This is a genomic window from Micromonospora sp. CA-240977 (assembly GCF_050942285.1).
Taxonomy (GTDB): Bacteria; Actinomycetota; Actinomycetes; order Mycobacteriales; family Micromonosporaceae; genus Micromonospora.
The window spans coordinates 2,504,367-2,962,595 of sequence record NZ_CP192055.1 but is presented as its reverse complement, the minus strand read 5'-3'; the positions used below and the strand labels follow the sequence as shown (position 1 = coordinate 2,962,595).

Annotated in this window: 410 protein-coding genes, 1 tRNA gene, 3 rRNA genes, 17 pseudogenes and 1 riboswitch (2 of these 432 running past the window's edge); of the genes and pseudogenes, 161 read left to right on the top strand and 270 right to left on the bottom strand. The window is 70.8% G+C overall.

Features of this window, described 5'->3' with window-relative positions; all coding sequences use genetic code 11:
- Nucleotides 1-113, bottom strand: partial view of a saccharopine dehydrogenase family protein gene (locus tag ACQPWW_RS13710; protein WP_433132636.1) — the start only. The gene continues 931 nt to the left of window position 1, outside the view; the window shows 113 of its 1,044 coding nt (coding positions 1-113); its start codon is at nt 111-113; its stop codon lies beyond the left edge, outside the window.
- A 101-nt stretch (nt 114-214) separates the two neighbouring features.
- Here ACQPWW_RS13710 and ACQPWW_RS13705 point away from each other — a divergent pair, with 101 nt between their 5' ends.
- Nucleotides 215-1,162 carry a helix-turn-helix domain-containing protein gene (locus ACQPWW_RS13705; protein ID WP_433132634.1) on the top strand — a complete coding sequence of 316 codons (948 nt, stop codon included), beginning with the start codon at nt 215-217 and terminating at the stop codon, nt 1,160-1,162.
- A 323-nt stretch (nt 1,163-1,485) separates the two neighbouring features.
- The gene (locus ACQPWW_RS13700; RefSeq protein WP_433132632.1) at nt 1,486-2,070 is read left to right on the top strand and encodes a transglutaminase-like domain-containing protein; all 585 of its coding nucleotides are present in this window, start codon (nt 1,486-1,488) and stop codon (nt 2,068-2,070) included.
- Nucleotides 2,071-2,200: 130 nt separating this feature from the next.
- Here ACQPWW_RS13700 and ACQPWW_RS13695 read toward each other — a convergent pair whose 3' ends face one another.
- Complete coding sequence (locus ACQPWW_RS13695) at nt 2,201-2,704, bottom strand: DUF1772 domain-containing protein (protein WP_433132630.1); 504 nt, start codon at nt 2,702-2,704, stop codon at nt 2,201-2,203.
- Nucleotides 2,701-3,558, bottom strand: coding sequence for an NmrA family transcriptional regulator (locus ACQPWW_RS13690; RefSeq protein WP_433132628.1), 858 nt, complete (start codon nt 3,556-3,558; stop codon nt 2,701-2,703). Before ACQPWW_RS13690 ends, ACQPWW_RS13695 begins: the two co-directional genes overlap by 4 nt.
- Before the next feature lie 103 nt (nt 3,559-3,661).
- On the opposite strand from ACQPWW_RS13690, the gene ACQPWW_RS13685 reads away from it, so the two are divergent.
- Together ACQPWW_RS13685 and ACQPWW_RS13680 are read left to right on the top strand one after the other, a co-directional pair.
- Nucleotides 3,662-4,621 carry a cupin domain-containing protein gene (locus ACQPWW_RS13685; protein WP_433132627.1) on the top strand — a complete coding sequence of 320 codons (960 nt, stop codon included), beginning with the start codon at nt 3,662-3,664 and terminating at the stop codon, nt 4,619-4,621.
- A gap of 55 nt (nt 4,622-4,676) precedes the next feature.
- On the top strand, nt 4,677-5,549 hold the full coding sequence (locus ACQPWW_RS13680; protein ID WP_433132625.1) for a helix-turn-helix domain-containing protein: 873 nt from the start codon (nt 4,677-4,679) through the stop codon (nt 5,547-5,549).
- Nucleotides 5,550-5,700: 151 nt separating this feature from the next.
- Here the strand turns inward: ACQPWW_RS13680 and ACQPWW_RS13675 are convergent, their stop codons facing one another.
- The 5 genes from ACQPWW_RS13675 to ACQPWW_RS13655 form a co-directional block, all read right to left on the bottom strand.
- Nucleotides 5,701-6,564, bottom strand: coding sequence for a carbohydrate ABC transporter permease (locus ACQPWW_RS13675; RefSeq protein ID WP_433132623.1), 864 nt, complete (start codon nt 6,562-6,564; stop codon nt 5,701-5,703).
- A gap of 4 nt (nt 6,565-6,568) precedes the next feature.
- Entirely contained in the window at nt 6,569-7,501 is a 933-nt protein-coding gene (locus ACQPWW_RS13670) for a carbohydrate ABC transporter permease (RefSeq protein ID WP_433132621.1), read from the bottom strand.
- A complete protein-coding gene (locus ACQPWW_RS13665) occupies nt 7,498-8,742 on the bottom strand; it encodes an ABC transporter substrate-binding protein (protein ID WP_433132619.1) in 1,245 nt (414 codons plus the stop codon). Before ACQPWW_RS13665 ends, ACQPWW_RS13670 begins: the two co-directional genes overlap by 4 nt.
- Nucleotides 8,743-8,769: 27 nt before the next feature.
- On the bottom strand, nt 8,770-11,259 hold the full coding sequence (locus tag ACQPWW_RS13660; RefSeq protein ID WP_433132617.1) for a glycoside hydrolase family 97 catalytic domain-containing protein: 2,490 nt from the start codon (nt 11,257-11,259) through the stop codon (nt 8,770-8,772).
- A 323-nt stretch (nt 11,260-11,582) separates the two neighbouring features.
- Nucleotides 11,583-12,413 carry a hypothetical protein gene (locus ACQPWW_RS13655; RefSeq protein WP_433132615.1) on the bottom strand — a complete coding sequence of 277 codons (831 nt, stop codon included), beginning with the start codon at nt 12,411-12,413 and terminating at the stop codon, nt 11,583-11,585.
- Between the two features lie 1,197 nt (nt 12,414-13,610).
- Here ACQPWW_RS13655 and ACQPWW_RS13650 point away from each other — a divergent pair.
- Nucleotides 13,611-16,037, top strand: coding sequence for a tetratricopeptide repeat protein (locus ACQPWW_RS13650; protein ID WP_433132613.1), 2,427 nt, complete (start codon nt 13,611-13,613; stop codon nt 16,035-16,037).
- Between the two features lie 6 nt (nt 16,038-16,043).
- Here ACQPWW_RS13650 and ACQPWW_RS13645 read toward each other — a convergent pair whose 3' ends face one another.
- On the bottom strand, nt 16,044-16,238 hold the full coding sequence (locus ACQPWW_RS13645) for a hypothetical protein (protein WP_433132611.1): 195 nt from the start codon (nt 16,236-16,238) through the stop codon (nt 16,044-16,046).
- A gap of 174 nt (nt 16,239-16,412) precedes the next feature.
- On the opposite strand from ACQPWW_RS13645, the pseudogene ACQPWW_RS13640 reads away from it, so the two are divergent.
- Nucleotides 16,413-17,711: pseudogene (locus ACQPWW_RS13640) on the top strand (IS701 family transposase).
- Between the two features lie 11 nt (nt 17,712-17,722).
- On the opposite strand, the gene ACQPWW_RS13635 reads toward ACQPWW_RS13640, so the two are convergent.
- On the bottom strand, nt 17,723-18,643 hold the full coding sequence (locus tag ACQPWW_RS13635) for an RNA polymerase subunit sigma-70 (protein WP_433132609.1): 921 nt from the start codon (nt 18,641-18,643) through the stop codon (nt 17,723-17,725).
- Nucleotides 18,644-18,780: 137 nt separating this feature from the next.
- Here ACQPWW_RS13635 and ACQPWW_RS13630 point away from each other — a divergent pair, with 137 nt between their 5' ends.
- Entirely contained in the window at nt 18,781-19,497 is a 717-nt protein-coding gene (locus ACQPWW_RS13630; RefSeq protein ID WP_203119332.1) for a DUF899 family protein, read from the top strand.
- On the opposite strand, the gene ACQPWW_RS13625 is transcribed toward ACQPWW_RS13630, so the two are convergent.
- Nucleotides 19,475-19,612 (bottom strand): hypothetical protein, encoded by a 138-nt coding sequence (locus tag ACQPWW_RS13625; protein WP_192580493.1) that lies wholly within the window; start codon nt 19,610-19,612, stop codon nt 19,475-19,477. The genes ACQPWW_RS13630 and ACQPWW_RS13625 overlap by 23 nt on opposite strands.
- Here ACQPWW_RS13625 and ACQPWW_RS13620 point away from each other — a divergent pair.
- On the top strand, nt 19,611-20,018 hold the full coding sequence (locus ACQPWW_RS13620) for a hypothetical protein (protein WP_433132607.1): 408 nt from the start codon (nt 19,611-19,613) through the stop codon (nt 20,016-20,018). The two genes, ACQPWW_RS13625 and ACQPWW_RS13620, sit on opposite strands and share 2 nt — an antisense overlap.
- Nucleotides 20,019-20,281: 263 nt before the next feature.
- Here ACQPWW_RS13620 and ACQPWW_RS13615 read toward each other — a convergent pair whose 3' ends face one another.
- Nucleotides 20,282-20,803 carry a hypothetical protein gene (locus ACQPWW_RS13615; protein WP_433132605.1) on the bottom strand — a complete coding sequence of 174 codons (522 nt, stop codon included), beginning with the start codon at nt 20,801-20,803 and terminating at the stop codon, nt 20,282-20,284.
- A gap of 856 nt (nt 20,804-21,659) precedes the next feature.
- Here ACQPWW_RS13615 and ACQPWW_RS13610 point away from each other — a divergent pair.
- Entirely contained in the window at nt 21,660-21,806 is a 147-nt protein-coding gene (locus ACQPWW_RS13610) for a LuxR C-terminal-related transcriptional regulator (protein ID WP_433134345.1), read from the top strand.
- 73 nt (nt 21,807-21,879) lie between these two features.
- Here ACQPWW_RS13610 and ACQPWW_RS13605 read toward each other — a convergent pair whose 3' ends face one another.
- Nucleotides 21,880-23,349, bottom strand: a complete 1,470-nt coding sequence (locus tag ACQPWW_RS13605; protein WP_433132603.1) for an FAD-dependent monooxygenase — start codon at nt 23,347-23,349, stop codon at nt 21,880-21,882.
- Between the two features lies 1 nt (nt 23,350).
- On the bottom strand, nt 23,351-24,808 hold the full coding sequence (locus ACQPWW_RS13600) for an MFS transporter (protein ID WP_433132601.1): 1,458 nt from the start codon (nt 24,806-24,808) through the stop codon (nt 23,351-23,353).
- A gap of 116 nt (nt 24,809-24,924) precedes the next feature.
- On the opposite strand from ACQPWW_RS13600, the gene ACQPWW_RS13595 reads away from it, so the two are divergent.
- Nucleotides 24,925-25,254 carry an ArsR/SmtB family transcription factor gene (locus ACQPWW_RS13595; RefSeq protein WP_433132599.1) on the top strand — a complete coding sequence of 110 codons (330 nt, stop codon included), beginning with the start codon at nt 24,925-24,927 and terminating at the stop codon, nt 25,252-25,254.
- Nucleotides 25,255-25,568: 314 nt separating this feature from the next.
- Here the strand turns inward: ACQPWW_RS13595 and ACQPWW_RS13590 are convergent, their stop codons facing one another.
- From ACQPWW_RS13590 to ACQPWW_RS13580, 3 genes are all read right to left on the bottom strand, one after another.
- Nucleotides 25,569-26,351 carry a transposase family protein gene (locus ACQPWW_RS13590; RefSeq protein WP_433132597.1) on the bottom strand — a complete coding sequence of 261 codons (783 nt, stop codon included), beginning with the start codon at nt 26,349-26,351 and terminating at the stop codon, nt 25,569-25,571.
- Between the two features lie 284 nt (nt 26,352-26,635).
- Complete coding sequence (locus ACQPWW_RS13585) at nt 26,636-27,835, bottom strand: low temperature requirement protein A (protein ID WP_433132595.1); 1,200 nt, start codon at nt 27,833-27,835, stop codon at nt 26,636-26,638.
- Nucleotides 27,836-28,104: 269 nt separating this feature from the next.
- Nucleotides 28,105-28,275, bottom strand: a complete 171-nt coding sequence (locus tag ACQPWW_RS13580; RefSeq protein ID WP_433132593.1) for a hypothetical protein — start codon at nt 28,273-28,275, stop codon at nt 28,105-28,107.
- 67 nt (nt 28,276-28,342) lie between these two features.
- Here ACQPWW_RS13580 and ACQPWW_RS13575 point away from each other — a divergent pair, with 67 nt between their 5' ends.
- Entirely contained in the window at nt 28,343-28,507 is a 165-nt protein-coding gene (locus tag ACQPWW_RS13575) for a hypothetical protein (RefSeq protein WP_433132591.1), read from the top strand.
- A gap of 86 nt (nt 28,508-28,593) precedes the next feature.
- On the opposite strand, the gene ACQPWW_RS13570 is transcribed toward ACQPWW_RS13575, so the two are convergent.
- On the bottom strand, nt 28,594-28,938 hold the full coding sequence (locus tag ACQPWW_RS13570) for a hypothetical protein (protein WP_433132589.1): 345 nt from the start codon (nt 28,936-28,938) through the stop codon (nt 28,594-28,596).
- Nucleotides 28,939-29,081: 143 nt separating this feature from the next.
- On the opposite strand from ACQPWW_RS13570, the gene ACQPWW_RS13565 reads away from it, so the two are divergent.
- Nucleotides 29,082-29,267, top strand: coding sequence for an excisionase family DNA-binding protein (locus ACQPWW_RS13565; RefSeq protein WP_433134343.1), 186 nt, complete (start codon nt 29,082-29,084; stop codon nt 29,265-29,267).
- 71 nt (nt 29,268-29,338) lie between these two features.
- Here the strand turns inward: ACQPWW_RS13565 and ACQPWW_RS13560 are convergent, their stop codons facing one another.
- Entirely contained in the window at nt 29,339-29,794 is a 456-nt protein-coding gene (locus ACQPWW_RS13560) for a hypothetical protein (protein ID WP_433132588.1), read from the bottom strand.
- Nucleotides 29,795-30,753: 959 nt separating this feature from the next.
- On the opposite strand from ACQPWW_RS13560, the gene ACQPWW_RS13555 reads away from it, so the two are divergent.
- The 4 genes from ACQPWW_RS13555 (at nt 30,754) to ACQPWW_RS13540 (ending at nt 33,961) form a co-directional block, all read left to right on the top strand.
- The gene (locus ACQPWW_RS13555; protein ID WP_433132586.1) at nt 30,754-31,434 is read left to right on the top strand and encodes a hypothetical protein; all 681 of its coding nucleotides are present in this window, start codon (nt 30,754-30,756) and stop codon (nt 31,432-31,434) included.
- Nucleotides 31,435-31,918: 484 nt separating this feature from the next.
- The gene (locus ACQPWW_RS13550) at nt 31,919-32,284 is read left to right on the top strand and encodes a hypothetical protein (RefSeq protein WP_433132584.1); all 366 of its coding nucleotides are present in this window, start codon (nt 31,919-31,921) and stop codon (nt 32,282-32,284) included.
- Between the two features lie 30 nt (nt 32,285-32,314).
- Complete coding sequence (locus ACQPWW_RS13545) at nt 32,315-32,497, top strand: hypothetical protein (RefSeq protein WP_433132582.1); 183 nt, start codon at nt 32,315-32,317, stop codon at nt 32,495-32,497.
- 162 nt (nt 32,498-32,659) lie between these two features.
- Complete coding sequence (locus ACQPWW_RS13540) at nt 32,660-33,961, top strand: helix-turn-helix domain-containing protein (RefSeq protein WP_433132580.1); 1,302 nt, start codon at nt 32,660-32,662, stop codon at nt 33,959-33,961.
- Nucleotides 33,962-34,040: 79 nt separating this feature from the next.
- On the opposite strand, the gene ACQPWW_RS13535 is transcribed toward ACQPWW_RS13540, so the two are convergent.
- Entirely contained in the window at nt 34,041-34,490 is a 450-nt protein-coding gene (locus ACQPWW_RS13535; RefSeq protein WP_433132578.1) for a hypothetical protein, read from the bottom strand.
- 640 nt (nt 34,491-35,130) lie between these two features.
- Nucleotides 35,131-35,637, bottom strand: coding sequence for a MarR family winged helix-turn-helix transcriptional regulator (locus tag ACQPWW_RS13530; protein WP_433132576.1), 507 nt, complete (start codon nt 35,635-35,637; stop codon nt 35,131-35,133).
- Nucleotides 35,638-35,664: 27 nt separating this feature from the next.
- Between ACQPWW_RS13530 and ACQPWW_RS13525 the strand changes: the two genes are divergently transcribed.
- A complete protein-coding gene (locus ACQPWW_RS13525; RefSeq protein WP_433132574.1) occupies nt 35,665-36,594 on the top strand; it encodes an alpha/beta hydrolase in 930 nt (309 codons plus the stop codon).
- A gap of 737 nt (nt 36,595-37,331) precedes the next feature.
- Nucleotides 37,332-39,851: a S8 family serine peptidase gene (locus ACQPWW_RS13520; RefSeq protein WP_433132571.1), complete on the top strand. Its 2,520-nt coding sequence runs from the start codon at nt 37,332-37,334 to the stop codon at nt 39,849-39,851.
- Here ACQPWW_RS13520 and ACQPWW_RS13515 read toward each other — a convergent pair.
- The gene (locus ACQPWW_RS13515; RefSeq protein WP_433132569.1) at nt 39,848-39,994 is read right to left on the bottom strand and encodes a hypothetical protein; all 147 of its coding nucleotides are present in this window, start codon (nt 39,992-39,994) and stop codon (nt 39,848-39,850) included. The two genes, ACQPWW_RS13520 and ACQPWW_RS13515, sit on opposite strands and share 4 nt — an antisense overlap.
- An 841-nt stretch (nt 39,995-40,835) precedes the next feature.
- Here ACQPWW_RS13515 and ACQPWW_RS13510 point away from each other — a divergent pair.
- The gene (locus ACQPWW_RS13510) at nt 40,836-41,414 is read left to right on the top strand and encodes an IS701 family transposase (protein WP_433132567.1); all 579 of its coding nucleotides are present in this window, start codon (nt 40,836-40,838) and stop codon (nt 41,412-41,414) included.
- Nucleotides 41,415-41,820: 406 nt separating this feature from the next.
- Here the strand turns inward: ACQPWW_RS13510 and ACQPWW_RS13505 are convergent, their stop codons facing one another.
- The 3 genes and pseudogenes from ACQPWW_RS13505 to ACQPWW_RS13495 all read right to left on the bottom strand — a co-directional run bounded on the left by ACQPWW_RS13505 (nt 41,821) and on the right by ACQPWW_RS13495 (nt 47,631).
- Entirely contained in the window at nt 41,821-42,252 is a 432-nt protein-coding gene (locus tag ACQPWW_RS13505; protein ID WP_433132565.1) for a DUF664 domain-containing protein, read from the bottom strand.
- 956 nt (nt 42,253-43,208) lie between these two features.
- A pseudogene (locus ACQPWW_RS13500) lies at nt 43,209-43,733 on the bottom strand (integrase core domain-containing protein); the annotation flags it as partial.
- Nucleotides 43,734-44,502: 769 nt separating this feature from the next.
- Nucleotides 44,503-47,631, bottom strand: coding sequence for an ice-binding family protein (locus tag ACQPWW_RS13495; protein WP_433132563.1), 3,129 nt, complete (start codon nt 47,629-47,631; stop codon nt 44,503-44,505).
- A gap of 1,062 nt (nt 47,632-48,693) precedes the next feature.
- Between ACQPWW_RS13495 and ACQPWW_RS13490 the strand changes: the two genes are divergently transcribed.
- Nucleotides 48,694-51,579, top strand: coding sequence for a glycosyl hydrolase family 95 catalytic domain-containing protein (locus ACQPWW_RS13490; RefSeq protein WP_433132561.1), 2,886 nt, complete (start codon nt 48,694-48,696; stop codon nt 51,577-51,579).
- 309 nt (nt 51,580-51,888) lie between these two features.
- Here the strand turns inward: ACQPWW_RS13490 and ACQPWW_RS13485 are convergent, their stop codons facing one another.
- The 8 genes from ACQPWW_RS13485 to ACQPWW_RS13450 form a co-directional block, all read right to left on the bottom strand.
- Nucleotides 51,889-53,589: a carboxylesterase/lipase family protein gene (locus ACQPWW_RS13485; protein ID WP_433132559.1), complete on the bottom strand. Its 1,701-nt coding sequence runs from the start codon at nt 53,587-53,589 to the stop codon at nt 51,889-51,891.
- Nucleotides 53,590-53,646: 57 nt separating this feature from the next.
- A complete protein-coding gene (locus ACQPWW_RS13480; protein ID WP_433132557.1) occupies nt 53,647-56,793 on the bottom strand; it encodes a family 78 glycoside hydrolase catalytic domain in 3,147 nt (1,048 codons plus the stop codon).
- A gap of 101 nt (nt 56,794-56,894) precedes the next feature.
- A complete protein-coding gene (locus ACQPWW_RS13475; protein ID WP_433132555.1) occupies nt 56,895-59,075 on the bottom strand; it encodes a beta-glucosidase family protein in 2,181 nt (726 codons plus the stop codon).
- Complete coding sequence (locus ACQPWW_RS13470) at nt 59,072-60,277, bottom strand: glycoside hydrolase family 1 protein (protein WP_433132553.1); 1,206 nt, start codon at nt 60,275-60,277, stop codon at nt 59,072-59,074. Before ACQPWW_RS13470 ends, ACQPWW_RS13475 begins: the two co-directional genes overlap by 4 nt.
- Before the next feature lie 66 nt (nt 60,278-60,343).
- Complete coding sequence (locus ACQPWW_RS13465; protein WP_433132551.1) at nt 60,344-61,603, bottom strand: ABC transporter substrate-binding protein; 1,260 nt, start codon at nt 61,601-61,603, stop codon at nt 60,344-60,346.
- A gap of 21 nt (nt 61,604-61,624) precedes the next feature.
- On the bottom strand, nt 61,625-64,261 hold the full coding sequence (locus tag ACQPWW_RS13460; RefSeq protein WP_433132549.1) for a family 78 glycoside hydrolase catalytic domain: 2,637 nt from the start codon (nt 64,259-64,261) through the stop codon (nt 61,625-61,627).
- Complete coding sequence (locus ACQPWW_RS13455; protein ID WP_433132547.1) at nt 64,258-65,043, bottom strand: carbohydrate ABC transporter permease; 786 nt, start codon at nt 65,041-65,043, stop codon at nt 64,258-64,260. Before ACQPWW_RS13455 ends, ACQPWW_RS13460 begins: the two co-directional genes overlap by 4 nt.
- Before the next feature lie 32 nt (nt 65,044-65,075).
- Nucleotides 65,076-66,011: a carbohydrate ABC transporter permease gene (locus ACQPWW_RS13450; protein WP_433132545.1), complete on the bottom strand. Its 936-nt coding sequence runs from the start codon at nt 66,009-66,011 to the stop codon at nt 65,076-65,078.
- Nucleotides 66,012-66,250: 239 nt separating this feature from the next.
- Here ACQPWW_RS13450 and ACQPWW_RS13445 point away from each other — a divergent pair, with 239 nt between their 5' ends.
- Complete coding sequence (locus ACQPWW_RS13445) at nt 66,251-67,276, top strand: LacI family DNA-binding transcriptional regulator (protein ID WP_433132543.1); 1,026 nt, start codon at nt 66,251-66,253, stop codon at nt 67,274-67,276.
- Nucleotides 67,277-67,569: 293 nt separating this feature from the next.
- On the opposite strand, the gene ACQPWW_RS13440 is transcribed toward ACQPWW_RS13445, so the two are convergent.
- Nucleotides 67,570-68,601 carry a LacI family DNA-binding transcriptional regulator gene (locus tag ACQPWW_RS13440; RefSeq protein WP_433132541.1) on the bottom strand — a complete coding sequence of 344 codons (1,032 nt, stop codon included), beginning with the start codon at nt 68,599-68,601 and terminating at the stop codon, nt 67,570-67,572.
- 224 nt (nt 68,602-68,825) lie between these two features.
- On the opposite strand from ACQPWW_RS13440, the gene ACQPWW_RS13435 reads away from it, so the two are divergent.
- The 16 genes and pseudogenes from ACQPWW_RS13435 to ACQPWW_RS13360 all read left to right on the top strand — a co-directional run bounded on the left by ACQPWW_RS13435 (nt 68,826) and on the right by ACQPWW_RS13360 (nt 84,215).
- Nucleotides 68,826-70,346, top strand: a complete 1,521-nt coding sequence (locus ACQPWW_RS13435) for a sugar ABC transporter ATP-binding protein (protein WP_433132539.1) — start codon at nt 68,826-68,828, stop codon at nt 70,344-70,346.
- Nucleotides 70,343-71,404, top strand: coding sequence for an ABC transporter permease (locus tag ACQPWW_RS13430; protein ID WP_433132537.1), 1,062 nt, complete (start codon nt 70,343-70,345; stop codon nt 71,402-71,404). Before ACQPWW_RS13435 ends, ACQPWW_RS13430 begins: the two co-directional genes overlap by 4 nt.
- Nucleotides 71,394-72,449 carry an ABC transporter permease gene (locus ACQPWW_RS13425; RefSeq protein WP_433132535.1) on the top strand — a complete coding sequence of 352 codons (1,056 nt, stop codon included), beginning with the start codon at nt 71,394-71,396 and terminating at the stop codon, nt 72,447-72,449. The genes ACQPWW_RS13430 and ACQPWW_RS13425 overlap by 11 nt, the downstream gene beginning before the upstream one ends.
- A gap of 37 nt (nt 72,450-72,486) precedes the next feature.
- Nucleotides 72,487-73,572: a rhamnose ABC transporter substrate-binding protein gene (rhaS, locus tag ACQPWW_RS13420; protein ID WP_433132533.1), complete on the top strand. Its 1,086-nt coding sequence runs from the start codon at nt 72,487-72,489 to the stop codon at nt 73,570-73,572.
- Nucleotides 73,573-73,633: 61 nt separating this feature from the next.
- On the top strand, nt 73,634-74,011 hold the full coding sequence (locus ACQPWW_RS13415) for an L-rhamnose mutarotase (RefSeq protein ID WP_433132532.1): 378 nt from the start codon (nt 73,634-73,636) through the stop codon (nt 74,009-74,011).
- Entirely contained in the window at nt 74,008-75,189 is a 1,182-nt protein-coding gene (rhaI, locus tag ACQPWW_RS13410) for an L-rhamnose isomerase (protein ID WP_433132530.1), read from the top strand. The genes ACQPWW_RS13415 and rhaI overlap by 4 nt, the downstream gene beginning before the upstream one ends.
- A gap of 38 nt (nt 75,190-75,227) precedes the next feature.
- Nucleotides 75,228-77,261 carry a bifunctional aldolase/short-chain dehydrogenase gene (locus ACQPWW_RS13405; protein WP_433132528.1) on the top strand — a complete coding sequence of 678 codons (2,034 nt, stop codon included), beginning with the start codon at nt 75,228-75,230 and terminating at the stop codon, nt 77,259-77,261.
- Nucleotides 77,261-78,697: a rhamnulokinase gene (locus tag ACQPWW_RS13400; protein WP_433132526.1), complete on the top strand. Its 1,437-nt coding sequence runs from the start codon at nt 77,261-77,263 to the stop codon at nt 78,695-78,697. The genes ACQPWW_RS13405 and ACQPWW_RS13400 overlap by 1 nt, the downstream gene beginning before the upstream one ends.
- Nucleotides 78,698-78,699: 2 nt before the next feature.
- Entirely contained in the window at nt 78,700-79,482 is a 783-nt protein-coding gene (locus ACQPWW_RS13395) for a (Fe-S)-binding protein (protein WP_433132524.1), read from the top strand.
- A complete protein-coding gene (locus ACQPWW_RS13390; RefSeq protein ID WP_433132522.1) occupies nt 79,479-80,933 on the top strand; it encodes a lactate utilization protein B in 1,455 nt (484 codons plus the stop codon). The genes ACQPWW_RS13395 and ACQPWW_RS13390 overlap by 4 nt, the downstream gene beginning before the upstream one ends.
- A complete protein-coding gene (locus tag ACQPWW_RS13385; protein ID WP_433132520.1) occupies nt 80,930-81,562 on the top strand; it encodes a LutC/YkgG family protein in 633 nt (210 codons plus the stop codon). The genes ACQPWW_RS13390 and ACQPWW_RS13385 overlap by 4 nt, the downstream gene beginning before the upstream one ends.
- Before the next feature lie 170 nt (nt 81,563-81,732).
- A pseudogene (locus tag ACQPWW_RS13380) lies at nt 81,733-82,045 on the top strand (DNA translocase FtsK); the annotation flags it as partial.
- A gap of 94 nt (nt 82,046-82,139) precedes the next feature.
- Nucleotides 82,140-82,721 (top strand): TetR/AcrR family transcriptional regulator, encoded by a 582-nt coding sequence (locus ACQPWW_RS13375; protein WP_433132518.1) that lies wholly within the window; start codon nt 82,140-82,142, stop codon nt 82,719-82,721.
- Between the two features lie 56 nt (nt 82,722-82,777).
- Nucleotides 82,778-83,737 (top strand): SDR family NAD(P)-dependent oxidoreductase, encoded by a 960-nt coding sequence (locus ACQPWW_RS13370; RefSeq protein ID WP_433132516.1) that lies wholly within the window; start codon nt 82,778-82,780, stop codon nt 83,735-83,737.
- Nucleotides 83,704-84,006, top strand: a pseudogene (locus ACQPWW_RS13365) (hypothetical protein); the annotation flags it as partial. The gene ACQPWW_RS13370 and the pseudogene ACQPWW_RS13365, both read left to right, overlap by 34 nt.
- Nucleotides 84,007-84,146: 140 nt before the next feature.
- Nucleotides 84,147-84,215, top strand: a complete 69-nt coding sequence (locus tag ACQPWW_RS13360) for an excalibur calcium-binding domain-containing protein (protein WP_433134341.1) — start codon at nt 84,147-84,149, stop codon at nt 84,213-84,215.
- A gap of 70 nt (nt 84,216-84,285) precedes the next feature.
- Here the strand turns inward: ACQPWW_RS13360 and ACQPWW_RS13355 are convergent, their stop codons facing one another.
- Both ACQPWW_RS13355 and ACQPWW_RS13350 read right to left on the bottom strand, forming a co-directional pair.
- Complete coding sequence (locus ACQPWW_RS13355) at nt 84,286-85,764, bottom strand: hypothetical protein (RefSeq protein WP_433132514.1); 1,479 nt, start codon at nt 85,762-85,764, stop codon at nt 84,286-84,288.
- A gap of 256 nt (nt 85,765-86,020) precedes the next feature.
- Nucleotides 86,021-86,277, bottom strand: a pseudogene (locus ACQPWW_RS13350) (hypothetical protein); the annotation flags it as partial.
- Here ACQPWW_RS13350 and ACQPWW_RS13345 point away from each other — a divergent pair.
- Nucleotides 86,276-86,401, top strand: a pseudogene (locus ACQPWW_RS13345) (site-specific integrase); the annotation flags it as partial. The pseudogenes ACQPWW_RS13350 and ACQPWW_RS13345 overlap by 2 nt on opposite strands.
- A 15-nt stretch (nt 86,402-86,416) precedes the next feature.
- On the opposite strand, the gene ACQPWW_RS13340 reads toward ACQPWW_RS13345, so the two are convergent.
- Nucleotides 86,417-87,253, bottom strand: a complete 837-nt coding sequence (locus ACQPWW_RS13340; protein ID WP_433132512.1) for an IS5 family transposase — start codon at nt 87,251-87,253, stop codon at nt 86,417-86,419.
- Nucleotides 87,254-87,551: 298 nt separating this feature from the next.
- Nucleotides 87,552-87,746 carry a hypothetical protein gene (locus tag ACQPWW_RS13335; RefSeq protein WP_433132510.1) on the bottom strand — a complete coding sequence of 65 codons (195 nt, stop codon included), beginning with the start codon at nt 87,744-87,746 and terminating at the stop codon, nt 87,552-87,554.
- A gap of 209 nt (nt 87,747-87,955) precedes the next feature.
- On the opposite strand from ACQPWW_RS13335, the pseudogene ACQPWW_RS13330 reads away from it, so the two are divergent.
- Nucleotides 87,956-88,363: pseudogene (locus ACQPWW_RS13330) on the top strand (dihydrodipicolinate synthase family protein); the annotation flags it as partial.
- 479 nt (nt 88,364-88,842) lie between these two features.
- Here ACQPWW_RS13330 and ACQPWW_RS13325 read toward each other — a convergent pair.
- From ACQPWW_RS13325 to ACQPWW_RS13315, 3 genes are all read right to left on the bottom strand, one after another.
- On the bottom strand, nt 88,843-89,259 hold the full coding sequence (locus ACQPWW_RS13325; RefSeq protein WP_433132508.1) for a hypothetical protein: 417 nt from the start codon (nt 89,257-89,259) through the stop codon (nt 88,843-88,845).
- Between the two features lie 728 nt (nt 89,260-89,987).
- Nucleotides 89,988-91,319, bottom strand: a complete 1,332-nt coding sequence (locus ACQPWW_RS13320) for a hypothetical protein (RefSeq protein ID WP_433132506.1) — start codon at nt 91,317-91,319, stop codon at nt 89,988-89,990.
- 1 nt (nt 91,320) lies between these two features.
- A complete protein-coding gene (locus ACQPWW_RS13315; protein ID WP_433132504.1) occupies nt 91,321-92,103 on the bottom strand; it encodes an ABC transporter ATP-binding protein in 783 nt (260 codons plus the stop codon).
- A gap of 96 nt (nt 92,104-92,199) precedes the next feature.
- Between ACQPWW_RS13315 and ACQPWW_RS13310 the strand changes: the two genes are divergently transcribed.
- Together ACQPWW_RS13310 and ACQPWW_RS13305 are read left to right on the top strand one after the other, a co-directional pair.
- A complete protein-coding gene (locus ACQPWW_RS13310) occupies nt 92,200-93,453 on the top strand; it encodes a sensor histidine kinase (protein WP_433132502.1) in 1,254 nt (417 codons plus the stop codon).
- The gene (locus ACQPWW_RS13305; RefSeq protein ID WP_433132500.1) at nt 93,450-94,106 is read left to right on the top strand and encodes a response regulator; all 657 of its coding nucleotides are present in this window, start codon (nt 93,450-93,452) and stop codon (nt 94,104-94,106) included. The genes ACQPWW_RS13310 and ACQPWW_RS13305 overlap by 4 nt, the downstream gene beginning before the upstream one ends.
- A gap of 671 nt (nt 94,107-94,777) precedes the next feature.
- Here ACQPWW_RS13305 and ACQPWW_RS13300 read toward each other — a convergent pair.
- The 3 genes from ACQPWW_RS13300 to ACQPWW_RS13290 form a co-directional block, all read right to left on the bottom strand.
- On the bottom strand, nt 94,778-95,257 hold the full coding sequence (locus ACQPWW_RS13300) for an acyl-CoA thioesterase (protein ID WP_433132498.1): 480 nt from the start codon (nt 95,255-95,257) through the stop codon (nt 94,778-94,780).
- A 325-nt stretch (nt 95,258-95,582) separates the two neighbouring features.
- Entirely contained in the window at nt 95,583-95,945 is a 363-nt protein-coding gene (locus tag ACQPWW_RS13295) for a hypothetical protein (protein WP_433132496.1), read from the bottom strand.
- 392 nt (nt 95,946-96,337) lie between these two features.
- Entirely contained in the window at nt 96,338-97,060 is a 723-nt protein-coding gene (locus ACQPWW_RS13290; protein ID WP_433134339.1) for a sigma factor, read from the bottom strand.
- Between the two features lie 303 nt (nt 97,061-97,363).
- Here ACQPWW_RS13290 and ACQPWW_RS13285 point away from each other — a divergent pair.
- The 6 genes and pseudogenes from ACQPWW_RS13285 to ACQPWW_RS13260 form a co-directional block, all read left to right on the top strand.
- Nucleotides 97,364-97,501 (top strand): annotated as a pseudogene (locus tag ACQPWW_RS13285) (ATP-binding cassette domain-containing protein); the annotation flags it as partial.
- A gap of 136 nt (nt 97,502-97,637) precedes the next feature.
- Nucleotides 97,638-97,937 (top strand): hypothetical protein, encoded by a 300-nt coding sequence (locus ACQPWW_RS13280; RefSeq protein WP_433134786.1) that lies wholly within the window; start codon nt 97,638-97,640, stop codon nt 97,935-97,937.
- A gap of 149 nt (nt 97,938-98,086) precedes the next feature.
- Nucleotides 98,087-98,500: a nuclear transport factor 2 family protein gene (locus ACQPWW_RS13275; RefSeq protein WP_433132494.1), complete on the top strand. Its 414-nt coding sequence runs from the start codon at nt 98,087-98,089 to the stop codon at nt 98,498-98,500.
- Nucleotides 98,497-98,604, top strand: a pseudogene (locus tag ACQPWW_RS13270) (NAD(P)-binding domain-containing protein); the annotation flags it as partial. The gene ACQPWW_RS13275 and the pseudogene ACQPWW_RS13270, both read left to right, overlap by 4 nt.
- Nucleotides 98,585-98,737, top strand: a pseudogene (locus tag ACQPWW_RS13265) (hypothetical protein); the annotation flags it as partial. The pseudogenes ACQPWW_RS13270 and ACQPWW_RS13265, both read left to right, overlap by 20 nt.
- Before the next feature lie 198 nt (nt 98,738-98,935).
- The gene (locus ACQPWW_RS13260; RefSeq protein ID WP_433132492.1) at nt 98,936-99,205 is read left to right on the top strand and encodes a helix-turn-helix domain-containing protein; all 270 of its coding nucleotides are present in this window, start codon (nt 98,936-98,938) and stop codon (nt 99,203-99,205) included.
- On the opposite strand, the gene ACQPWW_RS13255 is transcribed toward ACQPWW_RS13260, so the two are convergent.
- Nucleotides 99,150-99,509: an N-acetyltransferase family protein gene (locus tag ACQPWW_RS13255; RefSeq protein WP_433134337.1), complete on the bottom strand. Its 360-nt coding sequence runs from the start codon at nt 99,507-99,509 to the stop codon at nt 99,150-99,152. The genes ACQPWW_RS13260 and ACQPWW_RS13255 overlap by 56 nt on opposite strands.
- A gap of 60 nt (nt 99,510-99,569) precedes the next feature.
- A complete protein-coding gene (locus ACQPWW_RS13250) occupies nt 99,570-100,088 on the bottom strand; it encodes a cupin domain-containing protein (RefSeq protein WP_433132490.1) in 519 nt (172 codons plus the stop codon).
- A 151-nt stretch (nt 100,089-100,239) separates the two neighbouring features.
- Between ACQPWW_RS13250 and ACQPWW_RS13245 the strand changes: the two genes are divergently transcribed.
- Entirely contained in the window at nt 100,240-101,208 is a 969-nt protein-coding gene (locus ACQPWW_RS13245; protein WP_433132488.1) for an alpha/beta hydrolase, read from the top strand.
- A 175-nt stretch (nt 101,209-101,383) separates the two neighbouring features.
- Here the strand turns inward: ACQPWW_RS13245 and ACQPWW_RS13240 are convergent, their stop codons facing one another.
- Nucleotides 101,384-101,731 (bottom strand): UBP-type zinc finger domain-containing protein, encoded by a 348-nt coding sequence (locus tag ACQPWW_RS13240; RefSeq protein WP_433132486.1) that lies wholly within the window; start codon nt 101,729-101,731, stop codon nt 101,384-101,386.
- 299 nt (nt 101,732-102,030) lie between these two features.
- Here ACQPWW_RS13240 and ACQPWW_RS13235 point away from each other — a divergent pair, with 299 nt between their 5' ends.
- Together ACQPWW_RS13235 and ACQPWW_RS13230 are read left to right on the top strand one after the other, a co-directional pair.
- Nucleotides 102,031-104,751, top strand: coding sequence for an AAA family ATPase (locus ACQPWW_RS13235; RefSeq protein WP_433132484.1), 2,721 nt, complete (start codon nt 102,031-102,033; stop codon nt 104,749-104,751).
- On the top strand, nt 104,748-107,540 hold the full coding sequence (locus ACQPWW_RS13230) for an AAA family ATPase (protein WP_433132482.1): 2,793 nt from the start codon (nt 104,748-104,750) through the stop codon (nt 107,538-107,540). Before ACQPWW_RS13235 ends, ACQPWW_RS13230 begins: the two co-directional genes overlap by 4 nt.
- 244 nt (nt 107,541-107,784) lie before the next feature.
- On the opposite strand, the pseudogene ACQPWW_RS13225 reads toward ACQPWW_RS13230, so the two are convergent.
- The 3 genes and pseudogenes from ACQPWW_RS13225 to ACQPWW_RS13215 form a co-directional block, all read right to left on the bottom strand.
- Nucleotides 107,785-108,215: pseudogene (locus ACQPWW_RS13225) on the bottom strand (integrase core domain-containing protein); the annotation flags it as partial.
- A 527-nt stretch (nt 108,216-108,742) separates the two neighbouring features.
- Nucleotides 108,743-109,492: an SDR family NAD(P)-dependent oxidoreductase gene (locus ACQPWW_RS13220; protein ID WP_433132480.1), complete on the bottom strand. Its 750-nt coding sequence runs from the start codon at nt 109,490-109,492 to the stop codon at nt 108,743-108,745.
- Nucleotides 109,493-109,835: 343 nt separating this feature from the next.
- The gene (locus ACQPWW_RS13215; protein ID WP_433132478.1) at nt 109,836-111,050 is read right to left on the bottom strand and encodes an MFS transporter; all 1,215 of its coding nucleotides are present in this window, start codon (nt 111,048-111,050) and stop codon (nt 109,836-109,838) included.
- A 215-nt stretch (nt 111,051-111,265) separates the two neighbouring features.
- Between ACQPWW_RS13215 and ACQPWW_RS13210 the strand changes: the two genes are divergently transcribed.
- The 4 genes and pseudogenes from ACQPWW_RS13210 (at nt 111,266) to ACQPWW_RS13195 (ending at nt 112,674) form a co-directional block, all read left to right on the top strand.
- On the top strand, nt 111,266-111,841 hold the full coding sequence (locus ACQPWW_RS13210; protein WP_433132476.1) for a TetR/AcrR family transcriptional regulator: 576 nt from the start codon (nt 111,266-111,268) through the stop codon (nt 111,839-111,841).
- Between the two features lie 166 nt (nt 111,842-112,007).
- Nucleotides 112,008-112,076, top strand: a pseudogene (locus tag ACQPWW_RS13205) (hypothetical protein); the annotation flags it as partial.
- A gap of 61 nt (nt 112,077-112,137) precedes the next feature.
- Nucleotides 112,138-112,437 (top strand): hypothetical protein, encoded by a 300-nt coding sequence (locus ACQPWW_RS13200; RefSeq protein WP_433132474.1) that lies wholly within the window; start codon nt 112,138-112,140, stop codon nt 112,435-112,437.
- Nucleotides 112,438-112,494: 57 nt separating this feature from the next.
- Nucleotides 112,495-112,674, top strand: a complete 180-nt coding sequence (locus ACQPWW_RS13195) for a hypothetical protein (RefSeq protein ID WP_433132472.1) — start codon at nt 112,495-112,497, stop codon at nt 112,672-112,674.
- Between the two features lie 57 nt (nt 112,675-112,731).
- Here the strand turns inward: ACQPWW_RS13195 and ACQPWW_RS13190 are convergent, their stop codons facing one another.
- The gene (locus tag ACQPWW_RS13190) at nt 112,732-113,175 is read right to left on the bottom strand and encodes a nitroreductase family deazaflavin-dependent oxidoreductase (protein ID WP_433132470.1); all 444 of its coding nucleotides are present in this window, start codon (nt 113,173-113,175) and stop codon (nt 112,732-112,734) included.
- A 194-nt stretch (nt 113,176-113,369) separates the two neighbouring features.
- Here ACQPWW_RS13190 and ACQPWW_RS13185 point away from each other — a divergent pair, with 194 nt between their 5' ends.
- Nucleotides 113,370-113,783: a hypothetical protein gene (locus ACQPWW_RS13185; RefSeq protein WP_433132468.1), complete on the top strand. Its 414-nt coding sequence runs from the start codon at nt 113,370-113,372 to the stop codon at nt 113,781-113,783.
- Nucleotides 113,784-113,907: 124 nt separating this feature from the next.
- Here ACQPWW_RS13185 and ACQPWW_RS13180 read toward each other — a convergent pair whose 3' ends face one another.
- From ACQPWW_RS13180 to ACQPWW_RS13170, 3 genes are all read right to left on the bottom strand, one after another.
- The gene (locus tag ACQPWW_RS13180; RefSeq protein ID WP_433132466.1) at nt 113,908-116,118 is read right to left on the bottom strand and encodes a BTAD domain-containing putative transcriptional regulator; all 2,211 of its coding nucleotides are present in this window, start codon (nt 116,116-116,118) and stop codon (nt 113,908-113,910) included.
- A gap of 149 nt (nt 116,119-116,267) precedes the next feature.
- Entirely contained in the window at nt 116,268-116,849 is a 582-nt protein-coding gene (locus tag ACQPWW_RS13175; RefSeq protein WP_433132464.1) for a YncE family protein, read from the bottom strand.
- Between the two features lie 418 nt (nt 116,850-117,267).
- On the bottom strand, nt 117,268-118,224 hold the full coding sequence (locus ACQPWW_RS13170) for an alcohol dehydrogenase catalytic domain-containing protein (RefSeq protein WP_433132462.1): 957 nt from the start codon (nt 118,222-118,224) through the stop codon (nt 117,268-117,270).
- Between the two features lie 368 nt (nt 118,225-118,592).
- Between ACQPWW_RS13170 and ACQPWW_RS13165 the strand changes: the two genes are divergently transcribed.
- The gene (locus ACQPWW_RS13165) at nt 118,593-118,907 is read left to right on the top strand and encodes an alpha/beta hydrolase (protein WP_433132460.1); all 315 of its coding nucleotides are present in this window, start codon (nt 118,593-118,595) and stop codon (nt 118,905-118,907) included.
- 233 nt (nt 118,908-119,140) lie between these two features.
- On the opposite strand, the gene ACQPWW_RS13160 is transcribed toward ACQPWW_RS13165, so the two are convergent.
- Nucleotides 119,141-119,344, bottom strand: a complete 204-nt coding sequence (locus tag ACQPWW_RS13160) for a hypothetical protein (protein ID WP_433132458.1) — start codon at nt 119,342-119,344, stop codon at nt 119,141-119,143.
- Between the two features lie 140 nt (nt 119,345-119,484).
- On the opposite strand from ACQPWW_RS13160, the gene ACQPWW_RS13155 reads away from it, so the two are divergent.
- The 5 genes and pseudogenes from ACQPWW_RS13155 (at nt 119,485) to ACQPWW_RS13135 (ending at nt 124,914) form a co-directional block, all read left to right on the top strand.
- A complete protein-coding gene (locus tag ACQPWW_RS13155) occupies nt 119,485-122,319 on the top strand; it encodes an AfsR/SARP family transcriptional regulator (protein ID WP_433132456.1) in 2,835 nt (944 codons plus the stop codon).
- Nucleotides 122,320-123,049: 730 nt separating this feature from the next.
- Nucleotides 123,050-123,694: a transposase family protein gene (locus ACQPWW_RS13150; protein WP_433132454.1), complete on the top strand. Its 645-nt coding sequence runs from the start codon at nt 123,050-123,052 to the stop codon at nt 123,692-123,694.
- A 28-nt stretch (nt 123,695-123,722) separates the two neighbouring features.
- Nucleotides 123,723-124,073: pseudogene (locus tag ACQPWW_RS13145) on the top strand (transposase); the annotation flags it as partial.
- A complete protein-coding gene (locus ACQPWW_RS13140) occupies nt 124,068-124,514 on the top strand; it encodes a MarR family winged helix-turn-helix transcriptional regulator (RefSeq protein WP_433134335.1) in 447 nt (148 codons plus the stop codon). The pseudogene ACQPWW_RS13145 and the gene ACQPWW_RS13140, both read left to right, overlap by 6 nt.
- A gap of 199 nt (nt 124,515-124,713) precedes the next feature.
- Nucleotides 124,714-124,914 carry a hypothetical protein gene (locus ACQPWW_RS13135; RefSeq protein WP_433134333.1) on the top strand — a complete coding sequence of 67 codons (201 nt, stop codon included), beginning with the start codon at nt 124,714-124,716 and terminating at the stop codon, nt 124,912-124,914.
- 14 nt (nt 124,915-124,928) lie between these two features.
- Here the strand turns inward: ACQPWW_RS13135 and ACQPWW_RS13130 are convergent, their stop codons facing one another.
- The 6 genes from ACQPWW_RS13130 to ACQPWW_RS13105 form a co-directional block, all read right to left on the bottom strand.
- Complete coding sequence (locus ACQPWW_RS13130) at nt 124,929-125,279, bottom strand: hypothetical protein (RefSeq protein WP_433132452.1); 351 nt, start codon at nt 125,277-125,279, stop codon at nt 124,929-124,931.
- A 71-nt stretch (nt 125,280-125,350) separates the two neighbouring features.
- Nucleotides 125,351-125,998, bottom strand: coding sequence for a response regulator (locus ACQPWW_RS13125; RefSeq protein WP_433132450.1), 648 nt, complete (start codon nt 125,996-125,998; stop codon nt 125,351-125,353).
- Nucleotides 125,995-127,122 (bottom strand): sensor histidine kinase, encoded by a 1,128-nt coding sequence (locus ACQPWW_RS13120; protein ID WP_433132448.1) that lies wholly within the window; start codon nt 127,120-127,122, stop codon nt 125,995-125,997. The genes ACQPWW_RS13125 and ACQPWW_RS13120 overlap by 4 nt, the downstream gene beginning before the upstream one ends.
- A 38-nt stretch (nt 127,123-127,160) precedes the next feature.
- Entirely contained in the window at nt 127,161-128,132 is a 972-nt protein-coding gene (locus ACQPWW_RS13115) for a DUF418 domain-containing protein (RefSeq protein WP_433132446.1), read from the bottom strand.
- A 423-nt stretch (nt 128,133-128,555) separates the two neighbouring features.
- Nucleotides 128,556-128,780, bottom strand: coding sequence for a hypothetical protein (locus ACQPWW_RS13110; RefSeq protein ID WP_433132444.1), 225 nt, complete (start codon nt 128,778-128,780; stop codon nt 128,556-128,558).
- Nucleotides 128,759-134,944: an RHS repeat-associated core domain-containing protein gene (locus tag ACQPWW_RS13105; protein WP_433132442.1), complete on the bottom strand. Its 6,186-nt coding sequence runs from the start codon at nt 134,942-134,944 to the stop codon at nt 128,759-128,761. The genes ACQPWW_RS13110 and ACQPWW_RS13105 overlap by 22 nt, the downstream gene beginning before the upstream one ends.
- A 301-nt stretch (nt 134,945-135,245) precedes the next feature.
- On the opposite strand from ACQPWW_RS13105, the gene ACQPWW_RS13100 reads away from it, so the two are divergent.
- Nucleotides 135,246-135,650, top strand: coding sequence for a transposase (locus tag ACQPWW_RS13100; RefSeq protein WP_433132440.1), 405 nt, complete (start codon nt 135,246-135,248; stop codon nt 135,648-135,650).
- Between the two features lie 12 nt (nt 135,651-135,662).
- Here the strand turns inward: ACQPWW_RS13100 and ACQPWW_RS13095 are convergent.
- The 5 genes and pseudogenes from ACQPWW_RS13095 to ACQPWW_RS13075 form a co-directional block, all read right to left on the bottom strand.
- Nucleotides 135,663-135,842, bottom strand: a pseudogene (locus ACQPWW_RS13095) (transposase); the annotation flags it as partial.
- Between the two features lie 29 nt (nt 135,843-135,871).
- A pseudogene (locus ACQPWW_RS13090) lies at nt 135,872-135,991 on the bottom strand (IS701 family transposase); the annotation flags it as partial.
- 203 nt (nt 135,992-136,194) lie between these two features.
- A pseudogene (locus tag ACQPWW_RS13085) lies at nt 136,195-137,369 on the bottom strand (IS701 family transposase).
- A 675-nt stretch (nt 137,370-138,044) separates the two neighbouring features.
- A complete protein-coding gene (locus ACQPWW_RS13080) occupies nt 138,045-138,629 on the bottom strand; it encodes a hypothetical protein (RefSeq protein ID WP_433134784.1) in 585 nt (194 codons plus the stop codon).
- Between the two features lie 162 nt (nt 138,630-138,791).
- Nucleotides 138,792-139,070, bottom strand: a pseudogene (locus tag ACQPWW_RS13075) (cellulose binding domain-containing protein); the annotation flags it as partial.
- Nucleotides 139,071-139,399: 329 nt separating this feature from the next.
- Between ACQPWW_RS13075 and ACQPWW_RS13070 the strand changes: the two are divergent.
- A complete protein-coding gene (locus ACQPWW_RS13070) occupies nt 139,400-139,885 on the top strand; it encodes a tetratricopeptide repeat protein (protein WP_433132438.1) in 486 nt (161 codons plus the stop codon).
- 639 nt (nt 139,886-140,524) lie between these two features.
- Here ACQPWW_RS13070 and ACQPWW_RS13065 read toward each other — a convergent pair.
- Both ACQPWW_RS13065 and ACQPWW_RS13060 read right to left on the bottom strand, forming a co-directional pair.
- The gene (locus ACQPWW_RS13065; protein ID WP_433132436.1) at nt 140,525-140,698 is read right to left on the bottom strand and encodes a hypothetical protein; all 174 of its coding nucleotides are present in this window, start codon (nt 140,696-140,698) and stop codon (nt 140,525-140,527) included.
- Between the two features lie 103 nt (nt 140,699-140,801).
- Complete coding sequence (locus tag ACQPWW_RS13060) at nt 140,802-141,716, bottom strand: helix-turn-helix transcriptional regulator (RefSeq protein WP_433132434.1); 915 nt, start codon at nt 141,714-141,716, stop codon at nt 140,802-140,804.
- Nucleotides 141,717-141,887: 171 nt separating this feature from the next.
- Here ACQPWW_RS13060 and ACQPWW_RS13055 point away from each other — a divergent pair, with 171 nt between their 5' ends.
- Entirely contained in the window at nt 141,888-142,748 is an 861-nt protein-coding gene (locus ACQPWW_RS13055) for an SDR family NAD(P)-dependent oxidoreductase (RefSeq protein WP_433132432.1), read from the top strand.
- Between the two features lie 67 nt (nt 142,749-142,815).
- Here ACQPWW_RS13055 and ACQPWW_RS13050 read toward each other — a convergent pair whose 3' ends face one another.
- The 20 genes from ACQPWW_RS13050 to recN form a co-directional block, all read right to left on the bottom strand.
- Nucleotides 142,816-144,012 carry an IS701 family transposase gene (locus tag ACQPWW_RS13050; protein ID WP_433134331.1) on the bottom strand — a complete coding sequence of 399 codons (1,197 nt, stop codon included), beginning with the start codon at nt 144,010-144,012 and terminating at the stop codon, nt 142,816-142,818.
- 175 nt (nt 144,013-144,187) lie between these two features.
- Entirely contained in the window at nt 144,188-144,934 is a 747-nt protein-coding gene (locus ACQPWW_RS13045) for a hypothetical protein (protein ID WP_433132430.1), read from the bottom strand.
- 517 nt (nt 144,935-145,451) lie between these two features.
- Nucleotides 145,452-145,525, bottom strand: a tRNA-Pro gene (locus tag ACQPWW_RS13040).
- A 185-nt stretch (nt 145,526-145,710) separates the two neighbouring features.
- A complete protein-coding gene (gene der, locus ACQPWW_RS13035) occupies nt 145,711-147,117 on the bottom strand; it encodes a ribosome biogenesis GTPase Der (protein ID WP_433132428.1) in 1,407 nt (468 codons plus the stop codon).
- Entirely contained in the window at nt 147,114-147,794 is a 681-nt protein-coding gene (gene cmk, locus ACQPWW_RS13030) for a (d)CMP kinase (RefSeq protein ID WP_433132426.1), read from the bottom strand. The genes der and cmk overlap by 4 nt, the downstream gene beginning before the upstream one ends.
- Before the next feature lie 198 nt (nt 147,795-147,992).
- Nucleotides 147,993-148,763, bottom strand: a complete 771-nt coding sequence (locus ACQPWW_RS13025) for a pseudouridine synthase (protein ID WP_433132424.1) — start codon at nt 148,761-148,763, stop codon at nt 147,993-147,995.
- The gene (scpB, locus tag ACQPWW_RS13020) at nt 148,750-149,712 is read right to left on the bottom strand and encodes an SMC-Scp complex subunit ScpB (RefSeq protein ID WP_433132422.1); all 963 of its coding nucleotides are present in this window, start codon (nt 149,710-149,712) and stop codon (nt 148,750-148,752) included. Before scpB ends, ACQPWW_RS13025 begins: the two co-directional genes overlap by 14 nt.
- Entirely contained in the window at nt 149,705-150,763 is a 1,059-nt protein-coding gene (locus ACQPWW_RS13015; RefSeq protein ID WP_433132420.1) for a segregation and condensation protein A, read from the bottom strand. The genes scpB and ACQPWW_RS13015 overlap by 8 nt, the downstream gene beginning before the upstream one ends.
- 41 nt (nt 150,764-150,804) lie before the next feature.
- A complete protein-coding gene (locus ACQPWW_RS13010; RefSeq protein WP_088990243.1) occupies nt 150,805-151,728 on the bottom strand; it encodes a ParA family protein in 924 nt (307 codons plus the stop codon).
- Between the two features lie 181 nt (nt 151,729-151,909).
- The gene (locus ACQPWW_RS13005) at nt 151,910-152,875 is read right to left on the bottom strand and encodes a site-specific tyrosine recombinase XerD (protein ID WP_433132418.1); all 966 of its coding nucleotides are present in this window, start codon (nt 152,873-152,875) and stop codon (nt 151,910-151,912) included.
- Between the two features lie 41 nt (nt 152,876-152,916).
- Complete coding sequence (gene ald, locus ACQPWW_RS13000; RefSeq protein WP_433132416.1) at nt 152,917-154,032, bottom strand: alanine dehydrogenase; 1,116 nt, start codon at nt 154,030-154,032, stop codon at nt 152,917-152,919.
- Between the two features lie 339 nt (nt 154,033-154,371).
- Nucleotides 154,372-154,977, bottom strand: coding sequence for an NUDIX domain-containing protein (locus ACQPWW_RS12995; RefSeq protein ID WP_433132414.1), 606 nt, complete (start codon nt 154,975-154,977; stop codon nt 154,372-154,374).
- Nucleotides 154,974-156,725 (bottom strand): CTP synthase, encoded by a 1,752-nt coding sequence (locus tag ACQPWW_RS12990; RefSeq protein ID WP_433132412.1) that lies wholly within the window; start codon nt 156,723-156,725, stop codon nt 154,974-154,976. The genes ACQPWW_RS12995 and ACQPWW_RS12990 overlap by 4 nt, the downstream gene beginning before the upstream one ends.
- 163 nt (nt 156,726-156,888) lie before the next feature.
- Nucleotides 156,889-159,306 (bottom strand): hypothetical protein, encoded by a 2,418-nt coding sequence (locus ACQPWW_RS12985; RefSeq protein ID WP_433132410.1) that lies wholly within the window; start codon nt 159,304-159,306, stop codon nt 156,889-156,891.
- Entirely contained in the window at nt 159,306-160,475 is a 1,170-nt protein-coding gene (locus ACQPWW_RS12980; protein ID WP_433132408.1) for a glycosyltransferase family 4 protein, read from the bottom strand. Before ACQPWW_RS12980 ends, ACQPWW_RS12985 begins: the two co-directional genes overlap by 1 nt.
- Complete coding sequence (gene murJ, locus ACQPWW_RS12975) at nt 160,472-162,157, bottom strand: murein biosynthesis integral membrane protein MurJ (RefSeq protein WP_433132406.1); 1,686 nt, start codon at nt 162,155-162,157, stop codon at nt 160,472-160,474. Before murJ ends, ACQPWW_RS12980 begins: the two co-directional genes overlap by 4 nt.
- 1 nt (nt 162,158) lies before the next feature.
- Nucleotides 162,159-163,025 (bottom strand): hypothetical protein, encoded by an 867-nt coding sequence (locus tag ACQPWW_RS12970; RefSeq protein WP_433132404.1) that lies wholly within the window; start codon nt 163,023-163,025, stop codon nt 162,159-162,161.
- A 67-nt stretch (nt 163,026-163,092) separates the two neighbouring features.
- Nucleotides 163,093-164,037, bottom strand: coding sequence for a copper transporter (locus ACQPWW_RS12965; protein ID WP_433132402.1), 945 nt, complete (start codon nt 164,035-164,037; stop codon nt 163,093-163,095).
- A 27-nt stretch (nt 164,038-164,064) separates the two neighbouring features.
- Nucleotides 164,065-165,243, bottom strand: coding sequence for a putative cytokinetic ring protein SteA (gene steA, locus ACQPWW_RS12960; protein ID WP_433132400.1), 1,179 nt, complete (start codon nt 165,241-165,243; stop codon nt 164,065-164,067).
- A gap of 119 nt (nt 165,244-165,362) precedes the next feature.
- Nucleotides 165,363-167,120, bottom strand: a complete 1,758-nt coding sequence (recN, locus tag ACQPWW_RS12955; protein WP_433134328.1) for a DNA repair protein RecN — start codon at nt 167,118-167,120, stop codon at nt 165,363-165,365.
- A gap of 89 nt (nt 167,121-167,209) precedes the next feature.
- On the opposite strand from recN, the gene ACQPWW_RS12950 reads away from it, so the two are divergent.
- A complete protein-coding gene (locus ACQPWW_RS12950) occupies nt 167,210-168,229 on the top strand; it encodes a helix-turn-helix domain-containing protein (RefSeq protein WP_433132398.1) in 1,020 nt (339 codons plus the stop codon).
- Between the two features lie 79 nt (nt 168,230-168,308).
- On the opposite strand, the gene ACQPWW_RS12945 is transcribed toward ACQPWW_RS12950, so the two are convergent.
- The 5 genes from ACQPWW_RS12945 to ACQPWW_RS12925 form a co-directional block, all read right to left on the bottom strand.
- Nucleotides 168,309-172,031: a S8 family serine peptidase gene (locus ACQPWW_RS12945; protein ID WP_433132396.1), complete on the bottom strand. Its 3,723-nt coding sequence runs from the start codon at nt 172,029-172,031 to the stop codon at nt 168,309-168,311.
- 158 nt (nt 172,032-172,189) lie between these two features.
- Nucleotides 172,190-173,074 (bottom strand): NAD kinase, encoded by an 885-nt coding sequence (locus ACQPWW_RS12940; protein ID WP_357409974.1) that lies wholly within the window; start codon nt 173,072-173,074, stop codon nt 172,190-172,192.
- 91 nt (nt 173,075-173,165) lie between these two features.
- The gene (locus ACQPWW_RS12935) at nt 173,166-174,023 is read right to left on the bottom strand and encodes a TlyA family RNA methyltransferase (RefSeq protein WP_433132394.1); all 858 of its coding nucleotides are present in this window, start codon (nt 174,021-174,023) and stop codon (nt 173,166-173,168) included.
- A gap of 38 nt (nt 174,024-174,061) precedes the next feature.
- Entirely contained in the window at nt 174,062-174,385 is a 324-nt protein-coding gene (locus ACQPWW_RS12930; protein ID WP_433132392.1) for a hypothetical protein, read from the bottom strand.
- Complete coding sequence (locus ACQPWW_RS12925; RefSeq protein ID WP_433132390.1) at nt 174,382-175,017, bottom strand: phasin family protein; 636 nt, start codon at nt 175,015-175,017, stop codon at nt 174,382-174,384. Before ACQPWW_RS12925 ends, ACQPWW_RS12930 begins: the two co-directional genes overlap by 4 nt.
- A gap of 111 nt (nt 175,018-175,128) precedes the next feature.
- Here ACQPWW_RS12925 and ACQPWW_RS12920 point away from each other — a divergent pair, with 111 nt between their 5' ends.
- Nucleotides 175,129-175,467, top strand: coding sequence for an SCP2 sterol-binding domain-containing protein (locus tag ACQPWW_RS12920; RefSeq protein WP_112641837.1), 339 nt, complete (start codon nt 175,129-175,131; stop codon nt 175,465-175,467).
- Between the two features lie 17 nt (nt 175,468-175,484).
- Here the strand turns inward: ACQPWW_RS12920 and ACQPWW_RS12915 are convergent, their stop codons facing one another.
- Together ACQPWW_RS12915 and ACQPWW_RS12910 are read right to left on the bottom strand one after the other, a co-directional pair.
- A complete protein-coding gene (locus ACQPWW_RS12915; RefSeq protein WP_433132388.1) occupies nt 175,485-176,516 on the bottom strand; it encodes an HAD-IIA family hydrolase in 1,032 nt (343 codons plus the stop codon).
- Nucleotides 176,513-177,478, bottom strand: a complete 966-nt coding sequence (locus ACQPWW_RS12910) for a Replicase polyprotein 1ab (protein ID WP_433134326.1) — start codon at nt 177,476-177,478, stop codon at nt 176,513-176,515. The genes ACQPWW_RS12915 and ACQPWW_RS12910 overlap by 4 nt, the downstream gene beginning before the upstream one ends.
- On the opposite strand from ACQPWW_RS12910, the gene ACQPWW_RS12905 reads away from it, so the two are divergent.
- A complete protein-coding gene (locus ACQPWW_RS12905; RefSeq protein ID WP_433132386.1) occupies nt 177,467-179,422 on the top strand; it encodes a hypothetical protein in 1,956 nt (651 codons plus the stop codon). The two genes, ACQPWW_RS12910 and ACQPWW_RS12905, sit on opposite strands and share 12 nt — an antisense overlap.
- 90 nt (nt 179,423-179,512) lie before the next feature.
- Here ACQPWW_RS12905 and rrf read toward each other — a convergent pair.
- The 4 genes from rrf to tyrS all read right to left on the bottom strand — a co-directional run bounded on the left by rrf (nt 179,513) and on the right by tyrS (nt 186,653).
- A 5S ribosomal RNA gene (gene rrf / locus ACQPWW_RS12900) occupies nt 179,513-179,629 on the bottom strand.
- Nucleotides 179,630-179,712: 83 nt separating this feature from the next.
- Nucleotides 179,713-182,824, bottom strand: a 23S ribosomal RNA gene (locus tag ACQPWW_RS12895).
- 378 nt (nt 182,825-183,202) lie between these two features.
- Nucleotides 183,203-184,717 (bottom strand): 16S ribosomal RNA (locus ACQPWW_RS12890).
- Together the 16S, 23S and 5S rRNA genes form the textbook arrangement of a ribosomal RNA operon.
- A 643-nt stretch (nt 184,718-185,360) precedes the next feature.
- The gene (gene tyrS / locus ACQPWW_RS12885) at nt 185,361-186,653 is read right to left on the bottom strand and encodes a tyrosine--tRNA ligase (protein ID WP_433134324.1); all 1,293 of its coding nucleotides are present in this window, start codon (nt 186,651-186,653) and stop codon (nt 185,361-185,363) included.
- A gap of 105 nt (nt 186,654-186,758) precedes the next feature.
- On the opposite strand from tyrS, the gene ACQPWW_RS12880 reads away from it, so the two are divergent.
- The gene (locus ACQPWW_RS12880) at nt 186,759-187,142 is read left to right on the top strand and encodes a PaaI family thioesterase (protein WP_433134322.1); all 384 of its coding nucleotides are present in this window, start codon (nt 186,759-186,761) and stop codon (nt 187,140-187,142) included.
- A 19-nt stretch (nt 187,143-187,161) separates the two neighbouring features.
- On the opposite strand, the gene ACQPWW_RS12875 is transcribed toward ACQPWW_RS12880, so the two are convergent.
- From ACQPWW_RS12875 to ACQPWW_RS12865, 3 genes are all read right to left on the bottom strand, one after another.
- Nucleotides 187,162-188,493, bottom strand: a complete 1,332-nt coding sequence (locus ACQPWW_RS12875) for a hemolysin family protein (RefSeq protein WP_433132384.1) — start codon at nt 188,491-188,493, stop codon at nt 187,162-187,164.
- Between the two features lie 167 nt (nt 188,494-188,660).
- Complete coding sequence (locus tag ACQPWW_RS12870; RefSeq protein WP_433132382.1) at nt 188,661-189,302, bottom strand: hypothetical protein; 642 nt, start codon at nt 189,300-189,302, stop codon at nt 188,661-188,663.
- Between the two features lie 9 nt (nt 189,303-189,311).
- Entirely contained in the window at nt 189,312-189,812 is a 501-nt protein-coding gene (locus tag ACQPWW_RS12865) for a GNAT family N-acetyltransferase (protein WP_433132380.1), read from the bottom strand.
- Between the two features lie 147 nt (nt 189,813-189,959).
- Here ACQPWW_RS12865 and ACQPWW_RS12860 point away from each other — a divergent pair, with 147 nt between their 5' ends.
- Entirely contained in the window at nt 189,960-190,832 is an 873-nt protein-coding gene (locus ACQPWW_RS12860) for a universal stress protein (RefSeq protein WP_433132378.1), read from the top strand.
- On the opposite strand, the gene ACQPWW_RS12855 is transcribed toward ACQPWW_RS12860, so the two are convergent.
- From ACQPWW_RS12855 to ACQPWW_RS12835, 5 genes are all read right to left on the bottom strand, one after another.
- A complete protein-coding gene (locus ACQPWW_RS12855; RefSeq protein WP_433132376.1) occupies nt 190,825-191,460 on the bottom strand; it encodes an FMN reductase in 636 nt (211 codons plus the stop codon). The two genes, ACQPWW_RS12860 and ACQPWW_RS12855, sit on opposite strands and share 8 nt — an antisense overlap.
- Nucleotides 191,457-192,599, bottom strand: coding sequence for an LLM class flavin-dependent oxidoreductase (locus tag ACQPWW_RS12850; RefSeq protein ID WP_433132374.1), 1,143 nt, complete (start codon nt 192,597-192,599; stop codon nt 191,457-191,459). Before ACQPWW_RS12850 ends, ACQPWW_RS12855 begins: the two co-directional genes overlap by 4 nt.
- Nucleotides 192,600-192,848: 249 nt before the next feature.
- Complete coding sequence (locus tag ACQPWW_RS12845; protein WP_433132372.1) at nt 192,849-193,124, bottom strand: ubiquitin-like small modifier protein 1; 276 nt, start codon at nt 193,122-193,124, stop codon at nt 192,849-192,851.
- A gap of 2 nt (nt 193,125-193,126) precedes the next feature.
- Nucleotides 193,127-194,212, bottom strand: a complete 1,086-nt coding sequence (locus tag ACQPWW_RS12840; protein WP_433132370.1) for a WD40/YVTN/BNR-like repeat-containing protein — start codon at nt 194,210-194,212, stop codon at nt 193,127-193,129.
- An 83-nt stretch (nt 194,213-194,295) separates the two neighbouring features.
- Complete coding sequence (locus ACQPWW_RS12835; protein ID WP_433132368.1) at nt 194,296-194,937, bottom strand: DNA-3-methyladenine glycosylase; 642 nt, start codon at nt 194,935-194,937, stop codon at nt 194,296-194,298.
- Between the two features lie 99 nt (nt 194,938-195,036).
- Between ACQPWW_RS12835 and ACQPWW_RS12830 the strand changes: the two genes are divergently transcribed.
- Together ACQPWW_RS12830 and ACQPWW_RS12825 are read left to right on the top strand one after the other, a co-directional pair.
- Nucleotides 195,037-195,462, top strand: coding sequence for a DNA-binding protein (locus ACQPWW_RS12830; RefSeq protein WP_433132366.1), 426 nt, complete (start codon nt 195,037-195,039; stop codon nt 195,460-195,462).
- An 89-nt stretch (nt 195,463-195,551) separates the two neighbouring features.
- A complete protein-coding gene (locus ACQPWW_RS12825; RefSeq protein WP_433132364.1) occupies nt 195,552-195,905 on the top strand; it encodes an MmcQ/YjbR family DNA-binding protein in 354 nt (117 codons plus the stop codon).
- A 44-nt stretch (nt 195,906-195,949) separates the two neighbouring features.
- Here the strand turns inward: ACQPWW_RS12825 and argH are convergent, their stop codons facing one another.
- The 9 genes from argH to ACQPWW_RS12780 form a co-directional block, all read right to left on the bottom strand.
- Entirely contained in the window at nt 195,950-197,413 is a 1,464-nt protein-coding gene (gene argH, locus ACQPWW_RS12820; protein WP_433134320.1) for an argininosuccinate lyase, read from the bottom strand.
- An 8-nt stretch (nt 197,414-197,421) separates the two neighbouring features.
- Nucleotides 197,422-198,633 carry an argininosuccinate synthase gene (locus ACQPWW_RS12815; RefSeq protein WP_433132362.1) on the bottom strand — a complete coding sequence of 404 codons (1,212 nt, stop codon included), beginning with the start codon at nt 198,631-198,633 and terminating at the stop codon, nt 197,422-197,424.
- Nucleotides 198,630-199,145 carry an arginine repressor gene (locus ACQPWW_RS12810; RefSeq protein ID WP_433132360.1) on the bottom strand — a complete coding sequence of 172 codons (516 nt, stop codon included), beginning with the start codon at nt 199,143-199,145 and terminating at the stop codon, nt 198,630-198,632. Before ACQPWW_RS12810 ends, ACQPWW_RS12815 begins: the two co-directional genes overlap by 4 nt.
- The gene (gene argF / locus ACQPWW_RS12805; RefSeq protein WP_433132358.1) at nt 199,142-200,080 is read right to left on the bottom strand and encodes an ornithine carbamoyltransferase; all 939 of its coding nucleotides are present in this window, start codon (nt 200,078-200,080) and stop codon (nt 199,142-199,144) included. The genes ACQPWW_RS12810 and argF overlap by 4 nt, the downstream gene beginning before the upstream one ends.
- Nucleotides 200,077-201,306, bottom strand: coding sequence for an acetylornithine transaminase (locus tag ACQPWW_RS12800; RefSeq protein ID WP_433132356.1), 1,230 nt, complete (start codon nt 201,304-201,306; stop codon nt 200,077-200,079). Before ACQPWW_RS12800 ends, argF begins: the two co-directional genes overlap by 4 nt.
- On the bottom strand, nt 201,303-202,208 hold the full coding sequence (gene argB / locus ACQPWW_RS12795; RefSeq protein ID WP_433132354.1) for an acetylglutamate kinase: 906 nt from the start codon (nt 202,206-202,208) through the stop codon (nt 201,303-201,305). Before argB ends, ACQPWW_RS12800 begins: the two co-directional genes overlap by 4 nt.
- On the bottom strand, nt 202,205-203,377 hold the full coding sequence (gene argJ, locus ACQPWW_RS12790; RefSeq protein ID WP_433132352.1) for a bifunctional glutamate N-acetyltransferase/amino-acid acetyltransferase ArgJ: 1,173 nt from the start codon (nt 203,375-203,377) through the stop codon (nt 202,205-202,207). The genes argB and argJ overlap by 4 nt, the downstream gene beginning before the upstream one ends.
- Nucleotides 203,374-204,375, bottom strand: a complete 1,002-nt coding sequence (argC, locus tag ACQPWW_RS12785; RefSeq protein WP_433132350.1) for an N-acetyl-gamma-glutamyl-phosphate reductase — start codon at nt 204,373-204,375, stop codon at nt 203,374-203,376. The genes argJ and argC overlap by 4 nt, the downstream gene beginning before the upstream one ends.
- Before the next feature lie 134 nt (nt 204,376-204,509).
- Nucleotides 204,510-204,791: a hypothetical protein gene (locus ACQPWW_RS12780; RefSeq protein WP_433134318.1), complete on the bottom strand. Its 282-nt coding sequence runs from the start codon at nt 204,789-204,791 to the stop codon at nt 204,510-204,512.
- Nucleotides 204,792-204,797: 6 nt separating this feature from the next.
- On the opposite strand from ACQPWW_RS12780, the gene ACQPWW_RS12775 reads away from it, so the two are divergent.
- Nucleotides 204,798-205,622, top strand: coding sequence for a helix-turn-helix transcriptional regulator (locus ACQPWW_RS12775; RefSeq protein WP_433132348.1), 825 nt, complete (start codon nt 204,798-204,800; stop codon nt 205,620-205,622).
- 77 nt (nt 205,623-205,699) lie between these two features.
- Here ACQPWW_RS12775 and ACQPWW_RS12770 read toward each other — a convergent pair whose 3' ends face one another.
- A complete protein-coding gene (locus tag ACQPWW_RS12770; RefSeq protein ID WP_433132346.1) occupies nt 205,700-207,370 on the bottom strand; it encodes an acetolactate synthase large subunit in 1,671 nt (556 codons plus the stop codon).
- Nucleotides 207,371-207,384: 14 nt separating this feature from the next.
- Here ACQPWW_RS12770 and ACQPWW_RS12765 point away from each other — a divergent pair, with 14 nt between their 5' ends.
- The 4 genes from ACQPWW_RS12765 (at nt 207,385) to ACQPWW_RS12750 (ending at nt 210,390) form a co-directional block, all read left to right on the top strand.
- The gene (locus tag ACQPWW_RS12765) at nt 207,385-207,915 is read left to right on the top strand and encodes a hypothetical protein (protein ID WP_433132344.1); all 531 of its coding nucleotides are present in this window, start codon (nt 207,385-207,387) and stop codon (nt 207,913-207,915) included.
- A gap of 130 nt (nt 207,916-208,045) precedes the next feature.
- Nucleotides 208,046-208,456 carry a hypothetical protein gene (locus ACQPWW_RS12760; RefSeq protein ID WP_433132342.1) on the top strand — a complete coding sequence of 137 codons (411 nt, stop codon included), beginning with the start codon at nt 208,046-208,048 and terminating at the stop codon, nt 208,454-208,456.
- A gap of 16 nt (nt 208,457-208,472) precedes the next feature.
- Entirely contained in the window at nt 208,473-209,333 is an 861-nt protein-coding gene (locus ACQPWW_RS12755) for an MBL fold metallo-hydrolase (RefSeq protein WP_433132340.1), read from the top strand.
- A 415-nt stretch (nt 209,334-209,748) separates the two neighbouring features.
- On the top strand, nt 209,749-210,390 hold the full coding sequence (locus ACQPWW_RS12750; protein ID WP_433132338.1) for a DUF4291 domain-containing protein: 642 nt from the start codon (nt 209,749-209,751) through the stop codon (nt 210,388-210,390).
- 639 nt (nt 210,391-211,029) lie between these two features.
- Here the strand turns inward: ACQPWW_RS12750 and ACQPWW_RS12745 are convergent.
- Nucleotides 211,030-211,245: a hypothetical protein gene (locus ACQPWW_RS12745; protein ID WP_433132336.1), complete on the bottom strand. Its 216-nt coding sequence runs from the start codon at nt 211,243-211,245 to the stop codon at nt 211,030-211,032.
- A gap of 263 nt (nt 211,246-211,508) precedes the next feature.
- Between ACQPWW_RS12745 and ACQPWW_RS12740 the strand changes: the two genes are divergently transcribed.
- Nucleotides 211,509-211,964: a hypothetical protein gene (locus tag ACQPWW_RS12740; RefSeq protein WP_433132334.1), complete on the top strand. Its 456-nt coding sequence runs from the start codon at nt 211,509-211,511 to the stop codon at nt 211,962-211,964.
- 24 nt (nt 211,965-211,988) lie between these two features.
- On the opposite strand, the gene ACQPWW_RS12735 is transcribed toward ACQPWW_RS12740, so the two are convergent.
- From ACQPWW_RS12735 to ACQPWW_RS12685, 11 genes are all read right to left on the bottom strand, one after another.
- The gene (locus ACQPWW_RS12735) at nt 211,989-212,144 is read right to left on the bottom strand and encodes a hypothetical protein (protein WP_433132332.1); all 156 of its coding nucleotides are present in this window, start codon (nt 212,142-212,144) and stop codon (nt 211,989-211,991) included.
- Between the two features lie 362 nt (nt 212,145-212,506).
- Nucleotides 212,507-215,053: a phenylalanine--tRNA ligase subunit beta gene (gene pheT, locus ACQPWW_RS12730; protein ID WP_433132330.1), complete on the bottom strand. Its 2,547-nt coding sequence runs from the start codon at nt 215,051-215,053 to the stop codon at nt 212,507-212,509.
- A 40-nt stretch (nt 215,054-215,093) separates the two neighbouring features.
- A complete protein-coding gene (gene pheS, locus ACQPWW_RS12725) occupies nt 215,094-216,161 on the bottom strand; it encodes a phenylalanine--tRNA ligase subunit alpha (protein ID WP_433132328.1) in 1,068 nt (355 codons plus the stop codon).
- A 218-nt stretch (nt 216,162-216,379) separates the two neighbouring features.
- Nucleotides 216,380-217,177, bottom strand: coding sequence for a TrmH family RNA methyltransferase (locus ACQPWW_RS12720; RefSeq protein ID WP_433132326.1), 798 nt, complete (start codon nt 217,175-217,177; stop codon nt 216,380-216,382).
- Between the two features lie 83 nt (nt 217,178-217,260).
- Complete coding sequence (rplT, locus tag ACQPWW_RS12715; RefSeq protein ID WP_007458417.1) at nt 217,261-217,653, bottom strand: 50S ribosomal protein L20; 393 nt, start codon at nt 217,651-217,653, stop codon at nt 217,261-217,263.
- A gap of 32 nt (nt 217,654-217,685) precedes the next feature.
- Nucleotides 217,686-217,880 (bottom strand): 50S ribosomal protein L35, encoded by a 195-nt coding sequence (rpmI, locus tag ACQPWW_RS12710; protein ID WP_110566082.1) that lies wholly within the window; start codon nt 217,878-217,880, stop codon nt 217,686-217,688.
- Between the two features lie 20 nt (nt 217,881-217,900).
- Nucleotides 217,901-218,569: a translation initiation factor IF-3 gene (infC, locus tag ACQPWW_RS12705; protein ID WP_433132324.1), complete on the bottom strand. Its 669-nt coding sequence runs from the start codon at nt 218,567-218,569 to the stop codon at nt 217,901-217,903.
- 646 nt (nt 218,570-219,215) lie between these two features.
- Entirely contained in the window at nt 219,216-219,689 is a 474-nt protein-coding gene (locus ACQPWW_RS12700) for a PH domain-containing protein (protein WP_433132322.1), read from the bottom strand.
- A complete protein-coding gene (locus ACQPWW_RS12695) occupies nt 219,682-219,825 on the bottom strand; it encodes a hypothetical protein (RefSeq protein ID WP_433132320.1) in 144 nt (47 codons plus the stop codon). The genes ACQPWW_RS12700 and ACQPWW_RS12695 overlap by 8 nt, the downstream gene beginning before the upstream one ends.
- A gap of 180 nt (nt 219,826-220,005) precedes the next feature.
- Nucleotides 220,006-220,851, bottom strand: coding sequence for an ATP phosphoribosyltransferase (gene hisG, locus ACQPWW_RS12690; protein ID WP_433132318.1), 846 nt, complete (start codon nt 220,849-220,851; stop codon nt 220,006-220,008).
- Between the two features lie 48 nt (nt 220,852-220,899).
- A complete protein-coding gene (locus ACQPWW_RS12685) occupies nt 220,900-221,163 on the bottom strand; it encodes a phosphoribosyl-ATP diphosphatase (RefSeq protein ID WP_088947482.1) in 264 nt (87 codons plus the stop codon).
- Between the two features lie 133 nt (nt 221,164-221,296).
- On the opposite strand from ACQPWW_RS12685, the gene ACQPWW_RS12680 reads away from it, so the two are divergent.
- From ACQPWW_RS12680 to ACQPWW_RS12670, 3 genes are read left to right on the top strand one after another with little or no spacing between them, the layout of a single operon-like run.
- Nucleotides 221,297-222,160, top strand: a complete 864-nt coding sequence (locus ACQPWW_RS12680) for an ABC transporter substrate-binding protein (protein WP_433132315.1) — start codon at nt 221,297-221,299, stop codon at nt 222,158-222,160.
- Nucleotides 222,157-223,002, top strand: coding sequence for an amino acid ABC transporter permease (locus ACQPWW_RS12675; protein ID WP_433132313.1), 846 nt, complete (start codon nt 222,157-222,159; stop codon nt 223,000-223,002). The genes ACQPWW_RS12680 and ACQPWW_RS12675 overlap by 4 nt, the downstream gene beginning before the upstream one ends.
- 2 nt (nt 223,003-223,004) lie before the next feature.
- Complete coding sequence (locus ACQPWW_RS12670) at nt 223,005-223,748, top strand: amino acid ABC transporter ATP-binding protein (protein ID WP_433132311.1); 744 nt, start codon at nt 223,005-223,007, stop codon at nt 223,746-223,748.
- 87 nt (nt 223,749-223,835) lie between these two features.
- On the opposite strand, the gene ribH is transcribed toward ACQPWW_RS12670, so the two are convergent.
- From ribH to rpe, 7 genes are all read right to left on the bottom strand, one after another.
- Nucleotides 223,836-224,336, bottom strand: a complete 501-nt coding sequence (ribH, locus tag ACQPWW_RS12665; RefSeq protein ID WP_433134316.1) for a 6,7-dimethyl-8-ribityllumazine synthase — start codon at nt 224,334-224,336, stop codon at nt 223,836-223,838.
- Between the two features lie 2 nt (nt 224,337-224,338).
- Complete coding sequence (locus tag ACQPWW_RS12660) at nt 224,339-225,604, bottom strand: bifunctional 3,4-dihydroxy-2-butanone-4-phosphate synthase/GTP cyclohydrolase II (protein ID WP_433132309.1); 1,266 nt, start codon at nt 225,602-225,604, stop codon at nt 224,339-224,341.
- Nucleotides 225,601-226,287 carry a nicotinamide riboside transporter PnuC gene (gene pnuC, locus ACQPWW_RS12655; protein WP_433132307.1) on the bottom strand — a complete coding sequence of 229 codons (687 nt, stop codon included), beginning with the start codon at nt 226,285-226,287 and terminating at the stop codon, nt 225,601-225,603. Before pnuC ends, ACQPWW_RS12660 begins: the two co-directional genes overlap by 4 nt.
- Nucleotides 226,287-226,925 (bottom strand): riboflavin synthase, encoded by a 639-nt coding sequence (locus ACQPWW_RS12650; protein WP_433132305.1) that lies wholly within the window; start codon nt 226,923-226,925, stop codon nt 226,287-226,289. Before ACQPWW_RS12650 ends, pnuC begins: the two co-directional genes overlap by 1 nt.
- A gap of 1 nt (nt 226,926) precedes the next feature.
- The gene (ribD, locus tag ACQPWW_RS12645; RefSeq protein ID WP_433132303.1) at nt 226,927-227,988 is read right to left on the bottom strand and encodes a bifunctional diaminohydroxyphosphoribosylaminopyrimidine deaminase/5-amino-6-(5-phosphoribosylamino)uracil reductase RibD; all 1,062 of its coding nucleotides are present in this window, start codon (nt 227,986-227,988) and stop codon (nt 226,927-226,929) included.
- 166 nt (nt 227,989-228,154) lie between these two features.
- Nucleotides 228,155-228,325: riboswitch (FMN riboswitch) on the bottom strand.
- Nucleotides 228,326-228,402: 77 nt separating this feature from the next.
- Nucleotides 228,403-229,359: a GGDEF domain-containing response regulator gene (locus ACQPWW_RS12640; RefSeq protein ID WP_433132301.1), complete on the bottom strand. Its 957-nt coding sequence runs from the start codon at nt 229,357-229,359 to the stop codon at nt 228,403-228,405.
- A gap of 1 nt (nt 229,360) precedes the next feature.
- Nucleotides 229,361-230,041, bottom strand: a complete 681-nt coding sequence (gene rpe / locus ACQPWW_RS12635; protein WP_433132299.1) for a ribulose-phosphate 3-epimerase — start codon at nt 230,039-230,041, stop codon at nt 229,361-229,363.
- Nucleotides 230,042-230,294: 253 nt separating this feature from the next.
- Between rpe and ACQPWW_RS12630 the strand changes: the two genes are divergently transcribed.
- Together ACQPWW_RS12630 and ACQPWW_RS12625 are read left to right on the top strand one after the other, a co-directional pair.
- Nucleotides 230,295-231,185 carry a septum formation family protein gene (locus ACQPWW_RS12630; RefSeq protein WP_433134314.1) on the top strand — a complete coding sequence of 297 codons (891 nt, stop codon included), beginning with the start codon at nt 230,295-230,297 and terminating at the stop codon, nt 231,183-231,185.
- Nucleotides 231,186-231,267: 82 nt separating this feature from the next.
- On the top strand, nt 231,268-232,158 hold the full coding sequence (locus ACQPWW_RS12625; RefSeq protein WP_433132297.1) for a septum formation family protein: 891 nt from the start codon (nt 231,268-231,270) through the stop codon (nt 232,156-232,158).
- Nucleotides 232,159-232,204: 46 nt separating this feature from the next.
- Here ACQPWW_RS12625 and ACQPWW_RS12620 read toward each other — a convergent pair whose 3' ends face one another.
- The 4 genes from ACQPWW_RS12620 to ACQPWW_RS12605 form a co-directional block, all read right to left on the bottom strand.
- Nucleotides 232,205-233,683, bottom strand: a complete 1,479-nt coding sequence (locus ACQPWW_RS12620) for an RsmB/NOP family class I SAM-dependent RNA methyltransferase (RefSeq protein WP_433134312.1) — start codon at nt 233,681-233,683, stop codon at nt 232,205-232,207.
- Nucleotides 233,638-234,564 (bottom strand): methionyl-tRNA formyltransferase, encoded by a 927-nt coding sequence (gene fmt / locus ACQPWW_RS12615; protein ID WP_433132295.1) that lies wholly within the window; start codon nt 234,562-234,564, stop codon nt 233,638-233,640. The genes ACQPWW_RS12620 and fmt overlap by 46 nt, the downstream gene beginning before the upstream one ends.
- Before the next feature lie 5 nt (nt 234,565-234,569).
- On the bottom strand, nt 234,570-235,127 hold the full coding sequence (def, locus tag ACQPWW_RS12610; protein ID WP_433132293.1) for a peptide deformylase: 558 nt from the start codon (nt 235,125-235,127) through the stop codon (nt 234,570-234,572).
- Between the two features lie 191 nt (nt 235,128-235,318).
- Complete coding sequence (locus ACQPWW_RS12605; RefSeq protein ID WP_433132291.1) at nt 235,319-237,808, bottom strand: ATP-binding protein; 2,490 nt, start codon at nt 237,806-237,808, stop codon at nt 235,319-235,321.
- A gap of 241 nt (nt 237,809-238,049) precedes the next feature.
- Between ACQPWW_RS12605 and ACQPWW_RS12600 the strand changes: the two genes are divergently transcribed.
- Nucleotides 238,050-239,330: a hypothetical protein gene (locus ACQPWW_RS12600; RefSeq protein ID WP_433132289.1), complete on the top strand. Its 1,281-nt coding sequence runs from the start codon at nt 238,050-238,052 to the stop codon at nt 239,328-239,330.
- A gap of 78 nt (nt 239,331-239,408) precedes the next feature.
- On the opposite strand, the gene ACQPWW_RS12595 is transcribed toward ACQPWW_RS12600, so the two are convergent.
- The 15 genes from ACQPWW_RS12595 to pyrR all read right to left on the bottom strand — a co-directional run bounded on the left by ACQPWW_RS12595 (nt 239,409) and on the right by pyrR (nt 257,311).
- On the bottom strand, nt 239,409-240,392 hold the full coding sequence (locus ACQPWW_RS12595; protein ID WP_433132287.1) for an AAA family ATPase: 984 nt from the start codon (nt 240,390-240,392) through the stop codon (nt 239,409-239,411).
- A 256-nt stretch (nt 240,393-240,648) separates the two neighbouring features.
- Nucleotides 240,649-242,592 carry a primosomal protein N' gene (locus ACQPWW_RS12590; protein WP_433132285.1) on the bottom strand — a complete coding sequence of 648 codons (1,944 nt, stop codon included), beginning with the start codon at nt 242,590-242,592 and terminating at the stop codon, nt 240,649-240,651.
- 59 nt (nt 242,593-242,651) lie between these two features.
- The gene (gene metK, locus ACQPWW_RS12585) at nt 242,652-243,845 is read right to left on the bottom strand and encodes a methionine adenosyltransferase (RefSeq protein WP_357411592.1); all 1,194 of its coding nucleotides are present in this window, start codon (nt 243,843-243,845) and stop codon (nt 242,652-242,654) included.
- A gap of 87 nt (nt 243,846-243,932) precedes the next feature.
- Nucleotides 243,933-245,141, bottom strand: a complete 1,209-nt coding sequence (coaBC, locus tag ACQPWW_RS12580; protein ID WP_433132283.1) for a bifunctional phosphopantothenoylcysteine decarboxylase/phosphopantothenate--cysteine ligase CoaBC — start codon at nt 245,139-245,141, stop codon at nt 243,933-243,935.
- Between the two features lie 14 nt (nt 245,142-245,155).
- Nucleotides 245,156-245,419 (bottom strand): DNA-directed RNA polymerase subunit omega, encoded by a 264-nt coding sequence (rpoZ, locus tag ACQPWW_RS12575; RefSeq protein ID WP_007075826.1) that lies wholly within the window; start codon nt 245,417-245,419, stop codon nt 245,156-245,158.
- A 63-nt stretch (nt 245,420-245,482) separates the two neighbouring features.
- Nucleotides 245,483-246,016, bottom strand: a complete 534-nt coding sequence (locus ACQPWW_RS12570) for a guanylate kinase (RefSeq protein ID WP_433132281.1) — start codon at nt 246,014-246,016, stop codon at nt 245,483-245,485.
- 25 nt (nt 246,017-246,041) lie between these two features.
- Nucleotides 246,042-246,359: an integration host factor, actinobacterial type gene (gene mihF / locus ACQPWW_RS12565; protein WP_030335662.1), complete on the bottom strand. Its 318-nt coding sequence runs from the start codon at nt 246,357-246,359 to the stop codon at nt 246,042-246,044.
- Nucleotides 246,360-246,537: 178 nt separating this feature from the next.
- Entirely contained in the window at nt 246,538-247,374 is an 837-nt protein-coding gene (pyrF, locus tag ACQPWW_RS12560; RefSeq protein WP_433132279.1) for an orotidine-5'-phosphate decarboxylase, read from the bottom strand.
- Nucleotides 247,375-247,438: 64 nt separating this feature from the next.
- On the bottom strand, nt 247,439-248,713 hold the full coding sequence (locus tag ACQPWW_RS12555) for an adenosylmethionine--8-amino-7-oxononanoate transaminase (protein WP_433132277.1): 1,275 nt from the start codon (nt 248,711-248,713) through the stop codon (nt 247,439-247,441).
- 243 nt (nt 248,714-248,956) lie between these two features.
- On the bottom strand, nt 248,957-250,003 hold the full coding sequence (locus ACQPWW_RS12550) for a quinone-dependent dihydroorotate dehydrogenase (protein WP_433132275.1): 1,047 nt from the start codon (nt 250,001-250,003) through the stop codon (nt 248,957-248,959).
- Nucleotides 250,000-253,347, bottom strand: coding sequence for a carbamoyl-phosphate synthase large subunit (gene carB, locus ACQPWW_RS12545; RefSeq protein WP_433132272.1), 3,348 nt, complete (start codon nt 253,345-253,347; stop codon nt 250,000-250,002). Before carB ends, ACQPWW_RS12550 begins: the two co-directional genes overlap by 4 nt.
- Nucleotides 253,340-254,533: a glutamine-hydrolyzing carbamoyl-phosphate synthase small subunit gene (gene carA / locus ACQPWW_RS12540; RefSeq protein WP_433132270.1), complete on the bottom strand. Its 1,194-nt coding sequence runs from the start codon at nt 254,531-254,533 to the stop codon at nt 253,340-253,342. The genes carB and carA overlap by 8 nt, the downstream gene beginning before the upstream one ends.
- Nucleotides 254,530-255,807, bottom strand: a complete 1,278-nt coding sequence (locus ACQPWW_RS12535) for a dihydroorotase (protein WP_433132268.1) — start codon at nt 255,805-255,807, stop codon at nt 254,530-254,532. Before ACQPWW_RS12535 ends, carA begins: the two co-directional genes overlap by 4 nt.
- On the bottom strand, nt 255,804-256,730 hold the full coding sequence (locus tag ACQPWW_RS12530) for an aspartate carbamoyltransferase catalytic subunit (protein ID WP_204944570.1): 927 nt from the start codon (nt 256,728-256,730) through the stop codon (nt 255,804-255,806). Before ACQPWW_RS12530 ends, ACQPWW_RS12535 begins: the two co-directional genes overlap by 4 nt.
- Entirely contained in the window at nt 256,727-257,311 is a 585-nt protein-coding gene (pyrR, locus tag ACQPWW_RS12525) for a bifunctional pyr operon transcriptional regulator/uracil phosphoribosyltransferase PyrR (RefSeq protein ID WP_433132266.1), read from the bottom strand. The genes ACQPWW_RS12530 and pyrR overlap by 4 nt, the downstream gene beginning before the upstream one ends.
- A gap of 288 nt (nt 257,312-257,599) precedes the next feature.
- Here pyrR and bldD point away from each other — a divergent pair, with 288 nt between their 5' ends.
- Nucleotides 257,600-258,088 (top strand): transcriptional regulator BldD, encoded by a 489-nt coding sequence (bldD, locus tag ACQPWW_RS12520; RefSeq protein WP_007458348.1) that lies wholly within the window; start codon nt 257,600-257,602, stop codon nt 258,086-258,088.
- A gap of 75 nt (nt 258,089-258,163) precedes the next feature.
- Here bldD and nusB read toward each other — a convergent pair whose 3' ends face one another.
- The 5 genes from nusB to ACQPWW_RS12495 all read right to left on the bottom strand — a co-directional run bounded on the left by nusB (nt 258,164) and on the right by ACQPWW_RS12495 (nt 262,109).
- Nucleotides 258,164-258,574 (bottom strand): transcription antitermination factor NusB, encoded by a 411-nt coding sequence (gene nusB, locus ACQPWW_RS12515; RefSeq protein ID WP_184188983.1) that lies wholly within the window; start codon nt 258,572-258,574, stop codon nt 258,164-258,166.
- 23 nt (nt 258,575-258,597) lie between these two features.
- The gene (efp, locus tag ACQPWW_RS12510) at nt 258,598-259,155 is read right to left on the bottom strand and encodes an elongation factor P (RefSeq protein WP_007458344.1); all 558 of its coding nucleotides are present in this window, start codon (nt 259,153-259,155) and stop codon (nt 258,598-258,600) included.
- A 437-nt stretch (nt 259,156-259,592) separates the two neighbouring features.
- A complete protein-coding gene (aroQ, locus tag ACQPWW_RS12505; RefSeq protein ID WP_433132263.1) occupies nt 259,593-260,024 on the bottom strand; it encodes a type II 3-dehydroquinate dehydratase in 432 nt (143 codons plus the stop codon).
- Nucleotides 260,021-261,100, bottom strand: coding sequence for a 3-dehydroquinate synthase (gene aroB / locus ACQPWW_RS12500; RefSeq protein WP_433132261.1), 1,080 nt, complete (start codon nt 261,098-261,100; stop codon nt 260,021-260,023). The genes aroQ and aroB overlap by 4 nt, the downstream gene beginning before the upstream one ends.
- Before the next feature lie 10 nt (nt 261,101-261,110).
- Entirely contained in the window at nt 261,111-262,109 is a 999-nt protein-coding gene (locus tag ACQPWW_RS12495) for a helix-turn-helix transcriptional regulator (RefSeq protein ID WP_433132259.1), read from the bottom strand.
- Nucleotides 262,110-262,188: 79 nt separating this feature from the next.
- Here ACQPWW_RS12495 and ACQPWW_RS12490 point away from each other — a divergent pair, with 79 nt between their 5' ends.
- Complete coding sequence (locus ACQPWW_RS12490) at nt 262,189-262,917, top strand: alpha/beta fold hydrolase (protein ID WP_433132257.1); 729 nt, start codon at nt 262,189-262,191, stop codon at nt 262,915-262,917.
- 29 nt (nt 262,918-262,946) lie between these two features.
- Here ACQPWW_RS12490 and ACQPWW_RS12485 read toward each other — a convergent pair whose 3' ends face one another.
- From ACQPWW_RS12485 to ACQPWW_RS12380, 22 genes are all read right to left on the bottom strand, one after another.
- Complete coding sequence (locus tag ACQPWW_RS12485; protein ID WP_433132255.1) at nt 262,947-263,450, bottom strand: shikimate kinase; 504 nt, start codon at nt 263,448-263,450, stop codon at nt 262,947-262,949.
- Complete coding sequence (gene aroC / locus ACQPWW_RS12480) at nt 263,450-264,628, bottom strand: chorismate synthase (protein ID WP_357411606.1); 1,179 nt, start codon at nt 264,626-264,628, stop codon at nt 263,450-263,452. Before aroC ends, ACQPWW_RS12485 begins: the two co-directional genes overlap by 1 nt.
- 100 nt (nt 264,629-264,728) lie before the next feature.
- Nucleotides 264,729-265,652, bottom strand: coding sequence for a glycosyltransferase (locus tag ACQPWW_RS12475; RefSeq protein WP_433132253.1), 924 nt, complete (start codon nt 265,650-265,652; stop codon nt 264,729-264,731).
- Complete coding sequence (locus ACQPWW_RS12470) at nt 265,649-266,218, bottom strand: glycosyltransferase (protein ID WP_433134309.1); 570 nt, start codon at nt 266,216-266,218, stop codon at nt 265,649-265,651. Before ACQPWW_RS12470 ends, ACQPWW_RS12475 begins: the two co-directional genes overlap by 4 nt.
- Nucleotides 266,219-266,316: 98 nt before the next feature.
- Nucleotides 266,317-266,796, bottom strand: a complete 480-nt coding sequence (locus ACQPWW_RS12465) for a UDP-N-acetylglucosamine--LPS N-acetylglucosamine transferase (protein WP_433132251.1) — start codon at nt 266,794-266,796, stop codon at nt 266,317-266,319.
- A 213-nt stretch (nt 266,797-267,009) separates the two neighbouring features.
- Nucleotides 267,010-268,272, bottom strand: coding sequence for a hypothetical protein (locus ACQPWW_RS12460; RefSeq protein WP_433132249.1), 1,263 nt, complete (start codon nt 268,270-268,272; stop codon nt 267,010-267,012).
- Nucleotides 268,269-269,171 (bottom strand): sulfotransferase domain-containing protein, encoded by a 903-nt coding sequence (locus ACQPWW_RS12455; RefSeq protein WP_433132247.1) that lies wholly within the window; start codon nt 269,169-269,171, stop codon nt 268,269-268,271. The genes ACQPWW_RS12460 and ACQPWW_RS12455 overlap by 4 nt, the downstream gene beginning before the upstream one ends.
- A gap of 8 nt (nt 269,172-269,179) precedes the next feature.
- A complete protein-coding gene (locus ACQPWW_RS12450) occupies nt 269,180-270,814 on the bottom strand; it encodes a lipopolysaccharide biosynthesis protein (RefSeq protein ID WP_433132245.1) in 1,635 nt (544 codons plus the stop codon).
- Nucleotides 270,811-272,178 (bottom strand): O-antigen ligase family protein, encoded by a 1,368-nt coding sequence (locus tag ACQPWW_RS12445; protein ID WP_433132243.1) that lies wholly within the window; start codon nt 272,176-272,178, stop codon nt 270,811-270,813. Before ACQPWW_RS12445 ends, ACQPWW_RS12450 begins: the two co-directional genes overlap by 4 nt.
- 2 nt (nt 272,179-272,180) lie before the next feature.
- Nucleotides 272,181-273,776 (bottom strand): lipopolysaccharide biosynthesis protein, encoded by a 1,596-nt coding sequence (locus ACQPWW_RS12440; RefSeq protein ID WP_433132241.1) that lies wholly within the window; start codon nt 273,774-273,776, stop codon nt 272,181-272,183.
- Entirely contained in the window at nt 273,769-274,275 is a 507-nt protein-coding gene (locus tag ACQPWW_RS12435) for an acyltransferase (RefSeq protein WP_433134307.1), read from the bottom strand. The genes ACQPWW_RS12440 and ACQPWW_RS12435 overlap by 8 nt, the downstream gene beginning before the upstream one ends.
- 140 nt (nt 274,276-274,415) lie before the next feature.
- Nucleotides 274,416-276,353: a hypothetical protein gene (locus ACQPWW_RS12430; protein WP_433134305.1), complete on the bottom strand. Its 1,938-nt coding sequence runs from the start codon at nt 276,351-276,353 to the stop codon at nt 274,416-274,418.
- Nucleotides 276,354-276,576: 223 nt separating this feature from the next.
- Nucleotides 276,577-278,277 (bottom strand): glycosyl hydrolase, encoded by a 1,701-nt coding sequence (locus ACQPWW_RS12425; RefSeq protein WP_433132239.1) that lies wholly within the window; start codon nt 278,275-278,277, stop codon nt 276,577-276,579.
- A gap of 101 nt (nt 278,278-278,378) precedes the next feature.
- Nucleotides 278,379-279,191 (bottom strand): shikimate dehydrogenase, encoded by an 813-nt coding sequence (locus ACQPWW_RS12420; RefSeq protein ID WP_433134303.1) that lies wholly within the window; start codon nt 279,189-279,191, stop codon nt 278,379-278,381.
- 79 nt (nt 279,192-279,270) lie between these two features.
- A complete protein-coding gene (gene mltG / locus ACQPWW_RS12415) occupies nt 279,271-280,467 on the bottom strand; it encodes an endolytic transglycosylase MltG (protein WP_433132237.1) in 1,197 nt (398 codons plus the stop codon).
- Nucleotides 280,467-280,925 (bottom strand): Holliday junction resolvase RuvX, encoded by a 459-nt coding sequence (ruvX, locus tag ACQPWW_RS12410; protein WP_112677948.1) that lies wholly within the window; start codon nt 280,923-280,925, stop codon nt 280,467-280,469. Before ruvX ends, mltG begins: the two co-directional genes overlap by 1 nt.
- Nucleotides 280,926-280,994: 69 nt before the next feature.
- A complete protein-coding gene (gene alaS, locus ACQPWW_RS12405) occupies nt 280,995-283,676 on the bottom strand; it encodes an alanine--tRNA ligase (RefSeq protein WP_433132234.1) in 2,682 nt (893 codons plus the stop codon).
- The gene (locus ACQPWW_RS12400; protein WP_433132232.1) at nt 283,673-283,978 is read right to left on the bottom strand and encodes a hypothetical protein; all 306 of its coding nucleotides are present in this window, start codon (nt 283,976-283,978) and stop codon (nt 283,673-283,675) included. Before ACQPWW_RS12400 ends, alaS begins: the two co-directional genes overlap by 4 nt.
- A gap of 29 nt (nt 283,979-284,007) precedes the next feature.
- Nucleotides 284,008-284,472 carry a DUF948 domain-containing protein gene (locus ACQPWW_RS12395; RefSeq protein WP_433132230.1) on the bottom strand — a complete coding sequence of 155 codons (465 nt, stop codon included), beginning with the start codon at nt 284,470-284,472 and terminating at the stop codon, nt 284,008-284,010.
- Between the two features lie 149 nt (nt 284,473-284,621).
- Nucleotides 284,622-285,317 carry a hypothetical protein gene (locus ACQPWW_RS12390; RefSeq protein ID WP_433134301.1) on the bottom strand — a complete coding sequence of 232 codons (696 nt, stop codon included), beginning with the start codon at nt 285,315-285,317 and terminating at the stop codon, nt 284,622-284,624.
- A 2,453-nt stretch (nt 285,318-287,770) separates the two neighbouring features.
- The gene (locus ACQPWW_RS12385) at nt 287,771-289,309 is read right to left on the bottom strand and encodes a replication-associated recombination protein A (protein ID WP_433132228.1); all 1,539 of its coding nucleotides are present in this window, start codon (nt 289,307-289,309) and stop codon (nt 287,771-287,773) included.
- 74 nt (nt 289,310-289,383) lie between these two features.
- A complete protein-coding gene (locus ACQPWW_RS12380) occupies nt 289,384-289,596 on the bottom strand; it encodes a hypothetical protein (RefSeq protein ID WP_433132226.1) in 213 nt (70 codons plus the stop codon).
- A gap of 140 nt (nt 289,597-289,736) precedes the next feature.
- Here ACQPWW_RS12380 and ACQPWW_RS12375 point away from each other — a divergent pair, with 140 nt between their 5' ends.
- Nucleotides 289,737-290,477: a GNAT family N-acetyltransferase gene (locus ACQPWW_RS12375; protein WP_433132224.1), complete on the top strand. Its 741-nt coding sequence runs from the start codon at nt 289,737-289,739 to the stop codon at nt 290,475-290,477.
- A 31-nt stretch (nt 290,478-290,508) separates the two neighbouring features.
- On the opposite strand, the gene ACQPWW_RS12370 is transcribed toward ACQPWW_RS12375, so the two are convergent.
- From ACQPWW_RS12370 to aspS, 4 genes are all read right to left on the bottom strand, one after another.
- Nucleotides 290,509-291,798 (bottom strand): MFS transporter, encoded by a 1,290-nt coding sequence (locus ACQPWW_RS12370; protein ID WP_433134299.1) that lies wholly within the window; start codon nt 291,796-291,798, stop codon nt 290,509-290,511.
- A complete protein-coding gene (locus ACQPWW_RS12365; RefSeq protein WP_433132222.1) occupies nt 291,792-292,391 on the bottom strand; it encodes a helix-turn-helix domain-containing protein in 600 nt (199 codons plus the stop codon). Before ACQPWW_RS12365 ends, ACQPWW_RS12370 begins: the two co-directional genes overlap by 7 nt.
- A 76-nt stretch (nt 292,392-292,467) precedes the next feature.
- The gene (locus tag ACQPWW_RS12360) at nt 292,468-293,280 is read right to left on the bottom strand and encodes an SDR family oxidoreductase (protein WP_433132220.1); all 813 of its coding nucleotides are present in this window, start codon (nt 293,278-293,280) and stop codon (nt 292,468-292,470) included.
- A 95-nt stretch (nt 293,281-293,375) separates the two neighbouring features.
- Nucleotides 293,376-295,181, bottom strand: coding sequence for an aspartate--tRNA ligase (gene aspS / locus ACQPWW_RS12355; protein WP_433134297.1), 1,806 nt, complete (start codon nt 295,179-295,181; stop codon nt 293,376-293,378).
- Between the two features lie 155 nt (nt 295,182-295,336).
- Between aspS and ACQPWW_RS12350 the strand changes: the two genes are divergently transcribed.
- Nucleotides 295,337-296,056 carry a DUF998 domain-containing protein gene (locus tag ACQPWW_RS12350; RefSeq protein ID WP_433132218.1) on the top strand — a complete coding sequence of 240 codons (720 nt, stop codon included), beginning with the start codon at nt 295,337-295,339 and terminating at the stop codon, nt 296,054-296,056.
- Between the two features lie 82 nt (nt 296,057-296,138).
- On the opposite strand, the gene ACQPWW_RS12345 is transcribed toward ACQPWW_RS12350, so the two are convergent.
- Both ACQPWW_RS12345 and ACQPWW_RS12340 read right to left on the bottom strand, forming a co-directional pair.
- Nucleotides 296,139-297,185, bottom strand: a complete 1,047-nt coding sequence (locus tag ACQPWW_RS12345) for a S1 family peptidase (RefSeq protein ID WP_433132216.1) — start codon at nt 297,183-297,185, stop codon at nt 296,139-296,141.
- 244 nt (nt 297,186-297,429) lie between these two features.
- On the bottom strand, nt 297,430-297,936 hold the full coding sequence (locus ACQPWW_RS12340; protein WP_433132214.1) for a winged helix-turn-helix transcriptional regulator: 507 nt from the start codon (nt 297,934-297,936) through the stop codon (nt 297,430-297,432).
- A 55-nt stretch (nt 297,937-297,991) separates the two neighbouring features.
- On the opposite strand from ACQPWW_RS12340, the gene ACQPWW_RS12335 reads away from it, so the two are divergent.
- On the top strand, nt 297,992-298,498 hold the full coding sequence (locus ACQPWW_RS12335) for a PaaI family thioesterase (protein WP_433132212.1): 507 nt from the start codon (nt 297,992-297,994) through the stop codon (nt 298,496-298,498).
- Between the two features lie 109 nt (nt 298,499-298,607).
- On the opposite strand, the gene ACQPWW_RS12330 is transcribed toward ACQPWW_RS12335, so the two are convergent.
- The 3 genes from ACQPWW_RS12330 to ACQPWW_RS12320 form a co-directional block, all read right to left on the bottom strand.
- Complete coding sequence (locus tag ACQPWW_RS12330; RefSeq protein ID WP_433134295.1) at nt 298,608-299,543, bottom strand: acyl-ACP desaturase; 936 nt, start codon at nt 299,541-299,543, stop codon at nt 298,608-298,610.
- 77 nt (nt 299,544-299,620) lie between these two features.
- Nucleotides 299,621-300,949, bottom strand: coding sequence for a histidine--tRNA ligase (gene hisS / locus ACQPWW_RS12325; protein ID WP_433132210.1), 1,329 nt, complete (start codon nt 300,947-300,949; stop codon nt 299,621-299,623).
- 72 nt (nt 300,950-301,021) lie between these two features.
- Entirely contained in the window at nt 301,022-301,732 is a 711-nt protein-coding gene (locus ACQPWW_RS12320; RefSeq protein WP_433132208.1) for an MBL fold metallo-hydrolase, read from the bottom strand.
- Nucleotides 301,733-302,001: 269 nt separating this feature from the next.
- On the opposite strand from ACQPWW_RS12320, the gene ACQPWW_RS12315 reads away from it, so the two are divergent.
- Nucleotides 302,002-302,874 (top strand): peptidylprolyl isomerase, encoded by an 873-nt coding sequence (locus tag ACQPWW_RS12315; RefSeq protein ID WP_433132206.1) that lies wholly within the window; start codon nt 302,002-302,004, stop codon nt 302,872-302,874.
- 61 nt (nt 302,875-302,935) lie between these two features.
- Nucleotides 302,936-303,775, top strand: coding sequence for a peptidylprolyl isomerase (locus tag ACQPWW_RS12310; RefSeq protein ID WP_433132204.1), 840 nt, complete (start codon nt 302,936-302,938; stop codon nt 303,773-303,775).
- Between the two features lie 63 nt (nt 303,776-303,838).
- On the opposite strand, the gene ACQPWW_RS12305 is transcribed toward ACQPWW_RS12310, so the two are convergent.
- The 8 genes from ACQPWW_RS12305 to ruvC form a co-directional block, all read right to left on the bottom strand.
- Complete coding sequence (locus ACQPWW_RS12305) at nt 303,839-306,358, bottom strand: RelA/SpoT family protein (protein WP_433132202.1); 2,520 nt, start codon at nt 306,356-306,358, stop codon at nt 303,839-303,841.
- 198 nt (nt 306,359-306,556) lie between these two features.
- Nucleotides 306,557-307,123, bottom strand: a complete 567-nt coding sequence (locus tag ACQPWW_RS12300) for an adenine phosphoribosyltransferase (RefSeq protein ID WP_433132200.1) — start codon at nt 307,121-307,123, stop codon at nt 306,557-306,559.
- A gap of 88 nt (nt 307,124-307,211) precedes the next feature.
- A complete protein-coding gene (gene secF, locus ACQPWW_RS12295; RefSeq protein ID WP_433132198.1) occupies nt 307,212-308,399 on the bottom strand; it encodes a protein translocase subunit SecF in 1,188 nt (395 codons plus the stop codon).
- Nucleotide 308,400: 1 nt separating this feature from the next.
- On the bottom strand, nt 308,401-310,308 hold the full coding sequence (gene secD / locus ACQPWW_RS12290; protein ID WP_433132196.1) for a protein translocase subunit SecD: 1,908 nt from the start codon (nt 310,306-310,308) through the stop codon (nt 308,401-308,403).
- Between the two features lie 279 nt (nt 310,309-310,587).
- Nucleotides 310,588-310,875, bottom strand: coding sequence for a preprotein translocase subunit YajC (gene yajC, locus ACQPWW_RS12285; RefSeq protein ID WP_433134293.1), 288 nt, complete (start codon nt 310,873-310,875; stop codon nt 310,588-310,590).
- Nucleotides 310,876-311,066: 191 nt separating this feature from the next.
- Complete coding sequence (gene ruvB, locus ACQPWW_RS12280) at nt 311,067-312,134, bottom strand: Holliday junction branch migration DNA helicase RuvB (protein WP_433132194.1); 1,068 nt, start codon at nt 312,132-312,134, stop codon at nt 311,067-311,069.
- Between the two features lie 28 nt (nt 312,135-312,162).
- Nucleotides 312,163-312,765: a Holliday junction branch migration protein RuvA gene (gene ruvA, locus ACQPWW_RS12275; protein ID WP_357818178.1), complete on the bottom strand. Its 603-nt coding sequence runs from the start codon at nt 312,763-312,765 to the stop codon at nt 312,163-312,165.
- Nucleotides 312,762-313,289 carry a crossover junction endodeoxyribonuclease RuvC gene (ruvC, locus tag ACQPWW_RS12270; RefSeq protein WP_433132191.1) on the bottom strand — a complete coding sequence of 176 codons (528 nt, stop codon included), beginning with the start codon at nt 313,287-313,289 and terminating at the stop codon, nt 312,762-312,764. The genes ruvA and ruvC overlap by 4 nt, the downstream gene beginning before the upstream one ends.
- A 550-nt stretch (nt 313,290-313,839) precedes the next feature.
- Between ruvC and ACQPWW_RS12265 the strand changes: the two genes are divergently transcribed.
- Together ACQPWW_RS12265 and ACQPWW_RS12260 are read left to right on the top strand one after the other, a co-directional pair.
- Nucleotides 313,840-314,622, top strand: a complete 783-nt coding sequence (locus ACQPWW_RS12265) for a 3-hydroxybutyrate dehydrogenase (RefSeq protein ID WP_433132189.1) — start codon at nt 313,840-313,842, stop codon at nt 314,620-314,622.
- 14 nt (nt 314,623-314,636) lie between these two features.
- Nucleotides 314,637-316,556 carry a helix-turn-helix domain-containing protein gene (locus ACQPWW_RS12260; protein WP_433132187.1) on the top strand — a complete coding sequence of 640 codons (1,920 nt, stop codon included), beginning with the start codon at nt 314,637-314,639 and terminating at the stop codon, nt 316,554-316,556.
- Between the two features lie 12 nt (nt 316,557-316,568).
- Here the strand turns inward: ACQPWW_RS12260 and ACQPWW_RS12255 are convergent, their stop codons facing one another.
- The 3 genes from ACQPWW_RS12255 to ACQPWW_RS12245 form a co-directional block, all read right to left on the bottom strand.
- Entirely contained in the window at nt 316,569-317,177 is a 609-nt protein-coding gene (locus ACQPWW_RS12255; protein ID WP_433132185.1) for a TetR/AcrR family transcriptional regulator, read from the bottom strand.
- 11 nt (nt 317,178-317,188) lie between these two features.
- Complete coding sequence (locus ACQPWW_RS12250) at nt 317,189-318,757, bottom strand: MFS transporter (protein ID WP_433132183.1); 1,569 nt, start codon at nt 318,755-318,757, stop codon at nt 317,189-317,191.
- Between the two features lie 82 nt (nt 318,758-318,839).
- Nucleotides 318,840-319,511 carry a transcriptional regulator gene (locus tag ACQPWW_RS12245; RefSeq protein ID WP_433132181.1) on the bottom strand — a complete coding sequence of 224 codons (672 nt, stop codon included), beginning with the start codon at nt 319,509-319,511 and terminating at the stop codon, nt 318,840-318,842.
- Between the two features lie 231 nt (nt 319,512-319,742).
- Here ACQPWW_RS12245 and ACQPWW_RS12240 point away from each other — a divergent pair, with 231 nt between their 5' ends.
- Nucleotides 319,743-320,600, top strand: a complete 858-nt coding sequence (locus ACQPWW_RS12240; RefSeq protein WP_433132179.1) for an SPFH domain-containing protein — start codon at nt 319,743-319,745, stop codon at nt 320,598-320,600.
- A 23-nt stretch (nt 320,601-320,623) separates the two neighbouring features.
- Here the strand turns inward: ACQPWW_RS12240 and ACQPWW_RS12235 are convergent, their stop codons facing one another.
- The 4 genes from ACQPWW_RS12235 to ACQPWW_RS12220 form a co-directional block, all read right to left on the bottom strand.
- Nucleotides 320,624-321,898 (bottom strand): FAD-dependent oxidoreductase, encoded by a 1,275-nt coding sequence (locus ACQPWW_RS12235; RefSeq protein WP_433132177.1) that lies wholly within the window; start codon nt 321,896-321,898, stop codon nt 320,624-320,626.
- A complete protein-coding gene (locus ACQPWW_RS12230) occupies nt 321,891-322,454 on the bottom strand; it encodes a TetR/AcrR family transcriptional regulator (RefSeq protein WP_433132175.1) in 564 nt (187 codons plus the stop codon). The genes ACQPWW_RS12235 and ACQPWW_RS12230 overlap by 8 nt, the downstream gene beginning before the upstream one ends.
- Nucleotides 322,455-322,577: 123 nt before the next feature.
- Nucleotides 322,578-323,954, bottom strand: a complete 1,377-nt coding sequence (locus ACQPWW_RS12225; RefSeq protein WP_433132173.1) for a permease prefix domain 1-containing protein — start codon at nt 323,952-323,954, stop codon at nt 322,578-322,580.
- Nucleotides 323,951-324,316 (bottom strand): PadR family transcriptional regulator, encoded by a 366-nt coding sequence (locus tag ACQPWW_RS12220; RefSeq protein WP_433132171.1) that lies wholly within the window; start codon nt 324,314-324,316, stop codon nt 323,951-323,953. Before ACQPWW_RS12220 ends, ACQPWW_RS12225 begins: the two co-directional genes overlap by 4 nt.
- A gap of 142 nt (nt 324,317-324,458) precedes the next feature.
- Here ACQPWW_RS12220 and ACQPWW_RS12215 point away from each other — a divergent pair, with 142 nt between their 5' ends.
- Complete coding sequence (locus ACQPWW_RS12215; protein ID WP_433132169.1) at nt 324,459-324,746, top strand: hypothetical protein; 288 nt, start codon at nt 324,459-324,461, stop codon at nt 324,744-324,746.
- 127 nt (nt 324,747-324,873) lie between these two features.
- Nucleotides 324,874-325,620, top strand: coding sequence for a phosphotransferase family protein (locus ACQPWW_RS12210; RefSeq protein ID WP_433132167.1), 747 nt, complete (start codon nt 324,874-324,876; stop codon nt 325,618-325,620).
- A 39-nt stretch (nt 325,621-325,659) separates the two neighbouring features.
- On the opposite strand, the gene ACQPWW_RS12205 is transcribed toward ACQPWW_RS12210, so the two are convergent.
- The 3 genes from ACQPWW_RS12205 to ACQPWW_RS12195 all read right to left on the bottom strand — a co-directional run bounded on the left by ACQPWW_RS12205 (nt 325,660) and on the right by ACQPWW_RS12195 (nt 328,983).
- Nucleotides 325,660-326,772, bottom strand: coding sequence for an alcohol dehydrogenase catalytic domain-containing protein (locus tag ACQPWW_RS12205; RefSeq protein WP_433132165.1), 1,113 nt, complete (start codon nt 326,770-326,772; stop codon nt 325,660-325,662).
- Nucleotides 326,769-328,223 carry an aldehyde dehydrogenase family protein gene (locus ACQPWW_RS12200; RefSeq protein WP_433132163.1) on the bottom strand — a complete coding sequence of 485 codons (1,455 nt, stop codon included), beginning with the start codon at nt 328,221-328,223 and terminating at the stop codon, nt 326,769-326,771. Before ACQPWW_RS12200 ends, ACQPWW_RS12205 begins: the two co-directional genes overlap by 4 nt.
- 103 nt (nt 328,224-328,326) lie before the next feature.
- Entirely contained in the window at nt 328,327-328,983 is a 657-nt protein-coding gene (locus ACQPWW_RS12195; protein WP_433132161.1) for a TetR/AcrR family transcriptional regulator C-terminal domain-containing protein, read from the bottom strand.
- Nucleotides 328,984-329,082: 99 nt separating this feature from the next.
- On the opposite strand from ACQPWW_RS12195, the gene ACQPWW_RS12190 reads away from it, so the two are divergent.
- Nucleotides 329,083-330,255 (top strand): acyl-CoA dehydrogenase family protein, encoded by a 1,173-nt coding sequence (locus ACQPWW_RS12190; RefSeq protein WP_433132159.1) that lies wholly within the window; start codon nt 329,083-329,085, stop codon nt 330,253-330,255.
- Nucleotides 330,256-330,261: 6 nt separating this feature from the next.
- Here ACQPWW_RS12190 and ACQPWW_RS12185 read toward each other — a convergent pair whose 3' ends face one another.
- The 4 genes from ACQPWW_RS12185 to ACQPWW_RS12170 all read right to left on the bottom strand — a co-directional run bounded on the left by ACQPWW_RS12185 (nt 330,262) and on the right by ACQPWW_RS12170 (nt 334,744).
- Nucleotides 330,262-331,299, bottom strand: a complete 1,038-nt coding sequence (locus ACQPWW_RS12185; RefSeq protein WP_433132157.1) for an aminotransferase class V-fold PLP-dependent enzyme — start codon at nt 331,297-331,299, stop codon at nt 330,262-330,264.
- A gap of 61 nt (nt 331,300-331,360) precedes the next feature.
- Entirely contained in the window at nt 331,361-331,897 is a 537-nt protein-coding gene (locus ACQPWW_RS12180) for a SigE family RNA polymerase sigma factor (RefSeq protein ID WP_433132155.1), read from the bottom strand.
- Nucleotides 331,897-332,508, bottom strand: a complete 612-nt coding sequence (locus ACQPWW_RS12175) for a permease-like cell division protein FtsX (protein ID WP_433132153.1) — start codon at nt 332,506-332,508, stop codon at nt 331,897-331,899. Before ACQPWW_RS12175 ends, ACQPWW_RS12180 begins: the two co-directional genes overlap by 1 nt.
- 61 nt (nt 332,509-332,569) lie before the next feature.
- Nucleotides 332,570-334,744 carry an FUSC family protein gene (locus ACQPWW_RS12170; RefSeq protein WP_433132151.1) on the bottom strand — a complete coding sequence of 725 codons (2,175 nt, stop codon included), beginning with the start codon at nt 334,742-334,744 and terminating at the stop codon, nt 332,570-332,572.
- A 199-nt stretch (nt 334,745-334,943) separates the two neighbouring features.
- Here ACQPWW_RS12170 and ACQPWW_RS12165 point away from each other — a divergent pair, with 199 nt between their 5' ends.
- Nucleotides 334,944-335,816, top strand: a complete 873-nt coding sequence (locus tag ACQPWW_RS12165) for a DUF4231 domain-containing protein (protein ID WP_433132149.1) — start codon at nt 334,944-334,946, stop codon at nt 335,814-335,816.
- A gap of 116 nt (nt 335,817-335,932) precedes the next feature.
- On the opposite strand, the gene ACQPWW_RS12160 is transcribed toward ACQPWW_RS12165, so the two are convergent.
- Nucleotides 335,933-337,759, bottom strand: coding sequence for an alpha-galactosidase (locus tag ACQPWW_RS12160; protein WP_433132148.1), 1,827 nt, complete (start codon nt 337,757-337,759; stop codon nt 335,933-335,935).
- A 102-nt stretch (nt 337,760-337,861) separates the two neighbouring features.
- Between ACQPWW_RS12160 and ACQPWW_RS12155 the strand changes: the two genes are divergently transcribed.
- Nucleotides 337,862-338,173 carry a hypothetical protein gene (locus ACQPWW_RS12155; RefSeq protein ID WP_433132146.1) on the top strand — a complete coding sequence of 104 codons (312 nt, stop codon included), beginning with the start codon at nt 337,862-337,864 and terminating at the stop codon, nt 338,171-338,173.
- A 14-nt stretch (nt 338,174-338,187) separates the two neighbouring features.
- On the opposite strand, the gene ACQPWW_RS12150 is transcribed toward ACQPWW_RS12155, so the two are convergent.
- Nucleotides 338,188-338,361, bottom strand: coding sequence for a hypothetical protein (locus ACQPWW_RS12150; protein WP_433132144.1), 174 nt, complete (start codon nt 338,359-338,361; stop codon nt 338,188-338,190).
- 688 nt (nt 338,362-339,049) lie between these two features.
- Between ACQPWW_RS12150 and ACQPWW_RS12145 the strand changes: the two genes are divergently transcribed.
- Together ACQPWW_RS12145 and ACQPWW_RS12140 are read left to right on the top strand one after the other, a co-directional pair.
- On the top strand, nt 339,050-340,180 hold the full coding sequence (locus ACQPWW_RS12145; protein WP_433132142.1) for a transcriptional regulator: 1,131 nt from the start codon (nt 339,050-339,052) through the stop codon (nt 340,178-340,180).
- Nucleotides 340,177-340,761 carry an HD domain-containing protein gene (locus ACQPWW_RS12140; protein ID WP_433132140.1) on the top strand — a complete coding sequence of 195 codons (585 nt, stop codon included), beginning with the start codon at nt 340,177-340,179 and terminating at the stop codon, nt 340,759-340,761. The genes ACQPWW_RS12145 and ACQPWW_RS12140 overlap by 4 nt, the downstream gene beginning before the upstream one ends.
- Nucleotides 340,762-340,891: 130 nt before the next feature.
- Here ACQPWW_RS12140 and ACQPWW_RS12135 read toward each other — a convergent pair whose 3' ends face one another.
- Nucleotides 340,892-342,274 carry a cation:dicarboxylate symporter family transporter gene (locus ACQPWW_RS12135; protein ID WP_433132138.1) on the bottom strand — a complete coding sequence of 461 codons (1,383 nt, stop codon included), beginning with the start codon at nt 342,272-342,274 and terminating at the stop codon, nt 340,892-340,894.
- Between the two features lie 98 nt (nt 342,275-342,372).
- On the opposite strand from ACQPWW_RS12135, the gene ACQPWW_RS12130 reads away from it, so the two are divergent.
- The 8 genes from ACQPWW_RS12130 to abc-f all read left to right on the top strand — a co-directional run bounded on the left by ACQPWW_RS12130 (nt 342,373) and on the right by abc-f (nt 349,581).
- Nucleotides 342,373-343,959: an ATP-binding protein gene (locus tag ACQPWW_RS12130; protein ID WP_433132136.1), complete on the top strand. Its 1,587-nt coding sequence runs from the start codon at nt 342,373-342,375 to the stop codon at nt 343,957-343,959.
- Complete coding sequence (locus tag ACQPWW_RS12125; protein ID WP_433132134.1) at nt 343,956-344,651, top strand: response regulator; 696 nt, start codon at nt 343,956-343,958, stop codon at nt 344,649-344,651. Before ACQPWW_RS12130 ends, ACQPWW_RS12125 begins: the two co-directional genes overlap by 4 nt.
- A 154-nt stretch (nt 344,652-344,805) precedes the next feature.
- Complete coding sequence (locus tag ACQPWW_RS12120; protein WP_433132132.1) at nt 344,806-345,195, top strand: hypothetical protein; 390 nt, start codon at nt 344,806-344,808, stop codon at nt 345,193-345,195.
- Nucleotides 345,192-345,581 carry a hypothetical protein gene (locus ACQPWW_RS12115; protein ID WP_433132130.1) on the top strand — a complete coding sequence of 130 codons (390 nt, stop codon included), beginning with the start codon at nt 345,192-345,194 and terminating at the stop codon, nt 345,579-345,581. The genes ACQPWW_RS12120 and ACQPWW_RS12115 overlap by 4 nt, the downstream gene beginning before the upstream one ends.
- On the top strand, nt 345,578-346,708 hold the full coding sequence (locus ACQPWW_RS12110; protein WP_433132128.1) for a sensor histidine kinase: 1,131 nt from the start codon (nt 345,578-345,580) through the stop codon (nt 346,706-346,708). The genes ACQPWW_RS12115 and ACQPWW_RS12110 overlap by 4 nt, the downstream gene beginning before the upstream one ends.
- On the top strand, nt 346,705-347,352 hold the full coding sequence (locus ACQPWW_RS12105) for a response regulator (RefSeq protein WP_433132125.1): 648 nt from the start codon (nt 346,705-346,707) through the stop codon (nt 347,350-347,352). The genes ACQPWW_RS12110 and ACQPWW_RS12105 overlap by 4 nt, the downstream gene beginning before the upstream one ends.
- Nucleotides 347,353-347,462: 110 nt before the next feature.
- Nucleotides 347,463-347,744, top strand: a complete 282-nt coding sequence (locus ACQPWW_RS12100; protein WP_433132123.1) for a hypothetical protein — start codon at nt 347,463-347,465, stop codon at nt 347,742-347,744.
- Between the two features lie 199 nt (nt 347,745-347,943).
- Nucleotides 347,944-349,581 (top strand): ribosomal protection-like ABC-F family protein, encoded by a 1,638-nt coding sequence (gene abc-f / locus ACQPWW_RS12095; RefSeq protein ID WP_433132121.1) that lies wholly within the window; start codon nt 347,944-347,946, stop codon nt 349,579-349,581.
- A 49-nt stretch (nt 349,582-349,630) separates the two neighbouring features.
- Here the strand turns inward: abc-f and dnaE are convergent, their stop codons facing one another.
- Nucleotides 349,631-353,161, bottom strand: coding sequence for a DNA polymerase III subunit alpha (dnaE, locus tag ACQPWW_RS12090; RefSeq protein ID WP_433132119.1), 3,531 nt, complete (start codon nt 353,159-353,161; stop codon nt 349,631-349,633).
- 178 nt (nt 353,162-353,339) lie between these two features.
- Between dnaE and ACQPWW_RS12085 the strand changes: the two genes are divergently transcribed.
- From ACQPWW_RS12085 to ACQPWW_RS12075, 3 genes are all read left to right on the top strand, one after another.
- Nucleotides 353,340-353,960: an L-threonylcarbamoyladenylate synthase gene (locus ACQPWW_RS12085; protein WP_179783200.1), complete on the top strand. Its 621-nt coding sequence runs from the start codon at nt 353,340-353,342 to the stop codon at nt 353,958-353,960.
- A gap of 97 nt (nt 353,961-354,057) precedes the next feature.
- Complete coding sequence (locus ACQPWW_RS12080; protein WP_433132117.1) at nt 354,058-354,603, top strand: RNA polymerase sigma factor; 546 nt, start codon at nt 354,058-354,060, stop codon at nt 354,601-354,603.
- 27 nt (nt 354,604-354,630) lie between these two features.
- On the top strand, nt 354,631-355,188 hold the full coding sequence (locus tag ACQPWW_RS12075; protein ID WP_433132115.1) for a hypothetical protein: 558 nt from the start codon (nt 354,631-354,633) through the stop codon (nt 355,186-355,188).
- Here ACQPWW_RS12075 and ACQPWW_RS12070 read toward each other — a convergent pair.
- The gene (locus tag ACQPWW_RS12070) at nt 355,185-356,366 is read right to left on the bottom strand and encodes a low temperature requirement protein A (protein WP_433132113.1); all 1,182 of its coding nucleotides are present in this window, start codon (nt 356,364-356,366) and stop codon (nt 355,185-355,187) included. The genes ACQPWW_RS12075 and ACQPWW_RS12070 overlap by 4 nt on opposite strands.
- A 50-nt stretch (nt 356,367-356,416) precedes the next feature.
- Nucleotides 356,417-357,784: a serine/threonine-protein kinase gene (locus ACQPWW_RS12065; protein ID WP_433132111.1), complete on the bottom strand. Its 1,368-nt coding sequence runs from the start codon at nt 357,782-357,784 to the stop codon at nt 356,417-356,419.
- A gap of 133 nt (nt 357,785-357,917) precedes the next feature.
- Between ACQPWW_RS12065 and ACQPWW_RS12060 the strand changes: the two genes are divergently transcribed.
- From ACQPWW_RS12060 to ACQPWW_RS12025, 8 genes are all read left to right on the top strand, one after another.
- Nucleotides 357,918-358,523 carry a hypothetical protein gene (locus ACQPWW_RS12060; RefSeq protein WP_433132109.1) on the top strand — a complete coding sequence of 202 codons (606 nt, stop codon included), beginning with the start codon at nt 357,918-357,920 and terminating at the stop codon, nt 358,521-358,523.
- A 128-nt stretch (nt 358,524-358,651) separates the two neighbouring features.
- Nucleotides 358,652-358,993 (top strand): PadR family transcriptional regulator, encoded by a 342-nt coding sequence (locus ACQPWW_RS12055; protein WP_433132106.1) that lies wholly within the window; start codon nt 358,652-358,654, stop codon nt 358,991-358,993.
- Nucleotides 358,990-359,937: a permease prefix domain 1-containing protein gene (locus tag ACQPWW_RS12050; protein ID WP_433132104.1), complete on the top strand. Its 948-nt coding sequence runs from the start codon at nt 358,990-358,992 to the stop codon at nt 359,935-359,937. Before ACQPWW_RS12055 ends, ACQPWW_RS12050 begins: the two co-directional genes overlap by 4 nt.
- 112 nt (nt 359,938-360,049) lie before the next feature.
- Nucleotides 360,050-361,384, top strand: coding sequence for a sensor histidine kinase (locus ACQPWW_RS12045; RefSeq protein ID WP_433132101.1), 1,335 nt, complete (start codon nt 360,050-360,052; stop codon nt 361,382-361,384).
- Nucleotides 361,381-362,100 (top strand): response regulator, encoded by a 720-nt coding sequence (locus tag ACQPWW_RS12040; protein WP_433132099.1) that lies wholly within the window; start codon nt 361,381-361,383, stop codon nt 362,098-362,100. Before ACQPWW_RS12045 ends, ACQPWW_RS12040 begins: the two co-directional genes overlap by 4 nt.
- 80 nt (nt 362,101-362,180) lie before the next feature.
- Nucleotides 362,181-363,074 (top strand): ABC transporter ATP-binding protein, encoded by an 894-nt coding sequence (locus tag ACQPWW_RS12035; protein ID WP_433132096.1) that lies wholly within the window; start codon nt 362,181-362,183, stop codon nt 363,072-363,074.
- The gene (locus tag ACQPWW_RS12030; RefSeq protein ID WP_433132093.1) at nt 363,071-364,132 is read left to right on the top strand and encodes an ABC transporter permease; all 1,062 of its coding nucleotides are present in this window, start codon (nt 363,071-363,073) and stop codon (nt 364,130-364,132) included. Before ACQPWW_RS12035 ends, ACQPWW_RS12030 begins: the two co-directional genes overlap by 4 nt.
- Nucleotides 364,133-364,308: 176 nt before the next feature.
- Entirely contained in the window at nt 364,309-366,102 is a 1,794-nt protein-coding gene (locus ACQPWW_RS12025; RefSeq protein WP_433132090.1) for a carbohydrate binding domain-containing protein, read from the top strand.
- 69 nt (nt 366,103-366,171) lie between these two features.
- Here ACQPWW_RS12025 and ACQPWW_RS12020 read toward each other — a convergent pair whose 3' ends face one another.
- On the bottom strand, nt 366,172-367,302 hold the full coding sequence (locus ACQPWW_RS12020; RefSeq protein ID WP_433132088.1) for a peptidoglycan-binding protein: 1,131 nt from the start codon (nt 367,300-367,302) through the stop codon (nt 366,172-366,174).
- Between the two features lie 252 nt (nt 367,303-367,554).
- Between ACQPWW_RS12020 and ACQPWW_RS12015 the strand changes: the two genes are divergently transcribed.
- Nucleotides 367,555-368,715, top strand: coding sequence for a helix-turn-helix domain-containing protein (locus ACQPWW_RS12015; RefSeq protein WP_433132086.1), 1,161 nt, complete (start codon nt 367,555-367,557; stop codon nt 368,713-368,715).
- A gap of 24 nt (nt 368,716-368,739) precedes the next feature.
- On the opposite strand, the gene ACQPWW_RS12010 is transcribed toward ACQPWW_RS12015, so the two are convergent.
- The 8 genes from ACQPWW_RS12010 to pgsA form a co-directional block, all read right to left on the bottom strand.
- Entirely contained in the window at nt 368,740-369,360 is a 621-nt protein-coding gene (locus ACQPWW_RS12010) for a DUF402 domain-containing protein (protein WP_433132084.1), read from the bottom strand.
- Nucleotides 369,361-369,470: 110 nt separating this feature from the next.
- The gene (locus ACQPWW_RS12005) at nt 369,471-370,223 is read right to left on the bottom strand and encodes a YebC/PmpR family DNA-binding transcriptional regulator (protein ID WP_179783190.1); all 753 of its coding nucleotides are present in this window, start codon (nt 370,221-370,223) and stop codon (nt 369,471-369,473) included.
- Between the two features lie 253 nt (nt 370,224-370,476).
- Entirely contained in the window at nt 370,477-371,079 is a 603-nt protein-coding gene (gene pdxT, locus ACQPWW_RS12000; protein ID WP_433132081.1) for a pyridoxal 5'-phosphate synthase glutaminase subunit PdxT, read from the bottom strand.
- A 43-nt stretch (nt 371,080-371,122) separates the two neighbouring features.
- Nucleotides 371,123-371,971: a pyridoxal 5'-phosphate synthase lyase subunit PdxS gene (gene pdxS, locus ACQPWW_RS11995; protein WP_433134291.1), complete on the bottom strand. Its 849-nt coding sequence runs from the start codon at nt 371,969-371,971 to the stop codon at nt 371,123-371,125.
- 247 nt (nt 371,972-372,218) lie between these two features.
- Nucleotides 372,219-372,722, bottom strand: a complete 504-nt coding sequence (locus tag ACQPWW_RS11990) for a hypothetical protein (protein ID WP_433132079.1) — start codon at nt 372,720-372,722, stop codon at nt 372,219-372,221.
- 84 nt (nt 372,723-372,806) lie between these two features.
- Nucleotides 372,807-373,967: a glycosyltransferase family 4 protein gene (locus ACQPWW_RS11985; RefSeq protein WP_433132076.1), complete on the bottom strand. Its 1,161-nt coding sequence runs from the start codon at nt 373,965-373,967 to the stop codon at nt 372,807-372,809.
- A gap of 58 nt (nt 373,968-374,025) precedes the next feature.
- Nucleotides 374,026-374,958: a phosphatidylinositol mannoside acyltransferase gene (locus ACQPWW_RS11980; RefSeq protein ID WP_433132073.1), complete on the bottom strand. Its 933-nt coding sequence runs from the start codon at nt 374,956-374,958 to the stop codon at nt 374,026-374,028.
- Between the two features lie 46 nt (nt 374,959-375,004).
- A complete protein-coding gene (pgsA, locus tag ACQPWW_RS11975) occupies nt 375,005-375,634 on the bottom strand; it encodes a phosphatidylinositol phosphate synthase (RefSeq protein ID WP_433132070.1) in 630 nt (209 codons plus the stop codon).
- Nucleotides 375,635-375,882: 248 nt separating this feature from the next.
- On the opposite strand from pgsA, the gene ACQPWW_RS11970 reads away from it, so the two are divergent.
- Nucleotides 375,883-378,039, top strand: a complete 2,157-nt coding sequence (locus ACQPWW_RS11970; protein ID WP_433132067.1) for an elongation factor G-like protein EF-G2 — start codon at nt 375,883-375,885, stop codon at nt 378,037-378,039.
- Nucleotides 378,040-378,376: 337 nt separating this feature from the next.
- Here the strand turns inward: ACQPWW_RS11970 and ACQPWW_RS11965 are convergent, their stop codons facing one another.
- Entirely contained in the window at nt 378,377-379,435 is a 1,059-nt protein-coding gene (locus ACQPWW_RS11965; protein ID WP_433132064.1) for an aldo/keto reductase, read from the bottom strand.
- Nucleotides 379,436-379,533: 98 nt separating this feature from the next.
- Between ACQPWW_RS11965 and ACQPWW_RS11960 the strand changes: the two genes are divergently transcribed.
- The gene (locus tag ACQPWW_RS11960; RefSeq protein ID WP_433132062.1) at nt 379,534-380,016 is read left to right on the top strand and encodes a hypothetical protein; all 483 of its coding nucleotides are present in this window, start codon (nt 379,534-379,536) and stop codon (nt 380,014-380,016) included.
- Nucleotides 380,017-380,081: 65 nt separating this feature from the next.
- Here ACQPWW_RS11960 and ACQPWW_RS11955 read toward each other — a convergent pair whose 3' ends face one another.
- Nucleotides 380,082-380,594 (bottom strand): HIT family protein, encoded by a 513-nt coding sequence (locus tag ACQPWW_RS11955; protein ID WP_355028900.1) that lies wholly within the window; start codon nt 380,592-380,594, stop codon nt 380,082-380,084.
- A gap of 179 nt (nt 380,595-380,773) precedes the next feature.
- Here ACQPWW_RS11955 and ACQPWW_RS11950 point away from each other — a divergent pair, with 179 nt between their 5' ends.
- A complete protein-coding gene (locus ACQPWW_RS11950; RefSeq protein WP_433132060.1) occupies nt 380,774-381,502 on the top strand; it encodes a D-Ala-D-Ala carboxypeptidase family metallohydrolase in 729 nt (242 codons plus the stop codon).
- A gap of 120 nt (nt 381,503-381,622) precedes the next feature.
- On the opposite strand, the gene thrS is transcribed toward ACQPWW_RS11950, so the two are convergent.
- Nucleotides 381,623-383,632: a threonine--tRNA ligase gene (gene thrS / locus ACQPWW_RS11945; RefSeq protein WP_433132058.1), complete on the bottom strand. Its 2,010-nt coding sequence runs from the start codon at nt 383,630-383,632 to the stop codon at nt 381,623-381,625.
- A 187-nt stretch (nt 383,633-383,819) separates the two neighbouring features.
- Here thrS and ACQPWW_RS11940 point away from each other — a divergent pair, with 187 nt between their 5' ends.
- Nucleotides 383,820-384,731 carry a DUF1775 domain-containing protein gene (locus ACQPWW_RS11940; RefSeq protein WP_433132056.1) on the top strand — a complete coding sequence of 304 codons (912 nt, stop codon included), beginning with the start codon at nt 383,820-383,822 and terminating at the stop codon, nt 384,729-384,731.
- A 130-nt stretch (nt 384,732-384,861) separates the two neighbouring features.
- Here ACQPWW_RS11940 and ACQPWW_RS11935 read toward each other — a convergent pair whose 3' ends face one another.
- Entirely contained in the window at nt 384,862-385,782 is a 921-nt protein-coding gene (locus ACQPWW_RS11935; protein WP_433132054.1) for an ADP-ribosylglycohydrolase family protein, read from the bottom strand.
- A gap of 73 nt (nt 385,783-385,855) precedes the next feature.
- Between ACQPWW_RS11935 and ACQPWW_RS11930 the strand changes: the two genes are divergently transcribed.
- Nucleotides 385,856-386,545: a response regulator transcription factor gene (locus ACQPWW_RS11930; RefSeq protein ID WP_433132052.1), complete on the top strand. Its 690-nt coding sequence runs from the start codon at nt 385,856-385,858 to the stop codon at nt 386,543-386,545.
- A 29-nt stretch (nt 386,546-386,574) separates the two neighbouring features.
- Nucleotides 386,575-387,978: a HAMP domain-containing sensor histidine kinase gene (locus ACQPWW_RS11925; RefSeq protein ID WP_433132049.1), complete on the top strand. Its 1,404-nt coding sequence runs from the start codon at nt 386,575-386,577 to the stop codon at nt 387,976-387,978.
- A gap of 233 nt (nt 387,979-388,211) precedes the next feature.
- Here the strand turns inward: ACQPWW_RS11925 and ACQPWW_RS11920 are convergent, their stop codons facing one another.
- Nucleotides 388,212-389,234, bottom strand: a complete 1,023-nt coding sequence (locus ACQPWW_RS11920) for an adenosine deaminase (protein WP_433132046.1) — start codon at nt 389,232-389,234, stop codon at nt 388,212-388,214.
- Nucleotides 389,231-390,025 carry a trans-aconitate 2-methyltransferase gene (locus tag ACQPWW_RS11915; protein WP_433132044.1) on the bottom strand — a complete coding sequence of 265 codons (795 nt, stop codon included), beginning with the start codon at nt 390,023-390,025 and terminating at the stop codon, nt 389,231-389,233. The genes ACQPWW_RS11920 and ACQPWW_RS11915 overlap by 4 nt, the downstream gene beginning before the upstream one ends.
- 83 nt (nt 390,026-390,108) lie before the next feature.
- On the opposite strand from ACQPWW_RS11915, the gene ACQPWW_RS11910 reads away from it, so the two are divergent.
- Both ACQPWW_RS11910 and ACQPWW_RS11905 read left to right on the top strand, forming a co-directional pair.
- A complete protein-coding gene (locus tag ACQPWW_RS11910) occupies nt 390,109-391,092 on the top strand; it encodes an aldo/keto reductase (protein WP_433132041.1) in 984 nt (327 codons plus the stop codon).
- Nucleotides 391,093-391,180: 88 nt separating this feature from the next.
- Entirely contained in the window at nt 391,181-391,375 is a 195-nt protein-coding gene (locus ACQPWW_RS11905) for a hypothetical protein (RefSeq protein WP_433132038.1), read from the top strand.
- 125 nt (nt 391,376-391,500) lie between these two features.
- Here the strand turns inward: ACQPWW_RS11905 and ACQPWW_RS11900 are convergent, their stop codons facing one another.
- The 7 genes from ACQPWW_RS11900 to ACQPWW_RS11870 all read right to left on the bottom strand — a co-directional run bounded on the left by ACQPWW_RS11900 (nt 391,501) and on the right by ACQPWW_RS11870 (nt 395,766).
- Nucleotides 391,501-391,704 carry a cold-shock protein gene (locus ACQPWW_RS11900; protein ID WP_030338233.1) on the bottom strand — a complete coding sequence of 68 codons (204 nt, stop codon included), beginning with the start codon at nt 391,702-391,704 and terminating at the stop codon, nt 391,501-391,503.
- Between the two features lie 287 nt (nt 391,705-391,991).
- Nucleotides 391,992-392,264, bottom strand: a complete 273-nt coding sequence (locus tag ACQPWW_RS11895; RefSeq protein WP_433132036.1) for a DUF4235 domain-containing protein — start codon at nt 392,262-392,264, stop codon at nt 391,992-391,994.
- Nucleotides 392,261-392,635, bottom strand: coding sequence for a DUF3618 domain-containing protein (locus ACQPWW_RS11890; RefSeq protein WP_433132033.1), 375 nt, complete (start codon nt 392,633-392,635; stop codon nt 392,261-392,263). The genes ACQPWW_RS11895 and ACQPWW_RS11890 overlap by 4 nt, the downstream gene beginning before the upstream one ends.
- Entirely contained in the window at nt 392,632-393,066 is a 435-nt protein-coding gene (locus ACQPWW_RS11885) for a phage holin family protein (RefSeq protein ID WP_354888048.1), read from the bottom strand. The genes ACQPWW_RS11890 and ACQPWW_RS11885 overlap by 4 nt, the downstream gene beginning before the upstream one ends.
- 182 nt (nt 393,067-393,248) lie before the next feature.
- Complete coding sequence (locus ACQPWW_RS11880) at nt 393,249-394,436, bottom strand: mechanosensitive ion channel family protein (RefSeq protein WP_433132029.1); 1,188 nt, start codon at nt 394,434-394,436, stop codon at nt 393,249-393,251.
- An 83-nt stretch (nt 394,437-394,519) separates the two neighbouring features.
- Nucleotides 394,520-395,341, bottom strand: a complete 822-nt coding sequence (locus ACQPWW_RS11875) for a DUF1206 domain-containing protein (RefSeq protein WP_433132027.1) — start codon at nt 395,339-395,341, stop codon at nt 394,520-394,522.
- Nucleotides 395,342-395,400: 59 nt separating this feature from the next.
- Nucleotides 395,401-395,766: a hypothetical protein gene (locus tag ACQPWW_RS11870; protein ID WP_433132025.1), complete on the bottom strand. Its 366-nt coding sequence runs from the start codon at nt 395,764-395,766 to the stop codon at nt 395,401-395,403.
- A 97-nt stretch (nt 395,767-395,863) separates the two neighbouring features.
- On the opposite strand from ACQPWW_RS11870, the gene ACQPWW_RS11865 reads away from it, so the two are divergent.
- A complete protein-coding gene (locus ACQPWW_RS11865; RefSeq protein WP_433132023.1) occupies nt 395,864-397,090 on the top strand; it encodes a cysteine desulfurase-like protein in 1,227 nt (408 codons plus the stop codon).
- Complete coding sequence (locus ACQPWW_RS11860) at nt 397,087-397,374, top strand: GNAT family N-acetyltransferase (RefSeq protein WP_433132020.1); 288 nt, start codon at nt 397,087-397,089, stop codon at nt 397,372-397,374. Before ACQPWW_RS11865 ends, ACQPWW_RS11860 begins: the two co-directional genes overlap by 4 nt.
- 14 nt (nt 397,375-397,388) lie before the next feature.
- On the opposite strand, the gene ACQPWW_RS11855 is transcribed toward ACQPWW_RS11860, so the two are convergent.
- Complete coding sequence (locus tag ACQPWW_RS11855; protein WP_433132017.1) at nt 397,389-398,873, bottom strand: glycoside hydrolase family 3 protein; 1,485 nt, start codon at nt 398,871-398,873, stop codon at nt 397,389-397,391.
- A gap of 216 nt (nt 398,874-399,089) precedes the next feature.
- Between ACQPWW_RS11855 and ACQPWW_RS11850 the strand changes: the two genes are divergently transcribed.
- The 4 genes from ACQPWW_RS11850 (at nt 399,090) to ACQPWW_RS11835 (ending at nt 402,672) form a co-directional block, all read left to right on the top strand.
- Nucleotides 399,090-399,215, top strand: a complete 126-nt coding sequence (locus tag ACQPWW_RS11850) for a hypothetical protein (RefSeq protein WP_255421242.1) — start codon at nt 399,090-399,092, stop codon at nt 399,213-399,215.
- Nucleotides 399,216-399,345: 130 nt separating this feature from the next.
- On the top strand, nt 399,346-400,296 hold the full coding sequence (locus tag ACQPWW_RS11845) for a TIGR03557 family F420-dependent LLM class oxidoreductase (protein WP_433132014.1): 951 nt from the start codon (nt 399,346-399,348) through the stop codon (nt 400,294-400,296).
- A 153-nt stretch (nt 400,297-400,449) separates the two neighbouring features.
- Nucleotides 400,450-402,081 carry a RecQ family ATP-dependent DNA helicase gene (locus tag ACQPWW_RS11840; protein WP_433132012.1) on the top strand — a complete coding sequence of 544 codons (1,632 nt, stop codon included), beginning with the start codon at nt 400,450-400,452 and terminating at the stop codon, nt 402,079-402,081.
- Nucleotides 402,082-402,168: 87 nt separating this feature from the next.
- Nucleotides 402,169-402,672 carry a hypothetical protein gene (locus ACQPWW_RS11835; RefSeq protein ID WP_433132010.1) on the top strand — a complete coding sequence of 168 codons (504 nt, stop codon included), beginning with the start codon at nt 402,169-402,171 and terminating at the stop codon, nt 402,670-402,672.
- A gap of 123 nt (nt 402,673-402,795) precedes the next feature.
- Here the strand turns inward: ACQPWW_RS11835 and ACQPWW_RS11830 are convergent, their stop codons facing one another.
- The gene (locus tag ACQPWW_RS11830; protein WP_433132007.1) at nt 402,796-404,385 is read right to left on the bottom strand and encodes an MFS transporter; all 1,590 of its coding nucleotides are present in this window, start codon (nt 404,383-404,385) and stop codon (nt 402,796-402,798) included.
- 92 nt (nt 404,386-404,477) lie between these two features.
- Here ACQPWW_RS11830 and ACQPWW_RS11825 point away from each other — a divergent pair, with 92 nt between their 5' ends.
- On the top strand, nt 404,478-405,239 hold the full coding sequence (locus tag ACQPWW_RS11825) for a TetR/AcrR family transcriptional regulator (protein ID WP_433132004.1): 762 nt from the start codon (nt 404,478-404,480) through the stop codon (nt 405,237-405,239).
- A gap of 11 nt (nt 405,240-405,250) precedes the next feature.
- On the opposite strand, the gene ACQPWW_RS11820 is transcribed toward ACQPWW_RS11825, so the two are convergent.
- Genes ACQPWW_RS11820 through ACQPWW_RS11785 form a run of 8 tightly spaced genes read right to left on the bottom strand, consistent with a single transcriptional unit; the run spans nt 405,251 to nt 413,867 of the window.
- On the bottom strand, nt 405,251-406,234 hold the full coding sequence (locus ACQPWW_RS11820; protein ID WP_433132002.1) for a DNA topoisomerase IB: 984 nt from the start codon (nt 406,232-406,234) through the stop codon (nt 405,251-405,253).
- Nucleotides 406,218-407,171: a glycosyltransferase family 9 protein gene (locus tag ACQPWW_RS11815; protein ID WP_433132000.1), complete on the bottom strand. Its 954-nt coding sequence runs from the start codon at nt 407,169-407,171 to the stop codon at nt 406,218-406,220. The genes ACQPWW_RS11820 and ACQPWW_RS11815 overlap by 17 nt, the downstream gene beginning before the upstream one ends.
- Nucleotides 407,168-407,869, bottom strand: coding sequence for an SDR family oxidoreductase (locus tag ACQPWW_RS11810; RefSeq protein WP_433131997.1), 702 nt, complete (start codon nt 407,867-407,869; stop codon nt 407,168-407,170). The genes ACQPWW_RS11815 and ACQPWW_RS11810 overlap by 4 nt, the downstream gene beginning before the upstream one ends.
- Complete coding sequence (locus tag ACQPWW_RS11805; protein WP_433131994.1) at nt 407,866-409,290, bottom strand: PfkB family carbohydrate kinase; 1,425 nt, start codon at nt 409,288-409,290, stop codon at nt 407,866-407,868. Before ACQPWW_RS11805 ends, ACQPWW_RS11810 begins: the two co-directional genes overlap by 4 nt.
- 17 nt (nt 409,291-409,307) lie before the next feature.
- Nucleotides 409,308-410,012 (bottom strand): D-sedoheptulose-7-phosphate isomerase, encoded by a 705-nt coding sequence (locus tag ACQPWW_RS11800; protein ID WP_433134288.1) that lies wholly within the window; start codon nt 410,010-410,012, stop codon nt 409,308-409,310.
- A complete protein-coding gene (locus ACQPWW_RS11795) occupies nt 410,009-411,226 on the bottom strand; it encodes a glycosyltransferase (protein ID WP_433131992.1) in 1,218 nt (405 codons plus the stop codon). The genes ACQPWW_RS11800 and ACQPWW_RS11795 overlap by 4 nt, the downstream gene beginning before the upstream one ends.
- Entirely contained in the window at nt 411,211-412,185 is a 975-nt protein-coding gene (locus ACQPWW_RS11790; protein ID WP_433131989.1) for a glycosyltransferase, read from the bottom strand. The genes ACQPWW_RS11795 and ACQPWW_RS11790 overlap by 16 nt, the downstream gene beginning before the upstream one ends.
- Complete coding sequence (locus ACQPWW_RS11785; RefSeq protein WP_433131986.1) at nt 412,182-413,867, bottom strand: HAD-IIIA family hydrolase; 1,686 nt, start codon at nt 413,865-413,867, stop codon at nt 412,182-412,184. Before ACQPWW_RS11785 ends, ACQPWW_RS11790 begins: the two co-directional genes overlap by 4 nt.
- Before the next feature lie 155 nt (nt 413,868-414,022).
- Between ACQPWW_RS11785 and ACQPWW_RS11780 the strand changes: the two genes are divergently transcribed.
- The 3 genes from ACQPWW_RS11780 (at nt 414,023) to ACQPWW_RS11770 (ending at nt 416,440) form a co-directional block, all read left to right on the top strand.
- Nucleotides 414,023-414,469, top strand: a complete 447-nt coding sequence (locus ACQPWW_RS11780; protein ID WP_433131984.1) for an SRPBCC family protein — start codon at nt 414,023-414,025, stop codon at nt 414,467-414,469.
- Nucleotides 414,466-415,467 (top strand): SDR family oxidoreductase, encoded by a 1,002-nt coding sequence (locus ACQPWW_RS11775; RefSeq protein ID WP_433131982.1) that lies wholly within the window; start codon nt 414,466-414,468, stop codon nt 415,465-415,467. The genes ACQPWW_RS11780 and ACQPWW_RS11775 overlap by 4 nt, the downstream gene beginning before the upstream one ends.
- 205 nt (nt 415,468-415,672) lie before the next feature.
- Entirely contained in the window at nt 415,673-416,440 is a 768-nt protein-coding gene (locus ACQPWW_RS11770; protein WP_433131980.1) for a polyprenol monophosphomannose synthase, read from the top strand.
- A 144-nt stretch (nt 416,441-416,584) separates the two neighbouring features.
- Here the strand turns inward: ACQPWW_RS11770 and ACQPWW_RS11765 are convergent, their stop codons facing one another.
- A complete protein-coding gene (locus tag ACQPWW_RS11765) occupies nt 416,585-418,192 on the bottom strand; it encodes a phytoene desaturase family protein (RefSeq protein WP_433131978.1) in 1,608 nt (535 codons plus the stop codon).
- Nucleotides 418,193-418,264: 72 nt separating this feature from the next.
- Between ACQPWW_RS11765 and ACQPWW_RS11760 the strand changes: the two genes are divergently transcribed.
- Entirely contained in the window at nt 418,265-419,698 is a 1,434-nt protein-coding gene (locus tag ACQPWW_RS11760; protein ID WP_433131976.1) for an aldehyde dehydrogenase family protein, read from the top strand.
- Nucleotides 419,699-419,768: 70 nt separating this feature from the next.
- Here the strand turns inward: ACQPWW_RS11760 and ACQPWW_RS11755 are convergent, their stop codons facing one another.
- Nucleotides 419,769-420,170 (bottom strand): ChaB family protein, encoded by a 402-nt coding sequence (locus ACQPWW_RS11755; protein ID WP_433131974.1) that lies wholly within the window; start codon nt 420,168-420,170, stop codon nt 419,769-419,771.
- Nucleotides 420,171-420,346: 176 nt separating this feature from the next.
- Between ACQPWW_RS11755 and ACQPWW_RS11750 the strand changes: the two genes are divergently transcribed.
- The 4 genes from ACQPWW_RS11750 to ACQPWW_RS11735 all read left to right on the top strand — a co-directional run bounded on the left by ACQPWW_RS11750 (nt 420,347) and on the right by ACQPWW_RS11735 (nt 422,733).
- A complete protein-coding gene (locus ACQPWW_RS11750; protein ID WP_433131972.1) occupies nt 420,347-421,333 on the top strand; it encodes a YihY/virulence factor BrkB family protein in 987 nt (328 codons plus the stop codon).
- 102 nt (nt 421,334-421,435) lie between these two features.
- Nucleotides 421,436-421,852, top strand: a complete 417-nt coding sequence (locus ACQPWW_RS11745; protein WP_433131970.1) for a DUF2795 domain-containing protein — start codon at nt 421,436-421,438, stop codon at nt 421,850-421,852.
- A gap of 50 nt (nt 421,853-421,902) precedes the next feature.
- Nucleotides 421,903-422,364: an SRPBCC family protein gene (locus ACQPWW_RS11740; protein WP_433131967.1), complete on the top strand. Its 462-nt coding sequence runs from the start codon at nt 421,903-421,905 to the stop codon at nt 422,362-422,364.
- A gap of 108 nt (nt 422,365-422,472) precedes the next feature.
- On the top strand, nt 422,473-422,733 hold the full coding sequence (locus ACQPWW_RS11735) for a hypothetical protein (protein WP_433131965.1): 261 nt from the start codon (nt 422,473-422,475) through the stop codon (nt 422,731-422,733).
- Here the strand turns inward: ACQPWW_RS11735 and ACQPWW_RS11730 are convergent.
- Nucleotides 422,691-423,959, bottom strand: a complete 1,269-nt coding sequence (locus tag ACQPWW_RS11730; RefSeq protein ID WP_433131962.1) for an MFS transporter — start codon at nt 423,957-423,959, stop codon at nt 422,691-422,693. The genes ACQPWW_RS11735 and ACQPWW_RS11730 overlap by 43 nt on opposite strands.
- 158 nt (nt 423,960-424,117) lie before the next feature.
- On the opposite strand from ACQPWW_RS11730, the gene ACQPWW_RS11725 reads away from it, so the two are divergent.
- Nucleotides 424,118-424,327 (top strand): hypothetical protein, encoded by a 210-nt coding sequence (locus ACQPWW_RS11725; RefSeq protein WP_357802811.1) that lies wholly within the window; start codon nt 424,118-424,120, stop codon nt 424,325-424,327.
- On the opposite strand, the gene ACQPWW_RS11720 is transcribed toward ACQPWW_RS11725, so the two are convergent.
- Nucleotides 424,324-424,773, bottom strand: a complete 450-nt coding sequence (locus ACQPWW_RS11720; protein WP_433131959.1) for a hypothetical protein — start codon at nt 424,771-424,773, stop codon at nt 424,324-424,326. The two genes, ACQPWW_RS11725 and ACQPWW_RS11720, sit on opposite strands and share 4 nt — an antisense overlap.
- A 156-nt stretch (nt 424,774-424,929) precedes the next feature.
- Between ACQPWW_RS11720 and ACQPWW_RS11715 the strand changes: the two genes are divergently transcribed.
- Nucleotides 424,930-425,283 (top strand): DUF6401 family natural product biosynthesis protein, encoded by a 354-nt coding sequence (locus ACQPWW_RS11715; protein ID WP_433131957.1) that lies wholly within the window; start codon nt 424,930-424,932, stop codon nt 425,281-425,283.
- 61 nt (nt 425,284-425,344) lie between these two features.
- On the opposite strand, the gene ACQPWW_RS11710 is transcribed toward ACQPWW_RS11715, so the two are convergent.
- Complete coding sequence (locus ACQPWW_RS11710) at nt 425,345-426,157, bottom strand: mechanosensitive ion channel family protein (RefSeq protein WP_433131955.1); 813 nt, start codon at nt 426,155-426,157, stop codon at nt 425,345-425,347.
- A gap of 198 nt (nt 426,158-426,355) precedes the next feature.
- Between ACQPWW_RS11710 and ACQPWW_RS11705 the strand changes: the two genes are divergently transcribed.
- The 3 genes from ACQPWW_RS11705 (at nt 426,356) to ACQPWW_RS11695 (ending at nt 430,600) form a co-directional block, all read left to right on the top strand.
- On the top strand, nt 426,356-428,494 hold the full coding sequence (locus tag ACQPWW_RS11705; protein WP_433131953.1) for a SpoIIE family protein phosphatase: 2,139 nt from the start codon (nt 426,356-426,358) through the stop codon (nt 428,492-428,494).
- A 26-nt stretch (nt 428,495-428,520) separates the two neighbouring features.
- Nucleotides 428,521-429,198, top strand: coding sequence for an HAD family hydrolase (locus ACQPWW_RS11700; protein ID WP_433131951.1), 678 nt, complete (start codon nt 428,521-428,523; stop codon nt 429,196-429,198).
- A gap of 106 nt (nt 429,199-429,304) precedes the next feature.
- Nucleotides 429,305-430,600 carry a cation:proton antiporter gene (locus ACQPWW_RS11695; RefSeq protein WP_433131949.1) on the top strand — a complete coding sequence of 432 codons (1,296 nt, stop codon included), beginning with the start codon at nt 429,305-429,307 and terminating at the stop codon, nt 430,598-430,600.
- 43 nt (nt 430,601-430,643) lie between these two features.
- Here the strand turns inward: ACQPWW_RS11695 and ACQPWW_RS11690 are convergent, their stop codons facing one another.
- The gene (locus ACQPWW_RS11690; protein WP_433134286.1) at nt 430,644-431,582 is read right to left on the bottom strand and encodes an NAD(P)/FAD-dependent oxidoreductase; all 939 of its coding nucleotides are present in this window, start codon (nt 431,580-431,582) and stop codon (nt 430,644-430,646) included.
- A gap of 110 nt (nt 431,583-431,692) precedes the next feature.
- Between ACQPWW_RS11690 and ACQPWW_RS11685 the strand changes: the two genes are divergently transcribed.
- Complete coding sequence (locus ACQPWW_RS11685) at nt 431,693-431,908, top strand: DUF3072 domain-containing protein (RefSeq protein WP_433131947.1); 216 nt, start codon at nt 431,693-431,695, stop codon at nt 431,906-431,908.
- A gap of 39 nt (nt 431,909-431,947) precedes the next feature.
- Here ACQPWW_RS11685 and ACQPWW_RS11680 read toward each other — a convergent pair whose 3' ends face one another.
- The 3 genes from ACQPWW_RS11680 to ACQPWW_RS11670 form a co-directional block, all read right to left on the bottom strand.
- A complete protein-coding gene (locus ACQPWW_RS11680) occupies nt 431,948-432,448 on the bottom strand; it encodes a metallophosphoesterase family protein (protein WP_433131945.1) in 501 nt (166 codons plus the stop codon).
- A 104-nt stretch (nt 432,449-432,552) separates the two neighbouring features.
- Nucleotides 432,553-435,441 carry a ricin-type beta-trefoil lectin domain protein gene (locus tag ACQPWW_RS11675; RefSeq protein ID WP_433131943.1) on the bottom strand — a complete coding sequence of 963 codons (2,889 nt, stop codon included), beginning with the start codon at nt 435,439-435,441 and terminating at the stop codon, nt 432,553-432,555.
- Between the two features lie 151 nt (nt 435,442-435,592).
- Nucleotides 435,593-437,425: a glycoside hydrolase family 15 protein gene (locus ACQPWW_RS11670; protein ID WP_433131940.1), complete on the bottom strand. Its 1,833-nt coding sequence runs from the start codon at nt 437,423-437,425 to the stop codon at nt 435,593-435,595.
- A gap of 122 nt (nt 437,426-437,547) precedes the next feature.
- Here ACQPWW_RS11670 and ACQPWW_RS11665 point away from each other — a divergent pair, with 122 nt between their 5' ends.
- Entirely contained in the window at nt 437,548-438,135 is a 588-nt protein-coding gene (locus ACQPWW_RS11665) for a general stress protein (protein ID WP_433131938.1), read from the top strand.
- A 45-nt stretch (nt 438,136-438,180) separates the two neighbouring features.
- Here the strand turns inward: ACQPWW_RS11665 and ACQPWW_RS11660 are convergent, their stop codons facing one another.
- Together ACQPWW_RS11660 and ACQPWW_RS11655 are read right to left on the bottom strand one after the other, a co-directional pair.
- Nucleotides 438,181-438,783, bottom strand: a complete 603-nt coding sequence (locus ACQPWW_RS11660) for a DUF1684 domain-containing protein (protein ID WP_433134284.1) — start codon at nt 438,781-438,783, stop codon at nt 438,181-438,183.
- On the bottom strand, nt 438,780-439,184 hold the full coding sequence (locus ACQPWW_RS11655) for a winged helix-turn-helix transcriptional regulator (RefSeq protein ID WP_433131936.1): 405 nt from the start codon (nt 439,182-439,184) through the stop codon (nt 438,780-438,782). The genes ACQPWW_RS11660 and ACQPWW_RS11655 overlap by 4 nt, the downstream gene beginning before the upstream one ends.
- Before the next feature lie 94 nt (nt 439,185-439,278).
- Here ACQPWW_RS11655 and ACQPWW_RS11650 point away from each other — a divergent pair, with 94 nt between their 5' ends.
- Entirely contained in the window at nt 439,279-440,307 is a 1,029-nt protein-coding gene (locus ACQPWW_RS11650; RefSeq protein ID WP_433131934.1) for a hypothetical protein, read from the top strand.
- Here the strand turns inward: ACQPWW_RS11650 and ACQPWW_RS11645 are convergent.
- Nucleotides 440,285-440,854 carry a TetR/AcrR family transcriptional regulator gene (locus ACQPWW_RS11645; protein ID WP_433131932.1) on the bottom strand — a complete coding sequence of 190 codons (570 nt, stop codon included), beginning with the start codon at nt 440,852-440,854 and terminating at the stop codon, nt 440,285-440,287. The two genes, ACQPWW_RS11650 and ACQPWW_RS11645, sit on opposite strands and share 23 nt — an antisense overlap.
- Nucleotides 440,855-440,989: 135 nt before the next feature.
- Here ACQPWW_RS11645 and ACQPWW_RS11640 point away from each other — a divergent pair, with 135 nt between their 5' ends.
- A complete protein-coding gene (locus tag ACQPWW_RS11640) occupies nt 440,990-441,403 on the top strand; it encodes an FBP domain-containing protein (RefSeq protein ID WP_433131929.1) in 414 nt (137 codons plus the stop codon).
- Here ACQPWW_RS11640 and ACQPWW_RS11635 read toward each other — a convergent pair.
- A complete protein-coding gene (locus tag ACQPWW_RS11635) occupies nt 441,393-441,938 on the bottom strand; it encodes a GNAT family N-acetyltransferase (protein ID WP_433131927.1) in 546 nt (181 codons plus the stop codon). The two genes, ACQPWW_RS11640 and ACQPWW_RS11635, sit on opposite strands and share 11 nt — an antisense overlap.
- A gap of 157 nt (nt 441,939-442,095) precedes the next feature.
- Between ACQPWW_RS11635 and ACQPWW_RS11630 the strand changes: the two genes are divergently transcribed.
- Complete coding sequence (locus ACQPWW_RS11630) at nt 442,096-442,578, top strand: MarR family winged helix-turn-helix transcriptional regulator (protein ID WP_433131926.1); 483 nt, start codon at nt 442,096-442,098, stop codon at nt 442,576-442,578.
- A gap of 11 nt (nt 442,579-442,589) precedes the next feature.
- Nucleotides 442,590-443,576: a pirin family protein gene (locus tag ACQPWW_RS11625; RefSeq protein WP_433131924.1), complete on the top strand. Its 987-nt coding sequence runs from the start codon at nt 442,590-442,592 to the stop codon at nt 443,574-443,576.
- A gap of 60 nt (nt 443,577-443,636) precedes the next feature.
- Here the strand turns inward: ACQPWW_RS11625 and ACQPWW_RS11620 are convergent, their stop codons facing one another.
- A complete protein-coding gene (locus tag ACQPWW_RS11620) occupies nt 443,637-443,765 on the bottom strand; it encodes a hypothetical protein (RefSeq protein WP_255508778.1) in 129 nt (42 codons plus the stop codon).
- A 133-nt stretch (nt 443,766-443,898) separates the two neighbouring features.
- Between ACQPWW_RS11620 and ACQPWW_RS11615 the strand changes: the two genes are divergently transcribed.
- Complete coding sequence (locus ACQPWW_RS11615; RefSeq protein WP_433131921.1) at nt 443,899-445,488, top strand: phospholipase D family protein; 1,590 nt, start codon at nt 443,899-443,901, stop codon at nt 445,486-445,488.
- On the opposite strand, the gene ACQPWW_RS11610 is transcribed toward ACQPWW_RS11615, so the two are convergent.
- Entirely contained in the window at nt 445,437-446,189 is a 753-nt protein-coding gene (locus ACQPWW_RS11610) for a hypothetical protein (RefSeq protein ID WP_433131919.1), read from the bottom strand. The two genes, ACQPWW_RS11615 and ACQPWW_RS11610, sit on opposite strands and share 52 nt — an antisense overlap.
- Nucleotides 446,190-446,561: 372 nt before the next feature.
- On the opposite strand from ACQPWW_RS11610, the gene ACQPWW_RS11605 reads away from it, so the two are divergent.
- On the top strand, nt 446,562-447,386 hold the full coding sequence (locus ACQPWW_RS11605; protein WP_433131917.1) for a SigB/SigF/SigG family RNA polymerase sigma factor: 825 nt from the start codon (nt 446,562-446,564) through the stop codon (nt 447,384-447,386).
- A gap of 80 nt (nt 447,387-447,466) precedes the next feature.
- Here the strand turns inward: ACQPWW_RS11605 and ACQPWW_RS11600 are convergent, their stop codons facing one another.
- From ACQPWW_RS11600 to ACQPWW_RS11590, 3 genes are read right to left on the bottom strand one after another with little or no spacing between them, the layout of a single operon-like run.
- The gene (locus tag ACQPWW_RS11600) at nt 447,467-448,057 is read right to left on the bottom strand and encodes a GNAT family N-acetyltransferase (protein ID WP_433131915.1); all 591 of its coding nucleotides are present in this window, start codon (nt 448,055-448,057) and stop codon (nt 447,467-447,469) included.
- A complete protein-coding gene (locus tag ACQPWW_RS11595) occupies nt 448,054-449,559 on the bottom strand; it encodes an APC family permease (protein ID WP_433131913.1) in 1,506 nt (501 codons plus the stop codon). The genes ACQPWW_RS11600 and ACQPWW_RS11595 overlap by 4 nt, the downstream gene beginning before the upstream one ends.
- Nucleotides 449,560-449,607: 48 nt before the next feature.
- Nucleotides 449,608-450,234: a GOLPH3/VPS74 family protein gene (locus ACQPWW_RS11590; RefSeq protein WP_433131911.1), complete on the bottom strand. Its 627-nt coding sequence runs from the start codon at nt 450,232-450,234 to the stop codon at nt 449,608-449,610.
- 237 nt (nt 450,235-450,471) lie between these two features.
- On the opposite strand from ACQPWW_RS11590, the gene ACQPWW_RS11585 reads away from it, so the two are divergent.
- The 3 genes from ACQPWW_RS11585 to hrpB are packed head-to-tail and all read left to right on the top strand — an operon-like array spanning nt 450,472 to nt 454,041.
- Entirely contained in the window at nt 450,472-451,242 is a 771-nt protein-coding gene (locus ACQPWW_RS11585) for a helix-turn-helix domain-containing protein (RefSeq protein ID WP_433134282.1), read from the top strand.
- Nucleotides 451,243-451,283: 41 nt separating this feature from the next.
- Nucleotides 451,284-451,484: a DUF397 domain-containing protein gene (locus ACQPWW_RS11580; RefSeq protein WP_433131909.1), complete on the top strand. Its 201-nt coding sequence runs from the start codon at nt 451,284-451,286 to the stop codon at nt 451,482-451,484.
- 28 nt (nt 451,485-451,512) lie between these two features.
- Nucleotides 451,513-454,041, top strand: coding sequence for an ATP-dependent helicase HrpB (hrpB, locus tag ACQPWW_RS11575; protein ID WP_433134280.1), 2,529 nt, complete (start codon nt 451,513-451,515; stop codon nt 454,039-454,041).
- Nucleotides 454,042-454,050: 9 nt separating this feature from the next.
- Here the strand turns inward: hrpB and ACQPWW_RS11570 are convergent, their stop codons facing one another.
- Nucleotides 454,051-454,776, bottom strand: coding sequence for a PP2C family protein-serine/threonine phosphatase (locus tag ACQPWW_RS11570; protein ID WP_433131907.1), 726 nt, complete (start codon nt 454,774-454,776; stop codon nt 454,051-454,053).
- 261 nt (nt 454,777-455,037) lie between these two features.
- Between ACQPWW_RS11570 and ACQPWW_RS11565 the strand changes: the two genes are divergently transcribed.
- Both ACQPWW_RS11565 and ACQPWW_RS11560 read left to right on the top strand, forming a co-directional pair.
- Nucleotides 455,038-457,647, top strand: coding sequence for a glycoside hydrolase family 9 protein (locus ACQPWW_RS11565; RefSeq protein ID WP_433131905.1), 2,610 nt, complete (start codon nt 455,038-455,040; stop codon nt 457,645-457,647).
- Between the two features lie 178 nt (nt 457,648-457,825).
- Nucleotides 457,826-458,229, top strand: partial view of a DUF222 domain-containing protein gene (locus ACQPWW_RS11560; protein WP_433131903.1) — the 5' portion only. It continues 847 nt past the right edge of the window; 404 of the gene's 1,251 nt are visible here — the first part of the coding sequence; it begins with the start codon at nt 457,826-457,828; its stop codon lies beyond the right edge, outside the window.

Genomic DNA, 458,229 nt, shown 5'->3' with positions numbered 1-458,229 from the left:
TCGTCGCGACCGAGGAGCAGCGGGACGTATCCGCGCTCGCGCAACTCCGTGACCACGAACCGTCCGGTGTGCCCGTAGGCCCCGAACACTGCCACGTTCCGACCTGATCCCATGTCTGCTCCCGCGTGCTCGAAGTGATCCACTTCGGAAATCCTGTCCCCGTTTGCCCATCGGTGCCAGTGTCCGGAACGACATGACCCGTACAATTCCCGACATGAGTTCTGTCCCGCGTTCCGTCGCGGTCGCCGCTACCGACGGGATGCTGCACTTCGAGCTGGCCCTGGCCTACGAGGTCTTCGGTTCCGCCCCGGCCGCCCTGCCAGGCCCCTGGTACGACGTCAAGGTGTGCGGCACGCACGCCGTCCGGGTCGGCCGGTTCCTGCTGGAGCCGGACTACGGGCTCGACCGGCTGGCGCACGCCGACACCGTGATCGTCCCCGCCCTCGCGGACGTCGACGAGGACCCGCCGGCCGACCTGGTCGAGGCGGTGCGCGCGGCCCACGAGTCGGGCGCGCGGGTGGTCTCCCTGTGCACGGGCGTGTTCGTGCTCGCCGCCGCCGGCCTGCTGGACGGGCTACAGGCGACCACGCACTGGGCCCACACCGATGAACTGGCCGCGCGCTATCCCCGGGTGAAGGTCGACCCGGACGTGCTCTACGTCGACAACGGCAGCGTGCTCACGTCTGCGGGCAAGGCCGCAGCGATGGACCTGTGCCTGCATCTGGTCCGCCGCGACCACGGCTCGGCGATCGCCAACGTGGTCGCCCGCCGCCTGGTCGTGCCGCCCCACCGGGCCGGTGGCCAGGCCCAGTTCGTCACCACACCGGTGCCCACCCAGGACGGCCATCCCCTGGCCGCGCTGCTCCCCTGGGTGATGCGGCGGCTGGACCAGCCGCTCACCGTGGAGGACCTGGCCCGCCAGGCGAACATGAGCTCGCGCCACCTGGCCCGCCACTTCCACTCGGTAACCGGCACCACCCCGCTGCAGTGGCTGCTGACGCAGCGGATCCGCCGCGCGCAGGAGCTGCTGGAGAGCACGGACGACAGCGTCGACACCATCGCCTCGGCCGCGGGCATGGGCACGGCGACGACACTGCGCCGCCACTTCCACCGCACGATCGGCGTACCGCCGGACGCCTACCGCCGCACGTTCCGGGCGTGAGGCTGCGGTCCTCGCCCTGACGGCTCTCGGCCGTCTCGGCAGCGCCCTCCGCTAGCTCGTCGCCCAGGTCCCCGCCCCCGTCGTATCGACGGCCTTCACCGGCTACCAGGCCTGGCAGATGCGCGACTCGATCGCCGACCCGGCTCTCGGCGCCGCCGTGGTGACGGCGGTCGCCGCGATCGCGCTGCACCGCGCGGATCGCGGCAGATGAGTATGTTCGTTCGGAGGCCGAAGAGGGTGCATCGGCTGACGGCGGCGGCCGTGACGGGTCCACGGCGCGACGGAGAGCCTCGATCCGACCAGCCGCAGGGGAAGGGACAGTCATGCAACTGATCGCGGGCGAACCGATGGAGTACCTGGCCGGTGACATGGTTGTCGAGGTGGACCATCCGGCAGTGCGGGCGCTATCTGGTGAACTGCGCGCGGCGCATCCGGATGACGTCGACTTCATGCGGGCTGCCTTCGAATGGGTTCGTGACCGGATCCGGCACTCCGTGGACGCCCAGGATCCGCGGATCACCGTCACCGCCGGCGAGGTGCTCAGCGCCGGCGTCGGCCTCTGCTATGCCAAGTCGCACCTGCTGGTGGCCGTGGCCCGGGCCGCCGGCGTTCCGGCTGGGTTGTGCTACCAACAGCTGACCGACGGGGGAGAACCCTTCCTGCACGGCCTCGTCGCCGTATACCTCGCGGGCCGCTGGCATCGCCAGGATCCGCGCGGCAACCGCACCGGCATCGACGCCCAGTTCCGGCTCGGGCGTGAGCAGCTGGCCTACCCGATCACCAAGGGATCAGCCGGTTTCGATTTACCCGAGGTGCACGTGCGGCCCTCGCCCAACGTGATCGCAGCCCTGCGCGGTGCTCGGGACGCTCTTGAGCTGTGCCGCGCCGGGTTACCCGCTACGCCCTGAGTCCGGGACAGTGGGTGCCGGCCACAGGAAATGCGCGGCAACGCACCAGCTCCGCTACCAGGGCTGGCCCGAGCGCTACCGCCCGCCGGCCGCCCGGAACTGGCCACCCTGCCCGCACCGGACGGCGACGTCATCGGGACGTGCCCGAGAGGTAGACCCCGAGACCAGCCAGCAACAGGCTGATCAGGCTGGCACCGGCGCGTACCGAGTTCCACCACGTCCAGGCCGACGAGTAGGAGGCCCACACCCGGACCGCCTCCGCAGGATCGGTCGGCACGCCTGCGGCGTCGAGGTTCTCGTTCATCGGCACGTTGATGACCACCGTCGGGATGAACGCGCCCACCAGGTACACCCCCGCGGCCATCAGGAACAGCACACCCGCCGACCGCTTCCCGAGGATCAACAGGAACACACCGGCCACCGTGGCGGCGACGAGCGGGCCGAAGAACGTGACGAAGAACAGCGGATTCTGGATCCTCTGGTTGATGCTCGTCATGGCCCGGATCGCGGTGCCGGCGTCGGTGGCGTTCAGACCGGGCATCACCGCCACCGAAAAAGCGTAGTAGACACCGGTGATCGCACCCGTGACCACCAGGGTCGCCGCCGCCGACCAGGCAGCCACTGTGGCGTTCATGCCCAGTCTCCACCGGGTGACGTGTCCCATGCACCAGCGGCGGCGGCGTCCCGGGCATAGTCGGTGAAGTCGCGCGGCCTGCGGCCCAGGGCCCGTTGCACACCATCGGCGAGCTGCGCGTTACGGCCGTCCAGGACCTTGCCGAACAGCTCGGTCAGCACCGCCGCGAGCTCCGCCGGCACGTCGTACCCGGCCAGCACGGCGGCGTACTCCTCGGGCGAAACCGATCGGTAGCGGATCTCCCGCCCGAGCGCGTTGCCGATCTCCGAGGTCGCCTCGGCGAAGGTGAGAAGCCGCGGGCCGGTCACCTCGTAGAGCTGCCCCGCGTGCCCGTCGTCGGTCAGCGCCGCGACCACGATGTCGGCGATGTCGAGGGCGTCGACGAACGGCTCCGGCACGTTCCCGGCCGGGAGGGTTACCTCGCCGCCGCGTATCGAGTCGGTCAGGAAGTCCTCGCTGAAGTTCTGGCTGAACCAGCTCGCCCGCACGATCGTCCAGGCCACTCCGGAGTCCTGGACCACCCGCTCGCTGAGTTTGGCCTCCTCCTCGCCCCGGCCGGAAAGCAGAACCAACCGTTCGATCCCGCCGGACACCGCCTGTTCGGTGAACGAGCGGATCGTCGCGAGGGCGTCCGGCGCGACCAGGTCCGGGTAGTACACCAGGTAGACCGACGAAACCCCGTCCAGTACGGGTGCCCAGGTGCGCTGGTCGGTCCAGTCGAACGGCGGCTCACCGGAGCGGGAGCCGACCCGTACCGGCCGGGCGAGTTTGGCGAGCCGGTCCACCACCCGGCGGCCGGTCTTGCCGGTGCCGCCCAGTACGAGGATTGGCTGCTCATCAACGGTCTTCGTCATGCCAACCAGTCAAGTCTGAAGCTAGCGCACCGGGAATGGGTGAGGCTCTCGATCGCATGTCCCGGCGTCTCGACCGCCCACGTCACAGGGCTAACCTGAGCGCATGGATGCGCTCGCGGGGCTGCTGGACGGGCCGAGGGCGCGCGGCGCGTTTCTGATGCGGTCGGTGTTCGACCCGCCCTGGTCGGTACGGATCCAGGATCGCGCGCCCCTCACCCTTGTCACCATGCTGCGCGGCACAGCGTGGGTGGTGCCGGACCGGGGCGCTCCGGTGCCGCTACGCCCCGGCGATGTCGCGATCATCCGTGGCCCGGAGCCGTACACGATCGCCGACGACCCGGCCACGGCGCCGCAGGCAGTGATTCATCCCGATCAGCACAGCACCACGCCCACCGGGGACGAGTTGTGCGAAGTGATGGACCTGGGTGTCCGGACCTGGGGCGAACGCGCTGACGGGACGGCGGTGCTGCTCAGCGGCACGTACCAGTTGCAGGGCGAGGTCAGCCAACGGCTGCTGAGGGTCCTGCCCCATCTCCTGGTGCTGCCGGCCGGAGCACTGGACAGCCCGCTCATCCCGTTGCTCGGCGACGAGATGACCAAGGACGAGCCGGGGCAGGAGGTGGTCCTGGACCGGCTGCTCGACCTCCTGCTCATCGCCGTACTTCGGGCCTGGTTCTCCCGGCCGGAGGCGGCGGCGCCCGCCTGGTACCGGGCGCACGGCGATCCGGTGGTCGGCAGGGCGCTGCGGCTGCTGCATGACCACCCGGCGAAGCCCTGGACGGTGGCCACCCTCGCGGCCGGCACCGGTATCTCGCGGGCGGTGCTGGCCCGCCGGTTCACCGAACTGGTCGGCGAGCCTCCGATGGCGTACCTCACCAACTTGCGGCTCGCGCTGGCCGCCGACCTGTTGCGCGAACCGGACGCCACCGTCGGCGCGGTGGCCCGCCAGGTCGGCTACGGCAGCTCATTCGCACTCAGCGCGGCCTTCAAACGGGTACGCGGTCTCAGCCCGGCCGAACACCGGCAGGCCATCGGGTCGCCTGACCTCACTCCGGTGGGATGACCGTCGGCTGGCCCACAGCCTGGACAATTCGCTGGTGACGGCCCACGATAGGCCGATGCCGCTCCAGGAGGGTTTTCGGGGGCAGCGATTGGCTTCGGTGCCCCGTCCAATCGTCGCCGAGGCGCTGCGGCGCCCCATCACCGGGCGGCTCCTCGTCACCGACGCCGGGTACTACCCGGATGCCGCCGACCACCGGATGCATCGCCCTCGGGGCACGCCCGAGGTGATTCTGATCGTGTGTGCCACGGGCTCGGGCTGGGCACGCGTCGGGTCGGGCACGCACCGGATCGGAGCTTGGCAGGCGCTGGTGATCCCCCGTGGCGTCGCGCACGAGTACGGTGCCGACGAGCGCGATCCCTGGACGATCTGGTGGGCGCATCTGGTGGGTTCGGACGTGTCGATGCTCATGGACTGCATGGAGGCCACCACCGAGCGGCCCGTGGTGCCGGTGCGGGCCATCGGTCGAGCGGCGGCGCTGCTGGACGAGATCGTCACCGGCCTTGAGCGCGACCAGTCCCCCATCCGTCTGGTGGGCGCGGCGGGAACGGCGTGGAAGCTACTGACCCAGATCAGCGTCGATCGGCTACTTCCCGAGCCGGGAGACCCACTGCAGCGCGCCATGAGCTACCTGGCCGAACGGCTCGACAGCAATGTGAAGGTGCCCGAGCTGGCGCGGCTGGTGAGGGTGTCTCCGTCGCATCTGAGCACCCTGTTTCGCAGGGCGACCGGGGGCGGAGTGTTGGCTCACCACACCGCGCTGCGCATGGCGAGGGCGCGCCAGTTGCTCGACACGACGGGTGCGACGGTCACCGAGGTCGCGTCCGAGCTCGGCTTCGACGACGCCTTCTACTTCTCGCGGGTTTTTCGGAAGCACCACGGGATGAGCCCGAGCGGTTTCCGCCGCCGCCACGACGGCTACGAGGTGTGACCGAATGCGCTCGGTGAGGCTGCGGGCGGGCAGATAGCTCTGTCGTACCCGGCGGTCGGTGCGGCCGGCTGATCCGTCCGGATACCGGCGTGGTATCCGGACGAACCAGCACCGCCGGTCGACACCGCGTCCGGCGCCGCCCGACAATGGTTCAACCCTTCAGGCCGCTGCTGGCGATGCCGGAGAAAAACTGTCGCTGCAGCGCCAGGAAGATGAGGATGAGCGGCAGCGACGCGACGAGAGCGCCGGCCATGAGGGTCGGGTAGTCGGTTCCGAACTGGCCCTGGAGGCCGGCCAGGCCGACGGTGATGGGGCGCTTGTCGCCGCGCGGGGTCACGATGAGCGGCCAGAGCAGGTCGTTCCAGGAGTAGAGCGAGGTGAGGACGGCCAGCGCCGCCATGGTCGGGCGGGCCATGGGGAGCATGACGTACCAGAACGTCCTCAGGGGCCCGGCGCCGTCGAGCCGGGCGGCCTCTTCGAAACCGGCGGGAATCGACATGAACGCCTGCCGCATCAGGAAGATCCCGAAGGCCGAGAACATGCCCGGGATCGCCAGGGCGGGAATGGTGTCGAGCATCCCGAAGTCCCTGATGATCTCGAACTGTCCGATGAGGAACAGCTGGCTGGGCACCATGAGCATGGCGATGAACAGCCCGAACAGGAGCCTGCGACCGGGGAACCGGAGCCGGGCGAACGCGTAGCCCGCGAGCGCGGAGACGGCGAGCTGCCCGATCACGCGGAGGACGAGCGCGGACACGGAGACGGTGAGCTGCGCCCAGAAGGGCACCGAGCCGAAGAACGTGGCGAAGGCGCCGGAGGTCGGGGCCTCGGGCAGGAACGTCGGCGGCATCTGGGACGCTTCGCGGTTGGACTTGAACATGGTGAGCAGCTGCCAGACGAACGGCGCCACCATGACGACCGCCGCGACGCCGAGGAAAAGGTGGACGACCCACTCGCCGTGGCGGGCGGCCTTCGATCCGGCTGTGGCGCGCTCCCCGCGTCTGCTGCGCAGCATCCGATCACTCATAGAACACCCACCGACGTTGCAGGCGGAACTGGACCAGGGTCGCGGCCATGATCACCATGAGTAGGACGATCGCGATCGCGGCCCCGTAGCCCTGGTCGAACTGCACGAAGGCCTTCTCGTAGAAGAGGTAGACGATGGTCTTCGAGTCGGCCAGGGCGGTGTTGTTGACGCTGCGGAGCATCACGAAGATCAGGTCGAACATCTGCAGCGCGGAGATCACCGTCAGCACAGTCACCAGAAACACGCTCGGCGACAGCAGTGGCAGGGTGATCCGGAAGAACTGGCGTATCCGTCCCGCCCCGTCGAGCGAGGAGGCCTCGTACAGGTCCTGCGGGATCGACTGGAGCCCCGCTCCGAGGATGATGAGGTTGATGCCGAGGCTCATCCAGATGCCGACGACACCGACCGCGTAGATCGTGAAGGTCGCATCGGCGACCCAGTACTGCCCGGGGATGCCGACCAGGGACAGGACGTAGTTCAGCAGGCCGAAGTCGCCGTTGTAGATGAAGCGCCAGACCATGCTGACCGCGACGGGCAGCGTCACGACCGGGAGGAAGAACAGGACGCGGTAGAAGGCGCGGCCGCGGCTGACCTGCTCGATGAGCGCGGCGAGCACGATCGCGACGGGAACGCCGAGCAGCAGGATCGCGGTGTAGAGCGCGGAGTTGCGCAGGGCCTGCCAGAAGAGCCCGTCGCCGAGCAGCTCGGTGTAGTTGTCGACTCCGGTGAACGTCCCGGGCCCGAAGGCCGGAACGTCCATGAAGCTCTTGCCGAAGGTGGTGAGGAACGGCCAGACGTAGAGGGCGAGGAGGCCGATGAGCGCCGGGGCGATCATCAGGTAGCCCCATCCGGGTGAGGGCAGCAGTCCTCCCCCGCGGCGGCGCGTACGCCGCCGCGAGGAAGGACGGGCGACGTCGGTGGTCACTGCGCGAGGACCTCGTTGATGGCTGTGTTGTACGCCCGGGCGGCGTCGGCGGCGCTCTGCTTGCCTTCCCACGCCGGGGCGAGGTACTGGCTCTCGAGGCCGGTCCACTTGGCGGCGTCACCGGCGATCGGCAGTGGCACGGCGTAGTCCACGGCGTCGACGAAGACCTTCAGGTTGAACTCGGGCATCGCGTCGAGCCAGCCCTGCTGGGTGCCCTGGTAGGCGGGCAGCACCGCGCCGCTCTTGGCCTGGATGGCAGCCGCGTCCTTACCACTGGCGAAGATGAGGAATTCGGCGAGTTCCTTGGGGTGCTTGGTGCCGGCGTATCCGGCGTTGAGGATGCCGCTGATCATCGTGGCCCGTTGCTTCGCCTTCGGCAGCGGCGCGACGCCGACGTGGGGGCGCAGCGCCTGGTCGCCGTAGAGGCGTTGGGCCCAGAAGGAGCCGGAGAAGTACATGGCGACCTTCTGGTCCATGAACATCTGCACCGCTTCGGTGTCGGAGAGCTGCTTGAGCGTCGGCGAGAGACCGTCGGCGTGCATCTGGGTCCAGAACTGCAGACCGGAGACGGCCTCCGGGCTGTCGATGGCAGCCTTGCCGTCGGCGCCGATCACTGTGCCGCCGGCCTGGTAGATGCTGTTGTAGTAGCCGCCCTGGCGGTCGATCGGGGCGGCGATGCCCCACACGCCGGCGGCGGGGTTGGTGAGCTTTCGGGCAGCCTCGCGCGCGTCGTCCCAGCTCCAACTGTCGGTCGGGTAGGCCACGCCGGCCTTGTCGAAGAGGGCCTTGTTGAACCAGATCGCGTTCGTGTCGAAGTCCTTCGGCAGGCCGAGCAGCTTGCCGTCGACGTCGTACAGGTCAAGGACGGCCTTGGGGTACGCGGCCAGGTCGACGCCTGCCGCCTTGACCGCGTCGGTGATGTCGAGCAGTTGGTTGCCCTTGGCGTACGCGGGGAACTGGTCGGCGAGCATCCAGAACGCGTCGGGTGCGGTGCGTCCGGCAGCCCCGACCTGCAGGGTGGACCAGTATTCGGGCCACGGCAGGACCTGGACCTGGACGTCGATGTTCGGGTGCTTGTCCTCGAAGGCCTTGGCGATCGCCTCCATGGCCGGCTTCTGGTCGTCGCTCCAGGTCGCGTAGCTCAGGGTGACCTTGCCGTCGCCTCCGGCGCTACTGCATCCGGTGGCGGCGAGGGTGACCAGCAGGGCCGCGGCGGCGACCCATCTCTTGCCGTTTCGCATGGTTTCTCCTTGGTGGGTGGTCGAGCGTCAGTGCTCGACCGGGGTGGTGGCGGTGTCGTGGTGGAGGTGGAGGCGGCCCGACGCCCAATCAACATGGGCCGGCTCCGGGTGGTCGGGCAGGGTGTCCGCGCGCAGGCTCAGCGTGACGGCGCCGGGGATGCCGACGTCGATGTCGCGCGGAGGTTCGTCTGAGCGCACGTCGGCGCTGAACAGCTCGACCCCGTCCGCGTGCACGCTCATCCGCGCGGCGGTCCCGGGGGTTTCGTCGTCGATGCCGATGCGGGCGGTGAAGCGGCTGACCGCACCGCCCAGGTAGAGCTCGATCCGCGACGGCGTGGACGCGCCGAGCCCGTCGTCGAACTCGGTGCCCGCGATACGCATGCGGCGGCCGTCGCCCGGGTTGCCGCCACCGTTGCTCTGGTCGCGTTCGATCGGGCCGCTCTCGTTCTCGAACGCGACAATGGTCAGCGCCGACAGGCGATGGGAGCCGGACGTCAGGGGTCGGAACAGGCGGGCGTGCGCCACGATCGGGACGCCGTCCTCGCCCGGCGTCTCGACAGTGACCACGCCGGCCCGACCGGGTGCCAGGGCGGCGGGCGCACGGACCTTCCAGCAGTCACCGTCGAGGTGTTCCGCCGACCAGCCGGGCGGTAGCCGCAGGCGTCCGTCGGTCAGCAGGATGGCCGCGCCGTCCGGGGCGAGCAGTTGGACCGGCGGGTCCACCCGCGGGGCGGCCTGTTCGGGCCGCTCGACGGCCCGGTGCAGCCGGGCCCCACGGGCGGCGACGATGGCGACGAAGCCGCCGTTGTCCGCGACGTCGACGACCAGCTTGTCGTTGACGGGTCGCCGGTGGGAGGCCAGGCCGCCCTCGGCGTCGTCGCCGACGATCCACGCGTCGGCCGGCCCGAGCTCCAGCCGGTCGACCGGGATGGTGAGACGGCGCGCAGGCCCGGTGGCGATGCCGCCGATGAACCAGCGGTCGCCAGATCGGCGGGCGATGACGGCCTCGTGGTCGGGGTCACCGGCGAGCAGCACTGTCTGGTCCCAGACGGGCGCGAGTTCCGCGAGGAACCGCGCGGCGTCCGCCCTGGCGAGGTAGGCGTCGACGTCGTCGGCGAAATGGGTGATGCCGCACTCGAAGGCCACGCTGAGCGCCAGCTCGTGACCGTCGCTCGTGGTCCGCCCCGGCGCGCCGAACGCGACAGGTGTGTAGTCCATCGCCCCGACCACGTTGCGGGTGAACGGCTGGATCACGTTGTGCGCGGCGGTCAGGGGCGTGCCCTGGTAGAAGACGTAGTACTCGCTGCCGCGAATCGCTTCGTAGCCGATGACCTGCGGCCAGGTCCGCGCCCACCCGCGCGGGATGACCGAACCGTGAAAGTTCACGTGCAGACCGAGCCGGGCGGTCTCGGCGAGGATCGTGTCGTACCAGCGGTAGCGTTCCTTCGACTCGGACTCCATGAAGTCGACCTTGATGCCAGCGACCCCCCAGGACCGCCACAGGGCGAGCTTCGCCAGATTCTCCGGCCCGTCGAGGTCGTGCCAGACCGCCCACAGGTGCACCTGGACACCACGGCGACTCGCGTAGGCCACGATCTCGGGAACCCACGTCTCGTCCCAGCCGCAGTCGATGAGGAGGTGCTCCCAGCCGAAACGCGCGGCGATATCGACGAAGTGTCGCTGCCGGTGCAGTTGGGCACCGGAGTAGAAGTCCGACCACCACGACCAGGCGGCGCGCCCCGGACGTACCCACCGCGTGTCCGCCGACGGGTCGGGTGCGGGCGCCAGTTCGTCGACGAAGCGGCTCTCGACGATCGCGGCGAGGTCGCCGATCATAAACACCCGCCAAGGGGTCACCGGACCACGCGTGATCTCGATCGACTCGTCGGCCAGTGCGAACCGCGCCTCGCCGTCATCGCGGATCTCGGCGTGGGCACCGCTGAAACGGCCGTCGATCGCCGCCTCGGTGAGCAGGAGATACTCCCCCGCCCTGGGCGAGCGGACGAGCAGCGGGAACCCGTAGGCGCCCGGCGGCAGCTCGGCGGCGTCAGCACCGAAGCGCGGCGTCTCGTACCAGGTCTGGTAATCGAGTGCCCACACGCGGGCGTTGGCCTCGACGGTGAGCCGGGTGCGGTCGGCGTGGAGCCGGCCGTGGCCCTCCAGGCGGGCGAGCACGTAGCGGACGGCCACCCCGTCCACGCTGGCCCGGACGTGGATCTGCCACTCGAGCCCACTCGCGTGGCGCAGCTCGTGGACCGTCTCACGATGCGCGTACCGGTGGGTTCCCGTCGCCTTGCCGGACCGGGCGATCCACTCGTCGGTGATCTCGCGATGACGGGAGCGCAGGAGGACCGACCCGACGTCCAGGTCGACGCCACCGACGCGGATTCCCAGCCGGACCTCGTCGAGGACGGTTCGTCCGTCGCGCTGCACACGCAGGACGACGCCGTCCGCTCGCGTCTTCACCTCGGGCTCGACGCGCGGGGGCAGCGCCGTCCGGCCGATCTCGTTGACCACATCGTCTCCGTGCCGTGCGGGAACCGAGCGGGCGGATCCCCTGCACGGCGGCTTCCGACGCTAGGCTCGCGGCAGGCCGCCGGGAATGTTCATTCGAACTCGAACCCTGGACGATTCGCTTCTGTCTGGGAATGGCGCGTGGCAGCGAGACAGGTTTCCGGGTCCTTCGACAGGGACGATCAGCGCACGACGTACCCGCCGTGACCATCGGCCGAAGCAACACTTCCGGCCTGAGTTCCTCAACCGGATCGACGACACCATCGTCTTTCCACCAGCTGCGAGGGCCCGGCTACGCAGCAGCCGGGCCCTCGTGGCTACGAGGATCAGCGTGGCAAGGATTCCTGGCCGGCGAGGACGATCAGTTCGTCGGTCCTCACCGTCAGCGTGGTGGCCGATCCGTCGATCTGGACGTGGTACGCGACCGGCGGGGCCGGCGCTCCCCAGACCGCCTCCACGATCGTGGCGACCCTGCCCTCGTGCGAGCTGGCTAGCACCCGTACCCGTGTCCCGGGGGCATGACCGTCATCCGCGATCATCAACACGGCGTCCAGGATCTGCCGGACGCCGTTGAAGGGCGGCTCGTCGACGTACGGCTCGCCGTCCGCTCCCTCGCCTGGCGCCCACATCGTCTGCGCCAGGGGCGCCAGACGAGTGGCGATCTGCCGCAGGCGCCAGTCCGCGCCGTTCCGGCTCGATCGCAGTGACCGTTCCAGCAGCGGCCACAGGTCTGCAGGATCCCGTTCGAGCAGAGACCGTGCTTGCCTGTCCAGCTCCGCACAAGCCATGTCGAGCGCCGTCTCCTCGCCCATCTCAGCGATCCATGCGAGGTCGCCGACCTCGGGCACCAGGCCCGGCGACTCCACCGTCACGGCCAGGTAAAGCATGGACAGCAACTCCTGCCGGCCCTCGCCGTGGTAGAGCGGACCCACCCTCGACCCCGGAAGGCCACGGGTCGGCGGAAACCGCTCAACCACGTGTTGGGCCCGGCCTTCGGGGAGGATCGAGGCCCGCCGGGTGTCAGCCAGCCGCTCCGCGAAGGTACGTCGTTCGCGGAGCTCCACGACGCGCCGTCGGTGTGGATCATCAATGCCGGGATAGATTGTCCGCCCGTAGCTCGCGACCGTCTCGCCCGGCTGTAGGCCGACGGCCTCCAACTGGCGTGCTGCGACGGAGTAGGCGACACCAGTCTGTGCGGCCTGTGCACGGATTGCCCGCTTCCGAGCCCGGCCGGGCCGTGGTGCCCGTCGCGGATGTTGATCATTCATGATGCCTCCGGAGCAGTCCCACGCCCTGCATGGACCGGCAGCATGACAAGACCCTGCCAAGGCAGGTGAACACCGCGCTGAGTCGTGGACTCTTGGCTCGAATCAGATGGCCAGGCGTGGGCTGCTATCCATGAGCGCAGGCGGGCGCACCACCCATGGAAACGATACGCCGATGCTCTCAACTTCGTTGCCCGGTGCCAGGGACGTCATGGCGCTTGCGCCGCTTGATCTGCCAGGCGCCCATGCCGCGATCCTCCTCTTGTCGTGGTAGCACCCCTCGTCGTGATGGCACGCTGGAGTCAGCGGGCGAAGTCATCCAGTGGATCTGATCAGGTCGTCCGGATTCGAACCGACGACCCCTTGTTACCGGCAGTAGTCGGACCAAGCTTGCCATTGCCTGCCGAAAGTGTTCACTGAGCTGCAGAGACACCGCCAGGCGCTCATCCTCCTTGTCACCCTTCGTCAACGACTGGACGGGGTTTTCGGGGGGGCACTCACAGAATCCCGCCGGGTCTGACCGCCCCGCTCTCACGGCATGCGTGCTGACCGAACCTGCGGCAGCCCTTCCTCGGTCAGTACAACCGTCACCGGAACCTCAAGCGACGGTGGCCTCTCGATGCTGTCCCGCAACGACCGGTGCACAGGGCACTCGCACGCCGGATGCAGCGGATCCGGACACTGGGCAAGAGCAGCGTGCAACTGTTGAACTCCGTCAACGCCGACCGGCCACGACCAGTCCATGTCCCACGGCTCCTCCCAGGGCTGGTGGAAACAATCATGATCGAAGTGCACGAGAAGGCCGGCTCCACACAAGGGACATGCGGACAGGCTGCTCCACCGGTAGTTGACCTGGTGCCCGGGAGTACCGTGCGGCACGCCCCAACTGCCGATACGAACAACGGTGCGCTGGTCCGCACGGCAGGCGACGCAGATACGCATGACTAACCCTCATCCGCCATCTGGCGACATCCACTGCAGACCCCTGAACGGAAGATCCACTCCGAATGGGCTGCGGAGCCAGTTACACTCCGCACCGTGCCACATCCAGCACCGGTACCCAGCACGACGACCACCGCAGAGGAATATGTGGCAGCGCTCCGCCAGCTGAAAGCGTGGTCGGGGCGCTCCTTCCGGGATCTGACCCGTCTGGCCCGGGAGAGAGGGCGGATCGTGCCCGCGAGCACCCTGGCTTCGGCGCTCGCTCGACCGACACTGCCGTCCCTGGACATCGTGATCGCCATCGCGGAGGCGTGTGAACTGCCGCCGGACGAGGTGGCCGAATGGGTACGCCTGCGTCGTCAGCTGGCTCAGCTGGAGGTCGCGGGGGAGACCGCCGCCGCTGCCGGTGCCGCCCCCGCCAGGGCAGACCTGGTCACACCGTATCTGCTGCCGAGTGGGCCGACCTCGTTTGTGGGGCGGAAGGCGGAACTAACCCGAGCCGGGCACATTCTGCGCGCCGACGGGCAGAGCGCGCGTACGGTAGTGATCACCGGCCCGGCCGGGGTGGGAAAGACGACCCTCGCGGTCCGGCTGGCGCAACTGGCCGTCGAGCATTTTCCGGACGGACAACTGTTCGCCGATCTGCGTGGCCCGCACCCCCAGTCGGGCGTCTCCTGGCACGTTCTCGGTGTCTTCCTCCGCACCCTCGGCGTCAGCAGCCACTCCGTGCCCGCCGCGCTCGAAGAGCGCATCAACCTCTACCGCAGCCTGCTCGCCCAGCGAAGCGTGCTCATCGTTCTCGACAACGCCGCCGCGGGCCGGGATGTCCAGGCTCTCATCGCCTCGGGGCCGAAGACCGCCACCATCGTCACCAGCCGGAGCGTCCTAGCCGGGCTGGACGGCTTTCGGGTGCCGCTGAGACTGCTCAGCGAGCCGGAAGCGTTGGAGATGGTCAAACGCATGATCGGTGAGGAGCGGGTCGCCCGGGAACAACCCTCCGCGTTCCAGATCGTCAACCGCTGCGACCGGCTTCCGCTGGCCGTATGGATCGCCGGGGCCCGCCTGGCCGCTCGCCCGGACATGCCTCTGGGCGCTCTGGCCAGAGCCCTCGCCGACGAGCATCGAAAGCTTGATGAGCTGACGGTGGGCGATGTGGCGGTACGTGCCAGCATCGAGCTGACGTATGCGGCGCTGTCCAGAAACCAGCAGGAGGCGCTGTCCTATCTGGCACAGATCGACACAGTCGATGTCGCCCCGTGGGCACTCGCGGCCCTGATGGACACCTCGCCGGCCGACGCGACGAAGCTCCTCGACGATCTGACGGAGTTGCATCTGCTGTTTGTGCGCTACACCGACAACGCCGCACCGCGCTACCGGATGCACGACCTGGTCGCCGCGTTCGCGCGGGACAAGGCGGCGCAGATCCTCACGCCGGTCCAGACGGAGCGGGCGAGGCTGCGGATGCTCGGCGGGGCGTTGGGCCTGGCGTGCGCCGCCGGCATCCGGGTCAACACGGACTTCGACGAGGTGCCGTTCGCTGCCCCGCCCTGGTCGTTCAGCGTCCAGACACGTGACGCGGTGCTGGACGACCCGCTTGCCTGGTTCCGGGACGAGTACGGTTTTCTCAAGACGCTCGCCGAGGACATGCTTTCGTCCGTGCCGCTTCCGGCAGCTGGCCTGATCGTGGCCCTTGCGCCATTCATGCAGCTGTCGGGCTACTTCGACGACTGGCTGCACCTGCACAGCCGCGCGATGGGGTCGGTGGCTGGTGGCCCGGTCGGGGCCAGCCTGCGGCGCAACCTGGGTGAACTGTCGACGATCGTGGACGACTACCCGGCAGCGGAACGCCACTACCGCGCGGCAATCGAGATGCTTGATCCCTCCGACAAGGCGCGCATCGCCAGCACCTCGGCTGGGTTGGCCTACCTCTACCGTTTGCAGAGCAGGTACGCCGAAGCGGAGGAACATTTCGTCAGGGCCATCTACCTCGCGGAAGCCGCCGGCAATGACAACTGCCTGATCTACGCGACGACCGGCCTTGGTGTCACGCTGATGGAGCAGGGACGCCGCGACGAAGCGGTGGCGGTGTTCGACGAGAGCCTGCGGCGCAGCGAGGCCATCGGCTACCTGCCGGGGAAGGCGCAGGCGTGGCGCTGCCTCGGGCAGGTCAGCCGACTGCGCGGCGACTACACCGCCGCCGAACGGCACTACCGCACCGCCGAGCGGATCAGCCTGTCGCTGGGCGACCAGTTGAGCGCGACGCACGCCAGGTGCTGGCTCGGTGACGTCCTCGTCAAACAGGGCAAGGAGGTCGAGGGCCGGCGCGTGCTGGCCGAATGCCTCTGGGTCTACCGTGCCGCGGCGAACCGCTGGGGGGAGGCGGCCGCGTTGCACTGCCTGGCCGAAGCTCAGTTGTCGGCCGGAAGACCGGACCTCGCCCAACGCCGTGCCGAGGTGGCGGTGGCCATCTGGACCGAAATTCATTCGCCCTACTGGCTGGCCACTGCCAAGGCCACGCTCAGCAGGGCGCGGAACCTCCTGAACCAGTCTGAACTGGTGAGACGGTCGAGATGAGGACGCCTAAGCAGCCCCGGGTGAGGTCGAGACTCGGGCGGCGGTGATGGTCCGTCCACGCTCTGACTCCGGGAAGCGGTCGAGCAGGGCGCGTACCTCGTCGGCGCTCACGTTGGCGCCGAACAACTCGCTGCCCGGTTCGAGCCGTACCCCCTCGGCCAGCGGGCCGGCGGCGACCGAATCGAAGTCGCGCGCGTCCACGAGGGTCGCGAAGCGACAACACCAGGCCATTCTTCAGGCTCGTCGTCACGTCTACCCGCCGGTTAGTACTCCAACGTCACTTGGCTTCGGCGTTGGGCGTGGCGCGGGCATGGGGACAGCCACCGCGTTGATCATCGATGGTTTGTGAGGACAACCGAAGATCGTGCGGTGGCCGTGTGCCACAGCGTAGACCCGACCGGGTGGCGGGTCATCCTGGACGAGGCGGTGACACGTGTCGCGGACCGGTTCGTGCGGGCGGAGCCCCGTCGGACCGCCGGGCAGTTCGTGGAAGGGCTGCTGTCGGGCGTGGAACGTAAGACCTGCTGGTCGTTGGCCGAACGGGCGGGTCACGACGATCCGCAGGCGATGCAGCGGCTGCTGCGTACGGCGGTGTGGGACGCCGACGCCGTCCGCGATGACGTGCGTGATTGGCTGATCGAGCAGCTTGGCCACCCCGAGGCTGTGCTGGTCACCGACGAGACCGGCTTCCTGAAGAAGGGCGTGTGCTCGGCCGGGGTGCAGCGGCAGTAGACGGGCACCGCCGGCCGGGTCGAGAACAGCCAGGTCGGGGTGTTCCTGGCCTACGTGTCACCGGCGGGGCGGGCGATGATCGATCGCCGGCTCTACCTACCCGAGACATCCTGGTGCGATCGCCCCGACCGTCTCACCGCCGCCGGCGTCCCGGACGACGTCGGGTTCGCTACGAAGCCTGCCCTGGCCCGGCAGATGATCGCCGCTGCGCTGGACGCCGGTGTCCCGGTCGGGTGGGTGACTGGCGACGAGGTTTACGGCGCCGACCCCGGCCTGCGCGCTGACCTGGAACACCGCGGGATCGGCTACGTCCTGGCCGTCGGCTGCGACCGACGCGTGCACGTCAACGACGGCCGCACTTTGATCCGCGTCGACGACCTCGCCGACCGGATACCCACCGCCGAGTGGCAGCAGCACAGCTGCGGACCGGGAGCGAAAGGTCCCCGCGACTATCTGTGGGCCTGGGTCACCACCGCCACCGGCCCCGGTGAGCACCGGTGGGCTGCTCATCCGCCGCAACCGAACCACCGGCGAGCTGGCCTTCTACCTGTGCTGGTCACCCCGCCTGGTGCCGCTGCACACCCTCGTGACCGTCGCCGGATCCCGCTGGAGCGTCGAGGAGTTGTTCCAAACCGGCAAAGGCCAGGTCTTCCTTGACCACTACCAGGTCCGCGGCTGGACCGGCTGGCACCGGTTCATCACCCTGGCCATGCTCGCCCTGGCCGTTTTGACCATCCTCGCCGCCACCACCGCGCAGCAGCCCGACCCCGACCCGGAGATCATCGCGTTGACCGACGCCGAGATCCGCCGACTCCTCAACGCCTTCGTCCTCGCCCTGCCACTACCCCAGCCCACACCCTGCACTGGTCCACCTGGCGACGAACATCCCAAGCCCGAGCCCGGCGATCCCACTACCAGCGCAGACTCGGCCACTTAGCTTGAGACTTACTCGTCTAGGGCTCGAGCGTGGCGGGCATGCTGAAGGCGGCGACGTGACGGGCACCGATGAAGGCGTTGCTCTCTACGATCTTCCCGTTCTCGATCCGGAGTACGTCGACGACCAGCGCCTCATAGTGCGGGCTGCCGGGCCGGCGGAGATAGTTGATCAGTGCCGGGCGCCCGTTGGCCGAGGTGGGGAAGGTACGCCAGTCGAGCGGTCGGCCGAGGAACTCCGCGGCCGCGTCGATCCCGACGACCGGCGGCTCGGGCGGCATCGTGATCCGTACGTCCTCGGCGAGCAGTGCCCGGACCGTCTCCGGGTCCCTCGCGTTGGCGTAGCGGCGCAGGATCTCTTCGTCCTCGCTGGTGAGCTGCGGGCGGCGCCAGTCCTGTGGGTCCGACGGAGCGCGCCGCCGGAGGGTGTGGCGGGCCCGCTGGAGGAGGCTGTTGACGGCCGCTACGGCGGTGTCGAGCGCGCCGGCGATCTCCTGCGGCGTCCAGCCGTAGACGTCGCGCAGCACGAAGGCCGCCCGCTGCCGCGGCGGCAGGTACATGAGCGCTGCGATCAGGGCCAGCTCGACGGTCTCCCGGGCGGCGAGACCGGTCTGCGGATCGTCGGCCAACAGGGCGTCTGGATAGGGACCGAGCTCGGTGGACCACTCCAGGGGGTCACCATACGGAACCGTCCGGTGACCGGCCGCCTTACGGCTGTCGAGGAAGACGTTCGTGGCGATCCGGTAGAACCAGGTGCGCGCCGACGCCCGACCCTCGAAGCGGTCGCGAGCCCGCCAGGCACGCAGGAAGGCCTCCTGCACCAGGTCGTCCGCGTCGGTGACGTTCCCTGCGAGGCGGTAGCAGTGCACGTGTAGCTCGCGCCGGTGCTCGTCGAAGGCGCGCTGCAGCCAGACCGCCTGCTCGTCAGGCGAGTCGGACATGTGATCTCCCCGGGGCTGAGTGGTCCTCACAACCGTACTGACGACCGCGGACCCCATCCGTCATCGGTCACCGATGACGATCGCCGACTCGGTCGTCTGTACCTGTGACCAATCCCCACCCCACGAAGGAGACAGCCATGACGGCAACCCCCGCGTCCAGCGCAGCCACGCCCCCGGTCGTCGACCGGGAGACCTGGCTGCGCGAGCGCAACGAACTGCTGGTCCGGGAGAAGGCCCATACCCGCGAAGGAGACGCGATCGCAGCCGCTCGTCGTCAGCTGCCGATGACCTTGATGCCGACGGTGACGGTCCAGGGCCCCGGCGGGGACACCCCGCTGGTGGAGGTTTTCGAGGGCCGCCGGATGCTCATCGCCTACTTCCACATGTGGCACGACGGCAAACCGTACGGGGATCAGTGTGAGGGGTGCACCTTCTCGACCTGTCACATGCAGATGCTGGACTACCTGCACGCCCGGGACGTCACCTACGCCGTGTTCTGCCAGGGCCCCTACGACGAAAGTGCCCCGTTCGCGGAGTTCATGGGCTACCCGTTCCCCTGGTATTCGGCGAAAGACTCCGACCCGGCTCTGGCCGACGGTCGCGAATTCGGGTTCATCGCCTGCTACCTGCGCGACGGCGACCAGGTCTACGAAACCTACTGGACCACCGGGCGGGGCGTGGAGGCGTTGACGACCAGCTACCACGCCTTGGACCTCACCGTGTACGGCCGGCAAGAGAACTGGGAAAACTCACCCCAAGGTTGGCCGCGGGTCAGTGGTCACCCGTGGCGGCTCAACGGCCGCCCCACCGCCCAATGGTCACGCCCCGGCGTTACGCCGGCGGTGACGTCCTGACGCTCGAGATGATCATGCTCGGGTCGGCCGCGGTGTCGGCCTGCTGCTGCGTCGTGCCGCGGGCGGGCGCGTCCCGCAGGGCCCGGATGCTCGCGGGTGCGATGGTGGCTGTCATGGTCGCGGTGACCCTCGACGCCGCACCGGTTGTGCAGTACGCGGGCACGCTGCTGCTCCTCGCCTTCGCGGTGGCACTCGTCACCAGCGGTCCGACCGAGCCCGGCCCGGAGGTGGAGTGGCACCGTACGGCCGGGGCCGTGCTCATGGCGCTCGCCGTGCTGATGCATCAACACGGCGGGTCGATGGCTATCCACCACATGGCCGCCGGGCCCCGGATGGACCACGGCATCGTCACCGGCCATGACGCGGCGCTCGTGTTGCTACGCGCCGCCACGGCGGCTTACCTCTGCTGGATGGCGGCCGCACTCGTCCGGCTGCGCAATCGACCGATCACGGACCTGCTCCGTTGGGAGCACCTGACCATGGGGGCGAGCCTCGCGGCCATGATCTTCTTCATGAGCTAGCCGAGTAAGCCAGCCGGCAGATCAAGTGACGTTGGAGTATTGGGGCCTCGGGCACGCATGACCGAGAGAACGCCCAGCCTCCGTACGATCGAGGTCGATGCCGGTGGTGCCGCCGGCCGATGACGAAGAGTGACAGCGAGATGGCGCGCCGCCGGTCGAAGGACCGGCGGCGCCCCATCTCAGAAGATGGTTGAGTCATTCTCGCTCAGGACCAGGCCTTACACACTTCATCTGACACTCGCTCTTAGCTGAGCGGCATTGGATTAGCCGTTGTTGTTGATCCATGGCGCGGCCTCGATGCTCTCGGGGCTGCATACGTTGTCCGCGGGGACTCGTCGGCAGGTTTGGAAGCGAATTCTGCTACCCTTGCCGCCGTAGATGTTGGTACTGGATGACTCGTAGTAATCCTTGTTGCATCTGGCCCAAGTGTCGGAGCCCGAACTGTTGGAGCACTCACCATATCGGTAGGGCTTCCACTGGGCTCCCGGCCCGTCGCCGGACAAGAGCCAGTTCTCCCAGTAGACGAAAGTTTGGGTACCGTCCGGGAACGCGTCTTGGATGCGCCAGACGTCGCCATTTTTGGTGAAGCAGCCTTTGCCTCTCAAAACATATCCGGCGACGGGGGTGATGGCCCAGGTTTCTGAGCAGCTATCGCCGCCGCTTCCGGAGGTGACAGAGCCCGTGTCATCCTCGAAGGGTTTCGCGAAATCCGCAGCCAGAGCTTGGCCCTGTGCTCCCACGAGGACGGCGAGGATGACCGCGATTACAGCAAGGGTTCGTTTCATGCTGATTTACTCAACCCGGGGTCGCCTGGGTTCGCAAGGCATCGAGGTGTTCGGATCTGTTCGGGACTGTTCGCACGGGTGGACGCCTCCTTGCCGCGAGTGCGAACCAGCAGCTACGGACCTTCGGGCTTTTCGACGTCATGGGCCTGGTTGGAGGCATGTGGCGGGGAGTTCGTGCCGACATAGGACGGCCTCCCGGTAAGAGGCCGTCTGATCCACGCACCTTGTGTGTTGTGCCGGTTTAATCGTCTCGCCAGGTTGGGGTGGTTTCCGTGGTGAGGCGTTTGGCGAGGTTGTCGATCATGGCGATGGATCGCCTACGTCAGGACTTACGACCTCGTGCACGATTGCGAGTCCTTGAGCATCGATGATCGCTGTTCGCATCATGGTTGGTGCTGCGATCATGATGAACCCTCGGATGACAGGTCTGTCTCAGCAGGTGATAGCGGGCGTGGTCGCGGAGCTGGGACCATGATGGCAGACCCGCCACCGTAATCGACTGGCGACGCGGACGCGTCGCCGTGGCGTCGGCGCGGGTGCAAAGCTTCGGTTCGGGTTCGCCGACCGGTTGCTGGCAACGCTGGTGCACCTGCGCCACGGTTGACCCATGGCGTGCCTGGTTCGGGGTGCACGCGCTCGACGGTCACCCGCAGCGTCGCCGAGGCGCGGCCGCTGCTGGCCGAGCGGGGTTGCGGGGTGCACGACGGAGTCCTGCCGCGCACACTCGCCGACGTGGTCGGGTATCTGGGTCAGCACCCGCAAACGTTGACTACCGAGTCGGATGAGCCGAGCCGCCGGGCACGTCTGACATCGGCCGAGTTACGCGTAGCGCGTCTGGTCGCGTAGGGATTGACCAATCGGGCGGGTCGCCAGTCGCCTGGCGATCTCCCCGCACACAGTCGACACCCGCCTGCGACACGTGTTCGGGAAACTGGACGCCCGCGGCCAGGTGGAACTGTTTCGCCACGTGATGTCGTACGACGGCGGCCAACTGGCCGGATGACCAGAACCACCCGGTACGACGACCCCAGCGCGCGGGTCGTCGTACCGGGTGGTTGCGGTCTTGTGTCGCCGTCTTATCCAGCCGTCCCGAACCAGCGGGTGATCGCGCGGTCGAGGGTGATGGGATCGTCGTCGCGACCACGCGCGCTCCAGGCCACATACCCGTCGGGCCGCACCAGCAGGGCGTCGGTCCCGATCGATGACTCGGCGGTTGCCGTCACCACGGTCAACTGCTCCGGCCGCCCGGCTGCCACCGCCCCCAGATCGGCACAGCCGGCGAGATCCAGCAGGAACGCCTTTCCCGCGTGCTGGAGCCGGGCCACGCTGGTGATCCCGTCATCCGTCTTGAGCCGCAGGTCCGGCGCCAACTGGCCGGCAAGTGGCGCGTCCGGACAGCCCACGTCGTAGGCGACGTCCATGCCGCTGATCATCCGGCTCAGGAACTCGTTCACCTGGTCCAGCCCCATCAACTCGCGGAACAGCTCACGTAACCAATCGATCCGGGGGTCGGGCTGCATCAGCGCAACCTGAGCCCGCACGTTGTACAGCACCCTCGCGCCGATCGGGTGGCGTTCGGAGTGGTAACTGTCCAGCAGGCCGGGTGGCGCCCAGCCATGCACTGCCGCGGCCAGTTTCCAGCCCAGGTTCAGCGCATCCTGCAAGCCGAGATTGACGCCCTGGCCACCTGCCGGGAAGTGCACGTGCGCCGCGTCGCCGGCCAGGAACACGTTGCCCCTGCGGTACTGCTCGGCCTGCAACGCCGCATCGCCGAACCTGGCCAGCCAGCCCCCGTCGGTCATCGGCACATGACGACCGGCGAGGTAGTCGACGGTCTCGCTGAACTCCTCCAGCGTCAGCGGCTCGTCACGGTTCTCATGCGGGCCCCGGAAGTCGTAGGTGAAGATCCGGCTCGGCCCGCAGGGCGACGCCGAGACCATCGTCCAGCCACGGGAGTTGCGCTGCCAGCCCTGCGGAGCGTTGTACGGATCGAGAAGCCGCACCTCCCCCAGCATCGCGGCCACAGCCGCCTCGGTGCCGGTGAAGGCGATCTCGGCACTCTTACGGACGGCGCTGCGCGGACCGTCACAACCGACGACGTACCCCGCGGTGAAGCAGCCCTCCGCCGTCTGCACCGACACGCGGTCACCGTGATCGGTGAGGCTGAGGACCTCCTCGCCCCGGAAGACTTCGGCCCCCAGCGCCACGGCTCGTTCGGCGAAGATCTGCTCGGCGTACGCCTGCGGGCTGCCCACGATCGCCGGGCCCTCGTCGACGACCCTCGACAGGTCTAGGTCGAACATACCGGCGAAGTGGAAAGGCACCGCGCCGCCACCTGACTGGTTCAGCGCGACCAGGTCCAGCAGCCCGCGCCGCTCGAGAACCTGAGCGGTGCGAGCGTGCAGGGTCCCCGCCTTTGACTTGCCGGTGGGCGCGGACAACGCCTCGAGCAGACCGACCCGGACGCCTTGTAACGCCAGCTCGGCGGTGAGCAGGGAGCCGACAGGGCCGGCTCCCACCACAATTACGTCGAAGTCATCCGCCATGTCAGTCCTTGCTGCCGGCTGTCACGGGCTCGAGCTCGAGCTCGAGCTCGTCCTCAGCCACCACGGCCGGCTTGGCGAACGCGAAGCTGGCCAGGATGCCGAGCACGATCCCGGCCGCCGCGAGGTAGACCGCCAACTGCAGCCCGTCGCCCAGCTTGTCCTGGAACGCGTCGCCGGTCAGACCACGGGTGCCGTTGTTGGCGACGGCGACCAGCACGGCGAGGCCGACAGCGGTGCCGACCTGCATGGCCGTCGAAGTCATCGCGGATGCGACACCCTGCTCGTTGCCCGCCACACCGGACGCTGCCGCGATCCACATGCCAGTCCAGGTGATGCCCTGACCGATGCCGTAGAGCGCGACACCGGGAAGCACCTGGAGGAAGGAACCACCGGAGTTCATCCCGGCGGCGAGCACGGCGGTGCCGACGATGCCGATCGACATACCGAGGATGAGAATGATCCGCAGGCTCACTTTGCCAGCCATCCGGCCGCTGATCTGGGTTCCGACCGCGATCAGCGCGGCCGGTACCAGGAAGACCAGGCCGGTCTGCAGGGCGTTATAATCGTGGATGCTCTGGAAGAAGACGGTTAGGAAGTACGGCACGGTGCTATAGGTTGCGCCGAAGACCAGCGCGATCGCCATCGCCGTGCTGAGGCTGCGGTTGTTGAACAGGCGCAGCGGCATCAGCGGGTCGGCGCTGCGGCCCTCGATCACGGCGAAGGCCGAGAGCAGGACGACGACGGCGAGAACGCAGCCGAGGATCTCGGGCGAGGCCCAGCCGGACTCGGGGCCCTGGACCAGGACGAAGACGACCAGGGTGATGCCGGCGGTGGCGGTGATGGCGCCGGGCAGGTCGAAGGTCCGGCCGTGCTCGCGGGCACCGTCGCGCGGGATCAGCGCGAGAGCGAGTAGGGCGGCGCCACCGGCGAGCGGGACGTTGACGAAGAACACCGCGGCCCAGCCGAAGGCACTCGTCAGCACACCGCCGAGGAGAGAACCGACGCACAGACCGCTCGCACCACAGGCACTCCAGACCGCCAGCGCACGGTTGCGCTCCTTGCCCTCCTGGAACAGCGTGTTCACCAGGGCCAGCGTCGCGGGGAACAGCAGCGCGCCGCCGAGACCCTGCACCGCGCGGACGCCGATCATGACGCCGTCGTTCGGGGCGAGGCCGCCGACCAGCGACGAGACCCCATAGATGCTCAGCGCCAGCACGAACATCCGTCGCCGGCCGAGCAGGTCGGCAGCGCGGCCACCGAGCACGAGCAGACCACCGAAGGCCACGGCATACGCGCTGATCACCCACTGCAGGTTCTGCGAGGTGAAGCCGAGAGCGTCACCGATCTCCGGCAGAGCCACGTAGACGATGTTGAAGTCGATGGTGATGATCAGCTGCGCGAACCCGAGCAGCAGCAGGATCTGACCGAGCCGCCGGGGCGGTGCTGCGGTGATGGACATGAGGCTCCCTCGAATCGACTGATTGTACGTGGACAGTCGTACTATCAGTCCATGCCGCTTGTCAAACCTGGCTACGCGGAGTTCGTCACTTCGATTGTCCGCGTACACTTTCAAATGTGCTTGAACCTCATCACCCCACCCGTGAGCAGATCCGGCTCGAGGACGTCCTGGCCGCCCTCGGCAACCCGCTGCGGATGACAGTGCTCCAGGTTCTCGCCAGCGGCGGCGAGCATCCCTGCGGCGCCATCGTCGAGGGAGTGTCCAAGTCGACGCTCACCCACCACTGGCGGGTGCTGCGCGAAAGTGGCGTGATCAACCAGCGCGCGTCCGGCCGGACACTGCTGCTGTCGCTGCGCCGCGAGGACCTCGACGCCCGGTTCCCAATGCTGCTCGACACGATCCTCGCGGCGCACCAGAAGCCGCCCGCCACCCAACCGCGGAACTGACCGATCTCACGTCAGCCATATGTTTCGGAGCGGGTACACGAATCGACCGGCCCGGAACGGCCGAGAGCTCACGAGCGACGGGCGTGTCGAACAGTCTCCCTCCGAACGCGACGGCGGAATCGATGGCCCGGTAGCCTGGCCGCGTATTTCGGCTTGTCCCGCCGCACAGCACGGGACCCGTGGCGGCGGCAGCCATAGGGATTATCATCAAGACCCCGAAGACATTCGCCGTGTTTCATGCGCTGATCGGTTGCTGTGCCGTAATCGGGCTGGCCTTACGACCTCGTGCACGGTTGCCGGGAGGGTCAGTCACCTCATCGGCGATGAGGTGCGGCTGGTAGGGCCTTGATCGGCTTGGTGGTGTTCTCGGTCCGGTCGGTGTGTTGGTGGTCGGATAGCAGGCCGGCGATCGCGCGGATGGTGGCGTCGAAGTGTTCGCGTCGGCCGTGGTAGCGGGCCAGGATCCGCCAGTTCTTCAGGTGTCCGATGACATGCTCGACGCGGATCCGTTGCGACGAGTGCCGTTTGCGGGCCGCGTCGTGCGCGGCGGTGACGCTCGGCGGCAGTGACTTCTGGTGTTTGCGCGGCTTGGGCTTCGGTGTGATGACCACGCCGGCGGTGTCGGCGCCCAAGCCCTGGTAGCCGGCGTCGGCGAGGACCTGAACCCCGAGGGGCGCGTGGAGCAGGAGGTCGACAAGGCCGGCGGTCCGCGCCTGGGTGAGGTCGTGCATCGAGCCCGGCCGAGTCTCGCCGCAGAACAGCAGCCGACCAGCCGGATCGCAGATCACCAGCGCCTTCATCGTATTCAACCGGGCTTTGCCGGATACGAACCGGTCCCTACCCGCCCGGCCCTCGACCGGTCGGCGGACCCGCACCTCGGTGGCGTCCATCAACGCTCGCGGGTGCTGGCCCAGATACCCGACCACGTCGGCGAGAGTGCGCAGCCGGACTCCATCCTGCACCCGGCAACCCCGCTCAGCCAGCAGCGGCCGCACCTCGGCGACGCTGCGGGTGACCGTCGAGCGGTGCACCCCGAACCAGGCTGCTACCACGTCATGGGTCAACCCGTGCCGCAGGTGCACCAGCGTGGCCAGCAACCGGTCGGCGAACCCGAACCGATGCTTCGCACCCGCGCCAACGCCGCGGCAACGCGTTCGCGTCGCGAGCCGATCACGGTGGCGGGCCTGCCACCGCGGTCCCAACTCCGCGACCAGGCCCGCTATCACCTGCCGAGACAGACCTGTCATCCGAGGGTTCAACATGATCGCAGCACCAACCATGATGCCAACAACGAACATCGATGCTCAAGGACTCGCAACCGTGCACGAGGTCGTTACTCATCTAGCTAGTCGACTTTGATCGGTTAGGGACCGGATACGCGTCAGCGTGGCGGCGAGGCCTGCTCGAGTGGGCGTCCGTGGGCGCGAATCGTGTCCGAGACGGCGACGCCGAGCAGGACGGCGATAGCTGCTACGGCGACCCCAAGTGGCGGCAGGCCGACCATCACCGGCGCCATGGCCGCGAGGACAAGGATCCCGATCGGCCGTGTCCGGGACACCCGGGCGAAGGCCACATACTCAAATATCGAGCGCCCGGCGAGGAAGAGCGCAGGCCCACCGAGGATGGCGCCGACCCAGGCAGGTTTGGCGTCTCCGGATGGATCTATGAGGACGAGTTCGGAACCGGCGGAGGTGGCAAGGATGCCGGACACCATGAGCAGGTGGGAGAACTCGGCCAACCGACCGACCCGCCCGGGGTCGGCGGATGCCGCGATGGCCTCGCCCAAGATCTGGCCGGCTCGGTAGAAGTAGATCCGCCACAGCAACACCGTGGTGAGGAACGACAAGGTAAGGGCCAATGTTCGTTCAGCCACGATCGGACCGCGGAGAAGACTCGACCCGGAGGTCAGGATCGTCTCACCAAGCGCGACGATGACGAGTTGCCAGTAGCGTTCGGCCAGGTGCTCGCCCGCGACGGCCCACGGGGATCCCCGTGAGCGGCCCAGCCCCGGGACCGGCCAGCCGAATCTGGCCCCCAGGTAGTCGATCGCCAGGGCCAACGTCCACAGTGAATTACGCGTCACCTCGGGTGCGAAGGCCCCGGCGAGCCACGGCACTGCCGACACACCGAACCAGATGAGTGCCAGCATGTTGACGCGACGCAGACTGTGACCCCGCACGATGAACACGAAGAAGAGGGTGCGGCCTACCTGGATCGCGACGTACGTGCTCGCGAAGAGCAGGCCAGTCTCGGCGAGAGCTCCCGAAATCGCGACCGCCAGGAGCAGGCTCCCGTACATCGTCGCGAGGACAACGAACTGGATTGCCGGCTGGAACGGATCGAATCTGCTGGTCACCCATGCCGTCTGGGTCCAAATCCACCAGACGGCCAAGAGTAGCAGCAGAGTCTCGCCGTTTTCCGCAAGGGAAGTGGTTAACCTCTCCGCGACGTGACCCCTGGTGTAGTCCAGCACCAACTCGTGCACGATCCGGGTGAGCGCGAAGACGAACACGAGATCGAAGAACAGTTCCAGGAAGGTCGGCCGCTGCGGACTCTCACGCCCGCGCAGCAGATTTGCCACTCTATTCGTCGTCACCCGCCCGCCCGCTTCGTCGGTCTGTCGCTGAAGCAGTCGTACCACGTCGCCGCGCCGCTCATGGATAAGACGCACCCGCGATGACTGAAGGGGCAGGTCTCCGTTGCAGCGCCTGCGCCCGCAGTTCGGCGGCCACCGCCGGCCCGCGCTCTACCGGCCGGAGGCGGCCGGTCTCCGTTGCAGCACGCCGAGCGGCAGATCTTGCAGCGCACCCGGCACGCTGCGGTGCCCGACCACAACGGCCTCGTCGCGACCTACTCGACGGCGTTGGAAGATGTCTCGGGCAGGCAGGCCCGGTGACTATGCCTGAGCAGTACCCACCGGTGCCACATCAGGCGGCGCAGTCCGAAGCGGTAGATGATCGCGCACTCCATGCGCGCGACGATGGCGTTGATTCCGCGAGGGCCGAAGTCGCCGAGCAGCATCCCGGCGCTCTTGGTGATGGGTGGCCGCTGCCATGCGATCGCGCAAGCAGGTCCGACCAGGGGGTCGATGTCGGCGAGGCAGGCGTCGAAGACCTCGCTCCGGCGCTACCGGCGCAGCGAAGTCGAACGCACCGCCGCCGCCATGGCCCGCGCCCGACACCGAGCCGGCCTCGACGCCCTGGCCGACGAGCTGGCGGACCACCGCCCCGCCACCCGATCCCTGACCGCTTGACACATACGTGTCAACCACAGTCCGCCTGGACGCCGTTCTTTGACAATTCCACAGTGATAACAACGGACGGGCTGCCATCCGATGACTCAGGTAAGGCCACACCTGGAGCCGCAGACCGGGCAGTACCCCCGCTTGGCGTTCGAGGTGACGGTCGTATTGCACTTCGCACATCTGCCTTCGTTCCAAAGCCCCTGGTCGGCTCCGAGGCCAGCGTCGTAGTAGTCCCGGTCAGGCCATACGACGAGCGCAAGGTCACGCACGTCTGGGGCGTCCTCGTCAGTGGTCGCGGTAGCCAGGAGCAACACCGATCGAAGACCGCTCTCGTCCTCGGTGTAGTGCGGCAAGACCCTCCGCATGACATCCACGATTTCATGGACCGGGAGCGCCACGAGCTGTTCGGCGAGTCGCTCACGATCTTCATCAGTGCTCACCGAGTCACCCTACGCAGCTCCCGCCAGCTGCGGGCCGCACCGCTCGTCACCCGCATCACCCCCTGTCAGTCGGTCCACCGGCGAAAGCCGCGCCCGTGAGGCCATACCGAAGGAGGCACCACGTCAACAGAAGTCCGGTCCCCATCGAGCCCAAGTGGCACTCCCCCGCCGAGGTCGCCGCGATCCTCGGCTACGGCTTGTCCAAAGTGAAGATGAAGATCGCCACCGGGGAACTGCGCTCGATCAAGGACGGCAAGTACCGCCGCAGCCTGCCGGAATGGATCGATGAGTACATCCAGACCCAAATCGAGCGGCAGGACGCGGCCTGATGGTCGGTAAACGCGCCAACGGTGAAGGCTCTATCTTCCCGTACCGCAACGGGTTCGCCGCCTACGTCTGATCAGGTCGTAGCGGCGGCCAGGATCGACAGGATGCTCAGCATCGGCGCACACAACCTGACGTCGTCGTAGCCCGCCGCCTTGAGACACGCGACTGCTCGGTCCGTCACGTCTGGGTCGATGTCCACCGTGGTCACCGAACCGGCCGCGCCAACAAGCTCCCGCAGCAGCGAGGCGTTGTAGCCGCCGCTACCGACCTCCAGCACATCACGGCCGCGGAGGCCTCCCAGCGCGACGGCCGCCTGGCCGAGCATCTCCGCGATGAGGAAGGGCGCCGACACCGAGCTGATGTTCTCCTCACCGCGCCGCTTCGTGATGACCGCCCTGTTCTCGTACGCCTCCCCCAGGGGAAGGCCCGGCGTGAACAGCTCGCGAGATACCGTCCGCATCGCCGCCTCCACCTGCGGCCGCAACGACAAGCCCTTGTCGGCATGATCAGCCGCCAGCTGATCGACCATTGCCCGGCGCAGGCTTTTCGCTGTTCATCGCTCTGACGCTCATGAAGTCCCCTCCGACTATTCGAGCCGCTATGACTCGCGGCAGCTCCGTGCTTGCAACGATCAATCCGTGCGGGAGCACCCGATCCAGTCGCGCTCTCAACCGACGGTCGAGAGGTGAGCCTCTACGGAACCCGCAAGGCTCACGAATCCCATATCATCACTCCGTGCGCTCAGACTCCCCCAGCGCGCAGCGGCTGGGAATGCCGACCTGCGGTCCGACCTTGTGTGCCGACCTTAGGTCCGACATGGGGCTGAGCTGCGCAAACCTTCGGGCGCGAACATTCTTCTACCGCTCGCCGCGATGCCGGGCCGGGCGCAGGCGCGTACGCATCGGGGGCAGTTTGGCGCTACCGCGATCATGCTGATCACCACCATGCGATGTAACGCTGCATTAGTTTAGGTCGCCACTGGCGGACAGCTGCATTCCCCGGCGCGAGGCTGCTTCGCCGCAGATCCGGACGCCTCCCGCGATCGCTCACGCCCCACTGTCGTATGGTTCCGCCGCGGACCTAATTTTGGGCCGCCCGCTACTTCAACAGACGCCGTAGATTCGGGGCGACGAGCGCCGGGATTGCCACTACTCGTAACGGCATCGAGGTTGCAGCGCCTATGTCGACATGAAGTTCCAGGTCGAACAGCACGTGCGGGGCAGCGCTGATGACGGGTACGGTCTCAATCAGCGCCGTTGGTGGCTGGTGCGCTGACGTAACGGGCTGACGTGTCGTTCGCAGACGTTGACCGTCGCCCTGCTTCGAAGCCGCCCCGCTTGCGCGAGCGGCAGGTTCCGAGCACTGTCGTGGAGCGTCGTCACCGGGGTGAGAAGGCCGAAGCATCCGCCGTATCCTGCTGCGGTGCCGATCCCTCTCCCGACTATGACACGTCCACGCGTACGAGCACAGGCAGCAGCGTCCTTCGGGATGGTCGCTGGACTCCTAACCACGCTGCTCGTCGCTGGCTGCGGGCTCATCGCTCGACCTGCCCCCTCCGCCGCGCTGCGGTTCCAGTTCTCGGCCACCAGCGATGACGGATACATGAACCAGGTGCTCACCATCTTCAACGACAGCGCCCGCGTGCTTGCCCCGACATTGGAGTTCACGGCACTCGACGCCAATCGGGACCCGCTACCCACGGTCAAGGTCACCACGGTCTACGGCAGCGACCAGGGCCGGCTGGTCGTTCCGCCGGGCGGCGGCCTGGACGTGCTGGTCTTCAGCGGCGATGGCGCCCAACTAGCCGAGGACGTGGCTGTGTCCGTCCGCGCCACGGAACCCGTCGAGGCCCCGGCTACCCTGGTCGAGCCAGTCGTCATCCCGATGGACGAGTCCGGCCGGGTACTTCACCGCGGCAGCCCGTTCACCACCTTGTCGGTGCGCAATGACGGCAGCGAGCCGATGAGTGTTCGGCTGGTGTACATCATTTGGACCGAGCCAAAGGGCGACGAACGTCAGCAGGCCGACCGTATAATCCCGATCGGGGACCTGATCGTCGTGCCGCCCAATAAGGCGACTTTGGTACCGGTCTCCGGAGATGCACGGACCACCGTCACGGAATCGGCAGGGCTCGTCCCAACAAGCATCAAAGCGTACCGCTCCCGATAGCCCGGACAACCTCCGTCTGGGCCGCGCACGTCGACAGATCGCTGGTCAATGGTCGAAAGCGATGGACGAGGCGACGGTAGCGCTGCATCAGCTGGGCCTTGAAAAGCATTGGTTGCCCGACCTCGCTCGACAACAGCAAGTGCGAGTAGTGCTCCACCTCCGCCAGTGCGTCACGTCGACGGCTGGCACCCTCGCGACTAGACAGTCCTCGGTCAGGTCCGACTGCACGTCGACTGTCGCGCCCCTACACAGGGGCTCTGCTGACGGGCTTGTTTGCCCGGCCGGAACCGGCTGGTGTGACTGCTGCCGCTGCTGCAGCGCACTCCGGACCGACGTCAGTGCGGCGTCGTCTCACAGCTTGACAAGCCCGGATCTCGCCGGCACAGCGCGGATCGCGGCATGAGCCGGACCGGGAGACGAAGGCCAACACTGGCAGGTTGAGCCCCTGCACGGCGACGACATCGCCATTGGAGAAATTCCGGGGTTGGCCCATGCGATCACCGGCGAGGGTGGCGTCTCCTTCTACGAGCGCCGCACCCGCACTCTCAACCTCTGCATCTTCGGGAACTTCCCGGAATCGCCCGTACTCGAGCGCCTGGCGGCTGATATTGACAGCGACGGACGGTCTTCGGTTCAAGTAAGTCATCAGTCCAGGTTCTGCGTCGCTTACGGCTCCGGTGGGCGACTCCAGTTCGCGACGAGGACCGGCCTGTCTGAGTACTCCATCGAAGACGTGGATGTCGGCGGCGGATGGCCTTCCCTCGTCTTCGATGGTGAGGGCAGCGCGCATCTGGCTCACGTCGCGAACGGCACGTTGAAATACGCGAAGGCGCTGGGGAGCGGGGACTGACGGTGCCGCAACGGCCGCACCGGCGGACAGGTGCTCCTCCGCCGGCACCTCCAGCCGGGCCGGATCGTCATACCGAAGTCGGTCAACCCGGACCGGATCAAGGAGAACATCGACGTCTTCGACTTCGACGTGAGCGCCGCAGCGGTCGATGCGATCAGCTCGCTGGAGCGGGACCTGCGTGTCGGGCCGCACCCGGCGACGGTCAACGGCTGAGCGCCCACTGCCGGTCCCACGCCACCCCCGCACACACTGGTAGCCGTCGTCTGCCGCCCGAGGCATTCAATATAATTCCCCACTTTGGACGACTTACCAGGGAACATGAGTCCTGTGCTGCGGCACCTCCGCTCCAGGGCGCTACTGGGACAAGGGAGCGGCATGGCTCGGCACGAGCGGCCCGTAGATCCGACGGCTGGACCGTTGTCGTCCTTCGCCCACGAGCTACGGAAGTTACGTGTCGAAGCGGGCAACCCCACTTACCGGCGACTGGCCGAGATCGCCGGCTATAGCGCCTCGACCCTCTCCGCCGCTGCCAGCGGAATCCGGCAACCCAGCCTGGACGTGCTGCTCGCGTACGTCGGGGCCTGCGGCGGGGACACCGCCCAGTGGAGGCAGCGTTGGCTCGACCTGGACGAGGAACTGCGGCCCGCCAGTTCGGCCAGCGCACCAGGCGACCCGGCGAGGGCAGAAACACCCGACCCGACACCGGCCGAACCGATCGCCACGCCCCTCGCAGAGTCACCATCCACTGTGACTGCCGGGGATCCACCCGCCCCGGCTACGGGTGAGCCAACCGGCACCAGCGGCGCAGCCGGACCGACCCACGCCCGGCCCGCGGGCCGCCTGCGGCACCGGAAACTCCGACGGCGACTGGCGCTCGCGGCGCTGACGGTCGCCGGTCTCGCCGGTACGGCCGCCGTGGTGCCGATGAACCAGCTGAAGTGGGCGGTCAAGGGGGCGACGGCGGCCGCTGGCACGACGACCACCACAGCCTGCCCGGCGCCCCCCACGGATGCCGCCTTCACCGCCGTCACGTACGGCAGTGGCGTGCATGTCCGGAGCGAGCCCCGCCGCGACCAGGGCATCCTCTACACCATCCCGCCCGGCTGCGTGGTCGGGCTCACCGGCTACTGCCTGGGTGAGCGGATCACCGACTCCACCTCCCAGACCCCCGACATCCGTTGGTTCACCCTGGCCGACGGTGGGCTGATCGCCTCCGGGGTGGTACACGGCAACCCGCCCACGGGCCTCGAACCGTCCCGCTGCAAGGGCGACCGACCCGGGCCGGCCGCGATCGCCCTCGCGATCGCCCCCGATGTGGCCGGCCCGGGTGGGTGGCGGCTGAGCGCGACCGGCACGCACGTGGAGATCGTCGGCTTTGCCGCCTACTACGCGGACGACCCCGCGCTGCCGGCGGAGCGCCGCTGGCACCAGATCGGAATGACCGGCATGGCCGCCCCGCCGTTCGACCTCGTCTGGAAGCTCGACCGCCTGTCCGTGCAACCCGGACCCCCTGCCGAGATCCCGGTGGCCGCGGTCGCCTGTCTCGGCGGTGGCGCGCCGACCGACGTAGTCGACGTGCGGGTGGCCCGCCCCGACGGCTCCAGCACCGTCGAGGCCCTGCCGCTCGCCGCCGACCAGCGGCTCGCCGCCCGCCGTACCGCTTGCGTCTACCCCTGATTGGGGAGTACGCGGACGGCCAACACCGGTGGCCCGGCGGGACGGATCCCACCGGGCCACCGGTCAGGTGTCACCGAACTCAACAGCCCTGGCGACCGGAGTGGATCCAGTAGGTGGTGCCGGCCCAGTCCATCTCGCCGTACGCGTCGACGCAGTTGTTCGCCGTGCCGGTCACACCGCGCGGCCCGGCGTAGTACAGGTAGTCGGCGTTGTCCTTCGTGGAGACCGCGGTGGCGGTGCACGAGCCGGTGCCGGAGGTCTCCGCGCACCGGGCGATCTGCACGGAGGTCCGCGCCGAGGAACCGTACGCCGCGCCGCGGTGGTACATGCAGGCGCTGTTCGTGCCGCCGTTGGTGCTGTTGTAGTAGATGACCAACTCGGCAACGGGGTTGCTCGGCGGGTACGCGTAGCTGTAGGTGACCGTGCCCGAGCAGGCCACCGCTGCCTGCGACGGAGTCGCCGTGACGACCAGCACCGTGCCGAAGGTCAGCAACGCCAGCAGCGCTCCGAACGCCTTGCGCAGCATCATGACTTCCACTCCTCCGGGACGGGGTTGGTTGAGAGCCGTCCCGCCGTCCACTTCTACGGAACAGCGAAGTTGATCGCCGCTGGTGGTGGCGCCGATCAATCAATCTCGCACAAAGCCGAGCGACCGCGTCGCCGCGCCGGGCCGGACGGGTCGCGCCGGGGAAGGCGGCGGTCAGGCGCAACTCCCGGTAGGGGCTTCCGCGCAAACCCTCGACCTCACCGGCGACGCCATCGGCAAGTGACGTCGCCCGAACGACGCCGGGGTGCCCGAACCGATGGGCCAACGTTCGTGTCGCCAGTACCCACGAGGTCCATCAGGTAGTCCCCGTGGTGCCCCCGGCGCCCCCGGGCAGCCCGTCCGGCCATCTGGTCTGATCGAGCCTCCCGCGTAGCTCACCCAGATCACTCTGCGGCACGTCGACCCGAAGCGGGTGAACGCGTTGGTCAGCGGAAGTTGTCACGCCCTGCGACGGTACGCCGTCAGCCTCGGAGTCGAGCGGCTTCAGGTCCAGTGGCCGGTGGCGCCTGGGAATAAGAGATGAGCGGTCGCGGACCTGAAGATCTCGGTGCCGGTCGGCCGATTGTGTGCCGTGCTGAATCCGTTGTGACCGTGGCCTACGTGGCAGGCGCTGCCGTGGTCTTCAGCCGACAGGCGTGCCGATACCGCCCTGCTCCAGGGTGGCGCGCAGCCGTGCCAGCGTTTGACCGAGTTCCGCGATCCGGGCCGGTGCGATCGACCGACCGATGTGCGTGGCCAGGTGTTCCTGGAAGGTGCCTTCGGCGTCACCGACGAGTTCCGCGCCCTGCGGAGTCAACTCCAGGAGCAGTGACCGGCCGTCGGCGGGGTTCGGCACACGCCGAACCCAGGCCCGGGCCTCGAGCCGGCCCACGCCCTTGCTGGTCGCCCCGACCCCGATCGCGAAGAACTCGGCGAGATCGGCGACCCGCGCACCAGGATGGTCACGTAGGTACCTCAGAAACTCGAACTGCGAAGCCACGATGCCGTGCTTCCGCCGCAACGTCTCGTTCAAGGCGTTGTAGAGCCGCGTCTCACAGCGGACCAGGTCACTGAAGACCTGAGCGAGTGTGACGGAACCGGCATCGGAGATAGATGCCGTGGCAGGTATATTAGCTTCCACGGCATCCACTTTATCGCCTGCGGGGAGGCGTTGGATATGAGCAAGGAACAGCGCGCGACGATCGGCGCCATGCTGGGCGACGGACCCAAGGACTTCGCGCCGGAGCCCGTCGAGACTATGCGGGAGAGATTCGCCGCGTTCATGGCGCTGTTCCCGGTTCCTCCGGTGCGGACCTCGGAGGTGACCCTGGGCGGCCGTCCTGCAGCGCTTGTCGAACCGGAGGGCGAGACCCGGCCGGGCACGATCCTGTACCTCCACGGGGGCTCGTTCGCGCTCGGATCTCCGCGGACCGCGATGGGTCTGACCGCGAGTCTGGTCATCCGGACAGGAGTGCGGGCCTTCTCCCTCGACTACCGGCTGGCCCCGGAGAACCCGTTCCCGGCCGCGATCGAGGACTGCCTCGCGGCGTACCGGTCCCTGCTCGACAGCGGCGTCGCCGCCGAGTCGATCGCGTTCGCGGGCGATTCCGCCGGTGGTGGCCTCGTGGTGACCACCACCCTCGCCGCCCGAAACGCCGGGTTGCCTCTGCCGGGCGCGCTGGTCGCGTTCTCGCCCGGCCTGGATCACACCCGCACGGGCGAGTCGATGGACACCAAGGAGGGCATCGACCCGTTCTTCACCCGGCAGGGCATGGCCCACACGGCGGGGTTCTACCTTGGCGGTCAGGACCCGCACCAGGAGCTCGCCGCGCCCGCCGTGCTCGCCGACCTGACCGGCTTCCCGCCGATCCTGCTGCAGGTCGGCACGAACGAGCTGCTGCTCGACGACTCGGTCCGGCTGGCGAAACGCGCCCGCGACGCCGAGGTCGACGTCATCCTCGACATCACCGCGGGCGTTCCGCACGTCTTCCAGTCCTTCATCGGCCAGCTCGACGAAGCCGACCAGGCCCTGGACCGCGCCGCCCTGTTCATCACGCAGCGACTACAACCCTCTGAGCGCGCGGTCGTGCTGGGTGAGTGCTTCTGACCCTCGGTAGCTTGCTGCCGCCGCCCGTCGAGAGGGCACCTCTTGAAGATGCGCCACCGCGAGGGTAGAACGGGACGGCCACAAAGGACCCTCGCCGGACACGTTCACGCTCCATCGCGATCTTGTTCAAGGTCCCGAGGCGGTTGACCGGCTCGTCCCACCGGCTCGCAGGCGTCAGCGGCAACAACACCTCCTTAGCGGCGGCAGCTGGCGTGCGATCAGCGACGACGACTCGTGGCTTCGCCGTCCACACCGGACCCACCCGTAGCCGCGCTGTCACAAACCCGCGGCCGCAAACCGGTTCGGCTTCCGCCTCGGCGGACTCAGCCGTCGCGCGGCACACTCCTCCGCTCGACTTCGCCGTCTCGAAGGATCGCGCGGCGGCTGCCTCCCATCTGCGCAATTAGTCCATCACGGGCAAGTCGCACACCACCTCCACGGAGTCAACCCGTGACCCGATGCATGGCAGTTATTTATATCGATACAGCTCGTCGCTTAACTGTTCCCGGCGGGCCGATGTTGACCCCTTGACGAGGGGCTTCTGCCGCAGTCTAATTTGGTGTCCATATAGGGGAGGCCGACTTGCGGGAGAGTTCGAGTTCGCCGCTCCGACGTCCATGCGTCGGCTCGCGCGGCAGTCGGGATCCCGAACAATGCCAACGACATTCGCTGCCCGATAAAGGCAGCAGGACTGCGCCCCCGCCCGCTGGAGATCGACCCTTCGGAAGGAATCGGGAATGAGTATGAGTTCCTTGAGTCGGCGGGATTTACTGCGCCGAGTGGGAGGCGCCTTTATTACCGGCGCAGGCATCGCCTTGTTTCCGGCCGGGCTCGCCTCGGCATCGACCAAAACCGGCCTGACATCAACCCCCGGCAGTACAGCCGGCGGGCCGGCGTATCCGGGAGACCCCGGTTTTGTCGCCAGGACGCCAGGGGAATTTGGTGCCGCTAAAGCCAGTTGGGAAACGCCGGAGTATGGCTACTACACCGGCCACAATCCGGCCAACCCTGGCACAGCGATCGACTCTCCCTGGCAGCTCGTCGCGGTAAACGCGTCCACCGCCTACGCCCTTGGGTACCGCGGGCAGGGCGTCGCGCTGGGCATGATGGATTCGGGCTACCGGCCTACCCACGAAGGATTCCAGACCGGGCTGATCGTTCCGGTGAGAGCGGAGGGCTTCTACGGAACGTCCGGCTTCGGGTACCGGAACTCAGTAACCCCGTCGAACCCGTTTACTGCGGGCCAGCGGTTCACTGTGGCCGGCGACCAGGCGCGAACGAGTGACTACAGTCACGGGACCGGCATGCTTGGCGTCACCTCTGGCATTCGCGATGGCAAAGAGCAGCACGGCATCGCCTTTGACTCGACGATGTATGTCGCCATGACCGGCGGTTCCGATACCCAGTCCCACGGTCCCTTCCACGATTACGTGTACTGGCGTACGGCCAATAAGGCCCTGGTTGACGCAGGCGCCCAGGTCATCAACAGCAGTTGGGGCTCTTATGTCCAGACTCTTGACAGGAGCCGCTTCGACGGCCTGGGTAACGACCTTGGGGTCAATGGCAACCTCGCCAACGCTTACCAACTGCGCGGCAAGGACAGCGCCAGCGCCACGGCGATGGCGATCATCATTCCCAACGAGCATCTGAAGGACCTGGAGTACCAGTACTTCCTCTTCAAGAAGAGCTATTCGGAAGACGGTATTCAATACAACCCGAACTACCCCGGACGCTCCTTCATGGATGCCATCTGGGACGCTATCAAGGATAGCGGTACCGTCAACGTGAGGTCGGCCGGCAACAACGACTGGAGCAACCCGTACTTCCGCCCGGCGTACCCCTTCTTCAATCCCGCGGCGGAGGCGCAGTGGGTATGCGTCGGCGGGGTGCAGCCTCCCACTGCGGCCGACCCCGAATACACGAAGCAATTCGGGTACAACGAGGCGGGGCTCGCCAAATGGTGGACCGTGTCCACTCCGTCAAACAGTGTCCGGACCACGAACAGCGGTGGCGACACCAACTATTCGAACTCGAGCGGAACGTCTCCGGCGACGCCCGTTGCGACAGCGGTGATGGGGGTTCTGCTCTCCCGCTATCCGAACATGGACGCCAAGCAGGTCCGTGATCTGATGTTCACCACGGCGAACAACAAGATGTCCGACGGTATGAGCTTCCTCGGCACGGGTCAGACCTCCCCCTCCGGGGCATCCATCGCCTGGACCGCTCCCGACGGGGTTCCGGACGCGCGCTGGGGCTGGGGCATCCCCGATCTGGACAAGGGCATGTATGGCCCCGGCCAGTTCCTGGGCCCCATGACCTACAACATGGACAAGGCGCCCCTGGACGTCTGGTCGAACGACATCAGCCAGATCGCGATCAAGGAAAGGGAGCGGGAGGATCGGGAGTGGCTGGCGGCCTACAAGAAAAAGGGCATCGCCTTCGCCGGTGAATTCAGCCCCAACGTACTGAGCCCGGACGGCAAGCTCAGCGAAAACGCCTTCATGCTTCAGGGCATTCTGGCTGATCCTTACGTCCAAGCCATCACCAACGGCCACCCGGAACTGTACGACAAGATCAGCTATGAGGACGCCACCAAGTGGCGTAAGGAATGGATGGACGCGCGCGCGGCCTTCATCCAGAAAAACATCGACAACAACCTCTACACGGCGTCTTTGACCAAGCAGGGCTCCGGGATGCTGATCATGTCGGGCCGCGCCACCTACGAGGGCGGCACGACGGTGGAATGCGGCAAGCTTTCGATCGCCGGCTCGCACGCAAGCTCGGTCGCCGTTAAGGGCGGCACGCTCGGCGGCAGCGGTTTCGTGGGAGGCGGCATCCGCGTCAACATCGGCGTGTTGCAGCCGGGCCTGTCGGCCGCGGAAGCGGCGTCCGCATTGTCCGTCAGTCTCACCGACGTTCCGCAGGGCAACGTCCTGAAGGTCGGCGGCGACGTGACCATCAGCCGAGCGGGTCGCCTCGCCATCACCATTTCCGGCGACCGCGAGTACACGAGCGTGCGGGCCACGGGTGCACTGGTGCTGGACGGCGAACTCACCCTGGACGTCCGCGCGCCCATCACCCCGGGCACGGTACTGACGATCATGAGCGGGGCCTCGATCAAGGGCAACTTCCACTCCATGCCGGAACGGCGGGTCCTGAACGTAGGCGGCCACATGTTCCGGGTGTCCTACAAGGGCGGCGCCATGACGCTGACCGCCGAGCGGACGCTGCCGGGGGCACGGTCCGGCAACGCCTAGCCACACGTGGCCTGGTCAGCCAGGCTCAGGTTCGCCTGAGCCTGGCTGGCCAGGCCCTTGCCCGAGCAGAAATCACGACCCTGGTGGATGCGCTCGCCGACATCCTCGCCTGGTTGATCCACCGACGCCGGCACCACGAACACGCCAAGTTCCGCCCCTACGCCCGGCAAGCGGATGGGTTGCCTTGGCCCCGTTCCGAGGCAGCAAAGGGGTACGGGAATCCGATACGGTGCAGTTCCGCCCGAGATCGAAGGCTCCGGAACGACCTTTAGACTAGATTCACAGCTCGTAATCCGGCCCTTTCCCTTAGGACCAGTGACGTCAGCATGGCTGCCGACCGGCCAAAGGCCAAAGCGGCCCGTGTTCCGACCAGGGAACGACACCGCCCCAGCCCGGCCACATCGCTACCCAACATCATCCGCCAATCGAATACTTGTACCATTCGCTGTTGGAGGATGTGGCGGCGCGCTGGTGGAGCGGGATCTGGGGGGCACACGGTTGTCGACCAGCGCCCGCTCGGACTTGTCGTTGATCGTCAAGAACCAGGGTTGACCTGCGCGAACGAGGCCAGCCGCCGATCATTGACTGTCGCTAGTAGTCAACAATTAGCGGGGGTTGTCCGGGGGGCAAACGGGGGGCAGGCCGACAGCGCAGCGCAGAGTTCCACCGCGCCCCGCTCCCCCACCATCGGGGGACGTCCCGTCATTGAGAAGCAGCCTGCGCCTACCCGTCGCGACCCGCCTAGTAGTCCAGCCGTAGTTGCCTGATCTGGCGTTTCGGCAGCTCACCGGCGTGATCGACGTCGTAGTTGAGCCTGCCAGGTAGCTGCGAATGTCGATGCTATTCGGTGGATGGGTTGTGTGGTCGGGCCGTCTGTCTGTTGTGGTCGGTCTTAGGGCGGGCACGCTCCCGTGCTTGTGCTGATCGATGAGATTGTGGGCTGGCGGGTGGGTCTGGATGATCTGCTGGCGGGACCCGGACGCGGTGCGCGATGACTTGTTCGCCTACGTGTCCGAGCACCTCGGTCACGAATACGGAGTGCTGATCGTCGACGAGACCGGAATCCTGAAGAAGGGGATCAAGTCCGCCGGGGTGCAGCGTCAGTACTCGGGCACGGCCGGGCGGACGGAGAACTGCCAGCTCGGGGTCTTCCTGGCCTATGCCAGCCCGCACGGGCGCACGCTGATCGACCAGGAGTTGTATCTGCCCCGCGGCTGGTGCGACACCCTCGCCCGCCGCGCCGAAGCCGGCATCGCCCCGGGCGTCGAGTTCGCCACAAAGCCTGCGCTGGGCCTGCGGATGATCGAACGCGCCATCACCGCCGGCCTGCCTGCGAAGTGGGTCACCGCGGACGAGGCTACGGGCAGGACTCGAAGTTCCGGACCTGGTTGCAGCAGCAGGGCATCGGCTACGTCGTCGCCGTGCCCCGCAACCAGCGGGTCCCGACCACGGCCGGCAACTCCCGTCCGGACGTCCTCGCCGCCGCCGCGCCGGCCCTGGCGTGGAAGCGCCGCAGTTGCGGCGCCGGCGCCAAAGGGCCACGGCTCTACGACTGGGCCGTAGCCTCTCTGCCCGGTGCCGTCGGCGGATACGGCCACTGGCTGTTGATTCGCCGCAGCATCACCGACCCCACGGACCTGGCGTACTACCTGTGGCTTCGGCCCTGCCGACACCAGCGACGAGACCCTCATCCGTATCGCCGGGACCCGATGGGCGGTCGAGGAGTGCTTCCAGACCGTCAAAAACGAGGCCGGCCTGGACCACTACCAGGTCCGTCGATACGACGCCAGGTACGCCCCATAACACTCGTTCTGTGCGCCCACGCCTACCTCGCCGTCACCGCCGCCCACGCCAAAAAGGGGGCACCGAATCCGATGACGGCCTCATTCCGCTCACCCTCGGCGAGGTCCGACGTCTGCTGGCACACCTGATCACCACCATCAGACCCTTCGACCACATCCATCGATGGTCACGATGGCGACGCCGACACCAATACCGCGCCAAAACAGCCCACTACCAGCGAAGACCCCGACTCCACCAGGTGCGGCTGGAGTACTAGCACGTCGCTCGTGGCGTGGCTGCCACCGTCGGCCGGCACCTCGCGGCCCAGGTCGGCCTCCTCGAGGGCGTCGAGCCATTCGTCCGCCTTGGCGATCTCGGCCTTCCAGGCTGCAAAGACGTCCTTCACCACCGCTGGGTCGTCGGGGACCGCGCCCCCGCAGTCCCAATCCGGGCCGTCCTCGCGCTTGTAAAGGCACGGTGCGGCGGTCCCCCTGATAGCACGCTGGAACCAGTGGTTCTCCATCTGAGCGGAATGGCGGACAAGGCCGAGCAAGCTCAGGGTGCTGGGCGGTACCGAGCGTCCGCCGAGCTGCTCGGCGTCCAGTCCGTCGCACTTCATCTCTATGGTCAAACGGTAGTTGCCGAAGGTGCTCCCGGTAGGTCGGCTTTTCGCCTACGGGCTGACCGAAGGTCCTGGGGTCGTCCTCGGTGGCGGTCCATAGTTTGCCCACGGCGCCACCCAATCGCGGGCGGATAGCACCGGTCAAGAAATAGCGGTGCACCAACTCGGCGGCCGCCAGGAAGAGCATTCGCCGTAGGGAGCGTTTCCGGGACGGCGCTGTGGACAGTGGTGACGCGCCTTGGCGCAGAGCCGCACCTCCCCTGTGGCTGCGACAGCGATCCTCACAGTCAGCCCAGGATCGCTCGGATGACCGCGGTGTCCCCGTCCAGTTCCAGCAGGTGTACGACCCACCCTCCCGGTTCGGGCTCGGCTCCGGGTTGGTCGCATCCGACTCGCCCGCCGCCGTCAGCGTGTATCGCCACAGTGCACCCGGGCCCTGCCATGAAGCCGCCACCGCCACCTCTGCCATTGGTGTCGGTCAATCGCACTCTGACGCCGCCATTCTCCACGGAGGACGACACCGTCCACTTGCCAAGCGGGAATTTGATCGAGCCGGAAAAGGACACTTTGCAGTCGCCGTCGGCACACGCCGTGTACTTGGTGCCGCCCCCGCTCGGCGCCTCCGTCCTCTTTGCCGCTTTGGGCTCCTGTACCGCTTCAGCCTCCCGTGACTCGTCCGCGGCGGGGTAGGAAGAGGCAGAAGGTTCGGCGTCGCGGGGACTTGGGGGGGAAGCAGCGCGGGAGGCGGCCGCGGTAGCGGCGGTGTCAGGGCTCGACCACGTGGCATCGGAGGACGATTCCGCCTTGGAGTCGCAGCCGGCTACGGCCAAGACCAGCAGTAACGCCCCGATCGCTGTGCGATTGGCGGAGGAAAGTCGGCAATGCTGCATGCGCGGAGTCTAGGCAATGCTGCATGCGCGCAGTCTGTTAGCCCGACTTTGCCGGAGCCCTGTCTAGCTGTGCTGTCCAGGGACGCTGGTCAACCTGGTGATGGGTGGTAGGCCGCCGGTGGCGGTGTGGGGTCGGTGGTGGTTGTAGTGATGCAGGAAGGCCGGTAAGGCCTTCCTGCGGGCTTGTTCGGAGTTGTAGATCCGGGCGATGGCCCAGCCGTCGGTCAGGGTGCGGTGGAACCGTTCGGCCTTGCCGTTGGTTTGGGGTCGGTAGGGGCGGGTCTTCTTCATGATGATGCCCAGCTCGTGGCAGGCATCGCGCCAGGCGAAGGATTTGTAGGCCGATCCGTTGTCCGACAGCACCCGCTCGATGGTGACACCACGTGCGGTGAACCAGGCGACGGCGTTGCGGAGCACGTCGACGGCGGTGGTGGCTTTCTCGTCGTCGCGGATCTCGGCATAGGCGACGCGGGAGTGGCCCTCGATGACGGTGTGCACGAACGGGGTCCCGACTTTCGGTGCCCAGTTCTTACCGCGGTTTCCGGTGCGCACGGCGGTGGCGTTGCGGTGGCTTGACCTGCGTCTCCAGGCCGGACACGCCCAAAGTTGACCTTCGTTTACCCTCGGCTCCCGCCCACGGACACGCAACCGGGCACGGCGAGCCCCCACCATGCACCGTCAGTTCGGAAGGGACGAAGATCACGGCCCCGAGATGCCAGAAAACGCCTGCTGGCGGCAGACGAGCTGGTCACGGCTCCTGCCCGCTCGTGCCGGCGACTACTGGCACGTAGCTGGCACGCCGCCGCCATCTGAACCGTAGGAGCGTCCCGCATCCGCCGACATCGGCCTCGTCTTCCGGCCAGCTCGTGGCCAGCGTTCATCTGGTGGCGGCCGTTGGCGTCATGCGGGGTGAGGCTGGGGTCAGAGATCTGTGCCAGCCAGCGATGAGCACCAGGCCAATGCTGTCAGTCCCGCTCTCGGCAGGGCACGTGCTTCATGTCTTGTACCGCAACCTTCCCGGCGAAGGAGGGTACGACTATCTGCTGCACCATCCTGACTGGAAGGCGACGTTCCCTTGGCAAGGGTCGAAGGTTGCTGCTGGGGCGGATCTCTGAGGAGAGCCGGGGTTCGGGGCGGAGCCCCGAGGTCTTCTGGTCGTGTCGAATGCGGGTTCGGCGCTTGTGCGGGACAAGAAACTGGCCCGCACAAGCGCCGAGATCCACGCGGCCAGGACCCGGACTCACCCGGCATACCTAACCGACGCCTGCCTCACTTGCCGCTATCACGTGACCTCCAGCCGATCGGGAGGGCAGTCTTCAGGAAGTAGCGACCGACCATTTCCAAACCGCGTCGCATGCTAGGCGATTCGGCGCCTACGCCGGACCAGCCGGTGACTCATCACGATAAGCAATCCACCGAGGCCGAGCATGGTCAGTGCGACCGTGGCGTAGGTTGAGATCGGGCTTCCGGTGACAGGCAGATTGCCCTTACGGACCGTAATGCTTGCCGAGGCAGGAGAGCCTGGGCCGCTCTCGATCGAGGTGGCGGCCGTCGTATTGACCTTCTTCCCGGCGGTCTTGCCGGTGACGTTCACCGACACTGTGCAACTCCCGTTGGCCGGCAGGGTCGCCCCCGCCAGGCTGATGCTGTTGCCGCCGGAATTCGCGGTAACCGTTGCGGATGCGCAGTTGGTCTGCGCGGCGTTGGGAGCGGCGACCACCAGCCCCGCAGGAAGGTCGTCGACGAAACTGACTCCGGTCAGCGACATACGCGGGTTGGGGTTGCTGAGGGTAAAGCCCAGTGACGTCGTCCCGTTGAGGAAGATGGTGGCATCCCGGAAGGCCTTGGCGATAGTCGGTGCCGCGACAGCGCCGACTATGATGCTTGCCGAGGCAGTAGCACCCGGGCCGCTCTCGTTCGAGTCCACCGGACCGCTCGTATTTGACTTCGTCCCGCTGGTCGTGCCGGTGACGTTCACCGAGAAGGTGCAACTCCCGCCAGCCGGCAGTGTCGCACCGGCCAGGCTGATGCTGCTGCTACCGGCGGTCGCGGTGATCGTGCCACCACCGCACGAGCCACTCAAACCGTTGGGAGTGGCGACCACCAGCCCCGCAGGCAACGCATCGGTGAAACCGACCCCGGTCAGCGTCGTGCTCGCGTTCGGGTTGCTGAGGGTGAATCCGAGCGATGTCGTCCCGCCAGCCGGGATGGTCCCATCTTCGAAAGCCTTCGAGATCGTCGGCGGTGCGACGACCGCCGCGCCGACCGTGACACTTGCCGAGGCAGAAGTGCCCGGACCGCTCTGGACCGAGGTGACGGTAGCGGTGGTATTGACCTTCGTTCCGGTGGTTGTGCCGGTGACGTTGACTGACACGGTGCAGCTTGCGTTGGCGGGCAGAGTGGCGCCGAACAGGCTGATGCTGCTGCTCCCGGCAGTCGCAGCGATCGTGCCGGAGGCGCAGTCTGTCTCTGCGGCGTTGGGAGTGGCCACCACCAGGCCCGCAGGAAGGTTGTCGACGAAGCTGACACCGGTCAGCGTCGTGTCCGTGTTGGGGTTGGTGAGGGTGAACTCCAGCGCCGTCGTTCCGTCAAGCGGGATGGTGGCGTCTCGGAACGCTTTCGCGATCGTCGGTGCTGCCGCAACCCTGACCGTGATGCTCGCCGCGGCGGGGGTACCCGGGCCGCTCTCGTTCGAGTCCACCGGGCTGCTCGTGTTGACCTTCGTACCGCTGGTCGTGCCGGTGACGTTCACCGAAAACGTGCAACTCCCACCAGCCGGCAGCGTCGCACCGGCCAGGCTGATGCTGCCACCACCGGCCGTCGCGGCGATCGTGCCACCACCGCACGAGCCAGTCAGACCATTCGGAGTGGCCACCACCAACCCCGCAGGCAACGCGTCAGTGAAACCGACCCCGGTCAACGGCGTGCTCGGGTTGGGGTTGCTGAGGGTGAAGCTCAGCGATGTCGTCCCGTCGGCGGCGATGGTCGTGGCCCCAAAGGCTTTGGAGATCGTCGGTGGTGTGGCGACGGCAACCGTGACGCTTGCCGATGCGACGGCACCCGGGCCGCTCTCGTTCGAGTCCACCGGGCTGCTCGTGTTGACCTTCGTACCGCTGGTCGTGCCGGTGACGTTCACCGAAAACGTGCAACTCCCACCAGCCGGCAGCGTCGCACCGGCCAGGCTGATGCTGCCACCACCGGCCGTCGCGGCGATCGTGCCACCACCGCACGAGCCAGTCAGACCATTCGGAGTGGCCACCACCAACCCCGCAGGCAACGCGTCAGTGAAACCGACCCCGGTCAACGGCGTATCCACGTTGGGGTTGGTGAGGGTGAAACCCAGCGAGGTCGTCCCGCCAGCCGGAATGGTCGCGTCATCGAAAGCCTTGGCGATCGTCGGTGGCGCGACGACCTCCACGCCGACCGTGACGCTCGCCGAAGCGGCGGCACCCGGGCCGCTCTCGTTCGAGTCCACCGGGCTGCTCGTGTTGACCTTCGTACCGCTGGTCGTGCCGGTGACGTTCACCGAAAACGTGCAACTCCCACCAGCCGGCAGCGTCGCACCGGCCAGGCTGATGCTGCCACCACCGGCCGTCGCGGCGATCGTGCCACCACCGCACGAGCCAGTCAGACCATTCGGAGTGGCCACCACCAACCCCGCGGGTAGCGCATCGCTGAAGGTGACGCCGGTCAACGCCGTACCCACGTTGGGGTTGGTGAGAGTGAAACTCAGCGACGTCGTCCCGCCCGCCGGGATCGTCGCATCCCCGAAAGCCTTCGAGATGGTCGGTGGCGCGATGGATGCGGCACAGAACGGTCGCGTGATCGTGTTGTGGATCAGCGTGACGGCGCCGTTGCGGGCCAACACTCGTCCAGCGACGGTGGCTCCCTCACCAAGCGTCGCCGATTGCAGCGCCAGGATGCTTCCGACGAAGACGGTCCGGGTGTTCAGGGTCGCCGAGCTGCTGACCTGCCAGAACACGTTGCACGCCTGGGCGCCGTTGACCAGGCTGACCCGGCTGTCAACCGCGGTGATCAGATCGGATCCCGCCTGGAAGATGAACACCGAGTTGGGATCGTTCTGCCCGTCCAGCGTGACGGTGCCTGTCAGAGACATGGTGGCGGGTGACGTGTACACCCCTGCGACCAGGGTTTGGCCGCCGAGCTCGCTGACCGTGCTGGTCGTGGGCTCGGCCGCGGCGAAGTTGTACGCCGTGGTCAGATCGGCCTGGGCCTGCATCGCCTCGGTGTCACCGACGTGCGTGTCGCCGTTTACCACGGGAGCACCCGTAACCGACGTGCCCGGCCAGACACCCAGGTCCCCGTTGATGACAGAAGGACCGACGGGGGGCGGAACGTCGGTGACCGCTTGACCGGCCAACACCCCGTAGGTCTCGGCAACCCCCAACGGCACCGGGGCCTGGGCCCAGGCCGGTGTCCCAACGACGCCGACAAGGATCGTCGTAGCGGCGACGGCCCCGGCCATCAACATCGCAGTAGACCGACGGCGCACGCGACACGCGCGAACCAAACGGATTATCGACACGGATTCCCCCACCAATCAAGAGCCCGCCCCCGGGCAAGATCAGAACGCGAAAGTTGTACTGACGCTTCCCGGCGACGAGCGCCCCAAAAGCCTCGGCCCGGAGTGTAACTACGCCAACACGGTTCAAAGTGGCCAAATGCCATAAAAGCGGGCAGCTAGGGGAAGCCGACGTGTCGACGGGCGAGTTGTACCACCAGGCAACTTCTTGTGGATCGGGGTGTACGGGTGACGGGGCCAGATCTTGATGGTGGCGATGTCGACGGTGGCCAGGTACATGAAGCGGCGTCGCCACCCGCTACGACAAACTGGCAGTCCGCTTCCAAGCCGTCCTGACCATCACGATCATCACCGATGGCTCTGACCGGCTTATGAAACACGCCTTAGGAGGTACGGATACGGGCGGATGCCGTTCGACGCTGGCCTGGCTTTGACCTGCGTCGCCACCTGGCTCCCACGTCCGAAAGCCAACCGCCGTTGGCCCTCGGCTTCCGCCCCATCGGCGGCCTGCACCCGGCGCGGCGACCGAGGGGTTATGAGATCAAATTGACCGGACCCGGCAGGCTGCGCGAATGCGCGTCTGGCAGCGGAAACGCCACTCGACATCTCTCGCCACTCCCCTGCCGTCCGTGAACCTCTTTGCGGACCAGATGCGGACTGCCCACCTGTCCGGGCGCTGGCGTCAGCCGACGGGATGCTCACGTATTCGCCCGGAATGCCGATCCGCGGAAGGGCTGGCGGCGTCAGACGTAATCATCCCGCAGGCGCCTCAATCGGAGGCCAGCGCGTCGACGATGGCGCCGACCAGCGCCAGAGGTGGCTGACAAGTCCGACCGCCGCCGATCAGCGGACCGATCGTTGCGATGTCTGCCGGCGTGGGTTCCCGCGCCCGAGCAGACCACGATCCGATCTCTGTGTAGACGGACGTCAATGTTATAGCTATTCTCGTCGAATCGATTCGACAACGCACAACCCTCCAGCCTCGGCGTCGACAAGGGACTTTGGATGACAGACCTACCCGTGAGCCGCAGGCGCCTCCTCGCCACTGCCGCGCTGACCGCCGGCTCGGCGGCCCTGATCCCGGCCGTGGGCGCCGGACGGGCCGCCGCCGCTGCGCCTCAGGTCACGCTGCCCGAGCGCGGGATCTACGACGCGACCGCCGCGACAACCTGGACCGACGGGTTCCTCGTCGGGAACGGCGAGTACGGCGCCATCCTGTACGGAACGCCAACCCTCGAGAAGGTGATCTTCAATCACCACCGCTTCGTACTGCCCAACGGCAGCCGGGGTGTGATCCCGCCAGTAATCTCAGGGCGGCTGGCCGGCGTGCGGGACAAGGCGCTGGCCGGGAACTACGGCGGAGCCAACACGGACTTCGCGGCTGGCTGGAACCTGCGCTGGACCCAGACCTACCACCCCGGCTTCGAGTTGCAGATCAGCACGCCAGGCATGACAACGGTCAACGGATACGCCCGCATCACCGACTTTCGGACCGGGGAGGTCACCTCCACCTGGACCGACAGCAACGGCACCTGGACTCGCCGCGCCTTCGCCTCCCGGGCCGACAACGTCGTCGTACACGAACTGACCCCGGCATCCGGCCGATCGATCGACGCGACGCTGGGCGTCAACACTTCCCTCGCGGGCGTCCCCGGCTCGGTCCGTTTCACCACCCTGGCCAGCGTCATTGACGGCTCCGGCTACCTGAACCTGCGAGGCACCTACCCGTCCGGGCAGGGCGCGTTCGGCTTCGAGGGCGTCACCCGGGTCGTCGCCACCGGTGGCACGGTAGCCGCGAACGGCTCGACCATCGTCGTCACCGCGGCAACCAGGCTCCTCCTGCTGACCAAACTCGACCGATACGAGTCACCCACCGCTTGGGACAGCAAACCGTTGCACGCAGCGCTGGCCTCGGTGCGCGCCGACTATGCCGAGCTGCGGACCCGGCACGTCACCCTGCACTCGGCGATGTACGACCGCTCCCGCCTGGACTTGAACGTCTCCGCCGCCGACCGGCAGCTGTCGACCACCGAGCTGATCGCCCGGCAGAACGCCAACCGAAACACCATCGATGTGGCCCTGCTGGAACGGCTCTACGACAGCGGCCGTTACCTGTTCATCAGCTCCAGTGGCGTGCTGCCGCCGCGGTTGACCGGAATCTGGGCCGGCACCTGGAATGGCGCCTGGGCCGACGATTTCACCACCGATGCCAACATCAACCTGCAGGTCGCCGGCGGCAACATTCTCGACCTCACCGATGCCATGCAGGGCTACTTCAACCTGATCCTCGGCCAGCTCGCCCACTGGCGCACCAACGCTCGCAACCTGTACGGCGCCCGCGGTTTCCTGGCCCCATCACGAACCGACGGCGAGTACGGATACATGCTGCACTTCGACCCCGGCTTCCCCGGCCAGTGCTGGACCGGTGGCGCGGACTGGTTGCTCTACCCGCTGCTGGAGTATTACCAGGTCACCGGGGACCGGACGTTCCTGGCTGAGAAGCTGGGACCGGCGCTGATGGAGCTGGCGCTGTTCTACGAGGACTTCCTGACCCGCACCGACTCGGCCGGCCGTGTGGTGTTCGTGCCGTCGTTCTCGATGGAGAACTCGCCGGCCAGCACGAACGTCCTGCTGGCGATCAACGCCACCGGCGACATCCAGGCCGGCAGACACGCCCTGCGGGCGGCCGTCGAGGCTGCCAACGCGCTCGGTGTCGAACAGGGCGCCGGTCAGGGTGTCGCCCGCTGGACGGCCCTGCTGGCGAGGATCCCGCCCTACACGGTCAACGGCAGCGGTGCCCTCGCCGAATGGTCCTGGCCGGGACTCACGGATCGCTACAACCATCGGCACGTCCATCACCTGTACGGCGCGTGGCCCCTGCACGAGATCAATCCCGAGGAGGCGCCCGGTCTGGTCACCGCCGCGCTCAGGGCCCTGGCGCTGCGCGGTGACGAGAACACCTCCGCGCACGGCAGCCTGCATCGAGCCCTCGCCTCCGCTCGACTCAAGGACGGCGCCGGCGTCTACAGCAACCTCCGGAAGATCATCGGCAACAACATGATCTTCCGGTCGCTGATGACAGCACACAACCCGAATCTGGAGACCTACAACGCCGATGCGGCCAACACGCTGCCGGCCGTGCTCAGCGAAGCGCTTGTGTACACCAGGCCCGGCGTCCTCGAGCTGCTGCCCGCCGTGCCCGGCCAGCTCGCCAGGGGCACCATCACCGGGGTCCGCGGACGCAACCAGGTCCGCATTCACAGCCTCTCCTGGGATCTTCCTGGTCGCTCGGTGACCGTGGCACTCACCTCGACGACCACCCAGGCGATCACCCTCCTCAGCCGCCGTGGCATGGCATCCATCACCACGTCCGCGACGGTCACCCCCTCGCCGCTCGGCCCGCATGCCCGGGTGATCTCGTTGACGGCCGGGCAACAGATACAGGTTGTCGTAGGCCTGCCCGCCGCCGGCGGCGTCGTTCGACTGGTCAACCGGCGCAGCGCAAAGGTGCTGGACGTCAACGGCGGCTCCACCACGGACGGGGCAACTGTCATCCAGTGGCCGTGGACTGGCGCGGCCAACCAGCAGTGGCGGCTGCTACCCAACAGCGATGGCTCATTCCGGCTGTCCGGTGTCAAAAGCGGGAAAGTCCTGGACAGTCCAGGTGGCTCGGGCCAGGGCGCGGCGCTCGTTCAATGGGCCGACAACGGCGGACGTAACCAGTGGTGGAATCTCGTCCCGGCGACGACCAGCGGATACTACCGGTTCGTCAACGTGAGCAATGGCTGGTGTGTCGGGGTCGAAGGCGGCTCCACCGCGGACGGCGCCAGGGCGGTCCAGCAACCGGTCAGCGGCGAGATCAGCCAGGAATGGCAGATCCTTGATGCCTGAGGCGGGAGGTCAGAGGCGCTGGTCGCGGCGGCTCCGGGCGACGGGCGACGGGCCGCCAGACTTCCGGCTGGTGCCCGCCAGTCTTCGACCTCGTTGACGGCCGCCAGTACCTGTGCCACGTCAAGCGCCGCCACGCCGGGTGGGTCTCGGCCACCGGCGTGCGTGGTCCGGGTACGGCGGCAGCGTCGGGTCGGCCGTGAGGACCGGCCCGGCCCAGAGGGTACGTCTGACCTTAGAAAAGTACCCGTCAGTCGATCGTCTCATGCGCGCCGACTCCGCAGGGTGACGGCGCGAACGGTGTGGGCTGGGTTAACGAGCCCTGGACGGTCGGGACGACAGCAGCGCACGTGGTGCTGCGGCAACGCATCGACCATTTTCCATCTCGGTTAACATATACGTCTGGTGAAGGCGCTGCCAGAAGAGCCGTTCCTCCCTGTCCGGGTCGTAGGCGATCCGGCAGTCAGCGTCGATCCACATGGTGGCCCGATCCTTCGGCGTGTAGGCGGGCCATGTCGGCAAGCCCCTCGCGGCGGGTCGGCCGTGGTGGGCGAAGCCGGCCCACAAAGCGCTCATGTGCCGGGCGGTCGCCCGTTTGCCCGGCAACTGGTCCACGCCGACGTTGGCGAACTTCATCGGGATGTCCGAGGCGTGCGGCGAGCCGAGCGGGAAGCTGGTGCCTGGCACCACGGTCGGGTCCGGGTACGCGAGCTGGTACATGAACACCGGTGCGGCGTGCTGCGCCGCCTTAGCCTCCGCGATCTTGATCGCGTCGCGCCAGATCGGTGATGTGGTGATCGCGAAGTAGAGCTGGGCCGGTGTCGCTTCCGATCGCGACCGACGGAACGTCGCGATGATCCGGTCGAGTTCGGCACCCTGGTAGGTGCCGCTGAGGCGGCTACGCAGGCCGGCCTCGTCGATGCGGAAGACGTCGGGCGGCCCGAAGAGGCTGAAGAACACCGTCTCGTCGCGGCAGGTGCCGACCATCAACGGCTTACCGCCCGACCACGGCGGGGCGCCGTCGCCGAAGGGGTGCCGCGGGATGACACCTCCGTCGACAAAGGCGCCAAACCCGGGTAGCGGGTCGGGGTCGCCCCAGGGTGCGACGCCGTTCGCGGCCTCAGACACCTGGATCTCCAGCAGGCGCGCGGCCGGGATGCTGGAGAGCTTCGGGATGTCGTACTTGGTCAGCCCCAGAAGGTGAAGTGTGCGCTCGGCACGTGCGGTGGCGCCATCGCGAGTGGGAAAGCGCAGCGGGGCGGCGCTTTCGATCGAGGCCTTGTGGAACAGCCGCGCTGCGCTCGGCATGGTGTAGACGGCGGCGGTCTTGGCACCGCCGCCGCTCTCGCCCCAGACCATGATGTTGTCCGGGTCGCCGCCGAAGTTGTCGATGTTCTCGCTGGTCCAGCGCAGCGCCGCGAGGATGTCCAGCATCCCCTGGTTCGCGGCGTAGTCGCCGTCGGCGAGATCGCCCAGGAACAGATAGCCCAGTAGGCCCAGCCGGTGGTTGGACTCGACCACCACCACGTCGTAGAGCTGCGCGAGGCGGGTGCCGTCCTGGCCCGTGGCCGAGCCCGAGCCGATCATGTAGCCGCCGCCGTGGTTGTAGAACATCACCGGCCGCCGCTTGCGGTCGGCGGCGGGGGTCCAGATGTTGAGGTACAGGCAGTCCTCGGACGGTGCGGGCATGCGGCCGTTCCCGGTCGGTCCCATCTCACCGCCCATTACCTGGAACGCTGGGTTGGGGAAACTGACGGCGTCGCGAACGCCGTACCACCGTGCGGGGGGCTTCGGGGACGTGAACCTCAGCGCGCCGAGCGGTGGTTGGGCGTAGGGCACGCCGAGGAACTTGACGATGCCGTCTTCGCGTTTTCCGCGCACCTTGCCGTATCGGGTTGCCGCCTCGTCGCTTCTCCTGTGTCCGCCGGCGTGTGCCGGCAACGGCAGACTCGTCGCGGCGACCGCGGACAGCGAACCGCCGAGCAGTGTTCTGCGGGTCATTGCCGAACTCATCAGACCTCCCGGTTCGGCGCCGCCCGGGGCATCGGAGCCCCGGGCGGCGCATGGGTGTCAGGAACCGGTGCGCACCGTGAAGGAGTGCGACCCGGACGGGACGGTATAGACGACGTACGTACCTTCGGAGCGCTGGAACAGCGCGCGGTTCGAAGCCGCGACAAGGCGCTTGTCCGCCGCCGGCACCCACACCTCGGCTCGGGTGTTGGCGGGAACGGTGACCGACAGCGAGAAGCGACCGTCCGTCTTGGTCCACGCCGATCGGGCCCAGCCGGCCGGGGTCTGATAGGACCCGCTCGCCTTCGTCAGGTCACCCACGGGTTTCGGCTTGAAGACCAGCCGGTCGTACGCCGTCGAGCCCGGTGCCGCCTGGATGCCGGCGATGCCGGCGTGGAACCACTCCTCGATCTGGGCCAGGATCATGTGGTTCTTGGAGTCGCCGCGGTTCCAGCGCTCGCCGATGGTGGTCATGCCGCCGGGGTTGGCCGGGGTCGACTGCATGAAGTAGCCGTAGCTGGGTTGGTCGTCCTGTTGCAGCGCCTCCCACAGCACGTCGTCACGGTCGCCGTTCATCAGCGCCCGCACGGTCGGACCCATGCCGATGGTGCCGCCGCTGAAGTGCGGGCCGGTACCGTTCGGGTGGAAGGCGTAGATCAGCTCGACCAGCGAGTCGAGGACCCTGGCCCGGTTGTCGACCGGCACCAGACCCGCATCGAGGGCCAGGGCCTGCGCGGCCTGGGTGGCGCCTTCGGTGCCGGCGTTGCCGGCGGTGGTGTAGCGACCGAGCGACTCGTTGAAGAATGCCCGGTTGAACGCCGCCTTGATCTCGTCGGCGAGTGCCGCGTAGCGGGTGGCATCGGCGGCGTGGCCGGTCAGCGTGGCGATCTGGGCCATCGACTGGATCGTCAGGTAGTAGCCCCAGGTGCCGGTGATGCGGCCGGAGGTTGTCTCAGCGCCGACCCAGTCGGCCAGGGCCGCGTCGACGAAGTACCCGTCCACCACCTTCTGCCGCTGGATGTAGTCGACGAAGCGCACGAGCCGGTCGTACGACGCGCCCATGGTGGCGGTGTCGCCGTAGATCTGGTGCAGGATCGACGGAACGAGCACGATCGCGTTGCCCCAGTTGATCTCGTCGCCGAAGCGGCCGCTGTAACCCCAGTCGTAGACCGGGGTCTTCAAGGCGACGTTGCCCGCCATCGGAGTGTCGGCCAGGGACTGGCCCTCCACGAGATGCCGCATTGTCGTGCGCATGAAGGCGTTGAGCTGGAAGTCGCGGTGGATCGCGCCCATCGGCATCGTGTAGTCCGCCGGGTAGGACAGCTTCTCGCGACCGGGGCAGTCGGTGAACACGCTCATGACGTTCGCGGCGAACGAGTACCGAGACATCGTATGGACCCGGTTGACGCGGGCGTTGGACGACGAGAAGGTGCCGGCGACCGGGGTGTCGGCCTGCAGGCGTACGCCGGTGATCAGATCCTTGGTGGGGGTGAAGCCCTCAGGCAGGCCGGTGACCTGGATCCACTGCATGCCGAAGTAGTTGAAGTTCGGGTGCCACGTCTCGGAGCGGCCGCCAGCGGTGGTGTAGGTGTTGAACAGGTCGACGCCGCGGGATCCGCCGCCGCCCATCAGCGATGCCTGGTCGACCGTGCCGTCGGGTTTGAGCGACTCGGCCGGCGCCACCTTCACCGTCGTACCGGCCGGGAGGCTGTCGAGCTTGAGGCGGGGCCAGCCGACGATGTTCTGCCCGAAGTCGAACACCCAGGTGCCGGGTATCGGGTTGGTGACCGAGACCGGCTTGAACTCCTCCTGCACCGTGATCGGCTCGGCGGTGCGGGCGACCAGCTTCGTGTCCAGGTTCGGCGGCGGCGCGATCCCGGCCGCGATCCAGCCGGTCGCCTCGCCGTCGCGGCGGGTCGCGGACGGGCCGAGATCGGCGCCCGGGGTGTTCCAGCCGGGCTGCTCCCGGCGGGCGTCGTAGTCGGACCCGGAATACCAGGCGTCGGTGACCAGCGGGCCCAGTGCCGTACGCCAGGACCGGTCGGTCACGATCGACTCGCGGCTGCCGTCGCGGTAACGGATCTCCAGGCGGCCGATGAACCGCGGGGTGACTGCCGCTCCGGCGGAGGCGTCGCTGGCGGCGACGCTGTTACCCGAGCCGGTGACCTTCGCCCCAGCGGTGTGCGCCAGGGTGAGTGCCGGCGTGAAGGTGATGCTCGTGGTCCCGATCGCGGTGATGGTGCGTGACTCGAGCCGGTCACCCCCTCCCCCGGTGTCGACGTTGACCGTGCCGCCGACGTGATATCCGGCGACGTCGCTGACCTCGACGACAGTGCTTCCGGCCGAGACGTCGGCAGCCAGTGAGCCGTTGCCCTTGAGTTGGCTCTGCCACCAGGAGTACGGGGAGGTGCGCCCGACTGCCGGGTTGGTGACGCTGCGGCGCACGTAGGCCGGTCCGTTGCCGAGTTCCACCCCGAGCGCGTTGACGCCCGAGCGCAGCGTGGACGTCAGGTCATAGGTGCGGTACTCACTGGAGAGCTGGTAGTTGGAGTTGCCCGGGGCGAGGACCTCGTCGGTGATCTCCCGGCCGTTGACGGTGGCGTGGTGCAGGCCGACACCGGAGAGGTAGAGGCGGGCGTCGGCGACCTTCTTGTTCTTCGGCACCGCGAACTGGCGGGCGAAGATCGGCATCGGCTGGTTCTCGGCCCGGTCGGGGTAGTCGATCCAGCGCGCCGTGCCCCAGTCGGACGGGTTGAGCAGGCCGGTGCTCCACGTGGACGGGGCGGACCAGGCGGACTGCTTTCGGTGGGCGTCCCAGACCCGTACGCGCCAGGCGACGGTATCGCGGGAGCGCAAGTCCCGACCGAAGCGAATCTGCTGGCTGTCGCCGGAGACCTTGCCGGTGCGCCACACCAGTCGGCCGCTGCGCAGGTCGGCCACGGTGGCGGCGGCCTGCACCTCGTACGCGGTCTGCCGGTCGGCGGCGCAGACGCGCTGCTTGCAACTGCCGGTATCGGTCATCTGCCAGGCGAGGGTGGGACGGATGGTGTCGAGGCCGAGCGGCGAGTCGTAGCGGCCGTCGACACTGAGTTGCACGACGCGGACGTCGCCTGCGGATCCGGACTGGGCGTTGGCCGGCACGGCGGCTCCGAGGGTGAGCAGTAACACCGTGGTCAGCAGAGCCGCGGGTTTTCTGATCGGGGGCATCGGATTCCTTATCTGTCGTTGGTGACGAACAGTCCTGGTTGGGGGATCGTGATGCGACGTCGAGCAGGGGGTTGAGCGATTACGGGTGCACGGAGACGTCTTCAGGACGGCAGACCAGCTGTCGCCTTGTCGAGGACGGACCGGTCGATGCCGAGGCCGGGGAAGACGGTGAGGACGCGCAGGGGGAAGTCACCGAGGACGGTCAGGGTGTCGGCATCGCCGAGGATGCCGTTGGGTGTGCCGTCCGGTCCGGCGCCAACCGCCTGGCGCAGCGCGGCGGAGCCTTCGGGGTCGGCGAGCCACTCGCGCAGGGTCGCGTCGGTGTCGAGTGCGGCCCTGATCGGTGGCGCCGGGACGTCGACTGTGGCGGTGACGCGTAGATCCCGCGACGACGCGCCCACGCTGATCTCGATCGTGCCGCCCTCGAGAATCCAGCGCCGATCGGCGGGAGACCAGTACGACAGATCCCGCTCGTCGAGCACGAAGGTCACGATGGTTGCCTCGCCGGGTGCGAGGTCGACCTTGGTGAACGCCTTGAGTTCGCGCACCGGGCGGGCCACCCGACTGCTCGGCGCGGCGATGTAGAGCTGAACGACCTCCTTGCCGCGCCGGTCACCGGTGTTGATGACAGTGACGGTCGCTATACCGGGGCCGGCGACGAGATCCCGGTACTCGAAGGTCGTGTAGGACAGGCCGTGCCCGAACGGGTAGGAGACCTCCCGGCCGACCGCGTCATAGCCGCGATAGCCGACGAAAACGCCCTCGCCGTAACGGACATGTCCCTGCTCACCGGGGAAGTTCAGGTAGGACGGCACGTCCTGCAGGCGCAGCGGCAGGGTCTCGGCGAGACGTCCGCTCGGATTCGAGGCCCCGAGCAGCAGATCGGCGACGGCGCCGCCGGCGGCCTGGCCGGAGAGCCAGGTCTCCAGGATCGCGGGAACGTGCTTGTCCCACGGGGTCATCCGGACGGCCGAGCCGTTGGACAGGACCACGACGAGCCGGGGGTTCGCCGCAGCCAGCTGTTCCACGAGCGCCGTCTGGGCAGCCGGAAGGTCGAGGTGCTCGCGATCGGCACCCTCGGACTCGTCGCCGGCGGCCAGCCCGAGGAAGAGCACCACCGTGCTGGCGCGGCGGGCCAGAGCCACCGCCTCGGCCGGGTCGTCGCCGGCGGCGAACTCCACCCGCAGCCCAGCCGCGCGCAGCTCGTCGAGAGGGATGTCGACGCGGGTGGGATTGACCTGCGAGCTGCCGGCCCCCTGGAAACGCGGGTCACGGGCGAACTCACCGATCACGGCGACGATGTCATCGTAGGCCGGTTGAAGGGGTAGCAGGCCGCCGTCGTTCTTCAACAGCACCGCGCAGTCGGCGGCCACCTCGCGCGCCAGCGCGTGGTGTGCTGCCACGTCGAACTCGGCGGGCTGCACGTCCTTCGGCGCCCGCTCGACCAGGCGCAGCACGCGTTCGACGGCGCGGTCCAGGACAGCCTCGTCGAGGTGGCCCTCGCGGACCGCGGCCACCAGCGCGGTGTCGCTGACGCCGAGGTTCGGAGGCATTTCAAGGTCGAGGCCAGCGTGCAGCGCCGCGACCCGGTCGTGTACGGCACCCCAGTCGGAGACGACGACACCGTCGAATTTCCACTCGTCGCGCAGCACGTCGGTGAGCAGCCACGGGTTCTGCGAGGCGTGCACGCCGTTGACACGGTTGTAGGCGCACATCACCATCCAGGGCCGGGCGCGGGTGACGATGCGTTCGAAATGCGGCAGGTAGATCTCGCGCAGCGTCCGCTCATCGACATCGGCGCTGACCCGCAGCCGGTCGGTCTCCTGATTGTTCGCGGCGAAGTGCTTGACGCACGCCCCCACGCCCTGGCTCTGGATCCCTTCGACATACGCCTCGCCGAGCACCCCGGTCAGCAACGGATCCTCGGCGAAGTACTCGAAGTTGCGGCCGCACAGCGGGGACCGCTTGATGTTCACACCCGGCCCGAGCACCACGGAGACTCCCTGGGCACGCGCCTCCGCCCCGATCGCCTCCCCCACCCGGCGTACGAGATCGGGGTCCCAGGACGAGCCGAGCGCCGACGCGGTAGGGAAGCAGGTGGCGGGCAGGCTGCCGGAAATGCTGGCCTGGTTACCTTCCGGCTGGCGGCGCAGGCCGTGCGGGCCATCAGCCACCATGACCTCGGGGAGGCCGAGGCGCGGAATCGGCGTGGTGTGCCAGAAGGTCGAGCCGAGGCAGAGCGCGGCCTTCTCTTCGAGGGTCAGCTGGGACAGCAGGGTCATCGAAGTGCCTCCAGGTCGAGCCGCCCGGTGCTGGCGATGCGGGCGAAGGCATGGGCGCTGGGTTTGGGGTGGCGGGTGAGGCCGTTGTCCCGGTCGACGGCGATCAATCCGAACGTGGGTCGGTAGCCTTCGCTCCACTCGAAGTTGTCGAAGGCCGACCAGTGCAGGTAGCCGCGCACGTCGACGCCTTCGGCCAGGGCCTGCGCAAGCGCGGCGAGGTGGGTGTGCAGGTAGGCGACGCGTTCGGAGTCGTCGGTGGTGGCGATGCCGTTCTCGGTCACGTACAGCGGCAGGCCGGTGCGGGCCGCCTGGTGCAGCATCTGGCGCAGACCGTCGGGGTACACGGCCCAGCCCATCTGCGTCGTCGGCGTGCCGTCGGGCGGCAGGCCGAACCAGGTGGGTGAGGACGGGTCGACCCACTGCTTGCGGTAGTACTGCACGCCGAGCCAGTCGCCACGGTCCGGTCCGGTGAGCCCGTCGAGATAGCGGTCGACGATCTCGTGCCGCATCAGCTCGTGGAGCGTGTGGCAGGCCTCGTCGTCGCGGGCCGGGGCGAGCAGCGGCAACTGCAGCGCCAGGCCGGTGAGGCTGTCGGCCTCCTTGCGGATGGCCCGCACACAGTCGAAGTGGGCGCCGAGCAGCGCTCCGCCGACCCGTTTCCAGAGCACAGGGTTGGCGATGCCAGGCGGGTGGTAGCCCTCGAGGTAGCCGTGCAGGGCCACCATCTGCGGTTCGTTGATGGTGCAGACGTACGGCATCAGCTCGCCCAACTCGGCGGCGACGCGCGCGCTGTAGCGGGCGAACGTCGCGGCGGCGTCCGGGGCGAGCCAGCCGCCGCGGGCCGCGAACCAGCGCGGCAACGTGAAGTGGTGCAGTGTCACGAAGGCGGTCAGACCTTCGTCGCGCAGGGCGGTGAGGACCCGCCGGTAGTGGGCGATGGCGGCCCGGCTGAACTCACCGGGGGCCGGTTCGATGCGCGACCATTCCAGCGAGAGGCGGTGCGCGTTGTGGTCGAGCGAGGACAGTAGGGCGAAGTCCTCGCAGTAGCGGTGGAAGTGATCGATGCCGTCGCCGGAGGACTCGACGGCCGCGCTGGCCGGGTCGTGCTCGAAGTCCCACCAGTCGTTGTTGGTGTTGCCGCCTTCGACCTGGTGGGCCGCGGTGGCGCTGCCCCAGAGGAAGTCATCCGGGAAGTCGGTCACTGGTGTCCTTTCGAGAGGGGCCGGCGGCCTCCGTGCCGGGTCTGGGCACGGAGGCCGGCGCACTGACTACTCGCCCTTCTTGTATTCGGTGTCCATGTTCTTGAGCACCTCGTCCGCGGTGGCCTGGTTGCTGAAGACCTCCTGCAGGCCGCTGAGCATGGTCTGCTGCACCTTGGCGTTGGGCCACAGCTGGTCCATGAACGGCACGGTCTTGTTTTCCGCGACGAAGGTGGTCAGCTGCTTGAGTCCGGGGTCGACGGTGGTGCCGGCGTCGGGCAGGGTCGGCAGGCTGCCCTGCTTCTCGTTGAACAGCTTCATGCCCTCGGGTGACATGACGTAGGTGATGAACTTGAGCGCCAGTTCCTTGTTCTTGGCCTTGGCGTTGACGCCGTAGCCCGCGCCCGCCGCGGCCGGCACGAGGAAGGTGGCGGGGTCGTCGGTGGCCGGCAGCGCGTTCATCGTGAACGTGCCGTTCGGGTTCTTGCCCTTGAGTAGACCGATGATCCAGTTGCCCTGGATGATGCCGAGTGTCTTACCGGTAGCGGCCAGGGTCTGGCTGGCCTCGTAGCTGGTTCCCAGGGGGTTCTTCTGGAAGCAGCCGGCCTTGTTCATCTCGGTGTACTTGGCCATCGCCTGGGTCCAGGCGGAGCCTGCGAAGGTGGTCTGCCCGGCCGCGAGTTTGGTGTTGAAGTCCTTGTCCTGGCCGAAGACGACGGTGGCGGCGAGGGCGTAGAGCACGAGCTGGGTGACCCAGTTGTCCTGGATGCCCAGCGCGTAGGCGGGAGTGCCCTTGCCCGCGGCGTCGCGGCAGAAGCTCATCAGCTCCGTCCAGGTGGTCGGTGCCTTCAGTCCCGACTTACTCAGGGCCTCGTCGTTGTAGACCGCGCCGATGCCGTTGAGCCCGAACAGAGCGTTGTAGGTCTTGCCCTCGTACTGCGCGACCTGCTTGAACGAGTCGGGCAGTTTCGACGCCCACGGTTGGTCGGACAGATCGAGCAGATAGCCCGGCTTGGACAAGACGTACGTCGCACCGGGGTTGCCGTTGCCGGGCCACACGGTCATCACGTCGGGCGCCGTGCCGGAGGACAGTTGCGTACGGATCTGGGCCTGGTACTGGTCGGCGCCGCTGGTCGTGAAGTTGACCTTCACACCGGGGTTGGCCGCCTCGAACGCCTTGACGACCTCCTCGATGGAGCCCTGGTCGACCGAGGCGAGCGTCAACGTGTTCTTGTCGTCGCTGCCGGCGTTGGTGCCGCTGCTGCACGCCGCGGCCAGAGTGACCGCCGTCAAGGCGGAGACCAGTGCCGCGAATCTACGAGTCTTCATGATCGCTCCTGCGGTTGGAGATCAATGAGAGGTGGCGGTGAACGTGTACCGACCGGACGTCAGGCGCAGGGTGGCCCCGCGGGCGGACGGCACGGCCGTGACGGGAACGTCGTCGTGACGGACGCTGCCCGGGTCGGGGGTGGGGATTTCGAGGACGGCGGTAGTGCCGGGCGGCACCGCGACCTCGACGGTGAGCCGGCCACCGTCGAGGCCCCAACCGCAACAGACCAGCCCGCGGGCGGTCTCCTGCTCGGCGCGGGCCCAGGTGAGCTTGCCGCCGGGTGTGGGCCGCAGCAGGAGCTCCTTGTAGGCGACCGAGCCGGGTGCCTGGTCGATGCCGGCGACGCGGCCGAAAAGCCAGTCGCCGACGCTGCCGAGGCTGTAGTGGTTGAAGGAGTTCATCGCGGCCGACTGGAACCCGCCGTGCTCGGTCCAGCCGTCCCAGCGTTCCCAGATCGTGGTGGCGCCGTGCCGGATGGAGTAGCCCCAGGACGGGAACTCCTGCTGGTGCAGCAACGCGTAGGCGAGGTCCTCGCGGCCGTGCTCGGTCAGCACCGGGCACAGCAGCGGCACCCCGACGAACCCGGTGGTGAGCCGGTTTCCGCGCTTCTCCACGTCGGCCGCCAGGTGCTCGGCCGCCGCGGTTCTCAGCTCCTCCGGCAGCAGATCAAAACCCAGGGCCAACAGGTACGCGGTCTGGGTGCCGCCTTCGACGGTGCCGTCGTGGCCGACGTACGCGTCGATGAAAGCTGAGCGGATCTTGTCGTGCAAGGCCCGGTACTCGCCCGCCTCGGCCCGACCGAGCACCTCGGCAGCGTCGGCGACGATCCGGGTGCTGTGGGCGAAGTAGGCGGTGGACAGGACGTCGCGCGGGGTTTCGGCGTCGACCTGCAGCCAGTCACCGTACGAGTTGCCGGTGCGGTGCCGCCACAGCAGGTCGGGGTTGTGCCGCCGGATGTGCTCCACCCAGGCGACCATCGCGTCGAAGCTGCGCTCGAGCGTGCGCCGGTCGCCGTAGGTGCGCCACAACAGCCAGGGGATGATGACGCCGGCGTCGCCCCAGGCCGGGGCGCCTTCTCGGTCGAGCACCATGATCGGTGCGACGTCCCGGAAGGCGCCGTCGGCGTCCTGGCCGTCGACCACGTCGCGCAGCCAGCGGGCGAAGAACGCGGAAACGTCGGCGTTGCGGGTCGCGGTGGGCGCGAAGACCTGGGCGTCGGCGAGCCAGCCGAGCCGCTCGTCGCGCTGCGGGCAGTCGGTGGGCACTGCGACGAAGTTGCCCCGCTGCCCCCACACGATGTTGGCCTGCAACTGCTCGACCATCGGGTCGGAGCAGGTGAACGTCCCGGTGAACGCGGTGTCGTTGTGCAGTACCCGGGCGCTCACGTCACCGGGGTCCAGCTCGCCGGGATAGCCGCTGATCTCGGCGTAGCGGAAGCCGTGGAAGGTGAACTGGGGCTCGAACACCTCGTCGCCGCCGGCGGTGACGTACGTGTCGGTGGCCGCGGCTCGGCGCAGGTTGTCGAGGTAGAGCTCGCCGTCGGCGAGGACCTCGGCGTGGCGCAGCACGATTCGCCGGCCCGGTTCGGCGCCGCGGATGCGCAGCCGCACGCGACCGACCAGATTCTGGCCGAAGTCGACGATGACGCGGTCTTCGCGGTGGTCCACGATTGTCGCGGGCAGTTCGGCGGTGATGCGCATCGGGTCGTCGGGTTCGGCGACCAGTGGGCCGGGCTCCGTGTCGAGCACGGCGACGGGCCGGAAGCTGTCGCCGTCCCACGAGGGCCGGCGGGCGTCGACGAACTGTCCCATCAGCAGGTCGGCCGCGCGGATCGGGCCCGGCCGCTCGCCCCATCCGCCGTCGGTGACGATCACCTGCCGGGACCCGTCGGCGAAGTCCAGGACGAGTTGAGCCAGATAGGCGGGCGTGACGCCGTAGTGCCGGGCGGGGCGGCTCGGGTCGAAGCCGACGTGACCGCTCCACCAGCCGTCGGCGACGATCGCCGCCAGGACGTTCGCCCCGGCCTGCAGTTGCTTTGTGACGTCGTACGTCTGGTACTGCAGGCGACGGTGATATTCGGTCCAGCCCGGAGCGAGCTCGAGGTCGCCGACCCGCTGCCCGTTGAGGCTGGGCTCGTAGACGCCGCGCGCGGTGGTGTACAGGCGGGCCCGGACCGGCTGCGCCGAGATGTCGAACGACTGCCGTAGGTAGAGGGGTGCTCCGGCGGGGTCGGGGAAGGACCGTTCCTCGTCGGTGGGCGGGTCGACAAACGGCAGGTTGACCGGGTCGCGGCCGATCCAGACCGCGGTCCAGTCGTCGCGATGCAGCAGTCCGGTCTCGAACCAGGTCTGTGCGGTGCCGGACACCGCGCCGAACTCGTCCCAGGTCTCGACGCGCCAGTGATAGCGGGTGGCCGACTGCAGGGCTGGGCCGTCCCAGGCGACGAGCAGCGTGTCGTCGCTCAACCGATGCCCGCTGTCCCAGATCAGCCGGCCGGGCTCGTCCAGGTCGTGCTCGCGCAGGGCGGCGGTGATCCGGAACGCGGTCTGAGCGGCGCCATGACGGTCGCTGCGCAGTTTCCAGGAAAGGCGCGGGCGGGTTTCGCCCAGGCCGAGCGGCTCGGTGAGCTGTTCGGTCGTCAAGCCGTACGGAGTCATCCCTTCAGCCCTCCCGCGAAGCCGTTGATGATGCTGCGCTGCAGCGCGAGGTAGACCACCAGGACCGGCACGATGCTGATCAGCAGGGCGGCGAAGATGAGGTTCCAGTCCGAGACGAACTGGCCGACGAAGCCCGCGACGGCCACCGGGACCGTCTGCTGGTCGCTGCCGCTCAGATAGAGCAGCGGCGTGAAGAAGTCGTTCCACACCGCCACGGCGTTGAGCACCAGCGCGGTGACCGTGATCGGCTTGAGCATGGGCAGCACGACGTACCGAAACGTCTTGAAGGGGCTGGCTCCGTCGATCGAGGCGGCCTCCTCGAAGTCGCGGGGCAAGGCGCGCAGGAACCCCACGTACAGGAAGGTCGTGAACGGCACCTGCAAGCCGGCGTAGAAGAGCACGAGCGACCAGACCGAGCCGAGCAGCCCGAGGTCGCGGACCGTCTGGTAGAGCGGCAGCGACGCCAGCTGGAACGGCAGGATCAGACCCAGCATGATCAGCAGAAAGGTGCCGCGCGACCAGCGGGCCGTGCTTCTCGCCATCGGGTACGCGGCGAGGGCGGACACGGCCAGCACGATGACCACGCTGACGGTGGTGACCAGCACACTGTTGATCAAAGCGCCGCCGAGACCGGCCTCGCGCCAGGCACCGGTGAAGTTGTCGAACGTCGGCGACGTCGTCGGGCGGATCGGCGACGACGTGTCCGAGGGCTGCCGGATGGCCAGGTTGACAAGCACGTACACCGGGAAGGCGAAGACGATGCCGACGGCAACCATTACCATCTCGAGGGCAAAGGTACGTTTCGTGTAGCGGTTCATGACGCCGCCTTCTCGTTACGGTTGAGCACGGTGAACTGACCGGCAGAGACGACCGCGACGATGACGGTGAGCACGACGGCGAGGGCGATGCTGTAGCCGAAATCGCCGAGGGTGAAGGCGTCCTTGTAGATCAAGGTCGAGATGGTGTCGGTGGCGTGCCCCGGACCACCACCGGTGAGCGCATAGACCTGGTCGAACAGCTTGATCCCGCCGATGATCGACAGCATCAGATTGATGGTGATGGCGGGCGCCAGGAGGGGCCGGACGATCGACCAGAAGCGGCGCACGGCGGCGGTGCCGTCGAGCGCGGCGGCCTCGTAGATCTCACGTGGAATCGACTGCAGGCCGGCCAGGAAGATGACCATCGAGTAGCCCGAGAACTGCCACACCACGACGAGGACGACCATCCAGAGTGCGAGATCAGGGTCGCCGAGCCAGTCCTGCTGCCAACTGTTCAGTCCGACCGTGCCGAGCAGGCTGTTGACCGCGCCGTCGGGGCCGAGCAGGTTGCGCCACAGGTAGGCGGTGACGATCGGGGTGATCACCGCCGGGGCGAACAGCAGCACCCGCAGGAAGTTCCGCGTCTTGATCATGCTGTTGACGCCGAGGGCGAGCAGGAGGCCGATCCCGTTCTGGATGACAGTGATGGCGACCGCGATCAGCAGCGTGTGCCACACGGCCTGCAACGCGTCACCGTCGTCGAGCATGTCGGTGAAGTTGCGCAGGCCGATGAACGCGAAGTCCGGGTCGAGGCCGTCCCAGTCGGTGAAGGCGTAGTAGACGCCGCGGGCGCTGGGCACCAGCACCACGAACGCGAAGAGCAGAAGTGCCGGCAGGACGAACCACCACGGCGGCGCGACCCGGCTACGTCGCCGTGGCGACGCGGCGGAGACGGCCCGGCCGGGAGGGCGAACCTTGAGATCAGCTGTCACGAGAACCCACTTGAATGAATCGTTTCAACAGACGTGTTGACGGGGCTGCCTTCGAAGGAGAGCAGGGGGTGTGCCATGTGACGTGAGCAACGTTTTCCACGATGTTTCGCCGACACTACGAGCAGATGCCAACCTCGTCAAGACCGTCCGTGGTCAACGTTATTCAAGGATCACGCAGGTTCTTCTAGCGCCCGGTCTGATCTAAGGTGGGTAACGTTTCTCGCGCTTTAGGAGCTCGTATGCACCCGTCCCGCCGCGTCACGATCGTCGACGTCGCCCGGCACGCCGGGGTGTCCACCACTGCCGTCTCCAAGGTCATGCGCAACGCGTACGGCGCCAGCCCGGAGATGCAGATCAAGGTCCGCGCGGCCATCGAAGAGCTCGGCTACCGGCCCTCGGCCGCGGCCCGGGGCCTGCGTGGGCAGACGTACACGATCGGCGTGATGCTGCCCGAGATGCGCAACCCGTTCTTCGCCGACATCCTCGACGGCGTCACCCAACACCTCGGCGGTACCGACTACCAGGTGCTCATGGCCGCCTGCTGCAACGACGAGGCGGGCGAAGTTCGCATCACCGAGGCGATGATGGACCGGAGCATGGACGGGGTCATCCTCATCGCTCCGATCTCCTCACGCCGTCACCTGCAGAAGGTCGCCCGCGCCGTGCCTACGGTGGTGGTCGGCCGGCACGGGCACTCCCCCGACTACGACAGCGTCACCGACGACGACTTCGCCGGCGCCGGGCTCGTCGTCGACCATCTCGTCGCGCTCGGCCACCGGCGCATCGCTCACATCGAGCACGCCGAGAAGAATCCCGTACGCCTCAAGGAAATGCCGAACGCCCAACGCGCAGACGGCTACCGCCACGCCATGCAGGCCCACGGACTCGGCGACCACATCGACATCGCCTCCACGACCTACACGCAGCAAGGCGGTTACCTCGGCGCCCAGCAACTCCTGGCCCGCCCGCAGCGCCCGACCGCCATCTTCGCCGGCGCCGACATCGTCGCCATGGGGGTGCTTGACGCCCTCACCGAGGCCGGACTGTCCGCGCCCCAGGACATCTCCGTCGCCGGCTACGACGACACCATGTTCGCCGCCTTCGGCCCGATCTCGCTCACCACGGTCGACCAGGCCGGGCACCAGATGGGCGTCAACGCGGTCCGGTTGCTGCTCGATCGAATCGCCAGCCGAGGCAGGCCGACCGCCCAGATCAAGCTCTCCCCCACCCTGATCACCCGGCGCACCACCGCCCCGATTCTCTGATCTCGAGATCGAGGAGATTCCAAGACCGTCGAGCGTGCTGATCCCGATGTGCGAGCTCACGATGCCCTCGCCTTTGACTCGACGGCGGCCGGCGCTCGGGAATCGTGCAGCGCGACGGCGCCATGCCGCCGTCAACGTTCCTCGCATGGTTTGAGACGACCACAAACACCGATGCAGGTCGAGGCCAGGGCGCCAACGTCTGGGCAATGCCCGTCCGGCGGCCTGACCAGGCTAAGCGTTGCAGAGGAGCCGGGCGGGACAGCGCCGGGCTCCTCGATCGTCGATGAGGCCGGTCAGCGCCGGGTGCGCCGGGGTTGGTCGCTGGAGCGGCGTACGACCAGCTCGGGCTGAAACACCACGTGTCGGTGCCGGTGGGTGTCGCCGGACTCGGCTTCTTCGAGCAACAGCTCCGCCGCAGCGCGGCCGAGCTGGTCGCGGGGCTGACGCACCGACGACAGCGGCACCGCCGCAGCGCCGGCGAACTCGATGTCGTCGTAGCCGACGATGGCCACGTCGTTCGGCACCCGCACGCCGCGCGCGGTCAGCTCCTGGAGCACACCGAGAGCGATCAGGTCGTTCGCGCAGAACACGGCGGTGGGGCGCTTGCGGACCGGTAACGCGAGCAGCTCCTCGGCGGCCCGACGGCCGGCGGCGACGGTCAGGCTGGTGGTCACCGCCACCCGAAGCTCAGCGGTGCTGCCGCGATCCTGCATGGCCGCGGCGGCCCCGGCGTGGCGGTCAGCAACCTGGGCGATGGTGAGCGGGCCACCGAGGTAGGCGATGCGTTGGTGGCCCTGGTCCAGCAGGTGGTCCATGGCGAGTCGGCCGCCGAGCACGTCGTCGACCGCCACCGAGCAACGGTTTGCACGGCCCGTTCCCCGGTCCACCAGCACCACCGGGATGCCTCGCTCGATGAGCTTGTCCAGAACGGGCTGTGGGCCGTGGTTGACCGGGGTGATGAGCACGCCACGGACCCGCTGCTCCTCCAGCAGCTCCAGGTGGCGGCGCTCCCGGGCGCTGTCCTCGCCGCTGTTGCAGACGACGAGCATGGCGCCAGCTCCCTCGATCACCTGTTCGGCCCCTCGGACCACGTCGGTGAAGAACGGGTTGGCGACGTCCAGGACGACGATGGCGACGGTGCGACTGTGCCCGGCGCGCAGTTGGCGAGCGGAGTCGTTGCGGACGTAGCCGAGGGTGGTGATGGCGTCGAGCACCCGCTGCCGGGTGGCGGGAGCAACAGTGTCGGGCCGGTTGAGCACGTTGCTAACGGTGCCGAGGGAAACGCCGGCATGCCTGGCGACCTCCTTGATGTTCGCCGTTGCCATGACTCCCCAGATGCTCCGTGCGGTGGTCGCGGCCCGTGCCGACCGGGTCGTTCGGCAGTGTATAGCGCCTAAAACGTTTCATCCAGGTGAGCAGCAGCGCAGGGAGCTTGTCCCGGGCTCTCGTCAGCAACAGCCAAGAAATAGCACCGAAACTCTTGACGCTCTCGAAGCGCGACCCCTACCGTCCATGCAACGACGCATGAAACGATTCAGGAGGGGTTCGGATGACCGCCGACGCACCGGGCACGCCGGCTCCGCTGCTGGTCCTCGACGGCGTGACGAAGTCCTTCGGGGCCGTCGCCGCGCTGCGCGGGGTGCACCTGGCGCTGCACTCCGGTGAGGCCCACGCGCTGGTCGGCGAGAACGGGGCGGGCAAGTCCACTCTGGTGAAGGTTCTGGCCGGCGCACACGCACCGGACTCCGGCTCGATGACCCTGGACGGGCAACCGCTGCGGCTACGCGGTCCCGCCGACGCCCGGGCGGCCGGCATCGCGGTCATCTACCAGGAGCCGACCCTCTTTCCGGATCTCTCCGTGGCGGAGAACATCTTCATGGGTCGGCAACCGCTGCGCAGTCTGCGTCGCATCGACACCGCCGCGATGAACCGCGACGCCGAGAAGCTGTTCCAGCGGCTGGGTGTACGCATCGACCCGACACGCCCGGCGCGCGGCCTATCCATCGCCGACCAGCAGCTCGTCGAGATCGCCAAGGCGATCTCGTTCGACGCCCGCGTCCTGGTCATGGATGAGCCCACCGCCGCGCTCTCCGGGGTGGAGGTCGAACGGCTCTTCGCGGTCGCCCGGTCGCTCTGCGAGGGTGGTGCGGCGGTGCTGTTCATCTCGCACCGGTTCAACGAGGTGTTCGACCTGTGCCACCGGGTCACGGTGCTGCGCGACGGCGCCTGGGTCTCCAGCGACGACGCCGCCGACCTGACCGTCGACGAGGTGGTGCGGCGGATGGTCGGCCGGGACATCTCCTCGCTCTACCCGAAGCAGGACGCCGAGCTGCGGGACACCCTGCTCGAGGTCCGTGGGCTGACCCGGGCCGGCGTCTTCACCGATGTGTCGTTCTCCGTCCGGGGCGGGGAGATCGTCGCGCTCGCCGGGCTGGTCGGCGCCGGGCGCAGCGAGGTCGCCCGCGCCGTCTTCGGCGTCGACCGCTATGACGCGGGCGAGGTCCTGGTATCCGGCCGGGCCGTCCCGGCGGGGAACCCGGGCCGGGCGATCGCGGCCGGCATGGCGCTGGTCCCCGAGGACCGACGGCAGCAGGGCCTGGTCATGGAGCTGTCGGTGGAGCGCAACGCCACCCTGGCCCGCCGCCGGGCACTGAGCCGGCTGGGCCTCCTGCTCGGCGGCGCGGAGCGCGCCGAGGCCCGCCACTGGACGCGGCGGCTGCAGGTGAAGGCCTCCCGGCTCGGCGCGCCCGTGGCGACCCTCTCCGGGGGCAACCAGCAGAAGGTCGTGCTCGCCAAGTGGCTGGCCACCGAACCACGGGTCCTGATCATCGACGAACCCACCCGCGGCATCGACGTCGGCACCAAATCCGAGGTGCACCGCCTGCTCTCGGAGCTGGCCGGTGAGGGCCTGGCGATTCTGATGATCAGCAGCGAGCTGCCCGAGGTGCTCGGCATGGCCGACCGGGTCCTGGTCATGCACGAGGGGCGACTGGTCCGCGAGCTGCCCCGGGCCGAGGCGGACGAGACCTCCATCATGTTCGCCGCCACCGGTCAAGGAGCGACCGCATGAGCCTCACCGACGCCGGCGCGCCCGAACGGGCCACCGGAAACGCCCCGACCGACCCCGATCGGCAGCGCCGCAGCCTCACCGAGCGACTGCTCGCCGTACGCGAGCTGAGCCTGCTGATCGCGCTCGGCCTGCTGGTCCTGGTCACGACCCTGCGCAACGACCGATTCCTGAGCGGCCAGAGCATCAAGGATCTGCTGCTGGGCTGCGCGATCCTGGTGATCCTGGCGGTCGGCCAGACCCTGGTCATCGTCACCCGCAACGTCGACCTCTCCGTCGGCTCGATCCTGGGTCTGGTCGCCTTCGCCACCGGCTCGCTGTTCCTCTCCGCACCCGGGACGCCGTGGCCCGTGGCGCTCGTCGTGGGTGTCGCGCTGGGCGCGCTGTGTGGCGCGGTCAACGGCGGTCTGATCGCGGTGGCCCGGGTGCCCGCCCTGGTGATCACGCTGGGCACCCTCTACGCCTTCCGGGGCGTCGACTACTACTGGGCGTCCGGCCGGCAGATCAACGCCGCCGACATGCCCCCGTCGTTCCTGCGGCTGGGCAACCAGACGGTGCTCGGCGTACCCGTGCTGTTCCTCGTCGCGCTGGTGGTCGTCGCCGTCGTCGGTTTCTACCTGCGCTCCTACCGCGGCGGCCGGGAGCTGTACGCGATCGGCTCCGAACCGGCCGCCGCCCGGCTCTCCGGCATCCCGGTGGGGCGGCGGGTGTTCGCCGTCTTCGTGGCCAGCGGCGCGCTCGCCGGCCTGGCCGGCGTGCTGTACGCGGCCCGGTTCGGCACCCTCGACGCGGCCGCCGGCACCGGCCTGGAACTCCAGGTCGTCGCCGCTGCCGTGGTCGGTGGGGTGGCGATCTTCGGAGGCAGCGGCAGCGCCTACGGCGCGGCGCTCGGCGCCGTACTGCTGACTACGATCGGCAGCTCACTCGCCGTTCTGCGCATCGACCCGTTCTGGCAGCAGGCCGTGGTCGGCGCACTCATCCTCGCCGCGATCGGGCTGGACCGGCTCCTGGCCCTGCGGGCGGCGGCCCGGCTCAGAGGGAGAAGCGCGCATGGCGCATGACAGCCTGTACGCCGCACCGACCACCGCCGAGGCCGAGCCCGGCGCGGGCCGCCGCGCCAGCGTGCGCGGGCTGTTCGGCTCCTGGGACGCGGTGATCGTCGCCGCCCTCGTGGTGACCGTGCTCGTCGCCAGCCTGACCGTGGAGAACTTCGCCACCGGCCGCAACGCCCAGTTCCTGCTGCTCGACCTGATGCCGCTGGCGCTCATCGCGCTGCCGATGACCCTGATCGTGATCACCGGTGAGATCGACCTCTCGGTGGCCAGCATGGTCGGGCTGTGCAGCACCCTGATGGGGCAGCTCTGGCTCTCCAGTGGACTGTCCCTGGAGTTGATCTGCGTCCTCGTCGTGCTGCTCGGCGCCGTACTCGGCGCGGTGAACGGCCTGTTCGTCACCGGCTTCGGTCTGCCGTCGCTGGCGGTGACCATCGGCACGCTCGCGCTCTACCGGGGGTTGTCCTTCGTGGTGCTCGGCGACCAGGCGGTCGCGGACTTCCCGGCCGACTGGACGGCCGCCGTGGTGCGCACCATCCCCGGCACGTCGATCCCGGTCGTGGTGGTCCCACTGCTGCTGCTCGCCGTGGTCTTCGGGGTCGTGCTGCACGCCACCGCCGCCGGTCGCGCGCTCTACGCCATGGGCAACAACGACCAGGCCGCCACGTTCACCGGCGTCTCAGTCGCCCGGACGAAGTTCTGGCTCTTCGTGGTCTCTGGCGCGGTGTGCGGGCTGGTCGGCATCCTCTGGACCCTGCGGTACGCCAGCGCCCGCGGCGACAACGCCACCGGTCTGGAACTGACCGTGGTGACCGCCGTGCTGCTCGGCGGTGTCTCGATCTTCGGCGGTCGGGGTGCTCTGCTCGGTGTGTTGGCCGGCGTACTGCTCCTCGGCGTCCTGCGCAACGCGCTGCAACTCGCCGACGTCGACGCCAACGCGCTGACGATCGTCACCGGCACCCTGCTCATCGCGTCTGTCGTGCTGCCCAACGCCGTCGCGGACGTCCGCGCCCGGCTGCACCGTCGACGACAGCGGCACCCCGCCGTTTCGTGACGTCCCCCGCGCACCAACCACCCCCGGAAGGATGACGATGTCCGCGTACCGCAGAGGCCTCCGTGTCGGGGCCACCAGCCTCACCCTCGCCGCACTGCTGCTCAGCGCCACGGCCTGTGGCGGCACCACCCGGGACAACTCCGGCAGCGACGCCGGCGCCGGCAACCAGGCCAGCGGCGCCGCCAATCCCGACGCCGCCATCAAGGAAGGGCTCAAGATCGCTTTCCTGCCGAAGGCGCTGAACAACCCCTACTTCACCGTCTCGGACAACGGCGGCAAGGACGCGGTCACCGAGATCAAGGGGGAGTTCAAAGAGGTAGGCCCCTCCGAGGCCAGCGCCTCGTCCCAGGTCAGCTACATCAACACCCTGTCCCAGCAGGGCATGGATGTGATCGTCACCTCGGCCAACGACCCGAACGCGATCTGCGGCGCACTCAACCAGGCCAAGGCGGCCGGCGCGAAGATCGTCACCTTCGACTCCGACACCAAGCCGGAGTGCCGGCAGATCTTCGTCAACCAGGTGACCGCCGAGGGCATCGCCGAGAACCAGGTCAAGCTCATCTCCGAGCAGATCGGCGGCGAAGGCGAGATCGCCATCCTGTCCGCGACCGCCAACGCGACCAACCAGAACGCCTGGATCGCGCTGATGAAGGACGAGCTGAAGAAGCCCGAATACAGCAAGATCAAGCTGGTCACCGTGGCGTACGGCAACGACGACGACCAGAAGTCCTTCCAGGAGACCCAGGGTCTGCTCCAGTCGTACCCGAACCTCAAGGGCATCATCTCTCCGACCACTGTCGGTGTCGCGGCGGCCGGCCGTTACCTCAGCGGGTCGCAGTACAAGGGCAAGGTCAAGCTGACCGGGTTGGGCACGCCGAACCAAATGCGCCAGTACGTCAAGGACGGCACCGTGGACGCGTTCGCCCTGTGGAGCCCGGCCGACCTCGGCTACCTCGCGGCGTACGCCGGTGCGGCCCTGGCCTCCGGTCAGATCACCGGCGCCGAGGGCGACAAGTTCAAGGCCGGCAAGCTCGGCGAGTTCACCGTCGCGAAGGACGGGGTGGTCATCCTCGGGCCGCCCACCGTGTTCGACAAGAACAACATCGACCAGTTCCAGTTCTGATCGCCCTCCCGGTCGGTGCCGGCGCACGTCGTGCACCGACCGGGGAGCCGACGGGAGAACCGTGCCCCGCGTCTGCTTCACCCTCCAGGTAAACCCCGAACGTCTCACCGAATACCGCACCCGCCACGAGCAGGTCTGGCCGGAGATGCTCGCCGCGCTGGCCGAGAACGGCTGGCGGGACTATTCGCTCTTCCTCCGCGAGGACGGCCTGCTCGTGGGCTATCTGGTCACCGACGACTTCGCGGCGGCCCAGGCAGCCATGCAGGCCAGCGACGTCAACGCCCAATGGCAGGCGGAAATGGCGTCGTACTTCGTCGACCTCGGCCAGGGCGCACCCGACCGCGCCATCCGGCCACTGGACGAGGTCTTCAACCTTGAGGCGCAACTTGCCGCAGATCCTGCGGCGCGGTCCGCCGCAGAGACGGGAGAAAAATCATGACGCAGCCCGACACGCGGACCCTCGAACGGGTCAAGCAGGCTCTGCGGTCCCAGCGCATCGAGACGCCATCCTGGGCGTACGCCAACTCCGGAACCCGCTTCAAGGTGTTCCCCCAGGAAGGGGTGCCGCGTAACCCGTACGAGAAAATCGCCGACGCGGCGGTCGTACACCAGCTCACCGGCATCGCACCCACGGTGGCGCTGCACATCCCGTGGGACCGTGTCGACGACTACGCCGATCTCGCCGCGTTCGCCGGGGATCACGGCGTCGGTCTGGGCGCGATCAACGCCAACGTGTTCCAGGACAACGACTACAAGCTGGGCAGCGTCACCAACCCGGATCCGGGGGTGCGCCGCAAGGCCATCGACCACCTGCTCGAATGTGTCGACATCATGGACCGCACCGGCTCCCGTGACCTGAAGCTCTGGTTCTCCGACGGCACCAACTACCCCGGGCAGGACGACATCCGCGCCCGGCAGGACCGGCTCGCGGCAGCGCTGCGCGAGACCTACGACCGGCTCGGCGACAACCAACGGCTCCTACTGGAATACAAGCTGTTCGAGCCGGCCTTCTACACCACCGACGTGCCGGACTGGGGCACCGCCTACGCGCACTGCCTGGAGTTGGGCCCGAAGGCCCAGGTGGTCATCGACACCGGGCACCACGCCCCGGGCACGAACATCGAGTTCATCGTGGCGTTCCTGCTGCGCGTCGGGAAGCTCGGCGCGTTCGACTTCAACTCGCGCTTCTACGCCGACGACGACCTGATGGTCGGCTCCGCGGACCCGTTCCAGCTGTTCCGGATCATGTACGAGATCGTCCGCGGTGACGCGTTGGCACCGGAGGCCGGCATCGCGTTCATGCTCGACCAGTGCCACAACATCGAGGCGAAGATTCCGGCCATCATCCGCTCGGTGCTCAACGTGCAGGAGGCGACGGCGAAGGCGTTGCTCGTCGACGCGGACGCGCTGGCCGCCGCGCAGCGCAGCGGTGATGTGCTCGCCGCCAACGCCGTGCTGATGGACGCGTACAACACCGACGTCCGACCGCTGCTCGCCGAACTCCGTACGGACCTGGGCCTTGATCCGGACCCGATGGCCGCGTACGCCCGCTCCGGCTACTTCGACAAGATCCGCGCGGAACGCGCCGGCGGCCAGCAGGCCGGCTGGGGCGCCTGACCACCACTGAGAAACGCAGACTGGGGACGTGAGGAACGATGCAATCCGAGGTTCAGGCGCTGATCGCGCGCAGCAACCGGCTCGGCGCCGACCCGACCACGACGAACTACGCCGGGGGCAACACCTCCGCCAAGGGCGAGGCCGCCGACCCGGTCACCGGCGGCCCGGTCGAGCTGCTCTGGGTGAAGGGTTCCGGCGGTGACCTCGGGACGCTCACTTCGTCCGGGTTGGCCGCTCTGCGGCTGGATCGGCTCCGCGCCCTCGTCGATGTCTACCCCGGTGTGGAGCGGGAAGACGAGATGGTCGCCGCGTTTGACTACTGCCTGCATGGCCGGGGCGGAGCCGCGCCGTCCATCGACACCGCCATGCACGGGCTCGTCGACGCCGCGCACGTCGACCACCTGCACCCCGATGCCGGTATCGCGATCGCCGCGGCCGCCGACGGGCCGGAGCTGACCAAGGAGATCTTCGGCGACCGGGTGCTGTGGGTCCCGTGGCGGCGGCCCGGCTTCCAGCTCGGCCTGGACATCGCCGCGGTGGCACGGGCCAACCCGCAGGCGATCGGCGTGATCCTCGGCGGCCACGGCATCACCGCCTGGGGCGCGACCAGCGACGAGTGCGAGCGCAACTCGCTGGAGATCATCCGGTCCGCGCAGGCGTACCTCGACGACCGGGGTAAGACCGAACCCCTCGGGCCGGTCATTGCCGGCCACGAGCCGCTGCCCACCGATGAGCGACGGCGGCGCGCGGCGGCGCTGTTCCCGGTGCTGCGGGGCTTGGCATCCACCGACCGGCCGCAGGTCGGCCACTTCACCGACAGCGACGTGGTACTTGACTTCGTGGCGCGGGAGAAGCACCCCGCGCTCGCCGCCCTCGGCACGTCCTGCCCGGACCACTTCCTGCGCACCAAGGTCCGCCCGATGGTGCTCGACCTGCCGCCCACCGCGCCGGTCGAGGACGCGATCGCCCGCCTGCGCGAACTGCACACCGCCTACCGCGACGACTACCGTGCCTACTACGAGCGACACGCCACCCCGGACAGCCCGCCGATGCGCGGCGCCGACCCGGCCGTGGTCCTGGTGCCCGGGGTGGGCATGTTCAGCTTCGGCGCCAACAAGCAGACCGCCCGCGTCGCCGGCGAGTTCTACGTCAACGCCATCAACGTCATGCGCGGCGCCGAGGCCGTGTCGCGCTACGCGCCGATCGACGAGACCGAGAAGTTCCGGATCGAGTACTGGGCCCTGGAGGAGGCGAAGCTCCAGCGGATGCCAAAGCCGAAGGCCCTCGCCGCGCGGATCGCGTTCGTCACCGGCGGTGGCTCCGGGATCGGCCGGGCCATCGCCCGCCGGCTCGCCGCCGAGGGCGCCTGCGTCGTGGTCGCCGACCGTGACGCGCAGGCGGCCGCCGCCGTCGCCGCCGAGATCGGCACCACCGACGTGGCGGTCGCGGTCGCCGCCGACGTCAGCGACGGTGACGCCGTCGCCGCCGCCCTGCGCGAGGCGGTGCTGGCCTTCGGCGGGGTGGACCTGATCGTCAACAACGCCGGGCTGTCGCTGTCCAAGTCGCTGCTGGAGACGACCGAGGCGGACTGGGATGTCCAACACGACGTGATGGCCAAGGGTTCCTTCCTGGTCTCCCGGGAGGCCGCGCGGGTGCTGCTGGCGCAGGGAATGGGCGGGGACATCGTCTACATCTCCAGCAAGAACTCCCTGTTCGCCGGCCCGAACAACGTGGCGTACGGCGCGGCGAAGGCCGACCAGGCCCACCAGGTCCGGCTGCTCGCCGCCGAACTCGGCGGCCACGGCATCCGCGTCAACGGCGTCAACCCGGACGGGGTGGTGCGCGGCTCCGGCATCTTCGCCGGAGGCTGGGGTGCACAGCGGGCCGCCGTCTACGGCGTACCGGAGGAGAACCTGGGCGAGTTCTACGCCCAGCGCACCCTGCTCAAGCGGGAGGTGCTGCCCGAGCACGTCGCCAGCGCGGTCTTCGTGCTCACCGGCGGCGAGCTGTCGCACACCACGGGCCTGCACATCCCGGTCGACGCCGGTGTCGCCGCGGCCTTCCTCCGCTGATGACCGCCGTGCGACTGGCCGCGGTGGACGTGGGCGCGTCCAGCGGCCGGGTCATGCTCGCGCGCGTCGGACCGGGGATCCTGGAGCTCACGGAGGCGCACCGGTTCGGCAACGAACCCGTGCGGGTGGCAGGCACCCTGCACTGGGACGTCCTAGCGCTCTATCAGGGTGTCCTGAAAGGGCTGCGCGCTGCCGGCCCGGTCGCCGGCATCGGCATCGACACCTGGGCGGTCGACTACGGTCTGCTCGACGCCACCGGCGCTCTGCTCGGCAACCCGGTGCACTACCGCGACGGGCGCACCGAGGGCGTCAGCGACCGGGTGGCGAAGCAGCTCGGACCGGAGCGGCTCTATGCCACGACCGGGCTGCAACACCTGCCCTTCAACACCCTCTACCAGCTCGCCGCCGCCGCCGGCACACCCCAGCTGGAGGCCGCGCACACGCTGCTGCTGATCCCGGACCTCATCGCATACTGGCTCACCGGTGAGGTCGGCGCCGAAGTCACCAACGCCTCCACCACCCAGCTGTACGACCTGCGTCGCCGGGCCTGGGCAACCGACCTGATGACCGACGCGGGGATCCGCAGCGAGCTGTTCCCGCCGCTGCGCGAGCCGGGCATCCGCATCGGTCCGGTCCTGCCCGCGCTCGACCTACCCGGATCGCCCGACGTCTTGGCGGTGGGATCGCACGACACGGCCTCGGCGGTAGTCGGTGTGCCGGCGGTCGATCAGCGCTTCGCCTATATCTCCTGCGGCACCTGGTCTCTGGTCGGGGTCGAGCTGGACGCCCCGGTGCTCAGCGAGCCCAGCCGGCGGGCCAACTTCACCAACGAATCCGGCGTCGACGGCACGATCCGCTACCTGCGTAACGTGATGGGTCTCTGGCTACTGCAGGAGTCGCTGCGTACCTGGGGCAGCACGGACCTGCCCGCCCTGCTCCGGCAGGCGGTCGAGGAGCCGGCCTTCCGTTCCGTGGTGGATCCGGACGACCCCACCTTCCTGCCGCCCGGTGACATGCCCGCACGTATCGCCCAGGCTTGTCGGCGTACGGGTGAGCCCGTGCCGGACAGCCCGGCGGCTACCGTCCGGTGCATCCTGGACAGCCTCGCGCTGGCGCACCGGCGTGCCGTCCAGCAGGCGCAACGGCTCTCGGGTCGGCACGTCGACGCCGTGCACGTCGTCGGTGGTGGCGCCCGCAACGGCCTGCTGTGTCAGCTCACCGCCGACGCTTGCGGCTTGCCGGTTCTCGCCGGGCCGGTCGAGGCCACCGCCCTGGGCAACGCGCTGGTGCAGGCCCGGGCCCTCGGCGTGATCGGCGGTGACCTGGCGTCGCTGCGGTCCGTGCTGCGGGAAACCCAACAGATCGTGCGGTACGAGCCACGCGGCGACACTGCAGCGTGGCGGGCGGCCGCCCGACGCCTCGGATGGGACGACTGACCATGCGAATAGCCCTGTTCGTCACGTGCCTGGCCGACACCCTGTTCCCTGAGGCGGCCAAGGCGACGGTACGGCTGCTGGAACGGCTCGGTCACGAGGTCGCCTTTCCCCGGGACCAGACCTGCTGCGGGCAGATGCACATCAACACCGGCTATCCGGACGACGCACTGCGCCTGGTACGTCGGCATGTGCGGACCTTCGCCCCGTACGACGTGGTGGTGGCCCCGTCCGGATCGTGCGTCGGCTCGGTGCGCCACCAGCATGCCCTGGTGGCCCGGCGGGCCGGCGACGAGCGGTTGGCCAGCCAGGCCGAGGAAGTTGCCCGCCACACGTACGAGCTGTCGGAACTGCTCGTCGACGTGCTCGGGGTGACCAACCTGGGCGCCTACTATCCGCACCGGGTGACGTACCACCCGACCTGCCACTCCCTGCGGATGATCCGGGTGGGCGACAAGCCGCTGCGGCTGCTGCGCGAGGTGCGCGGCTTGGACCTGGTGGAGCTGCCGCAGGCCGAGCAGTGCTGCGGCTTCGGCGGCACGTTCGCGCTGAAGAACGCGGACACCTCGACGGCGATGCTGGCCGACAAGATGCGTCACGTGCTGGCCACCCGGGCCGACGTCTGCACCGCCGGGGACGCCTCCTGCCTGATGCACATCGGTGGTGGCCTGGCCCGGCTGCGCACCGGCGTACGCACCGTGCACCTCGCGGAGATCCTGGCCAGCACCGAGACCACCGCCGACCCGATCGAGCAGCCGCAGCCGCGGACCGGCGGGGTGCCGGTATGAGCCAGACCTTCCTTGGTATGCCGGCCACCGCACCGCGCGGTGTCGGGCACCTGCGCGGCGACGAGCCGTTCCCGGTCGCGGCCCGGCGCGGCCTCGCCGACGCCCAACTGCGCCGCAACCTCGGCCACGCCACCGCCACCATCCGGGCCAAGTCGGCCGCCGTCATCAGCGAGGTCCCCGACTGGGAGGAGCTGCGCGAGGCCGGTCGGGCCATCAAGGCCGACACGATGGCTCGCCTGCCGGAGTTGCTGCACAAATTGGAGTCGGCGGTCACCGCCGCGGGCGGCACCGTGCACTGGGCGGCCGACGCCGTCGAGGCCAACCGGATCGTCACCGACCTGGTCACCGCCACCGGCAGTGACCGGGTCATGAAGGTCAAGTCGATGGCCACCCAGGAGATCGGCCTCAACGAGGCGCTGGAGGCCGCCGGCATCGAACCGGTCGAGACTGATCTCGCCGAGCTCATCGTCCAGCTCGGCCGGGACAAGCCCAGCCACATCCTGGTCCCCGCGATCCACCGCAACCGAGCGGAGATCCGCGAGATCTTCCTCCGGGAGATGCCCGGGGTGGACCCGGCGCTGACCGATGAACCCGCGATCCTGGCGGCGGCGGCCCGTCGCCACCTGCGCCGCACTTTCCTCAGCACCCGGGTCGCCGTCTCCGGGGCGAACTTCGCGGTCGCCGAGACCGGCACCCTGGCAGTGGTCGAATCCGAGGGCAACGGCCGGATGTGCCTGACCCTGCCGGACACCCTGATCACCGTGATGGGCATCGAGAAGGTCATCCCCACCTGGGCGGACCTGGAGGTGTTCCTGCAACTGCTGCCCCGGGCCTCCACCGGCGAGCGGATGAACCCCTACACGTCGACATGGACCGGCGTCACTCCCGACGACGGACCGCAGAACTTTCACCTGGTGCTGCTGGACAACGGCCGTAGCGCTGTGCTCGCCGACGAGGTCGGCCGTCAGGCGCTGCACTGCATCCGATGCTCGGCCTGCCTCAACGTCTGCCCCGTCTACGAGCGCACCGGCGGGCACGCGTACGGGTCCGTCTATCCCGGACCGATCGGTGCTGTGCTCTCACCACAGCTGACCGGCGTCGAGGAGAATGCGTCCCTGCCGTACGCCTCCTCGCTGTGCGGCGCGTGTTTCGACGCCTGCCCGGTGAAGATCGACATTCCGTCGATCCTGGTGCATCTGCGCGCGGAGCACGTGACGGCAAACCGGAACGAGCATCGCCTGCCGAGCGCCGAAGCGATCACCATGGCCGCCGCCGCCTACACCATGGATCACTTGCCGATGTACGAGGCCGCCCAGCGCGGATCGCGGCTCGCCCGCTTCGCCGGCCGGCACGGTCGAAGCCTTCCTCCCCCGCTGTCCGGGTGGACCCTCGGCCGCGACCTACCGCAGCCACCTCCGCAGACCTTTCGCGAATGGTGGGCGCAACGGTGACCTCCCGTGACGTGATCCTCGGTCGGCTACGTGCGGCTCTCGGCCCACCACCGAGCAGCCCCCCTGAGGTCGCGCGGGACTATCGACCGGCCGGCGGCGCCGTACACATCGATGTCCTGGTGCACCGGCTCACCGACTACCGGGCGACGGTGCACCGGTGCTCCGACGGCGGGGTGGCGCAGGTCGTCGACGCGATCCTCGGCGGACGGCGGGTCGTCATCCCGGCGGGACTGCCCCGGCACTGGCTACCCGACACCGTCGAAGCGCTCACCGACGACGCTCTCCCGACCGACGAGATCGCCGCCGCCCACGGGGTGGTCACCGCAGCGGCGGTAGCGGTCGCCGAGACCGGGACCGTCATCCTCGACGCGGCCGCCGACCAGGGTCGGCGGATCATCACGCTCCTGCCCGACGTGCACATCTGCGTGCTGCGCGTCGACCAGGTCGTCGCGGGGGTGCCGGACGCCCTCGCCCGCCTCGACCCCCGCCGCCCACTCACGTGGATCAGTGGCCCCTCAGCCACCAGCGACATCGAACTCAACCGGGTCGAAGGCGTCCACGGCCCCCGCAACCTGCACGTGGTGATCATCCCGGGCGGTGCACACCACTCCGCACCGGCTCCTGGATGAGATCTACACCGCGGCGTTGCTCAGCTCGGCGCCGCTCCCCCGGGCGCCACGCTAGGCCGGTGTTCGCAATCGCCCGAGGCCTCGTCGGCGACCGCTTCGCGCCCTGGTCGCAATGCAGGGCCCCGGCAAAGCCGTGCCGGCCACCGGCGGAAGCGAAGCGTCCCGACGCGGAGGGCATCGGCGAGGACCGCGACCTGTTGCTGTAGGCAATCAGGCTCGTGGTCACCTTCGCAGTTCGGCTCCACCTCGATGCTCCAGCGCAAGCTGCGGGTCGGCTTCGCCAGGGCCGGCCGGCTGATGGACCTCATGGAAGCTCGCGGCGTGGTCGGCCCGTCCGAGGGTTCCAAGGCCCGCGACGTGCTGGTGAAGACCGACGAGTTGGAGCAGGTGCTGGCCGAATTCGTGAATGAACTCGGGGTCCGCCGCATCGAGGGGGTGCAGCGGACCCTGGCTGCCTCCGGTTGGCACAGCGAGTCCGTTTAACGCCGGCCGAACGACCTCAGCCGCGTGCACCGCCGCCACCCGGTGTGACCTGACGCATTAGACGACTTTCGAAAATATGTCTAGGCTGTCTAGCGTGAGCAACGTGGAGTTCAGCGACGACCCGAAGCGCGCCCGCGTCCTGGCCGCAGCGGTCGGCGTGTTCGGCCGCTACGGATTCCAGAAGACGTCCATGGAGGCGGTCGCCAAGGCGGCCGGCATCTCCCGGCCGGGCCTGTACCTGATGTTCCCCAACAAGGAGCAGCTGTACCGGGCCACCATGCAGGGCGTCATGGAACGCGCCCAGCGGGCCATGGAGGAGCGCTTCGCCGACCAGGCGCTGAGCTTCGACGAGCGGATCGTGGAGGGCCTCGACGCGCTGATGGGCACGTACATCGACACCCAGGTGGCACGCGACCTCAACGAGCTGCTGGAGAACAGCGAGCCCCAACTGGGCTCGATGTTCCACGACTACCAGGAGCGGGCCCGCAGCACGCTGAGCGCCCACATCGGCGCTCTCGCCCCGCCGGGCCTGCTCGACGCCGAGCTGACCGCGGACGACCTGATGGACCTGCTCTTCTCCGCCGCGCTGACCTGGAAGTCGACCTCGGCCACCCGGGACGACTTCCGCGACCGGATCCGTCGAGCGCTGCGACTGATCCGCCGCGCCGCAGTCTGACCCCATCCCATCCCACCTCCCCATCGCAGAGTTTTCTGCGCCCTAGGAGTTCCGAAATGTCACGAACCAGCACCCCTTTCTCGGCCCAGTCGACCGCCGCCGAGGTGATCGCCAGCGTCGACCTCACCGGCCGTCGGGCGGTGGTCACCGGCGGCGCGTCCGGCATCGGCCGGGAGACCGCCCGCGCGCTGGCCAACGCCGGAGCCGACGTGACGGTGGCCGTCCGCGACACCGCCGCCGGAGAGCGCGCCGCCGCCGACCTCACGGCCGGCGGCACGCCGGGCACCGTCCGGGTCGCCCGCCTCGACCTGGCCAACCGCGCCTCCATCGACGCCTTCGTCACCGGCTGGACGGGCCCGCTGCACATCCTGGTCAACAACGCCGGTGTCATGGCCCTGCCGGAGCTGACCAGGACCGCCGAGGGCTGGGAGACGCAGTTCGCCATCAACCACCTCGGTCACGCCGAGCTGACCCTGGGGCTGCACGACGCACTCGCCGCCGCCCACGGCGCCCGGATCGTCGTCGTCAGCTCCTCGGCGCACCAGCAGTCCCCGGTCGTCTTCGACGACATCCACTTCACCGCCCGGCCCTACGAGGCATGGTCGGCCTACGGCCAGTCGAAGACCGCGACGATCCTGTTCACCGTCGCCCTGGCCCACAGGTGGGCCGCCGACGGCATCACCGCCAACGCCCTGCACCCCGGCGGCATCATGACCAACCTGCAGCGACACCTCGACGACGCGCAGCTGCGCTGGGTCGGCGCGGTGGACGAGCAGGGCAACCGCCTGGAGGTGCCGCCGGGCTGGAAGACCCCGCAGCAGGGCGCGGCCACCTCGGTCCTGCTCGCCGCCTCCCCCGAGGTCGACGGCGTCAGCGGCCGCTACTTCGAGGACGCCAACGAGGCCCTGGTCATCGCCGAGCGCTCCGACGGCATGAGCGGCGTGCTGCCGTACGCCCTAAACGACAAGGACGCCGACATCCTCTGGGAGGAGACGCTGCGGCTCCTGCGGCGCTGAGCACGGGGCCGACGAACCGGCCGCCCAGAGTCAGCCTCACCTGTCCGCGTCGGCTCAGGTGCAGCGCATCGCCGCCACGAACGCCGGCACCAACAGCCCTGTGCCGATGCCGCAGCCCACCGCCGTCGCCGTCGCGCCCAACCAGCACGGCGCCGGCCCGGAAACCGGCACCCACGCCGACGCGCACCAGCAGTCCACCCACAACGCCGTACTACAACGACTGCGACGCGGTACGAGACGCCGCCGACCCCCTCTTTCCGGGTGAGCCCGGCTTCCGACCCGAACTGGACCGGGACGGGGACGGGGAGGCGTGCGAACCGGACGGCGGCAACGGTGACACCGGCCCAGTCCCAGACGGCGACGTGTCCTACGCCACTGCACAGAGGTTCGGGAGGCAGGCGCTGACCCGATCCACAAGGGCGACCCCGGCTACTCGCGGAAACTCGACCGCGACGGCGACGGCATCGGCTGCGAGTAGCACCATGACGCGACCAAGCCCCGACCCAAACAGGATGTCAGGGCTTCGGCTGTCCGGCACCCGATCGGCGCTACCGGACGCCGGGAGGATCGACGCGAACAGCGATGTGGGCGTCGGCAAGGAAGCGGTCACGGTCGTCACCGTGAGCAATCGCCGCGTTGTAGACGGCGTCGATCGCAGCGGCCAACGGATCGTCATTCGTCAGGGCGATCAGGGCGGGGAACGCGGCGGCCTGCTGGCGCGCCTCGGTCACGTCGAGTGTGCGGGAACCTGTTGGGGTCAACCGCAGTGTGACGGTGGTGTGGGGCACCTCGGGATCGGACAGGAGCCGCTGAAACGCGGCGGTGCCGCTCTGCTCGGTGAAGGATCGGGGCAGCGGGCGGTTGGCCTCGGCGTCGGCGAGCGCGTCGGAGATCCACCCGATCTGCTCCAGTCCGGCCACCCGCATCGCGCGGCGGGCCGCCCAGCAGGCTGCCTCCCGCTGGCGGGCGGCGGGCAGTGCGTCGATGCGGTCGAGCAGCCGACGGTCGATGCGGGCCAGGGACCGCGCCTGGCTGAAGAGTCCGGAGAGTCCGCGGACACGATCTGACGGCGGAGCACCTCCCCACCGCTCGGCGTCGCGTTCGGCCCGCAGGCGGCGGTACTTCTCGGCCAACGCGGTCGCCTCGGCCGCCTGCCCACGCAACGTCTGCACCCACGGATACGACCCGTTGGCGTCGAGCAGATGGTCCCAGATCAGGCCGAGGGCGAAGGCCTGCCGGCCCAGCACTCCCTCGTGTCGCAGCGTGAAGCCGTCGGGGCCGGACGTCAGCCGTACGGTGCTCGGCTCATCGTCGGGCAGCGTGGTCAGCGGTTGAGGGAAGATCGGTTCGTTGGCGGTGGACCACGACCACTGCAGAGTCTCGTCGTCGACCGGCTTCAGCCGGACCTCCAGGTCGCCGGCGGGCAGCACTCCGGCTGTGACCTCGACCGGCGCGGGCCGGTGGCGGACCACCGTCACCCGGGGCAGGCCTGCGTCGTCCTCGTACGGATCAGGTGGCAGCGGCGGCAGGATCGCCGGACGACCAGACGGGCGCGGAACCAGTGACAGCATCCCCCACTCGGCGGCCTTGACCGGTTTTTGCTCCCAGTCGCGGCTCCCTGGGTCGGCCTGCACGGTGCGCCAGGGCGTCTCCTCGGACACTGCCCAGATGTGCAGCTCGTGCCGCTCGGGCGGGTCGTCGTCGGTGCGTACGGTCTCGTGCAGGCGGTCGCGCGCGTGCACCCGCACCCGGATCAGCCCGCGCGGGACAGCGACGTCGGTGAGGGCCTCCGCGGTGCCGCCCATCAGGCCGACGACCGACAGCCGGCCGCTGGGACTGAAGAGGGTCGCCTCACTGATCGCGTCCCAGCCGGCCTCGACTGCCCTGGGAGGCTCGGGCAGGACACGGACACGCGCCTCGATCCCGCCGGTGTGGATGCCGCAGAAGCCGGTGAACTGATACGGCCCGACGACGTGCAGCAGGCCGTCGCCGAGGGTGTAGATCCCCATGCCGGACGCGCCCGGCACGGCCGACACCTCGTACTGACAGTAGCTGACGGACAACCTCGCCCAACGGATCACAGACGCCGGACTTCGATGATCTCCGTCATTCACGTCGGCCACTCTCAGATCCTACGGCCGGTCTCACCGAACCCTCGCAGTGCAAGATCACGTTCGTCTGCTGAACCGAGGGCGTCCTTCACGCAAGTCTGCCCACGGTAGCGGCCCAGGAGGGCCGACACCGCAGCGCGCAGAACGACCTGAACGGCGGCGGTCGCGCTGGCTAGGAGGCGCAGGTGTTGAGCATGCTCTGTAGTGCGGACTTCTCCGAGGACTGCAAGGTGAGGCTCCAGTTGTACTTCACGGTGATCCACATTTTGCTGTAGGTGCACCGGTACGACGACAGGGACGGCTGCCAGGTGGAGGGGGCCTGGTCGCCCTTGGACTGGTTAACGTTGTCCGTCACCGCGATCAACTGGGAGCAGGTGAGGTCGTTGGCGAAACTCTGTCGGCGGTCCAGGAGTTGGCGCCGGAGCGCCACGTCCTACGGAAGATTGCCGGCCACGGCTCGCTGATGACGACTCAGCGGTATCTGCATCCGGATCGGCAGTCGATCCACGCGGCCGGCGAGGCGCTGACCTTGCACCTCGCCGGGCTGAGAGCGCGTTTCACATTGCTGTCAGTCGGGTGTGTTGAAGGTGAGGCGTTGTTGGCGGGTGGCGGGTTTGCCTCGGGTGAGACGGCGGAGCATGCCGCCGAGGGCGGCCCATCGGATCATGGCCTCTGACGTTGCGCGGTGGGTTTCGTAGTCGCGGGCCAGGCGGCGGTGGGCGGTGATCCAGGCAAGGGTCCGTTCGACGACCCAGCGGCGGGGGTGCACAACGAAGCCGCGTTGGTCGGCGGGTTTGCGGACGATCTCGACGGTGGTGCGCAGCAGGTCGCGGGCCCAGTCGACGAGGCGACCGGCGAAGCCGGAGTCGGCGAAGACGTGCCGGATCGGGGTGGCCGCGTAGGTGGCGAGCAGGGCGCCTTTGGCGCCGTCGCGGTCTTGCCAGGACGCGGCCAGGACCCAGACGGTGACCAGCAGGCCGAGGGTGTCGGTGACGATGAACCGTTTCCGGCCGTTGATCTTCTTGCCGGCGTAGTAGCCGCGGGAGTCGCGCGGCACAGTGTCGGCGCCTTTCACGCTCTGCGAGTCGATGATCCCCGCCGTCGGCTCGGGCTCGCGGCCGTGAGCCACCCGGATCTGCTCGCGTAATTCCGTCAGGATCCGCTCGGTCACGCCCCGCCTGTTCAGCCGGGTGAAGTGCGCGTACACGGTCTGCCACGGCGGGAAGTCGACCGGCAGGTACCGCCACGCGCAACCGGTACGCACCACGTACAAGATCGCGTCGATGACGGCCCGGCGGGAATGCTTCTCCGGTCTGCCCATCCACTGCGGGGACGGCAGCATCGGCTCGATGATCTCCGACTCGGCGTCGGTCAGGTCAGACGGGTACCGCCGCACTCGATCCATACCTGTCTAACCACCGAGCTACGTCCATCGACCGGACCCACCGTGCGACACGCCCGACCCACCCTGAAACCAAACGCGCTCTGAGGTCCCCAAATGGTCCCCAGCGGGGCATCGCATGATCGCGAAGAATGCCCCTCTACCTCTGTCGGGACGGCCGGATTCGAACCGACGACCCCTTGACCCCCAGGCAACCAACACAGAGCCGTGACCTGCCGCTCTCTGGCTCGTGAGCTGCTATGACGATCCTCCAGAGTCCATGCTCGTCCACCCAGGTGTGTGCCGGTCGTCACCCAGCTAGTCACTCATCCACGTCAGCACTCTTTACGGCGGCCTCGAAGGCATCGGGCCTCGTCCGCCGTAGAAGCTCGCACCGCTCGGCGAAGATGTCGAACGCTCGTTGGAGGCTGCATAACTTGGCCTGGCGAATCGCCTTAACCGCCAGGACGTGCCGCCCTTGCACGATGAGGTAGTCGATCGACTGCCAAGCGTCCACGCGGCCATCATGCAGGACGACTGTCAGCTTGGGAATCGCGTTGATTCATACCCTGAGTAGCCATTCCGGCTGATAGATGAGCACGGAGCGTTCAGGCTGAGGCCGTTTGAGTGCCACCGTCGACCTGTGTTGACCGCTGCGTCGGGCACGGATCGGGCACGAAGCGGGTCTTGCAGGCTGTTCGCTGCGCCGGCCCGTTGCCATGATCGGAGCACGCTGTCGGCGGCATTGACGCCGACACCCTCGCCTTCCTCGCTGACGTACCACCGGGTCACTCGGTGCTGTGCGGCGAAGACGCTTATGTCTCCGCGCTGCTCGCTCTTGGCGGGCACGGCGGCATCCTCGCCTCAGCGCACGTCGCCACCAACGACTACGCCTCGCTGATCAGGGCCTGGCAGGCCGGGGACACCACCCATGCCAGATCGCTCGGCCACCGCCTCGCCACGCTATCGACAGCGCTCTTCGCCGAACCCAACCCATCCGTCATCAAAGCGGTACTACACGCCCAGCGACGCATTCCCACGCCGACGGTCCGCCCACCGCTGTTGCCCGCCACGCCAGCGGCCACGGTACGGGGCCTGAAGCACGTAAACGAACAGATCAGGACGTCGATGTAGGACGATTATGCAACGGCGCTTCCAGGTAAGCGGCCGGCAGAGGGGGCAAGGCTCCCCGGCAACGCACCCGCCAGTCGCACTGCCGGCGTCAGGCCACATCTACTACTACTACGGACCGTGATGCGCATCGGCGGCGGCCGGCAGGCGGCAGGATGAACTCGCTTCCAACGAATACGTCAGTCTGCCGGTCTGCCAGTCGCTCCCGGTCTTCCGCGTCTCGGTAGTTCGGTACTTGTCGTGTCCGCGCGAACCTTGCGGAGTCCGGACTTACCCTGCGGGCGATCTTGCGAGTCGCCCGGGCTACCTTGCGAGCCGCTGGTCAGCGCCTTGATCATCCGTCACCTGGAACTGGACACGCTACTGGTGTTCGGCCCGGGCTTGGTTGGCCAGTCCGCTTGAAGTCGGCCACCGGCGTGGCCACGTCCGGCTGAAAGTGGGCCAGCCGGTACGGGTGCCGGGTGCTGCGCGCAGTGCCCCGGTTACCGCCGGCCGCGACGCGGCGTTGCCCGGGGCGCTGGCGTTTCTGGGGTCTCTTCCAGTACGAGTCCGTTGATGTCTTCAAGAGACAGCCGGGCCAGCCCAAAGGTGGCTCGTTCCTGGTTGATGACGTCAAGCAGCGCCGCGTTGAGATGGTTCGCGAGATCCGACCCCTCGGTGGCAGCGAGGAAGCCACGGATGTGTTCGGGCCTGCTCAACATAGCAAACGCCAGCTTCATCTCCACGGCCTTGGCGCGGTCGCCCGACAGCAGGCCATCTACGAAGCGTTGGATCAGCTCAGCTCGTTGCTCCCTATGCCAGCGGCGCCTCTCGATGACGAACGTCCCGAGGATGCTTGCCAACGCGCCAATGATGGCGCCCACGAGACCCGCTGCGGCGGGTACCAGTTCGCTAGACATCGAGCATCATGATGGCATCCCGAAGCAAGGCAGCCGTGCGACCAATCGTCCGACCGCCGCAAGTCTTCGCCTGCAGGTACTGCCGACCCGCACACACACCGTCGATCGGCCTGCTGGCGGAGCGATAGGTGACTTCGCTCCGCTCCCCGCGTTGGGTCGTCGATCGGTCGGCAAAACGGCGGGTAGGGCGGTTGCAGTAGGGCTCAATGAGAGTGGCTCACGAATCAGTTACTCGACGGCAAGCAGCTTGAGGATCGCCTGCACTGGCACCAGGTACCGCCGACCGACACGAAGAAGACGCACCGGAAACTCGTTGGTTTTTCGCCAGCTCGTAGGCCTTGGTGCCTCCGATGCCCAAGATCGCCGCAGCGGTCTCCACATCGGTGGTGACACCGAAATCCCGTACCGCATCGATCGTCCACACCTGCCCCTGTACCTGGCCCGGCTGCGGCCAGAACGCTGGGCATCAACTGGAACTCCCGCAACAGCAGGAGACTAAGGTTTCTTACGAGCTGTGTCTCGCGATTGACGACATTTCCAGATTGCACGATCCGTACCTCCCCCGATACGCGGAAAGATTTTGTCAAAGACGACGTGGCGACGCGATGCCGGTTCGATGCGATGGCCGGCCCATATCCACGCGGGCCATCGCATCGTGCGACTTCTCGTGGCCGAAGCCGACGAATCCGGCTACTACCGAACGAAACGTCACGGTCGACCCGCAGAGCTCATTCGGCGCTGAGCGCCAGCGGGGCATCCTGACGAAGCGCGAGCACGGTCGGCACCACTGTCGCGGGCACCATCAGCACGACCCCACCGAACAGCACCAAGGCCATCGACGTCACCGTTTCGGCCGACGGCACGACGGCCGCTCCCACCACCAGGGCTCCGAGCAGCCGGATCAGACCCACCACGGCCGCGCCCAGCAGTGCGGCCGTCCCGACATAGATCAGCGACTCGGCCGCCGCCGCGCGCAGGGCGGTAGCCCATGAGGCCCCGGTCGCCGTCAGCAGCGCCACGTCACGTTCCCGGGTCCGGCTCGCCATGAAGATCGTCATCGTGGCACCGAGGGCACTGAGCACCACCGGCCCGCCGAGCAGGAACACCACCGCACCGGCCTGAAGCGGGGGCGACTGAGAGCCAGGAGCTCTGCCCACCACGTCGTGGGCGGCGTAGAGCGAACCCACCAGGGCAACTGCCACCATCAACGGGTTTACCGCGGCCGCGCTGCGCCCCAGATTGCCGGCGGTCGTCTGCCGGGCCAGGTACCAGGCGCTCGACCAGGAGGCCGGCACCAGGGCGGTCCAGAAGCGCATGAGCCGTCCCAGCAGCAACGGGCTCCAGGCAGCGCAGATGCCCGAGAGCAGAGCACCGATCAGCATCAGCGGTGCGCTCAGCTTGTCGGCGTTGGTGTCCGGCAGGGACAGCGAGATACCCGAGAGCAGGACGAGCAGGAGTCCACCACCCACCCACCGCTTGGCGTTCATCGCCGCCGGCGGTGCGTCCGCCTCGCGCAGGGTCGCGATCACCTCCGTACGCGCTGCCCGCCGGGCGCCCTTCGCCCCGGCGGCCAGGGCCAGCAGGACGACGAACACGACGACGACGGTCGCCGAGAGCAATCCGAACTTCACATCCAGCCCCGCGATGCCGGTGCCGGCGGAAAATCCGAATCGGAACAGTGGGCCGAGCACCGGCCGAGCGATCAGACAGCCGGACATACCACCGGCCAGGGCCACGATCGCGACCTGGGCGAGCACGATCCGGCGAACGTGAGCGGGGCGCAGGCCGATCACCTGCCAGAGGGCGTACGCCCGTTGCTGCAGCGTCACAGCCAGGCCGGCCACCGAGCCGAGAACGACGAAAGCGGTCACCGCCCCGAACATCAGCATGGTTCCGCTGATGGCGTACAGGGCCAGTGCCACGAAGCCCCCGACGACCACGCCGGTCTCGATGGCAGCAGCCACCACGGCCGTGACCACAGCGGTGAGCGCGGTGACGGCGAACAGCCCGAACCAGATCCGGGCGTTGTCGAGCAGATCAGCGAAGACGAGCCGGCGCATCTCAGGCCGCCACCCGGCTCGCGTGGGTCAGGGCCTCGAAGATGTCCTCGGCCCGCGGGCGCCAGAGGGTGCTGTCGATCACGCCGTCCTTGAGCACGAGCACGCGGTCCGCCCGCGCCGCCGCCTGCAGATCATGCGTGACCATGGCCACGGCGCTGCCCTCCTCGGCGACGGAACGCAGCATGCCGAGCACCCGGCTACCGGCCTCGGTGTCGAGCGCACCGGTCGGTTCGTCGGCAAAGGTGATCGCCTGGCGGGCGGCGAGCACGCGGGCGATCGCCACCCGCTGCTGCTGGCCGCCGGACAGCGCGGCCGGCCGATACGAGGCGCGCTCGCCGAGACCCACCTGATGCAGCACCCGTTCGACCTGCTCGGCGCTGATCGGCCGGCCGGACAGCCGGGCCGGCAGGGCGACGTTCTCGAACACGTTGAGCGAGCGGATCAGGTTGTACGACTGGAAGACGAAGCCGATGTGGCTTCGGCGAATGTCGGCCTGAGCGCGCTGGCTGAGCCCAGTCATCGGCTTGCCCATGACCGTCACCTGACCGGAGGTCACCTGCTCGAGTCCGGACAGGCAGTACAAAAGCGTCGACTTGCCGGAGCCGCTCGGCCCCACGATCGCCACGAACTCCCCGGCGGCGATGCTCAGCGAGATGCCCCGGAGCACCGTGGTGGCCTCGCCCCCGTCCGGTGCCGAGAACTGCTTTGTCAGGTGGTGCGCTTCGAGCACGTTTTCTGTCATGCCGGAATCGTGGCCCGCCGCCCCCGCCCGCCGCGTCCGCACTGAGATCGACTGCGGGTCTGTCTTGCGACATACGGATCGGCACGGACGACGCACAGAAGTTTGCCGTACGCATCCCCGCTGTCTACTGTTGCGGCCGTGATCCTTCGGCTCGGCGAGTTCCGGCGGTTCACTTCCCCCCGTCGGCAGCTGACGTTCGACCTCGCCATCGCGGCGGTGGCCTTCCTGACTGGGGCGGCGAAACTTCGCCCGTGGGATGTGCGCCTCGACTTCTACTATCTCGCTGCCGTCGTACTGACGGTGAGCGCCGCCTCCATGCTCTGGCGGCGTCACCTGCCGGTCGCCGTCTTTGCACTGGCGCTCACCGCCAACGTCCTGCATCTCTGCACCGACCGGGCCGGCGACAGCAGCATCAACGCCGGGCTGGTCGTGGCCAGCTACGGCCTGGCCCGATACGGGCAGGGGACGGTCCGGTGGGCGCTACCCGCGGCCGGGGTCGTGCCGATGGCGCTCGCCGGAGCCAGCAGTCTCCAGGAGGGTGCCGGGGGCTACGCACCGCTCGTCGCTCTCGGCCTCACCACGGCCACCATCGGAGTGCCCTGGCTGTTGGGCGCCAACGTCGAAGCACGGCAGCGGGCGATGACGGCCCTGACCGAACGCGCCGCCCGGCTCGAAGCCGAGCGGGAACTCGAGGCGGTTCGCGCGGTCCTCGACGAACGCGGCCGCATCGCCCGGGAACTGCACGATATCGTGGCCCACCACGTCAGCGTGATGGGCGTCCAGGCCGGTGTCGCGCGTTTGGCGCTGACGGCCGACCCGGCCCGCGCGGAGAAATCACTGCGGTCCGTCGAGACGACGTCGCGACACGCGGTCGACGAGATGCGGCGCATGCTCGGGATCCTGCGGGCGCCGCCGTCTTCCGTGACGGAACGCAGTGATCAGCCCACCGGCGACCGAGCGCCGTTGAGCCCGCAGCCCGGTCTGGCTGATCTGCCTCGTGTCGCCGGTCAATTCGCCGACGCGGGCCTGCGCATCGAGATGACCACCGACTGGCGCCTCGGTCCCATCGGCCCGGTGCCGCCGGAGGCCGTTCAACTTTCGGCCTACCGGATCGTCGAGCAGAGTCTGACCAACGTCCTCGAACACGCGGGTCCGGTGCCCACCAGAGTGCATGTGTGCGTCAACGACGACGCCATCGAGGTGACGGTCACCAACGACCGGCTCGTCGAGGTGGCCGTGCGACCCGAGGGGGCGCCGTCCCACTCACGTGGACACGGCACGGTCGGCATGCGAGAGCGGGTGCGGATGTTCGACGGGACTCTCAACGCCGGGCCGACGCCGGGCGGCGGTTACCGCGTCCACGCCCGCCTGCCCCTGGAAGCAGATCGATGATCAGCATCACCGTTGCCGATGACCAGCCTCTGATGCGCGATGCCCTGCGCTCCGTAATCGAGATGCAGCCGGACATGGAACTGGCCGGCGAGGCGACTGACGGGCGGGAGGCCGTACAGCTGAACCTGCGCCTACGCCCGGACGTTGCGGTCGTCGACATCCGGATGCCCAAGCTCGACGGCATCGCAGCCGCGCGCGAGATCACCGCTTCGACGCGGACCCGGGTGCTCATCCTCACGACGTTCGACGACGACGAGTACGTGCACAACGCGCTCAAGGCAGGCGCCTCGGGCTTCCTGACTAAGAACTCGCCACCTGAGGAGATCCTCGGGGCCATTCGTGTGCTCGCCGCCGGCGAGGCGCTGCTGGCTCCGTCGGTGACCACCAGGCTGATCGAACACGTCGTTTCGACCACGCCGTCGGTGGACCAGGCCCTGGCCGGAACACTGCAGCGGCTGACGCCCCGGGAGATCGACGTATTAGGTGCGATGGCCCGCGGGCTGGCCAACGCCGAGATCGGGAAGGCTCTGCACATCGGTGAGGGCACCGTGAAAACCCACGTGTCGCGGATTTTCGTGAAGATCGGCGCCCGCGATCGCGTGCAAGCGGTCATCTACGCCTACGAAAGCGGACTCATCGCTCCCGGGAAGTAGCTTCGCCAGCACGACAACGCCCCGGACCAGGACGAAGTACACGGCGACCGTCGCGATCGACAGCACGAAGAGCACACCGGCGAAGGTCAGGATCCTTGCCACGAGCACGGGAACCCCGCTCACATCCTGAAAGGCTTGTGTGCGGCGACCTGTTGAAGGTCACCGCACACAACCGGGTGGAGCTGTCAGACGCCCTGGAACGACACGAAGCGGCCCGGCGCGAAGCTGCGCAGAGTACAGCGAGCTGCCGCTACTGCTGATCAGCGCAGGCCAGCCCGAGCGAGGCGAGGTCGGCCGTCAGATCATCTCGCTCGGGGCGCTACCCGAGTCAGATGCCGCCGTGCTGGCCGGTCCCGGCGACGTCACCGGTCGCGTCGCCGACGCGGCCGGCAATCCCGCCCATCTTCGTTCACTCGCCGCACCCATCGACGGGGGCGCGTCGCTGACGGCCACGGTGCATCGGCACGTCGACAGGCTTCCGCTGGACTGCCGGTGGGCGTTGCGAGCGATGGCCGCGCTGGAGGAGACAGTCACCACGACCGTGCTGCGCGACATGAGCGGGCACAGCGACTCCGAGCTCCGCGATCTGCTCGGCCCGGCGCGTGCCGCGGGCATCATCGCTGACGTCACCGTCCGCGAGGATTCACCGACCGAGCGCCACTTTCCAGCGGTCAGGCTGGAGGCGACTGCAGGGTGGGTGAGTCGGAGCCTTCAGGTCCCATCAGCTCCTCCGCATCAGCCCGCGCGGCGTCGCTCCACTCGGTCGGCCGCTTGGTTACGGGGTCGATCCGCACGTTCGTGCGGGTACCCTCGGCGTACACCGCCGTGCCGTCGAGGCTGATGAACCGGAAGCCGTAGGTGACGCTGGTCTTGCCGACGTGCTTCACCCACAGCCACAGGAGGATCTCTCCCATCTGGGCGACCGGCTGGTCGTAGCTAATCGTCAGCGCCCGCACGACGTTGAGCGCATCACCGGCATCGGCCGACGCGGTCACCAAATAACCGCGGGTTGCCCAGAACTCGTTGACACCACGGTCAAGCAGGGTGATGAACCTCGAATGGTGCAGCATTCCGAGTGAATCGAGGTCGTCGAAAAAGACCCGCACAGGCACGAGTTCGCCGTACGAGATGGAACTGCCATCGAACGTCACGTTTAACCCACTTTCAGATTCGTTGGACCTTGCCAATTGAACAGGGTGGTGCTGTATTCCGACTGAATTCGGGGTGTAGCCGCCGCAGTTTCCATGAACGGAGGGCGGCTCAGGGCGCGAGTCGCACCGGCGCCGCGCGCCCGCCGCCCATGAAGGCACGGACAAGGTCATGCAAAGCGTACTGGTGGGTGCCGCGCCGGGTCAGCAGGCCGTGGCATGCCTGCTCTCTGAGGTACGCCCGTGTGCGCCAGTGAGATGCCCGCCACTCCGGGGCCATGTCGATGGTGATGGGCAGGTCGGTATGCCGCGCCAGCATTGTCAGCAGTTAAGCCGCCCCGACACTCAACATACGGCGCGACTGTTCGAAACCGCTCCCGATGTCGATGTCCATTGACTCGTCGGTGAAGGCGTCGAGTGTCCCGTTGCCGTGGCGAAGGTCGGCGGCGATCCTCGCCAAAGAAACGTCCTCGTGCGTCGATACGCGAGCTGCCACCAGAGCGAGCGCCAGCGCCAATCCACCACACCGATCGACGATCTCATCGACGGCCGCCCGTTCGGCGCGGACCCGCATGGTCGCGAGCCTGCGCTCGAGGCACAACTTGGCCTCCGGGCGCGATAGGACATCGAGACTCATCGCATGGGAGCCGTAGTCGGTCGTCAGACCCGGGAGCCGCTCCCGGCTGGTCACCACTCCCGCGCTGCCACCCGAGCCGGGCAGAAGCGATCCGATCTTTACGCAAGACGGCGTCGCGCAGAGCCGGCAGAATCTCGGCTTCGAAGCCGCACCGCTGCGCCAGGGCGGCCTCACCGCAGACAGTAGTTGCGTACTCCCGCTCGACGGTGGCGAGGGCGGGGCCCGAGCAGCACGGCGGAGGGTAAACAACCGCGCTGTGAAGGACGACGGCCGAGCGCAGTCCCGGTTCAGCCGTCGAACCGACGGCACGATCGGATCGGGTTCGGGAGAACCAGCGGTCGCGCCGATCCTGGCCCTTGCCCTCCGTCGCCTCCGCGAGGACACGATCGTCGTCGTATCCGGTCACGACGGGGATCTCGCGCTCCTGGGCTGTTCATTCACCCGCGCTAGTGGTGGTCACGGCCGGTGCCACCGCGATGTCTCCGGAAAACAGGCCGGTGATGCGGGTGCCCGCGCCTCAGGCGGCGGGGCGCGGGAAGGTAGCCGTCGGACGGGGGCGGTGCCGGGTGCAGCATCAATCCGCCATCCACTCCGGCCAGAGCCAGGACGGGCCACAATGCCTCCGACAGCGGCCGGTTGACGCCGGCGCCTCTGCCGCTGCTCTGGATCACGGCCTTGACCGGGGCCGGGCGTAACGCCGGTCCGCTGTCTTTCATGACGGCGGACAACCGCTGTTCGAAGTCAAGCTGCGTGTTGACGGCGCACACTCCTCGGATCTTGGTCGTCGAGCAGCGAGGCCAGGGCCTTCCTGCCCCGCGACAGGCGGGCCTTGACGGAGCCGGCGGGGACTTACCGTGTCGTGGGCGATGTCGGCCACCTAACGAATGCAGGACGATGTCCCGCCGTTGGGCGGACGGGATGGTACCCAACGCCTGCATGAGCGCCATGTGGTCGGGGTTCAGCCCGTCGAGCGGCCGGTCGACGGCCTCGCGGTGGCGAGCGCGAAGCCGGTTCGCCGTCTTTCGCCAGCCGCTGATGGCGATCCGGGACCCCACCCGGCGAACCCAGGCTTCCGGGCTGTTGGCCCTCGAGACCGTTGGCCATCGTTGCCAGGCCCGCGCGTAGGCCTCCGCCACCGCGTCCTCGGCCTCGGACCGGCGGCCGATCATCATGTACAGGTGCCCAGCACCCTCGAAGACGAGGACGCATAGAAGTCTTCAAATTCGGATCTGCCTGATAAGTCGAGATCCTCACCGTTTCCGGCATGTCGGCCGGAATCGCATGTCTATGCTTGCGAGGCCCCTGCATTCGCACTGATTTTCCGATGAGGTCCCGGCCGCTCGAGTCACGTGACGGATGCACCCGTCACACCGTCGCGGCCACGATGACCGCACTGGCAATCCAGCGGGGAAGTGTGATGACCGGATACGTAGTCGAGTCGCGAGGCGTGAACAAGACCTTCGCGGACGCCGGTGGGAACACGGCGACGGGTGCTGCGCGACATTCGGCTTCAGGTGCCCGCCGGGGAGTTCGTCGCGATCGTGGGACCGAGCGGATCAGGAAAGTCGACTCTGCAGTATTGCTTGTCCGGCCTGGAGAGCATGACGTCCGGCCAGGTCTTCGTGCTTGGCCGGCCACCGGACGGTCTGGGAGGAGGATTCGCTCAGGTGAAGATCGCCGGGGAGGGCCGGTCGGTGGTGATGGTCACCCATGACCTGCGGGCAGCCGCGCGGGCCGACCAGGTCATTGTCCACGCACCGAACCCTGGTTCGCCCGAGCGCCGAGGATGTCTTCGACGCGCTGGCCGAGATCCAGCCGGCCCGGGGCCTGAGCGTGTTTTGTCTCATCTACTCCGACCTGCTGGCCAATGGTGGCGGAGAAGCCGCGGCCATCCTCCGCAGCCGGCGACCGCCGAACATGTCCCGAAGCCTCGAGGCTGTCGACGACGCGGCTGACCCGGCTGGCGGACAGGCGGTGCGTTCCGCCAGCTCGTTCATGCGCAACGTCTGCTCGGGCGCCTCCGAGAGGTTGAACAGGATGCCGTAACGCGAGCTGTTCAAACCCAGTCGCTGCAGAACTTGATCGAGGGCCCGGGGCAGCACGATCAGCATCCGGTTGACCGCACGCCACAGCCTTCCTCTTCGGGATCGAGCGGCTGCGGACTGTCATTCACTCCCGGGAGCACTCGGTAGCCATTGGCCAGCCATCACAAGAACGGAGCCATCCGCATGACCGACCACAACGTCGAACTCGCCTATCGGAACCTTCTGGAGGTGTTCGGCGAACGCGACCCGCGGAAGCGCGCCCAGGCCATCAGCGAGATCTACGCCGAGGATGTGACCTTCGCCGATCCCGACGAGGTCGTCGTCGGCTGGACCGAACTGGGCGCGAAGGCGCAGGGCCTGCTCGACGGGGCTCCCGGTTTCGTCTTCACGCCCGTCGGCGACGTTCGCGTCATCCAGAACCTCGCGATGCTCTCGTGGCACTTCGGGCCCGAAGGAGCTCCTCCGGTCGTCGGCGGCACCGACATCTGCATCATCGAGAACGGGCTCATCACCCACCTGTACACAGCGCTGGACCCGATGCCGACCACCGGCCCGGAAGCATGAGTGAAGACAGCATGACCATCGGCATCATCGGCGCCGGGGGTATCGGCCGCGCCCTTGCCCGCCGTTTCGTCGGCGCTCTCGAGCATGTGCAGATCGCCAACAGCCGTGGACCCGAGACTCTGCGTCGTCTGGCCGCGGAACTCGGAGACGGAGCTTCTGTTGTCCAACCTGCCTCCGGTCGTACACATCCCCGCCTCGACACCGCGGGCCGACAGCGTGCGGTGGGTGCTTCACCACATCGGGGCCGAGACCAGCAGCCTTGCCCTCGGCGCCGACCTGGTGGCCCAGCACCTGGCGATGGTGTGCTGATCGAGGTGGTGCGCCTGCACCTGTTCCATTCGCCGCACGAGTCTCCGGGTGGCTCGCGGGATCGGCCGATCCGGTCGTCGGCGATGTGTTGAGCGCCATGCACACGAGCCACGGTCGCCCCTGGAGGTGGCCGACCTGGCGAAGGTCCGCCGGGTTTCCCGGTCGACCCTGGCCGCGCGCTTCAAGGACATCGTCGGGACCGGCCCGCTCGACTACCTGACCGGCTGGCGGACCGAGTTGGCCGGCCGCATGCTGAGCGACGGCGCGGACACTCTCGACACGATCGCCCGGTGCGTCGGCTACAGCTCCGAGAGCGCCCTCAGTGACGCGTCCAAACGGGTCACCGGCACGTCGCCAAGGGAGTACCGGCGGCAACGGGTGTCCCCAGCGCAATGAACGGCTGCCCGTGCTCGGCGTTCCGGGTGAACTCGAAATGCCGCTGAGCACCGCGCGCTACCGAACGGATGGACCAGTTGCCCGCCGTTGGTGGATGGCGTCCGAGAGACCGGGCCAATGCGTGGCAGCCGGAGTTTGCGGCGTCGGTGACGGCATCGATGTGCGCTATCCCCGCCGCCTCGCACTGTTGCAGCAGCCCACCGACGAGAAGCCGGCCGACGCCACGGCGCTGGCAGCTGTCCGCAACGAGGACCGCGAGCTCGGCGGTGTGCGGCGCGCCGGTCAGCCACGCACGTTCCGCCACCCCGACCAGTTTGCCGTCGACGAGGGCGACGTGGCCGAGCCAGGGCACCACCGGCGGCGTCTACGGTAGGTTCTCGGTGTTGAGGCCCAGCCGTTCGGCGATCGGCCCGGCCTGTTCGAAGCGCTCGGGCGGCCACGGCGCCGGCATCTGTCCCTCAACCGGGTCATCACCGAGTTCGACGAGGAGTCGCTCGTCGCCCGCCGAGGCGAACATGAACACCATCTTGGCGGGTTTCGACCCGATGTTCTTGAACCGATGCCGCGTGCCGCGCGGAACCAACAGGAAGTCCCCGGCACCGGCCATGACCGTCTCGTTGCCGTCGAGGAACTCGAGTTCGCCGTCGAGGAGGTAGAAAGCCTCCTCGCGGTCAAAGTGCACGTGGGCGACCGGTCCCCCGCCCGGGGGCACGATCGCCTCGATGAAACCGAGGCTGCCGTTGCTGTCGGCTCCGGTGGCCTTCACGGTGTAGATGTCGCCCGACACCCACTTGGTGATGCCTGTTCCGGCCGGCCGGTGGATGACCCCGCGCTTGACGTACAGCGAAGCACGCCCCTCGGGGGTAATTTCTTCGAGACTCATGCGATGACCGTACGGCCGGACAATGAACCGCCACTGATCCCCGACTGAACCGGCCCGGCCCTGATGCAGTCATGTGTCGGATGCGCCCTGGCCTGCCCGCTGACAGCGTGGGTATCGCCGCAAACGTGGTGAACAGCAGAGGAGATCAGTCATGACGGAGCCCGTGAAGCCCGTGCTCGAGCCGCCGGCGCAGGCCTTCGCCGATGCCAACTCGAAGCCGCCGTTCCTGTTCCAGCTCACGCCTGACGAGGGACGCAAGATCGCGATCTCGTTGCAGACCGACCCGCCGGAGCTCCTGCCCGAGGTCGACATCTCGGACGTCGAGATCGAAGGGGGCCCGACCGGAAAGGTGCGCGTTCGCATCGTCCGGCCCCCCAACAGCAAAGGCCCACTGCCGGTCATCCTGTATGTCCACGGCCTCGGCTGGGTCTTCGGCGGTCCCGAGACCCACGACCGGCTGGTCCGTGAGCTGGCGCTTGGCGTGAACGCCGCCGTGGTGTTCCCCGACTACGACCTTGCGCCCGAGGCCAAGTACCCCACACAGATCGAGCAGATCTACGCCGTGGCCGACTGGATCACCATGAACGGCCCTGAGTACGGACTTGCGACCGACCGCATCGCGGTGGCCGGCGACTCGGTGGGTGGCAACATGGCCACGGTGACGACGATCCTTGCCAAGCAGCGCGGGGGCGTCCAGTTCAAGGGCCAACTGTTGTATTACCCGGTGACGAACGCCGCCTTCGACACCGGCTCGTACGAGCAGTTCGCCGTGGGCTACTTCCTGCAGCGCGAAGGCATGCAGTGGTTCTGGGACCAGTACACGACGGACCCCGCTCAGCGGGCCGAGATCACCGCCTCGCCACTGCGAGCCACCACCGACGACTTGGCCGGGCTCCCGGAGGCAATGGTCATCGTGGCCGAGGCCGACGTCCTGCGGGACGAGGGCGAGGCGTACGCGGCCAAGCTGCGCACAGCCGGCGTTCCGGTCACCGCGATCCGCGAACTCGGGGCCATACACGACTTCGCGGCCGTTCGACCGCTGCGGCCCACCTTCGCCGCCCAGAATGCCATCACCCAGGGCATCGGGTTCCTGAGTCGGGTGCTCGGCACCGCCGACTGAACGGAAGGACCGGCCATCAGCAGCAGATAAGTAAAGTTTCAGAGCGGTCGGAGAGACTGAACGGGCTCGGGTGGCCACGCTGACAGGCGTGGCCACCCGAGCCCGTTTGGCATCCGCGAATCACCACCGGCGACAGGGGACTTCCATGACCAGCGATCCTGCGGGCAGCACCTCGTCACTCATGCAGCAGCGACTCCCAGTTGTCCGGAACCGCCCCGGCCGGGCCGGGAACGGGCTGGTTCGCCGGGCGACTGCTCGGCGGGGCCAGCACCGGACCTGATCCGAACCGGCCGGAACCGTAGTCGTAGAACCACTCCTCGCCCGGTTCGAAGGATTGGATAACCCGATGGCCGGCGGTGCCGTAGTGCGCAGTCGCGTGCTGCGACGGTGAGTTGTCGCAACACCCGACGTGGCCGCATTCGGCACAACGCCTTAGATGCAACCACCAGCCGCCGGTCGAAAGACACTCGGCGCACCCCGGCCCCGACGGTGGAACGGAACTGTTGATCGATTCATTAGCCACCAGGACAACCTATACGTGGGAAGCGATGGACGCCACCGTAGGCAATCCAATTTTGAGACGATGTGAGTGACGTCTCCAAAAGGAACAAACGGGTGCGTCGATCGGGTAGCTGGCCCCCTCTTCAATTGCGCAAGTGACATGCGTATGGCAGTCAGGTCGAACCTGGTCTGCCACTTTTTGCTGCTTGTCGAGCAGGGCCCCGAGCCGAAGAAAGAACACTCCGGAGAGACACACACCGGCGGTTTACGATTGTCTTCTGCTCCACACAGGAACTGGTGAAGGTGCACGGAAGAGGATTCATGAAGCTCGTTGGACGCATCGAGGAACAGGCCACAATAAAGGCCGCACTGGGGCGGATCCGTACGGCCGGCGCAGCTGTCACCATCGTCGGCGGACCCGGTGCGGGAAAGACGGCCTTGCTGGACGTGGCGCACGAGATGGCGCGAGAGGCGGGGTTCACCGTTCTGCGGTGCAACGGATCCCGCCACGACATGGCTGACCAGTTGTGGCATCTGCACGAGGTGCTATACCCGCTGCTCGACGCCGTGCCGCTGCTGCCGCGCACACAGCAGGCCGCTCTGTCCGCGGCGTTCGGTGGTCTCGACGAACCCACGCCTGATCTACGACCCGTCCGCCTCGCCGCACTCGGGCTACTCGAACAATCAGCGGCTCACCGACCCGTCGTCCTGCTCGTCGACGACTGGCAGTGGATCGATCCGGCCACGGCCGACGCACTAGCCTTCGCGGCTCGCGAGTTGACGACCTCACCGGTCGTGGTGCTGGCGACCAGCCGCCCCCCGGCAGGGCTCGACCGAGGCGCTCCGCTGGACGGGCAGACGCTGCATCTGCCGCCAATGAGCGAGATCGACGCGTGGGAACTGCTCGACCACCGCCCGAATCTGTCCGCTGACGAGCGTTCAACAATCGTCACGTTCGCCCAGGGCAACCCGCTGGCGCTCGTGGAGTGCGCTGCCGCCACGGCACGTGCGCTCACACCCGCGCTGCAGGACGCAGCCACCCCGCCACTGACCGAACGGCTGGTGAGCTCCTTCCTCGAGGAGACAGCGATGCAGACCCTGCCGACCGCCTCGCGCATCCTGCTGCTCTGCGCCGCGGCCGGCAGCGGCACGACAACCGCCGACCTACTGCGTGCGGGCCGGCTGGTCGGCGCCGAATCCGTGGCAGCCGAGGAGCTGACCCGCCGGCGACTTCTCGATCTCACCAGCGAGGCCCCGGTCTTCCCCCAGCCCTTGCTCGCCGCCGCCGTTTACGCAGACGCGCCGATGTCCGACCGCATCACCGTTCACCGGGCGCTGGCCGAGGTCACCGACGATCCGATGCGGGCGGCCATGCATCTCGCCGCCGGCACCCCGCATCAAGACAGCGCGGTCGCCGACACTTTGGAACGGGCCGCCACCGCCGCCGCCGCCCAAGGTTGCCTCACTCAGGCGGTCGATGCCCTCAGGTGGTCGGCTGAGCTTTCCCCGGAACCGGCCGCGCGAGCTCGACGGCTAAGAGACGCCGCGGAACTCGCTCGTCAGACCGGCCCCGCGAGCGTCACGGACCGCCTGCTCCGGCATGCCCAGGTGGCTGCCGGGGAGTCCTCCTCCGTCGCCGCTCTGGCCATCACCGAAGCCGCCGCGCGCTCGGGCCGAGGGACCGGAGCAGGCGACATCCAGCTGCTGCTCGCCCTCTCCCGCCGCCTGGCGCGCTTGGATGACAGGTCCGCCGCAACCGAACGTCTCGACCTGCTCTCCGCAATCGCCGTGCTGTCCACGACCTACGGAAAGGCCCACGATGTCGTGACCGCGGCCACGGCGGAGCTCGCCGCGCTTCAGCTGGACGAACACGACCCAGTGCGTGCGGCCTCCTTGGCCATCCTCGATCCGGCCGGCTACGGCGGCAGCCTCAAGGGCCGGCTGAGCGAGCTCCTCGCCGACGCACGGGACCGGCCGGCGCTCCTGGCGATCTACGGCCTAGCGGCCGAGGCGATGCACGACCTGGACCTGGCGATCAAAGCCCACGACGCGGCGCAGCGGTCGCTACGCGCCGGGGGCCGGGCGGCGGACCTCGCGCACGAACTGGTCTCGCTATCGTTTCTGCGAGTACTCAAAGGCGACCCCCACCGCGCGTATGTCGAAGCGAGCGAGGCACGCCGCATCGCCAAGCGCCTCGGGCTCGGCGCCATCGAGGCCGAGGCTCACGCGGCCATCGCCCTTTCCCAGGCGTGGGCCGGGGACCGCCATGAGTTCGACGCCGCGATGAAGCACAGCCGCGACGCCGCGAACGCGTCCTGGACGTCGACGCCGGCTCGACGGGGCTGGGCCGCCGGGCTCGTCGCTCTGGTCGACGGCCGCTATCGCAACGCGTGGGTCGATCTTCAAGCCGCCGCGGCCCATCCCGCGACGGCCGCATCGGCCGCGGCAGACCTGACCGAGGCCGCAGTGCTGTCCGGACGGACGCACCTGGCAGCACAACATGTGGCGGCAGCCGAAGAACGCGCCGAGACGTACGGCTCGCAGCAACTCGCGGCCTCAGCCCACCGAGCACGCGCGCTGATCGACACGGCAGCGGACGCGGACGAACGATACGAGGCTTCGATCGCTGCCGCGCACGCTGCCGGCGCCCTGCTGGAACGCGGCCGCAGTCACCTGACCTTCGGGCGCTGGCTACGACGCGGACGCCGTATCGTGCGCGCGCGGGAGCATCTCTCCGCGGCCATGGCGGTCTTCCACACGACGGGTGCGCACCCATGGGCGACCCTGGCCGAACGGGAGCTCGAGGCAGCCGGTGTCCAACTGACCAGAGCCACAGCCCCTCCACAGAGCCGCAACGAACGGCTGACCCCGCAGGAGAGGCAGATCGCCGAGCTGGCCGCGGACGGCCTGACCAACCGCGAGATCGGCAACCAGCTCCTGCTCTCCCATCGGACGATCAGCACCCACCTCTATCGCGCCTTCGCCAAGCTGTCCATAACCGACCGCCGGCAGGTCGGCGAGGCGTTGATCGGCGATCGATGAGCCTCAAGACGGTGACCCCTTTGATATACGACGAGCCCATGGCAGTCCCTCAGCTGACCCATCTGGTGGGTCGGGACGACGAACTGAACAGGCTGATCCGCAACTTCGAGAGCCGACCGGCCGAGGGCACGGTGACCGTCGTCGACGGCGAGCCCGGCATCGGCAAGACCGCCCTGGTCGATGCGGCCGCCCGGGCCGCGCTGGCGGCCGGCTACGCGCACGTCCAGTGCGTCGGCATCCGCAACCAGACATCGACCGGTTTCGCCGCCCTCGGCGAGTTTCTCCAACCTCTACTCGGCGGACTAGCGGGGTTGCCCCCGCGACAGCGCGCCGCGCTGTCGACCGCGCTCGGCCTGTCCCCCGGAGATCCACCCAACCGGCTGATGATCGGTCTCGGTGCGCTGGGCCTGGTCGAGGAAGCCGCCTGCCGTCAGCCTTTGCTGCTGGTGGTGGAGGACGCCCACTGGCTCGACCGGTCCAGCCTCGATGCGATCGCCTTCGTCGCCCGCAGGCTCAGGCACCTGCCCGCCACCATGATCATCACGCTTCGCGACGACGCCCACCTGCCCGAGCTCCGCTCACTCTCCGCCGAGCGCATCCACCTGGAACCGTTGCGGGACTATGCGATCACCACGATCATCGATCGATGCGCGGACTCGACGGCGCACTCCGACCACAGTCGGATCCTCCGCGCGGCGCGCGGGAACCCGCTCGCCGCGCTCGAGATGGCAGCCTCGCTCGAACGGCACCCGACCGACGCGGTGATATCGTTCCGCCCGCATCTGCCGACCGCAAGCAGGTTGGAGAACGCCTTCCTGGATCGGGTCGCGGGCCTGCCCGAGCGGAGCCGCGCACTACTGCTGTTCGCAGTCGCCGGCGAGGGAATGCCGCTGCCCGAAGTGATGACCGCAGCCCTCGGAAGCGGCCTGACCACCGAGGACATGACGCCACTGGAACGGTCGGGACTGGTCGCGTCGACCGGTACACGGATCACCATCCGCCATCCCATGCTGGCGTCGGCGGTATACGCGGCAACACCGGCCACCGACCTCACGCGGGCACACCTCCAACTGGCCGAGGCGACCTCGGACGCGGGCCGCGTCGCTTGGCACCGTGCCGCAGCGAGCGCCGGGCAGGACGAGTCAGTGGCCGCTTCGCTGGAGGAGGCCGCGCGGCGGGCTCAACGACGCGGGGCACAGGCCGAAGCTTCGACGGCATATGCCCAAGCCGCGCGGCTGACACCCAGGACGCCGAACCGGGGCCGGCGCCTCGCGCTCGCGGCGCAATCGGCCTACATGGCGGCCCAAATGGACGCGGCCGGAGTTCTCGTGCGGGACGCGATGGAACTCGCCGATGATCCCGACTCGATCGTGCGGGTCGCGAACACGCGCCTCTCGCTGAGCATGGTCGCCGGTATGCCGGCGCTCGAGACGTCGGACTTCCGCATGCTGAGCCGACGCCTAGGCGGACCCACCGGCCGCGGCTATCCCGAGCAACGGCTGAGCATCCTCTGGTGCGCGGCCATCAACTGCCGAGGCAGCAACCTTCCCCGGGAGCAGTGGCGCACAATCGAGTCCGACCTCGACGAGATCGATTCCTCCTCGCCGATGAAGACGCTGGCACTGGCGACAGTCGCCGAACCCGGGCGAGCGCTGCTACTCAAACCCGCGCTGCCCGGACTGATCGACCGGGTGCCGCAGGCAGCCCACTCGATGATCGCCGTGGCAATCGCGGCCGAAGCGATCCACGACTCCGAGACGGCCCGTACGGCCTGGCATCTGGGCGTCGAGTTCGGCCGGCGCGCCGGCGCGCCCGTCGACGAGGCGCAGTGCCTGCGCGGACGAAGCACCCAACGGCTGCTGAGCGGCGACCTGACCGGGGCGCTCGCCGACGCCGACCAAGCCTTCCACACGGCGCTCAACGGCGGCGCACGGCACATCGCGGGCATGGGTGCGGCGACAGCGGCGCTGGCCTACGTCTGGCGGGGTGACCATCAGGCAGCACATATGATGCTGAGCTTCCTCGGCACGACGCCCGCCGGCTTCGGCGGAATCGCCTCGGTCGACGAGTACTGGGCAGCCGGGCTGCTGGCGCTGGACGAGGGCAGGCCGGAGGATGCCTGGGCGCACCTGTGGCGGCTACGATGGCATCCGATCCGGGCACTCTGGTCTTTGGCCGACCTCGCGGAGGTGGCCGTGCTGACCGGCCGGACGGACAACGTGGCCGACCGTCTCCACGACGCGTCCGTCCAGGCTGCGGCGTTCGCCTCGCCCCGGCTGACCATGATCGTGGAGCGCGCGCACGCGCTGGTGTCCGATGGCGACGAGGCCGCGGAGCATTTCGGAGCCTCGGTCCTCGCCGGGATCAACGCCAGCGCTCCCCTAGAGCTCGCCCGGACCCGCCTGCTCTATGGCCAGTGGTTGCGCCGCAACCGCCGGGTGGACGAGGCACGAGATCATCTGGCCTTGGCCCTGCACGATTTCTCGGAAGCCCGTGCGATGCGCTGGGCGGAAAGGGCAGCGGCCGAGGTACGGGCTTCGGGGATGCCGGTCCGCGCAGCCGGTGGCACGCGCGCGCATCGGCCCGCCCTGACGCCGCAGGAACTTCGGATCGCGGGTCTCGCCGCCGACGGCCTCACCAATCGCGAGATCGCCGACCAGGTTTATCTCTCACATCGCACTGTCGGAGCAGCGTTGTATCGCGTCTTCCCGAAATTAGGCATCACCAAGCGCGCACACCTGCGAACCGCCCTCGAAGACGTGATCGGAAACAACTATGTTCGGTCGTGACGACGAACTCACCTGCCTGATGAGCCTGATCGACGGGATGTCTCGGTCCGGGACCTGCGTCGCGATCAGCGGAGAGTCCGGATCAGGCCGATCGTCGCTGCTCGACCGCGCCGCGACCCGCGCCGCAGTACCCGTCGGGCAGCGGCTCCCTGATGCGCAGCAACGACTGGCGCATCGACCTCGCCAACTCCTGCCACCCAACCTTCACGCCGCGGCGCGACCGCCTGTGACTTCGACACAGGCCCTAGATGTTCTGTCCAGAGAGGTTGGGCACGCGGCTGGCGGGTGGGCCGCCGAGTGCGGTGTGGTGCCGGTGATTGTTGTAGGCGTGGAGCCAGGCGGGCAAGGCCGCACGGCGGGCGGTTTCGGAGCGGTAGGGCTTGGCGTAGGCCCATTCGTCGTCATGGTCCGATGGAAACGCTCGACTTTGCCGTCTGTCTGTGGCCGGTAGGGGCGGGTTTTCTTGACGGTGACACCGAGTTGGGTGCAGGTGTCGTGCCAGAGGCGGGACTTGTAGCAAGAGCCGTTGTCGGTCAACACCCGGACGATGGTGATGCCGTGGCCGGTGCACCAGGCGTGGGCGCGTTGCCAGAACGCGGCTGCGGTTTCTTGGCGTTCGTCGGGAAGGATTTCGGTGTAGGCCAGCCTGGAGTGGTCGTGGGAGGCGCAGTAGCCGTATCCGGCCCAGCCGGCCAGGTCCGAGCGTTGGACCGTCGCTCCCAAGCCTTTCGCCCAGCGTGACAGTATCGCTCCGACGCCGCCCGAGGCGCCCTGAACCAGCACGGTTTCCGAAGGCTTTAGCTGGTGCAGCGCGCGCAAACCCATCCACGCAGTCAGGCCGCTGGCCAGGAACGCCGCCGCCTGTTCGGCGCTGATATCGTCCGGCAGCGCGATGAGCCGAAGCCGCGTCGACGAAACGTTATTCGGCGTACGCGCCGGGGCGGCAGAAGTAGCCAGCCCGGTTGCCGGCCGCGAAGCCGAACACGCCAGGGCCGACCACTCAACGACGCCAGCCCTCCCGACGCCGAGCACCGCCGGGAGCGGGAATCCGACGCCGCCGCGGCGGACCATGGCGTCAAAAAGTTGACGCCATGGCCTGCTGCCGCAGCAGCACCTGGCCCCGCGTCCGAACTCGCCCACCTCGGCCTATTCGACGCGCAGGACCGACGGGCCGCCGCGCTCGTGGGTGCGGATGCGGATGGTCAGGCGGACTGCCCCCCGTCCACGTTGAGGGTGGCCCCGGTGATGTAGGACGCGTCCGGTCCGACCAGGAACGCGACGGCGCCGGCGATCTCCTCGGGCCGCCCGTAGCGGCCGAGCGAGGTCAATTTCGTCATGGTTTCGGCCCCTGGTCCCGATGCCGGGTTCATCTCGGTGTCGATGGCGCCGGGCTGCACGACGTTGACAGTGATGTTGCGGGCGCCCAGATCCCGGGACCAGCCACGGGTGTAGGCCGCCACCGCCGCCTTGGACGCCACATAGTCCGCCCCACCGGCAAAGGGCATGGACGCGGCGCCGGTGCTACCGATGGACACGATCCGGCCGCCGTCGGCCATCAGCGGGACCGCCGCGCGTACAGCACTCGCCACGCCCTTGACGTTCACGTCGAGCTGGCGGTGGAAGATGGCCTCGTCCGCGCTCTCGTCGCCGATGTGCCCGGTGATGTACACGCCCGCCGAGTTGACCAGGATATCGAGCCGCCCATAGGTGTCGTGCGCCTTCTGCACCAGCTCCCGCACCTCGACGGTCGACGCCTGATCGGCCCTGACCGCCACAGCCTTCCCGCCCGCCGCCTCGACCTCCTTGACCACCTGGTCAGCTCGTTCCGGGGACGCCGCGTAGCTGAACACGACTTTGGCACCGTCGGCCGCCAGCCGCTTGACGATCGCCGCGCCGATCCCCCGGGACCCACCCGTGACCAGGGCAACCTTGCCTTTCAGGTGCTGAGTCAACTTTCTGCCCTTCGTTCGATTTCCTGCTGACGGAGTAATAGTAACCGATCGGTTCGGTTTGCATTAGTTGACGCTGGTCACATTACGAACCGATCGGTTACTATTGCCGAGGAGGTGCCATGGCACAACGAGGACGGCCGTTGGGCTACGAACCTGACGTCGATGTCCGACCTCACCGAGGCAATGGGCATCAACCGGCGCGCGGCGTACGGCAGCAGGGAGGGCCTGTTCGCGGTCGCCTTGGCCCTCTACGTCGACGGTCCGGGCGCGTTCCATGAGACAGCCCGACATCCAGCAGGCAGAACGGGGGCAGCTCCCCCGGGGGCTGCCGCCGTTTCGGACGTCAGGCTGTCTCACTGGCCACGGCTGGGGCAGGGGCTGAGACCTCCGGCCGGGCCGCGCGCGGCCGGCCGAGTCCTACCAGGGCGACAGCGCTGACCAGGGCGAGGACCGCACCGAGCCACAACGCGCTTCGCAGGCCGGTGTTGTCGACGACGAGCCCTCCCGCGAAGGCACCGGCCCCGATCGACAACTGTGCGATGGAGACGAACGCCGCGGCTGCGCTCTCGAGCTTGTCCGGTGCGGCCGAGAACAGGAACGTCTGCATGGCGATCGGAATGATGCCGAAGGCGAAGCCCCAGGCCACGACGGCGATGATCGCCGGTACCGGGTGACTCCCGGTGATCAGCAGCACCGCCACCGACAGGCCGAGCAGCCCTGCCGCGCTGGCCGTCACCGTGCGTACGGCCTTGCGGGAGCCCCAGCCGCCAGCCATGTTGCCGACGAAACCGGCGATCCCGAAGGCCAGCAGTACCGCGCTGAGCGGTGTCCCGTCGATGTGCGGGAAGTCGTTCAGGAACGGCGTGATGTAGGTATACGCCGCGAAGTGCCCCGCGAAGATCAAGACGGTGGCGATCAGGCCGGCCCGGACGAGAGGCAGTCGCAGGATCGCGGGCATCTCCCGGATCCCGGAACCCGGCTCGGGCGGCATCGAGGGAACCAGAACGAGCAGGGCGCCGACGACCAGGACGGCCAGGGCCGCGGAGGCGAAGAACGCCGAACGCCAGCCTAAGGCGTTACCCAGGAGGGATCCGGCCGGCAGACCGGCGACGGTGCCGAAGGACACGCCCGAGAAGATGATCGACGTGGCGCGGACGCCCTCGGGACCGGGCCGCAGTCGGGGTCCCAGCGAACCTCCGACAGTCCAGAACCCACCCACCCCGATACCCAGCAGGACACGGCCCAGCAGCAGCATCGGAGTGGTCGTCGCGGTGGCGACGAGGATGTTCGACAGGGCGAGCAGACCGAGCAGTGCGCTCAGCACAACGCGTCTGTCGATGCCTCGCGTGAGGGCGATGACTCCCGGCGCCGCACACGCTGCGACCAGACCGGGAACGGTAACCATGAGCCCGGCCGCGCCTTCGCTGACGCCGATGTCGTCGGCGATCATCGGCAGCAGCCCGATCGGCAGAAACTCGGTGGTGACCAGCGCGAAGGCGCCGATGCCGATGGAGGCGACGGCCACCCACGACGCCGGCGCCGAAGCTTTGTCGTGCACAAGAACTCCCTTGGTGGGCATCCGCTAGGCGTGTCTGGCGATGGGGCGGAAGCAACGCCGGTGCGTGGCGTCCCGCTTCGAACAACACACAATGTAACCGAACCGATCGGTTACTATTTCTTGATCCTGGTCACATACGAACCGATCGGTTAGCATTACGGAGGGAGGTTGACATGGCGCAGCGCGGACGACCCCGGGGCTACGACGAGGACAGGGTGCTCGACGTCGCGATGCGACTGTTCTGGGAGCACGGCTATGACGGCACGTCGATATCCGAGCTGACCGCCGCCATGGGGATCAACCGGCGCAGCGTTTACGCGGCGTACGGAAGCAAGGAGGGGCTGTTCAACGCGGCCCTGAAACGCTATCTATCCGGCCCGGGCGCGTTCATCGACCAAGCGCTGAAGCAACCGACGGCGTACGAGGTCGCGGAGACCTACCTGCGCCTGGCCGTGCTGAGCTACACATCACCGGATCTGCCGCCGGGCTGCATGACGCTGCAGGCCGGCCTGACCTGCAGCGCAGAGTCCGGGCCGGTGCAGGTCGAGCTGGCCGAGAAGCGACTGGCCGGCATCGCCCTGCTCGAGCAGCGTTTCCGTCGTGCCGCCGAGGAGGGCGACCTACCCGCCGCCGCCGACCCGGCGGCCCTCGCGAGTTACCTGGTGACCCTCAACCACGGCCTCTCCGTCCAAGCCGGCAGCGGAGCCGGACGGGCTCACCTGGACCGCACGGTCGACCAGGCATTGCTGCTCTGGTCACGACCCGCCGAATCCGGTCGAATTTCCGGTTGAACCGGCGCGCTCGGGCCGCCTCGAAGGGGCCCGGTGGCAGTCGGTGCCGGCTGGATGGCCCTGGCTGCGGCGGCTGGCCGACGCCCTGGACGACGGGCCGGCCGCGTACGGCTTCGGCGACGATCAACGCTGGACCCTTGCCCGGGGGTCGGACCTGACCGCCCGCATGTTCCGCACTCGCTACACCCTGCGCGGCACGTCGTACCTGCTGCACCGCATCGGCTGGTCGGTGCAGGTTCCCGCGCCCCGGTCGGTGCAAAGCGACGAGGCCGCGGTCGGGACGTGGCGGCGGGAGTGTGGCCGGCGGGAAAACGCTAGGGGCGCAGCGCGACGCGTGGGTCTGCTTCGAGGACGAGGCCGGTCAGACGCAGCGCCCGCCGAAGGCCCGCACCTGGGGCCGACGGAGCCAGACCCCACAGATCCGGTTGTCGGGCAAGGGATCCGGGCGGGTCTCGATCGCCGGACTGGCCTGCCACAAACCCGGCCAACGTCCCCGGCTGATCTACCGCACGATCACCTGTCGCGGCCGCAAGAACGGACGGCGCAGCTTCGGCGAACGGGACTACATCAGCCGGCTCGACGCCGCCCACCAGTAACTGCGCGGGCCGATAGTCCTCGTCTCAGACAACCTCAATACCCACATCAGCGCCGTCATGCGTCAGATGATCACCGCCCGAGGCTGGCTACACGTGATCCGCCTGCCCGCCTACGTCCCCGGCCTCAACCCCACCGAGCAGATGTGGTCACACCTCAACCGCAGCATCGGCAACCGCCGCGACCTGCTCGACGGCTTCCTGACCCACACCGGCCTGACCCTCGACGACTCAACCTGACTATTCAAGATCTGTACGCGGATATTCAGGCGGTTCAGGGCGGAGCCAGAGCCACGGTCACGCGCCGTTCGTACGCGTCAGCACGAACACAGGAATCAGCCTCGAGGTCCGCTTCACATACTCGGCGTAGTCGGGCCAGGCCTCTACGGCACGCTTCCACCAGAGCTCACGCTCGTCGTCCGACACCTCGCGAGCCTGATAGAGGTGCTTGTCAACGCCGTCCTGAAGCTCGACCTGCGGATTGGCGCGAACGTTGGAGACCCAGACGGGATTCTTCTCCGCGCCACCCAACGAGCCGACCACGGCGTACTGACCGTCGTGCTCGACCCGCATCAGCGGGGTCTTCCGCAGCTTGCCCGTCCGTGCGCCGACCGACGTCAACACGATGATCGGCTTTCCCTGCAACTCCGCGCCCTCTCGGCCGCCTGACGCCTCGTACAGCTCGACCTGGCGCCTAGCCCAATCCGAGGTGCTCGGTTCGTAGGATCCGGACAGTGGCATGGCTTGTCTCCTTGCGTCGCCTCAAACATCAGCACAAGCCTCGTCCTACCGACTGAATTTACACTGATCGCCTGCTGACGGCCGAATTTTCCGGCCGAAGAACCGTCGCCGCGAACGTGTGAGCGTTCGACCAGCCCAGCCATCGGTGCCGATGCCATGTCGACCGTGCGATCAAGGAACATTTCCTATGAGTCATGCCCGCCAAACCACTTCGCGGCGATGGAGCGCGTTCGACCCAGATGCTTCAAGCGGACCTTCGGCGAAGCCTGCGTTCCGGTGGAGATCAGGAACCCGAGGGCGATCCACGGGCGTTCAAGCCGATCGGCCGGGAGATGTCCGACTCCGGCGCCAGGTGCTCATCATCACCAATCGCTTCCGTCGGCCTGGTCACCTCGACCAACGACAGTTACCTCGCTCGTCAACGCGCTAACGACTTTACCGGGCAGCTCGCGGCAGCCAATGGCATCAACCTGTATCGCTACAAGCTCCCTGAGTCTTGGAACATTGGCCATGACATTGTCGACCCGGCCGGCCTGGGCGCGCATCACGCAGAGCTAGACGACGTCTACTTCGATCTATACGAGGGACGTGCCCCAGATCGCAGGTAACAATTCCTTGGTCCGGCCTGTTCACGTCCGCGTTCTGGCGGCCGTCAACCTTGTCAGGGGCGAGGGTCGGCGCAACTCTCGGGAGCAGCCGCGACCGCACAGCGCCACTATGCGCGCCCGGATGTCATGAAGCAGCATCGGGGTTTGCCCCGAGATTGGGAACAGGCGGCGCCGACAGTATCTCGGCGAGTCCGTCCGCGAGATCGGCGTCGCCATCACGCCTGGCCAGTCCGAGCAACTCACCCAGGGTGAGCTGCTCGGCTTTGAGCCAGGCCGCGGCAGCTTGCGGTGTCGCGAATTCCTCCAGCGCGACGCCCTTGACATGCGGCTGCGCGCCGGGCCCGGACACACCCCTGATCATCTGGAGGGCTCGCAGCGCCGCCAAATAGAAGTGACTCTGGATACGTCGTCGCGCGCTGCCGCGGTCGGTCTCGAGCTCTGTCTCGTTCAGCTCCGCGGCGTAAGCAGCCAATAATGAGTGCCAGGAGTAGCGTCCCGGACGTGGCTCCATGAGCAGGCCGGCACGGGTCAGGTCGGTGAGCAGTTCACGGGCAGCACGGGGCGCGACGCCGGTAAGGCTGGCAGCGGACGGCGCTGTGAATTCGCGTCCTGGGTGTTCGGGAAGAAGACGGAACAGCCGGGCGCTTTCGATGTCAACCAGCTGGTACGACCACGCGAACAGTGCCCGCAGCCCACCGCGCTGTCCATCGGGCTGGAAGCCGTCGAGGATGTGCGGGGCTGTACGCAGATCTGCGGCGATGTCAGCGAGAGCGAAGAACGGGTGGCTCGCCGCCCGGGCACCGATGATCGCCATGGCCGCGGGCAGCCGGCCGCACAGATCGATGATCTCTTCCAGAGCCTTCGGCTCGTTGTCGATGCGATCCGAGCCGAGCTGATGACCGAGCATTGCGGCCAGCATGTCGTGCGATTCGGCGTTCGAGGGAAGCGACAATGTTGTCAGCGCCGTACCTCTGGTCGCGCTCAGGTGCAGCAGCCGCGTCCGGCCGGTGACGATGACGGCCGATTGCGGCGTCCCGGGCAGCAGATCGCTGACCTGATCGCTGTCCCGGGCATTATCCAAAAGGATCAGGACGCTTTTTCCGGCCAGAGCGGAACGGAACAGGGCCGACAGGTCAGTCAGCCTTTCCGGCAGGTCCCGTCCGTCGAATCCCAGTGCGTACAAGAAGCCACGCAGCACATCAGCAGGATCGATCGGAGCCCGGGCTGGCCCAAAGCCCTGCAGGTCGGCGTAGAGCTGACCGTCCGGGTAGCTGGCCGCGACAGTGTGGGCCAGATTCACCGCGAGGGCCGTCTTGCCGCACCCGGGCATTCCATCGAGGCAGACAATGGGTGATCGCGGCACGCCAGTGCTGTTCCGAATCAGCTGACCGACAAGGTGGGCCATCTCGTCCTGACGGCCGGTGAATTGAGGCAAAGCCGGTGGCAGCTGGGCCGGCCGGGGTGCTGTCGGCGACATGGCACGCTTCGCTCCAGCTCCCGATTCTTGCGACGGCGTCTCCAACACAGCGTCGGGCGTATCCGCCGCAGCGGTGAGCTCTTTCTCAGGGGTGGAGGTCTGCACCTTCTGATGCAGGACATTCTCGAAAGCCCGCTGCAACCTCGGGCCGGGGTCGATGCCGAGCTCCTCTCGCAACCGTTGGCGTAGCTCGTGGTAGGAAGCGAGGGCCTCGGCCTGCTTGCCCGTGGCGGCCAGCACGAGAAGCAGCTGAGCGCGCAACGATTCGTCGAGTGGGTGGCGTTGGGTGGACTGCCGGAGAACTGGCTCGGCGATCGCGGCCGCACCGATCCCCAGCGCGAACGCGGAGAACTCGCTAACCATCTCGGTCATTTCGCTGTCGATGGCGGCGAACAGCAATGCACCGGGCCCATACGGCTCGAGGCCGGAGGCACACGGCCCCTTCCAGATCGACCTGGCATGCTTGTATGCATCCACGGCGTCGCCGTTGCGACCCGTTCGCATTGCGTCCAGGCCCCGAGCACGCAGCTCCCTGATCTTGAGCAGGTCAAGGTCCGCGGCGGTCACGGCCAGCCGGTAGCCGCCGGTCGTACGCGCAATCCATCGTCCCGGCTCGCGGGCGGACAGCCCCGGCTCCAGAACGCGCCGCAGGCGACTGATGTGGTGCTGCACCACGTTGGCTGCGGTGCTGGGCGCATCGCCCGGCCACAGCAGGCTTTCTATTTCGGCCAGCACGGAAGGCTGTCCGGCTCGCGCCATGAGCATCGCCAAGATGAGCTGACGCTGCCGGGGCCCGACATCGACCTCGGCACCGTCGCGGAGCACGCGCAACGGTCCCATGAGTTCGAATTGGATCACGCGACACCTCGCGCAGCCGTGCGGCCACAGCCGGCCGGGCCAGACACCGACCGAAAGCACCGAACGTACATGACCCCGGACACAGTCTCAGCGACAGCCCACTCCACTTTGACACGTTAGCAAGGGGGTGCTGATTAACTACTGAATTTTTACTTATTCCGCAGCTTCCCGCGATCGGCAAATAACGATTCGACCAGCGGATACCCGCCAATTACAGGCAACAAATGCGCGTCGAGCAACAGCTCAGTGAGGCGGATGAAGTATTGTTCCTGCACCTTTCGAGGCACCCGCCGGTCGCCGATGCAGCCTGATCGCAGGAGCCCCACCTTGCCGGCACGCTTGTGTGCCGTCCACAGTTCCTTGCCATCGGGCGAGATCGCCTCGTCGGAGGAGAAGACATCATTGAGGCCGGCGATGTGGTCGACTACCCGGCGGGAGGCCACGTCGATGACGGTGATCTCGGGAAGGGTGATGTGGTTGACGTACGCACGCCTGCCGTCCGGGCTCATCACCACCTTCGATGGAATCTGGCCCCCATGCACCTCGGCGATGACCCCGCCGCGCACCGTGTCAACGATTGTGACCGTGTCGCGGCCCCGGTCCGCTACCCAGAACTGCTTGCCGTCGCTGATGAAGCTACCTTCGTGGGCGGCGCGGCCGACATCGGTGTGGTTGACGACCTTGTTGGTGGTCGTGTCTACGATCCCGACGGTGTTGCTCGTGACGCTCACGACCGCTAGCCGGCCCCGGCTGGAGGCCCGAGAGGGCCACGGGCACCTTGGTGCCCCAGGCGCGAGTGACCATCTTTCCCTCACGCACGAGCACCACCGCCGCGGGGCTCGTCCGTTCCTGAGCAACCTCGGAGGGAACCACGGCAACGCCAGTCGCGATGAGGACGGCGGCGAAAACGCCCGCCGCCGCGCGGCGCCGCAGGTTAAGCCCTTCGTACCGCGCACCGCGACGCCCCGCCGCGTGCCCCGACGACAGACGCGCGATGTTCGCGTGGTTCTCCCACCTGCCCGCGTACCAGGCGGACTTCGTCCTGACCCGCCGCCTGCACCCCGGGGTCCAGGACCTGGAGACCTCCCTGAGGGACGCCGCCGCCTGAACGACGGGCGCTCGTCCCTCAGCACCCTGCCCTACCCCGGTTCACCCGATGGTGAGGACCGGAAGTCCATTCAGCCGCCGCGCCGCCATGTCGGTGTGGGCCCGGGCCACCTCGGCGAACGGGTAGCGGGCTGTCTCGAGATCGTCGACGACGTCGTCCCGGATCATCTGGAACAGTTCGGACGACGCCGTCCCTATCGTGACGGCGTTGACGTATTGCGGGGTGCCGCCGCCCATGATCCGCACACCGCGTCGTCGCAACGAGTCCGACAGGTGTGGCGGGCCGGTGACGGCCCCGATGGTGATGATGCTGCCCCCGTCGCGCACGCCGTCGGCCACGGCGTCGAACGTCGCTTCGCCCACGAGGTCGTAGGCGACGTCGACGCCGTCCGGGGCGATGGCACGCAGCTCGTCCCGGAACGCCGGGTCACCGGACCACAGCGCATGATCCGCGCCGGCCTGAACCTTGGCCAGTTTGTCCCTGGATCCGGCGACGCCGACGACGGTCGCGCCGAGGGCTCCGGCCCAGCGCGACAGTATCGCGCCGACGCTGCCGGAAGCCCCCTGGACCAGGACGACCTCGCCCCGATTGAGGCGGTGCAGCGCCCGCAGCCCCATCCAGGCCGTGAAGCCCTTCGCCAGCAACGTCGCGGCGCGTTCGCTCGTGATGTCGGCCGGAAGGCGGATCAGCGACGACACCGAGATCAGTCGTTCGGTCGCGTAGGCGCCCGGCGAGAAGAAGTAGCCGAAGCGGTCACCCACCTCGACACCGGTCACGCCCGGGCCGACCGCCTCGACGACGCCGGCACCCTCCACGCCCGGCACGAGCGGTAGCGGCGTCCCTGTCTCGCCTGCCCGGACCATCGTGTCAAAGTAGTTCACGCCGACGGCCTCCTGGCGGAGCAGAACCTCATCCGGGCCCGGCGCTCCGACCGTCGCGCTCTCGACGCGGAGCGCTGACGGCCCTCCGTACTCGTGAACGCGGATGACGCTTGCCATTGTGCGATTCCTTCCGCCAGCAGTTTCCCTTCTGCACACTACGCCGAAGCGGTGACTGCCGACTGAACAGCGACTGATCGCCAAAAGCGGCCCCGTCTGTGGCGTATTCCATTCGTCGGGGGTCGGGCTGGTCACTGTCGTCGCAGTCATCTGTCGGATGCGCCGGTCATTCTTGCTGGCAACCATCAAAGTGCCGTGTCTGCGGTAAACAGCAGAGGAGAACAAGAATGACGGAACCTGTGAAGCCCGTGCTCGAAGGACCGGCGCAGGCCTTCGCCGACGCCAACGCGGAGCCTCCCTACCCCTTACCAGCTCACGCCTGAGGAAGGAGCGCAAACTTATCGACGGGGTGCAGTCGGAGCCCGCCGTTGAACCTGCCGAAGGTCGACATCACCGACCTCGAGATCGAGGGCGGGCCGACCGGCAAGGTGCGGGTGCGGATCGTCCGTCCCCCGAACTCCGAGGGCCCGCTGCCCGTCGTCCTGTACATGCACGGCCTCGGCAGGGTCTTCGGTGGCCCGCAGACCCACGACCGGTTGGTCCGTGAACACGCCCTCGGCGTGAATGCCGCTGTGGTGTTCCCGGACTGCGACCTGGCACCCGAGGCGAAGTACCCGACCCAGACCGAGCAGGCCTGCCTCCGTCGCCTGGACGTTCGGAATCCCGGACGCGGCATTGCGTGACCTGCGACGGACTCTCCGGTCGGCAGTCGCCTCGCCGCAGGCTGACAGGGCCGACCACCCGGCGGTCGCCGGCAGCTGGGGCCGTCGTGCTTGGCTCCCCGGGAGATCCCGGCTCTCACCTTGTTGGCCATGGCCCAGACGTGGGTCGACCCCCTGGCCGGTGCGCCTGCCATGCGGCATTACCTTCCCGACCTCGCCACCGGACTCGGTGAGCTGATGCTGTCCGACGGAGATCAGCAACGTTGCGAGCCGGCGGAATTGTCGTGCGCGTCCCGCACCAGCGCCTGGCCCTCGGCCGTCGAGGCCGTGTCCGCCCAGATGGCCGCTGCGGTGCCACCCGCCACCTCGACGTCCTCGACCATTCCGCGGTCGGCGGAGGCCGCGTAACTCTCCGTTGCCGCGTTCTTCGACCATTGCTCGACAGCCGAAAACCCCATCGCCGCGCGGGCTATTTCCGAGCGTGTCGCCCGTCATCTCTCGGGGTTCCACCTACACAACCGAGACGAGCTGTCAGCGGCATGCGCGCTATCTTTGCTCGGCGTCGTGGGCGTGGACGGTTGGACGGGAGGGGGTAACCATGACGGGTGAAAACAGCAACGATCTCCGATTCGCCCTCCTGGGTCCCGTGCGTGCCTGGCGCGGCTCAACCGAGTTGTCTCTGGGCGCCAAGCACCCGCGACTGATTTTGGCGCTACTGCTGGCCCGCACCGGCGGCCTGGCGGAAGTCCCCGAGCTCGTCGACCTGCTCTGGCGCGACGAACCACCCCCGACCGCCGTCAACATGGTCCACCGCTATGTTGGCATGCTGCGTCGCGTCCTCGAACCCGACCTACCCGCACGCTCCGGCGGCCGGTGGCTGTTGCGTGACGTCGGCGGATACCGCCTCGTGTCCGCCGGCAGTGACAGCGATCTCGTCGCCTTCCGCAGGTGGACCACCGAGGCCCGCAGGCTCGCCGAAACCGGCGAGGACATGGTGGCCCTGAAGCAGTTTGTTGCCGCCCTGAGCCTGTGGCATGGGCGCTGCGCCGCCGGCCTCGGGCCCGCCGTCGCCTCGCACCCCGATTTCGTTGCCATCGAACGCGAACACATAACAGCGGTACGCGACGCTGCAACCGCCGCCCTGCGCCTGGGTGAGGCCACGCTCATCCTGCCCTTCATCGAGGATGCCGCCGTTCGCAACCCTCTGGACGAGGCGCTCCAGGCCCAACTCCTGCTGCTGCTCGCCGCCAGCGGCAACCACAGCGAAGCCATCTCCCGCTACGGCCACATCCGTACGCAGCTGGCTGACGAACTCGGCGTTGACCCCGGCCCCACACTCCAGACGGCCTACCTGGGCATCCTCAACCAGGGCCGTGAACCCGCTGCGGTGAACGAGCTGCCGGCCGAGGCACCGCGGGCCGCCGTGGCTGTCCAGCCCGCACAACTCCCATCCGACCTGCCCGTCTTCGTGGGCCGCGCCGACCTGATCGACGAAGGGCTCACCCTGCTCAGCGGCAACCACTCGGCCGTACCGATTTTGGCCTTCGACGGCATGCCCGGGGTCGGCAAGACCACTCTCGCCATCCACCTGGCACACCGGCTGGCGGCCCGGTTCCCCGAGGGGCAGCTCTACGCCGACCTGCGGGGTTTCGACCCCGTCGGCCGCATTGCGGAACCGGCTGACATCCTGCAGAACTTCCTCAGCGCCCTCGGTGTCAGTCCGGAAGGCATCCCCGCGTCGCTCGATGGTCGAGCAGCCCTGTTTCGCAGCGCGGTCGCCAGCCGGCGACTACTCATCGTGCTGGACAACGCGCGCGACGTCGAACAGGTGCGGCCGCTACTGCCCGGAACGGCGCTCAATGCCGTCCTGGTGACCAGCCGGAGCCGACTCGGCGGACTCGCCACGTCCTTCGGCGCCAATCTCCGGAGCCTCGACGTGCTCTCCGAGCAGGAGGCGCGGGACTGCTTCACCGAGCGGGTCGGCCCGGTACGCGCGTCCGCCGAGCCGGAAGCTCTCGATCACATCATCCAGCGGTGCGGTCGCCTTCCGCTGGCGCTCGCTGTCGTAGCCGCTCGCGTCGCCGCGCTCGACGACCAGTCACTCCGCGACATTGCCACCGACCTGTGGTCCGGCGGCCAGCGCCTGGACGCGTTCAGCGACGACGGGCTCGACCACGACGTACGAGATGTGTTCACCTGGTCGTACCGCCTGTTGAATGCCGGAGCCGCACGGATGCTCCGTCTCCTGCCACTGCATCCCGGCGCCGACATCACCGCCGAGGTGGCCGCGAGCCTCGCCGGCATCCCCCGGGCGGAGGCCCGCTCCCACCTCGGCGCGTTGGTACGTACCCGTCTGCTCAACCGATATCGCCCGAACAGATACCGGTTGCACGACCTGGTCCGCGCCTTCGCCGCCGAACTGGGAGACACCCACCTCACACCGGGCGAGCAGGACGAGGCCCGGCTACGTATCGAGGACCACTACCTGCACACCACCTACGCTGCTGTCAGGCGCTTCCGTCCCGGCTTCGCGGAGGTGGAGGTGGGCCCTCCCCACGCCGGTGTGACTCCCGAAGAACTCACCGATCGTTTCGACGCATCGGCCTGGTTCGCGGATGAACACGTCACTATCCGGGAAATCATCGCGTACGCGGGCCAGCGCGCCGATGTGAGGACGTGCTGGAAGCTTGCACTGCTCGCCAAGGACGTATATCAGCAGAGCGGTCTGTGGCGGGACTGGTCGATCACGGCAGGCATGGCCGTCGAGGCCGCCACCCGAGCCAGTGACATCACCGGGTTGGCGCAGAGCCATCGCAGCCTGGCCGGCGCACGGCACTTCCTCGGTGACGACGAGGGCCGGTCTCATCACCTTGAGATCGCAGCGGACCTGTTTCAGCAGTCCGACGACGCGATCGGACGGGCAGAGGTGCTGATGAACCTCGGCTGGGTCGCGCAGACCCAGGGCGACCACAACACCGCCATCGCCCTGTTGCACGAGGCTCTCGACGTCTTTGTGGACAAGGGGATGCTGGAGCACGAGACCAACGTGCTGACCATGATCGCCGAACACCACCTGATCACCGGAGACCTCGAGCGAAGTTGGGCCACCGCGATGGTGGCCGCACGTAAAGGGCGTGAGCGCGGCGACGTGCGTCACGAGGATAGGGCCATGACCACCATCAGCCGGATCCTCTCCCAACGTGGCCACTTCGCCGCCGCAGTCAGCCTGGGCATGTACTACGTCGAGGCCCACCTGCGGGAGGGTCAGGTTCACAATGCGGCCATGTGTTTGATCGACGTCGGACAAACTCTGCAAGCTGCCGGTGAGGTCGCCGACGCCTACCGCCTATGGGAGAGAGCCACGAGCATCTCCGACGACGAGATCCTGTCGCGGTGGAGAAAGTCCCGGCTGTCGTCCGAACTGGCACCCTGACGACAGCCGGTACTTCGGACCGACGGCATCCAATGAGGCACCACGTAAACGGTCAGTCCTTGCCGGGACGGGGTCTCACTGGGCGTTTAATCTTGTTTGCGTGGGATCAGCGGCATTCGGCCCGCCGGCTGCCGGGCCAGTAGAGCCGACGACTCACGGCTATCGGCACTATTTGCCTGACTGATGTCGCAACGATTGCCAGTTGGGTGCCCGTTGAGCGATGTTCAAGGCGCCACTCGATCGCAGGCTGAGCAGCCCGTGATACTCGGGGCCCTCGTACACGTACTCCTACAGCGTGCGTCCGGGATGCGGCACGCGCAGCTCGCGGGGCTGGCTGCGGCAGTTCCAGACGTGGACTTTGCCGGACGAGCTGACGGTGTAGGGGTGCGACTCCGAGGTGAGGGCCGCCTGTTCCTGATCTTCCCCGGGCGAGCACTTCCTCGTCCTCGCGCAGAGCGCGGGCGTAGGAGTCCGTGGGCCTGGTCGCAGCGGGGACAGCAATAGCGGATGCCATGCGTACGCGTGTGTAGGTCGCCGGCAGCCGGTCGGGGCTGCCGGCCGGGCGCCCACCCCCGCTGCTAAGCCCTACGATCCGAAACCGCCCGACGAGCGGCCCTACCCACCTGGCTCCACACCTACAACAATCACCGGCACCACACCGCACTCGGCGGCCCACCCGCCAGCCGCGTCCCCAACCTCTTTGGACAGAACACCTAAGACAACAGGGCTGATGAACACCTTGGCGACGGCCACGGATCCCCGCAACCCACGTGGGGTGCGGTACCCGCTGTCCGGTCTCCTCGCGGTCGCGGTGTGCGCGGTCCTGGCCGGAGCGTCGTCGTTCGCCGCGATCACCGACTGGCTGCACGATCTGGACGAGCAGGCCCGCGACCGGCTCGGCTTCACCAGCGTTTTGCCGGCGGGCACGACGGTGTGGCGGCTGCTGATCCGCCTGGACGGCGGGCTGCTGTCCACCGTTCCCGCCGGCTGGCTCAAGGCCCGGGCTGCGCGTTCGCTCTCGGAAGGTCGACGCGCTGGTCGTTCTCGACGAGCATCGCGACGATCTGCGCGGGAGCCATGCCCACCATGTCCGGCCGGACGAGGCAGGGCACGGTCTGCGGCTGGCCCCTCGGGCCACTCGCCGACTTCGAGCGCCTCGGCGGCGGCTGCGGCCCGGCGGTGGCCGGCGACGATCCGGTGGCCGTCGTCCTCGGGACAACGGTCAGCGCCTGCAGAACGCCGCTGGCGGCGATCGAGTCGCGCAGCTCGGTCAGGTTGCCGAGGTTGCTCGGGTGCGCGACCAGCTTCCGCGGGTCAAGCTGGGCCGGGTACGGCGCGTGTGGCGACAGTAAGAGTTCCTAACACAATGGGGTGACTTGCGGTGTTTGGGTGTGCGCGGTTTCATGATCGGCCGTTGTCAGTGTGTGAGACGTGGTGAGCGTCCGCCGTGGATCGTGCCGGACGAGTTGTGGCGGCGGGTCGAGCCGTTGCTGCCGGTCAAGCCGCGCCGGTATCGGAGTCCGGGTCGGAGCCGGTTGCCGGATCGGCAGGTGTTGTGCGGGATCCTGTTCGTGCTGCATACCGGTATCCAGTGGGAGTTCCTACCCCAGGAACTCGGGTTCGGGTCAGGGATGACCTGCTGGCGGCGCCTCGAGGAGTGGAACGCCGCCGGGGTGTGGCAGCGGCTGCACGAGCTGCTCCTGGCCGAGCTTCACGCCGCCGGACGGTTGGACTGGTCGCGGGCGGTCGTGGACTCCTACTCGCTGACCGAGGCACGTGTCCTCTTCGAACTGGCCCAGGTCGAAACGATCGAAGTGGTCGACCTACGGCGCATCCTGGACCTCGACCCGGGTTACCTGAGCCGCGTGCTCAGCCGGTTCGAGCGGGAGCGGCTGGTCACCCGGTCCCGATCCACGACCGACGCCCGGCGCCAGGTCGTGGCGCTGACCGACGCGGGCCGGGCGACGCAGGCCGACCTCGACGCTCGCTCGGCGGTAAGCGTGGGCAACCTGCTCGACCCGGTGCCGGACGGCGGACGTCGCCGGCTGCTCGGCGCGATGGCGGCGATCCAAGAGGTCCTTTCGCCAGGCCCCGCCCCCACCCACGGCCTCATCGTGCTGCGGCAGCCGGTCCCCGGCGACCTCGGCTGGATCGTGCGCCGTCACGGCGAGCTCTACGCGCTGAGCCAGGGCTAAGACACCACCTTCGAAGCACTGGTCGCCCGGATCGTCGCCGACTTCGGTGCCGGCCACGACCCGACCCACGAGGCACTCTGGATCGCCGAACACGACGGTGTGCCGGTCGGCTCGGTGATGTGCGGCCGCGCCGGCGAGCAGACCGCCCGGCTACGCGTGCTCCTGGTCGAGCCATCGACGCGCGGGATTCGGCACGCGACTGGTCGAGGAATGCCTACGGATCGCCCGACGCGCCGGATACGCCCGGATGGTGCTGTCGACCTTCAGCGCGATGGTCGAGGCGCGGCGGATCTACACACGGGCGGGCTTCACGATCGTCAACTCCGCGCCGGTGACCGCGTTCGGCGCGGAGTTGACCGACGAAGAATGGTCCCTCGATCTCACAGCGGTCGAGGCTTGATCCAGGGCTCGTTGCTACCCGAGACGGATGACGAACGGCATCTGAGGTCGTCTACGGCGAGCAGCCGCATACCGACGAGACTTGGTGCGAAGCCCGCCATCGGGGTCAGCCGCACCGGTCGACAGGTCCAGTTCGCCGACCTCAACGGTGACGGGCGCGCCGACTACCTCGCCGTCGATCCGTTCACCGGCAGCGTCAGCAGCTGGCTCAACAACTCCGCCTTTTTCGGCGGTGACCGGTGGATCGACCGTGGCGTGATCGCGTCCGGCACGCGACAACTCGGCCGAACGCGGCCTCGTCGCGTCCAGCACCGGCACCGGCGTCCGGCTCTCCTGACCGGCCGACTCCACGACCGCGGCCGACACGCCATCACCCACCACGGAGCGGGTCCGGTGCCAAGCAGGATGGCCGGGCCCGCCATGGGCACGACCGCCGGTCAGGTCTCGGTGATCAGTCGGTGCTCCCAGGCCCAGGCGGCGATCTCGGTGCGGTTGCGCAGCCGCAGCTTGTCCTGGATGTTGGCCACGTGTGCCTTCACCGTGCTGAGCGAGACGAACAGTTCCTGCGCGATCTCCCGGTTGGTGCGACCGCGGGCGAGAAGTTTGACGAGTTCGGTCTCCCGCTCGGTCAACGGCGTGCGGGGCGCCCCTGATGTGGTCGACCCGAACTGCTTCAGCAGCCGCATCGTGATCGACGGGGAGACCATCGCGTCGCCGGCGTGGGCCGCCCGCACCGCCTCGGCGAGCAGGGCGGGCCCGGAGTCCTTGAGGATGAAGCCCACTGCTCCGGCACGCAGCGCGCGGTGCACGTACTCGTCAAGGTCGAAGGTCGTGATGATCACGACTCGCGGTGGGCGCAGCCCGCCGCGATCGACGAGGGCGCGTGTCACGTCGATGCCGTCCAATCGGGGCATCTGGATGTCGACCAGGCAGACGTCGGGGTGGAGTTCGCGGGCGAGGGTGATCGCTTCCGGCCCGTCGGCGGCCTCTCCGACGACGGTGATGTCCTCCTGGCTCTCCAGCAGGAGCCGTAGACCGCGCCGCACGATGGCCTGGTCCTCTGCGATGAGCACCCGGATGGTCATGTCGATCCCGGGGTGGGCAGGGTCGCCTCGACGGTCCAGCCCTTCGACGCGCTCGGACCGGCGCTCAGTCGACCGCCCAGGGCGGACGCCCGTTCGCGCATCCCCACCAGGCCGTGGCCGTCGCGGCCGGCAGCGGAGCGCCGACGTCCGTCGTCGGCAACGCTCAGCCGCACCGTCCGCTGGTCGTGGGCCAGGGTCACGACGGCGGTGCGGGCGCCGCGCGCGTGCTGGGCCACGTTGGTCAGGGCCTCCTGCACGATGCGGTAGACGCCGATGGTGGTCTCCGGTGGCCAGCCAGGGGGAATGGGGCCGTCGGGCAGGTCGAGCCGCGCGCGGATGCCGGTCGCGCGAAAGCGGTCGACGAGGTCGGCCAGCGAGAGCGTCATCGGCTCGTCGTCGCGCAACAGCCGCACCACCTGACGTAGCGAATCCAGGGCCTGAGCGCCAGCTGTCTCGATGTCGACCAGGGAGTCGCGGATCCGTGGCGGGGCGGCCTCGGCGTCGAGCTTCGCGACCTGGGTCTGGATGATCAGGCCGGTCAAGTGGTGGGCCGCGACGTCGTGCAGGTCACGGGCCAGGGCCAGGCGCTCGGCGCGCCGTACCCGGTCGATCGTCGCCCGGCCGCGCGCGTCGGCGACCCTCAGCCAGACACCGACCATGACCGCCGACGCCCATCCGGTCACCGCGATGAGGGTGGCCGTCCGCGCGTTGGGGATGCCCTGCTCCAGGTAGGTCGCGTAGCGCTCGACCGTGCCGACGGCGACCAACCCCGCCCCGGCGGCGACCGCGACCGCACCGACGGCGCCGGGCAGGGACCGCACCGCCGACGCGACCACCGCCAACAGTGCCAGAAACGCGATCGGTGCCGGCTGGCCGTGCCGGCCGGTCTGCCAGTCGATGAGCTCGGCGGCCCCGCACAGCACGATCGCGGTCGCCGCCGAGCTGCCGGGGAACCTTCGCCGCAGCAGTGCGGCCGCACACACCGCCGCGGTGATCGCAACGAGCGCCACCCCCACCGGCCAGCCCGGCCGGTGGCTCAGCACGACCGTCACCTCCAGGGCGAACCCGGCGGCGAGCAGCAGCCCGAACGCCGTGTCGCGCAGCCCGCGTGGTGTGCCGACCATGAGACTCCTCGTGCGTGATCCGAGAGGGCGCTCAGGCGTCACGCGCGTCGCAGCGGCTGCCAGCGCCACCAGGTCACGCACCGCCACAGCCACTCGGCCGGGCCCTGACGGTACCGGCGTAGCCACCATACCGACCAGAGCCACTGCGGCAGCAGGACCGCCAGGGCGACGGCGATCACCGCACCGGTCGACCAGCGGTCCGAGCCGCCGATCACGCCCGAGATCACCAGCACCAGCACCGTCGCCGTCAGGTAGTTCGTCAGCGCCATCCGCCCCAACGGGCGGAACACGGCGGTCAACGCCGCAGCCAGCCGTGTCCGCAGCAGCCACACCATCACGCACACGTACGCGCCCGCGGTCAGCAACCCCGCCGCCGGATAGGCGATGCGGAACACCGTGCCGTCCGGGTTCGAGGCGCCCGCCCGAACCTGGACAATCGTCGCGGGCACGGCGGCAAGAGCGAAAACCACAGCCCAGACCGCAGGGGTACGGGTGACAGTGTCGAGCTTTGCGACGATCCCGTACCGGGTCAACGCCGAGCCGAGCAGGAACAGCCCGGGGATCGTCGAGTACCAGCCGCCGAACACGATCACCGACAGCACGAGCAGCGCCACGGCGCCGAACGCCACCACTCGTCGTGGCAGCCAGGTGCTGGGCAGCAGGACCAGCAGTCCCACCGACGCGTACACGGTGAGGATGTCGCCCTTCCACAACACCAGCAGGTGGACCAGCCCCACGGCGAGCAGCGCCAGCAGCCTGCGCAACAGCACCACGCGTGGCCGCTGGACCCGGACCTGCACCGACTCGAGGAGCAGCGCGAAACCGACCCCGAAAAGCACCGAGAAGATCGGGAAGAACCGCTGGTCGACCAGCAGGTGCAGCACCGTCGCCGCGGTCGTCTCCGGCAGATGCGCGGCGGCGAGCCCGCCCCCGCGGTGCGCGATGGGCTTCACGTTCGCCAGCAGGATGCCGCAGAGCGCGAACCCCCGCAGGACATCGAGCGCGACCACCCGCGTTCGCGCCGGAGTCTCGGCAAACCGAGGCTCACTGTCGTCGATAAGGTCAGCGTCTTTCGAACCGTGCCACGTCATGCGCCACAGCCTGTCGAAGCAGCTGCGCCGGCCCCTCGGCCATTAGTCCACGCCGACCCGTGAGGCGTTGTACTTTCGGCCAATTCGACCCGGCGACCAGTGGCCTAAGAGTTCCTAACAGCGGGTTTTCGGGGGGTAAACGGGGGACCGACAGGCGACACGCCACAACGACCTAACAAAGCACTACTAGCCAACCGTACCGATGATTGCCCAATACTGGCCCAGCTGTGAGGCGAGGTAGGCCGACCTCGGACGAGCCATCCCGGACAACGAGTGCCGGCGGTTTCGACCGCCGGCACTCGCACGTTGCCATCCTCCAGATGAGTCAGAGAAGGTGCTGAATTACTTTGTCCGGTACGGAGCGGCAAAGAATGCGAAGAAAATCAGCAAAACAAAACCGGCCGATTGCACCCATTCCTGCCCAGACCTCGACGCGACCACCTGGGTAACGAATGCCAGGGCCAAAATCCCGAGAACCCAGAAGGCCCATCTGGCGACGGTTGGCCTCTGCCCGCTCATCATGCCTCCCGCAAAGTTGTCGTCGATCACCACCACCTGCTCGCCCACTGGCGCCATCCACGCTCACGGTGCGAGCCGGACCGGCCGTACCCTCCGCGTCCATGGCCGCGGTGCGATGCCTTGACGTTCCGGCCTGCGTAACGGAGCTTGAGATACTTACCGGCGCCGCCAGTCACCGCGCCATAGGCCGCCCCCTTGGCTGCCTGACCGCTGCACCGCCTGCTCCACCGGTAGCCGCTGTCGTGGTAGCAGTTGTATCCGTAGCCAGCGCCGCCGACCACAGCACCGACGATGATGGCACATGCGATGCCAGCGGAGGCGAGGCAGGCGGCTGCACCACCGACGGCGAGCGCTCCGCCGACCACCCACTTACCGTTCGATCGCCACCAGCGCTTGGTGCTCTGCCAAGCCTTCTTCTTCCACTTGGAGAAGCTCCGTTTACCGTCGAGGTCGGAGCAGTTGACCGGATCGCCCGAACAGTAGTCGTACGGGTTGGCGTTGCCGCCGTAGATCGGGTCGGTCTGCAGGAACCGGCCGGTGGTCGGGTTGTAAAGGCGGACGCCCATTAGGACGATGCCGGACGGGGCATCGGCGGCCCGTTGCTTGGTACCGAGCCACCCGTACCGCTGGATTCCGAGGTCATCGGTGTTGCGCGGGTTGCCGTATTCGGTAGCTTCGCTGGTACGGGACAGGCCCTCGTCATCGGCTTGAACAGTCGCGACCACGTCGCCGTGCAGGTTGGCCACCTGCCAGTCGACTTTACCGCTCTCACTATTGAAGATGCCGGCCATGCCGGCGAGCCCGGAGACCGGCCGGGTGAACCGGTCGACCGCCTCCTGGGTCCAGGATGGGCTGTCATCGTCTCCGTCGTAGTGATGCACCGACTGACTTGCAGCGCCGCTGATGGTGGTGTCGGTCCAGGATCGGATGCGCTCACCGGTGACGTCCAGTGCGTAATCGGTGGTGCGACCGTTTTGGGTGATCGTGTCGACCAGGTCCGTCACGTGGTACGCCGCGGTGGCATTGCCGCCGGCTGGGTTGCCGGTGTCGGTTGCGGGGACGGTTGTGGTACGGCCGAGTGCGTCGTAGACGTATCCCGTGGCATTGGCCCGGTCCGCGGTGTCGTGTGTCCAGGTCCGGGTTGATGTCGCCGTGACGGTCTGGCAGGCGCCTGCCGCCGCCGGAGCGTACTCGGAGAGCGTGTTGCGGTTCGACGAGGTGCTGAGCCCGTACGACCGGGTGGTGCACTGCCCGCCGATGGTGTCCTGGATCGAGCTGAGGCGGCCAGCCTGGTCGTAGCTGTAGTTCTGCTTGGACAGGCTGGACGACCGGTCTCGCCATTGGCCGTGCGTCGATTCCACCACCGACTCGGTATAGAGGGTGCAGTCGGTGGCCGCGCAGCCGGGCTTGACGTAGGTCATGCCGACCTGGGTGCCCGTCTCGTCGGTCTGCGTGGTCACCTGAACGCCGTTCGGCCAAGTCTCCGATGTCAGTGTGCCGTCGGCGTCGTAGCTGCCGGAAAAGACGCCGGCCTGCGTGTCGTTGACCGAGGTGAGCAGGCCGCGCCGCTCGGCGCCACCGTCATAGGTGTAAGTCCGGGTGGCCTTGCCGTCGTCGCTGGTCGCCACCCGCCCAAGCAGGTCGTACGTGGTTGTCGAGGCGGCTCCGTCGGCGTCGGTGTACGACGTCTGCCGGCCCAGGCTGTCATACCCCTTCTCCACCTGGGCGGTCGCCAGTCCGCCGACCACCTGCTGACTGCGCAGCAGGCGGCCGGTCGCGGGTTCGTAGACGTTCCGGCTGATGGGCACTGCCGTGCCCAGGCCGGTGGCGGCGGCCACGCTTGTCTCGTACGCCCGGCCCGCGTTGTCGTAGGTCGTGGTGGTGGTCCGTAGCGTGCCGGCGCTGGTCTTCTCGGTGACCACCCTTGGCTGGTTGAACATGTCGTAGGTGGTGGCCTTAACCGGCAACTCTGGCCCGCTGGCGGCTTGGCCGCCGGGCTGCACCCGGCAGGGCAGGTTGGACCACTCGGGCTTGAGGTCACACTCGCTGTAGCCGGATCCGGAGGTCGCCCGGTAGTAGATGGTTGTCTGGGTGGCGGGCGTGTTGGTGGTGGCACCGCCTGCCGGAGCCGTGGTCGAGGTGGCCAGGGCGGTGATCGGGTCGTACGTCGTGCGCGTGGTCTGGGCCAGCCCAGCCGGGTCCACCGTCACCACCGTCGGCTGGCGAAGTGCCCAGTCGTACGCGGTGGTGGTGGTCTTCTGGTCGGTGTCGCTCTCGATGCCGTTGCTGTCCCAGATCCGGGCGGCGACGACCTGGGTGGTCACTAGGTTGTACGGGCCGCCCGTGGTTGGTGCGCCCTGGTCGTAGGTGTTCATGGTGTGCTTGCGTCCACGCACGGTGGTGCCGTTTGGCAGCATCACGTCGTGCTCGGGCTCCATGGTGCTGGTGAGCCGTTGCCCGTCGGAGGAGTAGTTGTTGAGGGTGGAGTAGCGGCGGGCGAGCGTGCTTTCCGCTGCGGCGTCGTCTGACGACCCGGTGTTGAGTGCCCGGGCTCGGTTGCCGGGGGTCAGCGTGCGGATGGTGTTGCCCCACTTGTCGTACCAGGTCGCACCGATGTGCCCCCCTGGTGAGGCGGTGTTGACTTCCCGGGCGTTGGCGTCGAGGTAGGTCACCGTCGCCCGTTCGTACGACGACGGCAGGGTGCCCGCCGTCGGGTTACCGTTCGGTACCTGGTTGGCCGGAAAGACCGCGGTGGCGTCCGTTGGCGCTTCGGCCTGTGCCCACCGGGTGGTCTGTCCTGGTGAGAGGTCATAGGGTGCCCCGGCGCCGGAGACCGGAATCTTGTAGACCACCGTTTGTATGGCGGTTCCGGCGGTGAGCGCCGAGCGGGTCACCTTGTGCAGCCGGCCCAGCCCGGGGTCACCTGGGATGGTGGTGTAGCTGAGCTGCCAAGGCTCTTGGGCGACAGGCTTGACGACGCTGAGGATTCCCTCCGACGTGTAGTCGTAGGTGTCCCAGAGGTGCCGGGTGGTGCCGGCGTCGTTCCAGTCGAGCCTCGGATCCCAGACCCCCCGTAGCCGGCCGGCGTTGTCGTACGCGTACCGAGCCATCGGCACAGTCCGCATCGCCGGCGTGGCCAGGTCGGGATCCCAGGCGGTGAAGGAGATCTCCTTCACCCGGCCGGTGTGGTCGCCCCACGCCGACTCGGCGGTGCCGGTCGCCGTCGTCGTCGTGGCGTAGGTGAACGTCAGCGCCCGGCATCCGCGGGTCAGCGTCGTGCAGTTGACCCCGTCGGCGACGGGAGCCAGCATCCGGGTCGGCCGGACGATCTCCTTGCCGTCGGCAGTGGCCTTCTCCCAGCCCAACGTTGTGGTCTGGTTGCTACCCGGCACGGTCACCGACGTCGGGAAGTACTTGCCCGCAGCAGTCCCGGTGACCCGGGTGAACAGCACCGTGTTGCCGTCCTCGTCCGTCATCGTGTACGAGTCGCCGGTGGAGTTGTACGCCAGCTTGAGGAACTCCATCCCGACTTCGGGATCGAAGACGGTGGCAGTGCGTTTGGTGAAGCCGATCGTGTCACCCTCCGGCAGACCGACCTGCACCAGTGAGCCATACACGGTCAGTGACGTGTAGGGCGACTCGGCCTCCTCAACCACGGTGCCAGACACCCAGCCTGGCCCGAACATGTTCGCCGTATCCGTCGCGCCCGCTCGCCGGGTGTTGTACGAGCGGGTGACTGTGAGGTCACTGCCGAACGAGTCGACGGAGACGTCGGTGTCGGACACCGTGTAGTTGCCGGTGATGAGGTTGACCGAGCCGGGCCCGATCTCCTCGGCCGCCGCCGATGCCTGGTCCCGGTCGAAACTGATCTTCACCGCACTGGAGGTGCCCCCGGTGCCACCAGTGAAGGTGCCTCGCAGTTGGAGCGGACCACTGCGGGGGATGGACTCCGCGTCGGCTGCCGCGAGGGTGGCCTCGACGTTCCAGTTGAGCTTGGGGAAGTTGCCTCCACCGCTGGTCGGCAGCGGCCAGCTCACCGCGCCGCCGCCCGCAGCGACGCTGACGTCCCCGGCCGGGATGTCCACCCACCCGTCGGCGTCGCCGCGCCGCCACTGGTACGTGACACCGGCAGCGGCCGCCTGGCCCACACCGGTGATGGCCACCTTCGCCGCGGTGATGTCACCCTCCTTGGGCGAGGTCACCGCGCCAGAGCCGACATTGAAGGTGTACGCCTGGATCGCCGACTGGTTGCCTGCCCGGTCACGCGAGCGCACGTACAGCGTCTGCGGCCCGTCGGCGGTCGGGGTGATCGAGACTGTGCCGCTTCCGCCGAGGCTGGCCGCGTTGACGGTCTGATTAGGCGGGTTGACGTTCAGGCCGTACTCGTAGGCGGAGACGTCGCTCACGCCGGAGGCGCCGAAGGTGAAGTCACCCGCCGTCCCAGCCGCTCCGGCCCACTGCCCCTCCGGATACGCCGTCGACGCCACTGAGGGTGCCGCCGACGGCGCGACTGCGTCCACGATCATCGCGCAGTACCCGCTCCACGGCCCGTCGACCAGGCCGTCGGTCCCGCGGACCCGCCACGAGTATGTTGCACCCTCGCCGAAGACGCCGGCCGGCACCGAGGCGGCCAGCCACGAGCCCGACGCGCCGGGCCCGACGATCGCACCACCGAGCCGGGTGCCACCGTCGATCAGCCACTCGAACTCGGCCTTCACCTGCCCCCCGGCGGGGTTGGTGATCTGCGCCCGGAGCTGCGGTGTCCTCGTGTTCACGTAGGGGGCGCTGGACCCGGTCGCACACGGCAACGACGGCACCGTCGCCCGCGCCGTGACCGTCGTATACGAGTCGTAGTTAACGACCGCGTACGGCACCTCGGCCGGCTCTACCGCGTTACGCGACCGGAACTGCTTGAAGGCGGTGGTGTCAGTTTCCGAAGTGGACCGAATGCCCATATCGGCCCGCGTGTCACCAACATTCGCCGCGCGTTGGAAGAAGCTCGTAGCCGCGATGGACGACCAGCCGTCGTTGCAGGTTGCGTTGAACCCCTTGGTAGCCGTCGACGTAGCCTCCCGGTAGTTCCACGCCGGCTGAGTGCCCCAGAGCACCCCTTCAGAGACCGGCCCAACCGACCACAGTTCCCACGACCGTGCCGAGCAGGTCCCCGACCAGAAATTCCAGAAATACATGGTCGCGGAGTTGATCTTCTTACCCACCAGCGCCGTGGTGTCCCAGCGGGCCAGGGCGCGAGCAATGAGGCCGTCCGAGGAACGACCCACATGCAGGTCGTTGGCGCCACCCCGGTCGACGCCGTCGTTCTGCTTCACATACGTGTCGAACGTCGTCGACACCGGGTTGAGCTGCGGGTCAATGACCACCGGGTACTGCCGCTCGGGAGCAGTCAGCCACGCCATGTCCGGGCGCAGGCTGAAGTCGGCACGACGGCCCCGGTCCTTGACCTCAGTCAAGGCACCGACCCGGGCAGAGACCACCTTCTGCTCGGTCGGCTGCCCCACCGCGTCGACGTGGGCGTCCCACATCTCCGGCGCGGCGGATGACGCGATCTGCCGACCCTTCCCGTCCCGGAACTTGATGTTGCCGTTCGCTTCCCGCGCAACCGACCTCAGTCCCTCACCGGTGACGGGCATGCTCACCTGAGCGACATGAGCCGCCGCTTCGCGGGACTTCACCACCAAGAACGTCTCGACACCGGTCCGAGTGGCCTCCACTACAAGGTCCACGCCAGGGAACACCTCGGCGTACACAGCCTTCGCGCCCTCGACAGTCGGCGCCGGGAGCCGCCCGCTCCAACCAAGAGCCACCCGACCATCACCGGTCTCCAACGACGCCAGTTCTCCATTGGACGCCGCTGGCCGCGCTCCAGACAGCCGCAGGTCGCCCGGATGAGCCTTCGGCGCCACCGAACCGTCCGGCTGAGCAGCCATGGCAAGGTCCACCGGAATCCAGTCGCCACTTCGCCGCATCCGCACCGGGGCGAGGTGGACCACCGCCTCCACCCGCCCGTCCGGCAACGCCCAAAACTCGGACGTCTCCGACGTCATCCCGGTGATCTGAACCTTCTTATTGGTCAACCGCGCCGTCACCAGCGCCGCCGCCTCATCCGGCCGCTCCAACACCTGCGGCTCGACCTGAGCACGCTCGGCCGGCTGCGGAACCGCAGCGGCCGCCGGCGCGGCCACCCAATCCGCCATCGTCGCTGCCAGCACCACCGACAATCCGGCGGCTACCATCCGCCCGCCGCGACTACGCGACAGGCGCGGGATCCGAGACACCGAACCCCACACGGATCTCCTTCGTCTCACTGAACCTCCTAAATATGTACAGAGCGTCGATCAGATAACTACAAAAATGAAATGTCATCATCAGCCGAACAGACATCGATGATCACAGCTCGGGGGATTGCCAGAGGCTCTGCTCAATCGGGCCTGTGGATCTAACGGGGGTTTCCGACCTGACCCACCGGCCGTTGTGCCTGGTGAGGCGGGTGCCTTGATGACCGCGACGCTGAATCATCAGACCGGCGAGGGAAGGCTGCGGAGGAGAAAGCTGCCGCTGAGCTGGTCCGGACAGCGAAGATGCAGCGCCTGTCGCTGGCGGGGTACGGACCGGCTGCTGGAGCAGTTGACCAAGACGGTCCTGGAGACCGCGTGGAACGAGGAGATGACCGAGCACCTCGGTTATGCCGAACACGAGGCCGACGGCGCCGGCTCGGGCAACATCCGCAACGGCAGCCGATCAAAGACGGTGCTGACCGGGGCGTCGGGGCCAGTGCGGAATCGACGTGCCCCGGGACCGGGGGGCATGCTCGAGCCGCAGATCGTGCGTATGCGGCACCGGCGTCGCTCAGTCAATCAGGGAGAGGCCCGTGAGCGGGCGTCTGATTCACGTATTTTGTGAGTGATACTGCCTTCAGGTGTCTCGCCAGGTTGGGGTGGTTTCGTCGGTGATGCGTTTGGTGAGGTTGTCGATCATCGCGATGCGGATCATGCTGGCGGAGTTGTCGGGTAGGGCTTCGTAGTCGCGGGCGAGGCGTCGGTGTTGCATGATCCAGCCGAGGGTGCGTTCGACGACCCATCGGCGTTTGACCACGGACGTCGCACAGCCTTCTGAGTGCGAACGAGGATGGTCGCGGCGAGCATGGCCAGGGTGATGAATCGGTGCCAGCTGGTCCAACTGAAGACCTGGTAGTGGTCCAGGCGGACCTGCCCTTTGCCGGTCTGGAACAGCTCCTCAATGCTTCGGAGGTGCCGGTGGGCGCCGCGTGGTCCATGACGGTTCTTCCTGTCGCGAGGCGGGTAGGTGCTGTTGCGGGATTAGTACTCCAGCCGCACCTGGTGAAGTCGGAGTCTTCGCTGGTAGTGGGCTGTTTTGGCGCGGTACTGGTGTCGGCGCCGCCATCGTGACCATCGATGGATGTGGTCGATGGGTCGGGTGGTGGTGATCAGGTGTGCCAGGAGACGTCGGACCTCGCCGAGGGTGAGGGGTATGAGGCCGTCGTCGGATTCGGTGCCCCTTTTTTGGCGTGGGTGGCGGTGACGGCGAGGTGGGCGTGGGCGCACAGAACGAGTGTTATGTGGCGGTACCAGGCGTCGTAGCGACGCACCTGGTAGTGATCCAGGCCGACTTCGGTCTTGGCGGTTTGGAAGCATTCCTCGATCGCCCACCGGGTTCCGGCGATGCGGATGAGGGTCTCGTCGCTGGTGTCGTCGGGGCCGAAGCACAGGTAGTAGGCCAGGTCGGTGGGGTTGGTGATGCTGCGGCGGATCAGCAGCCAGTGGCCGTGCCCGTGGATGGTGCCGGGTAGGGAGGCGCCCAGTCGTAGAGTCGCGGTCCTTTGGCGCCGGCGCCGCAGCTGCGACGCTTCCACGCCAGGGCCGGCGCGTTCGCGGCGAGGACGTCCGGGCGGGAACTGCCAGTCGTGGTCGGGATCCGTTGGTTGCGGGGCACGGCAAGCACGTAGCCCTTCCGGTGCTGCTGCAGCCAGGTGCGGAACTTGGAGTCCTGTCCGTATGCCTCGTCCGTGGTGACCCACCTCGCCGGCAGGCCGGCGGTGATGGCGCGTTCGAGCATCCGCAGTCCCAGCGCGGGCTTCGTGGCGAACTCGACGTTCGCGGCGATGCCGGCTTCGGCGCGGCGGGTGGGGTTGTCGCACCAGCCGCGGGGCAGATACAACTCCCGGTCGACCAGGGTGCGCCCCGCCGGGCTGGCGTAGGCGAGGAACACTCCGAGCTGGCAGTTCTCCGTCCGCCCGGCCGTGCCGGAGTACTGACGCTGCACCCCGGCCGACTTGATGCCTTTTTTCAGGAAGCCGGTCTCATCGACGATCAGCACCCCGTCGTCGTCACCGAGGTGCTCGCTCACGTAGGCAAACAGGTCGTCGCGAACAGCATCCGAGTCCCACGCAGACCTGTTGAGCAGCCTTTGCATACGGTCCGGCGTGGTGTCACCGGCGGCCTCGGCTAGGGTCCAGCCGTTCTTGGTTGCCAGGGGTGACAGCAACCCGACCAGATAACTCAGCGCCTGCCGGCGCGGCTCTGCGCGCCCGAACCGGTGCGCGAACCCTGCGAGCAGATCGTCCAAACCCGCCCGCCAGCCCACGATCTCGTCGATCAACACAAGCACGGGAGCCTGCCCGCCCTCCGATAGACCACAACAGACAAACGGTGCGACCACCTAACCCATCCGGCGAATAGCATCGACGTCTGCAGCTGCACGGCCGGCATGACTCGGCAGCCAATCCTGTCGATGAGCTGCCGAAACTTCAGATCAGGCAAGTGCGGCTGGAGTACTAATACGACAGTCGCAGCTGGCGTCCTCGGCGCGACGCCTGTGCGACCCCAGTCGATGACCGCGGCTGCGCTCGACAGGTCGGGCAGGTCGCCGGGTTCGGCGGTCGGCCGTCCGGTGAGCAGCTCGCGGCGCGCTGCGTCCGCCGCCGCGCCTGCGGAGTCCAGGTCGGTGAGCCTCGCGTAGCGCCGATCCGGGTGTGGAAGTCCGACGTGCCGGCTGTCGTGGATCCGTCCCAGGAGGGTCGGTGCGGCTTGGACATCCACGGCCCACACGGCCAAGCTCGGTACGTCCACGGCGTCGGCGGCGGGCTGATGTGGCAGCGGTGGCGGCCACGGCGAGTACGCCAGGACGTAGGAGTCATGCGCGCGTTGTGGCCGGCGCGTCAATCGCAGGCCCGGCATTCGCCTCCCCTGAGTGCGCCGATACCTGACGATCATCGCCGGTGCCGGCGCGCGCGTGGCGGCGAGGTGCATGATGATCGACTTCTCGTTGTGGGCCCGGTCAGCGGGACGGCGGCGGGTAGAGGGTGTTTATGCGTACCGTCCACGGCTGGTATGGGCCGGGGCACGGGGTGGGGTCGTGGTTGCACGCCATGTCGGTCTGCGTGTAAAGGTCGAACGAGGCGCCCCCGACCGCCCGGAACAGCACCCTGAGCGGCTGCCCAGTGGGGTAACCACCGGTGGTCCACACGAGGGCCAACGCAGGGTTCACGGACGTGAACGGCCGGTAGTTCGCGGGTAGCGACACGCCGAGTGTCTGCCCGATGACCAGATTGACCGTGGTCCGGTTCGCGGCCTGGGTCAGGTTGACGTCTCCGGCCGGCGACGCGGGGACGACGTTGACGTGAACCGTCCACTGCAGGACCGGTCTCGCACACGGTGGCGTCGTGTGGAAGCACGGGTCGTCGCTCACCGTGGACAGGTCGAGCGAACCGGTACCGACCGCCCGGAACAGCGCGGTCAGCGGCTGACCGGTGGGGTATCCGCCGCTGCTCGACACGAGGGTCAACGCCGGGCTGGTGGACGTCAACGGTAGGTAGCTCGACGGCAGGGACACGCCGAGCGTCTGCCCGAGGACCAGGGTCACCGCGGTCCGGGTGTCGGCCTCGGTGACCCTGACGTCCTCAGGCCCCGGCGCCGAGCTGGAGACCGGCGGCGAGGAGGGCGGTGACACGGCATTGTTACTGCAGCTCAACGCCGGTGCCGAGCTCGAGCCGGCCAGCTGCATCCCGAACGTCGTGAAGGCACCCGGAGCCAGCCTGCCGTTCCATGCGAGGTTGACCGCGGTCACCGTCTGGCCCGACGTGCTGACCGTGGCGTTCCACGCGTTGACGACCCGTTGGCCGTCCGCCAGCGTCCACGTCACCGACCAGGTCGTCGCGGGCGTCGTCGCGGTGTTGGTGACCGTGACGACGACGACCGCGCCGCTCGTCGGACCATTGCCCCAATGCGAGTCAGTACGCGCCGTCGCCCGGCATCCACCTGCCACGGTGTCCGCCGAGGCGCTACCAGGCACCACAGAGATCATGGCGAGGGCGGTCAGCGCGCCCACTCCCGCTACCAGCCAGGATGCCGCAAGGGCCACCCGTCTTGATAACGCCATGTCGACACCCCCTGCGTAATCGATGCCTGCCTATGCTTGCCCGTCACGATATACGCGCGGGTGGGCGCACGGGGCGTCCACTATGACCGAGTGTTCAGCAGTCGCACCAAGGCCCGATCGTTCAGGGCCCACCACGTCGAAGCGGAGGCCGGAAGCGAGCTCGGTTTGGCGCGGGATCCTGGGCACGGTCGGCCCACAGGTACAGGCTGGCGTCGGCCGGCGGTAAGGCGGGTGCAGGTGTCGCCGCTGTGCAGGTGGGCCAGGGGCTAGCCCAGTCGCTGAACAACCACGCCGGCTTCCTGGCCCTGGTGGGGCGCGGCGAGGAGGCCATCGGGTTCGCCGAGGAAGCCGTGGCCGTCACCCGAAAGCTGGCCGGCGCAGCTCCTACCGCGTACCTACCCGAACTGGCGCAGTCACTAAACAACGTGGGTGTCTACCTGTCGATGGTGGACCGGCACGAAGACGCTCTCGCCGCCCGCCGGGGAGCCGCGGACCTGTACCGGCACCTGGCCGAAGCCGACCAGGCCGTCTACCTACCCGCCACCGCGCAGGCGCTGTGCAACCTCAGTCTCCGGCTGACCGAGCTGGGACGGCGCACGGAGGCCCTGGCTCCGGCCGAGGAGTCGGTCGGCATCTACCGGGAGTTGGCCCGCACGAATCCGGCGATCCAGCGGGATCGCCGGTTCTCGATGGCGCTGATGGCGTACGCCCGGGCGAGGAGCGGAGCCCGGCCCGGATGACCTCCCCGCACACCACCGTCCGCCGCGCAGACCTCCGTCATCCGCCGGCAACCGCGGCGGACGGCCCCCCGGTCAGCTCGACGCCGGTGAGCGCGCGCCATCTAAGCTGGGCCGCGGCGTTCGCTCGCTGCAGTGCGCTGCGGCCAAGCTCGTCGCGACGCGCCTTCCGCGGCGCCGACCCGGCATCAAGCGCTCAGGGAAACGAGTGACTTGAACCCAAGACAACCTCTTGTCGAGCCTCGTTCAGGACTTGTCATTGCTTGTCAAAACCCCTTGTTACCGACAGTAACCGAATCACGCTTGCCATTGCTTGCCGAAATTGGTCGCTGAGCTGCAGAGACACCGCCAGGCGCTCATCGCCACTTGTCACCGTTTGTCAACGATTGGCCGGGGTTTTCGGGGGATAAACGGGGGACCCACAACCCGCAAGGTCGGACCGCCCCTCCGCATCTGCCATGGCGCTCCTGACGCCTCACAGCATGCGCACTGATCGAACCTGTGGCAGCCCTTCCCCGGTCAGCACAACCGTCACCGGAACCCCGCGCGACGGTGGCCTCTTGATGCTGTCCCGCAATGACCGGTGCACAGGCCACCCGCACGACGGCTGCAGCGGATCCGGACACTGGGCAAGAGCAGCCTTCAACCGATGAACCCCGTCACGGCGACCGGCCATGACCAGTCCATGTCCCACGGCTCCTCCCAGGGCTGGTGGAAACAATCATGATCGAAATGCACGAGAAGGCCGGTCGCCCCCACACGGGCGGTACGCGCCACGGTGGTCGCGGCATGACCTCGCTCGCGCAGCACGTCCACGACATGGGCACCGATCAGACCACTGCCACCACGAGAATTCGCACGCTGAATCGTCCACGGCGGAGACGCCCGATTGTCAAGGGGCGATCGACGGCCGTCGGAATCAGGCTGAGCCCGGGGACCTGGTTGGGCTGTCCTCGATCTGGGCGGGAGCGGCCTTGGATGCGCCGGTCGTTGGGGCGTACCGCTGCTGTGTCGCCCAGAGCGCGAGCAGGCGAAGGTTGTCGTGTGAGCTGCTGCCGGGGTCCGTGGTGTAGAGGAAGAGCGTCTGGTCGTCGTCGCCGGGGAGTGCCAGCGCCTCGTATCGGATGGTGATCGGTCCCACGGCGGGGTGGATCATGTGCTTGGTGCCGTGGGTCCGCTCGTGCACCCGGTGGTTGTGCCACCACGTACGGAAGTGCGGGCTCTTGATGGTCAGCTCGCCGACGAGTTCGTTGAGCTGCGGGTCGTCGGGGTTCCGGCCGGCGTAGAGGCGCAGCGTGCCCACGACGTCAGCCGCCACGGTGGCCCAGTCGGGGTAGACCTCGCGGGCGCCGGGGTCGAGGAGGACCCAGCGCGTGTAGTTGCGCTGGCGGGGTGGCAGTTGGGTCCAGTCGGTGAGGAGAGCGCGGGCCAGCAGGTTCGACGCGAGGATGTCGGTGCGGCGCCCGAGGATGAAGGCCGGGTGGTCGACCATCGAGGCGATCATCTGGTGCATCGCCGGCCGGACCCGCTGGCCCGGCACCTGCCCGCTGCGCTGCCGGGCCGGGCGGGCCAGGTCGACAAGGTGAGCCCGGGCGGCCGCGTCGAGCTGGAAGACGCGGCCCAACGCGTCGATGACGGCCTGCGACGGACTGCTGTGCCGGCCCTGTTCGAGGCGGGTGTAGTAGTCGACGCTCACCCCGGCGAGCTGAGCTACCTCCTCCCGGCGCAGGCCGCGGACGCGTCGCCCCGACAGCGGGGGGATTCCCGCTGCCTCCGGCGTCGTGTCAGCCCGGCACTTCCGCAGGAAGTCGCCCAGTTCTGTGCGTCGCACCATGTCGCCAATGATGGCGCGCGCGGCGGCCCGCCCCCAGGGGCTGGGTGGGCATGTCGTTCCCAGGTACGGCTGGGCCTGGCCAGCGGTGTTCGGCTCGCCTGCCCGGCAGCAGCATGGAATGCGTTCCCGGCAGGGCACAGCGCTGCCACTCCAGTCACAGGGAGAACACCGATGTCGTACCCCACCACCCGACCCGCCACCTGGTTCGTCACTGGCACCTCTCGGGGCCTCGGCCTGGAGTTGGTCAAGCAGCTCCTCGATCGCGGTGACAACGTCGCGGCGACGACCAGGTCGGCTGAGCGTCTCGACGCGGCCCTGGGATCCGTGGACCGGGCCCGGCTGCTGCCACTTGAGCTGAACCTCGCGGACGAGACGGCGGTCGCCGCGGCGATCCGCTCCACCACCGACCGTTTCGACACGATCGACGTGGTAGTGAACAACGCCGGTTACGGCTTCCTCGCCGCCATCGAGGAGGTCACCGACGCCGACGTCCGGCAGATGTTCGACGTGCAGATCTTTGGACTCTGGAACGTTCTTCGTGCGGTGCTGCCGTCCCTGCGCGCCCAGCGCAGCGGTCACATCATCAACATCTCCTCGATCCTCGGTCTGACCTCCTTCCCGGGCTGGGGTCTCTACTGCGCCGGAAAGTACGCCCTGGAGGGGCTGACCGAGTCACTGGCCGCGGAAGTCGGCGATTTCGGCGTGCAGGTCAACCTCGTGGAGCCCGGCTACATGCAGACGGATTTTCTGCGTACGCACTCCCTTGGTCTGCCGCCGACCACCGTGTCCGGCTACGAGTCGATCCGGGAGATGACCGAGGCGCACCTGGCGATGCCGGGCACCCAGCTCGGTGACCCGGTGCGGGCCGCAAGCGCCATCATCGAGGTGGCGGTGTCGGGTAAGGCGCCTCTGCACCAACTGCTCGGCTCGGACTCCTACTCGCTGGCCAAGGCCCGGATCGAAGCGCTGACCTCCGACGTGGAGGCGGGCCGCGAGCTGGCGTACACGACGGACATCCCGCAGCACAGCTGAGGGCTCTCCGTTGCCTCCTGGCGTTGCCCGGCCTGGTCTCACTGTCCAGGCCGGGCAACGCCGCCGTTCAGCCGGTGACGAGGTCGGACTTCTCCCACTTACAACTCCTAACGAAATGATGTTGGGCGTAACTATCAGAGACCCGAAGACTGCTCACCGCCCTCAAAGTGCGATCAACCCACCCGCCGAGGTAGGCGTGGGCGCACAGAACGAGAGTTATGTGGCGGTACCAGGCGTCGTACCGACGCACCTGGTAGTGATCCAAGCCGACCTCGGTTTTGGCGGTCTGGAAGCACTCCTCGATTGCCCACCGGGTTCCGGCGACACGGATCAGGTCCTCGTCGGGCGTGCCGGTGGGGCCGAAGCATAGGTAGTAGGCCAGGTCCGTGGGGTCGGTGATGCTGCGGCGGATCAGCAGCCAGTGGCCGTATCCGTCGGCGGTGCCGGGCAGGGAGGCCACGGCCCAGTCGTAAAGTCGTGGCCCTTTGGCGCCGTCGCCGCAACTACGACGCTTCCACGCCAGGGGCGGTGCGTTGGCGGCAAGGACGTCGGGACGGGAGCTGCCTGTCGCGGTGGGGACCCGTTGGTTGCGGGGCACGGCCAGGACGTAACCGATGCGTTGCTGCTGCAGCCAGGCCCGGAACTTGGAGTCCTGTCCGTATGCCTCGTCGGCGGTGACCCACCTTGCCGGCAGGCCGGCGGTCATGGCGCGTTCGAGCATCCGCAGGCCCAGCGCCGGTTTCGTGGCGAACCCGACGCCCGCCTCGATGCCGGCTTCGGCGCGGCGGGCGGGGTCGTCGCACCAGCCGCGGGGCAGATACAACTCCCGGTCGATCAGCGTGCGCCCGACCGGGCTGGCATAGGCCAGGAACACCCCGAGCTGGCAATTCTCCGTCCGCCCGGCCGTGCCCGAGTACTGACGCTGCACCCCCGCCGACTTGATTCCCTTCTTCAGGAAGCCGGTCTCGTCGACGATCAGCACCCCGTCGTCGTCACCGAGGTGCTCGGACACGTAGGCGAACAAGTCATCGCGGACCGCGTCCGGGTCCCACGCGGACCTGTTGAGCAGTCGTTGCATCCGGTCCGGCGTCGCGTCGCCGGCGGCCTCGGCCAGGGTCCAGCCGTTCTTGCTCGCCAGGGGTGACAGCAACCCGACCAGGTAGGTCAGCGCCTGCCGGCGCGGCTCCGCCCGCCCGAAACGGTGCGCGAACCGCGCCAGCAGATCATCCAGACCCGCCCGCCAGCCCACGATCTCATCGATCAACACAAGCACGGGAGCCTGCCCGCGCCACAACTGGCCACAACAGACAGGCGGTGCGACAGCGCAACCCAACCCCCGAATAGCATCGACATCCGCAGCTACGTGGCGGGCTCAGATCCGACGTCGATCATGCCAATGGGCTGCCGAAACTCCAGATCGGGCAAGTGCGGCTGGAGTACTAGGGGTCGACGCAGTACTCGGCGCCCGGGGGCGTCCGACGGTTCGCCGAGACCACCCTGCCGATCCACTGGAAGGGACTGAGTTGCATCCCCCGGGGCCTGAGCTGGCAGATCCGGCCGCCTGCCAGCTCGCTCGGGGCCATGCTCTCTATCCTGGGTGGATAGCCGGTCGAGGCGACGATCGCGTAGCCGTCGTTGACGCTCACCACGAGCACGGAGCGTTCCGTCTTCGCGCCGGCGTCTTCGAGGTTCAACCGTGTCAGACCGTCCATTACACGTCCGACGGTGATCCGGGACAAGCTGTAGCGGGGCCATCCTGACTCGGCGAGCCCTTCCTCGACGACCAGAGCCGCGAGCAGGATGATCGCGACGATCGCGATGAGTTGGCGATGTCGCGCCAGCCGGCGCCGGGCCCAGATCCACCCGAGACTCACCAGGAAGGCGATGAGCTGCAACAGCAGGTAGTTCAACGGAACGAAGATCGCGAAGCCGGCGGCGAGGCCGGTCGCCGCCCAGTTGGTGGCACGGAGGGTCCAGCCCAGCCAGCCGCGTTGCCGGGCGAGGTAGACGAGCGACGCCGCGATGGTCGGCAGGAACAGCGGCAGCAGCAGCGCCGTCAGGCCGAGCGGGTTCCCCTCCTGCACTATCGAACGGAGGAGGACGTGCTGACCGGTTAACGACAGCAGAAGCAGCACCAGCAGCAGCGGGAGCGCCGTCAGCACGGCCGGCATCAGGTCGTCGGCCACGCTCGCCCGATCCGGGGCGTAGCTGACGGTACTGCTACTGACGCTGCTCCTGTTGCTGATGCTGCTGTCGACGTACACGTCGCCGGCGGCGTGGACGTGCATCGTCCTGGGCGCGTCGCCGCCCGCCTGAGCCGTGGATCCGGCTCGGCGTCGCCTGCGCCGTGGCCTGGGAGCTGGCATCACGCGAAGGTACCGAGCTTCGCCGGCGAGGTTCCTGTTGTGTCGTCCATGCGATCCATGCCGGGCGGACCCGCCGGCCGGCGGAACCGATGAGTCGGCGAGAGTTTTCTCCGCGCTCGTGTCGATCCCTGGCCAGCCGTTCGACGTTAGGGTGCGGGGGCTGAGAGCCGGTCCCGCCGAGCGAGGAGAACCGACGCCGAGGTAAGTGCTAATCATGCAGGGCGCGGACCTGGTTGCCGACCCCGGTAAATGGGGGGTTTTCGGGGGGCGGTTCAAAACCCCATAGACAAACTTAAAGCCCTGACCAGCGTTTCCGCTGGTCAGGGCTTTTTGTCTGTCGGGACGGCCGGATTCGAACCGACGACCCCTTGACCCCCAGTCAAGTGCGCTACCAAGCTGCGCCACGTCCCGCCCCCGCGTGGTTTCCCCCGCGGCAGCCGGTACAGCTTAGCGCAGCCGCCCCGGCTCATCCGCACAGGCCCCACCCGCATCGCGAGCTGACCCAACCACCGCACACCCCCTAAAGCGTCCTAGGAGGGTGGGGTAAAGGAATGCCGGATGGCCGGGTGGACCATCCGGCATTTCCGGTGAGCGGGTCAGCCGTGCGCCTTGCCACGGCCACCGGGGCCGAGCTTCTTGCGCGGGCGGACCGAGATCTCGATGGGGCTGCCCTCGTACCCGAATTCCTCGCGGAGCTTGCGCTCGACGAAGCGCTGGTAGCCGGCGTCGAGCGGCCCGGTGGTGAAGAGCACGAACCGTGGCGGCGCCACCCCGGCCTGCGTGGCGAACAGGATCCGCGGCGCGCGACCGCCGCGCACCGGGTGTGGGGTGGCCTGCACCAGCGCCGTCAACCACTGGTTGAGCTGCGCGGTCGGCACCCGGGTTTCCCAGCTGGCCAGGGCCTTGTTGAGGGCCGGCGCCAGCTTGTCCACCGCCCGGCCGGTCATCGCGGACAGGTTCAGGCGGATCGCCCAGGGGATGCGGCGCAGTTCCCTGTCGATTTCCTTGTCCAGGTAGTACCGGCGGTCGGCGTCGACGAGGTCCCACTTGTTGAACGCGATGACCATCGCCCGGCCGGCCTCGGTCACCATCGACAGGATCCGCTGATCCTGCTCGCTGATCGGCTCGCTGGAGTCCAGCAACACCACTGCCACCTCGGCGGCCTCGATGGCACCGGCGGTGCGCAGGCTGGCGTAGTACTCGGTGCCGCTGGCCTTGCCGACCCGCTTGCGCAGCCCGGCCGTGTCGACCAGTTGCCAGGTCTGACCGCCGATCTCGACGAGGCTGTCCACCGGGTCCACAGTGGTGCCCGCCACCGAGTCGACGACCGCCCGATCCTCACCGGAGAACCGGTTGAGCAGACTGGACTTGCCCACGTTCGGGCGCCCGACCAGCGCCACCCGGCGGGGGCCGCGCGGCCGGTTCTCGATGATCGCCGGGGCTTCCGGCAACGCGGCGAGGATGGCGTCCAGCAGGTCGCCGGAGCCACGCCCGTGCAGCGCGGAGATCGGGAACGGTTCACCGAGGCCGAGCGACCAGAGTGAGGTCGCCTCCATCTCGATGGCGGTGTTGTCGGCCTTGTTCGCCACCAGGATCACCGGCTTGGCGCTGCGCCGCAGCATCTTCACCGCGGCCTCGTCCACGTCGGTGGAGCCCACCATCGCGTCGACAACGAAGAGGACCACGTCGGCGGTCACGACCGCCGTCTCGGCCTGCGCCGCGATGGCCGCGGCCCGGTCCTTCGCGTCCGGTTCCCAACCGCCGGTGTCCACCACTGTGAACGCCCGGCCGTTCCACTGCGCGTCGTACGGCACCCGGTCCCGGGTCACCCCGGGGACGTCCTCGACGACCGCCTGCCGGCGGCCGATGATCCGGTTGACGAGCGTCGACTTGCCCACGTTGGGGCGGCCGACCACTGCCACGACCGGCTGCGGGCCGCTCGGTTCCTCGACGGCGACGTCGGGCTCACGCAGCTCGACCCACCCACCGCCATCGCTACTCATGCCACGCCCCGCTCGGTGAGCAGGTCGCGCAGCCGCGCCACGACCTCGTCGATGCCCAGTTCGGTGGTGTCCAGCACCACCGCGTCGGGCGCCTGCGCCAGCGGGTTGACCTTGCGGGTCGAGTCGAGACGGTCCCGTCGGGCCAGGTCGGCTGCGGTGGCCGCCACGTCGGCGGCGTCCTCGGCGCTGCGACGCGCCGCACGGGCCGCCTCAGAGGCGGTCAGGAAGACCTTGAGGTCCGCGTCCGGCGCGACGACCGAGCCGATGTCCCGACCCTCGACGACCATCCGGCCAGCGTTGGCGATCATCTCGCGTTGGCGGGCGACAAGCAGCTCGCGGACCGCCGGCATCGCGGCGACGGCAGAGACCGCTCCGGTCACCTCCGGGCCCCGGATGTCGGCGTCCACGCCGACCCCGTCGACGGTCACGGCGTACCCCTGCGGGTGGGTGCCGATGCGCAGGTTGACCTCGCCGGCGACCTTCGCCACCGACGCGGCGTCGGTGAGATCCACGCCGGAGCGCAGCACGGCCCACGTGATCGCCCGGTACATCGCCCCGGTGTCCAGGTAGCGCGCACCGATGCCGGCGGCGAGACGCCGCGACACGGTGGACTTACCCGAACCGGACGGCCCGTCCACAGCGACCACACATCGCCCGGCCCGTACGTTTTCCTCCACCGTGTCCTCCTCAGCCCGTACCTCACGGATCGCCCGGTGATCTGGCGCCGCAAGCGGTTTGTCAATCGTCATCAATCATGCCCGCAGTCCGTCGCGGACCCGCGCCCGCCGCCGCCGGAGGCGACCCACGCCACCTCCGGTGGCCGCGTTCCGGCCGTCGGTGGAGCCTACCGGCAGCCGTACCCCGAACTCCGGGGGTCAGTCACCCACCGCGTTGAACAGGGCGGCGACCTCGGCGTTTGTCAGCCGCCGGATCCGACCGGTCCGCAGGTCACCGAGCCGGATGGGCCCGATCGAGGTACGCACCAGCCGGGTGACCGGGTGCCCGACCTCCTCCATCAGCCGCCGGACGATGTGCTTGCGGCCCTCGTGCAGGCTCAGCTCCACCTGGGCGCTCTTACCCAAGGTGTCCACCACCTTGAACGAGTCGACCTTGACCGGCCCGTCCTCCAGCTCGACCCCGGCCAGCAGCCGCTTGCTCAGGTTGCGCGGAATCGGCCCGACCACCTCGGCGAGGTAGGTCTTCAGCACCTCGTACGAGGGGTGCATGAGCTTGTGCGCGAGGGTGCCGTCGTTGGTGAGCAGCAGCAGGCCCTCGCTGTCCGCGTCGAGCCGCCCGACGTGGTAGACCCGCTGCTCCACCCGGTTGCCGATGAACTCGGCCAGCTCGTTGCGTCCCTTGTCGTCCGCCATGGTGGTTACCACCCCGCGTGGCTTGTTCATCGCCACGTAGACCAGGCGGATGTCGACCTGGAGACGCTCGCCGTCCACGTGGATCACCGCGGTGGCCGGGTCGACCTTGTCACCGAGCTTGGCGACCCGCCCGTCCACGGTGACCCGGCGGCGGAAGATCAGGTCCTCGCAGGCGCGCCGGGAACCCACGCCGGCGGCGGCGAGCACCTTCTGCAGGCGCTCAGCCCCCTCATAGACGGGGGCGTTGGGTTTCGGGGAACGGTTATCGGGTCGCATCAGCAAGCTCTTCTACGTCGTCGGGCAGGAAGGGTGCGAGGGGCGGCAGCTCGGCAACGGTGTTCAGCCCGAGCTTCTCCAGGAACAACGTGGTGGTCCGGTAGAGGAACGCCCCGCTGTCCTGTTCGGTGCCGCACTCCTCGACGAGGCCGCGGGTGACCAGCGTACGGATGACCCCGTCGCAGTTCACACCCCGGATGGCTGAGATTCGCGAACGGGTCACCGGCTGCTTGTAGGCGACCACGGCGAGCGTCTCCAACGCCGCCTGGGTCAGCCGTACGGACTGCCCGTCCAACACGAACCGTTCAACGTACGTAGCGTATTCCGGCCGGGTGTAGAGCCGCCACCCACCGGCCGCCCGCCGCAACTCGAACCCGTGGCCGGCGGCGGTGTAGCCGGCGGCGATCTCGTCGAGCAGCGGCCCGACCCGTTCGGCCGGCTGCTCCAGCACCTGGGCCAGGACCAGCTCGCTGACCGGTTCGTCGACCACCAGCAGGATCGCCTCCAGCGCGCCGCGCAGTTCGGCGTCGGACAGCTCCGGCGCCGGCTCCGGGGCGGCCGTCACCCGCCGCCGCCCCACGCCCTCCCGACGAGGTACGCCGACAGCCGCGCCCGACTCCCCCACCACGTCCGAGGCCGGCTCGCCCGGGACCGGCTCGCCCGGGACCGGCTCGCCCGGGACCGGCTCGCCCGGGACCGGCTCGCCCGGGACCGGCTCGCCCGGGACCGGCTCGACGGCGATGCCGGATTCGGGCCTCGGTCGGGTCGGTTGCGCGCCGTTGCCCTCGGTGTCCGGTGCCGGGGGTACGGCGGCTGACTCGTCCGACGGAACGTCGGTGGGCTCCGGCTCCGGCTCCGGTTCGGGGGCGGGCGGCCGGGGGCGCTCCCACGGCGGAACCCAGGCGGCGGCCTGGTCGGCAAGCGAATCCCGGCGTTCCTCGTCACTCATTCCGCTCACCCTCCGTCGCTCCCGTCCCGTCCGCCCCGCCGGCCTCCCCGGTCGACTCCGGCCCGCCGGGCAACCCCGACAGCTCCCGGTCGGCGGGCAACCCCGACAGCTCCCGGTCGGCGGGCGACCCGGACAGCTCCGGGTCGTCAGGCAACCCCGACAGCTCCCGGTCGGCGGACGACCCGGACGGCTCCGGGTCGGCCGGGGTGCCGGCGTACTCGTCGACGTGCAGCTCCGTGTCGCCGTCGGCCGGGCCGGTCCAGCGCACGGTCAACTCCTCCAGGGCCTGTTCCTGCACGAAGGCGACAAGCCCCTCCCGGTACAGCTCCAGCAGCGCGAGGAACCGCGCCACCACCTCCAGGGTGGCCTCGCAGTCGGCGCAGAGCAGCGAGAACGTGGCAGTGCCGGCCCGGCGCAGCCGGGCGGCGAGGATCGCCGCGTGTTCCCGGACACTGACCCGGACCATGTGCACGTGGGCGATGGAGACTTCCGGCACCGGTTTCGGGGTCATCGCCTTCACGGCCAGCTTCAGCAGCCGCTGCGGGCCGATGCCGAGGACCAGGTCGGGCAGCGCCTCGGCGTAGCGGGGTTCCAGGCTGACCGCCCGCGGGTACCTCCGACCGCCGACCGCCTCCAGCTCGGCGATGTGCGCCGCCGCCTCCTTGTACGCCTTGTACTGCAGCAGCCGGGCGAAGAGCAGGTCCCGTGCCTCCAGCAGGGCGAGGTCGGCCTCGTCCTCCACCTCGGCGGCGGGCAGCAGCCGGGCGGCCTTCAGGTCGAGCAGGGTCGCGGCGATGAGCAGGAACTCGCTGGCCTCGTCGAGGTCCCAGTCGTCGCCCATGGCCCGGATGTAGGCGATGAACTCGTCGGTGACCGTGTGCAGGGCCACCTCGGTGACGTCGAGCTTGTGCTTGCCGATCAGTTGCAGCAGCAGGTCGAACGGGCCGGTGAAGTTGGCCAGGCGCACCGTGAAGCCGCTCGCGGCGGGCGGCACACCATCGACCACGGCCGGAGTGGCGGCGTCAGGCGGGTCGAGGGGTGGCGCGGTCACCGCACGACCGTAGTCCACGAGGCGGGCACCGGGCGTTCCGGCTACCGCTCCGACTGGGCGGCGATCACCTCGCGGGCCAGCTGACGGTAGTTGCGTGCGCCGGACGAGGCCGGGTCCATCGTCGTGATGGGGGCACCGGCCACGGTGGACTCCGGGAACTTCACCGTCTTGGTGATGACCGTCTGGTAGACCTTGTCACCGAACGCCTCGACCACCCGCTGGAGGACCTGGCGGCAGTGCGTGGTGCGGCTGTCGTACATGGTGGCGAGGATGCCCTCGAGCTCCAGGTCGAAGTTGAGCCGCTCCCGCACCTTGTCGATGGTGTCCAGCAGCAGCGCCACACCGCGCAGGCTGAAGAACTCGCATTCGAGGGGGATGAGGACCCCGTGCGCGACGGTCAGCGCGTTGATCGCCAGCAGGCCGAGCGACGGCTGGCAGTCGATCAGGATGTAGTCGTACTCCTTGCGGACCGACCGCAGGACCCGGGCCAGGGCCATCTCCCGGGCGACCTCGTTGACGAGCTGGATCTCGGCGGCGGAGAGGTCGATGTTGGCCGGCAGCAGGTGCAGGCCCGCCACGTCGGTCTTGATCAGGACGTCCTCGGCGGTCACGTCGTCCTGCATGAGCAGGTTGTAGACGGACAGGTCGAGGTTGTGCGGGTTGACCCCCAGCCCCACCGAGAGGGCGCCCTGCGGGTCGAAGTCGACGAGCAGCACCTTGCGGCCATACTCGGCGAGCGCCGCGCCCAGGTTGATGGTGGTGGTGGTCTTGCCGACGCCACCCTTCTGGTTGGCCATCGCGATGATGCGCGCCGGCCCGTGCCGGTCGGTGGGCATGGGCTCGGGGATGGGCTTGCGCATCGTGTAGGCAGCCGGGTCCGCCGGACCCAGGTCCGCGCCGAGCGTGGCCTGCTGCTCGCGGAGCTCCGACGTCCAGGTCTCGGCACGGTCACCGTTGCCAGCCATGTGCTCGTTGCCCCCTCCCGACGACCCCACCCGGCGTCGGAGCCGTCCGACGTCCTTCGCGGCGCCGCTGCGCACCCCGGTCGTGTCGCTCCAGGAGGTCCGCGCCGATGCCGACTGTACGCCACCGACCAGCAGGGGGTTCGGCACCGGCCCGGCGTGTCGGAGCCGACCGCGACCTGGTTCAGTCCCGGGCGCGCGGATGGGCGGTCGCGTAGACCTCGCGCAGCCGCTCGACTGTGACAAGTGTGTAGACCTGTGTCGTGGTCACCGACGCGTGGCCGAGCAACTCCTGGACCACCCGGACGTCGGCGCCGCCGTCGAGCAGGTGGGTGGCGTACGAGTGGCGCAGGGTGTGCGGCGAGACGGCTGCGGGCCCGTCGACGGGCAGCCCCGCCCGGCCGGCGGCGGCGCGCAGGATGCCCCAGGCGCCCTGCCGGGTCAGCGCGCCGCCGCGGGCGTTGAGGAAGACCGTCGGGGTGCCCCGACCGGCGGCGGCCAGCCCGGGACGGGCCCGGACCAGGTAGGCGCGCACCGCGTCGACGGCGTACCCGCCGATCGGCACCAACCGCACCCGGCCACCCTTGCCGCGCAGCACCACGGTGCCCTCGTCGGTGTCCAGGTCGTCCACTGCGGCGCCGACCGCTTCGGAGATCCGCGCGCCGGTGCCGTACAGAAACTCCAGCAGCGCCCGGTCGCGCAGCGCGAGCGGCGCGTCGGCGCCGACCGCGCCGATCGGGCCGGCGGTCTCCAGCAACCGGACCACGTCGTCGACCGGGAGCGCCCGGGGCAGCCGGCGGGGCGGGGTGGGCGGACGCACGTCGCGGCTGGGGTCGACGCCGGCCAGCCCCTCGCGCAGCGCGAAGCGGTGCAGGCCGCGGACCGCGCTGGCGGCGCGGGCGGCGGAGGAGACCGCCAGCGGCGGGTGCGCGTCGTCGCCCGCGCGCAGCCGCGCCAGGTGCGACTCGACGAGACCGGCGCCGACGGACGCGAGGTCGGCGACGCCGGCCTCGACCAGGGTCGCGAGGTAGCGGTCCAGATCCCGGCGGTACGAGGCGAGCGTGTTCGTCGACAGTCCACGCTCGACGGTGAGGTGGTCGAGGTAGCCGCGCACGGCACGGCGCAGCGCCGGCGCGGGTTGTTCGCCCACGCCGGCGCCGGAGTCCGTGCTGCCGGTCAGCCCGCCACCGCTCAGGCCAGCGCGTCGGTCAGCGGCAGCGCGTCCATGCCGTGCGCCTCGGCGACCGGACCGTAGGTGACCTGGCCGTCGTACGTGTTCAGGCCCAGCGCCAACGCCGGGTCGCGGCGCAGCGCCTCCCGCCAGCCGTGGTTGGCCAGCTCCAGGGCGTACGGCAGGGTGACGTTGGTCAGGGCGTACGTGCTGGTGTTCGGCACCGCGCCGGGCATGTTCGCCACGCAGTAGAAGATCGACTCGTGCACCTTGTAGACCGGGTCGGCGTGGGTCGTGGGGCGCGAGTCCTCGAAGCAGCCGCCCTGGTCGATCGCGATGTCGACGAGCACACTGCCCGGCTTCATCCGGGAGACCAGCTCGTTGGAGACCAGCGTCGGCGCCTTCGCGCCGGGCACCAGCACCGCGCCGATGACCAGGTCGGCGTCGAGCACGGCCCGCTCGACCTCGTAGGCGTTGGACGCGATGGTCTGCAGGTGGCCGCGGTAGATGGCGTCGGCGGAACGCAGCCGGGCGACGTTCTTGTCCAGCAGCAGCACCTCGGACTGCAGGCCCAGCGCGATCGCGGCGGCGTTCATGCCGGACACGCCCGCGCCGATGACGACGGTCTTGGCCGCGTACACGCCGGAGACACCGCCGGGCAGCACACCGCGCCCACCGCCGGTACGCATCATGTAGAAGGCGCCCACCTGCGGGGCGAGCCGGCCGGCGACCTCGGACATCGGGGCGAGCAGCGGCAGCGACCGGTCCGGCAGCTCGACGGTCTCGTACGCGATGCCGGTCACCTTGCGGTCGATCAGCGCGTCGGTGCACACCTTGGAGGCGGCCAGGTGCAGGTAGGTGAAGAGCACCTGCCCCTCGCGCATCCGGTGGTACTCCTCGGCGATCGGCTCCTTGACCTTGAGCACCAGCTCGGCGGTCTCCCACACCTCGTCGGCGGTGGCGAGGATCTTCGCGCCGGCGGCGGCGAACTCCTCGTCGGTGATGCTGGAGCCGACCCCGGCACCGGCCTCGACGAAGACCTGGTGACCACTGCGGGTGAACTCGTTGACGCCCGCTGGCGTGATCGCCACGCGGTACTCGTGGTTCTTGACCTCGCGTGGGATTCCGACCTTCACGATGCAGACACCTCTCTTCGGGGCTGCTCTCCCCCGACTGCTCGGTGCCGCGGCGGCCCCTTTGCCACCACGGTCCACCGGTCCCGCCGGCGGCAGTCTAGGCGCGCCCGGTGCCGCCGCAAGCCAGCACACTGGCATCCGGTGCCCGGGTGTCCTGACGGAGTGTCAGGGCGCCGCGCGGATTCGCCGGTGGAGCATCGCCTCCGCCGTCCGGATCGGGTTCGACCATTATCGCCCCATCTGCCGGACGCCGCTGCGGACAGCCGGCAAGGGGCCCCGCGGCTGACCGCGGGACCCCTTCGCGCGTACTCCCCCGCCGGCGCGGACCGGCGGCGGCGCTCAGCGTGGCAGCGGCGCGTCCGCCCGGCGCAGCGCCGACCAGCCGGTGTCCCGGGCGCGGGCCGCGGCCAGCAGCCCGGCCACCGCGGACGCGTTGGTGATCTCGCCGGCCAGGACCATGGCCACCGCCTCGTCCAGGTCGATCCGGACGACCTGGAGGTCGGCCTCCTCGTCGCGGCGCTCGTGGCGTTCGTCGGCCGGCACCTCGGCGAGGCCACGGGCCAGGAAGACCCGCACCAGCTCGTTTGTGAACCCGGGTGAGCTGTGCAGGTCGACGAGCACGTCGACCTGCCCGGCGGTGAGGTCCGCCTCCTCGGCCAGCTCCCGCAACGCGGCCGCCGGCAACTCCTCGCCGGAGACGTCCATCAGCCCGGCGGGCAGCTCCCACAGGTGCCGGCCGACCGGGTGCCGGTACTGCCGGATCAGCACCACCTGGCCGGCGTCGTCGAGCGCCACCACGGCCACCGCCCCGACGTGCCGGACGAGGTCACGCACCCCCGTCCCGCCGCCGGGCATTGTCACCTCCTCGGTGACCACGTCGAAGATCCGCCCCCGGTACCGCTCCTCGCGGGACCGCACCTCGTAGCGGTGCTCCACCCCGCTCACGACGCGGATGCCGCCTTCGTCGCGGCGCCGTTGCGGGCGGCCTTGCGCGTCGTCGGGGCCTCCGTCGCCGCGTCCAGGTCGACAGGCAGCTGGTCGGCCTGCGAGTACGTCACCGCGGCCTTGACGAACGAGGCGAACAGCGGGTGCGGGCGGGTGGGTCGGCTCTTCAGCTCCGGGTGCGCCTGGGTGGCCACGAAGAACGGGTGCAGGCTCCGGTCCAGCTCGACGAACTCGACAAGCCGACCGTCCGGCGACGTGCCGGAGATGTGCAGGCCCGCCTTGGTCAGCGCGTCCCGGTAGGCGTTGTTCACCTCGTAGCGGTGCCGGTGCCGCTCGCTGATCTCGGTGCTGCCGTACGCCTCGGCGACGATCGACCCCTCGGTCAGCGTCGCCGGGTAGGCCCCGAGCCGCATGGTGCCACCCAGGTCGCCCCGGCCCGCGACGATGTCCTCCTGGTCGGCCATCGTGGCGATGACCGGGTGCGCGGCCTGCTCGTCGAACTCCAACGAGTTGGCGCCGTCCAGGCCGGCCAGGTGCCGGGCCACCTCGATGGTCATGCACTGCAGGCCGAGGCAGAGGCCGAGCAGCGGGATGCCGGTCTCGCGGGCGTACCGGGCGGTGCCGATCTTGCCCTCGATGCCGCGCACGCCGAAGCCGCCGGGGATGAGGATGCCGTCCACGCCGGCCAACGCCGCGGCGGCGCCGGCCGGGGTGACGCACTCGTCACTGGGCACCCAGCGCAGCTGCACCCGGGCCCGGTGACCGAACCCGGCAGCGCGGATCGCCTCGCTGACCGACAGGTACGCGTCGGGCAGGTCGACGTACTTGCCGACCACCGCGACGGTGACCGTGTGCCGGGGCCGGTGCACCCGCTCCAGCAGGTCGTCCCAGCTGGCCCAGTCCACGTCCCGGAAGGAGAGACCGAGCCGGCGCACCACGTACGCGTCGAGCCCCTCCCGGTGCAGCACCTTCGGGATGTCGTAGATGCTCGGGGCGTCCGGGGCGGCGACGACCGCCTCGGCGTCCACGTCGCAGTAGAGCGACAGCTTCTCCTTGAGCTTCACCGGGATCTCCCGGTCGCAGCGCAGCACTATCGCGTCCGGCTGGATACCGATGTTGCGCAGCTGCGCCACCGAGTGCTGGGTCGGCTTGGTCTTCAGCTCACCCGACGGCGCCAGGTACGGCACCAGCGAGACGTGCAGGTAGAAGCAGTTGTCGCGGCCCAGGTCGTGGCGGACCTGGCGGATCGCCTCCAGGAACGGCAGCGACTCGATGTCGCCGACCGTGCCGCCGACCTCGGTGATCACCACGTCGGGGAGCTGGCCGTCCTCGTCCGGGTCGGCCATCGCCAGGATCCGCGACTTGATCTCGTTGGTGATGTGCGGGATGACCTGGACGGTGTCGCCCAGGTATTCGCCCCGCCGCTCCTTGGCGATCACGTCGGAGTAGATCTGGCCGGTGGTGACGTTCGCCTTGCCGGACAGGGCCCGGTCCAGGAAGCGCTCGTAGTGCCCGACGTCGAGGTCGGTCTCGGCGCCGTCCTCGGTGACGAAGACCTCACCGTGCTGGAACGGGTTCATCGTCCCCGGGTCGACGTTCAGGTAGGGGTCGAGCTTCTGCATCACCACCCGCAACCCGCGGGCGGTCAACAGGTTGCCGAGGCTGGAGGCGGTGAGGCCCTTACCCAGCGAGGAGGCGACGCCCCCGGTGACGAAAATGTGCCTGGTCGTCCGTGCTGATGGGGCCAAGGCCTGCTCCCGTGTCGTCTGTCGCGGTCATGCAGACCGCCGTGCTTGATCAGCTCAGTGATCACGCGATCCACGGGATTCGACGGTAACACCTCCCGGGCGGGTACCCGCAGGCCGCACCCCGGCTGCGACACCACCGGGTCATCCGGCCGAGGGTCGGCGCTCAGGGAGCGGCAACCTCGGTCGATGATCGGTTGACCTGTCGGGGCGGCACGGGCACCGTCGAGGCGGCGTCCGGCGTCGACCCGCGCGCGGCCGACCCGGCCGGCTCGTCGGCGTCGGTCGGGGGGTCTTCGGCGTCGGTCGCGGGGTCGGCCGGCGGCGCGACCGGCTCCGGTGCGCCCGCGGGCGGTCCGCTGATCGGACGGGGGTGCACCGCGCCCAGCGGTCCCCCACCGCGGGTCGGGCCGTCATCCCCACCGACCGGACCGACCCCACCGGACCCCGAGTCGTCGGCGCCGTCCGCGCGGGAGCGACCCGTCAGCGGGCGGGTCCGGTCGGCGGCGTGCCCGAGGACCCGCAGCGACGCCAGGGCGGCCATCGGCACCACCAGCGCGGCGGCAGCGCCCAGCACGTCCAGCGCCGCGCCGTCGAGCACCCCACCGAGCACCGCCGCGACCACGCTGCCGGCCATCGCGGCCCGCACCGCCGGGTAGATGCCGAACAACCGCATCAGCCCACCCCACGGCTGCAACAGGGCGAACCACACAAGCAACCCACCCACCAGCGCCAGCACGGTCAGCGGGCTGTTGACCAACGTCTCAAAATTCTCCGTGCTGGATCGGTGCACGGTGAACCCGCCGGTGCCGTCGCCTAGCGCGGAGAGGAACCTGCCCAGGCTGCCCCGCTCGGCCGCCGAACGCCGCAGGTCCACCACGGCGAACCCGATGCCGACCGCCAGGGCGGCCATGGCGGCCCAGGCCAGCCGGGTGATCGTCAACCAGCCACCGGCGCTGATCACGGCGGCGACACTCAGACCGGCGGTGAGCGCGATCGCGCCGATCGGGTCGGCGCCCAGGTACGGGCTGCCGACCACCACCACGGCGAGACCGCCCACGGCCACCATCACCGCGGGCCGCCAGCCACGGTGCACCCGTTGGGCGAACCAGCCACCGGTGAGCAACGCCCCGGCGAGGAACACTCCCAGCCCCACGGTGCTCAGCCCGGCGTAGCGGCCACCCTGCAACGCGGAGTACCCGACCACGCCGTTGAGCTGGAGCTTGGCCCCGGTGAGCACGTCCAGCCCGACGACAAGCGTGGTGAGGCCGGCCACCGCGCCGAGCGGGCCGAGGGTGCCCGCGTACCCGGGGACGAACCGGACCGCCGCGGTGCCGGCGGCCACCAGCAGCCCGGTCATCCCGGCGAAGAGCCAGCCGGGGTGTTCGCCGCGCCACCAGGGCACCGCGTCGGCCAGCAGCGCCGCCGGCACCGTCAACGCCACGGCGACAAGCAGCAACTCCGCCACCGCCACGACCCGCCCGGACACGGCCGTCGGGCCGGACGGCCCGGCGTGCGGGCGGGCACGGCGCAGCAGCGGCAGGATCGCCAGCGCCAACAGCACCTGCACACCGGCGAGCAGCGTGAAGAACCGCCCGGAGACGGTCCGCTGGGCGGCCGCCTCCCGATCGGCGTCCGCCGGGGCGCTGATCGCGTCGGCGAGGTCGGCCGGCCGACCACCGGTGCTGACCGCCGGCCGGCCGAGGAAGAGGCGCTCCGGCATCGGCCGGCCCAGCGCGGCGAGGGCGGTCGGCGCGAGGTCGACGAGTTGCAGGTACCCGTCGCGGCCGGTGCTGGCCGAGGTGAGCCACCCCCGCTCCCAGCCCGGACCGTCGGCGACCGCCACGTGCAGCCGCGACGGCTGGGCGGTGTCGGAGATCCCCGCGACAAGCACCAACGACCGCGGGGGCCGTGCGGCCAGCACCCGGGCCAGCTGGGCGTCCGCCGCTCGGGCCTGCACGGCGCGCGACGCCGCATCGGGCCCCTCGACGGTGCCGAGGTCGACGATGCTCAGCACGCACGAGCCGAGCAGCGCCCGCGGATCGGCCGGCAACGCCGAGGCGTACCTGTCGACGCGGCCGAACGGTCGGGCGGCCGCCACTGCCGCACCCGGTCCCACGGCTACGGAGCAGCGGACCGACTCCGACAGCGAACCGGGCATGGCGCCCCAGGACAGGCGCTGCTGGTTGTACTGCACCACGCTCTCCTGGTCGGGCAGGTTCGCGCCGATGCCGTCGGGTTGGTCCACTGCCACCCCGGCCGGCGGGCAGCCGTCGGGCGGCCGGCTGCCGTTCCACGCGGCGAAGCTGCCCGCGCCCAGGGTCAGCCAGCCGTCCACCGGGCAGGTGGGCCGGTGCGCCGACCGCACCGACAGGGAGCCGATCGACCCCTCCTGGGCCATCCGCCACAACGTCGGGGTGCTCTGCGGGTCGACGTCCTCCCAGCGCAGCCCGGCGACCCCGGCGAGCACCACGAAGTCGGCGCTGCGGTGCGGGATGCTCTGCGGTGGGCGGGCCGCCAGCGCGGTGACGCCGAGCGCCACCACGAGCACGGTCAGCAGGGCGGGGGCGATTCGGCGCAACATCACCGGTGTCCCGTTCTCGGGGCGTCGGAGTCCGGGGTGGTCGCCGGGCCGGTGGGGTGCCCGGCCACCTCGGCGTAGAGGGCGGCCAGCGCGCCGACGGTGTCCGTCTCGGTCGGCCACGTCGCCGCCCGTTCCGCGCCCCGCCGGCCCAGCTCGGCCCGCGCCGCCGGGTCGTCCAGCAGCGCCCGCACCGCCGCGTCGACAGCGTCCACGTCGCCGGCGGGGACCAGCGCGGCGGCGTCGCCGACCAGCTCCGGCAGCCCGCCGACAGCGGTGGCCACCAGTGGTACGCCGGCGCGCAGCGCCTCCTGGGCGAAAAGCTGCCGGGCCTCCCAGTCGCTTGTCACCACCGCGAGGTCGGCGCCGGCGAGCAGGTCGGCCACGTCGGTGCGGTGCCCCAGCAGGGTCACCGGCGCGCGGGCCGCGGAGGTCCGGGCGGCCAGCGGCAGGTAGGCCGGGCCACTGCCCGCGATCACCACGACCGGCGGTGGGGTACGCGTACGCCAGCGGGCCGCCGCGTCGATCAGCACGTCGTAGCGCTTCTGCGGGTGCAACCGGCCGACTGAGACGATCAACGGCTGGTCCGGGCGTACGCCGAACTCGGCGCGTACCGCCGCCGGGCGTCGACGCGGCGCGGGCAGCGTCGGCGCGGCGACCGGGGCGAGTCGGGCATCGGTGGCGCCCAGCGCGGCGGCCCGGCGCACCAGATCCGTGGAGGCGCCCAGGGCCACCCGGGCGCCGCGGGCCACCACTCGTTCGGCGAGGCGGGACATTCCGCCCCGCAGGCCGCCGGCCAGCACCGCGTTGTGCCAGGTGACGATCAGTGGGGCGGCGGGACGGGCCAGCACGGCGACCAGCCCGGCGCGCAGGCCGTGCGCGTGCACCGCGTCGACGCGGGCGGCGGAGAGCACCCGCCGCAGGGCGAGCACCGCTCGGGCGTCGGCCGGAGTGGGGCTGGCCGGGATCTCCACCGGCTCGAAACGCGCACCCACGCCGGTGAAGTCGAACTGCTCCTGGGTGGCGGCCGGCCCGCAGACCAGGACTGTCGCGCCGCCCGCGACGAGGCCCCGTGCCGCCGAGCGGACGTGTTGGCCGACCCCGCCGGTGCTGGACGCGAGCACCAACGCGACGCTGCCCGACCAGCCGGCCGGCAGAGCTGGCTGAGTCATCGCGCTGCCGTCTCCTTCCCGTCGCCCCGTTCCGGGGAGACCGGCGTCGATCCGCCGTCCCCGCCCCGTGGCCCCCGCCGACCCAGACGCCGCAGCACCCCGGCGAGCAGCGGCCGCACGTCCCGCCGGTCGACGAACCAGACCACGGCGAGGAACACCGCCCCGACCAGAACCCCGGACAGCATGCCCTGACCGAGTGCCGCCGCCGTCGTCGGGGTGCCGCCGCCCGGTGTGTCGAGCCAGCGGGTGAGGCCCAGCCCGGCGAGCGCGGCGAGCACACCGGCGAGGCCACCGGCCGCCCCGGCACGGGCCGCGCCGGTCAGCGCCGGACGGCCGGCGCCGCGCGCCACCGCCAGGAGCAGCAGCGCCCCGAGGACCAGCATCCCCACCGAGTTCGCGGACGTCACCGCGAGCACCCGGTCGGAGGTGGGGAGCAGCGCCGTCAGCGGCAACGCCACGGCCGGGACGACCAGCCAGCCGAGGGTGATCGCCACGGTCGCCGACCGGGTTTCGCCGCGCGCGTACAGCGCGCGGGACAGGACCGCGAACAAGCCGTAGCCGAGCAGACCCGGCGCGAATCCGCGGATGGCCGCCGCGGTGGACGCCGGGTTGTCCGGATAGAAGAGGTCGGCGATCGGCTGCGCGGTACCGATCAACGCCGCGACGCCCAGGCAGCTGAAGAGCAGCACGCCACGCACCGCGCCGGAGAGGGTCCGCCGGTATTCGTCGTCGTCGCCGGCGGCGCTGGCGGTGGCCAGCGTGGGATAGGACGCCACCGCCAGCGGCACGGCGAGGACCGCCCACGGCAGCAGGTAGATCGCCTGGGCCAGGTTGAACACCTGGGGGGAGCCGGTGGGGCCGCCGGAGACCCGGTTCAGGACCACCAGGAGCGCGACCTGCTGCGCCGCCACCGTCACCGCGCCCGCCGTGGCGAGCCCGCCGATCCGGGCCCGCGCGTCAGGGGTGAAGGCGTACCCGAACCGGGGCCGTACCCGCAGCCGCCGCAGCGGGATCAGCAGGGAGAGCGACAGCACGACCACGCCGAGGGTGGTGCCGCCGGAGAGGAGCAGTTCGCCGGCGCGGCCGACCTGGGCCACTGACACGCCCCGCCCCTGGGCGGCGCCGAAGGCCACGTAGACGACGACCACGGTGAGGCTGGACAGCAGCGGTGCGATGACGGGCCAGGCGAAGCGTCGGTGCGCCTGGAGGACACCGGTGAGCACGATGCCGATCCCGTAGAGCGGCAACTGCGGAGCGAACACCCGCAGCATCCGCGCGCCAGCGGCGAGTTCCGCCGCCGACCGTCCCGCGCTGATCACCGAGATGATCGGGTCGGCGAACAGGACGACGAGCACAGCGAGGGGAACCAGCAGACTCACCGTCCAGGTGAGCAGGGCTCCGGTGGTCGCCGCCACCGTCCGCCGGTCGTCCGCGGCGACCGCCCCGGCCAGCAGTGGCACGACCAGGCTGGCCAACGCCCCGCCCGCGACGATCTCGAAGACGATGTTCGGCACCGTGTTGGCGATGACGTACATGCCGCCGAGGTCGCTCTGCTCGACCACCCAGGTGAACACGGCGGTACGGCCGAAGCCGGCGAGCCGGCTGGCCACGGTGAGGACGGCGATGAGCGCGGCTGCCCCGGCCAACCGGCCGGCGCCGGCGAGGGGTGCCGGTCTGGTCACGTCAGTCGGCGCGCCGACCCAGAGCGTCGAGCTCCCGCAGCCCCGGGGTCCGTTGGATCACCGCGGTGAAGCTGACCTTCTCGCTGGTGGCGGTGAGACCGGCCAGCAGCGCGAGCAGACCGGCCCGGCCGAGCGGGCCGGTACGGGCGGCGAGCGCGACGCCGAGCAGCGCCCCGAGCGCGTTCGCGCCGCTGTCGCCGAGCATCACGTCCTCGGCCAGGTCGTCCTGGAGCAGGCCGGCGGCGGCACCGGCCGCGCCGGCGGCGATCCCGCCGTGCGGGCCGCCGGTCAGCGGCGCGGCGAGCAGCAGCCCGGACTTGAGGGCGCGGCCCGGCCGCAGGTCGAGCAGGTTGAGCAGGTTGGCGGTGCCGGCGATCACGCCGGCGCCGAGCAGCACGTCGACGCTGCGGCCGACCGCGCCGTGGCGCTGCCGGCGGGGGTGCGCGGCGACGCGGGGGTCGGCGGCGAGCAGCGCGGCGGCGCCCAGCCCCGCGGCGCCCACCCCGACGATCTTGACCAGGCCCGCGGTGACCCGTCCCGTGCGCAGCGCGGCGAGGTGACCGGAGAAGCCCTTGGCCGCCTTCTGCTCCGGCCGCGCGCCGACCACGTCGTCGTAGAGGCCGACGCCACCGGCACCGAGGCCGGCGACCAGGGCGGCCGCACCGGAGGCGCCGCTGGTGGCGCCGAACGCCCCGACGGCGCTCGCACCGGCGGCGAGCGCCGGGCCGGCGGCCAGTGTCACAGTGCGGCCCCGGAAGTTGGTGCGCTCCAGTGCGGGGCCGGCCGGGGAGGTGCGCACCTCACGCAGCGCGTACCGGGCCGCCGCGGCACCGGCACCGGCGATCAGCAGCCGGCCCAGCGCACTCACGCCGCCGCCCTGCGGGGCCGCCGGCTCGCGCGGGCGTCGGTTACGGACACGGGGGTACGTCGTTCGCTCACTGGGGCAGTCTAGGCAACAGGCCGGAGGTGGCGTTGTCGCCGACGCCGTACTGGCCGGCCTTCTTCTCGGTGAGCTGCTGCACCAGGGCGAGGGTGGTGACCAGTTGGCCCTGCACGGTGTTGGCGTTGTCGACCGTGGAGATGGTCTGCGACAGCACCGGGTCACCGCGCACCACGGACACCAGGTTGCCACCGGCGGAGCCGTTGCCGGCCACCACAATCGCACCGGTCCGGTCGAACTGCTCGGCGATCTTGACGACCGACTCGTCGCGCTTGTCGGAGTCCTTGTCGACGTACGGCTGGCCGCTGACCACGACGACGGCCTCCGCCGAGCCGGTGACCTTGTTGTTGTCGGTGGTCAGGTAGCCGGCGTTGTTGTACGCGGCGAGCACCGCCCGCCGGTCGGCGTCGCTGACCGGCGCGGCGCCCTGGGCGCGGTCCAGCAGGACGCTGGCCAGCAGCGCGCTGGAGGTCTCGACACCGTGCCCGTTGCCCGGGAGGCCGGTGGTCTGCGCGGTCGGGCGGGCAGCCGTGACGGCCAACTCCAGCAGGTTGGAGTTGTTGTCGGGGTTGACGAGCTTGTCCTGGAGGTCGACCCGGCCGGTGATGGTGGCCCCGGCGAGCTGAAGCTTCTTGAGCACACCCTCGGTGTGGTCGCGCCCGTTGGGCAGCGTGAGCACCAGCACGCGACGCCCGGTCAGTGCGCCCGGGAGGACGACCTGGGACATCTCCTCGGCGAACTCCTCCTCCAGCCCGAGCTGCTTCTCCATGTTGTTGACCTGCTGGCGCCAGTACTGGTTGTCCTTGCGCAGCCCGGTGACCTGCCCCTCGAGCGAATCGGCGACCGGGCCGTTGAGGGCGGCCGTGCCGACCACCAGGCCGATCGCCAGAGCCAGGAACACCGCGGTGAGGGACACCACGTGGTAGCGGAAGTTGATCACGCTTGCAGCCTCTTGATCGGTCGGGAACTAGAAGAGCCGGTACAGCTGGAACACGAAATTGTCCCACCACTCGGCGACCACGCCCAGGTACGCCTTCCCGACGGTCGAGACAGCCACCGCGGACGCCATCGCCGCGATCGCCGACAGCACCAGCAGCAGCAACGAGGACCCGGAGATGCTCTGCCGGTAGAGCCGGCTCACCCCCTTGGCGTCGACAAGCTTGCCGCCGACCTTCAGCCGGGTCAGGAAGGTCGAGGCCATCCCGCCGCGGCCCTTGTCGAGAAACTCGACAAGCGTGGCGTGGGTGCCGACCGCGACAAGCAGCGAGGCGCCCTTCTCGTCGGCGAGCAGCATGGCCAGGTCCTCGCTTGTCGCGGCGGCCGGGAAGGTGATCGCCGGGACGCCGAGACCGTTGACCCGGGGCAGACCGGGCGCCCGCCCGTCCGGGTACGCGTGCACGATCACCTCGGCGCCGCAGCGCAGCACGTCGTCGGTGACCGAATCCATGTCCCCAATGATCATGTCCGGCGTGTACCCGGCCTCGACAAGCGCGTCCGCGCCGCCGTCGACGCCGATGAGCACCGGCTTGAACTCCCGGATGTACGGGCGCAGCACGTCCAGATCGGCCTTGTAGTCGTAGCCCCGCACCACGATCAGGCAGTGCCGTCCCTGGATCTGGGTCTCGATATCCGGCACGCCCACACCGTCGAGCAGCAGGTCGCGCTCCTGGCGGAGGTAGTCCATCGTGTTGGCGGCGAACGCCTCCAACTGCACCGACAGGCCCTCCCGGGCGTCGGCCATCGCCTTCGCTACCGACTCGGCGTCCTGCAGGCTGCCGTGGGCCACCGGCTCGTCACCGGCGAAGACCGTGTTGCCCTCGATGCGCACCTGATCGCCCTCGCGGATCTGCTCGAAGACGCCCTCACCGAGGTCGTCGAGGAGCGGGATGCCGGCGGCGATCAGCACCTCCGGGCCGAGGTTCGGGTAACGACCGGAGACCGAGGGCTTGGCGTTGAGCACCGCGCCGACCCCGACCGCGACAAGCGAGTCGGCCGCCACCCGATCCAGGTCGACGTGGTCGATGATCGCGATGTCACCAGGGCGCAGCCGACCGACCAGGCGTTTCGTCCGGCGATCAAGGCGCGCGGTGCCGAGGACTCTGCCCGGTTCGGAGTTCCGGTTCCGGCGCAACGTGGGTAGACGCATCGTGACCATCCTGGCATGTGAGGCAGGCTTTTCTGTCGCGACATGCCTGAGCAGGGCCGCCTACCCAGGGAAGCACACGACGGCACAAGCCGGTGTGCTTGCGCTCACAATACGCGGCGTCACAGCCGCCTTTCCTTGGCGGCCACGGCCAGAAGCTCCTCGGCGTGAGCGATACCCAGATCCGAATCGGGCAAACCCGCAAGCATCCGAGCCAACTCCCGGGCCCGCTCGGTGTCCTCCACGACCCGCACCCCGCTTGTCGTCACCGCGCCGCCCGTGTCCTTCGCCACCACCAGGTGCCGGTCGGCGAACGCGGCCACCTGCGGCAGGTGCGTGACGACGAGCACCTGGTGGCTGCGGGCCAGCCGGGCCAACCGGCGGCCGATCTCCACCGCGGCCTGACCGCCGACCCCCGCATCGACCTCGTCGAAGACCAACGTGGGCGGGCCACCCGAGCCGGCGAAGACCACCTCGATGGCGAGCATCACCCGGGACAACTCACCGCCGGAGGCGCCCCGCTGCAACGGCAACGACGGCGCGCCCGGGTGAGCCAGCAACCGCAGCTCCACCTCGTCGCCGCCGTCCGCCGTGACACCCACCTCGACGCCGTTCACCGACAGCGTCGGCTCGGCGCGACCAGCCGGGCGGGGCACCACCGCCACCTCGATCCGCGCGTGCGGCATGGCCAACCCGGCCAACTCGACGGTGACCTGGTCGGCGAACCGGACCGCCGCCTCCTGCCGGGACGCGGACACCCGCCCGGCCAGGTCGGCCACCTCCCCGGCGAGCCGCTGGCCGTCCCGCTCCAACTCGTCGAGCAGATCGTCGGAGGTGTCCAGGTCGGACAGTCGGGTCCGCGCCCGATCGGCCCAGGCGATCACCCCGTCGACGTCGTCGGCGTACTTGCGGGTCAGCGCCCGCAGCGCCGCCCGCCGCTCGTAGACGTGCTGCAACCGGGCCGGGTCCGCGTCGAGCGTCGCCAGGTACGCCGACAGCTCCGCCGACACGTCGGTGACAAGCGTGGCCGCCTCCTCCAGGCGGGCCGCCAGCTCACCCAGCGCCGGGTCGGTGCCGGACTGCGCCTCCAACGTCCGTCGGGCGGTGCCGAGCAGCGCCGTCGCGTCGGGGGCCTCGTCGGCGGCCTCCGCACCGCCCGCCACGCACTGCTGGGCGATCTGCGCGGCGGTCCGCAGCCCCTCGGCGTGCTCCAGCCGCTGCGCCTCGGTCTTCAGCTCGTCATCCTCACCCGGTTGCGGATCGACCCGGGTGATCTCGTCGAGGCCGAGCCGCAGCAGGTCGGCCTCCTGGTTGCGCTCGCGGGCGTTGCGCCGCCGGTCGGCGAGGTCATCGACCACCCGCCGCCACCCCGTGTACGCCTCGCGCAGCGCGTCGAGCAGCTTCTCGTGCGCGGGGCCGGCGAAGCGGTCCAGCGCGGCGCGTTGCTCGGCCGGGCGCAGCAGCCGCAGCTGGTCGGACTGGCCGTGCACGGCCACCGCCTGCTCGCCGACCTCACCGAGCATCGACACCGGCATGCTCCGGCCGCCGACGTGGGCGCGGGAGCGGCCCTCCACCGTCACCGTGCGGCTCAGCAGCACCGAGCCGTCCTCGTCGGGCTCGCCACCGGCCTCGGTGATCCGCGCGTGCACGGCGTCGGCGACCCGCCCGTGCAGCCGCAACCGCCCCTCCACCACGGCCCGGCCGGGTTGGGCGCGGACCCGCCCGGCGTCGGCCCGACCTCCGAAGAGCAGGCCGAGGCCGGTCACCACCATCGTCTTGCCCGCACCGGTCTCGCCGGTGATGACGTTCATCCCGCCGGTCAACGGCAGCGTGGTGTCGTCGATGACGCCCAGTCCGGTGATGCGCAGCTCTTCCAGCACAGCCACCGACAGTAGACGCGAGGCCCGACAGTTGACCAGCCGACGGGCCCGGGTACGGCCGACACCGGGCCGCCGTACAGTTCTGCCCCGTGTTGGATGTGATCGGCCTGACCACGGCTGAGGAGGAGCTTTACCGCTGCCTGCTCCAGCTCACCACGGCCCGCATCGACGAGTTGGTCCGCCGGCTGGACCGACCCCGCGACCAGGTCGCCGCCCAGGTCGAGGCGCTGCGCGCCAAGGGCCTGGTGCAGCCCACCGACAACGACCCGAACGCGCCGCTGCGCCCGACCGCCCCGGACGTCGCCCTCGGCGGGACGCTGCTGCGCCGCCAGGAGGACCTGGAGGCAGCCCGTCGGCGGGTCACCCAGCTGGCCGAGGAGTACCGGTCCGGGCTGCGACGGCACCACGTCGACCATCTCGTCGAGGTGATCGCCGGCGCCGGGGTTCTCCGGGACCGTCTGCGCGATCTGCAGAATTCGGCACGCGCCGAGGTGCTCTGGTTCTGCCGCGCCAACCCCCTGGCCATGGCCGGGCCGGAGAACGTCGAGGAGTTCGACGCGCTGGCCCGTGGGGTCAGCTATCGGGCCATCTACGAGCGTGACCTGCTGCTGGAACCGGGCGCGTTGGCCGACCTGGCCAAGGGTGTCGCCGCCGGGGAGCAGGCCCGGGTCCTGGACCGGCTGCCGGTCCGACTGGCCATCGTGGACGCCCGCATCGCCATCTGCCCGCTGGTGCCGGATCGGGACGGCGGTGAGCCGAGCGCGGCCGTGATCGGCCGCAGCCAACTGCTCGACGCGCTGCTCGCCCTCTTCGAAAGCCACTGGCGGGTGGCCACCCGGTTGCGGCTCGACGATCCCCTCGCCGTCCCGACAACCGACGGCCGGCGCCCGGATCCGACCGATCAACAAGGCGACGGTTATCAGCCGGACGCCGACGAGGCGCGGCTGCTGTCGCTGTTCGTGGCCGGCGTACCGGACAAGTCGATCGCCTCCCAGCTCGGGGTGAGCCGGCGGACCGTGCAGCGGCGGATCGCCGACCTGATGGCCGCCGCCGGTGTGGACACCCGGCCCGGGCTGGCGTTCCAGGTCGCCCGACGCGGCTGGCTCTGACGCGGCAGGGCCCGCCGTCGATGGACGGCGGGTCCCACCCGGGCGGGCGGGACGGCTCAGCCGCCCCGCCCTGCCCCGGTCAGCGCAGCCCGTACGCCTGGAGCACCGTCTGCTCGACGGTGTTCCCGGCCCGGTCGGCGGCGCGCACCCGCAGCGACACCGTTCCGCGCCCGGCCGGCACTGTCGCGGTGTACCGGGTACCCGACCCCTTGGTTGTCGCGTCGCGCCAGGTGACGCCCCCGTCGAAGGAGACCTGCACGCGGACGCTGGCACCGGTCGGCGCGGCCACCCCGGCGGGCTGACGCAGGGTCAGTCCCAGCTGGTGCGGCCGATCGCCGCGTACCGTGCCGAGCAGGTCGGCCGGCACCCGGTAGTCCACCTGCAACAGCGACAACGGCGTGGCGGCGTCGCCGGTCGGGCGAGCCGAGGTGAACTCCCAGGCCGTGTCGGTCCGGGTGGCGTAGCGCCACTCGTCCGAGGACCGCTTCGTGGTCAGGTCCAGCCGGTAGCGGGCCCGCCCCGCGGTGGTGGGCACCGGCGCCCACCCGCCGGACAGGTCGGCGAGCTGCTGCCCGTCCCGGCTGACCCGGGCCTCAACGGTGTCCGACTCCTCACTGCCCCCGGCCAGGCCGTAGTGCCCCTCGGCGTCGACGAACTCCGGCACCCGCAGGTTGAGCGTGTCCCCGGTACGCGTGGGCACCGGCACCGCGCCGCCGGCCGGCACGGCCGGTCGAATCACCGGGGCGTGCCAGGTCTCGCTCACCCGGTCGGCACCGGAGTACCGCCGGGGCTGCTCGGCCAGGCCACCGGTCAACCGCCCGTCGCTCATGAACGTGATCTTGTGCATGACCTGGTGCTGCCACCAGGAGTCACCGGCGCTGACGAACTCCTGCCGGGTGGTGCCCGCACGCACCAGCCGCTGGTTGTCGTTCCAGGAGGTCTCCTGCCACGGACGCCAACCGAACCGCTGCTCGCTGGCCCAGTCGCCGCCGACGCCCCCGTAACGGGCGGTCACCTCGGCGGTGTTCTGCGCGGTGACCCGGTGGCTGATCCGCTCCGGGACCTGCCCCTTTGAGACCTGCCACACGTCGTACAGGTAGGGGCTCTCCACGGTCAGCGTCAGGTCCAGCGTGGCACGGCCCTTCCGGGCCGCCGCGATCACCTTCTGCCCGTCGTCGTACGCCACGGCCAGCGCCGGGATGGGCAGCCGGTCGCCCAACGGGGTCCAGGACGTCCACGCGCTCTGGTCGGCCGGCCGGACGATGAGCGCCACCGCCGCACCGGCGGCGGCGGCCGCCGCGATCTGCTCCTCCTCCGAGGCGTCCGGGCTGGTGGTGAGCAGCGCCGCGGCGCCACGGACCCGGGACAGCTCGGCGGCGGTGCCGGTGCCCGCCCAGACCAGCGGCAGCTTGCGCCGGTCGGTCGGCGCCGGCGAGTAGCCCATCAGGTTGATGTCCAGTGGACCGGACACGCCGCTGATCGTCGCGTCCACCATCGGCGCGACCAGTTGCCAGCGCGACGAGAACTCGAATTCGCCCTTGCGAACCGGGCGGGTCGGGGTGACGTTTACCTGTTGGACGGTGCTGAAGGTCATCACTCCGTGGTCGACCTGCCGGCCGTTGCCGAAGACCCGGTGCTCGTAGAAGCTGATCGTCGACCGCTGCTCCGAGGGCTTCGGCGTCTCGATCCGCACCGGGGTGCCCCTGCGCGGATCGAGCACCACCGTGAGGTCCCGGTCGACGAGCAGCTCCGGGTCGGTGACCAGGGTGATCTGCTCGTCCAGCGGGGCACCGTGCTCGATCAGCGCCTCGACCAGGTACGGGCCCTCCTCGACCTGGATGTGCACCTCGCCGCCGACCCAGCCGAGCCAGTCGGATTCGGGCTGCTCGCCGAAGAGGGTGAGCACCGACGCGAGACCCGGCTGGCCCTGCATGTCCAGCGCCCGCACTGTCACTATGTGCAGCGGGGCGCTGAGGGTGAGCGCGACAGCGGTGCGCACCGCGACGCCGTCCGCGCCGGTGGCCACCAGCCATCCGCTGTGCAGACCCCGGTCCAGCTTCGCCGGGTCGGCGCGCAGCGGCACGGCGACGCTGCCGCCGGCCGGCACTGTCACCTCTGCGCTGCCGGGGGCGACCCCGTCGGTCTCGGCCGCGCGGGTGTCCAGGTTGCGCAGCTCCAGGGCCAACCGCAGGGTCTGCGGCGCCGTGGTGCCGTTGGTGTACGTCACGACCCGCTCGGCCGTCGCGCCACCCGTGCTGAGGCGGCCGAAGTCGGCGGTGCCCGACGCGTACACCCGCTGGCCGAGCGCCCGGGCCACGTCGACCCGTCCGGCGCCCTGCTCGAAGACGGTCAGCGCCGGGTTCGCCTTCGTGGTGCTGACCAGCGCGTCCTTGAGTTTCGCGGCGGGCCAGTCCGGGTGTTCCTGAGCGAGGATCGCCGCCGCTCCGGCCACGTGCGGAGTGGCCATCGAGGTGCCGGACGCGGTCGTGTACGCGTCGCCCACCGGCGTACCCATTGTCGTGCCGGCGGCCCGCGCGGCGACGATGCCGACGCCCGGCGCGGTGATCTCGGGCTTGAGGCCGTTGTCACCGAGGCGCGGACCACGGCTGGAGAACTCCGCCAGGTTGTCGTCCCGGTCCACCGCGCCGACGGTGAGCGCCGCGGCGGCCGCGCCGGGGGCCCCGACGGTACGCGCCGCGCCCTCGTTGCCGGCGGCGACCACGAACAGCGCGCCGGTCTCGGCGGTCAGGTCGTTGACGGCCTGGCTCATCGGGTCGGTGCCGTCGGTCGCGGAGCCGCCGAGGCTCATGCTGACCACCTTCGCGCCGGAGTGGGCGGCCCACTCCATGCCCGCGATGATGGACGAGTCGTAGCCGGAGCCGCCGTCGTCGAGGACCTTGCCGATCAGCAGCTGCGCGCCCGGGGCGACCCCCTTGCGCAGCCCGCTGGACGCCGCGCCGCTGCCGGCGATGGTGGAGGCCACGTGGGTGCCGTGGCCGTGCCCGTCGCGGGCGCTGCCGCTCGCGGAGAAGTCGCGCGCCTCGGCGATCCGACCGGCCAGGTCGGGGTGGGTGGCGTCGACGCCGGTGTCGAGCACCGCCACCTTCACGCCGGCGCCGTCCCGGCCGGCCGCCCAGGCGATCGGCGCGCCGATCTGCGGCACGCTGTGCTCCAGCGTGGAGTGGACCTTCCCGTCCAGCCAGATCCGGGCGATGCCACTGCCCAGCCGGGGCGCGGCGGTCGCGGTCCGGGTGGTCGGCGTGCCGGCGAGCGTGCTCCACAGGCCGCCGAGGTCACCCTTGCCGATCCGCAGGGCCGCGCCGTTGATGCTCGTCAGGGGGCGGGCGTCGGTGGCGCCGGCGAGCGGCCGGACCCGGCCGGCGGCCGGCTCCTGGTAGCGCACGATCAGCGGCAGGTTGCCCTGCGCGGCGTCGCCGTAGCCGTTGGCGGCCAACTCCTGCACGTCGAACAGGTCGGGATCGAGCACCCCCGCGGACAGGTACGGCATGACGTCGCTGGGCAGCACCCGCAGCCCGCCGTCGACCTGCACCGTCTGGAACGTGATCCGGTTCCGGCCGGGGCCGGGGCGGACGCTGGCGGTGACCCGGCCGGGCGCCGCCTGCAACAGGTCGACCTGGTCGCCGGTGATCAGGGTGATACGAACGGGCGCGGCGCCCGAGGTGGGCGTGCCCGAGTTCGGGCCGGTGGGCCGGACGGGCGGGTCGGCGGACGCCGGTGCGGCGAGGCCGACCACCAACGCGCCGACCGCGCCGACGGCGAGCCAGCGTGGGGACCAGTGCATGCGATGTGCTCCTCTACTCCTCCAGGCCCGCCATCCGTAGATGAGGGCCGATCGGAGTCTGCGACGGAGCTTGTCACCAGGTCACTAGTCCCCCGCCGCCGCAGCGGCGACATGTCGTCAGGTGGACAACTGCCGTCCACCGACGGTGTACGCCGCGATCACCGGCGGCTGCCGCGCCACCCGTGCACGGGAAGACCGAACTTGGCGACCAGCCGGTCGGTGAACGGGCGGGCCCGCAACCGCACGATGCGCACCGGCAGGGCACCCCGCCGCACCGTCACCCGGGCGCCGGGTGGGAGGTCGTAGACGCGCCGCCCGTCGCAGGACAACACGGCGAGGGTGGTGAACGGGTCGACGGTGATCACGAAGGTGGACGTCGGGGCGGTGACCAACGGGCGGCTGAACAACGCGTGCGCGCTGATCGGCACCAGGAGCAGCGCCTCCACCTCCGGCCAGACCACCGGGCCGCCACCGGAGAACGCGTACGCGGTGGAGCCGGTGGGGGTGGCGCAGACGACACCGTCGCAGCCGTAGCGGGACAGCGGCCGCCCGTCCACGTCGACGAGCAGTTCGAGCATCTGCGCCCGCTCGCCCTTCTCGATGCTGATCTCGTTGAGCGCCCACGACTCGATTGTCGGCCCACCGTCGAACTCGGCGGTCACGTCCAGGGTGAGCCGCTCGTGGACGGTGTAGTTGCGGCCGACGACGTCCCGGACCGCGCTGTCCAGGTCGTCGATCTCCGCCTCGGCCAGGAATCCGACCTTGCCGAGGTTGATGCCGAGCAGCGGGGCCTTCGCCGGCCGGGCCAGCTCGGCGGCGCGCAGGAAGGTGCCGTCCCCACCGAGCGCGAAGACGATCTCGGCGCCCTCGGCGGCCTGCGGACCGGCCACCGGCACCACGCCGGGCAGGTCGAGGTCGTCGGCCTCGTCGGCGACCACCCGTACCTCGAAACCCGCGGCGATCAGGTCGGCGGCGACCGATCGGGCGTGCTCGGTGCTGCGCCGTCGGCCGGTGTGGGTCACCAGCAGCGCGGTCCGGCTCATCGGGCCGCCCGCCCGTCCGCGACACGGCGGCGTCGCGCCACAGTCGCCTCGCTACAACCGCGTGTCATCGCGGTGCTCTCGCTGCGCGCGTTCACCCTGCGATCTCCTCCGCCGCCACGTCCGGCACGTCGCCGGCCGTCGGGCCCTCCGGCCCGGCCGCCACCACCGCCCGCACCCGCTGCGGGTCGGCCGGTGGTGCGCCCCGGCGCAACCATACGAAGAACTCCACGTTGCCGCTCGGCCCGGGCAGCGGACTGGCCGCCACGTCGGCCAACCCGAGGCCGAGCCGCGCGGCGGCCGCCGCCACGTCCAGCACCGCTTCGGCGCGCAGCTCCGGATCGCGGACCACGCCACCGGCGCCGACCCGGTCCTTGCCGACCTCGAACTGCGGCTTCACCATCAACGCCAGGTCACCGTCGTCCCGGGTGCAGCCGGCCAGCGCCGGCAGCACCAGCCGCAGCGAGATGAACGACAGGTCGGCCACCGTGAGGTCGACCGGCCCGCCGATCGCGTCCGGATCGAGGGTACGGACATTGGTGCGTTCCAGGACGCGGACCCGCTCATTCGTGCGCAGTGGCCAGGCGAGCTGCCCGTAGCCGACGTCGACGGCCACCACCTCGGCGGCGTCGGCGCGCAGCAGCACGTCGGTGAAGCCACCGGTCGACGCGCCGGCGTCCAGGCAGCGCCGGCCGGCGACGCGCAGCCCACCGGCTGCGAACGCGGCCAGCGCGCCAGCGAGCTTGTGCCCGCCTCGGGAGACGTACTCCTCGGTCGGGTCCTCTCCGGTCACCAGCAGCGGATCGGCGGGGTCGACCATCGCGGCGGCCTTGCGCGCGACGACCCCCCGCAGCTGGACGCGGCCAGCCTCGACCAACGCGCCGGCCTGCTCCCGGGAGCGGGCCAGACCACGGCGGACGAGTTCGGCGTCCAGCCGGTTGCGACGTGCCATTGGTGGTTCTCCGGTCTGCTCAGGCCTGGTCGTCCCACTCAGGTCTGGTCGATGGTGGCGAGGGTTTCACGCAACGTCTCGTAGGCCGCCTCGTACTGCGCGATCTGATCGGCCGGGGCCAGCGTCGCCGCGTTGGCCATGGCCTGCACCGCGGCGTCCACCGCCGGATGCCGCGCCGCATCGTCGTCGAGGTCGGGCAGCGGCCCGGGACGGGCGCCGACCGGTGGGCCGGGGCGGGCTGGTGGGCCGGGCCGGGCCGCTCCGCCGGCTGGTGGGCCGGGGCGGGCCGGGTACGCCGCGTTGGGCGGAGGGCCGGGCCGGGCCGGGAACGACCCGCCGGCCGGTGCACCGGGCTGGCTCATTCGGCGTCGTCCGGAGGCTGCTTGCGGACTGCCTTCTTGGCCGGCATGTCCGCGGGAGTGGGAACCTCGTCGGCGGTGCTGATCGTCGTTGGCGGCTTCTTGGCGATGGCCTTCTTGGCGATGGCCTTCTTCGCCACTGCCTTTTTCGCGACGGCCTTCTTCGCGACCGGGGCACCCGCCGAGGAGTCGGAGGGCACGAGACCGGTCCCGGGCCGCGTGGCCAGCGTGGCGCCGGCTTGGGCGGTGACCGGCGCGGCAGCGGTCCGGTCGGCGGTGGCCGGCGCGGCAGCGGTCGGCTCGGCGGTGGCCGGTGTGCTTGTCGGCTCCACGGCGCGCGCCTCGCGTAGCTGCCGTTCCAGGTCGTGCACCCGTCGGGTCAGCTCGGCCACCTCGTCGGCGGTGGCCAGCCCGACCGCGCCGAGGGCCCGGTCGACCTCGAAACGGACCAGCTTGGTCAGCGCCTCCCGGTTGGCGGCGCCGGTGGTGACCAGTTCCTCGCCGAGGGCCTGGAGCTGGGCGGCGGTCGCGCCGCCGGAGCCGACGAGACGACGTGCCACGTCCTGGGCCTTCTTCCGGGGCGCCTCCGCGAGGCCCATGGCCAGCTCGAGGTAGGCGCGCCACGCGTCCTGCATGCCTGAGTCCTTCCACGGGGCGGGGTGTGCAGGTGTCACGCTACCGGGCACCCCGGACTGTGCCGTGCGGTACGGTGCCGAGGACGGCGTGGCGATCAACGAGGGGGAGATGTGGCCAGCGTGGACGAGTGCCGGCAGGCTTTGCAGGATCTGGCCGCCCGGCTGGATCGCAACGCCGAGACGGTGCGCGAACGGATCGACCTGGACCGGACCCTGGCCTGCCGGATCACCGACCTGGACACCGCCTTCCACGGCCGGATCACCGGCGGTCGACTCGTCGAGTTGACCGACGGCGACGACCCCAAGGCCAAGATCGCGCTGAGCACGTCAAGCGATGACCTGCTCGCCCTGGTCCGCGGCGACCTGGACGTCACCAGCGCGGTGACCTCCCGCCGGGTGTCGATCAAGGCCAACCCGTTCGATCTGCTGAAGCTGCGCAAACTGCTCTGACGAGCCCGCTCACCAGATCAGGCGGCGGCGGTCAGACCGAAGCTCTCCACCGCGTGCGTCGCGTCCGGGCCGATCGGGCGGATCTTCGGCAGCGCCGCCTCCGGCGCCGACCAGGCCACCGCGCAGAGCGCCGCCAGCGCGTCCAGTGGCCGCCCCGAACCGGCCAGCTCCAGGGTGCCGTCGCGGTCGGTCACGGACCAGCCGCCAGCGTCCGCCGAACCCGGGACCCGCACCGCGGCAGCCGGGTCGAAGAGCCCCGCCAGGTCCCTCGCCACGTACGTGGGACGCCGCTGCGGAGCAGCGGCCAGCAGGTCCGGTACGCCGTTGACGCCGGTGAGCACGAGCAGGCTGTCCAGCCCGGCCCGGCGGGCACCCTCGATGTCGGTGTCCAGCCGGTCTCCCACCACCAGGCTCCGGCCACCTCCCGCGCGCCGGGCGGCGGTCTCGAACAACGCCGACTCCGGCTTGCCGACCACCACGTCCGGGTCCCGCTCCAGCGCCGTGCGCAGCACCGCGACAAGCGACCCGTTGCCCGGCAGCGGTCCTCGCCCACTGGGCAGCGTCCGGTCGGTGTTGGTGGCGATCCAGAGCGCACCAGAGCGCACCGCGATCGACGCTTCGGCCAGCTCGGCCCAGCCGACCTGCGGGCCGTACCCCTGCACCACCGCGGCCGGATTCTCGTCGGCCTTGCTGACCGGGGTCAGGCCGACCGCGCGCAGCTCCGCACGCAGGGCCTCCGCCCCGACCACCAGCACCGGCGCGCCGGCGGGCAGCCGGTCCCGCAACAGCTCGGCCGACGCTGCGGCGGAGGTGAGCACCTCCTCCGGTCGGGCCGGCACACCCATCCCCGTCAGCAGGTCGGCGACCTCGCTGGACCGGCGGGACGCGTTGTTCGTGGCGTACGCGACCGCCCGTCCCTCATCGTGCAGCCGCGCTACCGCCTCGACGGCGCCGGGGATCGGCCGGTCGATCAGGTAGATCACCCCGTCCAGGTCGAAAACGACAAGGGTGTACCCGTCGACCAGCCGCTCCCCCGCGCCCCCGTTCACCGCTGCGTCGGCTCCGACTCGTCGCCCCGGGCGGGGGCGGTTTCGTCGGCGTTCACCGTGTCGCCGGACGTTCCAGCGCCGTCGACAGCGGTGTCCGCATCGGCGTTGTCGGCCTCGTCCGGGTGACGGTCCTCGTCCTCGTCGACAAGGTCCTCGTCGTCGTCAGGACTGCCGACAGCACCGTCCTGCTCGTCGTCGTCGAAGTCCTCGTCCTCGTCGTCGTCCTCGTCGTCGTCGAAGTCCTCTTCGTCGTCGTCGCGGTCGTCGTCTTCGTCGTCGCGGTCGTCGTTCTCGCCGGTCAGGTCGGCGTCCGGTTGGGCCGGAACCGCTCCGGGAGCGCCCGGGCCTGCGGCGATCTCCTCGGCGGCCTCGTCCTCGTCGTCGCCCTCGATGACCACGCCGTCGAGTTCCAGCAGCCGCTCGGCGGCGTCCGTCTCGCCCTCGGTGTCCACGTCGGCGGCGCGGGAGAACCACTCGCGGGCTTCCTCACGTCGGCCCACGGCGAGCAGCGCGTCGGCGTACGCGTACCGAAGCCGAGCCGTCCACGGCACCGTGGCCTCGCTGGTGAGGTCCGGAACCTGGAGCATCGCGACTGCGGCGTCCTTCTGCCCGAGGTCACCCCGGGCACCCGCGGCGACGATGAGCAACTCGATCGCGACGGCCTGGTCCAACTTCTCCCGGTCAGCGCCGCGGAACAGGTCGATGGCCCGCTCCGGCCGGCCGAGCGCCCGTTCACAGTCCGCGAGCACAGCCAGGTGACTCTGCAGACCACTCATCCGGTGGTACGTGCGCAGCTCGGCGATCGCAGACTGCCACTCCCCCGCGTGGTACGCGGCCAGGCCGACCGCCTCACGGACCGCGGAGATGCGCGACGCGAGCCGCCGGGCGGCCAGCGCGTGCGCCAACGCCTCGGCCGGGTCCTCGTCGATCAGCTGACCCGTCGCCACCAGGTGCCGGGCCACCGTCTCGGCCACCGGCTTGTTCAGCGAGAGCAGCTCAGCGCGAACGTCCTTGTCGAGGTCGGTCGCGACGATGTCGTCCGGCAGGGCCGGAGCAGAGCTACGCCCACCGTCGAACGAGTCGGAGCCGCCAGCACGGTCGTCGCGGCGGAACTCGCCCTCGCGACGAGGCCGCTCGTCGGCCCGGGAAGCGCCCGCCCGGTCGCCACCCCGGTAGCCGCCGTCGCGGTCACCGCCCCGGAAGCCACCGTCGCGGTCACCGCCCCGGTAGCCACCGCCCTCACGCGGCCCACTCGGCCGAGAGCTGTCCCGGTCGCCACCCCGGAAACCACCCTCACGGGGAGCACCGCGGAAACCGCCCTCGCGAGACGCGCCGCCTTCACGACGGTCGCCGCCGCGGAAGCCGCCCTCGCGAGGCGCGCCGCCGTCACGCGGCCCGCTCGGCCGGGAACCGGCCCGGTCACCACCTCGGAAGCCACCCTCACGCGGGGCGCTGGAACGGGAGCCGTCCCGGTCGCCGCCCCGGAAACCGCCCTCACGACGGTCACCACCGCGGAAACCGCCCTCGCGGTCACCGCCCCGGAAGCCACCCTCACGCGGGCCGCCCGAGCGCGAACCATCGCGGTCGCCGCCCCGGAAACCACCCTCGCGACGGTCACCACCACGGAAGCCACCATCGCGGTCACCGCCACGGAAGCCACCCTCACGAGGCGCGCCGCCGTCACGCGGTCCGCTCGGCCGGGAGCCGTCCCGGTCGCCGCCCCGGAAACCGCCCTCACGACGGTCACCACCGCGGAAGCCGCCCTCGCGGTCACCGCCACGGAAGCCACCCTCGCGCGGGCCACTGGAACGGGCGCCGTCCCGGTCGCCGCCCCGGAAACCGCCTTCACGACGGTCGCCACCACGGAAGCCACCATCGCGGTCGCCGCCACGGAAGCCACCCTCACGGCGGTCACCGCCGCGGAAGCCGCCCTCGCGGTCACCGCCCCGGAAACCGCCCTCACGAGGCGCGCCGCCGTCACGCGGTCCGCTCGGCCGGGAACTGTCCCGGTCACCGCCCCGGAAACCGCCTTCACGACGGTCGCCACCGCGGAAGCCGCCCTCGCGGTCGCCGCCGCGGAAGCCGCCTTCACGACGGTCACCGCCCCGGAAGCCACCCTCACGGGGAGCGCCGGAACGCGAACCGTCGCGGTCGCCACCCCGGAAGCCACTCTCACGGGGGGCGCCACCACGGAAGCCACCATCGCGGTCACCGCCGCGGAAACCACCCTCACGGGACGGGCCGGAACGGGTGCGATCGCCGCCCTGGTAGCCACCCTCACGGCGGTCGCCACCACGGAAACCACCATCGCGGTCACCGCCCCGGTAACCACCCTCACGGGGAGCGCTGGAACGCGAATCGTCGCGGTCGCCGCCCCGGTAACCACCCTCACGCGGGGCGCTGGAACGCGAACCGTCGCGGTCACCACCGCGGAAGCCACCTTCACGACGGTCACCGCCGCGGAAGCCACCCTCACGGGGAGCGCCGGAGCGCGAACCGTCGCGGTCGCCGCCGCGGTAACCACCTTCACGGGGGGCGCTGGAACGCGAACCGTCGCGGTCGCCGCCCCGGTAACCACCTTCACGGGGGGCGCTGGAACGCGAGCTGTCCCGGTCGCCACCGCGGTAACCACCTTCACGGGGGGCGCCGGAACGCGAACCGTCGCGGTCGCCGCCCCGGAAGCCACCCTCACGGGGGGCGCTGGAACGCGAGCTGTCCCGGTCGCCGCCACGGGAACCAGAGTCGCGGCCGCTGGCGTAGCCGCCGCGGGCGCCGCCACCGCTGTCGCGGTCTCCCCGGTACGGGGGCCGGTCTCGGTCATCGCGGCGCGGGCCGCGGTCGCGTCCGCCCGCACCGTCAGTACGGTCTTCGTAGCGACGGGGACGGTCTCCGCCCTGCGGTCCTGAACTCACAGGTACATCCTTCCTGATTGCGCCACCAATGGCGCTACGCAGTCGAGGGCCGACCCGGATGGGGCGGCCCTCGACTGGAAGATTGTCCGGCGGCGTCCTACTCTCCCACACCCTCACGAGTGCAGTACCATCGGCGCTGGAGGGCTTAGCTTCCGGGTTCGGAATGTAACCGGGCGTTTCCCCTCCGCCATGACCGCCGTAACTCTATCGACATGTCAAACAACACCACACAGTGGTCTGTTGTTCGTTTATCGAGAGTTGCACAGTGGACGCGTAGCAGCTTAGTAGTCAAGTCCTCGGCCTATTAGTACCGGTCAACTGAACCCGTTACCGGGCTTACATTTCCGGCCTATCAACCCAGTCGTCTAGCTGGGGGCCTTACCCCACCAAGGTGGGTGGGATACCTCATCTTGAAGCAGGCTTCCCGCTTAGATGCTTTCAGCGGTTATCCCTTCCGAACGTAGCTAACCAGCCGTGCCCTTGGCAGGACAACTGGCACACCAGAGGTTCGTCCGTCCCGGTCCTCTCGTACTAGGGACAGCCCTTCTCAAGTATCCTACGCGCACGGCGGATAGGGACCGAACTGTCTCACGACGTTCTAAACCCAGCTCGCGTACCGCTTTAATGGGCGAACAGCCCAACCCTTGGGACCTGCTACAGCCCCAGGATGCGACGAGCCGACATCGAGGTGCCAAACCATCCCGTCGATATGGACTCTTGGGGAAGATCAGCCTGTTATCCCCGGGGTACCTTTTATCCGTTGAGCGACACCGCTTCCACTCGCAAGTGCCGGATCACTAGTCCCGACTTTCGTCCCTGCTCGACCTGTCAGTCTCACAGTCAAGCTCCCTTGTGTACTTGCACTCAACACCTGATTGCCAACCAGGCTGAGGGAACCTTTGGGCGCCTCCGTTACCTTTTAGGAGGCAACCGCCCCAGTTAAACTACCCACCAGACACTGTCCCTGAACCGGATAACGGTCCGAAGTTAGATACCCAAATCAACCAGAGTGGTATTTCAAGATTGCCTCCACCCATACTGGCGTATGGACTTCACCGGCTCCCACCTATCCTACACAAGCTAATTCGAGTACCAATGTCAAGCTATAGTAAAGGTCCCGGGGTCTTTCCGTCCTGCCGCGCGTAACGAGCATCTTTACTCGTACTGCAATTTCGCCGGGCCTGTGGTTGAGACAGTGGGGAAGTCGTTACGCCATTCGTGCAGGTCGGAACTTACCCGACAAGGAATTTCGCTACCTTAGGATGGTTATAGTTACCACCGCCGTTTACTGGCGCTTAAGTTCTCCGCTTCGCCCCCGAAAGAGCTAACAGGTCCCCTTAACGTTCCAGCACCGGGCAGGCGTCAGTCCATATACATCGAATTACTTCTTCGCATGGACCTGTGTTTTTAGTAAACAGTCGCTTCCCCCTGCTCTCTGCGGCCATACAACGCTCCACCCGCGCGGGGCTTCACGTCTCCGGCCCCCCTTCTCCCTAAGTTACGGGGGCAATTTGCCGAGTTCCTTAACCACAGTTCGCCCGATCGCCTCGGTATTCTCTACCTGACCACCTGTGTCGGTTTGGGGTACGGGCCGCTAAGAACTCGCTAGAGGCTTTTCTCGGCAGCATAGGATCACTGACTTCACCTGAATCGGCTCGGCATCACGTCTCAGCCTATGTGTGTTGCGGATTTGCCTACAACACGGCCTACACGCTTACCCCGGCACAACCACCGGCCGGGCTCAGCTACCTTCCTGCGTCACCCCATCGCTTGACTACTACCCATCAGGTTCCCAGCCTCCCCACCATCAACCCGAAGGTCTCCGGCGGTTCGGGTGGTTAGCACAACGAGGTTCGTCAGGGACGCTCTTTCGCGGGTACGGGAATATCAACCCGTTGTCCATCGACTACGCCTCTCGGCCTCGCCTTAGGTCCCGACTCACCCAGGGCGGATTAGCCTGGCCCTGGAACCCTTGGTCATCCGGCGGAAGGGTTTCTCACCCTTCTTTCGCTACTCATGCCTGCATTCTCACTCGTGCCGCGTCCACAACTGGGTCACCCCGCTGCTTCACTCGCGGCACGACGCTCCCCTACCCATCCACACACCTGCACAAGGAATCAAGTCCAAGCGAGGATAAAATGTGAATGCCACAGCTTCGGCGGTGTGCTTGAGCCCCGCTACATTGTCGGCGCGGAACCACTTGACCAGTGAGCTATTACGCACTCTTTAAAGGGTGGCTGCTTCTAAGCCAACCTCCTGGTTGTCTATGCGACCCCACATCCTTTTCCACTTAGCACACGCTTAGGGGCCTTAGCTGGTGATCTGGGCTGTTTCCCTCTCGACTACGAAGCTTATCCCCCGCAGTCTCACTGCCGCGCTCTCACTTACCGGCATTCGGAGTTTGGCTGATTTCGGTAAGCTTGTGGGCCCCCTAGACCATCCAGTGCTCTACCTCCGGCAAGAAACACGCGACGCTGCACCTAAATGCATTTCGGGGAGAACCAGCTATCACGGAGTTTGATTGGCCTTTCACCCCTAACCACAGGTCATCCCCCAATTTTTCAACATTGGTGGGTTCGGCCCTCCACGCGGTCTTACCCGCGCTTCAGCCTGCCCATGGCTAGATCACTCCGCTTCGGGTCTAGGACACGCGACTGAATCGCCCTATTCAGACTCGCTTTCGCTACGGCTCCCCCACACGGGTTAACCTCGCCACATGCCACTAACTCGCAGGCTCATTCTTCAAAAGGCACGCCGTCACCCCGCAAGGCTCCGACGGATTGTAGGCGAACGGTTTCAGGTACTATTTCACTCCCCTCCCGGGGTACTTTTCACCATTCCCTCACGGTACTTGTCCGCTATCGGTCACCAGGAAGTATTTAGGCTTACCAGGTGGTCCTGGCAGATTCACGGCAGATTTCAGGGGTCCGCCGCTACTCGGGAACACCCACAGAAGGTCAGCAACTTTCACCTACCGGACTCTCACCGTCTACGGTCAGCCATTCCAGACTGTTCGACTAGCCACTGACTTTGTAACTTCTCGAACAAGTGTCAGCTTGTTCAGCAGGGTCCCACAACCCCGACCACGCAACCCCTGACAGGTATCACACGCAGCCGGTTTAGCCTCGATCCGCTTTCGCTCGCCACTACTCACGGAATCACTAAATTGTTTTCTCTTCCTGCGGGTACTGAGATGTTTCACTTCCCCGCGTTCCCTCCACACACCCTATGTGTTCAGGTGTGGGTGACACCACATGACTGGTGCCAGGTTTCCCCATTCGGACACCCTGGGATCACAGCTTGGTTGACAGCTCCCCCAGGCCTATCGCGGCCTCCCACGTCCTTCATCGGCTCCTGGTGCCAAGGCATTCACCGTTCGCCCTTGACAACTTGACCACAAAGATGCTCGCGTCCACTGTGCAATTCTCAACAAACGACCAACCCACAACCCGATCCGCCCCACACCAGCACCACCACAGTGATCGGTATGTGAGGCCAGGCCATGCCTGGCAACCTCGTGCGACGCTCACGCCACACTCAAGGCTCTGAAACAACAACCCATGGTTGTTCTTTCAGGACCCAACAGGGTGCTTACATTCCCCCCCAGCCGCACCAGAAGCAACCGTTCCCACCAACCCCGAAGAGTGGCTGTACTAGGCGCCGCCGGCCGTTGCCAGGGCAAAACTTGCCAGTGTCTCCGCCATCTGAGCACCCCGACCCAACATTCGTGGGCCGCGGGCTCCTTGCACCCTTTCGGGTGAAGGTGCTCCTTAGAAAGGAGGTGATCCAGCCGCACCTTCCGGTACGGCTACCTTGTTACGACTTCGTCCCAATCGCCAGCCCCACCTTCGACGGCTCCCTCCACAAGGGTTGGGCCACCGGCTTCGGGTGTTGCCGACTTTCGTGACGTGACGGGCGGTGTGTACAAGGCCCGGGAACGTATTCACCGCAGCGTTGCTGATCTGCGATTACTAGCGACTCCGACTTCACGGGGTCGAGTTGCAGACCCCGATCCGAACTGAGACCGGCTTTTTGGGATTCGCTCCACCTCACGGTATCGCAGCCCATTGTACCGGCCATTGTAGCATGCGTGAAGCCCTGGACATAAGGGGCATGATGACTTGACGTCATCCCCACCTTCCTCCGAGTTGACCCCGGCAGTCTTCGATGAGTCCCCGCCATAACGCGCTGGCAACATCGAACGAGGGTTGCGCTCGTTGCGGGACTTAACCCAACATCTCACGACACGAGCTGACGACAGCCATGCACCACCTGTGACCGCCCCCGAAGGACCTGCCATCTCTGACAGTTTTGCGGCCATGTCAAACCCAGGTAAGGTTCTTCGCGTTGCATCGAATTAATCCGCATGCTCCGCCGCTTGTGCGGGCCCCCGTCAATTCCTTTGAGTTTTAGCCTTGCGGCCGTACTCCCCAGGCGGGGCGCTTAATGCGTTAGCTGCGGCACAGGGAACCGGAGAGGCCCCCCACACCTAGCGCCCAACGTTTACAGCGTGGACTACCAGGGTATCTAATCCTGTTCGCTCCCCACGCTTTCGCTCCTCAGCGTCAGTATCGGCCCAGAGACCCGCCTTCGCCACCGGTGTTCCTCCTGATATCTGCGCATTTCACCGCTACACCAGGAATTCCAGTCTCCCCTACCGAACTCTAGCCTGCCCGTATCGACCGCAGGCTTGGGGTTGAGCCCCAAGTTTTCACGGTCGACGCGACAAGCCGCCTACGAGCTCTTTACGCCCAATAAATCCGGACAACGCTCGCACCCTACGTCTTACCGCGGCTGCTGGCACGTAGTTGGCCGGTGCTTCTTCTGCAGGTACCGTCACTCTCGCTTCGTCCCTGCTGAAAGAGGTTTACAACCCGAAGGCCGTCATCCCTCACGCGGCGTCGCTGCATCAGGCTTCCGCCCATTGTGCAATATTCCCCACTGCTGCCTCCCGTAGGAGTCTGGGCCGTGTCTCAGTCCCAGTGTGGCCGGTCGCCCTCTCAGGCCGGCTACCCGTCGTCGCCTTGGTAGGCCATCACCCCACCAACAAGCTGATAGGCCGCGAGCCCATCCCAAGCCGAAAAACTTTCCACCCCCAGCCATGCGGCCGGAAGTCCTATTCGGTATTAGCCCCCGTTTCCGAGGGTTATCCCAAAGCTTGGGGCAGGTTGCTCACGTGTTACTCACCCGTTCGCCGCTCGAGTACCCCGAAGGGCCTTTCCGCTCGACTTGCATGTGTTAAGCACGCCGCCAGCGTTCGTCCTGAGCCAGGATCAAACTCTCCAACAAAAAACTATGTTGAACAGCATCCTGACAACAAACAAATGTTGCCAAAGGAATCCCAACCAGCCAGAAAAACTGACCAGTCCGGGGTATAAATCATAATTGGCACTGGCTTTACAAGCACCCTGTTGAGTTCTCAAAGAACAACCACACACCGACCAGAAGCCCCACCTCAGTGGAACCCCAACCGGGGCTTTTCGTTCGTGTCCCTTAGCGCTTTCCAGCGCCAGGCACTTTTACTACGTTACCCGCCCGTTTCCGCCGTGTCAAACCGGTGTTTCGCGGTTCGTCGTGCTTCATTCGGTAATGCGGGCACCATGTCTCGACCGGCTTGCGCCGCTCTCGTCACGGATTCGGCAGGCCGGCCGCTGCGGTCTCCCGCAAGCTTGCCCGGTGCCCTGCCGGTTGGTAACCATACCCGGTCGGTTTCGCCGCGCCAAATCCGCCTCGCGGCGTTTCCGGTGGCACCTCCCGGTCCGGGATCCGGTGGGCATGCCCGCCCGACCCCGAGGCCGTTGGCCTGCGCTCCGGCCGTCTCAGGTTTTCGCCTGTTTCGTCCGTTCCGCGCTGGCAGAGAGAAAGTTACGCGTCCGGCGGGATGATCGTCAAATCCGCCGGACGCGTCCCCCGTCACATCGTCGACAGTCGACTATTCGCCCAGCTCAACGCCCGCGAAGGAGCGCTTGCCGCGACGCAGCACCAGGTATCGCCCGTGCAGCAGGTCGGTCGGCGACACCGCGGCGTCCACCTCGGTCACCCGGTTGTTGTTGACGTATGCGCCACCCTCGGCGATCACCCGCCGAGCCTCCTTGAGGCCACTGACGAGCCCGGAGTCCCGCAACAGCCCCGCCACATCCGGCAACTCGCCGGAGAGACGCACCAGGCCGGCCTCGGTCAGCGCCGCGCGCAGCGTCTCCGGGGCCAGGTCGTCAAGCGACCCGCGCCCGAAGAGGGCCTGACTGGCGGCGATCGCCTGCCGGGTCTCGTCCGGGCCGTGCACCAGGGTGGTCAGCTCCTCGGCGAGCGCCCGCTGCGCCAGGCGGGCCGCCGGTCGCTCAGCCGTCGCCTTCGCCAACTCCTCCAACTCCTCGCGGCTACGGAAGCTGAAGTACCGCAAGTAGCGGTCCACCTCTCCGTCCTCCACGTTGAGCCAGAACTGGTAGAACGCGTACGGGCTGGTCAACGTCGGGTCGAGCCAGACGGCGCCACCCTCGGTCTTGCCGAACTTCGTGCCGTCGGACTTGGTGACCAGCGGCGTGGTGAACGCCTGCACCGGCCCCGCCCCACGCCGACGGACGTAGTCGACGCCGGCGGTGATGTTGCCCCACTGGTCGGAGCCGCCGAACTGGAGCTGGCAGCCGTGCCGGCGGTGCAGCTCGAAGAAGTCGTTGGCCTGGAGCAGCTGGTAGCTGAACTCGGTGAAGCTGATGCCCGTCTCCAGCCGCGCCCGCACCACCTCCCGCGCGAGCATCTTGTTGACCGGGAAGTGCTTGCCCACGTCCCGCAGGAACTCGACAACCGACATCTCGCCGGTCCAGTCCAGGTTGTTGACCAGGCGCGCCGCGTTCTCGCCGGTGTACGACACGAAGGGCGCGAGCTGTTCGCGGATGCGCTCGACCCAGCCGGCGATCACCTCGGGCGGGTTGAGGGTCCGCTCGGCGCTCTCCTTCGGGTCACCGATCTGCCCGGTCGCCCCGCCCACCAGCAGCAACGGGCGATGACCCGCGAGTTGCAGCCGGCGGGCCGTGGTGACCTGCATGAGCGAGCCGACGTGCAGGCTCTGCGCGGTGGGGTCGAAGCCCACGTAGTAGGTCGCGGCCGTCCCACCGTCGAGCAGCTCGCGCAGCTCGTCGAGGCCGGTCGAGTCCTGGATGAGGCCACGCCAGAGCAGGTCGTCGGTCAGGGAGTCCCGCCCGGACGGCGGGGGGCTGCTGTCGGTCACGGTCACCGATTCTCCCCCATCGCCGGCACCGACCCGTACCGGGTTTGCCGCAACCCGCCCCGTTAGGCTTGCGCCCCGTTGATCGAGGAGGGGTTTGCCGTGGAGATGCCGGATCTGACGGGCGGTTTCGTCGCCCTGCTCGGCCTGACGTTCGAGGAGGCGTCCGCCGACCGGGTGGTGATCACCTGGCAGGTCCGACCGGAGCTGCACCAGCCGTTCGGCATCCAGCACGGCGGGGTGTACTGCACGGTCGTGGAGACCGCGGCGAGTGTGGGTGGCTCCCTCTGGCTGGCCGACCGGGGCACGGTGGTCGGCGTGTCGAACCAGACCGACTTCCTGCGGGCCGTCCGGGACGGGGAGCTGACCGCTGTCGGCACGCCCGTGCACCGGGGCCGCAGCCAGCAGCTCTGGCAGGTGGAGATCACCGATGCCGACGAGCGGCTGGTCGCCCGCGGTCAGGTCCGGCTACAGAACCTGTCCCGCGACTGAGCGGCGGCGGCCGGACGGTTCAGCTGCGGGCCTCGTCCAGCACCGGCTCCGCCGCCTGGTCGGCGTCGAGGTCGACGGCATCGGGTACGCGACTGACCCGTACCTCGACGATCGCCCGGTGGTCGATGCCGGCCACCATCAGCACCCAGCCGTCCAGGGTCACGTCCTCGCCGGCGACGGTGGGGATGTGCCCGAGCCGGGCCAGCACCAGCCCGGCGACGGTGGTGTAGTCGCCGTCCGGGCGGGACGGCAGCTCGACGCCGATGTCCGGCAGGTCGTGCACCGGGAAGGTGCCGGGCAGCAGCAGCGCGCCGTCGGGGTCGCGGCGCACCGACCTCACGTCCCGGTCGGTCTCGTCGTAGATCTCACCGACGATCTCCTCCAGGATGTCTTCCAGCGTGACGATGCCGTCGACGGCGCCGCGCTCGTCCACGACGAGTGCGATGTGCTGGCGCTCGGCCTTGAACTGGCGCAGGGCCTCCACCACGGGCAGCGAGTCGGGCAGCAGCATCGGTGGGCGGGCGATCTCGTCGACCGGGCGGTCGTCGGGCACCCCCACCAGGTCGCGCAGGTGGATCACGCCCGCCGTGTCGTCCAGGCCGCCGTGGCGCACGACCGGCGCCCGGGAGTGCCCGGTGGCGGCCAGCACGAGCCGCGCGGCCTCCGCGGTGGTCCCGCTGTCGAGCGTGAAGACCTGCAACCGGGGTACGAGGACAGCCCGCAACCGCCGGTCGGCGATCTCCACCGCGCCGGCGATGATGGTGCGCTGTTCCTTGGTGAAGCCGTGGTTCCCGGCGACGATGTCGCGCAGCTCGTCCGGGCCGATCTCCTCCGGCTGGTGTTTCGGGTTGAGCCCGACCAGGCGGACCACCACGTCGCTGGTGGCGCCGAGCGCCCAGACGGCCGGCCGGGTGAAGCTGGCGAGCAGGTCGAGTGGGCGGGCCACCAGCAGCGCCCACCGCTCGGCGGACTGCATGGCGATCCGCTTGGGGGCCAGCTCGCCGAAGACCAGGGTGACGAAGGTCAGCGCGAGGGTGACCACGACGATGGCCACCGTCTCGGCGGCGCCGCCGAACATCCCGAGCAGCGGGACGAGCGGCTTGGCCAGCGAGACCGCCGCGGCGGCGGAGGCCAGGAAGCCGGCGAGGGTGATGCCGATCTGGATGGTGGCCAGGAAGCGGTTCGGGTCCTTGGCGAGCCGGGCCAGTACCCGCCCGGCCCGACTGGTGCGCTCCAACCGCTGGATCTGGCTGTCCCGCAGCGACACCAGCGCCATCTCGCTGCCGGCGAAGAGCGCGTTGATCACGACCAGGATTCCGACCAGGGCCAGTTGGCTCCCGTAGCTCTGCACGCCTGGTTCGCTCCCTCTGCGGTGGTGGCACCGGCCAGTACGCGCGGCGCCCGCCGGTCGGCGAGCCCGTCCGGCGTCGGCGTCTGTTTGCCCCGTCCGGTGCCCGCCGAATCCTGAGCTGGTGAGGCTACGCCGGATCGACCGCTGGCGACGGCACGCCGGGGTCGCTACGCCGGATCGGCGGCCGGGGTCGCCGGCAGATCGAGGACGTACGAGTCGCCCTCCGGGCGGAAGCCGAGGCGGTGGTAGTAGGGGGCGACCATCCGGGGCGGGCTGACCACCCGGCGGAAGCCCCGTTCGGTGAACAGGTGGCTGCGTCGGTAGACGAACTCGCCCGGGGTGAAGTCGCGGAACTTGGGGGTCACGTAGTCCAGGTCGATCTGGGCGACGCCGCGCGCCTCGGCGTGCGACAGCACCACGCCCACCACCTCGTCGGCCCGGACCACCAGGAAGGCCGATCGGCCGGAGGCGTCCGGGTCCCAGTGGAAGCCGGGGTTGAACCGGGCGATGTCGGCGGCGTGCACCCGCAGCGTGTGCGCGAGGAACTGGTCGCCGACACCGACCTCCACCACCTGGTAGGTCTGCTCGTCGTGCCGGGTGGCGATCATCCCGCGCAGATACCAGATGTTGATCGCCGCGAGCACGACGTTGAGCCCGACCATGGGCCAGACCTCGATGGCGGCGTTGTAGCCGATCAGCACGACGCTGCCGACGAGGTTGAGAGCGCGCAGCCGCAGGACGCGCGACTGCAACAGGGACCAGACCAGCACCGCGGAGCCGGCCCAGCCGACCAGATCCAACCAGTTCACCCCGCGAGACTAGTGCCCGCCCAGGTCAGGGGCATCGGCGGGCAGCTCCAGCAGCCACTCCTCGACGTCCTCGCCGCGCCCGTGGGCGTACCCCGAGTCCTCGCCGACCACCACGAACCCGCACTTGCGCAGCACCGCGAGGGAGGCGGCGTTGTCCTTGGCGGCGCGGGCGTGCACCGGCCGGGGCAGCTCGCGCAGCAGCGCGGCCAGGGCCGCCGTGGCGTAACCCCGGCCCCAGCGTGCCGGGTCGATCCAGTAGCTGACCTCGGTCTGACCCTCGACGGGGAAGGAGCTCACATAGCCGACCACCTCGCCGTCGACGTCGACGGTGCGGATCCGGTTGGCCGGGTCGGTGAGCACCCGGGCCCAGTGCCGGGCGAACTCCCGATGGTCGGACGGGTCCTTGGCGACGAAGGCCGCCATCCGGTTGGCCTCCGGATCCTGCTGGTGCAGGAAGAACTCGACGAGGTCGTCCTCCAGGACCGGGCGCAGCCGCAGGTGAGAGGTCACCCGGCGAGAGTACGCAGCGGCGGTGCCAGCCGGGGATCACCGGCCCGGCGAGCAGGATCTGTCCGCCGCGGTCGGGCGATCCGCGCCGGGCCGGCCGCCGCGAGGCAGCAAGATGACGGAGACAGCGGACCGACGAAGGGGGTACCGATGACTCGACCCGTCGTGGTGGGCGTGGACGGATCGTCGTCCAGCCTCGTCGCCGCGGAGCACGCGGCCCGCGCCGCGCTGCTCCGGTCCCGGCCGCTGCTCCTGCTGCACGGCTACCTGCACCCCCTCGGCTACGGCGTGCCGATCAACCCGTACGAGATCGGGGTGCCGGTGCCCTCCGCGGAGGCGCAGCGGATGTTGGAACGCACGGCGGCCGACCTGGCCGACCGGTGGCCCGGCCTGGTCGTCGACGTGCGTCAGGTCGCCGGCGGCCCCGGCATCACGCTCGTCGAGGAGTCCCGCCGGGCGGAGCTGGTCGTGGTGGGCAGCCGAGGGCTGGGCGGGTTCGTCGGGCTGCTGCTCGGCTCGGTCGGCACGCAGGTGGCCGCGCACGCGCACTGCCCGGTGCTTGTGGTCCGCCCCGATGAGCAGCCGATCCCGGTGGACGCGCCGGTGCTGGTCGGGGTCGACGGCTCCGAGTCGTCCCGGCTGGCCACGGCGTACGGCGCCGACGAGGCAGCGCTGCGGGACGTACCGCTGGTGCTGGCGCACGTCGGCCCGGCGGCCGAGGGCCGGGCGGTGCCGGAGGAGATCGAGGAGTCGCAGGCCGCGCACCAGGCCGAGGCGGTACGGCTGCTTGCCGACGCGTCCACCGCCGTTCGCGCCGAGCACCCCGACCTGGTGGTGCGGGAGCATCCGGTCCGGGCGGCCGGCCCGGCCCAGGGCCTCATCGAGGCCAGCGGCACGGCGTCGCTGCTGGTCGTGGGCACCCGGGGCCGGGCCGGATTCGCGGGTCTGCTGCTCGGCTCGGTCAGCCAGGCGGTGATCCAGCACGCGCACTGCCCGGTGCTGGTCGCCCACCCGGTCAGTTGACCGGCGCGCCGTCCCCCCGGTCGAGCAGGTGCAGGAAGTCGGTCGTGAGGGCGAACGGGTCGGCGGGGCCGCTCGCCGGCGGCCGACGCTCGACCTGGTCGGCCAGCTCACCGGCGGCGCGCCGGATCCGGCCGCGCAACGCGCCGTCGGCAGTGCCGTCCGACCAGTCCTCCGGAGCGGCGTAGACCGCGGTCGGCACCACCACCGCCCGCAGGTACGCGAACATCGGGCGGACGGCGTGCTCCAGTGCCAGTGAGTGGCGGGCGGTGCCGCCGGTGGCACCGATCAGCACCGGCCGGTCGACGAGCGACGCGGAATCCAACACGTCGAAGAACGACTTGAACAGCCCGTTGTACGAGGCGCTGAAGATCGGGGTGACGGCGATGAGCCCGTCCGCCCCGGTCACCGCGTCGATGACCTCGCGCAGCGCCGCCGGTGGAAACCCGGTGAGCATGTTGTTCACCACGTCGTGGGCGTATTCCCGCAGGTCGACGACGTGCAACTCCACCTCGGAGCCGCGCCGGACCAACTCGTCGCGGGTGGCCGCGGCGAGCTGGTCGGCGAGCAGCCGGGTCGACGAGGGCTGACTCAGCCCCGCCGAGACCACGGCCAGGGTGCGGTGGGTCATCGGGTCGCCTCCTCCGGCGCCTTGCCCGTCACGTCGTCGACGGCGTGCACGGTGCTGTCCTTGCCGCCGCCGGCGGCGGCGACCAGGGAAGCGTGCGTCGGCGCGTCCGGCACGTGCGCGGGGCGCAACGCCGCGAACTCCTTGCGCAGGACCGGCACGACCTCCTCGCCGAGCAGGTCGAGCTGCTCCAGCACGGTCTTGAGGGGCAGCCCCGCGTGGTCCATCAGGAACAGCTGCCGCTGGTAGTCGCCGACGTACTCCCGGAAGCCGAGCGTACGGTCGATGACCTGCTGCGGGCTGCCCACGGTCAGCGGCGTCTCCCGGGTGAACTCCTCAAGCGACGGCCCGTGGCCGTAGACCGGGGCGTTGTCGAAGTACGGCCGGAACTCCCGGACCGCGTCCTGCGAGTTGCGGCGCATGAACACCTGCCCACCGAGGCCGACGATGGCCTGGTCGGCGGTGCCGTGGCCGTAGTGCGCGTACCGCTGGCGGTAGAGCGCGACCATCCGCTGGGTGTGCTCCTTGGGCCAGAAGATGTGGTTGGCGAAGAAGCCGTCGCCGTAGTACGCGGCCTGCTCGGCGATCTCCGGGCTGCGGATCGAGCCGTGCCAGACGAACGGGGGCACGCCGTCGAGCGGGCGCGGCGTCGAGGTGAACGACTGCAACGGGGTTCGGTACTTGCCCTTCCAGTCGACAACGTCCTCGCGCCACAGCCGGTGCAGCAGGTCGTAGTTCTCGATGGCGAGGGGGATGCCGGCGCGGATGTCCTTGCCGAACCAGGGGTAGACCGGGCCGGTGTTGCCGCGGCCCATCATCAGGTCCACCCGGCCGTCGGACAGGTGCTGGAGCATCGCGTAGTCCTCGGCGATCTTCACCGGGTCGTTGGTGGTGATCAGCGTGGTCGCGGTGGACAGCAGCAGCCGCTCGGTGCGCGCCGCGATGTGGCCGAGCATGGTGGTCGGTGACGAGGGTACGAACGGCGGGTTGTGGTGCTCGCCCGCGGCGAAGACGTCGAGACCGACCTCCTCGGCCTTGAGCGCGATGGCGACCATGGCCTTGATCCGCTCATGCTCGGTCGGCTCCCGACCGGTGGTCGGGTCGACCGTGACGTCGCCGACGGTGAAGACTCCGAACTGCATGACCAGCTCCCTGCGTGTAGAACCGGGTCATTCGTGGTGCCCGGACGCAGCTGTCAACTTATTTGACGACGCAACTATTCCGGAGGCGGCACGTCTCGGAGTGGCACGGCTCACGCCCGAAAGCGGACATCCCCGACCCGACCGGGCCTCGACGCCGGCCGCCCGCCCCGCCAACGACCGTGACGCCAACCGACCGTGAGCCCAACCGGCCGTGACGCTGACCGACCATGAGGCCAACCGGCCGCGACCTCAACCGCCCGCGACCGACGGCAACACCTGCACCTCGGCGTCGTCGCCGACCGGGGTGGCCAGACCCCCGGAGTGCCGGCAATCCTCACCGTCGACGAAGACGTTGACGTAACGGCGCAGCTCGCCGCGCTCGTCACGGATGCGCCGGGCCAGCCGCGGATGGGCGACGGCCAGCTCGTCGAGGACCGCCCGCAGCGTCCCGGCGGCGGTGACGCTCAGCCGACTGGCCCCGCCGGCCTCACCACGCAGCGGGCCGGGCAGCAGCACGGTGACCACGCTCAGACCGCCGCGACCCGAACGCAGAGCACGTCCGGCAGATGTGCCGCCACCAGGGACCAGGAGTCGCCCTCGTCGCGGCTGGCGTAGACCGAGCCGGAGCGGGTGCCGAAGTAGACCCCACCGGGGGTGGCGTCGTCGGCGCACATCGCGTCGCGCAGCACCGCCGGGTAGAACGGCCCCTCGGGCAGCCCCACCGACAGCGGCTCCCACTTGCCGCCGGCGTCGGCGGAGCGGTACACCCGGCAGCGGTGGTCGGTCGGGAACCGCTCGCTGTCGGCCACCAACGGGAAGGTCCACACCGTGCCGCCCCGCCCCGGGTGGGCCACCATCGGGAAGCCGAAGTCGCTGGGCAACCCGTCGGCGATCGACGACCAGGTGCGGCCGTCGTCGTCGGACCGGTAGACGCCGTGGTGGTTCTGCGCGTACAGCCGCTCGGGGTTGGCCGCGTCCCGGGCGACCTTGTGCACGCACTGGCCGAACTCCGGCCACTCGTCGGGCATGAAGTAGGCGCGGATGCCGGTGTTGCCCGGCGCCCAGGTCGCCCCGGCGTCCTCCGAGCGGTAGACGCCACCGGTGGACATGGCGACAAGCACCCGGGCCGGGTCACGCGGGTGCGGCAGCACTGTGTGCACGGCCTGGCCGCCGAAGCCGGCCTCCCACTGCGGGCGGTGCGGGTGGTCCCAGAGGGAGCGGACCAGCTCGAAGCTGCGGCCACCGTCGGTGGACCGGAACAGCGCGGACGGCTCGGTGCCGGCCCAGACCACGTCCGGCTGGTCGGGACCGGCCGGCATCAGCTGCCAGACCCGCCCGAGGGAGACCCCGGTGTCGGCCGGGAAGGCGACCGGCGCCTGGTCGGGCTCGTCCCAGGAAGCGCCGAGGTCGTCGCTTGTGGCGACGCTGGGCCCGAAGTGTGAGCTGGTCATCCCGGCGAGCAACCGCGGGGTGGACCGACGGGTGTCGACAGCGACCGCGTAGACGCCCGTCATCGGGAAGTGCGGGCCGGTGATCTCCCAACTGCGCCGGTCATCGGCGCTGGTGGCGAGAAACAATCCCTTGGCCGTGCCGATCGCGAGCAGTGTCGCCATGATGTCCTCCGAACCGTCAGTGAGCAGGTGCGGTGATTATGGCCACACCCCCCGACACGGTCGGGGGACACACGCCCGGAGGATCAGCGCCGGGTGCGGGGCACGTGTCGGCGGTACGCGCTGACCGTCGGGTCGCCGTCGAGCCAGAACCGCCACGGCAGGTCGTGCGCGCCGGTCACGCCGACCCGCGGGCCGGCGACCACCGTCTCCGGCGGCACCGGCCGGGTCGGCGGGCGCAACCGGACCGGCCCGTCACCCAGCAGGTACGCCCCGTACGCCGCGCGGTCGATGCCGAGCGTGGCGCAGAGCCGGGCCGGCCCGCGGGCCAGGTCCACGTCCCGGCGCACGGCCGGCCGACGGTCCCGGGCCGCGTCCAGGCCGTCGACGACCTCCCCGGCGCGCAGCAGCACGGCGGAAGCCTCCCCCTCGACGCCGGTGACCACGTTCATGCACCAGTGCATCCCGTAGGTGAAGTAGACGTACGCGTGCCCGGCGGGGCCGAACATCACGGCGTTGCGGGGGGTGCGGCCCCGGTGGGCGTGCGAGGCCTGGTCCCCGGCCATGCCGGCGTACGCCTCGACCTCGGTGATCCGGACGGTGACGCCGCCCGCGTGCAGCTCGCAGCCCAGCAGCCCACGCGCGGCCGGCAGCAGCGGGCCGGCGAGCAGGTCGGCCAGCCCCGCCAGGTCGGCATCGCTGGCGTGGTCACCGGGCAACAGGTCCATGGCTCGACGGTACCCAGTCGAGCGGCGATCGCCACTCGAACCCGTCCCCGATTTAAACGTTCTGTTGACAATGACGTGTTGCTGGTGTGTGCTCAGAACATGACGACGAACGACCCGTTCACCGCGCCGCACCCGGCCCACGCCCGCGCCCACCGCACCCACGAGGCGCTGGAGCGCATCAGCAGCCGGCACGCCGGCACCGGCACCCAGCGCGGCCGCTGGGCCCACCCGTACGTGCTGGACCCGTGGGAGGCGGTCGCCCTGGTCACCGCGCTGGCCGCCGGCGGGGCCGAGCGGGAGCCGGCGGAGGAGCCGATCGACGCCGCCGACCTGACCGCCGCGCTGACCCTGCTGCCACACGTCCGCGCCGAGCTGGACGCCCTGGAGGCCGGGCTGTTGACGCTGGCCCGCGACCGGGGGCTGACCTGGCAGGCGATCGCCTACGGGCTGGGCCTGGGCAGCGCGCAGGCGGCCCGGCAGCGCTACGAGCGGGTCGCCGCCCGCTCGTCCGAGCAGAGCGCCTGAGCCGACGCCCGGGCCGACGCCCGGATCGGCATGGCGCGCGTCGAACGGCCCCGCGGCGGGCACACTGTGCGCACGACGAGGAGGCACCCATGGAGCGCGCGGAGATGCTGACGTACTGCCTGGCCAAGCCGGGAGCGTGGCTGGACCGGCCGTGGGAGGGCGACGAGGTGGTGAAGGTGGGCAGCCGGATCTTCGCGTTCCTCGGCAGTGGCGCGGGAAAGCCGACGGTCGGCATCAAGTGCGGGCCGACCCGGGAGGTGGCCGACGAGTGGCTGCACCGGCACCCCGACGACGCCCAGGTGATGGCCTACATCGGCCGGTCCGGGTGGAACACGCTGCGCCTGGACGGCGGGATCGACGACGAGGAGCTGACCGAGGCGGTCGACGCGTCGTACGACATGGTGGTGGCCAAGCTCCCGAAGCGGGAGCGCCCGACGGCCTGAACCGACAGTGGCGCCGGCGGCACGCGCCGACGCCACGACGAGGTCTACCGCGGGACGACCCGCTCGGCGGCCCACTCCCGCCAGGTGGTCAGCCGGTCCGCCGCGGTGGCGAGCTGGTCGGCCACCGGGCCGGGGCCGGTCGAGCCGGGGGTGGTCCGGGCGGCCAGCGCCGAACGGACCGAGAGCACGTCGCGCACCGACGGGTCGAGGTGCTCGCTGATCGCCACCAGGTCGTCGTCGGAGACGTCGTTCAGCTCGCACTCCCGCGCCGCGCAGAGCGCCACCAGCCGACCGGTGATCTCGTGCGCGTCCCGGAACGGCACGTTGCGCCGGACCAGCCAGTCGGCGACCTCGGTGGCGAGGGAGAAGCCGACCGGGGCGGCGGCGACGAGACGGTCCACCCGGACCGTCATCGTGGAGATCATTCCCGCGAGGGCCGGGAGCAGCAGCTCCAGGGTGTCGACGGCGTCGAACGCCGGCTCCTTGTCCTCCTGCATGTCCCGGTCGTAGGTCATCGGCAGGCCCTTGAGCATGGTGAGCACTGTCACCAGGCCGCCGACCAACCGGCCGGACTTGCCGCGGGCCAGCTCGGCGATGTCCGCGTTCTTCTTCTGCGGCATGATCGACGACCCGGTCGCGAACGAGTCGTCCAGCTCGACCCACCCGAACTCGTGCGAGGTCCAGAGCACCACCTCCTCGCCGAGCCGGGACAGGTGCACCCCGATCATGGCGGTGGTGAACAGGAACTCGGCGACGAAGTCCCGGTCGGCGACGGCGTCCATCGAGTTGGCGAACGACGTCCGGAAGCCCAACTCCTTGGCCACGGCCACCGGATCCAGGGGAAGCCCCGAACCGGCAAGCGCGCCCGCGCCGAGCGGGCTGACCGCCGCCCGGTGGTCCCAGTCGCGCAACCGCTCCAGATCCCGCAGCAGCGGCTGCACGTGGGCGAGCAACCAGTGCCCGAACGTCACCGGCTGGGCGTGCTGGAGGTGCGTCATGCCGGGCGCGGCCGTGTCGACGTGCCGTTCGGCCTGCTCCACCAACGCCTCGGCCAGCTCGACGAGCCGGCTGGCCACGCCCCGGGCGTGGTCACGCAGGTAGAGCCGCAGGTCCGTGGCGACCTGGTCGTTGCGCGACCGGCCCGCGCGCAGCTTGCCACCGAGGCTGCCGAGGCGCTCCAGCAGACCGCGCTCCAACGCGGTGTGCACGTCCTCGTCGTCGACGGTGGGGCGGAACGACCCCGAGGCGCACGCCGCCTCCAGGTCGTCCAGGGCCGCCAGCATCCGACCCAACTCCTCGGGGTCGAGCAGGCCCGCGCCGGCCAGGACCCGGGCGTGCGCGCGGGAACCCGCGATGTCGTACGGGGCCAGGCGCCAGTCGAACTGCACGCTCACCGACAGTCGGGCCAGCGCCTCGGCGGGGCCACCGGCGAAGCGGCCACCCCACAGGCTCGTCCGGTTGGTGGCTGCGCTGTTCTCGGTCAGGCTCTTGTCGTCCACGTCGCCCATTGTGTCGGTCACTGTCCGGCACCGCCGACCCGGGCGTCCCGCGCGGCGGCCATCCGGCTCGGAAGGCCCCACAGCTGCACAAAGCCCTTCGCCAGGGACTGGTCGAAGGTGTCGCCGGTGTCGTACGTGGCCATCCCGAAGTCGTACAGGCTCGCCTCGGACCGTCGGCCGGTGACGGTGGCCCGACCGCCGTGCAGGGTCATCCGCACCTCGCCGCTCACCTGCCGCTGCGCGTCGTCGATGAACGCGTCAAGCGCGTCCTTCAACGGCGAGAACCACAGGCCGTCGTACACCAGCTCGCCCCAGCGCTGGTCCACGCCCTTCTTGAACCGGGCCAGGTCCCGTTCCACTGTCACCGCCTCCAGCTCCTGATGGGCGGTGATCAGCGCGATGGCGCCGGGAGCCTCGTAGACCTCGCGGCTCTTGATGCCCACGAGGCGGTCCTCGACCATGTCGAGCCGACCCACGCCCTGGGCGCCGGCGCGCCGGTTCAGCTCCAGGATCGCCTGGTACGGGGTGACCGTCTCACCGTCGATCGCCACCGGCACGCCGCCGTCGAAGGTGATCACGACCTCGTCGGGGTCGCGGTCCTGCGCCGGGTCGGCGGTGTACGAGTACAGGCCCTCGACGGGCGCGTTCCAGATGTCCTCCAGGAAGCCGGTCTCCACCGCGCGGCCCCACAGGTTCTGGTCGATCGAGTAGGGCGACTTCGCCGACACGTCGATCGGCAGGCCCTTCTCCTCGGCGAAGGCGATCGCCTTGTCCCGCGTCCAGGCGAAGTCCCGGGCCGGCGCGATGATCTTCAGGTCGGGGGCGAGGGCGTTCAGCCCCACCTCGAACCGGACCTGGTCGTTGCCCTTGCCGGTGCAGCCGTGCGACACGATCGTCCCGCCGTGCGTACGCGCCGCCGCCACCAGATGCTTGACGATCAGGGGGCGGGACAGCGCCGACACCAGCGGGTAGCGGTCCATGTAGAGGGCGTTGGCCCGGATCGCCGGCAGGCAGTAGTCGGCGGCGAACTCGTCGCGCGCGTCGACCACCTCGGACTCGGCGGCGCCGCAGTCCAGGGCGCGCTGCCGGATGGCGTCGAGGTCCTCGCCGCCCTGCCCGACGTCGACCGCCACCGCGATCACCTCGGCGCCGGTCTGCTCGGCCAGGTACGGAATGGCGACGGAGGTGTCCAACCCTCCGGAGTACGCGAGGACGACCCGCTCGGTCATGGCGTCACGTTCCCTTCAGCGTTGTCTTCCCGGCGGGCCCAACCGGCGAGCTTGTCACCGAGCGCGGCCCCGCCGTCGGCCGCGCGGGCCACCACGAGGATGGTGTCGTCGCCGGCGGTGGTGCCGACGATCTCGGGCAGGCCCGCTCGGTCCAACGCGCTGGCCAGGTACTGGGCTGCGCCGGGTGGGGTACGCAGCACGGCGATGTTGCCGCTGGAGTCGACCCCGTTGAGCAGCTCGCGCAGCAACCGCACCAGCCGGGCCGGCGCGGCCTCGGCGTCGCGCAGCGGTCGCTGGCCGTCCTCGGGGATCAGGTACACGGCCGGGCCGTCACCGCCGCGCACCTTGACCGCGCCCAACTCCTCCAGGTCCCGCGAGAGGGTGGCCTGGGTGACGACGACACCGTCGGCGGCGAGCAGGTCGGCCAGCTCGGTCTGCGAACGGATGGCCCGGTCGCGGATCAGCTCCACGATCCGGGCGTGCCGGGCCGCGCGGGTCAGTGGCCCGGTCATCGCCGCTCTCCGGTCGTCGCGCCCAGCAGGAACGCCAGCAACGCCTTCTGCGCGTGCAGCCGGTTCTCCGCCTGGTCGAAGACCGCGCTCTGCGGCCCGTCGAGCACCTCGTCGGTGATCTCCTCACCACGGTGCGCCGGCAGGCAGTGCAGCACTATCGCGTCCGGTGCGGCCTGACCGAGCAGCTCCTTGTTCACCTGGTACGGCAGGAACGGGGTGATCCGGTCCAGCCCGTCGGACTCCTGCCCCATCGACGTCCAGGTGTCGGTGGCCAGCACGTCGGCGTCGCGTACCGCCTGGGCCGGGTCGGTAAGCACCCGCACCGACCCGCCGGTGTCTGCGGCGATCCGGGCGGCCCGGTCCACGATGGCCGGATCGGGCGCGAACCCCGCCGGACCGGCGACCCGGACGTGCATGCCGGCCAGCGCCCCGGCCAGCAGGTACGAGTGCGCCATGTTGTTCGCGCTGTCGCCCACGTACGCCAGGGTGCGCCCGGCCGTGCCGCCGCACCGCTCCCGGATGGTCAGCAGGTCGGCCAGCAGCTGGCACGGGTGGAAGCCGTCGGTGAGCGCGTTGACCACCGGCACTGTGGCGCCCGCCGCCACCTCGGCGATCCGCTCGTCACCGTGGGTACGCAGCACGATCGCCGCGACGTAGCGGGACAGCACCCGTCCCGCGTCCGCGAGGGACTCACCCCGGCCGAAGTGGGTGACCTGCGTGTCCACGACCAGCGGGTGCCCGCCCAACTCGGCGATCCCGACGTCGAACGAGATCCTGGTCCGCAGACTCTGCTTGTCGAAGAGCACCGCCACCGAGCGGGGTCCGGCCAGCGGCCGGTGGCCGAACCGGTCCGCCTTCATCCCCGCGGCCAGGTCGAGGACCGAGGACTGCTCGGCCGGCGAGAGGTCGTCGTCGCGCAGGAAGTGCCGGGTCATGGAGTCGTCCTCGTCGTGGTGGTCAGCGTGGGGGCGTCGAGCTGCGGGCTGGCGGCGGCGGGGGTGGTCGCGTCCAGCGCGGCGGGCAGGGCGGCGAGGAAGGCGTCGACCTGCTCGGCGGTGAGGATCAGGGGTGGGGCCAGTCGGAGCACACCGGGCTGCACCGGGTTGACCAGGAAGCCGGCCTCGCGCAGCGCCTCGGCGAGCACCGACGCCACCGGCGCGGTGAGCGCCACGCCGAGCAGCAGCCCGGCGCCGCGTACGCCGGCGATCAGCGGATGGCCCAGCGCCTCGATGCCGCGACGCAGCCGCTCGCCGACCCGCTTGACGTTGTCCAACAGGCCCTCGTTGGCGATTGTCGCCACCACGGCGAGCGCCGCCGCGCAGCTGACCGGGTTGCCGCCGAAGGTGGTGCCGTGCGAGCCGGGGGTGAGCATGTCGGCGGCGGGGCCGAAGGCCAGCATCGCGCCGATGGGGAGCCCGCCGCCCAGCCCCTTGGCCAGGGTGACCACGTCCGGCTCCACACCTTCGGCCTGGTGCGCGAACCAGTGGCCGGTGCGCCCGATGCCGGTCTGCACCTCGTCGAGGACCAGCAGCGCGCCGTGCCGGGCGGTGATCCGCCGGGCCGCGGCGAGGTAGCCGGCCGGCGGGACGATGACGCCGTTCTCGCCCTGGACGGGCTCCAGGATCACCATGGCGGTGGCGTCCGTGACGGCCGCTTCGAGGGCCCCGACGTCGCCGTAGTCCACGTGCGTCACGTCGCCGGGCAGCGGCCGGAACGGGTCGGCCTTCGCCGGCTGACCGGTCAGCGCGAGCGCGCCCATGGTGCGGCCGTGGAAGCCGCCGTTGGTGGCCACCACGTGACCGCGGCCGGTACGCCGGGAAAGCTTGAACGCCGCCTCGTTCGCCTCCGCGCCCGAGTTGGCGAAGAAGACCCGACCGGGCCGGCCGGCGAGCGCCAACAGCAGCTCGGCCAGGGCGACCGGCGGCTCGGCGACGTAGAGGTTGGAGACGTGCCCGAGGGTCGCCACCTGCTTGGACACCGCGGCCACCACGGCCGGGTGGGCGTGCCCGAGGGCGTTCACCGCGATGCCACCGACCAGGTCCAGGTATTCCCGGCCGGCGTCGTCCACCACCACCGCGCCGGCGCCGGAGACCAGCGCCAGGGGCGGTGTGCCGTAGTTGCCCATCATGGACTGCGTCCAGCGCTGCGCCAACGTGCTCATGACACGACCGTCCCGTCTCCCGGCACCACCATCGTTCCGAACCCTTCCGAGGTGAACACCTCCAACAACGTGGAGTGCGCCACCCGACCGTCGACGACGTGCGCGGCGGGCACTCCCCCACGCACCGCCCGCAGGCAGGCCTCCATCTTCGGCACCATCCCCGACTCCAACCTGGGCAGCAGCTTGGCCAGGTCGTCCGCGACGATCTCGGAGACCAGGCTGGTGGTGTCCGGCCAGTCCGCGTACAGGCCGGCCACGTCGGTGAGCACGACCAGCTTGCGGGCCCGCAACGCGATGGCCAGCGCCGCGGCGGCGGTGTCCGCGTTGAGGTTGTGCAGCACCCCGTCCGCGTCCGGCGCCACCGTGGAGATCACCGGGATCCGACCAGCCTCGATCAGGTCCGTCACCGCCGACACGTCGACCGACTCGACGTCCCCGACCTGGCCGACGTCGACCGGCAACCCGTCCACGTACGCCGGGCGGCGCACCGCGGTGAACAGCCGGGCGTCCTCGCCGGAGAGGCCGACCGCGTACGGGCCGTACGAGTTGATCAGCCCGACCAGCTCGCGCCCCACCTGCCCGACAAGCACCATCCGGACCACGTCCATCGCCTCGGCGGTGGTCACCCGCAGGCCACCCCGGAACTCGCTGGCGATGCCGAGCCGGCCCAGCATGGCGGAGATCTGCGGGCCGCCGCCGTGCACCACAACGGGCTTCAGGCCCGCATAGCGAAGGAAGACCATGTCGGCGGCGAACGCCCGCTGCAACTCGGGGTCGGTCATCGCGTTGCCGCCGTACTTGACGACGACTGTGGAGCCGGAGAAGCGCGCCAGCCAGGGCAGCGCCTCGATCAGCGTCTCCGCCTTGACCTGGGCGCGGGCGAGGTCGGTGCTGAGACTCATGAGGAGTACGCCGAGTTCTCGTGCACGTACCCGTGGGACAGGTCGTTGGTCCAGATCGTCGCGGCCGACGTACCCGCGTGCAGGTCGATCCGGATGGTCACGTCCCGTCCGGTCAGGTCGACCTTCGAGCGGTCCTCGGCGGCGGCGCCACCCCGGCACACCCACACCCCGTTGACCGCCACGTCCACCTCGTCGGGGTCGAAGGCGGCGGCGGTGGTGCCGACGGCGGCGAGGATCCGACCCCAGTTCGGGTCGTTGCCGAACAGCGCGGTCTTGACCAGGTTGTTGCGGGCCACCGTACGGCCCACCTCGACCGCGTCGTCCTCGTCGGCGGCGCTCACCACGTCGATGGCGACCTGCTTGGTGGCGCCCTCGGCGTCGGCCACCAACTGCTGGGCCAGGTCGTGACAGGCCTCGGTCACGGCGGCGGCCAGCTCGGCCGCTGTCGGCTCGATGCCGCTCGCACCGCTGGACAGCAGCAGAACCGTGTCGTTCGTGGACATGCAACCGTCGGAGTCGACCCGGTCGAAGGTGACCCGGGTCGCCGCGCGCAACGCCTCGTCGAGCGTCGCCGGCCCGGCCACCGCGTCGGTGGTCAGCACGCAGAGCATCGTTGCCATGCCCGGCGCGAGCATCCCGGCGCCCTTGGCCATCCCGCCGACCGTCCAGCCGCTGCCCCTGGCCACAGTGGTCTTCGGCCGGGTGTCGGTGGTCATGATGGCCTCGGCGGCGGCCGCGCCGCCGTCGCGGGACAGGCTCCTGACCGCCGTCCGGACACCGGGCAGCAGCTTCGGCATCGGCAGCCGCTCACCGATCAGGCCGGTCGAGCAGACCGCGACCTCACCGGCACCGAGGATCAGCCGCGGGCTGACCGAGGTCAACACGGCGGCGGTGTGCTCGGCGGTGGCGTGGGTGTCCTGGAAGCCGCCCGGGCCGGTGCAGGCGTTGGCGCCGCCGGAGTTGAGCACCACCGCACGGACCACACCACCCTGCACGACCTGCTGGCTCCAGAGCACCGGAGCGGCCTTGACCCGGTTGGTGGTGAAGACACCGGCGACACCGGCGTCCGGGCCGTCGTTGACCACGAGCGCGACGTCCGCGCCGCCGCTGACCTTGAGACCGGCGGCCACCCCGGCCGCCCGGAACCCCCGCGGGGTGGTGACGGTCACGGGCTGACTCCCCACACAGACAGGCCCGTCGTCTCCGGCAGGCCGAGCATCAGATTGGCGTTCTGCACGGCCTGGCCGGCGGCGCCCTTACCCAGGTTGTCCAGCGCGCTGAGCACGATCAGCCGACCCGAGTCGACGTCCACCGTGGCCTGGAGGTGACAGGAGTTGGAGCCGAGGGTGGCGGCGGTGTGCGGCCAACGGCCCTCCGGCAGCACGTGCACGAACGGCGCGTCGGCGTACGCCCGCGCCAGCACCGCCTGCGGGTCGACCCCGCGCGCCGGCACCGCCGTGACAGTGGCCAGGATGCCGCGCGGCATCGGCGCCAGGACCGGGGTGAACGACAGGCCGGTCGCGCCGCTGGCCTGCTTGATCTCCGGCACGTGCTGGTGGGTGCCCACCCGGTACGGCGACAGGTCGCCCAGCACCTCGCTGGCCAGCAGGTGCGGCTTCGCCGCCCGGCCGGCGCCGGAGGTGCCGGAGGCGGCGACCACCACCACGTCGGCGGGGCTGGCCGCGCCGTCGGCGATCAGCGGCGCGAGCGCCAGGGTGATCGCGGCGGCATAGCAGCCGGTGTTCGCCACCCGGGTGGAACCGGCGATCAGCTCCCGCTGGCCGGGCAACTCGGGCAGGCCGTAGGTCCACTGCCCGGCGTGCGTGCCGCCGTAGTACTGCGCCCAGGCGTACGGGTCGGCGAGCCGGTGATCCGCGCCCAGGTCGACGATCCGCACCTCGTCCGGCAGTTGGGCCGCGAGCGCCGCCGACTCGCCGTGCGGCAGGGCCAGGAAGACCAGGTCCGCGTCGGCCAGGGCCGCCGGGTCGGTCGCTCCGAGCACCAGGTCCAACCCGGTGAGCTGCGGGTGCACCACGTCGACACGGTGCCCGGCCTGGCTGTGCGCGGTGGCGGAGACCAGGTCGAACTCCGGGTGCCCGGCGATCAGGCGCACCAGCTCGCCGCCGGCGTAACCGCTCGCACCGGCGACCGCTACTCGGATCCCCATACTCACCTCCGCATGACTATGCAGCGAAGATTAACAAGGACGACTCACGAGTGCAAGTTCATGCAGAGTACTGCATGCTAATGAACAGATCGTCTGAACGGTGACGTATCCCCGACCCGGCGAGCGGGAGACCTTCATACTCCTGGCTCCTCGGGCCGGGGAGAGTCGATCTCAGTCGACCGGTAGGAGCGGGCGTGTCGGGCGGGCCAGCCAAGAAACCGATCGAACATGTCACTGGCGCATCCGGTGGTGGTGGGGTTGAGCTTGTGTAGGTCGTCGATGGCGTCATGGAGCAGACTGGCCAGGTAGAGGAACAGGCTGACCGGGTTGCCGTCGTACTCGGTGACGAGAGCGAGCTTCGCCCGGCCACAGGGCCAGGGTTGGCCGCAGGCACGGCAGAGCCAGATCGGGCGCAGCGGGGTGTGCTCTCTGGGCCCGGGGTCGAGGCGTTGGGCTTGGGTAAGGGGCGTGGGCTCTTCTTGGGTCCGGGCGGCAGAAGACGCTCCGGTGGAATCGAGCCGGTCTCGCTCCTGGCCGCTCACTTCTTTCCCCACTCAGTTGGTCAGGCTTGGAATGGCAGCGGAACGGGAGTTCACGTAGTCGCCACGCCTCGCACCGCGGCTCCTGCTCGCACCCGTTCCGGCCATGCCTCTACACAAGCCCCGACGGTCGCTGGTGCCCAGCGCGGCAACGGCGCAGAACTGACGCATCCCCATTGCGTCGCACGGCGTGAGCTGGGTGAATGGACCGCGACGGATGGAGGCGAGGGGAGGCGGTACGTGGCGGGAGAGCGTCGGCGGCACCGGCTGGCCCAGCGCCGCCAGGCGATCGGTCTGAGCCAGGAACGCCTCGCCGAAGCCCTCGGCGTCGACCGTTCCACCATCGTGCGGTGGGAACGGGCGGCGACTGACCCACAGCCCTGGCACCGGCCGCGTCTCGCTGCGGCCCTCATGTACGGGCAGAAATCTTCGAGGTGGCACAGGCACTCGTGGCGCTTTCTGGCGAGCCGCACCCCTTGCTTGCGTCTAGCCCGGAAGGGGAGACGCAGGGAGGGCGGGCTGACTGACCGACCGCAGGTTCGGAAGCCTGGGTGTCGTATCGCACCCCTCGGCGACCAGCACAATGGGTGCTTCAAACATGTGTTCAGCTCCCCGGGGCGCACCAACGAGCAAGGCCCCGACCTGGTGGTTAACACCGGGCCGGGGCCTTCTTCGTGTACACGGTGGCGGGTGCTCGGGAGCCGTTGACCCGGCCGTCGTGCCCGTGGGCGCATGGCCGGGTGCGGTGTCTGGTGCCGTCTTCGGTCTATGACAGTCGCGCGACGTCAGGCGGCGGGTGCGATCGTGGCGTCGATGAGATGAGGTCCCGGTTCCGCCAGTGCCTGGGAGAACTGCTCAGCGAGTTGCTCGGCGGTGCTCGCGCGACTGGCGGGCACTCCGAACGCCTCAGCAAGTTTGACGAAGTCGATCGCGGGGTTGGAGATGTCGAGCAGTGGGTTACTGTCCGGCGCACCGGCGGCCGGGGGCCGACTGGCGAAGTATCGCCATTCCTGGCGCAGAACGGCGTAGGCGTGGTTGTTGAGGATGATCGTGGTGACGTTCAGGTGTTCGCGGGCCTGCGTCCAGAGGGCGGTGACGGTGTACATGGCGCAGCCGTCGGCCTCCAGCGCCACGACCGGCCGGTCGGGTGCGGCGATGGCGGCGCCGACGGCCAGCGGCATGCCGTCACCCATCGCGCCCCCGGTCTGCATGAGGACGTCATGCCGGGCAGAGCCCGCGGTGGCGTCGGCCAGATTGGCACCTGAGCTGACCGTCTCGTCGATGACGATCGTGTGGTCGGGCAGCAGCGCCGCCACGACGTCGCACCAGTTCTGCAGCGTGAGTGGCCCGCTAGGCATTGACGGACGATGAGGCTCCGTAACCTGAGGGGCGGTGTCGGGCGCCACGAGATCGGCAAGACGGACGAGCGCGTCGACGGCGTCCTGGCCGACCTCGGCGAGAGCGTGGGTCTGGGCGTCCTGCGGGACCAGGCAACTCGGATAGTCCGGGTAGGCGAAAAAGGCGACGGGGGCTTTCGTGCCGGCGATGATCACATGGTGTACCCCCTCCAGTTGTTTGAGGACCTGGTCTGGGTAGAAGCCGAGTCGGGGAAACGCGGGCAGGCCCGCGCCGCGTTCGACTCTGCTGGAGTAGAGCTCCGCGAGGACACGCACATGACTCGCGGCCCCGATGCGGCTGGCCGCGAACAATCCCGCCTCCCGTAGCGCCGGTCCACCGACGATCAGCGCGGTCGGCTGGCCGCTGCGGATCACGTCGGCAATTTGGGTGATCACGTCCTGGCTCACGGTGGGAGCCGCCCGGGGCACGACGGGTTCGCCGACCACGCCCCCGTCGTTCCAGCAGACATCGGCCGGCACTATCACTGTGGCTGTCTGCCCAGGCGCTGTCACGGCCGCCTCCAGCGTCGCGGCCGCGTCGGTCCCGGTGCCGGCGGCGTTCTCCGGCCGGCGGACTGAGCCGCGCAGCCACCCCGCCAGGGCCGCGATGTCCGAGTTCAACGGCGGATCGAAGGCGTTGTGGTACGTGGCGTGGTCCCCGACGATGTTCACCACCGGGGAGTTCGCACGGCGGCTGTTGTGCAGGTTGGTCAGGCCGTAGGCGAGGCCCGGCCCGAGATGCAACAGCGTGGCCGCGGGCTTGTCGGCGATGCGCGCGTAACCATCCGCCGCGCCCGTGGCCACCCCCTCGAAGAGAGTGAGAACCTGACGCAGCTCCGGGACCCCTTCGAGGGCGCCGACCACGTGCAGTTCTGTCGTGCCGGGATTGGTGAAGAGAACGTTCACGTCACCGTCAACCAGCGTTCGAAGCAGTGCTTCGGCCCCGTTCACTTGTGCCCCCCGCCTCAGACCAACGACCTTGGAACTTCTGATAAAAACATGCTTACCACCGCAATCAGCGCAAAGTGTTAGCTTCGGTGGGGTCGGTGGTCGGGACAACGAGGAGCTGCGCCATGAAGCCGGACGTCATCACCATGCGCAGTTACCAGGCCCGGCGCCTCGACATCGTCGTCGACCGTTCATTCGAGGACTTCCGCCACCAGTACGAGCGGGCCGTTCCGCCCTACGACGCCGAGGCGTTCGAGGCGCTGGTGGCTCGCCGCGCACCCTGGGCGGACGTGTTGACCCTGATGCGGGAGCGCGCCCCCCACAATTTCCTCATCTACTGGAGCAGCGAGGATCTGCAACCAATGATGAACCTCGCCGGCGACTCCGCACACTGCGTCGAGTATTTGATGGGCAACCACACCATTGCCGAGCGAATGTACCGTCACGATCCCGCGGTCATGCTCTACGCACCTCTACGCACGGTCGTCAGCGGCCTCGCCGACGGCAAGGCGCGTTTCAGCATAGAACAGCCCAGCTGCGCGATGGGATCGTTCGGCGTAGACGCGATTTACGCCGTGGGCGCGGAACTCGACCACGAGATCGCCACACTCCTGCGCCACCTCGGCATAACCGTGCCCCCGCAACTGTCAGACTAGCGGCCCGCCGGTACGGCAATTTCGGTGACGCGAGGTCAGCGTAACGAAGCCGCAGCGACCTGGCACGACGGTGTTGGGCCCCGTTGACGAATGTCTCTCCAGGTAGGTGGACGGAACCTAGAGTGCAGCTATGACCTACGTTGGAAGTGGCGATCCGTCGCGGCGGCGGACCGACTACAACCCGTCCTGGATCAACGAACTTGCCGAGGACGTGACGATGGAGGGCGCGGTGCTCAAGGGCACCGTCCGAGGCGCCGATGCTGTGCTGAAACTCCTGTCCCATGCCCGGACGCTGTATGAGTACCAGGAGTTCGTCTTCGTCGGGGAGTACGACACCAACGGCTACATCGAGGACTACTCCTCGCGAATTCAGGGCCAACCCATCGCCAACATCGCCGTGATTTACCGGAATGACCAGGGCAAGGTCCAACACCTGGTCATGAACCACCGACCGCTACCAGCGGTGCTGCTCTTCTCTCGGCTCATGGGCGAGCACTTCGCCGGAACTCCGTACGCCGACTACTTCGCTACTGCTGACTGAGACTTAGGAATTATCCATGCGCGGCGACACCACACTCCGATACGACGTGCTCGTCTCCGACCTGGCACCGGTTCAGGGTGCTGACATGCCGAACGGTGCACAACCGCACTGGTCCCCGCTGGCGCACACGCTGATCCACGGGGCCCGCGAAGCCGCCATTGTGGATCCGCCGATCACCGTGGCGCAAACGGATGCCCTGGCTGACTGGATCGAATCGTTCGACAAGCGGCTGAGGTACATCTACATCACCCACTGGCACGCCGACCATTGGCTGGGCACCGGGCGACTGATGCAGCGATTCCCTGGCGCCGTGGCGTACGCCAGCCCCCGGACGGTCGAGCGGATCACGCGCAGCACGCCTGACGGCGTGCCCGGCGCGCCCTGGCCCAGCCTGTTCCCGGGCCAGCTCGGCGATTTCCCGATCGAGACCCCCATCGATCCGGTGCCGCCCGACGGCTTCACCGTCGATGGCCAGCAACTCGTCAGCGTCGAGGCCGGCCACAGCGACACCGATGACTCGACTGTCCTGTACGCGCCGTCGATCGGGCTCGTCGCCGCCGGCGATGTCGTCTACAACAACGTCCACCAATATCTCGCCGAATCCCCCGACGGCAAGTTGGACGGATGGCGGGCCGCCCTCGACACTGTCGCCGCACTCGATCCCGCGCACGTCGTGGCCGGGCACAAGGACCCGATCCAGGACGACGATGTCGCAAACATCGGTCAGACGCGGGAGTATCTCGACGTCGCGGCCGACATCCTCGCCGCCGAGCCGTCACGCGAAGAGTTGTTCTTCAAGCTGATGGAACGGTATCCGGACCGCCTCAACCCTTACACGATCTGGCTGTCGGCACAGCGTCTGCTGCCGGCGAGCTGACGGTCCGGCGGGTTTGAGGCCCTGGCCTTGGCGTATGCGGCAATGGACGTCGCGGACACGGTCACCAGGCTGATCGGTTCGGCCGTCGACCAGCTCGACCTGACCGCCATGCAACCGGTCGCAGAGGTTGATGGCATTACGAACGGCTGGTGGTACCGGCCGGCCTGCTCGCTGCCGTGTACTCGGGCGAGTCGAAGCTGTTCGCGCGGCCGGCCTACCGCACCGCCTACCTATACGCCGGCAACATCGATGAGCAGTGGTTGTAACACTGCCACCACATCGGCACATGGGTAGGGATCGGGTAAGCGCCATCAGCGGCAGATGCCGATGCAGCAGCAGGCCATCTCGGCCTGGCGCTGGCGTCGGTGCGGAATCTCGGTTGAGTACTCGGATCCCGATCGGTGACGATCAAATGATGCCCGTGCCCGTCCGTCAGATCCGTGCCCACTACTCGGCCGACACCATCACCATGTACCAGGCATATCCCCCGCAGATTGCGCTACCGGCGGTGGCAGCCGGCCGTTTCGTGGCCCCCTTCAAGCGGGACCGGATGACGTGGATCAAGCCGTCCTTCCTGTGGATGATGTACCGCTGTGGCTGGGCCACCAAGCCAGGGCAAGAGCGCGTGCTGTCCATCGACATCACGCGGGAGGGGTTTGAGTGGGCGCTGGCACGAGCCTGCCTGAGTCACTACGACCGAGACCTCCACGGCGACACGGCAACCTGGTCGCGGCAACTGAAGACCAGCCCAGTACGAGTGCAGTGGGATCCGGAACGATCACTGCATCTGAAGGCGCTGCCGCACCGGTCGCTGCAGGTTGGATTGTCCGGCGAGGCGGTCGACCGATACGTTGACGACTGGATCGTGGCCATCACGGACATCACCCCCACCGTTCACCGCGTTAGGGACCTTCTGCGCGGCGGTCACGAACAGGCGGCAGCAGATCACCTGCCTGTCGAACATACCTACCCGCTGCCGGCTCAGATCGCCGCCAACCTCAACGCCAACCTGACCCTCATCGTCGAAGAAGTGCCCGAGAAACAGCACGCACAGTGACGACCGTTCAACACGCCAGCGCGCCCGCTCGGCGGCAGATGTGCGCACCTGACCAAGCCGCCCTGCGGTTGGTGGGTGCCGGCGCGTACGGCATTGAGGATCATCGAGGATGGTGCCGCGAGCTGACTGGTCGGCGAAGCGATCGCCGCGACTTTGTAGCGCAGGTGGTGGCTGGCCGAGAGTGGACATGTGGTTGAACGACGGTGCCGGGTAGCCAGGACAGCAGCGCGTGTGGTCCACGGTCGGGTGGCCCCAGGAAATTGCATCCGGGGCCACCCGACTGTGCTGCGCGACCCTGGCTCCCGCCTGCGCCAAGTAGCGCCGCTCTTCACGAAACCGGGTGCCTCAGCAATGTAGTTGCCGATCGTGACCGATCAGTCGGGCAATCCAACTAGGGCTGACTGGGTGATGGTCGTAACCCGTGTGTCGGGTTCAGGAAGCCGCACGGCCTCGACCAGCAGCCACGCGATGAACGATAGTTCCGCGATCGCCGCAGGGGTCATGGCGAATGGTGAGATGTTTGCGCCGAAGTCGGGGGCAAGGCGCTCTCGGTGCTGGACAGCTACATCTACGGCTCCACGTCCCCAGGAACTCAGCCGGCCCTTCACAACACCCGTGGACCTCGAAGACGTGGCAAGCTCAATCCTGAAACAGCTGCCCCACGACGAGCTCCCGCACCTCACCGAAATGATCGTGGATCGCGCTCTGAAACCCGGTTACGCGTACACCGAAGAGTTCGACATCGGACTCGACCTCATCCTCGACGGACTGCAGCGACAGCGCGAAAGCTGGCTGTAACCCGAGCGCGCGAGCCCGGGGAACATCAATATCTCCATCAAACCCGGTGCGGGACACCCGATCATCGCAGCTCAGAGGGCACTCTCGTCATTTCCACGCCGTCTTCGACAGCGTCACACTCCGGTCCGATCCACGGATCGAGGCTTAGGTTGGGCTGGGACCGGTCGATTGCAGTCGACTGCGATACTGCAGGGGTGACAGCTGCAGACCACGAGGGCACCCGTCCTTCGGTGCCGCCGAGCCAACCTCCCCGGGCCGGGGGCTCATCGCAGCCAGTGCCCGCGCAGCCCGCCCCGTCGCCTTACTTCACGACACCTCCCATGCCGGGCGGGGCCGCGATGGCGGCATCGCCCAACGGGCTGTCCTCGCCGCTGCCGCACATCATGGCCGGTGCCGGATTCCTCGCGATGATGGTGGCGATGTTCGCGCCATTGGCCTCGAACGGTGATCCGGTCTCTGCGCTGCGGACCACGGACCTTCCTTTCCTGACCCCGATGCTGGGCCTGGTGGCGCTGGTAGTGGCGACTGCGGTGCTGTGCGGTAATCCGCGGCTTCTCCGCCTCGGCCGAGCGGCCGCCCCGCTGCTGGGATTGCTGCTGTCGGCCGCCGTCGGCGGCGAGATCGTTCAATGGGGAGCCAAGGCGGCCAATCCCGAGTTGGGTTTGGCCAACATGGTGGCCTCCGGTACCTACTTCCTGATCGGCGGCATCCTGCTGCTGTCGTTGTCCGTGCTGTCCATGCGGCCCGCCCGTCACGCCAGTCCTTTCGCGGGGTAAGGCGCATCCCACGGCGATTAAGGCTCATTCCAGATGGTTGTTTTTGGTGAGTCGGCGGTAGCAGAGTAGGGCGTAGCCGAGGTCGGCGAAGGCATGGAAGTGGTCGGCCTTGCGTTCGTAGCGGTGAGTCTCGCTGAGTCCGCTGGTCGGCTCGCGAGGGTTGATGCGTCGGACGTGCACCCGGTCGTCCCGTCGTCCGTCTGCACGCGCTGTGCACGTCATCTATACCTACCCGTGCAACATCGACCCGTACGCCGATAGCCGGAGCATCGCGCACCTTCTGATATCCGACTCTCCCAATATCCGGGCTGCCGGTCGGGACGGAGTCTGCGGCCACGCGTTCCCGCGCAGTCAGTCGTTGCGCCTGATCAGTAAGCGGGCGTCGACTGCCAGTTGAGTGGGTGCTGACGCGGGCGTCAAAACAACATCTGGGCACCCACCCGTGAAGGGAGAATGCCCAGATGATTGCTGGTGCGCCACCAGGGACTCGAACCTCGAACTTGCAGAGTGAGAAATCGCCGGGCGGGGACGATCCGACCCCGTTAGGCGCCGCGCAGGGTCGCGCCGACGCGCTCCGCCGCGACGGCGACCGCCGCGTCCCGTGCCGCGACCGCCTCCTCGACGGTGAGCGTCCGGTCCGGTGCCCGGAAGATCAACTTGTACGCCAGCGACCGGCGACCCTCGCCGAGCTGCGCCCCGGAGTACACGTCGAACAGCCGCACGTCCTCCAGCAGCGCACCGGCGCCCGCCTCCAGCGCCCGGCGCACCTGCTCCGCCGGCACCGACTCGTCCACCACCAGGGCCACGTCGATAAGCGCCGGCGGGAAGCCGGACACCGTCGGCGCGGGCGTCACCGGAGCCGCCGGCAACGCGTCCAGGTCCAACTCCATCGCGCAGGTACGGCGCGGCAGCTCCAGCGCGGCCACCACCGTCGGGTGCAGCTCACCGGCGTGCCCGACGACGGTGTCGTCGACCAGCAGCTCGGCGCAGCGGCCGGGGTGCCACGGTGCGTACTCGGCGGCGCGCACCTCGACCCGCTCGTCCGGGATCCCGGCGGCGTCGAGCACGTCGCGCGCCGCCTCGATGGCGTCCGCCCAGCCGGCCGGGCGACCCGGACCCCACCAGCCGGCCGGGTCGAGGTCGCCGGCGAGCACCGCCGCGACGTGCACCGGCTGCGCCGGCACCACCGCGTCGGCGGCGGCGAACTCCGCGTCGGTGGGACGCCGGTCCACGCCCATCGCCGGCGGGCTGCCGGCGCCGACGCGCGGGTGGAAGACCGCCCCGATCTCGTAGAGGGCGAGGTCGCGGAGACCCCGGCCGAGGTTGCGCTTGAGAACGCCGAGCAACGGGCCGAGCAGCGTGGTGCGCAGCAGCGGCTCCTCCTCGGACAACGGGTTGGCCAGCCGCACCGCGGGTCGGCGCGGGTCGTCGGCCGGCAGGCCGAGCTGGTCGGCCAGCTCCGGCGACACGAACGGGTGCGCGAGCACCGCCACGTACCCCCGCTCCGCCAACGACCCGGCGACCGCCCGACGCCGACGTTGCCGCGGGGTCAACCCGCGGCCGGGGGGCGCGGTCGGCAGCACCGACGGCACCCGGTCGTACCCGTCGAGGCGGACCACCTCCTCGACCAGGTCGGCCGGGTCGGTCAGGTCGGGCCGCCAGGTCGGCGGGGTGACGCTCAGCGCCGTCCCGGCGCCGCTGGCCACGCCGACCGCGCCCGGGTCCTCGGACAACCGGTCCGCGCCCTGGGCGACAGTGCAGCCGACCCGCTCCAGCAGGGCGACCACCCGCGCCGGCGGGTAGTCGACGCCGACCCGCCGGGTCGGCAGGTCCGCCGGCAGGGTGATCGGGGTACGCGGCCGGACGTGGTCGATGTCGAGGACCTCCGCGCTCGGGCTGCCACCGCCGTGCTCGGTGAGCAGCCGCACGGCACGTTCCAGCGCGACAAGCGCCACGGCCGGGTCGACACCCCGCTCCCAGCGCTTCGCGGCCTCGCTGAACAGCTTGTGTCGGCGGGCCGTGCGCCCGACCATCGCCGGGTCCCAGTGCGCGGCCTCGAAGAGCACGTTCGTGGTGTCGGCGACGACCTCACTGGTCTCGCCGCCCATCACCGCCGCGAGCGAGATCGGACCGGTGTCGTCGCAGATGACCATGTCGTCGGCGGCCAGCACCCGGTTGACGCCGTCCAGGGTGGTCAGCTTCTCCCCCGCCTCGGCACGGCGGACCACCAGTGGCCCGACGATCCGGTCGACGTCGAAGGCGTGCATCGGCTGGCCCAGCTCCAGCATCACGTAGTTGGTGATGTCGACAGGCAGCGAGATGCTACGGATGCCGGCGGTGACGAGCCGCTGCCGCATCCACGGCGGCGTGGGCGCGCTGGGGTCGACGCCGCGGACCAGGCGGGCGGCGAACCGGTCGCAGCCGACAGTGTCGCGGACCTCCACCGGGTACACCGCCGTCGCGGTGCCGCTCGGCGCGGGCACCAGGGCCGGGTCGCGCATCGGCACGTCGAACGCGTGCGACAGCTCCCGGGCCAGACCGCGCAGGCTCAGCGCGTACCCCCGGTCGGGGGTGATCTCCAGGTCGAGCACGACGTCGTCGAGGCCGACCACCGGGCGCGCGTCGTCGCCCGGCTTGGCCGTCACGTCCGGGCCGAGCACGATGATGCCGGAGTGGTCGTCGCCCAGGCCCAGCTCCTTCGCCGAGCAGATCATGCCCGCCGAGTTGTGCCCGTACGTCTTGCGGGCGCCGATGGCGAAGCCGCCGGGCAGCACACCGCCGGGCAGGATCACCACCACCCGGTCACCCACGGAGAAGTTACGCGCCCCGCAGACGATCTCCTGCGGCTCGCCGGTGCCGTTGGCGGCGCCCACGTCGACCCGGCAGAAGCGGATCGGCTTCTTGAAGCCGGTGAGCTCCTCGATCTCGCGCACCTCACCGACGACGAGCTGACCGGTGACGGTCTCGGCCAGGTCCACTGCGGACTCGACCTCGATGCCGAGGTCGACAAGGGCCTGCTCCAGGTCACCGGTGGGCAGGTCGGCGGGGAGGTCGACGTACTCCCGAAGCCAACTGACTGAAACTCGCATGACGTCAGACCACCGTTCCCGTGTCTCGTACCCGCATCGCCTACGCCTCGGTCCCGAGCGCGCGGCTGAACCGCACGTCGCCCTCGAAGAGATGGCGGATGTCGCTGACTCCGTGCCGGATCATCAAGGTCCGGTCGATGCCCATCCCGAACGCGAAGCCGGAGTAGACCTCCGGGTCGACGCCGCAGGCGCGCAGCACCCGCGGGTTGACCATGCCGCAGCCACCCCACTCGACCCACTGCGGGCCGTCGCGGTGCTCCGGGAACCACACGTCGAACTCCGCCGACGGCTCGGTGAACGGGAAGTAGTGCGGCCGCCACCGGGTCTTCGCCTCCGGCCCGAACATCGCCCGGGCGAAGTGGTCGAGCGTGCCCCGCAGGTGCGCCATCGTGATGCCCTTGTCGACCACCAGGCCCTCGGCCTGGTGGAACACCGGGCTGTGGGTGGCGTCGATCTCGTCGGTGCGGTAGACGCGACCGGGCACGATCACGTAGATCGGCGGCTTGCGGCTGAGCATGGTGCGGGTCTGCACCGTCGAGGTGTGTGTCCGCAGCACCAGGCCGGAGCCCTCCGGTGCGATGTGGAAGGTGTCCATCAACCCGCGCGCCGGGTGGTCGGGGGGAATGTTCAACGCGTCGAAGTTGACCCACTCCAGGTCGACCTCGGGCCCCTCGGCCACCTCGTAGCCCATCCCGACGAACAGGTCGCTTATCGACTCCATCAGGGTGCTCAGCGGATGCCGGGCCCCGCGTGGACGCCGGTCGTAGGGCAGGGTGACGTCCACCCGCTCCTCGACAAGCACCCGCTCGGCCTGCTCGCGCTCCAGCACCTCGGCGCGGTCGGCGTACGCGGTCTCGATCGCCCGGCGGGCCTCGTTGACCCGCTTGCCGGCGTCGGACTTCGCGGCCGGCGGCAACGCGCCGATCTCCCGGCGCGCGAGGGAGACCGGCGACCGGTCCCCCAGGTGCAGCGGGCGCAGCGCGGTCAACGCGTCCGGGTCGGCGGCGGCCGTGAACGCCTTCGTGGCGTCCGCGACAGCCTCGTCCAGGGCGGCGGGGTCGAGCAGGGCGACCTGCTTCGGGTCGTACGGATCGTTGCGGTAGCTCATGGCGTACGGGCACTCCCTCACGGCGGCGCCAGCCCTCAGCGGGGCGGCTAGGCGAGTCTACGGACGCGCGGCTTCGCCGCAGCCCGCCGGTAGGAGTTGTGCAGGAAGCAGGTCAGGCCCGCCGCCCGCCGACACCGGCGGGCTGGCTAAACGAACGCCGTGGCGCGTTCATGGACGGACGCTCTCCCCTGCTGTCAGTGCGCCGGGTGTGCTCACCCTCAGCGCTGTGCTCTCGCTGAAGCGTACAGGCATACCGCCGCTGCGGCAGCCAGGTTGAGGCTCTCCGCGCGCCCGTACAGCGGCACCCGCACCCGGGCGTCGGCGGCGGCGGTCAACTCCTCGGGCAGGCCGTGCGCCTCCGAGCCGAACAGCCAGGCGGTGGGCCCGACGAGCCGGCCGTAGTCGGTCAGGTCGTCGAGGTCGCTGTCGCCGTACCCCGTGGTGGCGAAGATCGACAGCCCGGCGGCCCGCAGCGCGTCGACCACCCCGACCGGGTCGGCGGCGCGGACCACGTCGACGTGGAAGAGGCTGCCGGCCGACGCCCGCACACACTTGCCGTTGTACGGGTCGACGGCGTCGCCGGCGAAGACCACCGCACCCGCCCCGGCCGCGTCGGCGGTGCGCAGCACCGTGCCGGCGTTGCCCGGGTCACGGATCTCGGCGAGCACCGCCACCAGCCGGGGGGCGTTCGCGAGGGCCTGCTCCAACGACACGTCCAGGTGCCGGCAGACGGCCACCAGCCCCTGCGGGGCGACGGTTTCGGCCAACGCCGCGAGGGCGTCGTCGGTCACCTCGGACACCGGCACGTCGGCGCGGGCCGCCGTGGCGGCCAGCTCGGGGTGCCGGTCGAGCGCGGCGGGCGTACCGAACAGCTCGGTGACCACCCCCGGCCGCGCCAGGGCCTCGCGGACCGCCTGCGGTCCCTCGGCAAGGAACCGGCCGGCGGCGTCGCGGTCGCGCCGGCGCTGTAACCGGCGGGCGGCGACAACTCTGGGGGTACGCGGGGTGAAGGCCATGGTGTGCGCTCCTTCCGCACGATTGAGGCGCCTCCCGGACGGCGGTGCCGACCCGGGAGACGCCTCGCTCTGGTGCGTGGGGATCAGGCGGCCTGAGCCGCCGCGCCGCCGGTGCCCTCGGCCGTGACCGCGGCCCGGGCCAGCTCGACGATCGCCGCGAAGGAGGCGGCGTCGTTGACAGCCATGTCGGCCAGGATCTTGCGGTCGACCTCGATGCCAGCCAGACGCAGGCCCTGGATCAGGCGGTTGTAGGTCATCCCGTTCGCCCGGGCGCCCGCGTTGATCCGCTGGATCCACAGCTGCCGGAAGTCGCCCTTGCGGTCGCGACGGTCCCGGTAGGCGTACTGCATCGAGTGCAGCACCTGCTCCTTGGCCTTGCGGTACAGCCGGGAGCGCTGACCGCGGTAACCGCTCGCGGTCTCCAGCAGGGTACGACGCTTCTTCTGGGCGTTTACAGCCCGCTTGACGCGTGCCATCTCAACTCCTTATTACGTAAAGGTGGCGCGCGTCAGCGGCCGAGCAGCTTCTTGATGCGCTTGACGTCAGCCTTGGCCACCTCGACCGTGCCGGTCAACCGGCGGGTACGGGTGGAAGACTTACCTTCCAACAGGTGGCGCTTGCCAGCCTGCTCGGCCACGATCTTGCCACGGCCGGTCACCTTGACCCGCTTGCCCATACCCGTGTGGCTCTTCATCTTCGGCATGTGGAACGTCTTCTCCCCTGTTACTCGCCGCTGGTGTCGGCGGCGGTGCCGGTGTCACCAGCTGTTGCGGTCTCGCCGGCTGTTGCGGTCTCGCCGACCGCTGCGGTCTCATCGGCTGCCGGAGCGGCCGACTCGTCCCCTGCCCGGTCCCGAGGTGCACCGCGGGACGCCGTAGCGGCGACCGCGGACGCCTTGACGGCCCGAAGCGGAGCGAGAACCATGATCATGTTTCGGCCGTCCTGCTTGGGAGCGGCCTCGACGTATCCCAGGTCCGTGATCTCGGATTCGAGCCGACGCAGGAGCCGGTAACCCAGCTCCGGGCGGCTCTGCTCGCGACCGCGGAACATGATCGTCACCTTGACCTTGTCGCCCGCCTTGAGGAACCGCACCACGTGACCCTTCTTGGTCTCGTAGTCGTGCGGGTCGATCTTCGGCCGAAGCTTCATTTCCTTGATGACGGTCTGCTGCTGGTTACGCCGCGCTTCGCGCGCCTTCAGTGCGCTCTCATACTTGAACTTGCCGAAGTCCATGAGCTTGCACACCGGCGGGCGCGCCATTGGCGCAACCTCGACCAGGTCCAGATCGACGTCCGCGGCCAGCTGAAGGGCGCGCTCCAGCGGGACGATGCCCACCTGCTCACCCTCGGGGCCGACCAGTCGGACCTCACGTGCCCGGATCTGCTCGTTCACGCGTGGTTCGACGCTGATGGGGCCTCCTCGAGTCGTTTCTGCTCAGGTACCGACCCCGGCGGCTCCCAGGTGGGAACCGACCTGGAAAGCAGAAGGCCCCGGCGCATGCCAGGGCCCGCTCGACCGGTCGGCGCGATCACAGGATCACACGTCCGGCGCCGGGACGTGCCCGGAACCGGTGACCGGACCCGGCCACCGTAGCGGCGACTCGGGTGGGAGCAGGCGCTCCGCTTTCAAGGCTGCCTGCTCGCATGCGGAGACAGCCTGGTCGACTCGACAACACTACACCCGCGTACCGGCTGCCCCCAAACCGGGCACGACCCCGGGTCGAGGCGCTGACCTCGCAAGCCTCCCCGGTCCCGCCGGACGGGCCGGACGGGCCGGACGGCGCCGGTCGCGCCGGTCTCCCGGCTCGGACCGGTCCGCCGCGCGCCGGTCGCGCCGCGCGCCGGTCAAGATCCGCGCACTTTCCCGGAAAGTGCTGCCTCCGGGCGCGCTGAGGCAGCAGTTTCCGGGAAGTTGTCCCGATCTTGCCATTCGGGTGCGGGCGGACGCGTCGGGGACGAGGGCGGTCCGATCGGACAGCGCGGGGCAGGCGCCAGCGCGGGCAGGCGCCAGCGCGGGCAGGCCGGGCAGTCAGGTGCGGTCAGCGGCCGACGGCGCGTTCGGCGAGGTGGGCCTGGTGCGCCTCGTGGAGTCGGCGCAGCGCACGGACCCCGTCGACGGCCAACTCCTTGTCGGCAGCCTGGAGGGCGACCATCGGCAGGAGGTCGTCGTCATGCAGTTCCAGGCTGGCCCACGGCGCGCCCCTGTCGAAACGGACTCCCCGGACAACCTCCCAGGGCAGCTCGTAGGAGCTGATGACGTTGCGAACCCGAATGCCGCGCGCGTCCGCCTCCACCCGCGGACGGGTGAACAACAGGAAGCCCAGCGCGCCGAAGACACCCAGGCCGATCATGGCGATCTGGTCGCCGCGCTGGAAGCTGCCGTAACCGTCGCCGGTCGGCCCGCTCAGCGAGGTGGCGACCAGGCCGAACACCACCACCAGCGCGATCGCCGCCGACCAGCAGACCACGCGGATGCGGCGGGGCTTCAGGCTGACCAGTTCGGTTTCACTCACCCCACCAGTCTGCCATCCGCACCCGCCCGTCGGCCGCACCACCCGCCGAGCCACCGCTCAGCCCGGCCGGGCAACCACCCACCCGGACCGCCGGACCCCCGAACTGCCGGACCGCCGCACCGCCAAACTGCCGCACCGCCGCACCGCCGCACCGCCGACCGCGAAGATCGTGCTCGATCCTGGATGTAGTGGCGTCGGTGGCGCTGGAGGCCACTACATCCACGATCTAGCGTGATCTTTCGCGGTTGGCGCGCCGCCGCCGTCAATCCGACCGCCAACCATTCGGTCGAAACCGGTCGGAGGCGACAGGGACCGGTCAGAGGCGACAGGCGTGGATGTTGGTGACGAGGATGGCGCGGGCGCCCAGCTCGTACAGCTCGTCCATGATGCGGTGGACGTCGTCACGGAGCACCATCGCCTGCACCGCCACCCACCCCTCACGGTGTAGTGGCGACACGGTGGGCGACTCGATGCCGGGGGTGAGCCCGCTGGCCCGTTCCAGCAGACCGGCCGGCACGTCGTAGGCGAGCATCACGTAGCGGCGCGCGACAAGCACACCGTGCAGGCGGCGCAGCAGCTGCGCGGATTGTGGGTGAGCCGGCGCGGCGGCGCGCCGGACCAGCACCGCCGAGGAGCGCAGCAGCGGCTCGCCGAACACCACGAGGCCCGCCTGACGCAGGGTGGCGCCGGTCTCCACGACGTCCGCGATCACGTCGGCGACGCCGAGGCGTACGGCGTTCTCCACCGCGCCGTCGAGGCGGATCACGTCGGCCTTGACGCCCACCTCGCCGAGGTGCCGCTCGACCAGCCCGGGGTACGCGGTGGCGATCCGGTGCCCGCCCAGGTCCTGCACGGAGGCGATGTCGTCGGGGCGGGCGGCGAAGCGGAAGGTGGCCTGGCCGAAGGCGAGGTCGACGACCTCCTCGGCCGGCGCGGCCGAGTCGATCAGCAGGTCCCGGCCGGTGATCCCGAGGTCGAGGTCACCGGAGCCGACGTAGGTGGCGATGTCCTTGGGGCGCAGGTAGAAGAATTCGACGTCGTTGGCCTCGTCGCGACAGACGAGGTCCTTGGGGTCGGTGCGCTGGCGGTAGCCCGCCTCGCGCAGCATCTGGGCGGCCGGCTCGGCCAGGGTGCCCTTGTTGGGAATGGCGACACGCAGCATGACAGGAGTGCTCCTTCGATCCGGATGGCGATCAACGGGTGGGCGCACTCACAGATGTCGGTAGACGTCCTTGAGGTCGAGACCACTGGCGAGCATGAGCACCTGGACCTGGTAGAGCAGCTGGGAGATCTCCTCGGCGGTGCGCTCCGGCCCCTCGTGCTCGGCGGCCATCCACGACTCGGCGGCCTCCTCGACGACCTTCTTGCCGATGAAGTGCACGCCCTTTTCGAGGGCGGCGACGGTGCCCGAGCCCGGGGTGCCGGCGGCGGCCTTGGCCTGCAGCTCGGCGAACAACTCCTCGAACGTCTTCACGGTGGACGATTCTTCCAGCCGCCGGGGCGGCGCCCCGCGTCCGGGTCCGCCGGAATCCAGCAAGCGGACAATTCCCTACCATCACGGTGGGAAGATGTTCGATCGATGCCCGTGGAGCTCTACGCTGTCGGCCATGGCCAGCAGCTCACGTCTCCTCGCGCTCACCCTCGCCGGTGCGGTCGTCGTCGCCGGCGCCGGGTGCGCGCCACAGGATGAAAAACCGAACCCGACTGTTACCGCGGCGCCGTCCTGCGTCAAGGACAGCCTGCCCACGCGGACGCCGGGCAAGCTCACCATCGCCACGGACCAGCCCGCGTACGAGCCGTGGTTCGCCAAGGACAAGCCGGACAGCGGCGAGGGCTTCGAATCCGCAGTCGCGTACGCGGTGGCGGAGAAGCTCGGCTACGCCCGCGCGGATGTCGCGTGGACCCGGGTCAAGTTCGACACCGCTATCGCCCCCGGGCCGAAGGATTTCGACTTCGATATCAACCAGTTCTCCATCACCGAGGAGCGCAAGCGGGCGGTCGACTTCTCCGCGCCGTACTACCTGGTTCGGCAGACCGTCATCGCGTTGAAGTCGTCCACGATCGCCGGCCGGAAGTCGTTGGCGGACCTCCGGGACGCCCGGCTGGGCGCCCAGGTCGGCACCACCAGCTACCAGGCGATCACCGACGTGCTCAAGCCGACCAGGAAGCCGCAGGTCTACAACAGCAACGACGACGCCAAGAAGGCGCTGCAGAACGGGCAGATCGACGGTCTGGTGGTGGACCTGCCGACCGCCTTCTACATCACCGGCGCGGAGATCACCGACGCGACGATCGTCGGGCAGGTGCCACAGGTCGGCACGCCCGAGGCCTTCGGGTTGCTGCTTGACAAGAACTCGCCGTTGACCTCCTGCGTGACCGGCGCGGTCGGTCAGCTCACCGAGGCGGGCACGCTGAAGCAGTTGGAGCAGAAGTGGCTCGCGCAGGTGGCGGGGGCGGCCGAGCTGCGGTGACCCTGCTCGATCACGTTCCCTCCGAGGCGCAGCGGCGACGGTCGGCGTACCGGAATCGGCAGACGATCTACAGCGTGCTGGTCGCGGCCTGCTCCACGGCGGCGCTGGGCACGCTGCTTGTCGTCGCGGTGACCGGCGCGCCCGGCTGGGACCGGGTCCGGCAGTCGTTCCTGGACCCGGCGATCGCCCGGGACGCGCTGCCGGCGGTGCTGGGCGGGCTCTGGCTCAACGTGCGGCTGCTGGTCTGCTGTGCGGTCGGCGCGCTGCTGCTCGGGCTGGTGATCGCGGTGCTGCGGACGCTGCGCGGCCCGATCTTCTTTCCGGTCCGGGCGCTGGCCGCCGGCTACACCTACACCTTCCGCGGTCTGCCGCTGATCATCGTGCTCTACCTGCTCACCCTCGGCGTGCCCGGCCTGCGTCTGCAGGGCATGCCGCCGGTGCTGGTGCTCGGCGGGCTCGCGTTGATCCTCACCTACGGCGGTTATCTCGCCGAGGTGTTCCGGGCCGGCATCGAGTCGGTGCATCCCAGCCAGCTCGCGGCGGCCCGTTCGCTGGGCCTGACCTACCGGCAGACGATGCGGCACGTGGTCCTGCCGCAGGCCGTCCGTCGGGTGGCGCCACCGCTGCTCAACGACGTGGTGGCGTTGCAGAAGGACGTCGGGCTGGTCTCGCTCGCCGGGCCGATCGACGCGGTCCGCGCCGCCCAGATCGCCACCGCCCAGTCGTTCAACTACACGCCGTACGTCGTGGCGGGGGTGCTCTTCGTGCTGCTCGCGATCCCGCTGATCGCGGTCACCGACTGGGTGACGCTGCGCGCGGCCCGCCGACAGTCGGGAGGCTGACCATGGCACTGCTGCGCTGCCGGGGCCTGCGCAAGGAGTTCGCGGGCACTGTCGTGCTCGACCACCTCGACCTGACGGTCGCCGAACATCAGGTGGTCGCGTTGATCGGCGCCTCCGGGTCGGGTAAGTCCACACTGCTGCGCTGTGTGAACCTGCTGGAGGAGCTGGACGACGGCACCATCGAGCTGGACGGGGAGGACATCTCCGATCCCCGGGTGGACCCGGACCGGGTCCGCCGGCGGATCGGGATGGTGTTCCAGGCGTACAACCTCTTCCCGCATCTGAGCGTGTTGGACAACATCACGCTCGCGCCGCGGCGCGTACACCGGCGGGCCCGTGCGGAGGCGGAGGCGCAGGCCCGGGAGCTGCTCGACCGGGTGGGTCTCGGCGCCCGGGCGGACGCCTACCCGGACCGGCTCTCCGGCGGGCAGCAGCAGCGGGTGGCGATCGTCCGGGCACTGGCGAACTCACCTCGACTGATGCTGCTCGACGAGATCACCTCGGCGCTGGACCCGGAACTCGTCGGTGAGGTGCTGGCGATGATCCGGGACCTGAAGGCCGACGGCATGACCATGGTGCTGGCCACCCACGAGATGGGCTTCGCCCGTGAGGTCGCCGACCAGGTCTGCTTCCTCGACGCCGGGCGGGTCGTCGAGAGCGGCCCGCCGGAGCAGGTGCTCGGCGAGCCGACCCAGCCCCGGACCCGGCAGTTCCTGCACCGGATCATCGAGGCGGGTCGTCTCTGAACCCGGCCGCCGGTCGAACCAGCCACCGGTAGAGCCGACCACCGGTAGAACCGACCACCGCTGAAGCCGGCCGTCCGTGGAGCGGCGTCAGCCGCCGAAGCCGACCCGCTGCGCGTTGCCCGCCGCCACCGTTCGCACGGCCAGCGCGGCGTCGAGCGCGGCCACGGTGGCCGCCCAGCCCTTGTCCTCGGCCGAGCCGGGCAGGCCGGCCCGGTCGCGGGCCTGCTCGATGGTCTCCACGGTCAGCACCCCGTGCGCCACCGGCTTGCCCTCGTCCAGCGCCACCCGGGTCAGCCCGTCGGTCACCGAGCGGCAGACGTAGTCGAAGTGCGCGGTGGAGCCGCGCACCACCACGCCGAGAGCGACCACCACGTCGCAGCGGCGCGCGAGGGCCTGGGCCACCACCGGCAACTCGACCGAGCCGGCGACCCGGGCGACGACGGAACGGGCCCCGCACGCCTCGGCGGCGGCCACGGCCCGTTCGAGCATGTGGTCGGTCAGGTCACCGTGCCACCGGGCGGCCACGACCCCGACGGTCAGCCCCGCGGCGTCCACCGCGTCGACTCCCGGCTCACCGAAACCCGCCATCGTCATGCTCCGATCTCGTCGTTGGCGACCGGACGCCCCAGCGGCGCCTCGGACACCTCGTCCAACTCGTCAAGCAGGTGACCCATGCGGTCCCGCTTGGTGCGCAGGTAGCGCAGGTTCTCCGGGTGCGCGCCGGCCGGCAACCCCTCCCGGCCGGTGATGGTCAACCCGTACCCCTCCAGCCCGGCCCGCTTGGCCGGGTTGTTGGTCAGCAGCCGCATCGAGCGCACGCCCAGGTCGTAGAGGATCTGCGCGCCGGTGCCGTAGTCGCGGGCGTCGGCCGGCAGGCCCAGGTCGAGGTTGGCGTCCACGGTGTCGCGGCCGGAGTCCTGCAACTGGTACGCCTGCAGCTTGTGCAGCAGCCCGATGCCGCGCCCCTCGTGTCCGCGGACGTAGAGCACCACGCCCCGGCCCTCCCGTCCGACCCGGGCCAGCGCGGCGTCCAGCTGCGGCCCGCAGTCGCAGCGCAGCGAGCCGAACACGTCCCCGGTGAGGCACTCGGAGTGCACCCGGACCAGCACGTCCTGGCCGTCACCGAGGTCACCCAGCACCATGGCGACGTGCTCGGCCGGGTCGTGCTCGGCGCGGTAGCCCAGCGCCCGGAACACCCCGTGCCGCGTCGGCATCCGGGCGTCCGCGACCAGCTCGACCTGCTTCTCGGTACGGCGCCGGTAGGCGATCAGGTCGGCGATGGTGATCAGCGTGAGGCCGTGCTCGGCGGAGAACTTCTCCAGGTCCGGCACCCGCATCATGGTGCCGTCGTCGTTGACCAGCTCACAGAGCACACCGGCCGGCCGCAGCCCGGCCAGCCGGGTCAGGTCGATCCCCGCCTCGGTGTGCCCGGGTCGCCGCAGCACCCCGCCCTCGCGGGCGCGCAGCGGCACCACGTGCCCGGGCCGGGACAGGTCGGTCGGGTCGGTCTCCGCCGCGGCGAGCAGCCGGCTGGTGTGCGCGCGGTCGGCCGCCGAGATGCCGGTGCCGACGCCCTCCCGGGCGTCCACTGTCACCGTGTAGGCGGTGCCGCGCCGGTCCTGGTTGGTGTGGTGCATCGGCGGCAGGTCGAGGCGGTCGGCCTCGCTCTCGGTCAACGCCACGCAGACGTACCCGGAGCTGTAGCGCACCATGAACGCCATCAGCTCCGGCGTGGCCAGCTCGGCCGCGAAGATCAGGTCGCCCTCGTTCTCCCGGTCGGCGTCGTCGACAACGACGACCGGCCGGCCGGCGGCGATCTCCGCGATCGCCTGCTCGATATCCCCGAAGCTGGTCACGCGACGGCCTCCGTGTAGATGGGACGGGCGGGTGCGGGCCGGGTGGCGCGCGAGGTGCGCCACCAGGCGGCGAAGCCCCAGGCGCAGATGGCGCCGTAGATCAGGTACATGACCGCCGACGGATAGAAGCCGCCGCGCAGCAGCAGCGGCACGCCGACCGCGTCCACAGCGATCCAGAGCAGCCAGAACTCCACCCAGCCACGGGCCATGCCGTAGGTGGCAAGCAGGCTGCCGGTGAGGATCCAGGCGTCGGGCAGCGGACCCCACGAGCCCAGCGCCTTGAGCACCGGGTACGCCGCGGCGGTGCCGATCGCGGCGGCCAGCAGCAGCATCAGCCGCTCCCGCCCGGTGGCCCAGCGCGGGACGACCGCCGCCTGACCGGCGTCGGCGCGACGGTTGCGCTGCCAGCGCCACCAGCCGTAGACGCTGACCGCGAAGAAGAACACCTGCCGGCCGGCCTGCCCGTACAGGTCGTGTTCCTGGGGGGTGGCGAACACCCCGCCGAGGAAGACGGTGAGCAGCAGCGCGTTACCGACCATTCCGACCGGCCACGCCCAGACCAGCCGGCGCAGCCCGAGCAGCGCGGAGATCAGCCCGAAGGCGTTGCCGACGATCTCCCGGGCCAGTACCGGCGAGCCGGCCACCTGCACCTGTGCGTCCAGCAGCCAGCTGAGCGGACCCATCACGCCACCTCGCTCGGGGTCACGGCCGGCCCGCGAGCGTCGGTGAGCCGGTCGCCGAGCAGCCGCTCGACGTACTTGGCCAGCACGTCGACCTCCAGGTTCACCGGGTCGCCGACACCCTTGGCGCCGAGCGTGGTCAGCTTGAGCGTGGTCGGGATCAACCCGACGGCGAACTCGTCAGCGCCCACCTCGGCCACTGTCAGCGAGACGCCGTCGATGGTGATCGAGCCCTTCTCCACCACGTACCGGGACAGCGCGGCGGGCAGTCGGAACCGGACCGTCTCCCACTGCTCGGCCGGCTCCCGGGAGATCAGCTCACCGACGCCGTCGACGTGGCCCTGCACCAGGTGCCCGCCGAGCCGGCTGCCGAGGGCGGCGGCCCGCTCCAGGTTGACCGGGTCGCCGACGCTCAGCGCGCCCAGCGCGGAGCGGCGCAGCGTCTCCCCCATCACGTCGGCGGTGAAGACCCCGTCGCCGACCTCCACGACGGTCAGGCAGACGCCGTTGACCGCGATAGAGTCGCCGTGCCGGGCGTCAGACGTGACGAGCGGACCGCGCACGGCGACCAGCGCCGAATCGCCTGCGGTAGCCGTCACCCGGACGATCTCGCCCAACTCCTCGATAATGCCGGTGAACATCTCAGCCCTCCCTTTTCCGGGGCAAAGCGGTGATCCGAAGATCCGGACCGATCTGCGTAACGTCGACGAACTCCAGATCGATGGCCTCAGCGATGGTGGTCACTCCCGCGTCGACCAGGGCGGTCGGGCCGGCGCCGAGCAACCGGGGCGCGACGTAGGAGACGATCTTGTCGACCAGGCCGGCCCGCAGGAACGCGCCGGCCAGTCGGGGGCCGCCCTCCAGCAGCACCGCGCGGACCCCACGCTGGTGCAGCGCCGCGAGCAGCGCCGACAGGTCGACCCGGCCGTCCGGGCCGGCGCCGACCTCGTCGGCGGTCGCGATCCACGTCCGCGCGGCGCCGTCGCGGACCCGGGCGTCAGCCGGGGTACGCCCCGAGCTGTCCACGACCACCCGCAGCGGCTGCCGGATGGCCAGGCTGCCGTCGCGCAGGTTGCGGGCGGTCAACCGGGGGTCGTCGGCGAGCACGGTGCCCACCCCGGCGAGCACCGCGTCGACGGTGCCGCGCAGCGCGTGCACGTCGATCCGGGCCGCCTCCGAGGTGATCCACATGCTGGTGCCGTCCGCCGCGGCGGAGCGCCCGTCGAGCGTGGCGGCGTACTTCCAGATGACGTACGGCCAGCCGCGGCGCATCGAGGTCAGCCAGGCGACGTTGCCGGCCTCGGCCTCCTCGCCGCGTACCCCCAGATCGACCCGGACCCCGGCGGCGCGCAGGGTGGCGGCGCCGCCGGTGGCGACCGGGTTGGGGTCGGGCACGGCGATGACCACCCGGGCCACCCCGGCCTGGACGAGCGCGGTGCTGCAGGGGCCGGTGCGGCCGGTGTGGTTGCAGGGTTCCAGGGTGACGACAGCGGTGCCGCCCTTGGCGCGCTGCCCGGCCTGGGCCAACGCGACGATCTCGGCGTGCGGCCCGCCGGCGTAGGCGTGGAATCCCTCCCCGACGACCTGGCCGTCCTCGTCGAGCAGCACGCAGCCGACCACCGGGTTGGGACTGGTGGTGCCAAGCCCGCGTGCGGCCAACTCGATCGCACGCCGCATCGCCTCGTCGACGGAGACGCTGGCCATCGCCCTGCCCTGCCCTCTCACTCGCCGGTCCGCGCGCGGGCGGTCAGGGAGGCTGCGGCAATCGGGCCGCGGGCAGGCGGTGGCGGATTCCGGGAACGGCACAGCCGCCCCCGGAGGGTCGGCACGGCACGCTGAAGCCAGCGGCCGGCTCGGACCCGTCCGTCCCGCGCGCTGTCTCCCATCCGGACTGTCTGGGGGCGGACGAACCGCTCCCAACCGTCGGCCCCGGATTTTCACCAGGTCCACCGGGCGGCAGAGCCGTCCGGGTCGCGGGCTGACCACGGTTGGACCGTGGATCACCGCCGGTTCGGAATTTCACCGAGTCCCGCCAGCGCGTGGTGGGTACAGGGCAGTCTTACACGCCGACGGGGGTGCGTCGCCACCCACGCGAGCTACTTCACAGGGGCGTCATGCTCACGTGACACCACGACGCCGGTCCACGGCAACGTACGACCCCGGTTGACTCTTGGCCACCGTCTTCATCTCCGAGGCCACCGCGATCGCCTCCAGCGGGTCGGTGAACCGCTTGCCGGCGTCGGAGAGCGACACCCCGATGGAGAGCGTGACAAGGGCCGCGCGGCGGATGGTGCCCCGCCGGTCCTTCAACTCGACGAAACCGCGCTCGCGGTCGGTGGCGTCGTAGAGCGTGTCGGCCGACTTCTCGAAGTCGACGACCGCACGGGACGTCAGCGGGCGGACCTGGTCCGGGGTGCAGACGATGACGAAGTCGTCACCGCCGACGTGGCCGAGGAAGGCCGGTGGCAACCCCACCGCCACCACCGCCCGGTGCAGGCTGCGGGCCAGCGCGGAGATGAAGTCGTCGCCGCGGACGAAGCCGTACCGGTCGTTGACGCTCTTGAACCGGTCGATGTCGATGTAGCCGACCGCGTAGTCCACGCCGTGCCGGACCCGGTCGCTGATCTCCCGACGGATCCGGCTGTTGCCGGGCAGCCCGGTCAGCGGGGAGACCTCCCGGAACTCCTTGTTGCGACGCAGCGTGGACGAGACCCGCGCCACCAACTCGGCGGTGTCGAACGGCTTGACCAGGTAGTCGTCGGCGCCGGCGCTGAGCCCGTGCACCTTGTCGACCGTCATCCCCTTGGCCGTCAGCATGATCACCGGCAGGGCGGAGGTCATCGGGTCGGCGCGCAGCCGCCGGGTCAGCTCCAGCCCGTCGATGCGGGGCATCATGAGGTCGACAACCGCCAGGTCCGGTCGCTGGCGTTCGATGACCTCCAGGGCCTCCTGGCCGTCGCTGGCGTGGATCACCTCGAAGCCGTGCAGCCGCAGGTTGAACTCGACGAAACGAGCGATGTCCTCGTCGTCGTCGACGACGAGGATGATGTCCTTGCGGTCGACCTCGGGCTCCACCTCAGGCCCCGGGAGCCGCGCGTTCCGCCAGTGCCCGCAGGTGGCGTACCGCCTCCGCCGGGTCGGCGGCGCCGTACACGGCGGTGCCGGCCACGAAGGCGTCGGCGCCGGCGGCGGCCGCCTGTTCGATGGTGTCCGCGGCGATCCCGCCGTCCACCTCGATGCGCAGCTCCAGGTGCCCGGCCGAGACGTGCCGGCGGGCGGCCCGCACCTTGTCCAGCAACTGCGGGATGAACCGCTGCCCACCGAAGCCGGCCTTGATCGTCATGATCAGCAGGGTGTCGAAGCTGGGCAGCAGGTCCAGGTACGGCTCGATCGGGGTGTCCCGGTCGATGGCCAGGCCGGCCTTCGCGCCCGCCGAGCGCAGGTCCTTGGCCAGCGCCACCGGGTCGTCGGCCGCCTCCGCGTGGAAGGTGACGTTGTACGCCCCCGCGTCGGCGTAACCGGGGGCCCAGCGGCGCGGATCCTCGATCATCAGGTGCACGTCGAACGGCATCGCGGTGACCGCCCGCAGGCTCTGCACCACCGGCAGCCCGATGGTCAGGTTCGGCACGAAATGGTTGTCCATCACGTCGACGTGCAACCAGTCCGCGGCGTCCTCGACGGCACGGACCTCTTCGGCGAGGCGGGCAAAATCGGCGGCCAGAATGCTCGGCGCGACGATCGGCGGCGGTACGGTCACGGGGCCAGTGTACGAACGCGGTCACCCGCCACCCGCATCGCGGCACCAACTCCGACGCGTTGTGATGCGCCAGTGACCAGTGGTGCAGAATTAGTCGCTCCGGACTGCCGAATCCGGACGAACAGACATGAGTGGCTGGCCGATCGACGGAAACGCGACGACACTCCAAGCGGGACGGTGCCGAAGGGTGCCCACCCGCCGGGGTTTCGCCGCGGGCGCGGTGACCGGCCGCCAGTTCCCGGAAGGGCGGACGATGCGACGGTGGCTTCCAGTGCTGGTGCTGGCCGGCGTCACGACGATACTGCTGGTCGGCTGCACGCCGGCGCGGGGCGCGGACGGTGATCTCACCGACGACTGGCCGGCGCTGCGGGTCCCGACGCCGTTCACCCCCGCCACCGACACCTGCCTGCCCCGGATCACCGCGGTCGTGCAGGCCAGCACCTACGAGACAGTGGACTGCGCGCGCAACCACCTGGCCGAGGCCATCCACGTCGGCGCCTTCGTCGGCCCCGACGCGCTGACCGAGACCCGGCCGGCGCCCGGATCGTCGGCGTTGCGCACGGCCCGCGCCGAGTGCGACCAACGGGCCCGAGAGGTGCTCGGCGGCGACTGGCACACGGCCCGACTCGCGCTGTCCCTGGCGCTGCCGTCGGCACCGGCCTGGGCCGGCGGCGCGCGCTGGTTCCGCTGCGACCTCAGCGAGACCGGCAGCATCGACAACACCCGCCCGGTGAACCGCACCGGCAGCCTGCGCGGCGCGTTGATCGGCGACAGCCCGCTGACCCACCGCTGCTTCGACCCCAAGCTGATCGGCGACAACCTCAACTACATGGCGCCGGTGCTCTGCACCGAGCCGCACCGCGCCGAGTTCGTGGGCGTCTACCAGGAACGGGACACCAGCTGGGCGGAGTTCACCCGCTCCGCCGCGCAGTCCCACAAGCGCTGCATGGCGCTGATCGCCGCGTACGCCGCCGTGCCGAACAACAAGGACCTGCCGTACCGGGCCGGGTCCATCTACTACCCGCCCTCGGAACGGGAGTGGGAGGAGGGCGACCGTGGGGTGCGCTGTTTCCTGTGGAGCGACGACCGCAAACTCACCCGCTCGATGCGCGGCGCGGGCCCCGAGGGACTGCCCGCCATCTGAGCACCGGTGCCGTATGCTGCTGCGCCGTGGCGCTACCGACCGGCGGGGTCCGGCCGGAGGCCACAGTGGCGGGAGGTCAGGCATGCGACGGTGGTGGGCGGCGTACGCCGGGGGTGCGGCAGTGGCCCTGGTGCTGGCCGGGTGCAGCGCGCCCGCCGGAGTCGACAGTGACCTCGTCGACGACTGGCCGGCGCCCGTCGCGGCGCAGCAGTTCGTGCCCGCCGCCGACGTCTGCCACCCGACCTCCCAGCAGATCGGCTTCCTGACCGGCTACAACCCGACGGCGTGCACCGAATCGCACCTGGTGGAGACGATGCACGTCGGCACGCTCACCGGCCCGAACGCCGAGCCGGGCACGCCCCCGCAGCCCGGCTCGGCCGGCATGCGGGCCGCGCAGGCCGGGTGCGACACGGAGGTCAACAAGGCGGTGGGCGCCGACTGGCGTTCCGGGCGGCTCGGCCTGACCGTGGTGCTGCCGTCACCGCAGGCCTGGACGGGCGGCGCCCGCTGGTACCGCTGCGACGTCAGCGAGATCGCCAGCATCGACGACACCACCGCCGGCCCGCGCACCGGCAGCCTCCGGGGTGCGCTGTCCGGCGCGGCGCCCCTGGCGTACCGCTGCTTCAACCCCAAGCTGGTCAAGGACGACATCGACGAGATGGTGCCGGTCTCCTGCACCGCCAAGCACCACGCCGAGTTCGTCGGGGTCTGGCAGGCCCCGGAGATCAGCTACGCCGAGTTCTCCCGCACCGTCAAGAAGACCCACCGCGCCTGCCAGACGATGATCGCCAGGTACGCCAAGGTGCCGGACAACTCCCAGCTCGACTTCCGCGCCGGCACGATCTACTACCAGCCGTACGAGGAGGAGTGGAAGAACGGCAACCGCGGCGTGCAGTGCTTCCTCTGGATCTCCGATCGGAACCTGACCCGCTCGATGCGCAACGCCGGCACCAAGGGACTCCCGGTCACCTGAGCGTCCCGCGTCCGGCCGGTCGGGTGACCGGCCGGACGTGAGCCCGTCAGCCTCGCCGCAGGACGGCGAGGAACATCGCGTCGGTGCCGTGGCGGTGCGGCCAGAGCTGCACCGTCGGCCCGTCACCCAGACCGGGCATGCCGGCCGGCAGCAGCGTCCGGGCGTCGACGAAGTCCACAGCGACGCCACTGCGGCGGGCCGCCTCGGTGACCGTCACGTGCGTCTCGACGGTGTGCGGCGAGCAGGTCACGTAGGCGACCAGACCACCCGGGCGGACCGCCCGCAACGCCGCTCCCAGCAACTCCCGTTGCAGCCGGGTCAGCGGCGGCAGGTCGGACGGTTGGCGACGCCACCGCGACTCCGGCCGGCGCCGCAGCGAGCCCAACCCCGTGCAGGGGGCGTCCACGAGCACCCGGTCGAAGTGCTGCTCCGGCAGCTTCGGGTCGCCGCCGACGTCACGGCCGTCCATGGCCAGCACGGTGACCGGCAGGTCGCGGGTCGCCAGGGAGACCAGACGGGCGCGGTGCTCGGCCACCTCCACCGCTGTCACCCGCGCGCCACGCTGCGCGGCCAGCGCGCCGAGCAGGCCGGCCTTGCCGCCCGGTCCGGCGCACAAGTCCAGCCATCGCCCGTCCGGGCCGTCCAGTGGCGCGTCGGCGAGTGCCGCGGCGACCAGCTGGGAGCCCTCGTCCTGGATGTGGGCCCGGCCGTCGACCACCGCCGGGATGTCGCCCGGCGCGCCGCCGGGCAGATAGACGGTGTACGGCGAGAAGGCGCCGGGCGCCCCGCCGACCTGGTCGGCCAGCTCGATCGGGTCGATCAGGCCGGGCCGGGCGCACAGGTGCACCGGGGGCCGCTCGTTGTCCTCGATCAGGAGCCGGGCCGTCTCACCGAGATCGCCGCCGAGCGCTTCGGAGAAGGCCCGCACGATCCACTGCGGATGGCTGTACGCCACCGCCAGGTGCCCGACCGGGTCGGTCTCCATCGGCGGGGCGAGTTTCGCCACCCAGGCGTCCGCGTCCCGGCTGGACACCTCGCGCAGCACCGCGTTGGCGAAGCCGGTCGCGCCCGGAGCCACCGAACGGACCAGGTCCACCGTCGAGGACACCGCGGCGTGCGCGGGCACCCGGGTGTGCAGGAGTTGGTACGCCCCGAGCCGCAGCGCGTCGCGGACCGGTGGGTCGATCCGGGCCACGTCCCGGCCGGCGGCGTCGGTCAGGATCGCGTCCAACGTGCCCAGGTTGCGCAGGGTGCCGTAGGTCAGCTCGGTGGCGAAGGCCGCGTCCCGGCCGAACAGCCCCTCCTCGCGCAGGATGATGGGCAGCACCAGGTTGGCGAACGCGTCGTCGCGGTGCACCGCGGCCACCGCCTCGTACGCCGCGCGGCGCGGGCGGTCCAGTGGTGGCCGGACCGGCCGGCGGTCCCCGCCACGACCCGCGGGCGGGCCGGAACGGGTGGGGCGGGTGCCTTCCGGGGCTGTCACGCGAAGTCCTCTCCGGTGCCGACCCGGACGCCGCGCGCCCAGTCGGTCGCGCCCATGGCCCGCTTGCCCGCGGCGCGGACCTCACCGAGGCGAACCGGCACGGTCGCCGTGCCGGCCAACACCCGGGACTTCTCCACAAGCAACTCCCCGGGCTTCAGGTCGGGTCCGTCGGGCACCGGCACCACCGGGCCGAGCTTCACCCGCTCGCCCCGGAACGTGGTCCAGCCGCCCGGGGCCGGGGTGCACGCCCGGATCCGGCGGTCCACGGCGAAGGCCGGGTCGGTCCAGCGCACCCGGGCGTCCTCCACCGTCAGCTTCGGCGCCAGCGACACCCCGTCGGCGGGCTGCGGCTCGGCTCGGGCGGTGCCGTCGGCGATCGCGTCGAGCACCGCCACCAGCAGCCCGGCGCCGGACTCGGCGAGCCGGTCCAGCAGGTCACCGGAGGTGTCGGTGGCCCGGATCTCGTCGGTCAGGGTGCCGTAGACCGGGCCGGTGTCCAGGCCCTCCTCCAACTGGAAGACGCTGGCCCCGGTCAGCTCGTCGCCGTGCAGCACGGCGTGCTGCACGGGAGCGGCGCCCCGCCACGCGGGCAGCAACGAGAAGTGCAGGTTGATCCAGCCGTGCCGGGGGATCTCCAGGGCGGCCGGCGGCACCAGCGCACCGTAGGCGACCACCGGCACGCAGTCCGGCGCGAGCTCACGCAGCCGGTCGAGGAACTCGGGGTCGCGGGGGCGGGCCGGCGTGAGCACCTCGACGCCCTGCGCGTCGGCCCACTCGCCGACCGGGGAACGGGACAGGCCACGCCCACGCCCGGCGGGCGCGTCCGGCCGGGTGACCACGGCGAGCAGGTCGTGCCGGGAGGCGGCGACGGCGGCCAGGGCGGGAACGGCGACGGCCGGCGTACCGGCGAAGATCACACGCATCGGGGTCACCGACCCAGACCGAAGGGGTCGCTGAGGTGCGGGCTCAGCTTGACAGTCGGTGGAGCCGCCGCGTCGTACCACTCGGCCTGACGGATCGCCTTCATCGCCTCCTTGCGCCCCTCCTGGTCCAGTCGGTCCAGGAAGAGCACCCCGTCGAGGTGGTCGGTCTCGTGCTGGACGCACCGCGACATGAGGCCGGTGCCGACGATCTGCACCGGGTCGCCGAAGGAGCTGAAGCCCTTGGCGATGACATTCTGCCGACGCTTGGTGTCGAAGTAGAGCCCGGGGATGGACAGGCAGCCCTCCGGGCCGTCCTGCTCCTCCTCGTCGGGAAACTCGAGCACCGGGTTGATCAGGTGCCCGAGCACGTCGTCGACGTCGAAGGTGAACACCCGCAGACTCACGCCGAGCTGCGGCGCGGCCAGGCCGGCGCCGTTCTGCTCACGCATCGTGTCGGTGAGGTCGGCGACGAGCCGACGCAGCTCGGCGTCGAAGTCGACCACCGGATCGGCCGGCGTGCGCAGCACCGGATCCCCAAAAAGACGGATGGGCTGAACGGTCACGCGGGATGGCTCCTTCGACAGGTGGACGGGCGGTGCCGTACCAGTCTACGGAGTGCCCGGCCGCACACTGGCCGGCGTACCTCGATCGGCCACCGCCGGTGTGCCGAGCGTCACCGGTCGGCGTCCGGGCACCGGCCGAGCACGCCCGGCGGCGACCCCTCGCCGACGTCCGGCCAGCTCGTGGGCGGGCGTCAGCCCGGCGTCGCGCAGCCGGCCGTCGCCCGGCTCAGCAGCTCACGCACCCGCTCGACGTCCGGGTGGCCGAGGTCGTCGAGGATGCCCAGGGCCCGCCGCCAGGTGCGGACGGCGCCGGGCGTGTCCCCCGCCGCGTGTCGGCTCTCGCCGAGCCGGGACAGGGTGTCCGCCTCGTCGTAGCGGTCGCTGATCCGCCGGTACAACCCGAGCGCCCGCTGGTAACAGCGCATCGCCGCGCGGTGGTCACCCAGCCGGGCGTGGATGAAGCCGAGGCTGTCCCAGGTGTTCGCCTCACCGTGCCGGTCCCCGGTGGGGCGCAGCAGCGCCAACGCCTGCTCGCAGTGCGCCAGCGCGGGCCCGTACTGGCCGAGCTGGGCGTGGGCCCAACCCACCGCGTTGCGGGCGCTGGCCTCCCCGGCCGGATGACCGGCGGCCCGGTACAGCGCCAGTGCCCGCTGGCCGTGGTCCAACGCCTCGGCGTACCGGCCGAGTCCGTCGAGCATCGCGCCGAACGCCCGGTGGGTACGCGCCTGCCCGGTGTGGTCACCCAACGCCTCGAAGATGACAAGGGCCTGGCGGTAGTTCCGGGCCGCCTCGTCCACCCGGCCCAGCCGGGAGAGCACCCGGGCCAGGTCCCGGTGGGCGTTCGCCTGCCCGAGCAGGTCTCCCGCCCGCCGCGCCCCGGCCAGGGCGGTCCGCTGGGCGACGGCCAGGTCCGTCCACCGCCCCCGCCGTTGCAGGAAGTCCACAAGTGTCCAGGCCAACTGCCAGGCATGGCCGTCGAACCCGGCCCGTCGGGCGTGGGCGACCGCCGCCAGCAGCACCGGGTACTCGATGGTGAACCAGGCCAGCGCCTGACCGTGGTTGGTGATCTCCTCGGGCAGCACGCCCGGTGGGGCGGCGGCCAGGGTGACCGGATCCCGGCCCGGTTGCAGCAGCAGCGCGGCCGCGTGCGCGGTGTGCAGGTAGTGGTCCAGCCCACGCTGGATCGCGGCCCGCCGGGCGTCCGCCGGCTCGAGACGTTCCGCCAGCTCCGCCGCGTACGCCCGGAGGAGGTCGTGCGCGCCGAACCGGCCGGGGGCCTGCTCGGTGACCAGGTGCGCGTGGGCCAACTCCGCAAGCAGTCGGGGCACCTGACCGCGGGGCAGCCCGGCCAGGCTGGCCGCCGCGGCGACCCCGATCTCCGGCCCCGGATGGCAGCCGAACAGCCGGAACAGGCGCGCTGCCGCGGGCGTCAGGCTCCGGTACGACCAGGAGAAGACCGCCTGCACGTCGGTGCCGGCGTCGCCACCGTCGAACGAGTCCAGCGGGTGCGGCGCCTCGCGCAGCTCGTCGGCGAGGGCGGCCAGCCCGAAGGCGGGGTTCGCCGCGCCTCGGGCGGCGAGCACCGCCAGCGCCAGCGGCAGCCGCGCGCACCGCTCGATTATCTCGTCCACCGCCTGCGGTTCGGCCGCCAACCGGTCCGCGCCGAGTCGCCGGGCCAGCAGTTGCCAGGCCTCGACGGTGCTGAGCAGGCCCACGCCGATCGGCCGGGCGCCTTCGGCGGCGATCAGTCCGGCGAGCTGGTTGCGGCTGGTGACCAGGACCAGGCAGCTCGGGCTGCCGACCAGCAGGGGACGAACCTGCTCGACGTCGCGGGCGTTGTCGAGCAGCACCAGCATCCGGCGGCCGGCGAGCAGGCTGCGGTAGAGGCCGACCTGCGCGGGCAGGTGGGTGGGGATTCGTTCCGGCGGCACCTCCAGGGCCTCCAGGAACCCCCGGACCGCCTCGACGGCCGTCACCACCGCTCCGGAGGAGTCGAACCCGCGCAGGTCGACGTAGAGCTGGCCGTCCGGGAAACGGTCGGCGACCCGGTGCGCCCAGTGCACCGCCAGCGTCGTCTTGCCGACGCCGGCCGTGCCGGACAACGTCATGACGGTGACCGCCGCCGGGTCGCCGTCCCCGGACCCGTCGGGGCCGGCGCACGCGGCGTCGAGCTCGGCGAGCTGGGCGGCACGCCCGACGAAACCCGGCAGCGCCGGGGGCAGTTGGCGGGGCACCGGGAACCGGGCCGCCAGCGCGCCGGGGCGCGGACCGCCGGCCCTGGCCCGTCCGGCCCCGGCGCTCGCCCGTCCGGTGGTCGCGTGGTCCCGGTTCGGGGTTCGGCGGCGCTCCTCGACCCGGTCCCGTGCCGTGGCCAGCACCCCCTGCTCGGCGGGGGTTGCTCCGAGCAGCCTGATGAGGGCGTCGAAGCGCTCCGGCGGAGGCAGGATGTTGCCGGCGAAGTACTCCCCGATGATCCCGCGCGACCAGCCGGTCTTCGCGGCCAACTGCCGGTACGTCAGCTGGGTCTCGCCCTGCTGCCGGGCCTCCCGACGGCGCAACTGGCGTAACAGCCCGGCCAGTTCCTGGAGGGTCTGCGCCTCAGCGCCGCCGCGGGCCACCTCGAACGCCGCGGACGATCCCGGTGCCGCCGGTTGCCCGAGAGGTACCCGTTGGTCGGACATCGGTTCCCACCCCCCGGTCACCCGGCCGCCCCGGATGAGCACGGGCAGGCTAATTCCGCCCCAGCGCCAATCGATAGGCGAGCGCCGATGTTCTGACAGTTCCATCCCGGAGGGTGGACCGTCCGGCGCTGTCCGGCCGTGTCCAGCCCTGTCCAGGATGCGCCGCGCGCAGCCGAGGACCCGTGCCACCGTCCTGGTGCGGGTTCGACCCGCTCCACAACCCCTGGGGGAAGAGGTACTGATGATCCGTCCACATCTGACCGTCCGGCGGTCCCCGTCGCTGCTGCGTCGCGCCGCCGTCGCCGCGTTCGGCCTCACGCTGCTCGCCGCTGGCGTGACCGCCGCACCGGCTACCGCCGCACCCGCCGGCAAGCCCGCCAACGCCGGATCGTTCGTCGACAGCACGCCGGTGCCCGGCGGCTTCGCCTCCTGGTCGGAGCTGCTCCGACTGCAACAGCGCATGAACACCGCCGCCGCGCGGATCACGAACGCCGCCGAGCGCAACGCGAACTCCGGCTTCGCCGGTGTCGTCGCCGATCCCACCAATCGGGAACTCCAGGTCTACTGGAAGGGTGAGCCGCCAGCCAACGTGGTGGCCGTCGCCCGGTCCACAGTCGCGACCCGGGTGCTGTCCGCCCCGTACACCCAGCGGGAACTGATGGTCGCTGCCGACCGGCTGCGGGCCAAGGCCGGCGACAAGATCACCACGGTCGGCCCGCGGGCCGACGGTGCCGGCCTGCTTGTCGGCACGCAGAGCGGGCTGCTCGGGGCGACGGCTCTCGCCGGCGTGCCGGTGACAGTGCAGACCGGGGTCGCCGCCGCGCCGGCGACCCGATGGGACGACTCGCCGCCGTGGTGGGGTGGCGCCGCGTGGCGCAACACCGCCACCGGCGGTGGCTGCTCGACCGGCTTCGGCGTGTGGCAGGGCGGGGTGTCGCGGGTGCTCTCCGCCGCGCACTGCGCCAACCTCAACGTCCTGGCGACCGACCCGACCGGGCAGACGATCGGCACGGTCAGCGCCCGCAACACCAGCTCAGACACCCTGCTCATCGCGGGCAGCGGCGGCGGCCGGGTCTTCAACAACAGCACCGACGCGGCCGGCAACGTGGTCAGTGAGTTCAACAACCAGGTGATCGGCGCGTCGGCCAGCCAGGTCGGCAACTGGGTGTGCTCCTCGGGCGCGTACTCCGGCACCCGGTGCTCGATCCAGGTGAAGGCCCGCAACCTCTGCATCAACGTGCGCGACTTCGGCACTGTCTGCGGTCAGGTGCAGGCCGAGAACACCACCCACACCAACGCCGTCGGTCAGGGTGACAGCGGCGGCCCGGTGGAGATCGTGAACGCGGCGAACACCCTCCAGGTCTGGGCCACCGGCACCAACACCGCCATCGACGACACCAACACCGCCGTCGCCTGTACCGGTTACGTCCCCACCGGTCGGGTCTGCGCCTGGCGGTTCTACTACGAGGACATCTTCTCCGGCATGGCCGGCGTCGGCGCCTCGGGTGTGGTGCTCGGCTGAGGCAACCCTCGACGGGACAACCGCACAGATGGTCGGGCCGGCGCGCACCCCGCGTGCCGGCCCGGCCACACGCTCAGCTCAGGCGCTGGCGGCCGGATCCCCGGCGAGCACCGCGTCGCCCCGCAGGAGGGCGGGCTCGGGCAGCGGCAGCTGGATCTTGTGCGCCGACTCCCAGTCGTAGACCAGGCCGGGGCGCACCTGGGCGGCGAAGTAGTCGATCGCCGTCATCCCGCCCACGACCGGCTCGTCGACCTCGGCGACCAGTTGGGCGGGGACCAGGGAGAAACCGTTCTGGAGGGCGGCGCTGAGCCGACGGTGGCCGTCGACGACGAAGAAGTACTCGCCGGTGAACCCGATCTTCAGCGGTTCGAGCGCCTCGTCACCGGCCTCGGCCACGTCGCCGACGAAGTCGGTGTCCCACAAACCCCGCAGGGTGGCGATGTCCTCGGTCGGGTAGACGCGGGCCGGGTCCAGCAGCAGCAGCGGCGGCCCGTCACGCAGCACCTCAGCGCCGAGCGTTCCCTCGTACGCGGCGATGATGTGCTCGATCACCTCGGCCGGCGTGGCACGGGTGGTGTCGCAGATCAGGTCGTAGTTGCGCAGTCGGGCCTTGTCCACCCCGTACCGGACGATGAACCGGCTGCGCTCGCTCGCGCTGCGTTCCCGGAGCTTGGCCTTGGCCTCCTCCAGGGAGGCGTAGCTCTCCGCCGGCCCGGACGGCCGGGCGAGCACCCGGCGGGCCGCCTCACCCGGCTCGGTGATCATGTGCACCTTGAGCGCGTCGGTGAAGAAGTGCCAGGCCAGCCGGGAATCCATGACGAGGCGCTCGCCGGAGGCGGCGATGTCCCGCTGGAGCTGGTCGACGTAGCCGTCGACGGCCTGGTCGAGCTCGGCGTGCAGATTGAGCTGCAGAGCGGTCATCTGCCGCTGCTGCGCCATCTCCCGGTAGAGGTCCCCCACACTGACCCGGCGCATGCTGAGCCGCTTGGCGATCTCGACCGACACGGTGCTCTTGCCGCTGCCGAGGTCGCCGTTGAAGACGATCGATTGTCCAACGGTCACGACTGGTCCACCCCTGCTCACCGGCTCAAAGACATCATCGACTTCGCGTCCGACCGACGCGTTCCCGCCATCGTCGCGCCATCCTGCGGCGGCCCCAGCACGGCGCCTCTGACGCTCCGTCGCGACCTGGAGCCGTCGTACGCCTTGGCATGACGGGCGATGCTACCACTCCACCGCCACCGCTTTGTCGGACGCGGTGTGCGAGGGCCGGCCGGGCGGGCCGGGGCCGCCGCTCGCCGACACCTACCGAAACCGCTCAGAACAGGCTCAGCGGGTCGACCTGGAGACGAACCGGATCGGCGGCCTTGCGGGCGGCGCGAGCACCGGCGGCCGAGTGCAGCGCCTCGGCGAGCGCGGCGGCCCGGGCCCGGGGCACCCGGACCAGCATCCGTTCCCGGCCCTCCTCGGCCGGCACCGGCCCGAGCACCTCGGCGTCGTCGGGCAGCCGGGCCGCGGCGAGCAGGTCGGCCACCGCCTCGGCCGGGCCGGTGACGCTCGCCATCCGGACGGCCGGCGGGAAGCCCAACTCCCGACGCTCGGCCAACTCCCGGCCGGCGAACCAGGCGGCGTCCCAGCGCAGCAGCGCCTGCACCGGGGCGAGCGCGCCGTCGGCGACCACCACCACCCGGCCCGCCGGCGCCGGACGGGCCAGGGCTGCCGCCGCCAGCCAGCGGCGCAACGCCTCCTCACCGGCCCGCAGGTCGGCCCGGGTCAGCAGGGCCCACGAGTCGAGCAGCAGCACCGCTCCGTAGCCGCCCTCGGCGACCGGCTCGGCGCCGGGCGTCGTCACCACCAGGGCCGCGCCGCCGGGCACGTCGGTCAGCACCTCCTCGCGCCCCGAGGTGCGGACCGGCACGCCGGGAAACGCCCGGCCCAACTCCTCGGCGGTCCGCCGGGCACCGGTCACCGCGGCCCGCAGCCGCCGCCCACCGCACTGCGGGCAGGCGTACGCGGCGGCCACCCGGGCGCACCACCGGCAGGCCGGGGTGCCGCCGGCCGAGGGCAGGGCGAGCGGCCCGGAGCAGTGCGCGCAGCGGGCCGGGGTGCGGCACTCGGCGCAGGAGATCGACGGCAGGTAGCCGCGTCGGGGCACCTGCACCAGCACCGGCAGGTCCTGCCGGAGGGCGTCGCGCGCGGCCGTCCAGGCCAGGCTGGGCAGACGGGCGGTGGCGGCCCCCGGGTCGCGGGCCAGTTGCGGGTCGTCGCCGGTCGGGGCGATGGCCGGGATCCGGGCCCGCACGGTGGCCCGTTCGGCGACCACCTCGCGCGCCCAGCCGGTCTCCAGCAGCAGCTGCGCCTCGGCGGTGCGGGCGTACCCGCCGACCAGCGCGCCGGCCTCGGCGAGCTGGACGCGGGTGAGCAGCACGTCGCGGGCGTGCGGGTAGGGCGACCGGGGCTCGGAGTGCAGGTCGTCGCCGTCGTCCCAGATGGCGACGAGGCCGAGCCGGTCCACCGGGGCGAACATCGCCGCCCGGGTGCCGATCACCACCGGCACCTGCCCACGGCGGGCGGCGAGGAACGCCCGGTAGCGCCGGGCCGGCCCGAGGGCGGCGGAGAGACTGACGTGCCGCCCCGGGCCGAGCACGCCGGTGAGCGCCGCGTCCAGCCGGTCCAGGTCGCGGGCGTCGGGCACCACGACCACCGCGCCGCGTCCGCCGGCGACGGTGGCGGCCACCGCGTCGGCGTAGCGGGCCGCCCAGTCCTCGCCGGGCAACGCCGACCAGACCGCGCGGGGCGCCCGGCCGTCGGTGAGCGCCCGCAGCAGTGCCGGGCCCGTCGGGTAGTCCCGCCACCCGCGCGGGTCGACAGTGGGTGCGGCAGCGCCACCCTCGACCCGCTCGGCGTGCGCCGCGTCCGCGGGGGCCGGCTGGTCGTCGCGGGGCTCCTTCTCGACCCGGGCGTGCCGGGGTGGGACGGCGAGCCGGAGCACGTCGGCGAGGCTGCCCGCGTACCGGTCGGCGACCGCGCGGGCCAGCCGGGCGATCTCGGGCGCCAGCACCGGCTCCGGCGAGACGACCTTCTCCAGGTACGCGAGCCGGCCGGTGTGCCCGGAGTCGTCGGCGCGGGACAGCAGCCACCCGTCGACGAGTTGCCCGGCGAAACGCACCTTCACCCGGGTGCCGGGCACCGCCACCTCGTCCAGCTCGGCCGGCACCAGGTAGTCGAACGGCCGGTCCAGATGCGCCAGCGGCACGTCCACGCAGACGCGCGCGACCGGCGACCCGTCCGCGGGTCGCCGGTCGCTACGCGTGGTGGCGGTCAGGCTCCCGCGGCCGACTTGAGGTCGGCGGCCCGGTCGGTGCTCTCCCAGGTGAGGTCCGGCAGCTCCCGGCCGAAGTGGCCGTACGCGGCGGTCTGCTGGTAGATCGGGCGGAGCAGGTTGAGGTCCCGGATGATCGCGGCCGGACGCAGGTCGAACACCTCGGCGACGGCCTTCTCGATCGAGGCGACCGGCACGGTCTCGGTGCCGAACGTCTCGATGAACAGGCTCACCGGGTGGGCCTTGCCGATGGCGTAGGCGACCTGCGCCTCGCACCGCTCGGCCAGACCGGCGGCGACCACGTTCTTGGCGACCCACCGCATCGCGTACGCGGCGGAGCGGTCCACCTTGGACGGATCCTTGCCGGAGAACGCGCCACCGCCGTGGCGGGCGTACCCGCCGTAGGTGTCAACGATGATCTTGCGACCGGTCAGCCCGGCGTCACCCATCGGGCCACCGATCTCGAACCGGCCGGTCGGGTTGACAAGCAGCCGGTAGCCGTCGGTGTCCAGACCGAGGCTCTCCAGCTCCGGGGCGATCACGTGGTCGCGCACGTCGGGAGTGAGCAGCGAGTCCAGCGAGATGTCCGCGGCGTGCTGGCTGGACACGACGACGGTGTTCAGCCGGACCGGGCGCAGCCCCTCGTACTCGATTGTCACCTGGGTCTTGCCGTCCGGGCGCAGGTAGGGAATCGTGCCGTCCTTGCGCACGGCGGCCAGGCGGCGGGCGAGCCGGTGGGCCAGCGCGATCGGCAGCGGCATCAGCTCGGGCGTCTCCGAGCAGGCGAAGCCGAACATCATGCCCTGGTCGCCGGCGCCCTGCGCGTCAAGCGCGCTCTCCGACGCCCCGGTCCGCAGCTCGAAGGCGTTGTCCACGCCCTGCGCGATGTCCTCGGACTGCGCGCCGATGGAGACGCTGACGCCGCAGGACGCGCCGTCGAAGCCCTTCTTCGACGAGTCGTAGCCGATGTCGAGGATGGTCCGGCGGACGATCGTCGGGATGTCGGCGTACGCCTTGGTGGTCACCTCACCGGCGATGTGCACCTGGCCGGTGGTGATCATGGTTTCCACCGCAACCCGACTGTGCGGATCCTCGGTCAGCAACGCGTCGAGGATGCCATCGCTGATCTGGTCGGCGATCTTGTCCGGGTGGCCTTCCGTGACCGATTCGGACGTGAAGAGGCGGCGTGTCACGGCACTCCTAAGCGTGTGAGGTCGTTCCGCGGCAGTCTAGTCACCACTGCGGCCGGTGTAGGGACCGGTCGCGCTCTGTTCCACCCGTCAGGAGCGGACGGGCAACCGCGCCACGACGAGATCCCAGACGGCGTCGGCCACGGCGTCCTTGGCCTGCTCGGGCAGCCGGCTGACCGAGCCGTCCGCGCCGATGACCGTCACCGTGTTGGTGTCGGCGCCGAAGACCAGGTCGGGACCGACCTCGTTGATGACGATCAGGTCGGCCCGCTTCCGGGCGAGTTTCGCCCGGCCGTTGGCCTCGGCGTCGCCGGTCTCGGCGGCGAACACCACGAGCAGTTGCTCCGGTCGTTTGCGCTGGCCGAGCTCCGCCGCGATGTCCGGGTTCGTGACGAGCTCGATGGTGGGCGCGACACCATCGTCGGACTTCTTGATTTTGCCAGGCGCGTAGGCCGCCGGCCGGAAATCGGCCGGAGCCGCCGCCATCACCACCGCGTCGGCCTCGACGGCGGCCTTCAGCGTCGCCTCCCGCAACTCGGCGGTGGTGCCGACCCGGATCAGGTCGACGCCGGCGGGGTCGGCGAGGGAGACGTTCGCCGCGACCAGTGTGACCCGGGCGCCTCGGGCGACCGCCGCGCGGGCGAACGCGTACCCCTGCTTGCCGGAGGAGCGGTTGCCCAGGAAGCGGACCGGGTCCAGCGGCTCCCGGCTGCCACCGGCGGTGACGACCACCCGGCGGCCGGCCAGGTCGGCGGGGGCGGCGACGCCTCGGGCCAGGACCCGACGGGCGACGGCGAAGATCTCCGCCGGGTCGGGCAGCCGGCCCCGGCCGGTGTCGACCCCGGTGAGACGCCCGACGGCCGGGTCGATGACCCGGACCCCCCGGGCGCGCAGCGTGGCGACGTTGGCCACGGTGGCCGGGTGCTCCCACATCTCGGTGTGCATGGCCGGGGCCAGCAGCACCGGGCAGCGGGCGGTCAGCAGGGTGTTTGTCAGCAGGTCGTCGGCGAGCCCGTGCGCGGCCTTGGCGAGCAGGTCGGTGGTGGTCGGGGCGACCACCACCAGGTCTGCCTGCTGACCGAGCCGGACGTGCGGCACCTCGTGGACGTCGGTCCAGACGTCGTCGGCGACCGGCTGGCCGGAGAGCGCCGCCCAGGTCGGCGCCCCGACGAACCGGAGCGCCGACGCGGTCGGCACGACCCGGACCTGGTGGCCCGATTCGGTGAAGAGTCGCAGCAGCTCACACGCCTTGTAGGCGGCGATGCCGCCGCCGACCCCGAGGACGATCGAGGCGGACATCGGCCGGCGGGAGCTTACGGCTGGTCGGTCGGCTCGGCGGTGAGCAGACCCGCGTTGATCTCGCGCATGGCGATGGAGAGGGGCTTCTCCTGCGGGGTGGTCTCGACGAGCGGGCCGACGTACTCCAGCAGGCCCTCGCCGAGCTGGCTGTAGTAGGCGTTGACCTGGCGCGCGCGCTTGGCGGCGAAGATGACAAGCGCGTACTTCGACGTCGTCTTCTCGAGGAGCTCGTCGATCGGCGGGTTGGTGATGCCTTCGGGGTTGGCGATGGATCCCACGAATTAACCTCTGCGTCTTTCGAGCCGCGCGTACGCGGTGCTGAGTCTCAACGGCGCCGGCGCTCAGCCGCGCACGCGCGACCAGGCCGGGTCCGGATAAGAAGAACCGAGTAAGCCTACCAGCTCGTCGACCACCCGCTCGGTGCGGTCGTGGGTCAGCGTGTGCGCGAAGGCGGCCGTCACGGTGGGGCCGGGGTCGTACCCCGGTGGGCTCAGCAGCACCAGCCGCGCACCGGGCAGGCGCGCCCGCACCAACGCGGCGCCGGGCAGGTCGAGCGGGAGCAGCACCGGCTGCCCGGCGTCGAGCCGGGCGCGCAGCGGTGGGTACGGCGTGCCCCGGCGGTAACTGCCGATCCGGGACCACTCCAGCAGCTCGCCCACGGCGAGCCGGCGGTCGAACTCGGCGGGGGCGAGAAAAACGCGGTCGTCCCCGTCGATCTCCGACTCCCGGCGCGGCCGGGTGGTTGCCGGCACCGGGACCCACACGGACGGAGAACGCGCCCGGACCAGCTCGACGACACTCTCCCTGCCGGAACCCGAAGGTCCAGCCAGGACAGTGAGCCGAGCAGCCGGGCGCGCCTCGTCATCCGTGCTCACTGCTTGTTTCTACACGCTGCCAGGTTCAGTTGGCGGCGAACTCTCCAAGCAGTGCCTTGCGCTGCTGCTCGCCGAGGCCACGCAGGCGACGGCTGTCGGCGATCTTGAGCTTCTCCATGATCTGGGTAGCCCGGATCTTGCCGATACCCGGCATGGCCTGCAGGACGGCCGAAACCTTGAGCTTTCCGACGACGTCGTCGCTCTCGGCGCGCTCGAGGACGGCACCAAGAGTGGTCTTGCCCTGCTTGAGCTGCTCCTTCAGCTGAGCACGGGCCTTGCGGATCTCCGCGGCCTTCTCGAGCGCGGCAGCGCGTTGTTCGGGGGTCAGTGACGGGAGCGGCACCAGTTCTCCTCAGGTCCCTATCGCGGCGGGCGGGGCGCACCGCCGCATCTGTGAAACGTGGTGTCGCTGTGAACCAAGGGGTCCATGGTTCCCAGCGCGGGGAAAACTAGCGGCCAACGGAGCTTTCGGCAACGTGGGGGCCGCATGATCACCGTAAGGTGACCGACCCGTCAGTCAGTCACCGGGCAGGCAATACGGCCCGACAGTCGGCCAACACGCGGTCCGCGGCGGCCCGCAGGGCGTCGACGTCGGGGCCGGCCGAGAGCACTTCCCGGGAGTACGACGGGAGCACCGAGGCGAGGCTCGAACCGAAGACGGTACGCAGATCGGCGGCACCGGCACCCTGCGCGCCGAGCCCCGGGGCGAGCAGCGGACCCCCCACTCCGGAGAGGTCGTGACCGGTGTCGCCGATGGTCGCACCGACCACCAGACCGAAGCTTCCGAGCGGAGTCGCACCCCTGTTGAGCTGGGAAATCTCGTCGATCACGGTTTGCGCCACGGTGCGGCCGTCGGCCGTGCGGGCCCGCTGCACGGCCGCGCCCTCGGGGTTGGAGGTGAGGGCCAGCACGAAGACGCCGCCGCCGTGCTCGGCGGCCAACTCGAACATCGGCGTGAGCGAACCTACTCCGAGGTAGGGGCTCGCGGTGACCGCGTCGACATACATGGGGCTGGATGGATCGAGGTACGCGGAGGCGTACGCGCTCATCGTCGATCCGATGTCGCCGCGCTTGACGTCGAGGAGAACGAGCGAGCCGGCCTCCCGTAACTGTCGGATAGTTGACTCAAGAATCCCCACTCCGCGGGATCCGAATCGCTCGAAAAAGGCCGACTGAGGCTTCACCACCGCAACCCGGTCACCGAGCGCCTCCACGACGGTTCGCGTGAACCGGTCCACCCCCTGGACGTCGTCCGGGAGGCCCCAGCGGGCCAACAGACCGGGATGCGGGTCGATGCCCACACAGAGCGGCCCCCGCTCGCTGATCGCCCGGTGCAGCCGGGTTCCGAAGCTCTCCATCCGGTACTCCCTCTCTCCTGCCGGGCGGCGGACCGCCTCCCGGGTGTCCGTTGCCGAAGGCGGTTCAGCCGGCCGCCACCGCCGCCGCCACCCCGGCCGTGATCCGGGCCAGGTCGGCGTCGTCGGTGACGTACGGCGGCATCGTGTAGACCAGGTCGCGGAACGGGCGCAGCCACACCCCGTGCTCCGCCGCGGCCACGGTGGCCGCGCCGAGGTCGACCTCGTGGTCGAGCTGGACCACCCCGATCGCGCCGAGCACCCGCACGTCGGCCACGCCGGGCGCACCGCGCAGGGGCTCCAGGCCGGCGCGCAGGCCGGCGCCGACCCTGGCCACCTGGGCCGACCAGTCCCCGGCCCGCAGCAGCCCGATGGAGGCGTTGGCCACCGCGCAGGCCAACGGGTTGCCCATGAACGTGGGTCCGTGCGCCAGCACGCCGGCGGCGGAGATGCCCCGGGCGACCTCCGGGGTGCAGAGCGTCGCCGCGAGCGTCAGGTAGCCACCGGTGAGGGCCTTGCCCAGGCACAGCACGTCCGGCGTCACCCCGGCGTGCTCGGCGGCGAACATCGCGCCGGTACGGCCGAACCCGGTGGCGATCTCGTCGAAGATCAGCAGCACCCCGTGCGCCCGGGTCACCTCGCGCAGCACCCGCAGGTATCCCGGGTGGTGGAACCGCATCCCGCCGGCGCCCTGGACGACGGGCTCGACGATCACCGCGGCCAGCTCGTCGGCGTGCCGCTCGACGGTCTCCACGAGCGCCGCCACGTACGCGTCGTCGGGCGGGTCGGTGAAGCCGCCGGGCGGGACCGGGGCGAACACCTGCCGGGGCAGCACGTCACCCCAGAGGTGGTGCATCCCGCCCTCCGGGTCACAGACGCTCATCGGGTGGAACGTGTCGCCGTGGTAGCCGCCCCGCCAGGTCGCCAATCTGCGCCGCTGCGGGCGACCGACGGCCCGCTGGTACTGCAGGCACATCTTCACCGCCACCTCGACGCTGACCGAGCCGGAGTCGGCCAGGAACACGTGCTCCAGACCCTCCGGGGTCAGCTCGACCAGGGTCCGGGCGAGCCGTACGGCGGGCTCGTGGGTGAGCCCGCCGAACATCACGTGGCTCATCCGGCCGAGCTGGTCGGTCACCGCCGCGTCCAGCACCGGGTGCCGGTACCCGTGGATCGCCGCCCACCAGGACGACATCCCGTCCACCAGCTCCCGCCCGTCGGCCAGCCGCAGCCGTACGCCCTCGGCGCTGCGCACCAGGTACGGGGAGCTCGCCGGCGGCAGCGCGGCGTACGGATGCCAGACGTGGGCCCGGTCCGCGGCCAGAATTTCCTCGGGTGTCACGCGTACTCCATTCCAGGCACGACAGACCGGACCGGTCCGGACGGTCCGGTCGTGGACGTCCTGCGGTCAGGTCGAATCACTCGTTCGCCCGCCTTGGGGATGTGCCGCCCCTCGTCCGCCGCCCGGGTGCCCGGGTGGCGCGCCCGGGGGTGCGGAGCAGAGGCGGCAGCGGTGGCGGTGGGCTCCCCGGCGCGTCGCTGGCTCGGCGCCGGTGGGGCCGGGCCAGCGACGCGCCGGGGTCGGTCACCGGCCGGCGACCGGATCCGGCGCCGCGGTTGCGGCCGTCGCGCGGGCGGCGGCGCGGACCAGGGCCGGCCCCCGGTAGATGAAGCCGGTGTAGAGCTGCACCAGGGCGGCGCCGGCATCGAACATCCGCGCCGCGTCGTCCGGGTCCAGCACCCCGCCGACGCCGATGATCGGCAGTCGGCCGCCGGTCTCCCGGTGCACGAAGGCGACCACGTCACGGGCCCGCCCGGTGAGCGGCCGACCGGAGAGACCACCGGCCTGCGCGCCCCGCTCGACGTCGACGCCGGCCAGCCCGTCCCGGGACAGGGTGGTGTTGGTGGCGATCACCCCGGCGGCGCCACGGGCCAGGCAGACCTCCAGCAGTTCGGCGATCGCCGCCTCGGTCAGATCGGGTGCGATCTTGACCAGCACCGGCTTCTCCCCCACCAGCGCGCCGAGCAGCGCGTCCAGGTGGGCGCGGTCCTGCAGGGAGCGCAGCCCGGGAGTGTTCGGTGAGGACACGTTCACCGCGAAGTAGTCACCGTGGCCACGAAGCGCCCGGTACGAGGCGAGGTAGTCCTCGACCGCCTCGTCGAGCGGCGTCACCTTGGACTTGCCCAACGAGATGCCCAGCGGCACCCCGAGCGGGCGGGGCAGCGCCGCCAGCCGGGCGGCCAACGCCGCGGCCCCGGCGTTGTTGAAGCCCATCCGGTTGACCACTGCCTCGCTTGCCGGCAGGCGGAACAGCCGGGGCCGTGGGTTGCCCGGCTGGGCGTGCGCCGTGACCGTGCCGACCTCGACGAAACCGAAGCCGAGGGCCGGCCAGGCCGGCAGCGCCGCGCCGTCCTTGTCCATTCCCGCCGCCAACCCGACCGGGTTGGGGAAGCGCACCCCGAACACCGTGCGCGGCGCGTTGACCGCGTACCGGGCTCGCAGCGCCGCCAACGCCACCGGTCGACGCGACAGAGCCGTCAACCGCCGCAGTGTCCACTCGTGCGCCTTCTCGGCGTCCCCACCCCCCAGCCGGAACAACAAGGGTCGTACCGCCTGCTCGAACACTGTCACTGGGCGGCCCGGAGGATGGCGTGCAGATCCTGGAGGGGGCGTACCTGCATGTCGCCGCGGATGCGGGCCTCGATACCCATCACGGCTGCGGCGGCGCCCGGGACCGTGGTGATGCAGGGGATGTCCGCCGTGACGGCGGCGCTGCGGATCTCGTACCCGTCGGACCGGGCGCTGGCGCCCGAACCCTGCGGCGTGTTGATCACCAGCGCCACCTGGCCGCCACCGATCAGCGACACCGCGTCATCGCCCTCGCCAGCCTGGTAGTGCTTGCGGATCTGCTCGCAGGCGATGCCGTGCCGCCGCAGCACCTCGGCGGTGCCGGTGGTCGCCACGATCTCGAAGCCGAGGTCGGCCAGTCGCTTGATCGGGAAGATCATGCCGCGCTTGTCCCGGTTCGCCACCGAGACGAAGATCTTCCCGCCGGTCGGCAGCGACCCGTACGCGGCCGACTGGCTCTTGGCGAAGGCGTGCCCGAAGTTGGTGTCGATGCCCATCACCTCGCCTGTCGACTTCATCTCCGGGCCGAGCAGCGAGTCGATCCCCTTGCCGGCACGGGTGCGGAACCGCTTGAACGGCAGCACCGCCTCCTTGACCGCGACCGGCGCGTCGGCGGGCATCGTGCCCCCGTCCCCCGTCGCCGGCAGCAGGCCCTCGGCGCGCAGCTCCGCGATGCTCGCCCCGAGCGCGATCCGGGCCGCCGCCTTGGCCAACGGCACCGCAGTGGCCTTGGAGACGAACGGAACGGTCCGCGACGCGCGCGGGTTGGCCTCCAGTACGTAGAGCACGTCGTCCTTGAGGGCGTACTGCACGTTGAGCAGGCCGCGGACGCCGACGCCACGGGCGATGGCCTCGGTGTACCGGCGGACCTCGACCAGGTGCGAGCCGGCGAGGGTGATCGGCGGCAGCGCGCAGGACGAGTCGCCGGAGTGGATGCCGGCCTCCTCGATGTGCTCCATCACCCCACCGATGTAGACCTCACCGTCGGCGTCGCAGAGGGCGTCCACGTCGATCTCGATGGCGTCGTCCAGGAACCGGTCCACAAGCACCGGGTGATCCGGGGAGATGTCGGTGGCCCGACCGATGTAGTCGCGCAGCGTCGGGTCGTCGTAGACGATCTCCATGCCCCGCCCGCCCAACACGTACGACGGCCGGACCAGCACCGGGTAGCCGATCTCGTCGGCGATCGTCTTGGCCTCGTCGTAGGACGTGGCCATGCCGTGCGCCGGCGCGCGCAGCCCGGCCCGGGCCAGCACCGCGCCGAACGCGCCCCGCTCCTCGGCCAGGTGGATCGACTCCGGGGAGGTGCCGACGATCGGCACGCCGGCGTTCTTGAGCCGCTGCGCCAACCCCAGCGGGGTCTGGCCGCCGAGCTGGACGACCACGCCGACCACGCCCGGCCCGCCGGCCGCCCGGCCGGAGGAGTCCTCGGCGTGCCAGACCTCCAGCACGTCCTCGAAGGTCAGCGGCTCGAAGTAGAGCCGGTCGGCGGTGTCGTAGTCGGTGGAGACGGTCTCCGGGTTGCAGTTGACCATGACGGTCTCGTAACCGGCCGACCGCAACGCCTGCACCGCGTGCACACAGGAGTAGTCGAACTCGATGCCCTGGCCGATCCGGTTCGGGCCGGAGCCCAGGATCAGCACCTTCGGCCGGTCCGACGGCACGACCTCGGTCTCCAGGTCGTAGGTCGAGTAGTGGTACGGCGTGGTGGCCTCGAACTCGGCGGCGCAGGTGTCCACCGTCTTGTAGACGGGGCGCACGTCGAGGCGGTGCCGCAGGGTCCGTACGCCATCCTCGGCGGCCAGCTCCGGGCGCAGCGCGGCGAGCTGCCGATCGGACAGACCGGCCCGCTTGGCCCGACGCAGCAGCTCGCCGTCGAGCACCGGCGCGTCGGTGATCTCCGCGCGCAGCTCGATCAGCGCGGCGATCTGGTCCAGGAACCACGGGTCGATGCCCCCGGACGCCTCGTTGACCTCGGCGATCGACGCGCCGAGGCGCAGCGCCCGCTCGACGGTGTAGAGCCGGCCGTCGTGCGGGATCCGCAGCGCGGCGAGGGTGTCCGCCAGGGTGACGCCCGCCGGGTCCGGCACGCTCCAGAAACCGGCCGATTTCGTTTCCATCGAGCGCATCGCCTTGTTCAACGCCTCGGCGAAGTTGCGCCCGAGGCTCATCGCCTCGCCCACCGACTTCATCGTCGTGGTCAGCTCCGGGTCGGCGCCCGGGAACTTCTCGAACGCGAACCGGGGGATCTTCACCACCACGTAGTCCAGGGTCGGCTCGAACGCCGCCGGGGTCTTCAGCGTGATGTCGTTGGGGATCTCGTCGAGGGTGTAGCCGATGGCGAGCTTGGCGGCGATCTTCGCGATCGGGAAGCCGGTCGCCTTCGAGGCCAGCGCCGAGGAGCGCGACACCCGGGGGTTCATCTCGATCACGACGATCCGGCCGTCGACCGGGTTGACCGCGAACTGGATGTTGCAACCACCGGTGTCCACCCCGACCTCGCGCAGCACCGCGATGCCCAGGTCCCGCAGGCGCTGGTACTCCCGGTCGGTGAGCGTCATGGCCGGGGCCACTGTGACGCTGTCGCCGGTGTGCACACCCATCGGGTCGATGTTCTCGATCGAGCAGACCACCACGACGTTGTCGTGCCGGTCGCGCATCAGCTCGAGCTCGTACTCCTTCCAGCCGAGCACGCTCTCCTCGATGAGGACCTCGTGCACCGGGCTGGCGGACAGGCCGTCACCGGCGATGCGGGCCAGGTCCTCAGGGGTGTGCGCCATGCCGGAGCCCAGGCCACCCATCGTGAACGACGGCCGGATCACCACCGGCAGGCCCAGCTCGGCGACTGTCGCCTCGACCTCGTCCATGGAGTGGCAGACCCGGGAGCGGGGCACCAGGGCGGTCGGGTCCTCGACGCCCAGGCGTACGCCGGCCTTCGCCACGATCTCCTTGAACAGCTGCCGGTCCTCGCCCCGGTTGATCGCGTCGATGTTCGCGCCGATCAACTCGACGCCGTACTTCTCCAGGACGCCGGCCTCGTGCAGGGCGACGGCAGTGTTCAGCGCGGTCTGCCCGCCGAGGGTCGCCAGGATCGCGTCCGGGCGTTCCTTGGCGATGACCAGCTCCACGAACTCCGGGGTGATCGGCTCGACGTAGGTCGCGTCGGCGAACTCCGGGTCCGTCATGATCGTCGCCGGGTTGGAGTTGACGAGGCTGACCCGGATGCCCTCGCTGCGCAGCACCCGGCACGCCTGGGTGCCGGAGTAGTCGAACTCGCAGGCCTGCCCGATGACGATCGGCCCGGAGCCGATCACGAGGATGTGCTTGAGATCGGTCCGCTTAGGCATTGCTGCGCCCCTTGCTGAGGGCACGGCCCTCGCTGGTCTGCCGGTCGGGGGCACGGCCCTCGATCAGCTCGGCGAATCGGTCGAAGAGGTAGTCCGCGTCGTGCGGGCCGGCCGCCGCCTCCGGGTGGTACTGCACGGTGAAGGCGGGCACGTCCACGGCCCGCAGCCCCTCGACCACGTTGTCATTGAGGCAGACGTGCGACACGCGTACGCCGCCGAAGTCGGTGTCGATCACCTGGTCGGGGACCACCGCGCCCGACCCGGCGCCCGGCACCCGCACGGCGAAGCCGTGGTTGTGGCTCGTCACCTCGACCTTGCCGGTGGACCGGTCCAGCACCGGCTGGTTGATGCCCCGGTGGCCGTAGCCCAGCTTGTAGGTGCCGAAGCCGAGCGCCCGACCGAGGATCTGGCTGCCGAAGCAGATGCCGAACAGCGGCACCTGCCGCCGCAGCGCCTCCCGGGCCAGCGCCACCGGCCCGTCGGCAGTGGCCGGGTCGCCGGGGCCGGGCGACAGGAAGATCGCGTCGGCGCCGGTGGCGAGCAACTGCTCGATGCTCGACGAGGCCGGCAGCACGTGGGTGGTCACGCCACGGGTGGCGAGCCGGCGCGGCACGTTGCGCTTGATGCCCAGGTCCAGTGCCGCCACGGTGAACCGGTGCTCGCCGAGGGCCTCGACGACGTACGGCTCGGCGGTGCTCACCTCGGCGGACAGGTCCGCGCCCACCATCTGCGGCGCCTGGCGGACCCGGGCCAGCAGGCTCTGCGGGTCGTTGTCGACGCTGGAGATGCCCACCCGCATGGCGCCCCGCTCGCGCAGGTGCCGGGTCAGCGCCCGGGTGTCCACCCCACTGATGCCCACCACACCCTCGGTGGCGAGGCGGTCCTCCAGGGAGCCGGTGGCCCGCCAGTTCGAGCCGATCCGGGCCGGGTCGCGCACGACGTAGCCGGCCACCCAGATCCGGCCGGACTCGTCGTCCTCGCCGTTGACGCCGGTGTTGCCGATGTGCGGGGCGGTCTGCACCACCACCTGCCGGTGGTACGACGGGTCGGTGAGCGTCTCCTGGTAACCGGTCATGCCGGTGTTGAAGACCGCCTCGCCGAAGGTCTCCCCGACGCTGCCGTACGCCTCACCGGGGAACGTGCGCCCGTCCTCGAGCACGAGGATCGCGGGCCTGCGCTTGGTCACTTGACAGCCTTTCCATCCAGGACCGTCGGCTCGCCGCGCAGGAAGGTCGCCACGATGCGACCCGGCAGCGTCATGCGGGCGTACGGGGTGTTGCGACTGCGACTGGCCAGCTCCGCCGGCTCGATGGTGCGGCGGGCGGCCGGGTCGACAACTGTCAGGTTGGCCGGCACGCCGGGTGCCGGGTCGACGCCGTGCCCGGTCAGCCCGGCGATCCGGGCGGGGGTACGCGACATCCGCTCGGCGATCAGGTCCCACTCGGGGCCGAGCACGTCGAGCGCGATGGACAGGGCCGTCTCCAGGCCGAGCATGCCCGGCCGGGCGTACGCCCACTCGCACTCCTTGTCCTCCACGGCGTGCGGGGCGTGGTCGGTGGCGATCACGTCGATCACCCCGTCGGCGAGCGCGGCGCGCAGCGCGGCGATGTCCGCGGCCGTCCGCAACGGCGGGTTGACCTTGAAGACCGGGTCGTACGTCTCCGCTCGCTCGTCGGTGAGCAGCAGGTGGTGCGGGGTGACCTCGGCGGTGACGCGTACCCCGCGCGCCTTGGCCTGGCGCAGCACCTCCACGCTGCCGGCAGTGGAGACGTGGCAGACGTGCAGGCGGCTGCCCACGTGTTCGGTGAGCAGCACGTCCCGGGCGATGATCGCCTCCTCGGCGACCGCCGGCCAGCCGATCAGGCCGAGTCGGGTGGAGACCTCACCCTCGTGCATCTGCGCGCCCTCGGTGAGCCGGGGCTCCTCGGCGTGCTGGGCGATGATCCCGTCGAACGCCTTCACGTACTCCAGGGCCCGGCGCATCAGCTTCGGGTCCGCGACGCAGTGCCCGTCGTCGGAGAAGATCCGCACCCGGGCCGCGGAGTCGGCCATCGCGCCCAGCTCGGCCAGGCGCTCGCCGGCCAACCCGACGGTGACCGCGCCGATCGGTTGCACGTCGACCAGACCGGCCTCCCGGCCGAGCCGCCAGACCTGCTCGACAACGCCGGCGGTGTCGGCGACCGGGGAGGTGTTCGCCATCGCGCAGACCGCCGTGTAGCCGCCCATCGCCGCCGCGCGGGACCCGGACTCGACGGTCTCGGCGTCCTCCCGACCGGGCTCGCGCAGGTGGGTGTGCAGGTCGACGAGGCCGGGCAGGGCGACCAGCCCGGTGCCGTCGACGACAGTGGCGTCCGGCGCGGACAGGCCGGGGCCGACCTCGGCGACCAGGCCGTCGCGGATCAGCAGGTCGGTCGGCGGGCCGCCGACGACACTCACGCTGGTGATCAGGTACGCGCTCACCGGTTGTTCCCTCCGAGCAGCAGGTAAAGAACAGCCATCCGCACGGAGACCCCGTTGGTGACCTGTTCGACGATTGTGGAGCGGGGTGAGTCGGCGACCTCGGGGGTGATCTCCATCCCCCGGTTCATCGGGCCGGGGTGCATCACGATCGCGTGCTCGGGCAGCCGGCGCATCCGCGGGCCGTCCAGCCCGTAGCGGCGGGCGTACTCGCGCGCGGAGGGGAAGTAGGAGTCGTTCATCCGCTCCCGCTGCACCCGCAACATCATCACCACGTCGACGTTGGGCAGCACGGAGTCGAGGTCGTAGGAGACGTCGGTGGCGGGGGCGAGGGCTCCCGCGATGTCGACCGGGATGAGCGTCGGCGGGCCGACCAGGGTGACCTTCGCGCCGAGGGTGGAGAGCAGCAGCACGTTGGAGCGGGCGACCCGGGAGTGCAGCACGTCCCCGACCACCGCTACCGACAGCCCGGCGAGGCGGCCCAGTCGGGCCCGCATGGTGTACGCGTCAAGCAGCGCCTGAGTGGGGTGCTCGTGGGTGCCGTCGCCGGCGTTGACGACCGACCCGTCGACCCAGTTGGCCAACCGGTGCGGCGCGCCCGAGGCGGGGTGCCGCACGACGACGGCGTCGGCGCCCATGGCCTGCAGGGTCAGCGCGGTGTCCTTCAGGCTCTCGCCCTTGGTGACGCTGGAGCCCTTCGCGGAAAAGTTGATCACGTCGGCGCTCAGCCGCTTCGCCGCCGCCTCGAAGGAGATCCGGGTGCGGGTGGAGTCCTCGTAGAAGAGGTTCACCACGGTCCGGCCGCGCAGCGCGGGCAGTTTCTTGATCTCCCGGCCGGCGACGGTGGCCATCTCGGCGGCGGTGTCCAGGATCTCGGTGGCGGTGTCGGCGTCCAGGTCCGCGCCGGAGAGCAGGTGCTTGATCATGCGGTGGTCCCCCCGTACAGCTTGACCTCGTCCGTCCCGTCGGTCTCGGCGAACGTCACCTTCACGCTCTCGGCGAGCGAGGTCGGGATGTTCTTGCCGACGTAGTCGGCGCGGATCGGCAACTCCCGGTGGCCACGGTCGACCAGGACGGCGAGTTGCACCGAGGCCGGGCGGCCCACGTCGTTGAGCGCGTCGAGCGCGGCCCGGACGGTGCGGCCGGAGAAGAGCACGTCGTCGACGAGGATGACCCGCTTGCCGTCGATCCCGCCGGACGGCAACTCGGTCGGGCCGACCGCGCGAGTCGCGTGCCGCCGCAGGTCGTCGCGGTACAGAGTGATGTCGAGCACACCGACGCCGACGGCGACGTCCTCGAAGGTGCTGATCCGGGCGGCGAGCCGCCGGGCGAGGGGCGTTCCCCGGGTCGGAATCCCCAGTAGCACCGTGTTGGCGGCGCCCTGGGTCTTCTCCAGGATCTGGTGGGCGATGCGGTCGACCACGCGTTGCACGTCGGCGCTGGCGAGGATCACCTTCACCGAGGGTTGTCGCGGTGGTGACGGGCGGGCAGCCGGTGGGTATGCCACGGCGGACCTCCTTCCCCGCCTCACGGGACGGGTCGTTAAAGGATGTCGGGCACCTCCGGCCGGACCGCGGAGCGGACCTGACCGAGGCTTCACGCCACGTTACCAGTGGTCACCGGGCCGATGGACGGCGGCTGCTGATCACCGAATCAGGACCAGGAAATGGGAATAACTTCCCGGACGCTCCCCAACGGTCGGGTCACGACCACTTGACCAGGTGTCGCATTCCCCGTACCGTCACGCTCCGTAGCGATCGACGGGAGAACCCCGAGCAGCACTGGGAGTGTCCGAATGCCCTCTGAATACGCCAAGTCTCTGGGCGCCCGCCTGCGCTCCATCCGCCAGCAGCAGGGTCTTTCCCTGCAGGGTGTGGAGGAGAAGTCGAATGGGCGGTGGAAGGCCGTGGTGGTCGGCTCGTACGAGCGCGGCGACCGGGCCGTGACGGTGTCCCGTCTGGCCGAGTTGGCCGAGTTCTACCGTGTTCCCGTCTCGGAGCTGCTGCCTGACGGCAGTGGTGTCCGGCACGAGCCCACCAGCAAGATCGTCCTGGACCTGGAGCGGCTCTACGACGAGGCCTCCGAGGACCTGGCCTACGTCGCCCGCTACGCCCGCGCCATCCAGCAGCAGCGTGGTGACTACAACGGCCGGGTGCTCTCGATCCGCGCCGACGACCTGCGGGCCCTCGCGATCGTCTACGACGCCTCACCGTCGGGTCTGATCGAGCGGCTCACCGAGCACGGTGTGCTGGTGGCCGACCCGCGGGCGTTCTTCGCCTCCTGAGCTGTCGCTGTACCGAAAGGGCCCGTGCCATCTGGCACGGGCCCTTTCCGGTTGCGGTGTTCGTTGGTGCGACGCTCAGCGGGTGGCGTACTCGGCGATCCGGCCGAGCACCCCGTTGAGGAAGCGCGGCGAATCGTCTGTCGACATCTGCCGGGCCAGCTCCACAGCCTCACTGATCGCCACCGCGTCGTCGATCTCGTCGACGTAGAGCAGCTCGTAGACGGCGATCCGGGCCAGGTTGCGGTCGACGACCGGCATCCGTTCCAGCGTCCAACCCTCGGCGTAGCTGGCGATCAGCTCGTCGATCCGGTTGAGGTGCTCGGCAACACCCTCGACCAGGCCCACCGCGTAGCCCAGGTGCTCCGGTCGGGGCTGCTCGATCCGCTGCACGTAGCCGGCAAGCACCTCCACCGGAGGCTTGTCCCGAAGGTCGGCCTCGTAGAGGACATCCAGCGCCCGCTTGCGCGCCTTGCGGCGCGCCGGCATCTGCTGCTTGGAACCCTCAGCCATCAGGCGCGGCCGAGGTAACGGCCGTCGCGGGTGTCGACCTTGATCTTCTCGCCGGTGGTGATGAACAGCGGCACCGGCACGGTGGCGCCGGTCTCCACGGTCGCCGGCTTGGTGCCGCCGGTCGAGCGGTCGCCCTGCAGGCCCGGCTCGGTGTAGGTGACCTCCAGCACGACGCTGGTGGGCAGCTCGATGTAGAGCGGCACACCCTCGTGCTGGGCGACGGTCGCCTCCGCCTCGGGCAGCAGGTAGTTGGCTGCCTCGCCGACGGTGCCACCGGGCACGGTGATCTGGTCGAACGTCTCCAGATCCATGAAGACGAAGTCCTCACCGTCGGCGTACAGGTATTGCATCGTGCGCTTGTCAACGGTCGCGGTTTCGACCTTGGTGCCCGCGTTGAAGGTCTTGTCGACCACCTTCCCGGACAGCACGTTCTTCAGCGTGGTGCGCACGAAGGCACCACCCTTACCGGGCTTGACGTGCTGGAACTCGACGACAGCCCAGAGCTCGCCGTCCAGGTTGAGTACCAGGCCGTTTTTGAGGTCGTTGGTGGAGGCCATTTCCTGCCTTGATCATCAATTGGCGGACAGACCTTACGAGTCTACTAGCTGCGCCGAGACCCGCTGACCGCCCTACTTCGGCGCGGACCTGCCCCGTGGGCATCGACACCCACGAAGGTAACACAAAGTGACCGTCGGGAGAGGTGCCCCCTCCCCCGGTCGACCCCTTTGCTCTGCTTCCCCATCCGCGACGGTCACGTACCGTGCCGGGCCAGACTGCCGCCCCGGGGCAACGCAGCTCACCTAGTCGCAGCTCACCGCCCTGCCGCCTCCGCGGATGCGAAGCAACTGGGTCGAGCAGGCGGGCGCCCCACCGCCAGCGAGCAACGCTGAGTGACGCTCGGCGACAAGAGTTAGCGATCACAATCGGTGATTTGTCACAGACCGGCGCGAAAGGCGGTGAAAGGCCGGGGCGCCGCGGGCGGGAAGCCCGGTGGTCAGGCGGCTCGGGCAGCCAGGTGGTGCAGAGCGAGGCGATAGCCGTCGATGCCGAGACCGCAGATCACCCCGGTCGCCACCGCCGACACCACCGAATGGTGCCGGAACTCCTCGCGGGCGTGGATGTTGGACAGGTGCACCTCCACCAACGGCCCCCGCAGCATGGCGCACGCGTCGCGCACCGCGTACGAGTAGTGCGACCAGGCAGCCGGGTTGAGCACCACCGCGGCCCCCTCGTCGGCGGCGGCGTGCAGCCAACCCAACAGTTCGTGCTCCGCGTCGGTCTGCCGGACCGTCACGTCCAACCCCAACTCGCGGCCGGTGGCCTCGCAGAGCGCCACCAGATCGGCGTAGCTGGTCGCGCCGTACACCTCGGGCTCGCGGGTGCCCAACCGGCCCAGGTTCGGCCCGTTGAGGACGTACACCCTCACCGGGTGCCCACCTCCCGGTAGGCGGCCTCCAGCAGCGCGTCGTCCGGGCCCTCCAACATCGACGGGCGGGCCAGCCCGTCCAGCACCACGAAGCGCAGCCGACTGCCCCGGGTCTTCTTGTCCACCCGCATCGCGGCCAACAGCTGCGGCCAGGCGTCGGCCGGGTAGCTCACCGGCAGGCCCAGCGCGCTCAACGTGGCCCGGTGCCGGTCGGCGGTCGACGCGTCCAGCCGGCCGGCGAGCCGGGCCAGCGCGGCCGCGTAGACCAGGCCGACGGCGACGGCGTGCCCGTGCCGCCAGCGGTAACCCTCGTTCTGCTCGATGGCGTGGGCCAGGGTGTGCCCGTAGTTGAGCACCTCCCGCACGCCCGACTCGCGCAGGTCACCGGCGACCACGTCGGCCTTGACCCGGATCGCCCGCTCGATCAGCTCCCGCGTCACCGGCCCGCGCGCGTCGGTGGCCGCCACCGGGTCGCGTTCGACGAGGTCCAGGATCACCGGATCGGCGATGAACCCGCACTTGACCACCTCGGCGAGCCCGGCCGCCAGGTCGACAGCGGGCAGGCTGTCCAGAGTGGCCAGGTCGGCAAGCACACCGACCGGCGGGTGGAACGCGCCCACCAGGTTCTTGCCGGCGGCGGTGTTGATGCCCGTCTTGCCGCCCACCGCGGCGTCCACCATGCCCAGCAGCGAGGTCGCCACCGGCACCCAGCGCACGCCGCGGAGCCAGCAGGCCGCGACGAAGCCGGCCAGGTCGGTCACCGCGCCGCCGCCCACCCCGACCACCGCGTCGGTGCGGGTGAAACCGGCCGCGCCGAGCCGGTCCCAGCAGGCGGCGGCCACGTCGATCTGCTTGCCCGACTCGGCGTCGGGCACCTCGATCGGCAGCGGCTCGACGCCGGCGGCGCGCAGTCGCTCGCCGAGCGCGTCCGCCAGGGCCTTGAGCGGGGGCGCGTGCAGCACCGCCGCCCGGCTCGCGCCGGGCAGCAGGCCGGGCAACGCGCCCAGCAGGTCACGTCCCACCAACACGTCGTACGGCCGCTCGCCGCCGACCGGAATCCGGGTCACCTCGTCCATCGCCGGCAGCCTAGTCCAGCGGGCGGCGCGGTGACGGCATCTGCCCACCTGCTGGCCGGGCCGCCCAGTCGGCGAGCAGGCGGGCATGCTCGGCCACCGCGGCGCGCAGCGCCTCCGGGTGTCGCACAGTGAACGGGCAACCCAGACCGGCGAGCAGCGCGGCCATGCCGGGCAGGCTCTCCGCCCGGGCCCGCAGCAGCACTCCCTGGGCGGTGACGGTCAGCTCTGCCACGCTGGGCGGGATGCGGCGGCGGGCCGCGTCCAGGTCGGTCTCCAGCAGCACCTCGACCTCGTGCGAGTAGGGCACGCCGGCCAGTGACCGGGTCACCCGGGCCACCGGGTCGAAGCCCTCCGGGACGGTGAACGTCGCCGTGCCGGGCGTCACGGCGCCGACGCGGTCCAGCCGGAACGTGCGGACCTCACCGCGCCGGTGGTCGTGGCCGGTGACGTACCAGCGGCCGGAGTGGAAGACCAGCCCGTACGGGTCGAGCTCCCGGTGCGACTGCTCGCCCCGCCAGGAGCGGTAGTCAAGTGCCACCCGCTGTCGGTGGCGGGCCGCCGCGGCCAGGGCGAGCAGGATGCCCGACGCCGGCCGCAGCTCCGGCTCGGGGCGTCGCAGGGTGAAGCCGAGGTGCTCCTGCACTGCCGCGAGCCGGTCGGCGAGGGCCGCCGGCAGCACCCGACGGATCTTCGCGAGTGCGGTTGCCGTTGCGGGTTGCTCGGTGGCCAGCCCGACCCGCTCCGCGACGACAAGCCCGAGCAGCACCGCCACCGCCTCGTCGTCGGTGAGCATCAGCGGGGGCAGTTTGTAGCCGGGGTGCAGCCGGTAGCCGCCGTGCCGCCCCCGGTCGGCGGTGACCGGGATGCCCAGCTCGACGAGGGTGGCCGCGTACCGGCGCACGGTCCGCTCGTCGACGCCGAGCCGGCCGGCCAGCTCGGCGGCGGTCGCGCGGTGCCGGGCCTGGAGCAACTCCAGCAGGGCCAGCACCCGACCGGCGGGATGTGACACGGACCACTCCTCGAAACCGGGCGGATTCTGTCCGGATTCGATCGTACGGTCTGCCGGTAACCGAGAGAAGGAGCGACGAATGGCGACGTACGTGCTGGTACCGGGATTCTGGTTGGGCGCCTGGGCGTGGCGGGACGTGACCGGCATGCTGCGCGCGCAGGGCCACGACGTCTACCCGATGACGCTGACCGGGCTGGCCGAACGCGACCACCTGGCCGGGCCGGAGGTGAGCCTGGAGACGCACACCGTCGACATCGTCCGGCTCATCGAGGTCGAGGACCTGCACGACGTGCTGTTGGTCGGGCATTCCGGCGGTGGCATGCCGGTCGCCCAGGCGGCGGACCGCATCCCGGACCGGATCGCCCGGGTGATCTATGTGGAGAGCGGGCCGCTACCCGACGGCACCGCGCAGTTCGACACCGTGCCGCCGGAGGAGCAGCAGCGCCTGCGGGTCGCTATCGGCGACGGCCACCTGTTGCCGCCGCCGGCCTGGGATCCGCTCGCCGACCCGGTCAACCTCGCCGGGCTGGACGAGCCGACACTGGCCCTGCTGCGGACCCGGGCCACCGCCCAGCCGCTGCGGACCGCCACCGACCCGGTGCGACGCACGGGCGGGCGGCCGGTGCCGACGGCCCTGATCGCCAGCACCTTCCCGCTCAGCGTGGTGCGGGAAATGATCGACAAGGAGCACCCGTTCTTCACCGGCCTGGCCGGCGGACACCTGCACGAGTTGCCCACCGGGCACTGGCCGATGCTCAGCGAGCCGAAGGCGCTGGCCGACATCCTCGGCCTGGTCGCGCGCGGCTGAGCGAGCCGGGACCGCCGCCACCGGGCCCGTCAGCGGGGCAGCAGGGCGGCGATCTCGGCGACGACCGCCGCCGGGGTCCGGCCGTCGGTGGTCACCGTCACCGTGGCGACCTCGCGGTAGAGCGGCCGGCGCTGATCCATCAGGTGCTTGAGGGTGGCGCGCGGGTTGATCGCCAGCAGCGGTCGGCCGGCGCCCAACCCGACCCGCTTCACCGCGTCCGGCAACTCCACCGAGAGGTGCACCACCCGGTGCCCGATCAGCGCGGCCCGCGTCTCCTCGGCCAGCACCGCGCCGCCGCCGAGGGCCAGCACGCCGGTGCCGGCGGCCAGCGCCGCGGCCACCGCGGCCCGTTCCAGGGTACGGAAGTGCGCCTCACCCTCGTCGATGAAGATCTCCGGAATCGGCTTGCCGGCCATCTGCTCGATGTCGATGTCGGTGTCGCGGAACTCCACCCCGAGGGTGGCGGCGAGCGCCCGGCCGACTGTGGTCTTGCCGCAGCCGGGCACGCCGACCAGCACGACGACCGGTGCCATCAGCGAATCACCAGCGCGTCGAGGTAGCCGGCCAGGTTGCGGCGGATCTCGGCGATCGAGTCCCCGCCGAACTTCTCGGTGGCCGCCTCGGCGAGCACCAGCGCCACCATCGCCTCGGCGACCACCGCCGCGGCGGGCACCGCGCAGACGTCGGACCGCTGGTTGATCGCGGTGGCCGGCTCGCCGGTGGTGATGTCCACGGTGGCCAGCGCCCGGTTCAGCGAGGAGATCGGCTTCATCGCGGCACGAACCCGCAGCGGCTCGCCGGTGGTGATGCCACCCTCCAGCCCGCCGGCCCGGTCGGTGACCCGGCGGACGCCGGTCGCCGACGGAATGATCTCGTCGTGCGCCTCCGAGCCCCGGGACCGCGCCTGCTGCCAGCCGTCGCCGATCTCCACGCCCTTGATCGCCTGGATGGACATCAACGCGGTGGCCAGTCGGGCGTCGAGTTTGCGATCCCACTGCACGTGGCTGCCCAACCCCGGCGGCACCCCGTACGCCAACACCTCGACCACACCCCCGAGGGTGTCGGCGGCCTTCTTCGCGGCATCGACCTCGGCGACCATCAGCGCGCTGGCCTCCGGGTCGAGGCAGCGCAGCGGGTCGGCGTCGATCCGGGCGGCGTCGGACGGCACGGGACGCAGCCCGGGCTTCGCGGCCACCGGACCCAGCTCGACGACGTGCGAGACGATCTCGATGCCGAGCGCCTGCCGGATCAGCGCCTTGGCGACGGTGCCGACGGCCACCCGGGCGGCGGTCTCCCGGGCGCTGGCGCGTTCCAGGATCGGCCGTGCGTCGGTGTGGCCGTACTTCTGCATGCCGGCCAGGTCGGCGTGGCCCGGCCGCGGACGGGTCAGCGGGGCGTTGCGGGCCTGCCGGGCCAGCTCGTCGGGGTCGACCGGGTCGGCGGCCATCACGGTCTGCCACTTCGGCCACTCGGAGTTGCCCACCCGGATCGCCACCGGGCTGCCCAGTGTCACCCCGTGCCGCAGACCGCCGAGCAGCTCGACCTCGTCGCGCTCGAACGCCATCCGGGCACCCCGGCCGTAGCCCAGCCGCCGACGGGCCAACTCGTCGGCGATCTCGGTGGTGGTCACCTCGATGCCGGCCGGCACCCCCTCCAGCATCGCGACGAGGGCGGGACCGTGCGATTCACCTGCAGTCAACCAACGCAACACAGCGGTCAGTCTGTCACGGCGCGCCACCGACCCGGCACGCTGCCCGCCGCGTCCCGCCCAGCGGACGCCGGTGCCCGGTCGATCGGGCACCGGCGCCAGGTCAGATCCCTCGACCGCGCTTGTGCAGGGTGCGCAGCACCGCGTCGGCCCGGACCACCCGGCCGGCGACGGCGAGGGCCAGATAGGCGCGCGGCTCGCGGGGATTGCTCCGCAGGGTGCGCCGGGCCCACCGCAGCGCGCCCCGGCGGTTGCCGGCGGCAGCCTGGGCGAACGCGATCTGACCGGCGACCCGGGCCGCGCCGGCCGGTTGGCCGGCGAACTCGGGATAGCGCTGGAGCAACCACTGCAACGCCTCGGAGATGGTGTCCCAGCGCTGCGAGAAGTACGAGCGTTTGTGCCAGCGCACCAGCACCGAGGGCGTCCGCAGGTTGATCAGCGGCGCGCTGCGCGCCGCCCGGAGCAGGAACTCGTAGTCCTCCGCGTAACTGCCCGGGATCTCCTCGTCGACGAGCCCGAACCCGTCGCGCAGCGCACCGGCGCGGATCAGGAAGGTCGACGGGTGCAGCTCCGTCAACCGGTCACGCAGCAGGTCGTCCAGGCTGATCCGGTCCCGGTCCAGCACCCGGTCGACGGTGCGCCCGTCGTAGCTGACCCGGATGCCGCAACAGACGAACTCGGCCTCCGGGTCGGCGGCCAGCGCGTCGACCTGCACGGCCAGTTTGCCGGGCAGCCACTCGTCGTCGTCGTCGCAGAACGCGACGAGCTCACCCGTGCCGGCGAGGGTGCCGCTGTTGCGGGCCCCGGCCAACCCCGGGGTCCGGGTGTTGCGGATCACCCGCACCGCGCGGGCCGGGCCGTCCGACAGCTCGGTCAGCGACTCGTCCGGCACTGACTGGTCGAACACCACAACGACCTCGATCGGGCCCGGGTACTCCTGCGCCAGGATCGCGCGCACCGCGGACCGCAGCAGCTCGGGGCGGTCCCGGGTGGGCACCACGACGCTGACGCTGGGCTGGTGGGTCATCGGATCTCCTTCGCACCCGGGCGCGGCCGGGACCAGACCCGCCGCCGCAGCGGGCGCGGGGTCGAGCGGGCCACCAGGTCGTCGACGATCCGCCCGACCCGGGCCACCGCCGCCCGTTGTGCCTCGTGCGCCTGCGGGTCGGCGGCCACCGCGTACCGGGACGGGTCGGTCAGCCCGTCGGTCAACGCGCCGTGCAGCGCCTCCCGGGTCTCGCAGAGCGCCACCAGGCCGGCGGCGCCGAGCCGGCGGGCGAACAGGAGCTGATGGTCGTCGACGTGCTCACCGCGCGCCGGGTCGCGGGGCACCACGATGGGCAGGTGGCCGTGCCGACGGGCCTCCAGGATGGTCGCCGGGCCACCGTGGCAGACCACCAGGTCGGCCTCGTCCATCGCCTGTTGCAGCGCGTCGTGGCCGAGGAACGGCACCGCTCCGGGCAGGTGCGGAGCCCGGGTGTGCCCGTGCTGCATCGTCAACCCGACCGGGTCGGTGGCCTGCGCGTGCCACTGGGCCAGCCAGTCGACGAGCCGGTCGAAGGGATGCTTGTCGGTGCCGACCGCGACCAGCAGCCGAAGCTGGCTGGTCGAGGTGTCGCGCTGGCGCGGCAGCCGGGGCTCCTCGCTCGTCGACCCGGATTGTGGACGCCGGGCGGTGCCGGCCTCCCCCGTCACAGCAGCGTCCCGACGACGGTGGCCTCGGGATACTGCCGCCGCTGCTCGTCCCACTGCACGAGCATCGCGGACAGGAACGGCCGGCAGAGGCGGGCGGTCAACGTCGGAGTGTCGATCCGGTCGTACACCTCGATGTAGACGGTCGGGATGCGCCAGAGCCGGGCCAGCACCACGAACGGCACCGCCACCCCGGCGCCGGTGGTGACCACCGCGGCGACCCGCCGGGCCCGCAGCACCCGCCAGGCCAGCAAGGCGTTGCGGAGCAGGTTCGGGATGTTGCGGGTGGTCGGGTGGTGCGCCGGCACCAGGTCCTCGCCGGTCAGCAGGGACACCGCCTCCGGGGTGTCGAAGGTGACCCAGCAGCGCTGCCACTGTTCGTACCAGGGCCGCAGGGCGAGTAGTTGGGCCAGATGGCCGCCGCTGGAGCCGACCAGCAGAAGCACTGGCGCGGCATCGTCGTCGTTCTTCGTGTCCACGCGACTCCCCACAAGTTCGCTTGGAATTCCAGTTCACGCCACGCAGAAGCAGATCACACGTTCTCCGGTCGTTGAATAGCGCGACCGGACGAGACATCGATCTCCACATCGGGCACTCGGGCGCGTCGAACGCCCGAGGTCCATCGATCGTTATCACCACCTGCGATTTTGTCGTCACTCTGTGGCGCAGCCACCCGCCGTGATTCCGCCGGATCAGCCGCTATGTCTTTTCTCGATGACATCCAAGAGTGCGGGATGCAGCGCGGTGTTCCAGCCCGCGCCCGCGTCGGCCAGCCGCCACGTCCGCAACCACATCTCCACCAGGTACGCGTCGGCGACCAGCCGGCGCTGCGGCACGCCGAGGCCGAGCCGGTCGCCGTGCCGGTCCAGGTACGCGTCGACGGCCGACGCCGCGACGGCGGCCGACTCACCCCGCAGCACCAGGGCCCGTTGGAACGCGTCGTGCGCCAGGTCGAAGCCGACCGGCACGTCCGCCCCGCTGTGCTCCCAGTCCCAGGCGACCAACCGCCCGTCGTGCCGGCCCAGGTTCCAGGGCACCCAGTCGCCGTGCCAGTGGCCGAACTCGACAATGGTGTCGCCGTGCCGGCGGGCCAGGGCGGCGACCGCGGCGACCGCCCGCGCGCCGGTCTCCTCGGCCGCGGCGGCCCGGTCGGCCTGCCCGGCCAGGCGGGTCAGGAAGGTCGACCCGGCCAGTGCGCGGGGCGGACCCGGCGGGCTGCCACGCCGGGCGACCGCGAGCAGCGCCGCGATCCGCGGTGGGTCGTCGACCGGCACACCGCGTACCGCCGGTGGCAGCGGCTCGATCACCGCGACCGCCTGGCCCGCCCACGCCGTCTCGGTGAGCAGCCCCGGCGGCGTCGGGTGGTCGGCGACACCGCGCACCGCCCGCAGCGCCCGCAGCGCCGCCGCCTCGGCGGTGACCAACGCGCGGGTCGCGTCGTTCCAGCCGATCTTCGCGTAGCCGCGCGGACGACCGTCGGCGGTGAAGAGTTGCAGGGTGGGCTTGCCGTTCGGGTCGGGTGGTCGGACCCCGCACGCGGCCAGCAGCGGTGCGCCGCCCAGCTCGGCCGCGAGCCGCTCGGTCAGCAGCAGCTCCTCCGCCGCCGCCCCGGCGGGCACCGACACGGTCAGCGTCGGAAAGGGCGCGAGCCCCACCGCGCCGAACCGGGCCAGCCCGCCGAGCACCGCCCGCAGCGCGCGCACCTTCGGTGGCCGCAGCGCGTTGTACGCCCACAGCGACGCCGCCCCGGCCCGCGGCGCGCCCAACGGCACCAGGAAGCGGGCCCGGGCGACCGACGGCACCACCGCGTACCGGGCCACCACCCGGTGACCGGCCGGCGCGGCGCCGCCCACTGTCAGGTCGACCCGCTCGTCGGGGAAGACCGCACGGCTCACCCAGCCCAGACCGTCCACCCGGGCACGCGGGTCGGTGGTCGAGCCCACCCGCGTCGTCACGCCGGCCGGTCCGCCCAGTCGAGGTCCAGCCCGAGCCGCTCGCGCAGCGCGTCGTTGTACGGCCGGTAGTAGTCGGTCAGCTCGGCGCGCACCGCAGGCTCCAGCGGCGCCGAGCGCCGGTCGTTGTAGACCTTGAAGTCGGGCAGGTCGTAGGCCGGCAGCCCGAGGAAGTCCAGGGTGCGCCGGTAGGTCGCCCGGGAGTCGCGGTACAGGTCCTCACTGGGCAGGAAGAGGATCTGCTGCCTGTCGAAACGCGCCAACCACGGCTCCAGGTGCTCCAGGTAGCGCCCCCGCGCCCGGTACGTGTACCAGTCGTACGCCTCGCTGAACGACTCCGGTTCGGCGATCAGCCGCTCCCGCTCCCCCGCCGTCCGCTCCGGCTCGGCGGCCAGCGCGGCGGCGAAGTCCAACGGCTCGATGCCGTGCGTGCGGCGCTCCTTCCAGTGCGAGTACGCCCGCTCCACCGGGTCCCGCAGGAGCACGATCAGCTTCACCCCCGGCAGCAGCGCGGCGACCCGCTGCGCGGCGAGCGGGTGGAACATGTACAGCGGCGCGGCCTCGCCGACCCGGACCGGCCCGCCGTGCCGCTTCGACAGGGCGTCGCGGTGGCGCTGGGTCGGGAAGTGCGAGCGGTACCACGCCTCACCGCGCCCCCAGTGCTCCTCGAAGTAGTGCGCCGACTTGGTGTTCCACGCCGGGAAGAGGCGGGGCACGAGCGGGTGCTGGATGAGGTAGTTCCACAGGGAGGTGGTGCCGCCCCGCTTCGTGCCGATGATCAGGAAGTCCGGCAGGGGTCGCCGGTCACTCGTGCGGACCCCGTAGTCCACGAGGGACTCCTTCACCCGGACGGTCACCTGGGTCGGGACCAACTGCTTGACCCGGTCACGGATGGACGACACGACGGACCTCACCTGCCTCTCGTCGATACCGGGCCGGGGTCGGCGGCCGCGGCCGCGTGCTCCCGTCCCCGGACCTGCCTCATGGTCTCCCGGACGCCGGCGCGCACCCGGGGCAACGTCAACATGCCGACGCAGCCGGCCAGCAGCACACCCAGCGCCACCGCCAGGCCGGGCAGGCCGCGCCCGCCCACCAGCACACCGACGCCGGCCGCCAGACCCACGGCGGCCGCCGTGGCCGCCGCGGCGCGCGCCGTCGCGCTGTCGAACAACGGCTCCCGGACCACCGACCGGGCGAACCCGGCGGCGGTGAGGTTCTCGGTGGCGATGCCGGCGGCCCACGCCACCGCCGCTCCCGTGGCGCCGTGCCCGGGGATCAGCCAGAGGCCCAGCGAGACGGTCACCGTCAACCCGGCAACGGTGGCCACCAGATGCAGCCCGCTGCGCCCGCCCATCAGCAGCAGGCTCTGCACGTTGCCCACCCCGGTGTTGACGAGCATCGCCAGCGCGAGCACCGTCATCGCCGGCACACCGGCGGTGAACTCCGGCCCGAACAGCTGGAGGAAGGCCAACGCGAAGACCGCCAGCAGCAGGTACACCGGCCAGGACAGCACCAGCCCCCAGATGGTCAACTGCCGGTGCACGGCCGCCGCGGCGGCCCGCTCGCCGCGCCCGAGCAGCCGGGACAACTGCGGTGACACCGCCACCCGCAGCCCCTGCATGGCGAGCTGGCCGGCCAGCACGTACCGGCCGACCGCGCCGAACACGCCGGCGTCCGTCGGCCCGGCCAGCACGGAGGTGAGCAGCACACCCACCCACATGCTGCCGGCGTCGATGGCCGCGGACGCGGCCCGGGGCAGCGCGAAGCGCCAGAACGTCGACCAGTCGCCGCGGTGGGGTCGCAGCCCCGCCCCCCGGCCCAGTCCGAGCGGACCGGCCACGAGGATGAGACAGACAAGCAGCGCCACCGCCGCCGGCACCAACCAGCCGGTCATGCCGGCGACCAGGCCCCCGCCGGCCAGCGCGGCGGCGCCGACCAGCGCCGGCCGGGCAACCGGCAGCAGCAGGAACTGCACCCCGACGTACGCCCGGATGGGCCGCACGCAGCGCAACGCGGCCAGCAGCAGGGTCATCGCGACCACCACCGGCACGGCGGCGAACGTGACGGTGAGCAGGGCGTGGCCGCTCGCGCCGGAGCCCCGCAGCAGCCGGGGCGCGAGCGTGTCGGCGGCCAGCACGCCGACGCCGGCGACCAGGAGCCCGGCCAGCAGCGGCGGGATCAACGCCACCGGGAGCACCCGGGCCGCGTCCCCGCGCACACCGGCGCTACGCCGGGGCAGCGACCACATCAGGCCGGTCTCCGCGCCGAGCGTGCAGATCGCGGTGGCCACGGTGACCACCCCGATCGCCGCGAAGAACGCGCCCGCGCCGGCCGTGCCGTACCCCCGGGTGATCACCACGGCCAGCACGAAGCCGAACAGTCCGCTGGTGGCCGCGCCGAGCAGCCCGGCCACGCCGCTGCGCGCGCTGCGGCGGGTCTCGGTCGAGCCCGCGTCGGCGTTGGCGGTGGCGGCCGGCTGGTCCGCGCCGGCGGGCGCTGGCGGCGGGCGCTCCGGGCCGGTCGGCGGTCGGGTCGCGGCGGTCATGCCGGCACCGCCGCGCCCGGCGCGGCGGGCCGCGACCACCCGGCCGCCCGGGTCGGCCCGGTCCACCGTTCGCGTTCGGTAAGCGCCATCGCGAAGCCGACAGCGAAGAACGCGACAGCCAGGTTCTGGTTCGCCATGCCGTAGAACGGAACCTGCACCAGGCAGACCACCGGCACCACCGACAGCCACTGCCCGGCCGCCGAGGTGGCCCGCGCGCAGATCACCGCGGCGGCGACGAACCAGGCGAGGAAACAGACGAGCGCGGGTACGCCGTGACTGAACAGCACCATCCAGAGCTGCCCCTGGGTGCCGATCGGCGCGTCCGCGGACACGGTGTCGACGTTCACCGGCGCGCCGTAGCCCAACCACGGTGACTCCTGCACCCGGCGGATCACCTCGGTGTAGAGCGAGAGCCGGTCGGTGTTGGTGTCACTGGAGTCGACCCGGTTGCTGATCAGTTCGGTGATCGGGATGAACAGCGTGGCCAACGCGCCGATCACCACCACCCCCACGATGGACGCGGCGACCCGGACGTTGCCGCGCAGGCTGGCCCGCACCCCGAGCACCGCCAGCCCGGCGCCGAGGCTGAGGAACATCGCCCGGTTGAGAGTGAGGAACGCCGGAGCGAGCGACAACGGCAACGACGCGAGGATCGCCCAGCGCAGCACACCCCGCCGGCGCAGCATCGCGAAGGCCACCACGCAGGGCAGCGTCATGGCGTACGCGCTGCCGTAGTTGTTCGTGTACGCGAACGGCGCGGCCGGCCGGTAGATCGGGTTGAGTGACCGGGTGCTGTACTCGGCGGTGGTCAGGTGCACCATGTCCTGGATGAACGGGGTGCGGGCCACCCCGGCGGGCAGCAGCACCTCCATCGGGGTGGTGATGGCCAGCCGGGGCACCAGCACCCCGAGCCAGCCGAGCGCCACCAGCCCGAACCAGAACGCGCAGAGCGGGTTGAGCACCGCCACCAGGCTCGCGCGTTCCCGGGCGGCGACGTAGACGTAGACGCCGACCACCAGCGCGGTCAGGTAGAACGCCAGGCGCAGGGCGAATGTCAGCAGCGAGGCGGGCGATGCCAGCTGGGTGGCGCTGACCACGACGATGGCGAGGAACAGCAGCCAGATCCCGGTCGCCGGCGGCAATGGCACCCGGCCCCGGGTGAGCAGCAACGCGAACAGCAACCCGCCCAGCAGCGGCCAGCCGAGGTAGAACGCACCGAACAGCCACCAGAGCGGCACCAGGCCGAACATCAGCGTCAGGGGCCAGAGCGGCAGTCGGGGCGGCAGCGGCGGCGACGCCGGGGCGACGCCGGCCGGAGCGCCTCCGGGCGGCGGGAAGGTCGCCGGGGCGCGGGTGACCGACACGCTCAGGCCCGGCCGTTGCGGGTGAGCACGAAGCCGAGTGGGGTGACCCCGGCGGCGCGCAGTCGCTCCGCCAGGCGTCGCAGGTCGCTCTGCCGGGTGCGGTCCCGCTCCACGACCACCACCGCGCTGCCCTGCCGGGCGACGGCGACGCCGCGCTCGTCGGACTCCGCGGGCGGGGCGTTGAACAGCACCAGGCCGTGGTCCGCGCCCTGCCGCCAGGTGCCGAACCGGACGCTGCCCATCCCGACGCTCACCTCGTCCGGGTCGGCGACCCGGCCGTTGTCCGAGCGGGCGGACGACACCCGGGGAAGCGTCAGCGTGGCGTCCGCGTCGGTGGACGGGCGGGCGCCGGGCGGATGCGGGGAGGGCCGGCGGGGGGCCGCGGCCTCTCCGGCAGCGGCGGCCGGAGGGCTGCCGGCCGGGCGGGGCTTGGGCACCAGCGGCCGGGACGGATCGATGGGCAGTCGTCCCCGGTCGGCGAGCACCGTGGCGCGCAGCCGTTCGGTGCGCCCGCTGTCGTCGGCGACGAAGACGTCGCGACCGTCGGCGGCGAGCGCCACCGCCAGCCCGGCGGTGAGCGCGGTGGCGTCCTCCCGGGCGCTGACCAGCGCCACCCGGGCGGGCTGACGGACCCGTTCGGCGACGGCCATCGCCACGTATCGGACGTCGGCGTCGACCGCCCGGGGGCTGCCCCGGAACGCCGGCCGGCGCACGGTGCCGAGCAACGGCAGGCCGGTGGCGTCCCGGCCGTCGGCGACCGAGCGGACCCTCCGGTCGGTCGACTCCCAGGCGTACGCGAGCACGATGCCGATCAGCGCGCCACCGAGCAGGCCGGCGACCAGGTACAGCGGCCGGTGCCCGGCGGAGGCGACGAGCGACTTCTCGGCGGTCTGGGTCACCCAGCCGGGGTTGACGTCGACCGCGGCGATCTCGGTGCGCGCGGAGTTGAGCTGGGTGAGCTGGTTGTTGATCCCGGCCAGCTCGGCGACCACCGCGTTGCCGGCGGCGGGGTCCTTGATGGTGCTGGCCCGCTTCTGCAGCGCGGCCTGCTGGGCGGCGACCTTGGTGATGCTGAGGTCGTAGGAGCGCAGCATCTCGGCGCGCTGCTGCTCGTACATGGTGCGTCGGACGTCCAGGTAGGTCTGGGCGGCCAGGTTGGCCCCCTGCACCGCCCGCTGCGCGTCGCGCGCCTGGTAGCTGAAGCGCAGGATCTGCCCACCGGTGGGCACCTCGACCTCGAGCGCGCCGCGGATGTCACGCGGGTGTCCGCCGGCCGCGGTGGCGAGCCGCTGCACGACCTCGGTGCCGGTGGCGATGCCGCTCTCCACGTTCATGTTGACCGCCCGGTCGGCGCCCGCGCCGCTGGGGGTGAACGCGTCGGTCACCACCGGCCGGACCGCCACCACGGCGTTCGCGGTCAGCGCGGCCGGCACCAGCAGCACGTAACCGAGCGCGGCCAGCAGCCCGACCAGGGCAGCCGCGCCCACCAGCCGTAACCTGTGCATCGGCACCCGCAGCAGGTCGGTAAGTGTCACCGCGCCGGGGGTCGCGGAGGACGGGCCGTCCGTGGTCCAGGAGCCGGAAGTCGCATCAGTCATGGAACTTCTTCACCGTCTGTTGAGGATTGCCGACGACCACGACGCCGGGTGGGACGTCCGTGCGGACCACCGCCGCCGCGCCCACCACGCTGTCCCGGCCGACCCGGACGCCCTTCAACACCAGGGCGTGTGCGCCGACCCACACGTTGTCCTCGAGGACGATCGGGGCACGGGTGGCCGGGCCGGGCGGTGCGTGCCGTTGCGCGGGCGGCAGGTTGTGGAAGTCGTTGTCGAGCAGTTCACAATCCGACAGGAGGCACCGGTCCCCCACGGTGACCGATGTCCAGGTGCCGATCCAGGTGGCGTTGAGCAGACAGTCGGCGCCGACGCGCACCTCACCGGGGCCCGCGAAGCGGACCAGCTTGTTGATCCGGGTGCGGTCGCCGATTGTCACCCGCACGCCACGGCGCAGCCGGATCCGACCACGGATCTCCACGTCCCGGCCGAGCGTCAACCGCCGGTAGCGGAGCCGGTACCACCCGCGTTTGACCGCGAAGATCAGACGCACCGCGCGTCTCTTGTGGATGCCAGCGGCGCCAAGCAACGAGCCTCCCCACGTCACGGGGCCGGCGGCGGGTGATGCCCGCCACCGACCCAACGTGAACAATCTACCGACGCTCCGTTACGAACGGTTGACCATTACTGGACGGAGAAGAACGTCGACGGGGTGGACCAGGACAACTCGGGCGTCGCGGTGCTGATGACGGTCGCCGTGGTGCCATCGACCGCCATGCTCGACGCGGCCGTCGGGTCGAACGGCGCACTGCGCAGGGCGCCGTCGGTGCCACCGTAGACGATCCGACCGCCCACCCAGGCCATGCCACGCACCGCGGACCAGGTCACCCCGGTGGTCGGCAGGGCGAACTCGGTGGCGCCGAGATAGTTGCCGTCAATCTCGAAGTAGCGGTAGTAGAGACTGTTGGCCCCGGTGCGGGTGTAGTAGAGCCGGCCGTCGAGGAAGAAGGCGCCGGTCAGCAGGGCCGGGTTGTACCAGTCGTTGTAGCCGGACGCCTCCCACGACGAGCCGATCGCGCCGCCGTTGAACAACGAGACGTCGATCCGGCTGCCGGTGGGCGTGCCGGCCACCGTGTGCGACCAGTAGATCCGGTCGTCCACCCGCCACGTCGCGCCGGCCGCCGTGTACGCGGGCTGGCTGACGGTGGTCGCGGCGCCCAGCGTGGCGCCGTCGAACGGCACCTTCGCCACAGTGCCCGGGCCGGTGTTCAGGTAGAGGTTGCCGGTGGTGGCGGAGGGCGGGTTCTTCGGGGTGAAGGTGCGCCCGCCGGCGAGCGGGAACATACCGAGCCGGCCGTGGTACTCCTCGCCCATGCCGTCGGAGTTGTGCCCGAAGTAGAGGCCGTCCGAGCCGCGCCAGAGCACCGGCACCGCCGAACCCCAACTGCTGGTGCCCGCGGGCATCGAGGCGCTGCCGCTGCGGCGCGGATTCCAGTTCACCGGCATCCCGGTGGCCGGGGTGACGGCGGCGATGCCGAGCCGGTCGACAGCGCCCGGGCCGGCGTTGTCGCTGGCGTTCGGGTTGTTCATCCAGCGGAAGTGCCCGCCCAGGTAGATCACGTTGTCGGCCACCTCGACCGAGGTGATGGTGTCGTTGCCGGTGAAGTCGGCCCAGGTGGCGACCAGGCCGCTGCCCCGCGCGGCGGTCTCGAAGCGGACCAGGACGTCGCAGTACGCGGTCGGCCAGCCGCCGCCACCGTTGCTGCCGACGACGAACCAACTGCCGTCCTCGCCGAACTTCACGTCCTGCACGTAGTGCACGAAGGTCGTCGGCGACGCGCACGGCGAGGTGTACTTCTCGGTGCTCCAGTCGAGCAGCGTGGGCGTCGCGGAGACGTCCACAAGCGCGATCTGGTTGCGCGCCAGGCCGTTGACGAGTGTGAAGTTGCCGCCGACGACGAGCGTGTTGCCGTCCGGTGCGACGTCGAGCGTCCAGACGTACGAGGTGGTGCCGTGCCGTCCCACAGTGGCGTCGACGACGAAGCTCGGGTCGATCGCGCCGGTGGTCGCGTTGAGCCGGCCGAGGCCGACGTGCGCGGTGCCGTTGAGCCAGTTGAACGCGCCGGCCACGTACAGCCAGTTGCCGTGCAGCGCCAGGTCACGGATCGCGCCGCCGTCGGAACGCCCGACCCAGCTGTCGACGATCGCGCCGGTGGCCGGGTCGAGCGCGACCAGGTTCTTCCGGGAGACCCCGTTGACGGTCTTGAAGGTGCCGCCGACGATCAGCGTGCCGCCGGGACCGGCGACGAGCGTGTTCACCGCGCCGTCGAGCACCGGCAGGAAGGTGGTGGACATCGTGCCGGTGAGCCGGTCGTACGCGAAGAGATAGCGCTGGGTGACCCACGCGGACCCGGCGGTCTGCCGGAGCTGGGTGAAGCTGCCGCCGACGAAGACCGTGTTGCCCACCTGCGCGAAGGCACGGGTCTCACCGTCTCGGGCATGCGGCGTCACGTCGGCGGGATTGGCCGAGACCAGGGTCGCCGTCTCCGGGACCGGCACCACCGCGGCCGACGCGGTGGTGGGTACGCCGAGAACCGCGGCGAGGATCGCCGACGCGACCATCCCCGCTCTGATCCGGCGTTGTCCTGCGAAACGCCACAAGTGCGAGAGTTTAGGCACGCTGCGCCTCCAAGGTGGATGAGAACCCGAGGTAGCGTGCCTCGTCCAGCTTGGTCAACGAAATCCGCCGATTGGGCGGTGCATGAATCTGCTAGCCGACAGAACGCCGGACGGTCGGATCTCCGACCTCCGGTGCCCGGCGTCCTGTCACTGGCTGAAACGGTCGTCAGCGGCTCCCCCCGGTGGGCTGCCGCAGGTACGGATCCTGCCCGGCCTTCGCGAAGCCGGCCACTGCCGCGGCGTCGTGGTTCATCGTCATGTCGCAGGTCGCCGTGCGGCTGGTCATGCCCGGCGAGTTGAAGTAGATGGCGGCCTTGATCTTCGGGTGCGCCTTCAGCGCTGCCGGGAAGTCCTGGAACCAGCGCTGCTTGGCGCCCAGGTCGGCCGAGTTGAAGTTGGTGCCGAACTCGGCGAGCATCCGGGGCTTACCGGCGCCGATGCCGTTGGCGTCCAGCCAGTCGTAGAAGCCGCCCACCGTCGTGCTCGGGCTCTTCCACACCGTGCTGCCGTTGCAGACGTGGAAGTTGTACGGGTCGTAGGCCACCCAGTCGACGTAACGGTCACCGGGATACAGCGCCGCGTACCGCGAGTAGTGCCCGGACCAGCCCATCATCGTCCAGACCCAGACCGCGTTTGTCGCGCCGGCCTTGGCGAAACGCTCGTAGACGTAGCGCCAGGCGCGGACGAAGTCGGCGTCGCCGCCCTTGGCCGGCTCGTCCTCCGGCTCGTGGTCGAAGCCCATGAACACCGGCACGCCGGCCGCGCGGATGCGGCCCGCGACCGCGTCGATCGTGGCGTCCTGCCGGCCACTGTAGATCTCCGACCACTTCATTGTGGTGCCGGCGGAGAAGTCACGGGACTCCCAGGCGAAGAACATCAACCGGCCCTCGCGCATCTGCTGCGACTCGTAGACGTCCGGGAACGCGCCGTTGCTGCCGGCGTTGGAGAAGTCGTGGTAGCGGTGCACGATGTCGAACTTGCGCCCGACCTGCGCCTCCACGTCGGTGACGGCCTTGCCGTGGTCCCAGCCGCCGGCCGCTCCGGCCGGTGAGTACATGCCCCACCAGGCGCCGCAGGACGGGACGAGCTTGTCCGACACGGACCCACACTTGCCGTCCGGGAGGGTGCCGCTCGGGCTCGGTGTCGCGGTCCGGCTGGGCGCGATGGTGGCCGACGGCTTCGGCGCGGCGGTGGTCGGCGCGGCACTCGGCGGCGGTGCGGACCGGGTGGTGGTCACCGGCGACGGCCGGGTGCCGATGTCGTAGCTGATCACCAGGCTGGGACGCAGGTCCGGGTTGCGGTTCTCGACCGACGCCCAGTAGATCCGGCTCTCCAGGCCACTCTGGGCCAGGGCGACCGTCCAGGTGCCGTTGCCGGTGACCAGCTTGGAGATGTCCCACTCGTTGAAGCCCTTTGACACACCTGTCACGCTGTCCAGCGCCGGACCGGCCGGCGCCGGGGCCGGTCGCGCCTCGCGGGCGCTCAGCGGCGAGGCGTGCGCCGTCACCGTGGCGGCGAACTGCTGCCAGGCGTGCACCCGCAGCGTCGCCCGGACGTTGACCGCGGTGGCCGGCACGGTCGTCACCGCGAACTCGATGACCGCCTCGCGGCCACCGCGCGGGTTGCCGTCGCAGCGCGTCGCGCAGGTGGCCAGCGTCGCCTTGGCCGCGTTGTCGCCGTCCTGCGACACCGCGGTCGCGGTGGTGTCGGCGGCCGCCCGGATCGACAGGTCGTCGCTGGCCAACAGCGGCATCATGGTCGCCACGATGCCGGCCACCACCGATCCGCCGACCACGCCGATGGCGATCGCCTTGCGCCGGGGTGCGGAGCGGAACCGGGTGATGCGGTGCAGTCCGTGCCTGGTCAAGGAAACTCCCTGTGTCTGCGTCCGTAACGGTCAGCAGCGTATCGATGACCAGCACACATCGCGGGAAGGACAGTTTCCCGTAAGCGCGTCTTAACCGTCAGCTAAAGAAGACGGCCTCTGGTCGCCTGTCGCACCGCGTCCCGCATCGCCTCGACCGGCGCTGCCACGCCGGTGAACTGCTCGAACTGCCCCACCGCCTGGGCCAGCAGCAGGTCCAGACCGGACACCACCCGCACGCCGGCCGCGACGGCGGAGGCGGCCAGCGGGGTGGGCCACGGGTCGTAGAGCGCGTCGAAGAACACCGCCCCCGGCCGCCAGGCCAGCGCGCCGGCCAACGGGTCGGCGACCCCCTTCGGCACTGTGGAGACAGCCACGTCGGCGGCGGCGAGGTGGTGGCGCGCGGCGGCCCAGTCGGCGGGGACCAGCGCGACACCCAGCGCGGCCGCCACCGGCCGTAGCTCGTCGACCGCCGCCGCCCGACGGGCCACCACAGTGACCGAGGAGCAGGCCAACCGCGCGGCGGCGGCCAGCGCGGCGCGGGCCGTGCCACCGGCGCCGAGCACCGTCACGGCGGCGCCGGCAACCACTCCGGCGTCGGTGAGCACCCGCACCATGCCGGCGACGTCGGTGTTGTCCGCGTACCAGGAACCGTCGGGACGGCGTACCAACGTGTTTGCCGCACCGACGGCGACGGCGACCGGCGAGGCGGCGTCGGCCACGGCGAGCGCCGCCTCCTTGCCGGGCATGGTCACCGACAGACCGGCCCACTCCGGCCCCAGGCCGCCGACCAGGTCCGGCAGCTCCGCGGCCGCGCACTCGATCCGGGTGTACGACCACCCGGTCAACCCGGCCGCGGCGTACCCCGCGTTGTGGATCACCGGGGAGAGCGAGTGCGCGATCGGCTTTCCGAGCACCGCGGCCCTACGGGTCGACACGAGCACCGCCGGTTGTCGTCACTGCACTGCCCTCCCGCGTGTCCCGGATCGGATGCCGTCAGATGATGCCGGCCTCCCGGGCCTTTGCCTCGTTGCGCTGGTGCTGCTCATACGTCTCGGCGAACTCCGAGTGGCCCTGCTTGTCGATGGCCACGAAGTAGAGCCACTTGCCCGGCGGCGGATCCATCGCCCCTTCCAGGGCCAGCTTGCCGGGGCTGTTGATCGGGGTCGGGATCATGCCCGGCAGCTTGCGGTTGTACGGGTTCTTCGGGTCGTCCAACTCGGCCGCCGTCATCTGCTTGGACGACTTCGTCGGTTTGCCGATCGACTCCAGGTAGTAGTTGACAGTGACGTCCATCTCCAGGCAGTTGCAGAAGAACTCGCCGTACGCCCGGTTGTAGGCCACCCGGGCGACCTTGCCCAGGTCGTCCTTGTTGCCCGCCTCGGCCTGCGCCAGCGAGGCCACGATCAACGCCTCGTACGGGCTGACGCCGCCCCGTTCCTTCTGCACCGTGTCGGCGAACTTCATCTCTCCGGTCACCGAGAGGAAGCGGTTCACCATCAGCTTGAGGATGCTCTGCGCGGTGGCCTTCGGCGGGATCTCGTACGTGTCCGGGTAGAGGAAGCCCTCGACGGACTTGACGATTTTCTTGCCGTCCCCGCGCTTGAACCACCAGTCCGGGACACCGAGCGCCTCCGGGTCCTTCGCGGCGGTCTGGAAGTCCTTCACCGGGATCTTGGTCTTCTCGGAGAGCAGCTTGTAGATGTTCAGGCTGGTGCGACCCTCGGGGATCGTCAACCCGTTGACGATCTTGTTCTTCAGGTCGAGCATCGCGGTGACGGCGCTCTCGCCGCTCATCTGCTTGCGCAGCTTGTACGTGCCCGGCTGGATGTTCTTGCTGCGCGAGTTGGCCTCGGCCGCCTCGATGAACGCCTTCTGGCTCTTCACCACGTCGGCCGCGACGAGGGCGTCGGCCATGTCGGCAATCAGCGCACCGTTCTTGATGTCGACGGTGACCTCGCCGGACCCGGTGCCGTCGTAGTCGGGGGTGACGAAGTAGCTCTGGATGCGGTCGAAGCCGTAGAACGCGCCGCCGCCGATCACGCCCAGCAGGACCAGGGCCATCAACAGAGCCAGGAACGTCTTGCCCCGGCCGCCGCCGGACCCGCCGTTGCGCTTGCGGAAGCTGCGCCGGTGCCGGCCCTTCTCCCCCCGCTCCGCCTCGTCGAACCCAAGGTCCAGATCGTCGATCATTACGTCCGCCTCCGCTGCGCGTCCAGCCAGCTCTGCAGGATCTCCACTGCGGCCGCCTGATCGACAACCGCACGTTGACGTTTTCCTCGGACGCCACGCTCGGCAAGCCTACGAGAGGCGACCACCGTCGACATCCTCTCGTCAGTGAGCGTTACCGGGACGGGCGCTATCACATCGACCAGTCGGTCAGCGTACGCCTTCACGTGGACAGCCGCCGGGCCGTGCTTACCGGCGAGATTGACCGGAAGGCCGACGACAACCCCGACGGCCTCGTGCTCGGCCACCAGCGCGGCCAGCTCGGCGAGATCGCTCGGCACCGCGTCCGGCGCCGCCGTGAGATCCCGAGCCAGGGTGACAAGCGGCGTAGCCAGGATCCCGTCCGGATCCGAGCGGGACACGCCCACCCGCACCTGACCGACATCCACGCCGATCCGCACGCCGCGCGTCAGCTCAGCCACCGACGGTCACCAGCGGCCGGGTACGAACCAGGGCGGACCACATGGTCCGCCCTGGCTGACAGTGATGGTTCAGCACGCCTCAGTGATCGCCTTCTCGACGGTGAGCAGCAGGTTCGGCGCCTCGGCCGCGGGCAGACCGCCGCCCTGGGCCAGGTCGGGGCTGCCCCCGCCGCGCCCGGAGAACGCCGCCTTCACCAGGTCCGACGCGGCCAGGCCCCGGCTGCGCGCGGCCGCGTTGACCGCCACCACCAGGGACGCCTTGCCGTTCGACCGGGCCGCCACCGCGACCACCGCCGGCCGCGCCGGGTCGATCTTGCCCCGGATCTCCTGGGCCAGGGTCCGCACGTCGTTGCCGGCCGCGCCCTCCGGCGCCTCGGTGCCGACGTACGCGACCCCGCGCACCTCCTTGGCCTGGGCCGCGAGCGCCGACGCCCCGCCCAGCACCAGTTGGGCGCGCAGCTTCTCCAGCTCCTTCTCCGCGTCCCGGAGCTGGGTGACGGTCTGCTCCACCCGGTCGGCGACCTGGTCGTTCGGCACTCGGTACAGCTCGGCCAGCCGGGAGACCAGCAGGTGTTCCTTGGCCAGGAAGCCGAAGGCGTCCATGCCGACAAGCGCCTCGACCCGGCGGACGCCGGAACCGATCGACGACTCGGAGAGGATCTTCACGAGGCCGAGCTGGGCCGAGCGGGCCACGTGCGTGCCGCCGCACAGCTCCCGGGCGTAGTCGCCCACCTCGACGACCCGCACCTCCTCGCCGTACTTCTCGCCGAAGAGCGCCATCGCGCCGATCCGCCGCGCCTCGTCCAGCGAGGTGATGAAGGCGTGCACCTCCAGGTCGGCCAGCAGCACCTCGTTCACCTGCTGCTCCACGTCCCGCAGGACGCTCGGCGACACCCCGGTCGGGGTGTTGAAGTCGAACCGGAGCCGACCGGGCGCGTTCAGCGAACCCGCCTGCGTGGCCGACTCACCGAGGAAGTTCCGCATGGTCTGGTGCACCAGGTGGGTAGCGGTGTGCGACCGGGAGATCGCCCGCCGCCGAGTGGTGTCGATCTCGGCGTAACCGGCCTCACCGGCGCGCACCTCACCCCGGATCACCCGGGCCCGGTGCACGATCAGACCGGGCACCGGCTGCTGCACGTCGAGGACCTCGACCTGCCCGCCGCCCACCGTGATCATGCCCTGGTCGGGCTGCTGGCCACCCCCCTCGGCGTAGAACGGGGTGGTATCGAGCACCAACTCGATGGTGTCGCCCTCGGTCGCCGCCTGCCGCGGGCCGTCGACGCCGAGCAGCGCCCGCACCGTCGACTCGCGGGACACCTCGCTGTAGCCGGTGAACGTCACCGGGCCGCCCGCGTCGAGCACCGACCGGTACGCCGACAGGTCGGTGTGCCCGGTCTTGCGGGCCTGCGCGTCCGCCTTCGCCCGGGTCCGCTGGTCGGCCATCAGCCGGCGGAAGCCCTCGTCGTCGACAGCGAGCCCCTGCTCCGCGGCGATCTCCAGGGTCAGGTCGATCGGGAAGCCGTAGGTGTCGTGCAACTGGAACGCCTTCGCCCCGGACAGCGCGGAGCCACCCGCGGTGCGGGTCTCGGCGATCGCGGTGTCCAGGATCGTGGTGCCGGCCCGCAGGGTGGAGAGGAACGCCTCCTCCTCCGCGTACGCGTAGTCCGCGATCCGGTCGAAGTCGGTCGCCAGCTCCGGGTACGACGGTGCCATGCAGTCGCGGGCCACCGGCAGCAACTCCGGCAGCGCCCGGTCCTGCCAGCCGAGCAGCCGGATCGACCGGATCGCCCGGCGCATGATCCGGCGCAGCACGTAGCCGCGACCCTCGTTGCTCGGCGTCACGCCGTCGCCGATCAGCATCAGCGCCGTCCGGACGTGGTCGGCGATCACCCGCAGCCGGACGTCGTCCGGGTGCGACTCGCTCGCCACGTGGCCGGAGTGCGCGCCGTAGCGCTTACCGGTCAGCTCCGCCGCCCGCGCCAGGATCGGCCGCACCTCGTCGATCTCGTACAGGTTGTCGACGCCCTGCAGGATCGAGGCCATCCGCTCCAGGCCCATGCCGGTGTCGATGTTCTTCGCCGGCAGGTCACCCAGGATCGGGTAGTCCTCCTTGGTGGTGCCCGGACCCCGCTCGAACTGCATGAAGACGAGGTTCCAGTACTCCATGTACCGGTCCTCGTCGACCGCCGGGCCGCCCTCGCGGCCGTACTCCGGGCCCCGGTCGTAGAACAGCTCGGACGACGGGCCGCACGGCCCGGGGATGCCCATCGACCAGAAGTTGTCCGCCTTGCCCCGGCGGACGATCCGCTCCGCCGGCACACCGACCGACCGCCAGATCTCGTACGCCTCGTCGTCGTCGAGGTAGATCGTCGGCCAGATCCGCTCGGGATCCAGCCCGTAGCCACCCTCGGCGATCGGCTTCGTGGACAACTCCCAGGCCAGCGGGATCGCACCGGCCTTGAAGTAGTCGCCGAAGGAGAAGTTGCCGTTCATCTGGAAGAACGTGCCGTGTCGGCTGGTCTTGCCGACCTCGTCGATGTCCGGCGTGCGGATGCACTTCTGCACGCTGACCGCCCGCTGGTACGCGGGAGTCTGCTGACCCAGGAAGTACGGGACGAACTGCACCATGCCGGCGTTGACGAACAGCAGGTTCGGATCGCTGATGGCGGGCAGCGGAGCGGACGGCACCACGGCGTGGCCATTCGCCTCGAAGTGCGCGAGGTACCGCCGCTTGATCTCCGCCGTCTTCATCGCTGGTGTTCCTCCGGAAAGATTTCTCGATCGCCGATCCGCGGGTCTTCCCGCAGCTCGGCGAACTGATCGTCGAACGCCTCGCCCTGGGCGAACGCCTGGTGGATCTCCTGCTCGCGTTCGGCCATCCCGACCCGGACGTCCTCCACGAAACTACGCAGCGACTCGACGAGCCCGCCAGCGGATTCCGTCAGCGAGTTGGCGATGCCCGCCGGCGTGTACGCCTGCGCGGTCCGGGTCGCCTTGCGGACCACGATCACACCGACGGCCACCCCGATGCCGAGCCAGAACAAGCGCCTCATGTCTCGCTACCTCCTGGTACGCGGGCCGGTCAGCTGTTGCCGCGCCGCGCGGCCCGCCGCTGCTGCTTGATGGTGTCGCGTACCTCACGCTCGGTCTCGGCGTGCCGGCGGCCAGCGGCAGCCTTGCGCACGCCGTAGCCGAACGCGGCCACCTTGACCAGCGGGTTGGCGGCCGCGGCGGAGACCACGGTGGCCAGGTTGGCGACGTTGGCGGTGACGTTCTGCGCGTGGCTGGTCATGGTGTCGACCTTCGCCAACTGGAGGTTCACGCCGTCGAGCGAGGTCTGCACCTGCTCCAACGCGGTGTTGACGTTCTTCACAGTGGTGTTCACGTCACCGAGCAGCGGTGCGGTCCGATCGTTGAGATCGTTGATCATGCGGGTGGTGGCGTCAACCGTGTGCCGCAGCCGCAGGATGGGCAGCATCAGGATGAGCACCAGCACCGCGAACGCGCTAGCCGCGATCAGCGCCGCGATCGCTCCAATGTCGCCCACGCCTGTCCTCCTCAAGCAGAGTTCCGCGGGACCCGACGTCCCCGGAACGCACAACCGTGGCATCCGTGGCGGCCGCCACGCCGTCGGCGGTCACCGGTAGCGGGTGATCCCGCCAGCCCCAGACCCTACCGTCCGTGATGGAGACCGGCTCACGACGGTGAGGGGGTCAGCTCACCCAGCGGGTCCCCGCTGACCGTCGGGAACGGATCCTCTCCGGTCAGTGACGGGTCGGTGGTCGGCTGCGGCCTGGTCCGCTCATCGTCGATCGCGTTGCGTACCTTCACCGACACCAACGAGCCGGTGCACTCCGTCGCAGCGGCCGACGGGTCGGTGGACGGCACGACGGCCGGCTCACCGTCGACCGGCGGCGGCACGCAGGTCGGCTCGCGTACCCACAGGTCCAGGGTCAACTCGTCCCGACGCCAGCAGGTGTAGCTGCCCTTCGTCTTCTGCTCCGGGCACCGGCTCACCTTCCACGGCCGCCAGCCGTCCTGACGCAGCGCGTCCTCGTAGACCTGCGCCGTGTCCTGCGGCGACTTCTCCGAGGTGACGGTGCGCTCCCGCAGCCGGCAGTCGAGCAGACACCACCGGCTGCCGCTGACGTCGTCGACGGTCGTGGCAGCGGCCCAGCCGGGCACGTTGAGCTGGTCCAGGTTGTCGAAGACCGGGTCCCGGCTCAGCGTCCGGATGCCGAAGAAGAGCGGCACCGCACCGAGCAGCACGACGCTGACAAGCACCAGCACCGCCGCCCGGAGGCGACGGCGTTCGCGCAACTGCCGGCGCAACTCGGAGCGGGCACCCGGCGCGGCATCGTCGTCGGGCGTGTCCTGGTTGGCCGAGCGCAGCGCGGGCCCGCCGGCGGGCTCGGCCGCCGGCCGGTCGACCGGGCCGGCCGGGGGCGGCACGGCGGCGGCGGCCCGGGCCACCCCGACCGGCTCGCCGGAGCGGCCGGGCGGTGGCACCGGGGCGACGCCGCTCGGGTCGGGGCGGCCGGGCTCCCGGTGCGGCGGCAGGGCACGGCCGGCGGCACGGTCGGCGGGCACGGGTCGGCCGGCCGGGGCGCCACCCCGCGCCGACCCGGGGCCGGCACCTGGCTCACCGTGCGCCCGATCGTCGGCGAGGGGCGGTTGCGCACTCTTGGGTGGGCGGACGGCGGCCCGAGCCGGAGCATCCGGACGCGTCCGCGGCGGGCCGTCCACACCCGGTGCGGCGGCGGCGGCCCGAACCGGGCCGTCTCCGCCCGGTGGAACGGCGGCCCGAGCCGGACCGTCCGGTCGGGCGGCGTCCCGGGTTGGCGCCTCGGCGCCCGGGGCGGGGTGGGGCGGGGCGTCGGCGCCCCGGCGCCCGCCGCCCGGGACCGGTGCGGCACCCGGGACGGGTCGCGCGCGGCCGGGCGGGGCGGAGCGGGCGGCGCCGCGCGCCGGTGCGGCGGGGCCGGCGCCGGGCGCGGGTCGTCCACCGGCGTACCGGTCGTCGCCACGGTCGTTCGCCGGTCCGGGTCGTCCCGGGCCGTCCGGTCCGGGCTCGGCCGGCGGCCGGCGTCGTCGGCCGGACGGGTCCGGCGTGGGCGTCGCGTCCGGGCCGGGCGGGCCCACCGGACGGGCCCGCCCGCCGGTGGGGTCCGCAACGGGCGCCGCGGCGCCCCGGCCCCGGGCGGGACGGTCGCCGGAGGCCGGCGCATGGGGCAGAGCCTGCTCGCCGGTTGTTCCCGGCGCGTCGGGTCGGACGCCACGACGGCCGGTCGGCACGTCCGCGCCGGGGTCGGCCGGCGGGCCGGCGGGCCGGCGGGTGGCGGTGCGCTCAGCGGCCGGGTCGGGCACGCCGAGGCGACCGGACGCGTGGTCGGCGAGGTCACCCGTACCGCCGGCCGGTGCGGGACGGCGACCCGTGGCGGGCGGGGCGTCGCCGCGACGGTTGACCACGGGCAGGCCGGGGTCGGTGTGCGGCAGGCGGCCGGCCTGGCGCAGCCAGTCGGCGGGCCGTTCGGGGCGGTCCGCCCGGGGTTCGCCGCCGGCCGGCGTACGTCGCTCCGGCTCAGCCGAGACGGCGCGGCGGCGGCCGGTGCCGTCGGCCGGCCCGATGGTGGGCGTGGCGCCGCTGTGCGCGCCGGTGGCCTGGGGCACCGGCGGGGCGTTGCCCGTGCGCGGCACCGCTGACTCGTCGGGTTCGGCGGCACGGCGGCGGCCGGCGGCCGGACGGGAGCGTTCGGCGGGACGACGGTCGGTGGGCTCCGGGGCCCCCGGGTCGACCGGTCCGGGGCGACGCCGCGCGGTACGCGGGTCACGGTCGATGGCGGGGTCGGGCCGCAGGCCGTCCCCGGCTTGTGGCGCGACGCCGGCCGGAGCGCCGTCCAGGCGTGCCGGGCCGGAGACGGCCGATGGTCCGGCGGCCCGCGCCGGATCGGGTGCCGCTCCGCCGCGTCGACCGGCGGGCATTCCCTCGGCCGGCGGCGCCGCGTGACCGGGCTCGGCGGATGTCGGGCCCGGTCGGCGGCCCGGCGGACCGGCGTCCGGACGGCGCGGTGGCGGCATCGCGTCCGGGCGGCCCCCGGCCGCGGCGGCGTCGGGCCGGCGGCCCGGCGGAACGGCGGCGTCCGGACGGCGACCGGTCGGGGCGCCCGAGGTCGGTGGGCCCACGGGTGGGCCGGGAGGAGCAGTCGCCGGGCGGGGCCGGGTCGGGCCACCGGGCGCGTCGGTCGTGGCGCGAGGCGCCGGCGGGCCGGCCGGGTCGCCGCCCACCGGGCGGGCGGCGGGGGACGCCGGCGGTACGGAGGCACGGGCGCCGGGCGCCGGCTGTACGCCGCGACGCGCGGGCTGACCCGGGCCGGGACCGGCGGCCGGTGGCCGGTCGTCCGGGCGGCGGCCCGCTGGCGGCACGTCCCCGGGCCAGGGGCTGTCGACCGGTCGACGTGCGGCGGCACCACCACCCGGGCCGCTCGGGCGCGGGGCGGGTGGCCCCGCGGCCTCGGACGGCACCGGCCCACGCGCGCCGGCCGCCTCCACCGGCGCACCCGTGCGCGGCCCGGCGGAGTCCGCCGGCGCACCCCTGCGCGGCCCGGCGGCGTCTGCCGGCGGACCCGCGTGGGGGCGGTTGGGCTCCGCCGGTGCGCCGTCCGGACCCAGTTCGCCCCGTTGCTGCTTGGCCGACCGGAGGTCGTCGATCCAGCCGAACTCCTCGCCGGCGACGGGCTCCTCCGGCTCGGCCTCGGCCGCCCGGCCCCGGCCCCACCGGCGCGTCTTGGCGCGGGGATCGCGCCGCTCGTCCGGGCCCTCGTCCGGGCGGTCCCCACCACGCGATCTCACTGTTGACCCTCTCCTGCGGCGTCAGCGCCGCTGTGCTGCGTCGTGCCGGGCGTGCCCGTGCCCGTCGCCGGGCGACCGTTCTCACCAGGAAGCGCGGACGCGGGCTGCGTCGTTACCGACGGCTCGGCCGTCGGGGTGTCCGGACGGGCGGCCGGGGCCGGCAGACCACGCACGATCCGGCGCAGCACCGGCAGCCGGCTGGCCACCGACCGCTCCGCCCCGTGCGGGCTGGGCTGGTAGTAGTCCGTGCCCACCAGGTCGTCCGGGACGTACTGCTGGGTGACCACACCGCGCTGGTCGTCGTGCGGGTAGCGGTAGCCGGTCCCGTGGCCCAGCCCGCGGGCGCCGGCGTAGTGGGCATCGCGCAGGCCGCGCGGCACCGGGCCACCCCGGCCGGCCCGCACGTCGGCGATCGCGGCGCCGATGGCGGTGGTGGCCGAGTTGGACTTCGGGGCGGTGGCCAGGTGGATCACCGCCTGGGCCAGGTTGAGCTGCGCTTCGGGCAGCCCGACGTACTCGACGGCGTGGGCGGCGGCGGTGGCGACGCTCAGGGCGCCGGGGTCGGCCATGCCCACGTCCTCGCTGGCGAAGATGACGAGGCGACGCGCGATGAACCGGGCGTCCTCGCCGGCGACCAGCATGCGGGCCAGCCAGTGCACCGCGGCGTCCACGTCCGAGCCGCGCATGCTCTTGATGAAGGCGCTGACGACGTCGTAGTGGGCGTCGCCGTCGCGGTCGTAGCGCACCGCCGCGACGTCGACGGCCTGCTCGGCGGTGGCGAGGTCGATCCGCCCGCCGCCGAGCGCCGTGGCGGAGGCCGCCGCCGCCTCCAGCGCGGTGAGTGCCTTCCGGACGTCACCGGCGGCGAGCCGGACCAGGTGGTCCTCGGCCTCGGCGGTCACTGTGAGGACGCCGTCCAGGCCACGCTTGTCGGCGACCGCGCGGCGGAGCAGACCCCGCACCGCCTCGTCGTCCAACGGTTGCAGGGTGAGCAGCACGCACCGCGACAGCAGCGGCGAAATGATCGAGAAGTACGGATTTTCGGTGGTCGCCGCCAGCAACGTGACGGTACGGTCCTCGACCGCGGCGAGCAGCGAATCCTGTTGGGTCTTGCTGAACCGGTGCACCTCGTCGATGAAGAGCACGGTCTGCGGGCCGCCCGCCCGGCGTTGGCGGCGGGCCGACTCGATCACGGCCCGGACGTCCTTGACGCCGGCGGAGAGCGCCGACATGGCGACGAAGCGACGATCGGTCGCCCCGGCCACCAGGTGCGCGATCGTGGTCTTGCCGCTGCCCGGGGGACCCCAGAGGATCACCGACATCGGGGCGCCGCCGGAGACCAGCTGCCGCAGTGGGGCGCCGGGGGCGAGCAGGTGCTCCTGCCCGACCAACTCGTCGAGGGTCACCGGACGCATCCGGACGGGCAGGGGCGAATCGTCGGCCACCGCGGTGAAGCCGTCGACACCGGCGGGACCGTCGGGCGCGCTGCGCGACCCGGCGGGTTCACCGAGGGAGAAGAGGGCGTCGGACTCCATCACGAAGACAGTACCGGGCCGGGCCCACGACGCCGGAATCGCGCCGCGGGCCTGCCACCGGTGATCGGTTCCGGTCAGCCACGCCCGGGGCGACGGCCCCGGTACCAACGGCCACCGCCACCGCCGCGCGGGCCGCTGCCCACGCCACCCAGGTAGAGCGAGAGAAGGAACAACCCGATGAGTACGAGGGTGTTCCAGTTGAACAGGTCGGGCGCTCCGAAGTCTGTGTCGAACAGGTCGAGCAGCAGGGCGAAGCCAAAGACGATGGCGGCGAGAATGGCGAGCATGTCGGTCCTCCGGTGGGGGTTCCCAGTAGGTCGGCGCGTGATGTACCCAATCGGTCGGCTCGTCAATCTCCACGGTGGATGCGGCCACGCCGCGACGACCCGGTGCGGGCGTTCCACCTCCGGCTCCTAGGCTGACCAGCATGATCACCGACGACCAGGCGCTCCAGGGCCGGGCCGCCATCCTGGACGCCGTCGGGCACCACCCGTTCGCCCGACACGCACTCGGGCCCGCCATGCCGGCAACGGGATACCGACGCGATGGCGCCGTGCTGTGGTTGGTGCCACCGGAGCACGGGCCGGCCGGCGCGGCGATCGGCCCGGCCGGACCGGCCCTCGACCTCTGTGTCGCGCTCGCCGACAGCGGGAGGCTGCGCCCGGGGCAGCGGCTACATCTGCCCCGGCACGATCGCGGTCTGCTGACCGACCGGCTGGCGGTCGCCGACCACAACGACTGGGACTTCCACTGGACCGACGCGCCACCGCCGGTGCGACCGGACGAGCAGCCGGTCGTCCGCCTCGGCGACGCCGACCGCCCGGCGCTGGAGGCGCTCGTCGACGAGGCGTTCCCCGACAGCACCTCCCGCCCTGGCGATCCGCGGGTGGTCGACTGGTACGGCATCCGGACCGGCGGCCGACTGGTGGCGTGCGGCGCGGACCGCAGCCAGGGTGAACTCGGCTTCGTCGCCGGCCTGACCGTGGCCCCCGACCAACGGGGTCGGGGGCTGGGCGCGTCCCTGACCGCCGGGATGACCCGGGCGCTGCTGGCGCGCCACGACACCGTGGCGCTCGGCGTCTACACGCACAACGTCGGTGCGGCGCGGCTCTACCGCCGACTTGGCTTCACAAGCACCCTGGCGCTCAGCTCGATCCGCCTCGCCTGACCGGAGGCGGGACCCCTCGCCACGCACGGAGTCACCGGTCGGTGGCGGACACCGGCACCGCGGTCGGCTCGACGGCGGGGGCGGCCCGACGGCCGGCCAGCCAGGCGGGCAGGTAGAGCGGCGCGGCGACGGCCAGCACCACCGCGCCGACCACCATCGCGGTGCTGACGCTCGCGGCGGCGGCGATCGCGGTCAGGACCACCCCGCCGAGGGCGGCGGCCGGCGCCGACATCATCGAGTTCAGCGAGAGCACGCTGGTCCGGTACGGGCCGTCGACCTGCCTGTGCAACAGCCCACTGTGCAGCGGATTCGACGCGCCGTGCACGGCGTAGCAGGCCAGGTAGGCGACAAGCACCCCGACCGGGCCGGCGAACAGCCCCATCCCGACCACCGTGACGCCCTGCAGGATGCGCAGCAGGGCCGCGCCCGGAGCCGCCCCGAACCAGCGCAGCAGCAACGGGGTCAACGCCGCCCCGGCAGCGGAGGCGAGCCAGGCGGCCGAACTGGCCGGCCCGAGCAGCGCCGCGGCCCGTTCCGGGTTGCCGATCACCTCGGCGAGCCGCACCGGCAGCAGCGACTCGAAGGTGACCATGCCGAAGCCCCAGAACAGCTCCACCGCCACCAGGGCCAGCAACACCCGGGAACGCCGCAGCAGCCCGACCGCCTCGCCGATCATCCGGGGCGCCTGGACCATCGACGCCCGCACGGCCGCCACACCGGTGGCCGCTCGCTGCTCGACAAGCAGGACGAACAGCGCTACCAGCGCGACCGCCTGCGCGACGATCGCGGCCAGCACGGGCACGGTGAGCGCGCTGACCGACCCGATCGGACCCAGGGCGACCAGGCCACCGCTGAGCAGCGCGCCGGCGCCGATGGCACCGCCGCTGACGGTGCCGGCGTACCCGAGGCCGCGCTCGTACTCGGCGTCCGGCGCGGCGGCCACTGTGGCGTCGACGTACCAGGACTCCAACGGGCCGCTGTCCAGCGCCCGGTAGACGCCCTGCACCGCGAAGACCAGGAAGAACAGCCAGAACGAGTCGGCCACCGCGAACAGCGACAGCGAGACGAGGTTGAGCACCCCGGCGACGATCAACACCGGACGGCGGCCGAGCGCGTCGGCGAGCCCCCCGGTGGGCAGCTCCAGCGCGAGCACCACCAGCCCCTGCGCGGTGAAGGCCAGGCCGATCTGCGGCAGCGACAGGCCGCGCTCCTGCATCAGCAGGACCATCACCGGGATGATCAGGCCGGTGGGCAGCCAGCGCAGGCCGTAGAGGGTGAGGTAACGGAACCGGACCTGGCGGACGGACAGCGCGCTCACCAGCGCTCGTCCAGACGGGGGAAGCCGGCCAGGAACAGGTGCACCGGCTTGACGTCGGCACTGTCGGCGACGGGGTCATCGCGGTAGCGCATCAGCACCGCCCACAGCTCCTCACTGAGCGCCCGCAGCCGGGGCGGGTCGAGCGGCAGCACCAGGTCGCTCATGCCGGCGGCGTCGCGCCAGCTGCGGGGCTGGTGATGCTCGACGGCCAGCCACCGCTCGGCCAGGTCGGCCAGCACCCGCACCTGGTTTGCCTGGATCCACTGGACCGCGGCACGGGCGTCCGGATCGTCGTCGAAGTCGGTGGGCTCGAAGTCGCTGACGTCGTGTGCGGCCTGCCACCACCGCTGCCGACTGGTGCCCCGGTCCGGGTCCTCGGCCACCAGCCCGATCTCGGCGAGCTGGCGCAGGTGGTAACTCGTGGCACCGGTGTTGGTGCTGAGCCGCTCGGCAAGCGTGGTCGCGGTCGCCGGGCCGTCGATCCGCAGCGAGCCGAGCAGCCGCATCCGCAGCGGGTGGGCCAGCGTGCGGACCTGCCGGCTGTCGAGATGGACCCGGCGCGGCTCGACCGGCCGGTCGGGCGAAGGACTCTCCATGTCTGCACACTATCTCTGCACACTTCCTATGCACAAGAGTTGTGCATAGGAAGTGTGCAGACGGTGCTCGTGCGGTTCAGTGCGCCAGGAGTTCGCGTACTCCCCGCAGTCGCGTCCGCAGCAGGCCCGCGGCGCGGGAGCTGTCGAGGCGTACGTCGAGGGGGTGGGACAGGCCGACGACCGCCGTGGTGGTGGTCGTGAGCCCGGCCGCGTCCAGACCGAACCGCGCCGCGACAAGCAGGCCCAGCTCGGCGCGGCTCACGGCGTCCGGGCCGGCGACGTTGAGCAGACCGGCGTACCGCGAGGCGACCAGCTCCAGCACGGCGTCGGCCAGGTCGGTGACGTCGATCGGGCAGCGCAGCTCGTCGCTGAACAGGACGGCCCGGCCGGCGAGCGCGTCCCGGCAGAGCTGGATCTGCTTGCTGCCCTCCCCCAGGATCAGCGAGGTACGCACCACTGCCGCGCCGGGGTCGATCGCCCGCACAGCCGTCTCGGCCGCCGCCTTCGCGGCCCCGTAGGCGTGTACCGGCGTGGGCGGGTCGTCGTCGGCGTAGGGCGTGGGTCGGCCGGCGTGCAGCGCGTCGCTCGACACGTGCACAAGTCGGGCGCCCGTCTCGGCGGCGGCGACCGCCACGTTCGCGGCCCCGTCGGCGGTGACCGCCCAGTCGTCGTACCGATAGGGGGTCGCGACCACGGCGTCCGGCCGCACCTCGGCGACCAGCGCGCGCACCGCGGCCCGATCGGTCACGTCCAGCCGCCGCGCGGCCACCCCCGGGCCGGTGATCGACCCGGAGTGGAAGGTCCCGACGACCGACATACCGGCGTCGACGGCCCGCCGACAGATCTCCCGACCCAGGAAGCCACTACCCCCGACAACAAGCACCCGCACCCGAACCACTCCCGCCAACGATCAAGAGGTTTGCGTCATCTCGCGGGCGATGATGACGCAAACCTCTTGATCAACCAAACAGGGCCGGGGTGCGGTCAGACCGGGTCGGCCACCGGGGCGGCCGGGCCGGCGGTGCCGGTGTGGGCGGTGGCCGGCGGCTTCGGCTTGGCGTCGATGCCGGCCTCGGTGCGCTGCTGGCCGGTGATCGGCGTCGGCGCGCCGGTCAGCGGGTCGAACCCGCCCCGGGTCTTCGGGAACGCGATGACCTCGCGGATCGAGTCGGCGCCGGCGAGCAGCATGCAGACCCGGTCCCAGCCGAAGGCGATGCCGCCGTGCGGCGGAGCGCCGTACTTGAACGCCTCCAGCAGGAAGCCGAACTTGTCCTGCGCCTCCTCGGGGGTGATGCCGAGCAGGTCGAAGACCCGCCTCTGCACGTCACCCCGGTGGATACGGATCGACCCGCCGCCGATCTCGTTGCCGTTGCAGACGATGTCGTACGCGTACGCCAGGGCCCGGTCCGGAGCCTCCTCGAACCGGTCGACCCACTCGGCGTTCGGCGAGGTGAACGGGTGGTGCACGGCCGTCCAGCCGCCGTCGTCCGTCTTCTCGAACATCGGCGCGTCGACCACCCAGCAGAACGCCCAGGCGCTCTCGTCGATCAGGCCGGACCGCTTCGCGATCTCGACGCGGGCGGCGCCGAGCAGCTCCTGCGCCTCCCGGGTGGTGGCGCTGGCGGCGAAGAAGACAGCGTCGCCCGGCTTGGCGCCGACCGCGTCGGCCAGCCCGCCCAGGTGCTCGGCGGAGAGGTTCTTGGCCACCGGCCCGCGCGCCTCGCCGGTCTCGGCGTCCAGCACCACGTACGCCAGGCCACGCGCGCCGCGCGCCTTCGCCCAGTCCTGCCAGCCGTCCAGCTCCTTGCGGCTCTGCGCCGCGCCGCCGGGCATCACCACCGCGCCGACGTAGCCGCCCGCGTCGATCGCCCCGGCGAACACCCGGAAGCCGGTGCCGCGCAGGTAGTCGGTCAGCTCGGTCAGCTCGACGCCGTAGCGCAGGTCCGGCTTGTCGGAGCCGTACCGGGCCATCGCGTCGTGCCAGGTGATCCGCGGGATCGGCTGGCTGATCTCGTGCCCGGCCAGCTCCTTCCAGAGCGTCGAGACGATCGCCTCACCGAGGTCGATCACGTCGTCCTCGGTGACGAAGGACATCTCGATGTCGAGCTGGGTGAACTCGGGCTGCCGGTCGGCGCGGAAGTCCTCGTCGCGGTAGCAGCGGGCGATCTGGTAGTACCGCTCCATGCCGCCGACCATCAGCAGCTGCTTGAACAGCTGCGGCGACTGCGGCAGCGCGTACCAGCTGCCGGGTTGCAGGCGCACCGGAACCAGGAAGTCGCGGGCGCCCTCGGGCGTCGACCGGGTCAGCGTCGGTGTCTCGATCTCCAGGAAGTCCCGCTCGTGCAGCACGCCCCGGACCAGGTGGCTGGCGCGCGAGCGCAGCCGCAGCGCGTTCGCCGGCCCGCTGCGGCGCAGGTCCAGGTAGCGGTACTTGAGCCGGATGTCGTCGCCGGCCTCGATCTGGTCGTCCACCGGCAGGGGCAGCGGCGCGGCCTCGGAGAGCACCTCCAGCTCGGCGACTGTCACCTCGACCTCACCGGTGGGCAGCTCCGGGTTCTCGTTGCCGGCCGGCCGGCGGGTCACCTCGCCGACGACCTTCACGCAGAACTCGTTGCGCAGCGCGTGCGCATCCTCCTCGCGGAGGACCACCTGGACGACGCCGGTGCCGTCGCGCAGGTCGACGAAGATGACCCCGCCGTGGTCGCGCCGGCGGGCCACCCACCCGGCGAGCGTCACCGTCGAGCCGGCGTCCGCGGCGCGCAGGCTTCCGGCATTGTGGGTACGGATCACGGCTGGCAACTCCTCATCGTGGAACAGTCCTCACCGGCATTCTGTCAGGGGTGGCCGCCCCACCTCCCGGGCACCCGGCAGGCCGGCGCGATTCGCTGGTGGGGCGAGCCGGCGAACCCGACTCGGCCGACCGCCGCGCCGGTTAACGTGGCGAAATGCGCGCCGTACCGAACTGGGCCGTCGCCACGGCGGCAGCCGCACCCCTGCTGCTGGTGAGCGGCTGGACGGTCGCCCAGGCGCGACAACCCGCCGGGTACGACCCGATCCGGGACACCATCAGCGAGCTGGCGGGGCAGGATGCCGCCGATCCCTGGATCATGGTGGGGGCGCTGGTGCTGCTCGGCTGCTGCTACCTGTCGGTGGCCGCCGTCCTGCACGCGGCCGGGCTGCCCAGCCGGTTCCTGCTCGCGATCGGCGGCGTGGCCACCATCGCGCTCGTCGCGTTTCCCCGCCCGCCGGTGGGTGGCTCGGTCAGCCACGGCGTCACGGCGACGGTGGCCGTCCTCGCCCTGGTGCTCTGGCCGGCCGGCTCGGCGCTGTGGCTGCCGCGTGGCCACGACAGCGCGTACCCGACCCGACCGGAGCCACCCTGGGCGTTTCGCCGGGCGGTGGGGCTGAGCGCCACAGTGGTGTTGCTCGCTCTCTTCGGCTGGTGCGCGTTCGAGGTGACAAGCGGGTCGCGCACCGGGCTGGCCGAGCGGGTGACGGCGGTGGCGGTCTCCCTCTGGCCGCTGCTGGCGGTCGTCTCCGCCCGGCGGGCGCACCTCGCCTGGTCCGTCGGCGCCGCGACGGCCGGTGGCGTCGCGAGCCCGGCCGTGGGTGTCGTACCCCCGGATCCCCTGCGACCCACGCAGCGGCCCGACCGGCTCGCCTGAGCTGGCGTGCGACGGCGGCCGGCGCCCGGACGCGCGGCGCGGGCCGCCGGAGTGTTCCGGCGGCCCGCGATCGGTGCGTGGATCAGAAGACGCTGACGCCGTAGCGGCTCAGGGCCTCGGTGACGGGCTGGAAGTAGGTGGTGCCACCGGTGCGGCAGTTGCCACTGCCGCCGGAGGTCATGCCCAGGGCGGTGGTGTTGGCGAACAGCGAGCCGCCGCTGTCGCCCGGCTCGGCGCAGACGTTCGTGCGGATCAGGCCGGAGACCGAGCCCTCGGCGTAGTTCACGGTGGCGTTCGTCGCGCTCACCGTGCCACTGTGCACGCCGGTGGTGCTGCCGGAGCGCTGCACCGACTGGCCGACGGAGGCGTTGCCGGCCCCGGTGATGTCCCGGTAGCTGCCGTTGTAGAGGTAGACGTTGCCGGCGGCGTTCGCCGAGTTGCTGTGCCGCACGATGCCGTAGTCGTTGCCCGGGAAGCTGGTGCCGGTCCGCGTGCCGATGAGGGCGGTCTGCGCGGAGTTCGAATACCAGCTGGCCGAGATGTTGGTGCAGTGCCCGGCGGTCACGAAGTAGTAGGTGCTGCCGCTGCGCACGTTGAAGCCGAGCGAGCAACGCCCGCCCCCGCCCGCGTAGATGGCCTGGCCGCCGGAGATCCGGGTGCTCAGCACACCAGCCTCGGCCTCGACGCGGACCGCGCCGTTGGCCCGCGCGGCGGCGGCCTTCACCCGCTCCAGCTTGGCGCCGGTGACGGTGCTGTCGACGGAGACGACGACCTGGTTGGTGACCGGGTCGCTCCACCAGGCGGTGCCCGGGATCTTGGCGGAGCGCTCCAGCTCGGCGGTGGCCCGGTTGAGTTCGCCGGCACCGCGGGTGACGTAGCGGACGACGGCGCCGGCCTTGCTCGCCGCGCTGGCGGCGGCCGCGTCGGTCACCGTGACGACGGACCTGCCGCTGGCGTCGAGGTACGAGCCGGCCGAGCGGTCGCCGAGTTGCGCGGACAGCGCGGCGGCGGCGTCGGGCGAGGCGGCGGGTGCGGCCTGGGCGGGTGCGCCGATGAGCGCGCCGACGACCAGACTTCCGGAAACGGCGACAGTTGCCGCAACGCGGAATGTGGACCTCGTGGGTCGCATGTAACAACCTCCTGGGCGGGGGAGCGGGTCTCGCCGAGGTCGGCTGACCCGATGGCAACCCGGCCGATCTGGGGAAACCGGCCAAGTGCACTGAAGTATTCACATACTTAAGATCATTGACAAGGCTTGGTTCCGCCCGGATTCGACGAACGTGGCCGGCCACATCTCCGCAACACCACCGACACGCCGGCGCACAGCCACCGTCACACCGGATCCCCGCGCGACGCGCACCGCTGGCGATGCCTTACCGCGCTGTCGGCGCGGGCCCCGACGGTTCGGGCGTACGGCGACGGGCGCCGGGGCCGGGGCGGGGCAGCACGTCGCGCGGCTGTCCCACGTCGTGCCCGTCGGCACAGCGCAGATCGACGCGCACCCGGGCACCGCAGTCACGGTGAGTGACGCTCAGCGGCGGACCCTCGGGGTCGGCGAGGTACCTGTCACCCCACCCGAGCACGGCCACCAGGACCGGCCAGAGATCCAGGCCCTTCTCGGTCAGCCGGTACTCGTGGCGCAGCCGGCTGCCCGGCTCCCGGTACGGCTCGCGGCGCAGCACGCCCTGCTCCACCAGGACGGCCAGTCGGTTGGTCAGCACCTGTCGCGGAATGCCGGTGCGCACCCGCATGTCGTCGAAGCGGCGGATGCCGGTGAACACCTCGCGGAGCACCACAAGGGTCCACCGCTCACCGAGGATCTCCATCGCGCGGGCGATTGTGCAGTTCTCCACGGACCAGTCCAGCGCTGCGGGTCGCATCCGACCAGGCTAGGTCTCGTTGACAGACTCAGCAAGCTGCTGCCAGGCTGCGTCCATGACGCAGACGCAGGAACCGGCGCGCAGCCGTACCTTCACCTGGGCGGACCCGGCGGTCAACGCCGCGCAGCTCGGCCGACGCAGCGGCCTCGACATGCTCCGGGCGATGATCGCCGGCGAGCTGGCCGCGCCACCGGTGATGCACCTCATCGACATGACGCGGATGGTGGCCGACGAGGGCCGGGTGGTCGTCGAGCTGATCCCGCAGGAGTTCCACTACAACCCGCTCGGCAGCGTCCACGGTGGCGTCCTCTCGACGCTGCTGGACACCGCCGCGGGCTGTGCCGTGCACAGCACCCTGCCGGCCGGCGTCGGCTACACCTCGCTGGATCTCAACGTGAAGTTCCTCCGCCCGGTCACCGTCGACAGTGGCACCCTGCGCTGCGAGGGCACTGTGCTGCAACGTGGCCGCCGCACGGCCCTGGCCGAGGCTCGCATCACCGACGCCGGCTCCCGCCTGATCGCCCACGCCACAAGCACCTGCCTCCTCCTCCCCCCATCCTGACCCCACCCCCCGTGGGGTTGATCATGAGGTTGACGGGTGATTCGAGGGCCGAACGACCCGTCAACCTCATGATCAACGAGGCTCAGCGGGGGTGGGGTGGGGGTGGGGTTTAGCGGAGGGCTAGGCGGGCGGCTCGGGCGGCGCGCTTCTCCTCGAAGCGGCTCGCGGCGCGGTCCAGGTCGTCCAGCTGGCCGGCGAGCTGCTCGCGGGCGGCTTCGCCGTCGGCGTCGAGACCCGTCACGTTGAAGACGTCCCACTGGCGCAGCACCGGCTGGAGCACCTCGTCCCGGTGCTGGCGCAGGTCGTAGATGCCGGCCAGGGCGATCGCCACCGACTTGCGGGCGAACCCGTCGATGCCGGCGCCCGGCATCTGGAAGTCGGCCACCACGTCGGCGACGGCCCGCATGGCCTGGCTCGGGGCCAGCTCGAAGGCGGCGGCGAGCAGGTTGCGGTAGAAGACCATGTGCAGGTTCTCGTCGGCCGCCACCCGGGCCAGCAGGGCCTCACAGGCGGGGTCCCCGGTGGCCTTGCCGGTGTTGCGGTGCGAGATGCGGGTGGCCAGCTCCTGGAACGAGACGTACGCCAGCGAGTGCAGCACCTCGTCGCCGTGGGCGTTGGTGTACCCCTCGGACATGTGCGTCATCCGGGCCCGCTCCAACGCCACCGGGTCGACCGCCCGGGTGACGGTCAGGTAGTCGCGGATCGCGACACCGTGGCGACCCTCCTCCGCGGTCCACCGGTGCACCCAGGTGCCCCACGCGCCGTCCCGGCCGAACAGGGTGGCGATCTCGTGGTGGTACGAGGGCAGGTTGTCCTCGGTCAGCAGGTTCACGATCAGCGCGGTGCGGGCCACGTCGGGAATTGTGGAGTCGGTAGGTGACCACGCCTCGCCCCCGAGCGGCCCGTCGAAGGTCCGCCCTTCGCTCCACGGCACGTACTCGTGCGGGAACCACTCCTTGGCCAGCGAAAGGTGGCGGTCGAGGTTGCGGGCAACCACCGGCTCCAACTCGACGAGGAGCGCGGTCTGGCTCAGTGTGGTGCTCATGGTCACGAGAAACTCCCTACGGTGGCGTAACTTACGCTACCGTAGGTCCCCGCGGCCATGAGCGCCAGTGGTGGGAGTCAGCTGACCGTCGGCCGGAGGTCCTCCAGGGGTGGCATCCACTCCTGCGCACCGGCCGTCACCTGCGTACCGGACCGGATGTCCTTCACCTCGTCCGGCGCTCCGTCGACGCCCGGGAACCAGACGTACGGAATGCCGCGCCGCTCGGCGTAGCGGATCTGCTTGCCGAACTTCGCCGCGCTCGGCGACACCTCGGTCGGCACCGCACGCCGCCGCAGCGCCTCGGCCACCCGGTTGCTGGCCGTCCGCTGCTCCTCGCTCGTCACCGCGACGAGCACGGCGGTCGGCACCTCTCGGGACACCGACAGCTCCCCCGCGCCGAAGAGCAACCCGAGCAGCCGGGTCACCCCGATCGAGATCCCCACCCCGGGGTACGAGACGGCGCCGGCGGTGGCCAGGTTGTCGTACCGGCCGCCGGAGCAGATCGAGCCGAACCGCTCGTAGCCGCGCAGTTGGGTCTCGTAGACGGTGCCGGTGTAGTAATCCAGGCCACGGGCGATGCGCAGGTCCGCCACGCAGAGGCCGGGCGAGTGCTCGGCGGCGGTGTCCACCACCCGGACCAGCTCGTCGACGCCCTCGTCGAGCAGCGGGTCGCTCACCCCGAGCGCGCGGACGGCGTCGGCGAACGAGGCGTCCGGCGCGGAGATCTCGGCCAACGCCAGGCACGCCTTGGCCTGCGCCTCGCTCGCCCCGGCGGTCTGGGCCAGCAGGTCGGCCACCTTCGCCGGGCCGATCTTGTCGAGCTTGTCCACCGCGCGCAGCGCCGCCTCCGGGTCGGTCACCCCGATGCCCCGAAAGAAGCCCTCCCAGATCTTGCGGTTGTTGACCTGGATCGTCACCGGCGGAATCGGCAACGAGCGCAGCGCGTCGCCGATGACCAGCGGCATCTCCGCCTCGTGGTGCGGGGCCAGGGTGTCCCGGTCGACGATGTCGATGTCCGCCTGCACGAACTCCCGGTAGCGCCCCTCCTGCGGCCGCTCCCCCCGCCACACCTTCTGGATCTGGTAGCGGCGGAACGGGAACGCCAGCTTGCCGGCGTTCTCCAGCACGTAGCGGGCGAACGGCACGGTCAGGTCGAAGTGCAGGCCGAGCTGGTCGTCACCGCCCGCGCCCTCGGCGTCGGCGTGCAGCCGCCGGATCACGTAGACCTCCTTCGAGGTCTCGCCCTTGCGCAGCAACTGGTCCAACGGCTCCACCGCGCGGGTCTCCAGCGGCGCGAAGCCGTACAACTCGAACGTGTCCCGGATCTTGCCGAGCACGAACTGCTCGATCATCCGCTGACCGGGGGTCCACTCCGGGAAGCCGGAGATGGGCGTGGGCTTGCTCATCGGCGTACTCCTTGCGGTGCCGCGCCCACGGCGCGGTGGTGTCGTGGGTCCGCGCGCGGCGCGGACGAAGATCTAGAGGCCCCGGGTGGGAGCGGCCGGCGACGTGCCGGCCACCTCGATGAGGTACGGGTTGCTGGCGCGCTCGCGGCCGATGGTGGTGCTGGGGCCGTGGCCGGGCAGCACGACCGTGTCGTCGGCCAGCGGGAGAACCTTGTCGCGCAGGCTGGTGAGCATGGCCGGCATGCTCCCGCCCGGCAGGTCGGTGCGGCCGATCGACCCGGCGAAGAGGACGTCGCCGGACAGGCAGATCTCGTCCGCCTCCCAGCCCGAGCCCGCGCCGGGCAGCCGGAACAGCACCGACCCGCCGGTATGGCCCGGGGCGTGGTCGACGGCGATCTCCAGGCCGGCGAGGGTGAGGGTGGCGCCGTCGGTCAACTCGGCCACGTCGTCCGGCTCGGTGTAGCTCAGCCGGCCGCCGAAGAGCGACTTCAGGTCGGCGGAGAGGCCCTTGGCCGGGTCGGCCAGCATCTCCCGGTCACCGGGGTGCACGTACGCGGTGATGCCCCGCGCACCGCACACCGGCGCGACCGAGAAGGTGTGGTCGAGGTGGCCGTGGGTGAGCAGCACGGCGGCCGGATGCAGGCGGTGCTCGGCGAGCAGGGCGTCGAGCTGGTCGAGCACCCCGATGCCGGGATCGACCACCACGCACTGCTCCCCCGGCGCGGTGGCAACCACGTAGCAGTTGGTGCCGAAGGCGTCCGCGGGAAAGCCGGCCACGAGCACTGGCGCTGTCCTTTCGTCGAACGGCTGTCGTCCTGTCCAGCAGCCTAACGGGCGTACCGAGCGAGTTTGCCGCGTCCGTCCCGCGCGCCCCGCGGGGCACAGTGACAACGCCCGATAAGCGCTGCTCGGAACGGGGTGGACCTCGTACACCACTTTCCCAGTCACTAGCCGTACACTCTGGCGGGCGTGTGGCGCGGCACACGTGACGCCCGGACGGGCCGGGACGCCCGGCCGCCGGCGGCAACCAGGTAGAGGAAAGGGGAGCACGGGTGGCTTCCAGCAGGGACCGGCAGCGCAAACTGGCGCGGGCCAAGCTCGACCGGCAATTGGCTCGCCGGGCCGCCGCCACGCGGCGGCGTCGGCAGATCCAGGCCGGTGTCGGCGCCGCCCTGATCCTGGTGCTGGTCGTGGCCGGCTCCGCCTGGGCGCTCGGGGCGTTCGACTCCGACTCGAAGCAGAACACGGCAAACGAGGACACCTGCCTCTGGACGCCGCAGGACGCGTCGGCAAACACCAACCTCAAGGACGTCGGCACGCCGGAGAGCAAGGGTCTGCCCACCGAGGGCACCCGGGCGATGACGGTGACGACCAACCAGGGCGGGCCGATCACCGCGGAGCTCAGCCTGACCAACTCGCCGTGTGCGGCGGCGAGCATCGCGCACCTCGCGAGCCGGTCGTTCTACGACAACACCAAGTGCCACGAGATCACCGCCGACGGCGCGCTGCGCTGCGGCGACCCGAGCGGCACCGGCCTGGGCGGGCCGACCTACTCGTTCTACGACGAGGAGCTGCCGACCGTTCCGTCGGCCAGTCCGGCGCCCGGCCAGCCGCCGACGTACCCGAAGGGCACCGTGGCGATGATCGCCAACCCGCCGGGCAGCAACGGCAGCCAGTTCCTGATCTTCTTCAAGGACTTCACCACCGCGGAGCCGAAGTATCCGGTGATCGGCCGGGTGACCGGCGGGCTGGACGTGGTGGAAAAGATCGGTGCCCTCCCGACCGTGGACAATGGGACCGGGGCAAAGGTCAAGCCCAGCACCGACGTGACGATCCAGAGCCTCACCGTCGGTGAGCCGGTCACCGCGGCGGCACCGGCGCCGTCGGCCTCCGGCGCGCCGTCCAGCAGCCCCAGCGCCGGCTGACCGGCCGCCACCACCCACACCCAAGCGGCACCCAGCAGCAGACAGCCAGGAGGATCCAGGCGTGACGTCCACCAGAGAGCGGCAGCGCGCGGCGGCACGCGCCCGGCTCGAGAAGGAGATGGCCGAGCGCGCGGCCAAGGCCCGCAAGCGCCGGCAGACGCAGGCGATCGTCAGCGCGGCTGCCGCGCTGGTGCTCGTGGTCGCCGGCACCGTCTGGCTGGCGATGAGCCTCGGCGGCGACGACGACAAGAAGGACACCGCAGCGCCGGCGGCCGGCGCGTCGGAGTGCGCGTTCAACGCGCTGCCCAAGGAGCAGCGGCCCCCGCAGATCAAGGACGTCGGGGTGCCGAGCAACGAGCAGTCCGCCAAGGGCGTGCAGACCATGACGATCGACACCAACCTGGGCCCGATCACGGCCAAGGTCGACAGGTCGCAGGTGCCGTGCACGGCCGGCAGCTTCAGCTACCTCGCGGAGAAGAACTTCTTCGACAACACCAAGTGCCACCGCCTCGTGACCGAGGGCATCAAGGTGTTGCAGTGCGGTGACCCCAGCGCCACCGGCAACGGCTGGCGGGACACCGACGGTCAGGGCGGCCCGAGCTACCGCATGGCCGAGGAGAACCTGCCCACCGACAAGCGCCCGCCGTACCCGGAGGGTGTCATCGCGATGGCCAACTCCGGCCAGCCGGGCAGCACCGGCAGCCAGTTCTTCATCGTCTACGGCGACTCGCCGCTGGACCCGGCGTACACGGTGCTGGGCACCGTCACCGGCGGCCTGGACATCGTCAAGGACGTGGCCAAGGCCGGCGACGACGGGGCGTTCGCCCAGCAGGCCGGCGGTGGCCACCCGAAGAAGGAGGTCATCATCAAGGACCTCGCGATGAGCCCACCGCAGGGCTGACACCCGCACCGACGAAGCGCCCGCCGGCTGAGCCGGCGGGCGCTGTCGTGTCCGGGGTACGCGTCAGGCGCCGGAGGTGACCCGGTACGCGTCGAAGACGCCGTCCACCTTGCGGACCGTGGCCAGCAGGTGGCCCAGGTGCTTCGGGTCGGCCATCTCGAAGCTGAACCGGCTCACCGCCACCCGGTCGCGGGTGGTGGTGACGGTGGCGGAGAGGATGTTGACCCGCTCGTCGGAGAGCACCCGGGTGACGTCGGCCAGCAGCTTGTGCCGGTCCAGTGCCTCGACCTGGATGGCGACCAGGAAGGTCGAGGCGGAGGTGAGCTTCCAACTCACCTCGACCACCCGTTCGCTCTGGGCCCGCAGGTCCTCGGCGTTGGCGCAGTCGTCGCGGTGCACGCTCACGCCGCCGGAGCGGGTGACGAAACCGAACACCGAGTCCGGTGGGACCGGGGTGCAGCAGCGAGCCAGCTTGATCCAGACGTCGCTGACGCCCCGGACCACGACACCGGGGTCGTTGCTGCTCTGCCGGCTGCGCGGTGGCCGGGTGGCGACGGCGGTCTCGGCGATGTCCTCCGCCGCACCCTCCTCGCCGCCGTACGCGGCCATCAGCTTCTGCACCACCGACTGGGCGGAGACCTGGCTGTCACCGACCGCCGCGTAGAGCGAGGCCACGTCGGCCAGGTGCAGGTCCCGCGCGATCGACATGAGCGCGTCGGAGGTGAGCATCCGCTGCAACGGCATGCCCTGCTTGCGCATCGCCTTGACGATCGCGTCCTTGCCGGCCTCGATCGCCTCCTCGCGCCGCTCCTTGTTGAAGTACTGGCGGATCTTCGTGCGCGCCCGCGGGCTCTTGACGAAGCCCAGCCAGTCCTGGGTCGGGCCGGCGGTCTCGGACTTCGAGGTGAAGATCTCGATCACGTCGCCGTTGGACAGCGTCGACTCCAACGGCACCAGCTTGCCGTTGACCCGCGCCCCGATGCACTTGTGCCCCACCTCGGTGTGCACCGCGTACGCGAAGTCCACAGGCGTCGACCCGGTCGGCAGCGGGATGACGTCACCCTTGGGGGTGAAGACGTACACCTCCTGGCTGGACAGGTCGAAGCGCAGCGCGTCCAGGAACTCGCTCGGGTCGGCCGCCTCCCGCTGCCAGTCCAGCAACTGCCGCAGCCAGGTCATCTCGTCGATGTGCGCCGGTGGGCCGACGATCTGGGTGCCCTTGTGCTCCTTGTACTTCCAGTGCGCGGCGATGCCGAACTCCGCGGTGCGGTGCATCGCGTACGTGCGGATCTGCATCTCCACCGGCTTGCCGGTGGGCCCGATGACAGTCGTGTGCAACGACTGGTACATGTTGAACTTGGGCATCGCGATGTAGTCCTTGAACCGGCCCGGCACCGGCTGCCAGTTGGCGTGGATAACCCCCAACGCCGCGTAGCAGTCGCGAACCGTGTCGACGAGGATCCGCACGCCCACCAGGTCGTAGATGTCGTTGAAGTCACGACCGCGCACGATCATCTTCTGGTAGATCGAGTAGAGGTGCTTCGGCCGCCCGGTGGTCTCCGCCTTGATCTTGGCGGCCTTCAGGTCGGTCTGCACCTTCTGCGTCACCTGCCGCAGCAGCGCCTCGCGCTGTGGCTGGTGCTCCCCGATCAGCCGGTTGATCTCCTCGTAGCGCTTCGGGAACAACGTGCCGAAGGACAGGTCCTCCAGCTCCCACTTGATCGTGTTCATACCGAGCCGGTGCGCCAGCGGCGCCAGGATCTCCAGCGTCTCCTTGGCCTTCTGCTCCTGCTTGGGGCGGGGCAGGAAGGTCAGGGTGCGCATGTTGTGCAACCGGTCGGCCAGCTTGATCACCAGCACCCGCGGGTCCTTGGCCATCGCCACGACCATCTTGCGGATCGTCTCGGCCTTGGCCGCGTCACCCAGCTTGACCTTGTCCAGCTTCGTGACGCCGTCGACAAGCAGGGCGACCTCGCCGCCGAAGTCGGCGCGCATCGCGTCGAGGGTGTATTCGGTGTCCTCGATGGTGTCGTGCAGCAGCGCGGCGACAAGCGTGGTGGTGTCCATCCCCAGGTTGCCGAGGATGGTCGCCACCGCGAGCGGGTGGGTGATGTACGGGTCACCGGACTTGCGGTACTGCCCGGAGTGCCACCGCGCGGCCGTGTCGAAGGCGCGCTGGAGCAGCCGGGCGTCGGCCTTGGGGTGGTTGTCCCGGTGGCTCGCGATGAGCGGCTCCAGCACCTCGCTGACCTGGGAGGTCTGCCAGGGCGCGTTGAACCGGGCCAGCCGCGCCCGCACCCGCCGCCCGGTGGGCGCGTTGGACAGCCCGAAGCCACCGGTCGGCGACGGGTCGACGCCGGCGTCGCTCGGGAACGGCACCACCACCCCGTCGGCACCGGGGGACGCCTGGACGCTCGGCGGACCACCGGCCGGCCGTGCGCTCTCGCCGGCAGCCCGGTCAGAGCCGCTGCCGGTGCCCGTCACCCGGGCTGGCGCGTCGCCTGCCCGGTCGGTCACCGTGCCGTCAGCGTCGCCTGTCGGGTGCACCGTGCCCTCCGCCGGAGGGACGACATCGTGGGACACCGGCCTCCTCACCGCTCGCCGGGAAACACCTGCCGAACAATCGGCCGGCCTGGTCTCGCGCCACCGGAGGACGTGCCGCCGGCGTCAGCAATGGGCAATGCTACCCGCACGCACGGTCCGCTGCCGCTCCGCCGGACGGTCGGCGCAGGCTCCGCCCGACGAGTCTGCCATCAAACGGTCAGTCCGGCACCGACCGGATCACACACTCAGCAGGGCATGGACGGGACGCGGTTCCAGCCGCTTGCGCCCACCCAGGAAGCCGAGCTCCAGCAGCACGGTGAAGCCGGTGACGGTCCCGCCGGCCCGCTCGACCAGGTCCAGCGTCGCCTCGGCGGTGCCGCCGGTCGCCAGCACGTCGTCGACCACCAGCACCCGGTGCCCGGCGGTGAAGGCGTCCTCGTGCACCTCGAGGGTGGCCTCGCCGTATTCGAGCGCGTAGGAGACCGAGTGCGCCGGTCGGGGCAGCTTGCCGGCCTTACGGACCGGCACCACGCCCACCCCCGCCGCGTACGCGACGGCCGCGGCGACGACGAACCCGCGCGCCTCGATGCCGACCACCACGTCGAAGGCGTCCCGACCGTGGTACGCGACGATCCCGTCGGTCACCTCCCGGAACGCCTTACCGTCGGCGAACAGCGGCATCAGGTCCTTGAACATGACGCCGGGCTTGGGGAAGTCGGGCACGTCCAGCACCCGGCTGGCGACCAGTCGGGCGGCCTCCGGGCCGCTGTCCCCGCGCGCCGCGGTGCTGTGGGTCTCCGTCACGGCTGTTTCGCATCCCTTCGACGACGACGGCGTCCGGCAGTGCTGCTCGCACAGCATGCCGGACGCCGTTCGGTTGTTTCGTGGCGGGTCAGCGCCGCTTGGCGCCACCCGGCCGGTTGCCGCCGGCACCGGGGCGACCACCCCGCGTGCCGGTCGGCCGCTTACCCGCCGGACGGGCGCCCACCTTGGGCGCGGCGCCGGCCAGCGCGGCAGCGTCCGGGTCGAGTGTCTCCTCGGTCGCCTGAACCGGGCTCACGGCACCCCTGCCGGTGACCTCGCCACGGGCGATCGCGCCCCGCCGGGCCAGGACGCGCTTGTTGTGCGCCTGGATCCGCGGGTCGTAGTTCTTCAGCAGGGCCAGCAGCGGCGTGGCCACCAGGATGGAGGTCAGGAACGCCACCGCCATACCGACGAACAGCACCAGGCCGAGGTCCTTCAACGTGCCGGCGCCGAGCAGGCCGGCACCGATGAACAGCAGACCGCCGACCGGCAGCAGGGCGACCACCGAGGTGTTCAACGACCGCATCAGGCTCTGGTTGACGGCCAGGTTGGCCGCGTCGCCGTACGTCTGGTTGTTGTTGGCGGTGATGCCGCGGGTGTTCTCCTGGACCTTGTCGAAGACCACCACCACGTCGTAGAGCGCGAAGCCCAGGATCGTGAGGAAGCCGATGATCGTCGACGGCGTGACCTCGAAGCCGACAAGCGAGTAGATGCCCGCGGTGAGGATCAGGTTCGTGAACAGCGACGCGACCGCCGCGACGGCCATCCGCCACTCGAAGCGCAGGATCAGGTAGACCATCACCAGCGCGATGAAGATGACAAGGCCGAGCAGGGCCCGGTCGGTCACCTGGGCGCCCCACGCCTCGCTGACCTGGTTGCTGCTGATCTGATCCGGGTTGATCCCGAAGTCCTTGGCGATCCGGGCCTCGACAGCGTTGGCCTGCTCGACGTCGAGCTGCGCGGTACGCAGCTCGTACGAGTCGCCCCCGGTCCCGCCGACCTCCTGCGCGGTGGCCACCTCGATGCCGGTGTTCTCGGCCGCGAGAGCGGAGTTGACCTCCCGCTCGGCGTCGTCCAGGGAGCCGACACTGGCCGGCACCTGGAACGAGCTGCCGCCCGCGAACTCGATGCCGAGGCTGAAACCACGCAGCCCGAAGCTGAGCAGCGCGATCAGGATCAGGACCCCGGCGACGCCGAACCAGAGCTTGCGGCGGCCGACGACGTTGAGACCGGCCTCGCCGTTGTAGAGGCGGCTCGCCAGACCGTTTTCAGCCATCTCAGGCCTCCTTGGCGCGCGGGTTGCGGGGCTGAGTCTGCTGGCTGCGGGCCGGCAGTGCCCGGCCCAGGCCGCTGACCCGCGGGGACAGGAACGCCCGGGTCCGGGCGAACATCGTCATGATCGGGTGCCGGAAGAGGAAGACCACGACCAGGTCCAGCACGGTGGCCAGACCGAGGGCGAAGGCGAAACCCTTGACCGTGCCGACCGAGACCACGTAGAGCACCACCGCGGAGAGCAGCGTGATCGCGTTGGCCGAGATGATCGTGCGGCGAGCCCGCATCCAGGCGCGGGGCACCGCGCTGCGCGGGCTGCGCCCCTCCCGGATCTCGTCCTTCAACCGTTCGAAGTAGATGACGAACGAGTCCGCCGCCACACCGAGCGAGACGATCATGCCGGCGATACCGGCGAGGGTGAGCGTGAAGCCGATCTGCCGGCCGAGCACCACCAGCGCGCCGAAGACCAGCAACGCGGAGAGGATCAGGCTCAGGAAGATCACCGAGCCGAGCAGCCGGTAGTAGAAGAACGCGTAGATGATGACCAGCAGCATGCCGATGCCGGCCGCGAGCAGACCGGCGCGCAGGTGGCTGGCACCCAGCGTGGCGGTGACGTTCTGCCGTTCCTGCTGCTCGAAGGTCACCGGCAGCGCGCCGAAGCGCAGCTGGCTGGCGAGCGTGCTGGCGTCCTTCTGGGTGAAGCTGCCGGTGATCTGGGAGTTGCCGGTGAGCACGCCCTGGATCTCCGGGGAGGAGACGATCAGGTTGTCCAGCACGACCGCCACCCGGCACTTGCCGTCCTGACCGAGCGCGCTGGCGTCGCAGGCCTGGCCCTCGTTGGTGAACGCCTCGCGGGTCAGGGCGGTCCACTTGCCCTGGCCGTCGCCGTTGAAGTCGAGGCTGACCACCCAGGCGTTTGTCTGGTCGAGCACCGCGTCGGCGTCGGACACGTCGGTGCCGAGCACCTTGGCCTGGTCGAGCAGGTACTTCGAGGCGCCGCCCTCGCAGGAGACCGCCTGCTGCTTCGGGTCGGAGATCGACGCGGGCGGGCGCTTGTCGAGCTGTGTGCAACCGATCGTCGGCACGTTGAACTGCATCTGCGCCGGCAGCACGGCGACCTCGCGCGGCGACAGCGTGCCGAACGGCTTGAGCTTGTCGGCAAGCGACGGGTCGGCGGCCAGGTCGGCCGGGGCCTGCAAACCGTTGGCGGCCTGCCAGGCGGCGGCGCCGACCTTCTGCTCGACGGCCTTGCGCTGCTCCTCGACGCTGGCCGGCACCGGCTCCGCGCTGGCACTGGCACTGGCGCTGGGCGTGGCGCTCGCCGAGGCGGACGCGGACGGCGTCGGGGTGGCGCTGGGCGCCGGGGCCATCCCGCCCTGACCGCCGCTGGGCGACGAGGTCACCTTCGGCGCGCCGCTGCCCGACGGGGTCGGGGTGGCGCCGCCGGACGGGGCCGGGCTGGCACTGCCGGACGGGGTGGGCGCTGCCGGTGGCGGCACGGCGGCCGTCCCGCTGCCGTCGGCGCCCTTGAGCACCTTGCGGAAGCGCAGCTCGGCCGCGCTACCCACGTCGGTGAGGTCCCGGTTCTCACCGGGCAGGGAGATGACGATGTTCTTGTTGCCCTCGGTGACCACCTCGGCCTCGGCCACGCCGAAGGCGTTGACCCGGCTCTCGATGATCTGGCGGGCCTCCTCGAGGTTCTCCGCCGTCGGAGGCTTGCCGTCGAGGCTGTTTGTCGCCTCCAGCGTCACCCGGGTGCCGCCGATCAGGTCCAGGCCGAGCCGAGGCTCGAGCCGGTCCTGGAAGCTGCCCTTGGCGCCGGAGAAGAACACCAGAAGATAGAGGACGACGAAGATGAACCCGAGCACGGCGAGCTGCCGCCCGGGGCGCATCTGTCCCTGAGGTGGTGCCACGGCTGTCCTGTCTCCCTGTGCGGTCGCGCCGCTGCGCGCAGCGGCTGCGGTGTCGGGCCGGGGGTCCCGGCTGACGGGTCTGACCTGAGCCGACGAGATGCCGACACGTGGCCCCGGACCCGCCGGCGCGGAACGCCGATGGTGACGGGAACGTGCCGACGCCCGGCGTCGACCCAACTATCCAGTTTTCACGTCTGGTCCGCTGCCCCGTCGGGCGCGGTGGCCCGGAAGCCGGTCGACCGGCCGTACGCCGGACTCGCCATCCCCCGGGAGCAGGGGTCAATCCTTGACGGTGTCCGCGTCCTCGCTGATCGGCTCGCTCGGCAGCTCCGCGCGGGTGACCACCCGGGCGATGGCGGGCCGGGCGTAGCGGGTCTGCACGCCCGGGGCGACCTCGATCAGGACGGTGTCGTCCTCAATGCCGGTGACCGTGCCGTAGAGCCCGCCGATGGTGACGACCTCGTCGCCCGGGCCGAGCCCGGACTGCATCGCCTCTGCCTCACGGCGGCGCTTCTGCTGGGGTCGGATCATCATGAAATACATGACACCGAAGAGCAGGACGATCATCAGGATCGGCGTGATACCGCCGGCCCCGCCACCCGCTGCTGCGTAATGCACGGTTACTGAACCTTCCCATTGACCACCTGCCCGGCACCTGGATGCCGGAGCGGAGGCGGATTCTCACGTCCTGTAGAGACCGCGGCGAAGTCTAAACCCTGCACCTGAGAACACCGAATGCGGCACAGATCACGTTCACATCACGGCTGATCGGTATCCAAGGAGAACAGATCGGGCACAGGCGGACTATCCATCCCAAAGGTACCATTCGGTGGGGTGCGCCCCAGATGCCGCCAGGCGCCCTCGGTGGCCACCCGCCCCCGCGGCGTACGGGCCAACAGACCGGCGCGGACCAGGAACGGCTCGCAGACCTCCTCGACGGTGTCCGGCTGCTCCCCCACCGCCACGGCGAGGGTGGACAGACCCACCGGGCCGCCCCGGAACGAGTCGACCAACGCGGTAAGCACCGCACGGTCCAGACGGTCCAACCCGAGCGCGTCCACGTCGTACACGATCAGCGCGGCACGGGCGGTGTCGACATCGACCACCCCGTCGGCCCGCACCTCGGCGTAGTCGCGGACCCGGCGCAACAGCCGGTTGGCGATCCGGGGCGTGCCCCGAGAGCGACCGGCGATCTCCGTCGCGCCCTCCGCGGTGATCGGCACGCCGAGGATCCGCGCCGAACGGTGCAGCAGCGTCTCCAGATCCGCCGGCGAGTAGAAGTCGAGGTGGGCGACGAAACCGAACCGGTCCCGCATCGGCCCGGTCAACAGACCCGAACGGGTCGTCGCGCCGACCAGGGTGAACGGCTCGACATCCAGCGGGATCGCCGTCGCCCCCGGCCCCTTGCCGACCACCACGTCGACCCGGAAGTCCTCCATCGCGCTGTAGAGCAGCTCCTCGGCCGGACGCGCGATGCGATGGATCTCGTCGATGAAGAGCACATCGCCCTCGGCGAGACTGGTCAGGATCGCCGCCAGATCCCCGGAACGCTCGATCGCCGGGCCACTTGTCACCCGGATGCCCGCGCCCAACTCGGCGGCGACGATGTTGGCCAGACTCGTCTTGCCCAGGCCGGGCGGGCCGGAGAGAAGGATGTGATCCGGCGGCGACCCCCGCCGCATCGCGCCCTGCAACAACAGGTCGAGTTGGTCACGCACCCGGTCCTGGGCGATGAACTCGGCCAACCGCCGCGGCCGGACCGTGGCCTCCGCGTCCCGGTCCGCGTCACTGACGTACGCCGAGACGAGCCCCTCGGTCTCGCTCACCGGGCTGCCTCCCGTCGCCGCCAGGCGTTCATCGGGTCCGACCCAGCAGGCGGATGGCCTGCTTGAGCAGGACCGGCACCGGCGGCGTCTCGCCCTCGATCGTCTCCGCCACCGCGGCCACCGCCTGATCGGCCTGACCAGCCGTCCAACCCAGCCCGACCAGCGCCTGCCGAACCTGGTCGGGCCAGCTGCCGCGGGTCACCCCGGTCACGCCGTCGGCGCCGATCGGCACCGGGCCGATCCGGTCGCGCAGCTCCAGCACCAGACGCTCGGCGCCCTTCTTGCCGATCCCCGGCACCCGGGTCAACGCGGCAGTGTCAGCGTTGGCGATCGCCTTGCGCACCGCGTCCGGGCTGTGCACGGCGAGCACCGCCTGGGCCAGTCGCGGGCCCACCCCGCTGGCGGTCTGCAGCAACTCGAACAGCGACTTGGCGTCGTCGTCGGCGAAGCCGTACAAAGTCAGCGAATCTTCCCGCACGATCAGGCTGGTGGCGAGCCGGGCGACCTGGCCGACCCGCAGCTCCGCGAGGGTCCCCGGGGCGCAGTGCACAGCGAGGCCGACACCGCCGACCTCGATCACGGCCTGATCCGGACCCGTCGCGGTCACCGTGCCGCGCACGCTGGCGATCATCGTGCTCCTCCTCGTCGTACCCGGTCGGCCGCCGCGGCCAGCTTGGAGCGGGTCCCGCCCCGCCACACGTGGCAGATGGCCAGGGCGAGCGCGTCGGCGGCGTCGGCCGGCTTCGGCGGCTCGGCCAGGCGCAACAGCCGGGTCACCATCGCGGTCATCTGCGCCTTGTCAGCCTGACCGGACCCGGTCACGGCCGCCTTCACCTCGCTCGGGGTGTACGTCTGCACCGGCAGTCCGGCACGCGCCCCGGCCAGCACGGCGACGCCGCTGGCCTGCGCGGTGCCCATCACCGTCCGCACGTTGTGCTGGCTGAACACCCGCTCGACGGCGACGCTCTCCGGCCGATGCTCGGCAACCAGCTCGGTCAGCGACCGGTCCAGGTGCAACAGGCGCAGCGACAGGTCGTCGGCCGGGTCGGTGTAGACCACGTAGTAGGCGATCAGAGTGCAGGGACGCCCCGGCACACCCTCGACCACACCCACCCCACACCGGGTCAGCCCCGGGTCAACCCCCAGCACCCGCACGCCGCCCCCTCCCCAGCCGTCAGCAGTACGTGTGTTCGACACCCTAACCGGCGCCCTTCCCACCAGCCCCACGGGACACGCCCTCCCCCGCCCCACGCCCACACGTCCCGCGCCAAGATCTACGCAACTTCCCGGATGTTGCTGCCTCCGCCACGCGGGAGACAGCAACATCCCTGATATTGCGCGGATCTTGACGACGAACACCACGCTCGACCGGGCGGGAGCGAAGGTGCGGGGCGTCAGCGCCAAGATCGCGCTCGAACCAGGTTGTAGTGGCCACGAAGCGCCGGGACACCACTACATCCTGGATGCTGCGCGATCTTGCCGCGCGAGGAGCGGCGGGGCGAGAACGAGGACCACCGCGCACGGCCGGGCGGGAGCAGGGGACGGCCGCGCACGACAGGGACAGACATGGGGACGCCGGCCCACGACCGGGCCGGGAGCGCGGACGACCGCGCACCACCGGACGGCTGAGCCACACAGCTTTGGTGCGGAGTATGTGTCGCCGGCCCATGTGCCGGGAAGCACACAGCTCGTAACTTCTTGCGCCATGACGGCAGAACCCGTGGCGGTCCCCCACGTCGTACAGGTCGACCTCGCCGGTCGGACCGCCCTGGTCACCGGGGGCGGTAGCGGCATCGGGCGGGCGTGCGCCCTGCGACTGGGCGCGGCCGGCGCCATGGTGCTCGTGGTGGATCGCAACCTGGAGGCGGCCCGGGCGGTGGCGGCCGAGGTCGGCGGCCGGGCCGAGGGTGTGGACCTGTCCGACGCCGCGGCGGTGGACCGGCTCGACGTGGACGTGGACATCGTGGTGAACAACGCCGGCCTTCAGCACGTCGCGCCGGTGCAGGATTTTCCCGTCGAGCGTTTCGAGTACATCCAGCGGGTGATGGTGGAGGCGCCGTTCCTGCTGATCCGCCGAGCGCTGCCGCACATGTACGCCCGGGGCTGGGGTCGGATCGTCAACATCTCCTCGGTGCACGGGTTGCGCGCCTCGCCGTACAAGGCGGCCTACGTGTCGGCCAAACACGCCCTGGAGGGGCTGTCGAAGGTGGTGGCACTGGAGGGCGCCGTGCACGGGGTGACCGCCAACTGCATCAACCCGGCGTACGTGCGCACGGCGCTGGTGGAGAGCCAGATCGCCGACCAGGCGGCCAGCCACGGCATCGACGAGACCGAGGTGATCGAGAAGATCATGCTGGCTCGGGCGGCGATCAAGCGGCTGATCGAACCGGAGGAGGTAGCCGAGCTGTTGGCGTACCTCTGCTCGCCGCCGGCGGCGTTCATCACCGGCGCGTCGATCGCCCTCGACGGGGGCTGGACGGCCAACTAGTGGGGCTGAGCACAATGTCGACCATGTCATCGCCTGTGGAGTTCCTGGAACTGCTCGCCCGCGAGGCCGCGGCGGTCGAGTTCGAGGGACCGCTGGTGGCCGCGCGGGCCGCGGGGCTGCCGCCGGAGCGGCTGGCCGAGCTGGAGCAGGCCAAGTCGGTGGCATTGCGGGTCCGCGCGCTGCTGGAGCGCCGGCGCCGCCGGGAGACCGAGCTGTCCGGCCTGTACGACACGGTCAGTGACCTGGCCGGGCTGCGTGACCTGGACGACGTGCTCCGGGCGATCGTGCACCGGGCCCGCAACCTGCTCGGCGCGGACGTGGCCTACATGACGCTCAACGACGACGAGCGCGGCGACACCTACATGCGGGTGACCGACGGGTCGGTCTCGGCCCGCTTCCAGCGGCTGCGGCTGCCGATGGGGGCCGGCCTGGGCGGTCTGGTGGCCCAGTCCGGCGCGCCGTACGTCACCGCCAACTACGGCGAGGACGCGCGCTTCCACCACACCGGTGAGATCGACGCCGGCGTGGGCGAGGAGGGCCTGGTGGCGATCCTCGGGGTGCCGCTGCGGCTCGGTTCCACCTCGATCGGTGTGCTCTACGCGGCCAACCGTTCGGCCCGGCCGTTCGTCCGGGAGGAAGTGGCGCTGCTGGTCTCGCTCGCCGCGCACGCCGCGGTGGCGATCGACACCGCCCGGCTGCTCACCGAGACCCGCTCGGCGCTTGCCGAGTTGTCGGCGGCGAACACCACCATCCGGGCGCACAGCAGCTCGGTGGAGCGGGCCGCGGCGGCACACGACCGGATGACGGCGCTGGTGTTGCGCGGTGGCGGCGTGGAGGACGTGGCGGCGGCGGTGACCGAGGTGCTGGGTGGCGCGCTGCTGGCGCTGGACGCCGAGGGCCGCCTGCTGGCCCGGGTGGGTGAGATCGACGAGCCGGACCGGGCGGACATCGTCGAGGCGGTGGCGGCGTCGCGCACCGAGGGTCGCAGCGTGCGCCGCAGCCCGCTCTGGTACGCGGCGGTGGTGGCGGGCGCGGAGAACCTGGGCGCCCTGGTGCTGCGTCCGGACGACGAGTTGGTCGACGCCGACCAGCGCATCCTGGAGCGGGCCGCGCTGGTGACCGCGCTGCTGCTGCTGTTCCGCCGGACGGTCGCCGAGGCGGAGGGGCGGGTCCGCGGCGAGCTGCTGGACGACCTGATCGCCCGGCCGCTGCGCGACACCGACGCGTTGCGCAGCCGGGCCCGGCGGCTCGGGGTGGACCTGGACGCCCCACACGTGCTGGTGGCGGTGGGCGACGACGCGATCGCCGCGACCGGCTCGGCCCGACAGCGGGTGCTCTCCTGGGCCACCACGTACGCCTCGGCGCGCGGCGGGCTGGCCGCGGCGCGCGACGGTCGGGTGGTGCTGATGCTCCCGGGGCTGGACGCGGGCGGCAGTGCCCGTGCGGTTGCCCGGGACCTGTCCCGGGTGACCGGCCGTCCGGTGACCGCCGGGGCGAGCGGCCCGTCGAACGGGCCGGCGGCGCTGGCCGGGACGTTCCACGAGGCGGACCGGTGCCTGACGGCGCTTGGCGCGTTGGGCCGGGCCGGGCAGGGGGCGAGCACCGCCGAGCTGGGCTTCGTCGGGCTGCTGCTGGGCACTGTCGGTGACCGGGGCGAGAAGGACGTGGCGGAGTTTCTCCGCACCACCGTCGGGCCGGTGGTCGACTACGACGCCCGGCGGGGCACGGCTCTGGTGAAGACGCTGGAGGCGTACTTCGGGGTGGGTGGCAGTCTGGCCCGCGCCGCCGAGCGGTTGCACGTGCACGTGAACACGGTGACCCAGCGGTTGGAACGGGTCGGGCAACTGCTCGGCGCGGACTGGCAGCGGCCCGAGCGGGCGTTGGAGGTGCAGCTCGCGCTGCGTCTGCACCGGCTGCGCGCACCGGCCGGCTGACCAGCGTCCGGCTCAGCGGACCTGGATGCCCTCCAGCACGGCGTCGACGACCCGTTCGGGCAGGGTCTGCTCGTCCAGGTCCGGGTTCCACTGGAGCACCCGCTGGATCAGCATCGGCCCGGTGAGCAGCGCCATCGTCACCTCGACGTCGATGTCGGCCCGGAGCACGCCCTCGTCGATGCCGCGCCGCAGCACCTCACGCATCAGCTGCCGCCGGGGCGAGATGATGTTCTGGTAGAGCTGGAACTGGTCCGCGCTGCGGTTCACCGCGGGCGCCAGACAGGGCATGATCTTGGCCGCGCGCGGGTCGACGTTCTTGCCGATCGCGCCGACCAGCAGCACCAGGTCGTCGCGGATGGAGTGCCCGGCCGGCTGGGCCATGACGCCCTTGAGCCGACGTAGCGCGTCCAGCAGCAGGGCGTCCTTGCCAGCCCAGCGGCGGTAGATGGTGGCCTTGCCGACCCCGGCGCGGGCGGCGATCGCCTCGATCGAGAGCGCCTCGATGGTGCTGCCCTCGGCGAGCAGGTCGAGGGTTGCCTCGATGATCGCCTCGTCGGCGCGGATGCTCCGCGGTCGCCCGGGCGACCGCGGAGCATCGGCGGTGGACGTCATGTCCGACATTCTTCCCGCACCTATGCCGTGCCGGCCAACTCGGGCTCGGCGACCGGGGCCGCCGGGGCGACGCTGGTCTCCTCCCGACCCGGCATCCAGCGCAGCACCACGATGATCCCGAGCGCGGCGATCACCGCGGAGAGCCCGGCCGCCCAGTGCATGGCGGTGACGAAGGCGTCGTTGGCCGCCGAGATCAGCGTCGGCGCCGCCGGGCCGAGCTGGCCCGCCGCCGCGTACGCCCCGGAGATGGACTCGTTGGCCGCGTCGCGGGCCTGCGTGGGCAGGCCGGTCAGCGCGTCACCGATGTCGCTGCGGTAGACCGCGGAGAGCACCGAGCCGAGGACGGCGACGCCGAGCGCGCCGGCCACCTGGCGGATGGTGTTGCTGACCGCGGAGCCCACGCCGGCCTTCTCCCGGGGCAGCGCCGACATGATCGACTCGGTGGCGGGCGGCATGATGTTGGCCATCCCGGCGCCCTGGATGAGGAAGACGAGCAGCACGACCCAGATCGGGGTGGAGGCGCCGATGAAGACGAAGGCGCCGAGTGACACCACGGTCAGCGCCAGCCCGACGGTGGCGACGGCCTTGCCGCCGTAGCGGCGGACCATCGCGGCGCTGCGCGGCGCGAAGACCAGCTGGGCGCCGGCGAAGGGCAGGAAGAGCAGACCGGTCTGCAACGGGCTGTAGTCGCGCACGAGCTGCAGGTAGAACGAGCCGAAGAACATCGAGCCCATCGCGGCGAAGAACACCAGGCCGACGATGGCGACCGGCGCGGCGAAGTGGGGCACCTTGAACAGCCGGACGTCCAGCGACGGGTGGTCGCTGCGCCGCTCGTGCTGCACGAACCAGGCGAGCACCGCGATGCCGACCAGGATCGAGCCCCAGGCCGTCAGGCGGTCGAAGCCGTGCTCGCCGCCGTCGATGATGCCGTAGGAGAGGGCCACCAGACCGACAACGGAGAGCAGCACGCCGAGCACGTCGACCCGGCCCGGTCGCGGGTCACGCGACTCGGGGACCAGCAGCCCCACCAGCACCACGCCGGCGACGACCACCGGCACGTTGATCAGGAAGACGGAGCCCCACCAGAAGTGCTCCAGCAGCGCGCCGCCGAGGATCGGGCCGATGGCCACGGCGAGACCGACGGCGCCGGCCCAGACCCCGATGGCCCGACCACGCTCGCGCGGGTCGAAGACATTGGAGATGATCGACAGCGTCACCGGCATGATGGCCGCGCCGCCGACCCCCATCAGGGCCCGGGCCGCGATGAGCTGGGCGGGGCTGTCAGCGTACGCGGAGAGCAGCGACGCCAGGCCGAACAGCACCAGGCCGACCATCAGGAAGCGCTTGCGGCCGGCGCGGTCGCCGAGCACCCCGAAGGTGAACAGCAGCCCGGCGAAGACCAGCGTGTAGGAGTTGATGGACCACTCCAGCTCGCCCTGGCTGGCGCCGAGGCCGTGCACCGGGTCGGCCAGGGTGCGCAGGGCGACGTTCAGGATCGTGTTGTCGAGGACGACCACGAGGAGGCTGATCACCAGCACCCCCAGGATCGCCCACCTCCTCGGGTGTCCGGTGTTGTTGTGCAGCTCCATGCCTGGATTTCCCCCCACGCTTCACCCGCGACGCAATACGATACGGGTCAGACTCGTAACGCGAGTCAGACTACGGCGTGCATTAACGATACGGCACCGATCCGTATCGTATGTGGTGGGCGTCACGTCCGGGAACGACGGCCAGGCAGGCGGCGACGGCGGTCGGCAGCGAGTCGAGATGCACCGCCGGCGCGCCGAGTGGCTCGATCCACCCCGGCCCCGCGCCGTACACCCGCAGGCGGGGGAAGTCCCGGGCAAAGCGCACCAGGCGGTACGCGCGGCCGGTGACCGGCGTCTGCGACCAGAGCACGACGGTGTGCGGGCGGGCCCGGTACACCGCGCTGGTCAGCGCCGGCCAGGGCAGCGCGGGCCCAAGATGCAGACAGCCACGGCCCTGCTCGCGCAGCGCGGCGACGAGCGCGTGCAGACCAAGGCAGTGCGCCTCCTTCTCCGCGCCGGCCACCAGCACCCCGCCGGCGGGCAGGGGCCGGCCCGGCTCCCGGCGGTGCACGTCCAACCCGACCCGGACGCCCTCGCAGAGGGCATGCTCGACGGCGACCTCGGCGGCGTTACGCCCCGGCAGCCGCGCCAGCAACGGGCGGCAGACCTGCTCCCAGAGCGCCGGCACGCCCCAGGCCTCGGCCAACTCCAGCACCAGCGTGGCGACTGCGTTGCCGTCCAGGTCCTCGGCAGCCAGCGAGACCTGCTTGTGCGCGCTCTCCACGGTCTCCGCCGGCATCGGCTCGGTCAGCACCAGACGTACCCCCGGATAGACATTCCCTACCCGGGGGTTCGCTGAAACGGCACGCGGCGGATGCGCCGGCGCGGGATTTACCGGCGGCGGGCCGCGCGGGTCGAGCCATGTCGATGGCGGTCACACCCGACCCGGGTACGGAGGTGCGCCGACGCCACTCCCCCGCGCCGTGACCTTGACCGGACCTCCTAGGTTGATGATCCACACAGCCCCGCGGAAGGTCCCCGCCCCATGCCTGTCGGCTTCACCACGGCGATCGCCTTCGCCGCCGCCCTGGCGGTCAGCGCCATCCTGGCCCTGGTCACGCCCGCGCGATCACTGAAGCGGGTGGCCGCTCTCGCGGCGCTCGGCTTCCTCGCCCTCACCCTGCTGGTCGGGGTCGCGTCCAGCGCCCACTCGGTGCCCATCCGCTCGGTCGGCATCGTCACCAGCTTCGGCAAGCCCACCGGCGAGGTGACCGGTTCCGGCCTGAAGTGGGTGGCGCCCTGGCAGAAGGTCGGCGAGTGGGACGCCGGCCGGCAGAAGTACGACCACATCGGCGGCGACAACTGCGTCCGGGTCCGCACCGGCACGCTCGCCGACGCCTGCGTCGAGGTGCTCATCGAGTGGCAGGTCAAGCCGGAGAACGCGCCGAAGCAGTTCATGGACTACAAGGGCGACTTCGACAGCTTCCGGGGCCAGCGGGTGGGCGTGCAGCTGGACAGCGCGGTCAACGACGCCTTCGCCGCGTACAACCCGCTGGAGAAGATCGACGCCCAGACCGGCGACCTCAACGTCGACCTGAAGCCGTTCGCGGCGAACATCAAGACCAGCGCGGAGACCCGGCTCACCACCGACGTGGACATCCTCTCGGTGACCATCACCCGGGTGAACCACGACGACAAGACCGAGGGCAACATCAAGGCGTTCCAGGACAAGCTGGCCCAGACCCGCAACCTGGAGCAGGACCGCAAGAACGCCGAGATCTCCAAGCAGATCACCGAGACCAACGCGACTGTCGACAAGGTGACCCGTTGCCTGGAGATCGCCGAGAAGAACGGCGCCAACCCGGGTCTCTGCATCAACCCGGGCATCGTCACCGGCAAGTGACCGACGCCGACCAGGTCAGCTGGTCAGATGGTGGCGGCCCGCTCCCAGTGGCGGGGAGCGCTGATCTTCGCCCAGCTCGTGCCGAAGGTCATCCGGCGCAGCGGTGGCGCGATGCCGCAGAGGCTGAACCAGCCACGGGTCAGACCCACGTTCACCGGGTTGCTCATCAGGCCCTGCTGGAGGGTCCTCAGGGCCAGTTCGACGGCCTGGAATCCGTACTCGCGCATCTCGGTCTCGTACTCGCCGATCGTGTCCAGCAGCGACAGGTGGCCGGTGCCGGCCAGAGACAGCTGGCGGGTGAGCAGGGCGGCGTCGCGCAGCGCGGTGTTGGCCCCGTTGCCGCCGGCCGGTGGCATGCCGTGCACGGCGTCGCCGAGCACTGTCACCCGCGAGGGCGCCCAGGGCGCGGGACGGTCGGACGCCTGGAACGGAAACGCGCTCACCTCGTCTGGTGGACACTCGTCGATCAGTCGGCGTAGCGCCGGGTGCCAGTCCGTGATCAGCCCGGCGATGTAGGCCTTCAGCTGTGGGCCGTCGAGACGCTCCGGACGCGAGGGGAACAGTTCGTTGCGGGCGACGAACGCGCACAGCAGATAGTCGTCCCCCACCGGCTTCCGGCGTTCGAACACGGAGGTGAACAGGAAGTGCGGCGCACCGGTCACGATGAGGTTCATGCCCTCGGCCAGCCGGGCGGGTAACCAGGCTCGGGTCTCGTCGGTCAGTGGCAACTTGAGCCCGACGCCCATCGCACCGGTGTCCCGCTGCGTGGCGGTCGGCAGGTACTGCGCGCGCACCCGGGAGTTGACACCGTCGGCGCCGACCAGGACGTCGCAGGTGGCGGACGTTCCGTCGGCGAAGTGCGCGGTGGGGCGACCGTCGGCGGTGAGCTCGTAGCGTTCGAACGCCTTGTCGTAGCGCACGGCGTCGTCGAGTCCGTCGAGGAGGACGCCGCGCAGCGTGTGCCGGTCGACCGGGTAGGCCCGTTCGGCGGGGTCGGGCTGGTCGGGATACATGACCGCGTCCTCGACGAGCACCAGCGTGCGCAGGTCCGTGCCCAGGAAGCCGAAACCGCCGCCGGGCCGGCCCGCGGTGTCCGTGAACGCCTGCCACTGTCGGTCGGGCAGGCAGGCCCGCAGCGACCGGCTACCCGCCGGGTTGATCGCGAGCCGGTAGCGGTCCACCCGGGCGTCGCGGCGCCGGTCCCGCTCGTACACGGTGGCGTTGATGCCGTGTTTGCGCAGACCCTGGGCGAGAGCGAGGCCGCCGATGCCACCACCGACGATGAGGACGTCAAGCATTGGTGAGTCCTTCTGGTGAGAAGAGGTCGCACAGCTGGTTGACAACCGACTCGGCCTTGTCGGGACGCAGGCGAATGCCCTTGACGGTGGCGATCACCAGCTCGACGCTGGCAGCGACGTCGAGGTCCACCGACCAGACGTGTTGCTCGATGCCTTCGGTGAAGATCGCCGCGAGCGCGTCCCGCCAGCCCTGCTCGTCGCGTTCGATGTCGAGCCCGGTGGACTCGTCCCGTCGAGCGCGAAGGTCGAGCTCGTCGAGCACGACGAACAACTCGGGCCGTTGCGCGACGGCGGTGGCGATCTCGCTGAGGTGTCGCCGCAGTCGGGCGGCGGGTCGCAGGTCGTTGTGCATCGTCGCCTCGAACTGGCTTGTCACGTGCTCGAGCACCGCGGCGATCAGATCGGCCTTCGTCCGGAAATAGTGGTGCAGGGTGGAGTGGTCGATGCCGGCCGCGGCAGCGATCGGCCGCAGCCGGAACCCCTCGAAGCCACCCTCGGCGATCGCCGCGAAGGCCGCACGGACCAGCGCCTGCCGGCGGTCGAGCTGTTCAGTCATCGTCAATCATCCCCAACCAAGTGGTTGGTTGATAGTTGAGCATCTGCGTGCCGACGTGTCAACCACCTGGTTGGGGAGACGTCCCGGCCCGGGTCGGACGAGCCGCGCCGGGCAGCGCGGCGGCTAGGCGTAGCTGAACAACGGGGGGAAGACGAGGACCACGATCCAGGCCCACGCCGCGTACACCGGCAGGTAGCCGGTCTGCCACCGTTCGAGCGTCGCGAACGGCGTGCGCCGGCGGATGAAGCTCAGCAGGAGCCACGCCGACCACACGAGGTTGACAAGCAGGATCACGTTCTCGCCGAGCGCCGCCGCCCGGTTGGGCGTGCCGCCGTACTCGTCGGTGATGCGTCCGGTGATCTCCACAAGCACCAGCACGTCGATGGCCAACGCGCTGATCACCAGGGCGAGTTGGAGTGTGTCGAACGGGCCGGCCGGGGCCAGCGGATCACGGGCCGAGAGCGAGTAGAGCAGCAGCCCCAGCACCACGACCAGCAGCAGGTCGAACAGGATCAGCGTCTCGCGCTCGACGTCGATGCCGCGGCTGGTCCAGACCACGGCGACGAGGAAGGCGAGCAGCGCGGCGGTGAACAGCGGCGTGAACAGCCGGGTGAGCACCGGCGCGATGTTCTCGACGACGCTCTGCTTGGCCTCGACCAGCCACCCGGCCACGACGACCGCGGCCGCGGCGCCGCAGGGCAGGAGCCACTGCGAGATGAACGCCTCCGGAACGATCCCGATGGCCGCGAAGGTGTTGAACAGGAACGCCGAGAGCACGCCGCCACCGAGGGCCATCAGCACGAAGTAGATGAACCACTCGCCGGTGAAGCGGATGAAGTCCATGCGTCGACGAGAGGAGCGCCAGTCGTCGGCCACGTAGGCCAGACCGACAACGAGCCACAGGGCGATGGGAAGGTGGACGGTGGTGACGACCACGGACTGCGAGTCGTCCGCCAGGGGGTACGCGTTGGCCGCTCCGACGCCGAGGGCGAAGAGCGCCACCAGCACCGCGATCACCGCCGGTCGGGCCTGTCGGCGCCAGGCCAGGAAGCCCGCCAGCCAGGGCAGCGCGAACAGTGTGGCGTTCCGCGCGTAGAACGAGCCGTCGTCGTCGAGGCTCAGCCCGAACAGCGCGGGCGCCTTGACGGACACCACCGCGCCCGCCGCGCAGCCGAGCATGACCCACAGGTCCCGGCGGACGCGCGTGCCGGCGACCGGGCTGCCGGAGTCGCCGGTCAACACCAACTGCTTCCACAGCCGTTCCGAGTGTTCCCGGGCGAACTCGCGGGAGAGGTCGTCGAGGCTGCCCATCCGCTTCACCGCGACCAGGAACGCCTCATCCGGGCTCAGGCCGGCGGCGATGAGCTGGTCGACGGAGCCGCGGAGGTGGTCTTCCAACTCGTCGGCGTCGACCGCTTGCAGTTCCCGGCGGCGCAGCACGTACTGGCGCCACTGCGCGAACTGGGCTTCCAACTCGTCCGGCGCATCGTGTGCCGTCATGCGAGGCCCTCCAGCGGGTGTGCCGTCAGTGGCGCACGGTCGTGCCAGATCTCCTTGAGCGCGCCCACCACGGTGTCCCACTGTCGACGCTGCTCGGCCAGCTCAGCCAGGCCCCGGTCGGTGACGCGGTAGTACTTGCGCCTGCGCTCACCGGCGACCGCCTGCCAGCTCGACTCCAGATAGCCGAGGCGCTCAAGCCGGTGCAACAACGGGTACAGCAGCCCCTCGGTCCAGTCCAGCTCACCTCCGGACAGCTCGTTGATCCGCCGGAGGATGGCGTAGCCGTAGCTCTCGCCCTCGGCCAGGATGCCGAGCACCATCGGTGTCGCCGAGGCGGCGACCAGATCCTTTGCGACCTTCATGAAGCCTCCCACCCCTAACCCTAGAAGTACGAGGCATAATACTGCTAGGTATGGCGGCGAGCGCAACGGATCGGACCCGAATCGCCGGCGCGGCCAACTGTGGTGCCGCGAACGGGCCCGCTCCGGGTTAGCCTTGGCGCATATGGCTACCTATCGCAGCGCCTCAGTGCTCCTCTCCGCGGACGGCACCAGGACTCCCGGCACCGCCGCGCTCTTCGCCGAACCAGCTCGTAAGGGCGGAACTCCGCCCTGGGCGGGCGACTTCCGACCGGCCAACAGCGCCGGCAACGGCCCCAAGAACGCGATCGGAAAGACCTTCACCCTGGAGTTGCCCAACGGCAGCACCGGCAAGGTCGTGGTCCAGGGCCTCAAGAGCGGCAAGGGCGGCGTCGTGCTGGCGCTGATGGGCGAGGACGCGCCACCGTTCTGACCCGCCGCACTGGTCCTGTCGCCCGGGTGCCCAGGGTTGGCCCTTCCGGAGTCAGCCCAGGGCACCCGGCCACGCACGCCACGTGTCTCCGACAAACCCGTGGAATGCCGATGGTCGGGTCACGATAATGGCCGCCGTGCAGGAGGTCGACGTCGTCGTCGCCCACCGCGAACGCGCGACCCTGCGCGTCGGCGACGTGTTCCTGAAGATTGACGCCGATTTGGGGCGCACCGACGTCGAGGTCGAGGCGATGGCGATAGCGCCGGTCCCGACCCCCGAGGTCCTCTGGCGCAGGCCGCCCGTCCTCGCGCTCGCCGCCCTGCCCGGGCGGGCGCTGGGTCGCCTCGGCGAGCCGTCCGCCGCGTCGTCTACAGCATGGGCCGCGGCGGGCGCCACCGTACGGGCGCTGCACGATGCGCCGCTGCCGCCCTGGCCCGGTCGAAGCCTCGACGAGCTGGCCACACAGCTCGACGGCGAGTGCGAGTGGCTCGTCACGAACAACGTTCTCCCCATCGACCTGGTCACCCGCAACCGCCACGTCGCCGAGGCCGCGCTCCGGCCGTGGACACCGGTGTTCACGCACGGCGACCTGCAGATCGCCCATGTGTTCGTCGACGGTGACGAGATCACCGGCGTGCTCGACTGGTCCGAGGCGGGTCGGGGCGATGCCCTGTTCGACCTCGCCACGTTGACGCTCGGGCACGAGGAACGCCTCGGCGACGTCGTGGCCGGCTACGGCGCCGACGTCGACCTCGACCTGATCCGGGCGTGGTGGTCGTTACGCAGCCTGCTGGCAATCCGCTGGCTGGTCGAGCACGGCTTCGACCCCTCGTCGCCAGGCTGCGAGGTCGACGTGCTGCGGGCGCGGATGTGACGAGCGGCCGGGTGCGCGACCGCGGCGGATCCGCTCGGCTCAGTCCAGGGTGACCACCCAGCGAGCGCCCTCGCCCCGCGCCAGCCGGGCGAACGCCGTGGGCGCGTCGTCCAGTGGGATCGTGCCACTGACCAACGCGCGCAGATCCAGCGCGCCGTCGGCCAGCTCGGCAGCCAGCGCCGGCACCTCGCGGTCCGGGTCGGACGAGCCGTACACCGAGGACCGCAGGGTACGGGCGGAGTGGAAGATGTCGAGCGCGCCGAGGCTGACCATGTCGTCCTTGGCGCCCATGCCGACTACTGTCACGACTCCCCCGCGCCGGGTCAGCCGCCAGGCAGCGCGGATGGTGGCGGCGCGGCCCACGCACTCGAAGGCGTGATCGACGCCCCGGCCCTCGGTACGCGCCCGTACCTCCTTGGAGAGCCGGTCGTCGGAGAGCAGGAAGTCGGTCGCCCCCGCGGCGACGGCCAGGTCCCGTTTGGCCTCGGCGACGTCGACAGCGAGGATCGTCGTGGCCCCGGCCCGGCGGGCGGCGGTGAGCACGGCGAGCCCGACCCCGCCGAGCCCGATCACCGCAACCGACTCACCGGGCGCCACCCGGGCCGTGTTGTGGACCGCGCCGACACCGGTGAGCACCGCGCAGCCGAGCAGCGCGGCCCGCTCCGGGGGCAGACCGGCGGGGATCGGGATGACGGCGTTCTCGGGCACCACCACCGCCTCGGCGAGCGCGCCGAGGCCGAGGGTCAGGTGCAGCGGGAGACCGTCGTCGGTCTCGCCACGCGGCACTGTCGGGGCCGTGGTGTCGGCGCAGAGCCACGGCTCGTCGTTGCGGCACCACCAGCAGGCCCGACAGGCCGGCGCCCAGTTGAGCACCACCGGGGTGCCGACCCGCAGACCGCTGCCCGGCCCGACCTCGGCGATCACGCCGGTCGCCTCGTGCCCGAGCACCAGCGGGAACCTCGCGGCGATGGTGCCGTTCACCATGGACAGGTCGGAGTGGCAGACGCCGGCGGCGCGGATCGTCACGCGCACCTCGCCGGGGCCGGGCGCGGGCAGGCGTACCCGCTCGATGCGCAGCTCGGCACCGGCCTCGCGCGCGACGAGCGCGCGGACGGTGACCGGCGCGGCCGGGGACGGCTCGGGGGCGCTCATCGCTGGATCGCCTTCAGCTCGCAGAACTCGGCAAGCCCGTGTACGCCCAACTCCCGGCCCAGGCCGGACTGCTTGTAGCCGCCGAACGGAGCGAGCGGATTGAACGGGGCGCCGTTGATGTCGACAGCGCCGGTGCGCAGCCGCCGGGCCACCGCCAGCGCCGCCTCGGTGTCGGCGGACCAGACCGCGCCGGCCAGCCCGTACCGCGAGTTGTTGGCGATGGCGACCGCCTCGTCGGTGTCGGCGAACGGGAGGACGGCGAGGACCGGGCCGAAGACCTCCTCCTGGGCGAGCGCGCTGTCGGGATGCACGTCGGCGAAGACGGTCGGGGCCACGAAGTGCCCCTGGGCCGGCACCGGAGCGTCCGGGCCGCCGGCGACCAGCCGGGCCCCGTCGGCCAGCGCCCGGTCGATGTGGCCGCGCACCCGCTCGGCCTGCGCGGCGGAGACCAGCGGGCCGAGCCGCGTGGCCGGATCGAACGGATCGCCGAGCCGGTAGCCGGCCACCGCCGTGGCGACCAGGTCGAGTGCTTCGGCGTACCGGTCGCGGTGCACGAGCATCCGGGTCCACGCGGTGCAGGTCTGCCCGGAGTTGAGCAGCGCGTTGCCGACGCCCACCTTGACCGCGCTGGCCAGGTCGGCGTCGGGGAGGATCACGTTTGCGGACTTGCCGCCCAGCTCCAACGCGACCCGGGCGATCCGGTCGGCGGCCACCCGCATGATCCGGGCGCCGGTGGCGGTGGAGCCGGTGAACGAGACCAGGTCGACGTCGGGGTGCCCGGCCAGGGCCTCACCGACCACCGGCCCGGTGCCGGGGACCAGGTTGAGCACCCCCGGCGGCAACCCGGCCTCGGTGACCGCGTCGAACAGCAGGTACGCGGTCAACGGGGTCAACTCACTGGGCTTGAGCACCACCGTGCAACCGGCGGCCAGCGCGGGCGCCAGCTTCGCCAGCACCTGGTGCAGCGGGTAGTTCCACGGGGTGATCGCACCGACCACGCCGATCGGCTCCCGGACGACGAGCGAGTTGCCGACGCTCTCCTCGACGGGTGGTCGGGCGGCGAGCGCGACGTGGTCGCGCAGCACTGTCAACGGCAGCCCGACCTGTACGCGGGTGGCGAACCGAAGCGGCGAGCCCAGCTCGACGGCGATGGTGCGGGTGAGGTCGTCGGCGCGGGCGGCGAGCGCGGCGTGCAACCGGTCGAGGTGGGCGGAACGCTCGGCGGGAGCGGTGGCCGCCCAGCCGGGAAAGGCGGCGCGGGCCGCGGCGACGGCGCGATCCACGTCGGCTGCCGTGCCGGCGGGGACCTGCCCGACCGGCTCGCCGGTGCTCGGATTCTCCACGTCGAGCACGTCGGTGCCGGCGGGAGAGACCCACTCGCCGCCGATGTGCAGGTGACGCCGGAGGCGCAGGGTGTCGGGCAGCTGCGACGGCGGGGCGGCGAGGTCCATGGCGTCCCTTCGGGGGTGGGCGACGGGCGGGGGCGGCGGATCGCGGCGGGCAATGGCGACGGAGTCGCGACGGGCGATGAAACTAGCGCTGGGAGTTTGGACGCTACCCGCTCGGCCGGGCGGACTCCACCGGGTCGACGGTGCGGGCGTACTCGGCCGCCAGACCGTGCAGCAACGCGTCCAGGCCGAGGGCGAAGGCGCCCTCGTCCACGCTCTGCTGGTGCTCGGCGAGCCGGTGCGCCTGCCGCAGGTGCGGGTAGTGCGCGGCGTACAGCTCCGGGTCCTCGACGAAGCCGCGGGCGAACGAGCCGAGCGCCGACCCGGCCACGAAGTAGCGCAGGGCGGCGCCGATGTGGGTGGCGCGGGCGGGCGGCCAGCCGGCGCGGACCAGCCCGCCGTAGACGGCGTCGGCCATGGCGAGGGCGGCCGGTCGGCGGCCCGGCCCCTGCGCCAGGTACGGCACGATGTTCGGGTGCGCGGTGAGCGCCCGCCGGTACGACCAGGCCCAGTCGCGCAGCGCGGCGGCCCAGTCCCGGCTGGCGAAGCCGCTGGTGTCGACGGCGCCGGTGACGGTGTCGGCGACCGCGTCGAGGATCTCGTCCTTGGTGGCGAAGTGGTTGTAGAGCGACGGCCCGCGGACGCCCAACTCGGCGGCGAGCCGCCGGGTGGAGAAGGCGGGCAGGCCCTCGGCGTCGATGAGCGCTGTCGCTGTCTCGACGATCAGCTGCCGGCTGAGCCGAGGCTGGCGGGGTCGGGGCACTGCGCTCCTCGCGGGTCTCGGCGGTGGGGGTCTGGACGGGACAAAACTTGCACCGCTAGTTTAAGGGTGACCGGCAGCTCCGACGCCAGGAGGACCACCGTGGACTTTTCGCTTACCGACGAGGAGCGGGCGGTGCGGGACACCGTCCGGTCGTTCATCAGCCGCGAGGTGATGCCCCTGGAAGCCCTGGTGCTCCGCCGGGAGCGGGCGCACCAGCCGGGCCTGGAGCACTCCGAGGTGCGTGAGCTGCAACTCAAGGCCCGCAAGTTCGGCTTCTGGGGCCTGGCCACCCCGGAAGAGTACGGCGGGATGAACCTGCCGGCCGTACTCCAGTCGTTGATCTGGACGGAGCTGGGCCGCACGTTCGTGCCGTTCCGCTTCGGCGGCGAGGCCGACAACATCCTGTTCCACGCCACCGAGGAGCAGAAGCGGGAGTTCCTCATCCCGACCATCGAGGGCGAGCGGCGCTCCTGCTTCGCGATCACCGAGCCGGGGGCCGGCTCGGACGCCGCGAACATCCGGCTCTCCGCGCGTCGCGACGGCGACGACTGGGTCCTGGACGGCGAGAAGACGTTCATCACCGGCGGCCACGACGCGGACTTCGCCATCGTGGTCGCGGTGACCGACCGGGAGAAGGGCGCCCGCAACGGCGGGGCCACCGCCTTCCTTGTGGACCGGAGCATGGGCTGGCGCTCGGAGTTCATCCAGACAATGGGCGAGGGCGGGCCCGCGTCGCTCATCTTCGACGGCGTCCGCGTGCCGCACCGCAACATCCTCGGCGAGATCGGGCAGGGCTTCACGCTGGGCATGGAGTGGATCGGCAAGGGCCGCTACACCATCCCGTCACACGCCATCGGCATCGCCGAGCGGGTGTTGCAGATGGCCATCGACCACGCCAACACCCGGGAGACGTTCGGCACGAAGATCGGCACCAACCAGGCCATCCAGTGGATGATCGCCGACTCGGAGACCGAGCTGGAGGCGGCCCGGTGGCTGGTGCTGCGCTCGGCGTGGACAGTCGACCAGGGCCTGGATCCCCGGCACGCGTCGTCGATGGGCAAGCTCTACGGCGCCGGCATGGTCAACCGGGTGGTCGACCGGGTGCTCCAGATCCACGGCGGCATGGGCTACACCCGGGAACTGCCCATCGAGCGTTGGTACCGGCAGGTCCGCCTCTACCGGATCTTCGAGGGCACCGACGAGATGCAGCGGCTGATCATCTCGCGGGACCTGCTGCGCGGCTACACCAAGATCGGTGGTCACCTCGCCTGAGCGCTGTCATCCCGTCAACGCCTCCAGCGCCGCGTCCACGTCGGCCTCGGTGGAGTAGAGGTGGAAGGAGGCACGGACCCGTCCGGCGCGGACCGCCGCGCGGATGCCGGCCGCCGCAAGGCGCTGCTCCGCGTCCGGCACGTCGACGCTGACGATGGCGCTCTCCCCCGGCGGCCGGCCCAGCCCGGTCAGGAACCGGTTGGCCAGCGCCACGTCGTGCGCCCGGATCGCCGGCACGCCGATCTCGGCGACCAACTCCAGCGCCGGCGCCGCGCCGACCCAGCTGAACCAGGCCGGTGAGATGTCGAACCGACGGGCGTCGTCGGCCAGCCGCAGCGGCGGGCCGTAGTAGGAGGCGTGCGGGTCGCGGCCCGCGTACCAACCGGCGGCGTCCGGGCGCAGCCGGTCCCGCAGCGCCGGGGCCAGATAGGCGAACGCGGTGCCGCGCGGGTTCATCAGCCACTTGTAGCCGCCCACGGCCACCACGTCGGCCCGGGTCCCGTCGAACGGCAGCCAGCCGCACGCCTGGGTCGCGTCCACCACCACCAACGCGCCGTGCGCGCGGGCCGCGGCCACGATCTCGTCGTACGCCGCCACAGCCCCGTCGGCCGACTGCACCAGGCTGAACGCGACCACGTCGGTGCCGCCGTCGATCGCGTCGACCAGGGCATCCAGCGGCACCGTACGGACCTTGACCCCGCGCTCCTCCTGCACCAGCCACGGAAACAGGTTCGAGGTGAACTCGACCTCGGGAACCACCACCGTCGCCCCGGCCGGCAGGGCCGCCGCGACCGGCGCGAGGATCTGCGACACTGCCGCGCCGACCGCGACGTCACCGGAGGGCACCCCGATCAGGTCGGCGAACACGGTACGGGACCGGTGCACCGCCTCACCCCAGCCCTCCCACGACGTGCGGCCGACCCGCCACGCGCCCAGGGCGTCCTGTAGTGCCGTCCACGCCGGCTCGGGCGGCAACCCGTAGGAGGCGGTGTTCAACCAGCCGGGCTCCGGCTGCCACAGCTGCTGCGCCTGCTCGATCTCCATCTCGTCGACGCTAGGCGAGGCGGCGGCGGACGGGCACGACCAATCCGCGACCGGCGGCCTGTCAGATCCGGACGAAGTCCTGGCCGAGCACCGCCCGCAACCTGGTCAGCGCCCGGGCGTTCTGCGTCTTGACCACCGACACCGAGACGCCGAGGGTGCCGGCGACGGCCTCGACGCTCTGGTCCTCCCAGTGCCGGAGCACGACGATGGCCTGGTCCCGTAGGGGCAGGGTGGCCAACGCCCAAAGTAGGGTGACGTGCAACTCCGCGGTGTCGTCGAGCCGTCGGGGCGACGCCTCGGGCAGCTCGGCCAGCACGAGCTCGGTGGCGCTGCGCCGCTTCGCCTGGTCGAAGACGGCGTTCATCAGGACGCGACGGCTGTACGCGTCGAGGTTCGTGGTGTGCCGGATCCGGCCCCAGTTCGCGTACATCTTGGCGAAGGTGGTCTGGGTCAGGTCCTGCGCCAGGTGCCAGTCGCGGCACATCAGGTACGCGGTCCGTCGCAGTCTGGGCGCGGTGGCCTCGACGAAGGCGGTGAACTCCGCCTGCCGGGCGGTCTGCTCGCGCCGTCGGGCCGCGCCCCAGCGGACACCCGCCATCAGTCGACCGCCGACGCGCTCGTGCCGGCGGGGCAGTCGATGCCGACCACCTCGTCGACACCGGGCAGGCGTTCGACCGGGCCCGTCAGCTTCGCGAAATGCCACCGCGCGGCGAGCGTGATCCGGAACGCCTCCGGCAGTTGGCTGGGCTGGACGCTGGCGACGAGTTCGGGGGCGTCCGCGTACATCTTCGTGAACTTCGCGAAAGCCTCCTCGCGGCTCTCGAACACCACGGTCCGGACCGCCGGATCCGCCTCCAGCGCGCGATTGACAGCGTCGCGCTGCTGATCGGTGATGTCGTCGGTGAGGAAGACCGAAGCGTCGGTCGCGGTCGTCCGGGCGGGAAACTCGCACGCCTTGTTGACGAGCATGCCGAACGCCGCCGGCACGGTCGTCCGCTCCGGGGCCGACCGTTGCGCCGGTGTCGCCACGTTCACCACCCCGACCGCCGCGATGGCGGCCACGGCCGCCGCGCCTGCCGTCACCAGGCGCTGTCGGCGTCGGCGCAGGCTGGTGCCGGCGGCCATCGCCTCGCCGGCCAGGCCGGTCGACGACAGTGTGGGCTCGTCGACCATGGCCCGGTCGAAGAGCACCCGCAGGTTCTGATCCATGACTCACTCCCGTGATCCGGTGGACTCCCACACTCCATGACTGGTTGGGGCACCGGATCGGTCACATCGGGGCCGGCCCGCCGTCCGGTGGACGGATTCGGGCGAGGCTGGCCGCGAGGCCGGTGAGCCACCGGTCGACCTCCACCAGATGGCGAACCGACTGTGGGTCGGCCCCGCTGAGCAGCGGGCGGACCCGGTCCAGTTCGTCGGCGCAGCCCGTCGGGGCGGACGTCGGACCCGTGGCACTGTCGTGCGCCACCTCGCGGGCGACGTCGTCGTACGCCGAGCGCAGTCGCGCGGCGGAGTCCCGCAGCAGGGCGTCCGCCGCCGGCCAGCCGGCGAGGCAGCCGGGCGGGTTGCGGCGCAGCAGCGACTCCGCGCCGGGCACCACGTGGTGCCCGGCGCTCAGGACCGCGTCCCAGTTGACCTGTTGCCGGTGCGGATGGTGGCGCTCCGAGTGGTACTGGCAGTACGACGAGTCGACAAGGATCATTCGGCGCCGGACCCGGTCGAGGGCCCGGTCGGGAGACGGCGCACCGCCGAGGATCGCCAGCACGGTCTGCTCGACGGCATCCGCGCTGGCCCCCAGATAGCGGGTCGCGTTGTGCCGCAGGTCGTGGCTCGCCCCACGCGGCCACATCGCCACACCGGCGAGCACGCCGATCACCGCGCCGAGCAGCACGTCGACGAGGCGGGTCTCGGCGAGCCGCCACCCCTCGGGGCTGAGCTGGGCGAAGACGACAGTCAGCAGCAGGGTGAACAGCGCCTGTTGCCAGACCGGACCGAGCAGGCGACCGAGGCCGAAGGCGAGCAGCAGGGTCACCGGCAGGACGACGGCGTACACGATCGGCTGGTCGACGACGAGCATCACCCCGCCGCTGACGACGGCACCGGCGATCGTGCCCAGCACGGCCGGCCGCAGGGCGGTGCGGGTGTCGGCGGCCGAGGTACGCAGGACGGTGAGGGTGGCCAGCAGCACCCAGAAGCCGTGGGTCAGGTGCAGCACCCCGGCGGCCACCCGGGCGATGGCGAGCGCCACGGCCAGCCGCAGGGAGCTGTGCAGGTGGGCCGAGCGGGGTGCCAGGTGGGAGCTGAACTGCCACCAGTACAGCCGCCACGGGCTGTGCCGCGCGTACTCGAAGAGCCCCGCGGGGGTGTCCCCACCGTCGGTCCGCGACCCGGTGGCCACCCGGACGCCGACGGCGAAGACCCGGGTCTGGTCGGCCAGGGCCAGCGCCGTCGCGTCCCGGCACAACCGGGACACGTCCGGCGCGTCGTCACCGTCGCCCTCGGCGGCGCGGTACGCCGTCTCGGCTCGCCCGATCGCGGCGTCCAGGTCGTCGAGACCCACCGGCGGCGCACCCGGTGCCAGGGCCCGGCCGGCGGCGCGGGTGGTGTGCGCGCACGAGCGCAGCAGACGTGCCGCCGTCAGATTCCCCACCGGCTCGGGCGGGGCGTCCGCCGCCAACCGGTCCGCCTCGGCGAGCGCCTCGCGGAGCGCGGACGCGCAGATCCGCAACGCCCGGTCCTGGACGCCCGCCGCGCTCGGTGCCCACTCCGGGGGGTTGCGACTCAATTCGATGGAGGCCACCAGGTCGTACGCCCGCTCGCGCCGTGGGTCCCGACCACCCGGGCCGGCGTGCGGGTCGGTCAACCTCTCGGCGGCGACGTCGAGGAACGCCGCGATGCCGTCCGCCACGACGGCGAGGCGTTGCCGGTAGGAGACCGGCACCGGATCGGGCCAGAGGAGCACCTCCGCCGCGGCGAGCAGCACGATGGCGAGCGTGACGCCGCCGAGTCGCTCCGGCAGGGTGCCCGGCTGGTACGGCGGAAAGGACGCCAGGATGTAGAAGAGTTGGAACGCGCTGGCCAACCCCACCAGCCGCGGGTTGCCCACCCCGGCGAACGCCACGACGAACCCGATGACCAGCATCCCGCCCGCGGCCGACCACGTGCTCCAGGCCAGCAACGAGCCCGCGGCGATCAGCGCCCAGACCGCCGGTAGCGCCGTGACGAGGATTCGCGCCCGTTGCGGCGCCGGACCGGGCAACTGCGCGAACGACCCGGCGGCGATGGCGCCGAACAGGCCGTAGGTGGCGAGCACCGAACTGCCCGCGCCGTACCGGCAGCCGTAGAAGACCACGGACGCGACGAGGGTCAGCCGTGCCCCTCGCCGCAGGACGGCATATCCCGGGTCACGGCGGCGGAGCCGGCCGAGCAGGCTGGTTGCGAGCACGCCTGCTCCCCCGGTTCGTCGCAGCACCCCTTCCCGATCAACCATTCTCGCTCGGAGCCTGCCGGTGGCGGCGGCTTTCGCGACGAATCACCGTCCAGAGGCCGCCACTCCCGTGGTCGACGATCGTCGATCCCGATGGCGGTCCTGGTGGGCCTGACCCTCTACTGTCTAGTGAGGGTTCCGTCGGGAGGTCAACGCCATGCTGAACGCCGAGGATCTTCCGCCGTTCCAGCGGGCCGTGTCTAACGAGTCACAGCGCGGGCAGCGGATGTTCGCAACCCTGATGGCGCTGCGGCTGTCCCTGCTGCTGCTGGCCGCGGTCGCGGGAGTCGCCACCTGGAAGCTCGACGCCGTCGTCCTGGGTCCGGCGCTCGCCGCCGGCGCGTTTGCCGCCACCTCGATCGTCGAGGTCTTCCTGCTCACCAACCGCCCCACCGAGCAGTGGTATGTGGGACGGGCCCTCTCGGAGTCCATCAAGTCTCTGACGTGGCGATTCGCCACCGCGGCGCAGCCGTTCCCGCGGTCGCGGAGCGACTCGGAATGTGTCGAGGAATTCACCAACCGACTGCTGGGCCTCACCTGGGACATGTCCGCCGCCGGGCTGGCGGCCCCCGCCGTGACCGGCCAACAGATCACCGACGGGATGCGGTCACTACGCGCCAGCTCGCTCGTTGACCGCCGGGCCGCGTACCTGACCGGCCGCCTCGAGGGCCAGCGGGCCTGGTACGCCGAGCGATCACTGTCGAATCGGGCGCGCGCGTCACGCTGGTCGGTAAGCATGCTCGTGCTGGAGATCGTCGGAGTGACCCTGGCGATGTCGAGGGCCGCCGGGCTCATCGATGTCGACCTGCTGGGGATAGCCGCGGCGGCGGTCGCGGCCGGTGCGGCGTGGACGCAGACGAGGCAACACGCCGCGGTGGCCACGGCCTACGCCCTGGCCAGCCAGGAGCTTGCCGCCATGGGGTCGCTGGCCACCCGGATCAATTCGGAAGCCGAACTGTCGCAGTTCGTCGACGACACTGAGACAGCGATATCGAGAGAGCACACGATGTGGCGGGCACGCCGCCACTGAGGCGATGTGGCGGGCACGCCGCCACTGAGGCGATGTGGCGGGCACGCCGCCACTGAGGCGATGTGGCGGGCACGCCGCCACTGAGGCGATGTGGCGGGCACGCCGCCACTGAGGCGCTACACGGTGGTGCGTCGCCATTGTTGGCTGGTGCCGGTGCCGCAGGTCCACTGCACTGCCTGCGCGCCGTCCGCCGTGGCGGCGTTCGACACGTCGAGGCACTTCCCGCTGTGGCGGGCGACCAGCCTGACGTAGCCGGTCCCGAGGTCCTCGACGCGCCACTGCTGGTTGGTGCCGCCGTTGCAGGCCCACTGGATGACCCGGACGCCGTCGGCGGTGGCGCTCGCGCCGCCGTACACGTCGAGGCACCTGCCGCTGCTGACGCTTGTCACAGTGGAGTAGCCACCACCGGCGTCCTGGAACCGCCACCGCTGGTTGGCCTGCCCGTTCGCGGACCACTGCACCACGTTGGCGCCATCCGAGGTGGACGCGTTGAAGACGTCGAGGAGCTTGCCGCTGTGCCGCGCGGCCACCGTGTAGGTGGTCGGCGTGGGGGTGGTGGTCAGCGGCGCCACCCGGTACAGGCCGCTGCCGTGGGCGGGCAGGGAGCGGGTGAACGTGCCAGTGGCGGTGCCGAGGCCGGCGCCGGACCACAGGTCGGTGACGGTGGCCGAGCCGATGCCCAGGTCGGCCAGGTTCAGCGAGACGGTGGCGGTGGCGCTCTCGCGGTTGAACAGCGCCACGTACCGGTGGTCGGTGCCCGGAACGTCGGCGGCCCACACCTGCCGGGTGCCGCCGACGAGCTGGCGGTTGTTGGCGCTGTTCTGGTCGACGGCGAGCACCTCCGCGTTCGTCATCAACGCCAGCTCGGCGGCGCGGTTCTCGACCAGGTTGCCGCCCCACATCAGCGGCGCCCGGTTGATCGACCACAGGGTCATGAGCGTGCGCTGCTCGTCGGCGGTGAGCGCGGAGTAGCGGGGTGCGCCGACCGGGCCGTACTTCGACAGCCGCCCGATCGGGATCATGTCCGGATCGGGCCAGGCGCCCGTCGTCCGGTACGGCGTCCAGTTGCGCAACTGGTCGAAGAGCGCGTCGAGCGACGACCAGTTGTCCCACAGGTCGTTGACGATGCGCCACATGTGCGCGTTGTCCCGCACGTGCGCGCCACTGGCCAGCGGTGTCGCGCCGGGCGAGAGGCTCAGTACCATCGGCCGGCCGCTGTGCTGGATCGCCGTCCGGTAACCCTCGACCTCGGCCTGCCGGTAGGTCGGGGCCGCGATGTCGTCCACCTTCACGAAGTCGACACCCCAGCCGGCCAGGAGCTGGAAGACCGAGTCCAGGTACGCCTGTGCGCAGGCGTTCGACATGTTCAGGCCCCACATCAGGTTGAGCCAGGCCGCGGTGGTGGTGTTGTTGATCTGGTTGGCCCGGCAGTTGGTGCCGAGGATCGGCACGTTGTCGGCGACCGCCTGCCGCGGGATGCCGCGCATCAGGTGGACGCCGAACTTCAGCCCCTGGGCGTGCACGTAGTCGGCGAGGGGCTTGAACCCGTTGCTGCCCGCCGCCGAGGGAAACCGCGTGGTGTCCGGCAGCAACCGCCCGTTGGCGTCCATCCGCAGCCGGGGGTTGAGGTTGGCGTCCTGGTTGGGGCTGTTGTTGTGCTGGCCCGGGTAGTACCAGGCCCAGTCGATGACGACGTACTGCCAGCCGTGCTGGCGCAGGTTGTCGCGCATGTAGTCGGCGTTGGCCCGTACGTCCGCCTCGGTGACGCGCCAGTTGAACGAGTCGTAGCTGTTCCAACCCATCGGCGGGGTATCCGCCGTGCCGTTGTCCCACGCTGCGACCGGCTTCGGGGAGATGGCGGTGAGGCCGACGGTGAGCACCACGATCAGAACCGTGAGCCCGGCTATCCGCCGTGCGGTGGAACGCGCGAGGACGAGCGTCATCGGACCTCCAACAGCAGCGCCGACCAGGTTCGACAAGCAGTGGTGCTTGTCGATGTTAACGCTCACACATCTGCTGTCAAGCGCACCGGGTCGACAGGATCCGTGACCCACTTCGCAGACCTGACGCCGTACAGGTACCTGGAGCGGCATGACGAAGACGAGCCGCGGCCGGATCTGCCGCTGCTCAACGTCGGTTGGCTGCACGCCTCACATCCGTTTCCGACCGGCGCTCCTACCGACGGGTTGATGCCAGCCCTAAGGGAGCTGGCCACGACGCGGGTCCGTCAGACGCGCGGGCACCACTACTGCGAAATCTGCGTCCGGGACTCGGGTGAGCTGCTCCACTACATAGCGGCCCACGAATACCTGCCGCCAGCCGAGTTCTGCGCGGCGGCCCTGGCGGCAACGAGCTGACGTGGGTCGACGCGTCACACGAGGCGCTGGATGCGGACCTTCGGATGCTCGTTCCGCAGGTGACCCTGCTTGTGCTGGCGGACCTGCTCGTCCCAGACCTCCTGGTCATAGTCGGGGCTGGGCGGGATCCACCTGTGCGACCCGTCGCTGTAGTGGAACTTCTCGTCTCCCGCCCGAACGATGCTCACCGCATCCAGCCCAGAAAGCGCCGATGCAGCGCCTCTGCGGGTGCCCAGGCCAGGTCGGCTGACGCGCGGGCCAGTTGCGCGCCCATGTAGAGGGCAAGCGACAGCGGAGCCCCGTCGAACTCTGCGCTCAGTTCACGCCGTCGGGTCGGACACGGCCACGGCGCGTCGCACGCGCCGCAACTCCAGATTGGTAACACCGGCCCGTGATGGCTCATGGAAGCCTCTGCATCTGATCCTGCGGTCGCGTGTTGGTATTCCGGCGCTCCCGGCCGCCGTTCACTGTTGCTCCCTCGGCCAGTGGCCTCGGCTGATCGGGATGCGGTGCCGAATTCGGCAGGGAAGGTCTGCGCCGCACCGGCATGTCCAACGCCATCTGCGCCACGACCACACGGGGCGGTGCCGCCGGGCCAGGGTCATCGCAACCGCTGACAGATACTGGTCGTAGGTAACTTGCTGCCTTGGCAGTGAGGTGTCCTTCATCGATGTCTCCCTTGGCCGGGTCGGGCAGCACGACATGACCGACCCACTCCGGCGGGGCCGGTTACGGAACGTCCGGTGCTTATGACGCTACGATCACCAGGGCGTCGGCTGGACTCACCAGCAGTACGAGTGACCAGGCCAGGCCGTATCGGTCTACGCATACGCCGGGACTGAAACGTCGACCAACGGTCAACGTAGGGATGTCAGGATGGCCAACCAGGGGCAAGCGCACTGCCGACGCGGCGGCGTAACCGGTTATCTGCTGAAGCTGATCCGCGAATCCGTCCCCGCGACTCAGGAGCACCTTGCGATTGCGTTAGGTGTGGAGAGGACGACAGTCCAGAGTTGGGAATCGGGACGGCGGCCCTTCACCTCAGTCGCGTTCGGCCAGGCAATCGCGATCCGACAGAAACTGACCACGCTGGGCGCCAACACCGTCCTGTTGGACGCTCTCGACGATGCTGCCGAGGCCGACTTCATTCTGGCGGCGATCCTCGACCCCCAAGTCGAACGGATCGACGTCGCCCAGCAGCCGCTGGGCTGGTCGGTGCTTACCCAGCGCCTGACCGACCTCGTCCTCTGGGCGGTGCTCGGGCAACCACCCACGTTTCTGCGAGACCTCATGATCCGTGGCCGCCGGCGTGGGCCCGTGGCCGCCGGTCCACTGATACCCGTCGACGAACGCGCCACCTTCTTCACGCACCTCCGCGTCCTTGCCGAACGCGCCGTCAGCCGTCGCAATCCGCATGTCGTACTCCACCGGCAGGCGTGCTTCCTGGCCGGCGCGGACCCCACGGGCACCTCTGCGGCCTGGCTGACGCAACGCAACGCGAGGAACTCCCGTCCACCTACGCGGTTTCACACGTGGACGCCGCTGTGGCCCGACGCCCGCTCAGTGGCGACATCTCTTGCGAACCAGGGTGACCCCGAGCCCCTACGGGACTTTATCGCCCGGGCACACCCAGACGACGCCTGCGAACGCGCCGCCCTCAACTATTCGGCCTACTGGGTCGGCGAGGTTCCCTACCGTCAGCGCGATGATTCCTTCATGCCGGTAGCCCTCTCCGATTGGCGTGGCTCTCGACTCCTGCGACACCTGGTCGAACGCCTGGACGACAGCCGCGCCTTCGTGGACCTCAACATTCACAACACCTGGGCACTACTCACCGCCCGACGCCAACTCGCGCTCGATCACCCCGCAGTCGGCCGGTCACTCATCGAACGGAGTACCGCCCTCCTCGACGGCGACTCAATCTCGGAGCAGTCCCGAAGAGAACTAACGTCTATCGTCTACAGCCTGCGCACCGACGGACTTACCGGCACAGGGACGGGCAGATGAGCAACGAGCACGACAACGCCCTCGGCGTCATGAACTTCATCTTCGAGGCAGGCGTCCTCAAGCGTGCAGCTCGCACCGGCTGGTGGTTCGCTGGCGTCAAGCATCCCGAGTCCATTGCCGAGCATTCGTTTCGCACGGCCCTGATCGGCATGATGCTGGCCGCGATGGAAGGCGCCGACCCAGCCCGCGTGTCGATGATGTGCGTCCTGCACGACACTCAGGAAACCCGGATCACTGACATTCCCCACATCGCCAAGCGCTACCTCAGCGCAGCACCGAACACCGCCGTCACCGCCGACCAGGTCGCCGACTGCCCGCCTGCCGTCGCCGACACGATCACGGCTGCCGTCACCGAGTACGAGGCCCAGGAGAGTCTGGAAGCCATCGTCGCCCGCGACGCCGACAAACTGGAATGCCTTGTTCAAGCAGTTGAGTATCGCCACCAGGGCATCGACAACGTCCAACGCTGGATCGACAGCTCGCGTGCGGCCCTCAAGACCGCCTCCGCCCAACGCCTCGCCGACGCCGCTCTCGCAGGGCAACCGCTCGCCTGGCTCGCCCCTCCCCCACCGCAGCCGTAAAGACAGCGTTCGGTCCTGGGGACCCGCCTAAAATTCGCCGCACGGGCGGGTGATCGACACGAGATCAGCGATATCGGGGTGTCCCACACGCTCGGATACCCCGATATCGCTGACCTGGAGTCGACCATGGTCAGGCGGGGACGCCGGCCGGCGCGGACGCCTCGTCGGGGCGCGCGGTCGACTCGTCCTCGTCGTGCTCGTCGAGCATGGTGGCCTCGTCGAACGGGTCGTCGCCGCGCAGCACGCCGACCGCCCGGTTCCTGTCGAACTCGCCGGTCCAGGTGCCCACCAACACCGTCGCCACCGCGTTGCCCGCGAAGTTGGTGAGCGCACGGGCCTCCGACATGAACCGGTCGATGCCCACGATCAGGCCGACGCCGTCGACGAGGTCCGGTCGGTGCGACTGGAGGCCACCGGCCAGCGTCGCGATGCCGGCGCCGGTCACCCCCGCCGCGCCCTTCGACGCGATGATCATGAACAGCAGCAGCGACACCTGCTCGCCGATGGAGAGCGGGTTGCCCAGCGCGTCGGCGATGAACAGCGACGCCATGGTCAGGTAGATCGCCGTGCCGTCCAGGTTGAACGAGTATCCGGTCGGCACCGTGATGCCGACGACCGGCTTGCTCACCCCGAAGTGTTCCATCTTCGCGATGAGCCGCGGCAGCGCCGACTCCGACGAGGAGGTCGACAGGATCAGCAGGAACTCCCGGCCGAGGTAGCGCAGCAGCGAGAAGATCGAGATCCGGGCTACGAACCAGAGCAGCGCGCCGAGGAACACCAGCACGAAGATCAGGCAGGTCGCGTAGAAGCCCAGCATGATCTGGGCGAGGCTCTTGAGGGCGTCCACGCCGGTCGCGCCGACCACGGCGGCCATGGCACCGAACGCGCCGACCGGCGCCAGCCACATGATCATGGCGAGGACCTTGAAGACGACGCGCTGGATGACAGCGATCGCGCCGAGCACCGGCTCACCGCGCCGGCCCATGGCCTGGACGGCGAAGCCGACGAGCAGCGCCACCAGCAGCGTCTGGAGCACCTCGCCCTCGGTGAGCGCGGAGAGCATCGTGGTCGGGATGATCCCGAGCAGGAACTCCGTCGTACCGGCGGCTTCGTCGCCGGCGGCGGCCTTGCCCGCGCCCGCGAGGTCCTGGCCCAGGTTCAGGCCGGAGCCGGGGTGGATGAGGTTCCCGACCACCAGGCCGATGGCGAGCGCGACAGTCGACATGGTGAGGAAGTAGCCGAGGGCGAGACCGCCGACCTTGCCGACCTTCGCGGCCTGCCGGACGGAGCCGACGCCGAGCACGATGGTGCAGAAGATGACCGGGCTGATCATCATCTTGATCAGGTTGACGAAGCCGGTGCCGATCGGCTTGAGTTCCTTGCCGAAATCGGGGGCGACCAGGCCAACCACGATGCCGGCGAGCACGGCCACGATGACGGCGAGGTACAGGTAACGGGTACGGTCCCGGCGGACCGCCGGTGCCGGTGTGGTGGCGGATGCGGTGGTGTCCATGTCGACAATGTGAACCGCGTCTCACCCGTTGACAGCCTTGCGGTCATTCTGTTCACCAGACGCGACAACGACCGCGGCGCGACGAGGAGGTGGTGGGGGTGGCCCGACGCCAGTGGAGCATCGCGGGGCAGCTCTTCGCCCTCCAGGCGGTGGTGGTGACGCTGCTCGTGCTGGCCGGCGCGGCGGGCGCCGTCTGGCTGGCCCGCAGCGACTCCCGCCAGGCCGCCGAGCAGGAGGTGCTCGCGGTGGCGCAGACCGTGGCCCGCTCCCCCGACGTCCGTGCGGCCCTCACGACCGCCGACCCCGCGAGGGTCCTTCAGCCGTACGCCGAATCGACCCGACAGGCCACGCGCACCGACTTCGTGGTGGTGATGGCCCCCGACCGCACCCGTTTCTCGCACCCGATCCAGGACCGGATCGGCGAGCCGTTCGTCGGCGAGATCGGGCCCGCCCTGGCGGGCCACCCGTTCACCACCACCAACGTCGGGACGCTCGGCGAGTCGGTGCGCGCTGTCGTTCCGGTGTACGACGAGCGGCGGCGCATCGTCGGCCTGGTCTCGGTGGGCATCACCACCCGCGCGATCAACCGCAAGCTGCTGCGTCAGCTGCCGGTGCTGCTGGGTGTCGCCGCGCCGGCACTGGCGCTCGCCGCGACCGGCTCCTGGTTGCTGAGTCGCCGCCTGCGCCGCCAGACGCACGGCCTCGGTCCCGCGCAGATGACCCGGATGTACGAGTACTACGACGCGGTTCTGCACTCGGTGCGCGAGGGTCTCGTGGTGCTGACCACCGACCGACGGGTCGCGTTGATCAACGACGAGGGTCGCCGGCTGGTGGGGCTCGACGGGGAGGCGCCGGTGATCGACAAGCCGGTCGCCGGGATCGACCTGCCGCCCGCGGTGGCCGAACTGCTCGACTCCGGGCGCGACGCCCGCGACGAGCCCGTCCTGGCCGGTGACCGGGTGCTTGTCGCCAACCAGCGGACCACCCACTTCGAGGGCACCGTGCTCGGCACCGTGTTGACCCTGCGCGACCAGACCGAGCTGCGCACCCTGGCCAGTGAGCTGGACTCGGTGCGCGCACTGACCGAGGCGTTGCAGGCGCAGACCCACGAGTCGGCCAACCGGCTGCACACCGTGCTGACCCTCGTGGAGTTGGGCCGCCCCGACGAGGCCGTCCGGCTCGGCACCCGGGACCTGGCCCTCGCCCAGCAACTGACCGACCGGGTGGTCGGCGCGGTGACCGAGCCCGCGATGGCGGCGCTGCTGCTCGGCAAGTCGGCGCAGGCCGGCGAGCGCGGGGTGGACCTGGTCATCGAGCCGGACTGCCGCCTCGACGACAGCCCACTGCCGACCGGCGACCTGCTCACCGTTGTCGGCAACCTGGTCGACAACGCCCTGGAGGCGGTAGCCGGTACGCCGCCGCCACGCCGGGTGCGGGTCTTCGTCGGCGAGGTCGACGACGAGTTGCTGGTCCGGGTGGCCGACAGCGGCCCCGGGCTGGCCCCCGAGCGGGTGGCCGACGCGTTCCGGCGCGGCTGGTCCACCAAGAGCACCGGCCGGGGCCTCGGCCTGGCGCTGGTCGGGCAGGTGGTCCGCCGGCACGGCGGCAGCTACGAGGTGGGTCGCTCGGACGACGGCGGCAGCCTGTTCACCGTCCGCCTGCCGAGCGGAGGTGAGCGCTCATGACCGACATCCGGGTGCTTGTCGTCGAGGACGAGCCGCTGCTCGCCGAGGCGCATTCCGCGTACACCGAACGGGTTCCCGGTTTCGTGGTGGTCGGGGTGGCGCACACCGCGCGGGCGGCGATGGCGGCCCTGCGCGCCAACGACGGCGGCGACGTGGACCTCGTACTCCTGGATTTTCGGTTGCCCGACCTGCACGGCCTGGACGTGTGCCGGGCGCTGCGGGCCGCCGGCAGCAGCGTCGACGTGCTCGCGGTGACCTCCGCCCGGGACCTGACCGTGGTGCGCACCGCGGTGTCCCTCGGGGTGACCCACTACCTGCTCAAACCGTTCACGTTCGCCGCGTTCCGCGACAAGCTGGAACGGTACGCCGACTACCGCGCGCAGGCCCTCGCCGACGGGGAGGTCGCCGCCCAGCACGAGGTGGACCAGATGTTCGCCACCCTGCGCGGCGCCGCCGGGCTCAGCCTGCCCAAGGGACTCGACGCGCAGACCCTCGATCGGGTACGCGCCGCCCTCGGCGGTGGGACCCGCACCGAGGTGGGGTTGTCCGCGACCGAGGTGAGCACGCTGACCGGCATCTCCCGGGTGACCGCCCGCCGCTACCTGGAGTATCTGGTCACCGTCGACCGGGTGGTCCGCAGCCCCCGCTACGGCACCCCCGGCCGCCCGGAAGTCGAATACCGCCCCCGCTGAACGGGCCCCGGCGCCCGCGCCGGCTACGCAGATTTGCGTAGAGCCGAGCCGTCCGTGGGCTGACGTCGATCCCGGCTGGGCGGCGGATAGTCGAGCCGTGACCGATCAATCCATGGCGAAGACGGTTCGCCGCCGCTGGGCCGTCGCGACCTGTGTGACGCTGGTCGTGGCGGCGATCGGCGACGCTGGTCCCGAGATTGTGGAGTCCCGCAGCCTCATAGCCGGCTACGACGGCCCGGGGCCGCTGATCTACCTGGGGGTGGCCGCCATGGTGGCGGCCGTCAGGTGGCGGTTCATGCCGTTGTTGGCGGTGCTGACGGGCGTCTTGTTTCTCTTCGGCGGATTCTCCGACGCCTCTTTCGTGGATCGGCTCGGTACCCCGACGGAACCCGTCCAGTTCTGCGCGGGATGGCTCCAGGTGGCCGGATTCGCCGCGGCTGTCGCGTTCGGGATCGCCGCCGTCTGGCGGCACAGATCCGTGTCGGCCCGGACATCTGATCCAGACGAACGACACGACACTGAGATGGAAGGACCTCGACGGTGAGCGCGATCATGGCGAGAGTGGCGGCGGCACCGAGAAGCACAAGGCTGTCGTTGTGTGGTCTGGTGGTGGGCATCCTGGGACTGCTCATCCAGTGGATCGCCGACCCCGGCAAGTTCCCAGTGTTCCCGCCGGGGATCGTCTTCATCGTGGTGTGCGGTGCCCTGGTGGTGTTCACCGTCCGGCGCTGGTGGGCACCGGTGTTCTCGGTGTTGATCTCGCTGTGGATCGTCCTGGGCGGGTGGGCGGCCGGCCAACTGACGCCGAATTTCCGATCGGAGAATCTGGGGACTGTCGCGGGCAACGTGGTGATGTCAATCGGGCTGGTTTTCGCCGCGATTTCGGGGATCGTGGCGATGGTCGGAGCGTGGCAGGCTCGTGCGAGGTGAGGAACACGACGGGCGCCCCGGGACCCCGGCCGTTCCCACATCTGGTGGACCTGATGTGGACGGTCGGGTCGGCGGCGGTGCTCGTCGCCGGCACTATCGGTGCGGCCCGCAGGCAGGGCACCGCGGATGCGGACCTGGACTTCTGGGGGATTTCGCTGGTCTCGGCGGCGGCACTGGCGACGGTGGGGTTGCGCCGGGCGCCGGTCTGGGCACTTGCCGGAGCCATGCTGACCGTCAGTGCCTACTTGCTGGCCGGCTACCCGTACGGGCCGGTGCAGTTGTGCATGGTGGTCGCCATGTTCGAGGTCGCCAGACGCCGGCCGCTGCGAGTGTCAGCCGCTGTGTGCGGGATCGCGGCGCTTACCGCTTCGGCGACGGTGCTGCTGCGTCCGATGCCGCACCTGCACCAGCCCGTCGTGCTCGCCATGGGATGGACTGGCTGGGTGGTGCTGCCGTGGTCGCTGGGCGCGCTTGTGCACCTCACGACGGTGGCCCGGGAGCGGGCCAGACGTGATCTCGTGGCCCGGGCAGCCGCGGCCGAACGGGTACGGCTGGCCGGCGAGGTGCACGACGTCGCCGGACACGGCTTCGCGCTGATCGCGATGCACGCCGGGATCGCGTTGTTGGTGCTCGACGAGCGCCCCGACCAGGCGCGCGCCTCGTTGGAGGCAATCAAGGCCACCAGCAGCGTGTCGTTGGCCGGCCTGCGCGGCATGCTCGACGCGTTCCATCCGCGTGACGGGGAGGCGGGGCTGGCCGGTGTCGGTGCCCTCGTTGACGAGATCCTCGCGGCCGGTCTGCCGGTGGAGGTGACGATGACCGAGGTAGCGCTCGCCGATGAGGTCGACGCGGTGGCGTACCGGGTGGTACAGGAATCGTTGACGAACGTGCTGCGGCATGCCGGACCGACCACGGCAGACGTTCAGGTGACACCGGCCGACGGCTACGTGTTGGTGCAGGTCGGTGACCGTGGGCGGGGTGCCGCCGACGGTGCCGCGACGGGGGGACGAGGGTTGTTAGGGCTGCGCCGCAGAGTCGAGGATGTCGGCGGTCGATTCACCGCCGGCCCGCGGACCGGCGGTGGTTTCCAGGTCACGACGTGGCTACCGGTGGGGGGTGCCGGGTGATTCGGGTGGCCCTGGCCGACGACGAGGAACTGGTGCGGTTGGGTCTGCGAGTGCTCATCGACCGGGAGGACGACCTGGCCGTGGTGGGTGAGGCAGCCTCCGGGCACGACGCGCTACGGGTGGTACGCCACGTGCGGCCGGACATACTGCTGCTGGACGTCCGAATGCCTGGCCTGGACGGCCTGGCGACGCTACGGGCGATCGCGGCCGAGCCTGACCTCGCGTGCACCCGGGTGATCGTGGTGACCACCTTCGAGATCGACAGGTACATCTTCGAGGCGCTGCAGGCCGGGGCCGCTGGTTTCGTGCTGAAGGACACCGAACCGGCGGACCTGGTCCGGGCGGTCCGGGTGGCGGCGGCCGGCGAGGCGCTGCTGTCGCCGTCGGTAACCCGGCGGGTGGTGTCGCTGTTCAGCCAGCCCGGCGGCGGCATCACCCGCATCGACACGCTGACTGACCGGGAGCGGGAGGTTGTGGCCTGGGTGACCACCGGCTGCACCAACGAGGAGATCGCCCGAGAACTTTCGCTGAGCCCGGCAACCGTACGCACCCACGCAAGTCGGGCGATGATGAAACTGAACGCCCGTACCCGGGCCCAACTCGTCGTCTTCGGCATCCGCGCCGGCCTCACCGTGGACCGCTGACGCCGGCAACGGCCAACCCCCTGGCGGAGCCCTGGCCGTACGCGGCTTTACGTACGCGCCGGCCGTCGTAGGGCGGACGCGGGAGACCGCGTCGTCGGACACGCTGAGGCATGCAGAAACGAACGCCCTGGCTGCTGCTCGCCACCGCCGTCGTCGTCAGCCTGGTGCTGGCGTACCCGTACCTGGCCCTGGACATCCACAAAAGCCGCATCGACGTCAGCGGCGCCCTGCGCTACGGCGCACAAGCGCCCTCGATGATTCCAGTTGGCCAGACCCTGGCCTGGATCGTCAACCTGGCAGTGATCGAGGCCGTCATCAGAACTCGCCGACTGACGACGCCGTGCGGCGGCGTGGGGTCGGAACCCGGTGGCGGACGGAAGATCCGTTGGTAGACTTGCCGAGTTGGGTCAGCGGTACGACAAGGGAGACCAGACATGGCGGGTGACGACGACATCTCCGGGTGAGACCGGACATGTTCGGCCATCGGTTCGGCGCGCGTAGGCGCGGCCACCGTGGCCATGCCGTCGTTCCACAGGTCCCCGTGTCGTCGGGCGGCTTAGGCGCGCCCACCCACCCTTTGAGGTCACTCGCATGTCTGATGCGTTCATTGTCTGCTCGAACCTGTCCTTCTCCTGGCCGGACGACACCCCGGTCTTCTCGGAGCTGTCCTTCACCGTTCCCGGCGGTCGCACCGGGCTGGTCGCCCCCAACGGGGCTGGCAAGAGCACCCTGCTGCGGCTGATCGCCGGGCAGCTGCGCCCCAGCGGCGGCAGCGTCACCGTCGACGGTCTGCTCGGCTACCTCCCGCAGACCCTGCCGCTGGCCGGCGACCTGACTGTGGCGCAGGTGCTGGGCGTCGCCGAGCGGATCGCGGCGCTGCACGCCATCGAGGCCGGCGACGCCAGCGAGGCGCACTTCGCCACCATCGGCGACGACTGGGACATCGAGGAGCGCACCCGCGCCGAACTGGACCGGCTCGGCCTGGGCGAGCTGTCTCTCGACCGGCGGCTGCACACCCTCAGCGGCGGCCAGGTGGTCTCCCTCGGCCTGGCGGCGCAGCTGCTGCGCCGTCCGGACGTGCTGCTGCTCGACGAACCGACGAACAACCTGGACGTGGAGGCGCGGCACAAGCTCTACGACGTGCTCACCGACTGGTCGGGGTGCCTGCTGCTGGTCAGCCACGACCGGGAGCTGCTGGACCGGATGGACCGCATCGCCGAGCTGGAACAGGGCGAGATCCGCTGGTACGGGGGCAACTTCACCGCGTACACCGAGGCGGTGCAGGCGGCGCGGGAGGTGGCCGAGAGCAACCTGCGCAACGCCGAGCAGGAGGTCAAGCGGGAGAAGCGGGAGATGCAGCAGGCCCGGGAGCGGGCCGACCGGCGGGCCAGCAACGCCTCCAAGAACCTGAAGAACGCCGGTCTGGCGCGGATCGTGGCCGGTGGGCTGAAGCGCAGCGCGCAGGAGTCGGCGGGCAAGGCGCAGGAGACCCACTCCGCGCGGCTCGGCTCGGCCAAGGCCCGGCTCGACGAGGCCGGGCGGGCCGTCCGCGACGAGGACCGGATCACCGTCGACCTGCCGGACACCACAGTCCCGGGCGGGCGCACGGTCTTCGCCGGGCACGGGATGCGGGCCCGCTTCGACGACCGGGAGCTGTTCGGCGGCGACGGCGCTGAGCTGGTGATCCGGGGGCCGGAGCGGATAGCGCTCACCGGGGCGAACGGCGTCGGCAAGTCGACACTGCTGCGCCTCGTCAACGGCGACCTCGAACCGTCCGGCGGTGAGCTGAAGCGTGGCGACGGACGGATCGCGTACCTGTCGCAGCGGCTGGACCTGCTGGACCTCGACCGTACGGTGGCGGAGAACTTCGCCGCGTACGCGCCGAGCCTGCCGGACGCCAAGCGGATGAACCTGCTCGCCCGGTTCCTGTTCCGGGGCGCCCGGATCCATCTGCCCGTCGGGGTGCTCTCCGGCGGCGAGCGGCTGCGCGCGACCCTCGCCTGTGTGCTCTGCGCCGAGCCGGCGCCGCAACTGCTGCTGCTCGACGAGCCGACGAACAACCTGGACCTGGTCAGCGTCGCCCAGCTGGAGAGCGCGCTGTCCGCGTACCAGGGTGCGTTCGTGGTGGTCAGCCACGACGAACGGTTCCTCGCCGAGATCGGCGTGCAGCGGTGGTTGCGGTTGGCCGACGGTCAGCTGCGGGAGATCAGCGCCCCCGACCGGGGCTGAGCCCGCGGCGCGGCCCGGCCGGACGTACGCCGGCCGGGCCGTGGCGCGGTCAGCTCACGTTGGCCGGGCCGAGGACGCTCTTCAGGTCACCCATCAGCGCGGTCGTCGCCGCCACCCGGAACGGCCCCAGCCGCAGGGTGGTGGTGCGACCGCCGTTCTGGAGTTTGACGTGCACCTCGGTGTCGCCGGGGTGCAGCACCAGGGTTTCCTTGAGTTTCTCCACGAGCGGTGGTGTGCACCGGTGCACCGGGATGGTGAGGGTGACCGGCTTGTTTGTGGCGCTGGTGCTGACGTCCGGCATGGACATGTCCATCGCCATGATCCGTGGGGTGTCGTCGCGGCGGTCCACCCGGCCCTTGACCACCACGATGGCGTCCTCGGCGATGTACTGCCCGATCACCTCGTAGGTGTTGGGGAAGAACAGCGTCTCCACCCCGCCGGCCAGGTCCTCCAGGGTGGCCGAGGCCCAGGCGCGGCCCTGCTTGGTGACCCGGCGCTGCACCCCGGACAGGATGCCGGCGAGGGTGACGACCGCCCCGTCGGGCACCGCGCCGTCCTCGGCCAGGGAGGCGATGGTGGTGTCGGCTGCCGCGCCGAGGATGTGTTCCAGGCCGAACAGCGGGTGGTCGGAGACGTACAGGCCGAGCATCTCCCGCTCGAACGCCAGCTTGTCGCGCTTGTCCCACTCGCTGTCACCGATTGTCGGCATCACGGTGGTGCTGCCGGTGTCGGCGTCACCGAAGCCGGCGCCGAAGAGGTCGTACTGGCCGACCGCCTCCTTGCGCTTCACGTCGGCGTACGCGTCGATGGCGTCCGCGTGCACAGCGAGCAGACCCTTGCGCGGATGCTCCATCGAGTCGAACGCGCCGGCCTTGATCAGCGATTCGATTGTCTTCTTGTTGCAGACCACCGCATCCACCTTGGACAGGAAGTCGTAGAAGTCGGTGTAGTCGCCCTTCTCCTGGCGGCACCGCATGATCGAGGCGACCACGTTCGCGCCGACGTTGCGCACCGCGGCCAGGCCGAAGCGGATGTCCTTGCCGACCGGGGTGAACGGCCCGGCCGAGGTGTTCACGTCCGGCGGCAGCACCTGGATCCGCATCCGGCGGCACTCGGACAGGTAGAGCGCCATCTTGTCCTTGTCGTCACCGACGGACGTGAGCAGCCCGCCCATGTACTCGGCCGGGTAGTGCGCCTTCAGGTACGCGGTCCAGTAGGAGACCAGCCCGTACGCGGCGGAGTGCGCCTTGTTGAAGGCGTAGCCGGCGAAGGGCACCAGGACGTCCCACACCGCCTGGATCGCCTCGTCGGAGTAGCCGCGTTCGCGGCAGCCGTCCCGGAACGGGATGAACTCCTTGTCGAGGATCTCCTTCTTCTTCTTACCCATGGCCCGGCGCAGCAGGTCCGCCTGACCGAGGGTGTAGCCGGCGAGGATCTGCGCGGCGCGCTGCACCTGCTCCTGGTAGACGATCAGGCCGTGGGTGGGCGCCAAGATCTCCCGCAGCGGCTCCTCCAGCTCCGGGTGGATCGGGGTGATCTCCTGGAGGCCGTTCTTGCGCAGCGCGTAGTTGGTGTGCGAGTCGACGCCCATCGGACCGGGCCGGTACAGGGCCAGGACCGCGGAGATGTCCTCGAAGTTGTCCGGTTTCATCAACCGCAGCAGCGAGCGCATCGGCCCACCGTCGAGCTGGAACACGCCGAGGGTGTCACCGCGGGCCAGCAGGTCGTACGCGGCCGGGTCGTCCAGCGGCAGGGCCAGCAGGTCGAGCTTCTTACCGTGGTTGAGCTCGATGTTCTTGACCGCGTCGTCGATGATCGTCAGGTTGCGCAGGCCGAGGAAGTCCATCTTCAGCAGCCCGAGCGACTCGCAGGTCGGGTAGTCGAACTGCGTGATGATCGCCCCGTCGGCGTCCCGGCGCATCAACGGGATGTGCTCGATGATCGGCTCGGCCGACATGATGACGCCGGCGGCGTGCACACCGGTCTGCCGGATCAGCCCCTCGATGCCCTTTGCGGTGTCGATCACCTTGCGGACGTCCGGGTCGGAGTCGTACAGGCCGCGGATCTCGCCGGCCTCGGCGTAGCGGGGGTGCTTGGTGTCGAAGATGCCGGTGAGCGGAATGTCCTTACCCATCACGGCCGGCGGCATCGCCTTGGTGATCCGGTCGCCGACCGCGTACGGGAAACCGAGCACCCGGGCCGAGTCCTTGATCGCGGCCTTCGCCTTGATCGTGCCGAAGGTGGCGATCTGGGCGACCTTGTCCTCACCCCACTTGTCGGTGACGTACTTGATCACCTCGCCGCGCCGACGCTCGTCGAAGTCGATGTCGACATCCGGCATCGACACCCGCTCGGGGTTGAGGAACCGCTCGAAGATCAGGCCGTGCTGGATCGGGTCCAGGTCGGTGATGCCCAGCGCGTACGCGACGAGGGAGCCGGCGGCCGAGCCACGGCCCGGACCCACCGCGATGCCCTGGTTCTTCGCCCACTGGATGAAGTCGGCGACCACGAGGAAGTACGACGGGAAGCCCATCTGGTTGATGACGCCCAGCTCGTACTCGGCCTGGACGACGTGCCCCTCCGGGATGCCGTTCGGGTAGCGGCGGGCCAGGCCGGCGAACGTCTCCTTGCGGAACCAGGACTCCTCGGTCTCGCCGTCGGGCACCGGGAAACGCGGCATCAGATTGTGGAACTCGAACATGCCCTTCGGGTCGACCTTCTCGGCCACCAGCAGGGTGTTGCGGCAGCCCTCCTGCCACAGCTCCGACGAGTCCACAGCGCGCATCTGGTCGGCGCTCTTGACGAAGTAACCGCCCCCCTCGAAGCGGAACCGGTTCGGGTCGTCGATGTTGCTGCCGGTCTGCACGCAGAGCAGCACGTCGTGGGCGGTGGCCTGCGCCTCGTGCGTGTAGTGCGAGTCGTTGGTGACCACCGGCGGGATGTCCAGCTTGCGGGCGATCTCGGTGAGCCCCGCACGGACCCGGCTCTCGATGGAGAGGCCGTGATCCATGATCTCCAGGAAGTAGTTGTCCTTGCCGAAGATGTCCTGGTAACTCGCCGCGACCTTGAGCGCCTCGTCGAACTGGCCCAGCCGCAGCCGGGTCTGCACCGCGCCGGACGGGCAGCCGGTGGTGGCCATGATCCCCTCGGCGTGCTCGGCGATCAGCTCCATGTCCATCCGGGGCCACTTGACGTAGTGCCCCTCCATTGACGCGCGCGAGTTGAGGGTGAAGAGGTTCTTCAGGCCCTTCGCGTTCTTCGCCCACATGGTCTTGTGGGTGATCGCGCCGTTACCCGAGACGTCGTCGCTCTTCTGCTCCGGCCGACCCCACTTGACCCGCGCCTTGTGGTAGCGCGACTCCGGCGCCACGTACGCCTCGACGCCCAGGATCGGGGTGATCCCGGCGGCCATCGCCTGGTTGTAGAAGTCGTTCGCGCCGTGCATGTTGCCGTGGTCGGTGATCGCCACCGCCGGCATGCCCAGCCGGTTGGCCTCGGCGAACAGGTCCTTCAGCCGGGCCGCTCCGTCGAGCATCGAGTATTCGGTGTGCACGTGCAGATGCGCGAACGAATCGGCCATGCCTGGCGCCCCCCGGCGGTATGGATCTTGGTGGTCGGAGCCGACCGGGACCTACCCTACCGAGGTGATCTCGACGGCTCCACCGTCCGCGCCGACGGCCGTGGCCCGCGTCTCGTCCACCGCCCGTCCCACCGAGCCCGTGTCTCCCTCTCGGGAAAATGAGCCTAGGCTCATCGGCATGGCGAGGTACTACGACGTGCACCCGGAGAACCCGCAGCCCCGGATCATCGGGCAGGTCGCCGACCTGATCCGCGGGGGTGGGCTGGTCGCCTACCCGACGGACTCCTGCTACGCGCTCGGCATCCAGCTGGGCAACCAGGACGGGCTGGACCGGATCCGCCAGATCCGCCACCTCGACGATCGGCACCACTTCACGCTCGTCTGCCGGGACTTCGCGCAGCTCGGCCAGTTCGTGCAGATCAGCAACTCGGTCTTCCGCCTGGTCAAGGCGTCCACCCCGGGTAGCTACACCTTCATCCTGCCGGCCACCCGGGAGGTGCCCCGCCGGATGCTGCACCCGAAGAAACGCACCGTCGGGGTGCGCGTACCCCGGCACACCGTCACCCAGGCGCTGCTGGCCGAGCTGGCCGAGCCGCTGGTGTCGAGCACCCTGGTCCTGCCCGGCGACGACGAGCCGATGACCCAGGGGTGGGAGATCAAGGAACGGCTCGACCACCAGCTCGACGCGGTGCTCGACGCCGGCGACTGCGGCAAGGAGCCGACGACAGTGATCGACCTGTCCGGCCCCGAGCCGGAGATCCTGCGCCGGGGCGCCGGCGACGTGTCGCGCTTCGAGTGACGCCCGGTCCGGGTCGGGTGCCGGACCGTACGGGGGCACACCGGCCGCGCCGGTCGTACGCTCGGGGATCGGCACCGGCGAGCATTGGACACCCGGCATGCCCGACGCGGACGACATCGACGCGCTGGCCCGGTCCGCCGCACACGGCGACCCGGCGGCCCTGGACGCCCTGCTTGTCGCGGTACGCCCCGAGGTGCTGCGGCTGTGCGCACGGTTCCTGCCCAACCGGGAGGACGCCGAGGAGGCCTGCCAGGACACCCTGCTGGCGCTGGCCAACGGCATCACCCGGTTCGAGGGACGCTCCTCGTTCCGCACCTGGCTGCACCGGCTGACCGCCAACCGGGCCCGCTCGACGTACCGCACGCTGCGCCGCCGCTGCCGGTTGGAGGCCGGCGGCGTACCCGTGCCGGACCGGGCCGACCCGCGGCGCACCAGCGTGGTCGCCGGCACCCGCCTCGACCTGCTCGACGCCTTCGACGCGGTCCATCCCGACCTGGCCGAGGTGGTGGCCCTGCGCGACGTCCTCGGGCTGAGCTACCCCGAGATCGCCGCACTGCTCGACGTGCCGGTGGGCACTGTGAAGTCCCGGCTACACCTGGCCCGACGGCAGGTCCGGCAACGACTCGGCGTCGACAGGGGCTGAGCCGGGCGCCCAGAGGGAGAGGGCCCGATGATCTCGCTGCGCCGTGCCGTCGCCGGTGTTCTCACCGCGTTCGCGGCCGTCGTGGCGGTCGCCGGCTGCGGCACCGACGCGGTCTCGCCGCTGCCCGTCCAGCCGGGAGGTCCGACCCCGTCGACGTCCCCACCGACACCACCGACGCCGCCGACACCGCCGGTGCCACCCAGCCCCGTCGGGTCGCCGTCCCGGCCGCCGTCGACCGCCGGGCGGCCCGTGCCGGTGCCGCCCACCCCGGCCAGGACAAGGGGTACGCCCCGAACCACTCCCCCGCCGACCGACGCGCCCCCGGCCTGCCGGGGCGCGGTCCGCTACGACCTGCCCCTGGCCGAGACCGAACTCGAACTGCTGCGCTCGCTCTGCTTCGCCACCGGCGCGGTGCTGCGGATCCAGGGCATCGGCCCCGGCCTGGTCACCGTGGACCGCCCGGAGCTGGTCTCCCAGCACTACGAGGCCGGGGTGGTGGACATCCGGTTCGTCCGCCCGGGCACCGTCGACGTCACGATCCCGAAGGAGGACCGGGAGCACACCATCACGGTGGTGGTCCGCTAACCCGTGGACGGACGCCTGGCCCGGAGGAACTCGGCGGCGGCGACCCCCAGCAGCACCAGACCGGCGGCGACGCTCACCGCCAGGCCCGGCAGGTGCGGCGCGACCGGAGCCAGGGCGATCGTCACGACCACGCCGACGACATGGGACAACGGCAACCGCTCGAAGACCTCGTACTCGAGCACCGCCCGACCGCACAGCACCAGCCCGGCCCCGCCCAGGATGAGCGCGGTCATCGCGGCGCCCGGCCGCTCGCCGGGGTGCTCGATGATTCGTTCGACACCGGCGGCCGTGCCGACCACCCCGGCGATCATCAGCCAGTGTGCGTACGGGTTGGTCTGCACCAGCCGGGCCGGGTGCGGCGACGACTCGATGGCGGCGCGCAGGGTCGCGCCGGCTCCCCGGGCGTAGCTCCACCAGAGCACCACAGCCGTGAGGAACGCGGTGCCGAAGGCGGCCAAGCGGTATGCGGTGAACGGTTGGTGGCCGAGGCTGAGGACGTTGACCAGGACGAGTTCGCCCAGGGCCAGAATGTAGATCTGTTGGTAGCGCTCGGCGAGGTGCTCCGGCACCACCTGGTACCGCGGCAGCGGCTTCCGACCGGGGATCGGAAAGCGCAACCCGTATGCGGTGTAGTCCACAGTCAGCGCGGCCAGCCACAGCCCGAGCCGCCAGTCGGGCTCGGCCACCAGAGCGCCGACCACCCAGAGGGTCCCCGAGCAGACGTCCCAGATCAGGGCGCGTATGGGTCGCTCCTGCTCCGGGCGGCCCCGCAGCGACCAGGCAAGTACCAGCCCTCGGACCAGGAAGATCGCGACCCAGGTGCCGCCGAAGATCAGTCCGTGGTCACCGAACGCCGTGGGTAGCGCGGCGGACATCAGCATCAGGCCGAACATGGTGCCCAGGATCAGCAGTGGGACGGGCCGCCGCTGTGGGCTGTAGGTGTCGGTGATCAACGTGGTGGTCACCCAGACCGCGAACAGTGTCGACAGGAGGAGCAGCGCCTGGGCGATGCCGGTCCAGCTCTGCTCGGCAGCCATCTTCCGCGAGGTCATCGCCAGACCGGCGAGCAGGGCGAGGTCGAAGAACAGCTCCAACAGATCCGTACGCGGCGACCCGTTCGACGCACGGATCGGCGCCCGACGCGTACCGCCGGTCGCCGGCGCACGCTTCTCCCCCACAGGGACAGCTTCACACCTGGAAGGCCGCGGCCGGGCGCGTTCAGCCGCACCTACCGCAGGCGTACGCCGGCGAGGAGAACGTCCACGAAGTCGGGCGCACCGTCCACCGGTGGCACGATCTGCGCGTACAGCAGAGCGGGGCGGTCGGGGTGCCGCCCAGCCGCCTCGACGATCCGCGGTCGACCCCGGTCGCAGTGGTAGGTCACCACTGTCCACTCGACGCCGGCCTGCCGGGTGGTCCGGGCCGGCGCGGGGGTGCAGTCGCCGTGCGTGCGCTCGGCCAGAAATCCCGCGGGCGTGGTGCGCGCCGCCGTGCTGGCGGAGACGCCGACGAACGCGCCGGGCACCCGGGGGTCGGCGGCCCAACGGCGGGGCCGCGGCGACATCACCAGCGCCGGTTCGGCTTCGCCGTCGACGCCGTACTGGCCGGCCCAGGTCGCGCCGGTCGCCGACCAGCCGTCCGGCAGCGTCACGCTGAGCGGTCCGGCGGTGTAGGTGCCGCGGTGGGCCCCGGCGCCGCCCGGCTCGGCGCCCACCACGGCGACGGCCGCCACGACCGCCACGGCCAACGGCAACCGGTACCGGCGACGGGTCACGGCTACCGGCGACGGCGGCTGCCGCACCGGGTTGGCGGCCCGGTCGAGCGCGGCGTGCAGCGCGGCGGCGTCCGGGTAACGGTCGCCGGGCCGGTGGGCGGTGGCCCGGATGAGCACCGCGGCCACCGGCGCCGGTACGCCGTCGCGCAGTCGCAGGACGCCTGCCGATCGGGGCGGGTCGGCACCGACGGGTACGGGCTCGGCGAGCAGCCGGATGCCGAGCCGGCCGAGCCCGTACACGTCGGCGCGGGCGTCGATCACCGCGCCCGGGTTGTCCTGCTCCGGCGCCATGTAGCCGGGGGTGCCGGCCCGCGCGGTGAGGCCGGAGGCGGCGGCCAACGCCTTGGCCAGACCGAGGTCGGCGATCAGGACCTGTTCGGCGCCCGCGTCGGCGGAGCGGAACAGGATGTTGCCCGGGGTGAGATCGCGGTGCACGACGCCGTGCCGGTGCAGCACTGTCACGCCCGCGCAGACCTCGCCGAGCAGGCGCAGCGCGGCCGGGCCGGGCATCGGGCCGGCGGCCAGCCGGTCGCGCAGGCTACCCCCGTCCGCCCAGGCCAGCACCGCGTACGGCCGGCCGTCGGGCAGTTCACCGACGGCGTGCACCCGGACCAGCCGCTGGTGCTCCAGCCGCCGCAGCAGTCGGGCCTCGTCGCGGAAGCGTTCCCGCACCCGCAGGTCGTGGCTCCAGTTCTCGGCCAGCACCTTGATCGCCACGTGCCCGTCGAGCAGCGGGTCGTAGCCCAGCCAGACGGTAGCGAACGAGCCGACGCCCAGCAGCCGCTCGATGACGTACGGGCCGATCCGTTGCGGAGCCGTCACCGCGTCACCCCCGGCCAGCACGGTCGGTCGGCGTTTCTCTGCACAGTAGACCGGGCCGGTCGGAAAGCCGACGAACCGTTGGGCCGGGCGCGGTGACTAACAGGGCAGAGACCCATCACCAAAGGAGCGCACGATGAACCGACCCTCGATCCTCCTCACCACCGCCGCGCTGGCGCTCGGCACACTCCTCCCGCTGGTCGGGGCCGCTCCGGCCGCGGCGGCTTCGGCGATCGGCGGCACCGCGTCAGCCCCGGCCGGCGGACCGCTCGGCGGCGCCGCGATCACCGGGCACAGCCACCCGCAGGTGCTCGGCGTCGGCGGCGCCGGGGTGTACCGGATCGGCGCGAGCCTGGCGGCGCTCACCGCGGCCGGGCGCATCGACTGGACCGCGCCGGGCTGCGGCGGGGTGGTGCACGCCGGCGTGACCGGTTCCTGGGCGGGCGTGCTCATCCTGGCCTTCCGCGACGATCGGCTGGTGGAGGTGGGTACGGCCACCGCGCCGCCGCGTTCCCCCGCCGGGGCGATGGTGGGCATGTCCTTCGCCGAGCTGGAGGACATCTACGGCCGGCGGGGTTCGATGATCCGCAACGACGCGGGGGACGCCGAGGCGTACCTCGTGCGGGTGGGCTCGCGGGTCGAGTTGTTCACCGGGCACCCGATCCGGCCGGGCGTGGGCTACTTCCAGGTGGGTCCGGCCAGCTTCGTCGAGCGGAACTTCCGGCAGGGACCGGCCTGCTGACCAGCGTCAACCGTCGGGGCGTCCGGTTCGTGCCGGGCGCCCCGCGTGCTGCCCGGCACACCGACCTGCGGCAGACACGATGATGTCTTGGTAGACAATGCTGTGTGGCACACACTATGGTGTGACACATGGTTAGCGAGGACGTTCTACGGACGCACCTTCAGGAGTTGCGTCGAGGCACCGTCGTGGTGGCCAGCCTGGTCGCGCTGCGCCGACCGGACTACGGCTACGCACTGCTGCAACGGCTCACCGACCACGGCTTCCCGGTGGACGCCAACACGCTCTACCCGCTGCTGCGCCGCCTGGAGGACCAGGGGCTGCTGACCAGCGAGTGGAACACCGAGGAGAGCCGGCCGCGCAAGTTCTACCGGGTCAGCGACGAGGGCGAGTCGATGCTGAGCCGGCTGCTCGACGACCTCGCCGCCGTGCAGACCTCCATCACCGGGCTGATCCAAGGAGTGGACCGATGAACACGCTGACCAACCGCTACCTCGCCGCCACCCTGCGCTCGGTGCCCGCCCAGCGTCGCGACGAGATCGCCACCGAGCTGAGGGCCTCCATCGACGACATGATCGAGGGCCGGACCGACGGTGGCGCGGATCCCGCCACCGCCGAGCGGGAGGTGCTCACCGAGCTGGGCAACCCCGACGTGCTGGCCGCCCGGTACGCCGACCGCCGGCTCCAGCTCATCGGGCCGACCTACTACCTGGTCTGGCTGCGGCTGTTGAAGCTGCTGCTCAGCTTCATCCCGGCACTCGCCGGCACCGTCGTCGCCATCGTCGAGGCGGCCACCGGCAAGGGTTTCGGGGCCATCGGGAGCGGCATCGTCGTCGCCCTGCACGTGACAGTGCACATCGCCTTCTGGCTCACCCTGACCTTCGCCCTCATCGAGCGCAACCAGACGCCCATGGACCTGCCGGAGTGGACTGTCGACCAACTGCCCGACACTCCGGTGCGGCGGGGCATCCCCCTCGCCGACACCATCGCGGCGGTGGTCATGTCGGTGGTGACCATCGGATACCTCCCCTACCAGCACTTCCAGTCCTGGGTGCGCACCACCGACGGCGACAACATCCCGATCCTCGACCCGGACCTGTGGTCCTTCTGGCTGCCGGCGCTGATCGTCGTGCTGGTCGCTGGTGTGATCTTCGAGGTCGTCAAGTACCGGATCGGGCGCTGGACCTGGGCCCTGTTCGGCACCAAGGTGCTGCTCAACCTGGCGTTCGCGGTGCCGCTGGTGTGGCTGGCGCTCACCGACCGCCTGCTCAACCCGGCCCTGGGCGTGCGCCTGACCTGGCTGGCGGAGGCGGACAACCGCGACACCCTCGGTCTGACCATCGCGCTGGGCGCCGCCGTGGTCGTGGTCTGGGACGTGATCGACACCGCGGTGAAGACACGCCGTCAGACGGCGTGAGCGAGAACCCACCCGGCGGCCCGACGCGTACCCCGCGTCGGGCCGCCGCCCGTTGGCCGGACCCGGTCCGCCCGCTCGACGGGCCGGGCGGGCGGCGTGGCATCGTTCCCGGATGACAGTGGCACCGCGAGACGAATGGCGCCGTCCGGGTCCGACCGCCCAGCAGCGCCGCAACGACCTGTGGCTCGGCCTGGCCATGACAGTGCTGGCGCTGGTCAGCCTCACCCTGGCCCGCAGCACCGGGGCGTTCCTGCTGGGTCCGCCGCCGTCCGGCCCGGAGCAGGTGTTCTGGACCGTCGCGGTGACGCTGCCGCTGATCTGGCGGCGGCGCTGGCCGGTGACGACCCTGCTGGTCGTCGCGGTGGCCTTCATCGGTGCGCAGGCACGATCGGCGCCGGAGACCCAGTTCTCCGCCTGGGCGTTGTTCTGCGCCCTCTACACAGTCGGCGCCTGGGGGCCGGACCGTCGGCTGGCCCGCCGGCTGCGGATGGGCGTGATCGCCACGATGTTCGCCTGGCTGGGGATCTACTACGCCGTGATGATCGACCACATCCCGCCCGGCGCCTTCGACGACGCCGTCGGGCCGGTGCCGCCCGTGCTCGCCGCGATGGTCACCGGTGTCCTGCTCAACGTGCTGGTCTTCGGCTTCGCGTACTTCTTCGGCGAGACCGCCTGGGTGGCCGCGCGCCGCGAGCACGAGCTGCGTACCCAGGCCGAGGACCTGCGTCGGTCGCAGACCGAGTCTCGGGAACGGGCGGTGCTCGGCGAGCGGGTCCGCATCGCCCGGGAGCTGCACGACGTGGTCGCCCACCACGTGTCGGTGATGGGAGTGCAGGCGTCCGCCTGCCGCCGGGTGTTCGACCGCGACCCCGGCAAGGCCCGCACCGCGCTCACCGCCATCGAGCAGAGCGCCCGCACCGCTGTCGACGAGCTACGTCGCATGCTGGGCGTGCTGCGGACCACCGGCACGGCCGACGCCGGGCCGCCGGCCGGCGGCGACGTCGACCGGATCGGCGAGCTTGTCGAGCGGGCTCGCGCCGCGGGCCTGACGGCAACCCTCGGGGTGTACGGCGATCCGGTCGCGCTGCCCGAATCGGTCTCGCAGGCGGTGTACCGGGTGACGCAGGAGGCCGTGACCAACACGCTGAAGCACGCCGGTGCGGACCTGCTGGACGTGCGGGTCCGCTACCTGGCCCGGGAGGTGGAGGTCGACGTGACAGACGACGGACGAGCCGGCGGCCGGGTCGACGCCGTCGGGCTGGGCCTGATCGGGATGCGCGAACGGGTCACCGCGCACGACGGCGACCTGGAGGTCGGGCCGCGTGCCGGCGGTGGATGGCGGGTACGCGCCCGCTTCCCCCTGCCGGTGGCCGACCCGCCGGTCGGCGCGCAACGGGAGCCACGCGACGAGCGGGAGCCGGCCGTCGACGCGGAGGTGTCGGGATGAGCGCCGCGGCTGCCCACGAGACGTCGGGCCCGGGTCAGACCATCCGGGTGCTGCTTGCCGACGACCAGCACCTCGTCCGCACCGGCTTCCGGGTCATCCTGGAGGTGGAGGACGACATCGAGGTGGTCGGCGAGGCCGCCGACGGCGAACGGGCCGTCGCCATGACCCGCGCGACCCGCCCCGACGTCGTCCTCATGGACGTGGAGATGCCCCGGATGGACGGCCTGGAGGCCACCCGGCTGATCACCGCCGACGGGCCCGGTGGGCCCGCGGTGCTGATCCTCACGACCTTCGACCGCGACGACTACCTGTTCGCCGCGCTGCGGGAAGGGGCCAGCGGCTTCCTGTTGAAGAACGGCACACCGGAGGAGCTGATCGAGGCGATCCGGGTGCTGGCCAGGGGTGACGGCCTGCTCGCCCCGGAGATCACCCGCCGGGTGATCTCCACGTTCGCCCGTCCCGGAGACCCGGCGGGCACCGCCCACCGCGGGCCGGAGGCGGACGCCGCGCTGGCCGGGCTGACGCCACGGGAACGGGAGGTGCTGGTGCTGCTCGCCGCCGGATCGAGCAACGCGGAGATCGCCGCGACCATCCACCTGGGGGAGGCCACGGTGAAGACCCACGTCAGTCGGGTGCTTGCCAAACTCGGCCTGCGCGACCGGGTGCAGGCGGTGGTGTTCGCGTACGAGAACGGGGTGGTCCGGCCCGGCGGGTGACCGCCGTCCGTCGCGCGGCGGACCATCCGCTCAGCCATCGGACGGACGGCGGGGCGGGGTATTCGATCTAGCGTGGGTGCGTGACCAGAACGCTTCGCCTCGACGGCATCGACCGCAGCTTCGGCGACCGGCAGGTGCTCACGAACGTGTCCTTCGAGGTGGCCGCCGGCCGGATGACCGGTTTCGTGGGCGCCAACGGCGCCGGCAAGACGACCACCATGCGCATCATCCTGGGTGTGCTCGCCCCCGACGCCGGCGAGGTGAGCTGGGGCGGCACCGCGCTGACCCGGCAGGACCGCCGACGCTTCGGCTACATGCCGGAGGAGCGGGGCCTCTACCCGAAGATGACCACCCGGGAGCAGGTGACCTACCTGGGCCGGCTGCACGGCCTGGACGCGGCCGCGGCCCGGCGTGCCACCGACGCGCTGCTGGACCGGGTCGGCCTCGGTGAACGCGGCGACGACCTGCTGGAGACGCTGTCGCTGGGCAACCAGCAACGCGCGCAGATCGCCGCCGCGCTGGTGCACGACCCCGAGGTGCTGGTGCTCGACGAGCCGTTCTCCGGCCTCGACCCCCTCGCCGTCGACACCGTCGTCGCCGTGCTGCGGGAACGGGCCTCGGCCGGAGCGCCGGTGCTCTTCTCCAGCCACCAGCTCGACGTCGTGGAACGCCTCTGCGACGACCTGGTGATCATCGGGGACGGGGCGATCCGGGCCGCCGGCAGCCGACAGCAGCTGCGCGACTCGTACACAGTGCCCCGCTACGAGTTGGTGGTGGCGAACGACGCCGGTTGGGTACGCGACCAACCCGGCGTCACAGTGGTCGAGCTGGACGGCCCGCGCGTGGTCTTCGACCTGCCGGCCGGCGCCGACGAACAACCCGTGCTGCGGGCGGCCCTCGCGCGCGGTCCGGTCCGCGCCTTCCGCCCGGTCAGCCCCTCGCTCACCGAGATCTTCCGAGAGGTCACCCAGTGAACATCACCCAGGCCACCCGGCTGGTCGCCGAACGGGAGATCCGGGTCAAGCTACGCGACCGGACCTTCCTCTTCGGCACCCTCTTCTTCCTGCTGATCGCCGCGGCGGGCACCATCCTGCCGCCGCTGCTCTCCGGCGGACCGTCCACTGTCGCGGCGACCGAGAGCGCTGCCGGTCCGCTGCGCGCCGCCGGCCTGGAGGTCCGGGTGGTCGCCGACGACCGGGCCGCCGAGCGGGCCGTCCGCGACGACGACGTGGACGCCGCGGTGGTCGCCGGACCGGCCGTGCTGGCCCTGGACGAAGCCCCCGACGACGTGGTGCGGGCCCTGAGCAGCCAGCCGACCGTACGCCTGCTCGACCCGGACGCGGTGGACCCGGTGGTGGCGTTCCTGGTGCCGTTCGTCTTCGCGTTCGTCTTCTTCATCACCTCGCAGACGTTCGGGGTGCAGATCGCGCAGAGCGTCATCGAGGAGAAGCAGACCCGGATCGTGGAGATCCTGGTCGCCGCCGTGCCGGTGCGGGCGCTGCTGGCCGGGAAGGTGGTGGCCGGCGCCATCCTGGCGTTCGCGCAGATCGCGTTGATCGCGGTGGTGGCGGTGATCGGGCTCCAGATCGGCGACAGCGGCGGCCTGCTCACCCTGCTCGCCCCGGCGATCGGCTGGTTCGTGCCGTTCTTCCTGTTCGGTTTCGTGTTGCTGGCGGCGATGTGGGCGGCGGCCGGCGCCCTGGCCAACCGGCAGGAGGACATCGCAGCCGTGTCGACGCCCGTGCAGCTCGCGGTCATGCTGCCGTTCTTCGCGGTGATCTTCCTGAACGACAACGACACCGCGATGCGGGTGCTGTCCTACCTGCCGTTCTCGTCGCCCACGGCCATGCCACTGCGGCTGTTCACCGGCGACGCGGCCAGTTGGGAGCCGTTCGTCTCGCTTGTCATCCTGCTGCTCGCCGCCGGTGCGTTCCTGCTCGCCGGGGCTCGGGTGTACGAGGGGTCGCTGCTGCGCACCAACGGCCGGACGTCCCTGCGGACCGCGTGGCGGGAGCGGGAGACGATCGGCTGAGCCGATGGTTCGCCCGCGCGGGCGTCGGCGTCCGGACGGATGCCGGCGCCCGCTGCCGTACGGCACCGTTCCGAGCGCTGTTCGGTGGCTGCGACCAGCGCGAACGTTCCTACGGTGAGCCGATCCTCACGGCAACGACCTGGTCGTCGCCGGTCCCCGGACCGGAAAGGCTCTCGATGTCCCCACCGATCACCACACGGCACCTTCGCCGCCTGCTCAGCGCGGTGCTCGCGGTCGCCCTCGCCAGCACCCTCACGGCCCTCGTCCGGCCCGCGCCGGCCGTCGCCGCCCCGGGCGACCTCATTCTCAACGGCACGTTCGACAACGGCAGCACCCAACCCTGGTGGACCCGGCTCGCCTCGACAAGCACGACTGTCAACGCCGGGCAGCTGCGGGTCCGCACCAGCGCGACGGTCGGCAAGCCCGTCTGGGAGGACCTGGTCGGCCACTTCGAGTTCGGAGTGACGGCGGCGCAGCCGTACCGGCTGCAGTTCGACGCCGCCGCGGACGTCGACCGCTCCGTGCGCGTCTCGGTCTCCCGGGCGGACACGCCCTTCACCTCCGCCGTCGACCAGACCGTTGCGCTCACCTCCACGATGCGCCGGTTCACCTTCGACTTCACGTCCCCGTTCGGAGACCCCGAGGCGGTGCTCCTCTTCCACCTCGGTGGCCAGGCCGCCTCGACGGTCCGGTTGGACAACATCTCGCTCAGCCCGTTGGCCGTGGACCCGGCCAACGACCCGATCCTGTACTGGAACGGCGTCCTGCTGGCCACGTACCGGGCACTGGACCTGCCACCCACCTCCTCCTCCCGCGAGGCCGCCATCCTGCACGCGGCGATGCACGACGCCGCCGTCTCGGTCACCGGCGTCGGCAACCCCTACCGGGTACGAGTGCCGGTCAGCTACCCGGGCACCATGGACAACGTCGTCGCGCCGTCCCTGCACGCGGCCATCGACCGGGCCGCGTACGACGTGCTGACCGCCCTGTACAGCCGGCACGGTCGTTCCTTCACCGGGGCCCTCGGCGACGCTGTCGCGCGCCGGCCGTCCGGTGTGAACGACGCCGAGGAGGCGCGCGGTGAGGCGGTCGGCGCGGCGGCCGCCGCCGCCAACCTTCAGGCCCGCGCCAACGACGGCTTCGACAACACCACCGAGTACCCGGTGCAGGAGCAGGTGCCGGGCGCCTGGCGGCCGACAAACGGCAAGGCGGCGATCAGCCCGAACTGGGGACTTGTCACCCCGTTCGCGCTCACCTCGGGCCGGCAGTTCCGGCCCGGCCTGCCGGCCGGCGCCACCGGGTATGCCGACCTGCTCACCAAGCAGGAGTACCGCGACCAGGTGCAGGAAATCCGCGACATCGGCGGTCGGACGTCGTCGCTGCGGACTCCCGAGCAGACGCAGATCGCGTTCTTCTGGGCCAACGACCTGGGCGGCACGTACAAGCCACCGGGTCAGCTCTTCGCGCACACCCGGATCGTGTCGGAGCAGCGTCAGCTCGGCATCCTGGCCAACGCCCGGCTCTTCGGGCTGGTCGCGCTCGCTCTCGCCGACGCCGCCATCGCCGCCTGGGACGCCAAGTACCAGACACCGATCGACCTGTGGCGGCCGGTGACCGCCATCGAGGCGATGGGCGGCCTCGGTTGGCAGCCGTTGTCGCAGGATCGCGCCGGGGTGCCGTACACGCCGGCCTTCCCGGCCTACGTCTCCGGTCACGCCACCTTCGCGGGGGCCTGGTCCGCGGTGATGAAGGGGTTCTTCGGCACCGACGCGATCGCCTTCGACGCCACCACTGACGATCCGCACGCGGAGGGCGTGGTCCGGCACATGACCGGCTTCGACCACGCCGCCGAGGAGAACGCGCTGAGCCGGACCTACCTCGGCGTGCACTACCGGTTCGACGCGGACGCCGGACTCGCCACCGGACGTTCCGTGGGCGCGTACGTGTACGCCAACCGGCTGCGGCAGTGAGCTGTCAGTCGGTGTAACGGGGGGATGCTCCCCGCCCGGTCCGTGAACCCGGGCGGGGAGCATCACGCGTCACCGCCACGCCGTGCAGTGCCAGTGGCCGAAATCGCCGGTACGCGACCAGATGTCGCGGGCCGCCCCGATGCTCCAGCCCGGGTCCAGCGCCGTCCGCCGATCGACGCCCAGCCGGGACAGCTCCATGTCGCTGAACTGGAACAACCCCCAGCGCCGCGACCCGTCCCCGGCGATCTCCACGCGGTACGGGTCCAACCCGGACAGGCAACGCGCCACCTGCACCGCCCCGCCCGGGTCCTCCGGGAAGACCTGCCGCAGCTGTTTGCCGATCCGGTCCTCGGGCCAGGTGGGCGGCACCTTCGCCGCGCCGGACAGCTCGTCGAGCACCCGCCCGTCGGCCGTGCCGCTGACCGGCAGGCCGCCGAACACCTGGAAGACGATCAGCCGGCTGGTGGTGTCCGGGCCGAACCAGCCGTCCGCGGGCACGTCCAGTCCGCCCGCCACCAGACGCTCCTGGAGGTCCAGCACGCACGGGCCGTACATGCCCTGGCGCAGGATCAGCGGACAGCCGTCGGACGGCGAACTGTCCACGGTGGCGGCGGCGCCCGGGAGCAGCACCCCGGACGCCCCGACCGTCAGCACGCCGAGCACGGCAAGCACCGCGAGGCGAAGCCACCGGCGGGTCGGCCAGGGCGTCGTGGTTCGTGGCAGCGCCGGCCGGACCGGGCCGACGACGTTCCCCGCCGGTACGGCATGGACTGTCGGTCCACTGTTGGCGACCGGCCCGCCGTCCACGACCGGTCCGCCGCTCGCGATCGGCTCGCTGTTCGCGGCCGGCTGGGGGGTGGGGGTTGGCGACGGGGTGGTCGCCACCGCCCGGTTCTCCCATCGATCCCGCTCGCCGAGGCGCGCCTCGATGTTCCGGCGTGCCTCCACCCACCGCGTCACGTCGGCGGGCGTCGTGCCGCAGGCCACCAGCAGGGCCACGACGGTGCGCTCCCGGGGCAGGGTGGTCCGCCCCAGCATCGTGGCGAGAGTGCTCGGCGGTAGCCAGTGCCCGGCCGCCGAGGCCAACCTGGTGATCTCCCGGTAGGTCAGACCGGAACGCCGACGCACGTCCCGGAGCAGAGCGACGTACTCCCCCGCCGTCGTCGCCTGCGTCAGCGGATCCTGGGCAGCGTCATCCATCGGATCTCCCCGTGTCGTTGATGTCGTCGGGCCCCGGATCGGTGCCGACCCGAGCCCCGGCCGCACACCGAGCAGCGGCGCGGCCATCGAGGATCGACGGTAGATATGCCGGCCGGCGAGAACAATGCCCTGGTCAGCGCGGTGCGGTGTCCGGGCAGCTCAGGACGGCCTGTCCGGATCTTGTCCGACCATCCCGGACAGTCGCCCCGGGCGAATTTGCCCCCGCGCCTCCGGTGTCTGGACAATCGTGCGATGACCACGGGGGAGCTACGACCGGACGAGGCGACCGACCCGGCCGAGTTCGTCGACATGCTGCGCCGGCTCAAGGACCGGTCGCGGCTCACGTACCGACAGTTGGAGCAACGCGCGGCGGCGACCGGTGACGTGCTGGCCCGCAGCACCGCCGCCGACATCCTGCGCCGATCCACCCTGCCGCGACCCGAGGTGGTGGCCGCGTTCGTCCGGGCCTGCGGCGCGGAGGATCAGGTGGAGACGTGGCTGCGGGCGCGGCACCGGCTCGCGGTGGGCGCCTACGCGCCGACATCGCCCGTGCCGGACCGCCAACCAGGTGACGGCGCCCCGGCCGACCACCAGGTCGCCGACGGCACCTCGCCCGCCGACAGCGCCACAGCCGACGACCGGCCCGCCGACGACCGGCCCGCCGACGGCACCTCGCCCGACCTTCGGCCCGTCGACGGCACGAGGGTGGGGCGCGCGAGCGCCGCCCGGGCGCGCTGGTTCGCGCGGCCGGTGCCGCTGGCGCTGCTCGTCGGCGTTCTGCTGGCCGCGCTCGGCGTGGGCAGCTGGTTGCAGCGACCCGACGACGACGGGCAGCGATCGGCACAGCTCACCGACCCGACCACGTCGGCGAGTGGCAGCCCGGCGGCCACGTCGGCGGGCGAGAGCCCGGCGGCCACGCCGGAGGGCAGCGCCGACCAGGCCATCGGGCCGCAAGCGCTCCTCAGCCAGATCCGCCCCGCCCGCAGCCCGCAACTCTGCGTCTCCGAGGGGCACGACCGCACCGGCAGGTACGGGAGTCAGGTGGCGGTCCAGGTCCCCTGCGCGGACGCCACCCCGCCGGACACCTACGTGGAGCCGGCGGCCGGCGGGCTGTACCACATCAAGTGGGATCACCCTGAGCACGGGACGGGCTGCCTCACCGTCCGGGACGAGGACCCGGGCCGGAACCTGCTCGAACCCGTCACGAAGTGCAGCGGGAGCAACCCGTCCCAGCTGTTCCGCTTCGAGCCGACCGGGTCCGCACCGACCTCGTACCGCATCCGGCCCACCCGTACGGACCTGTGCGTGGGGCTCCGCGACGACGACACGGAGGTGTCGGCCGAGGCGCTTGTCGAGCCGTGCACGAACGGCCCGGACCAGGTGTTCCTGATCGACGCGCTGCGGAAACGCTGACGCCCCGGTGGGTCGGCGGGCTGCTCAGCGGGCGGGCGGCACCCGGTCCCAGCCGGCGGGCAGCGGGGGCGCCGACCAGGAGGGGTCGGGCTGCCACTTCGCCCACGCCGGGTCCCACCAACGCTCGCCCGCGTCGAGCAGCGCGGCGATCCGGTCACCCTCGGCCTGGATCGCGTCAGCCATGCCCGGGTAGCGCCCCTCGACGAGGCGCTGGGCGAACATCTCCACGTCCTTCCAGACGTACCGGTCGGCGTCCGCGCCCCACCACAGGTCCAGCTCGTGGTCGAGGGTGTCCACCCCGATCGGGGTACGCCGCACCGGGTCCTGGAGGTTGAAGTACCAGCCGGCGAAGTCGCGCCCCGGCCCCGTCCAGAACACGTCGACCGAGTGCGCCTCGCCGGGGCGTTGCAGCATCAGCTTGCCGTGCCCCGACCAGGACCGGTGCCCGGCGGTCTCCCACGGGTGGCGCCCGCACGGAAAGACGCCGGTCGTCGGGAAGCCGAACTCGGCCCCCGGTGGGAGGTAGAGGGCGAGCAGGTCGGGCGAGTCCTCGACGACGATCGTCGGGCAGCCGAACCACACCTCGCCGCGCAGCACCTCACGCCGTACGACCGTGTCACCGGGCGCGAACCGGTCTGCCGCCACTGCCCCACCTCCACGTTCGACGCCATCGCGTGGTCAACCCGGCAGTACGGACGTCGGGGTGTCCCCGCGCGAGGGACACCCCGACCTCCGTGATTCCGAGTGGATCGCCCTCAGGCGTCGACCGCCGCCATCACGTCGTCGCTGATGTCGAAGTTCGCGTAGACGTTCTGCACGTCGTCGCAGTCCTCCAGGACGTCGATCAGCTTGAAGATCTTGCGGGCGCCCTCTTCGTCCAGCGGGATGTTCATGCTGGGGATCAGGGAGGACTCCGCCGACTCGTACTCGATGCCGGCGTCCTGCAACGCCGTCCGCACCGGGATCAGGTCGGTCGGCTCGGAGACCACCTCGTACGCCTCACCGAGGTCGTTGACCTCCTCGGCTCCGGCGTCGAGGACGGCCATCATCACGTCGTCCTCGCTGGTGCCCTCCTTGGGCACGATCACCACGCCCTTGCGGGAGAACATGTACGACACCGAGCCGGCGTCGGCGAGCGAGCCGCCGTTGCGGGTCAGCGCGGTACGCACCTCGGTGGCCGCCCGGTTGCGGTTGTCGGTGAGGCACTCGATGAGCATCGCCACACCGTTCGGGCCGTACCCCTCATACATGATCGTCTGCCAGTCGGCGCCGCCGGCTTCCAGGCCGGAGCCGCGCTTGACGGCACGATCGATGTTGTCGTTCGGCACCGAGCTCTTCTTCGCCTTCTGAATGGCGTCGAAGAGCGTCGGGTTGCCGGTGGGGTCGCCGCCGCCGATCCGCGCGGCCACCTCGACGTTCTTGATCAGCTTGGCGAACATCTTGCCGCGCTTGGCGTCGATGACGGCCTTCTTGTGCTTGGTCGTCGCCCACTTTGAGTGGCCGGACATCTTCTACCTCCGTCTGTCATTCCACGCCTGCATCGACTGCCGCACCGAATCGCGCGCCGCATCCGGCGGTTCGGCGGCCGGTCGGCTCCGCGGGAAATGCCGCACCGGGCGACGGCCCTGCCGAACCGCGGCAATCTTACCGAGGTCACACCCGGGCGTGTCACATCCGGCACCGCCTCGGGGTGCCGCCGGGGCACCCGGGTCACCGCGGAACAACCACACGGGGTCGGAAAACATGCCCCGACGGCAGCGCTCAGGCCGCCCGCACCAGATCCACGAAGTACGCGTGCACACGCAGGTCACCGGTCAACTCCGGGTGGAACGAGGTGGCCAGCAGGTTGCCCTGCCGGACCGCCACGATCCGGTCGGCGGCCGGCCCACCGGTCACCGACCCGATCACCTGGACACCGGAACCGACCCGCTCGACCCACGGCGCCCGGATGAAGACGGCGTGGAACGGGTCACCCGGCACCCCGGTGATGGTCACCGGCGCCTCGAACGAGTCGACCTGCCGGCCGAACGCGTTGCGCCGGACGGTCATGTCGATGCCGGAGAAGCCCCGCTGGTCGGGTCGTCCGTCGAGCACCTCGGTCGCCAGCATGATCATGCCGGCGCAGGAGCCGTAGACCGGCATGCCGTCGGCGATGCGCTTGTCGATCGGCTCGCGCATCTCGAAGATGTCGGCGAGTTTGCTGATGGTGGTGGACTCGCCACCGGGGACGACCAGGCCGTCCACCGCGTCCAGCTCGGCCGGACGGCGGACCGGGCGGGCGTCCGCCCCCGCCGCGGCCAGCGCCGTCACGTGCTCCCGGACATCGCCCTGGAGCGCGAGCACACCGATCCTCGGCGCCGTCACTGTCGCACCGTTCCCCTCCGCGTCACGCTGCCCGGAAACCCACTCACCAACCGCGCTCGGCCAGCCGGTGCGGCTGCGGGATCTCGTCGACGTTGATGCCGACCATGGCCTCGCCGAGACCACGGGAGACCTTGGCCAGCACGTCCGGGTCGTCGTGGAAGGTGGTGGCCTTGACGATCGCGGCGGCCCGCTGAGCCGGGTTACCGGCCTTGAAGATGCCGGAGCCCACGAAGACGCCCTCCGCGCCGAGCTGCATCATCATCGCCGCGTCGGCCGGGGTGGCGATCCCGCCGGCGGTGAACAGCACCACTGGCAGCCTGCCGCTCTCGGCGACCTCCTTGACCAGCTCGTACGGGGCCTGCAACTCCTTGGCCGCGACGTACAGCTCGTCGGCCGGCAACGACGACAGCCGGGCGATCTCCTGGCGGATCCTCCGCATGTGGGTGGTGGCGTTGGAGACGTCGCCGGTGCCCGCCTCACCCTTGGAACGGATCATGGCCGCGCCCTCGGTGATCCGCCGCAGCGCCTCGCCCAGGTTGGTCGCGCCACAGACGAAGGGCACCGTGAACGCCCACTTGTCGATGTGGTTCGCGTAGTCGGCCGGGGTCAGCACCTCGGACTCGTCGACGTAGTCCACGCCGAGCGACTGGAGGATCCGCGCCTCCACGAAGTGGCCGATGCGGGCCTTGGCCATCACCGGGATGGAGACCGCCTCGATGATCCCGTCGATCATGTCAGGGTCGCTCATCCGGGAGACGCCGCCCTGCGCGCGGATGTCCGCGGGGACCCGCTCCAGGGCCATCACCGCGACCGCGCCGGCGTCCTCAGCGATCTTGGCCTGCTCGGCGTTGACCACATCCATGATCACGCCACCCTTGAGCATCTCGGCCATGCCGCGCTTCACGCGGGCCGTGCCGACGACGGGGGCGGTACCGGTACCGGTGTTCGAGGCGGTGTTTTCGGGCACGGGTCATCGCTCCTTGGACGGGCTCCTGGGGGGTGGCAGCGAAAATGCTACGCGCGGGTCAACGCCGCGCCGACAGCCAATCAGACCCCCGGTGGCCTGCCCTGTGGCCCTGATCACCGGCCCGCGCGGCGGCCCGGCGGGCGGCGCCGGGAGCGCGGGGCCCGGTGAGCGGTCAGGTGGCGGGGACGTCCGCCGGGACGGTGAGCGTCGGGTCGTCGATGTCGAAGTAGCGCGGCCACTCCCGGCCCCGTCCCATCCGCAACAACCGCACCAACGGCCGGCCGCGCGCCGAGCGGGCGTCCCGGACCAGGTCGGTGTGCACCTGCCGGGACAGGGCGAGCCGGCGACTGGCGGCGATGACCGCCCCACAGTCCGGATCACCCGGATCCAACTGGACGCCACGCAACTGCCGGGTCAGGTCGTTCTCCGCGGCCTCCCGCTCGTCCGGGCTGGCGTCCAGGGCGATCCGGGCCGCCGCGTACAGCTCGACCCCGAAGCGCCGCTCGGCCAACACGGCCGCCGCCGCGGCCCGGCGCAGCAGGTGGGCGTCCAGGGCCCGAGCCGCAAGCTCCGCGCGGCCCTGCAACCGCTCCACCCGGCCGGCGGTCCAGACGAGGTACGTCGCGACCAGCCCCAGGACCACGATCGCGGCCACCACCCACCACATGTGCGGCATCGTAGTGCTGCTCCGTTTCGCCTTCGATTGGGCGCGGCCACACCGGTCACCCCGGTCGTCGTCCGCACCATCCGTCACACCGGCTCAGCCCAGCCCCACCCACTCCTGGTCGATCACCCGTCCGTCGGTTGCCTCGATCGCCGCTGCGTATACCTCCAGAACACGGCGGGCAACCACCGGCCAGTCGAAATTGGCCACCACCTGATCGCCGCACGCGCTCAACGTGACCCGCCCGGCGGAGTCGTCAAGCAACTCGGTCACCGCGTCACGCAGCCCCGCCGCATCACCAGTGGGAAAGAGCCGACCGGCCCGCCCACCGTCGAGCACCCGCCGGAACGCGTCCAGATCGCTGGCGACCACCGTCGTACCCGCGGCCAACGCCTCGGTGAGGATCATGCCGAACGACTCGCCGCCGGTGTTCGGAGCCACGTAGAGGTGCACACTGCGCAGCATCCGCGCCTTGTCCGGTTCGGTGACCAGCCCGAGGAACGTGACCCGGTCGTGCAGCTCGGCCGGGAACTGGTCGTACAGGTCGTCCGGGTCCCCCGGGCCGGCGACCAGCAGCCGCAGCCCGGGCCGGGTCGCGGCCAACGCCACGAACGCGTCGCGCAGCACCGGGAAGCCCTTGCGCGCCTCGGTGAACCGGCCCAGGAAGCCCAGGGTGCCGCCGGTGCCCGGGGCGCACTCCCCCGGCCAGCCCGGCAACGGCTCGGCGTCGGCGAACTTGGCCACCGCCACCCCGTTGGGGATCTCCACCGCCCCGCCGTCCATGTGCTCGACCTGCACCTTGCGGGCCAGCGCACTGACGGCGATCCGGGCGGTGATCCGCTCCAGCACGATCTGCAGCACACCCTGCGCGGCGGCCAGCACCCGGGAACGGGTCATCGCGGTGTGGAAGGTGGCCACCACCGGGCCGCGCGCGGAGAGCACGGCCAGCAGCGACAGGCTCAGCGTGAGCGGCTCGTGCACGTGCAGCACGTCGAAGTCACCGTTGATGATCCAACGCCGGACCCGGGCGGTGGAGACCGGGCCGAACGCGATCCGGGCCACCGAGCCGTTGTACGGCAGCGGCACGGCACGGCCGGCGGACACCACGTACTCGGGCAGCGGCGAATCCTCGTCGGCCGGAGCGAGCACGCTGACCTCGTGGCCGAGCGTGATCAGCGCCTCGGCCAGGTCCATCACGTGGTTCTGCACGCCACCGGGGACGTCGAAGGAGTACGGGCACACGATGCCGATCCGCATGCGTCAGCGCCTCCCGCCCGCGACCGCGGAACACCGTCCCACAGTGCCCACCACCTCCTCAGGCCTGACCGGAGGTCGACGAGGGCCGCGCCGTGCCGTCCCCCGACCTCGGCTGGTCCAGCCACATCCGCTGCAACATGTGCCAGTCTTCCGGATGCCGGGCGATGCCCGCCGCCAGACGGTCGGCGATCAGCTGGGTCAGCGACCGGACCCGCTGGTCCAGAGGCCCCACCTCGGGCCCCGGCACCGGCAGCGGGCCGGCGAGCGACGCGCACGCCGCGTCCGGTTCATACCACATCGAGGCCACGTAGAGCGGCGCGCCGGTGTGCAGCGCGAGCAGCGCCGGCCCGGCCGGCATCCGGGTCTTCCCGCCGAAGAAATCCACCTCCACCCCACGGGCGGAGAGGTCCCGGTCGGCCAGCAACGGCGCCACCGCACCGGCACGTACGCGGTCCAGCAGGACGTCGAACGCCGGGCGCGGCCCACCGTGGGTCGGCAGGATCTCCATCCCGAGGACCTCTCGGAACGCCAGGAAACGCCTGTACACGCCCTCCGGTTTGAGCCGCTCCATCACTGTGGTGATCGGCCAGCCGGTGGCCGCCACCCAGGCGCCCGCGGCGTCCCAGTTACCGGCGTGCGGAAGCGCCACCACCGCGCCCCGGCCGGCGGCCACGTCGGCGGCGAGCAACTCCGCGCCGTCGAGGCGGAAGCCGGACAGGATCTGCGCACGGCTCAACCGGGGCAGCCGGAACGCCTCCATCCAGTACCTGGCATACGAGCGGAGCCCCCGCTTGACGAGATCGTCCAGCTCGGCCTCGGACAGCTCCGGGCCGACCACCCGGCGCAGGTTCGCGCGCAGTCGGGCCGTACCCCCGCTGGGGCGGCGGGAGGCGCGGTCCGCGCCCGCCTGGAACGCCGCCGCCAACAGCGGCCGGGGCAGCGCGCTGGCCATCCGCCAGCCGGCGAGGTAGCCCAGCTCGGTGAGGTTCACGCGGCCCGGCCGCCGGTCGTCCGGCGCCGGGTCGCCGACGCGGCACTCACGCCTGGCCGTTCGGCTGGAGCTGCTGGGCCTGGCGGTAGACGTGCGCCATCCGCTGCCCCACCGTGAAGATCGACACCGCGGCGAGAAGCCAGAGCGCGATCTCCAGCGCCGGCTTCACGTGCAGGCCGGTGAGGATGCCGCCGACCCCGACGATCAGCAGCCGCTCGGTGCGCTCGGCGATGCCCACGTTGCAGGTCATGCCGAGCCCCTCGGCGCGGGCCTTCACGTAGGAGACCAGGCTGCCGGCGGCCAGGCAGACCAACGCGGCGGCCACCCCGGAGTGGTCGCCCTGCGTGGCCAGCCAGTACGCGACGGCGCCGAAGACGGCGCTGTCGGCGACCCGGTCCATGCTCGAGTCGAGGAACGCGCCGAATTTGGTGGAGCCACCGCTCATCCGGGCCATCGTCCCGTCGAGCAGGTCGGTGAGCGCAAACAGGGTGACGATCAACGCGCCCGCGACCAGATGGCCGCGGGCACCGAGGCCGAGCGCGCCGACGAGCACACCAACGGTGCCCGCGACGGTGACGGCATTGGGGGTGACGCCGGCGCGCAGAAGGGCGCGGGCAATCGGCTCGACGACGCGGGTCATCCCCGCGCGGGCCGACACTTGGAAGATCTTCGCCATGGCGGTCCCCACGATAACGGTCCGCCCAGCTCCGGCGATACGGCCGCCCCTCCGACCCGCCCGGGAGAGGCTTGTGCCTACCCGACAACGGGTGTGAGATCGAGCCGGAGGGTGAGCCAGCTCACCCGTCCACCCGTCCCGTTCCCGCTGTGCAGCAGACCACCGGAGGATATCGCCGCGCACTCGCCCCGGGCCGCTTCCCGTCGCGCGGCGGTCGCCACCACCACCGGCTGAGGGAGGTGCGCCCCATGGCGCAGAAAAATCAGGACAAGGGTTCCACCGGCGGCACGCCGGTGGTCACCGAGCCCGAGCGGGTACGCAACGTCGTGCTCGTCGGGCATTCCGGAGCGGGCAAGACGACCCTGGTCGAGGCCCTGCTCGCGGCGACCGGCACGATCGGCCGGGCCGGCTCCGTGCTCGACGGCACCACCGTCGGTGACCACGACCCCGCGGCCGTACGCCAACAGCGGTCGGTAAGCCTGTCCTGCGCACCGCTGCTGCACAACGGCGTCAAGGTCAACCTGCTGGACACGCCCGGGTACGCCGACTTCGTCGGCGAGCTGCGTGCCGGGCTGCGGGCCGCCGACGCCGCTCTCTTCGTGGTCTCCGCGGCGGGCGGCATGGACGCGGCCACCGTCGCCCTGTGGGAGGAGTGCGCGGCTGTCGACATGCCCCGCGCGGTCGCGGTGTCCCGACTGGACCAGCCCCGCGCCGACGTCGACGAGACGGTGGCGCTCTGCCAGCGCCTCTTCGGCGACAACGTGATGCCCCTCTACCTGCCGATGCTCGGCGACGACGGGGTGTCCACCGAGGGGCTGCTCGGCCTGATCACCCGCCGGGTCTTCGACTACACCGCCGGGCTGCCCGCCGACGTCCGTGACCCGGACCCGGAGCACCAGCCGGCCATCGACGAGTCGCGCAACGAGCTGATCGAGGGGATCATCGCCGAGAGCGAGGACGAGACCCTCATGGACCGCTACCTCGACGGCGAGGAGATCAGCACCGAGGTGCTCATCGACGACCTGGAGAAGGCCGTCGCCCGGGGGCACTTCTACCCGGTGGTGCCGGTCTGCGCCGGGACCGGCGTGGGGCTGGACGTGCTGCTGGAGGTGCTGACCGCCGCGTTCCCGTCGCCGTTGGAGCACGAGTTGCCGGCGGTGACCGGCGTGGACGGCTCGCCCCGCCCGCCGCTGACCTGCGACCCGGACGGGCCGCTCGTCGCCGAGGTCGTCAAGACCACCGTCGACCGGCACGTCGGTCGGGTCTCGCTGGTCCGGGTCTTCTCCGGCACGCTGCGCCCCGAGCAGACCGTGCACGTCTGCGGGCACGGGATGGCCGAACGCGGCCACCCCGATCACGACGCCGACGAGCGGGTCGGGCACATCTACACCCCGCTGGGCGCCACCCTGCGGGAGGTGCCGTTCTGCGTGGCGGGCGACATCTGCGCGATCACCAAGTCGGGCACCGCCGAGACCGGCGACACCATCGCGGCCAAGGACGACCCGCTGCTGATCGCCCCCTGGGAGATGCCGGAGCCGCTGCTGCCGGTGGCGGTCGTCGCCCGCAGCCGCGCCGACGAGGACGCCCTGGCCCGCAACCTCGCCCGGCTGGTCGCCGGCGACCCCACACTGCGGCTGGAGCGCAACCCGGAGACCCACCAGCTGGTGCTCTGGTGCATGGGCGAGGCGCACGCCGACGTGCTGCTCGACCGGCTGCGCGCCGGCGGCGTCGAGCTGGACACCGAGCCGGTGAAGGTGTCGCTGCGCGAGACGCTGACGGTGCCCGCGAAGGGGCACGGCCGGCACGTCAAGCAGTCCGGCGGGCACGGCCAGTACGCGGTCTGCGACATCGAGGTCGAGCCCCTGCCCCCGGGCGGCGGCTTCGAGTTCGTCGACCGGGTCGTCGGCGGCGCCGTGCCGCACACCTACATCCCGTCGGTGGAGAAGGGCGTCCGCGCCCAACTGGAGCGCGGCCTGGTCGCCGGCCACCCGGTGGTGGACCTGCGGGTGACCCTTGTCGACGGCAAGGCGCACAGCGTCGACTCCTCCGACGCGGCCTTCCAGACCGCCGGCGCGCTGGCCCTGCGGGACGCCGCCGACCGTGGTCAGCCCGCGCTGCTGGAGCCGATCGACGAGGTCGCCATCCGGGTACCGGACGGCTCGGTGGGCGCGGTGCTGGGCGACCTGTCCGGCCGACGCGGCCGCGTGCTCGGCACCGAACCGGACCCGGACACCGAGGGCCGCACCCTCGTACGCGCCGAGGTGCCGGCCACCGAGCTGCTGCGCTACGCCGTCGAGCTGCGCTCCATGACAGCTGGCATCGGCACCTTCCGCCGCCAGTTCGTCCGCCACGACCCCATGCCCGCCCACCTGGCCGACCAGATCCGCAAGGAACACACCCCCTGACCCCCGCCCCGCCCGGTCCCGACGGTCCGCGAGGCTCCGCCAGTCCTGATCGACGGGGGCGGCGAGGCGGGTTGGCCTGCCATGTTCAGACGCTGTAGAGCTGCCCCAGAGTTGGGGCAGCTCTACCCGTGAGCCGAGACCCGACCGAGGCACCGCCCCGGAGTCGCGGCAGCTCCACCCCACAGCCGAGACCCGACCGCGCCGCGCCACCCCACAGCCGAGACCTCACCGAGGCGCTGCCCCGAATATGGGGCAGCTCTACAGGACACCGCGCCGACATGTCGGGGGACGCTCGGTCCCGACGCGGTGACGGCGCGGACGGGTGCGGGTGTTCCGCTCAGGGGTGGACGGTGGGACGCGTGGGCGGGGGCCAGTGGGGGCGGTCGGCGTCGCGCAGGGCGGCGGTGCGCAGAGCTGCCAGCTGGCGCTCCACCTCGACGAACTGGTCCGCCGGCAACGGGCCCCGGTGCAGCGCGGCGGCGTTCTCCTCGACCTGGGCGACCGTACGGCAGCCGGGGATCGGGATGGTGCGGCCGCTGCGCGCCCAGATCCAGCCCAGCGCCCCCTGGGCCAGGGTGCGCCCATCGGCGGTGAGCGCCGCGCGGACGGCGCCGACCCGCCGCAGCCACTCCGGCGCGGGCCGGCCCCCACGGAACCACTCCAACCAGCCGGGGGTCAACCCGCGCACGTCGTCGCGGGGCAGCACCGACCCGGCCGAGTACTTGCCGGTGAGCAGCCCCATCCCCAGCGGGCCCCGGTTGACGCTGGCCAGGTCGTACTTGTCGCAGACGGCGAGTAGTTCGGGAGCGTCCCGCAGCACCGACAGGGTGTGCTGCACGGCGGTGGCGCCGGCAGCGCCGTGACCGAACGCGGTGGCCCGGTCGGGGCGGTCGGTGCTCCACCCGTACGCCCGGATCAGGCCCTCGGCCACCAGGTCCTCGCAGGTGCCGACCAGCGCCTGCGCCCGCGGCACCGACAGGTCGGCCAGGTGCAGCTGGTAGAGGTCGATCCGGTCGGTGCCCAACCGGCGCAGCGAGTCCGTCACGGCCCGGCGCAGGTACCCGGGCGACGCGTCCTCCCCGGTGGCCTGTCGGCTCGCCTCGTCGAACGTGTAACCCCACTTGGTGGCGATCACGGCCTCGTCCCGGCGACCCGCGAGCGCTCGACCGAGGACCCGCTCGCCGTGCCCGGCGCCGTACGTGTCGGCGGTGTCGAAGAGGGTGATGCCCAGGTCGAGTGCCCGGTGAACCGCCCGCACGGACTCGTCGTCGTCGACAGCGCCCCAGCCCAGCGGTTGGACGCCCTCCGACCAGGGCCCGCCGATCGCCCAGCACCCCATGCCGAGGGCGCTGACCTCGATGCCGCTGCGCCCCAACGTCCGTGTCGTGACTGCCATCGGCCGATCGTGCCACCTCCACGAGTCGGGACGTAGCAGATCCCCGGGCCCGGAATCGCGGATGCGGGCCGACCGGCCGCTGCGGCATGATCAACCACATGCGGAGGCTGGGTGTGGACATCGGCGGCGTGCTCATCGAGCCGGCGGACCACGACGCCGACACGTCGTTCTTCGGCGCGCACTACCTACGGACACCCATGGTCGACGGGGCGTTCGACGCGTTGGCGGCGCTCGGCCCGGCGTTCGACGAGGTGCACCTGGTGTCCAAGTGCGGCGAGGCCACCGAGCGCCGCACCGTGCAGTGGTTGGCCCACCACGACTTCGCGGCGCGCACCGGCATCCCGGCGGAGCGGGTGCACTTCTGCCGAACCCGACCGGACAAGGCGCCGATCGCCCGGCGGCTCGGGCTGACCCACTTCGTGGACGACAAACTCGAGGTGCTCGGCTACCTCGACTCGGTGCCGCACCGCTTCCTGTTCCGGCCCCGTGCGGCGGAGGTCGCCGCACACGCCGCGCTGCTTCCGCACGTACACCGGGTGGAGAGCTGGCCGGAGCTGACCGCGCTGCTGCACGCCGACTAGCCGGACCGGCGCGGACGCCGCCCGGCGCGGACCCCGCCCGGCGCGGACGCCGCCCGGCGCGGTGGTCAGGACGGCCAGGCGCGGGCGAGCAGGTCGCGGGTGTCGCCGAGCAGTTGCGGCAGGACCTTCGTGCGGCCGATCACCGGCATGAAGTTCGCGTCGCCGCCCCAGCGCGGCACCACGTGTTGGTGCAGGTGCGCGGCGATCCCGGCACCGGCCACCCCGCCCTGGTTCATGCCCAGGTTGAAGCCGTGCGCGTTGCTCACCTTGCGGATCACCCGCATCGCGGTCTGGGTGTACGACGCCAGCTCGGTGGTCTCCGGCACGTCCAGGTCGGTGTAGTCGGCGACGTGCCGGTAGGGGCAGACCAGCAGGTGCCCCGGGTTGTACGGATAGAGGTTGAGCACCACGAAGACGTGCTCGCCCCGGGCCACCACCAGGCTGTCCTCCGGCGGCAGCTTGGGCGCCCGGCAGAAGGGGCAACCGGTGGGCTTCTCGTAGCCCTCGGCCGGGCGGTCCTCGCCGGATATGTAGGTCATCCGGTGCGGCGTCCAGAGCCGCTCCAGGCCGTCCGCCATGCCGCCGGTGTCCGTGTGCCGTTCCGCCCCTGTCACGAGCCGATCCTACGGAGCCATCCCGTCGGGTCGCGACACCCGCCGCCGGGAAAACTCCTTGCTGCAAATTCTTGACGGATCAATGCCAGAACCTGAAGATTCCATGCATCCAGAACCGTGCATGTATCGATGGAGGGTCACCCATGATCCGACGGCTCGGCCGGCTCCTCGCGGCACTCGCCCTGACCGCCGCCACCACAGTGGCCGGCATCACCCTCACCGCCGGCGCCGCACAGGCGGACGGCTGCTACACCTGGGGCCGCGCCCTGTCCCAGGGAGCGTCCGGCGAAGACGTCCGGCAACTCCAGATCCGGGTCGCCGGCTACCCCGGCTACGGTGCCGTGCTCACCATCGACGGCGCGTTCGGGCCGGCCACCCGCTCGGCGGTGATCCGCTTCCAGCAGGCGTACGGGCTGCCCGCGGACGGCATCGCCGGCCCGCAGACGTTCACCCGGCTCTACGCCCTCCAGGACGACGACTGCACACCGGCCAACTTCAGCTACTCCGAGCTGAACAAGTGCAACAGCGACTGGTCCGGGGGTGCGGTAGCGGCGAGCACCGCGCGGTCCAACGCGCTCGTCTCGATGTGGAAGCTCCAGGCCCTGCGGCACGCCCTCGGCGACGTGGCCATCTCGATCAGCAGCAGCTTCCGCAGCTACGCCTGCAACAGCGCGGTCGGCGGGGCATCCAACAGCCGGCACCTGTACGGGGACGCGGTGGACCTGGTCGGGTCACCGTCGCTCTGCCGGCTGGCCCAGCAGGCCCGCTACCACGGCTTCGGGCAGATCCTCGGCCCCGGCTACCCGGACCACAACGACCACACCCACGTGGCGGCGGTCGGCGGCTGGTCGGCGCCGAACTGCGGCATCTGAGAACGGGCCGGCCGGCGCCAGTCCCCACGCTCGAACAGTGAAGTAGTGGCCTCCCCACTCCGGGAGGCCACTACTTCCTGGATCGAGCACGATCACGCGGGCCGCGCGGTCGCGGCGGCCCTACTCCGCGGCGGCGGAGGGGCCGATGTTGGTACGCGAGCTGACCACGTCCAGGATGTGGGTCACCGCCTCGGCGATCGGCACCCCGTTGCGCTGCGAGCCGTCCCGGTAACGGAAGGACACCGTGCCGGCGGCCACATCGTCGTCGCCGGCGATCACCATGAACGGGATCTTCTGCTGCTGCGCCGTACGGATCTTCTTCTGCATCCGGTCGTCACCCGCGTCCACCTGGGCCCGGATCCCCTCGGCGCGCAGCGCCGCGACGAAGCCGTGCAGGTAGTCGGTGTGGTCCTCGCGGATCGGGATGCCGACCACCTGCACCGGCGCCAGCCAGGCCGGGAACGCGCCAGCGTAGTGCTCGGTGAGCACCCCGAAGAACCGCTCGATCGACCCGAACAGCGCCCGGTGGATCATGACGGGCCGTTGCCGGCTGCCGTCGGCGGCCTGGTACTCCAGGCCGAACCGCTCCGGCTGGTTGAAGTCGACCTGGATGGTGGACATCTGCCAGGTCCGGCCGATCGCGTCCCGCACCTGCACGGAGATCTTCGGCCCGTAGAACGCCGCGCCGCCCGGGTCGGGCACCAGCTCCAGGCCCGAGGTCTCGGCGGCGGTCCGCAGCGCCTCGGTCGCCTCCGCCCAGTCCTCGTCCGCGCCGATGAACTTGGGCGAATCGTCCCGGGTCGACAGCTCCAGGTAGAAGTCGTCGAGGCCGTAGTCCCGCAGCAGATCCAGCACGAAGCTGAGCAGCGCGGACAGCTCGCCGGCCATCTGCTCGCGGGTGCAGTAGATGTGCGAGTCGTCCTGGGTCAGGCCACGGACCCGGGTGAGGCCGTGCACCACGCCGGACTTCTCGTACCGGTAGACAGTGCCGAACTCGAACAACCGCAGCGGCAGCTCCCGGTACGACCGCCCGCGCGACCTGAAGATCAGGTTGTGCATCGGGCAGTTCATCGCCTTGAGGTAGTAGTCCGCGCCCTCCAGCTGCATGGGCGGGAACATGGTGTCCGCGTAGTACGGCAGGTGACCGGAGGTCTGGAACAGCTGTGCCTTGGTGATGTGCGGGGTATTGACGAACTCGTACCCCGCGGCCTCGTGCCGCTGGCGGGAATAGTGCTCCATCTCGCGGCGGATGATGCCGCCCTTGGGGTGGAAGACCGCCAGGCCGGAGCCGATCTCGTCGGGGAAGCTGAACAGGTCGAGGTCCGCGCCGAGCTTGCGGTGGTCGCGCCGGGCGGCCTCCTCCAACAGCTTCAGGTACGCCTTGAGCTCGTCGCGGGTCGGCCACGCGGTGCCGTACACCCGCTGCAACTGCGGGTTCTTCTCCGAGCCCCGCCAGTACGCGGCGGCCGAGCGCATCAACTTGAACGCGCCGATCAGGCGGGTGGTCGGCAGGTGCGGGCCCCGGCACAGGTCCGACCAGCAGACCTTGTCCTCCTTGGCGTCGAGGTTGTCGTAGATGGTCAGCTCGCCGCCGCCCACCTCCATCACCTCGTCGGTGTCCAGGCCCTCGCCCTTGACCTCGATCAACTCCAGCTTGAACGGCTCGTCGGCCAGCTCGGAGCGCGCCTCGTCCAGGCTGCCGAAGCGGCGACGGCGGAACCGCTGCCCGGACTTGATGATCTCCTGCATGCGCTTCTCGAGCTTGCTGAGGTCATCGGGCTGGAACGGCTTGTCGACGTCGAAGTCGTAGTAGAAGCCGTTCTCGATGGGCGGGCCGATGCCCAGCTTGGCCTCGGGGAAGACGTCCTGCACGGCCTGGGCGAGCACGTGCGCGGTGGAGTGGCGCAGCACGGTGAGCCCGTCGGGCGAGTCCAGGCTGACCGGCTCGACGGTCGTCTCCTCGGCCGGCGACCAGTCCAGGTCGCGCAGCTGACCCTGCGGGTCCCGGACCACGACGATCGCCTTGGGGCCGTTCGCGGGCAGTCCGGCCGCGGCCACCGCGTCGGCCGCCGTGGTCCCGGCGGCGACGACGACGGGGTCGGCCACGGCGGGGGTACGGGGTGCGGACACGGTGACTCCTCCAAGCGGTACGAAACGGTGCCGGTCCTCGGCTCCTGCCGATGCTATCGGTCGCGCTGTCCCCGATCGGGAACGGCACCTTCCTCACGGCCCCGTTGAACCTTTCGCACCTCGCAGCCGAACTACAGGGTGTGGCCGGAACCGGTGCCGGCCGCGCGGACACGGATGGGGGCACGAGATGGCGAGCACGTACGGCGGCGAGCGCCGGCGGCGGATCGCGGCGGTGACCGCGCTGACCGCCGCCGGGCTGCTGCTCTGGCCCAGCGCGGCACAGGCGGCGGACGTGACGACCACCCCGACCCAGGCTCGGCAGGGCGACGCCGTACGGCTGGAGTTCACCGTCCCCGAGGAGCGGGCCGGCACGAAGACCAACCAGATCGAGGTCCGGTTGCCGGTCGACGCGCCGATCGCCGAGGTCTACCCGATGTCGGTGAACGGTTGGGCACCCCGGATCAGCTCCCGCACCCTGGACAAGCCCGTGGCCGGTATCCACTCCTCCGGAGTGAGCACTGTGACCACCGCGGTGACCTGGGTCCGGGTGGGCGAGAGCGACAGCGGCCCGGCCCGGCTGGCGCTGTCCATGGGACCGATGCCGCAGGCGGAGCGGATCACCTTCGAGGTCGTCCAGACGTACGCCGATGGCACTGTGGTCCGGTGGGCGGACGCCGCCGGTCCGCACCGGGCCCCGGCGCTCACCCTGCTGCCGGCGGCACCCGGCGAGGCGGGTCCGGCCACCCACGGTGGGCACGGCGGCCCGGCGGCCGACGCGCCAGCCGCAGCGGACAGCGGTGTCGACGCCCCGGCCGCGCGTGCGGGTGGCGCCGGCGAGGAGTCCGGCAGCGCCGACGGGATGTTGGCCGCCGGCCTGCTGGCCGGGCTGGGCGGCGGCGCGGCGATCGGTTGGCTGGTCAGCCGGTGGCGCCGACGCGACCCGGACGAGGCCACGGCCCTGGCCGAGGTGACCGGCAGCGCCGACGAGGACGAAGCCGCGACGCCCGCCGAGGTGACCGGCAGCACGGACAAGCCCACGACGCGCGTGGACCCGACGCCCGTGGACCCGACGCCGGCTGTTTCCGCCGCCGCTCGGTGATTGATCGACTCGGTGTCCTGGAAACCGCGGCATCCCGGCGCGCGGACACCCCGATATGCAGGAAGCCGAGTCGATCACACAGCTGGTCCGCGACCAGGGACGGCCCGGCGACCAGGACGGCCGGGTGTGGTCAGGGCAGCCAGGTAGGTAACGGCTCGCGGGCGGCCAGCCACGACTCGGGCACGCCGCCCGGCGTGCCGACACCCGTGTACGCGGCCACTATCGCTCCGACGATGGCGGCAGTGGTGTCCATGTCCCCGCCGGCCTGGACGCACCTCCGGATCGCCGCCGGATAGTCGTCGAGGTGGGTGGCGGCCACCCAGAGGGTGAACCCGACGGTGTCCTGGGCGGTCACCCGGGAGCCGTTGCCGAGTTCCGCCACCACCCGGTCCACCGGTCGGCCGAGCAGCCCGGCCGCCCGGCTCACGCTCCGGTGCACCTCGGTGCCCGGGTCCAGCGCGGCGGCGATCCCGGCGAGCAGGCGCTCCGGAGCCGGCCGGTGCCCGTCGAGGCGGCCCCGGGCGGCGAGCGCGGCGGCCACGGCCACCGCGACGGCGCCGGCGATCCCCTCCGGGTGCGCGTGGGTCACCTCCGCCGAGGCGCGGGCCTGCGCGGCGGCCCGGGCGGTCGAGTCGGCGAAGTACGCGCCCAGCGGGCCGACCCGCATCGCCGCGCCGTTGCCGCAGGAGCCCTGGCCGTCGAAGGCGGAAGCGGCGGCCACCGGCCAGGGGGTGCCGGTACGGATCAGCCGCAGGATCGTCATCGCGCCGGCGCCGTAGCCCCGGCGCGGGGCACACCGCTCGGCGAAGGCCAGGGCCAGCCGGTCGGGGTCGACGCCGCCGGAGCGGGTCAGCTCGGCGAGCACCGAGCAGGCCATCTCGGTGTCGTCGGTCCACTCCCAGGGTGCCGGCGGCAGTGCGCCCGCGGTGAGATCCGGGGACGGGGTCCCCGGCACGAAGTACTGCGCGCCGAGCGCGTCGCCGGTGGAGAGACCGGCGAGGCTGTCCCGGGCGAGTGCCAGACGGGCATCGACGAACAGGGTGAACGACATCGTCGTACCAGCTTGCCCCCTCGCCAGGCACGTCGCAATGCGATCAACTTGCCAGGCCCAGTACGGTCTTGTCGTGGCCTCCGTGCTCCTGGTCGAAGACGATCACGTCGTACGCGGCGCGATGCTGCGGTCCCTCACCGACCGGGGGCACGCCGTGCACGCCGTGGGTACGGCGTTGGACGCCCTCCGCCGGGTCGCCGCGGAGACACCCGACCTGGTGGTGCTGGACCTCGGCCTGCCCGACCTGGACGGCTCGGACGCGCTGCGGATGCTGCGCGGCATCACCGACATCCCGATCATCATCGCGACCGCCCGGGACGACGAGCAGTCGGTGGTCAAACTGCTGCGTGCCGGCGCCGACGACTACATGGTCAAGCCGTTCACCGGGGCGCACCTGGACGCCCGGATCACCACGGTGCTGCGGCGGGCCGGACGGGCCAGCCGGACGGTGCAGCCGGCGGTGCACAGCGTCGGCGGCCTGAAGGTGGACGTGGGCGAGCGCAGCGCCCAGCTCGACGGGGAGCCGCTGGCGCTGACCCGCAAGGAATTCGACCTGCTGGCCTATCTCGCCGCACGACCCGGGCGGGTAGTGTCCCGCCGGGAACTCTTGGAGGAGGTATGGCGGCAGCCATCGGTCGGCGAGGATCAGACCATCGACGTTCACCTGTACTGGCTCCGCAGAAAGATGGGCGAGTCCGCGGCGAAGCCGCGCTACCTGCGCACCGTGCGGGGGGTCGGATTCCGGCTGGTGGCACCGGACTGAGGACGGCGCTGGCCCTGCTCACGGCCGGCATGTGCAGCCTCGTCGCGCTCGCGTTCCTGATCCCGCTCGGCCTCAGCCTGCGGGAGCAGAGCCGGGACGAGGCGATCGCCGACGCGGCCCGACGCAGCGCGTTGGTCACCGGCGCGCTGGCGGTGAGCACCGATCCGGCAGTCGTGGAGCGGGCCGTGGTGGCGAGCGCCGAGGGCGCGCCGACCCGGCCCGTGGTGCACGGCCTGGGCCTGGACGAGTCCGCCGGTCGGGCCACCGGCGGCGACCTGGACCGGGCCCGTGCCGACCGGCGGTCGCGGGTCGTCGACGTGGACGGGGGCGTGGTCCGGCTCGACCCGGTCGTGCTCGGTGACCGGACGGCGGTGGTCGAGGTGTTCCTCCCGGACTCGACGCTGGGCGAGGGCGCCGGTGGCACCTGGCTGCTGCTGTTCGCGGTCGGCGCGGCGATGGCCGGCGCGGCGGTGCTTGTGGTCGACCGGGTCGCCGCCCGCGCGGTGGACTCGACCCGGGGTCTGGTCGACGCCGCGCTGTCCATCGGCGACGGCGATCTGGGCGTGCGCGTCGAGCCGACCGGCCCGCGTGAGTTGGCCGAGGCCGGGTACGCCTTCAACCGGATGGCCGACCGGCTGGACGCGGCCCGCACCGATGAGCGGGAGCTGGTGGCCGATCTGTCGCATCGTCTGCGTACCCCGTTGACCGTGCTGCGGTTGGACGCGGAGGCGTTGGAGTCCGACGACACCAGCGTGGGCTCGTTCAGCCCGGCGGAGCTGGACCGGCTGCGCGGCATCCGGCGGATCCGGCAGGCGATCGTCACCCTGGAGGGTGAGATCGACGTGTTGATCAAGACGACCCGCAAGTCGGTGGCGCACGAGGCCGGGCCGGCGATGTGTGACGTCAGCGAGGTGGTCCGGGACCGGATGGTCTTCTGGGCGGCCCTCGCCGGCGACCAGAACCGGCCACACCGGGTGAACGGCGCGCAACTGCGCATCCCCGCGCCGGTGCCCCGGGCCGAGCTGGCCGCCGCGCTGGACGCGGTGATCGGCAACGTCTTCCGGTACACCCCGCAGGGCACCGCGTTCGAGGTGGCCGTGTCCCGGCGCGACGGGTACGTGGCGATCCGGATCGACGACGCCGGCCCCGGCATCGCCAACCCGGACCGGGCGCTGCGCCGGGGCACCAGTGACCAGGGCTCGACCGGGCTCGGCCTGGACATCGCCAAGCGGGTGGCGTTGCAGGCCAACGGGTCGGTGAGCATCGACCGGGCCCGGCTCGGCGGGGCCAGCGTGGTGATGCTCCTCGCCGATCCGGAGGCGACGCCGCGGCAGGTCAGCCGCTTCGGTCTGGTCGGGCGGATGGCACGCGACGCCCGGGACACCAAGGGCGCCGGACGGCGCTGGCCGCGCCAGCGCCCCACCGACGACTGACCGGGTTGTGGGCCGTCGCAAGTCTTCCTTAGATCGCGGTTAACGAGCGGGCTGGACCGGCCGCGAGCTGACAGGATCAGTACGCGAACCCAACAGTTTCACCGGCCGAGCGTCTACGCGCACCCACGACCGGTGAAGCCGCGCGCGCGGCGGGAGTTACAGGTCCCCCCACACCCACGCTCCCGCCGCGCGCCCTGCTCCCCACGCGATCGGCCGCGACGGGCCGGACCGGCTCAACCGGCGGCGGCCAGGTACGCGTCGATCTCGGCCGTGATGCGCTGCTTGCCGTCGGCGTCGAGGAAGGACGCGGTCACCGCGTTGCGGGCCAGCCCGGCCAGACCCTCGGGGCCGACCCCGAGCAGGCGGGCCGCCACCGCGTACTCGTCGTTGAGGGTGGTGCCGAACATCGGCGGGTCGTCGGAGTTGATGGTGACGAGCAGCCCGGCCTCGACCAGCCGGGGCAGTGGGTGCTCGTCGAGGCTGGCCACCGCCCGGGTCCGGACGTTGGACGTCGGGCAGATCTCCATTCCGATCTGCCGCTCGGCCAGGTGGGCGAGCAGCGCCGGGTCCTGCGCGGCGGAGATGCCGTGCCCGATCCGCTCGGCGCCCAGCTCGTTCAGCGCGTCCCAGACGGTCTGCGGCCCGGTGGTCTCCCCCGCGTGCGGCACCGAGCGCAGCCCCGCGGCGCGGGCCCTGTCGAAGTAGGGCCGGAACTGCGGCCGGGGTACGCCGATCTCCGGGCCACCCAGACCGAAGCTGACAAGCCCGTCCGGGCGCTCCTCCAGCGCGATGCGCAGCGTCTCCTCGGCCGCGGGCAGGCCCGCCTCGCCGGGAATGTCGAAGCACCAGCGCAGCTCGATGCCGAAGTCGGCCGCCGCGCGCTTACGGGCGTCCTCGATCGCCTCGCAGAACGCCGGCGCGGGGATGCCCCGCCGCACGTGCGAGTACGGGGTGATGGTCAACTCCGCGTACCGGACCTGCTGGCGGGCCAGTTCCCGGGCCACCTCGTGGGTGAGGATCCAGACGTCCTCCGGGTCGCGGATGAGGTCCACGACGCTCAGGTAGACCTCGATGAAGTGCGCGAAGTCGCGGAACTCGAAGTAGTTGGCGAGCGCCTCCGGGTCGGCCGGCACGGGGGTGCGTCCCTCGTGGCGGGCGGCCAGCTCGGCGACGATCCGGGGCGAGGCGGAGCCGACGTGGTGCACGTGCAGCTCCACCTTGGGCAGGCCGGCGATGAAGGCGGACGGGTCGGTCACGAACTCTCCTCTGCACTGTCGCCGGTGCGGGCGACGACGAAGACGCGGCGGAACGGGAAGTACACCTGACCCTGCCGGACCGGGTAGGCGGCGGCGAGGCGTACCCCCAGCTCGGCCCGGAAGGCCGACCAGCCGGCGGCGTCCAGCGCGGCCCGGACCGGACGCAGCGCGGTGCCCTCCATCCAGGCCAGCACCGGGTGGTCGGCGGCGGGCCGGACGGGCAGCAGGTGCACGTACGTAGTCTCCCAGGCGTCCACCGCGCAGCCGGCGGCGGTCAGCAGGGCCGCGTAGTCGGCCGGGTCGTCGACCGGGTCGGCGCGCAGCAGCGGGGCGACCTCGGCCCGCCAGGCCGGCCCGTCGGCGACAGCGCGCAGCGCGCGGTGCGAGGGGGCGGCGAAATTGCCGGGGACCTGCATGGCGAGCCACGCGCCGGTGGGCAGCTCGGCGGCCCAGCGACGCAGCAGTTCCTGGTGGCCGGGCACCCACTGGAGCGCGGCGTTGCTGACCAGCACGTCCTCGTCCCCGGTGGGGCGCCAGTCGCGCAGGTCGGCGACGGCGAAGTCGACGGGAGCGCCGAGGGCGGTGGCCCGGTCGATCATTTCCGGCGAGCTGTCCAGGCCGCGCACCCGGCTCGTCGGCCAGCGTTCGGCGAGGGTGGCGGTGAGGTGGCCGGGGCCGCAGCCGAGGTCGACAACCGTCCGGGGCCGGTCGGCCGGAATTCGCGCGACCAGGTCGTGGAACGGCCGGGATCGCTCGTCGCCGTAGCGCAGGTAGGTCGTCGGATCCCACATCTCTGCCTCCCAAACCGTACGTCCGTCTTGCTACCGTACGGCTCCCGTGGCAGGCCGGCAACCCGATCACTAGGCTCGGGGGCATGGAAAAGCGCAGCTTCAACCGGCTCGGCCGGACCGTCGGGGCGGTCGGCCTGGGCGCCTGGCAACTCGGCGCAGACTGGGGCACCGTCAGCGAGGCCGACGCGATGGCGGTGCTCGCCGCCGCCGTGGACGACGGGGTCACCTTCCTCGACACCGCCGACGTGTACGGCGACGGCCGCAGCGAGCAGCTGATCGGCCGCTTCCTGCGGACCCGACCCGACGCCGGACTGACCGTCGCCACCAAGATGGGCCGTCGCGTCGAGCAACGACCGGAGCTGTACACCCTTGACAACTTCCGGCAGTGGACCGACCGGTCCCGGACCAACCTGGGCATGGACACGCTGGACCTGGTCCAGCTGCACTGCCCGCCCACCGCCGTCTTCTCCTCCGACGAGGTCTTCGACGGCCTGGACACCCTCGTCGCCGAGAAGGCCATCGCCGGGTACGGCGTCAGCGTGGAGACCTGCGACCAGGCGCTCACCGCGATCGCCCGACCGGGGGTGGCGAGCGTACAGATCATCCTCAACGCGGTCCGGCACAAGCCCCTGGAGCGGGTCCTTCCGGCGGCGGCCGCCGCCGGGGTGGGCATCATCGCCCGGGTGCCGCTGGCCAGCGGCCTGCTCTCCGGCCGGTACGACGAGCACACCGAGTTCCCCGCCGACGACCACCGCAACTACAACCGGCACGGCGCGGCCTTCGACGTCGGGGAGACGTTCTCCGGTGTCGACTACGAGCGGGGCCTGGCGGCCGTCCGCCGGCTGGCGCCGCTTGTCGGCGCGGACCGCACGATGGCGCAGTTCGCGCTGCGCTGGGTGCTGGACCAGCCGGGCGTCACCGTCGTCATCCCTGGCGCGCGCGACGCGGAGCAGGCCCGGCGCAACGCCGAGACGGCGGCCCTGTCGCCGCTGACCGACAGCCAGCTGGCCGCCGTCCGCGAGGTCTACGACGAGCTGATCCGCCCGCAGGTGCACGACCGGTGGTGACCGGCGCGCCCGGGGAGCTCGCGTCGCGCCGCCCAACCGGCGATGCTGAAGGACGGCGTGCCGCTCCGGGCGGCGGAGAGGAATCGCGATGAGGGGCTGGCTTTCGCTCACCCTCGGCCTGTTGGCCGTGGTGATCGGTGCGGTGTGGACGGTGCAGGGCCTCGGCTACGTCAGCGGCAGCGTCATGACCAACGAGAGGATCTGGGCGGTGCTCGGCCCGCTCGTGGCGTTGGCCGGGCTGGTGGTGCTCTGGCTCGGCCTGCGCTCGCGTCGCCGGACCTGACCCGCCGGTCCACACTGGCGCGCGGCCCCACCAAGGGCAAAGCCCCGTATCCCGGATGGGATACGGGGCTTCGCAACGACCCTGACCGAATCGTCCCACTGGCCGGCGGGAGCCGACCGTCTCACTCAGATGGGACGGACCTGCTCGGCCTGCGGGCCCTTCTGACCCTGTGCAATCTCGAACTCCACCCGCTGGTTCTCCTCCAGCGAGCGGTAGCCGCTGGTCTGGATGGCCGAGAAGTGGACGAACACGTCAGCACCCCCACCATCGACGGTGATGAAGCCGAAGCCCTTGTCAGCGTTGAACCACTTCACGGTTCCCTGAGCCATGTGTATCTCCTTCTAAAACTGGTGGCCGTGCACGCCGTGCGGCCAATTGGCCGTTTTCGAGCAGCGGCGTCTGAGGCGGCCCCACGAAGGAGACTTCTCTCAACCCACGCCATCTCGCAACAGCGTGGACCAGCAAATCACGGAGGCAAAAAGTCTGTCACGACCTCTCCGACGAATTTCTCCGACATGTGACCTGACGGATGCCTCAGTTCCGCTGGGCGGCGTCCGAACCCATGCGAAAGCCCCCTTCCCATCGATGCGGGAAGAGGGCTGACATCGCTTGGTGGTCAGTCCGGCCAGCTGCCGGTCATCCGGCGGACGCTGACCGCCCCGCCCCGGTCCACAGCGGCCCGGACGACCGCGAAGATGGCCCCCTGCAACGCCGCGGCTGCCAGGATCTCGCCCCAGCCGCGATCCTCGTCGGTGGCGTTGGGCGCCTCACCGTCGCCCGCGGTGACCTTCCAGACCTGCCGGAAGATCGCCCCGGCCGCCGCGCCCGCGGCGATACCCAACAACACGCCGACCGGCCGGTACGCGACCCTGCCGATGCTCTTGCTCACCTACGCCTCCCCCGCACGATCATCAGCACCACCACTGTCGCCACCGCACCGGCGGCGATAGCCGCCCACGGCACCGGGTTGCGGCGCACCAACTCGCCCTTGTCGTGCGCCTGCGCACGCACCATCCCACTCTTCTCGTAGGCCTGCGCCCGCGCCATCCCGGCGCCCCGCACGGCCTGCCCGCGAACCCGGGCGACGGTCTGCGCCGCCTGCTCACGCATCCGCGCCTTCGCCTGCTCGGCGGACTCCTTCAGGCGGGCCTTGACGTCGGCCTTTGCGGCCAACGCCTCCATCGTCTCGCCCAGCTCGACCCGGGTGCGACGGATCTCCTCGCGGAGGGCCTCCGTGTCGCCGGTCCCGTTGCCCGTCATTGCCGTCCCCTGTCCTTCACCGCGGCGGTGACGGTGTCCATGTCGGCGCGGAGGCTGCGAACCGTGGCCGCCGGCACCGGCGGGACAGCACGGCTGACCTGCTTCTTGCCCACCAGGGCGAGGATGCCGGCCACCAGGAAGCAGGCCACCGCCACGATCAGCGCGGCGGCCCAGGCGGGCAGCACCAGGTCGAGCAGCAGGATCGCCGTGGCGACAAGCGCGCCCAGGCCGAAGAACGCCAGCGCGCCGCCGCCGCCGAACAGGCCGATCCCGATGCCGGCGTGCTTGCCCTTCTGGGTCAACTCCGCCCGGGCCAGCGCCAGTTCGTCCCGTACGAGGCGGGAGACCTGCTCGGTGGCCCGTTGCACCAACTCGGCGGTGGAGGGCTCGCTCCCGTTGTGGGATGTGCGGGCGTTCGCCACGTCAGCCATGCTGTCCTCCTTTCCCTATCACCGCGCTGTATGCCCGGAGTTGCCGCTCGTCAATCCTAAAACGCGACAAGCGGCCCACCGTTCCCGTTGTCCGGACGCCGCGCCGAAGAGTCGACTCAGCCGATCTCGCCAGAGATGTCCGGCAGCACATCCCCCGCTCACGCCCGACCAAACCTCCCGGGTCAGCTGCGGGCTTCCTCGGGGCCCACGAAGGCTTCGCTGCGGGCGTCGCCGTCGTCGCTGCCGCCGAAGACGCGGGCGTCGTCGGGCGCCTCGGTGTCGGACGGGCGGCGTGCCGGTCGCCTCGGCTGCACCCACTGCCAGGGCAGGTTGCTGCTGGCGTCGCCCAGCTCGGTGCGCATCCGGGGCATCGCCGTCGGACGGTTGTCCCGGATCCAGGCCACCAGGTGCTCCCGGACGAGGCAGCGCAGGTCCCACAGACTGCCCGCGTCCGCGGCGCTGACCAGGGCCCGCATCCGGACCATCCCGCCGGTGGCGTCGGTGACCTGCAGGACGCAGACCCGCCCGTCCCACAGCTCGGTGCCCTCGACCAGGCGGCGCAGCTCCTCGCGCATGGTCTGCACCGGCACCGCCCAGTCCACGTCGAACTCGGCGGTCCCGAGCACCGCCGACTCGGTCCGGGTCCAGTTCTGGAACGGCTTGCTGGTGAAGTACGAGGTGGGGAGGATCAACCGCCGGTCGTCCCAGATCTGCACCACGACGTAGCTGAGGGTCAGCTCCTCGATCCGACCCCACTCCCCCTCGACGACGACCACGTCGTCGAGCCGGACGGCGTCGCTGAAGGCGAGCTGAAGGCCGGCGAAGACGTTGCCGAGCAGGCTCTGCGCGGCGAGCGCGGCCACCACACCGACCACGCCGGCCGAGGTCAGCACACCGGCGCCGATGCCCCGCACGCTCGGGAAGGTCATCAGCATCACGCCGACGGTCAGGATGACGATCACCGCGATGGTGAGGCGACGCAGCATCACCACCTGGGTTCGGACCCGCCGGGCGTGCCGGTTGTCGGGCACGTCGACCCGGAACCGGGCCAGCGCGGTGTCCTCGACGACGACAAGCAGCGCGGCGACCAGCCAGGCGGCGGTGGCGATGACGGCCAGGACGAGCAGGTGCAGCAGCTGCCGCCGCCAGCTCTCGCCAACCGCGTAACCGGTGCTGAAGCGGACGGCGAACTGGACGGCGAGGACCGTTCCGGCGACCTGGAACGGGCGGTGCGCGTGGTCGGTCAGCTCGGTCAGGAGCTGCGACCGGCGGCCGAACCGCCGGGTGAGCCGGTGGACGACCTCGACCAGGAACAGGGCGACCGCCGCCGCGACGAGCGCGGCCACGGCCGTTTCGAGATAACTCTGCACGGTTTCGGGGCTTCCCTTCGACCAGGCGTCGGGCACTTCGGGCAAAAGCCCAAGAGTGCCCGACGTTCCTGCAATCGACCAGTTCAGACCTTGCGGTACCGGGACTGGAGGAAGCAGTAGACGCCGAAGGCGGCGATGCCCAGGGCGACGAGGGTCAGCAGGAACACGCCGTACGACTGCTCGCGCAGCGTGTGCAGCGCGGCGTCCAGACCACGGGCCTTCTCCGGGTCGTAGTTCACCGCCGCCACGATGACCAGCAGCCCGGCGATGCCGTACGCGACGCCCTTGGCGATGTATCCGGCCAAGCCCAGCCGGCGGGCCAGCGTCCGGGTCTTGGGGCTCATCTCGCCGGTCTTCAAGTGCTTCTCGAACCGCTTGACCGCCCCGTAGATGACCAGGCCGACACCGATCGCGGCGAGCACCAGCCCGGCCAGGCCGACCAGCCAGCGGCCACCGCTGGAGGTCATCAGCTTGCCGGTCAACGCCTCCTGCTGGTCGGCGCTGTTCGACCCGACGTCCTTGAAGACCTTGAAGGCGGTCCAGGCGAAGTAGAGGTAGACGATGGTCCGGCCGGCCGAGGCGAGCCGCTCGGTGACGCGTTCCCTGCCGCGCTCGGCGCGGTACCCGACCGCCGCCTCCAGCGCCTGCCAGATCGCCATCGCGAGCAGGCCGACAGCAGTGGCGATGACCAGGAACCTGCCCAGGGGCTGGGCGGAGAGGGTACGCAGCGCGCCGGACTGGTCGCCGTCGTCGGACGACGTGCCGAACGCGATCTGCAACGCCAACCAGGCGAAGAGGAGGTGGACGATGCCGTAGCCGATGAAGCCGGCCCGGGCGAGGAGTTCCAGCCACCGGCTGTCCGCCGTTCGGGAGGCGGTGGCTTCGGCGCTACGGGTGAGTGACATGGCGTCACAATCTCCGATTCGGAAGATTCCCAAACGTCGGCCACCGCCGCCCGCCCAGGTCAGCTGCCCGGGTTGCGTGACACGCGGATCTTGACCTGCTGGTCGGTGACGCTGTCCAGGGTGACAGCGAAGCCGCCGGCCTCGGCAGCCTGCTGCCCGGTGGTGAGGGTGAGCTGCTCCCCGGCGACCTCGACGGTCACCTGGTCGCCCTCGGCGCCGACCAGTTTGGCCTCGACGCCCAGGATGGTGGCGCTCGCGTCGACGCCCCGCTCGAAGGTGACGGTGCAGGCGTCGAGCCCGCAGTCGGTGGAGGCGCCCTGCGAGCTGCACCCGGCGAGCACGGCGAGGCCGAGCGCCAGACCGGCGAACAGACCGGCGACGCGGCGGACGGGGGGAATGGACACGGTGGCGGGTCGGTTCGTCACCTCGCCAAGGGTACGAGACGGCGGCGACGCCCTCCCCCGTCGGTGATCCACCCGCCGGCCGACCAGGGCGCCGGGCGTACCGGCTAGGGTCCGGGACATGCCCTTCGACATCGCCCGCACCCGGGCCGCCTACCCCGCCCTGACCGAGGGTTTCGTGCACCTCGACGGGGCCGGGGGCACCCAGACCGCCAGCGGTGTGATCGACGCCGTCACCGACGCCATGCGGACGGCGGTCGGCAACCGCAGCGCCGCCTCCGTGCCGGGTCGCCGGTCGTTGGAGCTGGTGGCCGACGCCCGCGCGGCGGTGGCCGACCTGCTCGGCGCCGACCCGGCCGGGGTGGTGCTGGGCCCGAGCGCCACCGCGCTGACCTACACGCTGGCCCGCACGCTCGGCGCTGGTTGGCGTCCCGGTGACGAGGTGGTGGTCTCCCGGCTCGACCACGACGCGAACGTCCGGCCGTGGGTGCAGGCCGCCGAGGCGGCCGGCGCGACGGTGCGCTGGGCCGAGGTCGACCGGCACACCGGCGAACTGCCCGCGGCCCAGTACGCCGACCTGGTCGGCGAGCGGACCCGGCTGGTCGCGGTGACCGCCGGGAGCAACGCCATCGGCACCGTGCCGGACGTGCCGGCGATCGCCAAGATCGCGCACGCGGTCGGCGCGCTGGTCTGCGTCGACGGGGTGCACTCGGTTCCGCACGGGCCGACCGACCTGGCCTCGCTCGGCGCCGACGTGCTGGTCACCAGCGCGTACAAGTGGTCCGGTCCGCACCTCGCGGCGATGGTGGCCGACCCGGCCCGATGGGCGGCGCTGCGCCCGGCGAAGCTGGTGCCGTCCTCCGACGCCGTGCCGGACCGGTTCGAGTACGGGACCCCCAGCTTCCCGCTGCTGGCCGGCGTGACCGCCGCGGTGGACCACCTGGCGGGCCTGGACCCGGACGCGGTCGGGGACCGGCGGGCGCGGCTACGCGCCGGCCTGGCCGCCGCCCAGGCGCACGAGGAGGCGCTGCTGGACCGGCTGCTCGCCGGCCTGGCGGAGCGACCGGCGGTCACCGTGTACGGCTCGCCGGCCCGGCGCTGCCCCACTGTGTCGTTCCGGGTCGCCGGGATGTCACCGGCGGCCACCCAGCAGGCGTTGGGCGCCGCCGGGTTCTGCCTCTCCGTCGGCGACTACTACGCCTACGAGTACTTCCAGCTGATGGGTCTGCGCGACAGCGGCGGTGCGGTGCGGGCCAGCATCTACCACTACAACACCGCCGACGAGGTGGACCGGTTGCTCGGCGAACTGGACGCGGTGGCCGACGGTGCGGGGAGAATGGACGGATGAGCACCCTGGTCGAGGACAACCCGGCGAAGCACCGCTTCGAGATCCTGGTGGACGACGCGCTGGCCGGCTTCACCGCGTACCTGATGCGGGGGGAGGTCCTGGTCTTCACGCACACCGAGGTGGACCGGGGCTTCCAGGGCAAGGGCGTGGGCGGCGAGTTGATGCGGGGCACCCTGGACGAGGTCCGCGCCCGGGGCGCCACTGTGGTGCCGCAGTGCCCGTTCATGGCCGCGTTCATCGACAAGCACCCCGAGTACGCGGACCTGGTCGCCGACCTGCCCTGAGCGGGACGGTCGGCTCAGCGGGCGCCGGTCAGCACCTCGGCGGCGGCCCGGCCACTGGCCCGGGTGGCACCGTGGGTGGCCAGGTGCACCGCCCCGGTGACCACCTCGGGCACGCCCATCTCGACGACGACCGCGTCCGGCCGGGCGGCGAGAGCCCGTCGCACGGCGGCAAACATCCAGTCGTGCCGGTGCAGATCCCGGACCACGAGCACCAGCGGGCGGGCCCCCGCCCCGGCGCCCGGGTTGGCCGGCACGTCGGGTTCGGCGTAGCGGACCGTGCTCGTGCCGGGCAGCAGCTCACCCAGCGGCGCGCCGATGCCCCACGGGGTCTCCGCGCCGATGGCGATGTTGCGCAGGGGCTCGAACTCGACGACGTGCGCCGCGCGGGTCAACGGCAGCGCGTCGGTCGCGGGCCCGGTGACCCGGACGGCCCGACGGGCGGCGACGAGCCCGACGTCGGCGGCGTCGCGTGCTCCGGCCGGTCCGGCGGCCCGCGCGGCCATCGTCCAGGCGGCGAGTTGGCCGACGCGCTTGGCCGCCTCGGCGAGGCGTTCCTCGGGCAGCTCACCGGAGACGACAGCGGCCACGATGGCGTCGCGCAGCTCGCGGGCCGCCTGCTCGTCGGCCCGTTCGCCGCCGACGCAGATCGCGTCGGCTCCGGCGGCGAGGGCGCGGACCGTCGCCCCGGCGAAGCCGTACCGGTCGGCGACAGCGCGCATCTCCACGGCGTCGGTCACCACCACTCCGGAGAAGCCCATCTCGTCGCGGAGCAGCCCGCTCAGGATGCGCTGACTCAGGGTGGCCGGCAGCTGCGGATCGAGCGCGGGCACCAGCAGGTGGCCGGTCATCACCGCCTGCACCCCGGCCGCGACGGCGGCCCGGAACGGGACCAGCTCGCAGGTGTCCAGCCGGTGCCGGTCGGCGGTGATCCGGGGCAGGTCGTGATGTGAGTCGACGCGGGTGTCGCCGTGCCCGGGGAAATGCTTGGCGCAGGCCGCCACGCCGCCGGCCTGGAGCCCGCTGACCCAGGCGGCGGTGTGCCGCGCGACAAGTGCCGGGTCGGCGCCGAACGAGCGGACGCCGATCACCGGGTTCGCCGGGTTGGAGTTGACGTCGGCGTCCGGGGCGTAGTTGAGGGTGACCCCCGCCGCGGCCAGCTCGATGCCGAGGTCCCGGGCGACCGCCTCGGTCAGCTCGGGGTCGTCGACCACCCCGAGGGCGAAGTTGCCGGGTCGGGAGCTGCCCTGGGCCGACTCGAGTCGGGTGACGTCGCCGGCTTCCTCGTCGATCGCCACGATGACGTCCGGACGCTCGGCGCGCAGCGTCGCGGTGAGCGTCGCCACCTGCTCGGGGTCGACGACGTTGCGGGCGAAGAGCACCACCGAGCCGAGGCCCTCGCCGAGCCAACGGCACACCCAGTCGGGCGGGGTGGTGCCGACGAACCCGGGCTGGAGGACGGCGGCGGCGAGGGCCGGGAGGTGCCCGGTGGGTGTGGTCACGCCACCCCCTCCTGGCGCTTGGCGTCGATCACCGGCGACGGTGCGCCCCCGTCGACCCACTGGTTGCGCTCGCTCATGCGGCCCCCGTACCCCATCTCTCACGCGCCCTCGGCGCACCGCCACCGGCAGGCGGTCATGCCATGGTCACACCGCGCGATTCAATAGTCAATAAACCTTACAGTTGCCTAGCCGCCCGCTCCCCGGGAGAGTGCGGGGATGGACCCTGCCCTGCTGGCCGACGCGACGAGCCCGGCCGACATCCCCGGCGTACGCCTGCTCGGCCTGGTGGTCGGCGCCCTGCTGCTGCTCGCCGCGATCCGGGCGATGTTCGGTCGGCGCTGAGCGCGGCCCACCCGCGCGCCGCCTCCTCGCGTCCCCACCGGCGCGCGCTGTCGACACCGGGAAGCGGTGTGGCCGGGCGCGACCGGGGTACGGCTTCCCCATCAGCAGGCACGCGCCGAAGGGGAGAGCCATGAAGATCGGATACTTTCTGTCCAGTGAGGAGTTCACGCCGGCCGAGCTGCTGGAGCAGGCACGCGGTGCCGAACGGGCCGGTTTCGAGGCGCTGTGGATCTCCGACCACTACCACCCCTGGGTGGACGCGCAGGGCCAGAGCGCGTTCGTCTGGTCGATGATCGGCGCGCTCAGCCAGGTCTGTTCGCTGCCGGTGACCACCGCCGTGACCTGCCCGACGGTGCGGATCCACCCGGCGGTGATCGCCCAGGCGGCGGCGACCAGCGCGGTGCTGCACGGCGGGCGTTTCGTGCTCGGCGTCGGCACCGGCGAGGCCCTCAACGAGCACATCTTCGGCGACGCCTGGCCGTCGACCGACGTCCGGCTGGAGATGCTGGAGGAGGCCGTCGAGGTGCTGCGGAAGCTGTGGGACGGCGGCTTCGTCCACCACCGCGGCACGCACTACACGGTGGAGAACGCCCGGATCTACACGCTGCCCGACACGCCACCGTCGATCTACGTCTCCGGCTTCGGCCCGAAGTCCATCGACCTGGCCGCCCGGATCGGCGACGGCTACGTGAGCACCATGCCCGACGGCGACATGGTCCGGCGCTTCCGCGAGAACGGCGGCGGCGACAAGCCGTGCCAGGCCGGCTTCAAGGCGGCGTACGCCGACAGCGAGGACGAGGGGGTCCGCATCGCGTACGAGCGCTGGCCCAACGCCGGGGTGCCCGGCGAGCTGTCCCAGGTGCTGCCCTCGCCGCGGCACTTCGAGCAGGCCGCCGAGCTGGTCAAGCCGGAGATGGTCAAGGAGGCGTTCGTCTGCGGCAACAGCGTCGACGCGCACCTGGAGATGATCGACAAGTACGCCAAGGCCGGCTTCGACGAGGTCTACGTCGCCAACACCGGCCCGCACTACCAGGGCCTGTTCGACCTCTACCAGCGCGAGGTGCTGCCCCGACTGCGGTGACCCGGACCGGTGTCGTCCCGGCCCGCCCGGTCGGCGGCCGGGGCGACACCGTGCCGCAGGGTCACCACCGGGTCGTCGGTCCACGTGTCCCCCCACGCGCGGCCCACCCGACACGGTTTCGGATCTGAACAGGTCGGGTACCTCCGGCCCTCGATGAAACTGTCCACGCATTCGATGACGTTGCGCCGCGCGGCCCGCAGCCTTTTCGGCTGGAAGGCGCTACGGCCCAACCAACTGGCCGCCATGCGCGCGGTGATGAAGCGACGTGACGCGCTTGTGGTGTTGCCCACCGGGGCCGGCAAGTCGGCCATCTACCAGATCCCGGCCAGCCTGATCCCCGGCCCCACCGTGGTGATCTCCCCGCTGCTGGCCCTCCAGCAGGACCAGATCGCCTCGCTCAACGAGCGGCAACGCCCGGAACTGCGGGCGGTGCGGATCAGCTCGAACGAGTCGCCCAACCAGCAGGCCCAGGCGATCACCGAGGTCCGCGAGGGTCGGGCGGAGTTCCTGTTCATCACACCGGAGCAGCTGAGCAACCCGGAGCGGATGGCGGAGGTCGCCGCGCTGAAGCCGGCGCTGGTGGCGATCGACGAGGCGCACTGCATCTCGGCCTGGGGGCACGACTTCCGGCCCGACTACCTGGCGCTCGGGCACCTGATCGACGGCATCGGCCGGCCGCCGGTGGTCGCGCTGACCGCCACCGCGTCCCCGCCGGTACGCGACGACATCATCGCCCGGCTGCGACTGCGCGACCCGGAGGTGGTGGTCTCCGGGCTGGACCGGCCCAACCTGTTCATCGAGGTGGCGCACTGCCCCACCGAGGACTACCGGTGGCGGCGTCTGATGGCGCTGCTGCGCGACGAGGGCCGACCGGGAATCATCTACGTGCCGACCCGGCGCGCCGCCGAGGAGCTGGCCACCCGCTTGACCGACGCCGGCTTCCCGGCGCAGTTCTACCACGGTGGGATGCCGGCCGGCGCGCGCGCCGAGCTGCACGAGGCCTTCCTCGCCGACCAGGTCCCCATCATGGTGGCGACCTCGGCGTTCGGCATGGGCATCGACAAGCCGAACATCGCCTGGGTGGTGCACATGGCGCTGCCCGACTCGCCGGACAGCTACTTCCAGGAGATCGGCCGGGCCGGGCGCGACGGGCAACCGGCCCGGGTGCTGCTGCTCTGGCGGGCCGAGGACGTCGGCCTGCAACGCTTCTTCAGCGGCGGCCTGCCGGACTCCGACGAGTTGCGGGACCTGGCCGCGCTGCTGCGGCGCAAGCCGGCCACCAAGACCGAACTGCGGGAGACCACCGGCCTCGGGCCGCGCAAGCTGGGCCAGTATCTCTCCCTGCTGGAGCAGATCGGCGCCGCCGAGCCGCGGGCCCGGCAGCGCGTCGGCGCTCCGCGCTACTCCCCCGCCCCGACCGAGGCCGCCGCCGCGGCGCTGGCCGAGGCGGAGCGCCAGCAGACGGTGACCCGGTCGCGCACGGACATGATGCGGGCCTTCGCCGAGACCAACTCCTGTCGGATGCAGACCCTGCTCGCCTACTTCGGTGAGCAGATGACCGAGGTCTGCGGGCACTGCGATAGCTGCCACGCCGGCACCAGCGTCGCCGACCAGGGCGCGGTCGGGCCGTTCCCGGTGCACAGCCACGTGCGTCACCCGGAGTGGGGAAACGGCATGGTGCTCTCCTACGAGGAGGACAAGATGACAGTTCTCTTCGATGAGGTCGGGTACAAGACGTTGTCGGTGCGCGTGGTGTCCGAGCAGGGCCTGTTGACCCTGGACTAGCCTGACCCGGGCGCCGGCGCGCGCCCGGTGGATCGACCAAGCAGAGCACCGATTGACACAGCAGAGCAGGGCGGAAGGGGCGTTGCCGTGATCGAGCAGCCGGCGTACACCGGGTTCGGATTCTCCGACGGGGAGTGGGGGCTGCTGGTCGGCCTGCCGCAGTCGGTCCTGACCGCGGCGAGCGCCGCCGAGTCCGACGGCACCCGCCGGACCATGGCGGAGACCGCGGCCGGGCTGGAGACCATCGCCGCCGGGCGGGAGTCGGCCAGCCCGCTGGTCGCCGCCGTGGCCGGCGAGATCGTCACCCGGGTCGGTGACCCGGACACCGGCGAGGAGTTGCCGGCCATCGCGCCCGCCGACCCCGGGGCGTACATCGACGACGTGCTGCTGCGGGCCGGCGAGGCCGCCGCGCTGCTGGCCGGCCGCGTCGACGAGGGTGAGGCCGGCGCGTACAAGCACTGGCTCGTGAAGATCGCCGAGCAGGTGGTGGGCGCCGCGTCCAGCGGTGGAGTGCTGGGCATCGGCGGCGAGTCGGTGAGCGATTCCGAGCGGCGCTTCCGCGACCGGCTCGCGCACGTGCTCACCGACTGACCGCCCGGAGCGGACGGCCCGGCGGCACGGTGCGGTTGATCGACTCGGTTTCCTGGAAACCACGGCATCCCCGCGTCCGGGACAGCCCGACTTCCGGGATACCGAGTCGATCATGTCGGGCGGCTACGCCTCAGCCGACGCCGGGAGCGGCTCCGGGCGCCCGGCGCGGTCGGCCGGGAGCGCCTCGGTCGCGGTCGGGTCGGCCGGTCGGACGCCGCGCAGCGCGAGAAGCGCGGTGACCGCGCCCAGCAGCATCACCACCATGGCGGCGTACGCGGCCAGGTGCAGCCCGTCGGTGAACGCGACTCCGGCGGCGTGCCGCACCGCGTCGGCCAGCTCCGCCGGCAGTCCCTGGGCGACCGCGAGCGCCCCGCCCAGCGTCTCCTGGGCCGCGGCGCCGGCGTCGGCGGGCAGCCCCGCCGGCAGGCCGTCGACGACCTCGCGGCGGTAGACCGCCGCGCCCACGCTGCCGAGGATCGCCATGCCCAGCGCGCCGCCCAGTTCGCTGCTGGACTCGGTCAACGCCGATGCCACACCTGCCTGCTCGGGCGGCGCCGCGCCGAGGACCAGCTCGGTGACGAGCGACATCACCATCACCAGGCCGCCGGCGTAGATGCTCGCGCCGGCAAGCAGCACCCACAGCGCCGAGTCCGGGGTGACCTGGGTCAGCACCACGAAACCGAGCACGGCGATCGCGAAGCCCGTGCCGATCAGGTACGCCCGTTCGACGCGCTGGGCGAGCGCGGCGGCGGCCGGCGCGACTCCGCCCACGGCGAGGGACGGCACGAGGCTCCACAGTGCCGCCCGCAGCGGGCTCAGGCCGAGCACCAGCTGGAGGTGCTGGGTGGTGAAGATGGCGAAGCCGACGATGGCGAACATCGCCAGCAGGTTGACCGCGAGCGATCCGGCGAAGCCGCGACGGCGGAACAGCGCGAGATCGACCATCGGGTACGCCCGGGTCCGCTGGCGGTGCAGGAAGAGCGCGCCCACCAGCAGGCCGCCGACGATGGCGAGCACCCGCACCGGGCTGAGACCGTCGCGGGCCATCTCCTTGATGCCGTAGATCACCGGCAGCAGCGCGCCGAGCGACAGGGCCGCGCTGACGAGGTCGAACCGCCCGGTCGCCGGGTTGCGGAACTCGGGCACCAGCAGCGGGGCGAGCAGGAGCAGCATCAGCATCGCCGGGATGTTGATCAGGAAGATCGAGCCCCACCAGAAGTGCTCCAGCAGGATGCCGCTGAGCACCGGGCCGATCGCGATGCCGCCGGTGAGGGTGGCGGTCCAGATGCCGATGGCGGTGCCGCGTTGCTTGGCGTCGTGGAACATGTTGCGCACCAGGGCGAGCGTGGAGGGCATCAGGGTGGCCCCACCGACGCCGAGCACCGCGCGGGCGGCGATCAGCGTCGCGGTGCTGTCGGCGTACGCGGCGAGCAGCGAGGCCGCCCCGAACGCGGTGGCGCCGATCAGCAGGAGCCGGCGTCGGCCGATCCGGTCCCCCAGTGCGCCCATGGTGATGAGCAGCCCGGCCAGCACGAAGCCGTAGATGTCGAAGATCCAGAGCTGCTGGGTGGCGGAGGGCCGCAGCTCCGCGTTGATGAACGGGACGGCGAAGTAGAGCACCGACACGTCCATCGAGACCAGGAGCAGCGGCAGCATCAGCACCGTGAACCCGATCCACTCCCGTCGGCCCGCCCGCGGCGCCGGTGCGGTCATCCTCATCATGATCCGTTTCCTCTCTGCGTATGGCGTACGCTGTTATGCGTAGACCATACGCAGAACTAGGATGGCCGGGCAAGGAGGAAAATGTGACGGCGAAGACGGACGACAGCGGGCCGGTGCTCCCGCCGGCCATCGAGAACGCCTGGGGGCTGCGGGAACGACCGCCCAAAGGCCCCCGGCCGGGGATGAGCGTGCCCGCCATCGTGGACGCCGCCGTGCGGGTGGCCGACGCCGACGGGCTGGCCGCCGTCTCGATGAGCCGGGTGGCCAAGGAGTTGGGCGCCGCCACCATGGCCCTCTACCGCTACGTCGGCTCCAAGGACGAGCTGCTGATGCTCATGGTGGACACCGGGTACGGTCCGTCCCCCGGCCCGCCCCCGCCGGAGCACGACTGGCGCGCCGGGCTCACCCGGTGGGCCTGGGCCGAGCACCGGGTGCTGCGGCAACGGTCCTGGCTGCTGCACGTGCCGATCAGCGGCCCGCCGATCACCCCGCAGCAGCTCGGCTGGCTGGAGGACGGGCTGCGCTGCCTCGACGGCACCGCGCTCGCCGAGAGCGAGAAGATGTCGGCGCTCCTGCTGATCACCGGGTACATCCGCAACGAGGCCACCCTCATGTCGCAGATCGCCGAGGGCAGCCGGGCGGCCGGCGTCGAGCCCAGCGAGATGATGCCGGCGTACGGCCGGCTGGTGGCCCGACTCATCGACCCGGCCCGCTTCCCGGCTCTACAGCGGGTGCTGAACGCCGGGGTGCTCGACCAGGACGACGATCCCGACGACGAGTTCACCTTCGGCCTGGACCGGATCCTCGACGGCATCGACGCCCTGATCCAACGGCGCACGGCCTGAGCCACGCCCGGTCAGGCCTTCTCCAGCAGCTCCAGCACCACCCGCTCGGCCTCCTCGCGGGGCGCCCGCGGGTCCACCGACGCCACCACCCCGTCGTGGTACAGGTCGACCACCCGCGGATCCACGTAGGACGCGCGGGCCACCGTCGGGGTGTTGCCCAGCAGCTGGGCCACCTCGCGCATCACCGCGACCACCGCCTTGCGCCGGGCCGTCACCGAGCGGGCCGGGCCGGCGGTGGCCAACTCGGTGGCGGCGAGCACCGTGGCGTGCCAGGTACGGAAGTCCTTGGCGGTCATCTCCCCGCCGCTGGCGTCGCGCAGGTAGCCGTTGACCTCGTCGCTGCGCACGTCACGCCACTCCCGGCCATCCCAGTAGCCGAACAGCCGGTCCGCCTGTCGCCGGCGGCGGCGCAGATTGACAAGCACCTGGCACAGCTCCGGGTCCTCGATCCGGCGTACCTGTTCGATGCCACCCTTCGCCGGAAACACAAGGACCACGCAGCCGCGCCGGGACCGGGCATGCTCGGGGCGCAACGTGGACACCCCGTACGTCGGGTCGTCGCCGGCCGCGTACTGGTCGCTGCCGACCCGGAACATGCCCATGTCCAACAGGCGGGCCACCGTGGCCAGCACCCGGTCCCGGCCCAGCCCCCGGTCGTCCAGGTCACGGCCCACCCGCTCCCGCAGCACCGGCAGCCGCCGGGCCACCTCCAGCATGCGGTCGAACTTCGCCTCGTCCTGCTGCTCCCGCCACAGCGGGTGGTAGATGTACTGCTTGCGCCCGGCCGCGTCGATCCCGATCGCCTGGATGTGCCCGTTCGGGTGCGGCGCGATCCAGACGTCCTGCCAGGCCGGCGGGATGACCAGCTCCCGCAACCGGGCCAGCACCGCCGGATCGCGCACCGGATCTCCGGCCGGGTCGACGAAGAGCCAGCCCCGACCGCGCCGGCGCCGTCCGTACCCCGGTCGACCCGGGTCGCTACGCCGCAACCGCACCGGAGACCCGCACCACCCTTTCCACCTCGTGCACGGCGGCAAGCACCTCGTCGAGGCGCAGAGCCGCCATCGTCGGGTGGCTTCCTACCCCGTCCCACCTGGACCAATCGCCCCCGCCGGCCCAGAGCGCCAGGTGCCGGGGACGGTCCACCGGCGGCCCCCAGTGCGCCGGCGGCACCGGTCCGAAGAGGACGACCGACGCGGTGCCCAACCCGGTGGCCAGGTGAGCCACGCCGGTGTCCCCGCTGACCACCAGCCGGGCGTTGGCGACCACCGCCGCGAGCGCGCCGAGGTCGGTCCGGCCGGCCAGCACGGCGTCGGACGGCAGGCCGGCCGCGTCGGCCACCCGGGCAGCCAGCGCCCGCTCGTCGGCCGAGCCGGTGAGCAGGACCCGGTGCCCCTGGTCGGTGAGCGTCCGGGCCAGCGCGGCGAACCGCTCGGCCGGCCACCGCTTGGCCGGGACCTTGCTCCCGGGGTGCAGCACTGTGGCACCCGTGGGCAGGCCGGCCGAACCGGGCCGACGCAGACCGAGGTCGGTGCCGTCGGCCGGAATGTCGTACCAGGACAGCAGCCGGCACCACCGGTCCACCTCGTGCTCGTCGCCGGACCACGGCGGACCGTCGGCGCAGCCGGCCCCCGGGTTCGCGAAGGCCAGCAGCCGGCCCGGCCGGGTGGCCGCCAGCAACAGGTGCGACCGCGGGCCGCGTCCGTGCAGGTTGACAGCGACCGACACCGCCGACCCGGCCCGCAGGGGCCGATCCAGCCCGGCGGTGTCGACAAGCCGGTCGACGCCGCCGACCAGGTCGACGAGCGGGGCCAGCCAGGCGGGCGCGGCGAGCGCCAACTCCCGACCGGGGTACGCGGCCCGCAGCGCCCGCAGCGCGGGCACCGCGGTGAGCAGGTCGCCGACGCCGAGCGCGCGCAGCACGAGGATCACGGGTACGAGGTCTCCTGCTCGGCGCAGACCACCAGCTCCCGCACCGCGCAGCCGGACGGCTGCTGGAGCGCGAACATGATCGCGGCTGCCGTGTCGGCGGGATCGTTGAGGATCGCGTCCGGCCCCGGCTTGTACTGCGGGTCGCGCTCGTCGAAGAACGACGTGCGCATCCCGCCCGGGATGAGCAGCGTGACGCCGACCTGACCGGCGAGTTCGGCGGCGAGAGCCCGGGTGAAGCCCACCACGCCGAACTTCGCCGCGCAGTAGGCGGTGGCGTCGCTGACCGCCTTGACGCCCAGCGTGGAGGCGACAGTGACGATGCGGCCCCGGGACGTCAGCAGGAACGGCAGGGCGGCCCGGATCACCGCGGCGGTGGCGAGCAGATCCACGGCGACGATCCGGTCCCAGGTCTCGCCCGGCACGTCGGCGAGTCGCCCCGGGACGTCCGTGCCGGCGGCGGTGACCACCGCGTCCAGGCCGCCGGCCTGCTCGGCGAGGTGGTGGGTGGCCACCTCGGCGGCCCGGGTGTCGGCCAGGTCGCACTCGGTCCAGGACACCCCCTCGGCCGGCGGTTGGCGGTCCAGCACGATCGGCCGACCACCGGAGGCGGCCACTGCGGCGACCACTGCGGCGCCGAGCCCGCTCGCGCCGCCGGTGACCAGGACGGTGGGCCCGGCGCCGGGCCGCGTGGCGGTCATCGGGTGCGCTCCCCGATGGAGCGAACGATCATGTCGGTGGTGGAGCGACCGTCCAGGTAGGGCACCACCACTGTGTTTCCACCCCACCGGCGCAGGACCTCCGCCTCCGGAAGGGCTGCGGCGGCGTCGCCACCGCCGGTGGCGTAGTCGCCACCCTTGACCCAGATGTCCGGTCGGACCCAGGACAGCGCCGCGTCCGGGGTCGGCTCGTCGAAGATGAGCACCGCGTCGACACAGCTCAGCGCGGCCAGCAGCCGGCTGCGGTCCCCCTCGGACATCACCGGTCGGTCCGGCCCCTTCAGCCCGGCCACGCTGGCGTCCGAGTTCACGCAGACGATCAGGCAGTCGCCGAGCTGGCGGGCCGCCTGCAGGGTGGACACGTGCCCGGCGTGCAGCAGGTCGAAGCAACCGCCGGTGGCCACCACCGTGCCGCCCCCGGCCCGTACCTCACCGAGGAGCGTGGCGACCGCCGCGACGCCCACCCGGTCGCCGCCCGGACCGGCGACGCTCGTCGGCGAGGGACGCACCGGCGGTGGCAGCGCCGCCGCCACTCCCCCACCGGCCACGTACGCGGACGCCTCGGCGACCGCCGCCTGCACCGCCTCGGAGACAAGCGCGCCCTGGGCCAACGCGAGGCTCGCGGTGGCCGCGAACCGGTCGCCCGCCCCGCAGGTGTCCCCCTCGGCGCTGCCCGGGGTCGGCACCACAAGCGGTGTCGACCCGGCGTGGCAGAGCAGCGCGCCGTCCCCACCCAGCGTCACCGCGACCGCGCCGGCCCGCCAGCGTCGCCGCAGCCCCTGCGCGCCGCGTGACGCGGTGGCCAGCCGGGAGGCGCCGGGCAGCGCGGGGACCAGTTCACGCACCTCCGACTCGTTCGGAGTGGCCAGATGGACGCCGGGGACGGCCGCCGGGCCGCGCGGGTGCGGGTCCCACACCACCGGCGCGCGGGTGGCGGACAACGCGTCGCGCAGCGCCGGCTGCCGGGCCACTCCCCGGCCGTAGTCGCTGACCAGCACCGCGGACGCCGCGCCGATCACCCGGAGCACCTCGTCGGAGGGCTGCCCCGGCTCCCCGGACGTGCCGCCCCGGTCGTGGCGCAGCAGCACCCGCCCCCGGGCCCGCAGCCGGATCTTCTCCGGTGTCGCACCGGACAGGGCCAGCGGATACACCTGCACGCCGGCCGCGGCGAGCAGCGCGCTCAGCCGGGCCCCACCGGCGTCGTCGGCGAGCGCGGTCACCAGCACCACCTCGGCGCCCTGCGCGGCGGCGAACACCGCCGCCAGACCGGCGCCACCCGGACGGTCGCTGGCGGCGGTCTCGTCCAGGACCGGCACCGGGGAGTCCGGGCAGAGCCGGTTCACCACCCCTTCCACGTCCCGGTCGAGCAGGGTGTCCCCGAGCACCACCACCGGTCCCCTCACGCCTACCTCCCCATCCCTCACGCGTCGACCTGCTGTCCGGACCCGCCGTCGAGCACCACCTCGACCCCGGCCCGCACCGGCCCGGACCCGAGCCGACCGGCCGGGGCGGGATCCGCCGGCACGGGGTGCCCGACCGCCGGCCCGGTGGTCGCGGCCAACTCCTGTTCGAGGTACTCGCAGAGCAGGTGACTGGTCACGAGGTGCAACTCCTGCACGACCTGGGTGTCCGGCGACGCGACGGCCAGCACCTCGTCGCAGGCGTCGGCGAGGGGGTTCGGGGCGACGCCGGTGAGTGCCCAGGTGGTCAGGCCGGCGTCGCGGGCGGCCTGGGCGGCGCTGACCAGGTTCGGGCTGCTGCCGCTGGTGCTGAGCAGCAGCAGGACGTCGCCGGGGCGGCCGTGGGCGCGCACCTGGCGGGCGTACACGTCGGTGTAGCCGTAGTCGTTGGCGATCGCGGTGAGCGCGCTCGTCTCGGCGTGCAACGCGATCGCGGACAGCGGCTGCCGGTCGTGGTGGAGCTTGCCGACCAGCTCGGCGGTGAGGTGCTGGGCCTCGGCGGCGCTGCCGCCGTTGCCGGCCACCAGCAGGCGTCCCCCGGCGGCCAGCCGGTGGGCCAGGTCGGCGCCCCAGCGGGCCAACTGCGACTCACACCGCCGGTACGGCACCAGTGCCGCGGCGAGGTTCGTCAGGTGGGTGTCGAGCAGGCTGCCGCCCGGCATCAGGCCACCACCCGGGCCGGTCGGCGGACGGCGGCGACCTCGCTGTAGACCTCGACCAGCCGCTCGGCGGTGGCCGCCCACGAGTACCGGGCGCGGGCCCGCTCACGCGCCGCCGTGGCGTACGCGAACCGCCTGATCCGGTCGTCGAGCAACCCCTGGATGGCGGCGGCCAGCGCCTGCGGGTCCCGGGCCGGCACGAGGTCACCGGTCGTCCCGTCGACAACGGTGTCCCGGATGCCGCCGACGGCGGTGCCGACGACCGGCACCCCACAGGCCATCGCCTCCAGTGGGGTCAGCCCGAACGGCTCGTACCAGGGTGCGGCGACAAGCAGGTCCGCCGAGCGGTACCAGCGGCCCATCTCCTCCCGGGGTACCGCGCCGACCAGGTGCACCCGGTCGGCCACCCCGCAGGTCTCGGCCAGCGCCCGCAGCCGCCGGGCGTACGGGTCGGTCTCCAGCAGCCCCTCGGGCGGGCCGCCCACCACCACGCACTCCGCGTCACCGACCAGGGCCATCGCCCGGACCACGGTCTGGAAGCCCTTGCGTTCGACAAGCCGCCCCACGGTGAGGATCCGGGCGCGTCCCGGCGCACGCTCGGCGGCCGGCCCGAGCGGGGCGAACGTGGCGAGGTTGACTCCGGAGGGCACCACTGTCATCCGGGACCGGGGCACGCCCATCCGGACCAGTTCGCCCACCTCGTCGCGGCACTGCGCGACGATCCGGTCCACCGAGCGGCCCAACTCGCGCTCGTAGGACACCCGACGGGCCGGACTGGTGTCCTGCACGCCCTGGTAGCGGCGCTTCACGGTGCCCAGCGCGTGGTACGTCTGCACCACCGGCACCCCGGTCTGCCGACCGGCGGTCAACGCCGCCAGGCCACTCATCCAGAAGTGCGCGTGGATCACCTCGGGCACCCAGTCCCCGCCCCGCCACCGCTCGATCAGCCAGCTGCTGAACTCGCGCATGTGCGGCAGCAGCGCGTCCTTGGCCACCGGCTCGGCCGGGCCGGCCGGCACGTGCACCACGTCGTACCCGTCCGGGCTGCGGACTGTCACCGGCAGGTCGAGCGCGTCCCGGCGGGTGTAGACCCGCACGTCGTGCCCGGCGGCGGCGAGCGCGGCGGACAGCTCCGCGACGTGCGTGTTCTGGCCGCCGGCGTCCTCCCCTCCGAGGACGGCGAGCGGGCTGGCGTGCTCCGAGATCATCGCGATCCGCATACTTCCTCCTCCAGCAGCCGGTCCCAGTCAGCGAGGAAACGGTCGAGGCCGTACCTGTCCCGCGCGGCGGCGCGCGCCGCCGTGCCGGCCTGGCGCGCGGTCGCCGGTTCGGCGATGAACCGGCGGGCGGCGTCGAGCAGGGTGTCGGTCCGGGTGGCGAGGGCGCCCGCCTCGGGCGGCACCGCGGTCACCGCCTCGGTGGTGGCGAGCGCGACGACCGGCATACCGATCGCCATCGCCTCGATGAGGCTGAGCCCGAGCGAGGTCCACCGGCACAGGTGCAGGTACGCGCGCCGCCGGGCCAGTTCGGCGTGCATCCGGTCCTGGGGCACGTCGTCGTGGCTGATGAGCCGGTCGGCGGGCAGCCCGAGGTGGTCGGCCAGGCCGGCGACGCCCATCCCGAACACGTCCAGCGGGGCGATCTCGGCAAACCGGGGCAGCAGGTCGGTGCCGGTGACCCGACCCCGCCGGACCGGCTCGTTGATCACCACGGCGAGCCTGTCGAGTTCACCGGTGTAGGAGACGGCGGGGGCGACGATGCCGTGGTCGACCACTGTGGTGCGGGTGGCCCCGGTGTCCCAGAAGATCTGGTTGAACCCTGTGACGTGGGCGATGAGCAGGTCGTCGCGGTCGGCCATCGGGTGCCGGGTGTTCGGCACGTCGCCCTTCGGGGTGTTGTGTTCGACGTAGACGGCGGGAAGGTCGCGACCCGGGCGGCGGCGCAGCCACGCCTCGGCCCGGTCGATCTCCTCCGGCCGTTGCAGGATGACCACGTCGACGTCGGCGTCCGGCAGGTCGTCCGGGGCGACCTCGACGGCGCTGTCCGGCCAGGGGTAGGTGCGGGCCCGGCCGAGGCCGTAGGGGCCGCGGTCGGGTGTGGTGGGGATCAGGTAGCGGTGGCTGCCGTGCACGAACGACGTGGTCCAGGAACCGTGCACGTGCCAGAGCAGGATGTTCATCGCCGGCCACCACCGCTGACGGTGAGGGTCCGCAGCGCGTCGACCACCTCGTCCGGGTGGATGCCGCGCAGGCAGGGATGCCCGGGGACCGGGCAGTCGGTCGCGCGGGTGTCCCGGCAGGGTGCGGCGGCGTCGCCGAGCCGGACGGTGGGCACCCGGTAGGGCCCCCACTGACCGAACGGGACGGTCGGCGCGAAGAGACTCACCACCGGCACGCCGGCCGCGGCGGCCAGGTGCGCGGGACCGGTGTTGCCGACCACTATCGCGCTGGCGTCCGCCATGATCCCGGCCAGTCCGGCCAGGTCGGTTCGGCCACCCAGATCGGTGCCGCCGGCCGCCGCCACGCGGGCGGTGACCGCCCGCTCGTCCGGGCCGCCGGTGACAAGCACCCGGTGCCCGGCGGCGGTCAGTGCCCCGGCGATCCGGGTCGCCACCTCGGGCGGGCAGGCCCGGCTGGACGCGGCCGAGCCGGGGTGCAGCACCACGTACCCCGGGTCGCCGAGATCGGCCGGGCGCGGCGGCACGGCATCGCGGCGCAGCCGGAGCACTGGTTCGTCGCCGTCGGGCAGCCGGTGGCCGGCGGCGGCGGCGAGCGAGAGGGCACGTTCGGGTTCGGGAACGCCCACCGGCACCCGGTGCCGGATGTCCAGCAGCGAACCCGGGTAGTCGTCGCTGATCGCCGCGATCCGGCCGATCCCCGCCATCCGCAGCAGCAGCGCCAGCGGCAGCGCGGACTGGTGGAACGAGGTGAACACCACCGCCTGGTCCGCGCCGACCGCGCCCAGCCGCGCGGTGAGGCTCCGCAGGGCCGCCGGGTCGACCGGCCCCGGCATCGGGTCGATCCAGGGCAGCGGGTGCTCGATGATCTCGTCGACGCCGGGCAGCAGGTCGGCGGCGGCCCGACCGCGTGGCCCACACAGCAGCACCACCCGCTGCGCCCCGGCCGCGACGGCGCGGATCGCCGGCCCGGTCACCAGCACGTCCCCCGCCGAATCCGACCGGACCACCAACGCAGTCCGCACCGGTCCCCCGGGCCGGGTCGCGGGCTGCACGGCCTGTTGCCGGCGCAGGATCTCGTCCACCGCCGCCGGCAGATCGGTGGCCACCCAACCGGCGGCGGCGATCTCCTCCGGCCGGGTCACCGGGGTGGGCACGAGCACTCCCGCCGCCCCCGCGGCCAGCGCGGCGGCGACGTCCCGGCCGATGTCGCCCACCAGCACGCACCGGGACGGGGTCGTGCCCAGCTCGCGGGCGGCGGCGTGCACCAACCCGGGCGCCGGCTTGCGGCAGTCGCAGCCGTCGGCGTCGTCGTGCGGACAGACCAGCCAGGCGTCGAACCGGCCCAGCAGCTCCTCGACGCGGGCGTGCACGGCCCGCATCTGCGTCCCGGTGAAATAGCCCCGGGCCAGGCCCGACTGGTTCGTCACGACCGCCAGTCGCAGCCCGGCCGCCCGCAACCGGTCCAGCGCCGCCCGCGCCCCCGGCACCGGCCGCACCTTCTCCGGGTCGCCGTTGTACGGCACGTCCTCGATCAGGGTGCCGTCGCGGTCCAGCAACACCGCGTCGTACAGGACGGGTCGGGGGCTCCCGGCGCGTCGGGACCCGGCCGAACCGGCGCGGTCAGCAGCGGCGTAAACCGGGGCTGACCTGCGCTGATACGGATCCTCCTGGTCCTGTCGCACAGCCGGCGGGTTCCCTGCGCCCGAAGGAGTAAACGTCGTCGGTCGAGGGGTGGGCCAGCGCCGGAAACGGCGCCCCGCGTCGGCCTTACCCGCCGTCCGGGAGAAGCTAACCCGTCGGTCGTTAGCCCGCGCCCCGGCGAGGGTATGGAAGCCCAGTGGCGATTGTGGAGAAAGTGATCGACGCGTCCCCGCAGCAGGTGTTCGACGTGCTCGCCGACGGGTGGACGTACAGCGACTGGGTGGTGGGCACGGCGCACGTGCGTGACGTGGACGACGCCTGGCCCCGGGTGGGCAGTCAACTGCACCACCGCGCCGGGCCGTGGCCGTTCTCCCTGCAGGACGCCTCGACGGTGCTGGCCTGTGATCCGCCGCACCGGCTCGTGCTCAAGGCCGGCCTCTGGCCGGCCGGCGAGGCGACCGTGGCCTTCACCCTGCAACCGGTCGGCGAGGGCGCCACCCGGGTCCGAATCGGGGAGGACTTCGCCGCCGGCCCGCTGCGCTGGGTCCACAACAAGGTCAACGATCTGGTGTTGCACCGGCGTAACCGGGAGACGCTGGCCCGACTCTCCGACATCGCCACCCGGCAGAAGGGCCCGCGGTGACGCCGACGGTGGTGGTGACCGGAGCGAGCGCCGGCGTCGGCCGGGCCGTCGCCCACGCGTACGCGGCCCGGGGCGCCCGGCTGGCGTTGCTGGCCCGGGGCGAGGCGGGGCTGGCCGCCGCCGAGCGGGAGTGCCGAGAGCGCGGCGCCGCCGACGTCCGCGCGTACCGGGTCGACGTGGCCGACGCCGGAGCGGTGCAGCAGGCCGCCGACGACGTGGTGCACCGGTGGGGCGGCATCGACGTGTGGATCAACAGCGCCATGGTGTCGGTGTTCGCGCCGGCCTGGGAGATCCCGGCGCGGGAGTTCCGCCGGGTCACCGAGGTGACCTACCTGGGCACTGTGCACGGCACCCTGGCGGCGCTGCGGCACATGCGGGCGCACGCGCGGGGCACGATCGTGCAGGTGGGTTCCGCGTTGGCCTACCGGGGGATCCCGTTGCAGTCGGCGTACTGCGCGAGCAAGCACGCCATCCAGGGGTTCAACGACTCGCTGCGCGCCGAGCTGCTGCACGACTGCCCGGGGGTGAAGCTGTCGATGGTGCAGTTGCCCGCGATCAACACGCCGCAGTTCTCCTGGGTTCGCACCCGGCTGCCCCGGCATCCGCAGCCGGTGCCACCGATCTTCACGCCGGAGTTGGCCGCCCGGGCGATCGTGTGGGCCGCCGACCGTGGCACCCGGGAGCTGAACGTGGGCGGCCCGACGTGGCAGGCCCGGCTGGCCGACATCCTCATTCCCGGCCTGCTCGACCGGAAGCTGGCCCGCGTCGGCTACGACAGCCAGCAGACCGGCGACGAGATCGATCCGCGCACCTGGCGGGACAATCTCGACCACCCCGGCGACGAGGAGACGGACCGGGGCACGGCGGGCGTGTTCCACGAACAGGCCCGGAACCGGTCGGCGGCGCTCTGGGTCGGCACCCACAAGCCGGTGTTGTCCGGTGTCGCGCTCGCCGCGGCGGCGCTCGCCCTCACCGCCGTGACCCGTCGTCGTCGGTGACCGCTGGTCGGCGGCACCGACGCCGTCGCGGGCGTCGATCGCTCGCCCCGGCCGCCGGCACGCACCGCTCGCCACCAGCGGGATCGATGCCCGCGCCCGGCGTGGCACCGCATCCGCAACGCCCGGAAGGGGTGCCTCTTCAACCCGAATGTGACAACTGGATACCCTTTCCGGGAGCCCCTGTCCGCAAACCGAGGATGTCCGCATGATCGAGCCTGTGCAGCTACCGTCGCCGTGGCGGGACGCACGCCTGACCGTCGTCGTGCCCACCTACAACGAGGCGGGCAACCTGCCCACCCTGGTGGAGCGGCTGCTCGCCCTGCCACTGCCCGGGCTGCGCATCCTCGTCGCCGACGACAACTCCCCCGACGGCACCGGTGACGTGGCCGACAAGCTGGCCATCGAGCATCCGGACCGGGTGGAGGTCGTGCACCGGGCCGGCAAGGAGGGCCTCGGCCGGGCGTACGTCGACGGGATGACGCGGGCCATCGAGGGCGGCGCCGAGTACGTGGCGCAGATGGACGCGGACCTGTCGCACCCGCCGGAGGCGCTGCCGGGGATGCTGGGCGCGCTGCTGTCCACCCAGGCGAGCGTGGTGATCGGTTCCCGCTACGTGCCCGGTGGGGAGCTGGACGAGAACTGGCCGCTGTACCGGCGGGCCCTCAGCGGCTGGGCGAACCTCTACGTGCACACCCTGTTGCGGGTGCGCATCCGGGACCTGACCGCCGGCTTCAAGATCTGGCGGGCCGACGCGCTGCGCGACATCGGCCTGGACCGCGTGCAGTCCAACGGCTACAGCTTCCAGGTGGAGATGCACTACCTCGCCACCAAGTTGGGACACACCATTCTGGAGGTGCCGATCCGCTTCGAGGAGCGGCAGGAAGGCCTCTCCAAGATGACCACCGCGACCAAGGTGGAGAGCGCCCTGATGCCGTTCCGCCTCCGCAGCAAACACCGCAACATCACCCGCTAACCCCCAACCCCACCCCACCTCTCCCCGCCTCGCCTCGCCCCGTTGATCATGGGGTTGGCGGGGCGATTGGAGATCAACAGGCCCGCTAACCCCATGATCAATCCGGGGCGGGGCCGGGGACGGTGGGGCGGGTGGGGTGGGGTGTTAGGTGGGGTAGATCGTTCGGTGGGCGGTGGCGATGGCCGCGGCGTAGGCGCGGCCGGTGAGGGCGCGGTCGCGGGCCAACGCCGCGCGGGCCGCGTTCGCCCCGGGCGCGCCGTGCACCCCGCCGCCGGGATGCGCCGACGAGCTGGCCAGGAAGAGCCGGTCCACCGGGGTGTCCGCCCGGCCCAGGCCGGGGATCGGGCGCAGGAACAGCTGCTGGTACGCGGCGGCGGTGCCGCCGCCCAACGCGCCTCCGACCAGGCTCGGGTTGTCCCGCTCCAGGTCGGCGGGCCCCGCCACGTGTCGGCCGACGACCAGGCGCCGGAAACCCGGCGCCGCCGCCTCCAGCGCGTCCTCCACCCGCTGCACGTGCCCGGCGATGTCCTCGGCGCGCCAGTCCCGACGGAACGGCAGGTGGGTGTACGCCCAGAGCGACTCGGTGCCCGGCGGGGAGTGGCGGGGTTCGGCCACCGACATCTGCCCGACCAGCAGGAACGGGTCGCGGGGCAGCTCGCCGCGGGCCAGCTCACCCGCGTAGTGGGTCAACCCGTTGAGGTCCGCGCCGAGGTGCACAGTGCCGGCGCCGGCCAGCTCCCGGTTGGTCCAGGGCACCGGCGCGGAGAGGGCCCAGTCCACCTTCAGCGTCGAGCCGTCCCACCGGAAGTGCGCCAGATCCTCCACCAGCCGCGACGGCAGGGCCGCCGCACCGACGAGGTCGAGGAACAACGCCGGCGCGGGCACGTCGGCGAGCACGGCCCGGCCGGCCCGCCACAGCGTGCCGCCCTCGGTGCGTACCCCCATCGCCCGGCCGCGGGCGGTGAGCACCCGGTCGACGCGGGCGCCGTAGAGGATCGAACCGCCGCGCTCCTGTAGCCGGGCCACCAGCGCGTTGGTGATCTGCTGCGCGCCGCCCTCGGGCACCGGCCAGCCGACCTGTTGGCCGAGCATGGCCAGCAGCCAGCCGTACACCCCGGAGCCGGCCTCCTCCGGAGACAGGTCGGTGTGCAGGGCGCAGCCGGCCAGCAGGGCCGGCCCGCCCGCGCCGTCGAAGAGTTCGTCGCCCAACTTGCGGACCGGCACCACCAGGCGTCGCGCCAGTCGCAACGCGCCGGCGACGCGCAGTCGACGCAGCAGACCGAGCCCGCCGCGGACCGGTGGGAACGGCGTGGTGATCGCCGACAGCATCGGCTCGGCCACCTCGAGCCAGTCGGTGTAGGCGTTGAGCCAGCGCTTGCCGTCGCCCGGGGCGAACTGCTCCAGTGAGGCGGCGGTGACGTCCGGGTCCCGGTTGATCACCGCGGCCCGACCGTCCGGCAGCAGGTGCGCCAGCACGTCCGGCGCGTGCCGCCAGGACAGGCCGTGCCGACCCAGGTCGAGTCCGCGCAGCACCGGCGAGGCGTACCCCAGCGGGTAGAACGAGCTGTAGAGGTCGCTCAGGTAGCCGGGCGCTGTCACCTCGGCGGAGCGGATCGCGCCGCCGGGCACCGCTGTCGCCTCCAGCACCACCACCTCCCAGCCGGCGTCCGCCAGCAGGTTGGCCGCGACCAGGCCGTTGTGACCGGCCCCGACGACGACGGCGTCCGCGCTCTGCGCGGCGGTGCTTGTCATCCGATCCGCCTACCCGGCACGCAACCGGGCGAAACGCGTTTGCCCTGCCGGGGCCGGGGCATGCAGCGCCGCATGTACACGGTTGCGCAGTTGGTGGGTGGGGTGTGGGGCGCCGGCGGTGACGGCGGTGAGCTGGTGGTGTGTGACCCGGCGGACGGCTCGCCGGTCAGCACGGTGCCGGTGGCCACCGCCGACGAGGTCGGCAAGGCGACGCAGGCGGCCCGCAACGTGGCCGCCCAGTGGGCGGCGACCGCGCCGGCCGAGCGGGCCGCGGCGCTGCACCGGGCCGCGGACGCGGTGGCGGAGGTCGTCGGGGAGCTGTCGGCGGCGGTGACCGCCGAGATGGGCAAACCGTTGGCGGACGCCCGCGGTGGCGTCGAGGCGGGCATCGGCACCCTGCGACAGTACGCGGAGCTGGCACCGCTGCGCGGCGGGCGGACGCTGAACGGCGCACCGGACGCGCTGGACTTCCTGTCCCCGCAGCCGCGCGGTGTGGTGGCCGCGCTCACGCCCTGGAACGACCCGGTGGCGGTCTCCTGCGGGCTGCTCGGCGCCGCCCTGGTGACCGGCAACGTGGTGCTCTACAAGCCGAGCGAACGGACCCCCGCGACGGGGTGGCTGCTGGCCCGGGCACTGGATGAGGCATTGCCGGCCGGGGTGTTGTCGCTGCTCACCGGCGGCCCGGAGGTCGGCGCGGCGCTGGCCGCCCAGGAGGTCGACGTGGTGGCGCACGTGGGATCCACGGCGACCGGGCGGGCGATCGCCGCCGCCGCGGCCCGCACCGGCGCGAAGGTGCTGCTGGAGAACGGGGGCAGCGACCCGTTGGTCGTCGACGCGGGCGTGGATCCGGAGTGGGCGGCCGATCAGGCCGCGCTCGGCGCGTTCGCCAACGCGGGGCAGATCTGCGTGGCGGTGGAGCGGATCTACGTGCACCGGGAGGTGGCCGAGGACTTCGTGGCCGCGCTGGTGCGGCGGGCCGCTGCCCTACGGGTCGGGCCGGGCCGGGACCGGGACACCGAGCTGGGCCCGCTCGTCGACCGGCGGCACCGGGACCAGGTGCACGGGCAGGTCGCGGCGGCGGTGGCGGCCGGCGCCCGGGTGCGGGTCGGCGGCGAGGTGCCGGACGGGCCGGGGGCGTTCTACCCGGCCACGGTGATCTCCGACTGCCGGCACGACATGCCGGTGGTACGGGAGGAGACGTTCGGGCCGGTCGCCCCGGTGGTGGTCGTCGACTCGTTCGACGAGGCGCTGCGCTGCGCCGCGGACTCCCCGTACGGGTTGGCCGCCACAGTGCTGACCACGTCGATGAGTCACGCCCAGCGGGCCTGGCGGGAGTTGCCGGTGGGCACCGTGAAAATCAACGCGGTGTTCGGCGGCGCGCCGGGTGGCGCCGCGCATCCGCGACGGGCCAGTGGGCAGGGCTTCGGTTACGGCCCGGAGTTGCTTGACGAGTTCACCGCCACGAAGGCGGTGCACATCGAGGCCCCGGGCGGCGGGCACTGGTGAACGGTACGGGCGGACGCAGGGGTGGCGCGTCCGCCCGTACCGTGTCCGTGGTTTCCGCCCGCGATGCCGGTCAGTCGCCGCGAGCCTTGCGGGTGGCCCGGTCGTTGGCCTTCTCGATCGCCTTGACCAGGTCCGGTTTGGTCATGCTGGACCGGCCGGGAACGTCGAGCTTGCGGGCCACCGACAGGAGATGGTCCTTGCTGGCGTTGGCGTCGACGCCACCGGCGGTGGGGGCTCGCCGTTCCGGCCCGCCGCCGGCGGCCTGCTGATCACTCGGGCCCTTGCGGCCCTTCGGCTCCCAGTGGTCGCCCACCTTCTCGAACTGGTGCTTCACCGCGGCGAAGGCGGTACGGTGCGACCGCTCCCCCTCGCCGTAGGTCTCCACCGCCGAGTCGTGCGTCTTCTCCCAGGTGCGCTGCGCCTTCTCCGGGGAGCGTCGCAGCGTGCTGGGCAAATCCTCGCGCCCGGGCATCTCGTCCTCCTCCGTGTCGACACTGTCGCCCTGACCGTTCCCCGGCGACGCGGCGGCAAACCCTACGCGCGACCGGCACGACGCCGGCCGAGTTTCTCGATTTCCCGATCCGGGTATCGGTGGCCAGGCCCGACCGGATCTCCGGTCATACCGGTGGCCGGGGCGCAGGGAGCGGCATGACGACCACGGAGCCCGGTACGACGCGCGAGGGCGCGCACGACACGACAGTTCCCCTCCGGATGCGGCAGCTGAGCTGGCGAACCTGGCGTGGGGTGCTGGTTCGCAGCGGGCAGAACTTCGTCAACGACAACTGCTCCGACTGGGCGGCGGCGCTCACCTACTACGGGGTCCTGGCGCTCTTTCCGTCCGCCATCGTGGTGGTGGCCCTTGTCGGTCTGGTCTCCAGTGGCGAGCGGACCGTCGACACCGTCGTCGACCTGGCCCGGCAGGTGGGCGCCGGCTCGGTGCTTACCGACGACGAGGACGGCGTGATCGGGGTGATCCGCGCCGTGGTGCTCCAGCAGAGCAACCCGAAGTTGCTGCTGAGCTTCGGTCTGCTCGGTGCGCTGTGGTCCGCGTCGGGTTTCATCGGCGCGTTCACCCGCGCCTCCAACGCCATCTACGGGGTGACCGAGGGCCGGTCCGTCTGGAAGCTGCGCCCGTTGCAGATCGGCCTGGCCGCCGTGACGCTGGTGCTGCTCGCGGTGGTCGCCCTCGCGCTGATCGTCAGCGGCCCGGTCACCGACGCGGTCGGCGATCTGATCAACGCCGGTGGCCTGGCCCGCACGGTGTGGAGCGTGGCGAAGTGGCCGGTGCTCGCCATGGTCATGATGGTGCTGCTGTCGCTGCTGTTCTGGATCGCGCCGAACGTGCGCCAACCCCGCTTCCGCTGGCTCACCCCCGGCGGCGCGGTGGCCCTGGTCTCCTGGACGGCGGTCTCCTTCGGCTTCGGCTTCTACGTGGCCACCTTCGCCTCGTACAAGACGACCTACGGCAGTCTGGGCGCGGCGATCGCGTTCCTGGTCTGGCTCTACCTGTCCAACTCGGCGCTGATGCTGGGAGTGCAGATCAACGCCGAGGTGCAGCGCGGGCGGCAGTTGCAGGCCGGGGACCCCGACCCGGACGATCCGGTGCTGCCGCCCCGCAAGCCCGCCGGTGACTGAGCCTCCGGTTTCCGGCCGGTCGTCCGGTTCGGAGTCGGACCATGGGCCCGTTCGTGGCCGGGTGCCGGTTTAGCGGGCAGGGTGCCGGGTAGCGCAGAAGGCATGGAGCGTGGCAACAGCAAGCACGGACCGAGGATCGACGAACAGATGAGTCAGGAGGTCAGCGGCCTCGTGCAGGGGCCGGGGACCGGGGGTTCTCGGGTCGAGGAGTCGCGGGTGCCGGAGCCGGCGGGCGAGGACCAGCCGGAGACGACCACCGCCCCGGCCGGCGACCTGCGTACCGGCACCCCACAGGGGATGAGTTCCACGGACGTCGAGCAGCGCAGCCGGCTCGGCCGGTTCATCTCGATGAGCGCGCTGCCGGGTGACCGCCTGGTGCTCATCGCCAGCGCCCGCGAGAACGAGGCGCCGGACGACATCGTGGCGGCGCTGGAACGGCTGCCCGAGGGCACCGTCTACCAGACGGTCTCCGAGGTGTGGGCCGCTCTCGGCAACAAGAACGAGACAACTCGCTGGTGACGGGTCGCCCCCCGATCCGATGACCACCAGCGGCTGAAGGAGGTTCCCAGATGAGTGGCGTTACCGAACATGTGGACGTTTCCGTGCCCGTACGCACCGCGTACGACCAGTGGACGCAGTTCGAGCAGTTCCCCGAGTTCATGGAGGGCGTGTCCGAGGTCCGGCAGCTCTCCGACACGATGACCCACTGGACCGTGGACATCGCCGGCGTGAAGCGCGAGTTCGACGCCGAGATCACCGAACAGCTTCCCGACGAGCGGGTCGCCTGGCGTTCGACCGACGGCACCCAGCAGGCCGGCGTGGTGACCTTCCACCGGCTCGACGCGGACAAGACGCGGGTCACCCTCCAGCTCGAGTTCGAGCCGCACGGTGTGGTCGAGCAGGCCGGCGACAAGCTCGGCATCGTCGACCGGCGCGCCAAGGGCGACCTGGAGCGGTTCAAGACCTACATCGAGCGGCGCGGTCAGGAGACCGGCGCGTGGCGTGGCTCGGTGGACCGTCCGCAGCCGTGACCCCCGCGCAGTGACACCGGTGGCCGCCAGATTCCTGGCGGCCACCGCCGTGTCGAGCCTTTCGCCGGGCGCCGTTTGCGATCATCGCGCCCGGGTACCGGTCAGGACATGACCGACGACAACATCAGGGTGTGGCGGGACGAGGAACGGCTTCCGCTGGAGGAGTTGGAGCAGGCCGTGGCCGGCTCCAGCATCGACGGGCAGGCCGACGACGTGACAGGCAACGACGCGGGCGAGGAGGGGACGTTCGGCCACGGTCCGGCAGCTGACGACAGTGCGGGCCAGGCCCAGGGCAACAGCCGGGAGGACACCGACCCGCAGCGCCGTTACCGCCCCTCCACCACCGGCCGGACCGGACCGGACGTCTGAGCCTCCCCGGCGGGTTGGGCGGGCACCGGCTGCCCGTTGGGCCGGTCGGTCGAGCGACGGGCGCCCCACTCGTGGAGCGCGACCAACGCCAGCGCGAGCACCACCAGAGCCGAGCCCAGCACCTCCACCGACGTGTTGCCGATCAGCACACCGAGCCCGGCCGGAACGAGCGCCGCGCCGATGCCGGCGGCGCCGATCTGCAACCCGATGGCCCGGTCCGCGTGGGCCGCGCCGACTCGTTCGGCGGTGGTGAGGGTGAGCAGCGGGAACACCGGCGCGGCGGCGAACCCCACCACGACCAGGCCGAGCACCGCCAGCGCGGCCGGCCCGGGGACGGCGACCAGTCCCGCGCCCACCGCCATTCCGACGAGGCTGACGCGCAGCACCAGCGTCGCCCCCAGGCGTTCGGCCACCACGCCCTGCACGACCCGCCCGACGAAGAGGCTCCCCCAGTACGCGGAGACGCAGCCGCCGGCCACCGCCGCGCTCAGGCCCCGACCGTCGGTCAGCAGCAGGAACGCCCACAGGCCGGCGGACACCTCGATGGCGACGTACAGGACGAAGGCGAGCGTCCCGGACCACACCGCCGGCAACCGCAGGGTCGCCCGGATCGGCACCCGGACGGCCGGCGCGGTCGCGGCCCCGGTGGTGGCCGGGCCGCCGCGGCGCCAGGCCCGCACGGTGAGCGCGAACGCGGTGGCGAGGGCGAGCTGGGCGGCGGCCACGATGCCGTAACCCCAGCGCCAGCTCAGTCCGGCGCTCAGCGCCCCGGTCATGATCAGCGGGCCGATCGCCACGCCCAGGCCGAAGAAGGCATGCATCCAGTTCATGTGGCGCGGCCCGAAGGCCCCGGCGGCGTACGCGTTGAGCCCGGAGTCGACAGCGCCGGAGCCGAGCCCCAGCAGCAGCGCACAGCCGACAAGCACGGCGAGCACCGGGCTCAGGGCATAGCCGGTCAGTGCCAGGCTGGCCAGCAGGGTGCTGCCGGCGAGCAGCGCGCCCACACCGATGCGGGCCAGCGTGAACCCGGCCAGCACGCTGGAGGTCAGATAGCCGACGGTGCCCGCGGTGAGCACCAGGCCGACCGCCTCGGTCGGTACGCCGAAGTCGCTGCGGATCGAGGGCCAGCCGACACCGAGCAGGCCGTCGGGCAGGCCGAGGCTGACGAACGCGAGGTAGGCCAGCAGGAGCAGGGCGGCGCGGGGACGTGCGGGGGCGGTGGACACGGGACACCATCCTGCCGCAGGGGCACCCTAGTGCCGTCAGCGCCCGACTGCGCGACGCGCAAAGAAGTCGTGTCCGGACGGTCGAGAAAACGGACAGCTCATCCAGAATCGGCCGATCGGAGGACGGCAAACGGGCCGACTCGCGTAAGAATTTCGGGATGCATCAAGGCTCCGGAATCCTCTCGACGCGTCAGCGCCGGCTCGCCTGGCTCGGCTTCCTGCTCGCCGCCCTCCAGGCACCCGTGTCCGCCCGGCTGGTCGCCGACGACTCGTGGCTGTTCAGCCTCTGCGTCGCCCTGATGGTGGCGACCGTGATCATCGCCGATGACGCGGCGCGGCGGCGCCCGGCCGACGCGACAAGCGACTAACCCGCGCTGCCCGGCCGGGCTTCGTGCCCCGGTCGGCCGCGGCTACGACGGCGTTCCTTCATCTCCGCCTCGTAGAGGTGGCGTCGTCCGCCCACCAACTCGTCACGGGCCTGCTTGTCCAACTCCCGGAACAGCGCGTGGTAGCCGTCGTCGAAGTCCTCGACGATCTGGAACGTCCACCGCCCGGCGATGACGTTGCGGCCCAGCAACTCCGTGTCGATCCGGTCGGCGAGCCGCGCGTGCCCGGCGGCGCGGAGTTGCTCGACCGCGTCGCCGAGGATGAGGTCGGCGTGCCCGATCAACTGGTGCACCGAGTAGAGGTGCCCCCGGGCCCGCTCCACGCACTCCAGCGCCTCGCTGAGTCTGCCGAGCGCGGCGACCGTCTCGTCGCTCACCTCGGGCGGTCGCCGGTGCTGCTCGTCCGGTCCGTCCGACTGCTGTCCCATCGCCTGCCTCCGTGCCGTGAAACGCCTCTGGTCCTCCTCCTGCCCCGTCTGTGCCGGATCAACCCCCACGGTCAGCCCGGAACGCGCAATGGCGCAGCCGACATCCGCCGAGCGGCCGACGGCAACGCCGTCACCTGTCGGTTAGCCTCGGTCACCATGCGTGTGCCGTTCAACCGGGTCGCCACCCGTACCGCCGTCGACTCGGCGCGGTCCACCCTGGCCGCTCTCACCGTCTCCCTCGGCACCGTCGGGCTCGCGGCCGCCGCCGCGCGACCGGGGCTGCTGGCCCTCGTCGACCAGCACGCGGCCGCCGTGCGGGACAGCCTCGACGGTGACCGCCAGCCGCTGACCGCCGCGACCCTCGCCGGCTACGCCGAGGGGGTCCGCGCCGCGGCGCTGGAGCACGGGTGGGCGCCGCCGGACGCGCCGGTGGACTGGAGCCACCCGGAGTGGCTGCCGACCCGACTGCTCGCGGTCTGCGCGCTGGCCCGCTCGCTCGACGGGGTCTGACCGGCGCGGGGAGGGCGCCCCGCGTACGCGGAACACCCTCCCCACCTGCCGTGCCGTCTCGCTACGAACGGTATTGCGGAGCCTGCTCGTCCACCCGAGGCATCGCCTGGGTGCGGTCGCCCCCGCGGTCGGCCATCTGCCGCTCCACGTCGCTCCGCCCGGCCGCGTTGGCCTGACGCTGCTGCTGCACCGCCCGAGCTTCCCGGGCGGCCCGTTCCAGCCAGCCGTCCCAGCGGTTCTGCATCGGCTTCACGAGACCACCGCCGACACCGACGATCAGGATGCCGGCCACAGTGGCGAGCACCGCGATCAGCACCGGAGTCGTCACCGTGGTGGCGATACCCACCTGGTTCAGCGCGGCGATCACGCCGAGCGCGATGATGAAGATCGCCGTGAGGTCGGCCAGGACCTTGCCGTACGACAGCCCGCCCAGCGCCCCGGTGACCAGATCCCGGACGGCGTTGGCGATCGCGGCCGCCACCACCACGATGACGATCGCGATGAACGCCCGCGGCAGCCAGGACACCACGCCGCTGATCAGGTCACTGATCGCGTTGGGCCCCCAGACTCCGAACGCGAACTGCAGCGTGAACAGCAGTACGGCGTAGTACGCCAGTCTGGCCAGAATGTCGGAGGCGTCGTACTTCGTTCTCTCCAGGGCCCGTTTGATACCGCCACGTTCGACCGCTTGGTCGAAGTGCACCCGTTCCAGCACCGTATCCACGATCTTGAGGACGGCTCTGGCGATGAGCCAGCCGACCACCAGGATGACGATGAAGGCCACTGCCTTCGGGATGAAGAGCAGCACCGACCTCCAGGTGTCGGCGATGGCATCGCCGATGTCGGCCTGCCGGACCGCGAGGGTTTTCAGCATGATGTCCCTCCTGTCGCATGGACTGCGCCGGGCGCATACCCGGCTACCGGTCCGGCAGTCCGCGCAACGCGCGGCGTTTTTCCCGACCGGCCGACGGTCAGGGGTCCTGAACTGCCCAAACGGGCAGCCCGACGATGGCGGCGACGCCCCGCCGCCATGATCGGATGCCTTTTCCGACGGGCCGACTAGGCTGCGGACATGCCAGGAACGGTCGGGCGAGTCCCCACGCCAGCTACTCCGGTCCCGGGTGCGTCCACCGGCACCGGTGCGGCCGCTGCCGTGCTCGCCCACGACTGGGCCGGCACCCCGCTGGGCCCACCCGACAGCTGGGACGTGGCGGTCCGGGCCGTGATCGAGCTGATCCTCGCCTCGCCGATGCCGATGGCCCTGGCGTACGGCGACGACCTCGTCCTGCTCTACAACGCCGCCTACGCCGAACTGCTGGGCGCGAAACACCCGAGCGCCCTCGGCCGCCCGGCAGCCGAGGTGTTCGCCGAGATCTGGGCGCTGCCCGGCGTCGGCCAGGTGTTCGAGCGCACCTACCGGCAGGGCGTGCCGTTCCTGGAGAAGGAGTCCACCCTGCCGCTGGTGCGGGGGCACTCCGCGACGGTGGAGCAGGCGGTCTTCACCAGGGGCTACTCGCCGGTGCGGGACAGCACCGGGAAGATCGTCGGCACGTTGACTGTCGCGGCCGAGACCACGCACGTCACCGAGCAGTTGCAGAGCCTCAGCGAGGTGGCCGCCGCGCTCGCGGGCACGCTCACCCTCGACGACGTGGCCCGGGTGGCGCTGCGGTACGCGATCACCACGTTCGACCCGGACCAGGCCTCGTTCGCTGTCGACGAGGGCGGCGGCGGTTGGCGCATGGTGCGCCGGGTCCGCGGCGAGTTGCTGGACGAGGCCGACGAGCGGCTTCCTCCGCTCTGGCGGCGCGCTCCGGCGGGCTGGTCGGCCCCGGTGGTGCAGGCGGCCCGCTCCGCCGGCCCGTTCTTCGTCCGCGACGGGGACCCGTTGCGGGAGGTCGCGGTGGACCGCCACGACCAGAAGGTCCGCTCGATGGCGGCCCTTCCCCTGGGCACCTCCGTCGTGCGCGGCGGGCTGGCGGTCGGCTACCAGGTGCCGCACACCTGGTCGCCCGCCGAGCGGGCGCTGCTGGCCGCGTCGGTGGAGCTGATCGGCCAGGCCGCGGAGCGGGCCCGCCGGTTCGAGACCCAGCACGGCACTGCCCAGTTGTTGCAACGCAGCATGTTGCCGGAGCACCTGCCGGACCTGCCCCGGCTGCGGGTGGCGGCCCGCTACGACCCGGGGGTGGACGGCAACGCCGCCGGCGGTGACTTCTACGACGCGTTCCTGCTGCCCGGCGGCGCGCTCGGCGTGGTGCTGGGCGATGTCGCGGGTCACGACGTGCAGGCCGCCGCGCGGATGGGTCAGGTTCGGGCCGCGCTGCGCGCTCTGGCACTTGCCGATCCCGCCCCCGACGCGGTGCTGGCCGGGTTGGACCGGCTGGTCACCAGCCTGGGCGCGGAGGCCAGCACCCACGAGCTCTTCGTCACAGTGGCGTTCGGGGTCATCGACGCGGAGCGGGGGGAGCTGACCCTGGCCAGCGCCGGTCACCCCGCGCCGCTGATCCGCCGCAGCGACCCGGAGGGCCGCTGCTATGCGGAGTACGTCGACGTGCCGGCCGGTCCCCCGCTGGGTCTGGGCGGTCGGCCACCCACCACCACTGTCGCGTTCCGCCCCGGCGACACCCTGCTGCTGTTCAGCGACGGGGTGGTGGAGCGTCGTCGGCAGAGCCTCACCGCCGGGCTGGCCACCCTCGGCGACGCCGTCGCGAAGGCCGGCAGTGGCGACCCCCGCGCCCTCTGCGCCGTGGCCACCGCGGCGGTGCCCGGCAGCACCGAGGACGACGTGGCAGTGCTGGCCGTCGAGCACGCGCTCAAGCCGAGCCGCTCGGCGGGCATGGAGGTGCCCGCGGAGCCGACAGCGCCCAGCCGGGTGCGGCACTGGATGACCGGCCAGCTCACCGAGTGGCAGGTGGCCGAGTCGGTGATCGGGGCGGCCGTGCTGTGCACAAGCGAACTGACCACCAACGCGTTGCTGCACGCCGGCACCGCCGCCCGGGTGGAGATCGACCTCAGCCCCGAGCGTCTCCTGGTCTCGGTCGCCGACTCCGGCACCCGGGGCACCGTGACCCGGACCCGCACCGACACGTTGAGCAGTCGTGGGCGTGGCCTCGGCCTGATCGAGGAGCTCAGCGACGCCTGGGGCACCGACCCGTCGGTCCGCGGCTCCACTGTCTGGTTCGAGATTCTCACGCCACCGACCGCGCATCCCTGAGCCGTCCGACGGGTAGGAGGACGCCCATGCGTACCGACCAGCCCGCCGGAGTTCTCTTCGACGTCGATGGCACCCTGGTGGACACCACCTACCTGCACACGGTGAGTTGGTGGGAGGCGTTGCGCCAGACCGACCAGCCGGTGCCGATGGCGGTGGTGCACCGCTCGATCGGGATGGGTTCGGACAAGCTCCTCGACCACCTACTCGGCCCCGAGCGGGACCGGGACGCCGACGAGAAGTTGCGCGACGCGCACGACACCCTGTACGCCGAGTACTGGGAACGCCTCACCCCGCTGCCCCGGGCCGCCGACCTGCTGCGCGCCTGCGCCGAGCGGGGCCTGCGGGTGGTGCTCGCCACCTCCGCCTCGGAGCCCGAGGTGGGCGCGCTGCGCCGGGCGCTGGCCGCCGACGACGTGATCGACACGGTCACCTCGTCGGCGGACGCCCAGCAGAGCAAGCCCGCCCCGGACATCCTGGTCGCCGCGCTGGAGCAGTCCGGGTTGGCCGCCGAGCGGGTGGTCTTCGTCGGCGACTCGGTGTGGGACGTCGTGGCGGCCGGCAAGCTGAGCATCCCGTGCGTCGGATTGACGTGTGGCGGCACCAGCCGTGGCGAGCTCGCCGGCGCCGGCGCGGTGGCGGTGTACGACGACCCGGCCGCGCTGCTCGACGAACTGGCGGATTCGCCGCTGGCCCGGCCGAGGTGAGGCTCACTCCGGTTCACCCGCGCGTACGCGCATAGCCGGAGCCCTTGCGGGGCAAGGTCTGTCACCACCTGCCCGCGCCGCGCGGGTGCGGGCGAAGGGTGGTGCCGTGGAGCCGGTAGACGTGGCGTTCGCGCTTGTGGGCCTGGGCGCTCTGCTCGCGGGCATCCTGCCCCGGGTGCTGGAGCGGCGTCCGCTGTCCATGCCGATCGCCTTCCTCGCCCTCGGCATGCTGGTGTTCCTGCTGCCGGTCGGGCTGCCGACCCCCGACCCGCTGGCCCACCCGGAGCTGACCACCCACCTCACCGAGATCGGTGTGATCGTCGCGCTGATGGGCGCCGGCCTCAAGATCGACCGACCGTTGAGTTGGCGGCGGTGGTCGTCCACCTGGCGGCTGCTGGCGATCGCCATGCCGCTGTGCATCGCGGCGGTGGCCCTGCTCGGCTGGTGGTGGGCGGGCCTGGTGCCGGCCGCCGCCCTGTTGTTGGGCGCCGCGCTGGCCCCGACCGATCCGGTGCTCGCCGCCGACGTGCAGGTCGGCGAGCCGACGGACGTGGAGGACTCCGAGGACGAGGTCCGCTTCGCGTTGACCTCGGAAGCCGGCCTCAACGACGGGCTGGCGTTCCCGTTCGTCTACGCCGCCATCGCCATCGCCTCGACCAGCCTCGCCCCGAGCGAATGGATGGCCGAGTGGTTCACGGTGGACGTGCTCTGGAAGGTGGGCGTCGGGGTCGGCGGTGGGTTGCTGATCGGCTGGCTGCTCGGCAAGCTGTTCTTCCGCGCGCCCAGTGAGCTGCGGCTGGCCCGACACGCCGAGGGTTTCCTGGCGCTGGCCGCCACGTTCCTGGCGTACGGGCTGGTGGAGGTGGTCGGCGGGTACGGCTTCCTGGCGGTGTTCGTGGCCGCGCGGGCCATCCGGGCCGCCGAACGGACCCACGAGTTCCACTCGGTGCTGCACGACTTCGCCGAGCAGGTGGAACGGCTGCTCACCCTGGTGCTGTTGCTGCTGCTCGGCGGCGCGATCGTGGGTGGACTGCTGGCCCCGCTGACCTGGCCGGCGGCCGCCGTCGGGTTGGCGCTGGTGTTCCTGGTCCGGCCGCTGGTCGGGTGGTTGTCGCTGCGGGGCGCGCCGGGACGACCCGCCGAGCACTGGGTGATCTCGTTGTTCGGCATCCGCGGTGTCGGCTCCTTCTACTACCTCGCGTACGCCACCACGAAGGCGGACTTCCCGCAGGCCGAGCTGCTGTGGGCGACCGTCGGGCTGGTGGTGCTCGTGTCCGTGGTGGCGCACGGCATCACGGCGACCCCCGTCATGCAGCTGCTCGACCGGGAGGGCGAGCGGACCTCCGACCCGGCCGAGCGGGATGCCGACGCCCGGCCGGTCGCCGCGGCGGGCCACGCGTGACCGCACCGGCCACTGCGCCCGCTCCCGCCTGAGCCGGCACGGGTCAGGTCAGGCGGGCGGCGATGGCGCGTCCCAGGTCCCGGCCGGAGCGCCAGGCGCTCTGCACCCGGGGCTTGCCGAACGCGTCGCCGGCCAGGCCGATCCCGTCGGCGTCGAGGTGGTACGTGTCGGCGGCGGCGGAGCTTGTCGGCTTGGCGTAGGTCCAGCGGTGTACGTGCACGTCGACGGCCTGCTCGGGCAGTCCCAGCAGGTCCCGAACGGCCTGCTCGATGGCCGGCCCGGCCGCGGTGGGCTGGGCGAGGTGCCCGGCGGCGAACTCCGGCTGGGTGTGCGCGACGAGCACCGGCGCGCCGTCGCCGCGTCGGTCGCCGTCGTCGCAGACGAGAGCGAGGACCGGGTGGTCGTTGACGAACGCGCCCCGGAAGTCCGGCCAGCGTCGGGGCGGGAACCGCAGCACCGCGGCCAGTGTCGGCGACCAGCGCTGCGCCTGCACGACCTGGGTGGCGGCGGTCAGGGCCGGGTCGAGGAGCAGGGCGGCCTGCGGGCCCGGCATGGCCAGCGCGACGGCCGCGCACGACTCGCCGTCCACTGTCGGCCCGGGCTCCACGCCGAGCACCAGCCGGTCGACGGTCACCGACACCTCGGCGGCCAGGTGTTCGACGAGGGAGCGCAGCCCGCGCGGTGCGGCGAAGCGCATCGGCCCGGGCACGTCGTGGCGGCCGGTGCGGTCGTAGGCCTGGAAGGTGTCGGTCCATTCCCGGACCAGCCCGGCGGCGCGCCACTGCTCGACAACGGCGGCGAAGTCCGGGTCGCTGGCGGTGAAGTACGCGGCGCCGATGTCCGCGGGCCGGCCCTCGAAGCGTTTGCTGGCCATCCGGCCGCCACAGACGTGCCCGCGTTCCCGGACCTGCACCGGCACCCCGGCCCGGGTCAGCTCGACCGCACAGGCCAGCCCGGCGATGCCCGCCCCGACCACCACCACGCGTGAAGGATCCACACTCATTCGGTGATCGTAGGTGGCGGCCGGCGGACAGGTATGAACGAGTGGGATCAGGGGTACTGGCACACCTGTTCGAAGAGAGGATGATGACGATGACGGACCGCAGCAATCAGCAGGGTGACCAGCGCGCCGCGATCAAGGACCCGGACGAGTGGGTCACCGGCGACGAACCGCCCACCGCCGCGCAGGAGTCCTACCTGAGCACGCTGGCCCGGGAGGCCGACACGGAGCTTCCCGCGGACCTGACGAAGGCCGAGGCGTCCAAGCGCATCGACGAGCTCCAGGCCGAGACGGGCCGAGGCCAGTAACCCGCTGGAGGGGTCCGTGGTCGGCACCGTTGCCGACGGTCAGTCGCGGGTCAGGCGGTGCAGCGTCACCTCGGTCAGGCGGCCGCTGTCGATCGTGGCGCTGAGGTAGGTGGCGTGCGGTTGGGAGCGTCGGTCGGTGGGCGAGCCGGGGTTGATCAGTCGCAGCCCGCCGGGCGCCTCGGTGTCCCAGGGTATGTGCGAGTGCCCGAAGACCAGCACGTCGACATCGGGAAACCGGGCGGCACACCGCTTCTCGCGACCGGTTCGTGGTCCGGTCTCGTGCACCACGGCGACGCGCAGGCCGTCGAGTTCGACCCGGGCCACCTCCGGCAGTCGGGCGCGCAGCGCCGGCCCGTCGTTGTTGCCGTACACCCCGACCAGTCGCCGCGACCGCGCGGTCATCGCGTCGAGCAACGCCTCGTCCACCCAGTCGCCGGCGTGCACCACCACGTCCGCCTCCTCGATCGCCGCCCAGAGCGCCCCGGGCAGATCGCGGGCCCGCTTGGGCAGGTGGGTGTCCGCCGTGAGTACCAGCCGCATCCCGGCATTCTCCCCCGCGCCCCGGCCGCCCACCCGGGGACGCGGGTGGACGGCCGGATCGCGCCGACCCCGGGGGCACGGGCACGACGTCGGTCAGGCACCGGTCAGGGCAGGGTCCACCGTTGGGCGCCGGTGCCGTTGCAGGTCCAGATCCGCAGTTGCCGACCGTCGGTGAGGTCGGAGTTGGGGATGTCCAGACAACGGCCGGACTGCGGGTTGCGCAGGCTGCCGTCCGGTTGTGCGGCCCACTGCTGGGCCCCGCTGCCGTTGCAGTCGTAGAGCTGCACGAGCGTGCCGTCGGTGGTGCCGCTCGCCTTCACGTCCAGGCACTTGGCGAGTCCGCGTACCGTGCCGTCGCCGGGCAGGGTCCAGCGTTGCGCGGCGGTGCCGTTGCAGGTCCAGGTCTGCACCGCTGTGCCGTTGGCGGTCTGGCTGGAGGCGATGTCCGCGCACTTGCCGAGGGCCTTGACCTCGCCGGTGCGGGCCCCACCGGTGCCGACGCCCGGGCCGGTGAAGGTGTAGCTGTCCACGTCCAGCAGCGCGCCGCTGCCGCCGGTGAAGACCAGGTACAGGTCGTGGGTGCCGTCGTCGGGCCTGGTCACCGTGGCGCTCAGCTCGGTGTAGTTGTCCCAGCCGCCGGTGTTCGGCACCGGGATCCGGGCGACCTCGGTGCCGGTCGGTGAGTCGTACCGGAAGGAGATGGTCCCACCGGGGCCGCCGGAGGAGACGCGCGCGCGGACGCCGGTGATGCCCTTGAGGCTCACGGCGTGGTGCCGGACGTTCTCGCCGCTCTGGATGTCACCGAGCCGCTTGCCGCCCTCGGCCGCCGCCTGGTCGATCACCTTGGGCCCGTTGAGTTGGACGAGGTGCTCGGCCTGCCACTGTTTCGGGAAGAGAATGATCTCCTTCTCCCCGGTCAGGCCGGCCGAGCCGGTCGCGCCGCGATCGGTGTAGCTGCCGCGCAGGACGAAGAACAGCACCGAGTCGGGGCCGGCGTGCACCGGGCCGGTGTTGAAGGTCGCGCCGCAGCCGGTCCCCTCCCCCTCCTCGTGGGCGTGCTCCTGGTGTCCGAGCGCGGCCCGGACGACCACCGCCGAGCAGGCCGGCGTGCCGTCCTGCGGGTCGGTGGCGGTGGCGCTCACCGTCAGGTCCTGCCCCCAGTCGAAGAGCCCGCCGGCGGGCAGCCCGTTCAGCGTGACCGTCGGCCGGTTGTTGCCGACCACCACCGCCACCAACGTTGTCGCGCTGCGGCCGGTGCCGTCGTTGACGGTGAGTCGGGCGTTGTACGTGCCGTTCGCCGAGTACGTGAAGGAGGGGTTGGCGGCGGTCGAGTCGGTGCTGCCGTTGTCGGTGAAGTCCCAGGCGTACGTCAGCGGGTCACCGTCCGGGTCGGAGCTGCCGGCGCTGGAGAAGGTCACCGCGAGCGGCGCCAGCCCGTTGTCCTTGTTGACGGTGGCCTTGGCCACCGGCGATCGGCCGCCCTGCACGTAGTTGATTTTGTAGAGACCGGCGTCGGCGGCGCCGGAGAAGTAGCCGCTTCCGTATTCGAGCAGGTAGAGCGAGCCGTCCGGGCCGAACTGCCAGTCGATCGGGTGGACGAACCTCATGCCGGCGAGTACCGGCTCGATGACAGTGGGCACGCCGGTGGCCGGGTTGCCGTTGTCGAACTGGACCTCCTTGATCCAGTTCCGGCAGTACTCGGAGATGAGCCACTTGTTGTCGTAGTAGGCCGGCCACTTCACGTCGGAGGCGAGGTTCGGGTCGTAGTGGTAGACCTCGACGTGGTTCGGCGACCCGCACCCACCGGGGTTGTCCAGCGCCGGCCAGTCCTCGCTGCCACCGTGCTGCTCCCAGACCAGCGCCGGTTTCGTCGCCGGCAGCTGCTGGAGGCCGGTGTTGCGGGGTGAGTTGTTGACCGGGCCGGTCGAGCCGCCGCACGGGAACCAGCCGCGCGGCGAGGCGGTGGCGAAGTCCCAGTCGTTGTAGGCGACGTTGGGGCCGCCGCAGTACGGCCAGCCGTAGTTGCCCGGACCGTTGGCCCGGTTGAACTCGTCGTACGCCGCCGGGCCACGGTTGGCGAGGTCGGCGCCGGCGTCCGGGCCGACCTCGCCCCAGTAGAGGGTGTTGTTGGCCTTGCGGTCCACCCAGATCCGGTACGGGTTGCGCACCCCCAGCACGTAGATCTCCGGCCTGGTGCGCGCGGTGCCGGCCGCGAAGAGGTTGCCGGAGGGGACGGTGTAGCTGCCGTCGTTCTCCGGGTGGATCCGGTTGATCTTGCCGCGCAGGTCGTTGGTGTTGCCCGACGTGCGCTGGGCGTCGTACTGCGCGTTGCGGCTGGTCCGCTCGTCGATCGGGGCCATGCCGGCGGAGTCGCCGCCGGAGTTGGTGTTGTCGCCGACGGCGAAGTACAGGTTGCCGGCGGTGTCCCAGCTCATCGAGCCGGCCGAGTGACAGCACAGGTCACGTTCGGTGGGCCACTCGATGAGCAGGTTCTCGCTGCCCGGGTCGAGCAGCGACGTGGACGGGTTGAAGGTGAACCGGCTGATCCGGTTGACCAGCGGGGTGACCTTGGGCGAGTAGAAGAGGTAGACCCAGCGGTTTGTCGCGAAGCCCGGGTGCAGCGTGATGCCGATCAGGCCGTCCTCGAAGCGGGCGTCCAGTGGCAGGGTCAGCGCGACAGTTGTCGACCTCGTCGCCGGGTTGTAGAGACGGACCTGACCGCCGCCGCTGCTGGTGCCCCGGTTGATGAAGAAGACCTTGCCGTCGGGGGCGACGGCCAACTCGATCGGTTCTCCCATGGAGAGCCCGCCGTCGAGGGCGATCTTCTCGAACCCGACGGTGGCGGGCGGCGCCAGGGCCGCGCCGGCCAGGGAGACCGGGACGGGGCGTTCGGCGCGCGCACGCGCGGCGGCCGGTGGGGCGAGGCAGAGGGCGCTGAGGACGGTGAGCAGGGTGGTGGCGGCGACGAGACGTCGACGCGGAGTGCGGGACACGAGACCTCCAGCTGTCCGGGGGATCTCGGTGCCGCTCCCGCCGACTGGAGGAGCACCGCGGTGTCCCGGACATTAACGTCTTTCACTGGAAGGCGATAGAACTTCACGTCAACGAATCGAAAGTCGTCAAGATTCAGACGAAAGTACGGCCTCAGCCGCGCGTCGGGGTGAAGTGTGCCGGGGGCATCGCGCACTCGCGCAACGTCGGGTCCCGCTCGACGTCGGTCAGCACACCGGCGGCGTTGATCAGGCCGATGTGCGAGAACGCCTGCGGGAAGTTGCCCAGTTGTTCGCCGGTGAGCGGGTCGATCTGCTCGGCGAACAGGCCCAGGTCGTTGACCCGACCGGCCAGATCACGAAACAACTCGTGCGCCCGCTCCCGCTCACCGCCCAACGCCAGACAACTCACCAGCCAGAACGAACAGATCACGAAGCCCGCCGGGTCACCGTCCCAGCGGCGCAGCAGACCCTCGTGCGACAGCCGCCGCTCCACCGCGCGGACCGTCGAGCGCATCCGCGGGTCGTCGGCCCGCATGAACCCCACGAGCGGCATCACCAGCACCGACGCGTCCAGCTCGTCGGAATCGAAGATCCCGGTGTACGACTGGAGCCGGTCGCTCCACCCCCGCGTGAGGACCGCCTGGCGCACCTCGTCCCGGGCCGCCGTCCAGCGGGCCAGGTCCTGCGGCTCACCGAGCCGGTCGCCGAAGCGGACCGCCCGGTCCAGCGCTACCCAACACTCCACCTTCGAGGACACGTGGTGGTGTTGGACGCCCCGCTCCTCCCACATCCCCGCGTCCGGCTTCTTCCAGTCCTGCTCGGCCTGGTCGGCGAGCAACCGGAGCAGGTGGTAGACCTCCGGGTCGAACGGCTCCAACTGGTCCCGCATCAGCCAGGCGGCGTCCATTGCCGCGCCGTAGATGTCGTTCTGCCGCTGCCGCCAGGCGTCGTTGCCGGTCACCACCGGCGGGCTGTCGCGGTAACCGCCGAGCTGGTCCAGCCGGTGCTCGGTGAGGTCCCGCTCCCCCAGCACCCCGTACATGATGGGCACCGGCTGGTCGTCGATCCGGCCCATCGCCCGACCCAACCAGGCGAACTGTCGCCGCACCTCGTCGAAGCACGCCGACCGCCACAGCGCCCGCAGGGTGTGGCTGAAGTCGCGTACCCAGACGTAGCGGTAGTCGTAGTTGCGATCGCCGCCGAGCTTCTCCGGCAGGGAGGTGGTCACCGAGGCCACCACCGCGCCGCTGGGCCGGTACGTCATGCCCTGCATCACCAGCCCGCTGCGCCGCACCTGCTCGGCGTAGAGGCCGTCGTAGTCGTGCTCGTCGGTCCAGGACCGCCAGCCGGCGACGGTGTCGGCGATCGTCTGGTCGGCGTCCGGCACCTCCGGCCGTGGGGCGTCGTAGGTCGGGGCGTACCCGAGGGTGAAGTTGTGGGTCGTGTCGGCGCGGACGGTGAACGTCGCTGCGGCATCGCCGTCGTCACCGCACGACAACGGCATGCTGCTGCGGAACGTGAGCCGTGCGGCCCCGGCGATGGCCTCGAGCATGTCCTCCCGCTCGACCAGGTACGCGATGGTGCGCCCGTACTCGAAGCGCGGCCGGTAGTGCACCCGCATCGGCACCGCACCGGTGAGCCCTCGCACGCTACGGACCAGCACCTGCGGGGAGCGCAGCCCGATGTCGTGACCCCGGCTGCCGGGCTCGAAGGCGAGCGCGTCGGTGAGCGCGACCTCCCCCTGCGCGGTGCGGAAGACGGTGCGCAAAACAAGGGTGTCGTCGAGGTAGCAACGTTGCACCGTGTAGTCGCCCTCGGGCCGGATCGACCAGTGTCCGGCGTCGTCGTCGAGCAGCCGGCCGAACACCGACGGGCCGTCGAACCGCCCCGGGCACCACCAGTTCACCGAGCCCGAGGCGTCCACCAGCGCCGCGCTGCGGCCGTCGGCGAGGAAACCGTAGTCGCTGATCTGTCCGCTCTCCACCTGACTGCCTACCCGGGCCGTCCGTACCCATTCCCCCAGGTCGGGGATGACCCGCGCCGCGCTGGCCGGTGTTACCGGTCGACACGGGTGGGAACCCGGCGGGTTGACGAGGGAGGATGCTCATGACGTCAGCTTCGGGGCCGACCGCCGCGTGGCGGCCCGGCACACAGGACGGCAACCTGCTTCCAACCGGACCGGCCGGTCGCCTCTCGACACCGGGCGGTAACGGCCACGGGCCGGAGACCGGCCCGCCGACAGTGACGATCGGCTCGTACCCGGACTATCCGACCGCGCAGCGGGTGGTCGATTATCTGGCCGACAACCGTTTCCCGGTGGAGCACACCGCTATCGTCGGCACCAACCTCACCCTGGTGGAGACGGTGCTCGGGCGGATGACCACAGGTCGCGCCGGACTGCTCGGCGCCGGCACCGGCGCCTGGTTCGGGCTCTTCATCGGCCTGCTGTTCGGCATCTTCACCGTCGGCAACTGGCTGGCGGTGATCGTGGTCGGGCTGGTCATCGGCGCGATCTGGGGCGCCGTGTTCGGTGCCGTCGCGCACGCGATGACGGGCGGGCAGCGGGACTTCACCTCGGCCAGCTCGCTCCGCGCCGGCCAGTACGCGGTGACCGTCGACGCGCAGCTCGCCGACCAGGCCCGACAGCTGATGGGTCGGATGCAGATGCCCGGCTCGCCGGCCACCGCCCGCTGAGCGACGATCGATCGGCCGCCCCGGCAGCACGCCGGGGCGGCTCGCTCAACCACCGTTGCCGTGTGTCGTGTACGTCTGCTCGCCGGCGCGAATGTCGACCTCGACCCGGTTCTCCGGCGGCGCCAGGGGGCAGGCCCAGCGGTCGTCGTAGGCGCAGCTCGGGTTGTAGAGGTAGTTGCCGTCCAGCCGGACCCGGTCGCCGGGCAGCAGCTCGACGCCCCGGCCGAACGTGCCCTTCACCGTGTCGGTGAGGTACCGCCCTCCCCCGTAGCTCCCCTGCCCGCAGGTGCCGTCGCGCAGCGGAACGAACAGCCCGCCCCCGTACGCCTCGATCCACCACAGGGTCAGCGGACCCCAAGGCGTCTCGGCCACGGCGACCCGCCGGTACGCGATCACCCCGTCCGGGCCCCCGGTGTCGATGCGCAACTCCCCGCTGGCCGAGCGCAGGGGCGCCTCCACCACGGCCTCGGGATTGGGCGGGAAGTAGCGCACCCCGGAAAAGCCGGGCCGGTCCGCCACCGGGATCGGGCTCTGCGGGTGGGTGGCGAACAGCTCGTCGCGGCCGGCGCGGAAGCCGGCCAGGTCGACGTCGGACAGGTACAGCCGGGCAACCCGCTCCCGCCAGTCGGCCAACTCCAAATCGCTCAACATGCTGGGGACTCCTGATCGAATGACAGCTCTCCGGACCGGACGGGCTTGCCGCACGCCCGGCAGCGCACCTCGGCGACGAAGACCTCACCGCACACGTCGTGGGTGAAGTCGACCCGGGGCACGTCACTCTCGCTGTACGTGTCACCCCAGCGCTTGAGCACGAGGATGACCTGCCCGAGGTCCTTGCCCTTCTGGGTGAGTTCGTACCCCGCGACCTTGCCGTTCTCGGTGGCACGGGCCTGGAGGATGCCGGATTCGGCCAGTTTTCGCAGTCGGGCGGCGAGGACGTCCCTTGGCGCGCCGACGGCGCGAAGGATCTCGGTGTACCGCGACGCGCCGAATGCGAGCGCTCGCACGATGTGCAGCGACCACCTGTCGTTTACCGCATCCAGCGCCACAGCGAGAGAGTCCCGCTCTGGTTTGATTTTCAAACCGTCGGTGCTACGGTTCGTTTGGTTGGACATTCAAACCACACTACCCGAGGAAGCACCCATGACGTCGCCATCCGGTCCACGTACCGACGAGCCGTCGCCCGTCGTCACCCAGCGCCGAGCCTGGACCACGCTCGTGATCACCGGGCTGATCATCGGCACCGCGTTCATCGCGGTCTATGTCGGACTGCAACGCAGCCCCCAGCCGAGCCAGCTGCCGATCGCCGTGGTCAGCGCGCAGCTGTCGAACACCGCACGGGCGGGGTTCGGCAACGCCGTGGCCGTTACCGAGGTCGCGAGCGTCGCGGACGGCGAGGCCCTGGTGCGACACGGCGACGCCGTGGCCGTCCTCGGCGCGACCTCCCCCACCACGCTGACCCTCGACTACGCCGGCGCGAGCGGGTTCAGCGAGAGCGGCGCCGCGCGTCAGCTCGCGGCCGGTCTCGCCGAGAAGGCCGGGGCGACCGTCCAGGAGAACGACATCGTGCCGCTGACGACCTACGACAGCCGAGGGCTGTCTGGCTTCTACGTGGTGTTCGGCGTCACCCTCTCGTCGTTCGTCCTCGCTCAGGGGCTCACCGCGGCCACCGCGAAGGTGCGCCTGCGCCACCGCCTCTACGCGATGGGCGGATTCGCCGTCCTGATCGGTGTGATCGCGGCGACCGTCGCGGGTCCGGTGTACGGATCGCTGACGGCCCCGTTCCCGCTGCTCGCCCTCTCGCTCATCCTCCTGTCCGCCGCCAGCGCCTTCACGACGAAGGCGCTCGGGGCCTGGCTCGGCCCGGCGGGGATCGCCCTCGCCGTCCTCACTCTCACGACCATCGGCAACGCGACGAGCGGAGCCGCGATCGGGGTCGACCTGCTACCCGGATGGGCGCAGGCGATCTCGGCGAAGCTGCCACCGGGCGCGGCCGTGCGGGCGGTCAACAACTTCGGCTACTTCGACGGCGCGCACACCGTGACGCCCCTCGTCATCCTCGCCACCTGGTTCCTGGCGGGCCTCGGTCTCGTCCTGCTCGCCCAGCGCCGCGCGCTCGTCGCCCGCAGGGCAAAGGCCCGCCCGGCCGTCAGCGCGGCGGCCAGTTGGTGAGGACGGCGTCGAGGGCGTCCAGGGTGCGCGACCACGAGTCGTCCGCGGCCCGCGGGGTGTGCCGGAAGCCGCCGGTCCTCTCCAGGCTGACGAACCCGTGGAACGTGCTGTGCATCATCCGGACGGCGTCGGTCTGGTCGGGCTCGGAGAGCCGGTAGCCGCGCAGGATCGCCCGGGTCATCTCGGCGTGCCGGACGCCCGCGCTCGCGGCGGCGGTCTCCGGGTCGAGGTCGATCTGCATGGCGGCGTAGCGACCCGGGTGCTGTCGCGCGTAGTCCCGGTACGCGTTGGCGAAGGCCACCAGCGCGTCCTTGCCGGCGCGGCCGGCGAGGGCATCGGCGACCCGGTCGGCCAGCTCCGCCAGCGCCAGCAGAGCGATCCTGACCCGCAGGTCCTGTGCGTTCTTGAGGTGGAAGTACAGGCTCGCGTCCTTCACGCCGAAGTGCCGCGCGAGCGCGGCGACCGTCACGTTCTCCACGCCCACCTCGTCGGCCAGCTCGGCCCCGGCCAGCGTGAGGCGCTCGACGGTCACCCCCGCACGTGCCATGCAGCACACCCCAAACCTAGCCTGGTTAATTGTTTGCCTAGGAGAGCTAGGCTACTACCTATGTTAGCCGTTACCGAATCCGTCATCCGCAGATCCTTCGTCAACTGCAGTCAGGGTGAGGCGAAGAGGCTGACCGTGCCGAACGATCTGGCCACGCGCCAGTGGGACGACCTCGACTTCCTCGGCTGGCGGGACCCGGCGGCGCCGCAGCGGGGTTACCTGCTCGCCGAATTCGACGGCCGGCTCGTCGGAGTGGTGCTGCGGGCCGCGACGCACCAGACCGGGCGCGTGCGGCGCAGCATGTGCTCGCTCTGCCTGACCACGCACCTGAGCGACGGCGTCTCGCTGATGACCGCCCCCAAGGCCGGTCCGAGTGGACGCCAGGGCGACTCCGTGGGCACATACATGTGCTCCGACCTGGCCTGCTCGCTCTACGTGCGGGGGAAGAAGCACGCCGGGCCGCCGATGCCCGAGCCCCTGCCCCTGCCGGAGCGGATCGACCGCGTCCGGGCCACCCTCACGGCGTTCATCCGGAAGGTCAACGGGTGAGCTGACTGTCGGTGGCCAGGCGGGCGTGCAGGTGCTCGTCGTAGCGGCGACCGTCGCCGTACCGGTACGACTCGCGCAACGTCCCCTCGGCGAGGTAGCCGGCCCGCTCGGCCACCCGGCAGGACGCCGGGTTGGCCACCGCGTGGCACAGCTCCACCCGGTGCAGCCGCAGGTCGGTGAACGCCCAGTCGGTGAGGCGGACCACGGCCCGCACCGCCACCTGCCGCCCGCGCGCCGCCGGCGCCGTCCAGTAACCGATGGACGCGTCGCCGTGGTGGATGTGGTGCAGCGACACCGAACCCAGCAGTTTCCCGTCGGCCGCCGAGGTCACCGCCAGGGAGACGTGGTCGCCGGCGGACCAGTCGGCCCGGCGGCGAACCCAGAGCAGCGCGACCTCGTCGTCGATCGGGCCGCCGCCCTGCGGGTTCCACTGGGCGATGGCCGGGTCGCCCAGGGCATCGCGCACCGCCGGAGCATCCCCGTCTCGCCACGGGCGCAGCAGGAGGTCGGCGTCGGTGAGTTCCACGTGTTCCACGAGGCGGGAGTCTCGCACACCGGGCCAGCACCGCGCCGCCGGTTTCGCGTCCATCTCCTTAAAAATTGCAAGAGTCGTCCGTTCGACAGCGAAAAGGTGACCCAGGCAACGCTCAACGGAGGTAGTTAAATTTTGAAGTAGTGCTACTGTCGTGGTCATGACCGAGAGCCTGGACCGCGCCCGAGAGGTCGCCTGGCGCGCCTACATCGAGGCCAGCCAGCGTCTCTACACCCAGCTGGAAGAGGACCTGCGCGCCGACAGCGAGCTGAGCTTCGCCGACTACCACGTGCTGGTCCTGCTCTCCGAGGCGCCGGGGCAGCGGCTGCGGATGGGCGAGTTGGCCAACCGGCTCATCTTCTCGCCCAGCCGCCTGACCTACCAGATCTCCTCCATGCAGCGCCGTGGCCTGGTCAGCAAGGAGCCCTGCCCGGACGACCGACGGGGCAGCGAGGCGGTCCTCACCGCCGCCGGGCTGCTCGCCCTCTCCGAAGCCGCGCCGCACCACCTGGCGTCGGTCCGGGCCCATCTCATGGACGACCTCGACGACGCCGAGGTCGCCTGCCTCACCCGGGTCTTCGACCGGCTCGGCCGCCGCCTGCGAGCGGCCCGAGCCGCCTCGTCCACCCACGCCACCCGCTAAGGAGCCCCCCGATGCCCGCGATTACCGTCGACAACGTCGTCGTCCTGCCGCGCCTGCCCCAGCTCGGCGACAGCACCACCTTCCGCCCGGTCCGCAAGGTGACCACCGCGCCCAGCGGCTTCGAGGGTGAGGGCTTCCCGGTCCGTCGAGCCTTCGCCGGGGTGTCGACAGCCGACCTGGACCCGTTCATCCACCTCGACCAGATGGGCGAGGTCGACTACGCGCCGGGCGAGCCCAAGGGCACGCCGTGGCACCCGCACCGCGGCTTCGAGACCGTCACGTACATCATCGACGGCGTCTTCGACCACCAGGACTCCAACGGCGGTGGCGGCACCATCACCGACGGCGACACCCAGTGGATGACGGCGGGCAGCGGCCTGCTGCACATCGAGGCGCCGCCGGAGCACCTGGTGGTGAGCGGTGGGCTCTTCCACGGCACCCAGCTCTGGGTCAACCTGCCCCGCTCGGCCAAGATGAACCCGCCCCGCTACCAGGACATCCGGGGCCGTCAGTCGGCGCTTCTCACCACGCCCGACGGTGGCGCGCTGATCCGGGTCATCGCCGGTGAGATCGCCGGGCACCGCGGCCCGGGTTCGACCTTCACGCCGATCACCATCACCCACGTCACGGTGCAACCGGGGGCGCAGGTCGATCTGCCCTGGCAGCCCGACTTCAACGCTCTGGTGTACGTGCTCGGCGGTCGCGGCACGGTCGGCACCGACCGGCGGCCGGTACGCACCGGCCAGCTCGCCGTGCACGGCCCGGGCGACGCGCTGCGGTTCAGCGCCGACACCGCGCAGGACAGCAACACCCCGGCGCTGGATCTCTACATCATGGGTGGCAAGCCGATCCGGGAGCCGGTGGCGCAGTACGGCCCCTTCGTGATGAACACCCGCGACGAGCTGCTCCAGGCGTTCGAGGACTTCAAGGCCGGTCGGCTCGGCGTGATCCCCGCCGAGCGGTTGCCGCACACCGACGGCCAGGGCGCGCGGCCCTGACCTGAGTCAGCGAGATCGCCGCCTGGGCGCCCCGTCGATCGGACGGGGCGCCCAGGCGGGTCAGGAGACCGCGAATATCCCGGCGACACCCAGAATCACCATCACCAACACCGCTACCAGCGCACCCCGTTCGCTCTCCACCGCCGGCTCGCGGTACTCGGTCACGGGATTCGTCGTGTCGCGGGGCATGGTGTGGTCTCCTCGGCTGTTGTCGCGCCGTTTCGATGGCGTTGGCCAGGTCACCGGAGCGCCGGGCTGGCGTGCGGACCCGCGTCCGGGGTCCTACCGTGAGGACGTTGCCGACCTCCAGGGGGGCTGGACGTTGCCGTCGCAGGACTGGTTCCTCACCGCGCAGGAACGCGCCAACCCGGTCTCTGGGTTACCCGTCTGGACCAAGGGAAACCTCGCTGAGCCGTTGATTCACGGTGCCGGGTACTTCGACCGGCTGGTCGACGAGGTGCAGGCACTGGGGTCGGGCGACCACCTGTTCTTCACCGACTGGCGCGGCGACCCGGACCAGCGGCTGCGTCCCGACGGCCCGACCGTGGCCCAACTCTTCGCCCAGGCCGCCCAGCGCGGCGTGGTGGTCAAGGGCCTGATCTGGCGCTCGCACCTCGACACGCTCGCCTACAGCGAGGCGGAAAATCGCGACCTCAGCGAGACGATCTCCGCGGCCGGCGGTGAGGTGCTGCTCGACCAGCGGGTCCGGCGGGGCGGCTCGCACCACCAGAAGCTCGTGGTGCTGCGACACCTGGGCGCGCCCGAACGGGACGTCGCGTTCGCCGGCGGGATCGACCTGTGCCACAGCCGGCGCGACGACGCCGATCACCACGGTGATCCGCAGCCGGTGCAGATGTCGCCCCGGTACGGGCCCAACCCGCCCTGGCACGACGTGCAGCTCGCGGTGCGCGGCCCGGTGGTCGGCGCGTTGGACACGCTGTTCCGGGAACGCTGGACCGACCCGATGCCGCTGGACTCGGAGAACCCGATGGCCTACCTGCGGGACCGGTTGCGCGGCGCGGACCTGCGGCCGGACCCGCTGCCCGAGCAACCCGCCGACCCGCCCGAGTGTGGTCCGCACCAGATCCAGGTGCTGCGCACCTACCCGGCCGTCCGCCCGCGTTACTCGTTCGCGCCCAACGGCGAGCGGACCGTGGCCCGGGGCTACACCAAGGCGGTACGTCGCGCCCGCCGACTCATCTACCTGGAGGACCAGTACCTGTGGTCGGCCGAGGTGGCGGACCTGTTCGCGCACGCGCTGCGGGACAACCCGGAGCTGCACCTGATCGCCGTGGTGCCACGGCACCCGGACGTGGACGGCAGGTTCGCGCTGCCGCCGAACATGGTCGGCCGCGAGCAGGCGCTGTCGCTGTGCGAACGGGCCGCCCCCGACCGGGTGCACGTGTTCGACGTGGAGAACCACGCCGGCGGCCCGGTCTACGTGCACGCGAAGGTGTGCGTGGTCGACGACGTCTGGGCGAGCGTGGGCAGCGACAACTTCAACCGCCGGTCCTGGACGCACGACAGCGAGTTGTCCTGCGCGGTGCTCGACGTCACCCGCGACCAGCGGGCGCCCATCGACCCGGCCGGCCAGGGCGACGGTGCGCGGACCTTCGCCCGGGACCTGCGGCTACGGCTCTGGCGCGAGCACCTGGATCGGGACCCGGACGGCGCGGACGACGCCGACCTGCTCGACCCGGCGGACGCCGTCGCGGCCGTCACGTCCGCCGCCGACGCGCTCCAACGGTGGTACGACGACGGCCAGGTGGGCGAGCGGCCACCCGGCCGGCTGCGCCCGCACCGCCCCGAGCGGCTGCCGTGGTTCACCCGCGCCTGGGCGCTGCCGGTGTACCGGCTGGTCTACGACCCGGATGGCAGGCCGCTGCGGGCGAGGCTGGCCGGCACCTGGTGAGTCGACCGGATCGGCTCCGCCGCCGTGACGACCGGGTGCACGCTCAGCCCACCGGGGTAGGCGAACGAGGAGCGCGGCGAGTAGTAGCCGAAGCCGATGGTCAGCGGGTTGGCCGGGCGGAGCGCGTACATCGGGTGCCCCGGCTGGAGGAACTCCACCGACTCGATCTCGAACGGGGCGACCGGTTCGGCGACGAACGGGTAGACCGAGCTGAGCAGCTGGCCGTCGCGGCGGGTGAAGTAGCGGTGGTGCCCGCTGCTGATCGCGTGGCCCGTCTCCCCCACCCGGCACCGCGCGCGGATGAACGTCGTCCCGTCAATCTCCGTCTCGGAGAGCAGGGCCTCGCCGCTCACCTCGATCCGGGTCCGGCCGCTGAACACCGGGGCGCCGCGGGCGGCGGCGTACTCACGAACCACCCTGCTGGAGGCCACGTAGGTGGTCCACCAGCCGCCCGGGTTGAGCCCGCCGGGCGCGTCGACGCCGAGCAGCGAGACGCCGAGGTAGGTGAGTGAGTACGCGCCGAAGCCGGAGGTCTGCGTCTCGTCCTCGACGACGTACTGGTTGAGGAACACCTGGTGGTCGGGGCGCGGGCGCAGGCCCGGCGGGACCAGTGCGGCGACGGCGTCCGGGTCCGCCGGGATCCAGCTGAAGTAGAGCGTGCGACTGTTCACGACGAGCTGGGGAGCGGTTGGATCGAGCACGGTGCCTCCGAACCGGGTGTGTACACGCGACGCTACGGCGGGTCCCACCGGCGGGACAACGACGGATAGTCGACACTCCCGTCCACCTGTCGGATTTCATGTTGACCACTCGGTCGAGTCGGCTGACTGACCGGATGGTCCGGGGCGGGCTGAGCGGCTGAGGGGCGCCAACGATGGGTAAGGGCGATCACATCCCTTGCTAACCTCGCCCGATTTACGGCTTTTGTAGGCTGACACCCCTTAAGTACATCAGCCTTTCGGCTAGATTTCGGCGAGACGATCAGGCTAAGGTGAGTCCCGAACGGCCCATTCAAAGCTAAACCAAAGCGTCACACCTTTTTGTCCGCGGACGAGGTGCAGGGAGGACCACCCATGACCGCGCCAACGATCACTGAGCAGCCGAGCACCACTGCCAAGGCCACCACCAAGCTCGACCCGCGCGCGCTCACCGACAGCGCCGCCGACCTGCTCAACGCCATGGCGGCCCTGCCCGCCAACCACCCGTCGCGCGCCGCGCTGCGGGACCGGGCCATCGAGGCCTGGCTGCCACTGGCCAACCACCTGGCCCACCGCTACAGCGGCCGTGGCGAGCCGACCGACGACCTGGCCCAGACCGCCGCGGTTGGCCTGATCAAGGCCATCGACAAGTTCGACCCGTCCCGCGGCGTCGACTTCGCCGGGTACGCGATTCCCACAATCATCGGCGAGCTCAAGCGGCACTTCCGGGACCGCACCTGGGACATCCGGGTGCCCCGCCGGCTCCAGGAGCTGCGGCTGGCCATCTCCGACGCCAACAGCTCGCTCCTGCAGACCCTCGGCCGCTCGCCGACGGTCGCCGACATCGCCGCCCACCTCAAGCTCACCGAGGAAGAGGTACTGGAGGGCCTGGAGGGCGCCCGCGCCTACAACGCGGTGTCGCTGTCCACCCCGACCGGTGACGGCGAGCGCGCCACCGAGCTGGGCGACATGCTCGGCGGCGAGGACGGCGAGTTCGAGCTGGCGGAGCTGCGCGTCGCCCTTGGCCCGGCGCTGGCCACCCTCGACGAGCGCGAGCAGAAGATCCTGACCCTGCGCTTCTACGGCAACCTGACCCAGTCGCAGATCGCCGACCAGATCGGTGTCTCGCAGATGCACGTCTCGCGGCTGTTGACCCGGGCGCTGACCAAGCTGCGCGGCCAGCTCGACGGCACGTACTGAGGTAGGTCACGACGGTGGGCCGGGTCGACAGACCCGGCCCACCGTCGTACCCCCGTTGTCCCGCTCGCGTGACGGACGGGTCAGCGCTCGGCCGGCTGCCGCCACATCGGCCAGAACGGGGTGCCGTCGGGCACCCGGAACGGCTCGCCGGCCAGGTAACCGTGCTTCGCGTACAGGTCCCGGCTGCGCGGGCTGCTCGCCTCCACGTACGCCGGCATCCCGTTGGCGTCCAGCCACGCGTGGTGATGCCGCATCAACGCGCTGCCCAACCCCTCACCCTGCCGGCCCGGCTGGGTCGCCAGGAAGGCCAGGTGGTGGTGGTCCGGGTGCGGGTGATTCGCCGCGAACAGCTCGTCGAGGTGCTGGAACCGGTCGGTCCACTCGCCGCAGGCGGCGGCCAGTCGGGCGTCGTAGTCCACCGGCGGCGGAGCCGGCTCACCGACCGACGGAAACCAGACGGCGACCGAGGCCCGGTCGGCGGTGGCGTGGACCATGCCGTGCCGCATCGCGTGGCCGACCAGAATCTCGAAGTCTCCGGCCAGCACCGCCTCCCGCTTGCTCGCGTCCGGCACCAGCCAGTACGTCACCCGCAGGGCGGTGAACGCCTCGGCGATCCGGTTGGCCACCACTGTGGTCTCCTCGGGTCCGACTCGCTCGATCGTCACGCTCATCGGGTCACCTCCACCCTGGCCGCCGTGTCCGGCGTGACGGCGGCGCTCGCCGCGCCGAGGCCGATCCGGGCGTACGTGTCCGGACGGTTGTTGCGCAGCACCAGCGCCCAGCCGATGCCCAGCAGCGCGGCCACCGGGTACACGGCGGGCAGTGCCCAGCGCAGGGTGGAGTCCGGCGCGACACCGAGCAGGTTGGCGAAGTTCGACACGGCCAACCAGATGATCACGAAGAGCGCGATGGTGGCCAGGCCGGGTGCGATGGCCCGCCTCCAGAGGTTCTCGTCGCCGCCGGAGCGGACGAAGTAGCCGATCACCGCCACCGAGGTGGTGGCGATCAACAGCAGGACGCCGAACCCACCTGTGGTGCCGCCCCAGAAGAACAGCTTCACCACCGGGTCCCAGCCGTTTATCGCGTACAGCAGGATGACCACGAGACCGAGGGCGCTCTGCGCCAGCGAGGCGGCCCGCGGCGCGCCGCTGCTTGTCGAGGTCCGCCCGAACACCGCCGGCAGCACCCGCTCCCGACCGAGCGCGAACGTGTACCGGGCCGTGGTGTTGTGAAACGAGATCATCGCGGCGAGCACCGAGGTCAGGAAGAGCGCCTGCCCGATGGTGACGGCGGTGTCGCCGAGGTGCTCGGCGGCCAGGTTGAAGATCAGCGTGACGCTCTGCTCGCCGGACGCGGCGACGATCTGGTCCGGCCCGACGGCGACCGTCATGGTCCAGGACGACAGCGCGTACAGCCCGGCGATGATCGCCACCGAGAGGTAGGTCGCGAGCGGCACCGTCCGCTTCGGGTCCTTGCTCTCCTCGCTGAAGACCACTGCGGACTCGAAGCCGACGAAGCCGAGGATGGCGAGCACCAGCACCGCTCCGACGCCCGGCACGAAGAGGTTGTCCGGCGAGAACGTGGCGAAGCTGACCTCACCGCCGGCCGGGTTGCCGAGCTGTCCCAGGTCGAAGACGAGGATCACGACGATCTCGGCGACCAGCAGCGCGGCCAGGACCAGCCCGTTGATGTCCACCCGGAGCAGGCCGAGCAGACCGACCAACGCCCACGCCACAACGGCCACGACGGCCCAGTGCGGGTGTCCGCCGAAGATCCGGTCGAGCACCGGCTCGGCCGCCGCACCGATGGTGCCGTACAGCCCGACCTGGAGCGCGTTGTAGGCGATCAGCGCGACCCAGGCCGCCCCGACGCCGGCCGGCCGGCCCAGACCACGGGAGATGTAGGCGTAGAAGGCTCCGGCGTTCTCCACCCGCCGCGACATCGCCACGTAACCCACCGAGAACAGGGCGAGCACCGCGGCGACCAGCAGGAAGGCCAGCGGGATGCCGGTCACCCCGATGACGCCGTAGCCGGTGGTGACGACGCCAGCCACCACTGTCAGCGGCGCGGCGGCGGAGAGCACGAAGAAGATCACCGAGGGGATGCCGAGACGGCCTCGGGCCAGGGCTTCGGAGACGTTGCTGGGTCTGTCAACTGTCGATGTCGGGGGCATGCGACTACTCCGGTTGTCGAGGGGAGGGGTGAGGGGTTACCGGGGGAATCAGGGGATGCCGCGCAGCACTGCGGCGCCGACGGCGGCTTCGGTGTACCCGACGAGTTCCTTGAGGGGAGCTGGCAGTGCGGGGATGAGGACGTTCAGCCGGTGGTGCGCGCGGGGGCCCGCGCTCCACAGCACCTCGCGGGTCAGCCCCGCGGCCACGACCAGGCCGAGCAGCAGCGCGTCCGGCACGCTCGGCGGGTCCGGCCGGTCCAGCAGAGCCCGCAGTCGGGTGGCCGGCCAGGCGACCGCGTTCAGGTCGATCGGCAGATAGTGGACCGAGGTGCGCAGCAGCCGGCGGCTCTCCTGGCGGCGCAGCACCCCGGCGCGGGCCAGCCGCTCCCCCACCGAGGTCGTCGCGCTCTGCGCCAGGAAACTGAGCCAGGTACGCAGCTCCTGGTGCTGGGACTCGCCGATGAGCTGGTCGAGCACTGTGTGCGCCAGCGCGTCCGCCGGGGGACGCCGGTCGATGACGGTGACCCGTCCGGCCGAGATGTGGATGTGTCCGTAGATGAGCAGCTCGCCGAGCAGGCCGCCGGCCAGTCCGAGCCCGGTCGCCGCCGCGTGCAGTTTCGCCTTGCCACGACTGTCGTTGTGGGCGACCAGAAAGAACTCGTCGGCGATGAGCAACGGTCCTCCCGCACAGGTGTGTCCACAGTGATCGCGACCGGGAAAGGATGCACCGACAGCTACTGCAACGCAACTCCCAGATTTGAAAGTTGCACTCCGTGCTGGCGCCACCTGCGGATCTTGGCGTGGCAGACTCGGACGGTGACCGCCACCCCCACCAGCCGACCCGCCGCCAGCCCAACCGTGCGCCGTCGACGCATCGCCCGGGAGCTTCGTCAACTTCGGGAACGCGCGGGCATGACCCTCGATGTGGCGGCCCGCCAGCTCGACATGTCGAAGAGCAACCTCTCCCGGATCGAGAACGCGCTGATCGGCATCAAACCCCGCGACGTCCGGGCGGCGCTCGCGCTGTACCAGGTGACCGGCGCGGACGCCGAGGCGCTTATCGAGATCGCCCGAGGGGCACAGCAACGCGGCTGGTGGCAGAGCTACAGCGACGTGCTGCCCGAGTGGTTCGAGTTCTACGTCGGGTTGGAAGCGGAGGCCGCGGCGCTGCGCACGTACGAGGCCGAGTCGGTGCCCGGACTGTTGCAGACCGAGGCGTACGCCCGGGAGATCTACCGGCGCACCGCCGGCGAGGACGGCCTGGAGCGCAAGGTCGCCGCCCGACTGCGTCGGCAGGAGGTGCTGCGCCGCGACGATCCGGTCCACCTGTCGGTGGTGCTCAACGAGGCGGTGCTGTTGCGGCCGGTGGGCGGCGCCCCGGTGATGGCCGAACAACTGGCCCACATGAGTCGCGTCGCGCAGTTACCCAACGTAACAATTCAGGTACTTCCGTTCGCGGCCGGCGGGCATCCCGCGATGAGCACCCCCTACGTGCTCCTCAACTTCGCCGACGCCGCCGACGCGTCCGTGGTTTACCTGGATAACCTATCGATGGGACTGGCGCTGGAGGATGTCGACCAGGTGCTGCGGTATAGCCTTCTGCACGAGGAGCTGTGCCGCCTGGCGCTCGATCCGGCGGCATCGCTGATCCGCCTGGAGCAGGCTTCTCGTTACTTTGCGTGACCGCCTCTGCGGCACGCCGACGCAGACGAGAGGTACCAGGGATGACGGCGCACGACCTGACCCGGGCGGACTGGCGCACCAGCACGCGCAGCAGCGGCAACGGCAACTGCGTGGAGGTCGCGACAGCCGACGGCCAGGTCGCCGTCCGGGACAGCAAGGACCGCTCCGGCCCCTCGCTCGCCTTCGATTCGGTGGCCTGGCGGGCCTTCGTGCTCGGCGTCGGCGAGGTCCGCCGCCCCTGAGCCACCCGCACCGGTGCGAGACTGGGCCGTGCTCTCCGACGTGACACTGGACCTGCCGGTACGCCCGGTACTGCCGGCGCTGGTCGCGGCACTCGACGCGGCCGGTGCCGGCGTCCTGGTCGCCCCGCCGGGCACCGGCAAGACCACCCTCGCGCCGTTGGCCGTGGCCGACCGGGTGAGCGGCCGGGTGGTGATCGCGCAACCCCGTCGGGTGGCCGCGCGCGCCGCCGCCCGCCGGATGGCCGAGCTGCTCGGTGAGCGGGTCGGCGACCGGGTCGGCTACGCGGTGCGCGGCGAGCGTCGGGTCAGCCCGGCGACGCGCGTGGAGGTGGTCACCACCGGCCTGCTGGTCCGCCGGCTGCATCACGACCCGGAGCTGTCCGGCACGGGCGCGGTGCTGCTCGACGAGTGCCACGAGCGGCAACTCGACGCCGACCTGGCGCTGGCCTTCACGGTGGAGGCACGGGCCGCGCTCCGGCCGGATCTGTGGCTGCTGGCGATGTCCGCGACCCCGGACACCGACCGCTTCGCCGCGCTGCTCGGCGGGTCCGCCCCGGCCCCGGTGGTACGGGCCGACTCGGCGCTGCACCCGGTCGAGCGGATCTGGGCACCACCGGCACGCCCGATCGTCACGTCCGGAGCCGGACCGGTGGATCGGGCGCTGCTCGACCACGTGGCCGCCACCGTCCGGCGGGCGCTGCGCGAACGTGCCGGTGACGTGCTGGTCTTCCTGCCCGGAGCCGGCGAGATCGCGGCGGTCAGCGGCCGGTTGGCCGACCTGCGGGACACCGTCGCGCTGCTGCCGCTGCACGGTCGGCAGCGGGGCACGGAGCAGGACGCCGCCCTGCGCCCCGCCGATCGACGCCGGGTCGTGCTGGCCACCGCGCTGGCCGAGACCAGCCTGACCGTGCCGGGCGTACGGGTGGTGGTGGACGCCGGGTTGTCCCGGGTGCCCCGCATCGACCTCGCCCGTGGGTTGGGCGCGCTGGTCACCGTGCCGGTCTCCCGGGCCGCCGCCACCCAGCGGGCTGGCCGGGCCGGCCGGGAGGCCCCCGGGTACGTCTACCGCTGCTGGTCCTCGGCGACCCACGAACGGTTGCCCGCCCGCGCCGAGCCGGAGATCGCCACCGCCGACCTGACCGGCTTCGCACTGGAGTTGGCCGCCTGGGGCCGGCCGGACGGCGTCGGGCTCGCGCTGCCCGACGCGCCACCGGCTGCCGCGCTGACGGTGGCCCGGGACACCCTGCAAACCCTTGGCGCTGTCGACGCCGACGGTCGGATCACCGCGCGGGGGCGGGCGATCGCCGCCGCCGGGGCGCACCCACGGCTGGCCCGGGCGCTGCTCGACGGCGCCGGTCGGGTCGGCGCCGACCGGGCGGCCGAGGTGGTCGCCCTGCTCGCCGAGGAGAGCGCGGCCGGTCCCGGTGACGACCTGGTCGCCGGCTGGCGGCGGCTGCGCGCCGGCATCGACGCGGGTGCGACCGCACGCTGGCGCACCGAGGTACGCCGACTGCGCGCGGCGTTGCCCTCCGGCGCCCCGAGCGATGGCCGCACCGCCCCCGGCCCGGGCGGGCTGAGCGACGATCTCGCTGCCGGACTGCTCGTCGGTCTGGCGTACCCGGAGCGGTTGGCGCGGGTGCGGCGGCCGGGCGGATCGGCGTACCTGATGACCGGCGGGACCGCCGCGGAGCTGATGGCCGGGTCGGGCCTGGCCGGGTCCGACTGGCTGGCGGTGGCCGTCGCGGACCGCACCCCCGGCGCGCCGTCGGCCCGGATCCGTCGGGCCTCGCCGGTGGACGAGGCGACGGCCCGGGAGGCGGCCGCCCCGCTGCTGCGCACGAGCCGCGAGGTCGGCTGGTCCGACGGCGACGTGGTGGCCCGGGAGGTGACCCGACTGGGCGCGATCGAGCTGCTCCAGCGGCGGCTGGAGCGGCCGGAGCGGGCCGAGGTGGCGGCGGCCGTGCTGGCCGGTCTTCGCCAGGAGGGGCTGGGGCTGCTGACCTGGACGCCGGCGGCACGGGCGCTGCGGGAACGCCTCGGTTTCCTCAGGCACCACCTGGGCGCCCCGTGGCCGGAGGTCACCGACGAGGCGTTGCTCGACGCCGCCGCGACCTGGCTGGGCCCCGAGTTGGCCGCGGCTCGGCGTCGGTCCGACCTGGCCCGGGTGGACGTGACGTCGGCGCTGCGCCGGCTGCTGCCCTGGGCGCAGGCCGCCCGCCTGGACGAGCTCGCCCCGGAGCGGATCGAGGTGCCGAGTGGTTCCCGGGTGCGGGTGGACTACACCGACCCGGCCGCACCGGTGCTCGCCGTGAAGCTTCAGGAGACGTTCGGCTGGTCGGCGGCGCCCCGCGTCGGCGCCGGCCGGACACCGGTGCTGCTGCACCTGCTCTCCCCCGCGGGCCGGCCGGTGGCGGTCACCGCCGACCTGGAGTCGTTCTGGCGGACCGGCTACCCGCAGGTGCGCGCCGAGTTGCGCGGGCGCTATCCCCGGCACCCGTGGCCGGAGGATCCCCGGACGGCGACCCCCACCCGGCGTGCCGCGCCACGTCGCCGCTGAGCGCCGGCCCTACTCCTCCAGGACGTCGGCCACCACGACACTCACGTTGTCCGGCGCGCCGGCGTGCAGTGCCAGGTCGATCAGTTTGCCAGTGCAGGCGGTCCGGTCGGGATACTCCCTGAGCACCTCGGTGAGGGTGTCCGGGCGGACGACGTTGGAGAGGCCGTCGCTGCACAGCAGCCAGCGGTCGCCGGCCCGGGGCACCATCGTCGAGTACGACGGGGTGACCTCGTCACCCTGCAGGGCCTGGGTGACGACGGCACGGCGCGGATGGCTGCTGGCCTGGTCCGGGGTGATCACGCCCTGGTCCACAAGCATCTGGACGAACGTGTCATCCCGGGTGACCTGCTTGAGCACGCCCTCGCGGAACAGGTAGGCCCGGGAGTCGCCGACGTGCGCGAGGGCCAGGCAGCTGCCGGTCCGGGCGAAGAGCAGGGCGGTCAGTGTGGTGCCCATGCCCTGGCGCTCGGGATCCTCGGCGACCGCCTGCCGGATCCGGGAGGTGGCCAGCGCGATGCCACCTTCGAGCGCGGCCACCAGAGCGTCCTCGGGGGTTTCCACGTCCAGCGGGGCCACCGCGTCGATGGTGAGGGAGCTGGCCAGGTCGCCGGCGGCCATCCCGCCCATGCCGTCGGCGACGGCGACGAGCCAGTTCCCGGCGTGCAGGGCGTCCTGGTTTCCGCTGCGGATCAGCCCACGGTCGCTCGTTCCCACGGAACGCAGCTTCAGGGTCATGGGAGGCAGCCTGCCAGGCGAAGGGCGCAGTTGTCTCTAGGAGATCAGGACGACGGCGCGTGGCGCGGCCAATCTCACGTTCGCACGCCGGTCTACCGGGCCGCGCCGGAAACGGACGTCGCCCTCGTCGCGCGCCAGAACCCATCCAGTCAGATCAATTGACACGGGATGCCGACGCTGGAAACATCGAGCCGATACCTGGGAGCGCTCCCAGGTATCGGCCTCCACCACCGTCTCCCCACCCGTCCGGAAGGACTCCTCGTGACGAGATCCCGACGCCGCCTCCTGTTGGCTGCGGCGACCACCCTGGCCCTCACCGGCGCGGGCGCCGGCGCGGCCTACGCCGAGCCACCGCCGGATGCTCCCGAGCAGATCGACAACGGCGACTTCAGCGCCGGGGTGAGCCCCTGGTTCTCCTTCGGCACCGGTCCACTCGCGGTCACTGACGGCCGGCTCTGCACCACCGTCGCGGGCGGGCTGGCCAACCCCTGGGACGCCGGCATCGGCCAGGACGGGGTGCCGCTGATCGCGGGCGCCGAATACACCCTCGGCTTCGCCGTCTCCGCCACCCCCGGCGCCGCCGTCAAGGCCGTGCTGCAACTCGGCAGCGCCCCGTACACGACGTACGCGGCAGTGGACGCCACAGCGACCGGCACCGCCCAGCGGGTCGAGCAGACCTTCACCGTCCCGGACGACAACCCCAACGCCCAACTGATCTTCCAGGTCGGCGGATCCGCCCAGGCGCAGACCATCTGCCTCGACGACGTCTCGCTGCGCGGCGGCGAGCCGCCCGCGCCGTACGTGCCGGACACCGGGCCACGGGTCCGCGTCAACCAGGTCGGCTACCTGCCCGGCGGCCCGAAGAACGCCACAGTCGTCACCGAGGCCACCAGCCCACTGCCCTGGCAGCTGCGCAGCGCCGCCGGCGCCGTCGTGGCCAGCGGCACCACCACCGCCCGCGGCGTCGACGCCGCCTCCGGGCAGAACGTGCAGACCGTCGACTTCTCCAGCTACCGCACCCCCGGCAGCGGGCTGACGCTCACCGTCGACGGCGAGACCAGTCACCCCTTCAACATCTCCGGCGCCCTCTACGACCAGCTGCGCTCCGACTCGCTGCAGTTCTTCTACGCCCAGCGCAGCGGCATCGCCATCGACGGGGACCTGATCGGCGACGAGTACGCCCGCCCCGCCGGGCACCTCGACGTGGCGCCCAACAAGGGCGACACCAACGTGCCCTGCCAGCCGGGCGTCTGCGACTACTCGCTGGATGTGCGCGGCGGCTGGTACGACGCCGGTGACCACGGCAAGTACGTGGTCAACGGCGGCATCGCCACCTACCAGCTGTTGAACACCTTCGAGCGCACCAAGACCGCGGCCACCGCCGACGGCGGCGCGGAGCTCGCCGACGGCACGCTGCGGGTGCCCGAACGCGACAACGGCGTGCCGGACATCCTCGACGAGGCCCGCTGGGAGCTGGAGTTCCTGCTGCGCATGCAGGTACCGGCCGGCAAGCCGCTGGCCGGCATGGTCCACCACAAGATCCACGACCAGAACTGGACCGGGCTGCCGCTCGCCCCGCAGGACGACCCGCAGCCGCGTGAGCTGCACCCGCCGTCGACAGCGGCCACTCTGAACCTGGCCGCCACCGCCGCCCAGTGCGCGCGGCTCTTCGCCCCCTACGACGCGGCGTTCGCGACCCGCTGCGGCACCGCCGCGAAGACGGCCTACGCCGCGGCCAAGGCCCACCCCGCGGTGTACGCCAGCCCGACCGACGGCACCGGCGGCGGCGCGTACGACGACAGCAACGTCACCGACGAGTTCTACTGGGCGGCGGCCGAGCTGTACCTCAGCACCGGCGCGCAGACCTACCTGACCGACCTGACCGCGTCGCCGCACCACACCGGTGACGTGTTCGACCCGCGCGGCTTCGGCTGGCAGAGCACGGCGGCGCTGGGCCGCCTCGACCTGGCCACCGTGCCGAACGGGCTGCCCACCGCCGACCTCACCCGGGTTCGCGCCTCGGTCACCACCGCTGCCGACGCGTACCTCGCCGAGCTGCGCCGGCAGGCGTACGGGCTGCCGATGCCGGGCGACGCCAACAGCTACTTCTGGGGCGGCAACAGCAGCATCATCAACAACGCCGTCGTGCTGGCCACCGCGTTCGACCTGACCCGGAACGCCGCCTACCGCGACGGCGCCGTGCAGGCGATGGACTACATCTTCGGCCGCAACGCCCTGAACATCTCCTACGTCACGGGCTGGGGTGAGCACGCGGCACAGAACCAGCACAGCCGGATCTTCGGCAACCAGCTCGACCCGAACCTGCCCCACCCGCCCGCCGGCTCCCTCGCCGGTGGCGCGAACGCGGCCCTGCAGGACCCGTTCGTGGCACAGCTGCTCACCGGCTGCGCCCCGATGTTCTGCTACGTCGACGACATCAACTCGTACTCGACGAACGAGGTGGCGATCAACTGGAACTCCGCGCTGACCTGGATCTCGTCGTTCCTGGCCGACCAGGGTGACGCCGGCGCGGTGCCGGCCATCACCTGCTCGGTGAGCTACAGCAACTACGGCACCTGGCAGGGCGGCACCGGGTTCACCGCACAGCTGGCCATCCGCAACACCGGCACCACGGCTGTCAACGGCTGGAGCGTGCGCTTCGCGTTCACCGGCGACCAGCGGGTCCGCGAGGCGTGGTTGGCGAAGGTCACCCAGTCCGGCGCCACGGTGACCGCCCGCAACGAGTCACACAACGCCAAGATCACACCCGGCGGCACTGTGACGTTCGGCTTCAACGCGACGACAGGCGGCGGCGCCAACCCGAACCCGGGCCTGGTCACCGTGAACGGCAAACCCTGCTCGCTGTCCTGACCGGTACGGCTGGTGACCGCCCGCACCGGGCGGTCACCAGCCGCTGGCGCGTTTCCCACGGCGCTGTCGAATTGCCCCGCGGCGCCCACCCCGGCACAACAGCCGTCCCCGCCGAGCCGGCGGATCAGCCATCCGCGTCGGCGGCAAAGTTGTCGTACACCTGTTCTATTCTCGGTTCGTGTTGGAGGAGTTGACGCAGGCCGAGGCGGAGATCGCCGCCTGTCTTGACGCGTCGACCTGGGCTCTTCCGGAGCCCGACCTCATCGCGGCGCTCGACGCCGCGCACCGGCTGGAGCAGCGTCTCGCGGCCGTCCAGTTATCCCTGGTTCGAGAGTTGGACGGTCGCGGCACGGCCGTGACGCAGGGATCCTCGTCGACTGCGGTGTGGTTGCGTGAGCGGTTGCGGCTGAGCATCTCCGCCGCTCGTCGGCTTGTCGATCTCGCCGCCGCGCTCGACGCCGGAGCACCGGAGGTTAGCTCCGCTCTGGCAAACGGGGACATCAGCGTCGAGCAGGCCCGGGTCATCGGTGCGACAGTCGACACGGTGCACACGGCCGCCGGCGCCGAGGCAGCGGACAAGGC

What these genes read in the sequence shown, in the direction of transcription:
- ACQPWW_RS13460 (WP_433132549.1), bottom strand. Translation starts at nt 64,261, where the DNA reads ATGACTCCGTACGGCTTGACGACCGAACAGCTCACCGAGCCGCTCGGC.
- pyrF (WP_433132279.1), bottom strand. Translation starts at nt 247,374, where the DNA reads ATGGAGAGCTTCGGAACCCGGCTGCACCGGGCGATCAGCGAGCGGGGG.
- ACQPWW_RS11720 (WP_433131959.1), bottom strand. Translation starts at nt 424,773, where the DNA reads ATGGGACAGCAGTCGGACGGACCGGACGAGCAGCACCGGCGACCGCCC.
- ACQPWW_RS11970 (WP_433132067.1), top strand. Translation starts at nt 375,883, where the DNA reads ATGGCGCAGAAAAATCAGGACAAGGGTTCCACCGGCGGCACGCCGGTG.
- aroB (WP_433132261.1), bottom strand. Translation starts at nt 261,100, where the DNA reads ATGGACGAGGTGACCCGGATTCCGGTCGGCGGCGAGCGGCCGTACGAC.
- ACQPWW_RS13235 (WP_433132484.1), top strand. Translation starts at nt 102,031, where the DNA reads ATGAAGCTCGTTGGACGCATCGAGGAACAGGCCACAATAAAGGCCGCA.
- ACQPWW_RS11875 (WP_433132027.1), bottom strand. Translation starts at nt 395,341, where the DNA reads ATGTCACTCACCCGTAGCGCCGAAGCCACCGCCTCCCGAACGGCGGAC.
- ACQPWW_RS13465 (WP_433132551.1), bottom strand. Translation starts at nt 61,603, where the DNA reads ATGAAGACTCGTAGATTCGCGGCACTGGTCTCCGCCTTGACGGCGGTC.
- ACQPWW_RS11585 (WP_433134282.1), top strand. Translation starts at nt 450,472, where the DNA reads ATGACCCTCGATGTGGCGGCCCGCCAGCTCGACATGTCGAAGAGCAAC.
- ACQPWW_RS13105 (WP_433132442.1), bottom strand. Translation starts at nt 134,944, where the DNA reads ATGGCGGATTGGGTGGCCGCGCCGGCGGCCGCTGCGGTTCCGCAGCCG.
- ACQPWW_RS12020 (WP_433132088.1), bottom strand. Translation starts at nt 367,302, where the DNA reads ATGGATGACGCTGCCCAGGATCCGCTGACGCAGGCGACGACGGCGGGG.
- ACQPWW_RS12800 (WP_433132356.1), bottom strand. Translation starts at nt 201,306, where the DNA reads ATGAGCACGTTGGCGCAGCGCTGGACGCAGTCCATGATGGGCAACTAC.
- ACQPWW_RS12230 (WP_433132175.1), bottom strand. Translation starts at nt 322,454, where the DNA reads ATGACTGAACAGCTCGACCGCCGGCAGGCGCTGGTCCGTGCGGCCTTC.
- ACQPWW_RS12260 (WP_433132187.1), top strand. Translation starts at nt 314,637, where the DNA reads ATGTCGACCATGTCATCGCCTGTGGAGTTCCTGGAACTGCTCGCCCGC.
- ACQPWW_RS11925 (WP_433132049.1), top strand. Translation starts at nt 386,575, where the DNA reads ATGTGCAGCCTCGTCGCGCTCGCGTTCCTGATCCCGCTCGGCCTCAGC.
- ACQPWW_RS11620 (WP_255508778.1), bottom strand. Translation starts at nt 443,765, where the DNA reads ATGCCCCGCGACACGACGAATCCCGTGACCGAGTACCGCGAGCCGGCG.
- argH (WP_433134320.1), bottom strand. Translation starts at nt 197,413, where the DNA reads ATGGGCGACGTGGACGACAAGAGCCTGACCGAGAACAGCGCAGCCACC.
- pgsA (WP_433132070.1), bottom strand. Translation starts at nt 375,634, where the DNA reads ATGGCGAAGATCTTCCAAGTGTCGGCCCGCGCGGGGATGACCCGCGTC.
- ACQPWW_RS13320 (WP_433132506.1), bottom strand. Translation starts at nt 91,319, where the DNA reads ATGCGCCGGCTCGTCTTCGCTGATCTGCTCGACAACGCCCGGATCTGG.
- ACQPWW_RS13125 (WP_433132450.1), bottom strand. Translation starts at nt 125,998, where the DNA reads ATGACCATCCGGGTGCTCATCGCAGAGGACCAGGCCATCGTGCGGCGC.
- ACQPWW_RS11810 (WP_433131997.1), bottom strand. Translation starts at nt 407,869, where the DNA reads ATGACCGCCACGCGGCCCGGCGCCGGGCCCACCGTCCTGGTCACCGGC.
- efp (WP_007458344.1), bottom strand. Translation starts at nt 259,155, where the DNA reads ATGGCCTCCACCAACGACCTCAAAAACGGCCTGGTACTCAACCTGGAC.
- ACQPWW_RS12650 (WP_433132305.1), bottom strand. Translation starts at nt 226,925, where the DNA reads ATGTTCACCGGCATTATCGAGGAGTTGGGCGAGATCGTCCGGGTGACG.
- ACQPWW_RS12680 (WP_433132315.1), top strand. Translation starts at nt 221,297, where the DNA reads ATGGCCAGCAGCTCACGTCTCCTCGCGCTCACCCTCGCCGGTGCGGTC.
- ACQPWW_RS12265 (WP_433132189.1), top strand. Translation starts at nt 313,840, where the DNA reads ATGACGGCAGAACCCGTGGCGGTCCCCCACGTCGTACAGGTCGACCTC.
- ACQPWW_RS12880 (WP_433134322.1), top strand. Translation starts at nt 186,759, where the DNA reads ATGCCGGATCTGACGGGCGGTTTCGTCGCCCTGCTCGGCCTGACGTTC.
- pdxS (WP_433134291.1), bottom strand. Translation starts at nt 371,971, where the DNA reads ATGGCCGAGATGCTCAAGGGTGGCGTGATCATGGATGTGGTCAACGCC.
- hisG (WP_433132318.1), bottom strand. Translation starts at nt 220,851, where the DNA reads ATGCTGCGTGTCGCCATTCCCAACAAGGGCACCCTGGCCGAGCCGGCC.
- ACQPWW_RS11595 (WP_433131913.1), bottom strand. Translation starts at nt 449,559, where the DNA reads ATGCCCCCGACATCGACAGTTGACAGACCCAGCAACGTCTCCGAAGCC.
- fmt (WP_433132295.1), bottom strand. Translation starts at nt 234,564, where the DNA reads ATGCGTGTGATCTTCGCCGGTACGCCGGCCGTCGCCGTTCCCGCCCTG.
- ACQPWW_RS11905 (WP_433132038.1), top strand. Translation starts at nt 391,181, where the DNA reads ATGAGGGGCTGGCTTTCGCTCACCCTCGGCCTGTTGGCCGTGGTGATC.
- argB (WP_433132354.1), bottom strand. Translation starts at nt 202,208, where the DNA reads ATGAGTCTCAGCACCGACCTCGCCCGCGCCCAGGTCAAGGCGGAGACG.
- ACQPWW_RS11715 (WP_433131957.1), top strand. Translation starts at nt 424,930, where the DNA reads ATGCGTGTGCCGTTCAACCGGGTCGCCACCCGTACCGCCGTCGACTCG.
- ACQPWW_RS13395 (WP_433132524.1), top strand. Translation starts at nt 78,700, where the DNA reads ATGCGAATAGCCCTGTTCGTCACGTGCCTGGCCGACACCCTGTTCCCT.
- ACQPWW_RS11900 (WP_030338233.1), bottom strand. Translation starts at nt 391,704, where the DNA reads ATGGCTCAGGGAACCGTGAAGTGGTTCAACGCTGACAAGGGCTTCGGC.
- ACQPWW_RS12840 (WP_433132370.1), bottom strand. Translation starts at nt 194,212, where the DNA reads ATGGCGACACTGCTCGCGATCGGCACGGCCAAGGGATTGTTTCTCGCC.
- ACQPWW_RS12375 (WP_433132224.1), top strand. Translation starts at nt 289,737, where the DNA reads ATGATCACCGACGACCAGGCGCTCCAGGGCCGGGCCGCCATCCTGGAC.
- ACQPWW_RS12335 (WP_433132212.1), top strand. Translation starts at nt 297,992, where the DNA reads ATGACGCAGACGCAGGAACCGGCGCGCAGCCGTACCTTCACCTGGGCG.
- ACQPWW_RS11645 (WP_433131932.1), bottom strand. Translation starts at nt 440,854, where the DNA reads ATGGCACGTGCGGGGGTGACCGTCGAGCGCCTCACGCTGGCCGGGGCC.
- ACQPWW_RS12075 (WP_433132115.1), top strand. Translation starts at nt 354,631, where the DNA reads ATGATCTCGCTGCGCCGTGCCGTCGCCGGTGTTCTCACCGCGTTCGCG.
- ACQPWW_RS11735 (WP_433131965.1), top strand. Translation starts at nt 422,473, where the DNA reads ATGACCGACGACAACATCAGGGTGTGGCGGGACGAGGAACGGCTTCCG.
- ACQPWW_RS12930 (WP_433132392.1), bottom strand. Translation starts at nt 174,385, where the DNA reads ATGAGCCAGCCCGGTGCACCGGCCGGCGGGTCGTTCCCGGCCCGGCCC.
- ruvA (WP_357818178.1), bottom strand. Translation starts at nt 312,765, where the DNA reads ATGATCGCCAGCGTGCGCGGCACGGTGACCGCGACGGGTCCGGATCAG.
- ACQPWW_RS12945 (WP_433132396.1), bottom strand. Translation starts at nt 172,031, where the DNA reads ATGCACTGGTCCCCACGCTGGCTCGCCGTCGGCGCGGTCGGCGCGTTG.
- ACQPWW_RS12015 (WP_433132086.1), top strand. Translation starts at nt 367,555, where the DNA reads ATGACCACGGGGGAGCTACGACCGGACGAGGCGACCGACCCGGCCGAG.
- ACQPWW_RS12440 (WP_433132241.1), bottom strand. Translation starts at nt 273,776, where the DNA reads ATGACTGATGCGACTTCCGGCTCCTGGACCACGGACGGCCCGTCCTCC.
- ACQPWW_RS12720 (WP_433132326.1), bottom strand. Translation starts at nt 217,177, where the DNA reads ATGGCCTTCACCCCGCGTACCCCCAGAGTTGTCGCCGCCCGCCGGTTA.
- ACQPWW_RS12060 (WP_433132109.1), top strand. Translation starts at nt 357,918, where the DNA reads ATGAACCGACCCTCGATCCTCCTCACCACCGCCGCGCTGGCGCTCGGC.
- ACQPWW_RS13100 (WP_433132440.1), top strand. Translation starts at nt 135,246, where the DNA reads ATGACCGCGACGCTGAATCATCAGACCGGCGAGGGAAGGCTGCGGAGG.
- coaBC (WP_433132283.1), bottom strand. Translation starts at nt 245,141, where the DNA reads ATGTCCGCCTCGATCGTCCTCGGGGTCGGCGGCGGCATCGCCGCCTAC.
- ACQPWW_RS12175 (WP_433132153.1), bottom strand. Translation starts at nt 332,508, where the DNA reads ATGGATCAGAACCTGCGGGTGCTCTTCGACCGGGCCATGGTCGACGAG.
- rhaS (WP_433132533.1), top strand. Translation starts at nt 72,487, where the DNA reads ATGTCCGCGTACCGCAGAGGCCTCCGTGTCGGGGCCACCAGCCTCACC.
- ACQPWW_RS11770 (WP_433131980.1), top strand. Translation starts at nt 415,673, where the DNA reads ATGATCGAGCCTGTGCAGCTACCGTCGCCGTGGCGGGACGCACGCCTG.
- alaS (WP_433132234.1), bottom strand. Translation starts at nt 283,676, where the DNA reads ATGAAGACGGCGGAGATCAAGCGGCGGTACCTCGCGCACTTCGAGGCG.
- ACQPWW_RS13400 (WP_433132526.1), top strand. Translation starts at nt 77,261, where the DNA reads ATGACCGCCGTGCGACTGGCCGCGGTGGACGTGGGCGCGTCCAGCGGC.
- ACQPWW_RS11705 (WP_433131953.1), top strand. Translation starts at nt 426,356, where the DNA reads ATGCCAGGAACGGTCGGGCGAGTCCCCACGCCAGCTACTCCGGTCCCG.
- ACQPWW_RS12530 (WP_204944570.1), bottom strand. Translation starts at nt 256,730, where the DNA reads ATGATCAAGCACCTGCTCTCCGGCGCGGACCTGGACGCCGACACCGCC.
- steA (WP_433132400.1), bottom strand. Translation starts at nt 165,243, where the DNA reads ATGCGTCTACCCACGTTGCGCCGGAACCGGAACTCCGAACCGGGCAGA.
- ACQPWW_RS13625 (WP_192580493.1), bottom strand. Translation starts at nt 19,612, where the DNA reads ATGACAGCCACCATCGCACCCGCGAGCATCCGGGCCCTGCGGGACGCG.
- ACQPWW_RS13440 (WP_433132541.1), bottom strand. Translation starts at nt 68,601, where the DNA reads ATGGCAACGGCGAACATCAAGGAGGTCGCCAGGCATGCCGGCGTTTCC.
- ACQPWW_RS13325 (WP_433132508.1), bottom strand. Translation starts at nt 89,259, where the DNA reads ATGTCTAGCGAACTGGTACCCGCCGCAGCGGGTCTCGTGGGCGCCATC.
- ACQPWW_RS12830 (WP_433132366.1), top strand. Translation starts at nt 195,037, where the DNA reads ATGACGACGAACGACCCGTTCACCGCGCCGCACCCGGCCCACGCCCGC.
- ACQPWW_RS11665 (WP_433131938.1), top strand. Translation starts at nt 437,548, where the DNA reads ATGACGTCAGCTTCGGGGCCGACCGCCGCGTGGCGGCCCGGCACACAG.
- rhaI (WP_433132530.1), top strand. Translation starts at nt 74,008, where the DNA reads ATGACGCAGCCCGACACGCGGACCCTCGAACGGGTCAAGCAGGCTCTG.
- hisS (WP_433132210.1), bottom strand. Translation starts at nt 300,949, where the DNA reads ATGAGCAAGCCCACGCCCATCTCCGGCTTCCCGGAGTGGACCCCCGGT.
- ACQPWW_RS13445 (WP_433132543.1), top strand. Translation starts at nt 66,251, where the DNA reads ATGCACCCGTCCCGCCGCGTCACGATCGTCGACGTCGCCCGGCACGCC.
- ACQPWW_RS13305 (WP_433132500.1), top strand. Translation starts at nt 93,450, where the DNA reads ATGATCAGCATCACCGTTGCCGATGACCAGCCTCTGATGCGCGATGCC.
- carB (WP_433132272.1), bottom strand. Translation starts at nt 253,347, where the DNA reads ATGCCTAAGCGGACCGATCTCAAGCACATCCTCGTGATCGGCTCCGGG.
- ACQPWW_RS13675 (WP_433132623.1), bottom strand. Translation starts at nt 6,564, where the DNA reads ATGCTGCGCAGCAGACGCGGGGAGCGCGCCACAGCCGGATCGAAGGCC.
- nusB (WP_184188983.1), bottom strand. Translation starts at nt 258,574, where the DNA reads ATGCCGGCGCGCCGCAAGGCGCGCAAGCGGGCGCTGGATGTCCTCTAC.
- ACQPWW_RS11910 (WP_433132041.1), top strand. Translation starts at nt 390,109, where the DNA reads ATGGAAAAGCGCAGCTTCAACCGGCTCGGCCGGACCGTCGGGGCGGTC.
- ACQPWW_RS12210 (WP_433132167.1), top strand. Translation starts at nt 324,874, where the DNA reads ATGGCCGCCGTGCAGGAGGTCGACGTCGTCGTCGCCCACCGCGAACGC.
- ACQPWW_RS13705 (WP_433132634.1), top strand. Translation starts at nt 215, where the DNA reads ATGAGTTCTGTCCCGCGTTCCGTCGCGGTCGCCGCTACCGACGGGATG.
- ACQPWW_RS12235 (WP_433132177.1), bottom strand. Translation starts at nt 321,898, where the DNA reads ATGCTTGACGTCCTCATCGTCGGTGGTGGCATCGGCGGCCTCGCTCTC.
- ACQPWW_RS12935 (WP_433132394.1), bottom strand. Translation starts at nt 174,023, where the DNA reads ATGGCACGTCGCAACCGGCTGGACGCCGAACTCGTCCGCCGTGGTCTG.
- ACQPWW_RS13435 (WP_433132539.1), top strand. Translation starts at nt 68,826, where the DNA reads ATGACCGCCGACGCACCGGGCACGCCGGCTCCGCTGCTGGTCCTCGAC.
- ACQPWW_RS11850 (WP_255421242.1), top strand. Translation starts at nt 399,090, where the DNA reads ATGGACCCTGCCCTGCTGGCCGACGCGACGAGCCCGGCCGACATCCCC.
- ACQPWW_RS12040 (WP_433132099.1), top strand. Translation starts at nt 361,381, where the DNA reads ATGAGCGCCGCGGCTGCCCACGAGACGTCGGGCCCGGGTCAGACCATC.
- ACQPWW_RS12630 (WP_433134314.1), top strand. Translation starts at nt 230,295, where the DNA reads ATGCGACGGTGGCTTCCAGTGCTGGTGCTGGCCGGCGTCACGACGATA.
- ACQPWW_RS13010 (WP_088990243.1), bottom strand. Translation starts at nt 151,728, where the DNA reads ATGGCTGGCAACGGTGACCGTGCCGAGACCTGGACGTCGGAGCTCCGC.
- ACQPWW_RS12005 (WP_179783190.1), bottom strand. Translation starts at nt 370,223, where the DNA reads ATGTCCGGCCACTCAAAGTGGGCGACGACCAAGCACAAGAAGGCCGTC.
- ACQPWW_RS12380 (WP_433132226.1), bottom strand. Translation starts at nt 289,596, where the DNA reads ATGCTCGCCATTCTCGCCGCCATCGTCTTTGGCTTCGCCCTGCTGCTC.
- ACQPWW_RS12750 (WP_433132338.1), top strand. Translation starts at nt 209,749, where the DNA reads ATGCCCGTGCCCGTCCGTCAGATCCGTGCCCACTACTCGGCCGACACC.
- ACQPWW_RS11830 (WP_433132007.1), bottom strand. Translation starts at nt 404,385, where the DNA reads ATGACCGCACCGGCGCCGCGGGCGGGCCGACGGGAGTGGATCGGGTTC.
- ACQPWW_RS13680 (WP_433132625.1), top strand. Translation starts at nt 4,677, where the DNA reads ATGCCGCTCCAGGAGGGTTTTCGGGGGCAGCGATTGGCTTCGGTGCCC.
- ACQPWW_RS13615 (WP_433132605.1), bottom strand. Translation starts at nt 20,803, where the DNA reads ATGAAACGAACCCTTGCTGTAATCGCGGTCATCCTCGCCGTCCTCGTG.
- ACQPWW_RS13490 (WP_433132561.1), top strand. Translation starts at nt 48,694, where the DNA reads ATGACAGACCTACCCGTGAGCCGCAGGCGCCTCCTCGCCACTGCCGCG.
- ACQPWW_RS12855 (WP_433132376.1), bottom strand. Translation starts at nt 191,460, where the DNA reads ATGACCCACCGCACCCTGGCCGTGGTCTCGGCGGGGCTGAGTCAGCCC.
- ACQPWW_RS11890 (WP_433132033.1), bottom strand. Translation starts at nt 392,635, where the DNA reads ATGACGGGCAACGGGACCGGCGACACGGAGGCCCTCCGCGAGGAGATC.
- ACQPWW_RS13425 (WP_433132535.1), top strand. Translation starts at nt 71,394, where the DNA reads ATGGCGCATGACAGCCTGTACGCCGCACCGACCACCGCCGAGGCCGAG.
- ACQPWW_RS13560 (WP_433132588.1), bottom strand. Translation starts at nt 29,794, where the DNA reads ATGGTCGATCAGCTGGCGGCTGATCATGCCGACAAGGGCTTGTCGTTG.
- ACQPWW_RS12365 (WP_433132222.1), bottom strand. Translation starts at nt 292,391, where the DNA reads ATGGAGAGTCCTTCGCCCGACCGGCCGGTCGAGCCGCGCCGGGTCCAT.
- ACQPWW_RS11940 (WP_433132056.1), top strand. Translation starts at nt 383,820, where the DNA reads ATGGCGAGCACGTACGGCGGCGAGCGCCGGCGGCGGATCGCGGCGGTG.
- ACQPWW_RS13160 (WP_433132458.1), bottom strand. Translation starts at nt 119,344, where the DNA reads ATGGGGTTTTCGGCTGTCGAGCAATGGTCGAAGAACGCGGCAACGGAG.
- ACQPWW_RS13665 (WP_433132619.1), bottom strand. Translation starts at nt 8,742, where the DNA reads ATGCGAAACGGCAAGAGATGGGTCGCCGCCGCGGCCCTGCTGGTCACC.
- ACQPWW_RS12100 (WP_433132123.1), top strand. Translation starts at nt 347,463, where the DNA reads ATGCAGAAACGAACGCCCTGGCTGCTGCTCGCCACCGCCGTCGTCGTC.
- ACQPWW_RS12215 (WP_433132169.1), top strand. Translation starts at nt 324,459, where the DNA reads ATGGCTACCTATCGCAGCGCCTCAGTGCTCCTCTCCGCGGACGGCACC.
- ACQPWW_RS12330 (WP_433134295.1), bottom strand. Translation starts at nt 299,543, where the DNA reads ATGAGCACCACACTGAGCCAGACCGCGCTCCTCGTCGAGTTGGAGCCG.
- ACQPWW_RS12940 (WP_357409974.1), bottom strand. Translation starts at nt 173,074, where the DNA reads ATGAGCCGGACCGCGCTGCTGGTGACCCACACCGGCCGACGGCGCAGC.
- ACQPWW_RS13060 (WP_433132434.1), bottom strand. Translation starts at nt 141,716, where the DNA reads ATGGTGCGACGCACAGAACTGGGCGACTTCCTGCGGAAGTGCCGGGCT.
- ACQPWW_RS12385 (WP_433132228.1), bottom strand. Translation starts at nt 289,309, where the DNA reads ATGGAGTCCGACGCCCTCTTCTCCCTCGGTGAACCCGCCGGGTCGCGC.
- ACQPWW_RS13455 (WP_433132547.1), bottom strand. Translation starts at nt 65,043, where the DNA reads ATGGTAATGGTTGCCGTCGGCATCGTCTTCGCCTTCCCGGTGTACGTG.
- ACQPWW_RS12145 (WP_433132142.1), top strand. Translation starts at nt 339,050, where the DNA reads ATGGCCAACCAGGGGCAAGCGCACTGCCGACGCGGCGGCGTAACCGGT.
- pnuC (WP_433132307.1), bottom strand. Translation starts at nt 226,287, where the DNA reads ATGGGTCCGCTCAGCTGGCTGCTGGACGCACAGGTGCAGGTGGCCGGC.
- ACQPWW_RS11865 (WP_433132023.1), top strand. Translation starts at nt 395,864, where the DNA reads ATGCCCTTCGACATCGCCCGCACCCGGGCCGCCTACCCCGCCCTGACC.
- ACQPWW_RS13340 (WP_433132512.1), bottom strand. Translation starts at nt 87,253, where the DNA reads ATGGATCGAGTGCGGCGGTACCCGTCTGACCTGACCGACGCCGAGTCG.
- ACQPWW_RS11985 (WP_433132076.1), bottom strand. Translation starts at nt 373,967, where the DNA reads ATGCGGATCGGCATCGTGTGCCCGTACTCCTTCGACGTCCCCGGTGGC.
- mltG (WP_433132237.1), bottom strand. Translation starts at nt 280,467, where the DNA reads ATGATCGACGATCTGGACCTTGGGTTCGACGAGGCGGAGCGGGGGGAG.
- ACQPWW_RS12835 (WP_433132368.1), bottom strand. Translation starts at nt 194,937, where the DNA reads ATGGACCTGTTGCCCGGTGACCACGCCAGCGATGCCGACCTGGCGGGG.
- ACQPWW_RS11915 (WP_433132044.1), bottom strand. Translation starts at nt 390,025, where the DNA reads ATGTGGGATCCGACGACCTACCTGCGCTACGGCGACGAGCGATCCCGG.
- argF (WP_433132358.1), bottom strand. Translation starts at nt 200,080, where the DNA reads ATGACCCGGCACTTCCTGCGCGACGACGACCTCTCGCCGGCCGAGCAG.
- ACQPWW_RS12140 (WP_433132140.1), top strand. Translation starts at nt 340,177, where the DNA reads ATGAGCAACGAGCACGACAACGCCCTCGGCGTCATGAACTTCATCTTC.
- ACQPWW_RS12345 (WP_433132216.1), bottom strand. Translation starts at nt 297,185, where the DNA reads ATGCGACCCACGAGGTCCACATTCCGCGTTGCGGCAACTGTCGCCGTT.
- ACQPWW_RS11960 (WP_433132062.1), top strand. Translation starts at nt 379,534, where the DNA reads ATGCGGAGGCTGGGTGTGGACATCGGCGGCGTGCTCATCGAGCCGGCG.
- bldD (WP_007458348.1), top strand. Translation starts at nt 257,600, where the DNA reads ATGCCCTCTGAATACGCCAAGTCTCTGGGCGCCCGCCTGCGCTCCATC.
- ACQPWW_RS12185 (WP_433132157.1), bottom strand. Translation starts at nt 331,299, where the DNA reads ATGGAGATCGAGCAGGCGCAGCAGCTGTGGCAGCCGGAGCCCGGCTGG.
- ACQPWW_RS13555 (WP_433132586.1), top strand. Translation starts at nt 30,754, where the DNA reads ATGGTCGCTGGACTCCTAACCACGCTGCTCGTCGCTGGCTGCGGGCTC.
- ACQPWW_RS12025 (WP_433132090.1), top strand. Translation starts at nt 364,309, where the DNA reads ATGTCCCCACCGATCACCACACGGCACCTTCGCCGCCTGCTCAGCGCG.
- ribH (WP_433134316.1), bottom strand. Translation starts at nt 224,336, where the DNA reads ATGGCGGGTTTCGGTGAGCCGGGAGTCGACGCGGTGGACGCCGCGGGG.
- ACQPWW_RS11845 (WP_433132014.1), top strand. Translation starts at nt 399,346, where the DNA reads ATGAAGATCGGATACTTTCTGTCCAGTGAGGAGTTCACGCCGGCCGAG.
- ACQPWW_RS12740 (WP_433132334.1), top strand. Translation starts at nt 211,509, where the DNA reads ATGCCGGGCGGGGCCGCGATGGCGGCATCGCCCAACGGGCTGTCCTCG.
- ACQPWW_RS12490 (WP_433132257.1), top strand. Translation starts at nt 262,189, where the DNA reads ATGGCGACGTACGTGCTGGTACCGGGATTCTGGTTGGGCGCCTGGGCG.
- ACQPWW_RS13485 (WP_433132559.1), bottom strand. Translation starts at nt 53,589, where the DNA reads ATGAGTTCGGCAATGACCCGCAGAACACTGCTCGGCGGTTCGCTGTCC.
- ACQPWW_RS11685 (WP_433131947.1), top strand. Translation starts at nt 431,693, where the DNA reads ATGACGGACCGCAGCAATCAGCAGGGTGACCAGCGCGCCGCGATCAAG.
- ACQPWW_RS13540 (WP_433132580.1), top strand. Translation starts at nt 32,660, where the DNA reads ATGGCTCGGCACGAGCGGCCCGTAGATCCGACGGCTGGACCGTTGTCG.
- abc-f (WP_433132121.1), top strand. Translation starts at nt 347,944, where the DNA reads ATGTCTGATGCGTTCATTGTCTGCTCGAACCTGTCCTTCTCCTGGCCG.
- argC (WP_433132350.1), bottom strand. Translation starts at nt 204,375, where the DNA reads ATGGGGATCCGAGTAGCGGTCGCCGGTGCGAGCGGTTACGCCGGCGGC.
- ACQPWW_RS13690 (WP_433132628.1), bottom strand. Translation starts at nt 3,558, where the DNA reads ATGACGAAGACCGTTGATGAGCAGCCAATCCTCGTACTGGGCGGCACC.
- ACQPWW_RS13620 (WP_433132607.1), top strand. Translation starts at nt 19,611, where the DNA reads ATGGTCGCGGTGACCCTCGACGCCGCACCGGTTGTGCAGTACGCGGGC.
- pheS (WP_433132328.1), bottom strand. Translation starts at nt 216,161, where the DNA reads ATGAGCTACCGCAACGATCCGTACGACCCGAAGCAGGTCGCCCTGCTC.
- ACQPWW_RS13475 (WP_433132555.1), bottom strand. Translation starts at nt 59,075, where the DNA reads ATGACCCTGCTGTCCCAGCTGACCCTCGAAGAGAAGGCCGCGCTCTGC.
- scpB (WP_433132422.1), bottom strand. Translation starts at nt 149,712, where the DNA reads ATGAGTGACGAGGAACGCCGGGATTCGCTTGCCGACCAGGCCGCCGCC.
- ACQPWW_RS12340 (WP_433132214.1), bottom strand. Translation starts at nt 297,936, where the DNA reads ATGCGACCCGCAGCGCTGGACTGGTCCGTGGAGAACTGCACAATCGCC.
- ACQPWW_RS13635 (WP_433132609.1), bottom strand. Translation starts at nt 18,643, where the DNA reads ATGTCCGACTCGCCTGACGAGCAGGCGGTCTGGCTGCAGCGCGCCTTC.
- ACQPWW_RS11965 (WP_433132064.1), bottom strand. Translation starts at nt 379,435, where the DNA reads ATGGCAGTCACGACACGGACGTTGGGGCGCAGCGGCATCGAGGTCAGC.
- ACQPWW_RS12755 (WP_433132340.1), top strand. Translation starts at nt 208,473, where the DNA reads ATGCGCGGCGACACCACACTCCGATACGACGTGCTCGTCTCCGACCTG.
- ACQPWW_RS12255 (WP_433132185.1), bottom strand. Translation starts at nt 317,177, where the DNA reads ATGTCGGACATGACGTCCACCGCCGATGCTCCGCGGTCGCCCGGGCGA.
- ACQPWW_RS11725 (WP_357802811.1), top strand. Translation starts at nt 424,118, where the DNA reads ATGCATCAAGGCTCCGGAATCCTCTCGACGCGTCAGCGCCGGCTCGCC.
- ACQPWW_RS13170 (WP_433132462.1), bottom strand. Translation starts at nt 118,224, where the DNA reads ATGGCAAGCGTCATCCGCGTTCACGAGTACGGAGGGCCGTCAGCGCTC.
- der (WP_433132428.1), bottom strand. Translation starts at nt 147,117, where the DNA reads ATGAGTAGCGATGGCGGTGGGTGGGTCGAGCTGCGTGAGCCCGACGTC.
- ACQPWW_RS13480 (WP_433132557.1), bottom strand. Translation starts at nt 56,793, where the DNA reads ATGCCCCCGATCAGAAAACCCGCGGCTCTGCTGACCACGGTGTTACTG.
- ACQPWW_RS12350 (WP_433132218.1), top strand. Translation starts at nt 295,337, where the DNA reads ATGCGCGCCGTACCGAACTGGGCCGTCGCCACGGCGGCAGCCGCACCC.
- ACQPWW_RS12980 (WP_433132408.1), bottom strand. Translation starts at nt 160,475, where the DNA reads ATGACTCAGCCAGCTCTGCCGGCCGGCTGGTCGGGCAGCGTCGCGTTG.
- ACQPWW_RS11955 (WP_355028900.1), bottom strand. Translation starts at nt 380,594, where the DNA reads ATGGCGGACGGCCTGGAGCGGCTCTGGACGCCGCACCGGATGACCTAC.
- ACQPWW_RS11625 (WP_433131924.1), top strand. Translation starts at nt 442,590, where the DNA reads ATGCCCGCGATTACCGTCGACAACGTCGTCGTCCTGCCGCGCCTGCCC.
- secF (WP_433132198.1), bottom strand. Translation starts at nt 308,399, where the DNA reads ATGGCTGAAAACGGTCTGGCGAGCCGCCTCTACAACGGCGAGGCCGGT.
- ACQPWW_RS12240 (WP_433132179.1), top strand. Translation starts at nt 319,743, where the DNA reads ATGCCTGTCGGCTTCACCACGGCGATCGCCTTCGCCGCCGCCCTGGCG.
- ACQPWW_RS12670 (WP_433132311.1), top strand. Translation starts at nt 223,005, where the DNA reads ATGGCACTGCTGCGCTGCCGGGGCCTGCGCAAGGAGTTCGCGGGCACT.
- ACQPWW_RS11935 (WP_433132054.1), bottom strand. Translation starts at nt 385,782, where the DNA reads ATGTCGTTCACCCTGTTCGTCGATGCCCGTCTGGCACTCGCCCGGGAC.
- pheT (WP_433132330.1), bottom strand. Translation starts at nt 215,053, where the DNA reads ATGCGAGTTTCAGTCAGTTGGCTTCGGGAGTACGTCGACCTCCCCGCC.
- ACQPWW_RS12985 (WP_433132410.1), bottom strand. Translation starts at nt 159,306, where the DNA reads ATGTTGCGCCGAATCGCCCCCGCCCTGCTGACCGTGCTCGTGGTGGCG.
- ACQPWW_RS12605 (WP_433132291.1), bottom strand. Translation starts at nt 237,808, where the DNA reads ATGTCCGACCAACGGGTACCTCTCGGGCAACCGGCGGCACCGGGATCG.
- ACQPWW_RS12430 (WP_433134305.1), bottom strand. Translation starts at nt 276,353, where the DNA reads ATGGTCGCGTCGGCGATCCTCGCCGCGGTTCTCGGCGTACCCACCACC.
- ACQPWW_RS13055 (WP_433132432.1), top strand. Translation starts at nt 141,888, where the DNA reads ATGTCGTACCCCACCACCCGACCCGCCACCTGGTTCGTCACTGGCACC.
- ACQPWW_RS13245 (WP_433132488.1), top strand. Translation starts at nt 100,240, where the DNA reads ATGACGGAGCCCGTGAAGCCCGTGCTCGAGCCGCCGGCGCAGGCCTTC.
- ACQPWW_RS12475 (WP_433132253.1), bottom strand. Translation starts at nt 265,652, where the DNA reads ATGACCCACCAGCCCAGCGTCAGCGTCGTGGTGCCCACCCGGGACCGC.
- ACQPWW_RS12485 (WP_433132255.1), bottom strand. Translation starts at nt 263,450, where the DNA reads ATGGCACCGGTCGTCGTGCTGGTCGGCGTGCCCGGCTGCGGCAAGACC.
- ACQPWW_RS12400 (WP_433132232.1), bottom strand. Translation starts at nt 283,978, where the DNA reads ATGAGGCGCTTGTTCTGGCTCGGCATCGGGGTGGCCGTCGGTGTGATC.
- ACQPWW_RS11630 (WP_433131926.1), top strand. Translation starts at nt 442,096, where the DNA reads ATGACCGAGAGCCTGGACCGCGCCCGAGAGGTCGCCTGGCGCGCCTAC.
- ACQPWW_RS13155 (WP_433132456.1), top strand. Translation starts at nt 119,485, where the DNA reads ATGACGGGTGAAAACAGCAACGATCTCCGATTCGCCCTCCTGGGTCCC.
- ACQPWW_RS13390 (WP_433132522.1), top strand. Translation starts at nt 79,479, where the DNA reads ATGAGCCAGACCTTCCTTGGTATGCCGGCCACCGCACCGCGCGGTGTC.
- ACQPWW_RS11700 (WP_433131951.1), top strand. Translation starts at nt 428,521, where the DNA reads ATGCGTACCGACCAGCCCGCCGGAGTTCTCTTCGACGTCGATGGCACC.
- ACQPWW_RS11790 (WP_433131989.1), bottom strand. Translation starts at nt 412,185, where the DNA reads ATGAACATCCTGCTCTGGCACGTGCACGGTTCCTGGACCACGTCGTTC.
- ribD (WP_433132303.1), bottom strand. Translation starts at nt 227,988, where the DNA reads ATGGCCAGCGTCTCCGTCGACGAGGCGATGCGGCGTGCGATCGAGTTG.
- ACQPWW_RS11745 (WP_433131970.1), top strand. Translation starts at nt 421,436, where the DNA reads ATGGAGCGTGGCAACAGCAAGCACGGACCGAGGATCGACGAACAGATG.
- ACQPWW_RS12165 (WP_433132149.1), top strand. Translation starts at nt 334,944, where the DNA reads ATGCTGAACGCCGAGGATCTTCCGCCGTTCCAGCGGGCCGTGTCTAAC.
- ACQPWW_RS13230 (WP_433132482.1), top strand. Translation starts at nt 104,748, where the DNA reads ATGAGCCTCAAGACGGTGACCCCTTTGATATACGACGAGCCCATGGCA.
- ACQPWW_RS11860 (WP_433132020.1), top strand. Translation starts at nt 397,087, where the DNA reads ATGAGCACCCTGGTCGAGGACAACCCGGCGAAGCACCGCTTCGAGATC.
- rpmI (WP_110566082.1), bottom strand. Translation starts at nt 217,880, where the DNA reads ATGCCGAAGATGAAGAGCCACACGGGTATGGGCAAGCGGGTCAAGGTG.
- ACQPWW_RS13520 (WP_433132571.1), top strand. Translation starts at nt 37,332, where the DNA reads ATGAGTATGAGTTCCTTGAGTCGGCGGGATTTACTGCGCCGAGTGGGA.
- ACQPWW_RS11885 (WP_354888048.1), bottom strand. Translation starts at nt 393,066, where the DNA reads ATGGCTGACGTGGCGAACGCCCGCACATCCCACAACGGGAGCGAGCCC.
- ACQPWW_RS12860 (WP_433132378.1), top strand. Translation starts at nt 189,960, where the DNA reads ATGACTCGACCCGTCGTGGTGGGCGTGGACGGATCGTCGTCCAGCCTC.
- ACQPWW_RS11990 (WP_433132079.1), bottom strand. Translation starts at nt 372,722, where the DNA reads ATGCCGCACATGTGGTGGGTGGTGGCCGCGATCGTGGTCCTGGGGCTG.
- ACQPWW_RS13600 (WP_433132601.1), bottom strand. Translation starts at nt 24,808, where the DNA reads ATGTCCATCACCGCAGCACCGCCCCGGCGGCTCGGTCAGATCCTGCTG.
- ACQPWW_RS11710 (WP_433131955.1), bottom strand. Translation starts at nt 426,157, where the DNA reads ATGCTGAAAACCCTCGCGGTCCGGCAGGCCGACATCGGCGATGCCATC.
- ACQPWW_RS12600 (WP_433132289.1), top strand. Translation starts at nt 238,050, where the DNA reads ATGATCCGTCCACATCTGACCGTCCGGCGGTCCCCGTCGCTGCTGCGT.
- ACQPWW_RS11795 (WP_433131992.1), bottom strand. Translation starts at nt 411,226, where the DNA reads ATGCGGATCGCGATGATCTCGGAGCACGCCAGCCCGCTCGCCGTCCTC.
- ACQPWW_RS12450 (WP_433132245.1), bottom strand. Translation starts at nt 270,814, where the DNA reads ATGACCGCCGCGACCCGACCGCCGACCGGCCCGGAGCGCCCGCCGCCA.
- ACQPWW_RS12760 (WP_433132342.1), top strand. Translation starts at nt 208,046, where the DNA reads ATGACCTACGTTGGAAGTGGCGATCCGTCGCGGCGGCGGACCGACTAC.
- ACQPWW_RS12045 (WP_433132101.1), top strand. Translation starts at nt 360,050, where the DNA reads ATGACAGTGGCACCGCGAGACGAATGGCGCCGTCCGGGTCCGACCGCC.
- ACQPWW_RS12810 (WP_433132360.1), bottom strand. Translation starts at nt 199,145, where the DNA reads ATGACCGGGCCACTGACCCGCGCGGCCCGGCACGCCCGGATCGTGGAG.
- yajC (WP_433134293.1), bottom strand. Translation starts at nt 310,875, where the DNA reads ATGATCGTCCTGCTCTTCGGTGTCATGTATTTCATGATGATCCGACCC.
- ACQPWW_RS13250 (WP_433132490.1), bottom strand. Translation starts at nt 100,088, where the DNA reads ATGAGTCTCGAAGAAATTACCCCCGAGGGGCGTGCTTCGCTGTACGTC.
- ACQPWW_RS11570 (WP_433131907.1), bottom strand. Translation starts at nt 454,776, where the DNA reads ATGACCCTGAAGCTGCGTTCCGTGGGAACGAGCGACCGTGGGCTGATC.
- ACQPWW_RS12250 (WP_433132183.1), bottom strand. Translation starts at nt 318,757, where the DNA reads ATGGAGCTGCACAACAACACCGGACACCCGAGGAGGTGGGCGATCCTG.
- ACQPWW_RS12765 (WP_433132344.1), top strand. Translation starts at nt 207,385, where the DNA reads ATGAAGCCGGACGTCATCACCATGCGCAGTTACCAGGCCCGGCGCCTC.
- ACQPWW_RS13605 (WP_433132603.1), bottom strand. Translation starts at nt 23,349, where the DNA reads ATGGCGGATGACTTCGACGTAATTGTGGTGGGAGCCGGCCCTGTCGGC.
- ACQPWW_RS11680 (WP_433131945.1), bottom strand. Translation starts at nt 432,448, where the DNA reads ATGCGGCTGGTACTCACGGCGGACACCCACCTGCCCAAGCGGGCCCGC.
- ACQPWW_RS12225 (WP_433132173.1), bottom strand. Translation starts at nt 323,954, where the DNA reads ATGACGGCACACGATGCGCCGGACGAGTTGGAAGCCCAGTTCGCGCAG.
- ACQPWW_RS13695 (WP_433132630.1), bottom strand. Translation starts at nt 2,704, where the DNA reads ATGAACGCCACAGTGGCTGCCTGGTCGGCGGCGGCGACCCTGGTGGTC.
- ACQPWW_RS12220 (WP_433132171.1), bottom strand. Translation starts at nt 324,316, where the DNA reads ATGAAGGTCGCAAAGGATCTGGTCGCCGCCTCGGCGACACCGATGGTG.
- ACQPWW_RS13505 (WP_433132565.1), bottom strand. Translation starts at nt 42,252, where the DNA reads ATGAAGTGCGACGGACTGGACGCCGAGCAGCTCGGCGGACGCTCGGTA.
- ACQPWW_RS11840 (WP_433132012.1), top strand. Translation starts at nt 400,450, where the DNA reads ATGAAACTGTCCACGCATTCGATGACGTTGCGCCGCGCGGCCCGCAGC.
- ACQPWW_RS13405 (WP_433132528.1), top strand. Translation starts at nt 75,228, where the DNA reads ATGCAATCCGAGGTTCAGGCGCTGATCGCGCGCAGCAACCGGCTCGGC.
- ACQPWW_RS13430 (WP_433132537.1), top strand. Translation starts at nt 70,343, where the DNA reads ATGAGCCTCACCGACGCCGGCGCGCCCGAACGGGCCACCGGAAACGCC.
- ACQPWW_RS13150 (WP_433132454.1), top strand. Translation starts at nt 123,050, where the DNA reads ATGAACACCTTGGCGACGGCCACGGATCCCCGCAACCCACGTGGGGTG.
- ACQPWW_RS13370 (WP_433132516.1), top strand. Translation starts at nt 82,778, where the DNA reads ATGTCACGAACCAGCACCCCTTTCTCGGCCCAGTCGACCGCCGCCGAG.
- ACQPWW_RS13580 (WP_433132593.1), bottom strand. Translation starts at nt 28,275, where the DNA reads ATGCTGCTCGGCGACTTCGGCCCTCGCGGAATCAACGCCATCGTCGCG.
- ACQPWW_RS12050 (WP_433132104.1), top strand. Translation starts at nt 358,990, where the DNA reads ATGAACACGCTGACCAACCGCTACCTCGCCGCCACCCTGCGCTCGGTG.
- ACQPWW_RS12205 (WP_433132165.1), bottom strand. Translation starts at nt 326,772, where the DNA reads ATGAGCGCCCCCGAGCCGTCCCCGGCCGCGCCGGTCACCGTCCGCGCG.
- ACQPWW_RS12055 (WP_433132106.1), top strand. Translation starts at nt 358,652, where the DNA reads ATGGTTAGCGAGGACGTTCTACGGACGCACCTTCAGGAGTTGCGTCGA.
- dnaE (WP_433132119.1), bottom strand. Translation starts at nt 353,161, where the DNA reads ATGGCCGATTCGTTCGCGCATCTGCACGTGCACACCGAATACTCGATG.
- ACQPWW_RS13525 (WP_433132574.1), top strand. Translation starts at nt 35,665, where the DNA reads ATGAGCAAGGAACAGCGCGCGACGATCGGCGCCATGCTGGGCGACGGA.
- ACQPWW_RS12080 (WP_433132117.1), top strand. Translation starts at nt 354,058, where the DNA reads ATGCCCGACGCGGACGACATCGACGCGCTGGCCCGGTCCGCCGCACAC.
- ACQPWW_RS13190 (WP_433132470.1), bottom strand. Translation starts at nt 113,175, where the DNA reads ATGCCACTGTCCGGATCCTACGAACCGAGCACCTCGGATTGGGCTAGG.
- ACQPWW_RS13290 (WP_433134339.1), bottom strand. Translation starts at nt 97,060, where the DNA reads ATGATCGGCCGCCGGTCCGAGGCCGAGGACGCGGTGGCGGAGGCCTAC.
- ACQPWW_RS11950 (WP_433132060.1), top strand. Translation starts at nt 380,774, where the DNA reads ATGATCCGACGGCTCGGCCGGCTCCTCGCGGCACTCGCCCTGACCGCC.
- ACQPWW_RS13185 (WP_433132468.1), top strand. Translation starts at nt 113,370, where the DNA reads ATGCCCGCCAAACCACTTCGCGGCGATGGAGCGCGTTCGACCCAGATG.
- ACQPWW_RS13495 (WP_433132563.1), bottom strand. Translation starts at nt 47,631, where the DNA reads ATGGCCGGGGCCGTCGCCGCTACGACGATCCTTGTCGGCGTCGTTGGG.
- ACQPWW_RS13025 (WP_433132424.1), bottom strand. Translation starts at nt 148,763, where the DNA reads ATGCGACCCGATAACCGTTCCCCGAAACCCAACGCCCCCGTCTATGAG.
- ACQPWW_RS12160 (WP_433132148.1), bottom strand. Translation starts at nt 337,759, where the DNA reads ATGACGCTCGTCCTCGCGCGTTCCACCGCACGGCGGATAGCCGGGCTC.
- ACQPWW_RS11765 (WP_433131978.1), bottom strand. Translation starts at nt 418,192, where the DNA reads ATGACAAGCACCGCCGCGCAGAGCGCGGACGCCGTCGTCGTCGGGGCC.
- ACQPWW_RS13685 (WP_433132627.1), top strand. Translation starts at nt 3,662, where the DNA reads ATGGATGCGCTCGCGGGGCTGCTGGACGGGCCGAGGGCGCGCGGCGCG.
- ACQPWW_RS12200 (WP_433132163.1), bottom strand. Translation starts at nt 328,223, where the DNA reads ATGGACCTCGCCGCCCCGCCGTCGCAGCTGCCCGACACCCTGCGCCTC.
- ACQPWW_RS12825 (WP_433132364.1), top strand. Translation starts at nt 195,552, where the DNA reads ATGGAGCGCGCGGAGATGCTGACGTACTGCCTGGCCAAGCCGGGAGCG.
- ACQPWW_RS11580 (WP_433131909.1), top strand. Translation starts at nt 451,284, where the DNA reads ATGACGGCGCACGACCTGACCCGGGCGGACTGGCGCACCAGCACGCGC.
- rplT (WP_007458417.1), bottom strand. Translation starts at nt 217,653, where the DNA reads ATGGCACGCGTCAAGCGGGCTGTAAACGCCCAGAAGAAGCGTCGTACC.
- ACQPWW_RS12085 (WP_179783200.1), top strand. Translation starts at nt 353,340, where the DNA reads ATGGCGAGGTACTACGACGTGCACCCGGAGAACCCGCAGCCCCGGATC.
- ACQPWW_RS11755 (WP_433131974.1), bottom strand. Translation starts at nt 420,170, where the DNA reads ATGCCCGGGCGCGAGGATTTGCCCAGCACGCTGCGACGCTCCCCGGAG.
- ACQPWW_RS13630 (WP_203119332.1), top strand. Translation starts at nt 18,781, where the DNA reads ATGACGGCAACCCCCGCGTCCAGCGCAGCCACGCCCCCGGTCGTCGAC.
- ACQPWW_RS11750 (WP_433131972.1), top strand. Translation starts at nt 420,347, where the DNA reads ATGACGACCACGGAGCCCGGTACGACGCGCGAGGGCGCGCACGACACG.
- ACQPWW_RS12815 (WP_433132362.1), bottom strand. Translation starts at nt 198,633, where the DNA reads ATGACCGAGCGGGTCGTCCTCGCGTACTCCGGAGGGTTGGACACCTCC.
- ACQPWW_RS11605 (WP_433131917.1), top strand. Translation starts at nt 446,562, where the DNA reads ATGACCGCGCCAACGATCACTGAGCAGCCGAGCACCACTGCCAAGGCC.
- ACQPWW_RS11760 (WP_433131976.1), top strand. Translation starts at nt 418,265, where the DNA reads ATGTACACGGTTGCGCAGTTGGTGGGTGGGGTGTGGGGCGCCGGCGGT.
- ACQPWW_RS12135 (WP_433132138.1), bottom strand. Translation starts at nt 342,274, where the DNA reads ATGGACACCACCGCATCCGCCACCACACCGGCACCGGCGGTCCGCCGG.
- ACQPWW_RS13700 (WP_433132632.1), top strand. Translation starts at nt 1,486, where the DNA reads ATGCAACTGATCGCGGGCGAACCGATGGAGTACCTGGCCGGTGACATG.
- ACQPWW_RS12925 (WP_433132390.1), bottom strand. Translation starts at nt 175,017, where the DNA reads ATGCAGGACGCGTGGCGCGCCTACCTCGAGCTGGCCATGGGCCTCGCG.
- ACQPWW_RS11650 (WP_433131934.1), top strand. Translation starts at nt 439,279, where the DNA reads ATGACGTCGCCATCCGGTCCACGTACCGACGAGCCGTCGCCCGTCGTC.
- ACQPWW_RS11600 (WP_433131915.1), bottom strand. Translation starts at nt 448,057, where the DNA reads ATGAGCGTGACGATCGAGCGAGTCGGACCCGAGGAGACCACAGTGGTG.
- ACQPWW_RS12850 (WP_433132374.1), bottom strand. Translation starts at nt 192,599, where the DNA reads ATGCAGTTCGGAGTCTTCACCGTCGGCGACGTCACGGTCGACCCGACC.
- ACQPWW_RS13535 (WP_433132578.1), bottom strand. Translation starts at nt 34,490, where the DNA reads ATGATGCTGCGCAAGGCGTTCGGAGCGCTGCTGGCGTTGCTGACCTTC.
- ACQPWW_RS12180 (WP_433132155.1), bottom strand. Translation starts at nt 331,897, where the DNA reads ATGGCGGGTGTCCGCTGGGGCGCGGCCCGACGGCGCGAGCAGACCGCC.
- ACQPWW_RS13575 (WP_433132591.1), top strand. Translation starts at nt 28,343, where the DNA reads ATGTCGGCGAGGCAGGCGTCGAAGACCTCGCTCCGGCGCTACCGGCGC.
- ACQPWW_RS13120 (WP_433132448.1), bottom strand. Translation starts at nt 127,122, where the DNA reads ATGGTCGGCACACCACGCGGGCTGCGCGACACGGCGTTCGGGCTGCTG.
- ACQPWW_RS12125 (WP_433132134.1), top strand. Translation starts at nt 343,956, where the DNA reads ATGACCGACATCCGGGTGCTTGTCGTCGAGGACGAGCCGCTGCTCGCC.
- ACQPWW_RS12625 (WP_433132297.1), top strand. Translation starts at nt 231,268, where the DNA reads ATGCGACGGTGGTGGGCGGCGTACGCCGGGGGTGCGGCAGTGGCCCTG.
- ACQPWW_RS13195 (WP_433132472.1), top strand. Translation starts at nt 112,495, where the DNA reads ATGCGTCAGATGATCACCGCCCGAGGCTGGCTACACGTGATCCGCCTG.
- ACQPWW_RS11740 (WP_433131967.1), top strand. Translation starts at nt 421,903, where the DNA reads ATGAGTGGCGTTACCGAACATGTGGACGTTTCCGTGCCCGTACGCACC.